Annotated in this window: 393 protein-coding genes, 1 other RNA gene and 2 pseudogenes (2 of these 396 only partly in view); 233 read left to right on the top strand and 163 right to left on the bottom strand. The window is 67.9% G+C overall.

From position 1 onward, the window contains the following. Positions 1-2,234: the final stretch of an FkbM family methyltransferase gene (locus FHY06_RS10740; protein ID WP_184604867.1), read on the top strand. The gene continues 2,380 nt to the left of window position 1, outside the view; only the last 2,234 of its 4,614 coding nucleotides appear in the window; its start codon lies off the left edge, out of view; it ends in the stop codon at positions 2,232-2,234. 58 nt (positions 2,235-2,292) lie between these two features. Here FHY06_RS10740 and FHY06_RS10735 read toward each other — a convergent pair whose 3' ends face one another. From FHY06_RS10735 to FHY06_RS10720, 4 genes are read right to left on the bottom strand one after another with little or no spacing between them, the layout of a single operon-like run. Beyond that, entirely contained in the window at positions 2,293-3,144 is an 852-nt protein-coding gene (locus FHY06_RS10735; RefSeq protein WP_184604865.1) for a GDP-mannose 4,6-dehydratase, read from the bottom strand. Continuing rightward, a complete protein-coding gene (gmd, locus tag FHY06_RS10730; protein WP_184604862.1) occupies positions 3,141-4,178 on the bottom strand; it encodes a GDP-mannose 4,6-dehydratase in 1,038 nt (345 codons plus the stop codon). The genes FHY06_RS10735 and gmd overlap by 4 nt, the downstream gene beginning before the upstream one ends. A gap of 53 nt (positions 4,179-4,231) precedes the next feature. Further along, complete coding sequence (locus FHY06_RS10725) at positions 4,232-7,954, bottom strand: glycosyltransferase family 4 protein (protein ID WP_184604860.1); 3,723 nt, start codon at positions 7,952-7,954, stop codon at positions 4,232-4,234. Between the two features lie 3 nt (positions 7,955-7,957). Then, positions 7,958-9,127, bottom strand: a complete 1,170-nt coding sequence (locus FHY06_RS10720; RefSeq protein ID WP_221404190.1) for a hypothetical protein — start codon at positions 9,125-9,127, stop codon at positions 7,958-7,960. A gap of 65 nt (positions 9,128-9,192) precedes the next feature. On the opposite strand from FHY06_RS10720, the gene FHY06_RS10715 reads away from it, so the two are divergent. Further along, a complete protein-coding gene (locus tag FHY06_RS10715; RefSeq protein WP_184604855.1) occupies positions 9,193-11,349 on the top strand; it encodes a glycosyltransferase family 4 protein in 2,157 nt (718 codons plus the stop codon). Positions 11,350-11,352: 3 nt separating this feature from the next. Here the strand turns inward: FHY06_RS10715 and FHY06_RS10710 are convergent, their stop codons facing one another. The 3 genes from FHY06_RS10710 to FHY06_RS10700 are packed head-to-tail and all read right to left on the bottom strand — an operon-like array spanning position 11,353 to position 14,276. Continuing rightward, positions 11,353-12,054, bottom strand: a complete 702-nt coding sequence (locus tag FHY06_RS10710; protein WP_093178336.1) for an ABC transporter ATP-binding protein — start codon at positions 12,052-12,054, stop codon at positions 11,353-11,355. Between the two features lie 3 nt (positions 12,055-12,057). After that, entirely contained in the window at positions 12,058-12,861 is an 804-nt protein-coding gene (locus FHY06_RS10705; protein ID WP_019656858.1) for an ABC transporter permease, read from the bottom strand. After that, complete coding sequence (locus FHY06_RS10700) at positions 12,858-14,276, bottom strand: mannose-1-phosphate guanylyltransferase/mannose-6-phosphate isomerase (protein ID WP_184604853.1); 1,419 nt, start codon at positions 14,274-14,276, stop codon at positions 12,858-12,860. The genes FHY06_RS10705 and FHY06_RS10700 overlap by 4 nt, the downstream gene beginning before the upstream one ends. Positions 14,277-14,582: 306 nt before the next feature. Here FHY06_RS10700 and FHY06_RS10695 point away from each other — a divergent pair, with 306 nt between their 5' ends. Together FHY06_RS10695 and FHY06_RS10690 are read left to right on the top strand one after the other, a co-directional pair. Next, on the top strand, positions 14,583-16,358 hold the full coding sequence (locus FHY06_RS10695; protein WP_184604851.1) for a glycosyltransferase family 2 protein: 1,776 nt from the start codon (positions 14,583-14,585) through the stop codon (positions 16,356-16,358). 10 nt (positions 16,359-16,368) lie between these two features. Further along, a complete protein-coding gene (locus tag FHY06_RS10690) occupies positions 16,369-17,352 on the top strand; it encodes a glycosyltransferase family 2 protein (RefSeq protein ID WP_184604849.1) in 984 nt (327 codons plus the stop codon). A 21-nt stretch (positions 17,353-17,373) separates the two neighbouring features. On the opposite strand, the gene FHY06_RS10685 is transcribed toward FHY06_RS10690, so the two are convergent. Beyond that, positions 17,374-18,123 carry a glycosyltransferase family 2 protein gene (locus tag FHY06_RS10685; protein WP_019656862.1) on the bottom strand — a complete coding sequence of 250 codons (750 nt, stop codon included), beginning with the start codon at positions 18,121-18,123 and terminating at the stop codon, positions 17,374-17,376. Positions 18,124-18,168: 45 nt separating this feature from the next. Between FHY06_RS10685 and FHY06_RS10680 the strand changes: the two genes are divergently transcribed. The 4 genes from FHY06_RS10680 (at position 18,169) to FHY06_RS10665 (ending at position 22,151) form a co-directional block, all read left to right on the top strand. Continuing rightward, the gene (locus tag FHY06_RS10680) at positions 18,169-19,266 is read left to right on the top strand and encodes an MraY family glycosyltransferase (RefSeq protein ID WP_093207307.1); all 1,098 of its coding nucleotides are present in this window, start codon (positions 18,169-18,171) and stop codon (positions 19,264-19,266) included. Between the two features lie 184 nt (positions 19,267-19,450). Continuing rightward, the gene (argB, locus tag FHY06_RS10675) at positions 19,451-20,344 is read left to right on the top strand and encodes an acetylglutamate kinase (protein WP_019656864.1); all 894 of its coding nucleotides are present in this window, start codon (positions 19,451-19,453) and stop codon (positions 20,342-20,344) included. Positions 20,345-20,412: 68 nt separating this feature from the next. Then, on the top strand, positions 20,413-21,066 hold the full coding sequence (gene slmA / locus FHY06_RS10670; RefSeq protein ID WP_019656865.1) for a nucleoid occlusion factor SlmA: 654 nt from the start codon (positions 20,413-20,415) through the stop codon (positions 21,064-21,066). A 185-nt stretch (positions 21,067-21,251) separates the two neighbouring features. Then, the gene (locus tag FHY06_RS10665) at positions 21,252-22,151 is read left to right on the top strand and encodes a DMT family transporter (protein ID WP_184604846.1); all 900 of its coding nucleotides are present in this window, start codon (positions 21,252-21,254) and stop codon (positions 22,149-22,151) included. 9 nt (positions 22,152-22,160) lie between these two features. Here the strand turns inward: FHY06_RS10665 and FHY06_RS10660 are convergent, their stop codons facing one another. From FHY06_RS10660 to FHY06_RS10645, 4 genes are read right to left on the bottom strand one after another with little or no spacing between them, the layout of a single operon-like run. Then, entirely contained in the window at positions 22,161-23,219 is a 1,059-nt protein-coding gene (locus tag FHY06_RS10660) for a malate/lactate/ureidoglycolate dehydrogenase (protein ID WP_184604844.1), read from the bottom strand. A 3-nt stretch (positions 23,220-23,222) separates the two neighbouring features. Continuing rightward, on the bottom strand, positions 23,223-24,155 hold the full coding sequence (locus FHY06_RS10655; protein ID WP_184604842.1) for an SMP-30/gluconolactonase/LRE family protein: 933 nt from the start codon (positions 24,153-24,155) through the stop codon (positions 23,223-23,225). A 32-nt stretch (positions 24,156-24,187) separates the two neighbouring features. Then, positions 24,188-25,714, bottom strand: coding sequence for a D-arabinonate dehydratase (locus tag FHY06_RS10650; RefSeq protein ID WP_019656869.1), 1,527 nt, complete (start codon positions 25,712-25,714; stop codon positions 24,188-24,190). Between the two features lie 19 nt (positions 25,715-25,733). Then, positions 25,734-26,450, bottom strand: a complete 717-nt coding sequence (locus FHY06_RS10645) for a FadR/GntR family transcriptional regulator (RefSeq protein ID WP_184604840.1) — start codon at positions 26,448-26,450, stop codon at positions 25,734-25,736. 119 nt (positions 26,451-26,569) lie between these two features. On the opposite strand from FHY06_RS10645, the gene FHY06_RS10640 reads away from it, so the two are divergent. The 17 genes from FHY06_RS10640 (at position 26,570) to FHY06_RS10560 (ending at position 44,036) form a co-directional block, all read left to right on the top strand. Beyond that, positions 26,570-27,304: an SDR family oxidoreductase gene (locus FHY06_RS10640; protein ID WP_126182434.1), complete on the top strand. Its 735-nt coding sequence runs from the start codon at positions 26,570-26,572 to the stop codon at positions 27,302-27,304. Next, complete coding sequence (locus FHY06_RS10635) at positions 27,301-28,065, top strand: SDR family NAD(P)-dependent oxidoreductase (RefSeq protein ID WP_184604838.1); 765 nt, start codon at positions 27,301-27,303, stop codon at positions 28,063-28,065. Before FHY06_RS10640 ends, FHY06_RS10635 begins: the two co-directional genes overlap by 4 nt. A gap of 57 nt (positions 28,066-28,122) precedes the next feature. Next, the gene (locus FHY06_RS10630) at positions 28,123-28,971 is read left to right on the top strand and encodes a fumarylacetoacetate hydrolase family protein (RefSeq protein ID WP_019656873.1); all 849 of its coding nucleotides are present in this window, start codon (positions 28,123-28,125) and stop codon (positions 28,969-28,971) included. Between the two features lie 109 nt (positions 28,972-29,080). After that, positions 29,081-29,860 carry a GntR family transcriptional regulator gene (locus FHY06_RS10625; protein ID WP_184604836.1) on the top strand — a complete coding sequence of 260 codons (780 nt, stop codon included), beginning with the start codon at positions 29,081-29,083 and terminating at the stop codon, positions 29,858-29,860. 19 nt (positions 29,861-29,879) lie between these two features. Then, on the top strand, positions 29,880-31,082 hold the full coding sequence (locus FHY06_RS10620) for an ABC transporter substrate-binding protein (RefSeq protein WP_184604834.1): 1,203 nt from the start codon (positions 29,880-29,882) through the stop codon (positions 31,080-31,082). A gap of 127 nt (positions 31,083-31,209) precedes the next feature. Next, a complete protein-coding gene (locus FHY06_RS10615) occupies positions 31,210-32,082 on the top strand; it encodes a branched-chain amino acid ABC transporter permease (protein WP_184604832.1) in 873 nt (290 codons plus the stop codon). Beyond that, positions 32,079-33,071: a branched-chain amino acid ABC transporter permease gene (locus FHY06_RS10610; RefSeq protein WP_184604830.1), complete on the top strand. Its 993-nt coding sequence runs from the start codon at positions 32,079-32,081 to the stop codon at positions 33,069-33,071. The genes FHY06_RS10615 and FHY06_RS10610 overlap by 4 nt, the downstream gene beginning before the upstream one ends. Further along, positions 33,064-33,825, top strand: a complete 762-nt coding sequence (locus FHY06_RS10605; RefSeq protein WP_019656878.1) for an ABC transporter ATP-binding protein — start codon at positions 33,064-33,066, stop codon at positions 33,823-33,825. The genes FHY06_RS10610 and FHY06_RS10605 overlap by 8 nt, the downstream gene beginning before the upstream one ends. Next, a complete protein-coding gene (locus FHY06_RS10600) occupies positions 33,822-34,532 on the top strand; it encodes an ABC transporter ATP-binding protein (RefSeq protein WP_019656879.1) in 711 nt (236 codons plus the stop codon). The genes FHY06_RS10605 and FHY06_RS10600 overlap by 4 nt, the downstream gene beginning before the upstream one ends. Positions 34,533-34,571: 39 nt before the next feature. Continuing rightward, a complete protein-coding gene (locus FHY06_RS10595; protein ID WP_126182862.1) occupies positions 34,572-35,528 on the top strand; it encodes a tripartite tricarboxylate transporter substrate binding protein in 957 nt (318 codons plus the stop codon). After that, positions 35,525-36,841 carry a 3-isopropylmalate dehydratase large subunit gene (locus FHY06_RS10590; RefSeq protein WP_221404187.1) on the top strand — a complete coding sequence of 439 codons (1,317 nt, stop codon included), beginning with the start codon at positions 35,525-35,527 and terminating at the stop codon, positions 36,839-36,841. Before FHY06_RS10595 ends, FHY06_RS10590 begins: the two co-directional genes overlap by 4 nt. Before the next feature lie 55 nt (positions 36,842-36,896). Next, positions 36,897-37,418: a LeuD/DmdB family oxidoreductase small subunit gene (locus FHY06_RS10585; RefSeq protein ID WP_126182439.1), complete on the top strand. Its 522-nt coding sequence runs from the start codon at positions 36,897-36,899 to the stop codon at positions 37,416-37,418. Next, positions 37,411-39,108: a hydantoinase B/oxoprolinase family protein gene (locus tag FHY06_RS10580; protein ID WP_019656883.1), complete on the top strand. Its 1,698-nt coding sequence runs from the start codon at positions 37,411-37,413 to the stop codon at positions 39,106-39,108. Before FHY06_RS10585 ends, FHY06_RS10580 begins: the two co-directional genes overlap by 8 nt. Then, positions 39,105-41,159, top strand: a complete 2,055-nt coding sequence (locus tag FHY06_RS10575; protein ID WP_132802240.1) for a hydantoinase/oxoprolinase family protein — start codon at positions 39,105-39,107, stop codon at positions 41,157-41,159. Before FHY06_RS10580 ends, FHY06_RS10575 begins: the two co-directional genes overlap by 4 nt. Beyond that, positions 41,156-41,770 (top strand): cysteine hydrolase family protein, encoded by a 615-nt coding sequence (locus FHY06_RS10570; RefSeq protein ID WP_126182442.1) that lies wholly within the window; start codon positions 41,156-41,158, stop codon positions 41,768-41,770. The genes FHY06_RS10575 and FHY06_RS10570 overlap by 4 nt, the downstream gene beginning before the upstream one ends. Beyond that, complete coding sequence (locus tag FHY06_RS10565) at positions 41,767-43,176, top strand: FAD-dependent oxidoreductase (protein ID WP_184604828.1); 1,410 nt, start codon at positions 41,767-41,769, stop codon at positions 43,174-43,176. The genes FHY06_RS10570 and FHY06_RS10565 overlap by 4 nt, the downstream gene beginning before the upstream one ends. Then, positions 43,173-44,036, top strand: coding sequence for an isocitrate lyase/PEP mutase family protein (locus tag FHY06_RS10560; protein ID WP_132802249.1), 864 nt, complete (start codon positions 43,173-43,175; stop codon positions 44,034-44,036). The genes FHY06_RS10565 and FHY06_RS10560 overlap by 4 nt, the downstream gene beginning before the upstream one ends. Positions 44,037-44,048: 12 nt before the next feature. On the opposite strand, the gene FHY06_RS10555 is transcribed toward FHY06_RS10560, so the two are convergent. Continuing rightward, positions 44,049-44,936, bottom strand: a complete 888-nt coding sequence (locus FHY06_RS10555; RefSeq protein WP_019656888.1) for a LysR family transcriptional regulator — start codon at positions 44,934-44,936, stop codon at positions 44,049-44,051. 111 nt (positions 44,937-45,047) lie between these two features. Between FHY06_RS10555 and FHY06_RS10550 the strand changes: the two genes are divergently transcribed. The 13 genes from FHY06_RS10550 to FHY06_RS10490 all read left to right on the top strand — a co-directional run bounded on the left by FHY06_RS10550 (position 45,048) and on the right by FHY06_RS10490 (position 58,845). Further along, positions 45,048-45,806, top strand: coding sequence for an SDR family oxidoreductase (locus FHY06_RS10550; RefSeq protein WP_019656889.1), 759 nt, complete (start codon positions 45,048-45,050; stop codon positions 45,804-45,806). A gap of 172 nt (positions 45,807-45,978) precedes the next feature. Next, positions 45,979-46,668 carry a TetR/AcrR family transcriptional regulator gene (locus FHY06_RS10545; protein WP_019656890.1) on the top strand — a complete coding sequence of 230 codons (690 nt, stop codon included), beginning with the start codon at positions 45,979-45,981 and terminating at the stop codon, positions 46,666-46,668. A gap of 71 nt (positions 46,669-46,739) precedes the next feature. After that, positions 46,740-48,536 (top strand): acyl-CoA dehydrogenase C-terminal domain-containing protein, encoded by a 1,797-nt coding sequence (locus FHY06_RS10540; RefSeq protein ID WP_132802252.1) that lies wholly within the window; start codon positions 46,740-46,742, stop codon positions 48,534-48,536. Between the two features lie 51 nt (positions 48,537-48,587). Continuing rightward, positions 48,588-49,031 (top strand): DUF2147 domain-containing protein, encoded by a 444-nt coding sequence (locus FHY06_RS10535; RefSeq protein WP_184604825.1) that lies wholly within the window; start codon positions 48,588-48,590, stop codon positions 49,029-49,031. 124 nt (positions 49,032-49,155) lie between these two features. Continuing rightward, entirely contained in the window at positions 49,156-51,555 is a 2,400-nt protein-coding gene (locus tag FHY06_RS10530) for a 3-hydroxyacyl-CoA dehydrogenase/enoyl-CoA hydratase family protein (protein WP_184604823.1), read from the top strand. Between the two features lie 65 nt (positions 51,556-51,620). After that, the gene (locus tag FHY06_RS10525; protein ID WP_126182445.1) at positions 51,621-52,037 is read left to right on the top strand and encodes an endonuclease domain-containing protein; all 417 of its coding nucleotides are present in this window, start codon (positions 51,621-51,623) and stop codon (positions 52,035-52,037) included. Then, positions 52,034-53,230 (top strand): acetyl-CoA C-acyltransferase, encoded by a 1,197-nt coding sequence (locus FHY06_RS10520; protein WP_126182446.1) that lies wholly within the window; start codon positions 52,034-52,036, stop codon positions 53,228-53,230. The genes FHY06_RS10525 and FHY06_RS10520 overlap by 4 nt, the downstream gene beginning before the upstream one ends. Before the next feature lie 54 nt (positions 53,231-53,284). Continuing rightward, a complete protein-coding gene (locus tag FHY06_RS10515; RefSeq protein WP_126182447.1) occupies positions 53,285-54,187 on the top strand; it encodes an alpha/beta hydrolase family protein in 903 nt (300 codons plus the stop codon). Between the two features lie 28 nt (positions 54,188-54,215). Next, on the top strand, positions 54,216-55,052 hold the full coding sequence (locus FHY06_RS10510; protein ID WP_184604821.1) for an acyl-CoA thioesterase: 837 nt from the start codon (positions 54,216-54,218) through the stop codon (positions 55,050-55,052). A 4-nt stretch (positions 55,053-55,056) separates the two neighbouring features. Beyond that, positions 55,057-55,806 (top strand): SDR family oxidoreductase, encoded by a 750-nt coding sequence (locus FHY06_RS10505; RefSeq protein WP_184604819.1) that lies wholly within the window; start codon positions 55,057-55,059, stop codon positions 55,804-55,806. 161 nt (positions 55,807-55,967) lie between these two features. Next, complete coding sequence (locus FHY06_RS10500) at positions 55,968-56,564, top strand: 2-hydroxychromene-2-carboxylate isomerase (protein WP_019656898.1); 597 nt, start codon at positions 55,968-55,970, stop codon at positions 56,562-56,564. 35 nt (positions 56,565-56,599) lie between these two features. Next, positions 56,600-57,364, top strand: coding sequence for an enoyl-CoA hydratase (locus FHY06_RS10495; RefSeq protein ID WP_184604817.1), 765 nt, complete (start codon positions 56,600-56,602; stop codon positions 57,362-57,364). 374 nt (positions 57,365-57,738) lie between these two features. After that, positions 57,739-58,845, top strand: coding sequence for an ABC transporter substrate-binding protein (locus FHY06_RS10490; protein WP_026346620.1), 1,107 nt, complete (start codon positions 57,739-57,741; stop codon positions 58,843-58,845). Between the two features lie 113 nt (positions 58,846-58,958). On the opposite strand, the gene FHY06_RS10485 is transcribed toward FHY06_RS10490, so the two are convergent. Next, a complete protein-coding gene (locus tag FHY06_RS10485; protein WP_019656901.1) occupies positions 58,959-59,384 on the bottom strand; it encodes an acyl-CoA thioesterase in 426 nt (141 codons plus the stop codon). Between the two features lie 41 nt (positions 59,385-59,425). On the opposite strand from FHY06_RS10485, the gene FHY06_RS10480 reads away from it, so the two are divergent. Then, complete coding sequence (locus tag FHY06_RS10480) at positions 59,426-61,261, top strand: ABCB family ABC transporter ATP-binding protein/permease (RefSeq protein ID WP_019656902.1); 1,836 nt, start codon at positions 59,426-59,428, stop codon at positions 61,259-61,261. Between the two features lie 144 nt (positions 61,262-61,405). Next, complete coding sequence (locus FHY06_RS10475; protein WP_019656903.1) at positions 61,406-62,344, top strand: 2-hydroxyacid dehydrogenase; 939 nt, start codon at positions 61,406-61,408, stop codon at positions 62,342-62,344. A 360-nt stretch (positions 62,345-62,704) separates the two neighbouring features. Here the strand turns inward: FHY06_RS10475 and FHY06_RS10470 are convergent, their stop codons facing one another. Next, on the bottom strand, positions 62,705-64,147 hold the full coding sequence (locus FHY06_RS10470; RefSeq protein ID WP_184604815.1) for an amidase: 1,443 nt from the start codon (positions 64,145-64,147) through the stop codon (positions 62,705-62,707). A gap of 61 nt (positions 64,148-64,208) precedes the next feature. Here FHY06_RS10470 and FHY06_RS10465 point away from each other — a divergent pair, with 61 nt between their 5' ends. The 7 genes from FHY06_RS10465 (at position 64,209) to FHY06_RS10435 (ending at position 70,947) form a co-directional block, all read left to right on the top strand. Further along, entirely contained in the window at positions 64,209-65,192 is a 984-nt protein-coding gene (locus tag FHY06_RS10465; protein WP_019656905.1) for a LysR substrate-binding domain-containing protein, read from the top strand. Positions 65,193-65,378: 186 nt separating this feature from the next. After that, the gene (locus FHY06_RS10460; RefSeq protein ID WP_019656906.1) at positions 65,379-66,851 is read left to right on the top strand and encodes an aspartate ammonia-lyase; all 1,473 of its coding nucleotides are present in this window, start codon (positions 65,379-65,381) and stop codon (positions 66,849-66,851) included. A 152-nt stretch (positions 66,852-67,003) separates the two neighbouring features. Then, the gene (locus tag FHY06_RS10455) at positions 67,004-67,900 is read left to right on the top strand and encodes a transporter substrate-binding domain-containing protein (protein ID WP_020723262.1); all 897 of its coding nucleotides are present in this window, start codon (positions 67,004-67,006) and stop codon (positions 67,898-67,900) included. A gap of 98 nt (positions 67,901-67,998) precedes the next feature. Next, positions 67,999-68,757: an amino acid ABC transporter permease gene (locus FHY06_RS10450; protein WP_375792069.1), complete on the top strand. Its 759-nt coding sequence runs from the start codon at positions 67,999-68,001 to the stop codon at positions 68,755-68,757. A gap of 1 nt (position 68,758) precedes the next feature. After that, positions 68,759-69,427: an amino acid ABC transporter permease gene (locus FHY06_RS10445; RefSeq protein ID WP_026346622.1), complete on the top strand. Its 669-nt coding sequence runs from the start codon at positions 68,759-68,761 to the stop codon at positions 69,425-69,427. Positions 69,428-69,575: 148 nt separating this feature from the next. Continuing rightward, on the top strand, positions 69,576-70,313 hold the full coding sequence (locus FHY06_RS10440; RefSeq protein WP_019656910.1) for an amino acid ABC transporter ATP-binding protein: 738 nt from the start codon (positions 69,576-69,578) through the stop codon (positions 70,311-70,313). Between the two features lie 187 nt (positions 70,314-70,500). Then, positions 70,501-70,947 (top strand): SRPBCC family protein, encoded by a 447-nt coding sequence (locus tag FHY06_RS10435; protein ID WP_145762061.1) that lies wholly within the window; start codon positions 70,501-70,503, stop codon positions 70,945-70,947. A 33-nt stretch (positions 70,948-70,980) separates the two neighbouring features. On the opposite strand, the gene FHY06_RS10430 is transcribed toward FHY06_RS10435, so the two are convergent. From FHY06_RS10430 to FHY06_RS10415, 4 genes are all read right to left on the bottom strand, one after another. Further along, on the bottom strand, positions 70,981-71,331 hold the full coding sequence (locus tag FHY06_RS10430; protein ID WP_184604812.1) for a hypothetical protein: 351 nt from the start codon (positions 71,329-71,331) through the stop codon (positions 70,981-70,983). A 58-nt stretch (positions 71,332-71,389) separates the two neighbouring features. Next, the gene (locus FHY06_RS10425; RefSeq protein ID WP_260310217.1) at positions 71,390-72,499 is read right to left on the bottom strand and encodes a nucleoside hydrolase; all 1,110 of its coding nucleotides are present in this window, start codon (positions 72,497-72,499) and stop codon (positions 71,390-71,392) included. 246 nt (positions 72,500-72,745) lie between these two features. Beyond that, on the bottom strand, positions 72,746-73,591 hold the full coding sequence (locus FHY06_RS10420; protein ID WP_184604810.1) for a dienelactone hydrolase family protein: 846 nt from the start codon (positions 73,589-73,591) through the stop codon (positions 72,746-72,748). An 18-nt stretch (positions 73,592-73,609) separates the two neighbouring features. Further along, entirely contained in the window at positions 73,610-74,077 is a 468-nt protein-coding gene (locus tag FHY06_RS10415; protein WP_184604807.1) for a tautomerase family protein, read from the bottom strand. A 105-nt stretch (positions 74,078-74,182) separates the two neighbouring features. Here FHY06_RS10415 and FHY06_RS10410 point away from each other — a divergent pair, with 105 nt between their 5' ends. Then, positions 74,183-75,148: a GlxA family transcriptional regulator gene (locus tag FHY06_RS10410; RefSeq protein ID WP_184604806.1), complete on the top strand. Its 966-nt coding sequence runs from the start codon at positions 74,183-74,185 to the stop codon at positions 75,146-75,148. Between the two features lie 22 nt (positions 75,149-75,170). Here FHY06_RS10410 and FHY06_RS10405 read toward each other — a convergent pair whose 3' ends face one another. The 16 genes from FHY06_RS10405 to FHY06_RS10330 form a co-directional block, all read right to left on the bottom strand. Then, entirely contained in the window at positions 75,171-76,208 is a 1,038-nt protein-coding gene (locus FHY06_RS10405; RefSeq protein ID WP_019656917.1) for a DctP family TRAP transporter solute-binding subunit, read from the bottom strand. Positions 76,209-76,260: 52 nt separating this feature from the next. Next, complete coding sequence (locus FHY06_RS10400) at positions 76,261-77,559, bottom strand: TRAP transporter large permease (RefSeq protein ID WP_093207423.1); 1,299 nt, start codon at positions 77,557-77,559, stop codon at positions 76,261-76,263. Then, entirely contained in the window at positions 77,556-78,146 is a 591-nt protein-coding gene (locus tag FHY06_RS10395) for a TRAP transporter small permease (RefSeq protein WP_184604804.1), read from the bottom strand. The genes FHY06_RS10400 and FHY06_RS10395 overlap by 4 nt, the downstream gene beginning before the upstream one ends. 506 nt (positions 78,147-78,652) lie before the next feature. After that, complete coding sequence (locus FHY06_RS10390) at positions 78,653-83,116, bottom strand: H-NS histone family protein (protein WP_184605061.1); 4,464 nt, start codon at positions 83,114-83,116, stop codon at positions 78,653-78,655. Between the two features lie 1,246 nt (positions 83,117-84,362). Further along, the gene (locus tag FHY06_RS10385) at positions 84,363-85,334 is read right to left on the bottom strand and encodes an NAD(P)H-dependent flavin oxidoreductase (RefSeq protein ID WP_093207432.1); all 972 of its coding nucleotides are present in this window, start codon (positions 85,332-85,334) and stop codon (positions 84,363-84,365) included. A 16-nt stretch (positions 85,335-85,350) separates the two neighbouring features. Then, a complete protein-coding gene (locus tag FHY06_RS10380; RefSeq protein WP_184604802.1) occupies positions 85,351-86,283 on the bottom strand; it encodes an electron transfer flavoprotein subunit alpha/FixB family protein in 933 nt (310 codons plus the stop codon). A gap of 147 nt (positions 86,284-86,430) precedes the next feature. Then, positions 86,431-87,180 carry an electron transfer flavoprotein subunit beta/FixA family protein gene (locus tag FHY06_RS10375; RefSeq protein WP_184604800.1) on the bottom strand — a complete coding sequence of 250 codons (750 nt, stop codon included), beginning with the start codon at positions 87,178-87,180 and terminating at the stop codon, positions 86,431-86,433. Positions 87,181-87,226: 46 nt separating this feature from the next. Then, a complete protein-coding gene (locus tag FHY06_RS10370) occupies positions 87,227-88,240 on the bottom strand; it encodes a Bug family tripartite tricarboxylate transporter substrate binding protein (RefSeq protein ID WP_019658397.1) in 1,014 nt (337 codons plus the stop codon). A gap of 58 nt (positions 88,241-88,298) precedes the next feature. After that, positions 88,299-90,185, bottom strand: a complete 1,887-nt coding sequence (locus tag FHY06_RS10365) for an acyl-CoA synthetase (RefSeq protein ID WP_409327448.1) — start codon at positions 90,183-90,185, stop codon at positions 88,299-88,301. A 113-nt stretch (positions 90,186-90,298) separates the two neighbouring features. Then, on the bottom strand, positions 90,299-91,297 hold the full coding sequence (locus tag FHY06_RS10360) for a Bug family tripartite tricarboxylate transporter substrate binding protein (RefSeq protein WP_019658395.1): 999 nt from the start codon (positions 91,295-91,297) through the stop codon (positions 90,299-90,301). An 81-nt stretch (positions 91,298-91,378) separates the two neighbouring features. After that, complete coding sequence (locus tag FHY06_RS10355) at positions 91,379-92,587, bottom strand: CaiB/BaiF CoA transferase family protein (RefSeq protein ID WP_132752177.1); 1,209 nt, start codon at positions 92,585-92,587, stop codon at positions 91,379-91,381. Between the two features lie 81 nt (positions 92,588-92,668). After that, positions 92,669-93,487 (bottom strand): oxepin-CoA hydrolase, alternative type, encoded by an 819-nt coding sequence (locus FHY06_RS10350; protein WP_019658393.1) that lies wholly within the window; start codon positions 93,485-93,487, stop codon positions 92,669-92,671. Continuing rightward, entirely contained in the window at positions 93,484-94,638 is a 1,155-nt protein-coding gene (locus tag FHY06_RS10345; RefSeq protein WP_184604796.1) for an acyl-CoA dehydrogenase family protein, read from the bottom strand. The genes FHY06_RS10350 and FHY06_RS10345 overlap by 4 nt, the downstream gene beginning before the upstream one ends. A gap of 163 nt (positions 94,639-94,801) precedes the next feature. Then, positions 94,802-96,010, bottom strand: a complete 1,209-nt coding sequence (locus FHY06_RS10340; protein ID WP_184604794.1) for an acyl-CoA dehydrogenase family protein — start codon at positions 96,008-96,010, stop codon at positions 94,802-94,804. 13 nt (positions 96,011-96,023) lie between these two features. Further along, positions 96,024-97,214 (bottom strand): acetyl-CoA C-acyltransferase, encoded by a 1,191-nt coding sequence (locus tag FHY06_RS10335; protein ID WP_126182469.1) that lies wholly within the window; start codon positions 97,212-97,214, stop codon positions 96,024-96,026. A gap of 35 nt (positions 97,215-97,249) precedes the next feature. Next, positions 97,250-99,388 (bottom strand): 3-hydroxyacyl-CoA dehydrogenase NAD-binding domain-containing protein, encoded by a 2,139-nt coding sequence (locus tag FHY06_RS10330; protein ID WP_184604791.1) that lies wholly within the window; start codon positions 99,386-99,388, stop codon positions 97,250-97,252. A 139-nt stretch (positions 99,389-99,527) separates the two neighbouring features. Between FHY06_RS10330 and FHY06_RS10325 the strand changes: the two genes are divergently transcribed. Further along, positions 99,528-100,442, top strand: a complete 915-nt coding sequence (locus FHY06_RS10325; protein ID WP_145761702.1) for a LysR family transcriptional regulator — start codon at positions 99,528-99,530, stop codon at positions 100,440-100,442. Between the two features lie 21 nt (positions 100,443-100,463). Here FHY06_RS10325 and FHY06_RS10320 read toward each other — a convergent pair whose 3' ends face one another. From FHY06_RS10320 to FHY06_RS10290, 7 genes are all read right to left on the bottom strand, one after another. Beyond that, on the bottom strand, positions 100,464-101,963 hold the full coding sequence (locus tag FHY06_RS10320; RefSeq protein ID WP_184604789.1) for a sensor domain-containing diguanylate cyclase: 1,500 nt from the start codon (positions 101,961-101,963) through the stop codon (positions 100,464-100,466). Between the two features lie 100 nt (positions 101,964-102,063). Continuing rightward, positions 102,064-102,666 (bottom strand): YbhB/YbcL family Raf kinase inhibitor-like protein, encoded by a 603-nt coding sequence (locus FHY06_RS10315; RefSeq protein WP_240649894.1) that lies wholly within the window; start codon positions 102,664-102,666, stop codon positions 102,064-102,066. A gap of 35 nt (positions 102,667-102,701) precedes the next feature. Beyond that, positions 102,702-103,085 carry a Rieske (2Fe-2S) protein gene (locus FHY06_RS10310; protein WP_126182473.1) on the bottom strand — a complete coding sequence of 128 codons (384 nt, stop codon included), beginning with the start codon at positions 103,083-103,085 and terminating at the stop codon, positions 102,702-102,704. A gap of 23 nt (positions 103,086-103,108) precedes the next feature. Then, positions 103,109-104,500, bottom strand: a complete 1,392-nt coding sequence (locus FHY06_RS10305; protein WP_145761700.1) for a sigma-54-dependent transcriptional regulator — start codon at positions 104,498-104,500, stop codon at positions 103,109-103,111. Continuing rightward, on the bottom strand, positions 104,493-106,562 hold the full coding sequence (locus FHY06_RS10300) for a sensor histidine kinase (RefSeq protein WP_184604787.1): 2,070 nt from the start codon (positions 106,560-106,562) through the stop codon (positions 104,493-104,495). Before FHY06_RS10300 ends, FHY06_RS10305 begins: the two co-directional genes overlap by 8 nt. A gap of 122 nt (positions 106,563-106,684) precedes the next feature. Continuing rightward, a complete protein-coding gene (locus FHY06_RS10295; protein WP_126182474.1) occupies positions 106,685-107,686 on the bottom strand; it encodes a tripartite tricarboxylate transporter substrate-binding protein in 1,002 nt (333 codons plus the stop codon). Positions 107,687-107,757: 71 nt separating this feature from the next. Further along, a complete protein-coding gene (locus FHY06_RS10290; RefSeq protein ID WP_184604784.1) occupies positions 107,758-110,070 on the bottom strand; it encodes a DUF6351 family protein in 2,313 nt (770 codons plus the stop codon). Between the two features lie 439 nt (positions 110,071-110,509). Between FHY06_RS10290 and FHY06_RS10285 the strand changes: the two genes are divergently transcribed. The 8 genes from FHY06_RS10285 to FHY06_RS10250 all read left to right on the top strand — a co-directional run bounded on the left by FHY06_RS10285 (position 110,510) and on the right by FHY06_RS10250 (position 118,464). Continuing rightward, positions 110,510-111,772, top strand: a complete 1,263-nt coding sequence (locus tag FHY06_RS10285) for a putative DNA modification/repair radical SAM protein (RefSeq protein WP_126182476.1) — start codon at positions 110,510-110,512, stop codon at positions 111,770-111,772. A gap of 25 nt (positions 111,773-111,797) precedes the next feature. Beyond that, positions 111,798-113,315 (top strand): UdgX family uracil-DNA binding protein, encoded by a 1,518-nt coding sequence (locus FHY06_RS10280; RefSeq protein WP_184604782.1) that lies wholly within the window; start codon positions 111,798-111,800, stop codon positions 113,313-113,315. A 132-nt stretch (positions 113,316-113,447) separates the two neighbouring features. Further along, positions 113,448-114,188 (top strand): papain-like cysteine protease family protein, encoded by a 741-nt coding sequence (locus tag FHY06_RS10275; RefSeq protein WP_184604779.1) that lies wholly within the window; start codon positions 113,448-113,450, stop codon positions 114,186-114,188. Positions 114,189-114,231: 43 nt separating this feature from the next. Next, positions 114,232-115,263, top strand: coding sequence for a dihydroorotase (gene pyrC / locus FHY06_RS10270; protein ID WP_184604777.1), 1,032 nt, complete (start codon positions 114,232-114,234; stop codon positions 115,261-115,263). Beyond that, the gene (locus FHY06_RS10265; RefSeq protein WP_184604774.1) at positions 115,260-116,090 is read left to right on the top strand and encodes an NYN domain-containing protein; all 831 of its coding nucleotides are present in this window, start codon (positions 115,260-115,262) and stop codon (positions 116,088-116,090) included. Before pyrC ends, FHY06_RS10265 begins: the two co-directional genes overlap by 4 nt. Continuing rightward, on the top strand, positions 116,087-116,860 hold the full coding sequence (locus FHY06_RS10260; RefSeq protein WP_184604772.1) for a DUF3025 domain-containing protein: 774 nt from the start codon (positions 116,087-116,089) through the stop codon (positions 116,858-116,860). The genes FHY06_RS10265 and FHY06_RS10260 overlap by 4 nt, the downstream gene beginning before the upstream one ends. A gap of 160 nt (positions 116,861-117,020) precedes the next feature. Then, positions 117,021-117,896: a protease HtpX gene (gene htpX / locus FHY06_RS10255; protein WP_019658374.1), complete on the top strand. Its 876-nt coding sequence runs from the start codon at positions 117,021-117,023 to the stop codon at positions 117,894-117,896. A gap of 130 nt (positions 117,897-118,026) precedes the next feature. After that, complete coding sequence (locus tag FHY06_RS10250) at positions 118,027-118,464, top strand: DUF4304 domain-containing protein (RefSeq protein ID WP_184604770.1); 438 nt, start codon at positions 118,027-118,029, stop codon at positions 118,462-118,464. 22 nt (positions 118,465-118,486) lie between these two features. Here FHY06_RS10250 and FHY06_RS10245 read toward each other — a convergent pair whose 3' ends face one another. The 4 genes from FHY06_RS10245 to cysK all read right to left on the bottom strand — a co-directional run bounded on the left by FHY06_RS10245 (position 118,487) and on the right by cysK (position 122,849). Continuing rightward, positions 118,487-119,413, bottom strand: a complete 927-nt coding sequence (locus FHY06_RS10245) for a ProQ/FINO family protein (protein WP_184604767.1) — start codon at positions 119,411-119,413, stop codon at positions 118,487-118,489. A gap of 126 nt (positions 119,414-119,539) precedes the next feature. Beyond that, positions 119,540-120,103, bottom strand: a complete 564-nt coding sequence (locus FHY06_RS10240; RefSeq protein ID WP_207902222.1) for a VUT family protein — start codon at positions 120,101-120,103, stop codon at positions 119,540-119,542. Positions 120,104-120,105: 2 nt separating this feature from the next. After that, on the bottom strand, positions 120,106-121,776 hold the full coding sequence (locus tag FHY06_RS10235) for an NAD(P)/FAD-dependent oxidoreductase (RefSeq protein ID WP_184604765.1): 1,671 nt from the start codon (positions 121,774-121,776) through the stop codon (positions 120,106-120,108). 152 nt (positions 121,777-121,928) lie between these two features. Then, positions 121,929-122,849, bottom strand: a complete 921-nt coding sequence (cysK, locus tag FHY06_RS10230) for a cysteine synthase A (protein ID WP_019658370.1) — start codon at positions 122,847-122,849, stop codon at positions 121,929-121,931. Positions 122,850-122,947: 98 nt separating this feature from the next. On the opposite strand from cysK, the gene rnpB reads away from it, so the two are divergent. From rnpB to FHY06_RS10195, 7 genes are all read left to right on the top strand, one after another. Then, positions 122,948-123,276, top strand: an RNA gene (rnpB, locus tag FHY06_RS10225) — RNase P RNA component class A. Between the two features lie 178 nt (positions 123,277-123,454). Continuing rightward, entirely contained in the window at positions 123,455-123,916 is a 462-nt protein-coding gene (locus tag FHY06_RS10220; RefSeq protein ID WP_184605042.1) for a MarR family winged helix-turn-helix transcriptional regulator, read from the top strand. Between the two features lie 4 nt (positions 123,917-123,920). Further along, positions 123,921-126,056: an FUSC family protein gene (locus tag FHY06_RS10215; protein ID WP_184604763.1), complete on the top strand. Its 2,136-nt coding sequence runs from the start codon at positions 123,921-123,923 to the stop codon at positions 126,054-126,056. Next, positions 126,053-126,259 carry a DUF1656 domain-containing protein gene (locus FHY06_RS10210; protein WP_019658367.1) on the top strand — a complete coding sequence of 69 codons (207 nt, stop codon included), beginning with the start codon at positions 126,053-126,055 and terminating at the stop codon, positions 126,257-126,259. The genes FHY06_RS10215 and FHY06_RS10210 overlap by 4 nt, the downstream gene beginning before the upstream one ends. Positions 126,260-126,275: 16 nt before the next feature. Beyond that, positions 126,276-127,217 carry an efflux RND transporter periplasmic adaptor subunit gene (locus FHY06_RS10205; protein ID WP_019658366.1) on the top strand — a complete coding sequence of 314 codons (942 nt, stop codon included), beginning with the start codon at positions 126,276-126,278 and terminating at the stop codon, positions 127,215-127,217. Further along, positions 127,214-128,689 (top strand): efflux transporter outer membrane subunit, encoded by a 1,476-nt coding sequence (locus FHY06_RS10200; RefSeq protein ID WP_019658365.1) that lies wholly within the window; start codon positions 127,214-127,216, stop codon positions 128,687-128,689. Before FHY06_RS10205 ends, FHY06_RS10200 begins: the two co-directional genes overlap by 4 nt. Continuing rightward, positions 128,686-129,921 carry a multidrug effflux MFS transporter gene (locus FHY06_RS10195; protein WP_184604761.1) on the top strand — a complete coding sequence of 412 codons (1,236 nt, stop codon included), beginning with the start codon at positions 128,686-128,688 and terminating at the stop codon, positions 129,919-129,921. The genes FHY06_RS10200 and FHY06_RS10195 overlap by 4 nt, the downstream gene beginning before the upstream one ends. Here the strand turns inward: FHY06_RS10195 and FHY06_RS10190 are convergent. The 3 genes from FHY06_RS10190 to FHY06_RS10180 form a co-directional block, all read right to left on the bottom strand. Continuing rightward, positions 129,911-130,453 carry a hypothetical protein gene (locus FHY06_RS10190; protein ID WP_019658363.1) on the bottom strand — a complete coding sequence of 181 codons (543 nt, stop codon included), beginning with the start codon at positions 130,451-130,453 and terminating at the stop codon, positions 129,911-129,913. The two genes, FHY06_RS10195 and FHY06_RS10190, sit on opposite strands and share 11 nt — an antisense overlap. Positions 130,454-130,606: 153 nt before the next feature. Continuing rightward, complete coding sequence (locus tag FHY06_RS10185) at positions 130,607-131,326, bottom strand: RNA pseudouridine synthase (protein ID WP_184605040.1); 720 nt, start codon at positions 131,324-131,326, stop codon at positions 130,607-130,609. 5 nt (positions 131,327-131,331) lie between these two features. Further along, the gene (locus FHY06_RS10180) at positions 131,332-133,002 is read right to left on the bottom strand and encodes an MBL fold metallo-hydrolase (protein ID WP_126182494.1); all 1,671 of its coding nucleotides are present in this window, start codon (positions 133,000-133,002) and stop codon (positions 131,332-131,334) included. Between the two features lie 138 nt (positions 133,003-133,140). Between FHY06_RS10180 and FHY06_RS10175 the strand changes: the two genes are divergently transcribed. Next, complete coding sequence (locus FHY06_RS10175) at positions 133,141-134,169, top strand: Bug family tripartite tricarboxylate transporter substrate binding protein (RefSeq protein WP_184604759.1); 1,029 nt, start codon at positions 133,141-133,143, stop codon at positions 134,167-134,169. A 97-nt stretch (positions 134,170-134,266) separates the two neighbouring features. Here the strand turns inward: FHY06_RS10175 and FHY06_RS10170 are convergent, their stop codons facing one another. From FHY06_RS10170 to FHY06_RS10160, 3 genes are all read right to left on the bottom strand, one after another. Beyond that, positions 134,267-135,097 (bottom strand): TorF family putative porin, encoded by an 831-nt coding sequence (locus FHY06_RS10170; RefSeq protein WP_184604756.1) that lies wholly within the window; start codon positions 135,095-135,097, stop codon positions 134,267-134,269. Between the two features lie 73 nt (positions 135,098-135,170). Further along, positions 135,171-136,097, bottom strand: a complete 927-nt coding sequence (locus FHY06_RS10165; protein ID WP_184604754.1) for a DMT family transporter — start codon at positions 136,095-136,097, stop codon at positions 135,171-135,173. A 63-nt stretch (positions 136,098-136,160) separates the two neighbouring features. Beyond that, positions 136,161-136,940 carry a GntR family transcriptional regulator gene (locus FHY06_RS10160; protein WP_132752200.1) on the bottom strand — a complete coding sequence of 260 codons (780 nt, stop codon included), beginning with the start codon at positions 136,938-136,940 and terminating at the stop codon, positions 136,161-136,163. Positions 136,941-137,106: 166 nt separating this feature from the next. Between FHY06_RS10160 and FHY06_RS10155 the strand changes: the two genes are divergently transcribed. Genes FHY06_RS10155 through FHY06_RS10135 form a run of 5 tightly spaced genes read left to right on the top strand, consistent with a single transcriptional unit; the run spans position 137,107 to position 141,823 of the window. Continuing rightward, the gene (locus FHY06_RS10155; protein ID WP_019658356.1) at positions 137,107-137,319 is read left to right on the top strand and encodes a DUF3311 domain-containing protein; all 213 of its coding nucleotides are present in this window, start codon (positions 137,107-137,109) and stop codon (positions 137,317-137,319) included. Next, positions 137,316-138,791, top strand: coding sequence for a sodium:solute symporter family protein (locus FHY06_RS10150; protein ID WP_184604751.1), 1,476 nt, complete (start codon positions 137,316-137,318; stop codon positions 138,789-138,791). Before FHY06_RS10155 ends, FHY06_RS10150 begins: the two co-directional genes overlap by 4 nt. A 31-nt stretch (positions 138,792-138,822) precedes the next feature. Then, on the top strand, positions 138,823-140,025 hold the full coding sequence (locus FHY06_RS10145) for an amidohydrolase family protein (protein ID WP_184604749.1): 1,203 nt from the start codon (positions 138,823-138,825) through the stop codon (positions 140,023-140,025). Continuing rightward, a complete protein-coding gene (locus FHY06_RS10140) occupies positions 140,022-141,323 on the top strand; it encodes a cyanate transporter (protein ID WP_184604747.1) in 1,302 nt (433 codons plus the stop codon). The genes FHY06_RS10145 and FHY06_RS10140 overlap by 4 nt, the downstream gene beginning before the upstream one ends. 5 nt (positions 141,324-141,328) lie before the next feature. Next, positions 141,329-141,823 (top strand): nucleoside deaminase, encoded by a 495-nt coding sequence (locus FHY06_RS10135; protein ID WP_184604745.1) that lies wholly within the window; start codon positions 141,329-141,331, stop codon positions 141,821-141,823. A 22-nt stretch (positions 141,824-141,845) separates the two neighbouring features. On the opposite strand, the gene FHY06_RS10130 is transcribed toward FHY06_RS10135, so the two are convergent. Next, a complete protein-coding gene (locus tag FHY06_RS10130) occupies positions 141,846-143,216 on the bottom strand; it encodes a serine hydrolase domain-containing protein (protein ID WP_311733676.1) in 1,371 nt (456 codons plus the stop codon). Positions 143,217-143,874: 658 nt separating this feature from the next. On the opposite strand from FHY06_RS10130, the gene FHY06_RS10125 reads away from it, so the two are divergent. Continuing rightward, positions 143,875-144,864 (top strand): patatin-like phospholipase family protein, encoded by a 990-nt coding sequence (locus FHY06_RS10125; RefSeq protein ID WP_184604742.1) that lies wholly within the window; start codon positions 143,875-143,877, stop codon positions 144,862-144,864. 56 nt (positions 144,865-144,920) lie between these two features. Then, positions 144,921-145,475 carry a ricin-type beta-trefoil lectin domain protein gene (locus FHY06_RS10120; RefSeq protein WP_184604739.1) on the top strand — a complete coding sequence of 185 codons (555 nt, stop codon included), beginning with the start codon at positions 144,921-144,923 and terminating at the stop codon, positions 145,473-145,475. A gap of 19 nt (positions 145,476-145,494) precedes the next feature. Here FHY06_RS10120 and dkgB read toward each other — a convergent pair whose 3' ends face one another. Beyond that, on the bottom strand, positions 145,495-146,307 hold the full coding sequence (gene dkgB / locus FHY06_RS10115) for a 2,5-didehydrogluconate reductase DkgB (protein WP_184604737.1): 813 nt from the start codon (positions 146,305-146,307) through the stop codon (positions 145,495-145,497). Between the two features lie 71 nt (positions 146,308-146,378). After that, entirely contained in the window at positions 146,379-147,581 is a 1,203-nt protein-coding gene (locus FHY06_RS10110; RefSeq protein WP_126182505.1) for an MFS transporter, read from the bottom strand. Positions 147,582-147,803: 222 nt separating this feature from the next. On the opposite strand from FHY06_RS10110, the gene FHY06_RS10105 reads away from it, so the two are divergent. Both FHY06_RS10105 and FHY06_RS10100 read left to right on the top strand, forming a co-directional pair. Next, complete coding sequence (locus FHY06_RS10105) at positions 147,804-148,976, top strand: TIR domain-containing protein (RefSeq protein WP_184604734.1); 1,173 nt, start codon at positions 147,804-147,806, stop codon at positions 148,974-148,976. A gap of 305 nt (positions 148,977-149,281) precedes the next feature. Further along, a complete protein-coding gene (locus FHY06_RS10100; RefSeq protein WP_184604732.1) occupies positions 149,282-149,593 on the top strand; it encodes a hypothetical protein in 312 nt (103 codons plus the stop codon). A gap of 281 nt (positions 149,594-149,874) precedes the next feature. On the opposite strand, the gene FHY06_RS10095 is transcribed toward FHY06_RS10100, so the two are convergent. Together FHY06_RS10095 and FHY06_RS10090 are read right to left on the bottom strand one after the other, a co-directional pair. Beyond that, positions 149,875-150,246: a hypothetical protein gene (locus FHY06_RS10095; RefSeq protein WP_132752211.1), complete on the bottom strand. Its 372-nt coding sequence runs from the start codon at positions 150,244-150,246 to the stop codon at positions 149,875-149,877. 326 nt (positions 150,247-150,572) lie between these two features. After that, a complete protein-coding gene (locus FHY06_RS10090; protein ID WP_184604730.1) occupies positions 150,573-151,601 on the bottom strand; it encodes a porin in 1,029 nt (342 codons plus the stop codon). Between the two features lie 161 nt (positions 151,602-151,762). Here FHY06_RS10090 and FHY06_RS10085 point away from each other — a divergent pair, with 161 nt between their 5' ends. The 6 genes from FHY06_RS10085 (at position 151,763) to FHY06_RS10060 (ending at position 157,202) form a co-directional block, all read left to right on the top strand. Next, positions 151,763-152,713 carry a LysR family transcriptional regulator gene (locus FHY06_RS10085; RefSeq protein ID WP_132752213.1) on the top strand — a complete coding sequence of 317 codons (951 nt, stop codon included), beginning with the start codon at positions 151,763-151,765 and terminating at the stop codon, positions 152,711-152,713. Between the two features lie 189 nt (positions 152,714-152,902). Then, entirely contained in the window at positions 152,903-153,868 is a 966-nt protein-coding gene (locus tag FHY06_RS10080; RefSeq protein WP_184604728.1) for an isopenicillin N synthase family dioxygenase, read from the top strand. A 2-nt stretch (positions 153,869-153,870) separates the two neighbouring features. Next, positions 153,871-154,632, top strand: a complete 762-nt coding sequence (locus FHY06_RS10075) for an alpha/beta fold hydrolase (protein WP_184604725.1) — start codon at positions 153,871-153,873, stop codon at positions 154,630-154,632. A gap of 34 nt (positions 154,633-154,666) precedes the next feature. Then, positions 154,667-155,659, top strand: a complete 993-nt coding sequence (locus FHY06_RS10070) for an ABC transporter substrate-binding protein (protein ID WP_260310214.1) — start codon at positions 154,667-154,669, stop codon at positions 155,657-155,659. Next, positions 155,656-156,429 carry an ABC transporter ATP-binding protein gene (locus FHY06_RS10065; protein WP_184604723.1) on the top strand — a complete coding sequence of 258 codons (774 nt, stop codon included), beginning with the start codon at positions 155,656-155,658 and terminating at the stop codon, positions 156,427-156,429. The genes FHY06_RS10070 and FHY06_RS10065 overlap by 4 nt, the downstream gene beginning before the upstream one ends. Positions 156,430-156,431: 2 nt before the next feature. Then, a complete protein-coding gene (locus FHY06_RS10060) occupies positions 156,432-157,202 on the top strand; it encodes an ABC transporter permease (protein WP_260310213.1) in 771 nt (256 codons plus the stop codon). A 12-nt stretch (positions 157,203-157,214) separates the two neighbouring features. On the opposite strand, the gene gcvA is transcribed toward FHY06_RS10060, so the two are convergent. After that, positions 157,215-158,195, bottom strand: coding sequence for a transcriptional regulator GcvA (gcvA, locus tag FHY06_RS10055; RefSeq protein WP_184605031.1), 981 nt, complete (start codon positions 158,193-158,195; stop codon positions 157,215-157,217). A 248-nt stretch (positions 158,196-158,443) separates the two neighbouring features. Here gcvA and FHY06_RS10050 point away from each other — a divergent pair, with 248 nt between their 5' ends. Then, positions 158,444-159,898 carry an MFS transporter gene (locus FHY06_RS10050; RefSeq protein ID WP_184604721.1) on the top strand — a complete coding sequence of 485 codons (1,455 nt, stop codon included), beginning with the start codon at positions 158,444-158,446 and terminating at the stop codon, positions 159,896-159,898. A 73-nt stretch (positions 159,899-159,971) separates the two neighbouring features. Here the strand turns inward: FHY06_RS10050 and FHY06_RS10045 are convergent, their stop codons facing one another. Then, on the bottom strand, positions 159,972-160,277 hold the full coding sequence (locus FHY06_RS10045) for a hypothetical protein (protein WP_132752216.1): 306 nt from the start codon (positions 160,275-160,277) through the stop codon (positions 159,972-159,974). After that, positions 160,274-160,819: a hypothetical protein gene (locus tag FHY06_RS10040; RefSeq protein WP_132752217.1), complete on the bottom strand. Its 546-nt coding sequence runs from the start codon at positions 160,817-160,819 to the stop codon at positions 160,274-160,276. The genes FHY06_RS10045 and FHY06_RS10040 overlap by 4 nt, the downstream gene beginning before the upstream one ends. 406 nt (positions 160,820-161,225) lie before the next feature. Here FHY06_RS10040 and FHY06_RS10035 point away from each other — a divergent pair, with 406 nt between their 5' ends. From FHY06_RS10035 to FHY06_RS10025, 3 genes are all read left to right on the top strand, one after another. Continuing rightward, entirely contained in the window at positions 161,226-161,795 is a 570-nt protein-coding gene (locus FHY06_RS10035) for a DUF3455 domain-containing protein (protein ID WP_019656726.1), read from the top strand. A 97-nt stretch (positions 161,796-161,892) separates the two neighbouring features. Beyond that, on the top strand, positions 161,893-162,417 hold the full coding sequence (locus FHY06_RS10030) for a sigma-70 family RNA polymerase sigma factor (RefSeq protein WP_221404223.1): 525 nt from the start codon (positions 161,893-161,895) through the stop codon (positions 162,415-162,417). Further along, a complete protein-coding gene (locus tag FHY06_RS10025; protein ID WP_126182513.1) occupies positions 162,414-163,154 on the top strand; it encodes an anti-sigma factor in 741 nt (246 codons plus the stop codon). Before FHY06_RS10030 ends, FHY06_RS10025 begins: the two co-directional genes overlap by 4 nt. Here FHY06_RS10025 and FHY06_RS10020 read toward each other — a convergent pair. Then, the gene (locus FHY06_RS10020) at positions 163,141-164,325 is read right to left on the bottom strand and encodes an MFS transporter (protein ID WP_184604719.1); all 1,185 of its coding nucleotides are present in this window, start codon (positions 164,323-164,325) and stop codon (positions 163,141-163,143) included. The two genes, FHY06_RS10025 and FHY06_RS10020, sit on opposite strands and share 14 nt — an antisense overlap. Positions 164,326-164,413: 88 nt before the next feature. On the opposite strand from FHY06_RS10020, the gene FHY06_RS10015 reads away from it, so the two are divergent. Next, positions 164,414-165,043, top strand: a complete 630-nt coding sequence (locus FHY06_RS10015) for a 2-hydroxychromene-2-carboxylate isomerase (protein WP_184604717.1) — start codon at positions 164,414-164,416, stop codon at positions 165,041-165,043. Between the two features lie 12 nt (positions 165,044-165,055). On the opposite strand, the gene FHY06_RS10010 is transcribed toward FHY06_RS10015, so the two are convergent. Then, positions 165,056-166,438 (bottom strand): DUF4303 domain-containing protein, encoded by a 1,383-nt coding sequence (locus FHY06_RS10010; RefSeq protein WP_184604715.1) that lies wholly within the window; start codon positions 166,436-166,438, stop codon positions 165,056-165,058. A 46-nt stretch (positions 166,439-166,484) separates the two neighbouring features. Beyond that, positions 166,485-167,393 carry a LysR family transcriptional regulator gene (locus tag FHY06_RS10005; protein ID WP_026346599.1) on the bottom strand — a complete coding sequence of 303 codons (909 nt, stop codon included), beginning with the start codon at positions 167,391-167,393 and terminating at the stop codon, positions 166,485-166,487. Between the two features lie 208 nt (positions 167,394-167,601). Here FHY06_RS10005 and FHY06_RS10000 point away from each other — a divergent pair, with 208 nt between their 5' ends. From FHY06_RS10000 to FHY06_RS09945, 12 genes are all read left to right on the top strand, one after another. Further along, positions 167,602-168,255 carry a hydrolase gene (locus FHY06_RS10000; protein ID WP_019656732.1) on the top strand — a complete coding sequence of 218 codons (654 nt, stop codon included), beginning with the start codon at positions 167,602-167,604 and terminating at the stop codon, positions 168,253-168,255. Between the two features lie 134 nt (positions 168,256-168,389). Beyond that, positions 168,390-168,689 (top strand): DUF1427 family protein, encoded by a 300-nt coding sequence (locus FHY06_RS09995; protein ID WP_126182517.1) that lies wholly within the window; start codon positions 168,390-168,392, stop codon positions 168,687-168,689. A 104-nt stretch (positions 168,690-168,793) separates the two neighbouring features. After that, the gene (locus FHY06_RS09990) at positions 168,794-170,686 is read left to right on the top strand and encodes an amidohydrolase (RefSeq protein ID WP_206169122.1); all 1,893 of its coding nucleotides are present in this window, start codon (positions 168,794-168,796) and stop codon (positions 170,684-170,686) included. Between the two features lie 8 nt (positions 170,687-170,694). Further along, entirely contained in the window at positions 170,695-171,093 is a 399-nt protein-coding gene (locus tag FHY06_RS09985) for a DoxX family protein (protein ID WP_184604713.1), read from the top strand. Beyond that, positions 171,086-172,705 (top strand): MFS transporter, encoded by a 1,620-nt coding sequence (locus FHY06_RS09980; RefSeq protein ID WP_260310211.1) that lies wholly within the window; start codon positions 171,086-171,088, stop codon positions 172,703-172,705. Before FHY06_RS09985 ends, FHY06_RS09980 begins: the two co-directional genes overlap by 8 nt. 124 nt (positions 172,706-172,829) lie before the next feature. Continuing rightward, positions 172,830-173,144 carry a GNAT family N-acetyltransferase gene (locus FHY06_RS09975; protein ID WP_184604711.1) on the top strand — a complete coding sequence of 105 codons (315 nt, stop codon included), beginning with the start codon at positions 172,830-172,832 and terminating at the stop codon, positions 173,142-173,144. Between the two features lie 105 nt (positions 173,145-173,249). Further along, positions 173,250-174,125 (top strand): diaminopimelate epimerase, encoded by an 876-nt coding sequence (gene dapF, locus FHY06_RS09970; RefSeq protein WP_126182519.1) that lies wholly within the window; start codon positions 173,250-173,252, stop codon positions 174,123-174,125. Then, entirely contained in the window at positions 174,122-174,826 is a 705-nt protein-coding gene (locus FHY06_RS09965) for a DUF484 family protein (protein WP_019656739.1), read from the top strand. The genes dapF and FHY06_RS09965 overlap by 4 nt, the downstream gene beginning before the upstream one ends. After that, a complete protein-coding gene (locus FHY06_RS09960; protein ID WP_184604709.1) occupies positions 174,823-175,458 on the top strand; it encodes a YdcF family protein in 636 nt (211 codons plus the stop codon). Before FHY06_RS09965 ends, FHY06_RS09960 begins: the two co-directional genes overlap by 4 nt. A 119-nt stretch (positions 175,459-175,577) precedes the next feature. Continuing rightward, positions 175,578-176,531 carry a tyrosine recombinase XerC gene (locus FHY06_RS09955; protein WP_184604706.1) on the top strand — a complete coding sequence of 318 codons (954 nt, stop codon included), beginning with the start codon at positions 175,578-175,580 and terminating at the stop codon, positions 176,529-176,531. A gap of 13 nt (positions 176,532-176,544) precedes the next feature. Further along, positions 176,545-177,768 (top strand): class I SAM-dependent rRNA methyltransferase, encoded by a 1,224-nt coding sequence (locus FHY06_RS09950; RefSeq protein WP_132796662.1) that lies wholly within the window; start codon positions 176,545-176,547, stop codon positions 177,766-177,768. A gap of 109 nt (positions 177,769-177,877) precedes the next feature. After that, positions 177,878-178,930: a CobW family GTP-binding protein gene (locus FHY06_RS09945; protein WP_019656743.1), complete on the top strand. Its 1,053-nt coding sequence runs from the start codon at positions 177,878-177,880 to the stop codon at positions 178,928-178,930. Between the two features lie 109 nt (positions 178,931-179,039). Here the strand turns inward: FHY06_RS09945 and FHY06_RS09940 are convergent, their stop codons facing one another. Then, positions 179,040-180,545 carry a YdgA family protein gene (locus tag FHY06_RS09940; protein WP_260310210.1) on the bottom strand — a complete coding sequence of 502 codons (1,506 nt, stop codon included), beginning with the start codon at positions 180,543-180,545 and terminating at the stop codon, positions 179,040-179,042. A 288-nt stretch (positions 180,546-180,833) separates the two neighbouring features. On the opposite strand from FHY06_RS09940, the gene dksA reads away from it, so the two are divergent. The 21 genes from dksA to FHY06_RS09835 all read left to right on the top strand — a co-directional run bounded on the left by dksA (position 180,834) and on the right by FHY06_RS09835 (position 205,549). Next, positions 180,834-181,916: an RNA polymerase-binding protein DksA gene (dksA, locus tag FHY06_RS34810; protein ID WP_260310209.1), complete on the top strand. Its 1,083-nt coding sequence runs from the start codon at positions 180,834-180,836 to the stop codon at positions 181,914-181,916. A gap of 48 nt (positions 181,917-181,964) precedes the next feature. Continuing rightward, entirely contained in the window at positions 181,965-183,647 is a 1,683-nt protein-coding gene (locus FHY06_RS09930) for an STAS domain-containing protein (protein WP_184604704.1), read from the top strand. A gap of 56 nt (positions 183,648-183,703) precedes the next feature. Continuing rightward, a complete protein-coding gene (hslV, locus tag FHY06_RS09925) occupies positions 183,704-184,249 on the top strand; it encodes an ATP-dependent protease subunit HslV (RefSeq protein WP_019656748.1) in 546 nt (181 codons plus the stop codon). 2 nt (positions 184,250-184,251) lie between these two features. Beyond that, entirely contained in the window at positions 184,252-185,580 is a 1,329-nt protein-coding gene (gene hslU / locus FHY06_RS09920; protein WP_019656749.1) for an ATP-dependent protease ATPase subunit HslU, read from the top strand. Between the two features lie 271 nt (positions 185,581-185,851). After that, positions 185,852-186,280: a division/cell wall cluster transcriptional repressor MraZ gene (gene mraZ / locus FHY06_RS09915; protein WP_026346603.1), complete on the top strand. Its 429-nt coding sequence runs from the start codon at positions 185,852-185,854 to the stop codon at positions 186,278-186,280. Between the two features lie 8 nt (positions 186,281-186,288). Beyond that, on the top strand, positions 186,289-187,212 hold the full coding sequence (rsmH, locus tag FHY06_RS09910; RefSeq protein ID WP_126182525.1) for a 16S rRNA (cytosine(1402)-N(4))-methyltransferase RsmH: 924 nt from the start codon (positions 186,289-186,291) through the stop codon (positions 187,210-187,212). A gap of 117 nt (positions 187,213-187,329) precedes the next feature. After that, the gene (gene ftsL / locus FHY06_RS09905) at positions 187,330-187,695 is read left to right on the top strand and encodes a cell division protein FtsL (RefSeq protein WP_132752224.1); all 366 of its coding nucleotides are present in this window, start codon (positions 187,330-187,332) and stop codon (positions 187,693-187,695) included. Then, the gene (locus FHY06_RS09900) at positions 187,692-189,446 is read left to right on the top strand and encodes a peptidoglycan D,D-transpeptidase FtsI family protein (RefSeq protein ID WP_019656753.1); all 1,755 of its coding nucleotides are present in this window, start codon (positions 187,692-187,694) and stop codon (positions 189,444-189,446) included. Before ftsL ends, FHY06_RS09900 begins: the two co-directional genes overlap by 4 nt. Before the next feature lie 2 nt (positions 189,447-189,448). Beyond that, positions 189,449-191,008 carry a UDP-N-acetylmuramoyl-L-alanyl-D-glutamate--2,6-diaminopimelate ligase gene (locus tag FHY06_RS09895; protein ID WP_019656754.1) on the top strand — a complete coding sequence of 520 codons (1,560 nt, stop codon included), beginning with the start codon at positions 189,449-189,451 and terminating at the stop codon, positions 191,006-191,008. Next, positions 191,005-192,450 carry a UDP-N-acetylmuramoyl-tripeptide--D-alanyl-D-alanine ligase gene (locus tag FHY06_RS09890; protein WP_184604702.1) on the top strand — a complete coding sequence of 482 codons (1,446 nt, stop codon included), beginning with the start codon at positions 191,005-191,007 and terminating at the stop codon, positions 192,448-192,450. Before FHY06_RS09895 ends, FHY06_RS09890 begins: the two co-directional genes overlap by 4 nt. A gap of 15 nt (positions 192,451-192,465) precedes the next feature. After that, positions 192,466-193,644: a phospho-N-acetylmuramoyl-pentapeptide-transferase gene (mraY, locus tag FHY06_RS09885; RefSeq protein ID WP_019656756.1), complete on the top strand. Its 1,179-nt coding sequence runs from the start codon at positions 192,466-192,468 to the stop codon at positions 193,642-193,644. Positions 193,645-193,666: 22 nt separating this feature from the next. Next, positions 193,667-195,877 (top strand): UDP-N-acetylmuramoyl-L-alanine--D-glutamate ligase, encoded by a 2,211-nt coding sequence (murD, locus tag FHY06_RS09880; RefSeq protein ID WP_184604700.1) that lies wholly within the window; start codon positions 193,667-193,669, stop codon positions 195,875-195,877. Continuing rightward, entirely contained in the window at positions 195,874-197,172 is a 1,299-nt protein-coding gene (ftsW, locus tag FHY06_RS09875; protein ID WP_019656758.1) for a putative lipid II flippase FtsW, read from the top strand. The genes murD and ftsW overlap by 4 nt, the downstream gene beginning before the upstream one ends. Next, positions 197,169-198,233 (top strand): undecaprenyldiphospho-muramoylpentapeptide beta-N-acetylglucosaminyltransferase, encoded by a 1,065-nt coding sequence (murG, locus tag FHY06_RS09870; RefSeq protein ID WP_019656759.1) that lies wholly within the window; start codon positions 197,169-197,171, stop codon positions 198,231-198,233. The genes ftsW and murG overlap by 4 nt, the downstream gene beginning before the upstream one ends. Then, positions 198,230-199,699, top strand: a complete 1,470-nt coding sequence (gene murC, locus FHY06_RS09865; RefSeq protein WP_126182531.1) for a UDP-N-acetylmuramate--L-alanine ligase — start codon at positions 198,230-198,232, stop codon at positions 199,697-199,699. Before murG ends, murC begins: the two co-directional genes overlap by 4 nt. Then, a complete protein-coding gene (locus tag FHY06_RS09860) occupies positions 199,696-200,667 on the top strand; it encodes a D-alanine--D-alanine ligase (protein WP_126182532.1) in 972 nt (323 codons plus the stop codon). Before murC ends, FHY06_RS09860 begins: the two co-directional genes overlap by 4 nt. 2 nt (positions 200,668-200,669) lie before the next feature. Next, positions 200,670-201,458 carry a cell division protein FtsQ/DivIB gene (locus FHY06_RS09855; RefSeq protein WP_019656762.1) on the top strand — a complete coding sequence of 263 codons (789 nt, stop codon included), beginning with the start codon at positions 200,670-200,672 and terminating at the stop codon, positions 201,456-201,458. Positions 201,459-201,488: 30 nt separating this feature from the next. Further along, positions 201,489-202,718 carry a cell division protein FtsA gene (gene ftsA, locus FHY06_RS09850; protein WP_019656763.1) on the top strand — a complete coding sequence of 410 codons (1,230 nt, stop codon included), beginning with the start codon at positions 201,489-201,491 and terminating at the stop codon, positions 202,716-202,718. Positions 202,719-202,889: 171 nt separating this feature from the next. After that, on the top strand, positions 202,890-204,110 hold the full coding sequence (gene ftsZ / locus FHY06_RS09845) for a cell division protein FtsZ (RefSeq protein WP_019656764.1): 1,221 nt from the start codon (positions 202,890-202,892) through the stop codon (positions 204,108-204,110). 319 nt (positions 204,111-204,429) lie between these two features. Beyond that, a complete protein-coding gene (gene lpxC / locus FHY06_RS09840; protein ID WP_164713436.1) occupies positions 204,430-205,353 on the top strand; it encodes a UDP-3-O-acyl-N-acetylglucosamine deacetylase in 924 nt (307 codons plus the stop codon). 19 nt (positions 205,354-205,372) lie between these two features. Beyond that, on the top strand, positions 205,373-205,549 hold the full coding sequence (locus FHY06_RS09835) for a hypothetical protein (protein WP_019656766.1): 177 nt from the start codon (positions 205,373-205,375) through the stop codon (positions 205,547-205,549). 111 nt (positions 205,550-205,660) lie between these two features. Here the strand turns inward: FHY06_RS09835 and FHY06_RS09830 are convergent, their stop codons facing one another. After that, positions 205,661-206,617 (bottom strand): LysR family transcriptional regulator, encoded by a 957-nt coding sequence (locus FHY06_RS09830; protein ID WP_184604697.1) that lies wholly within the window; start codon positions 206,615-206,617, stop codon positions 205,661-205,663. A 117-nt stretch (positions 206,618-206,734) separates the two neighbouring features. On the opposite strand from FHY06_RS09830, the gene FHY06_RS09825 reads away from it, so the two are divergent. Then, positions 206,735-208,060: an alpha-methylserine aldolase gene (locus tag FHY06_RS09825; protein WP_184604695.1), complete on the top strand. Its 1,326-nt coding sequence runs from the start codon at positions 206,735-206,737 to the stop codon at positions 208,058-208,060. A gap of 19 nt (positions 208,061-208,079) precedes the next feature. Here FHY06_RS09825 and ruvC read toward each other — a convergent pair whose 3' ends face one another. After that, complete coding sequence (ruvC, locus tag FHY06_RS09820) at positions 208,080-208,643, bottom strand: crossover junction endodeoxyribonuclease RuvC (protein ID WP_184604693.1); 564 nt, start codon at positions 208,641-208,643, stop codon at positions 208,080-208,082. Positions 208,644-208,793: 150 nt separating this feature from the next. Here ruvC and FHY06_RS09815 point away from each other — a divergent pair, with 150 nt between their 5' ends. Next, positions 208,794-210,872, top strand: coding sequence for a tetratricopeptide repeat protein (locus FHY06_RS09815; protein ID WP_184604690.1), 2,079 nt, complete (start codon positions 208,794-208,796; stop codon positions 210,870-210,872). Positions 210,873-211,010: 138 nt separating this feature from the next. Here FHY06_RS09815 and FHY06_RS09810 read toward each other — a convergent pair whose 3' ends face one another. Then, positions 211,011-212,000, bottom strand: coding sequence for a phosphatidate cytidylyltransferase (locus FHY06_RS09810; protein ID WP_019656771.1), 990 nt, complete (start codon positions 211,998-212,000; stop codon positions 211,011-211,013). Between the two features lie 7 nt (positions 212,001-212,007). Continuing rightward, positions 212,008-212,904, bottom strand: coding sequence for a lysophospholipid acyltransferase family protein (locus tag FHY06_RS09805; protein WP_184604688.1), 897 nt, complete (start codon positions 212,902-212,904; stop codon positions 212,008-212,010). On the opposite strand from FHY06_RS09805, the gene FHY06_RS09800 reads away from it, so the two are divergent. Further along, complete coding sequence (locus FHY06_RS09800) at positions 212,905-213,333, top strand: ribosomal maturation YjgA family protein (protein WP_409327447.1); 429 nt, start codon at positions 212,905-212,907, stop codon at positions 213,331-213,333. Here the strand turns inward: FHY06_RS09800 and FHY06_RS09795 are convergent. From FHY06_RS09795 to FHY06_RS09775, 5 genes are all read right to left on the bottom strand, one after another. Beyond that, positions 213,299-214,042, bottom strand: coding sequence for a transglycosylase domain-containing protein (locus FHY06_RS09795; protein WP_019656774.1), 744 nt, complete (start codon positions 214,040-214,042; stop codon positions 213,299-213,301). The two genes, FHY06_RS09800 and FHY06_RS09795, sit on opposite strands and share 35 nt — an antisense overlap. Next, entirely contained in the window at positions 214,039-214,893 is an 855-nt protein-coding gene (gene aroE, locus FHY06_RS09790) for a shikimate dehydrogenase (RefSeq protein ID WP_126182538.1), read from the bottom strand. The genes FHY06_RS09795 and aroE overlap by 4 nt, the downstream gene beginning before the upstream one ends. A gap of 70 nt (positions 214,894-214,963) precedes the next feature. Continuing rightward, entirely contained in the window at positions 214,964-215,821 is an 858-nt protein-coding gene (locus tag FHY06_RS09785) for an energy transducer TonB (protein ID WP_019656776.1), read from the bottom strand. Positions 215,822-215,870: 49 nt separating this feature from the next. Further along, positions 215,871-217,940 (bottom strand): ribonuclease catalytic domain-containing protein, encoded by a 2,070-nt coding sequence (locus tag FHY06_RS09780; RefSeq protein ID WP_184604684.1) that lies wholly within the window; start codon positions 217,938-217,940, stop codon positions 215,871-215,873. Positions 217,941-218,172: 232 nt separating this feature from the next. Next, positions 218,173-218,766 carry a YqiA/YcfP family alpha/beta fold hydrolase gene (locus FHY06_RS09775; protein ID WP_019656778.1) on the bottom strand — a complete coding sequence of 198 codons (594 nt, stop codon included), beginning with the start codon at positions 218,764-218,766 and terminating at the stop codon, positions 218,173-218,175. A gap of 385 nt (positions 218,767-219,151) precedes the next feature. Between FHY06_RS09775 and FHY06_RS09770 the strand changes: the two genes are divergently transcribed. From FHY06_RS09770 to FHY06_RS09745, 6 genes are all read left to right on the top strand, one after another. After that, positions 219,152-219,898: a response regulator transcription factor gene (locus FHY06_RS09770; protein WP_019656779.1), complete on the top strand. Its 747-nt coding sequence runs from the start codon at positions 219,152-219,154 to the stop codon at positions 219,896-219,898. Positions 219,899-219,904: 6 nt separating this feature from the next. After that, positions 219,905-221,779, top strand: coding sequence for a sensor histidine kinase (locus FHY06_RS09765; RefSeq protein ID WP_184604682.1), 1,875 nt, complete (start codon positions 219,905-219,907; stop codon positions 221,777-221,779). Between the two features lie 32 nt (positions 221,780-221,811). Further along, on the top strand, positions 221,812-222,966 hold the full coding sequence (gene rodA, locus FHY06_RS09760; RefSeq protein WP_019656781.1) for a rod shape-determining protein RodA: 1,155 nt from the start codon (positions 221,812-221,814) through the stop codon (positions 222,964-222,966). Between the two features lie 123 nt (positions 222,967-223,089). Next, positions 223,090-224,550 carry a metalloprotease TldD gene (gene tldD / locus FHY06_RS09755; RefSeq protein ID WP_019656782.1) on the top strand — a complete coding sequence of 487 codons (1,461 nt, stop codon included), beginning with the start codon at positions 223,090-223,092 and terminating at the stop codon, positions 224,548-224,550. A gap of 80 nt (positions 224,551-224,630) precedes the next feature. Further along, a complete protein-coding gene (locus FHY06_RS09750) occupies positions 224,631-225,173 on the top strand; it encodes a hypothetical protein (RefSeq protein WP_019656783.1) in 543 nt (180 codons plus the stop codon). Positions 225,174-225,410: 237 nt separating this feature from the next. Further along, positions 225,411-226,529 (top strand): 3-deoxy-7-phosphoheptulonate synthase, encoded by a 1,119-nt coding sequence (locus FHY06_RS09745; RefSeq protein ID WP_019656784.1) that lies wholly within the window; start codon positions 225,411-225,413, stop codon positions 226,527-226,529. Between the two features lie 7 nt (positions 226,530-226,536). On the opposite strand, the gene FHY06_RS09740 is transcribed toward FHY06_RS09745, so the two are convergent. Together FHY06_RS09740 and mpl are read right to left on the bottom strand one after the other, a co-directional pair. After that, positions 226,537-227,046, bottom strand: a complete 510-nt coding sequence (locus FHY06_RS09740; protein WP_126182875.1) for a cupin domain-containing protein — start codon at positions 227,044-227,046, stop codon at positions 226,537-226,539. Positions 227,047-227,051: 5 nt separating this feature from the next. Continuing rightward, positions 227,052-228,455: a UDP-N-acetylmuramate:L-alanyl-gamma-D-glutamyl-meso-diaminopimelate ligase gene (gene mpl, locus FHY06_RS09735; RefSeq protein ID WP_184604680.1), complete on the bottom strand. Its 1,404-nt coding sequence runs from the start codon at positions 228,453-228,455 to the stop codon at positions 227,052-227,054. 111 nt (positions 228,456-228,566) lie between these two features. Here mpl and FHY06_RS09730 point away from each other — a divergent pair, with 111 nt between their 5' ends. From FHY06_RS09730 to FHY06_RS09700, 7 genes are all read left to right on the top strand, one after another. Continuing rightward, positions 228,567-229,163 (top strand): hypothetical protein, encoded by a 597-nt coding sequence (locus FHY06_RS09730; protein ID WP_019656787.1) that lies wholly within the window; start codon positions 228,567-228,569, stop codon positions 229,161-229,163. Next, positions 229,164-229,718, top strand: coding sequence for a TlpA family protein disulfide reductase (locus FHY06_RS09725; RefSeq protein WP_184604678.1), 555 nt, complete (start codon positions 229,164-229,166; stop codon positions 229,716-229,718). Positions 229,719-229,818: 100 nt separating this feature from the next. Next, positions 229,819-230,292, top strand: a complete 474-nt coding sequence (gene accB, locus FHY06_RS09720; protein ID WP_019656789.1) for an acetyl-CoA carboxylase biotin carboxyl carrier protein — start codon at positions 229,819-229,821, stop codon at positions 230,290-230,292. Positions 230,293-230,294: 2 nt separating this feature from the next. Continuing rightward, a complete protein-coding gene (accC, locus tag FHY06_RS09715) occupies positions 230,295-231,644 on the top strand; it encodes an acetyl-CoA carboxylase biotin carboxylase subunit (protein WP_019656790.1) in 1,350 nt (449 codons plus the stop codon). Positions 231,645-231,758: 114 nt separating this feature from the next. Continuing rightward, positions 231,759-232,649, top strand: coding sequence for a 50S ribosomal protein L11 methyltransferase (prmA, locus tag FHY06_RS09710; RefSeq protein ID WP_184604676.1), 891 nt, complete (start codon positions 231,759-231,761; stop codon positions 232,647-232,649). A gap of 82 nt (positions 232,650-232,731) precedes the next feature. Next, positions 232,732-234,255 (top strand): zinc-ribbon and DUF3426 domain-containing protein, encoded by a 1,524-nt coding sequence (locus FHY06_RS09705; RefSeq protein WP_184604674.1) that lies wholly within the window; start codon positions 232,732-232,734, stop codon positions 234,253-234,255. A gap of 59 nt (positions 234,256-234,314) precedes the next feature. Further along, a complete protein-coding gene (locus FHY06_RS09700) occupies positions 234,315-235,217 on the top strand; it encodes a carbohydrate kinase family protein (protein ID WP_126182547.1) in 903 nt (300 codons plus the stop codon). A gap of 89 nt (positions 235,218-235,306) precedes the next feature. On the opposite strand, the gene FHY06_RS09695 is transcribed toward FHY06_RS09700, so the two are convergent. From FHY06_RS09695 to FHY06_RS09660, 8 genes are all read right to left on the bottom strand, one after another. Further along, positions 235,307-235,816, bottom strand: coding sequence for a histone H1-like DNA-binding protein (locus tag FHY06_RS09695; protein WP_019656794.1), 510 nt, complete (start codon positions 235,814-235,816; stop codon positions 235,307-235,309). Positions 235,817-236,012: 196 nt separating this feature from the next. After that, on the bottom strand, positions 236,013-237,272 hold the full coding sequence (locus FHY06_RS09690) for a ribonucleotide-diphosphate reductase subunit beta (RefSeq protein WP_019656795.1): 1,260 nt from the start codon (positions 237,270-237,272) through the stop codon (positions 236,013-236,015). Between the two features lie 191 nt (positions 237,273-237,463). Continuing rightward, entirely contained in the window at positions 237,464-240,379 is a 2,916-nt protein-coding gene (locus FHY06_RS09685; RefSeq protein ID WP_019656796.1) for a ribonucleoside-diphosphate reductase subunit alpha, read from the bottom strand. 350 nt (positions 240,380-240,729) lie between these two features. After that, positions 240,730-241,347, bottom strand: a complete 618-nt coding sequence (ampD, locus tag FHY06_RS09680; protein ID WP_184604671.1) for a 1,6-anhydro-N-acetylmuramyl-L-alanine amidase AmpD — start codon at positions 241,345-241,347, stop codon at positions 240,730-240,732. Further along, positions 241,334-242,911 carry a sigma-54-dependent transcriptional regulator gene (locus tag FHY06_RS09675; RefSeq protein WP_184604669.1) on the bottom strand — a complete coding sequence of 526 codons (1,578 nt, stop codon included), beginning with the start codon at positions 242,909-242,911 and terminating at the stop codon, positions 241,334-241,336. The genes ampD and FHY06_RS09675 overlap by 14 nt, the downstream gene beginning before the upstream one ends. 5 nt (positions 242,912-242,916) lie before the next feature. Next, the gene (locus FHY06_RS09670; protein ID WP_019656799.1) at positions 242,917-244,614 is read right to left on the bottom strand and encodes a two-component system sensor histidine kinase NtrB; all 1,698 of its coding nucleotides are present in this window, start codon (positions 244,612-244,614) and stop codon (positions 242,917-242,919) included. After that, positions 244,611-244,868 carry a PP0621 family protein gene (locus FHY06_RS09665; RefSeq protein WP_132752246.1) on the bottom strand — a complete coding sequence of 86 codons (258 nt, stop codon included), beginning with the start codon at positions 244,866-244,868 and terminating at the stop codon, positions 244,611-244,613. The genes FHY06_RS09670 and FHY06_RS09665 overlap by 4 nt, the downstream gene beginning before the upstream one ends. A 1-nt stretch (position 244,869) precedes the next feature. Then, entirely contained in the window at positions 244,870-245,685 is an 816-nt protein-coding gene (locus tag FHY06_RS09660) for a cytochrome C assembly family protein (RefSeq protein WP_019656801.1), read from the bottom strand. Positions 245,686-245,800: 115 nt separating this feature from the next. On the opposite strand from FHY06_RS09660, the gene ffh reads away from it, so the two are divergent. Then, entirely contained in the window at positions 245,801-247,189 is a 1,389-nt protein-coding gene (gene ffh / locus FHY06_RS09655; RefSeq protein ID WP_019656802.1) for a signal recognition particle protein, read from the top strand. Between the two features lie 84 nt (positions 247,190-247,273). Here the strand turns inward: ffh and FHY06_RS09650 are convergent, their stop codons facing one another. The 8 genes from FHY06_RS09650 to FHY06_RS09615 all read right to left on the bottom strand — a co-directional run bounded on the left by FHY06_RS09650 (position 247,274) and on the right by FHY06_RS09615 (position 257,521). Continuing rightward, on the bottom strand, positions 247,274-248,413 hold the full coding sequence (locus tag FHY06_RS09650; protein ID WP_184604666.1) for an AAA family ATPase: 1,140 nt from the start codon (positions 248,411-248,413) through the stop codon (positions 247,274-247,276). Continuing rightward, positions 248,410-249,309, bottom strand: a complete 900-nt coding sequence (locus tag FHY06_RS09645; protein ID WP_184604664.1) for an RNA ligase family protein — start codon at positions 249,307-249,309, stop codon at positions 248,410-248,412. The genes FHY06_RS09650 and FHY06_RS09645 overlap by 4 nt, the downstream gene beginning before the upstream one ends. Positions 249,310-249,600: 291 nt before the next feature. After that, complete coding sequence (gene mdoH, locus FHY06_RS09640; protein WP_132796718.1) at positions 249,601-251,613, bottom strand: glucans biosynthesis glucosyltransferase MdoH; 2,013 nt, start codon at positions 251,611-251,613, stop codon at positions 249,601-249,603. Between the two features lie 405 nt (positions 251,614-252,018). Then, positions 252,019-253,407, bottom strand: coding sequence for a sigma 54-interacting transcriptional regulator (locus tag FHY06_RS09635; RefSeq protein WP_019656806.1), 1,389 nt, complete (start codon positions 253,405-253,407; stop codon positions 252,019-252,021). A gap of 64 nt (positions 253,408-253,471) precedes the next feature. Beyond that, positions 253,472-254,131, bottom strand: coding sequence for a flagellar assembly peptidoglycan hydrolase FlgJ (locus tag FHY06_RS09630; RefSeq protein WP_019656807.1), 660 nt, complete (start codon positions 254,129-254,131; stop codon positions 253,472-253,474). 61 nt (positions 254,132-254,192) lie between these two features. Continuing rightward, positions 254,193-255,620, bottom strand: a complete 1,428-nt coding sequence (locus FHY06_RS09625; RefSeq protein WP_019656808.1) for a sensor histidine kinase — start codon at positions 255,618-255,620, stop codon at positions 254,193-254,195. Further along, positions 255,620-256,969: a tRNA (N6-isopentenyl adenosine(37)-C2)-methylthiotransferase MiaB gene (gene miaB / locus FHY06_RS09620; protein ID WP_184604662.1), complete on the bottom strand. Its 1,350-nt coding sequence runs from the start codon at positions 256,967-256,969 to the stop codon at positions 255,620-255,622. Before miaB ends, FHY06_RS09625 begins: the two co-directional genes overlap by 1 nt. A 90-nt stretch (positions 256,970-257,059) precedes the next feature. Next, the gene (locus FHY06_RS09615; RefSeq protein ID WP_184604660.1) at positions 257,060-257,521 is read right to left on the bottom strand and encodes a hypothetical protein; all 462 of its coding nucleotides are present in this window, start codon (positions 257,519-257,521) and stop codon (positions 257,060-257,062) included. A gap of 250 nt (positions 257,522-257,771) precedes the next feature. On the opposite strand from FHY06_RS09615, the gene FHY06_RS09610 reads away from it, so the two are divergent. Continuing rightward, a complete protein-coding gene (locus FHY06_RS09610; protein ID WP_019656811.1) occupies positions 257,772-258,956 on the top strand; it encodes an efflux RND transporter periplasmic adaptor subunit in 1,185 nt (394 codons plus the stop codon). Between the two features lie 55 nt (positions 258,957-259,011). Then, a complete protein-coding gene (locus FHY06_RS09605; protein WP_019656812.1) occupies positions 259,012-262,170 on the top strand; it encodes an efflux RND transporter permease subunit in 3,159 nt (1,052 codons plus the stop codon). A gap of 162 nt (positions 262,171-262,332) precedes the next feature. Here the strand turns inward: FHY06_RS09605 and FHY06_RS09600 are convergent, their stop codons facing one another. From FHY06_RS09600 to FHY06_RS09585, 4 genes are all read right to left on the bottom strand, one after another. Then, positions 262,333-262,974, bottom strand: coding sequence for a histidine phosphatase family protein (locus FHY06_RS09600; protein WP_019656813.1), 642 nt, complete (start codon positions 262,972-262,974; stop codon positions 262,333-262,335). A gap of 20 nt (positions 262,975-262,994) precedes the next feature. Then, positions 262,995-263,621 carry a DUF4136 domain-containing protein gene (locus FHY06_RS09595; RefSeq protein ID WP_019656814.1) on the bottom strand — a complete coding sequence of 209 codons (627 nt, stop codon included), beginning with the start codon at positions 263,619-263,621 and terminating at the stop codon, positions 262,995-262,997. A 47-nt stretch (positions 263,622-263,668) separates the two neighbouring features. Further along, the gene (gene ttcA / locus FHY06_RS09590; protein WP_019656815.1) at positions 263,669-264,613 is read right to left on the bottom strand and encodes a tRNA 2-thiocytidine(32) synthetase TtcA; all 945 of its coding nucleotides are present in this window, start codon (positions 264,611-264,613) and stop codon (positions 263,669-263,671) included. A 67-nt stretch (positions 264,614-264,680) separates the two neighbouring features. Next, positions 264,681-265,673 carry a LysR family transcriptional regulator gene (locus FHY06_RS09585; protein WP_184604657.1) on the bottom strand — a complete coding sequence of 331 codons (993 nt, stop codon included), beginning with the start codon at positions 265,671-265,673 and terminating at the stop codon, positions 264,681-264,683. Between the two features lie 100 nt (positions 265,674-265,773). On the opposite strand from FHY06_RS09585, the gene FHY06_RS09580 reads away from it, so the two are divergent. Next, complete coding sequence (locus FHY06_RS09580; RefSeq protein ID WP_019656817.1) at positions 265,774-267,006, top strand: MFS transporter; 1,233 nt, start codon at positions 265,774-265,776, stop codon at positions 267,004-267,006. Between the two features lie 21 nt (positions 267,007-267,027). Here the strand turns inward: FHY06_RS09580 and FHY06_RS09575 are convergent, their stop codons facing one another. Further along, positions 267,028-267,402 carry a dihydroneopterin aldolase gene (locus tag FHY06_RS09575; RefSeq protein WP_019656818.1) on the bottom strand — a complete coding sequence of 125 codons (375 nt, stop codon included), beginning with the start codon at positions 267,400-267,402 and terminating at the stop codon, positions 267,028-267,030. A gap of 11 nt (positions 267,403-267,413) precedes the next feature. Further along, positions 267,414-268,193, bottom strand: a complete 780-nt coding sequence (locus tag FHY06_RS09570; RefSeq protein WP_184604655.1) for an SDR family oxidoreductase — start codon at positions 268,191-268,193, stop codon at positions 267,414-267,416. Between the two features lie 23 nt (positions 268,194-268,216). Here FHY06_RS09570 and FHY06_RS09565 point away from each other — a divergent pair, with 23 nt between their 5' ends. From FHY06_RS09565 to FHY06_RS09545, 5 genes are all read left to right on the top strand, one after another. Further along, complete coding sequence (locus FHY06_RS09565; RefSeq protein WP_184604653.1) at positions 268,217-269,332, top strand: class I SAM-dependent methyltransferase; 1,116 nt, start codon at positions 268,217-268,219, stop codon at positions 269,330-269,332. Positions 269,333-270,329: 997 nt separating this feature from the next. Then, positions 270,330-271,220: a TauD/TfdA dioxygenase family protein gene (locus tag FHY06_RS09560; RefSeq protein WP_184604651.1), complete on the top strand. Its 891-nt coding sequence runs from the start codon at positions 270,330-270,332 to the stop codon at positions 271,218-271,220. 28 nt (positions 271,221-271,248) lie between these two features. Further along, positions 271,249-272,259, top strand: coding sequence for an ABC transporter substrate-binding protein (locus tag FHY06_RS09555; protein ID WP_126182561.1), 1,011 nt, complete (start codon positions 271,249-271,251; stop codon positions 272,257-272,259). Then, complete coding sequence (locus tag FHY06_RS09550; RefSeq protein ID WP_409327446.1) at positions 272,259-273,191, top strand: ABC transporter ATP-binding protein; 933 nt, start codon at positions 272,259-272,261, stop codon at positions 273,189-273,191. Before FHY06_RS09555 ends, FHY06_RS09550 begins: the two co-directional genes overlap by 1 nt. Beyond that, a complete protein-coding gene (locus FHY06_RS09545) occupies positions 273,188-274,057 on the top strand; it encodes an ABC transporter permease (protein WP_184604647.1) in 870 nt (289 codons plus the stop codon). Before FHY06_RS09550 ends, FHY06_RS09545 begins: the two co-directional genes overlap by 4 nt. A 25-nt stretch (positions 274,058-274,082) precedes the next feature. On the opposite strand, the gene FHY06_RS09540 is transcribed toward FHY06_RS09545, so the two are convergent. Beyond that, on the bottom strand, positions 274,083-274,481 hold the full coding sequence (locus FHY06_RS09540) for a DUF5329 family protein (RefSeq protein WP_184604645.1): 399 nt from the start codon (positions 274,479-274,481) through the stop codon (positions 274,083-274,085). 114 nt (positions 274,482-274,595) lie between these two features. On the opposite strand from FHY06_RS09540, the gene hisN reads away from it, so the two are divergent. From hisN to FHY06_RS09515, 5 genes are read left to right on the top strand one after another with little or no spacing between them, the layout of a single operon-like run. Beyond that, positions 274,596-275,372, top strand: a complete 777-nt coding sequence (gene hisN, locus FHY06_RS09535) for a histidinol-phosphatase (protein WP_019654593.1) — start codon at positions 274,596-274,598, stop codon at positions 275,370-275,372. 10 nt (positions 275,373-275,382) lie between these two features. Further along, complete coding sequence (locus FHY06_RS09530; RefSeq protein WP_019654592.1) at positions 275,383-275,577, top strand: DUF2905 domain-containing protein; 195 nt, start codon at positions 275,383-275,385, stop codon at positions 275,575-275,577. Between the two features lie 34 nt (positions 275,578-275,611). After that, complete coding sequence (locus FHY06_RS09525; protein ID WP_184604642.1) at positions 275,612-276,538, top strand: ROK family protein; 927 nt, start codon at positions 275,612-275,614, stop codon at positions 276,536-276,538. Between the two features lie 41 nt (positions 276,539-276,579). After that, on the top strand, positions 276,580-278,118 hold the full coding sequence (locus tag FHY06_RS09520; protein ID WP_184604640.1) for a tetratricopeptide repeat protein: 1,539 nt from the start codon (positions 276,580-276,582) through the stop codon (positions 278,116-278,118). Continuing rightward, entirely contained in the window at positions 278,115-278,561 is a 447-nt protein-coding gene (locus FHY06_RS09515; protein ID WP_126182566.1) for a DUF1877 family protein, read from the top strand. The genes FHY06_RS09520 and FHY06_RS09515 overlap by 4 nt, the downstream gene beginning before the upstream one ends. Positions 278,562-278,593: 32 nt before the next feature. Here the strand turns inward: FHY06_RS09515 and FHY06_RS09510 are convergent, their stop codons facing one another. Continuing rightward, positions 278,594-280,039, bottom strand: coding sequence for an aminotransferase-like domain-containing protein (locus FHY06_RS09510; protein WP_019654588.1), 1,446 nt, complete (start codon positions 280,037-280,039; stop codon positions 278,594-278,596). A 174-nt stretch (positions 280,040-280,213) separates the two neighbouring features. Between FHY06_RS09510 and FHY06_RS09505 the strand changes: the two genes are divergently transcribed. Beyond that, complete coding sequence (locus FHY06_RS09505; protein ID WP_184604638.1) at positions 280,214-280,558, top strand: hypothetical protein; 345 nt, start codon at positions 280,214-280,216, stop codon at positions 280,556-280,558. Positions 280,559-280,576: 18 nt separating this feature from the next. On the opposite strand, the gene otsA is transcribed toward FHY06_RS09505, so the two are convergent. The 5 genes from otsA to FHY06_RS09480 all read right to left on the bottom strand — a co-directional run bounded on the left by otsA (position 280,577) and on the right by FHY06_RS09480 (position 287,964). Then, entirely contained in the window at positions 280,577-281,962 is a 1,386-nt protein-coding gene (gene otsA, locus FHY06_RS09500) for an alpha,alpha-trehalose-phosphate synthase (UDP-forming) (protein ID WP_019654586.1), read from the bottom strand. Between the two features lie 88 nt (positions 281,963-282,050). Next, positions 282,051-283,973, bottom strand: coding sequence for a glycoside hydrolase family 15 protein (locus FHY06_RS09495; RefSeq protein WP_132752262.1), 1,923 nt, complete (start codon positions 283,971-283,973; stop codon positions 282,051-282,053). Beyond that, complete coding sequence (otsB, locus tag FHY06_RS09490) at positions 283,970-284,773, bottom strand: trehalose-phosphatase (protein ID WP_038114569.1); 804 nt, start codon at positions 284,771-284,773, stop codon at positions 283,970-283,972. Before otsB ends, FHY06_RS09495 begins: the two co-directional genes overlap by 4 nt. Before the next feature lie 84 nt (positions 284,774-284,857). Continuing rightward, positions 284,858-286,699, bottom strand: coding sequence for an ATP-binding response regulator (locus tag FHY06_RS09485; protein ID WP_184604636.1), 1,842 nt, complete (start codon positions 286,697-286,699; stop codon positions 284,858-284,860). Positions 286,700-286,776: 77 nt separating this feature from the next. After that, positions 286,777-287,964 carry a multifunctional CCA addition/repair protein gene (locus FHY06_RS09480; protein WP_184604634.1) on the bottom strand — a complete coding sequence of 396 codons (1,188 nt, stop codon included), beginning with the start codon at positions 287,962-287,964 and terminating at the stop codon, positions 286,777-286,779. A 160-nt stretch (positions 287,965-288,124) separates the two neighbouring features. On the opposite strand from FHY06_RS09480, the gene FHY06_RS09475 reads away from it, so the two are divergent. After that, positions 288,125-288,850, top strand: a complete 726-nt coding sequence (locus FHY06_RS09475) for an OmpW/AlkL family protein (protein ID WP_019654581.1) — start codon at positions 288,125-288,127, stop codon at positions 288,848-288,850. 30 nt (positions 288,851-288,880) lie between these two features. Here the strand turns inward: FHY06_RS09475 and FHY06_RS09470 are convergent, their stop codons facing one another. The 3 genes from FHY06_RS09470 to FHY06_RS09460 form a co-directional block, all read right to left on the bottom strand. After that, on the bottom strand, positions 288,881-289,570 hold the full coding sequence (locus tag FHY06_RS09470; RefSeq protein WP_019654580.1) for a glutathione S-transferase family protein: 690 nt from the start codon (positions 289,568-289,570) through the stop codon (positions 288,881-288,883). 122 nt (positions 289,571-289,692) lie between these two features. Continuing rightward, entirely contained in the window at positions 289,693-290,250 is a 558-nt protein-coding gene (locus FHY06_RS09465; RefSeq protein ID WP_019654579.1) for an MgtC/SapB family protein, read from the bottom strand. Between the two features lie 15 nt (positions 290,251-290,265). Further along, positions 290,266-292,296 carry a lytic transglycosylase domain-containing protein gene (locus FHY06_RS09460; RefSeq protein ID WP_184604632.1) on the bottom strand — a complete coding sequence of 677 codons (2,031 nt, stop codon included), beginning with the start codon at positions 292,294-292,296 and terminating at the stop codon, positions 290,266-290,268. A gap of 9 nt (positions 292,297-292,305) precedes the next feature. Here FHY06_RS09460 and FHY06_RS09455 point away from each other — a divergent pair, with 9 nt between their 5' ends. After that, the gene (locus tag FHY06_RS09455; RefSeq protein ID WP_019654577.1) at positions 292,306-292,923 is read left to right on the top strand and encodes a 5-formyltetrahydrofolate cyclo-ligase; all 618 of its coding nucleotides are present in this window, start codon (positions 292,306-292,308) and stop codon (positions 292,921-292,923) included. Between the two features lie 170 nt (positions 292,924-293,093). Here FHY06_RS09455 and FHY06_RS09450 read toward each other — a convergent pair whose 3' ends face one another. Then, positions 293,094-294,077 (bottom strand): LysR substrate-binding domain-containing protein, encoded by a 984-nt coding sequence (locus FHY06_RS09450; RefSeq protein ID WP_019654576.1) that lies wholly within the window; start codon positions 294,075-294,077, stop codon positions 293,094-293,096. A gap of 170 nt (positions 294,078-294,247) precedes the next feature. Between FHY06_RS09450 and FHY06_RS09445 the strand changes: the two genes are divergently transcribed. Next, entirely contained in the window at positions 294,248-294,565 is a 318-nt protein-coding gene (locus tag FHY06_RS09445) for a DUF2917 domain-containing protein (RefSeq protein WP_019654575.1), read from the top strand. Between the two features lie 120 nt (positions 294,566-294,685). Here the strand turns inward: FHY06_RS09445 and FHY06_RS09440 are convergent, their stop codons facing one another. Beyond that, positions 294,686-295,093, bottom strand: a complete 408-nt coding sequence (locus FHY06_RS09440) for a BLUF domain-containing protein (protein WP_019654574.1) — start codon at positions 295,091-295,093, stop codon at positions 294,686-294,688. A gap of 92 nt (positions 295,094-295,185) precedes the next feature. On the opposite strand from FHY06_RS09440, the gene FHY06_RS09435 reads away from it, so the two are divergent. Further along, positions 295,186-295,956 (top strand): Crp/Fnr family transcriptional regulator, encoded by a 771-nt coding sequence (locus FHY06_RS09435; protein WP_409327445.1) that lies wholly within the window; start codon positions 295,186-295,188, stop codon positions 295,954-295,956. 34 nt (positions 295,957-295,990) lie between these two features. Here the strand turns inward: FHY06_RS09435 and FHY06_RS09430 are convergent, their stop codons facing one another. Next, the gene (locus FHY06_RS09430; RefSeq protein ID WP_184604630.1) at positions 295,991-296,845 is read right to left on the bottom strand and encodes a DUF6279 family lipoprotein; all 855 of its coding nucleotides are present in this window, start codon (positions 296,843-296,845) and stop codon (positions 295,991-295,993) included. 49 nt (positions 296,846-296,894) lie between these two features. Here FHY06_RS09430 and glmU point away from each other — a divergent pair, with 49 nt between their 5' ends. Then, the gene (gene glmU, locus FHY06_RS09425; protein ID WP_184604628.1) at positions 296,895-298,331 is read left to right on the top strand and encodes a bifunctional UDP-N-acetylglucosamine diphosphorylase/glucosamine-1-phosphate N-acetyltransferase GlmU; all 1,437 of its coding nucleotides are present in this window, start codon (positions 296,895-296,897) and stop codon (positions 298,329-298,331) included. Between the two features lie 116 nt (positions 298,332-298,447). Here the strand turns inward: glmU and FHY06_RS09420 are convergent, their stop codons facing one another. Next, the gene (locus FHY06_RS09420) at positions 298,448-298,930 is read right to left on the bottom strand and encodes an Lrp/AsnC family transcriptional regulator (protein WP_019654570.1); all 483 of its coding nucleotides are present in this window, start codon (positions 298,928-298,930) and stop codon (positions 298,448-298,450) included. A 138-nt stretch (positions 298,931-299,068) separates the two neighbouring features. On the opposite strand from FHY06_RS09420, the gene glmS reads away from it, so the two are divergent. Then, positions 299,069-300,949 (top strand): glutamine--fructose-6-phosphate transaminase (isomerizing), encoded by a 1,881-nt coding sequence (gene glmS / locus FHY06_RS09415; protein WP_126182578.1) that lies wholly within the window; start codon positions 299,069-299,071, stop codon positions 300,947-300,949. A gap of 260 nt (positions 300,950-301,209) precedes the next feature. Further along, positions 301,210-301,665, top strand: a complete 456-nt coding sequence (locus tag FHY06_RS09410; protein ID WP_184604625.1) for a carboxymuconolactone decarboxylase family protein — start codon at positions 301,210-301,212, stop codon at positions 301,663-301,665. A gap of 45 nt (positions 301,666-301,710) precedes the next feature. Here the strand turns inward: FHY06_RS09410 and FHY06_RS09405 are convergent, their stop codons facing one another. After that, the gene (locus FHY06_RS09405) at positions 301,711-302,649 is read right to left on the bottom strand and encodes a LysR family transcriptional regulator (protein ID WP_019654567.1); all 939 of its coding nucleotides are present in this window, start codon (positions 302,647-302,649) and stop codon (positions 301,711-301,713) included. Positions 302,650-302,800: 151 nt separating this feature from the next. On the opposite strand from FHY06_RS09405, the gene FHY06_RS09400 reads away from it, so the two are divergent. The 4 genes and pseudogenes from FHY06_RS09400 (at position 302,801) to FHY06_RS09385 (ending at position 306,650) form a co-directional block, all read left to right on the top strand. Then, complete coding sequence (locus tag FHY06_RS09400) at positions 302,801-303,535, top strand: SDR family NAD(P)-dependent oxidoreductase (RefSeq protein ID WP_019654566.1); 735 nt, start codon at positions 302,801-302,803, stop codon at positions 303,533-303,535. A 36-nt stretch (positions 303,536-303,571) separates the two neighbouring features. Then, positions 303,572-303,820, top strand: a pseudogene (locus tag FHY06_RS09395) (tautomerase family protein); the annotation flags it as partial. Between the two features lie 137 nt (positions 303,821-303,957). Then, entirely contained in the window at positions 303,958-306,156 is a 2,199-nt protein-coding gene (katG, locus tag FHY06_RS09390; protein WP_184604622.1) for a catalase/peroxidase HPI, read from the top strand. 101 nt (positions 306,157-306,257) lie between these two features. Continuing rightward, positions 306,258-306,650, top strand: coding sequence for a carboxymuconolactone decarboxylase family protein (locus tag FHY06_RS09385; protein WP_019654563.1), 393 nt, complete (start codon positions 306,258-306,260; stop codon positions 306,648-306,650). A gap of 18 nt (positions 306,651-306,668) precedes the next feature. Here FHY06_RS09385 and putA read toward each other — a convergent pair whose 3' ends face one another. After that, positions 306,669-310,388, bottom strand: a complete 3,720-nt coding sequence (gene putA / locus FHY06_RS09380) for a trifunctional transcriptional regulator/proline dehydrogenase/L-glutamate gamma-semialdehyde dehydrogenase (RefSeq protein ID WP_184604620.1) — start codon at positions 310,386-310,388, stop codon at positions 306,669-306,671. A 170-nt stretch (positions 310,389-310,558) separates the two neighbouring features. Here putA and FHY06_RS09375 point away from each other — a divergent pair, with 170 nt between their 5' ends. Genes FHY06_RS09375 through FHY06_RS09360 form a run of 4 tightly spaced genes read left to right on the top strand, consistent with a single transcriptional unit; the run spans position 310,559 to position 313,706 of the window. Then, on the top strand, positions 310,559-311,671 hold the full coding sequence (locus FHY06_RS09375) for a hypothetical protein (protein WP_184604618.1): 1,113 nt from the start codon (positions 310,559-310,561) through the stop codon (positions 311,669-311,671). A gap of 60 nt (positions 311,672-311,731) precedes the next feature. Continuing rightward, the gene (locus FHY06_RS09370) at positions 311,732-312,343 is read left to right on the top strand and encodes a helix-turn-helix domain-containing protein (protein WP_019654560.1); all 612 of its coding nucleotides are present in this window, start codon (positions 311,732-311,734) and stop codon (positions 312,341-312,343) included. Further along, positions 312,340-312,882 (top strand): GNAT family N-acetyltransferase, encoded by a 543-nt coding sequence (locus tag FHY06_RS09365; protein ID WP_409327444.1) that lies wholly within the window; start codon positions 312,340-312,342, stop codon positions 312,880-312,882. The genes FHY06_RS09370 and FHY06_RS09365 overlap by 4 nt, the downstream gene beginning before the upstream one ends. Then, positions 312,879-313,706 carry a class I SAM-dependent methyltransferase gene (locus FHY06_RS09360; protein ID WP_184604616.1) on the top strand — a complete coding sequence of 276 codons (828 nt, stop codon included), beginning with the start codon at positions 312,879-312,881 and terminating at the stop codon, positions 313,704-313,706. Before FHY06_RS09365 ends, FHY06_RS09360 begins: the two co-directional genes overlap by 4 nt. A gap of 24 nt (positions 313,707-313,730) precedes the next feature. Here FHY06_RS09360 and FHY06_RS09355 read toward each other — a convergent pair whose 3' ends face one another. From FHY06_RS09355 to FHY06_RS09345, 3 genes are all read right to left on the bottom strand, one after another. Next, on the bottom strand, positions 313,731-314,414 hold the full coding sequence (locus FHY06_RS09355; protein ID WP_184604614.1) for a CPBP family intramembrane glutamic endopeptidase: 684 nt from the start codon (positions 314,412-314,414) through the stop codon (positions 313,731-313,733). Between the two features lie 87 nt (positions 314,415-314,501). Continuing rightward, on the bottom strand, positions 314,502-315,641 hold the full coding sequence (locus FHY06_RS09350) for an NADH:flavin oxidoreductase/NADH oxidase (protein ID WP_184604611.1): 1,140 nt from the start codon (positions 315,639-315,641) through the stop codon (positions 314,502-314,504). Beyond that, a complete protein-coding gene (locus FHY06_RS09345; RefSeq protein ID WP_260310181.1) occupies positions 315,638-316,681 on the bottom strand; it encodes a DMT family transporter in 1,044 nt (347 codons plus the stop codon). The genes FHY06_RS09350 and FHY06_RS09345 overlap by 4 nt, the downstream gene beginning before the upstream one ends. Positions 316,682-316,759: 78 nt before the next feature. On the opposite strand from FHY06_RS09345, the gene FHY06_RS09340 reads away from it, so the two are divergent. The 4 genes from FHY06_RS09340 to FHY06_RS09325 all read left to right on the top strand — a co-directional run bounded on the left by FHY06_RS09340 (position 316,760) and on the right by FHY06_RS09325 (position 324,671). Next, on the top strand, positions 316,760-317,638 hold the full coding sequence (locus FHY06_RS09340; RefSeq protein WP_184604608.1) for a LysR family transcriptional regulator: 879 nt from the start codon (positions 316,760-316,762) through the stop codon (positions 317,636-317,638). Between the two features lie 189 nt (positions 317,639-317,827). Further along, positions 317,828-322,621 carry a CapA family protein gene (locus FHY06_RS09335; protein WP_260310180.1) on the top strand — a complete coding sequence of 1,598 codons (4,794 nt, stop codon included), beginning with the start codon at positions 317,828-317,830 and terminating at the stop codon, positions 322,619-322,621. Continuing rightward, complete coding sequence (locus FHY06_RS09330; protein WP_184604604.1) at positions 322,618-323,556, top strand: alpha/beta hydrolase family protein; 939 nt, start codon at positions 322,618-322,620, stop codon at positions 323,554-323,556. The genes FHY06_RS09335 and FHY06_RS09330 overlap by 4 nt, the downstream gene beginning before the upstream one ends. 11 nt (positions 323,557-323,567) lie before the next feature. Beyond that, complete coding sequence (locus FHY06_RS09325; RefSeq protein WP_184604601.1) at positions 323,568-324,671, top strand: aldose epimerase family protein; 1,104 nt, start codon at positions 323,568-323,570, stop codon at positions 324,669-324,671. A 12-nt stretch (positions 324,672-324,683) separates the two neighbouring features. Here the strand turns inward: FHY06_RS09325 and FHY06_RS09320 are convergent, their stop codons facing one another. The 4 genes from FHY06_RS09320 to FHY06_RS09305 all read right to left on the bottom strand — a co-directional run bounded on the left by FHY06_RS09320 (position 324,684) and on the right by FHY06_RS09305 (position 330,082). Further along, positions 324,684-326,546 carry an ATP-binding response regulator gene (locus FHY06_RS09320; protein ID WP_184604599.1) on the bottom strand — a complete coding sequence of 621 codons (1,863 nt, stop codon included), beginning with the start codon at positions 326,544-326,546 and terminating at the stop codon, positions 324,684-324,686. Positions 326,547-326,583: 37 nt separating this feature from the next. Beyond that, positions 326,584-327,666, bottom strand: a complete 1,083-nt coding sequence (locus tag FHY06_RS09315) for a hypothetical protein (protein ID WP_260310179.1) — start codon at positions 327,664-327,666, stop codon at positions 326,584-326,586. A 284-nt stretch (positions 327,667-327,950) separates the two neighbouring features. Next, positions 327,951-329,078 carry a 3-deoxy-7-phosphoheptulonate synthase gene (locus tag FHY06_RS09310; protein ID WP_019654547.1) on the bottom strand — a complete coding sequence of 376 codons (1,128 nt, stop codon included), beginning with the start codon at positions 329,076-329,078 and terminating at the stop codon, positions 327,951-327,953. 71 nt (positions 329,079-329,149) lie between these two features. After that, the gene (locus FHY06_RS09305; protein WP_184604596.1) at positions 329,150-330,082 is read right to left on the bottom strand and encodes an SMP-30/gluconolactonase/LRE family protein; all 933 of its coding nucleotides are present in this window, start codon (positions 330,080-330,082) and stop codon (positions 329,150-329,152) included. Positions 330,083-330,221: 139 nt separating this feature from the next. Here FHY06_RS09305 and FHY06_RS09300 point away from each other — a divergent pair, with 139 nt between their 5' ends. Next, a complete protein-coding gene (locus tag FHY06_RS09300; protein WP_184604594.1) occupies positions 330,222-330,995 on the top strand; it encodes an SDR family NAD(P)-dependent oxidoreductase in 774 nt (257 codons plus the stop codon). A 67-nt stretch (positions 330,996-331,062) separates the two neighbouring features. Here the strand turns inward: FHY06_RS09300 and FHY06_RS09295 are convergent, their stop codons facing one another. Further along, complete coding sequence (locus tag FHY06_RS09295) at positions 331,063-332,028, bottom strand: LysR family transcriptional regulator (RefSeq protein WP_026346361.1); 966 nt, start codon at positions 332,026-332,028, stop codon at positions 331,063-331,065. Between the two features lie 155 nt (positions 332,029-332,183). Between FHY06_RS09295 and FHY06_RS09290 the strand changes: the two genes are divergently transcribed. The 10 genes from FHY06_RS09290 to FHY06_RS09245 all read left to right on the top strand — a co-directional run bounded on the left by FHY06_RS09290 (position 332,184) and on the right by FHY06_RS09245 (position 345,165). Further along, positions 332,184-333,638, top strand: a complete 1,455-nt coding sequence (locus tag FHY06_RS09290) for an aldehyde dehydrogenase family protein (protein ID WP_184604591.1) — start codon at positions 332,184-332,186, stop codon at positions 333,636-333,638. A 77-nt stretch (positions 333,639-333,715) separates the two neighbouring features. After that, a complete protein-coding gene (locus tag FHY06_RS09285; RefSeq protein ID WP_019654542.1) occupies positions 333,716-334,681 on the top strand; it encodes an ABC transporter substrate-binding protein in 966 nt (321 codons plus the stop codon). A 138-nt stretch (positions 334,682-334,819) separates the two neighbouring features. Next, positions 334,820-335,890, top strand: coding sequence for a multiple monosaccharide ABC transporter substrate-binding protein (gene chvE / locus FHY06_RS09280; RefSeq protein WP_019654541.1), 1,071 nt, complete (start codon positions 334,820-334,822; stop codon positions 335,888-335,890). A 38-nt stretch (positions 335,891-335,928) separates the two neighbouring features. Further along, entirely contained in the window at positions 335,929-337,458 is a 1,530-nt protein-coding gene (mmsA, locus tag FHY06_RS09275; protein WP_184605017.1) for a multiple monosaccharide ABC transporter ATP-binding protein, read from the top strand. Continuing rightward, complete coding sequence (mmsB, locus tag FHY06_RS09270) at positions 337,445-338,662, top strand: multiple monosaccharide ABC transporter permease (protein WP_184604589.1); 1,218 nt, start codon at positions 337,445-337,447, stop codon at positions 338,660-338,662. The genes mmsA and mmsB overlap by 14 nt, the downstream gene beginning before the upstream one ends. A 10-nt stretch (positions 338,663-338,672) precedes the next feature. Then, a complete protein-coding gene (locus FHY06_RS09265) occupies positions 338,673-340,193 on the top strand; it encodes a sugar ABC transporter ATP-binding protein (RefSeq protein WP_184604587.1) in 1,521 nt (506 codons plus the stop codon). Between the two features lie 166 nt (positions 340,194-340,359). Next, a complete protein-coding gene (locus FHY06_RS09260) occupies positions 340,360-341,409 on the top strand; it encodes an ABC transporter permease (protein ID WP_184604585.1) in 1,050 nt (349 codons plus the stop codon). Next, entirely contained in the window at positions 341,406-342,440 is a 1,035-nt protein-coding gene (yjfF, locus tag FHY06_RS09255) for a galactofuranose ABC transporter, permease protein YjfF (protein ID WP_019654536.1), read from the top strand. The genes FHY06_RS09260 and yjfF overlap by 4 nt, the downstream gene beginning before the upstream one ends. Before the next feature lie 42 nt (positions 342,441-342,482). Beyond that, positions 342,483-344,231: an IlvD/Edd family dehydratase gene (locus FHY06_RS09250; RefSeq protein WP_126182605.1), complete on the top strand. Its 1,749-nt coding sequence runs from the start codon at positions 342,483-342,485 to the stop codon at positions 344,229-344,231. Positions 344,232-344,247: 16 nt separating this feature from the next. Continuing rightward, on the top strand, positions 344,248-345,165 hold the full coding sequence (locus FHY06_RS09245) for a dihydrodipicolinate synthase family protein (RefSeq protein ID WP_126182606.1): 918 nt from the start codon (positions 344,248-344,250) through the stop codon (positions 345,163-345,165). Positions 345,166-345,244: 79 nt separating this feature from the next. Here FHY06_RS09245 and FHY06_RS09240 read toward each other — a convergent pair whose 3' ends face one another. From FHY06_RS09240 to FHY06_RS09220, 5 genes are all read right to left on the bottom strand, one after another. After that, complete coding sequence (locus FHY06_RS09240) at positions 345,245-345,541, bottom strand: hypothetical protein (RefSeq protein WP_184604583.1); 297 nt, start codon at positions 345,539-345,541, stop codon at positions 345,245-345,247. Positions 345,542-345,678: 137 nt separating this feature from the next. After that, on the bottom strand, positions 345,679-346,140 hold the full coding sequence (locus FHY06_RS09235; protein ID WP_184604581.1) for a hypothetical protein: 462 nt from the start codon (positions 346,138-346,140) through the stop codon (positions 345,679-345,681). A gap of 98 nt (positions 346,141-346,238) precedes the next feature. Continuing rightward, positions 346,239-346,649 carry a hypothetical protein gene (locus FHY06_RS09230; protein WP_019654531.1) on the bottom strand — a complete coding sequence of 137 codons (411 nt, stop codon included), beginning with the start codon at positions 346,647-346,649 and terminating at the stop codon, positions 346,239-346,241. Positions 346,650-346,907: 258 nt separating this feature from the next. Next, entirely contained in the window at positions 346,908-349,475 is a 2,568-nt protein-coding gene (gene cphA, locus FHY06_RS09225) for a cyanophycin synthetase (RefSeq protein ID WP_184604579.1), read from the bottom strand. A 44-nt stretch (positions 349,476-349,519) separates the two neighbouring features. Beyond that, on the bottom strand, positions 349,520-351,757 hold the full coding sequence (locus tag FHY06_RS09220) for a cyanophycin synthetase (RefSeq protein WP_240649907.1): 2,238 nt from the start codon (positions 351,755-351,757) through the stop codon (positions 349,520-349,522). Between the two features lie 139 nt (positions 351,758-351,896). On the opposite strand from FHY06_RS09220, the gene FHY06_RS09215 reads away from it, so the two are divergent. Both FHY06_RS09215 and FHY06_RS09210 read left to right on the top strand, forming a co-directional pair. Further along, positions 351,897-354,200, top strand: coding sequence for a cyanophycin metabolism-associated ABC transporter (locus FHY06_RS09215; protein ID WP_019654528.1), 2,304 nt, complete (start codon positions 351,897-351,899; stop codon positions 354,198-354,200). Continuing rightward, a complete protein-coding gene (locus tag FHY06_RS09210; RefSeq protein WP_184604576.1) occupies positions 354,197-354,670 on the top strand; it encodes a cyanophycin metabolism-associated DUF1854 family protein in 474 nt (157 codons plus the stop codon). The genes FHY06_RS09215 and FHY06_RS09210 overlap by 4 nt, the downstream gene beginning before the upstream one ends. A 132-nt stretch (positions 354,671-354,802) precedes the next feature. On the opposite strand, the gene FHY06_RS09205 is transcribed toward FHY06_RS09210, so the two are convergent. Genes FHY06_RS09205 through FHY06_RS09195 form a run of 3 tightly spaced genes read right to left on the bottom strand, consistent with a single transcriptional unit; the run spans position 354,803 to position 358,571 of the window. Next, complete coding sequence (locus FHY06_RS09205) at positions 354,803-355,522, bottom strand: hypothetical protein (RefSeq protein ID WP_019654526.1); 720 nt, start codon at positions 355,520-355,522, stop codon at positions 354,803-354,805. Beyond that, the gene (locus tag FHY06_RS09200) at positions 355,519-357,054 is read right to left on the bottom strand and encodes an alkaline phosphatase (protein WP_260310171.1); all 1,536 of its coding nucleotides are present in this window, start codon (positions 357,052-357,054) and stop codon (positions 355,519-355,521) included. The genes FHY06_RS09205 and FHY06_RS09200 overlap by 4 nt, the downstream gene beginning before the upstream one ends. A 32-nt stretch (positions 357,055-357,086) precedes the next feature. Beyond that, positions 357,087-358,571 (bottom strand): alkaline phosphatase, encoded by a 1,485-nt coding sequence (locus FHY06_RS09195; RefSeq protein WP_184604573.1) that lies wholly within the window; start codon positions 358,569-358,571, stop codon positions 357,087-357,089. Positions 358,572-358,830: 259 nt separating this feature from the next. Here FHY06_RS09195 and queC point away from each other — a divergent pair, with 259 nt between their 5' ends. Continuing rightward, a complete protein-coding gene (queC, locus tag FHY06_RS09190) occupies positions 358,831-359,535 on the top strand; it encodes a 7-cyano-7-deazaguanine synthase QueC (RefSeq protein WP_019654523.1) in 705 nt (234 codons plus the stop codon). Here the strand turns inward: queC and FHY06_RS09185 are convergent. Further along, positions 359,517-361,307, bottom strand: coding sequence for an ABC transporter ATP-binding protein/permease (locus FHY06_RS09185; protein ID WP_184604571.1), 1,791 nt, complete (start codon positions 361,305-361,307; stop codon positions 359,517-359,519). The genes queC and FHY06_RS09185 overlap by 19 nt on opposite strands. A 155-nt stretch (positions 361,308-361,462) precedes the next feature. Continuing rightward, on the bottom strand, positions 361,463-362,023 hold the full coding sequence (locus tag FHY06_RS09180) for a phosphonate degradation HD-domain oxygenase (protein ID WP_019654521.1): 561 nt from the start codon (positions 362,021-362,023) through the stop codon (positions 361,463-361,465). A gap of 309 nt (positions 362,024-362,332) precedes the next feature. Between FHY06_RS09180 and FHY06_RS09175 the strand changes: the two genes are divergently transcribed. The 6 genes from FHY06_RS09175 to FHY06_RS09150 all read left to right on the top strand — a co-directional run bounded on the left by FHY06_RS09175 (position 362,333) and on the right by FHY06_RS09150 (position 370,226). Then, positions 362,333-363,367 carry a putative 2-aminoethylphosphonate ABC transporter substrate-binding protein gene (locus FHY06_RS09175; protein WP_132752297.1) on the top strand — a complete coding sequence of 345 codons (1,035 nt, stop codon included), beginning with the start codon at positions 362,333-362,335 and terminating at the stop codon, positions 363,365-363,367. Positions 363,368-363,533: 166 nt separating this feature from the next. Then, entirely contained in the window at positions 363,534-364,607 is a 1,074-nt protein-coding gene (locus FHY06_RS09170) for an ABC transporter ATP-binding protein (protein ID WP_126182613.1), read from the top strand. Between the two features lie 312 nt (positions 364,608-364,919). Beyond that, positions 364,920-366,635, top strand: a complete 1,716-nt coding sequence (locus FHY06_RS09165; RefSeq protein ID WP_184604568.1) for a putative 2-aminoethylphosphonate ABC transporter permease subunit — start codon at positions 364,920-364,922, stop codon at positions 366,633-366,635. Between the two features lie 11 nt (positions 366,636-366,646). Continuing rightward, a complete protein-coding gene (locus tag FHY06_RS09160) occupies positions 366,647-367,777 on the top strand; it encodes a TIGR03364 family FAD-dependent oxidoreductase (RefSeq protein WP_184605015.1) in 1,131 nt (376 codons plus the stop codon). 49 nt (positions 367,778-367,826) lie between these two features. Further along, complete coding sequence (gene phnX, locus FHY06_RS09155; protein WP_184604566.1) at positions 367,827-368,660, top strand: phosphonoacetaldehyde hydrolase; 834 nt, start codon at positions 367,827-367,829, stop codon at positions 368,658-368,660. A 297-nt stretch (positions 368,661-368,957) separates the two neighbouring features. After that, positions 368,958-370,226: an MFS transporter gene (locus FHY06_RS09150; RefSeq protein ID WP_184604564.1), complete on the top strand. Its 1,269-nt coding sequence runs from the start codon at positions 368,958-368,960 to the stop codon at positions 370,224-370,226. Here FHY06_RS09150 and FHY06_RS09145 read toward each other — a convergent pair. After that, positions 370,174-371,038, bottom strand: a pseudogene (locus FHY06_RS09145) (GntR family transcriptional regulator). The gene FHY06_RS09150 and the pseudogene FHY06_RS09145 overlap by 53 nt on opposite strands. A gap of 105 nt (positions 371,039-371,143) precedes the next feature. On the opposite strand from FHY06_RS09145, the gene FHY06_RS09140 reads away from it, so the two are divergent. Genes FHY06_RS09140 through FHY06_RS09130 form a run of 3 tightly spaced genes read left to right on the top strand, consistent with a single transcriptional unit; the run spans position 371,144 to position 373,345 of the window. Continuing rightward, positions 371,144-371,332, top strand: coding sequence for a DUF2970 domain-containing protein (locus FHY06_RS09140; RefSeq protein WP_184604562.1), 189 nt, complete (start codon positions 371,144-371,146; stop codon positions 371,330-371,332). Further along, positions 371,329-372,048 carry a c-type cytochrome gene (locus FHY06_RS09135; protein ID WP_184604560.1) on the top strand — a complete coding sequence of 240 codons (720 nt, stop codon included), beginning with the start codon at positions 371,329-371,331 and terminating at the stop codon, positions 372,046-372,048. Before FHY06_RS09140 ends, FHY06_RS09135 begins: the two co-directional genes overlap by 4 nt. A gap of 13 nt (positions 372,049-372,061) precedes the next feature. Next, complete coding sequence (locus FHY06_RS09130; RefSeq protein WP_019654511.1) at positions 372,062-373,345, top strand: c-type cytochrome; 1,284 nt, start codon at positions 372,062-372,064, stop codon at positions 373,343-373,345. A 28-nt stretch (positions 373,346-373,373) separates the two neighbouring features. Here FHY06_RS09130 and FHY06_RS09125 read toward each other — a convergent pair whose 3' ends face one another. The 14 genes from FHY06_RS09125 to gspG all read right to left on the bottom strand — a co-directional run bounded on the left by FHY06_RS09125 (position 373,374) and on the right by gspG (position 388,752). Then, positions 373,374-375,383 (bottom strand): lipoxygenase family protein, encoded by a 2,010-nt coding sequence (locus tag FHY06_RS09125; RefSeq protein ID WP_184604558.1) that lies wholly within the window; start codon positions 375,381-375,383, stop codon positions 373,374-373,376. A 171-nt stretch (positions 375,384-375,554) separates the two neighbouring features. After that, complete coding sequence (locus FHY06_RS09120; RefSeq protein WP_132796808.1) at positions 375,555-376,946, bottom strand: 8-oxoguanine deaminase; 1,392 nt, start codon at positions 376,944-376,946, stop codon at positions 375,555-375,557. A 55-nt stretch (positions 376,947-377,001) separates the two neighbouring features. Further along, positions 377,002-377,901 (bottom strand): 5'-nucleotidase, encoded by a 900-nt coding sequence (locus FHY06_RS09115; RefSeq protein WP_132796810.1) that lies wholly within the window; start codon positions 377,899-377,901, stop codon positions 377,002-377,004. Between the two features lie 106 nt (positions 377,902-378,007). After that, positions 378,008-379,246 (bottom strand): type II secretion system inner membrane protein GspF, encoded by a 1,239-nt coding sequence (gene gspF / locus FHY06_RS09110; protein ID WP_132752305.1) that lies wholly within the window; start codon positions 379,244-379,246, stop codon positions 378,008-378,010. An 18-nt stretch (positions 379,247-379,264) separates the two neighbouring features. After that, on the bottom strand, positions 379,265-380,662 hold the full coding sequence (locus tag FHY06_RS09105; protein ID WP_019654506.1) for a GspE/PulE family protein: 1,398 nt from the start codon (positions 380,660-380,662) through the stop codon (positions 379,265-379,267). Positions 380,663-380,672: 10 nt separating this feature from the next. Then, positions 380,673-383,003, bottom strand: coding sequence for a type II secretion system secretin GspD (gene gspD, locus FHY06_RS09100; protein ID WP_184604557.1), 2,331 nt, complete (start codon positions 383,001-383,003; stop codon positions 380,673-380,675). Positions 383,004-383,008: 5 nt separating this feature from the next. Beyond that, entirely contained in the window at positions 383,009-383,809 is an 801-nt protein-coding gene (gene gspN, locus FHY06_RS09095; protein WP_019654504.1) for a type II secretion system protein N, read from the bottom strand. Between the two features lie 16 nt (positions 383,810-383,825). Continuing rightward, on the bottom strand, positions 383,826-384,374 hold the full coding sequence (gene gspM, locus FHY06_RS09090) for a type II secretion system protein M (protein WP_132752308.1): 549 nt from the start codon (positions 384,372-384,374) through the stop codon (positions 383,826-383,828). Then, a complete protein-coding gene (gene gspL / locus FHY06_RS09085) occupies positions 384,371-385,582 on the bottom strand; it encodes a type II secretion system protein GspL (protein WP_184604555.1) in 1,212 nt (403 codons plus the stop codon). The genes gspM and gspL overlap by 4 nt, the downstream gene beginning before the upstream one ends. Positions 385,583-385,708: 126 nt before the next feature. Beyond that, positions 385,709-386,734 carry a type II secretion system minor pseudopilin GspK gene (gspK, locus tag FHY06_RS09080; RefSeq protein WP_184604553.1) on the bottom strand — a complete coding sequence of 342 codons (1,026 nt, stop codon included), beginning with the start codon at positions 386,732-386,734 and terminating at the stop codon, positions 385,709-385,711. Continuing rightward, the gene (locus FHY06_RS09075; protein WP_184604551.1) at positions 386,731-387,426 is read right to left on the bottom strand and encodes a PulJ/GspJ family protein; all 696 of its coding nucleotides are present in this window, start codon (positions 387,424-387,426) and stop codon (positions 386,731-386,733) included. Before FHY06_RS09075 ends, gspK begins: the two co-directional genes overlap by 4 nt. 3 nt (positions 387,427-387,429) lie before the next feature. After that, positions 387,430-387,822 (bottom strand): type II secretion system minor pseudopilin GspI, encoded by a 393-nt coding sequence (gene gspI / locus FHY06_RS09070; RefSeq protein ID WP_132796818.1) that lies wholly within the window; start codon positions 387,820-387,822, stop codon positions 387,430-387,432. After that, the gene (locus FHY06_RS09065; protein WP_184604549.1) at positions 387,819-388,337 is read right to left on the bottom strand and encodes a prepilin-type N-terminal cleavage/methylation domain-containing protein; all 519 of its coding nucleotides are present in this window, start codon (positions 388,335-388,337) and stop codon (positions 387,819-387,821) included. Before FHY06_RS09065 ends, gspI begins: the two co-directional genes overlap by 4 nt. Further along, positions 388,312-388,752 (bottom strand): type II secretion system major pseudopilin GspG, encoded by a 441-nt coding sequence (gene gspG / locus FHY06_RS09060; protein ID WP_019654497.1) that lies wholly within the window; start codon positions 388,750-388,752, stop codon positions 388,312-388,314. The genes FHY06_RS09065 and gspG overlap by 26 nt, the downstream gene beginning before the upstream one ends. A gap of 50 nt (positions 388,753-388,802) precedes the next feature. On the opposite strand from gspG, the gene FHY06_RS09055 reads away from it, so the two are divergent. Further along, positions 388,803-389,450, top strand: a complete 648-nt coding sequence (locus tag FHY06_RS09055; protein ID WP_184604547.1) for a hypothetical protein — start codon at positions 388,803-388,805, stop codon at positions 389,448-389,450. 60 nt (positions 389,451-389,510) lie between these two features. Here the strand turns inward: FHY06_RS09055 and ilvA are convergent, their stop codons facing one another. After that, on the bottom strand, positions 389,511-391,127 hold the full coding sequence (gene ilvA / locus FHY06_RS09050) for a threonine ammonia-lyase, biosynthetic (RefSeq protein WP_019654495.1): 1,617 nt from the start codon (positions 391,125-391,127) through the stop codon (positions 389,511-389,513). A 50-nt stretch (positions 391,128-391,177) separates the two neighbouring features. On the opposite strand from ilvA, the gene FHY06_RS09045 reads away from it, so the two are divergent. Further along, positions 391,178-392,308 carry a site-specific integrase gene (locus FHY06_RS09045; protein ID WP_184604545.1) on the top strand — a complete coding sequence of 377 codons (1,131 nt, stop codon included), beginning with the start codon at positions 391,178-391,180 and terminating at the stop codon, positions 392,306-392,308. A 124-nt stretch (positions 392,309-392,432) separates the two neighbouring features. On the opposite strand, the gene FHY06_RS09040 is transcribed toward FHY06_RS09045, so the two are convergent. Next, complete coding sequence (locus FHY06_RS09040; RefSeq protein WP_260310237.1) at positions 392,433-393,671, bottom strand: porin; 1,239 nt, start codon at positions 393,669-393,671, stop codon at positions 392,433-392,435. A 291-nt stretch (positions 393,672-393,962) separates the two neighbouring features. Here FHY06_RS09040 and FHY06_RS09035 point away from each other — a divergent pair, with 291 nt between their 5' ends. Beyond that, complete coding sequence (locus FHY06_RS09035; protein ID WP_007834112.1) at positions 393,963-394,412, top strand: OsmC family protein; 450 nt, start codon at positions 393,963-393,965, stop codon at positions 394,410-394,412. 17 nt (positions 394,413-394,429) lie between these two features. On the opposite strand, the gene coq7 is transcribed toward FHY06_RS09035, so the two are convergent. Next, positions 394,430-395,059 carry a 2-polyprenyl-3-methyl-6-methoxy-1,4-benzoquinone monooxygenase gene (gene coq7 / locus FHY06_RS09030; protein WP_184604543.1) on the bottom strand — a complete coding sequence of 210 codons (630 nt, stop codon included), beginning with the start codon at positions 395,057-395,059 and terminating at the stop codon, positions 394,430-394,432. Between the two features lie 276 nt (positions 395,060-395,335). Here coq7 and FHY06_RS09025 point away from each other — a divergent pair, with 276 nt between their 5' ends. From FHY06_RS09025 to ygiD, 10 genes are all read left to right on the top strand, one after another. Then, positions 395,336-396,598 carry a porin gene (locus FHY06_RS09025; protein WP_184604541.1) on the top strand — a complete coding sequence of 421 codons (1,263 nt, stop codon included), beginning with the start codon at positions 395,336-395,338 and terminating at the stop codon, positions 396,596-396,598. A 184-nt stretch (positions 396,599-396,782) separates the two neighbouring features. Then, positions 396,783-397,763 carry an ABC transporter permease gene (locus tag FHY06_RS09020; protein WP_126182634.1) on the top strand — a complete coding sequence of 327 codons (981 nt, stop codon included), beginning with the start codon at positions 396,783-396,785 and terminating at the stop codon, positions 397,761-397,763. A gap of 1 nt (position 397,764) precedes the next feature. Continuing rightward, positions 397,765-399,042 (top strand): M20 aminoacylase family protein, encoded by a 1,278-nt coding sequence (locus FHY06_RS09015; protein WP_184604538.1) that lies wholly within the window; start codon positions 397,765-397,767, stop codon positions 399,040-399,042. 31 nt (positions 399,043-399,073) lie between these two features. Then, entirely contained in the window at positions 399,074-400,660 is a 1,587-nt protein-coding gene (locus FHY06_RS09010) for an ABC transporter substrate-binding protein (protein WP_019654488.1), read from the top strand. 158 nt (positions 400,661-400,818) lie between these two features. After that, positions 400,819-401,730 carry an ABC transporter permease gene (locus FHY06_RS09005; RefSeq protein ID WP_184604536.1) on the top strand — a complete coding sequence of 304 codons (912 nt, stop codon included), beginning with the start codon at positions 400,819-400,821 and terminating at the stop codon, positions 401,728-401,730. Positions 401,731-401,743: 13 nt separating this feature from the next. Further along, positions 401,744-402,814 carry an ABC transporter ATP-binding protein gene (locus FHY06_RS09000; RefSeq protein ID WP_132796826.1) on the top strand — a complete coding sequence of 357 codons (1,071 nt, stop codon included), beginning with the start codon at positions 401,744-401,746 and terminating at the stop codon, positions 402,812-402,814. Continuing rightward, a complete protein-coding gene (locus FHY06_RS08995) occupies positions 402,811-403,845 on the top strand; it encodes an ABC transporter ATP-binding protein (protein ID WP_019654485.1) in 1,035 nt (344 codons plus the stop codon). Before FHY06_RS09000 ends, FHY06_RS08995 begins: the two co-directional genes overlap by 4 nt. A gap of 161 nt (positions 403,846-404,006) precedes the next feature. Then, the gene (locus FHY06_RS08990; protein ID WP_019654484.1) at positions 404,007-404,186 is read left to right on the top strand and encodes a DUF3311 domain-containing protein; all 180 of its coding nucleotides are present in this window, start codon (positions 404,007-404,009) and stop codon (positions 404,184-404,186) included. Beyond that, positions 404,186-405,691 (top strand): monocarboxylate uptake permease MctP, encoded by a 1,506-nt coding sequence (mctP, locus tag FHY06_RS08985; protein WP_132752319.1) that lies wholly within the window; start codon positions 404,186-404,188, stop codon positions 405,689-405,691. The genes FHY06_RS08990 and mctP overlap by 1 nt, the downstream gene beginning before the upstream one ends. Before the next feature lie 77 nt (positions 405,692-405,768). Continuing rightward, the gene (gene ygiD, locus FHY06_RS08980; protein ID WP_126182639.1) at positions 405,769-406,677 is read left to right on the top strand and encodes a 4,5-DOPA-extradiol-dioxygenase; all 909 of its coding nucleotides are present in this window, start codon (positions 405,769-405,771) and stop codon (positions 406,675-406,677) included. A gap of 34 nt (positions 406,678-406,711) precedes the next feature. On the opposite strand, the gene zwf is transcribed toward ygiD, so the two are convergent. Then, positions 406,712-408,184, bottom strand: coding sequence for a glucose-6-phosphate dehydrogenase (zwf, locus tag FHY06_RS08975; protein WP_126182640.1), 1,473 nt, complete (start codon positions 408,182-408,184; stop codon positions 406,712-406,714). A 167-nt stretch (positions 408,185-408,351) separates the two neighbouring features. On the opposite strand from zwf, the gene FHY06_RS08970 reads away from it, so the two are divergent. Genes FHY06_RS08970 through FHY06_RS08955 form a run of 4 tightly spaced genes read left to right on the top strand, consistent with a single transcriptional unit; the run spans position 408,352 to position 413,389 of the window. Further along, positions 408,352-409,368 carry an ABC transporter substrate-binding protein gene (locus FHY06_RS08970; protein WP_019654480.1) on the top strand — a complete coding sequence of 339 codons (1,017 nt, stop codon included), beginning with the start codon at positions 408,352-408,354 and terminating at the stop codon, positions 409,366-409,368. After that, positions 409,369-411,621 carry an ABC transporter permease gene (locus FHY06_RS08965; RefSeq protein WP_132796830.1) on the top strand — a complete coding sequence of 751 codons (2,253 nt, stop codon included), beginning with the start codon at positions 409,369-409,371 and terminating at the stop codon, positions 411,619-411,621. It abuts the gene before it with no gap. 40 nt (positions 411,622-411,661) lie between these two features. Continuing rightward, positions 411,662-412,714 carry an ABC transporter ATP-binding protein gene (locus FHY06_RS08960; RefSeq protein ID WP_184604533.1) on the top strand — a complete coding sequence of 351 codons (1,053 nt, stop codon included), beginning with the start codon at positions 411,662-411,664 and terminating at the stop codon, positions 412,712-412,714. A gap of 12 nt (positions 412,715-412,726) precedes the next feature. Next, positions 412,727-413,389, top strand: coding sequence for an HAD family hydrolase (locus tag FHY06_RS08955; RefSeq protein ID WP_126182643.1), 663 nt, complete (start codon positions 412,727-412,729; stop codon positions 413,387-413,389). Here FHY06_RS08955 and FHY06_RS08950 read toward each other — a convergent pair. After that, entirely contained in the window at positions 413,335-413,997 is a 663-nt protein-coding gene (locus FHY06_RS08950; protein WP_132796836.1) for a lipocalin family protein, read from the bottom strand. The two genes, FHY06_RS08955 and FHY06_RS08950, sit on opposite strands and share 55 nt — an antisense overlap. 271 nt (positions 413,998-414,268) lie before the next feature. Between FHY06_RS08950 and tal the strand changes: the two genes are divergently transcribed. The 3 genes from tal (at position 414,269) to FHY06_RS08935 (ending at position 417,253) form a co-directional block, all read left to right on the top strand. Next, positions 414,269-415,222: a transaldolase gene (gene tal, locus FHY06_RS08945; RefSeq protein ID WP_132752325.1), complete on the top strand. Its 954-nt coding sequence runs from the start codon at positions 414,269-414,271 to the stop codon at positions 415,220-415,222. A 2-nt stretch (positions 415,223-415,224) separates the two neighbouring features. Next, positions 415,225-416,778, top strand: a complete 1,554-nt coding sequence (pgi, locus tag FHY06_RS08940; protein ID WP_184604530.1) for a glucose-6-phosphate isomerase — start codon at positions 415,225-415,227, stop codon at positions 416,776-416,778. Positions 416,779-416,920: 142 nt separating this feature from the next. Further along, positions 416,921-417,253 carry a DUF805 domain-containing protein gene (locus FHY06_RS08935; protein ID WP_019654473.1) on the top strand — a complete coding sequence of 111 codons (333 nt, stop codon included), beginning with the start codon at positions 416,921-416,923 and terminating at the stop codon, positions 417,251-417,253. 71 nt (positions 417,254-417,324) lie between these two features. Here FHY06_RS08935 and FHY06_RS08930 read toward each other — a convergent pair whose 3' ends face one another. Beyond that, positions 417,325-418,392: a 4-hydroxythreonine-4-phosphate dehydrogenase PdxA gene (locus tag FHY06_RS08930; RefSeq protein ID WP_184604528.1), complete on the bottom strand. Its 1,068-nt coding sequence runs from the start codon at positions 418,390-418,392 to the stop codon at positions 417,325-417,327. A gap of 65 nt (positions 418,393-418,457) precedes the next feature. Continuing rightward, the gene (locus FHY06_RS08925) at positions 418,458-419,462 is read right to left on the bottom strand and encodes a Bug family tripartite tricarboxylate transporter substrate binding protein (RefSeq protein WP_126182648.1); all 1,005 of its coding nucleotides are present in this window, start codon (positions 419,460-419,462) and stop codon (positions 418,458-418,460) included. Between the two features lie 93 nt (positions 419,463-419,555). On the opposite strand from FHY06_RS08925, the gene FHY06_RS08920 reads away from it, so the two are divergent. From FHY06_RS08920 to xylB, 11 genes are all read left to right on the top strand, one after another. Continuing rightward, the gene (locus FHY06_RS08920) at positions 419,556-420,485 is read left to right on the top strand and encodes a LysR family transcriptional regulator (RefSeq protein WP_020723060.1); all 930 of its coding nucleotides are present in this window, start codon (positions 419,556-419,558) and stop codon (positions 420,483-420,485) included. Positions 420,486-420,671: 186 nt separating this feature from the next. Next, entirely contained in the window at positions 420,672-421,982 is a 1,311-nt protein-coding gene (locus FHY06_RS08915) for an ABC transporter substrate-binding protein (RefSeq protein ID WP_184604525.1), read from the top strand. A gap of 137 nt (positions 421,983-422,119) precedes the next feature. Then, positions 422,120-422,977 (top strand): carbohydrate ABC transporter permease, encoded by an 858-nt coding sequence (locus tag FHY06_RS08910; RefSeq protein WP_019654468.1) that lies wholly within the window; start codon positions 422,120-422,122, stop codon positions 422,975-422,977. 150 nt (positions 422,978-423,127) lie between these two features. After that, entirely contained in the window at positions 423,128-423,952 is an 825-nt protein-coding gene (locus FHY06_RS08905) for a carbohydrate ABC transporter permease (protein WP_019654467.1), read from the top strand. A 119-nt stretch (positions 423,953-424,071) separates the two neighbouring features. Next, positions 424,072-425,112: an ABC transporter ATP-binding protein gene (locus FHY06_RS08900; RefSeq protein ID WP_019654466.1), complete on the top strand. Its 1,041-nt coding sequence runs from the start codon at positions 424,072-424,074 to the stop codon at positions 425,110-425,112. 82 nt (positions 425,113-425,194) lie between these two features. Continuing rightward, complete coding sequence (dalD, locus tag FHY06_RS08895; RefSeq protein ID WP_184605007.1) at positions 425,195-426,598, top strand: D-arabinitol 4-dehydrogenase; 1,404 nt, start codon at positions 425,195-425,197, stop codon at positions 426,596-426,598. Next, positions 426,595-427,383 carry an L-iditol 2-dehydrogenase gene (locus FHY06_RS08890; protein ID WP_132752329.1) on the top strand — a complete coding sequence of 263 codons (789 nt, stop codon included), beginning with the start codon at positions 426,595-426,597 and terminating at the stop codon, positions 427,381-427,383. The genes dalD and FHY06_RS08890 overlap by 4 nt, the downstream gene beginning before the upstream one ends. 6 nt (positions 427,384-427,389) lie before the next feature. Next, positions 427,390-428,061, top strand: a complete 672-nt coding sequence (locus FHY06_RS08885) for a transaldolase family protein (RefSeq protein WP_184604523.1) — start codon at positions 427,390-427,392, stop codon at positions 428,059-428,061. A gap of 17 nt (positions 428,062-428,078) precedes the next feature. Beyond that, positions 428,079-429,053: a carbohydrate kinase family protein gene (locus FHY06_RS08880; protein WP_184604520.1), complete on the top strand. Its 975-nt coding sequence runs from the start codon at positions 428,079-428,081 to the stop codon at positions 429,051-429,053. Between the two features lie 14 nt (positions 429,054-429,067). Continuing rightward, positions 429,068-430,012, top strand: a complete 945-nt coding sequence (locus tag FHY06_RS08875) for an AraC family transcriptional regulator (RefSeq protein WP_019654461.1) — start codon at positions 429,068-429,070, stop codon at positions 430,010-430,012. A 170-nt stretch (positions 430,013-430,182) separates the two neighbouring features. After that, entirely contained in the window at positions 430,183-431,649 is a 1,467-nt protein-coding gene (gene xylB / locus FHY06_RS08870; protein WP_184604517.1) for a xylulokinase, read from the top strand. 159 nt (positions 431,650-431,808) lie between these two features. Here the strand turns inward: xylB and groL are convergent, their stop codons facing one another. The 6 genes from groL to FHY06_RS08840 all read right to left on the bottom strand — a co-directional run bounded on the left by groL (position 431,809) and on the right by FHY06_RS08840 (position 437,362). Beyond that, positions 431,809-433,461, bottom strand: coding sequence for a chaperonin GroEL (gene groL / locus FHY06_RS08865; protein WP_019654459.1), 1,653 nt, complete (start codon positions 433,459-433,461; stop codon positions 431,809-431,811). A gap of 31 nt (positions 433,462-433,492) precedes the next feature. Beyond that, a complete protein-coding gene (locus FHY06_RS08860) occupies positions 433,493-433,783 on the bottom strand; it encodes a co-chaperone GroES (protein WP_007835162.1) in 291 nt (96 codons plus the stop codon). 265 nt (positions 433,784-434,048) lie between these two features. After that, positions 434,049-435,275 carry an NAD(P)/FAD-dependent oxidoreductase gene (locus tag FHY06_RS08855; RefSeq protein ID WP_184604515.1) on the bottom strand — a complete coding sequence of 409 codons (1,227 nt, stop codon included), beginning with the start codon at positions 435,273-435,275 and terminating at the stop codon, positions 434,049-434,051. Positions 435,276-435,293: 18 nt separating this feature from the next. Then, positions 435,294-435,611 carry a non-heme iron oxygenase ferredoxin subunit gene (locus FHY06_RS08850; RefSeq protein ID WP_019654457.1) on the bottom strand — a complete coding sequence of 106 codons (318 nt, stop codon included), beginning with the start codon at positions 435,609-435,611 and terminating at the stop codon, positions 435,294-435,296. A gap of 8 nt (positions 435,612-435,619) precedes the next feature. Beyond that, entirely contained in the window at positions 435,620-436,090 is a 471-nt protein-coding gene (locus FHY06_RS08845; RefSeq protein ID WP_019654456.1) for an aromatic-ring-hydroxylating dioxygenase subunit beta, read from the bottom strand. Between the two features lie 3 nt (positions 436,091-436,093). Next, positions 436,094-437,362, bottom strand: a complete 1,269-nt coding sequence (locus tag FHY06_RS08840; protein ID WP_132752333.1) for an aromatic ring-hydroxylating dioxygenase subunit alpha — start codon at positions 437,360-437,362, stop codon at positions 436,094-436,096. Between the two features lie 139 nt (positions 437,363-437,501). Between FHY06_RS08840 and FHY06_RS08835 the strand changes: the two genes are divergently transcribed. Beyond that, positions 437,502-438,443: a LysR family transcriptional regulator gene (locus FHY06_RS08835; protein ID WP_126182655.1), complete on the top strand. Its 942-nt coding sequence runs from the start codon at positions 437,502-437,504 to the stop codon at positions 438,441-438,443. 23 nt (positions 438,444-438,466) lie between these two features. On the opposite strand, the gene FHY06_RS08830 is transcribed toward FHY06_RS08835, so the two are convergent. Beyond that, entirely contained in the window at positions 438,467-440,068 is a 1,602-nt protein-coding gene (locus FHY06_RS08830; RefSeq protein WP_184604513.1) for a phospholipase D family protein, read from the bottom strand. A gap of 178 nt (positions 440,069-440,246) precedes the next feature. Between FHY06_RS08830 and FHY06_RS08825 the strand changes: the two genes are divergently transcribed. The 4 genes from FHY06_RS08825 (at position 440,247) to FHY06_RS08810 (ending at position 446,025) form a co-directional block, all read left to right on the top strand. Then, positions 440,247-442,361, top strand: coding sequence for a TonB-dependent siderophore receptor (locus FHY06_RS08825; protein WP_184604511.1), 2,115 nt, complete (start codon positions 440,247-440,249; stop codon positions 442,359-442,361). Between the two features lie 29 nt (positions 442,362-442,390). Continuing rightward, the gene (locus FHY06_RS08820; RefSeq protein WP_132752337.1) at positions 442,391-443,593 is read left to right on the top strand and encodes a PepSY-associated TM helix domain-containing protein; all 1,203 of its coding nucleotides are present in this window, start codon (positions 442,391-442,393) and stop codon (positions 443,591-443,593) included. Continuing rightward, a complete protein-coding gene (locus tag FHY06_RS08815) occupies positions 443,590-443,799 on the top strand; it encodes a hypothetical protein (protein ID WP_019654450.1) in 210 nt (69 codons plus the stop codon). The genes FHY06_RS08820 and FHY06_RS08815 overlap by 4 nt, the downstream gene beginning before the upstream one ends. A 63-nt stretch (positions 443,800-443,862) precedes the next feature. After that, complete coding sequence (locus tag FHY06_RS08810; protein ID WP_184604509.1) at positions 443,863-446,025, top strand: TonB-dependent receptor domain-containing protein; 2,163 nt, start codon at positions 443,863-443,865, stop codon at positions 446,023-446,025. A gap of 24 nt (positions 446,026-446,049) precedes the next feature. Here FHY06_RS08810 and metK read toward each other — a convergent pair whose 3' ends face one another. Continuing rightward, on the bottom strand, positions 446,050-447,234 hold the full coding sequence (gene metK, locus FHY06_RS08805) for a methionine adenosyltransferase (protein ID WP_019654448.1): 1,185 nt from the start codon (positions 447,232-447,234) through the stop codon (positions 446,050-446,052). A gap of 220 nt (positions 447,235-447,454) precedes the next feature. Here metK and FHY06_RS08800 point away from each other — a divergent pair, with 220 nt between their 5' ends. Continuing rightward, positions 447,455-448,345: a lysophospholipid acyltransferase family protein gene (locus FHY06_RS08800; RefSeq protein WP_184604507.1), complete on the top strand. Its 891-nt coding sequence runs from the start codon at positions 447,455-447,457 to the stop codon at positions 448,343-448,345. Next, the gene (locus tag FHY06_RS08795; protein ID WP_126182660.1) at positions 448,342-449,226 is read left to right on the top strand and encodes an LpxL/LpxP family acyltransferase; all 885 of its coding nucleotides are present in this window, start codon (positions 448,342-448,344) and stop codon (positions 449,224-449,226) included. Before FHY06_RS08800 ends, FHY06_RS08795 begins: the two co-directional genes overlap by 4 nt. A gap of 119 nt (positions 449,227-449,345) precedes the next feature. On the opposite strand, the gene FHY06_RS08790 is transcribed toward FHY06_RS08795, so the two are convergent. Both FHY06_RS08790 and yihA read right to left on the bottom strand, forming a co-directional pair. Continuing rightward, positions 449,346-450,257 (bottom strand): alpha/beta fold hydrolase, encoded by a 912-nt coding sequence (locus FHY06_RS08790; protein WP_019654445.1) that lies wholly within the window; start codon positions 450,255-450,257, stop codon positions 449,346-449,348. An 89-nt stretch (positions 450,258-450,346) separates the two neighbouring features. After that, complete coding sequence (gene yihA, locus FHY06_RS08785) at positions 450,347-451,096, bottom strand: ribosome biogenesis GTP-binding protein YihA/YsxC (protein ID WP_126182662.1); 750 nt, start codon at positions 451,094-451,096, stop codon at positions 450,347-450,349. Between the two features lie 72 nt (positions 451,097-451,168). Here yihA and FHY06_RS08780 point away from each other — a divergent pair, with 72 nt between their 5' ends. From FHY06_RS08780 to msrP, 4 genes are all read left to right on the top strand, one after another. Beyond that, positions 451,169-451,843, top strand: coding sequence for a c-type cytochrome (locus tag FHY06_RS08780; protein WP_019654443.1), 675 nt, complete (start codon positions 451,169-451,171; stop codon positions 451,841-451,843). Positions 451,844-451,969: 126 nt separating this feature from the next. Next, entirely contained in the window at positions 451,970-454,135 is a 2,166-nt protein-coding gene (locus FHY06_RS08775) for a cytochrome c biogenesis ResB family protein (protein WP_184604505.1), read from the top strand. Positions 454,136-454,149: 14 nt separating this feature from the next. Continuing rightward, on the top strand, positions 454,150-455,466 hold the full coding sequence (ccsB, locus tag FHY06_RS08770; protein WP_019654441.1) for a c-type cytochrome biogenesis protein CcsB: 1,317 nt from the start codon (positions 454,150-454,152) through the stop codon (positions 455,464-455,466). 118 nt (positions 455,467-455,584) lie between these two features. Further along, positions 455,585-455,653, top strand: partial view of a protein-methionine-sulfoxide reductase catalytic subunit MsrP gene (gene msrP / locus FHY06_RS08765; protein WP_184604503.1) — the 5' end (the start) only. Its footprint extends 960 nt past the window's final position; only the first 69 of its 1,029 coding nucleotides appear in the window; it begins with the start codon at positions 455,585-455,587; the stop codon falls past the right edge of the window.

The following is a 455,653-nucleotide window of genomic DNA, read 5'->3' as shown; positions in this document are numbered from 1 at the left end:
GACGGCGCCTGATAAAGCGGGGGAAGATCCGCTATCTTCATGTAGCTGGACACAATCCTCAAACCCGCAAAAACACACCACAGGTGATCGAGGCGTTTTCACAGGCGTTGAAAATTCGGGACGATATCGAGTTAACTGTTACCTCGATGGATCCGTTGGGGTCGTACTATCCACATGAAATTCCCAAGGGAATTCATATTGTTGACAAGAGCCTGTCGCGCACCGAAATCCATCAGTTGTACGAGGAGCATGATGCGAGCATTCAAGTCTCCTCGCACGAAGGACTGGGGCTGGGGTTCTATGAATCGATCTGCCACAGCACGCCGATTCTTTCCTTGGATGCAACGCCTCATAACGAGATCGTGCTCGAGGGCAGGACGGGTTGGCTGATTCCCGCATCACCCACTTCCATTCCAGACAACAGCGAAGCGATCGTTGAGGCATGGCGCTTCAAGACTTCCGACCTGACATCGAGGATCGTGCTGCTGGAGCGGGAAGATATCGATCGTGCGATCGTCACCACGGGAGAGACTTTCAGATCTCAATTCGACGAGTTTGCGCTACTCAGCCGTTTCATTGAGGCGCTTCCGCGGCCAACCGCACCGCGGACTCTTGCCGCATTTATCGGGCAAGGGAAAATTGATGAAGCTGTTCAAGGAGCTGAGGAGCTTTCTCAGCCAATGGAGGCTGCGACCTCAATGCCAGTCGCGACTGTGGCAGGTTGGAAGCCCCGCTTGAAGGGGATCCTGCGGCGCGGTGCTCGCAGGGCCTATCAGCTTGCGAAGCCTGTCACCCGGATCATGGCGAGAAAGTTGCGCCAGTTGATGGTGGAAGCATCTGCCGATATTCGTAGCGATGTCCAAGCGCTTAGAGAAGATCTTCACTCGGGACAGCTCAAGAGTCGTCCGCCGGCGGATGATTCTCGTGACAACCTCGCGGTCGGGGCGACGCGATTGGGAGCTGTTGCCAGCACGGATGATGCCGCCCGCTGGCAAATTCTTGCTCTGACTCGCTCTGTTTCGTTGCTGTCTCGGCAAGTCGAAGGCCAGTTGATCGCCCAGGAAGCGCGAAGAGCCACGGTTGACCGGCTCGCACGGGATACCGAGTTCGTCAAAAGGCGGCTGGCAAGCTACGCCGGAGAAGGCGTAGTGCTGACCTACCTGAGAGACGAGTCGCCGATTTTTGTAAACACGGGCGATCTGGGCTGCCCGTCCCCCATCGTGAATGGCGGCGTCTGGGAGCCCGAGAATTTGAGCGTGCTTTACAGTTTCTTGACGCCCACAACTGTTTTTCTCGACGTGGGGGCCAACGTCGGGTATTTCTCCATTGCGATCGGCAATCGTCTGAAACGCGGCGGCCAAGTGTTCTCCTTCGAGCCGCATCCGAAGCTTACCAATCTGATCGAGCGCAGTGTCCAGCTCAACGGTCTCGAAGCAGTGGTTCGTGTGCTTCAGTGTGCGGTTTCCGATGAAGAGGGCATGCTGGATCTCTTCTATCCCGACGACCATCTCGGAAAAGGCTCAACGGCGCGAAATGCAAACGAGCAGGGCAAGACGCTGCGAGTTCCGGCGCATCGTGTAGATGACCTTATCGACAAGAGCCTAACGGTCGATCTGATCAAGATCGACGTGGAAGGCCATGAGTTGCCAGTGTTGCGAGGGATGGTCGATATCTTCGCGAGATCACCCCGGGTCAAGGTGCTTTTCGAAAAGCTGGAGTCAGGGACGATCGATACGGAGAACATTGGCAAGTTCTTCCGGGACCGGGGCCTTTCCCTCTACGGCGTGGGTCCCCATGCGGTGCTCGTACCATTGAGCGGGGAAGGTTATAGCTCTTGGATTGGCGATGTGCTTGCCGCGCCCGCCGGCGATGTCGACCGGCTTGCGCGAACGAGTTTCTCGATTTTCCCCGGTAGTCTTTTCGGCGAAGGCGAAATAATGGGGCAAGCGGGGACGCGCTACGCCGCCAGGGAAGCTGGAATCCTGTTCTTTGGGCCAGACTGGTTCCTGCAGAGGGGAGTTTGGCGTGTCCAGTTGCATGGTGCGCTGGAAGGCGATCTCCGTCTGATGCTTCTGGAGGAACACGAAACTCAAATTGCAGAGTTCATGCTGTCGGGCAACGATCGCGAAGGCACATTCACCGTGGATCACGACATCACCCGATTCGAATTGCGTGCCTATTCGGATGCAGGCACGGTAGTCGACCTGGAGAGGCTGGAGTTCTTCAGGGCTTGATCGAGGCCGTTGCAGTGGATGCCTGCTTTCCAGTGCGGCGGCCTCGCCTGTCAAAGGCTCACAGCATTCTTGCCAATGTTTCCTGCAGGGTCGGTGGGTTGATTTCCATACCGCAGTTGCGCATAAGTGCATTGAGCTTGCCGGGGTCGCCGCACAGGCGGTGCACCTCATTCTTCCGGACGAACGCTGGGTCGATCTCTACATCCATTCGATGATTCGTGAGTCTCTCGAAGCACCCGATCACCTCTCTCAACGTATGAGGTTGCCCTGAACACACGTTATAGGCTTCACCGGGCGTTCCGAACTCGAGAAGACAGAGATATGCATCGCACACCATCTGGACATCGTTGAACTCACGCTCCACATCCAGATTGCCGAGAGAAATGCGCGGCGCCCTGTCGGCGAAATGCCTGGCGAGCTTTGGGATGACGAAATTGATATCTTGGCCGCGACCGGTGTAGTTGAACGGCCGTGTGATCACAAGGTTCAGGCGCTCACGGAAGGTTCGGCCCATGTGCTCCATCGCCAGTTTGCTCATGGCGTAGTGGTTCACCGGTGCAGGAGGCTGGCTTTCAGCCAGTGGAGACTGCTCGCTGTTGCCATAGATGTTCGCACTGCTGGCCAGTAACACGCGGTGGGGGGGCAAGGGCAACCGCACGAGCGACTCGAGCAGGTTCGTCGTGCCGACCACGTTTACCGCGTAGAGGGCGCTGCTGTCGGCATGTCCCACGAAGCTGATGGCGGCAAGATGCACCACGGCTTCGGGCTCGACCGCCAGCACCTCGCGCTCCAATGCCTCCCGGTTCATGAGATCCGCCTGCATCGAGACCACCGCATGCCCTGCCTCAGTGGCGCGCTTGGCGAAGTAGCGACCAGTGAATCCCGCTGCGCCAGTCAGGAAGATCTTCAAAACGAAAAGCCCTTCTCGTTCCGGGAGAGGTCGGCGTCAACCATCATCTGGCACAGCTGTTCCAGCGTGGTTTGCGGCTCCCAACCCAGCTTCTGCTTCGCCTTGGCGGGATTGCCAATCAGCAGGTCAACCTCGGCCGGACGATAGAACTTCGGGTTCACGCGCACGACGGTCTTGCCGGTTGCCGTGTCCACTGCCGATTCATTCTCTTCACTACCCTTGAATTCGACGGCAATCCCTGCGCCCTTGAAGGCCATGCTCACGAAATCTCGAACGGTTTCCGTGCGGTTGGTCGCAAGCACGAAGGTGTCAGGCTCGTCGGCTTGCAGCATCCGCCACATTCCCTCGACGTATTCCTTCGCGAAGCCCCAGTCGCGCTTGGCGTCGAGATTACCAAGTTCAAGAACATCGAGTTTGCCGAGCTTGATCTTGGCCACGCAGTCCGTGATCTTGCGTGTCACAAACTCGCGTCCGCGCAGCGGGCTTTCATGATTGAAGAGGATGCCGCTACTACCGAAAATGTTGTAGCTCTCGCGATAGTTGATCGTCATCCAGTGCGCATAAAGTTTTGCAACGCCATAGGGACTACGCGGGTAGAACGGTGTGTCCTCGATTTGCGGCACAGCTTGGACTTTGCCGAACATTTCAGAGGTCGATGCTTGGTAGAAGCGGATCTTTGGATTGGTCAGGCGAATCGCCTCCAGCAGGTTCAACGCGCCAAGGCCGGTGATCTGAGCCGTGGCTGTAGGCTGGTTAAAGCTCACGCCGACGAAGCTCTGCGCGGCCAGGTTGTAGATCTCATCGGGCTCCGTATCACGAATGAGAGTCAGCGAACTTCCCAGGTCCGTCAGATCGTATTCAATCAGATGAAGGTCGGGATGCTGATCTATGCCGAGTTCTTCGATTCGCCAGAAATTCACCGAACTCGTACGGCGATAGGTGCCGTAGACCTTGTAACCCTTCTGGAGCAGCAGTTCGCTTAGATAGGCGCCGTCCTGTCCAGTGATCCCAGTAACCAGTGCTGTTTTTTTCATGATTGAATTCATTTGAAGAAGTGGGGTAAGTGAAGAAGCTCTAAAGCGCTGATCTAGCAACGCCCGTTCATGCTTTGTGTCGTGTTATTGAAGCCAATTGCCGATTTCAGTTGTTGCGCGCTCTGTTCCCAGGTCAGCCACGGCATGGCGTGTGTTTTGGGATGCGCATCACGCGCATACAGAGCCAGCCATTCCTTGATTGCTGCCGACAGATCGCCGGGCTTGTCTCCATGAAAGTAAAACGCGTGCGTGCCGGCAACCTCCTCGAACACTGCCAAATCGCGAGCAAGGATTGGCAATCCATGCTGAGCTGCTTCGATAAGTGGAAGGCCGAAGCCTTCACCCTCGCTGGCTGCGAGCAGACAGGAGCAAGCTGTATAGATCCGGGCCAGGAACTCATCGCTTGCGGCCTGCAGCACATACAGACCCGTACCGAGACGCGGATGGCTGGCGAGGCGCCTGACAAAATCATCGACCATCCATCCTGTCTTGCCAACGATGACGAGGCTTGCGGCGACACCGCTCTCCCATAGCTGTTCGAAGGCGGCCAGAGCCTGCGAATGACCTTTGCGAGGCTCGATGGTACCAACCATGAGGAAGGAGGGCTGTTTTCGCAGTTGCGCCAGTACTTCGCTCGAATTCCCGGGAAGACCGGTGCTGGGCAGGCTGTCCGCGATGTCGGCCCCGATGTGAAAGCTGCGAACCGTCGGGATGCGTCGTTCGCAAGCCTCAGAGTCGGCCAGGGCGACGTGTACATCGTTGGCGGTGGCTTCCGAGATGCAAGCGAAGCCGTCCGCGACCCGAGCGGAGCTTTCGAACCAGGCGCTGAACTTGTCTGACATTCCGTCCGCCCACCAGTCCGGATGATGCAGAGGCAGCAGGTCATAGACGACGAACCACATCCTGACACCCAGTGCTCGCGCTCGTAGTTGCAGCGGCTCCATTGAAGGCTGCATGTCTAGGTTCAGGTCCAGAGCGAGGTAGCAATCGTGCGCTTCGAACTTTACGGCGATTTCCGCCGTCTCCGAATCGATTCCGCTAAACATTCTGGAAGCAAGCCGGCTTGCGTGGCGATACTCCGTGCCATCGAACCAGATGGGGCATACGGCTGTGTCCTTTGGTGGCGCCTTGGTCAGGTTCTGAAGTAGGCTGCGCACGACTCGCTGAACGCCCGTCTTCGCGTCCGTGTGGACAAGCGTGGACACGTCCAGGAACAGCCGGGACTTCGGCTTCCACGCATATTGCCAGCCGTCGTCGAGGACGATTTTTCTTAATTTCTGAGTGCTTTCTGACCAAGTCAACCGAGGGATTCCGGTGGACTCGGGCGGCCGGCCATGCTCCTTAAGTTGTAGCCATTCCGCGATGGCCCGCGCGAGCGGTTCGGCTTCCTCGCCTCGAAAGTAAAAGGCGTTTTCTCCGGCGACTTCGCGAAAGACTGGGATGTCCCGGGCAATGATTGGAATGCCCTGAGACGCGGCCTCGATCAAGGGGAGTCCGAATCCCTCGGCCAGACTCGGCGCTACAAGGCAATCGGCCTTCTTGTAGAGCGCGTTGAGCATCGCATCGCTGGCGCTTTCGAGCCAGTAGAGCCGCGTGCCCCGTTCCGGATGCGTCTGCAGTTTCAGTGCAAGATCGTCGACGGACCATCCGCATTTACCTACGATGACCAAGCAGGTGTCGATGTTTTTTTGCCAGAGCAATTCGAATGCCGCGAGCAGTTGCGAATGCCCCTTGCGCGGCTCGACCGTGCCGACAGCGAGGAATATGTTTTTGTGTTTTGCAATGGTGCCAAGAAAATCTGCAACGACAGGGTCGTTCATGGCCTGAGTCGCAGAGGCCTCCTCGAAGCCGAGATGCCACCAACCGACATTCAGCTTGCGCAATCTTCTGGGCTTTTCGATGTCCAGCCAATTCAGCAGATCTCGGGCAACATCGTTTGAAATACAGAGAATGCCGTCTGCACGGCAGATCAGGTGCAGCCATTGCGAATGAAGACGCTCGAGGCCGCGGAAGAAGTACTGTGGAAAGTGAATCGGAAGCAGGTCGTAAAGGACAAAGATGGTCCGAACGCCACTCTGCTTGAGGCTCTCGAGAAATTCGTGACGCTGAACGATGGCGTGATGCAGGTCCAGTCCCAGAAAGATGTCGCCAATACGCGTCTCGATCACGTCGTCCCCGAGTGTCCGCGCATCCGTGTTTTCTTCAATAGCGACATGGTTGTCGCGCACGAAACGCCTCGCGTAACGAAATGCGATGTCTTCCGGTCCCGAGTACACGGGCTCGATTCGAAAGCCTGGAGGCGGCGCTGCGAACAGTGCTCGCAGCACGCCGTGAACGACCCGCTGCACTCCCGACTTCCCGTCGCTTTTCACGACTTCGGAAATGTCCACGAGCAGTTGCTTGAGCGGCGGGGCCGCCTTGGCCGCGGCTCTTTCTGCGAGGCTGCGGGAAACGACAAGAAGATCGTCCGAACTCAAAAGTTCGCCGGAGGTCCGGACCACATCGGCTACTTCGGCGACGAGGTCCGCCCCGCATGGTCCAACGATCGAGCGGCGGACCATGTGGAGGCCCTCCATTGCTTGCAGTGCGCTCTTTGCCGTCCGATCCCAGGAAAACTTGCTCGCCTGGCTCAATCCGTCGGCTCTCAAACTGGCGAGGGCTGCGTCATTCGACAGAAGGCCGCTCATTTTCTGAGCCAGTGCGTCCACGTCCAGAGGGTCGAACATCGCTTCCGGGCGACCCATCACCTCCGGTAGGCTTGTGGTGTTGGAGGCGATGGTCGGTGTTCCGCATGCCATGGCCTCCAGGGCCGGCAATCCAAACCCCTCGGAAATCGACGGAAAGACGAATAATCTGCACGCGCGGTACAGCGCAACGAGATCTTCGTCGCTCACGCGACCGGTGACGAAAAACTCATCTGGGCCCAGTCCCTGGCTGATTGCGTGTGCGCGGAAGTGATTTTCCCGGTCGGCGGGCATGCCTCCGACAAAGACAAGCGCGTATTGCGCCCGCACACCAGGAGCCATCCTCGAGAAAGCATCGATGAGCCGAACATGGTTCTTGCGCTCGTCTGCCCCGCTCGAATACATGATGAAATTCTTGGCGATACCGAACCTGCTCCTCGTGCGCAACCGATCCGCAGGCGAGGTGTCCCCCGGCGTGAAGATTCCGTCTGCGGCCGAGGAAATCGATACCACCCGCTCGCCAGGCAGATCCACGTATTGCCTCGCTTCATTCGCAGCGGAACTCGAGATCGCCAAAAGCAAGTCGGCTCGCTTCAGGTGTTCGATCTGGCGCCGGTAGAAAGCCTCGAATGCGGGGTTGGGGGCAAGGTACTGGTCCGGATAGATCAGCGGTATGGCGTCGTAGAAGCTAACGGTCGTCGGCGCTGTCTCAAATCGGGGAGGGACCGTGCAAACAGTCTCGTCGCCGAGTCCGTCGAACAGGCTGGTGATGTGCACCATGTCCGGCTGCAGGCTCGCGATGAAGTCTTCGCGGATCAGAGCTGAGATCGCGCGGCGTGCTTTATTCCCCGGTCGCAAGACGTCCACTGGAGATGCGGAGCGCCAGATTCGGATGTTGTCTTGCGGCACTAGGCCGTCGAGTGCGAAACGCAAAGGCTCGATCGTGTCAGGGAAGCTGCCGTTCAGTGCGATCAGGATTTCATGATCCCCGGCGTTTCGTGCCAAGGCCTGAGTCAGCGCAAGGCTGTACCTGCCGATTCCCCGAAAACGACTCTCGTTTTGGGCACCCTGCAGGTCGATGACGATTCTCATGGGCTATTTCGATTGGATATGCACTTCGCTCAAGGCCGCATAGATCTGGGCAGCGGCAGGAGTCAGGTCGTTGATGTTCAGGGGGCGCGTGGGAGGCAGCGCGTTCGAGGCCGCTTCGGCGGCGATCGTCGTCGGCATGCCAACCGCGCTGCGAAGCTGCCGTTGCATAAAGGCAGGCAGGGCTTGCAGACCGGCATGGAGGCTGCGCTTCAAAGCCGGGTGTTTGGCGGCGGCCGATGCGCCGCTTTGCAGCACCGCCTTGATGCGCCGCTTGATGCCGCTCTTAAGGCGATCTTCCCGAACTGCATTGCGCAGTCTGCGGAGCAAGGTACTGGCGGATCGCATGGGGGCGGTGATTTTCCAGGAGGAACTGTTCAACATGGCGTCGAGTCGATGCTGTGCATGCCTCTGTTGAGCCTCGGCCAGCTTCAGTGCTGCGCGTAACTTCGCTTCATGTCGGATCCGCGTCTGGACTTCATACCGCAATTGTTGTTCCCTGGCCTGCGTCCTAGTGGCTTCCGCTCGCAGGGATTGGATCGTCGCATGGAGTTCGTGTGTCTCTGCGTTTTTCAACACGTCGGGCGGCGAAGAGAAAGCCGGCATCAGCTCCGGGTGCTCGGCCGCAACGTAGATGCGACACAGGCCGGCGGTGCAAGCAAATTTGTAACGGGCCCCCATTAGGAGGCCTTCTACGCCCTGTGGGCGAGTTTGCGCCGATATGGCTTCTGTCGTCTTGATGACGAGGACCCATGGGCGAAGTGCTTCGCTATCCCAGCCGCGCAGCACGGCTTCCTCCAGACTATCTGCATGGATTTTCAGCCAGTGCACCGGCTGCCCCGCGAGCGATGCGAAAGCGACTTTCATCGGCAGCATATGAGCCGGCTCCGCATGGATTCTCCGCCAGCCAAGTTCGTGGAAGGCCTTGCCGACCGGATCGATCATGGGGGGCTGCGCACTCACGTCGATATATGTTCCCTTCGGAACATGCCCGAGGGCGCGCCAGAGCAGGCCGTCTTCAAAGTTTTGCGCGTATGAAATGAACGCCATGGAACTGACAATGAGTGTGCAAAAAGCTGGTCGGTGCAAACCTCGGCTGTTTCCAGAAAAACATGGACTGCTCCGATCCGCTGCTATTTTCGATTTTACGAGGCAGGATGGCGCATTCTTGGGCATGATCAGCGCTCCGGATGCCCCACCATCGAGAAGAAGTTACGTTTGCTAGTGAAAGTACATAACAAATGACAGGGCTAGATTCGCTGCGCAGAAACGTGCGACGAGTTCCAAAGGCGGCCTTTTGGCTGATCACGCCGTGGCGCATGCCTGAGCGGCTCCGCTTCCTGAGGGAACGGGCAGCCAAAGAACGCAAAGCGCGCTCGTTAAGTGCCTTGATCGAGAGGGAGCGCACGCGCCAGCAGGCGATTGCACGGGGTGACGCCACTGCGTTCATGCCGCCTCTCGATCTGTATAGCGATTCCGCCTTGTCCGCTGCCGCCGGTCTGCAATGGCCGGCTCCGGCTTCCCTCACTCCGGAGGCTGTGTCCAACAAATGGACGGCTGCGCGGTTTTGCCTGGACTTGTTGCGAAAGCGTAGGGATTTGTATGGGAGGTTTCCCCATGCTTTGTCCGCGCCGGCAGAAAGAAATTTTTTCCTAGCGTGGCTTGAAAGCGACGAAGGGGCGCAAGACACAGGTCTTGCGCCGAGCTCGCAGCCACATCTCGCAGAGCTTTTTTCGGAGGACTTCGCCGCGCGAGCGCGGCAGGCTTTCATGGCAGAGCCACGTGTTCGGGAGGTTCTGCCTCACGGACTGACGCCGGCAGGGCAGTACAGCCTTTTCGGGTGGTTCATGCAGCATGCTTGGAGTGAGTTCGAGAGCGAACTACGGCCCGAAGAAATTCTGTGGCTGTTCATGCAAGCAGCGGAGAACCCTCGCGGCGAGTTGGCGCGTGCTTATCTGTTCACGGCCAGTTGGCAAGTACTGTTCCCGGATGCGTTGACAGTTTTCGGCTGGCCAGGCTTTGTTGTTTGGTTCGTGCAGCAATATGGTGGTGATCCTCAGTTGCTCGGCGTCGACGATTCGTTTGATTGGTATGAGCCGGCGCTGCAAATCCGTCTCGGATACGGCGCGCGAGCGGCTTGGCAGTCCAGGTATCCATTGGCGCTTTCCGATCACGACCAGGCACGTGCGCTGCTTCAATGGTTGGCCTTTTCCGACGACGCCGGGTTGACCGCTGTGGCTCGCCATTGGTGCCAGCAGTTGGACGTGCAGGCAGTGCTGGCATCGCTGCTGAAACCAGGCCTGAACATCATCGGACATTTCTGCTATCCGTCCGGTCTGCGCGTCTCTGTCGAATCGATCGCCGATGCTTTAGCAAGTGTTGGTGTGGACACCTCGCTGCGCGACGTACGAACGGACGCTAGGGACGACCCTCATCACGCCGATTTTGGCGGCCTCGAGGTGCACGACATCACCCTGCTTCATGTGCAGCCCGAGCCCTTTTTTCCGGAGGCCTACGTCAGGGCCGACCTGGCCGGTCGTTCGCCCCGGACCTATCGAATTGCCTATTGGTATTGGGAGTTCGACTCGATCCCCGAAGCCTGGATCGAGAGCGCGAAACAGGTCGACGAGGTCTGGACGGCCACGGAATTCATTGCGCACGGGTTGCGCGAACGTTTGGCCCTGCCGGTTCGTACGTTATTTCCTGGGGTGCGTCTGACTCCGTTCGAGGTCCGCGGACGCAGTGATTTCGGGCTGGACGAGGAGCGATATACCTTTCTCTTTACCTTCCACATGGTGAGCGTCATGGAGCGCAAAAACCCGTTGGGTTTGATCCGCGCTTTCAAGGCTGCTTTCGGAAAGGACGACAAGGTCTCACTTGTCCTCAAGACTTCATTCGGCGATCGGCATCCGGCGGAGTTGCGGAAGCTGCGTGATGCCGCCGTCGGCGCGAACATCAAGATCATCGACCAGGTGTTCAGCCCTGATGAAGTGCTCTCGCTCATGCACGCCTGCGACGCCTATGTGTCGCTCCACCGCAGCGAGGGGCTTGGCCTCACGATGGCTGAAGCCATGCTCATGGGAAAGCCGGTGATTGCCACCAATTTCTCGGGCAATGTCGATTTCATGAACGATAGCAACAGCTTGCTGGTGCCTTACGAACTCGTGAAGCTCGGCAAGCCTATACCCCCCTACGATGCCGATCTCGAATGGGCTGAGCCGTCGGTAGAGCACGCGGCGCGGCTCATGCGACTTCTTTACGACGACCAGGCATGGGGGCGTGACCTCGGTGCCCACGCCAAGGCGAGCGCCGAGGCCAATCTTTCGCTGGAAGCCGCAGGCCGGAGGATCAAGGCACGTATCGAGGAGATCAAGGCGTTGCTGCGCGCAAAGCGCTGAAAGCTACTGCTCGACGATCCGCCCGTGTTCAAGGTGGATCACGCGGTTGCACTCCTTGGCGATCAGTTCGGGCGAATGCGAGGCAAGCACCAGGATGCCTGACTTCGAGACCACGTCCCGCATCCGCTTCTCCGCCTTTTCGGTGAACTCGGCGTCGCCGACCGACAGCCACTCGTCCATGAGTAGTATGTCGGCCTCGACACTGGTCGAGATCGAAAAAGCGAGGCGCATCATCATGCCGGTGGAGTAAGTGCGCACCGGCATGTTGACGTATTCGCCCAGCCCGCTGAACTCGCAGATGTCGGGCGTCAGGCGGTCGATCTCCTTCTTGCTCATGCCCATCACGAGCCCACGCAGCATGATGTTTTCGACGCCCGTCGCATCCATCTCGATGCCGAGCGACGGATCGATCAGGCTGGCCACCGAGCCCTGCCGTGCAAACTCGCCGGACGACGGCTCGTAGACGCCGGCCAAGGTGCGAAGCAAGGTCGACTTGCCCGCCCCGTTGTGGCCGACCAGACCGAGCCGATCCCCGCTCTTGAGTTCGAGGTTGATGCCGCTGAGCGCCTGCACCACGGTAACACCGGTCTCCTTGCCGAAGCGGCCGCCAGTCACCGAGGCTGCAAGAGTCTTCTTGAGCGAGTTCGCACCGGCCCCGTAGATCGGGAAGTTGACGGCGACGTTCTTGAGGGAAATGAAAGCCATGGATCAGAGCCAGTAGACGACGCGGCGACGGTACTTCGAGAAAATCAGGATGGCCAGGGTCAGGCAGACCGCCGTCCAGAACAGAATGCCGATCCAGCTGTGGATGTGCGCGGTGCCGCCCATCAGGGGCGTGCGAAGCAGATCGAGCATCTGCGCGAAGGGATTCCACAGCACGTACTTGGCGCGACCGGGGAGGTTCTCGGGCAGCCAGAAAACGGGCGTGAGGAACATCAGCATCTGCATCACGCTGGTGATGATCTGGGTGACGTCGCGGTAGCGCGTACAGATCAACCCCAGCAGCAGGCCAAGCGCATGAGCATTGATGATCAGGATGGCAAAGGCCGGCAGCACGAGCAGCACCGACCATGACAGCGAGACGCCAGCCCAGATGGCCACCGGGATGTAGAGCACGATCTGGTGAGCGAACTGGATCAGGTTGCGCGCAAGGCTGCGCCAGACGAAGAGGCTGATCGGGAAGTAGCCCTGCTTCAGATAGTTGGACGAGCCGATGAAGGCATTGCAGGCGTCCGTCACGATGCTGGAGAAGAAGCCCCAGAAGATGATGCCCAGCGCCAGGTGCGGGAAGAACCGGGAAAGCTCGGTGCCGAACAGGGAGCTGTAGAGCGGACCCATGCCGGCGATCATCACGCCCATACTCAGCGTGAGCCACATCGGCCCGAGCATGGATCGACGGTAGCGCAGGACGATGTCGAACCAGGCGAGTGTCCACCAGATGTCTGTGCGGCGGGTGCCCTGCCACCAGTCGGACAGGGCGCTTCGATGAAGATTGGAGTGGACTTGACTCATGTACGGCCGTAGGTATCTGCGAGGCGGACGATGTCGTCCTCGCCAAGGTAGCCACCGCACTGCACCTCGATGAGCACCAGCTCTTCTTCGCCGGTGTTGGTCAGGCGGTGTTTCTCCCCGAGGGGAATGTAGCGATATTGCCCCGGGAAGGTCTGATGCTCGACTTCCCCGATCTGCACGATGCCCTGGCCCTGCACCACAACCCAATGTTCGGCGCGCTGGTGATGATATTGCAGCGACAGTGCCTCGCCGGGGCGAACCGTGATGCGCTTGACCTTGTAGCCTTCTTCCTCCTTGAGCGAGGCATAGGTTCCCCACGGACGATGGACCACCGGAGGCAAGTGCACCGTCTCGTGCTTCCGGGCCTTGAGCACGTCGACTACTTTCTTGACCTTTTGCGCGCTGTCCTTGTGAAGCACCAGCAGGGCGTCGGGTGTGTCTACGATCACGAGGTCATGAACCCCTATGGTGGCTACGACTTTCGGGCCGTAGCTTTCGACCTGCACGTGCGTGCCTGTAGTGTCGAGTGCGACAACGTCGTCGGGCAGGGTGTTGCCGCTGGCATCAGGCGTCAGCGCATTGGACACGGCAGGCCAGGAACCCACGTCGCTCCAGCTGAACTTCGCGGGTACCACATGGACGTTCGAGGCATGCTCCAACACCGCGTAGTCGATGCTGATGTCCGGCTGAAGGCCGAAAGCGTGCAGGTCGAAGTTGACGGAGTTGCCGGAAGCCTTGGAGGTTTCCAGGGCATGCCTTGCCGCCCTGATCACTTCCGGGGCATGCTTTTCCAGGGCAGCGATGATGGTGTCCGCCGTGAAGGCGAACATGCCGCTGTTCCAGTAGTAGCGGCCTGTAGCCAGGTAGTTCTGCGCCGTCTCGAGGTCGGGCTTTTCGACGAAGCGCTTGACTGCCTGGCTCTCGCGCGAGACATGTTCGACCTCGATGTAACCGAAGCCGGTGTCGGGGCTCGTGGGGCTCACACCAAAGACGACGAGATTGCCTTCCTGCGCCAGGCGGAAGGCCTCTGTCGCGCTGGCCACGAAGGCATGCACGTCGGGCACCAGGTGGTCGGCCGAGAGCACCAGCATCACGGTGTCGCCGCTGAACTGGCGGGCGCACTGCAGCGCCGCCAGGGCGATGGCCGGGCCGGTGTTCCGGCCCTTGGGCTCGAGCAGAAAGCTTGTCGCGGGAGGGTCGCTCATCTGCTGGAGCACATCGCGGGTAAGGAACAGATGGTCCTTGTTGGTGACGATCATCAGGTCGCCAGTGCCGCAGGCCTGACCCCGCTCTATGGCTTGCTGAAGCAGGGTGGAGTCGCCGAGCTTCATGAAAGGCTTGGGAAAGGCCTGGCGCGAAGCAGGCCAGAGCCTGGAACCGGCGCCTCCCGAAAGCACCACAGAGAGTAACCTCATCGTTTTCCTTTAGCTTTTTAACCGGCCAATTTTAAGGGTGCCCTCCGCGGGACCTTGCCGGGCGGACGAAACGCCGGTTTCGGCGCTCCTTGCGGCTGCTGGTTGCGCAGATAATCCCCTCCCGCAAGGCCCGCGACGCCAGGTTTGGGCATCGCCTCGGCCGATTCAGCTATTCCTCAAGGCTCCGCCCGCCTGCCGCGCGGGGCGCCCAATCTCTTTATGAAATCTGTCTATCGATTCATCCTCGGCCTAGCCGGACTCTGGCAAGGCCCCGGAATGATGGGGCGCGTGCAGCGGGCATGGCGAATGTTCCGGAAGTCGGGCTGGCCAGGCATTCGCTGGGAGCTGGGCCGGCGTTTCGGGGGCTACAACGACTATACGAAGTGGGTGCAGCGCTACGACACCTTGACGCCCGAGTTGCGCGGGAAGATCGGGCAGCGCGTGGCAGCGATGAAGGACCGGCCACTGATCTCGGTCGTGATGCCCACCTACAACCCCAACCCGGCCTGGCTGCGTGAAGCGATCGAGTCGGTACGCGGACAGATCTACCCCAACTGGGAGCTCTGCATCGCAGACGACGCGTCCCCCTCGGCAGAGGTGCGCGAGATCCTCAAGTCGTACAGCGAGAGCGACCCGCGCATCAAGGTGGTGTTCCGCCCGAAGAACGGCCATATCTCGGCGGCTTCCAACAGCGCTCTCGAACTGGTCTCCGGCCCCTGGGTCGCGCTCATGGACCACGACGACCTGCTGCCGGCCCATGCGCTTTTCTGGGTGGCCGACTGCATCGCTGCTCACCCCGACGTCAAGCTGATCTACTCGGATGAAGACAAGGTCGACGAGGGCGGCCACCGCTTCGGGCCCTATTTCAAGTCCGACTGGAACGTCGATCTCTTCCGTTCGCAGAACATGTTCAGCCACCTGGGCGTGCTCTCGACCGAGCTCATGCGCTCGGTCGGTGGCTTTCGCGTGGGCATGGAAGGCTCGCAGGACTGGGACCTGGTGCTGCGCTGCATGGAGCGCGTCGAGCCCGGCCAGATCCGCCACATTCCGCGCGTGCTGTATCACTGGCGCGTGCACGTCGAAAGCACGGCCAAGTCGATGAATGCCAAGCCCTACGCTGCCATCGCGGGCGAGCGGGCGCTGAACGAGCACTTCGAGCGCACCGGCGTGCGGGCCACGGCCGAGCACCTCGACTTCGGCTATCGCGTGCATTACGCCTTGCCCGATGTCTTACCGTTGGTTTCGGTGATCATCCCCACGCGAAACGCGCTGCAGCTCACGCGGCAGTGCGTGCAGTCGATCCTCGAGAAGACCAGCTATTCGAACTACGAGATCATCATCGTCGACAACGGCTCCGATGATCCGGACACCTTGGCCTGGTTCAAGCGTATCGCCGCCGAGAATCCCAAGGTCCGCGTGCTGCGCGATGACCGCGACTTCAACTACGCGGCGCTGAACAACGGCGCCGTGGCGGTGGCCGACGGCGAACTCGTGGCGCTGGTCAACAACGACATCGAAGTCATCACGCCTGATTGGCTCAGCGAGATGGTCAGTCTCGCGCTGCAGCCGGGCGTCGGGGCGGTGGGCGCGCGGTTGTGGTTCCCGAACAGGACGCTGCAGCACGCGGGCGTGATCCTCGGCGTAGGCGGCATTGCCGCCCATTCGCATCGCCGCATGCCGATGGGCCGCGAAGGCTATGCCGGGCGAGCGGCGCTGATCCAGTCGCTCTCTGCCGTCACCGCAGCCTGCCTCGTCATTCGCAAGAGCCACTACCTGGAGGTCGGCGGGCTCGACGAGGTCCACCTGAAGGAGTCCTTCAACGACATCGACTTCTGCCTGCGGTTGCGCGAGATTGGCCTGCGCAACGTGTGGACGCCCTATGCAGAGCTGTTCCACCACGAATCCGCGACCCGCGCCAAGGATGTCTCGCCGCAGAAGCAGGCCCAGTTCCAGGAAGAGGCGGCCTACATGCACAAGCGATGGGGCGACTTGATCCAGAACGACCCTGCCTACAGCCCCAACCTCATGCTGGCCCGGGAGGACTTCAGCTACGCCTGGCCCCCCCGCCTGGCGCCGGTCTGATCGAGGTCCGATGCCCCTCCAGGTCTCCGTCGCCCTCTGCACCCGCAACGGCGCGCGCTATCTCCCCGAGCAGCTGCGCAGCATCTGCGCGCAGGAGCCGCCGCCGCAAGAGATCGTCGTGTCCGACGATGGCTCCACCGACGACACGCTCGCCGTCGTGCGCGAGACCCTCGCGCAGTGCGGCGTGGCCGACCGGATCGCGCTGCGCGTGTTCAGCAACTCGCCGCCGCTGGGCGTCACCCGCAATTTCGAGCAGGCGGTGCGCGCCTGCAGCCACGACCTCATTGCGCTGTGCGATCAGGACGACGTCTGGCACCCCGGGAGGCTGGCGCGCATGGTGGCGCAGTTCGAGGCGCGGCCCGATCTGCTGCTGCTGCATACCGACGCGCGCCTGGTCGACGGCGATCTGAAGCCGCTGGGTTCCACGCTCTTCCACGCGCTCGAGGTGCAGCCAGCCGAGCTGGAGGCCATCGCGCGCGGCGAGGCCTTCGGCGTGCTGCTGCGACGCAACCTCGTGACCGGCGCGACGACGATGTTCCGCAGGACTCTGCTCGACGCGGCCCTGCCGTTCTCCCCCGAGTGGGTGCATGACGAATGGCTGGCCGCGGTGGCCGCGGCCACGGGCCGCATGGACGTGTTGCCCGAGCCGACCATCGACTACCGCCAGCACGGCAACAACCAGATCGGCGCGCGTCGGCTGACGCTGTCCGAGAAGGTGGCGAAGGCTTTCGTGGAACGGGGCGACAAGCATGTGGCTCGGCTGCGCCGTGCCGAGGCGCTTCTGCAGCGGTTGCAGCAGCTCGGTGACCGCGTGCGGCCGGGCTGCCTGGATGCGCAGCGCGCCAAGGTCGCGCACCAGCGGTTCAGGGCCGGATTGCCGGCGGCGCGTCCGCTGCGCCTGCTGCCGATCCTTCTGGAGGCTGCGCGCGGCCGTTATGCGCGATTCGGCCGCGGCAAGCAGGCCATCGTGCAGGACGTGTTCGAGCGCGGCTGATCGTCCCCGCCGAAGGGCCGGCTAGCGGCCCTGCAGTCGCAGGTATCGCCAGAAGGAGGCCGAAAGCCACACCTTCAGCAGGCTGGTCACGTGCCAGTACAGATACTTCCTGCTGCGGTGGCTCTCGCGCTGCGCGTCGTGACGGGCGAGCAGGTTCTCGCCCACCTGCAGCTTCCAGCCCGCGAGCCGGGTGCGGGCGCAGATGTCGAAGTCTTCCCCATACATGAAGAACTTCTCGTCGAAGCCGCCCACCTGCCGGTAGGCCTCGCTGCGAAACAGCATGAACAGGCCCGGAATCCACGCCGGCACCGTCGGGCGCACGTAGCCGGGCTTCTTTCTTCCGAGGATCTCGAGCGGCGTGAGCAGCGCCCGGTGCGGCTCGGGCTCGGTCTTGCCGGGCTCCAGGATGCGCGGCGTGAGCAGGCCGGCGTCGGGCGCGGCCTGTGCGAGCAGCGGCGACAGCACGTCGCTGTCGAAGCGGATATCCGGGTTCAGCACCAGGAACCACTCGGTGCCGCAGCGCTCGAAGGCCTGGTTGTGATTGGCGCCGAAGCCCTTGGCGCTCGCGTTCTCGATCCGCTCCACCTCGAAGCCCCAGCTGCGGCCGGCGAGCAAGTCGGCCTCGGGGATGTTCAGCGTGAGCAGGACCTTGTCGATGACGGCGCGGCTGTACCTGTCCAACTGCTCCAGCAGCGGCAGCACCAGCGCGAGCTGGCCGTGGCTCACGATCGAAATGGTGATGGGATGGCGGGAGGAGGGGGGCGTGGGCATGGTCTAATTTCGCCCGGGAATTCTAGGGTTCCCCAAACCCCACACATGATTGCTCTGATCGTCATCAGTTTCTTCGTCGCCGCCTTCTCGGTCCAGGTGTTCATGCGACGTGCACGGCGGCATGCCCGCCTCTACGGCGCCGACATGCCCCAGCGCTTCCACAAGGGCCACGTGCCTCGCCTGGGTGGTGCGGGCATCCTGCTGGGCATGGGGGCGGCCTGGCTGGCCGCAGGCATCACCGGCACCGATCCGTTCAATGTCTCCTGGCCGGTCACGACCTCGATGCTCACGCTGGTGTGCATCCTGCCGGCAGTGCTGGGCGGCATCGTTGAAGACGTCACCCAGCGCGTGAAGGTGCGCTACCGGCTGGGGCTGACCATCGGCTCGGCGCTGCTGGTCTGCTGGCTGCTGGGGCTGGGCGTGGCGCGCACCGGCTTCGAGACGGTCGACGGCTGGCTGGCGATGGTGCCTTACGCCACCGTGCTCTTCGCGGCCCTGGCCATCGGCGGGCTGCCTCATGCCTTCAACATCATCGACGGCTACAACGGGCTCGCGGGCACGGTCGCGGTGCTGGTCTGCCTGGCGATCTCGCACGTGGCGCTGCAGGTGGGCGACCGGCAGCTGGCCGCCATGGTGATCTGCCTGGTCGGCGCCACCTTCGGCTTCCTGGTGTGGAACTACCCGCGCGGCAAGATCTTCGCCGGCGACGGCGGCGCCTACGTCTGGGGCATGGTGATCGCCGTGGCCTGCGTGACGCTGGTGCAGCGCCACCGCGTGGTGTCGCCGTGGTTCCCGATGCTGCTGCTGATCTACCCGGTGTGGGAGACGCTGTTCTCCATCTACCGCAAGCTGGCGCGCGGGCAGTCGCCCGGCACGGCCGACGCGCTGCACTTCCACCAGCTGATCTTCCGACGCATCGTGCGCGTGGCCTTCGCGGACGACGAGGCCCGGCAGCTGCTGGCGCGCAACAACCGCACCTCGCCCTACCTGTGGATGTTCGCGGCCCTGTCGGTGGTGCCGGCGGTGCTGTTCTGGAACAACACCATCGTGCTGATGTTCTTCTGCCTGCTGTTCGTGACCACCTACGTGGGGGCGTACCTGATGATCGTGCGCTTCAAGGTCCCGCGCTGGCTGCGGCCGTGAACAGGCACGCCCCCAGGCTTCGCGCACTTCGTGTCGCCGCGCCAACCCCTCGCCCGGGGGCAACACCGGTGGCCCGGCAAGGCCGGCTCCACGGTGTTGCCCGCGCAGTCAGTCGGCTGTCACCGGGATTGCGCGAGAATTTGAGCCTCACCTGATCGTCCACCGCTTTGGAGCCTGACCGCCCATGACCGACCCCGTCCTCAACATCCCCCCGCGCGACAAGGCCGAGATCCTGGCCCAGGCGCTGCCGTACATCCGCAAGTTCCACGGCAAGACCATCGTCATCAAGTACGGCGGCAACGCCATGACCGACCCGGCGCTGCAGGCCGACTTCGCCGAAGACGTGGTGCTGCTGAAGCTGGTGGGCATGAACCCGGTGGTGGTGCACGGCGGCGGCCCGCAGATCGAGGCGGCGCTCAACCGCCTGGGCAAGAAGGGCAGCTTCATCCAGGGCATGCGCGTGACCGACGCCGAGACCATGGAAGTCGTCGAATGGGTGCTGGCCGGCGAGGTGCAGCAGGACATCGTGGGCCTGATCAACCAGGCCGGCGGCAAGGCCGTGGGCCTGACCGGTCGCGACGGCGGCCTGATCCGCGCGCAGAAGCTCAAGATGGCCGACCGCAACGATCCCAACGTGCACCACGACGTCGGCCAGGTCGGCGACATCGTCTCCATCGACCCCAGCGTGGTCAAGGCGCTGCAGGACGACGCCTTCATCCCGGTGGTCAGCCCCATCGGCTTCGGCGAGGAGAACGAGAGCTACAACATCAACGCCGACGTCGTCGCCGGCAAGCTGGCCACCGTGCTCAAGGCCGAGAAGCTCATGCTGCTGACCAACACGCCCGGCGTGCTCGACAAGGACGGCAAGCTGCTCACCAACCTCAGCGCCCGCGAGATCGACGACCTGTTCGCCGACGGCACCATCTCCGGCGGCATGCTGCCGAAGATCGAAGGTGCGCTCGACGCGGCCAAGAGCGGCGTGAACGCGGTGCACATCATCGACGGCCGCGTGCCGCACGCGATGCTGCTGGAGATCCTGACCGACCAGGCCTACGGCACGATGATCCGCGCCCGTTGAGGCCGGCGTGGGCGCGCGCTCACTGCGCTGTGCGAGAATCAATTGATTACATCTTTGCACGCGCTCCCATGCAGAACGAAGAGACGACCAGTGCTTCCGGCGTAGAGACTCCTGCGGAAACGACCACTCCCCCGGCGCGCAAGCGCCCCAAGCCGGGCGAGCGGCGCGTGCAGATCCTGCAGGCGCTCGCCTCCATGCTGGAGCAGCCGGGCGCCGAGCGGGTCACCACTGCCGCGCTGGCCGCGCGGCTCGAAGTGAGCGAGGCCGCGCTCTATCGCCATTTCGCGAGCAAGGCTCAGATGTTCGAGGGCCTGATCGACTTCATCGAGCAGAGCGTCTTCACGCTGGTCAACCAGATCCTCGAGCGCGAGGGCGCCACCGGCGCCCAGCAGGCCGCCCGCATCCTCACGCTGCTCGTGCAGTTCGCAGAGCGCAATCCCGGCATGACCCGCGTCATGGTGGGCGACGCGCTGGTTTACGAGAACGAGCGCCTCCAGCAGCGCATGAACCAGTTCTTCGACAAGATCGAATCCACGCTGCGCCAGGTGCTTCGCGGGGCCGCCGCGGCCGACGGCTCGGCCACGCCCAGCGTCGACGCGCAGGTGCGCGCAGCGGCGCTCACCGCCTTCGTGGTGGGGCAGCTGCAGCGCTTCGCGCGCTCGGGCTTCCGCCGCGCGCCTTCCGAGCACCTGGAAGCGACGATCGCGCTGATCGTCCGATAGGGGTAGCCCGCAGGGCGCCGGCAGGCTCGCACCGAGCGCCTCCGGCGCAGTAGCATCGTTCAGCCATTGCCGCCAGTCCTGGCGGCAGGCCGATGTTCGCGGTTGCCTCCACGGAGGTCGCATGAGCCATGGCGCGGTAGCTTGCCTGTGTCCGATGGAGCCTCGCTCTTCGCGGGTGCGTGCTCATGCCTGACGCGACGCGCGGCGACGGCCTGCGGACCATCCTCCTCACGGCGATCGCCATGCTGGCGTTTGCCGCAAATTCGCTGCTTTGCCGGCTCGCGCTGCAGCGCAGGGGCATCGACCCGGCGAGCTTCGGCAGCGTCAGGCTCCTGGCGGGCGCGCTCATGCTGGGGCTCCTCGTGCGTCTCAGGGCGCAGCCGGCCGCTTCGTCGGGTCCGCCGGTCCGCGCCGACTGGCTGGCGGCCGTCATGCTGTTCGGCTATGTCGCCTTCTTTTCCTTTGCTTACCTCAGCCTGTCGGCGGGTACGGGAGCGCTGATCCTGTTCGGCGCGGTCCAGCTGACGATGTTCGGCGCGGGCCTGCGATCCGGCAGCGAGCGCTTCGGGGCGCCCGGATGGTTCGGCTTTTCCATGGCGGTCGGCGGGCTGGTCTACCTGGTGTCGCCGGGGATCGCCGCTCCGCCGCCGCTGGGCGCCCTGCTGATGGCGGCCGCAGGCGTGGCCTGGGGCGTGTATTCGCTGCGGGGCAGGGGCGTGGCCGATCCGCTGGCCGCGACCGCGCGCAACTTCACGCGGGCCCTGCCGCTGGCACTGGCGCTGAGTCTGGTGTTCGCAGTCGAGGCGCATGCCGATGTGCATGCCGATGCGATGGGGCTCGTGCTTGCCGTCGCCTCCGGCGCGCTGACCTCGGGGCTCGGCTATGCGGTCTGGTACGCGGTGCTGGGGCGCCTCGGCGCGATGCGCGCCGCCACCGTGCAACTGTCGGTTCCTTTGTTGGCCGCATTCGGCGGCGTGCTGTTCCTGTCGGAAGCGATCACGCCGCGGCTGGCCGTGGCTTCCATCGCGATCCTGGGCGGCATCGCGCTCGTGCTCGGCCAGAAGGCGCGAAGCGCCCGTCCGTAGGCTGGCTGGCTACGAGACCTGCACGCCCACCTTCGCCCCCGCCGCGACGATCTCTCCCCACGTCGCATCGTCCACCCAGATCCCCTCCTTGCGCCGTGCCACGCGCGCCTTGCGCTCCGGCTCGCCCGCGATCTGCACTTCGTCGAAGCCCTGTCCGGGCGGGCTCTGCCGCAGCCAGCCGACGAACTCCCGGGCCTCCTCGTCGAAGGACTTCTGCGTGCCCAGCTTCACCGGATCGATCAGCACCGTGAGCATGCCGTTGAGCACCGTGCGTGCCGTGTCCGCCTGCCGGTGCCAGGTGCCGCCGCCGGTGAGCGCGCCGCCGAGCAGCTCGCAGGCCACCGCCATGCCGTAGCCCTTGTGCTCGCCGAAGGTCATGAGCGCGCCGAAGAGGCCGTTGCCCTGCGGCACCACCACCACGCCCGGGTCGTTGGTCGGCGCGCCGTTCTCATCGATGAGGTAGCCGTCGGGCACGCGCTCGCCCTTGTTGTGCGCCACGCGCATCTTTCCCTGCGCCACGCGGCTGGTCGCGTAGTCGAGCACGAAGGGCTCCGCGCCCGCGAGGGGAATGCCGATGCAGCAGGGATTGGTGCCGAAGCGCCCGTCGCCGCCGCCCCAGGGCGCGACCACCGGCCGCGAGAGCACGTTGACGAAATGCATCGACACCAGCCCCTGCGCCGTCGCCATCTCCGCGAAGTGCCCGATGCGCCCCAGGTGGTGCGCATGAGACAGCGTGAAGATGCAGCTGCCGTGCTGCTTCGCCCGCGCGATGCCCAGCTCCATCGCCTGCACGCCGACGATCTGGCCGTAGCCGTGCTGGCCGTCCAGGCCCATCAGCGTGCCGATGTCGAGGTTCACGCGCACCGCGGCGTTCGGCTTCAGGCCGCCTTCGGCCACCGCGTCGACATAGCGCGGCAGCATGCCCACGCCGTGCGAGTCGTGCCCGCTCAGGTTGGCCAGCACCAGGTTGGCCGCCACCTGCTGTGCCTCGGCGGGCGAGCTGCCCGCGGCTTCGAGGATGCGGGCGACGGTGGCCTGCAGGTGGTCGGCCTTGAGCGTATGGGACATGGATCAGGCTCCTTTCGCGTTCAGCGTGATGGCGTAGAGCGACGTGGTCGCGCAAATGAAGAGACGGTTGCGCTTGGGGCCGCCGAAGCAGACGTTGGCCACGCGCTCGGGCAGCAGGATCTTGCCCAGCAGCGTGCCGTCGGGGTGGTAGGCGTGCACGCCGTCGAGCGCGCTGGTCCAGATGCGGCCTTCGGTGTCGAGGCGGAAGCCGTCGAAGAGGCCGCTGGTGCATTCGGCAAAGACCTCGCCGCCGCCCAGGCTGCGGCCGTCTGCGCCCACCCTGAAGCGGCGGATGTGCCGCGGACCGTCCGGCGCATGGCTCGCGCCCGTATCGGCGATGTAGAGCAGCGACTCGTCGGGCGAGAAGGCCAGTCCGTTGGGCTTGACGAAGTCGTCGGCCATCAACTCGACCTCACCGCTTTGCGGGTCGATGCGGTAGACATGGCACGCGCCGATCTCGCTCTCGGCCTTCAGGCCTTCGTAGTCGGAGAGGATGCCGTAGCTCGGGTCGGTGAACCACACGGCGCCGTCCGAGTGCACGACCACGTCGTTGGGCGAGTTCAGCCGCTTGCCCTTCCAGTGCGAGGCCAGCACGGTGATCGTGCCGTCGTGCTCGGTGCGCGTCACGCGCCGCGTGAGGTGCTCGCAGCTCACGAGCCGGCCCTGGCGGTCGACCGTGTTGCCGTTGGTGTTGTCCGACGGCTCGCGGAAGGTTCCCACCGTGCCGTTGACCTCGTCGAAGCGCAGCATGCGGTTGTTCGGAATGTCCGACCACACCAGCGTGCGGTGCGCCGCGAACCACGCGGGGCCTTCGCACCAGCGCGCGCCGGTCCACAGGCGCTGCACGCGCTCGGGGCCCGGGACGCAGCCCTTGAAGCGCGGGTCCAGTTGCTCGAAGCCTGTGCCTTCCAGGAAGCCGAAGGGGAGAGTCGCCATGGAGTTCCTCGTCGTCGATGGGTTCGCTCGGTTCACATCACCGCACCGACCTGCCACGGCACGAACTCGTTCTGGCCGTAGCCGTGCTGCTCGCTCTTCGACTGCGCGCCCGATGCGGTCGCGAGCACCAGCTCGAAGATGCGCCGGCCCATCTCCTGGATCGACGCCGTGCCGTCGACGATCTCGCCGCAGTTGATGTCCATGTCCTCCTCCTGCCGCTGCCACAGCGCCGAGTTGGTCGCCAGCTTGAGCGAAGGCGAGGGCGCGCAGCCGTAGGCCGAGCCGCGCCCGGTGGTGAAGCAGATCAGGTTGGCGCCGCCGGCCACCTGTCCGGTGGCGCTCACCGGGTCGTAGCCGGGCGTGTCCATGTAGACGAAGCCGTGCGCGGTGACGGGCTCCGCGTATTCGTACACCGCCTCGAGGTTGCTGGTGCCGCCCTTGGCGACCGCGCCCAGCGATTTCTCGAGGATGGTGGTGAGTCCGCCTGCCTTGTTGCCCGGCGAGGGGTTGTTGTTCATCTCGCCTTCGTTGACGGCGGTGTAGTGCTCCCACCACTTGATGCGGTCCACCAGCTTCTGGCCGACCTCGCGCTTCACCGCGCGGCGCGTGAGCAGGTGCTCGGCGCCGTACACCTCGGGCGTCTCGCTGAGGATGGCCGTTCCGCCGTGCGCCACCAGCAGGTCGACCGCCGCGCCCAGCGCCGGGTTGGCGCTGATGCCCGAGTAGCCGTCCGAGCCGCCGCACTGCAGCCCGATCGTGATGTGCGCCGCGCTGCAGGGCTCGCGCTTCACGGCGTTGGCGCGCGGCAGCATCTCGTTGATGAGCGCCACGCCCTTCTCGACCGTCTTGCGCGTGCCGCCCGTGTCCTGGATGTTGAAGGTGCGGAAGTTCTCGCCCTCGGCCAGGTGGCCGGTCGCGAGCCAGGCGTTGATCTGGTTGGCCTCGCAGCCCAGGCCCACCACCAGCACGCCCGCGAAGTTCGCATGCGTGGCATAGCCCGTGAGCGTGCGCTCCAGGATCTGCATGCCCAGGCCCTGCGTGTCCATGCCGCAGCCGGTGCCGTGCGTGAGCGCGATCACGCCGTCCACGTTGGGGAAGGCCGCCAGTGCCCGCGGGTTGGTCTTGCGCGAGAAGTGGTCGGCGATGGCGCGCGCGGCGGTGGCCGAGCAGTTCACGCTGGTCAGCACGCCGATGTAGTTGCGCGTGGCCACGCGGCCGTCGGCGCGCCGGATGCCCATGAAGGTGGCTTCGCGCTTCGCGGGCGCGGGCTTCACGTCGGCGCCGAAGGCGTAGTCGCGTTCGAAGTCGCCCTTGTCGGGGCCCATGTCGAGGTTCTGCGTGTGCACGTGCTCGCCAGCGGCGATGGGGCGGCTCGCGAAGCCGATGATCTGGTTGTAGCGGCGCACCGGCTCGCCCTGCGCGATGTCGCGCATCGCGATCTTGTGGCCCGGCGGGATCAGCCCGCGCACGGCCACGCCTTCGACGGTGGCACCGCCGAGCAGCTGCGAGCGCGCGATGACGACGTCGTCGGCGGGGTGGAGTCGGATGTAGGGAGTCATCGTGGTGTTCTTCCTCGGTTCAGGAAGCCTTGGTGCGGCGCCAGCTCGCGCTGAAGCGCTGGTGGAACTTGTCCATGTGTTCGTGCATGGCGCTGCGAGCGGCGGACGGGTCGCGCGCGGCGATGGCGTCGAGGATCAGCTCGTGCTCGCCGATGGCCACCTGCCACGACTCCATGGTCTCGAAGTAGTCGATCATGCGGGCGAAGATCGGCCCGTGCCGCGACTCCCAGAAGCCCTGGACCGTCTCGGTCAGCACCACGTTGTCGCAGGCGTTGACGATGGCCAGGTGGAAGGCGCGGTCGCCCTCGTGCGGCACCTCGCCGTTCGCGGCCAGCTCGCGCATCATGCGGATCGCGCGGCGCATGGCGTCCACGTCCTTGCGCTTGCCGTGCTGGGCCGCGGTGGCGGCGGTCTCGCCTTCCACCATGCGGCGCGCGCGGATGATCTCCAGCGGCCCCCATTCGATGCCGGCCGCGCCGTTGGCCGGCGGCGGCGTGCGCTGCGAGCGGTCGAGCACGTACACGCCAGAGCCGGTGCGTACCTCGACCCAGCCTTCCACCTCCAGCGCGATCAGCGCCTCGCGCACCGATGGCCGGCTCACGCCCAGCTGCCGGGCCAGGTCGCGCTCGGCGGGAATGCGCGCGCCCACAGCGAATTCGCCCTTGCCGATGAGCTCGCGCAGCTGTTCGGCGATCTGGCGGTAGAGGCGCTGGGGTTCGAGGGTCTGGATCGGCACGGAAACGGAAAGGCAGGCGGGAGGGTTAGGGGTTGTCCTGAATTGGCCAAGTGGTAAGGCCAATTCAGAATACGCCACATTGCCCGGACCATCATCGGGCCAAACCCGAGGAGAGCTCCATGAGATTGAAGGGAAAGACCGCGCTGGTCACTGCCGCCGGCCAGGGCATCGGCCATGCCAGCGTGCTCGCCATGGCGGCCGAGGGCGCACAGGTCTGGGCCACCGACGTCAACGAGAAGCTGCTGGAGCGCTACGCGGGCGTGCCCAACGTCACCGCGCTGAAGCTCGACGTGCTCGACAAGGCCGCCATCGGCGCGCTGGCGGCCAAGCTGCCGCCGCTGGACGTCCTCTTCAACTGCGCCGGCGTGGTCCACAACGGCGCCATCGAGCAGGCGACCGACGACGAACTGCTCTTCGCCTTCAACCTCAACGTGCGCGCCCAGATGTGGACCATCCAGGCCGTGCTGCCCGGCATGCTGGCGGCGGGGCGCGGCAGCATCATCAACATGGCCAGCGTGTGCTCCAGCATGAAGGGGCTGCCCAACCGCTTCGTCTACGGCACCACCAAGGCGGCGGTGCTGGGCCTCACCAAGAGCGTGGCGGCCGACTACGTGGCGCGCGGCATCCGCTGCAATGCGGTGTGCCCAGGCACGGTCGACACGCCCTCGCTGGGCGAACGCATCAACGCCAACGCCGACCCCGACGCTGCGCGCCGCGCTTTCATCGCGCGCCAGCCCATGGGCCGGCTCGCGCAGGCCGAGGAGATCGCGCCGGTGGTCGTGTTCCTCGCGAGCGACGAATCGGTGTTCGCCACCGGCCAGTACTTCACGGTCGACGGCGGCATCACGATATGAACCAGCTCGACTTCCGCGGGCGCCACGCGGTCGTCACCGGCGGTGCCACCGGGCTGGGCTTCGGCATTGCGCAGCGGCTCGTCGCCTCGGGCGGCAGCGTCACGCTGTGGGACCGCGACGAAGACGCAGCCACCAAGGCCGCCGAATCGCTCGGCGACAAGGCCTTCGCGCTGAAGGTCGACGTGTCGCAGCATGCCTCGGTCGCCCAGGCCCTGGCCGCCACGCTGTCGCATGCGCCGCGCATCGACGCGCTCGTCAACAGCGCCGGCATCACCGGGCCCAACACGAAGCTGTGGGACTACCCCGTCGACGACTGGCGCCAGGTGATGGACGTCAACGTCAACGGCGTGTTCCTCTGCTGCCGCGAGGTGGTCGCGCAGATGCGCAGGCAGGGCAGCGACGGCAGCGGCGGCCACGGCCGCATCGTCAACATCGCCTCGGTGGCCGGCAAGGACGGCAACCCCAACGCCAGTGCCTACAGCGCGAGCAAGGCGGCCGTCATCGGCCTGACCAAGTCGCTCGGCAAGGAGCTGGCCGACACCGGCATCCGCGTGAACTGCGTGACGCCCGCGGCGGTGAAGACCGCCATCTTCGACCAGATGACGCCGCAGCACATCGCCTTCATGCTCTCGAAGATTCCCATGGGCCGCTTCGGCACGGTGGAGGAGGTGGCCGCGATGGTCGGCTGGCTCTGCACCGAGGAGTGCTCGTTCTCCACCGGCGCCGTGTTCGACCTGTCCGGCGGCCGCTCGACATACTGACCGGCCGGGCCGACTCATCCCACACACTTCCGAATTCCAACGCACTGAAAGGAAAACATGAAACTCGTCCGCTACGGCAACCCCGGCAAGGAAAAGCCCGGCCTCATCGATGACAACGGCCAGCTGCGCGACCTGAGCGCCCTCGTCAAGGACATCGGCCCCGAGCAGCTCGGCGACGCCGCGCTCGCCAAGCTGCGCAAGCAGAAGATCGACAAGCTGCCGCTGGTCAAGGGCAAGCCGCGCTTCGGCTGCCCGGTGGCGAACGTGGGCAAGTTCATCGCCATCGGCCTCAACTACGCGGACCACGCGGCCGAGTCGGGCCTGCCGGTGCCCAAGGAGCCGGTGGTGTTCACCAAGGCCAACAGCTGCATCCAGGGCCCGAACGATCCGGTGATGCTGCCCAAGGGCTCGGTCAAGACCGACTGGGAGGTCGAGCTCGGCGTGGTCATCGGCACGCGTGCGCGCTACGTGCCGCAGAAGAGCGCTCTCGACTACGTGGCCGGCTACTGCACCATCAACGACATCAGCGAGCGCGAATACCAGATCGAGCGCGGCGGCACCTGGGACAAGGGCAAGGGCTGCGACACCTTCGGCCCCATCGGCCCGTGGCTGGTGACGCGCGACGACGTACCCAACCCGCAGAAGCTCTCGATGTGGCTCGACCTGAACGGCAAGCGCGTGCAGACCGGCAACACCAAGACCATGATCTTCAGCGTGGCCAAGATCGTGAGCTACGTCAGCCAGTTCATGACGCTGATGCCGGGCGACGTCATCACCACCGGCACGCCCCCGGGCGTGGGCATGGGCATGAAGCCGCCGCTCTTCCTGAAGAAGGGCGATGTGATGACGCTGGGCATCGAGGGCCTGGGCGACCAGCGCCAGGAAGTGGTTCCCTTCAAGCTCTGAGCTTCTGCCGGCAGTTTCAATGAAGGCGCCTCCGGCGCCTTTTTTTGCGGCTTCAAATGTCCCATTGACAGAACATTGAAACTGCAAAACCATCAACGGCATGTCGCAGATGCCTTTGCCGAAATACCACCAGATCTATCTGGTGCTGCGTGAGCAGCTGCACGAAGGCCGCTTTGCGGAAGGCCTGCCTGGTGAGCTGGCGCTGATGGGGCAGTTCAACGTGGCGCGCGTCACCGTGCGCCGCGCACTGGAGCAGCTGGCTTCCGAAGGACTCATCAAACGCAATCCCGGGCGCCGCACGCGCGCGGTGCCGCCGGCCGGCGGCGAAGGCCCCGGCACCAGAAGCATGGAGCGCGCCAACCTGCGCGGCCTGCTCGAGAACCTCGTCACCATGGGCCTGCACACCTCGGTCAAGGTGATCGAGGTGGCCACCATCACGGCATCCACGCAGGTGGCCGAGGCGCTGCAGCTCCAGCTCGGCGATGCGGTGCAGAAGGCCGTGCGCGTGCGCTCCACCAAGGAAGGGCCGCTCTCGCACATCACGACCTACGTGCCCGACACCATCGCGCGCCGCTTCGGCCGGCGCGAGCTGTCGAAGAAGCCCATCCTGGTGCTGCTGGAGGAGTCGGGCGTGAAGGTGGGGCGCGCCCACCAGACCATTTCCGCCCGGCTGGCCGACAACGTGCTCGCGCAGCACCTCGATGTCTCCGTCGGCTCGGCCCTGCTCGCGGTGCGCCGCCTGATCTACGACGAGGACGAGCGGCCCGTGCAGTGGCTGCACGGCTTCTACCGCCCCGACCGCTACACCTACGAGATGCAGCTCTCCCGCGTGGGCAGCATCGACGCGAAGGTGTGGGTCAGCAAGGACGTGTCAGCCCAGTTCAACTGAAGAGAAAAAGGAAAGCCCCATGCAGAACCGCCGCAGTTTCGTGTCCCGCTCGGCCGCGCTGGCCACCGCCGTCGCCTTCCCCCTCGTGGCCGGCGCGCAGCCCAAGACCGTCAAGGTGGGCGTGCTGCACCCGGTCACCGGCGCGCTGGCCTATTCCGGCCAGCAGTGCCGCCTGGGCGCGCTCATGGCCATCGAGGACATCAACGCGGCGGGCGGCATCAGGTCGCTCGGCGGCGCGAAGCTCGAGGCCCTGCTGGGCGACGCGCAGTCGCAGCCGCAGGCCGGCGCGGCCGAGGTCGAGAAGATGAACGAGGCCGGCGTGTCGGCCATCGTGGGCGCCTTCGCTTCCGCCATCTGCCTGGCCACCACGCAGGCCGCGGCCAAGTACAACCTGCCGCATGTGGTCGACGTGGGCGTGGCCGACCAGATCGTCGAGCGCGGGCTGAAGAACACCTTCCGCTTCGGACCCGGCTACAAGAAGTCGACCGAGGTGGCCATGGCCAACCTGCTGGTGCTCAACAAGGCCGCGGGCAGCCCCGCCAAGACGGTGATGGTCATCCACGAGGAGTCGCTGTTCGGCGCGGGCACCGCGCAGCTGCTCTCGCGCGAGCTGCCGGGCTACGGCTTCGAGGTGAAGGAGGTGGTGAAGCACGCCAACCCCACGCGCGACTTCAACAACATCGTGCTGCGCATGAAGTCGGTCAACCCCGACATCGTGATTCCCGCCAACTACTACAACGAATACGCGCTGCTGGTGCGCACCATGCAGCAGCAGAAGGTGGTGCCCAAGGCGATCTTCTCGGTGCTGGGCGGCGCGGCGTCGAGCTACAAGTTCGTGAAGGAATTTCCGGACGCAGCCAACGGCATCATCGACTGCAACCACTGGTTCAACCCGAAGGACAAGCGCTCGCAGGAGCTGCGCAAGCGCGTGGAGGCCAAGGGCCAGTTCTTCAGCTACGAGGTGTTCATGACCTACACCTCGATGTGGCTGCTGGCCGATGCCATCGAGCGCGCGAAGTCCGCCGAGCGCGCGGCCATCATCGACGCGCTGGAGAAGAGCACCTTCTCCAACCACATCATGCCGTACGGCCCCACGCGGTTCGTCAACGGCCAGAACGAAGGCGCGCAACCGCTCATGACGCAGGTGGTGAAGAACGACATCAAGGTCATCATCCCGCGCGACTACCGCGAGACCGACCCGGTCTTCCCGCTGAAGGCCTGAAGCCGGGCCGACACGAGGCACCACCCATGAAGCGCTTCGACGGATTCCGGACACGCACGGAGTCCGGTGGAGCGGCACGCCCACGCAAGACGCGCAGCCAGGAAAGCGGCCAAGCCCCCGACAACCAATGCCAGACATCACCATCCTCTTCCCGTCGGTCCTGAACGGACTCACGACCGGCGCCGTGTACGCGCTGATCGCGGTCGGGCTCACGCTGATCTACGGCGTGCTGCACATCATCAACTTCGCGCATGGCGCGAGCCTGATGCTGGCGCTCTACGCGGTGTACTTCCTGAAGGAGCGCTGGGGCATCGATCCCTACCTGGCGCTGCCCATCGCGGTAGCGGGCATGTTCGCGCTCGGCTATGCGCTGCAGCGCGTGGTCATCAACCGTGCGGGCCATGGCAAGGACGAGAACATCCTGCTGGCCACGCTCGGCATCGCCATCGTCATGGAGAACCTGGCGCTGCTGTTCTTCAAGTCGGACACGCGCAGCATCGACACCGCCTATTCGCTGAGCACCGTGGCCATCGGCCCCGCGATGATCGCCGTGCCCAAGCTGGTCGCCTTCGCCGGCGCGCTGGCGGTGTCGGGCATCCTGTTCTGGATCATGGGCCGCACCGACCTGGGCCGCGCCATCCGCGCGGTGGCCAAGGAGAAGGAGGGCGCCAAGCTCATGGGCATCGACGTCGACCACGTCTATGCCATGAGCTTCGGCATCGGCCTCGCATGCCTCGGGGCCGCGGCCTGCTTCCTGCTGCCGGCCTATTACGTCAACCCGCAGGTGGGCAGCGGCTTCGTGCTGGTGGCCTTCACCATCGTGGTGCTGGGCGGCATGGGCAGCTTCGCGGGGGCGCTCGTCGGCGGCTTCCTGATCGGCGTGGTCGAGTCGCTCGGCGGGCTCTACCTGGGCGAGTCGCTCGGGCAGATCGGGATCTTCGCGATCTTCATCGGCGTCGTGCTGTTCCGCCCGCAGGGCATGTTCGGAGCCAAGGCATGAGCGCGGACAAGAACCCGGGACGCCGGCAGCTCGCGGGCATCGCGCTCTTCGCGGTGGCGGTCGCCTGCGTGCCGCTGGTCACGCAGTCGGGCGTGATGCTCAACTTCGTGATGATGGCGCTCTATGCCACGCTCATCGCGCAGGCCTGGAACATCCTCGGCGGCTTCGGCGGGCAGTTCTCGTTCGGACATGCGCTGTTCTTCGGCACGGGCGCCTACATCCAGGCCATCGCGCAGCTGCAGGGCGGCATCAACGCGTGGGTCGCGCTGCCGCTGGCCATTGCCGGCAGCGCGCTGGTGGGCCTGTTCGTCGGCGCGCTGACCTTTCGCTACGGGCTGAAGGGCTCGTACTTCGCACTTGTCACGCTGGCCTTCGCGGAGGTGTTCCGCATCCTCGCGACCTCGGTGCCGTTCACCGGCGGCGGCGTGGGCCTGATGGTGCCGCTGCGCGAATCGGTCGCGAACATGCAGTTCGCCTCGCGCGCGGGCTACCTGTGGGTGGTGCTGGCGATGGTGGTGGTCGCGCTGCTGGTGACATGGTGGCTGCGCAACGGCCGCTTTGGCGCCTACCTGCAGGCCGTGCGCGACAACGAGGATGCCGCGCGCGCCGTGGGCGTGAACCCTTTCCGCGTCAAGCTCGCGGCCATCGGCCTGTCGGCGGCCTTCATGGGCGCGGCCGGCGCCTTCTACGTGCAGGTGTTCCAGTACATCGATGCGGGCATCGCCTACGGCCCGGTCACCTCGGTGGAGGCGCTGGTCGCGGCCATCGTGGGCGGCATGGGCACGCTGTGGGGGCCGGTGCTGGGCGCGGCGGTGCTGCACCTGCTGTCGGACCTCACGCGCAACCTGTTCGGCGAGCTGCCGGGCATCAACATGGTCATCTACGGGACGGTGCTCGTGCTCATCGTGATCTTCCTGCCGCGCGGCGTGGCGGGCCTGGGGCTGTCGGTGCGACAGCTGTGGAAGAAGAAGGGAGGCCGCGATGACTGAGCCCCTGCTGCAGCTCGACGGCATCTCGCGTTCCTTCGGCGGCCTGAAGGCCGTGCAGGGCGTGAGCCTGTCGGTGAGGGAGGGCAGCCTCACCGCGCTGATCGGCCCCAACGGCGCGGGCAAGACGACGCTGTTCGCGCTGATGTCGGGCTTCCTGCGGCCCGACGCCGGCACCGTGCGCTTCGCCGGCCAGGACATCACCGGCCGCGAGCCGCACCGCAACGCCGTGCTCGGCATGACCCGCACCTTCCAGATCGTGAAGCCCTTCGCCGCGCAGACCGTGCGCGAGAACATCGCCGTGGGTGCGCACCTGCACCTGCGCGACCGCGCCCAGGCGCTGGCCAGCGCCGAGGCTGTGGCGCTGCGCGTGGGCCTGGCGCCGCAGCTCGACAAGCCGGCCTCCGATCTCACCGTCGCCGGCCGCAAGCGGCTCGAACTCGCCCGCGCGCTCGCCACGCGGCCCCGCCTGCTGCTGCTCGACGAAGTGCTCGCAGGCCTCAACCCCCAGGAGATCGCCGACATGTTGCCGGTGGTGCGCGGCATCGCCGACAGCGGCGTGACCGTGCTGATGATCGAACACGTCATGCAGGCCGTCATGAACCTGGCCGAGCACGTGTGGGTGCTGGCGCAGGGCCGGCTGATCGCCGAGGGCAACCCGGCGCAGGTGACCTCCGACGAGCGCGTCGTCGAGGCCTACCTGGGCCACGGCACGGCGGCGCGCCTGCGCAAGGCTGCCGCGGGAGCGGGCGCATGAACCCGTTGCTCGAAATCCGGGGCCTGCGCGGCGGCTACGGCCGCGTGGAAGTGCTGCGCGGCGTCGACCTGCAAGTCGATGCCGGCGAGATGGTCGCGCTGCTCGGCAGCAACGGCGCGGGCAAGTCGACGCTCAACAGGATGGTCTGCGGCCTCGTGCCCACCTGGGCCGGCAGCGTGCGCTTCGACGGGCGGGACCTCACGGGGGCCCACTACCGCGACGTGGTGAAGGCCGGCCTCATCCAGGTGCCCGAGGGCCGCAAGGTGTTCCCCAACCTCAGCGTGCTCGAGAACCTCGAGCTCGGCTCCTTCACCCGTGCCCGCGAGCGGCGCGCGGCCAACGTCGAGAAGATGTTCCACATCTTCCCGCGGCTGCGCGAGCGCATGACGCAGCACGCCGGCACCATGAGCGGCGGCGAGCAGCAGATGCTGGCCATCGCGCGCGGGCTCATGGCCGAGCCGGTGCTGCTGATCCTCGACGAGCCTTCGCTCGGCCTCTCGCCGCTGCTGGTGGAGGAGATGTTCACGCTGATCCGCGAGCTGCGCGACGGCGGCCTCGCAGTGCTGCTGGTGGAACAGAACGTGGGCCAGTCGCTGGAGATCGCCGACCGCGCCTACGTGCTGGAGAACGGCAGCGTGCGCTTCTCGGGCAAGCCCGACGAGCTGCTGGACAGCGACGAACTGCGGCGCGCGTACCTGGGCCTCTGAAGCCCCCGAAGAACAAAGAGACATCAAGGACCCCCCATGATCCATCGCCGCAACATCCTCATCGCACCAGCCGCCCTGGCCTTCGCCGCCGCTGCCCGGGCGCAGCTCGGCAATGCGCCGGTGCGCATCCTCGTCGGCGCGCCGGCGGGCGGCTCGACCGACACGCTGGCCCGCTCGCTCGCCGTCAGCATGGGCCCCGCGCTGGGCCGCACCGTGATCGTCGAGAACAAGCCCGGCGCAGGCGGCAACATCGCCGCCGATGCCGTCGCCAAGGCCGCGCCCGACGGCAACACGCTGCTGATGAGCTTCACCAGCCATGCCATCAACGCCACGCTGTACCCCTCGCTGCCCTTCGACCCGGTGAAGGACTTCACCGCGCTCACCTGCGTGGCGACCTCGCCGTCGATCCTGGTGGCGAGCCCGTCGGTGCCGGCGAAGGACGTGAAGGAACTCATCGCGCTCGCCAAGGCCCGGCCGGGCCAGCTCAATTTCGCGATCGGCGCGGTGGGCTCGTCGCTGCACATGGCGGGCGAGGCCTTCAAGATGCAGTCGGGCGTGGACATCGTGAACATCCCGTACAAGGGCACGGCACCTGCGGTGCAGGATCTGCTGGCCGGCCAGGTGCAGCTGATGTTCGCGGCGGTGGGCAACGTCAAGGCGCACATCCAGGCCGGCAAGCTCAAGGCGCTGGGCGTCACCACCGCCACGCGCCTGCCTGCGTTCCCCGAGGTGCCGGCCATCGCCGAGGCCCTGCCGGGCTATGAATCGAGCGCATGGTTCGGCCTGTTCGGTCCGGCGCGCCTGCCGGCGGACGTGTCGCGCAAGCTCAGCGATGCGGCCCGCCGTGCGCTGCAGCAGCCCGACATGCTCAGGCGGCTGGACACCGAGGGCGCCATCCCGGTCGGCAACTCGCCCGAGCAGTTCGCAGCCTTCGTGCAGAGCGAGATTCCGCGCTGGGCCAAGGTCGTGAAGTTCTCCGGAGCCAAGCCCGAATGAACACCCCCGCAGCAACCCGCGCAACCGTGGCCGCACCCGTAGCCGCTTCAGCCCGGCCCCAGACGCTCGCGCAGAAGCTCATCGCGCGTGCCAGCGGCCGCGAGCACGTGGCGGTGGGCGAGATCGTGACCTGCGGCGTCGACCTGGCCATGTTCCACGACTCGTCGGGTCCGCGCCGGCTCAAGCCCATGCTCGAGGAACTGGGCGCGCGCCTCTGGGACCCCTCGCGCATCGTCCTGGTGATGGACCACTACGTGCCCGAGCGCGACGACGACTCGCGCCGCATCGTGCGCATCGCGCGCGAGTGGGCGCGCGAGCAGGCACTGCCGCACGTCTACGACAGCCAGGGCATCTGCCACGTGGTCGTGCCGCAGCACGGGCACATCCGCCCCGGCATGCTGTGCGTGGGCGGCGACTCGCACTCGCCCACTGGCGGTGCCTTCGGCGCCTACATGTTCGGCGTGGGCAGCACCGAGATGCTCGGCGTGGTGGTCACCGGCGAGATCTGGCTGCGCGTGCCCGAGACCATCCAGATGTGGTGGGACGGCGCGCTGCCCGCAGGCGTCACCGCCAAGGACATGATGCTGCACATGATCGGCCGCTTCGGCATGAACGGCGGGCGCTACCAGGCGGTGGAGTTCGCCGGGCCCGCGGTGGCAGCGCTGTCGATGCAGGAGCGCATGACGCTGTCGAACATGAGCGCGGAGCTTGGCGCGCAGGCCGGCCTGATCGCGCCGGACGCCACCACAGCGGCCTTCCTCGCCGAGGCCGGTGCACCGTCGGCCGACACGGGGGCTTGGTTCACCGACGACGGTGCCGAACTCACGCGCCACGGCTTCGATGCGGCCGCGCTCGAGCCGCACGTGGCCGCGCCGCACAGCCCCGCCAACTCGCGCGGGGTGAGCCACTACGCCGGCACGCCGGTGGACGTGGCCTACATCGGCGCGTGCACCGGCGCCAAGCTCGACGACCTGCGCGCCGCGGCACGGGTGCTGCGCGGACACAGGGTGGCTGCGGGCGTCCGGCTCATCGTCGCGCCCGCCAGCATCCGCGACCAGGAGCGCGCGCGCGCCGAGGGCGTGCTGCAGGCGCTGACGGACGCGGGCGCGGAGCTCTTCCCGACCGCGTGCGGGGCCTGCTCGGGCTACGGCGACCCGATGGGCGACGACATCACCGTCATCTCGACCACGGCGCGCAACTTCAAGGGCCGCATGGGTTCGCCCAGCGCGCAGGTCTACCTGGGTTCCCCCTACACCGTGGCGGCCGCGGCGCTGCGCGGCCGCGTGACCGACCCGCGCGAGGTGCTGGCATGAGCCGCCGGGCCGTTCCTGGGTCGAGTACCGCGGTGCGACGCGCGGAGGTCGCAGCATGAGCGTCACGCACGCCACGCACCGCGTCTGGCGGCTCGGTGCCGACATCGACACCGACCTGCTCGCGCCGGGCCATGCCATGAAGCACGGCATCGACATCATCGCCAGGCACTGCCTCGAGGCCGTCCGCCCCGATTTCGCCGCCGGCGTGCAGCGCGGCGACGTGATCGTGGCCGGCCCCAACTTCGGCATCGGCTCGTCGCGGGAGCAGGCCGCCGCGGTGCTCGTCCACCTGGGCGTGAGGGCGGTGATCGCGCCGTCGTACAGCGGCCTGTATTTCCGCAACGCCTTCAACGTGGGCCTGCTGCTGCTGACCTGCGCGCAGGCCGAGACCCTGGGCGAGGGCGACCGGATCGCCCTCGACGCCACGGTGCCCGGGGTCGTCGGACCGGACGGCAGGCCCATGGCCTGCGAGCCGGTGCCCGGATTCCTCATGGACATGGTCCGCGCCGGCGGACTGCTGAACCAGCTGCGCCTGCGCGCTGGCCGCCCCGCCTCGAAGAAAGCTCCCGATGCCTGACACCTCCTCCACGACAACCATCGATCCCGTCACGCTCGCCGTGCTGCGCGGCCGCCTCGAGCAGGTGGCCGACGAGATGGACGCCACGCTCTACCGCAGCGCGTTCAATCCCATCATTGCCGAGGCGCACGACGCCTGCCACGGCCTGTACGACGCCGCCACCGGCGACACGCTGGTGCAGGGCAAGTCGGGCCTGCCCGTCTTCGTGGGCGCCATGGCCTTCGCCGTGCGCGCCACGGTGAAGGCGGCCGAGCCGCGCGGCGGCATGAGGGACGGCGACATCTGGATCAGCAACGACGCCTACGACGGCGGCACGCACGCCAACGACTTCAAGCTGGTGAAGCCCTTCTTCCGCAACGGCAGGCTCTACTGCCACATGGCCTCCGCCGCACACTGGCATGACGTCGGCGGCGCGGTGCCGGGCAACTACAACCCGGCGGCCACCGAGTGCTGGCAGGAGGCGGTGCAGATCCCGCCGGTGCGCATCGTGCGCGACGGCGTGCTCGACGCCGACGTGCTGGCCATCCTGCAGGCCAACACGCGCCTGCCCGACAGCCTGTGGGGCGACCTGAACGGCCAGCTCGCGGCACTGGAGCTGGGCGCGAAGCGCCTGGATGGCCTGCTCGACGAATACGGCGACGAGCTGGTGCTCAGTGCGCTGGGCGAGCTGCGCGGCCGCGCACTGCGCCTGATGCGCTCGCACATCGCCTCGTTGCCCGACGGCCGCTACAGCGTCGAGGACGTGCTGGACAACGACGGCATCGTCAACGAGCCGCTGACCATCGCGCTCGACATGACGGTGGCCGGCGACCGGCTCACGCTGGACTTCTCCCGCACCTCGGCGCAGTGCGCGGGCCCGGTGAACATCTCGCGCGCCACCGCGGTGGCCGCCTGCTACGTGGCGCTCAAGCATCTGTTCCCCGACGTGCCGGCCAATGCCGGCGTGCTCGACGCGGTGGACTTCGTCATTCCCGGGCGGCTGGTGATCAGCGCCGAGCGACCGCGCCCGGTGGGCGGCTACACCGAGACCATCCTGCGCATGATCGACGTGATCTTCAGCGCTGCCGCGCAGGCCGACCCCACGCGCGCCGTGGCGCAGGCCTACGGCACCATCAACGCGCTGTCGATCGCGGGCCACCGCAGCGACAAGGGCCGCGAAGGCCAGCGCTGGGTGATGTTCAGCTTCTTCGGCGGCGGGCACGGCGGCCATTCCGACGGCGACGGGCTCGCGCACGGCAACGCGCCCATCTCGACCGCGACGATCCCGCCGCTGGAGATCCTCGAGGCCGCCTACCCGGTGCGCTTCACCGAATGGTCGCTTCGCCCCGACTCCGGCGGCGACGGCCGGCATCGCGGCGGACTGGGCGCCGTGTACGAGATCGAGCTGCTCGAGAAGGACGCCGAGGTGTTCGTCTTCGGCGAGCGCGGCACCTCGCCGCCCAAGGGCATCGCCGGCGGAGGCGCGGGCGCGCTCAACGTGTTCCGCTACGAGAACGCCGGCCAATGGCACACGCCCCCCATGGTGTCGAAGATGCGCGGCATCGCGCTGGCGCGCGGCGAGCGCGTGCGCCTCGAAACCCCCGGCGGCGGCGGCTGGGGCCCTGCGGCCGAGCGCACCCCCGCGCAGCGCGAGGCCGACGCGGCCATGGGCTATGTGAGCAGCGACAAGACGAAGAAAGCACCCGAATGACCTCTCCTGGCAATTCCCTCGTCGTCGGCGTCGACGTCGGCGGCACCTTCACCGACCTCTTCGTGCTCGACGAAGCCAACGGCAGCGCGCGCATCGTCAAGGTGCCTTCCACGCGCGGCGAGGAAGCGCGCGGCTTCATGAACGGCGTCGCGCGCGTGGCGGATTCGGCCGCCGACATCGCCACCATCGTGCACGGCACCACGGTGGGCACCAACGCGCTGCTCGAGCGCAAGGTGGCGCGCACCGGCATCATCACCACGCGGGGCTTCCGCGACGTGCTCGAGATGCGCCGCCGCGACCGGCCCCGGACCTGGGGCCTGCGCGGAAGCTTCCTGCCCGTCGTGCCGCGCGACCTGCGCCGCGAGGTGGACGAGCGCACGCTGGCCGACGGCACGCTGCACACCCCCGTCGACCTGCAGCAGGTGCGTGCCGAGGCACGCGCGCTGCTGGAGGCCGGCTGCGAGGCCGTGTGCGTGTTCTTCATCAACACCTACGCCAATGCCGAGAACGAGCGCCTCGCCGTGGCGGCCGTGCGCGAGCTGTGGCCCAACCCGCACGTGACCTCGGCCAGCGAGGTGCTGCCCGAGATCCGCGAGTTCGAGCGCTGCTCGACCGCCACGCTCAATGCCGCGCTGCAGCCGGTGGTGGGCAGCTACCTCGGCCGCCTCGAGGGCGACCTGCGCGCGCAGGGCTTCGGCGGCGAGCTGCTGGTGGTGCAGAGCAACGGCGGCGTGATGTCGCGCCAGACCGCGAGCGACCTGCCGGTGCGCACCGCGCTGTCGGGGCCGGCGGCCGGCGTCATCGCCTGCGCGGCCATCGCGCGCGCTGCCGGTTTCCCGAATGCGATCACCGGGGACATGGGGGGCACGTCCTTCGACGTGTCTCTGGTGGCCAACGGCGAGGCCGCGCTGGCCGCGCAGACCGCCATCGAGTTCGGCATGGTGATCCGCTCGCCGATGATCCAGATCGAGACCATCGGTGCCGGCGGCGGCTCCATCGCGTCGGTGGACGCGAGCGGCATGCTGCAGGTCGGCCCCGAGTCGGCGGGCAGCGTGCCGGGGCCGGCCTGCTACGGTCGCGGCAACACGCGCCCGACGGTGACCGATGCGAACGTGCTGCTCGGGCGCATCGCGGCGGACCGCCCGCTGGGCGGCGGCCTGCTGGCGGCGCTGGACGCGCAGAAGTCGCGCCAGGCCATCGAGGAACACGTCGCGCGTCCGCTGGGCCTCGACGTGCATGCGGCCGCCGAAGCCATCCTCACCGTGGCCAATGCGCGCATGGCCGGCGCGATCCGCCTGGTGTCGATCGAGCGCGGGCACGATCCGCGCCGCTTCGCGTACATGCCCTTCGGCGGCGGCGGCGCGCTGCACGTGTGCGCGATGATGCGCGAGGTGGGCGTGGCCACCGGCATCGTGCCGCGCTACCCGGGCGTGACTTCGGCGCTGGGCTGCGTGATCGCCGACATGCGCCACGACGCGGTGCAGACCATCAACAAGGCGCTGGGCGATCTCGACGTGGCCGATCTTCGGCACCGCATCGACGAGCTGGCCGCCAGCTGCCAGCAGCGGCTCGATTCGTCGGGCGTGCGCTTCGACGAGGTGCGCGAGGTGGTCGCGCTCGACATGCTCTACGCCGGCCAGACGCACACGCTGCCGGTGGTGCTGGCCGATGCGGGCCAGGCGCCGCTCACGGCGGAGTCGATCCGCTCGGCCTTCGAGGCCGCCTACACCGCAGCCTTCGGCCGCGTGCTCGACGGCATCGCGATCCGCGTGATGAACCTGCGCTATGCGCGCATCGGCGTGCGACCCAAGTTCGACCTGAAGGTGCTGGCGCCCGAAGGCGAGGGCAGCACCGCGCCGCTGGGCACGCAGCGCGTGTTCCATCAAGGCCGGTGGCACGACGCGCTGCGCTACGCGCGGCTCGAACTGCCGGTGGCCGCACGCATCGACGGGCCCGCCATCCTCGAGCAGGCCGACACCACCGTGTGGCTGGAGCCCGGCTTCCATGCCGAGGTCGATGCATACGGCAACCTGCTGGTGAGGCCGTCATGAGCGCCGGCGCGAAGATCCTTCCGGCGAAGACGGCGCTGGTCGTCGTCGACCTGCAGAACGACTTTCTCCACCCGAATGGCGCCTACGCGCGCGGGGGCGACGCCAACCCGCCCGCGCTGCTGCTGCCGGAGCGCGTGGCCGCCGTTGCGCGCGCGCTGAAGGCGGGCGGCGGACTGGTCGTGGCGAGCCAGTTCACCCTGTGGCCCGACGCTAAGGGCGAGCCGATGATCTCGCCGCACCTGAAGGCGCTGCGCCCGTACCTGGCCAGGGGCGACTTCGCGCCCGGCAGCTGGGGCCAGGCCAACGTCGATGCGCTGGCCGGCCTGGTCGACGTCACCGTGAGCAAGGTGGCGTACTCCGCCTTCTTCAACACCCAGCTTGACTGGGTGCTGCGCCGCGCGGGCATCGACACCGTGGCCGTGTGCGGCATCGTCACCAACGGCGGCGTGGCCAGCACGGTGCGCGATGCGCACATGCGCGACTACCGCACCCTGGTGCTCGGCGACGGTTGCGCGGCATTCGGCGAGGAGCGCCACAACACCTCGCTGGCCGACATGCGCAACGTGGCCGAAGTGACGGACTGCGCGCCCTTCATCGCGTCGCTGGCATGAGCGGTCCCGAAAGAACGCTCCGGCGTGCCGCGCAGGTGGAGGCCGAGGTGCATGTGCCGGTCGCCATCGTCGGCGGCGGGGCCTGCGGGCTCACTGCGGCGCTGATGCTGGCCGACGCGGGCGTGGACTGCGTGGTGCTGGAGCGCGACGCGCTGCCGAGCGGGTCGACCGCGCTCTCGTCGGGCTTCATTCCAGCTCCCGGCACGCGCACGCAGCGCGAACATGGCGTGGCCGGCGACAGCGCCGGGCGCTTCGCGGCCGACATCCAGGCCAAGGCGCACGGCCGCGCGGCGCCCGCGTTGGTCGAGGCGTACGCCGGTGCCATCGGCCCCGCGCTCGACGCGCTTCAGGCGCGCCACGGCCTCGAATGGATCCTGCTCGACGGCTTTCTCTACCCGGGCCACAGCGTGCATCGCATGCATGCGCTGCCGCAGAAGACCGGCGCCGCGCTCATGGCGGCGCTGCTCGCCGCGGCCGAGGCGGCGGGCATCCCCCTGCTGACGCAGGCCGTGGTCGACACGCTGGTGCTCGATGCGCAGGACCGGGTGGTCGGCGTGGACTATCTGCGCCCCGACGGCCGGCGCGAGACGCTGGGCTGCGACGCGCTGCTGCTGGCATGCAACGGCTTCGGCGGCAACGTGCAGATGGTTCGCACGCTGCTGCCCGAGATGGGCGAGGCCGCCTTCGGCGGGCACGTGGGCAACGACGGCAGCGCGATCCTCTGGGGAACGGCGCTGGGCGCACGGCTGCGCGACCTGGGCGGCTACCAGGGCCACGGCTCGTGGGTCACGCCCCAGGGAGCGCTGATGTCGTGGGCCGTGATGATGGAAGGCGGCGTGCAGCTCAACTGCGAAGGCCGCCGCTTCCACGACGAGACCCTGGGCTATTCCGAAGCCGCGGTGCACGTGCTCGCGCAGCCGGGCGGCATCGCCTGGAACGTGTTCGACACGCCGCTGCTCGCCCTGGCGCGCGGCTTCCCCGATTTCTGCGAGGCCGAGGCCGCCGGAGCGCTGCGCCGCTGCGACTCGGTGGCCGCGCTGGCCGAGTGCATCGGCTGCGAAGCCCTCGTGCTGCAGGCCACGCTCGACGCGATGCGCGCCGGTGCCGCACCCGATGGCCGCGTGTTCGCGCGCGGTCTCGAAGCGCCGTACTTCGCCGTGAAGGTGACCGGCGCGCTCTTCCACACCCAGGGCGGCCTCGACACCGCGCCCGACATGCGCGTGCTGCGCCAGGACGGCACGCCGCTTCCCAACCTGCTGGCCGCGGGCGGCGCTGCCGGCGGCGTGTCGGGCGACGCGGTGTGGGGCTATCTCTCCGGCAACGGCCTGCTGAGCGCCGTCGCCGGCGGCTACATCGCGGCGCGCACAGCCGCCTCACTCGTTGGACACAAGGAGCCGTCCGCATGACGACACACGACTTCAAGACCCGCCTCGCCAGCCGCGACATCGTGCTGGCGCCCGGCGTGTACGACGCGCTGAGCGCGCTGGTGGCCGAGCAGGCCGGCTTCGAGGCGCTCTACCTGTCGGGCGCGTCCATCGCCTACACCCGGCTGGGCCGCTCCGACATCGGCCTGACCACCTTCACCGAAGTGGCCGACACGCTGGCACGCATCACCGAGCGGGTGGACCTGCCGGTGATCGTCGATGCGGACACCGGCTTCGGCAACGCGCTGAACACGCAGCGCACCGTGCGCGGCTTCGAGCGCGCGGGCGCGGCGATGGTGCAGATCGAGGACCAGACCTTTCCCAAGCGCTGCGGGCACCTCGACGGCAAGGCCGTGGTGCCCGAGCGCGAGATGGTCGGCAAGCTCAAGGCAGCGCTGGACGCGCGCGCTTCCAGCGACACCCTGATCCTCGCGCGCACCGACGCGGTGGCGGTCGAGGGCCTGGATGCCGCGCTCGACCGCGCCGAGGCATACCTCGAATGCGGCGTGGACGCCCTGTTCATCGAGGCGCTGCGCTCGCCCGAGCAGATGGATGCCGCCTGCAGCCGCTTCGCGCATCGCGTGCCGCTGCTGGCCAACATGGTCGAGGGCGGCAAGACGCCGATCCAGGACGCCGATGCGCTGCAGCGGCACGGCTTTCGCATCGCCATCTTCCCCGGCGGCACGGCGCGCGCGGTGGTGCACACGCTGCAGGGCTACTACGCCAGCCTGCACCGGCACCGCACCACGCAGCCCTGGCGGGCGCAGATGCTGGACTTCGACGCGCTCAACGAAGTGATCGGCACGCCGCAGCTGATGCGCGAGGGCCGCAAGTACGAGTAGCCGGCAGCCGCCTCAGCGCAGCACGCGGATCAGCTCGTCGTACACCAGCCGCACGCGCGCCGGAACCGGTGCGCGCTGCGAGCGGTAGACATGGATCGGCCAGGGCTCCGGCGCCTCGGCCTCCAGCACCTCCACGAGCTCGCCCGACTGCAGCAGGGGCTCGGCCAGCGGGGCCACGAGCTGGCCGAAGCCCAGGCCCGCGCGCACTGCCGCGCATTCGGCATCGACGTCGTCGGTGACGAAGGCGGGCGCGGCGATCGGCACCTGCCGCCCCTTGCTGAAGAACCACGACCATGGGCGGCCCGAGCTGCGGTCCATCAGCGCAGTGAGCGGAAAGCCCGGCAGCGCATCGAGGCTCTCCGGAATGCCGGTGCGCTCGATCAGCGCGGGCGTCGCCACCACGTAGAGGCGCATCCTGCCGACCGTGCGGGCGACGAAACGCGCATCTCGGATGGGGCCAGCGCGCACGCCGATGTCGATCTGCTCGTCGACCACGTCGGCATGGCTCTCCGACAGCCGCAGGTCGAGCACCAGGCCGGGGTGCCCGGCCAGCATGGGCGCCAGCGCCTGCGGGATCAGCCGGCGGCCGAACACGTTGGGTGCGGTCACGCGCACCGTGCCCGCATGCTGCGACAGCGCGCGCCGGTCGGTGCGATGGAACAGTGCGTCGACGCCGCCCACCGCCGCACGCGCGCGCTGCGCGAGCTGCCGCCCGAAATCGGTGAGCTGCACGCCGCGCGTGCTGCGGTGGAAGAGCGGCTCGCCCAGTTCTTCCTCGAGCTCGCGCACCGCGCGCGTCACCACCTGCGGCGACACCGAAAGTCGCACGGCCGCCTCGCGGAAATTGGAGGCATCGGCGGCGGTGAAGAAGACGCGCAGCGCTTCGAGGCGGTTGGACATGGAGTGTTCCTCAATTGGGAATTCTGAAGTCGCCAGAGTTTCATTTACTGGAACGCGTGGATTTTCCACACTGCATGCACTTCTTCAACACACCGCGAAAGGAATCTCTCCATGACATCCGTTCAAGACAACATCAAGGGCAAGGTCGCCATCGTCACCGGCGCGAGCAGCGGGCTGGGCGAATCGACCGCGCGCCACCTGGCGGCGCGCGGCGCGAAGGTGGTGCTGGCTGCGCGCCGTACCGAGCGGCTCGACAAGCTCGTCGCCGAGATCCGCGAAGCCGGCGGCGAAGCCATCGCCGTGGCCACCGACGTGGCGAAGCGCGCCGACCTCGAGAAGCTCGCCCAGGCCACCGTCGAGGCCTTCGGCCGCATCGACGTGCTGGTCAACAACGCAGGCGTGATGCCGCTGTCGCCCATCCACAAGCTGAAGGTCGACGAATGGGACCGCACCATCGACGTCAACATCAAGGGCGTGCTCTACGGCATCGCCGCGGTGCTGCCGCGCATGCAGGCGCAGGGCAGCGGGCACATCGTCAACGTGGCGTCCATCGCGGGGCTGAAGGTGTTCACGCCGATCGGCACCGTCTACAGCGCGACCAAGTACGCGGTGCGCGCCATCTCCGAGGGCCTGCGCGTGGAGGTGGGCAACAGCGGCGTGCGCGTGACCATCGTCTCGCCCGGCGCGGTGGAGTCGGAGCTCAAGTTCGGCACCACCGATGCCGAGAGCGCGGCCGGCGTGAAGGCGTTCTACGAGTCCAACCAGATCCCTGCCGATTCGGTGGCGCGCGCCGTGGTCTACGCGGTGGAGCAGCCCGCCGACGTGGACATCAACGAAGTCGTGCTGCGGCCGGTGTCGCAGGAGTTCTGAACCCCGGGGCCGTACGGCCCTGGGAGCGAGTGAGAGTGAGTGATGCGGGACGGACCCGATTGCGGTCCGTCCCGCCTTCATTAACCTTCAATAACTGAAGGTTAATTTGCGGCCGGAAGTCCAAAGCCCTGCAAAATAGAACGACCGTTCGTTTTTGCATGGAAATTCCACGATGACCGCAACAGCCGTTCCCGCCAAGCCCGCGCGCGCCGCCCAGAAAGGGCAGCAGACCAAGGCCGTCATCGTCGATGCGGCGCTGGCACTGGCCGCGCAGATCGGCCTCGAAGGGCTGTCGATCGGTGCCGTGGCCGAGATCACCAAGATGAGCAAGTCGGGCGTCTTCGCCCACTTCGGATCGCGCGAAGAGCTCCAGATCTCGGTGGTGCGCGAATACCACGCGCGCTTCGAGCAGGAGGTGTTCTTCCCCGCACTGAAGGCGCCGCGCGGCCTGCCGCGCCTGCGCGCCATGTTCGCCAACTGGATGAAGCGCACCTCGACCGAGATCGACTCGGGCTGCATCTACATCAGCGGCGCTTCCGAATTCGACGACCGTCCGGGTCCGGTGCGCGACGCGCTGGTCGAGTCGGTCAGCATCTGGCAGGCGGCCGTGCTGCGCGCCATCGTGCAGTCGCAGAGCGAAGGCCACCTGCGCGCCGACGCCGACGAACGCCAGCTGGCGTTCGAGATCCACGGCCTGATCCTCGCGCTGCACTACGAAGCCCGCTTCCTGCAGGTGCCCGGCTCCATCGGCCGCGCCAACGTCGGCTTCGACAACATCCTCGCGCGCGCCGCCACGCCCGACGCGCCCAAGCCCGAAGCGGCCGCCGCACCCGCGGCACGCCGCCTCAAGACCGTGCGCTGAGCGAAGCGCGCGGCCGGTTCCGTTTTTCCTTTTTCTTTTTTTCTATCTAGCTTCGACCAGGAGAGTCCCGGATGCCTACCTACACCCCCCCCGTACGCGACATGCAGTTCGTGCTGCACGAAGTGCTCAACGTCGCCGAGGAGCTCAAGGCGCTTCCGGCCCATGCCGAGACCGACGCCGACACCATCAACGCGGTGATCGAGGAGGCGGGCAAGTTCGCCGCCGAGGTGACGTTCCCGCTGAACATCAGCGGCGACGAGGAAGGCTGCACGCTCGACAAGAACACGCACGCCGTCAAGACGCCCAAGGGCTTCAAGGAAGCTTATGCCAAGTACGTCGAGGGCGGCTGGCCCGCGCTGTCGTGCGACCCGGCCTTCGGCGGCCAGGGCCTGCCCTTCGTGGTGAACCAGTGCCTGTTCGAGATGCTCAATAGCGCCAACCAGGCCTGGACCATGTACCCGGGCCTCTCGCACGGCGCTTACGAAGCGCTCGCCGCGCACGGCACCGACGAGCAGAAGAAGACCTACCTGCCCAAGCTCACCAGCGGCGAATGGACCGGCACCATGTGCCTGACCGAGCCGCACTGCGGCACCGACCTGGGCCTGCTGCGCACCAAGGCCGAGCCGCAGCCCGACGGCACCTACCGCATCACCGGCAACAAGATCTTCATCTCGGCCGGCGAGCACGACATGACCAGCAACATCATCCACCTGGTGCTGGCACGCCTTCCCGACGCGCCCAAGGGCAGCAAGGGCATCAGCCTGTTCGTGGTGCCGAAGTTCAAGGTCAAGGCCGACGGCTCGCTGGGCGAGCGCAACCCGATCTTCTGTGCCGGCCTGGAGCACAAGATGGGCATCCACGGCAACGCCACCGCGCAGATCGTGATTGAAGGCGCCACCGGCACCCTGGTGGGCGAGCCCAACAAGGGCCTGGCCGCGATGTTCGTGATGATGAACGCCGCCCGCCTGGGCGTGGGCAACCAGTCGCTGGGCCTCACGGAAGTGGCCTACCAGAACGCGCTGGCCTACGCCAAGGACCGCATCCAGATGCGCTCCCTCTCGGGCGTGAAGGCCAAGGACAAGGAAGCCGACCCCATCATCGTGCACCCCGACGTGCGCAAGATGCTGCTCACCGCCAAGGCGTACGCCGAAGGCGGCCGCGCGCTGCAGATCTTCTGCACGCTGCTGCTCGACAAGGAACACAACCACCCCGACGAGAAGGTGCGCAAGGACTCGGGCGAGCTGGTCGCGCTGCTGACCCCCATCGTCAAGGCCTTCATCACCGACAACGGCCACATCTCCACCAACGCCTGCATGCAGGTGTTCGGCGGCCACGGCTTCATCAAGGAATGGGGCATGGAGCAGTTCGTGCGCGACAACCGCATCAACATGATCTACGAAGGCACCAACACGATCCAGTCGCTGGACCTGCTGGGCCGCAAGGTGCTGGGCAACAACGGCGCCTCGCTCAAGAAGTTCGGCAAGCTCGTCGCGAAGCTGGTGGAAGAAGAGGGCGTGAACGAGAAGATGGCCGAGTTCATCAACCCGATCGCCGGCCTGGGCGACCAGCTCACCAAGTTCACGACCGAGATCGGCTTCAAGGGCTTCCAGAACCCCGACGAAGTGGGCGCCGCCGCCGTCGACTACCTGCGCGTGGCCGGCCACTTCGTGTTCGGCTACCTGTTCGCCCGCATGGCGCAGGTCGCGCTGCGCGAGATCGCCGCCGGCAACACCGACCCGTTCTACGTCGGCAAGCTGCAGACCGCGCGCTTCTACTTCGCCAAGCTGTTCCCCGAGACCGCGACGCTGATGCGCACCGCGCGCGCCGGCAGCAAGGTGCTGATGGACACCGAAGCCGCCCTGGCGTAAGCCTGCAGCTCCTTCTTCGACGACCGACCCACACTCAACCGGAAGCCGCTCATGAAAGCAATGCTTGCAGCCGTCCTGTTCACCGTCACCGCCGCCTCCGCCATGGCGCAAGGCGCGGGCATCACGCCGGTGGGCCTGTGGCGCAACGTCGACGACAAGACCGGCGAGGTCAAGGCCGAGATCCGCATCGCCGAGACCAACGGCGCGCTCAGCGGCCGCATCGAGAAGTCGTTGAAGAAGGACACCAAGGCCGACGCGGTCTGCGAGGAATGCAGCGACGACCGCAAGGGCAAGCCCATCGCGGGCCTGGAGATCATCCGCGGCGGCAAGAAGGCCGAGGGCAAGGAGGTCTGGGAAGGCGGAAAGATCCTCGACCCCGAGAACGGCAAGGAATACCGCGCGAGCTTCACACCCGTCGATGGCGGCAGGAAGCTCGAAGTGCGCGGCTACCTGGGCCCCTTCTGGCGCACCCAAACCTGGAACCGTGTTCCCTGACCCACCCCCGTTGCTTGCTCACTTCGTGTAGCCGCCTACCCCCTCAAAGGGGGCAACACCAGCGGCCCGGCAAAGCCGGTTCCGCGGTGTTCCCCGAACTGATTCGAAACTTCAAAGCCCAGTTATGTCCCGATTTCAAGTGAAGAAGGTCGCCGTGCTCGGCGCCGGCGTGATGGGCGCGCAGATCGCGGCCCACCTCGTCAACGTGCGCGTGCCTGTCGTGCTGTTCGACCTGGCGGCCAAGGAAGGCCCCAAGAACGGCATCGTCACGCGCGCCATCGACAACCTCAAGAAGCTCAAGCCCGCGCCGCTGGGCGACGTGGCCGACGCGTTGCTGATCGAGCAGGCCAACTACGACGACAACCTCGACAAGCTCGGCGAGTGCGACCTCGTCATCGAGGCCATCGCCGAGCGCATGGACTGGAAGCTCGATCTCTACAAGAAGATCGCGCCGCACGTCGCCAAGCACGCGATCCTGGCCTCCAACACCTCGGGCCTGTCGATCACCAAGCTCAGCGAGGCGCTGCCCGAGGCGCTGAAGCCGCGCTTCTGCGGCATCCACTTCTTCAATCCGCCGCGCTACATGTTCCTGGTGGAGCTGATCAACACGCCTACCACGCAGCCGCAGGTGCTCGACGACCTCGAAGCCTTCGTCACCAGCACGCTGGGCAAGGGCGTGGTGCGCGCGCACGACACGCCCAACTTCATCGCCAACCGCGTCGGCATCGCCGGCATGCTGGCCACGCTGAAGGAAGTCGAGAAGTTCGGCCTCACGCCCGACGTGGTGGACGACCTCACCGGCAAGAAGCTGGGCCGCGCGAGCTCGGGCACCTTCCGCACCGCCGACGTGGTGGGCCTGGACACCATGGCCCACGTCGTGAAGACCCTGCAGGACAACCTCAACGCCGAGACCGACCCGTTCTACGCCAACTTCGCGACGCCTCCCGTGCTCGCCAGGCTGCTGGAGCTGGGCAACCTGGGCCAGAAGACCAAGGCCGGCTTCTTCAAGAAGGCCGGCCGCGACATCCTGCGCTTCGACCTGAAGAGCGGCGAGTACGTGCCCGCCGGCGCCAAGGCCGACGAGGTGTACGGCCGCATGCTCAAGAAGCCCGCGGGCGAACGCCTGAAGCTGCTGCGCGAGAGCGAAGGACCGCAGGGCCAGTTCCTCTGGGCCATCCTGCGCGACGGCTTCCACTACGCAGCCGTGCACCTGGGAGACATCGCCGAGAGCGCGCGCGACATCGACTTCGCCATGCGCTGGGGCTTCGGCATGAAGCAGGGCCCCTTCGAACTCTGGCAGGAAGCCGGCTGGGCGCAGGTCGCCAAGTGGGTGCAGGAAGACATCGACGCCGGCAAGGCGCTGAGCAGCGCGCCGCTGCCCAGGTGGGTGTTCGAAGGCCCGGTGGCCGAGGCCGGCGGCGTGCACACGCCCGAGGGCTCGTGGAGCGCCTCGCAGAACAGGTTTGTGCCGCAGCGCAGGCTGCCGGTGCATGAGCGCCAGCTGTTCCCCGAGAGCGTGCTCGGCGCCAACGCAGCCGACGCCAACACCGCCGGCACCACCATCAGCGACGAAGGCGACGTGCGCGTGTGGACGCTCGATGGCGAAGTGCTCATCGCCAGCATCCATTCGAAGATGCACGCCATCAGCCCCGACGTGGCCGAGGCGCTCGGCGCCGCGGTCGACCTGGCCGAGGCCGAATACAAGGGCCTGGTGATCTGGTCGCCCGACGAGGTCTTCTCCGTCGGCGCCGACCTGCAGGCCATGCTGCCGGCCTTCGTGGTCGCCGGCATCGGCGCGGTCGAGGGCGCGGAGGAAGAGCTGCAGAACGTGATGCTCAAGATCCGCTACGCCAACGTGCCGGTGATCTCCGCCGTGCGCGGCATGGCGCTGGGCGGCGGCTGCGAGCTGGCCATCCATTCGGCCAAGCGCGTTGCCGCGATGGAAAGCTACATCGGCCTGGTCGAAGTGGGCGTGGGCCTGATCCCCGGCGCGGGCGGCCTGACCTACATCGCCCGCCGCGCGGCCGAGAACGCATCGGCCTCGACGGGCACCGACCTGCTGCCTTTCCTGACCGAAGGCTTCACCGCCGCCGCGATGGCGAAGGTGGGCACCGGCGCGCTCGACTCGAAGAAGCTGGGCTACCTGCTCGAGGGCGACGTGATCGTGCCGAACAAGGACGAGCTGCTGTACGTGGCTCTGCAGCAGGCCAAGGCCATGGCCGACGCCGGCTACCGCCCCCCGCTGCGCCGCGCCTTCCGCGTCGCGGGCCGCAGCGGCGCCGCCACCATCAAGGGCCAGCTCGTGAACATGCGCGACGGCGGCTTCATCAGCGCCCACGACTTCCACATCGCCAGCCTGATCGCCAACGTAGTGACCGGCGGCGACGTGGACGCGGGCTCGCTCGTGACCGAGGAATACCTGATGACGCTGGAACGCAAGGCGTTCTGCTCGCTCATCGTGCACCCCAAGACGCAGGAGCGGATCATGGGGATGCTCAGCACGGGGAAGCCTGTGCGCAACTGATACGAGCGATGCCCGTCTTTCTCCTTCCCCCTTTGGGGGAAGGTCGGGATGGGGGCAAGCGGCCCATGCAAAACCAATCTACTCCCAACGCGCAACATAACGCCCGCACGCTGCGGCGCGGGATGACCGACTCCGAGCGCAAGCTCTGGAGCGGGCTGCGCGGCGAGCAACTGGGAGTGAAGTTCCGCAGGCAGCATCCGCTTGGCAACTACATCGCCGATTTCGCCTGCCTCGGTCCCAAGCTGATCGTCGAACTCGACGGATCGCAACATCAGGCGCAGGCGGGCTACGACGCCCGACGCGACGCTTTCCTGCGCGCGCAGGGATTCGACGTACTGCGTTTCGGATCGAACGATCCGTTTGTCAACTTTGAAGGGGTGCTGCAGGCGATTGCCAATCGACTCGGCGAATTGACGGCCGTCTGCCCCCATCCCGACCTTCCCCCAGAGGGGGAAGGAGCCAAATCCAGGAGCCTTCCATGAAGCAAGTCCAAGACGCCTACATCGTCTCCGCCACCCGCACCCCCATCGGCAAGTCGCACCGGGGCTACTTCCGCAACTACCGGCCCGACGACCTGCTGGCCACCACGCTGCGCGCTGCGCTGGCCGCGGTACCCAGCCTCGATCCGAAAGCCATCGAGGACATCATCTGCGGCTGCGCGATTCCCGAGTCGCAGCAGGGCCTGAACGTCGCGCGCATCGGCGCGGTGCTGGCCGGCCTGCCGACCAGCGTGGGCGGCATCACCGTCAACCGCTTCTGCGCATCGGGCCTGTCGGCCGTGCAGATGGCGGCCGACCGCATTCGCGTGGGCGAGGCCGATGTGATGATCGCGGCCGGCGTCGAGAGCATGAGCATGGTGCCGATGATGGGCAACTCGCCCTCGCTGTCGCCCTCGATCTTCGAGCGCGAGGGCGACGTGGGCATCGCCTACGGCATGGGCCTCACGGCGGAGAAAGTGGCGCAGCAGTGGAAGGTGAGCCGCCAGGCTCAGGACGAGTTCGCGCTCGCCTCGCACCAGAAGGCGCTGGCCGCGCAGCAGGCCGGCAAGTTCGCAGACGAGATCACGCCCATCGAGGTGACCGACCGCGCGCCGAACCTGGAGACGGGCGAATCCATCGCCAAGACCCGCACCGTCAACCTCGACGAGGGTGCGCGCCCCGACACCAGCCTCGAAGGCCTGGCCAAGCTGCGCACCGTGTTCGCGGCGCGCGGCACCGTGACGGCGGGCAACAGCTCGCAGACCTCGGACGGCGCTGGCGCGCTGATCCTGGCGAGCGAGAAGGCGGTCAAGCAGTTCGGCCTCACGCCGCTCGCGCGCTTCGTGAGCTTCGCCAGCAAGGGCGTGCCGCCGCACATCATGGGCATCGGCCCGATCGAGGCCATTCCCGCAGCGCTGCGCTATGCCGGCCTGAAGCAGGAAGACATCGACTGGTACGAGCTCAACGAAGCCTTCGCGGCGCAGTCGCTGGCCGTCATCAACACGCTGGGCCTCGACGCGTCGAAGGTCAACCCGATGGGTGGCGCGATCGCGCTGGGCCATCCGCTGGGCGCCACCGGTGCCATCCGCTCGGCCACCGTGGTGCACGCGCTGCGCCGCGAGAACCTGAAGTACGGCATGGTCACGATGTGCGTGGGCATGGGCCAGGGCGCAGCCGGCATCTTCGAGCGGGTCTGACCCGTAGCGCCAAGGCACCGACACGAGTGCCGGTTCAACGAAGGAGACAGCTTCATGCAGACGCAGCAGCAGCTTCCGGTCGACGGCGGCGCCCAGCAACTGGCGGTGCGCCGCTACGAACCCGCCGGCACGCCGCGCGCGAGCGTGGTGATCGGCGGCGCGATGGGCGTGCGCCAGTCCTTCTACGCGCCCTTCGCGCAATGGCTCTCGCAGCAGGGCCTGTGCGTCTGGACCTTCGACTACCGGGGCTCGGGCGACTCGCGCGGCGACGTGCCGCTGCGCGAGGTCGATGCCGACCTGTTCGACTGGGCACGCGACTATGAGGCGGTCATCGATGCCGCCAAGGCCGCAGCGCCCGATGCGCCGCTCTACCTGCTGGGCCACAGCCTCGGCGCGCAGCTGCCGGGCTTCCTGCAGCGGCCCGAGCAGGTCGACGGGCTCGTGAGCATCGCGGCCGGCAGCGGCTACTGGCGCGAGAACGCGCCGAGGCTCAAGCGCTCCATCCTCTACTTCTGGTTCGTGCTGGTGCCGCTGGTCACGCGGCTGTTCGGCTACTTTCCGGGCCGCAAGCTCAGGAAGGTGGGCGACCTGCCGCGCGGCGTGATCCTGCAGTGGCGGCGCTGGTGCCTCAACCCGCGCTACAGCGTCGGCGCCGAGGGCGAGCTTGCCGCGCGCAGCTACAGCCGCGTGCGTTTCCCGGTGCTCGCGCTGTCGATGACCGACGACGAGCTCATGACGCTCGCAGGCACGAACAGCCTGGTGAGCTTCTATACCGGCGCGCCGAGCGCCATCGAACGCATCGCGCCGGCCGACGTGCAGGCGCGCCGCATCGGCCACTTCGGCTTCTTCCGCGAGCAGTTCAGCCAGAGCCTCTGGCCGAGCACGGTGGACAAGCTGAACAGGCTCGCATCGCTTACTGCGGTGCAGCACGACAACGTCCCGCACACGACTGCGTGACGCGGGCCACCGCAGGCACACTGCCGCCATGACGACGAGCACGCACCCCTTCGACAAGGCCCTGAAGATCCACCACAGCGACATCCGCGTGGGGCACTTCACCGGCATGACCAGCCCCGACTACTGGAACATGGTCGGGCCCTTCGGCGGCACCACCGCGGCGCTCGCGCTGCAGTCGGTGATGCAGCACCCCGACGTGCTGGGCACGCCGATCGCGATCACGGTCAACTACGCGGCGGCGCTCGAAGCCGGCGCGTTCGACATCCAGGCCACGGCCGTGCGCACCAACCGTTCCACGCAGCACTGGACCGTGCAGATCACGCAGGCCGGCGCCAGCGGCGCGCCCAACATGACGACCACCGCCACGGTGGTGACCGCCGCGCGCCGCGAGACCTGGGGCGAGAGCGACATGCCCATGCCCGAGTCGCCCAGGCCCGAGACGGTCGAGCGCATGAGCATCGGCCCCTCGGGCGTGGCGTGGGTCAAGCAGTACGAGATGCGCCCCTTCAGCGGCGGCATTCCCGCCAGATGGGACGAGAGCCTTGGCCACAGCGAAACCCGCATCTGGCTGCGCGACGCCGATCCCAGGCCGCTGGACTTCGCATCGCTGGCCGCGATGAGCGACATGTTCTATCCGCGCGTGTGGCTGCGCCGCGCGAAGCACGTGCCGGCGGGCACGGTGTCGATCACCACCTACTTCCACGCCGGGCCGCAGCAGCTCGCCGAGGTCGGCACCGGCTACCTGCTGGGCCGCGCCGCGGGCCAGCAGTTCTTCAACGGTTTCTTCGACCAGACCGCGCATCTGTGGAGCGAGAAGGGCGTGCTGCTCGCCACCTCCAACCAGATCGTCTACTACAAGGAATAGCGACATGGCCACTCCACAGAAAGCCGTTCTCGTCGTCGGCGCCGGCGACGCCACCGGCGGCGCCATCGCCCGCCGCTTCGCGCGCGAAGGCTATGTCGCCTGCGTCACGCGGCGCAGCCTCGACAAGCTGCAGCCGCTGGTCGCGCAGATCGAGGCCGACGGCTGCCGCGCCCATGCCTTCGCATGCGATGCACGCAAGGAAGAGGAGGTGGTCGCGCTCGTCGAGCAGATCGAATCGACCATCGGGCCCATCGAGGTGATGGTGTTCAACATCGGCGCCAACGTACCCGAGAGCATCCTCACCGAGACCGCGCGCAAGTACTTCAAGGTGTGGGAGATGGCCTGCTTCTCGGGCTTTCTCAACGGACGCGAGGTGGCGAAGCGCATGGTGGCGCGCGAGCTTCCCAAAGGTGGCCATCGCGGCACGATCATCTTCACCGGCGCCACCGCCTCGCTGCGCGGCGGAGCGAACTTCGGCGCCTTCTCGGGCGCGAAGATGGCGCTGCGCGCGCTGGCCCAGTCCATGGCCCGCGAGCTCGGGCCGCAGGGCATCCACGTGGCGCACGTGGTGGTCGACGGTGCGATCGACACCGAGTTCATCCGAAGCAACTTCCCCGAGCGCTATGCGCTGAAGGAAAGCGACGGCATCCTGAACCCCGACCACATCGCCGACACCTACTGGATGCTGCACGCGCAGCCGCGCGACGCCTGGACGCACGAGATCGACCTGCGGCCCTGGTCCGAGAAGTTCTGATCACGGGCGCAAGGGACGCAGAGGACGCGAAGGTTTCGCGAAGGACGCGAAAAATGCATTCGAAGATGTGTCCTGGACCTTTTGCGCTCTTTGCGAAACCTTCGCGTCCCTTGCGTCCGGAAGTCCGATCCCGACCCTCGCAGCATTGAATGGAGACACCCATGACCCGATCCGTCGACTTCTATTTCGACTTCGGCAGCCCCGCCGCCTACCTGGCCGCGACGCAGCTGCCGCACGTGTGTGCCGACACCGGCGCGCAGCTGGTGTGGAAGCCCATGCTCCTCGGCGGCGTGTTCCAGGCCACCGGCAACCACTCGCCGGCCGAGATCAAGCCCAAGGGCCCGTACATGACGACCGACCTCCAGCGCTTCGCGAAGCGCTACGGCGTGCCCTTCGCGCACAACCCGCACTTTCCCATCAACACGCTGCTGCTGATGCGCGGCGCCACAGGCGTCCAGATGAAGGAGCCCGACCGCTTCGGCGCGTATGTCGACGCGGTCTTCCACGCGATGTGGGTGGAACCGAAGAACCTGAACGACCCGGCGACCGTCGGCGCAGTCCTGCAGAATGCCGGCTTCGATGCAGGCGCGCTGCTCGCGCTGGCCGGCGCGCAGGAAACCAAGGACCGGCTCAAGGCCGTCACCCAGGAAGCCGTGGAGCGCGGCGTGTTCGGCGCGCCCACCATGTTCGTCGGCGACGAAATGTTCTGGGGCCAGGACCGGCTCGATTTCGTACGCGAAGCACTCGACGCCGCCTGAGGGCGGCACCACACGTTTCATTCAAGGATCTTTCTATGAGCGACATCCTCGTCCACACCGAAGCCGGTGTGATGACCATCACCTTCAACCGCGTCGACAAGAAGAACTCGATCACCAGCGGCATGTACGCCGAGCTGGCCGACGCCCTGGCCAATGCGGAGACCGACGTGGCCGTGCGCTGCGTGCTGATCCAGGGCGACCCGACGATCTTCAGCGCGGGCAACGACATCGGCGACTTCCTCAACGCGCCGCCCGCCACCCAGGAATCGCCGGTGTTCCGCTTCCTGCGCGGCATCGCCACTTTCCCCAAGCCGCTCGTCGCGTCGGTGTGCGGCCCGGCCGTGGGCATCGGCACCACGATGCTGTTCCACTGCGACCTGGTCTATGCCGGCGACAACGCGGCCTTCTCGATGCCCTTCGTGAACCTGGGCCTGTGCCCCGAGGCGGCTTCGAGCCTGCTGGTGCCGCAGATGCTGGGCTACCACCGCGCCGCCGAGGCGCTGCTGCTGGGCGAACCCTTCATGGCCGAGGCCGCGCTCGAAGTGGGCCTGGTCAACCGCGTGGTGCCGCCGACCGAGGCGAACGCCATCGCGCAGACCCAGGCCCGCAAGCTGGCGGCCAAGCCGCTGAGCGCGCTGGTGGAAACCAAGCGCCTGCTGAAGAAGGGCCAGATGCCCGCCGTGCTGGAGCGCATGGGCGAGGAGGGCGCGAGCTTCGGGCGCATGCTGCGCGAACCGGCTGCGCGGGAGGCGTTCAGCGCTTTTATGGAAAAGCGCAAGCCGGATTTCAGCAAGTGCTGAAATCCGACGCCTCGCCAGAGGCGTAGCCACGCAAGTGGCGCGGGCAAGCTTTCGTCAAAAGCGCAAGCCGGATTTCAGCAAGTACTGAAATCCGACGCCTCGCCAGAGGCGTAGCCACGCAAGTGGCGTGAGCAAGCTTTCGTCAAAAGCGCAAGCCGGATTTCTCCAAGGTCTGATGAGGGTCGGAAGCGCCTTCCGGGTCTTGCACGCTTACACTGTCCTGCGTGCAAGCCTCGGAGAGAAGAACGCTCACGGCGCCCGTCCACCGGGTGAATGATGCTACTGAAAAAGTAGCATCCGGCATTTCGCGCAGGCGTACTTTAGGTTTGCTGGCAGCCGGCGCCCTGGCGGCGCCTTCGCTGGCCCGGGCGCGCATCAGGCCGCTGCGCATCGGCGTCATCGGTTCTTGGTCCGGCCCCTATGCGGGCGGCGGCCGGCAGTTCGATGCCGGCATGTCCGTGTGGCTGGCGGCGCACAACCAGCACATCGCCGGAAGGCCCGTCGAACTGCTGCGGCGCGACGTGCCGGGCAGCGCCCCCGACCAGGCCCGCCGCCAGGCGCTCGACCTCGTGGAAAGCGAGCGTGTAGAGCTGCTCGCGGGTCTGGACTTCAGCTCCAATGCCTATGCCGTGGGCAACGTCGCCACGCAGGCCAGGCTGCCGCTGATCGTGATGAACGCGGCGTCCTCGGGCATCACGGCGCGCTGCCCGTATGCGGTGCGCGTGTCCTTCACCATCGGACAGGTCACGATGCCATTGGCCCGATGGGCGCTGCAGCAGGGGCTGCGCGACGTCTGCACGGTGGTGGCCGACTATGCTTCGGGCGTCGATGCCGAAAGCGCCTTCGTCTCGGGCTTCACTGCGGGCGGTGGCCGCATCGGCGCGATGCTGCGGGTGCCGCTGGCCACGCTGGACTACTCGGCCTACATGCTGCGGCTGCGCGAACTGAAGCCGCAGGCGGTGTTCTTCTTCCTGCCCTCGGGGCAGATGCCGGCGACTTTCCTCAAGTTCTGGCGCGACCGGGGCATGGCCGACACCGGCATCCGCCTGCTGGCCACCGGCGACGCCACCGACGACCACTACCTGGAAGGCATCGGCGAACTGGCCGACGGCCTTGTCACCAGCCACCACTATTCCTTCGTGCACGACTCGCCGGCCAACCGGCGCTTCACCGGCGTCTTCGAGACCGAATACGGCAGCCATCTGCGGCCCGGCTACTTCGCGGTCGCGGCGCACGACGCGCTGGAGGCCATCGACGCCGCGATGAGCTCGCCCGCCGTACGCGGCAATGCGAGCGGGGAGCGGCTGGTGGATGCGTTCCGCGGGCTGAAGCTCGACAGCCCGCGCGGGCCGATCGAGATCGACGCCCACACCCGCGACATCGTGCAGACGGTGTACATCCGCCGCGTGGAGCGGCGCGACGGGCGGTGGGTCAACCGCGAGTTCGAACGCTTCGAGCGGGTGCGCGACCCGGGCGTCTGAGAGGGTGCCGCCTTAGCCAGGAACACCGCGGAACCGGCCTTGCCGGGCCGCAGGCGTCGCCCCCGGCAAGGGGGAAGGTGTACGCGACGCGAAGTGCGCGAAGCCTGGGGAGATTACTTTTCAATCGGCCGCGGACGGCCGTTGTCGTCGATGGCCACGTAGGTGAAGGTGGCCTGCGTCACCTTGATGTACTCGCCCTGTGCGCGGAAGCGTTCGGCGAAGACTTCGACCGTGACCGTGACCGAGGTGCGCCCGATGCGCACCAGCTTGGAGTAGAACGACAGGATGTCGCCCAGGCGCACCGGCTGCTTGAAGATGAACTCGTTGACCGCCACCGTGGCCTGCCGTCCCTTGGCGTAGCGCGCGGGGATGACGGAGCCGGCCAGGTCGCACTGGGCCATGACCCAGCCGCCGAAGATGTCGCCGTTGGCGTTGCAGTCCGCCGGCATCGGGATGACCTTGAGCACCAGCTCCATGTCGGTGGGCAGGCTCTTGAGGGTGGCAGCGGCCGTGGAGGCGGCACTGGAAGTATCTGACATGGGCACAATCTGGAACAAACAAGCAACCACGATTGTCCTCCATGCGCCGCAGCGGCGAAGCCCTTCCTTCCTCCCACGCAGCCGCCGGCCAGGCGCCGGCACCCGCAGGCGAACGCTCCGACTGGGCGACCCTGCGCCGGCTTTTCCCCTATCTCTGGCAGTACAAGTGGCGCGTGCTCGCCGCGCTGGCCTTCATGGTCGGCGCCAAGGTGGCCAACGTCGGCGTGCCGGTGCTGCTGAAGAACCTGGTCGATACCATGACGCCCAAGCCCGACATGGCCCAGGCGCTGCTCATCGTGCCCATCGGGCTGCTGCTGGCCTACGGGCTGCTGCGCTTCTCGACCTCGCTCTTCAGCGAACTGCGCGAGCTGATCTTCGCCAAGGCCACCGAGGGCACGGCCCGGCAGATCGCGCTGGAGGTGTTCCGCCACCTGCATTCGCTGAGCCTGCGCTTCCACCTGGAGCGCCAGACCGGCGGCATGACGCGCGACATCGAGCGCGGCACGCGCGGCGTGCATTCGCTGATCTCGATGTCGCTCTACAGCATCGTGCCGACCATCATCGAGCTGGTGCTGGTGCTCACCATCCTGGGCGTGAAGTTCGACGCCTTCTTCGTGTGGATCACGGTGGCGGCGCTGGTGCTGTACATCGTCTTCACCGTCACCGTGACCGAGTGGCGCACGCAGTTCCGCAAGACCATGAACGAGCTCGACTCGGTGGCGCAGAGCCGCGCGGTCGATTCGCTCCTGAACTACGAGACCGTCAAGTACTTCAACAACGAGGACTTCGAGGCTGGCCGCTACGACGCCAGTCTCGACCGCTACCGCAAGGCCGCCATCAAGAGCCAGCGCACGCTGAGCATGCTCAACACCGGCCAGCAGGCGCTGATCGCCATCAGCCTGGTGCTGATGCTGTGGCGCGCTACCTCGGGCGTGGTCGACGGGCGCATGACGCTGGGCGACCTGGTGATGGTCAACGCCTTCATGATCCAGCTGTACATCCCGCTCAATTTCCTGGGCGTGATCTACCGCGAGATCAAGCAGAGCCTGACCGACCTCGACAAGATGTTCGTGCTGCTCGAGAAGGAGCGCGAGGTGCGCGACGCGCCCGGCGCACAGCCGCTGGCCGGTGCCGACGCCACCGTGCGCTTCGAGGACGTGAGCTTCGCCTACGAGTCCGCCCGGCCCATCCTGAAGCATGTGAGCTTCGAGATTCCGGCCGGCAAGACGGTGGCCGTGGTCGGCCCCTCGGGCTCGGGCAAGTCGACGCTGGCGCGGCTGCTGTACCGCTTCTACGACGTGCAGCAGGGGCGCATCACCATCGGCGGGCAGGACATCCGCGAAGTGACGCAGTCGAGCGTGCGCCACGCCATCGGCATCGTTCCGCAGGACACGGTGCTCTTCAACGACACGGTCGAATACAACATCGCCTACGGCCGCCCCGGCGCCACGCGCGAAGAGGTGGAAGCCGCGGCCCGCGCCGCGCGCATCCACGACTTCATCGCCGCCACGCCCAAGGGCTACGAAACCACCGTGGGCGAGCGCGGCCTGAAGCTCTCGGGCGGCGAGAAGCAGCGCGTGGCCATCGCGCGCACGCTGCTGAAGAACCCGCCGATCGTGATCTTCGACGAGGCCACCTCGGCGCTCGACTCGGCCAACGAGCGTGCCATCCAGTCGGAACTCAAGAGCGCCGCGCAGGACAAGACCACGCTGGTCATCGCGCACCGGCTGTCGACGGTGGTCGATGCGCACGAGATCCTGGTGCTCGAAAGCGGGGTGATCGTCGAGCGCGGCACGCATGCGCAGCTGCTCGCCAAGCAGGGCCGCTACGCGCAGATGTGGGCTCTGCAGAAGAGCGAAGCGGTGCCGCTGCTCTAGGTTCGCCCCCCGGGGGCTTCGCACACGTCGTGTCGCTTCTCCCACCGCGGGCCGGGGGCAACACCGACGGTCCGGCAAAGCCGGTTGCGTGGTGTTCCACTCAGGGATTCACGCGATTTTTTGACATCGAATAGGAGTTCAGACGTGTCGAACAAGATCCCCCTGCTGGTGCTCAACAGCCTCTCGAGCGCCCACCAGGCTCAGATCGCCGAGGTCTACGACGTGACCTACGCCTTCGGCCCCGAGCAGCGCGCGGCCGCCATCGCCGAGCACGGCAAGAAGTTCCGCGCGGTGCTGACCATCGGCGTGATCGGCATCACGCCCGAGGAGATCGACGCGATGCCCGCGCTGGAGCTGATCTGCTGCCTGGGTGCGGGCTACGAAGGCGTGCCGCTCGAGGTGACGCGCGCACGCGGCATCGCCACCGCCAACGGCGCCGGCACCAATGACGATTGCGTGGCCGACCACGCCTTCGGCCTCCTGATAGGCATCGTGCGCGAGTTCCGCAAGCTCGACCGGCTGTGCCGCGAAGGTGTGTGGCGCGAGGCCATTCCGCAGCCGCCGAACGTGTCGGGCAAGAAGCTGGGCATCCTGGGGATGGGCACCATCGGCCAGAAGATCGCGAAGCGCGCGGCCGCCTTCGACATGGAAGTGGGCTATCACAACCGCAAGCCGAAGGAGGGCGCCGCGCAGCGCTACTTCGACGACCTGAAGTCGCTGGCCGCATGGGCCGACTTCCTCGTGCTGGCGGCTCCGGGCGGTCCGGCGACGAAGCACCTGGTCAATGCCGAAGTGCTCGATGCATTGGGGCCGCAGGGCTACCTGGTGAGCATCGGCCGCGGCAGCGTGGTCGACACCGAGGCGCTGGCCGCGGCGCTGCGCGAGAACCGCATCGCCGGCGCAGGCCTCGACGTGTACGAGAGCGAGCCGAAGCGGCCCGAGCAACTGATCGGCCTCGACAACGTGCTGCTCACGCCGCACATGGCGGGCTGGTCGCCCGAGGCGACGCAGAAGTCGGTGGACCACTTCCTTGCGAATGCCGAAGGGCACTTCGCGGGGCGCGGCGTCGTCACGCCGATCTGATGTTCCTGCTCCTTCCCCCGCTGGGGGAAGGTCGGGATGGGGGCAGGCAGGGCGCCCGCAATGAGCGCCGCTTGCCCCCGCCCCAGCCCTCCCCCAGAGGGGGAGGGAGAAAAGATATCGAACCGGATGCGTTTCTCCTTCCCCGTTGGGGGAAGGTTGGATGGGGGCAGGCAGAGCGTCCGATGGATACGCCGCTTGCCCCCACCCCAGCCCTCCCCCGGAAGGGAAGGGAGCAAAGACCTTGAGCCGGGTCGCATTGCTCCTTCCCCCTCTGGGGGAAGGTTGGGATGGGGGCAGGCAGAGCGCCCGATGGATACGCCGCTTGCCCCCACCCCGGCCTTCCCCCAGCGGGGGAGGGACTCAGGCCAATACTGGCGGGCGGCGCGCCGCCCAGCCGCATGCCTGGTCGTACGCATGTCCCAGCCGCAGCACGTCGAGATCCGAGTGGATCGGCCCCGCCAGCTGCAGTCCCATCGGCAGCCCGCCTTCGCTGAAGCCTGCGCGCACGTTCAGGGTCGGCAGGCCCGACAGCGTGAAGGGCGTGACGATCTCCATCCAGCGGTGGTAGGTGTCGCTCTTCACATCGCCCACCCCGGCCGGCCAGTGCAGCTCGGCGTCGAAGGGAAAGACCTGTGCCGTCGGCGCCAGCACGAAGTCGAAGCGCTCGAAGAGCTTGAGGAAGGCGCGGTACACGTTGGATCGATAGACGGAGGCCTGGTAGAGCGAGGCCGCGTCGAGATGGCGGCTCTGCTCGATCTCCCATTGCGCCTCGGGCTTGAGCTGCGAGAACAGCTTCGGGTCGCTCAGGTAGGCGCCCAGCTTGCCGCCCACCAGCAGCTGCCGCAGGCGCAGCCAGGCGCTCCAGTTGTGCTCGCGCGGCACGTCGAGGGTGCAGGGCTCGACCTCGCAGCCGATGTCCCGGAAGGTGCCGAGCGCCTTCTCGCCCAACTCGCGGATGCCGGGCTCCAGCGGCAGGTCGGGCCAGATGCTGCCGAGCCAGCCGATGCGCAGGCCCTTGCCGTCGCCCTCCAGCCGAAGTTCGTCGGGCGAGGGCAGGGCGTGCGGCGAAGACAGCGGCACCCGTGCGTCGAAGCCCGCCTGCACGGCCAGCAGCCGCGCCGCGTCTTCCACCGTGCGCGCCATCGGGCCTTCGCAGCCCAGCTGCTGGAAGAACAGTTCCTCGTCGGGGTTGCCCGGCACGCGCCCGCGCGAGGGCCGCATGCCGATCACGTTGTTGAAGGCCGCCGGGTTGCGCAGCGATCCCATCATGTCGCTGCCGTCCGCGACCGGCAGCATGCCCAGGGCCAGCGCCACCGCCGCGCCGCCGCTGCTGCCGCCCGCGCTGCGGTCGGGCGCGTAGGCGTTGCGGGTGATGCCGAACACGGTGTTGTAGGTGTGGGAGCCGAGGCCGAATTCGGGCGTGTTGGTCTTGCCGATGACGACGGCGCCCGACGCCCTGGCGCGCGCCACGTGCAGGCTGTCGCTGCGGGCCGGCGAGCGCGGCGACAGCGGCGAACCCATGGAAGTCGGCAGGCCGGCGGCATGGCTCAGGTCCTTCACCGCCAGCGGAAAGCCATGCATCCAGCCTCGCCGTTCGCCGCGAGCCAGCTCGGCGTCGCGCTCGTCGGCCTCTGCCAGAGACTGCGCCGGATCGCGCAGCGACACGACGGCGTTGAAGCGCGGGTTCAGCGCCTCGATGCGGGCCAGCGACGCCTGCATCAGCTCCCGGCAGGACAGCTCGCGCGCGGCGATGCGGCGGGAGAGTTCGGTGGCGCTGAGGTCGAGCAGGTCGGTCGAGGACATGGCTGATGAGGGAAAAGGAGGGGGCGCCCAGTATGGCGCGGCGCTCGCATAATCGCCGCGTATGGAAACAAAGTGGCTCGAAGACTTCATCAGCCTTGCGGAAACGCGCAGCTTCAGCCGCTCGGCCCAGTTGAGGCACGTGACGCAGCCGGCGTTCTCCCGCCGCATCCAGGCGCTCGAAGGCTGGGCCGGCACCGACCTGGTGGACCGCAGCTCGTACCCGACCCGGCTCACGCCCGCGGGCCAGACGCTCTACAGCCAGGCCATCGAGATGCTGCAGTCGCTGCAGAGCACCCGCGCCATGCTGCGCGGCCACTCGGCCGCCGGGCAGGACGTGATCGAGATCGCGGTGCCGCACACGCTGGCCTTCACCTTCTTTCCCTCGTGGGTGACCAGCCTCAGGGAGCACTTCGGGCCCATCAAGAGCCGCCTGATCGCGCTCAACGTGCATGACGCCGTGCTGCGGCTCGTCGAAGGCAGCTGCGACCTGCTGATCGCCTACCACCACCCCTCGCAGCCGCTGCAGCTCGACGCCAACAAGTACGAGATGGTCAGCCTCGGCCAGGAAACCGTGGCCCCCTGGGTCAAGGCCGACTCCGAGGGCGCGCCCCGCTACCGCCTGCCGGGCCGGCCCGGCCAGCCGCTGCCCTACCTGGGCTATGCGCCGGGCGCCTACCTGGGCCGTGTGGTCGACCAGCTGCTGAAGGAGTCGGGCACCGCCATCCACCTCGACCGCGTGTACGAGACCGACATGGCCGAGGGCCTGAAGGTGATGGCGCTCGAAGGGCACGGCATCGCCTTCCTGCCGCAGAGCGCGGTGCGCAAGGAGATCAAGGCCCGCAAGCTCGTGAGCGCGCTGCCGCCCGAGATCGACAGCCTGGAGGCGACCATGGAGATCCGCGCGTACCGCGAGCGCCCGGGCACGCCGGCCCCGGTCAAGGCCGGCGCCGGTCGGGCGGCGCTGAAGGCGGCCGACACCCTTCAGCCCAAGCGCACCGCCGATGCGCTCTGGTCGTACCTCGTCGGCACCCAGCCGCAGCGCTGACGGCATGGCGGCTCCATCGGAATTTGTGCATCGCACAATCTATAAATGCCGCGCATAGGCCCTCCCGCAAAAGGCATTGGCGCACCGAATCCGGCGCCACTACAGTCGCGGCTGCTTTTCGCTGTCACGATCCCAACCCACGGCACGCGCCCTACGCGTGCTTTTTTTTAAGCCGAGGAACCGCAGATGAGCTCCAACTTCAGGACGGAACACGACTTCCTCGGCGAGAAGCAGATCCCCGCCATCGCCTACTGGGGCGTGCACACGGCGCGCGCGGTCGAGAACTTCCCCATCTCCGGCACCCGCATCTCGGCCATGCCCGACCTGGTGCGCGCGCTGGCCTACGTGAAGAAGGCCGCCACCCGCGCCAACGCCGACCTCGGCGCCATCGACCGCGACCGCGCCGCGGCCATCATCCTGGCCTGCGACGACATCGTCGAGGGCAAGCTGCTCGACGAGTTCGTGGTCGACGTGATCCAGGGCGGCGCAGGCACCTCGACCAACATGAACGCCAACGAGGTCATCTGCAACCTCGCGCTGGAAAAGCTGGGCCACGAGAAGGCGCGCTACGACGTGCTCCACCCCAACGACCACGTCAACGCCTCGCAGAGCACCAACGACGTGTACCCCACCGCGGTGCGCCTGGCACTGTGGTTCGCCATCGGCCGGCTGCTCGAATCGATGGCTTCGCTGCGCCGCGCGTTCGAGGCCAAGGCGCTGGAGTTCAAGGACATCCTCAAGATCGGCCGCACCCAGTTGCAGGACGCGGTGCCCATGACGCTGGGCCAGGAGTTCCTGACCTACGCGATCATGATCGAGGAGGACGAGGCCCGCCTGCGCGAGGCCCGCGCGCTCATCGAGGAAATCAACCTCGGCGCCACCGCCATCGGCACCGGCATCAACGCGCCGCACGGCTATGCCAACCTGGCGTGCCAATACCTGGCCGAACAGACCGGCGTGCCGCTGAAGCAGGCCGCCAACCTGGTCGAGGCCACGCAGGACACGGGCGCCTTCGTGCAGCTGTCGGGCGTGCTCAAGCGCGTGGCGACCAAGCTCAGCAAGACCTGCAACGACCTGCGCCTGCTGTCCAGCGGCCCGCAGGCCGGCTTCGGCGAGATCCGGCTGCCGGCGCGGCAGGCGGGCTCGTCGATCATGCCGGGCAAGGTCAACCCGGTGATCCCGGAAGTCATGAACCAGGTGGCCTTCGAGGTCATCGGCAACGACATCACCGTGACCCTGGCCTCCGAAGCGGGCCAGCTGCAGCTCAACGCCTTCGAGCCGATCATGGGCTGGAGCCTGTTCAAGAGCATCCAGCACCTCAGCCGCGCCTGCACCACGCTGCAGCACAACTGCGTCGAGGGCATCGAGGCGAACCGCGAATTCCTGGCGAAGCGGGTGCGCGAGTCGGTCACGCTGGTCACGGCGCTGAATCCGCTCATCGGCTACGAGAAGGCCGCGCTCATCGCCAAGACCGCGCTCGCCACCGGCGGGCCGATCGACCTCGTGGCCGAATCGCTGGGCATCATGACGCGCGCCGAGATGGATGCGCTGCTGGTGCCGGAGAACCTGACACAGCCTGTAAGATTGGCCGCACCCGTTTCCCCCGCGGCCGTGCCGACAGGCACGGAGGCTGCTAATCCTCCTCCATCGGCGTCATGACGGGACCCATGCACCAGACGAGCGCCCACCCCTGCACGGAACTGCACAGTTCAGTATGCCGTGCACCGGGGTGGTTACCAATGCGCACAACAACAGTGTGTGTCTAGAATTTCGCTGTGTTTCTTTCTGTCTAATTCCCAAGGAGTCTTCTGATGAAAAAGCAATTGCTCGCGCTGGCAGTGACGGCGTTCGTGGCAACCGGCGCGTTCGCGCAGGCCACCGATACCCTCGCCAAGATCAAGGAGCGCGGCGCAGTCAACCTGGGCGTGCGTGACTCTTCTGGCTTGGCCTACACCCTGGGCGGCGGCAAATACGTCGGCTTCCACACCGAAATGGCCGAGAACATCATCAAGGACCTGAGCAAGGACCTCGGCAAGCCCCTGACCATCAACTACCAGGTGATCACCTCGCAGAACCGCGTGCCGCTGGTCCAGAACGGCACCATCGACTTCGAGTGCGGCTCCACCACCAACAATACGGCCCGCCAGAAGGACGTCGACTTCGCCTACACCACCTACGTGGAAGAAGTGCGCATCCTCACCAAGGCCAATTCCGGCATCAACGGCATCGCCGACCTGAAGGGCAAGGTCGTGGCCACCACCACCGGCACCACCTCGGTCCAGACGCTGCGCAAGAACAAGCGCGCCGAAGGCGTCGAGTTCAAGGAAGTCATGGGCAAGGACCACGCCGACAGCTTCCTGCTGCTCGAGTCGGGCCGCGCCGATGCCTTCGTGATGGACGGTTCCATCCTGGCCGCCAACGCCGCCAAGTCGAAGAACCCCAAGGACTTCAAGATCGTCGGCGAAGTGCTGTCGGTCGAGCCCATCGCCTGCATGCTGCCCAAGGGCGACGCCAAGCTGAAGAAGGCCGTCGACGACAGCATCGTGCGCCAGATCAAGGACGGCTCGCTGGCCAAGCTGTACGACAAGTGGTTCACCCAGCCGATCCCGCCGAACAACGTCAACCTGAACATGCCGGTGTCGGAAGGTACCAAGGCCGCCTGGGCCAACCCGAACGACAAGCCCATGGAAGCCTACGCCCCCAAGTAAAGCGGCGTCAGACCTGAAAAGCCAAGCCCGCGCGGCACCCTGCCGACGCGGGCTTTTCGATGCAATGGGCGCGGGCCCTTACCCGCGAAGGAGGATGGATGCTGAACCTGGACATGTCGGTCTTTTGCCAGGACACGCTCACCAATGAAGTGGTCGCAAGCTGCTTCGCGCGCGGATCGGATCAGACCTATCTGCAATGGATGTTGACTGCTTGGGGCTGGACCGTGAGCGTGGCGCTGACGGCCCTGTTCCTGGCGCTGGTCGTGGGCTCGATCATCGGCACGTTGCGCACGCTGCCCGACAGCCCCTGGCTTGTCCGGTTCGGCAACGCGTGGGTGGAACTCTTCCGCAACGTCCCCTTGTTGGTCCAGGTGTTCATCTGGTACTTCGTGCTGCCCAAGATGATTCCGCCGATGCGTGATCTGCCGCCCTTCGTGCTGGTGGTCTGTGCGCTGGGCTTCTTCACGTCGGCACGTATCGCCGAGCAATTGCGCTCGGGCATTCAGGCTCTGCCGCGCGGCCAGCGCTACGCAGGCATGGCCGTGGGATTCACGACGCCGCAGTACTACCGCTTCGTGCTGCTGCCCATGGCGTATCGGATCATCATGCCGCCGCTGACCAGCGAGTCGATGAACATCTTCAAGAACTCGTCGGTGGCCTTCGCGGTGTCGATTCCCGAACTCACTCAGTTCTACCTGCAGGCCGGTGAAGAAACCTCGGCCCAGATCCCGATCTACATCGGCGTGATCGCTCTCTACGTCATCAGCGCCATGCTGATCAACCGCATCATGACTTTCATCGAGCGCAAGGTGCGCGTGCCGGGCTTCGTTGCTGCCGGTGGCACGGGAGGCCACTGACATGATGAATCTCGACTTTTCCTTCTACAACTGGAGCCTGATCAGCAACTATGTGCTGAAGGGCTTCTACTTCAGCGTCATCCTGACGGTCGTGGCCACGCTGGGTGGCATCTTCTTCGGCACCCTGCTGGCGCTCATGCGCCTGTCGGGCAAGAAGTGGCTGGACTTTCCCGCTGCGGCTTATGTGAACGGCATGCGTTCCGTGCCGCTCGTGATGGTGATCCTGGGCTTCTTCCTGCTGGTGCCCTTCGTGATCGGCCGTCCGATCGGGGCGGAAACCTCGGCCGTCATCACCTTCATCTGCTTCGAGGCGGCCTACTTCTCCGAGATCATGCGCGCCGGCATCCAGTCGATCCCGCGCGGGCAGGTGTTCGCCGGCATGGCCGTCGGCATGACCTACAGCCAGAACATGAAGCTGGTCATCCTGCCCCAGGCCTTCCGAAACATGCTGCCGGTGCTGCTCACGCAGACCATCATCCTGTTCCAGGACACCTCGCTGGTCTACGCCATCGGCGCCTACGACCTGCTCAAGGGCTTCGAGACCGCGGGCAAGAACTTCGGCCGGCCGGAAGAGGCCTACCTGCTGGCCGCCGTCGTGTACTTCGTCATGTGCTACGCCCTTTCCTGGCTGGTGAAGCGCCTGCACAAGAAAATCGCGATCATCAGATGACCCCCGGTCTTCGCGCGCTTCGTGTCGCTTCGCCAACCCCCTTCCAGGGGGCAACGCCGGTGGCCCGGCAAAGCCGGTTCCACGGCGTTTCCCCGACTGCACTCGGTGCGATGAACCTGCTCACAGGAGTTTGAAAATGTCCGAAAAAATGATCGAAATCAAGAACGTATCGAAGTGGTACGGCCCGGTGCAGGTGCTCAACGACTGCTCCGTCAGCATCGCCAAGGGCGACGTGGTGGTGGTGTGCGGCCCGTCGGGCTCCGGCAAGTCCACGCTCATCAAGACCGTGAACGCGCTCGAGCCCTTCCAGAAGGGCGAGATCACCGTCAACGGCATCCCGCTGCACGACCCCAAGACCAACCTGCCCAAGCTGCGCTCCAAGGTCGGCATGGTGTTCCAGCACTTCGAGCTGTTCCCGCACCTGTCCGTCACCGAGAACCTCACCATCGCCCAGATCAAGGTGCTCGGCCGCTCGCCCGACGAAGCCAAGACCCGCGGCCTGAAGATGCTCGACCGCGTGGGCCTGATGGCGCACAAGGACAAGTTCCCCGGCCAGCTCTCCGGCGGCCAGCAGCAGCGCGTGGCCATCGCCCGCGCACTGTCGATGGACCCCATCGTCATGCTGTTCGACGAACCCACCTCGGCGCTCGACCCAGAGATGGTCGGCGAAGTGCTCGACGTGATGGTGAACCTGGCCAAGGAAGGCATGACCATGATGGTGGTCACGCACGAAATGGGCTTCGCCCGCAAGGTCGCCAGCCGCGTGATCTTCATCGACGTGGGCGGCCGCATCCTGGAAGACTGCTCGAAGGACGAGTTCTTCGGCCACCCCGAAAACCGCCAGCCGCGCACCAAGGACTTCCTCAACAAGATCCTGCAGCACTGATCGGCTGCTGCAAGGCCAGGAAGCCAAAGGCCGCGCTGTCCTCCGGGCAGCGCGGCCTTTTTGCTTGGAACCAGGCCATGTCGCGTGGTCGCGGGTTTTCCCTGATCTTGGCGCCTGTCGATTTTCATCAGGCTCATCCGACGTGCTATCGAGGGTCGTCCTCGATTTTCTTCAGGAGCAATCAATCATGGCTACCAACACCGTCCGCCTGCACCGTGTCCTTCGCACCTCGCCCGACAAGGTCTACCGCGCGTTCGTCCAGCCCGGCGCCTTCGAGCGCTGGCTGCCGCCATTCGGGTTCGTCGGCAAGGTCCACGCGATGGAGCCGGTGGTGGGCGGCGCATGGCGCATGTCCTTCACCAACTTCGGCACCGGCAACGGCCATTCGTTCGGCGGCAAGTACCTCGAGCTCGTTCCCGGCAAGCGCATCGCCTACGACGCGGCCTTCGACGACCCGAACCTTCCGGGCACGATGAAGACGACCGTGGTCCTCACCGAGGTGTCCTGCGGCACCGACGTCTCGATCGTGCAGGAGGGCATTCCCGAGATGATCCCGACGGAGATGTGCTACCTGGGTTGGCAGGAGTCGCTGGTCTCGCTGGCTCAGCTGGTGGAGCCGAACATTCCGGGCTGACAGCGCTTTTCGCTGGATCGAGCGAGTGCCGGCTTATTGCGGCACATAGCTCCCCACCAAGCCGGTATACGCGGCCAGCGTCGGCAGAACGCTCACAACAAGCAGGAGCGTTTCATAGGTTGCCAGCCCCAGCCAAAACCTGAAGGGCTCCTGCTGTCTGTAAACCCTGTTCCGGGCGCCCAGGATCCCTGTTTTCACCACTGAGTAGGGATACCAAAAAGGCAGTACGAGCCAGCAGAGCAACGAGAGAGAGTAGAGAAGCGGCGACCAGAAGCCCGGTCCGACGGCCTTGGCGATGAGTGGCAGTGCGAGGCCACTTATCAGCATGCCTGCTGAAATCCAGTAGAAGAAGGCAGATCGATCCGTCGTGTTCGAGGTGGGCATCGCGCGATGGTAGCCACCGCGTGTGTCGTCTTGCGCCGATGCACCTCGCGCGGCCGGCTCAAGGCAACCGCGAAATCCTCTGCGTCAGCAGATCGAAGAACCCCTGCGCATCGCCTTCCGCGATCCAGTTCACGTTGGCCGGCTTCTTCAGCCCGCCGTACCAGTCGACCACCGTCTGCCCGAAGCCAAGGCCTTCGCGGCTGTCGACTTCCACGTTCACCTTGCGGCCTCTGAAGAGCGAGGGCTGCAGCAGGTAGGCGATCACGGTGGCGTCGTGCACCGGGCCGCCGGGCAGGCCGTAGTACTGCATGTCGTGCTGCACGTAGGCGTCGAGGATGTCGGCCACGGTCCTGCCGGCCTGGTTGCCCAGGCCGCGCAGCTTTGCGATGCGCTCGGGGCTCGTGAGCACCTTGTGCGTCAGGTCCAGCGGCAGCATGGTGATGGGCACGCCGCTCTTGAGCACGATCTCGGCCGCGTGCGGATCGGCGAACACGTTGAACTCCGCCGTGGGCGTGATGTTGCCGCCGTTGAAGTGCGCGCCGCCCATGAGCACCAGCTCGCGCAGGCCGCGCGTGATGTCGGGGGCCTGGGTGAGTGCGAGCGCGAGGTTGGTCTCGGGGCCGAGCATCGCGAGCGTCACGCTCTTTTCGGGCGCAGCGCGCAGCGTGCGGATCAGGTAGTCGACCGCGTTGCCGTCGGCCAGCGGCTGGCTGGGCTCATGCACCGTCACGCCTGTGATGCCTTCGCTGCCGTGGATGTCGGCCGCGTAGATCGGCGTGCGCAGCAGCGGGCGCGGTGCGCCGGCGTAGATGGCGATGTCGGGCCGCTTCGCCCACTCGCGCGCCAGGCGTGCGTTGCGCGAGGTCTTTGCAAGTGGCACGTTGCCGGCCACGGTGGTGAGCGCCTGGATCTTCAGCTGCTCGGGCGACGCCATGGCGAAGAGCAGCGCGATCACATCGTCGGCGCCGGGGTCGGTGTCGATGATGAGCGTGTGCGTCGTGGCCGCTGCCGTGGCGGCAGTGCTGGCGTCGGCGGCGTGGGCCTTCGGGGCGATGAGGCTGGCGGTCAAGAGGGCGGCAAGTCCGAGAAGAAGAATCGGGAAGATCGTCGCCGCGAGGCGCGATGGCAATGACGACGGCGTTGCCGCTGCAGCAGCCCTGGAATGCATGAAAGGACCTCCTTGCAGGCGCTGGAGAAGAGTGCGCCTTTCAAGTCAGTCTGCCAGAGCAACACCCGCCGCGGACACCTGATCGCGCCCGCATTTTCGACTGCCGCGCGAGCACCCGCAACGGCGCGTAGACCAAGGCTTTAGAGCCCGCGCGCAACCGCAACGGAAAGTGCGCAAAGCACGCGAGCAGGTTTCATCCGCGGCGCCCCGAAGCCGCGCACCGCCTGTTGCGAAAACGCCGCTCGATCAGCCCCCGACAGCGCCCGATGGCCGCAGCCGCCGCGCGAAGAAGGCCAGTATCTCGTCGCGCGCAGCCACCGTGGGCTGCCCCGCCTCGTCGATCAGGTGCGCCGTCACCACGCTGTGCGGGCTCGCCACCACCTGCGCGAAGAAGGGCGGCGTCTGGGTGTTGGCAGCGCTGTCGGGCAGCACGCGCGACACGAAGCGGTCGCCCAGCGCCTGCTGGAAGGCCGCGAAGCGCTGCGCCCTGCAGTGCCTGTCGCCCTCGAAGCGATAGGCCATCACGGTCAGGTCCTCGCGCTCCAGCCGCTCGCGCACCGCGGCCAGCTCTTCGGGCGCCATGTTCATCGCCTCCGGCTTGTCCATCGGCAGCGAGGGCTGGCACATCACCGGCGCGAGCATCGCGGGCTCCAGCATCATCGAGAGCGCGAAGTTGCCCGTGAAGCACATGCCGATCGCGCCGACCCCGGGCCCGCCGCACTCCGCGTGCGCGAGCCGCGCCAGCGCGCGCAGCCACTGCGTGACCGGGCTCGACTCGTTGGCCGCGAAGGCGCGGAACTCGGCGCTCACGCAGGCACGCTTGAACACCGCGATGCCTTCCTCCGCACCGGGCACGGCGCCGTCGCGGCCGAAGAGCGACGGCATGTAGACGGTGAAGCCCGCATCGCGCACCCAGCGTGCGAAGCGCGCCACGTGCGGGCTGATGCCGGGCATCTCGGTCATCACGATCACGGCCGGGCCCCGGCCCATGACGTAGACCTTCTTCTCGATGCCCTCCAGCGTGATCTGGCGCGCGGTGAAGTCGTCCAGCGGGTCGTCTTCGGTCAGGGGGCGTTGGTGCTGTTGCGCCATGGGTGTCTCCTCCGGTGTTCAGTTGGCCTGTGCCGCATCGACCAGATGCTGCAGATGCGCGTAACCCGCGCTGCGTGCGAAGTCGGGCAGGTGCCAGACCTTGCCGCCCACGCCCCATGCGCCATCGGGCACCTCGTTCATCACCACGGATGTGGCGAGTCTGCGGCGGTCGTCTGCCGGCAGGGCTTCCTCGAACGCTGCGTGAACGCGCGAGACGAAGAGCGCACGCGATGCGTCATCGAGCACGCCGGCCGGCAGGTACGCGAGCACGGTGCAGGGCAGCAGCCTGGCCGTCACGTCAGCACCGCCGCAGGTCCAGGCGCCGGGGTCGGCTTCCTCGACCAACACCCAGCACATGGCTCGTGCACGGGGCTCATCGGGCATCTGTTCGGCTGCAGCAGCCGCTTCGTTGATCTTGCGAACCAGCACGGCGCGGGTCTCACCGGGAAACGAGCCATGGGGAATCTTCACGAGGATGGTGGGCATGAGGCTGCGGCCTGGGAGCTTCGAAGCTTGTATTGGACGTTCGGCGCCGACAGAATGGCAGTGTCCAATTCGACTCCTTTGAGGCCTTATCGGCCAATCTTCCAGATGCATGACTTCACCGTGCTCGTGCTGCCCGGCGCCTTCAACTCCAGCGTCGCGGTCACCATGGACATCCTCGGCGCAGCTGAAGCGATGGCCGCCCGCGCAGGCGTCGCGCCGCCTCGCTGGCGGCTGTGCTCGGTGCATGGCGGGCCGGTGCAGCTGCGCGCCGGCATGAGCCTCGACACCACGCGCCTGCCCGTGCGCCCGCGCGACGATCGCTCCACCTGGGTGGTGCCGGGGCTCGGCCTCAACACCCCCGGCGAGATCCGCCGATGCCTGGAAAGCGACGAAGCCGCCAAGGCCATCGCCGCCCTCGCGCGTCACGCCAAGGCCGGCGGGCAGGTCGCCGCCTCGTGCTCGGCCGTGTTCCTGCTCAACGCCGCTGGCCTGCTGCAAGGCCGGCGCGCGACAGTCTCATGGTGGTACGCCCCGCTGCTCGCACGCATGGCTCCCGGCTGCACCGTCGATGCCGACCGCATGGTGTGCTCCGACGGCCCCGTCGTCACCGCAGGTGCCGCCTTCGCGCAGACCGACCTGATGCTGCACCTGCTGCGCGAGCGCTGCGGCAGCGCGCTCACCGATCTTGTCTCGCGCATGCTGCTGATCGACGGCCGCCAGGCGCAGGCACCGTTCATCGCGGCGGAGGTGCTGGCCAGCGGCAACGACCTGGTGGCGCGGCTCGCCGCGCGTGTCGAATCGGCATTGCCCGAGGCGCCGGCGGTGAGCGAGCTGGCGCGCGAGTTCTGCATGTCGGAGCGCACGCTGTCGCGGCACATCCACAAGGCCACCGGCAAGAGCACCCAGGCGCTGGTGCAGAGCGTCAGGCTGCGGCGCGCCCGCGCACTGCTCGAATCCAGCCGCATGACGGTCGAGCAGGTGGCGGGGGCGGTGGGGTATCAAGATGCCACGGCATTGCGGCGCCTGATGAAGAAGGTGGCTGGAGCAAACCCCAGCCGCTACCGCGCCTGAGCAGGCGCGGCAGCTGTCGCCATTACTTCTTGCGTGCAGCGATCGCCTGCTCGGCCTTCGCCACCAGATCGGCGCCGATGGTCGACTTCCACTTGTCGTACACCGGCCGCGTCGCCTTCACGAACTCGGCGCGCTCGGCCGGCGTGAGGCTGGTCACGGTCACGCCCATGCCGGCGATGTCCTTGAGCACCGGCTTGTCGGCCTCCACCAGGCCCTTGCGCGCGATGGCGATCTCTTCCTTGCCTGCGTCGATGGCGGCCTGGCGCACGATGGCCTGGTCGGCCGGCGTCCACGAGGCCCAGATCTCCTTGTTGACCACGAACACCAGCGGGTCGGCCACATAGCCCCAGGTGGTCACGAACTTCTGGCCCACCGTCTGCATCTTGAGCACCGTGAACAGGAAGAGCGGGTTCTCCTGCCCGTCGACAGCGCCGCTGGCCAGCGCGGGCTGCGCGTCGGCCCAGCTCATCTGCGTGGGGTTGGCGCCCAGCGCGGTGAACATGTCGGAGTAGATGGGCGAGCCCACCACGCGGATCTTCATGCCCTTGATGTCGGCCGGCGACTTGATCGGCTTCTTCGAGTTGGTGATCTCGCGGAAGCCGTTCTCGCCCCACGCGAGCGGCACCACGCCGGCCTTGTCGAGCGTCTTGAACATCTCCTTGCCGACCTCGCCCTGCGTGAGCGCGTCGATGGCCGCGTAGTCGGGCATCAGGAAGGGCATGGAGAACAGGTTGAGCTGCTTGACCTGCGGCGACCAGTTGATGGTCGAGCCCACGGCCATGTCGATCACGCCCTGGCGCAGCGCGCTGAACTCACGCGTCTGGTCGCCCTGGATGAGCGACACGCCCGGGTACAGCTTGATGTTGATGCGGCCCTGCGTGCGCTCCTTCACCAGGTCGGCCCAGATCTTCCCGGCCTGGCCCCACGGCGTGGGCGGGCCCAGCACCAGCGACATCTTGTACTCGGGCTTGTAGGCGGCCTGCGCCATGGCGCCGGACGAGAACATGCCGAGGGCGGTGGCAACGGCGGCAAGGCCGAGCAGGGTGCGGCGGAATTTCATGATCAAGGCTCTCCTAATAATGGTTCTGCGACGGGACGGACGAAAGAAGGGGTCAGTAGCCGAGCTTGCGCGGCAGCCAGAGCGCCAGTTCGGGAAAGATGATGACCAGCACCATCACCACGAACATCGAGAACAGCATCCAGCCCACCCAGCGCACGGTTTCTTCCATGCGCACCTTCGCGATGCGGCACGACACCATGAGGTTGACCGCCAGCGGTGGCGTGAACTGGCCCAGCGCCACCTTCAGCGTGAGGATCACGCCGAACCACACCGGGTCCCACTTGTAGTACTGCACGATGGGCAGCAGCAGCGGCACGAAGATCAAAAAGATCGACACGCCGTCGAGGAACATGCCCACGGTGATGAGCAGCAAGATCAGCAGCGCCAGGATGCCGTACTCGCCCAGCCCCGAGTTCACGATGGCGCGCGTGACCGGATCGATCACGCCCAGCGTCGAGAGCGAATACGCGAAGATGCCCGCCAGCGACACCACCAGCAGAATCACCGCCGAGAGCTCGCCCGACTCGCGCAAGATCACGAACAGGTCGCGCACCTTGATGGTCCGGTGGATGCACATGCCCACGAAGAGGCCGTAGAACACCGCCACCACCGCCGCCTCAGTGGGCGTGAACCAGCCCGCGCGCATGCCGCCCAAGATGAGCACCGGCGCCGCCAGCCCCCAGGTCGCTTCGCGAAAGCTCTTCCAGAAAGGCGGGCGCGGCAGCGTGGCTTCGAGCGCGCCCATCTTGTGCTTGCGGGCGAGCCACACGGCCGGAATCATCAGCGCCAGGCCGGCCATCACGCCCGGCACCATGCCGGCCGCGAACAGCGCGGGCACCGAGGCGCCGGGCACCAGCACCGAGTAGACGATGAAGGCGACCGAAGGCGGAATCAGAATGTCGGTGGCCGCCGCCGCGCCCACCACGCTGGCCGAGTAGGCCGCAGGGTAGCCGGCGCGCGACATGGCCGCGATCATCACCGCGCCCACCGCGGCCGCATTGGCCGGGCCCGAGCCCGAGATGCCGCCGAGGAACATCGCCACCGCAATCGCCACCAGCGGCAGCATGCCGGGGCCGCGCCCCACGATAGCGATGGCAAAGTTCACGAGGCGCAGCGCCACGCCCGAGCGGTCGAAGATGGAGCCGACCAGCACGAACATCGGAATGGCCAGCAGCGGATATTTGCCCAGGCCCGCATAGAAGTTCTGCGGCACGGCCAGCAGGCCGAACCACTGGGCGTCGCTGTTGGCCAGCGCGATGCAGGCGGCGCCCGCCAGGCCCAGCGCGGCGCCGATGGGCACGCCCACCAGCATCATCACGACGAAGGCGACGAAGAGCAGGGTGGCGATCACGATGCGTCGCCCTTGCCGTTGTTGTTGTCGTCAGCTTCGCCGTGCGTCGTCGTCTCGCGTCCGCGCCGGATCATGAGGCCTATGGCCCGCAGCGCGATGGCGAAAGACACGATGGGCAGCCAGATCGAATACCACCAGGAGGGCAGGCCGATACCGGGCGTGGTCTCTTCGAAGCGGTAGTCGTCCCACACCATGCGGATGCTGAGCGCGCCGATGAGCGTGAAGAGCACGGCGATCATCAGCGCGCCGAACTGCGCCAGCCGCTTGCGCCGCGCCATCGAGCCGCTTTCGGAGAAGTACTCGATGCGGATGTGCCGGTCGCGCGCCACCGCGGCCGAGCCGGCCACCAGCGCCAGCATGATCATGAGGAACACCGAGAACTCTTCCGTCCAGGCGAAGGAAGAATCGGTGAAGTAGCGGACGATGACGTTGGCAAAAGTGATGAGCGCCAGCGCGCCCATGATGATGACCGTGAGCCAGTCCTCGATGGCAAGGGGAACCTTGGTCGGTTCGTCTGCGGCTTCGATGTCGGGGGGAATGGGGCTGGCGGCGTCCAGCGTGGGGCCGGACTCGGGTGGAGTTGTCATCGCAGGATGGTCAGTGAGGCACGCACGAACGCCATGTCACCGGGCGGACGCCGGGACGCGTTCCGTACACCTCGACAGGGAAACTGTTACCGATGCTAGGGGGTCCATGACCATTCATGTATCGGGGGTTTCCTTAGCCGGGTGGCTTGGGGAGGGACTTCGAGGAGGCTTCCGGGGCGTGTGCACAGGCCGCCGGGTACTCCCCTCCGCGAATGTCCCCCGGCCTTCGGCCTCCTCCTTTATTTCGCTGCGGGGAGTACCCGGCGCCCTGTGCACGGGGAGTGCGGCTGTGGCGTTGGTGGCTTGATCGCTGCAATGGACAAGCAGAAGTCCGAAGGGCTGGTGTCGGCCGCGGTCGACTCTGGCGTGACTGCGTTCGATGCTCTCTCCAGACTGAGGACTGTAGTTGGCCACTCTGCCTGACCGCTCTCCCTTCGTGGGCGCGATGTTTGTGGATCGAACGGACTCAGACAACAAGGGGCCGCCCGGAGTTTCGTAAAGGCCCCTTAACTACCGACCGTTGCCTTTAAAGGACTCGGCTGCTCAAAATCGGCCAGCGTCTTTCCCGCTGCAAGAGCGTCCTTTAGCCACTGTGGGCGAGCCCCCCTGCCATGCCAGGTGTTCCCCGCTTGGTCGGCATACTTGGGCGCACCTCTCCTGGCGGCCTTCGTTGCGGCATGCTCTGCGCGGAAGTCCACTTGCGGAGTGGCATCGATAGCCACGATGCGTAAGAAGAGGGAGGAGTCCGCAGCCTGCAACTCCAACGCCTTTTGCTCGAGTAGAGCAATCAAGCCTGCGAAATCCACTTTGCCGCCAGCAGGGTTGGTCCACTTCTTCCGACGCTGCAGCACCACGACGAAGAAACCAATTTTGGAGTTCGGGGCCTGCATGTACTGCCCCCTCAACTGTTCCTCCAAGGCGACTAGGTAGTTGGGCACCGTCCAGCGTTCAGACATCTTGAGTTCAACCGTGGCTCGTAGGTCTCCGTGTTGACACAGGACGTCGCGACGTGTCGCTGCCGGCAGGATTGACTCGAGCGTGACTCCATACCGGCCTCCGCTTGCGTGACTCAACTCGCTGCCAAGGAGCGACTGAAAGTCCTCCTCAAGAGCCAAGCCGTCGTTGTCTGTCTTGATTCGAGAGAAGACGACCGAGTTGAAAAACCTCCGGAGGCTAAACTCGCCAAGCTCGATATCCCGCTTAACCGCAAGCAAGTCGTTGTGTACAGCTTGAGCGAAGGCGTTGAAGCCAGACACTGGAGGCGCAAAGTCACGCTCAAACCTGGCGTAGTTCTGCTGGGCGACGGGAGCGCCGCTGGCTTCCTCCTCGCGCATCTGGAATTGGAGGCGTCGGATGTACTTCGCCCGAGGGCGGCTAGCCTTTTTTCGCAGGTCGTCCAACACCTCATAGGCCGCCTGAGACTTCATGCTCGAAATCGCGGGGAGCAGTGAATCGCGGAGACGCTGGGCGTTCTCGCGCGGGCCTATTGTGTACGTTCGCCCATCAGCATGGGTGTTGTCATCGGACTCACGGACAACTGTGACCACCCATTCGTAAAGGGCTGCAAGTGCTTTTAGTCCACCTACGCCTCGCCGCGCGACTTCTCGCAGACGTGTCTGGCGCTCTTCGCCGGCATGCGCAGCCAAGTCAAACATAAACTCTTCTGCGGCGCGTTGTTCCGACCTGCGCCAGCTATCCCACTGTGTTCCGAAGGTGTCGGGGTAGTGCAGCAGCCAGAACAGACCCCAAACTACGGCGTTTGACCTCAACCTTCTCACCTCCCCCGCGCGCGTCTCAAGCGCGCTGCGCGCGAGGCGCTCTTCCTCATCCTGCGGCAAAGCGGGCGCGCTCAAGCCGGGAAGGATGTCCTGGAAGGCGGTGGACATCCGCGTCCAGGCTTCGGCTTCAAACGTGCCCTGGCCCACGTTCCCGCCGTCTCCCACTGCGCAGGCTAAAGCAGACTCAAGGGCATAGGAGTCGGCGTTTGCGGAACCCGTCGCATACCCCCATGCAGCACCGCTGAGGCCTCGTCGAATAGTTGATGGAGCATCGGGTAGATGCCGAATCAACGCATCTGCCTTGTCCGCCGACACTGCGCCGGTGTCTGACGTAGCGAGAACCTGGCGAAATTCGTCTAGCGCCGCCGATTCGTACGCGCGAACGACTGGCCAGAACCACTTCGGATAGCCGTTGATTTCAAATCGACCGTAGGAGAGGGCTTGTTTAACCTCCGACGCGCACAGCGGAGGCAGACTGGTGCCGTCGCCTAGGTCCAGGTGCAATCCCTGAAGGCCGGCCACAGTCGAGTAGTACGTGGAGTTGCGCTCGGTCTCCTTGAAATCCGGGGGACGTTGTCGCCAGATAGCGCTGAGCCCTGCGCGTGCCGTGCTCGCAAGAATGGGACCAGCAGCACGTTCGAACGCGGAGAAGTCGCACTCTCCATAGCGCGAGTTGTGACTTGTCTGGTTCAGCCATTCCGCAATCCAGGCAAGTGCATTCGTATTGGAGCCATCCCGTACGCTATCAGCTTCGATCAACAGGGCTGTTTTTGAAGATTCATCCAACTCTAGGTTTTCGTGCTTGGATTTCCGAGGCCTACCCGTAGGTCGCGGTGCAGTCTCGATCGTCTTCAGCGTAGTCACCAGTTCGGTGAATCCCGGCTCCGCAAGCGCCTCGACATCGCTTTCTTGCCAAAGTGAATGCATGTCGTACTCGACAAGCGTCTTCCAAATGCCGTTGGCGGTATGGTCACTGCGAGCAACGACTTTTCGAAGTAGGCTCTGGCGAACGGTTGTGGCCTGCATCAGGGCGGCACGGAGCTCGGCCTGGTTTCCGCTCCCGAAGTGGAGTCTGGAATGCGCACGGTAGTACGACAGACAAAGGCGCATGATGCATTCGGTCGGGAGGCTGTCCGTGCGTACCACGAGCGCGATCAATTCTTGAACGACCTCGGCGAAGTTGTCGTATCGCCCGTCGTGGCTTCTACGCTTCCTCCGGTAATGCTTCACCAAGCGAAGAAGCAACCCTCCTGTTAGCGTCGCTAGCTGATCTGGGCTCGCTGAATCAGCAACGTCATGGGTCAAGGCCCAACCTATGCTGAAGGTTGTCCCCTTGCGTATGTATTGCTGACCCACCAGTTCAGCTATCGTCTCAGCATCAAACGTCTTCCAAGCGAACTTGCTGAGGACTAAGTACAAGATCCGTTCTTCAAGGTGCGTGCTAGATTTCGCGGCGTCAGCGAGCGCCTGCGCGTCGTCTTCTCGGTCGAGTGACATCAAGTACACGAGCTCAGCAGAATTACTTAGCAGCTTCCCATAGTCGTTGCCATGCTCTGTCAGAACTTTCGTTCGGAAGATGTCCCTGCGAGCATGTGTTGCGATATCAAGCAGCGCGATACGCACATGCCGGTCGGACCCGAAGAGGTCGTAGAGTTCCAGAAGCTTCGGCTCAATCCCGAGCTTCGCTGCCTGCCAGTAGTTCTCCGCAGTAAGAGTGAACTGGTTTCGCCCCAGCGTGTCGCCGGAACGCTCCAGCCGTTCTAGGCAACAGTGCATCGCGGCACCTGCGTCCGAAAGCGATACTTGCGCACTCCGAAGATCGCCGAAGAATGCAACTGCCTGCGGCTCGACCTGCAGCAACTCCTGTCTGCAGTGGACGTTGAAGGTGGCGAGCCACCCTGCAACTGCTAAGTAGGCTCGATGAACGCCGCACTCACCTGTCGCTGACCTCCAAGACAGCGCAGAGATAAGCCGCCTCGCATCGTCGGGTGAATGAGCTAGAGCAGAGAGTCGCTTGGCGGCTAGGTACGGCAGCAGTTGCTCGGGGTAGAGCTTGACTTGATGTTGTCCCGAGTCGACGAATAAGCGGGAGCCGAGGAGGTACGCCAAAGATTTCTCGGAGAGCAAAGAGCCGACGAGTGGACGGCATGAGAGCACTCCTTCCCGCACTTTGAGTGCATCTGCGGCCAGTTCCATGTTCGGTAGTTGACAGACTGCCGACGCAGCGGCGAGCTTCGCCACTGCATCTTCCAGGCTGTCAGGGGAAGGTCGTCCCACCAACTCCTCGCGGTAGTCGGTGCGTTGCTGGGCCTGAACGGCTGTCACCATCCGCTCGAAGATATCGGTAAGGTCGTTCGGTGGATTGGTCAACGGGTCGACGTAGGCCAGCACGTCGAGGCTCCCAGGGCCGGCCGCCAGTTCCCCCAATCCGAAACTTCGCGCAGCGTCCAGTAGCGCCTTGGCGTCCGCAACCTCGTGGCGCTTCTCGAGATAGAGTCTGGCTGCCCGTGCAGACAAGGGAAGCAGTCCGAAGACCTTCAGGTGTTCCTTCGGGACAAGCTTCGCCTTCACTGTGCTTCTGGCGTCGAACGCAGCAAGTCCCGCATCCAGCGCGTCTGTGCTCTCTACTTCCTCTGAAGTCTCGTCGAGAGACTCTTCTTTCGCCTCGCCTACGTAAAGAGTTGTTCCAAGCTCGGCCTGAACAACGTCGAGAACGGACGGCGTGAGGGTAGCGGGGCGCGACGAGAGTACCCACATGACGTCCGAGTTGGGCCCTCCAACAGCCTTTGCAACCCTGCGTAGTGCGGACTGGAGGCCTGAGTCTCGGCCCAGTACAGCCTCGTCAAGGGAATCGACGAACAGATGTAGGCGCTCAGCAGGTGCGCCTTGCCAAGCGGCGAACGCTTTCGCCTCGTCGGCTTCAAGAGCGATTTGAAAGTCCGGCTCTTCAAGCAGCCGGTGGAGCGGTACGAAGACTGCATGCTGTCCATCCGCACGAAGGCCTTCCGCACAAGCGCGCAATTCCGTTGTCTTGCCGAAGTTGGCACGCGCGGTGATAAGCGAGAAGCGCCCGGCGAGGACTTGCTCCCAGCCCAAGCGCTTCCGGCCCGTGGCATCGATGACCAGAAGCTCCTCGACCGAGTACTTGGTCAGGAGTCCAAAACGTCGCTCAAGGTCGAGATAGTCGGTCATGGAGGGCGGTTCAGTCGGATTCTTCTTCGCTATCGTTGGGCAGGCCGAATTAAACGAGCACGGCTTGCTCGTCGAGTTTGCCCTGCTTTGAATACCTTGCGCTCCCCCTTGTGATGTGATCCTTCGCGAGAATGGGTTGAGCGCCCTTTAACGCGGTAGTGGCGACCAGCGCGAAGCCGTTTCGTTCCAGGCGCATGAGCGGAGTGTCAGATTTTCCAATTCAGCGACGGAAGTCATGCCACCTTCAATCACTAGGTGGACCGCTTTGCAGCGGAAGCCGCTGTTGCTGTCAAAGGATCAAATGACCGTACCCGCTGTAGTAAAGCGGGTGCTCGCATCGCCTGTTGACGAGCAGCATGGGACACATAGCTGGCACTGAGCCATACCCCACCAACCTTAACCGAACCGAAGCCCAGCCATCACGAAGGCTTGAACCGTCGCACCCAAAAGAACCCCGCTCTCCAGGCGGGCCGAGAACCCGCTGCCCAGTCCCTACCCGCCAGCCCCAGGCGCTTTGCGTCGCGCCTTCTCACTCATCTGAAACAACTCCCCGGCCTTCCGAGCCATCTCAGCCGCAAGCCAAAGCAGATTGTTCAATTGCCGAGGCCCGTCACCGCTGCACCAGTCGATGTCTTCCCCATGGCAGACCCACAGTAGAGCTTCGAGCTGAGAGAGGGTGTTTTCGAGAAGATCCGCCGGGTCTTGGGCGTTGTCTTCGGAAGCTACCGGCGTGCGAGGCCGGGCTATAGTCTTGGTAGCCATTTTTGTGCGTTCCTTTAGAGGCAGTTGCACGAACTTGGTTAGACGGCCGGGGTGCTCGTAACACCCTGGCCGTCGCCTTTTGATACCTCGCATCTGCATCAGTGCTTTCGCACCGACGACCTGCCGCGAGGCAAGCAGCCTTCAAACATCTGGGTGGTGGATTGGTGTTCGGCCTTTCTGCTCCCCTTGGCGGGGCATCGAGTGACAGGGGCATTCACTCTAGAGAAGAAGCCGGCGAAGAAGCTGCTGCTACAGCACGAAGTCGCGCAGACTGCCAACTAATGCAGCTTCCGCAACGCGCTGCGCGAAGACCCCATGAGGCCGCGCTGCGCCAGTCAACAGAGGCAACAGCGGCGTTCAACGCTCAGGCCGATGGGGTGTCTTGCGCAGCGAAATAAAGGAGGAGGCCGAAGGCCGGGGGACATTCGCGGAGCAAGGTACCCCGTCGGCCTGAGCGCCCCCGGATGCGAGTGAGCGGAGGGCTTCAGTCCATCCAGCCCCGAGCCCGGTCCAGATGCTCACGGCACTCGCGCACCATGCGTTCCAGCAGTTCCGCGCAAGTCGGAATGTCGTCGATCAGCCCGATGCACTGCCCGGCCGAGACCACGCCGTTGTGCACCTCGCCAGACTCCAGCGCCGCACGTCCGCGCGCGCCGGCCACCAGCGGGCGCACGTCCTCGAACTCGCAGCCGCCCGGACGGTTCTCGGTGGCCACCACTTCTTCGGAGATGGCGTTGCGGAACACGCGCGCCGTGTTGTGCAAGGTGCGGAACATCAGCTTGGTGTCGCGCTCGGTCGCCTCCACCAGCGCCTGCTTGATGTTGTCGTGGATCGGCGCTTCCTTGGTCACGCAGAAGCGCGTACCCATGTTGATGCCTTCTGCGCCCAGTGCCAGCGCTGCCGCCATGCCGCGCCCGTCGGCGATGCCGCCCGACGCGATGATCGGAATGCGCAGCTTGCGCGCCGCCACCGGCAGCAGCACCAGGCCGGGCACGTCGTCCTCGCCCGGATGGCCCGCGCACTCGAAGCCGTCCACCGACACCGCATCGACGCCGTTGCGCTCGGCCGAGAGCGCGTGGCGCACCGAGGTGCACTTGTGGACGATCTTCACGCCGTGCTCCTTCAGCGCCGCGATGAAGTCCTTCGGGCTGTTGCCCGCGGTCTCGACGATCTTCACGCCGCTGTCGATGATGGCCTGCACGTACTCCGCATAGGGCGGCGGCTTCACGGCGGGCAGGATCGTGAGGTTCACGCCGAAGGGCTTGTCGGTCATCGTGCGCGTGCGCTCGATCTCACGGCGCAGGTCGTCGGGCGTGGGCTGCGTCAGCGCGGTGACGATGCCGAGGCCCCCGGCGTTCGACACGGCCGACGCCAGCTCGGCGCGGCCCACCCATTGCATGCCGCCCTGGATGATCGGGTAGCGGATGCCCAGCAGTTCGGTGATGCGGGTCTTCATCGTCGCGGCCTCTCGCTTACAGCGCCTTCACCAGTTCCGGCACGGCCGTGAACAGGTCGGCCACGAGGCCGTAGTCGGCCACCGAGAAGATCGGGGCTTCTTCGTCCTTGTTGATCGCCACGATCACCTTGGAGTCCTTCATGCCGGCGAGATGCTGGATCGCGCCCGAGATGCCCGCTGCGATGTACAGCTGGGGCGCGACGATCTTGCCCGTCTGGCCCACTTGCCAGTCGTTCGGGGCGTAGCCCGCGTCGACGGCTGCACGGCTGGCGCCGAGGCCGGCGTTGAGCTTGTCGGCCAAGGGTGCCATCACCTCGGTGAACTTCTCGGCGCTGCCCAGGGCACGGCCGCCCGAGACGATGATCTTGGCGGCGGTCAGCTCAGGACGCTCGCTCTTCGTGACTTCACGGCCCACGAAGCTGCTCTTGCCGCTGTCTGCCACGCCTGCAGCCGATTCGACGGCTGCGCTGCCACCGGTGGCGGCTGCTGCATCGAAACCGGTCGTACGAACGGTGATCACCTTGGTGGCATCGCTGCTCTGCACAGTGGCAATCGCGTTGCCCGCGTAGATCGGACGCTCGAAGGTGTCGGCGCTCACCACGGCCGTGATGTCGCTGATCTGCGCCACGTCGAGCTTGGCGGCCACGCGCGGAGCGACGTTCTTGCCGTTGGCGGTCGAGGGGAACAGGATGTGGCTGTAGCTGCCGGCGATGGCCAGCACTTGCGCGGCGACGTTCTCGGCGAGGTTTTCAGCGAGGCTGGGGCTGTCGGCTGCGATGACCTTCGAGACACCGGCGATCTGGGCAGCCGCCTTGGCTGCTTCGGCGGCATTGGCGCCGGCCACCAGCACGTGGATGTCGCCGCCGCAGGCCAGTGCTGCGGTCACGGTATTGAGGGTGGCCGGCTTGATGCTGGCGTGGTCGTGTTCTGCAATGACGAGTGCGGTCATTTCATTTCTCCTGTGCGGCAATTTGCGGCACGCAATTCAACGAGGCTTTTCGGGGAACACCCCGGAACCGGCTCTGCCGGGCCGCAGGTGTTGCCCCCGGTAGGGGGGTGGCGTAGCGACACGAAGTGCGCAAAGCCTGGGGGCGAGTCAAATGACTTTGGCTTCGTTCTTCAGCTTGTCCACCAGGGTGGCGACGTCGGGCACCTTGATGCCGGCGCCACGCTTCGGCGGTTCCGCGACCTTCAGGGTCTTCAGGCGAGGCTTCACATCGACGCCCAGGTCCTCCGGCTTGACCGTGTCCAGCTGCTTCTTCTTGGCCTTCATGATGTTCGGCAGCGTCACATAACGCGGCTCGTTCAGGCGCAGGTCGGTGGTGATGACTGCGGGCAACGTGAGCGCCACGGTCTCCAGGCCGCCGTCGACTTCACGGGTGACGGTGGCCTTGTCACCGGCGACTTCGACCTTCGAAGCGAAAGTAGCCTGGGGAAGATCTGCCAGCGCAGCCAGCATCTGGCCGGTCTGGTTGGCGTCGTCGTCGATGGCCTGCTTGCCCAGGATGATGAGCTGGGGCTGTTCCTTGTCGACCAGCGCCTTCAGCAGCTTGGCCACGGCCAGGGGCTGCAGTTCTTCAGCGGTTTCCACCAGGATGCCGCGGTCGGCGCCGATGGCCATGGCGGTGCGCAGGGTTTCCTGGCACTTGGCGTCGCCGCAGGAGACGGCGATCACTTCGGTGACCACGCCCTTTTCCTTCAGCCGGACCGCTTCTTCAACGGCGATCTCGTCGAAGGGGTTCATGCTCATCTTGACGTTGGCAATGTCCACTCCGGTGCCGTCGCTCTTCACGCGCACCTTCACGTTGTAATCGACGACCCGTTTGACGGGCACCAGAGCCTTCATGGCTGTTCCTTTGAATGAAGAAGAAATGAATGGGCGAGCGCAGGGCTCACTCGAGCTTGGCGCCCGACTGCTTGATGAGGCGCTCCCACACGGGGCGCTCCGCCTTCCATGCGGTGGCGAAGAGTTCGGGCGAGCTTTCCTTGATCTCGAAGCCCATGGCCGCGATGCGCTCGCGCACGTCGGGCTGCTGCGTGGCCTTGCGCACTTCCTCGGCGATGCGGTCCACGATGGGCTTGGGTGTCTTCGCGGGCGCCGCGATGGCGAGCCAGCCGGTCACGCGGTAGGCCTCGTCCTTCAGGCCCTGCTCGGCGAGCGTGGGCACATTGGGCAGCGTGCTCATGCGGCGCTCGCCGCTCACGCCGATGGCGCGGATCTTTCCGGAGTCGATGTGCGGCTTGGCCACCAGCGCGCTCGCATACGCCATCTGGATCTGGCCGCCGATCAGGTCCTGCATCATCGGCGCCTCGCCCTTGTAGGCGACGTGGCTCATGTCCGACTGCGTCGCCAGGCTCATGTGCGCGCCGGCCAGGTGCGGGTATGCGCCGATGCCGTAGGAGCCGTAGGCCACCTTGCCCTTGTTGGCGACGACGTACTTCAGCAGCTCGGGTCCGGTCTTGGCCGGCACGCTGGGGTGCACCACCAGCACCAGCGGCGCCGCCGCGATCTGGTAGACCAGCGTGAGGTCGCGCGCGGTGTCGTAGGGAAGCTTCTCGTAGAGGAACTCGTTGGTCATGAGCGAGTTGCTCAGGCCCAGCACGATGGTGTAGCCGTCGGGCGCCGACTTGGCGACCGCGTCGGTGCCGATGATGCCGGCCGCGCCGGGCTTGTTGTCGATGATGACGGGCTGGCCCATGCCGGCCGACATCTTCTGGCCGATCACGCGTGCGAGCACGTCGGTGGCGCCGCCTGCTGCGAAGGGCACGACCATGCGGATGGGCTTGTTGGGGTAGGGGGCCTGCGCCTGCGCCTGCGCCTGAGCGGGGAGCAGCGCGCACAGCGTGGCGGCGGAAGCGGCGGCGCACAGCAGGGCGCGGCGGTTCGGAAGGCGGAAGGTCGTCATGGCTTGTCTCTGTCTCTCGGTCTTGGTTTCAAAAAATCGTCGGCTCGCCGTTACTCCGTCACTGCGTTGCGATGCGCGTCTTGAAGGGCAGGGGCTCCAGCGCCTTGTGCAGCCGCTCCTGCAGCGGCGCGGCCAGCGTGCCCGCCGCAGCGCCGTCGATCTGCACGAGCACGAGGCTCTCGCCCTCGGTCTTCACCACGGGCCGTGCGGCCTCGGGCACCCCCAGCTGGGCGCAGGCTTCGGCGACGGCGGCGTTCACCACCTGCAGCGCGGCCATGGCGCGCAGCTCGGGCTTGTAGATCTTTCCGACGTTGGTCATCGGCATGGTCGCGATCACCGACACCCACTTGGGCCGGGCCGGGGCCTCGTCCACGCGCGCGGAGGTGAAGGCCAGCAGCTCTTCTTCCGTCGCCGAGGCGCCGGGCACCAGCGTCGCGAAGATCACGGGCAGCTCGCCAGCGTAGGCATCGGGTGCGCCCACTGCCGCGCACAGCTGCACGGCCGGGTGCGCGCCCAGCGCGTCCTCGATGGTCTTGGGGTCGATGTTGTGGCCGCTGCGGATGATGAGGTCCTTCGAGCGGCCGGTGAGGTTGAGCCGTTCCTCGTCGTCGATCCAGCCCAGGTCGCCGGTGGCGAGCCAGCCGTCGGCGGTGAAGGCCTTGGCGTTGTCCGCAGGGTCGACGAAGCCCGAGAACACGTTGGGCGACTTGAAGAGCACCATGCCCTGCTGGCCGCGCGGCATCTCGCGGTCGGTCGCGTTGCCGTTCTCGTCGAGCGCCACCACGCGCATCTGCATGTAGGGCAGCCTAAAGCCGACGCAGCCCGCGGGCCCGTTCACACCGGGCGGCGTGATGGTTGAGATGCCGGCCATCTCCGTCATGCCCAGGCTCTCGTGCACGTGCAGGCCGAACAGGCGCTCGAAGCGCGCGGCCAACTCGGGCGCGAGCACGGCGGCGCCGGTTCGGCAGTAGGTGATCGACGAGATGTCCGCGCCGTCCAGCGGCACGTTGGCCAGCGCCGCGAGCACGGTGGGCACGGCCGACAGCGAGGTCGGGCGGTACTTGGCCACCAGCTTCCAGTAGTTGGCCAGCACCTCCTTGTTGCGCAGCAGCGAGGGCGTGGGAATGATCACTTCCACGCCCGCCGACAGCGACGACAGCGACGCCGGCAGCACGCCCGCCACATGGAACAGCGGATATCCATTGATGGAGATGCCGTTCTCGTTCATGCCCGCGACCTGCACGCTGGCCCAGGCGGTGAACACCTGCGCGCCGTGGCTGTGGCGCGCCAGCTTGGGTGCGCCGGTGGTGCCCCCGGTGTGGAAGTAGGCGGCGATGTCGGCAGGCGCGATGTCGCGGCCGCTCACGAGGCGGTCGTCGGGTTGCGCGGCGCGCAGCACGTCGAAGTCGGCGACTCCTTCGGGCAGTGCACCGGCCGCGCCGGGCGCCTCGTCGTGCGGCGCCACACGCAGCACGGTGGTGAGCGTGGGCACCTGGCCGCGCAGGCGCATGGCCTTCGACCACATGCCCGATTCGGCATCGGAGCCGTAGGCGATCAGCACCTTGGCGCGGCCAGCGGTCATCAGCGCGACCAGCTTCTCGTCGGTGAGCAGCGGGTTCAGCGGCTGCACGATGCCGGCGGCCTCGCCGCCCCACAGCGCGAGGTGGTACTCCAGGCAGCCGGGCAGCAGCACGGCGACGGCGTCGTCCGGCCCCACGCCCAGCGCATGCAGCATGTTGGCGGTCTGGTGGATGCGCGCGAGCAGCTCGGCATACGACCAGCGGATCGGCTCGTCGGCCGGGTTGCCGGTGCGCAGGAAGGTCAGCGCGGTCTTGTTGCCGAAGGCATGGCCCGCGTTTCGGAAGATCTCGTAGGTGCTGCGCACCGTGAGCGCCTGCTCCAGCGGCGTCTCCTCGAGCTTGCGGATGTCGGCGAGGCTGCGCACGGGCAACGCGGGGCGGAACGGCGCGCTCACCGGGGTGCCGTAGTCGTTCTCGTATTTCTGCTTATGCGTCATGTCTGTCTCCTTGGTTGGGTCGCCCTGCGGACCTGTGCGTTCTACTGGTTCGTGATGTGGTTGTCGCGGATGACCTTGCCCCAGCGCTCGAAGTCTTCCTTCATGCGAACACCCGTCTGCCCGGGCGTGCGGTAGGCCGCGAAGGTGCCCACGCCCTGGAGCTTCTCCTGCACTTCCTTGTCGGCCAGCGCCTTCTTCAGCTCGGCGCTCATGCGGTCGATGACCTCCTTCGGCGTGCCCACGGGCGCCAGCAGGCCGCCCCACGAGGTGGCGTCGAAGCCGGGGAAGCCCTGCTCGGCCACCGTCTTCACGTCGGGCAGCAGGCTCACGCGCTGGCCGGAGCCGACCGCGATGGCGCGCAGCTTGCCCGACTTGATGTGCGGCAGCACGCCCACGAGGTCGGAGAACATCGCGGGCACCTGGCCGCCGATCAGGTCGGTCACGGCCGGCGAGCTGCCGCGGTAGGGCACGTGCTGCATGTCGAACTTGCCGATGGTCTTGAGCTGCTCGGTCGTCAGGTGGCCGAAGCTGCCGGCGCCTGCGCTGGTGTAGTTGAGCTTGCCGCCCTCGGCCTTGGCTTTGGCGATGAGGTCTTGCACGCCGTTCACGTCGGGCAGCGACTTGGGGTTGACCACCAGCACGATCGGCAGGTCGTACACCGAGCCCACGGGCGTGAAGTTCTTGAAGATGTCGTAGCCGGTGGGGCCGTAGAGGTGCGAGGCCAGCAGCGTGGGCGTGGCCAGCATCACGAAGGTGTAGCCGTCGGCCGGTGCGCGCGCAGCGGCAGCAGCGCCCACGGTGCCCGATGCGCCGCTGCGGTTGTCGATGACGATGCTCTGGCCGAGCGCGCCCGACATCTTCTGCGCCACGATGCGCGATGCCACGTCGGTGGGGCCGCCGGGAGGGAAGGGCACGATCAGCGTGATCGGCTTGGCGGGCCAGGCCTGCGCGAAGGCGGCGCCGGCGGCGAGCGGAAGGGCCAGGGCAAGGAGTGCACGGCGAAGGGGACTGCGGAGGGAACGGAAAGCGGGGAATGCCATGGACTTCGACTACTTCAGGGAAAACGGGAAACGGAAAAACGAGAAACAGAAAGAGAGAGAAACGGAGTGCGTGCCTGCTCTTCAGACCACGCCGCTGCTCTTGAGCGCCGCGAGCCTGTCGTCGGACAGGCCGAGCAGCGACTGCAGCACGTCGTGCGTGCCTTCGCCCAGCGTGGGCGGCGCGCTGCGCACCGGCAGGCGCTCGCCATCGAAGCGGTAGGGCGGCGCGAGCACGTCGACCGTGCCTGCCACCGGATGCGGCTGCGAGGTCACGAGGCCGCCCTGCGTGGCGCGCGGCGACTTCAGCGCCTCCAGCAGCCCCAGCACCTCGCCGCAGGGAATGCCTGCAGCGGTGAGCTTTTCGAGCAGGTCGGCGCGCTGGCGCTTCGCGAGTTCGGCGTGCAGTTCGGGCAGCAGCGCGGCGCGGTTGGCCGAGCGCAGGATGTTGGTCTTGAAGCGCTCGTCGGCCGCGAGGTCGGGCCGCTCGATCACCTCGGTGCAGAAGCGCGCGAACTGCGCGTTGTTGCCCACGGTGATGACCAGCGGGCCGTCGGCCGCGTCGAACACGCCGTAGGGAACGATCGACGGATGCGAATTGCCGTAGCGCGGCGGGTCTTCGCCCATGAGCAGGGCTTCGAGGCCGTAGTAGGCGGTGATCATCAGGCCGCAGTCGAAGAGCGCCATCTCCACGTGCCGGCCCTTGCCGGTCTTCTCGCGCTGGTAGAGCGCCGCGAGGATGGCCTGCGCCGAGTACATGCCGGTGAACAGGTCGACGGCGGCCACGCCGAACTTCAGCGGCGGCTGGTTCGCCTCGCCGTTGAGCGCCATCAGGCCGGCTTCGCCCTGCACCACGAGGTCGTAGCCGGGGCGCGCGGCCTCGGGGCCGGTGCGGTCGTAGCCCGAGATCGAGCAGTAGACGAGGCGCGGGTTCTCCTTGCTGAGCTGTTCGTAGCCCAGGCCCAGCTTGTCGATGCCGCCGAACTTGAAGTTCTGGATCACCACGTCGCACTGCTTCGCGAGATCGCGCGCGAGCTGCTGGCCTTCGGGCGTCTGCAGGTCGAGCGTGACGGAGCGCTTGTTGCGGTTCACGCTGTTGAAGTAGGCTGTCTCGGTCTTGCCTACGCGCAGGCCCCAGTCGCGGGTGTCGTCGCCGCGGCCCGGGTGCTCCACCTTGATGACTTCGGCGCCCATGTCGGCCAGCACCATGCCGCACCAGGGGCCCGCGAGGATGCGGGACAGATCGAGAACGCGCACGCCGGCAAGCGGCAGCGATGAATGGGGCAAAGGCATGAGATCAGCTCCCTGGAAACGAGAAAGCCCCGCACGGTGCATGCGTCGTGCGAGGCGAAAGGACGGGTAGGGTGGCCCGCGTCAGGATGCGCCCTGCTTCCGGCCGCGCAGCGCCGCGAAGTCGGCCTTGCGCTTGCCCAGGAAGGCGCCGATGCCTTCGGCCGCCTCGGCGTCCGCCTGCGACTCGACCATGAACACGGCCTCGGCGTCGAGCTGCTCTTCGAGCGTGGCGCGGTGCGCCTGGCGGCACAGCGACTTGATGCGGGCGCTGGCGCGTTCGGGCCCGTTGGCTACCTTGGCCGCGAGCGCGATGGCCTCTGCCAGCGCGGCGCCCTTGTCGGTCAGGCGGTTGACCGCGCCCAGCGCGTGCAGTCGCTCGGCCGGCATGCGGTCGCCGGTGAGGCACATCTCGGTGAGCACCTGGCGCGAGACGAACTCCGAGAGGAAGGCCGTGGCGCCGCCGTCGGGCGTGAGGCCGACCTTGACGTAGGCCACGGTGAAGAAGGCGTCGCGCGCCGACACCAGCATGTCGCAGGCCAGCGCCATCGACAGGCCCGCGCCCGCGGCACCGCCCTCGACGGCTGCGATCACCGGCTTGCTGCAGTCGCGCAGCGCGCGGATCAGGTTGTTGAGGCCTTCGAGGATCTGGCGGCGCTCCGACGCCGGCAGCTCGCGGCGCTTGGCCAGCAGGTTGAGGTCGCCGCCCGAGCAGAAGAAGTCGCCCGCGCCGGTGAAGACGATGGCGCCCGTTTCGGGGTCGGCCTGCGCGTCGGCCAGCGCGGCCGAGAGCTCGGCGTACAGCGTGGGCGTGATCGCGTTGCGCGAGGCGGGGTTGCTGTTGGTGAGGATGCGCACCGCACCCTCCTGCGAGATCAGGATCGTCTTGTTGTCGGTGCTCATGCTGCGACCTCCTTGCCGGATTCCTTGCCCAGGGCGATGTAGCGCTGCAGGTGGTGGTCTTCGTCGCCGAGCTGGTGGTCGATCATCACGAGGCGCTTGGCATAGTGGGGCAGCGGCAGCTCCCAGGTCATGCCGATGCCGCCGTGCATCTGGATGCTCTCCTGCGCCACCAGCGCGCCGATGCGGCCGATGCTGAACTTGGCGGCCGACAGCGCACGCTCGCGCGTCACGCGGTCGCCGGTGTCGATGGCGGCTGACGCGTTGATGACGGCCGAGCGGGCCTGTTCGATCTCCAGCAGCAGGTCGGCCATGCGGTGCTGCAGCGCCTGGAAGCTGCCGATCAGCGTGCCGAACTGCTTGCGCGTGCGCAGGTAGTCGAGCGTCGCGGCCTTGGCGGCTTCCATCGCGCCCAGCGCTTCGGCGCACAGCGCGAGCACGCCGCGGCCGATGGCACGCTCCAGCGTGGCATGGCCCTGGCCTTCTGCGCCGAGCAGCGCGTCGGCGCCCAGCTTCACGCCGTCGAAGGAGAGTTCGGCGACGCGGCCGCCGTCGATGGCAGGGCAGCCGCGCACCGTGAGGCCGGCCGTCTTCGCGGGCACGAGGAAGAGCGAGATGCCGGCTTCGTCGTCCACGTTGCCCGAGGTGCGGGCCGAGACCAGGAACAGGTCTGCCTGCTCGCCCTGCGGCACCACGGCCTTGGCGCCTTGCAGCACCCAGCCGTCGCCGATGCGCTCGGCCTTGGTCGCCACGCGCGTGCGTTCGTAGTGCGTGTCGGCCTCGTCGTGCGCGAAGGCCGCCACGGTCACGCCGTTGATGATGTCTGCGAGCTTTTCTTTCTGCGCATCGGTGCCGGCGGCGCTGATCGCCTCGCCGACCATCACGGCGCCCAGCAGCGGCTCGACCACCAGGCCGCGGCCCAGCGCCTCGAAGACCACGGCGATGTCGAAGCCGCCGCCGCCGAAGCCGCCGTCGGCCTCGCTGAACAGCGCGCCGATCACGCCCAGTTCGGCGAACTGCTGGAAGATTTCCTTGCTGAACCCGTGCTCCGACTTCGCGATGCGGTCGCGCGCGTCGAAGGCGTACTGCTCGCTGATGAAGCGGTTCAGGCTGTCGGCGAGCATGCGCCGGTCTTCGGTGTGTTCGAAATTCATTTCAAGTCTCCTGCGCATCTGCCAAGACACGCGTCGCATGAAAAAGCGCGGCTATCAAAGGGTGATTCCAGGAACGCCGCGGAACCGGCTTTGCCGGGCCGCTGGCGTTGCCCCCGGAAGGGGGTGGCGGCCACACGGAGTGGGCAAGCCTGGGGGAGAGCCATCACAGGCCGAGGATCATCTTGGAGATGATGTTCTTCTGGATTTCGTTGGAGCCGCCGAAGATCGACAGCTTGCGGTTGTTGAAGTAGCGCGAGGCGGCGGCCGAGGCGTAAGGCGGCCCGAAGGTCTCGCCGGTGTAGCCGTCCTTCAGTGCCTCGGCGATGAAGGGGCGGCCATAGACGCCCATCGCGCGGCGGGCCAGCGAAGAAATTTCCTGGCGGATCTCCGTGCCGCGGATCTTCAGCATCGAGCTTTCCGCGCCCGGCACGCCGCCGCCTGCCACCGCCGCGATCACGCGCAGGTTGGTGGTCTTCATGTTCTCCAGGTCGATCTCGACGCGCGCCATGCGCGCCGCGAAGGCCGGGTCGTCGGCCAGCGGCTTGCCGTTCTTGGTCTGCGTGGCGGCGATGCCCTTGAGCTGTTCGAGCGCGGCCACCGAGAAGCCGACGCCTGCGATGTTGGTGCGCTCGTAGGTCAGCAGGTACTTGGCGCAAGTCCAGCCCTTGTTCTCCTCGCCCACGAGGTTCTCGGCGGGCACGCGCACGTCGGAGAAGAACACCTCGTTCACCTCATGCTCGCCGTCGAGCGTGATGATCGGGCGCACTTCCACGCCGGGGGAGGTCATGTCGATCAGCAGGAAGCTGATGCCTTCCTGCTTCTTCGCCTCGCGGTTGGTGCGCACCAGGCAGAAGATCATGTTGGCGTGCTGGCCCAGCGTGGTCCAGGTCTTCTGGCCGTTCACGATGAAGTGGTCGCCCTGCGCGTCGATGCCGCGCACGGCGGTGGTCTTCACTGCAGCGAGGTCGGAGCCCGCACCGGGTTCCGAATAGCCCTGGCACCACCAGTCGGCGCCGTTGAGGATGCGCGGCAGCCAGTGCTTCTTCTGCGCCTCGTTGCCGTACTTGATGAGCACCGGGCCGAGCATGTTCACGCCGAAGGGCACGATGCGCGGCGCGAAGGCCAGCGCGCATTCGTTCTCGAAGATGAACTTCTCCACCGCCGTCCAGCCCGGTCCGCCGTACTGCTCGGGCCAGTGGTTGGCGAGCCAGCCGCGCTCGTTGAGGATGGCGTGCCATTCCTGCATGTCGGCCTTCTCGAGGATCTTGCCGCTGCGCACTTTCTCGGACAGCCGCACCGGCAGCTTGGCGGCCAGGAAGGCGCGCACCTCGCTGCGGAAGGCTTCTTCTTCGGGGGTGAAGTTCAGGTCCATCGCTGGCTCCTCTTCAGTAGATTTCAAAGAGACCGGCTGCGCCCATGCCGCCGGCGATGCACATCGTGACCACGGCGTACTTCGCGCCGCGGCGCTTGCCTTCGATGAGCACGTGGCCCGCGAGGCGCGCGCCGGTCATGCCGAAGGGGTGGCCGATGGAGATCGCGCCGCCGTTCACGTTGAGCAGTTCCGAGGGAATGCCCAGCTTGTCCTGGCAGTAGATCGACTGCGAGGCGAAGGCCTCGTTGAGCTCCCACAGGCCGATGTCCTGCACCTTGAGGCCGTGGCGCGCGAGCAGCTTGGGCACCGCGAACACCGGGCCGATGCCCATCTCGTCGGGTTCGCAGCCGGCCACCGCGAGGCCGCGGAAGGCGCCCAGCGGCTTGATGTTGGCGCGCTCGGCTTCCTTTGCCTCCATCAGCACGCAGGCCGATGCGCCGTCCGACAGCTGCGAGGCGTTGCCGGCGGTGATGAACTTGTCCTCGCCCATCACGGGCTTGAGCTTGGCGAGCGCCTCGTAGGTGGTGCCGCGGCGGTTGCAGTTGTCTTCGGTGGCGGTCACTTCGCGGTAGGTGACTTCCTTCGTCTCCTTGTCGGTGACGGCCATCGTGGTGGTGCAGGCAATGATCTCGTCCTTGTAGCGGCCGGCGATCTGCGCTTCTTCGGTGCGGCGCTGGCTCTCTGCCGAGAAGCGGTCCTGCGCCTCGCGGCTGATGTTGTAGCGCTTGGCGACGATGTCGGCGGTCTCGATCATCGCCATGTACAGCTCGGGCTTGTGCTCGACGATCCACGGGTCCATGCCGCTGTCGCCGCTGTCGGTGGCGCTGCGGGTGCGGATCTGCGAGATGCTTTCGACGCCGCCCGCGATCATGGCCGGCGCGCCGTCCACCACGATGCGGCCCGCGGCCATGGCGATGGCCTGCAGGCCCGAGGCGCAGAAGCGGTTGACCGTGGTGCCGGCGATGGAGATCGGCAGGCCCGCGCGGATGATGGCCTGGCGCGCGATGTTGCGGCCCGTGGTGCCTTCGGGGTAGCCGCAGCCGAGGATGGCGTCCTCGATCAGCGCGGGGTCGAGGCCCGAGCGCTCCACCGCCGCCTTCACGGCGAAGGCGGCCAGCGTGGGGCCGGGGGTGATGTTGAATTCGCCGCGGTGCGCCTTGGTGAGCGGGGTGCGGGCGGTGGAAACGATGACGGCTTCACGCATGGGGGTGTCTCCTGGACGGCTGGCTCTGTCTGTGATTACTCGGATTGGTTGAGGCTCGCGAAGTCGGCGCCGCGCTCGACCAGCTGCACCAGCAGCGGCGAGGGCTTCCAGAAGACCGGGTCTTCCTTCGCGAACTCCTGGATGTCGGCCAGCACCTTGGGCAGGCCCACGGTGTCGGCGTACTTCATCGGGCCGCCGCGGTGGCGCGGGAAGCCGTAGCCGTAGAGGAAGGTCACGTCCACGTCGAGCGGGCGCAGCGCGATGCGCTGCAGCACGACGTTGGCGCCCTCGTTGATCATCGCGGCCATGTAGCGGCGCATGATTTCTTCCTCGGTGAAGGCGCGCGGCTTGATGCCGGCGCGCTCGCGCTCGGCGTCGATGATGGCCAGCACCTCGGGGTCGGGCTGGCCGGTGCGGGCGCCCTCGGGGTAGAGGTAGTAGCCGCGCTGCGTCTTCTGGCCGAACCAGCCGCGCTCGCAGATGCGGTCGGCGATCTGCACGTAGCGAGCCTTCGGGTCGCGCGTGGCGGCCTTGCGCTTGCGCGTGGCCCAGCCGATGTCGCCGCCCGCGAGGTCGGACACCTGGAAGGGGCCCATCGGGTAGCCGAAGTTGCGCACGGCGGCGTCGATGTCGTAGGGCGATGCGCCGTCTTCCATCATGTGGTCGGCGGCCTGGCGGTACACGGCCAGGATGCGGTTGCCGATGAAGCCGTCGCACACGCCGGCGCGCACCGGCACCTTCTTGAGCTTCTTCGCGAGCTCGAAGCCGGTGGCGACCACGTCGGCGCTCACCTTGGCGGGCACCACGATCTCCAGCAGCTTCATGATGTTGGCGGGCGAGAAGAAGTGCAGGCCCACCACGTCCTGCGGACGCGAGATGCTGGCGGCGATCTCGTCGATGTCGAGGTACGAGGTGTTGGTGGCCAGCACCGCGCCGCGCTTGCACACGCGGTCGAGCTCGGCGAACACCGCCTTCTTCACGGCCATGTCCTCGAACACGGCTTCCACCACGATGTCGACATTGGCGAGCGCGTCGTAGCTCGTGGAACCCGAGAAGCGCGCCATGACCGCCGCCTTGGCCTCGGGCGTCATGCGGCCCTTGGCGATGAGGCCGTCGTACACCTTCTCGACGTTGGCGCGGCCGCGCGCGAGCTGCGTGTCGTCGCGCTCGATCATGGTCACGGGCATGCCGGCGTCGAGCATCGCCACCGCGATGCCCGCGCCCATGGTGCCGCCGCCGACGATGCCGGCCGCCTCCAGCGCGCGGGGGCTGGCCGACTTGGTCTCGGGGGCCTTGAGCACTTCGCGCTCGGCGAAGAAGGCGTGGATCAGGCCGGCGCGCTGCGGGCTGTCGATGCACTGCAGGAACAGCTTGCGCTCCAGCGCCATGCCTTCGTCGAAGGGCAGCGTGAGCGCGGCTTCGACTGCCTCGACGATCTTCATCGGCGAGAACAGGCCGCGGCTCTTCTTGGCGGTGTCGGCGCGCGCGGCTTCGAGCGCGGCGCGAGCGGCCTCCTTGTCGGCCAGCGCGCCAGCGTCGCGGGTGCGGCGCACCGGGGCCTTGGCGGCGACCAGTTCATTCGCGTAGGCGAGGCCTTCGGCGCGGGCGTCGGCTTCGGTGGCGAGGCGGTCGACGAGGCCGAGCGACAGCGCTTCCTTCGCGCCCGCATGGCGGCCGCTGAGCATGAGTTCGATGGCGGGCTTCACGCCGATCAGGCGCGGCGCGCGCTGCGTGCCGCCCGAGCCGGGCAGCAGGCCCAGCGCCACTTCGGGCAGGCCCAGCCTGGCGGTCGGCGAGGCGATGCGGTAGTGCGCCGACAGGGCCACTTCCAGGCCGCCGCCGAGCGCGGCGCCGTGGATGGCCGCGACCACCGGCTTGGTGCAGTTCTCGATCTTCAGGCAGGCCTCGGGCAGCGAGGGCGGCTGCGGCGTCTTGCCGAACTCGCGGATGTCGGCACCCGCGATGAAGTTGCGGCCCGCGCCGACGATCAGCACCGCCTTGGCCGCGCTGTCGGCCTCGGCCGCGTCGATGGCGGCCACGAGGCCGCGGCGCACGTCCACGCCCAGGGCGTTGACGGGCGGGTTGTCGATGGTCACCACGAACACGTCGCCTAGACGTTCGAAGGTGACGGGACCGGTGGACGTGGAGGGGCTGGAGGTGTCGCTGGTGGCCATGTGCTGCTTGTCTCTCGCGTTGCGGACCGTGCGGGTCCGAGGCTCTGGGATGAACCAAGTATTCTTGGCCGGTGTCCGCGCTTTGACAATTGCATAGGTGGTTGACAGACTGTCAAAGGATTTTTGACACAATCGGCCCATGGACCTCCAGTCGCTCACCCTGTTGGTGGAAATCCTCGACGCCGGCAACCTGAGCGCGGCCGCGCGGCGTCTCAAGATGACCCGAGCCAACGTCAGCTACCACCTGAACCAGCTCGAGCGCTCGGTGGGCGCGCAGCTCGTGCGCCGCACCACCCGGCGCGCCGAGCCGACCGAGATCGGCCTGCGCCTGTACCAGCACGGCATCGCCATCCAGGCCGAGCTGCTGGCGGCGCGCGAATCGGTCACCACGCTGGGCCAGGGCCTGCAGGGCCGCGTGCGCCTGAGCGTGCCCAGCGGCTACGGGCAGCTGGTGATGGCCGACTGGCTGATCGACTTCAAGCGCCAGTACCCCGGCATCGTGCTCGACGTGGTGTTCGAGAACCGCATCGAGGACCTGCTGCGCGACGAAGTCGACATCGCCATCCGCGTGATTCCCGAGCCGCCACAGAACCTGGTGGCGCGCGCGATGGGGCCGGTGCGCTACGTGGCCTGCGCCTCGAGCGAATACGCCGCGAAGAACCCGCTGCCGGTGCAGCTCGACGCGCTGCAGGGCGCGCCGGTGGTCACCGCCGCCGTCATCGGGCGGCAGCTGCGCGTGTCGGCCTACCAGGGAGAGACACGCCGGGAGGTGATCCTGGAGCCCACACTGATCTCCGAGAACTTCCTGTTCCTGCGCCAGGCCATCCTCGCCGGCCTGGGCATCGGCCTCGTGCCCGACTACGTGGTGCAGGAAGACGTGCGCCGCGGCGACGTGGTGACCACGCTCGACGACTGGCGCCTCTCGATCTTCGGCACCCAGATGTTCATGCTCTACATGCCGAACCGCCAGCACACGCGGGCGATCCGGACGTTCATCGATTTCGTGCTGGAGCGGGTGAGGGGGCCGGGCGATGCCGAGCCGCCTTCCCGATAGCGGGCGCCAGCCCCGGCAGCCCTACCTGCGGCGGTCGGCTTCCGCGCTCTCGTAATACCGCGACTTGTCCTCGTACATCGCCCGGTCGGCCCGCTGCAGCGCGGCCTCCAGCGGCTCGTCGCCGTGGCAGGTGGCCAAGCCGATGGCCAGGCTCAGCGCGTGGCCGCTCTGGCCGGCGTGGAACTGGTTGTTCATTTCCAGCAGCGTGAGGATGCGCTCGCGCATCGCCTCGGCGCCGCGCTCGTCGGTCATGGGCAGCAGCACCGCGAACTCGTCGCCGCCGATGCGCGCGGGCCAGGCGGGCAGGTCGACGGCCTTGTCGAGCACCTCGCCCATGCGGCGCAGCAGGGTGTCGCCGGCGGCGTGGCCTTCGAGGTCGTTGACCTGCTTCAGGCCGTTGAGGTCGATGGCCACGATCGACACCGGCCACGGGCCCTTGCGCGAGAGGCGGTTGAGCTCCTCGGTGTAGTAGGTGCGGTTGCACAGCTGCGTGAGCACGTCGTGCTTGCCGAGGTATTCGAGGTAGGCCTCGGCCTTCTTGCGCGCGGTGATGTCGACCAGCGACACCAGCACCAGGTCCCAGGTGTCGAGACGGTCGTCCTGCACCGCGAACTGCATGTGGATGTTGAGCACCTCGCCCGACAGCGAGTAGTTGAGCACCTCGCGGTGCTGCACCGTCTTGCCGTTCCACAGGTCCTGCAGCTGCTCGGCGAACGACTCGCGCATCTCGTCGCGGAAGATGCGCGAGAGGTTGCCCAGCAGCGTCTGCAGGTTGGGTGCGCCGAACATGCGCAGCGTCTCGTGGTTGACGTCGATGACGCGGATCTCCTGCATGCAGCGCGTGACGAAGTCGGGGTGCACCTTGATGAAGGTGGCGAAGTCGGTGATGCCGCGCGCGCGCAGCGTCTCCATGAGCGAGCGCACCGCGCTGAAGTCTTCCACCCACAGCGACACCGGCGAGCGGTCGAACAGGCTGCGCGCGTAGATGGCGCTCTCGTCGCGCAGGCGCTGCGCGGCCACGCGCTCGGTGACGTCGTCCAGCGCCACCAGCACGCGGCTCCAGCTGTCCTCGTAGCCCGGCAGCACGCGGGCGCGCACGCGCACGTCGAGCCGGCGGCCGTCGAGCGCGTAGTTGACGGTCTCGCTCTCGAAGCTGAGCTGGCCGCGCCAGAGCTGGTCGAGCTCGTGCACCACGGTGGCCGACATGTCGCCGCGGAACACGCGGTCGAGCGCGCCCAGCAGGGTCTGCTCGCTGTCGGCGCCGAAGAGCTTGAGCGTGTGCTGGTTGACCCGCAGCACCCTCAGCAGCGCCATGCATTCGTTCACCCGGCGCGGGTCGGCCTGCAGGTGCGCCACCAGGTCGGTGACGCCCTCGGCGCGCCAGCCGTCGAGCTTGCGCTTGAGGTCGCCGTAGTCCTCGATCCAGAGGGAGACCGGCGCCAGGTCGAACATGGCGTCGAGGTCGCCGGCGGCGGAATGTGAAGCCGGCGTGGAGCCGGAGCTGGTGGCGGGCAGGGCCATCGATGATGCTTTCAGGGAAGCGGCGCGGCCATGGGTGGGCAGGGCATTTGCCGGCGGGCTGAGTTCTTAATTATTAACCGTGGCCAGCAGGCCTCCGGACTCAGCGGCTGTACAGGCCCACCACGCTCTGGCCGCCGAGCGCTCGGCCCTTGAGCGCGGCCAGCAGCGCGTCGCGGCCGAGGCCGGCGGGCAGGCTGCCCGGCGCGAGTTCGGTGGCGATCACCGTCATGACGTAGTGGTGAGGCCGGTCGCCCACCGGCGGGCACATGCCGCGGTATGCGGGCGCGCCGGCCACGTTCGGGCCCATGGTGAAGTCGAAGTTCGAACCCGCAGCCCCTTCGCCCGCCTTGAGCTCGCCGCGCTCGGCAGCGATGTTGTAGGCCACCCAGTGCGACACGCCCAGGCCGGCCGCGCCGTCGGGGTCGAACACCAGCACCGCGACCGACTTGGTCTTGGCCGGCAGGTTGCTCCAGGCCACGGGCGGCGAGATGTTCTTGCCGCCGCATTCGCCAGCGCCCGCATGCTCGGCCGGGATGGTGCCGTTGTCGGCGAAGGCGCTGGAAGTGACCTTCATGCCCGTGGAGCCCTTGCCCACGGGCGAGGACATGTTCGCGCAGCCTGCCAGCAGCCCGGCCAGGGCAAGGGCCGCGGCGGGCAGCGCCATATGCGGGAGAGTGCGGAATCGGTTGGTGCAGTTGCGCATGTCGTTGCTCCTGGATGGTGGATCTTGTGCCGACTTCAGCCGGCCGCCCCGGGCCACACGCTGCCGTCGGGCTTCTCGTGGACGGCCAATGGCGTGAGCCGCGCGCCCCGGCACGGGCCGCCGACGCACTTGCCGGTGTCGGGCTCGAAGATGGCGCCGTGTCGGGCGCACATCAGGAAGCGCCCCGAACTCTCCAGCACCTGGCCCTCGAAGTCGAGCGGCCCGCCGGCATGCGGGCACTGGTTGAGGTAGGCATGCACCGCGCCCTGCCAGCGCACCGCGAAGGCGGGCACGCCCTCGGGGGTGCTGAACCTGGCGGCCAGGCCGCCTTCGGCAAGGCCGGTGGCCAGCGGCAGGGCCGGTGTGGCGGACGGGCCGGGTGGGGTGGGCTGGTGGGCGGTCGTGGCGGCTTCGGTCATCTGACCGCGAGCCTAGCCAAGGTTCAGGCGCTGCGCAACGCGCGGCGTGGCGGGGCCGAGGCCATCGTGTCGTCGGACGGCGCCGCGTCCAGCGGGCCGAGCCGGCGCATCTTGTCGTAAAGGGTCTTGCGCGGCACGCCCAGGCGTTCGGCTGCCGCGGCCGCGCTCCCGTTGCAGGCCTCCAGCGCCTCGCGGATCAGGTAGCGCTCGAACTGCGCCATCTGCTCGTCGAGCGTGCGCGGACCCTGCGCCAGGCTGCGGAAGCCCTCCTCGCCGTCCCACAGCCCGAGCACGAAGCGGTCGGCGATGTTGCGCAGCTCGCGCACGTTGCCGGGCCAGGCATGTGCCATCAGCGCCTGCAGGTGGCGCGGCGCGACCGCAGGCTGCTCGCGCCCGTGGCGCAGAGCGGCCTGCATCGCGAAGTGGGTGAACAGCAGCGGGATGTCCTCGCGCCGCTCGCGCAGCGGCGGCAGGTGCAGCACCACCACGCTCAGGCGGTAGTAGAGGTCGTCGCGGAACTTCTGCGCCTGCGCGGCCTGCAGCAGGTCGGCCTTGGTGGCGGCGATCACGCGGCTGTCCATCGGGCGCAGCTCGTTGGAGCCCAGCCGCTCGAACTGGCGCTCCTGCAGGGCGCGCAGCATCTTGACCTGCAGGTTCATCGGCATGGTCTCGATCTCGTCGAGGAACAGCGTGCCGCCGCGCGCGTGCTCGATCTTGCCGATGCGCCTGCGCGCGGCGCCGGTGAAGGCGCCGGCCTCGTGGCCGAACATCTCGCTCTCGAACAGCGCCTCGGGCATGCCGCCGCAGTTGATGGCCGCGAAGTTGCCTTCGCGCCGTCGCCCGCAGTCGTGCAGGCAGCGCGCCACCAGTTCCTTGCCCGTGCCGGTCTCGCCGAGGATCAGCACGTCGGCGTCGGAGCTGGCCACGTCCAGCACGAGGCGGCGCAGCCGCTGCATGGCCGAGGAGCGCCCGATCAGCCGCGCCTCGATCGACTCGTAGCCCGCGAGCTTGCGGCGCAGCTGGTCGACCTCAAGGCTGAGCGCCCGCTTCTCGAGCGCGCGCTGGACCACCTCGGTGAGCTGATCGGGCGAGAAGGGCTTTTCCAGGAAGTCGTAGGCGCCCAGGCGCATGGCCTGCACCGCCATGGTGATGTCGCCGTGGCCGGTGACCAGGATGACCGGCAGCGTCGGGTCGATCTGCAGCGCGCGCGACAGCAGCGCCAGGCCGTCCATGCCGGGCAGCCTCACGTCGGTGACCAGCACGCCCGAGAAGCCCGGCACCACGCGCGGCAGCACCTGCTCGGCCGAGCCCAGGCCCGTCACGCGCAGCCCCGCCAGCTGCAGCGCCTGCGTGCTGCCCAGGCGCACGGCCGGGTCGTCCTCGACGAAAAGAACCTCGAGTTCGTGTTCAGGCATGAAATGTTCCCTGCAGGGCTCCCTGCTTTTCGAATGTGGCGGGCGCATTGCGCAGCCCGTCGCGCAGCGCGACGACGAAGGCCGCGCCGCCGAGTTCGCTCTCGCCGGCGCGCAGCAGCCCGCCGAAGTCGCGCACGATGCCGGCCGAGATGGCCAGCCCCAGTCCCAGGCCCAGGCCCTGTTCCTTGGTGGTGAAGAAGGGTTCGAACAGGCGCGGCATCACCTCGGGCGCGATGCCGGTGCCGTTGTCGTGCACTTCCACCGCCACGCCCTCGGCGCTGCGGCGCGCCACGATGCGCACGCGGCGCGGGCTGGCGCCGGCGGCCGCGACCGCGTCGAAGGCATTGACCAGCAGGTTGACCAGCACCTGCTCGAGCCGGTTGCCCTCGCAGCGCGCGAAGAGTCCCGGCTCCACGAACTGCTCGAGTTCGATGTGCTCCTGGCGGATGCGCTGGCCCAGCAGGAAGAGCGCATCGGCGATCACGTCGGCCAGCGCCACCGACTGCAGCTCCACCGCCGAGCGGCGCGCGAATTTCTTCAGCTGCGCGGTGATCTGCCCCATGCGGTCGGTCAGATCGCAGATGGTGCGCAGGTTCAGGTCGACCTGCTCGGACTGCCCGCGTTCCAGGAACACCACCGCGTTGGCCGACAGCGTGCGCAGCGCGGCCAGCGGCTGGTTGAGCTCGTGCGTGATGCCGGCCGACATCTGCCCGAGCACGGCCATCTTGCCGGTCTGCACCAGGTCGTCGAGCGTGTTCTTCAGGATCTCCTCGGCACGCTTGCGCTCGGCGATCTCGGTCTGCAGGTGCTGGTTGGCCTCGCTCAGCGCCTCGGTGCGCAGCTGCACCTTGTGCTCCAGCTCGTCGTAGGCGCCCTGCAGCGCCTCGCGCGCGGCCAGCCGCTGGTGCACGATGCGGCGGCGCTGCTGCAGGTACATCACCAGCAGCGTGAGGAACACCAGCGCGAACATCGTCGCCAGCGCGCTGGTGCGCGCGAGCGCATGCACCGGCTTCATGTCCGACAGCATGATGAGCTTCCAGTCGGTGCCGTCCACCGGACGGCTGTCGAGCAGGTAGTCGGGGCCGAAGGGCGTGGCGCCGGGGCGCTGCGGCGCCTCGCTCGCGCGCAGCTGCACCACCGTGCCCGCGCCGCCCGACAGCGGCCGGTGCTCGCGCATGTCGATGGGCGTGAGCGCGCCGGCCTCGGTGTACTGGCGCGTCTGCGCGAGCTGCCTGAGGGTCTCGCTCGACAGCGGGCGCAGCGCGCGGAACTTCCAGCCGGGGTCGGACGAGAGGAACACCACGCCGTTGCCGTCGATGGCGAACACGCGGTCGGCCGAGTGCGACCAGGCCGCGTCGAGCTTGTCGAGGTTGACCTTCACCGTCGCCACGCCCAGCCGGCGCGGCCCGTCGATGATGCCGAAGGAGAAGTAGTAGCCCGGCTCGCGGCTGACCGTGCCGATGCCGTAGAAGCGCCCCGGCACGCCGCGCAGCGCGTCCTGGAAGTAGGGGCGGTACGAGAAGTTCATGTCCACGAAGCTGCCCGGCTGGTTCCAGTTGCTGGCGGCCAGCGTGAGGCCGGTCTCGTCCATCACGTAGATGGCCGAGGCCTGCGCGTGCGCGTTGACGGTCTCCAGGTAGACGTTGGCGTCCAGCTGCTGGCCGGCGTCGCGCGGCTTGCGCAGCAGGTCGAGCACGTCGGGGCTCAGCGACACCACCTGCGGCAGGTACTCGTAGCGGCTGAGCTCGCTGCGCAGGCTGGTGGCGTAGATGTCGAGCCGGTGCAGCGTGCCCTGCTGCAGCGAGCGGATGCCTGCGCGCTCGCCCAGCAGGTAGGCCAGCGCGCCGCCGGCGGCGATGAGGCACAGCCATACGCACACGGCGGCCCACAGGCGCCAGCGCGCAAGAGGCGGCGTCCCGGCCGCGAGGGCGGGGGCGTCGCCATGGAAGCGCGCCAGCACGGCCTTGTCGCGCAGGTCGTCGGGCGATCCGGCAAAGCCGGCCCGGTAAGGCGCGGAGAGCTTCAGCACGGCGCGGCCGGCCGATAGGAGCAGTGACGACACGGGAGCGGGAAGCGGGAGTCCGCCGTCGGGCAGCAAGGGGCCCCGATGGTATGCAGCACTCCCCGCCGCGCCGAGGCGGAATTACCCTCGCTGTCGCCCATGCGTCGCACCATGTCCGTGCCTCAGTCGGCGTACACGCCTGCGGCCTTGACCACCGGTCCGAAGCGCGCCACTTCCTGCTGCACGAACTTCCTGTGCTCGGCCGGCTCCACGCGCCGGTCGGCCACCACCACCGCGCCCAGGCCCTCCTCCTTCTTGACGAACTCCGGGTCTTTCAGCGCGGCCTTGAGCGCGTCGTTGAGCTTCCTGAGCACAGGCGCGGGCGTGCCCTTGGGCGCGTAGAGGCCGTGCCAGATGGTCACCTGGAAGTTCTTCAGGCCCGACTCGTCCAGCGTGGGCAGGTCCTTCAGTGCGGGCGTGCCCAGCCGCTTGAGCGTGGTCACGCCGTAGGCCTTGACCTTCCCGGCCTCGATCTGCGAGGTGGTGTTGGTGGTCTGGTCGCACAGCAGGTCGATCTGGCCGCCCAGCAGGTCGGCGATGGCCGGGGCGGTGCCCTTGTAGGGCACGGTGGTCATCTCGGCCTTGAGCTCGCTCTGCAGCAGCAGGCCGCACAGGTGCGAGGCCGAGCCGATGCCCGCGTTGCCGAGGTTGGTCTTGCCCGGGTTCTTCGCGATCCACTCGCGCAGCTCGCCGAAGCTGCGGGCCTGCAGCTGGGGCTTGCCGATGACGGTCATGGGCACGTCGTTGATCATGCCCAGGTACTCGAAGTCGGTCTCGTAGTTGTAGGGCAGCTTGCGGTAGAGCACCGGCGTGGTGGCCATGCCCACGTGGGTGAGCAGCAGGGTGTAGCCGTCGGGCCTGGCGCGCGCCACCTTGGCGTTGCCGATGGTGCTGCCGGCGCCGGCGGCGTTGTCGATCACGATGCTGGTGCCGTCCAGCGGCTTGCGCATGGCTTCCGCCAGGTCGCGCGCCACGCGGTCGGTGGGGCCGCCGGCCGCGAAGGGCACGACGATGGTGATGGGCTTGCCGCCGGGAAAGTCCTGCGCTTGCGCGCCGGTGGCTGCGGCCAGGCCGAGGGCCAGGGTCAGGGCGAGATGGACTGCGGACGCAGGGGTCTTCTTCATGGATGCTTTCAAGGTTCACTCCAGGGGAAAAGGCGGGAGGGCCGCGCAAGCCGGCCCTCCCGCGACATGGCTTACATGAAGCTCGACACCAGCTTCTTCGTGATGTCGAACAGCAGGTTCACGGGCGAGGGGCCGAACGACAACCAGGTGCCGGTCAGCGGCTGCTGGCCGACGCCGGGCCTGGTCCAGTCGCACACGCCGTCGGGGAAGGCGGCATTCAGGCGCGCCCATTGCGTCGGGTTGAAGCTCACGCTGTAGTCCGAGGGATTCAGCGGCTTCAGCTGGCACTTGGCGATGTCGTCGGCAAGAGGGCCGCCCGCAGCCATGCGCGGCGTGGTGCCGGCCGGGTAGAAGGTGTTGCACGCGCCGCTGCCGAAGGCGGTCTGCTCCTCGGTGTACTTCAGGCCCGCGTTCCAGCAGGCGTCCTGCAGGTCGGCCGGGCGGTTGGCGGCGATCTTCCTGGCCTTGGTGCGATCGGAGGTGTCGGCCTTCACCGCGGTGAGCCACTTCACCATCTCGTCGAAGGCGGCCGCGTTGCCGCCGCCCATGGTCCACATCACGTGGTTGTCGATGTTGCCGTTGGCGCGGCGCAGGCGTTCGCGCATCGAGAACGAATGGATCTTGGTGTGGATGTCGCCGCCCGCTGCGCCGTCGTTGTAGTCGCGCAGGTCGATGATGGCGGTGGACGCCAGCCCGCCCGCGCCGTTGACGATGCGCCCCGACTGGTAGGCCCGGCGCAGCGCGTCGATGTCGCCCACGGTGCGCGTGGCGGTGCGCTTCATGTCGCGGTCGACGCCGCCCACGCGCTCGTTCAGGTCGAGGAATTTCTCGATGCTGAGCTTGCCCTCGTTGAGCGCGTTCAGGCCGTACTGGATGCCCACGTTGTCGATCGGACGCAGCGCGAAGCCCTCGGCCTCGGTCTTGCCGTAGACGTTCACCGTGTGGTCGAACACCGTCGCGCGAGCGCCCGTCGGGTTGGTCAGCGCGTTGTAGCGCTGCTCCGTGGGCACGCCCGCGGGGAACGACACCGTCGGGTCGAGCCGGCCGGCCTGGCCGCTCATGTTCGAGATGTTGGCGATCTGCAGGTAGCCCGAGATCGCCTGCTTCTCGGCCGTGGTGTAGGCCAGCGCCGCGGTGGCCGGGTCGTTGAAGTAGTTGTTGAGCACGCGCGAGTCGTGCAGCTTGAAGATGGTGGAGGAGGTGACGTCCGCGAACACCTGGCTCACCACCACGCCGTCGAAGAGGCCGGGGTAGTTGTCGCTGGTCTGGTGGCTCTGGTAGGAGCCGCCCGAGCCACCGGTGCCGATGGTGTGGGCCGGCACGCCGAAGTTCTCGATGAAGCGCTCCTTCACCATCGCGATGGTCTCCGAGGAAAGCTGGTCGTTGCAGTTGGTGCCGAAGACGTTGAGCGTGGAGGTGGTCACGGCGAAGCCGCGGCTCTGGTAGGTCGGGTTGATGAGCGTGGCGAAGTCGTTGCCCTGCTGGAACCAGCCGCCCTGGCAGCCGCCGCCCAGCGGATAGAGCAGTGTGCCGTTCCAGCCGGCCGGGCGCGAGGTGGGCGAGGGCGCGGGCTCGTTGAGCACGTCGTGCAGGATCGCCGACTGGTACAGCCCGCGGTTGATGGTGCCGCTTTCGAGCCGCACCACGTAGGGCACCTGCTTGCCGTTGATGGTGAGCCAGGCCATGTTGGCCGGGTAGGTGGTGATCGATTCCGGCACGAAGCGCACGTTGCTGCCGGCGGTGGTGCGGTAGTAGTAGTCGACGCGCGTCTCCACCGAGCACTTGCCGTCGTCCAGTGGCTTGAGCACCTGGCCGCCCATGCGGGTGAAGGTGGCATAGCCGCACACGAAGGGCTCCTCATGCGGGCCGGAGATCACCGGGCCGGTGATCGGGTAGGCCGTCAGCTGCAGCTTCGCGCTGTAGCCGCCATAGCTTGCGACCAGTTCGTTGGAGCCCAGCTTGAGCCCCGTGACCTTGCCCACCAGGCGGCCGTTGGCGGGGTCGCGAGAGAACGCCGCCGTCACGTCGCGCCCGTCGACCGACACCGCGAGGTTGCCGTCGGCTTTCTCGCGCAGCAATTCGAGCTCGACCAGCGCGTCGTCTCCGGTCACCAGCTGCGGCGACGAGGACAGCACGCCGATGCGCACGGTGGCATCGACCGGCGGCGGGTTGCCGGGGCCGGACGGATCGGTCGGCGTGGAGCCGCCACCGCCTCCTCCGCCGCCCCCGCCGCCGCCTCCTGCAGCGGGCGGAATGAAGCTGAAGCCGCCTCCACCTCCGTCGCTGCCGCCGCCGCAGGCGGTGAGCGCCAGCACGGCCAGCAGCGTGCCGATGCGCACGGGGGTCGGGCGAAGGCGAGGGCTCTTCTTCTCGGTTCTGGTCATCTTTTCTGTCTCCGTTGTGGTTCTGGTTGAACAAGCGATGGGGGAAGGGGCGGCTTCCCCTGGGCCGGCACGGCCATGCGGCGGCGCGACCCGGCGCGGGCCGGATCGAAGCGCGACGCGCGGCGCGTCAGTGCGGGGTGGTGAGTCGGGGGCCGGCCGGCGGTGGCGGCGCGGCGGCGGGTGCGGGCAGGTCGGTCATTGGCGTGTCTCCATCCTCTGTCGGGTGTGCCGCCTGGATAGCAACGCATGTGCCACGCGGGCCGCCAAACCCAAGTGGCTGATTCCATTGGAGTTTTTTCAGCGGACCTGCGGTTTTCCCGCAAATCGGCGGCTGAAAAACCAGCCACTGCAGACGCGGGTCGGCCGGAAAACCGCACGCCAGGGCAGGACACAATCGGCTTAAAACTGTATATTCATACAGTATTCGATCGACTCCCCCATGGACATCCAGCGCAAACTCGCCATCCTGGCCGACGCCGCGAAGTACGACGCTTCCTGCGCGTCGAGCGGTTCGCAGCCGCGCGACTCGCTGGGCGGACGCGGCATCGGCTCCACCGAGGGCGCAGGCATCTGCCACAGCTACGCGCCCGACGGCCGCTGCATCTCGCTGCTGAAGGTGCTGCTGACCAACCACTGCCAGTACGACTGCCTCTATTGCGTGAACCGCGCGTCGAGCAACGTGCCGCGGGCACGCTTCCGGGTCGAGGAGGTGGTTCAGCTCACGCTCGACTTCTACCGGCGCAACTGCATCGAGGGCCTGTTCCTGTCCAGCGGCATCGTCAAGTCGCCGGACCACACCATGGAGCAGGTGGTGGAGGTCGCGCGCCAGCTGCGCGAGGAGCATGACTTCCGCGGCTACATCCACCTCAAGACCATCCCCGACGCCAGCGACGAACTGCTGGCGCGCGCCGGCCGCTATGCCGACCGGCTCAGCATCAACGTCGAGCTGCCCACCGCCGAGGGCCTGCGAGCGCTGGCGCCCGAGAAGGACGAGAGCGCCATCCGCCGCTCGATGGCGCGGCTGCGGCTTCGCATCGACGACACCCGCGAGGAGGCGCGCCGGGTGGTGCCGATCCGCGCGCTGCCGGGCGCCGCGCCGGCTGCCGCCAAGCCGCCGCCCTTCGCGCCCGCGGGCCAGAGCACGCAGATGATCGTGGGCGCCGACGCCACCGACGACCGCCACATCCTGGCCTCCAGCGCCACGCTCTACGGCGCCTACAAGCTCAAGCGGGTGTACTACTCGGCCTTCAGTCCCATCCCCGACGCGGCCCGCGCGCTGCCGCTGGCTGCGCCGCCGCTGATGCGCGAGCACCGGCTGTACCAGGCCGACTGGCTCATGCGCTTCTACGGGTTCGAGCACCAGGAGATCGTGGCCTCGCCCGACGGCCTGCTGCGGCTGGACGTCGATCCCAAGCTGGCCTGGGCGCTGGCGCATGCGGAGCGCTTCCCGGTCGACCTCAACCACGCCCCGCGAGAGATGCTGCTGCGCGTGCCCGGCCTCGGGGTGAAGGCGGTCGAACGGCTGCTGCAGGCGCGTCGCGTGCGAAGGGTGAGGGCAGACGACCTGCGGCGCCTGCATGTGCCGGCGCGCAAGGTGCTGCCCTTCGTGGTGGCCGACGGGCACCGGCCGGCGGCGAACGCGATGGCAATGTCGGCGTCCGCCGCGGCCGCTCCCGTCCCGGCGCAGGCGGCGCTGTTCTGAGGCCGAGAGAAAGATCGGCATCGGCATGCGCGTGCGGCTCCAAGACCCGGTCGATCTCGACGCCTTCCGCCGCGAGGCGCGCCAGCTGCTGGCCGACGGCGTGCCGCCCGACCATGTGGAGTGGAGCGACGGTACGCAGGACAGCGGCGGCGCGGAGCTTTTCGGGGACGCGCCCGCGGGCGGTCTCGGGCTGTTTTCGGATGAGCCTGCCGCGCCCCCTGCACCGGCCGGCGCTGCGCGACAGCCGGTGCCCGCGTCGTTCCTCGCGCTGTGTGCCGACGTGATCCTGCATCGCGACCCGGGCCGCCTCGCGCTCATGTACCGGCTGCTCTGGCGGCTGGCGCACGAACCTTCGCTGCGGCACGACCCGCTCGACGCCGACATGCTGCGTGCCGGGCTGATGGCCAAGGCCGTGCGCCGCGACATCCACAAGATGCGCGCCTTCGTGCGTTTCACCCGCGTGGAAGGGGAGCAGGGCGAGCGCCACGTGGCGTGGTTCGAACCCGACCACCGCATCGTGGAGGCCAATGCGCCGTTCTTCTCGCGCCGCTTCGCGCAGATGCAATGGGCCATCCTCACGCCGGAGCGCTGCGTGGCGTGGGACGGGCAGGCGCTGACTTTCCGCGACGGCGCCGACCGGCGCGAGAGGCCGCCGCCGGATGCGGGCGAGCAACTCTGGCTCACTTATTACGAGAACATCTTCAACCCCGCGCGGCTGAAGCTCGCGATGATGCGCCGCGAGATGCCGGTCCGCTACTGGCACAACCTGCCCGAGGCCGCGCTGATCCAGCCGCTGGCCGACGCGGCGCAGGCGCGCAGCCAGTCGATGATCGACGCGCCGGCCACGCCCGCGCGCCGCATCCGCGCCCCTCTGCCGCTGCACCTGCTGCCGGCCGATCGTGCGGCGCCGGCCAGCCTCGATGAACTTCGCGCGGTCACGCATGCGTGCCGCGACTGCCCCATCGGCGCGCTCGCCACCCAGGCCGTGTGCGGCGAAGGGCCCGTGGGCGCGCAGCGCATGCTGGTCGGCGAACAGCCCGGCGACCAGGAGGATCTGGCCGGCCGCCCCTTCGTCGGGCCGGCCGGCCAGCTGCTCGATCGCGCGATGGCGCAGCTCGGCCGGCCGCGCGACACGGTGTACCTGGCCAATGCCGTCAAGCATTTCAAGTACGAGCTGCGCGGCAAGCGCCGCATCCACAAGACCGCCGCCCAGCGCGAGGCCGAAGCCTGTGCCCACTGGCTGGACAGCGAGATCGCACTCGTGCAGCCCAGGGCGCTGGTGGCCCTGGGCGCCACCGCCGCGCGCGCCTTGCTCGGCCGCCCGGTGGCGGTGCAGGCCGAGCGCGGCGCCTGGCTGCACGAGCGCGCCGACGGCCGGCCGGTGTTCGTCACGCTGCATCCGTCCGCGCTGCTGCGGCTGCCCGACGCCGAACGCGCCGCCGCCTACGACCGCTGGCTGGCCGACCTGTACGGAGCATTCGAAAGTCCCCTCGGCGACAGCGGCCGCATCCAGCCGGCCGCGGCGCGCGTACTGGTTCCGTAAAGCAAGCGCCATGGTCCGGCGCCGCCGAGCGCGCCAGTCTGGCGGCCGTGCGCCTGCAGGCCTGGTTTCGACCATCGGCACTCGGATTCCCGGGTCCGCGATACGAACGAGCGTTCGAGAAAAAGTATCTGGATGAACACGCTGAAACAGGGTTGGCGCGGCATCGACGTCCGCCGACTGCAGGAAGCCCTGAACCGCAAACTCAAGCCCATCCCCGCGCTCGCCACCGACGGCGACTTCGGCCCGCTCACGCGCGCGGCCGTGCTGCGCCTGCAGGCCGCGCACTGGCTGGTGGAGGACGGCGAGGCCGGCCCGTGCACGCAGAACGTCGCCTTCGACGGCGAAGCCGCCGAGCCCGTGCTGCATCCGGTCGCGCTGATCCCGGCGCCCGCCGCCGCGCTCTGCTGGGCCGCGGGCGTGGCGATGATGACGCGCTCCAACGTGCAGGCGGTGCTCGCGCGCACGCCGGCCGAACTGGTCGCGCCCGACGGCCGCTTGCATCATTTCGCCGGCACGCATGGCGGGCATGACGAGCACACGGACGCAGGCAGTCGTCTCGCCGCCGCACATGGCCTGGAAGTGCGCCCGCCGCAGCCCTGGTCGCTGAAGGCGCTGCGCGCGGCGCTGCACGAGGGCCCGCTCATGCTCGACATGCTGTGGGACGCCAGGAAAGGCGACACGTCCAGTGCCGGCCGGCCGGGCCACATGGTCGTCATCGCGGGCATCCGGGGCGACGACGATCCCAGCGGGCGGGGCACCACGCTGCGCATCCTCGACCCGTGGCCACCCACGAAGGGCGCGCGAAGCTCGGTCAACTTCTTCAGGTGGCTGCAGGGCGCCGGCTCGCGCACCTGCCGGGTGTTCAGCACCTAGCCGGCCCGTGGCCGAAAGGGGCCGGTGCGACAATCCCCCGGCCATGACAGACACCCTCACGATCACCCGCCCCGACGACTGGCACCTGCACGTGCGCGACGGCGCCGCACTCGAAGCCGTCGTTCCCCACAGCGCCCGCCAGTTCGGCCGCGCGCTGATCATGCCGAACCTCCGCCCCCCCGTGACCACCGCCACGCAGGCCGTGGCCTACCGCGACCGCATCCGCGCCGCCGTGCCCGAAGGCACCGGCTTCGAGCCGGTGATGTCGCTCTATCTCACCGACAACCTGCCGCTCGAGGAAATCGCGCTGGCTGCCGAAGCAGGCGTGCGCGCGCTCAAGCTCTACCCGGCCGGCGCCACCACCAACAGCGATGCCGGCGTGACCGACATCCGCAAGACCTACAAGACGCTCGAAGCCATGCAGAAGCACGGCCTGCTGCTGCTGGTGCACGGCGAGGTGACCGACCCGGCCATCGACCTGTTCGACCGCGAGGCCGTTTTCGTCGACCGCGTGATGATCCCGCTGCGCCGCGACTTCCCCGAACTGAAGGTGGTGTTCGAGCACCTCACCACGAAGGAAGGCGCCCACTACGTGCGCGACGCCGGCCGCTTCACGGCCGCCACCATCACGGCGCACCACCTGCTCTACAACCGCAACGCCATCTTCACCGGCGGCATCCGCCCGCACTACTACTGCCTGCCCGTGCTCAAGCGCGAGACGCACCGCGTGGCGCTGGTCGAGGCGGCCACCAGCGGCAGCGACCGCTTCTTCCTGGGCACCGACAGCGCGCCGCACCCGGCGCACCTGAAGGAGCACGCGCTGGGCTGCGCCGGCTGCTACACCGCGCTCACCGCCATCGAGCTGTACGCCGAGGCCTTCGACAACGCGGGCGCGCTCGACAAGCTCGAGGGCTTCGCGAGCTTCCACGGCCCCGACTTCTACGGCCTGCCGCGCCACACCGACACCATCACGCTCAAGCGCGAGAGCTGGACAGTGCCCGAGACCGTGCCCTATGGCGACGCCACGCTCAAGCCGCTGCGCGGCGGCGAGACGGTCAACTGGAAGCTGGCATGACGGTCTCATCGCTGCGCGTGATGCTCCTGATCGACGCCGACAACGTCTCGGCGGACGTGATCGAGCAGGCCGTGCAGCGCACCATGGACGAATACGGCGCCATCCACGTTCGCCGCGCGTACTGCAACGCCGAGATGGCGGTGAACCGACAGGCGCTCTTCAAGCGCCTCTCGGTGCGGCCGATGGTGAACCTGTCGGCCGGCAAGAACAGCACCGACATCGCGCTGTCGGTCGATGCCATCGACCTCGCCATCGCCGAGCGGCCCGACGTGGTGGTGCTGGTGTCCTCCGACTCCGACTTCGCGCCGCTGGTGATCCGCCTGCGCGAGAAGGGCTGCCGCGTCTGCGGCATCGGCCAGCAGGGCAAGACGGGCGAGGAAACCGTCGGCATCTACGACGCCTTCACCGACATCGCGCACAACGCCGTCGCCAAGCCGGCCGCGCGCACGGCACCCGCGAAGAAGACCGCAGCCGCAAAGACCACGCGCGCCAAGGCCACGCCCGCCGCGAAGAAGACCGCGACGAAGACGGCGGCGCGCAAGACGGCGGCGAAGTCCGCCAGCAGGCCCGAGCCCAAGCCCGAGCCGCAGCAGCAGGCACAGCAGCAGCCGCAACCTTCGGAAGCCGCCGAATTCATCCTGCAGGCCGCCCCGGCCCTGCGCAGCGGCAAGGACGTGCCGCTCAACGACGTCGCCAAGGCCCTGCGCACCGCGGGCCTGCTCGGCAAGAACAGCAGCTCGCTCAAGCTCTTCGAGAAGCTCACGGCCGAGTTCGCGCTGATGCAGCACCCGGACCGCATCCGCTGGACCGGCGCCCCCGCGCCTTGACCCTGCCGGCGATCGACTGGGCGCAGCCGTGGCTCGCGCCCTATCGCGCCGGCGGCGAGGCGGCGATGCAGGCCATTGCGCACGGCGAAGGCAGCGTGGCAGCCGCGCTCCAGCACATCAGGCACGCATCAGGGCGGGTGTGGGCGCCCGACTTCGTGGGCCAGGACGCGCTGCCCGCCGGCCAGGCCTACGAGGCCCACGTCTTCCGCACCCGTACGGTCCCGACACGCGACAACCTGCACGATTTCTTCAACGGCCTGGTGTGGCTCGCCTTTCCGCAGGCGAAGCGCCGCCTCAACGAGCTGCAGGCCGGCGAGATCGCGCGCGACGGCGTCGGTGCCACGCGCGGGCCGCTGCGCGACGCGCTCACGCTGTTCGACGAGAACGGCGCCTTGCTCGATGCGCCGCCGGCGCTGTGGCGGGCGCTGGCCGCCCGCGACTGGCACACGCTCTTCGTCGGCGAGCGGCGGCTGTGGCGCGAGGCCAGGCTGGTGCTGTTCGGCCATGCGCTGCTGGAGAAGCTCGTCACGCCGCGCAAGCCCATCACCGCGCACGTGCTGCTGCCGTTGCATGGCGAAACCGGGCCGGCGGCGCTCGACGACGCCCAGGTGGCCGCCGCGCTCGACCCGCTGCGGCTCGGGCGCAAGCCCTTCGTGCCGCTGCCGGTGCTCGGCGTGCCCGGCTGGTGCCGCGACAACGAGGCAGCACAGTTCTATGACGATCCGCAGGTCTTCAGGCCCTTGACCGGTCGGGGAATACCGGGGGCCTAGAACTTTTGCTCCTATCATGGCTCCACCGGCTGCCGCCGACCGGAGCGCCCAGAACACCTCGAACATCCAGGGCTTCCAGGCCGCGAACTGCTCGAGAACGGCTTGAAGAGGGCCCCGGGGCCCTCATCTGGGTGGCAGATTTCCCCACGGAGAATTCAACTTGAAACGTATCCTTCTGTTTGTCCTGACCAACGTGATGGTCGTCGCGGTGCTCGGCGTTGTCGCCAGCCTGCTCGGCGTCAATCGCTTTCTCACGGCCAACGGGCTCAACCTGACCGCGCTGCTCGGCTTCGCCCTGGTGATGGGCTTCGGCGGCGCGATCATCTCGCTGCTCATCAGCAAGCCGATGGCCAAGTGGACCACCGGCCTGCACATGATCGACAACCCCCAGACGCCCGACGAGGCCTGGATCGTCGGCACGGTGCGCAAGTTCGCCGACAAGGCCGGCATCGGCATGCCCGAGGTCGGCATCTTCGAAGGCGAGCCCAACGCCTTCGCGACGGGCGCGTTCAAGAACTCGTCGCTGGTGGCGGTGTCCACCGGACTGCTGCAGAACATGACGCGCGAAGAGGTCGAGGCCGTCATCGGCCACGAGGTGGCGCACATCGCCAACGGCGACATGGTCACCATGACGCTGATCCAGGGCGTGATGAACACCTTCGTCGTGTTCCTGTCGCGCGTGATCGGCTATGCGGTCGACAGCTTCCTGCGCCGCGGCGACGACCGCAGCTCGGGCCCCGGCATCGGCTACTACGTGAGCACCATCGTGCTCGACATCGTGCTCGGCTTCGCCGCCGCGATGGTGGTGGCCTGGTTCTCGCGCCAGCGCGAGTTCCGCGCCGACGCCGGCGCCGCCGCGCTGATGGGCCAGAAGCAGCCGATGATCAACGCGCTGGCCCGCCTGGGCGGCCTGCCCGCCGGCGAACTGCCGAAGGCGGTGGAAGCCATGGGCATCACCGGCAGCATCGGCAAGCTGTTCGCCACGCACCCGCCGATCGAAGAGCGCATCGCCGCGCTGCAGAACGCGCAGCGCTGAAGACGGGGCCAGCCTTGCCCATCAACAGAAAAGCCGCCACGTTGCCGTGGCGGCTTTTTTCTTTTCACCTTTCCTTTCGCCTGTCGTCCGCCAGAGCCGATCCAGCATGCCCTCGACACCCACCAAGCTCATGTCCAGCGCCCTCAAGTCGGTGCTCGTGCCGGAACTGAAGGCCGCAGGCTTCGCGGGCAGCTTTCCCAATTTCCGCCGCGACCGGGCGGACGTGATCCATTTCGTGTCCGTGCAGTACGACAAGCCGGGCACGGCCTTCTTCCTGGAATGCGGTGCGCATCCGCCGGGTGAAAAGACCACCAGCTGGGGCGATGTGGTCGCGCAGGCCGATCTGCGGCTGGAGTACGTTCCGCTCACCGAGCGCGCGCGGCTGCAGGGTCGTGGCGGGGCGGGCGGTTCCAGCCAGACGGAGGACTGGTTCTCGTACGAGGGTTTCGGCGACAGCCCGGAGCCATATCGGCTGCTCGCGGCTTCGGTTGCAAGCATGCTGCCGCAGATCGAGGGCTGGCTGACAGCGCGTGAGCGCGGGCCAAATCTCTCGACGATGGCGGCATAGCTGCCGCCGTCGTCCCGATCTATCAGTCGGCCGACGGGGCGGCAGTAGCTTCAGGCGCTTCGGTCGTCGCGACCGGAGCCGCGGCGGCAGCGGCACGGTCGGTCCGCGCACGTTGCAGCGTGCGTGCGACCTCGCCCTGCGTCATGCCGTACATGTCCGCAAATTCCTTCTCGCTGCGCCCGCTGGCCTCGAAGGCGCGCAGCAGGGCCTCGCGCTTGGCGGCCTGTTCCGCGAGCAGGGCCAGGGCTTCGTCGAGCACGGCGTTGTTGTTGGCGTCGCGCGAGCGCACCAGCACGGCGTAGGCCTCGCGATCGAGGCCCGAGGCTTCGACGGCGCGGGCCAGGCGTGCGACGAGTTGCGGGCGCAGGTCTTCGCCGGTGCGCTGCGAGCGGCGGCGGTGCAGCTCGAGGATGGCGTGGTGCACGTGCTCGGGGGCCACCGGCTCGGCGACGTTGCCGTCGAGGTCATGGCGCGGATGGCCGGCGGCCACGCTCTCGAGGTAGCGCGTGGAGCGCGCGTGCAGGCCCATCGCCACCTTCAGGTCTTCGGCCTTGAAGTCGTCGGGGTGGCGGGCCAGCAGTTCCTCGTACACGCCCAGCTTCAGCGGCAGGAAGCGCGCGCCGAACAGGTTCGGGTACAGCTCGAACAGGCGCTCGAGCGCCGGGTGCACCTTGCGTTGCGGGCGCGCCGGCTGCTGGGGTTGTTTCTGCTGCGGTTGCTGCTGCGGAGACTGCGCCTGCTGCGGCCTCTTCGGCTTGCGCTGCTGATGCTGTTGCTGCGGCCGCTTCGCCTGCGCGGGAGCGGAGGGCGTGCCGGCCGCGGCTTCGGAAGCCGTCGTCGAGCCGTCCGTGCCGGCCCGCAGGGCCTGCAGCTGCTGCGCCATGTCCAGGCGCTCGCCACGGGGGCGGCGCGACTTGTTGTTCGGGTTGGCGGTGGTTGCTTCGGTCATTCTGGAAATCCGGCGCGAAGGCGCGAAGAAAGCAGGAAGTGGTTCAGTGGAATGCGCTCGCGCGTTCGGCGCGGTGCAGTGGATGGGGCGCTCGGTGAATTGTCGTTTGCGTGGTCGGTCGTCCCGTCAGCCCATGGCGGCCGAGGCGCGCGCGGCCTGCCGGCCGATCAGCAGCCTGAAGGGCAGCAGCATCAGCACGCCGACGGCCAGCTTCACCGCGAGGTCGCCGAGCGCCCAGGTGAGCCATGGGCCCTCGGTGCCCGCGAAGGCGATGCCCCAGAACACGATGCTGTCGAGCACCGCGGCGATCACCGTGGCCACCAGCGGCGCGCGCCACCAGAGGCCGCGGCGCAGGCGGTCGAAGACGCCGATGTCGAGCAGCTGCGAGGCGATGAAGGCCAGCCCCGAGGCCGCCGCGATGCGCACCGGCGCCAGCAGCAGCGACACGCCCACCGCCACCGCGAAGCCCACCCACGCCACGCGCCGCGCCATGCCGGGGCCGAAGCGCCGGTTGACGAGGTCGCTCACGAGGTACGCCACCGGATAGGTGAAGGCGCCCCAGGTCAGCCAGTCGTTGATGGCGAACTGCACGAGGACGTTGGAGGCGAGCACCACGGCCGCCATCGCCAGCGTGGCGACGACCAGGTGGCCCGCGGCCGGGCGCTCGAAGCGGACGGAGGAGGGCTGCAGCATCAGACGCTCGCGGTGCGTTCGCGCTCCGTCTCGGTCACCAGGCTGCGTGCCACGGCTTCGGCCACCTTGATGCCGTCCACGCCGGCCGACAGGATGCCGCCGGCATAGCTCGCGCCTTCGCCCGCGGGGTACAGGCCGCGCACGTTGAGGCTCTGGAAGTCGTCGCCGCGCGTGATCTTGATGGGCGACGAAGTGCGCGTCTCGACGCCGGTGAGCACCGCGTCGTGGGTGTCGAATCCCTTGATCTTGCGGCCGAAGGCGGGGAACGCCTCGCGCATCGCCTCGATGGCGTAGGCGGGCAGGGCCTTGTGCAGGTCGGTGGGCGTCACGCCCGGCTTGTACGAGGGGATCACGCTGCCGAGCGCGGTGGAAGGCTTGCCCGCGATGAAGTCGCCCACCAACTGGCCGGGCGCGCGGTAGTCGCCGCCGCCGAGCACGAAGGCGTTGCTTTCCAGTTCGCGCTGCAGCGCGATGCCGGCGAGCGCGTCGCCGGGGGAATTGGATTCCCATCCCGGGAAATCGCGCGGGTCGATGCCCACCACGATGCCCGCATTGGCGTTGCGCTCGTTGCGCGAGTATTGGCTCATGCCGTTGGTGACCACGCGGCCCGGCTCGCTGGTGGCTGCGACCACGGTGCCGCCCGGGCACATGCAGAAGCTGTAGACCGAGCGGCCGTTGCTCGCGTGGTGCACCAGCTTGTAGTCGGCCGCACCCAGCAGCGGATGGCCCGCATGGCGGCCCCAGCGTGCGCGGTCGATGAGGCCCTGCGGATGCTCCACGCGGAAGCCGATGGAAAAGGGCTTGGCCTCGATGTGCACGCCGCGCGCATGCAGCATCGCGAAGGTGTCGCGCGAGCTGTGGCCCAGCGCCATCACCACGTGGTCGGCGCGCAGCTCGCTGCTCTGGCCGGTGGACTGGTCGAGCACGGTGAGGCCTCGAAGGTGGCCGTCCTCGATGTGCACGTCGGTCACGCGCTGCTCGAAGCGGATCTCGCCGCCCAGCGCCACGATCTGCTCGCGGATGTTCTCCACCACCTTCACCAGCTTGAAGGTGCCGATGTGCGGATGCGCGACGTAGAGGATCTCGGGCGGTGCGCCGGCCTTCACGAACTCTTCCATCACCTTGCGGCCGAGGAAGCGCGGGTCCTTGATCTGGCTGTAGAGCTTGCCGTCGGAGAAGGTGCCGGCGCCGCCTTCGCCGAACTGCACGTTCGACTCGGGGTTGAGCTCGCTCCTGCGCCACAGGCCCCAGGTGTCGCGGGTGCGCTGGCGCACGGTCTTGCCGCGTTCGAGCACGATGGGCCGGAAGCCCATCTTCGCGAGCATCAGCGCCGCGAAGATGCCGCAGGGGCCGAAGCCGATCACCACGGGCCGCGTCTGCAGGCCTTCGGGTGCGCCGGCCGGCGGCACGTAGCGCATGTCGGGCGCGTTCTGGATGTGCGGATGGCCCGCGTGCTTCGCGAGCAGGGCGGCTTCGAGCTTCGCGTCCGCGAGCTGCACGTCGCAGATGTAGACGGTGAGCAGGTCGACCTTGCGGGCGTCGAAGCTGCGCTTGTAGACGTTGTGGGAGACGATCGCTTCGACGGGGACGCCGAGCGTCCTGGCGATCAGTGCGACCAGCGCCTCTGGCGCGTGGTCGAGCGGGAGTTTGAGTTCGGAGATTCTCAGCATGGCGTGGGGCTTGTGACTATCAAGCAGGTGGCCATTTTAGCTTTGCTGTTCGTGGAACACCGCGGAACCGGCTTTGCCGGGCCGCAGGTGTTGCCCCCGGAAGGGGGTTGGCGCAGCGACACGAAGTGCGCGCAGCCTGGGGGTGAACCAGTTCAGGCCGGCAGGAAGCCTTCTACGGACAGATAGCGCTCGCCCGTGTCGTAGTTGAAGCCCAGCACCACCGCATCGGGTGCCAGCGACGGCAGCTTCTGCGCGATGGCCGCGAGCGTGGCGCCCGAGGAGATGCCGACCAGGATGCCTTCCTCGCGTGCGCAGCGGCGGGCCATTTCGCGGGCGGGCTCCGCGTCCACCTGCAGCACGCCGTCGAGCAGTGAGGTGTCGAGATTCTTCGGGATGAAGCCTGCGCCGATGCCCTGGATCGGGTGCGGCGAAGGCTGGCCGCCCGAGATGACCGGCGAGGCCACCGGCTCCACCGCGAACACCTGCAGCTTCGGCCACTTCTTCTTCAGCACCTTCGCCACGCCGGTGATGTGGCCGCCGGTGCCCACGCCGGTGATCAGCACGTCGATGCCGTCGGGGAAGTCGGCGGCGATCTCCTCGGCCGTGGTGCGCACGTGCACGTCGATGTTGGCGGGGTTGTTGAACTGCTGCGGCATCCACGCGCCGGGCGTGCCGGCCACGATCTCTTCTGCGCGGGCGATGGAGCCCTTCATGCCGTTGGCGCGCGGCGTGAGGTCGAAGGTGGCGCCGTAGGCCAGCATCAGGCGGCGGCGCTCCACCGACATGCTGTCGGGCATCACCAGGATCAGCTTGTAGCCCTTGACGGCCGCCACCATCGCCAGGCCGATGCCGGTGTTGCCCGAAGTGGGCTCGACGATGGTGCCGCCGGGCTTGAGCGCGCCGCTCTTCTCGGCGTCTTCGACCATCGCGAGCGCGATGCGGTCCTTGATCGAGCCGCCGGGGTTGGCGCGCTCGGACTTGATCCACACCTGCTGCTTCGCATTGCCGAACAGGCGGTTGATGCGGATGTGCGGGGTGTTGCCGATGGTCTGGAGGATGTTCTGGGCCTTCATGGGATCTCCTTGGGAATCAGTGCGTTTGTCGGACGGGCAGCGCACATTGTGAGACCGGCCCGCCGGTGCGCTCGGGCGGAGGCGATAATCCACCCCGTGAAGCACGCCAGACCGCCGCTGGTGCAAGTGCCGAAAGGCCGCACTGGAGGAACGTCCGGACTGCACAGGACAGCGCAGGAGTTAACGACTCTCCACCGTGAGGTGAGGATCAGAGCAACAGAGACGAGCCGATTCAGTTCGGGTGAAACGGGCAATCTCTGCGCGCAGCAACACCAAGTAGGCCAGTATCGAGGTGGTTCCGCTGAGCTGGCGGGTAGGTGGCATCGAGCCGTCTGGTGACAGGCGGCCCAGAGTAATGGCGGTCACGCCGCGGGTTCCGCAAGGGGCCTGCGGTGCACAGAATCCGGCTTATCGGCGGGCTTCACACTTTTCTTCTTTTCTCCCCTTTGCGTTTTTCCGCGCCCTTCGGCCCTGACCGAAGGCGGGCGCGAGCCTTGCCGCGTGCAGGCATTGGTAGTTACCCGTATAATCGATAGCATGCTAATTAATAGGCGGCTACCTTGACCACCCCCTCCACCCCCCGACCGACGCGCGAACAGGCGCTGATGCGCATCGGCACCTCGCTGGCGGTGCTGCAGCGCGGCTATCGCGCCGTGGCGGACAGGGCGGTGGCGCATGTGGGCGTGTCGCAGACGCTGGCCTATCCGATCGTGATGCTCGGCCGCATGAACGGCGACGTGCGCCAGGGCGTGCTGGCCGAGGCGCTGGGGATCGAGGGACCGTCGCTGGTCCGCTCGGTCGACCAGCTGGTGGAAGCCGGCCTGGTCGAGCGCCGCGAAGACCCGGCCGACCGGCGCGCCAAGACCCTGCACCTCACCGAGGCCGGCAAGGCCGTCTGCGAGCCCATCGAGGCGGCGCTGGCGCAGATGCGGGTGTCGCTGTTCGAGGGCGTGTCCGACGAGGACGTCGCGGCCTGCCTGCGCGTGTTCGCCGTGCTCGAGGAGCGCATGGGCGTTCGCGCCGTGCAGAGCCTGCCGCCGCCGCCGTCGCAGGAAGGGCGCGGGTAGTCCCATGGCCGCATTCAGCCTGCCGCGCTTCAGCCGCGCGGAGATCCTCTTTTCCAGCAAGAGCTTTGCCGCCGCCATGCTCGCGATGTATCTCGCCAGCCGCGCCGGCCTGCCGCGCCCGTTCTGGGCGCTCATGACCACCTACGTCGTCGCCCACCCGCTGGCCGGCGCGGTGCGCTCCAAGGCGGTCTACCGTTTCCTCGGCACGCTCATCGGCAGCACCGCCACCGTGCTGCTGGTGCCGGCGCTGTCCAACGCGCCCGAGCTGCTCACGCTGGTGCTCGCGCTGTGGGTGGGGCTGTGCCTGTGCATCTCGCTCTTCGACCGCACGCCGCGCTCCTATGTCTTCATGCTCGCGGGCTACACGGCGGCGCTGATCGGCTTCCCGTCGGTGCAGACGCCGCTCGCGCTGTTCGACACCGCCGTGGCGCGCGTCGAAGAGATCGGCCTGGGCATCTTCTGCGCCACGCTCATCCACAGCCTCGTGCTGCCCGCAGGGCTCGCGCCGACCGTGCTGGGCCTGCTCGACCGCACGCTGCAGGACGCGCGCAAGTGGCTGGGCGATCTCTTCCAGCCTGCCGGCCGCGGCAGCGCCGAGCCCCGGCGCCTCGACGACGACCGCCGCCGCCTCGCCGGCGACATCACGCAGCTGCGCCTGCTCTCCACCCACGTTCCCTTCGACACCACGCACCTGCGCTGGACGGCCGGTGCCATCCGCGCGATGCAGGACCGCGTCGCCGCGCTCACGCCGGCGCTCTCGGCCGTCGAAGACCGCCTGCTGGCGCTGGAGCAGGCCGAAGGCGCCATCGCGCCCGACGTGGCCGCCGTGCTTGCCAAGGCCGCGCAGTGGCTGCGCGAGGAGGCCGATGCCTCCGGCGACGCGACGGCCCGCGCCGTGCGCCTGCAGGAGCTGCGCCGTGCCATCGAGGTTCTGGGCGCCACGCCGCCCGAGGCACAGCCGCAGACCCGCTGGGGCCGCGCCCTTCGCATCGGCCTCGCAGGCCGCCTCGAAGAGCTCGTCGACGGCTGGACCGCCTGCGCCCAGCTGCGCCAGGACATCGACGAAGGCCTGAAGGGCGCCGCGCCGCTGCGCCGCACGGCCGCGCTCGGCAGCCGCGTGCTGCACCGCGACTACGGCATGGCGCTGCTGTCGGCACTGGCCGCCGTCATCGCCATCTGCCTGTGCGGCGCCTTCTGGATCCTCACCGGCTGGCCCATGGGCTCGGCCGCCACCATGATGGCCGCCGTCTTCTGCTGCTTCTTCGCGACGATGGACGACCCCGTGCCGGCGATCCACGGCTTCCTGAAGTGGACGCTGTGGTCGATCCCGATCTCGGCCGTCTACGTGCTGGTGCTCATGCCCACGGTGCAGGACTTCGGCATGCTGGTGCTCATCTGCGCGCCGCTCTTCCTGCTGCTGGGCTTCTACCTGCCGCGCCCCACGCACTTCATGGCCGCGATGGCGCTGATCTTCGGCGTGTGCGGCACGCTGGCGATGCACGACACGGCCAGCTCCGACCTGGTGAGCTTTCTCAACAGCATGATCGGCCAGATCGTCGGCGTGGTCGTCGCGGCGCGCGTCACGCGTCTCGTGCGCTCGGTGGGCGCCGACTGGAGCGCGCGGCGCATCCAGCGCGCCACCTGGCGCGAGCTGGGCGACATGGCCGCGTCTTCGCAGCCGCAGTACGCGCAGAGCGACGCCTATGCGGTGCGCATGCTCGACCGCATCGGCCTGCTCGCGCCGCGCATCGCGCAGGCCGGCGGCACTGTCGAGGGCGTGGCGGCCAACGACGCGCTGCGCGACCTGCGCATGGGCGCCGACATCGCCGTGCTGCAGCGCGTGCGCGGCCAGCTGCCGCTGGCCACTTCGGCCGCGCTGCTGGGCGGCATCTCGGGCTTCTTCCGCCAGCGTGCGGAGGGCCGCATGAACCCGCGCCCTCCAGGGCTGCTGCCGCAGATCGATGAAGCGCTCGGCGCCGTGCTCGATGCGCGCGACAGCGCGAACGCAGCGGACAGCACGTCTTCTTCCGCCTCGCGCTCGGCCGTCACCGCACTGGTGGGCCTGCGCCGAAATCTCTTTCCCGACGCGCCGCCCTCGCTCGCGAGCACGTCCCTCACTTCGCAAGGAGCTTCCGCATGATCGGCGAAGCCAGCTTCTACGGCCTGTACCTGCCCTGGATCATGGTGCTCGCGCTCGCGGCACTGCTCGTGCTGTGGGGCGTGCGCCGCCTGCTCGCGGCCACCGGCGCCTACCGCTGGGTATGGCATCCGGCCCTCTTCGACATGGCGCTCTACCTGCTGCTGCTCTACGCGCTCAGCCGCGCCAGCGCCTACCTTCAATGACAACAACGAGATTCCAATGAAAGCCGCCCGAACTCCAACTGACAGCAATCCGTGGGCCCAGCGCCTGGGCCGCATCCTCATCACCCTGGCCGTGGTGGCCGCCGCCGTGTGGGCCGGCCTGCGCCTGTGGGACCACTACGAACTCGCGCCGTGGACTCGCGACGGCCGCGTGCGCGCCAACGTCGTGCAGATCGCGCCCGACGTGTCGGGCCTTGTCACGGCGGTGCCCATCCACGACAACCAGCCGGTCGCCGCCGGCACGCTGCTCTTCGAGGTGGACCGTGCGCGCTACGACCTCGCCGTGCGCCAGGCGCAGGCCGCGCTCGCCGCGCAGCGTGCCGTGAGCGCACAGGCCCAGCGCGAGAACGCGCGCAATGCCGGCCTCGACGAACTGGTGTCGAAGGAGTCGCGCGAACAGACCCGCTCGCGCGTCGAGCAGATGCAGGCCGCGGTCGCCCAGGCCGAAGTAGCGCTCGACTCGGCACGCCTCAACCTTCAGCGCGCCCAGGTGCGCGCGCCGGCCGACGGCCTGGTCACCAACCTCGACCTGCGCCAGGGCAGCTATGCCGCGGCGGGCCGGCCGGTGCTCGCGCTGGTCGATGCGCAGTCGTTCTACGTCGAAGGCTATTTCGAAGAGACGAAGCTGCCGCGCATCCACCTCGGCGACCGCGTGCGCGTCACGCCCATGGGCGGCGGCGCCGTGCTCGAAGGCTCGGTCGAGAGCGTGGCTGCCGGCATCGCCGACCACGACCGCTCCACCAGCGCCAACCTGCTGCCCAGCGTGAACCCGACCTTCAACTGGGTGCGGCTCGCGCAGCGCATTCCGGTGCGCGTCAAGCTCGATCCGCTGCCGCAGGGTGCGCGCCTCGTCGCGGGCCAGACGGTCACGGTGCAGGTGCTGGAGAACAAGCCCGTGCAGAAGACGGCGGCAACGGCTTCCACGCCGCAGAAGGGATGAACGACATGACCAGCTTCGCTTTCCGCATCGCATCGCTGGCCGCCGCCGCCGCGCTCGCGGCCTGCGCGGCGGTCGGCCCCGACTACAAGCAGCCGCCCGAGGCGCTGGCCAGCCAGCCCGCCGCGGGCAAGCCCTTCGCCGAGGCGCCCGCGAATGCCGCGCCGCTGCCCGCGCACTGGTGGCGCCTGTACCACGACCCGCTGCTCGACAAGCTGGTCGAGCAGGCCCTCGCGCACAACACCGACCTGCGCCAGGCCGTCGCGAACCTCGAGCGCGAGCGCGCCATCGAGGACGAGACCGCCGGCGCCAAGTACCCCACCATCGGCGTAAACGGCGGCCCCTCGTTCGGCCACGTCTCGGGCCTGTCGCTGCTGCAGAAGGGCTACGAGCCGCCGAGCACCTTCAACTACAGCGCGGGCGCGTCGCTCTCCTACCAGGTCGACCTGTTCGGCCAGATCCGCCGCGCCATCGAGGCCTCGCAGGCCAGCACGCAGGCCGCCGAAGCCGCGCTCGACCTGGTGCGCGTGAACGTGGCGGCAGGCACTGCGCGCGCGTACGCCGAAGCCTGCTCCACCGGCCTGCGGCTGCAGATCGCGCAGAAGTCCGTCGCGCTGCAGCAGGACGCCGTCAACGTCACCGACCGCCTGCAGCACGCGGGCCGCGCCGGCGCCATCGACGCGAACCGCGCACGCGCGCAGCTGCAGCAGCTCAACGCCGCGCTGCCGCCGCTGAAGGCCGAGCGCCAGGGCGCGCTGTATCGCCTCGCCACGCTCACCGGCGCGCTGCCGCAGGACTTCCCGCGCGAGGTGGCCGACTGCACCGTGCCGCCGCGCGTGGCCGGCGTGCTGCCCGTTGGCGACGGCGCCGCGCTGCTGCGCCGCCGGCCCGACATCCGCCAGGCCGAACGCAGCCTGGCCGCATCGACCGCACGCATCGGCGTGGCGACTGCGGAGCTCTATCCGAAGGTCACGCTGGGCCTCTCGGGCTCTTCCGCAGGCCATGCCGACGATTTCGGCCGCAAGGACACCTTCGCCTGGAGCCTCGGACCGCTGATCTCCTGGACCATTCCGAACACCGGCGTGGCGCAGTCGCGCATCGCGCAGGCCGAGGCCGGCACGCGCGCCGCACTCGCGAAGTTCGACGGCACCGTGCTCACCGCGCTGCGCGAGACCGAGACCGCGCTCGCCACCTACGCACGCGAGCTCGACCGCCGCGCCGCGCTGCAGGCCTCTCGCGACGAGAGCGCCAAGGTCGCCGCGCAGGCGCGCCAGCTCTACCAGAACGGCCGCACCGGCTACCTCGACGCGCTCGACGCCGAACGCTCGCTTGCCGCCAGCGAAGCCGCGCTTGCCGCCAGCGAGGCGCAGCTGGCCGACGACCAGGTGGTGCTGTTCATGGCGCTGGGCGGCGGGTGGGAACCCGACGACGCCCATCTCGCGCAGGGCGCTGCGCCGGCCAACCCCGGGCAATGACGCCGACCGCCGCATCCGCGCAGCCGCAGCAGCGTCGTCCGCACGCGCCGCTGTGGCTGCTCGCGCTGGTCACCTTCAGCGGCACGCTGGCCATGCACATCTTCGTGCCCGCGCTGCCCATCGCCGCGAAAGGCCTGGGCGCGGGCATCGGGCAGATGCAGATGACGGTGAGCCTCTACATCCTCGGCCTCGCGCTGGGCCAGCTGGTGTACGGCCCTCTGGCCGACCGCTTCGGGCGGCGGCCGGTGCTGCTGGGCGGGCTGGGCATCTACTGCGTGGCGGGCCTGGCCGCGGCGCTCGCGCCCGAGGTGCATTCGCTCATCGCGGCGCGGCTGTTCCAGGCGGTGGGCGGCTGCGCCGGCCTCGTGCTGGGGCGCAGCATCGTGCGGGACACGGCCGAGCCGCAGGAGGCCACGCGCCGCCTCGCGCTGATGAACCTGATGGTCACCGTCGGCCCCAGCCTTGCGCCGCTGGTCGGCGGGGCGCTCGCCACCGCGCTGGGCTGGCGCTCGATCTTCTATGCGCTCTTCGGCCTTGGCGTGGTCGGCTTCCTCTTCACCTGGCGCCTGTTGCCCGAGACCGGCGCGCCCGGCGCCGCCGTGAACGCGCGCGAGCTCGGGCGCAACTACCGCAAGCTGCTGGCATCGCCGGCCTTCCTGGGCTTCTCGATCGGCGGCGGCTGCGCCACCACCTCGATGTACGCCTTCATCGCCTCGGCGCCCTTCATCTTCGTCGACCAGCTCCATCGGCCGGCGCACGAGGCGGGCATCTACCTCGCGATCCTGGTGTCGGGCGTGTGGCTCGGCAGCTTCCTCACCAGCCACCTGATCTCGCGCGTGCGCGTCGACCGCCTCATGACCCGCTCCAACGCGCTGAGCGTGGTGGCGGCCTTCGTTCTGCTCGGCGCGGCGCTCAGCGGCCATCTCTCGGTGCCGCTGATCGTCGCGTGCATGTTCCTCTTCACCGTCGGCGTGGGCATGGCCTCGCCGCCCGCGCTCACGCAGGCGATCAGCGTCAACCCGCAGGTCATCGGCTCGGCCTCGGGCCTCTACGGCTTCACGCAGATGGCGGTGGGCGCGCTGTGCACCGCGCTCGCGGGCATGGGGCACGCGAACCCGGCGCTGGCATCGGCCATCGTGCTCGCGGGGGCGGGCATCGTGGCGCAGCTGTCGTTCGCGGTCGCGCTGCGCACGCAGAAGCGGGTAGCCGCCGCAGCAAAGCTCAGCGCGTGAACAGCCACCCGCCCTTGGGCTGGCGCATCAGCTCGTGGCGCTTGACAGCGCGCTCCTCGCCGTCGTCGCCCACGTAGACCACCTCGAAGCGCAGCAGCTTCGGCGAGACCATCTTCCAGTTCTGGATGCGCTTCACGGTCACGCAGGCGGTCTTGTCGTGGTACTGCATCTCCGACATCGGCCCGCCCTGGAAGCCGCTGCCGTCGAACAGGCGCCCGGGCGCGGCGAAGGGGTTGAGCACCGCTCCGTTTCGCGCGGTGATGCAGCCCTCGGTGCGCACGAACGATTCGATGGTCGGCGAGGCGCTGCGCACCACCTTGCCCACCGCGGGGCTGGGCGGCTTGCTCGCAATGGCCTCGCGGATGCGCTCGACCTGCTCGTCGGTGATGGGCGCGAGGCCGTCCTTCGAGACGATCGCCGGCGGTGGAGCGGGCGGCGCCGGAGGCGGCGGTGGCGTGATGATCGAGCAGCCCGTGGCCAGCGCCAGCGGCACGGTGCAGGCCAGGGCAGTGCCCGGTGTTGCGAACTTCATGACTCAGTCTCTCCCTGAGGCTTGCGGCCCCTGGAGGCCGCGGTCTGGAAATTGCGGGCCGCGAACATGCGGTGCATCGTCGTTGTCGTCCTCTGTCTTCTCTCTCTCGACGGCTCTCTTCTTGTCTTCTCTTCTGTGTTCTTGCTGTTGTCGTCAGAAGCGTTCGTGGGGTGCAAGGTAGCGCCACTGGCCGGGCTGCAGCCCCGCCAGCTGCACGCGGCCGATGCGGATGCGCCGCATCGCCAGGATCCGCAGGTCCGCGCCGTCGCAGATGTGCGCGATCTGCCCGGGCCGCGCGCCCTTGAGCGCGAAGCGCAGTCCTGTCTGTTCGGCGGTCTGCCGTCCGATGCTCACGCGCGCGGGCGAGCGTTCGAGCCGAGCGAGCGCCTCGGGGCTCACTGTGCCGGCCACGTCGACCATCACCTCGTGCTCGAGGAAGGCGGCGTCTTCGTGCAGCTTGCGCTCTACGCGCCATTCCTGCGTGTACGCCACCAGCCCGCTCGCGCCGGCCTCGAGCGGCGTCATGCAGCGCTGCCCCCTCGCATGCGCCGGCAGGAAACGCCGCCCGGCGCGCTCGGGTTCGTGGTGGTTGGCGGCAACGAGCAGTTCGTGCGCGGTGTCGATGGGCATGCCCGCAGGCTTGTACAGCAGCAACGTGACGGGCTCCACCGGCTGCGGCTTCACGCCGGCATCGATTTCCACCCGCTGGTGCGGCAGCACGCGCGACTGCGGCAGCGTCTGCTGCACGCCGTCGACGCGCACCGCGCCGTTCTCTATCAGCAGTTCCGCATCGCGCCGCGACACGCCTGCCTGCGCGGCCACGCGCTTGGCCAGGCGGATGCCTTCGCTGTCGACGGGCGCCGTGTTGGGCATTGCGCTCATCCGTGCGCGGCCAGCTGGCGGATGCGCGCCACGTGCGCGGCCAGCGAGCGCGCCGCCACCGGCCACATCCGCTCGGGCACGTCGTCGTAGGCCAGCGGCAGCCATTGCTCGGGCGTGCCCTCGGGCAGCTTCTGCATCGCGGCGGCGATCTTGGCCTCGCGCTTCAGGCGGTGCGCCTTCAGCATGCCGATGGCGGTGCGTGCGAAGCCGATCACGTAGCCGTGCGCGGGCAGGATGAACTCGATGCCGCCGGCCTCGCAGGCCTTGTCGAGCGCGTCCAGCGAATCGAGGTACGCGCTCATGTCGCCGTCGGGCGGGTCGATCACCGTGGTGCTGCCGTTGAGGATGTGGTCGCCCGAGAAGAGCAGGCCGTCTTCCTCCAGCACCAGGCACAGGTGGTTGGCCGCATGACCCGGTGTGTGGATCACGCGCAGCGTGTGCGTGACGGCCTCGCCGGCTTCCGTGGTGCCCGAGAGCACCAGGCGCTCGCCGTCTTCCAGCTCGCGCTCCGGCGTGAAGCGGGCGGTGGAGCGTGCCGTCGGCTTCGAGGCCAGCCCGAGGATCGGCGGCTTGCCGCCCTTCGTGCACAGCGCCTGCAGCGGCGCCGCGCCCGGCGAGTGGTCGGCATGCGAGTGGGTGCAGACGATCATGCGGATGTCGCCATGCGTGGCACGCCACAGCCGGCCGATGTGGTCGAAGTCGTTCGGGCCCGGGTCGATCACGATGTAGCCGGTGGCCGCGTCGCCCACGATGTAGCTGTTGGTGCCGGGGCCGGTCATGATGCTGGCGTTGGGCGCGGTCAGGCGCATCACGTTCCTCAGCAGCGGCACCGGGGTTTCGCTCTGCCAGTCGAGCGCATGCAGCACCTGGCCGTCGGGGCACACCAGCGCGAGTTCGCCGTAGGGCGACTCGTGCTCCATGTAGCGCGCGTCCTCCCCCTTGAGCAGGCCGGCGCGCGGGCAGCTGGTCCACAGCGGCACCTCGCTGGCGCAGGCCGCGAGCAGGGCGTCGACGGTGGCATAGGTGGCCATGCGCTGCAGCGTGCGCACGGTCGGGAAGATCATGAAGAAGCTGCCGGCCTCGTGGCGCGCGAGCGCGTCGGCGGGGCGCACCCAGCAGGGCTCGAACTGCTCGTTCTCGTCGGCCGTGGGCACCTGTCCCTCGGGCATGCGCGCGACGAGGAAGGGCACGTCGAAGCGACGGGGCAGGTCGCGGTCGGTCATCCAGTGCGCGAAGGTGAAGACGCGATCGGTGTCGAGTACCAGGCCGCGCGCGGCGCACTGGTCGGCGAAGGCGGTGCCGGCTGTGGCGTTGCGGTCCATCGAGGCGACCTCGCTGGCGCTCACGGGCTGGCCGTCGGCCTGGCGGTGCGCGAGCAGGATGCCCAGCTCCTCGAAGGCCTCGCGGATGGCCGCGATGGCCTGCGTGCGCTGCACGCGGCTCTGCGTGGGGCGGCGCGTGGCGATGCGCTTGGCGGCCTCGTCGGCTTCGTCGATGTGTCCGCCGGGAAACACGTACGCGCCGGGCGCGAAGCTGGCGGTGGCGGAGCGGCGGGTCATGAGCACTTCGATGCCGGCGGCGCTGTCGCGCAGCAGCAGCACCGTGGCGGCCGGGCGCAGGGGCGCGGGCTCGCGTGGGGCGTGTAGTTGTTGGGTGGAACGGACCATGGGTCGATTATCGGGAGCGGGCGCGATACCTGCATGTCGCGCATAAGCTCATATGGAATCGGGCATCAGCCGCGCGCCACAATGCGCGGCTGCACCGTCTGCATTGAAGACAAAAGACTGAACGACCGAAAAACTGCCATGGCTCATTCTCCATTCACCCGTCTTGCCGGATTCACCCGCCCCGCCCGTCGCGCCTTGCTGCTGGCCGCTGCCTCGCTGGCGACAGGCGCCGCCTTCGCCCAGCACGCCGCGCACGACTGGCCGCAGCAACCTGTCACGCTCATCATGGGCTTCCCGGCCGGCTCGGGCGTGGACGTGGTGGCCCGCGCCATCCAGGAGCCGCTTTCCAGGCAGCTGGGCAAGCCGGTCATCATCGACTACAAGTCGGGCGCCGCGGGCAACATCGCCAGCGACTACGTTGCCCACTCCAAGCCCGACGGCTACACGCTCTCGTTCGGCACAGCCGCCACGCACGGCAGCAACGCGGCGCTCTACAAGAAGCTGCCCTTCGACGTGGAGGCCGACTTCGTGCCGGTGGCGCCGGTGCTCGACGTGTCGAACGTGCTCACCATCAATCCCGACGTGATCAACGTCAAGACCTTGAAGGAATTCGTCGAGCTGGTCAAGGCCAACCCCGGCAAGTACAACTATGCGTCTACAGGCAACGGCGCCGGTACGCACATGGCCTTTGCCGAGTTCAATTCGCGCCTGGGCCTGAACATGGTGCACGTGCCCTACAAGGGCGGGCCCGAGGCCATCACCTCGGTGGTGCGCGGCGAGACCTGCTGCATCATGAACCAGGTGCAGACCGTGCTGCCGCACTACAAGGCCGGCAAGGTGCGCCTGCTGGGCGTGACCACCGCGGCCGCCGTGCCCGCGGTGAAGGAGGTGCCCACCATCGCATCGAGCGGCCTGCCCGGCACCAAGGGCTTCGACAGCTCGATCTGGTTCGGCATCTTCGCGCCCAAGGGCACCGACCCGCAGATCGTCGACAAGCTCAACGCCGCGGTGAAGGCAGTGCTCGAGACGCCCGAGATCCGCGAGCGCTTCGAGAGCCAGGGCAACACCGTGCGCATCGAGTCGCCGGCGCAGTTCAAGAAGACGGTGCACGACAACCGCGTGAAGTGGGCCGAGGTCGCGAAGGCGGCGAACATCAGCATCGACTGAACTTTGTTCGGGGCGTGTGCACAGGCCGCCGGGTAGTCCCCTCCGCGAATGTCCCCGTCGGCGTGATCGCACCCCCGAAACACGGCGACCACGCGGCTTACAGCGTCTTCGTCAGAGTGAGGATGAACCGCGCCTTGTTAGGCGAGTAGGTCTGCCTGCCCAACGGACCGAAGCCCAGGTCGGTGCCCGGGTTGCTCACTGACAGATACGCGCTCTGCTTGTTGGCCCCCTGCACCGAGCCCGCCAGCGAGAGGCCGTTGCCCAAGTCGTAGCTCGCGCCCAAGTTGTAGTCGACATAGCTCTTGTAGCCCAGGCTGCGGATGTCGCTCGACATGTTCGTGTAGCCCACGGCCGCCTTCAGCGTGAGCTTGGGCAGGATCTCCTTGCTGTAGGCCAGGTTCAGGTAACCGGTGTTGGTGCCCTTGAGGCCCGAGCCCGCCTTGTTGCCGGCGTAGCCGAAGTAATCCTTCGACACCGTGTGCGAGTACTTCAGCGTGAACGATCCGATGGTCTCGTCGGTGTAGCCGGCGCTGCCGTAGAGCTCCGTGGTGTTGCCCGAGGAGTTGCCCGGATAGATGTACGTGAGCGCACCCACGTCCATGTCGAAGGGGCCGGCCTTGAACTTGTAGCCGCCGTAGATGTCGCTTTCGATGCTGTTGCCCTTGAGCCAGTTGACGCTCGAATTCCAGTTGCCCAGGTAGAAGCCGCTGTCGCCGAAGGCGTAGTCGAAGCCGCCCTGGATGGCCGGCTTGAAGGCGCTGGTCTTGGCGTAGTCGTTCTTGCCGAGCATGTCCTGGTCCTGGCCGCGGAACTTGTAGTCGGTGGTGAGCGACACATTGCCGCTGAGCTGTGCGCTCGCGAGCGTCGGCAGCGCGCCGAGGGTGGGAAGAACGAGCATCGGCAGTGCGATGCGCAGAAGGTTTTTCATCGAAGAAATCGCTGACGAATGGAGGAGCCGGCAGCGTATGGGCGCCCGTCTAAACGCCGCGTAAAAACTGCGCTCAGCGGCGCAAAAGTTTCGTCTCGGGCATCGTCATCGCCACCACGCCGGTCACCACGCAGGCCAGTCCGATCCATGCCGTGGGCGCCAGCGCTTCGCCGAGGAACATCACGCCGATCGTCACGCCGATGGGCACGCGCAGGTAGGCCTGGGCGGCGGTGGACATCGGCCCCAGCGTCCTGATGAGCCGGAAGTAGATCGTGAATGCGAGCGCCGTGGAAAGCACCGCGAGCGCCAGCACTGCCGACATCGACGCGGCAGACGGCGAGAGCGTCCACGGCCGGTCGACGACCAGGCTAGCGGGTACCAGCATCGCGGCGCCGCTCACCAGCGAACCTGCGGCCGGCACCATCGGGTCCAGCCCCTTGAACACGGGGCCGAACATCGCGGCGCAGCCGTAGCAGACGGCGGCCGCCACCAGGGCGAGCTGCGCGATCAGCGAATGCCCGAGCCCGTTCAGTGCCTCGAAGCCCACGATCAGGCAGATGCCCGCAAGGCCCGCGCCCACGCCGAACAGGCGGCGCAGCGTGGGCTTATCCGCGCCGCCAAGGCCCAGCCCCAGCAGGAAGATGAAGATCGGCGAGGTCGAGTTCAGGATGGTCGCCAGCCCGGCATCGACATTGCGCTCCGCCCATGCGATGAGCGTGAAGGGCAGCACGCTGTTGAGACAGGCCTGCAGCATGAAGCGGCGCCATATCGAGGGTTCGGTCGGCAGCTTCACGCCGCGCATGCGCAGCACCGCGAGCAGCAGCGCGCCGGCGATGAGCGTACGCGCGGCGATCAGCGTGACGGGCGGAATGGTCGCGACGCCGATCTTGATGAAGGTGTACGAGGCGCCCCAGCAGGTGGCGAGCAGCGCGAGCAGGGCCCATTCGAGGGCGAGGCCGGCGCGGGGCTTGTCGATGGAAGAGGGTGTCGATGCGTGCATGGTGCGCCGATCATTCCCCCACCGGCGCGGCCACACTTCGGCCGCGAGCGAAGCGTGGATGCCTCAGTGATCGTGCGCGTGCGGCTTGCCTTTGCCGCTGCGGCCGCTGCCGCCGTTCAGCAGCGTCGCCAGGTCCACCTCCTGCTCGGCGGCCGCCCCGGCGATCACGCGCTGCTCCAGCTCGTCGAGGTGCTCCAGCGCCACCTCCAATGCCTTGTCGAGCGACTTGCCCGTGGCCAGCGCCTCGATGATCTGCTCGTGCTCGCGCGGCGCGCAGCTCGCTGCCTCGGCGGAGTCGTACAGCGCCTTGTAGAGCTCGGTGTTCGATATCAGCCGCCTGATGTACGACAGCAGTTCCTCGCTGTTCGCCATCTGCGCCAGCAGCAGGTGGAAGTCGCCCGCCAGCTTGATCGCATCCTCGCGCCGGCCTTCCTTGAAGGCCTTCTGCTCCTCCTGCACGTGCTTGCGAAGCGCAGCCACCTGGTCGCGCGAGAGATTGCCGAAGAGCGTGGTCACCAGGCCGGCCTCCACGATGCGGCGTGCGCGGTAGATGCCGCGCATGTCCTCGATGGAGGGGTTGGGCACGAAGGCGCCGCGGTTGTGCTCCAGCACCAGCCGCTTTTCCATGCCCAGCCGGGCCAGCACCTTGCGCACCGCGCCGCGCGTGCAGCCCAGCGCTTCGGCCAGCGCCCGTTCGCGCAGCGGCGTGCCGGGGCGCAACTTGCCGCTGAGCAGGGCCTTGGAGACGGCGGCGTAGACGCGTTCGTCCACGTTCGCGTCGTCGGCTTCCGAGGGTTCGGGGGAGGGGGTTGTCGCTGGGGGCTTGCGGGCGGCGGAGGGCATAGGCAGGCGGATTATTGCCTGCGCACCGCGGCCTCAGGGAAAGCCCCCGGATTGACTCGACCGCTGGCGCTCCGTACCATCCGCCTCCGTTTGGTTAACCAAATTAAATTGTATGGTTAACCAAAATACCAGAGAATCCCAACCAGAGACAGGAATCGAGGCCCCGATGAAATCCGCCAAATGGCTTGCCGCACTGCCGGTCGCCGCCTTCTTCAGCGGGGGATGGCTGTCCTCCGTCGCGCCCACTTTCGTGCTCGGCATGCCCTTCCTGATGGTGTGGAACGTCAGCTGGCTGGTGCTGACCTCGCTCATCATGGTGGTCATCGACCGCGCAGAGGGCGACATCGACGCGCCTTCCTCGACCGGAGACGCACGATGAACGCCGCGCTCGGAGTCATCGCCCTGTTCGTCGTCGGCGCGCTGGGCCTGGCCGTGCTCGCACGGCGCGGCCGCACCATGAGCCTGGAGCAGTGGGCGCTCGGCGGGCGCGGGCTGGGAACCATCATGGTGTTCCTGCTGATGGCGGGCGAGTCGTTCTCGACCTTCACCTTCCTGGGCGCGAGCGGCTGGTCGTACAGCAAGGGCTCGCCGGCCTTCTACATCCTGGCCTACGGCGGGCTCGCCTACCTCATGGCCTTCTGGATGCTGCCGGCCATCTGGCGCTACGCCACGGCGAACAAGCTGGTGTCGTTCTCGGACTTCTTCGCCCACAAGTACGACAGCCGCGCGCTGGGCGTGCTGGTGTCCATCGTGGCGCTCATGGGCATGGTCGCGCTGCTCACCATCCAGCTGCGCGGGCTCGGCATCATCGTGTCGGAGGCCTCGTACGGTTCCATCGCACCGCAGGTGGCGATCTGGATCGGCACGCTGGTGATGGTCAGCTACATCCTGTTCTCCGGCATCCATGGCTCGGCCAGCATCGCCATCGTGAAGGACATCCTGATCCTCGCGCTCGCCGTGTTCCTCGGCATCTACCTGCCGTGGCACTACTACGGCGGCGTCGCGCCCATGTTCACCGCCATCCACGCGGCCAACCCCGGCTTCTTCGAGTTCCCGAAGGAGGGCCTGAACCTCACCTGGTACAACTCGACCATCCTGCTGACGGCGCTGGGCTACTACCTCTACCCGTTCAACCTCACCTCGGTGTACGCAGCCAAGAGCGCGAGCGCGGTGCGCCGTAACACCATCCTGATGCCGCTGTACCAGGTGGTCATCGCCTTCCTGTTCCTGGTCGGCTTCGCGGCCATCCTGCAGGTGCCGGGGCTCAAGGGCTCCGACGTCGACCTGGCCCTCTTCGGCCTCGTGAAGCACACCTTCGACCCGTGGTTCGTCGGCGTGATCGGCGGCACGGGCGTGCTCACCGCGCTGGTGCCGGGCTCGATGATCCTGCTCACGGCCTCCACCGTGATCGGCAAGAACGTCTACAAGGAAGGCTTCGCGCCCCATGCCACCGACAGGCAGGTTTCGCGCGTCGCCCGCTGGGTGCTCCCGCTCTTCGCGCTGACGGCGGTGTACTTCGTGCTGCGCGGCGGCACCACCATCGTGTCGGTGGCGATCTTCGCCTCCAGCCTGCTCACGCAGCTGCTGCCTTCGCTGCTCTTCAGCCTCATGAAGAAGCCCTTCGGCAACAGGCACGCCGCCTTCGCGGGCATCCTGGCGGGCGGCGCGGTGCTGGCCTTCATGATGACCACCGGTTCGAACCTGGGTACGCTGTTCCCGGCCGCCCCGGTGATGTTCAAGTCGCTCAACACCGGCCTGGTGGCGCTGGCGACGAATGCGCTGGTGTTCGTCCTGGTGGCGCTGCTCACCCCGAACACGACCCGCCGCCCCATCGCCGCCCAGCCTGCCTGACGCCTGAAGATAAAGAAACGGAACGCCCCACATGCCATCGCTCCTGATCCGCAACGTGCGCCCCATGGGTGCATCCCCCGTCGACGTGCTGGTGCAGGACGACCGCATCGCCGCGATCGGCCCGGAGCTTGCAGCTCCCGCCGGCGCCGCCGTCGAGGACGGCCACGGCGCCTTGCTGCTGCCCGGCCTCGTCGAAGGCCACACGCACCTCGACAAGACGATGTGGGGCATGGACTGGTACCGCAACGAAGTCGGCGTGAACCTCATCGACAAGATCGAGAACGAGCGCGCCTTCCGCCACGCCAGCGGGCATGACGCCGCCGCCCAGTCGCTGGTGCTGGCCAAGGCCTTTCTCGCGCTCGGCACCACGCGGCTGCGCACGCACGTCGACGTCGACACCCAGGCCGGCCTGCGCCATCTCGAAGGCACGCTGCGCACACGCGAGGCGCTGCGCACGCTGCAGCAGATCCAGGTCGTCGCCTTCCCGCAGTCGGGCCTGCTGGGCCGGCCCGGCACGGCCGAGCTGCTCGACCAGTCGCTGGCGATGGGCGCCGACGTGCTCGGCGGCCTCGACCCCTGCGCCATCGACGGCGATCCGGTGAAGTCGCTCGACGTGCTCTTCGGCATTGCACACAAGCACCAACGTCCCGTCGACATCCACCTGCACGAGCCCGGCGCCATGGGCGCCTTCTCGCTCGACCTGATCCTGCAGCGCACCGAGGCGCTGGGCATGCAGGGCAAGGTCGCCATCAGCCACGGCTTCTGCCTGGGCGACGTGAGCGAGCGCGAGCGAGAGGCACTGCTCGCCCGCATGGCGAAGCTGGGCGTGGTGCTCGTCACCAGCGCGCCGCCCTCGCGCACCGTGCCGCCGCTCATGGCCTGCAGGCAAGCCGGCGTGACCGTGCTCGGCGGCAATGACGGCATCCGCGACACCTGGTCGCCCTACGGCAGCCCCGACATGCTCGAGCGCGCCATGATCATCGGCCTGCGCTACAACCTGCGCCGCGACGACGAGATCGAAGTGGCGCTCGACACCGTCACGCACTCCGGCGCACGCGGCTGCGGCTTCGAGGCCTATGGCCTCGAAGCGGGCTGCCGCGCCGACCTCGTGCTGGTCGATGCGCAGACCGTCGCGCACGCCGTCGTCTCGCGCCCCGTGCGCAAGCTCGTGGTGGCGGGCGGCTGCGTCGCGGCGCGCAACGGCGTGCTGCGGGCCGACCTGACCTTCCTGTGAAGGCGGCGCAAGCAAGCCGGAACAGCCGCGACGGAGGCATCGCCTTCGCGATCGTCATCGTGCTGGTGGCGCTGAACCTGCGCGCCTTCCTCACATCGAGCAGCCCGCTGCTCGAACCCATCCGCATCGCGACCGGCATCGGCTTCCATGCGGTGGCATTGCTGACAGTGCTGCCGATGTTCGCGATGGGGGCCACCTCGCTCTTCGGCGCGGCGGTGGGCCAGCGCATCGGCCCGCGAGGCGGCGTCGCGCTCGGGCTCGCGGCCATCGCCGTCGCCTGCGCCAGTCGATACGTGGCCGGCGGCGCGGCGGCGCTGCTGTGGAGCGCCGCGCTCGCCGGCGCGGGCGTGGGCCTGGTGCAGGCGCTGATGCCCGGCGTGGTGAAGCAGGCCTATCCGGCGCGCATCGGCGTGATGACGGGGCTCTACTCCGCCGCCATCATGGGCGGCGGTGGCCTGGGCGCCATGGCCAGCCCGTGGGTGGCGCACGCATTCGGCGGCGCGCAGCCCGACTGGCACGCGGGCCTCGCGATCTGGGCGCTGCTCGCCGTCTTCGCGCTGCTGTACTGGCTCAACATGCGGCGCATCGAATTCACATCCAACGCCGAGGGGCCAGGCCTTCGCAGCCTCTCGTGGCTGCGTTGCTTCACGAGCCGCCGCGCGTGGCTGCTGGCCGCATGCTTCGGCCTCATCAACGGCGGCTACACCAGCCTCGTCGCATGGCTGCCGCACTTCTATGCGCAGCAGGGCTGGACCGCGCAGCAGGGCGGATCGGTGCTCGCGCTGATGACTGCCGCGCAGGTGGTCTCCGCACTCGCCATGCCCGCCATCGCGCGCAGCCGCGGGCGCGACCTGCGGCCCTGGCTATTGCTCACGCTCGCTGCCCAGCTCGCGGGTTTCTGCGCGCTCACCTTCGACGCGCCCGTTCCCGCAGTCGCGATCGCCATCGTGCTCGGCTTCGGCCTTGGTGGCGCGTTCTCGCTGTGCATGGTGCTTGCGCTCGACCACCTGCCTGACCCCGCACAGGCCGGAGCCCTCGCGGGTTTCATGCAGGGCGTCGGCTTCATGATCGCCGCGCTCGCGCCCTTCGTCACCGGCTGGGTGCGTGAACACACCGGCGGCTTCACGCTCGCGTGGGCCTACCTCGCGACGGTCGTCGTGGTGCTGCTGCCGCTCATGCTGCGATTCGATCCACGCCGCTATGCCGACGCCACGGCAGGTCTTTTCGATACACGAGGCGCGCGGGCCGGTGCACCATCCATTGCCGCGCTCGACGGCGCGGCCACCAGAAAGGTCTGAACACCATGTACCAGGAACAATTCATGCAGCGGGCGATCGCCCTCTCTGCACAAGCGCTGGGCGAGCCCGGCACCGAGCCCTTCGGCGCCGTCGTCGTGAAAGACGGAACCATCGTCGGCGAAGGCTTCAACCACTCCGTCGCGCATCACGATCCGACGTCGCACGGCGAGGTCGAGGCGATCCGCGATGCATGCCGCAAGCTGGGCACCGTCAACCTGCAGGGCTGCGAGCTCTACACCTCGTGCGAACCTTGCGCAATGTGCGTGGCGGCGATGCACATCGCGGGCATCGCGAAGCTTTACTACGCGGCCTCGCTCGCCCAGTCGGGCAAGGCCTTCGACGGCGTGACCGTGGCGGCGCGGCATCCGATCGATGTGGAGGCGTTGCGGGCCGAGGCCGGGGCGACACTGGCGCAGAGAAGCCTGCCTGCGGAGCAGAAGATGGATCGGGAGGCGGTGGAGGTGCTTTCGGACTGGGCTGCGACGCGCAAGGCTCCCTGAGCGCCTTGCCCGCACGCGTCGGCTACTTGAGCGCCGACACCACCGCATCGAAGAATGGCAGCACGGGAAACACGCCACCGCCCATCGGGTCCGTCTGCGCGCCCCAGATCACGATCACGACCTTTTCCTTGCGGTTGATGTAGATCTGCTGGCCCATGATTCCGGTCGCGTAGAAGGCACCGTCCGTGGCTGATTGCCCGCTCGGCGGTATCCACCAGAGGTAGCCATAGTTGATCTTCGTGCCGGTGCTCAGCACCTTGGGAGTGCCCGCTTCCGTCACCCAGCCCGCGGGCAGCACCGGCTGCCCGGCCGCGACGCCGTCGTTCATGATGAACATGCCGAAGCGGCCATAGTCGCGCAGCGTCGCGCTGATGCCGCTGCCGCCGATCTCCACGCCGTCGGGCGAGTCGAGCCACCAGTTGGCCTGTGCCTCCATGCCGAACTTGGACCAGATCTTTTCTGAAAGGTACTGTGCCAGCGGCTTCTTCACCGCGTTGCGGACGATCTCCCCGGCCACCTGTGTTTCGCCGGTGCTGTAGTTGTAGACGGCGCCGGGCGTGGCCGCGCGGGGGAGCTTGCTCATCAGGTCCATGGCCGAGCCCGGCTTCTGGCTGATCTGTGCTTCAAGCAACTGGCGGCGATCGGAGTTTGGATCGGTGTAGGTTTCGTTCCACTTGGCGCCCGAGGCCATCATCATCACGTGGCGCACCGTCGCGCCGTCGTAGGCGCTGCCGGCCAGCCGGGGAACGTACTTGACGACCGGGTCGTCGATGCTGGCAATGTAGCCGTCCTTCACCGCCGCGCCGATCAGCGTCGACGTGATCGACTTGGCCACCGACATCGACATCCAGCGCGTCTTCTGCGTGTTGCCGTACTGGTACGTCTCGTTGGCGATCTTGCCGTCCTTCAGCACCAGCAGGCCCGCGACGCGGTTGGTCGACATGAAGTCCGCGAGCTTGTAGGTGGCAGTGCCCACAGTGAAGTTGAGCTGCGTCAACTGCGTGGCAGCCATCGCAAGCGCATAGGGCGTGCCGCCAGGCTCGATGGTGCGCGTGGGAAAGAGCCGGTCGATGTTGCGGTACGTGTGGACGGCCAGGTCTGGAGACAGTGCGCCGTCGTAGATCTGGCGCACCGTGCCGATGGGCTCCGACGCATGCGGATAGCCGCTGCCCGTGCCTGTATCGCCACCGGCACCGCTACCACTGCCGCCGCCGCCGCTGGCCGGCGGTGCCACGACGATCGGGAGGACGGCTCCGCCTCCACCACCACCTCCGCCGCCACCCCCACCACCGCAAGCCGCGAGCAGCGCCGAGGTCGCAAGCAGGCAGACCGGCAACGCGGCGCGCAACGGACGCGCAAATACGACGAACACCCTCCGGAGAACTTGATCCACGCGAATCTCCTCGTCTGTTTGTTGGCGATGGCACCTGCGCGCCATGGGCTGGGCATTGCACCCGGCCGCCGCGATGATCGCACCCATCTGCTCCGGCGCCAAACCGGCCGTCGGATTCACGACGATGTTGTTACTCACCACTCTGCCAGCCGCTCAATAGAGTCACCACGCGGCGCCATTCGAAGCGCGCCAAGAGGAGCTGGCAATTTTCATCACCAGAAGCAGCAGCGGCGACAGCGCGACGAAGCCGCTTGCCGCCCGCGTTACGCATGCGCTCGAAATCCATCGCAACGTTGCGGCATGCAACGCGCATATCGCACTCGACCGCCACAGCACACACGCACTCACAGCAGCACTGATGCTGCCTTGCTACAAGGCCGAGTTCCGCACCCTCGTGCTCGCAATGAGCTCGGAAGAAGAGCGCGAACTTAGGTACGCGCTCAATGCTTCCTGCGCGAGCGTTGCCTGAAGAAGAGAACCTTCGCGGCAATTTCAGCCGCTCCAGGTTTCATTCCGAATGCTTGCGCGGCTTGCGGAATTACAGAGTTGGATTGAACGGGATTCCACTCGTAGCGGCAAACGTCCGAGGCGCCCAGACTCCGCTTCCCTGGCCGGGAAGTCATTTCATGGAAGTCATTTCTCTTGAAAGGAGTTGGCTATGGCGGAAAACGCAAAGTTCACGATCCTCTCGTTCGTCGGTGGCGGCATACGAGGGCTGATGTCGGTATCGGTCCTGAACAAGCTGTACGCGAAGTACCCCCAGATCATCGACAACAGCGACCTCATCGCAGGTTGCTCGACGGGCTCGATCATCACGAGCGAGCTGTTGGCGGGCAAGTCGCCGCAGGACCTCATCGATCTCTTCACCAGCCAGAACGGCGAGATCGGGTTCTACGAAAAGATGAACACCGACCCGAAGCGGCCCGCGTACCCCATCGACGAGGTCTACGCTTCGCAGGTCGCGTTGCATGGCAACACCAAGGTCCAGGACATCGTCACGAGGAAGGTGCTCTTCGTCACCTTCAACGTCGGCGGGCTCGAGGTGAAGAACTCGGTGCAGACGGCCATACCGTGGCAGCCGGTCATGTACACCAACTTGATCCCCGGGCATGGCGACGTGGAGATCGCCAAGGCGGCCACGTCCAGCGGCGCGATGCCGGGGCAGCTGGGCTCGTTCGACGGCAACGTCGACGGCTGCTTCTTCAACCACGATCCGACAGTCGCGGCGATCGCGCTCGCGGTGAAGGCGGGCCATGCGCTCGAGGACATCGCGGCCATCACCATCGGTACAGGCTACATGCCCGACTGGATCGCCAGCGACACCCACGACTGGGGCGCGGACCAGTGGATGAACGGCGTTGCGAACCCCTTCAACAATTCTCCGCCGTTCCTCATGAACCAGGTGAAGTCGTCGCCGGTGCTCGACATGAGCCTGAACGGCACCTCGACCGAGCTCATGCCGATGCTCGCGAAGATGCTGCTGGGCGACCGCTATACCAACATCAACCCGACGCTGCCCTTCTTCGTGCCGGAGAACACGGTCTACCCGCAGGCCCTGCAGCTGCTGCAGGACAAGGGCGCCAACGCGGACACCACGTACGCCGAGGGCCTGGTGCGGCAGTACTGGGTCGAACACGCGCTCGGCTGAGCACCGATCAACCACCTGCAAGCAAGAAAACGCATTCCAGGAAAGGAGAAACGACGATGTCGATCACCGCACAAGGTGCCGCAGCGCCGGCGCCCGCATCCACACCCGCGATTCCCATCGAGAATCTGGACCTCGGACCCTACAACATCCAGTACCTGCCAGACGGCCATTACGTGCTGGACGTGAACGGCAACAGCCCCGTCAAGGGTGCAGGGGTCATCGGGTACAAGCTCAAGCTTCCGCAGGCCGGCAACCAGCAATGGCTGTTCATTCCCGCGCCCGATGCACCGGGCTGGTGGTATCTGCAGACGCAGATGGGCACCGGGTTCGTCGTCACGCTGAAGCCCGATTCCACGATCGTGCCCACGCCCCTCGTGATGATGCCTCCCGGCCTGGCCGATGCCGACAGGCAGCTCTGGAGCCTGCTGTCCACCGAGGAGCCCGGCTATTGGTACATCCAGTGCAAGTCCGGGGCGAGCAATTCGAATGCGCCGCTCGTCATCGGACTCACGGACAACAAGTCGGAGGCCGGCGCCGTGGCCGGCCCCATCAGCTTCAGCGGGTTCCGCGCGCAGGCCTGGGGCTTCAGGCCCGTGGGCAACGCGGGCTGAAGAGCACTGCTCAGGGATCTCAGTCCCAGGCCGGCGAAAGACCGGCCGGGTCCGTCAGCCGCTCATTGCGGTCGAGCGCCGCGATCTGCGCCATCTCGGCGTCCGTCAGCGTCAATTGCAGCGCCTTCAGGTTGCCCTCGAGGTTCGCGCGCTTGGTGGACGACGGAATCACTGCGTAGCCCAGCTGCATCGCCCAGGCCAGCACCACCTGCGCGGTGGTCGCGCCGTGGGCCTTGGCAATCGCCTCGATCATCGGATCGTTGATGACCTTGCCGTAGGCCAGCGTCATGTACGACGTGATGTGGATGCCCGCGCTCTTCGCGAATTCGGCCACCTTGCGGTTCTGCAGGTAGGGGTGCAGTTCGATCTGGTTGGTGACGATGTTCTGCGCGCCCACGGCCGCGATGGCTTCCTTCATCAGGGCGATGTTGAAGTTCGACACGCCGATGTGCCTGGTGAGCCCTTGAGCCTTGGCCTCGGCCAGTGCGCCCATGAACTCGGCCACCGGCACCGCGTTGCCGGGCGATGGCCAGTGGATCAGTGTCAGGTCCACATGGTCAGTGCGCAGCTTCGCGAGGCTTTCCTTCAGGCTGGGCACCAGCTTGTCCTTAGCGTAGTTGTCGGTCCAGATCTTGGTGGTGATGAAGAGGCTTTCGCGGGCGACGCCGCTTTCAGCGATGGCCTGGCCCACCTCGGCCTCGTTGCCATAGATCTGCGCCGTGTCGATGGCGCGGTAGCCCACGTCGAGGCCGTTCTTCACCGAGTCGATGACCACCTGGCCCTTCAGGCGGAAGGTGCCGAGGCCGAAGGCGGGAATGGGGTTCGTGTTCATGGTGTCGTCCTTGTGCGTTGGAAAGAGAAGAAGAGAGAGATGAGAAGAGAAAGAAAGAGGAAGAGCAGAACTCAGTGGCCGGCAGGCACCGGCCCCGAGGCCCGCACCGGAATGCCGGCACGGCGGTCGAGGGTTCCGCTCCATTGCGTGAGGGCCAGCGACACCAGCACCACCAGCGCACCGATCCACGGCGTGTGCATCAGCCCCAGGTGCGTCACGATCAGACCGCCGGCCCAGGCCGCGCCGGCAATGCCCAGGTTGAAGGCCGCGATGTTCAGGCCCGAGGCCACGTCCACCGCCTGCGGCGTGAAGCGCTCGGCCTGCTTCACCACGTACACCTGAAGCCCCGGCACGTTGCCGAAAGCCACCGCACCCCACATCAGCACCGCCAGCAGGGCCAGCCACTTGTGCGGTGCCGCGAAGTTGAAGAGCAGCAGCACCGCGGCCAGCAGCGCGAAGATGATCTTCAGCGCCGGAATCGGGCCCTTGCGATCGGCCAGCTTGCCGCCCCAGATGTTGCCCACCGCCACCGACACGCCGTAAACCAGCATCACCCAGCCCACGGCACCGGCGCTGAAGCCCGACACCTCCGTGAGGATCGGCGCGAGAAACGTGAACGGAATGAACGAGCCGCCATAGCCGATGGCCGTCTTCGCATACACCAGCAGCAGGCGCGGCTCGGCCAGCACCTTGGCCTGCTGCGCCAGTGAGGCCGGCGGCGTGTGGCGGATGTTGCCGGGCACGAAGACCCAGCTGCCGATGAACGCGATCACACCCAGCGCAGAAACAGCCAGGAAAGTCTCGCGCCAGCCGAAGTGCTGTCCGATGAACGTGCCGAGCGGCACGCCCGTGACCAGCGCCACCGTGAGGCCCGTGAACATGATCGCGATGGCGCTCGCCGCCTTTTCCTTCGGCACCAGGCCGGTGGCGATCGTCGAGCCGATGGAGAAGAACACCCCGTGCGCCAGCCCCGTGAGCACGCGGGCGGCAATCAGCGATTCATAACTCGGCGCCTTCCACGCCAGCAGATTGCCGAGCGTGAACAGCGCCATCAGCCCGAGCAGCAGCGCCTTGCGCGGCAGCTTGCCCGTGAGCGCGGTGAGCACCGGCGCGCCGATGGCAACGCCCAGTGCATAGAGGCTGACCAGCAGGCCGGCGGAGGGGAGGCCGATGTGGAGGTCGGCTGCGACTGTGGGGATGAGGCCAACGATGACGAACTCGGTCGTTCCGATGGCGAAGGCGCTGAGGGTCAGCGCCAGTAGGGCGATGGGCATGAGGGCACTCCTTCTTGGATAGGAAGGAGTGTCTTGCGACTACCCTTGCGGATAAATGGGGGGTGTGGCAGAAGATAGTTGCTTCGGACGCAAATATAAGCACGGGCTCTGCTCTCAATTTCGCACAGAAAGAGGGGCGAGTGCATCTGCGACGATCAAGAAAATGCACCGTAGACTTATTCGCTCGTCTGAAAACTATCACTCTTTAGAGGGACATGAGAGATGCTGAAGATATTCATGAGCTACGCATCTGAGGATAGGGAGCTTGTACGTCCTTACTTCGGGCGCTTCAAAGCCATGGGCCTCGACCCGTGGATGGACATTGAGAAGTTGCTCCCAGGACAACGATGGGAGGGCGCTATCGAGAAAGCATTCCGAGAAGCTCACGTCATCGTGCTTTTCATGAGTCCACGAAGCGTAGACAAACGTGGATTCGTTCAACGCGAGGCGAACGAGGCTGTGCAGAATCTACGGCTCTACAAGCCGGACGACATCTACGTGATGCCGCTCATGTTAGAGAAATGCGAGGTGCCTCATCAGATCGCATCAATCCTGCAGTATGTTGATCTCTCAACTCCTGGGGCATGGGAGGTTATCGAAAAGTCGATCGCGATTGCTGCGGAGCAGCGCAAGATTAGCCTAACAGTCGGCGATGAGCATGGGCCTTTCCGCATTTTCACGGACTCGCTTAAGGAGCGAGCCAAGGGGACTCCTGGCTACGACATTGATATAGCGTTTCCACGGGTTGTCTGTGAAAAGTCGCCTAACTCTGCCTCGCAACTTTCCGCGATCTTTGCTGGACGAGCAGCCTCTATTGCTGCGACTGTGCGAACAGCAACGTGGGACCAGGATCCCTCGCTATTTCCGGCTGACACTGATGGGGATGACGGGTTTTCTGTAAACAGCGATGGTCGATGGGAGTCGTTCAACGTAGTGAATAGCAATGAGGGATTCTTCAGCTTAACGTGCAATGTGAGCTGGTACGGTGCTCGGGCGGCACATCCCAATCATCATTTCGAGACGTTTAACTACTTAATCCAAAACGACAGCCTTCGTTTGTTGAGGTTGTACGATTTCTTCGACACCTACCTCAAGGCTTTAGACGAGATCAGTTCCATTTGCAGGCAACAGCTTGAACGTGAGTTTTGGCGTCGTACAGGCGCGACCCCAGACGAAGAAGCTCGCAAGTGGATTGCGGATGGATGCTCTCCTAACGAGCCAGAGCATTTCGCCGCGTTCGCCGCGCGTGCTGACGGGTTTACCTTTCTTTTCCCGCCTTACCAGGTTGGTCCCTATGCCCTTGGCTCTTGGACTGTCGAGGTTGCCTACTACGACCTGCTACAGCACCTCAGGCCATCGGGTCCACACACTTGGGCAATGGGCGCGCCACAGTAAGCGCCATTGAAGCGCTTCTCGTGCATCCCTAAAAATACCGCAGTCGATATACTGCGGCCCGTCACGCAAAAAAAGCGCGACCGGGTTTGGAAGCCCGTCGAAGTTCTGCGACGAAAGCCGCAGCCACCGCACATGGTCTGCGGCTTTTCTGTTTGCGCCTCCAGTTTTGGCGGCTCGAACGGGAAGGCGCGAGCCTTGCCGGTTCTCGTCAGAGCTTCCCGGTCTTCCAACCCGTTCGAGCTGCCGCCATCGTTTGGAAGCGGTTGCGGCGGTTGTTGCAAAACCGAAGTTCTGGGAGGCCATACATGGCTGAATCTGCATCCGCGTCAGCGCAGTCAAGCGCTCGATCTACACCCCTCAACCTCGACGATCTCGCCCTGCAAGCCTGCGACGACGCCGAAAACCTCAACGACGTGATGCGCGCCTACGCCGCGCTCAGAAAGCTCGTCGACACCAGCGCCCTGAACGACAGCGAGGAGCTCACCCCCAGCCGCACCGAACTGAGCGCCTTGCTCGGTGTGCTCAACGACGCGCTGACGGCGCGCATCGACGCCATCAACCTCGCGGCCGGCGCGGTACGCGAAGCGCTGCAAGGGGGCAAGCCGGGCCTCGCGTGAGATAGCCGGCGGCGAAGAGTCCGTTGTTCATTCGGGCAGCCGGTCTGGCCGGCTGATCGTCCCCGCGCAGGCTGCGCGGCGAGGCTTGGATGTGCAAGGGCTCTTCGAAGTCGTTCCTCAGTGCTGCGCCGGCAACTGCGGCCGCTAAGCGCCGTGGATCATCAGCATGACCCAGAAGGTCACCCACAGCGCGCCGGCTCCAAGCAGATACATGCCCAGCAGAAAGGCAACCAGATAGCCGATGCGTTGCCAGATTCGAGGGGTGCTCGAATTTATCCGTGTCATCGTGGAGCCGGAGGCTGGTAGAGAGGGTCGCCCTTTTGGCACGGGCATTCGTGCGGGCAGGCCGGAAGGAAATCGATATCGACGCGCTTCACCAAGTCGCTTCCCTCTGGGGCCGGGATGGCGGCGACATACCCTTTGGTGGGCAAGTCGACTTGGCGCACCTCAAATTGCAAGTCTTCCCTGAGGACTCTTGCGACGTTCCTGGCGCGTTTCACCCCTGGATTGCTCGCGTCGTGCTCGCCGAATGCCGCTTGCGTCGAAAGAAGAAGCGACTCGCGATTCGGATACTGCAATCGGAGCATGACCGTCCAATTGGCGAGCTTGAGAACCTCCTTGGCTGGCACGGTCGCCGAGTTCCGCTCGAACATGACGCCGATGCTTCTGCTCGGGCTGCAAGCCCGTGCGTCTGGCGCAAGCAGAACAGCAAGAGATGCAAGAAGGTATCTCGGGAAAGATTGCCAGCAGCCTTTCATTTCGAAGCCTCGGCTCGACGCCGTGCTCGATGTGCCGGCAGGTGTCGGCTTGCACTCGCATCAACGCTCCAAACCATCGGGCCGACCGGGATTGCATCCCGGCAGCTTCGAAGTCTTCAAGTTCGGATATAGCTGTATCGCCGCAAAGTCGTTGATTACAAGGTCGGCGCTTCCCCTTTCTCGGTATCCCTCTTTGAATGAGCCAGCGATACGGGCCCCGCTCAGAACCGATGCCGCAATCCCAGCGCGAAGGAGCGGCCCGAGGAAAGGCCGTCGACACGTTCGCTCATGGCGGCCCAGTAGACGTCAGTCCGTTTCGACAGGAAATGGCTGTAGCCCAGGGTCACGGTACGACGGTCGGCCGCGGCTGCGTCGAGGAGAACACCGTACTGGGCAAAGGCCCGCCCCGGCCCGAGTGGTACGGAAAGGCCCACACCATGGATGTCGAATCGGTTCCGTGTCGATTGATTGTTGACTCGCCCTGTCTGAGCGAAGAGTTTCGCGACGCCAAAATCGTATGACGTACTCAGCTGCGAGGTCTCTGTGTCCGCGCTCGTGGCGCTATTCCTGGCTTTCTGCCACGCGGCCCCAAGGCCGAAGCCCGAACGCATGTACGTGACGCCGGCGCCGACCTTTCGCCCGCCGTTGCCTTCGGGGAGCGACGCAGAAGCGCTAACGATGAACCCGGACATGCTCGGGCTGGTGTAAGCGATCGAATCGTTCCACACGCTGTCGCCGGTCACCGTGCCGCTTCTGTAGTAGTGCCGAATGGTCGGTGAGTAGCCGAACGATCCTTCTACTGCATTGAACAGGACGGAGTTGGAAAACAGCGAGGTCGCGCTTCGGCCGAAGGTCAATCGACCCCATTTCGGGTTCGAGATGCCGACAAAGCTGCTGCGGCTCCAGAAGGCGTCGCCTGCGTATCGCCCTTGTTCTCCGTCGTCGGCCCGAAAAAAGGTCTCGAGCTGGAAGATGGCCGCCCAACCGCCGCCAAGGTCTTCTGCGCCCTTGAGGCCATACCAGCTGGTCGTCAGGCTGCCGCTTGAAACATTGCTTGTAGCGTGCTTCGATCCGGCCGCTCGGGTGCTTCCGATACTGATGTCGACAAGCCCGTTGAACGTAACTGACGACTGGGCGCTTGAGGAGTTCGCATGAAGCAGCGATGCCGCACACAGGGCGAGGGCGGCGGATGCGCGCGATGGGATGAAGGCGCAGGGCTTGGGGGTGAGCGGGTTGGAAGTGTGGCGCATGAGGCATTCAAGGTCGTTGAGCCGCGGATGCTAGGAACAACGCATCGCCCGCGATAGCAGCAAATTCGTTCCATCCCGTTGCGCATTTCGCATCGGGCACGAATATCGCGGAGCCGGTGAATCGCGCGCACGGTCGCGCCTACGCTCCCGAGCCCAATGCCATGCACATCCACGCAAGAACCCTCAAATACTTCGACATGATCCGCCGGTGCAAATCCATCAGGGAGGCCGCTCGACACCTTCATGTCTCGGCGTCCGCGGTCAACCGCCAGCTACTTCAGCTCGAGCAAGAGATCGGTTCGCCGCTTTTCGACCGGCTGGTCGGCGGAGTCCGGTTGACCGCCGTGGGCGAATTGTTTGCGCGCCATGTGACGACGGTTCTCCAGGACCAGAACCGGCTCCTCAGCGAACTGGACGCACTGCGCGGAATTCGCAGGGGCGAGGTGAAGATTGCAGCCGTCGAGGGCGTGAATGCCGACGTACTTCCGAATGTCCTGGAAAAAATGGCGACCCTGCATCCCATGGTCAAGATATCGGTCGTGACCGGAGGGTCGAGCCAAGTCGCACAGGCGGTGGTTGATGGCGATGCCGACCTGGCTCTTGGTTACAACGTCCAGCGATCCGAGCTGCTGCGCCAGTATGCGGTTGGCAAGTTCAAACTTGGCGTCATCATGCCGACCGCACATCCACTTGCGACGCGCAAGAGCGTGACGTTTTCCGACTGCTCGGGCTACCCATTGATCCTGCCCGGCCAGTCGTTATCGATGTACCCCCAGATGCGCTCCTTACTCATCAATCACAAGCGGCCACTGACGGTGGTGCTGGAAAGCGCCTCGATCGAGCTTGCCAGAACAATGGCTGTCAGGGGTGTCGGCCTTGCTTTCCAGACCCGGATCGGTATCGAGAAGGAGATGATGGAAGGCTCCATGGTGCACGTTCCCCTGGCCGGGCCCAATCCGATTTTCTCGGAGCTCGGCGTGTATGCCCGTGAAGGACGATGGATTCCCCCGGCCCTGGATGCTCTGCTTCGCGTGCTCTCGGAGGAAATCGTCCGGTGCGAGGCCGAGGAGGTTCGACTGCCGAGTTCGCTCGATGGTGCATCGGCGCGGTGAGATTTGCCAAGAAAGCCCTGGGCTGGTGCATTTTTATCAGGTGGCGTTGCTCTCGCGCACCTGTCTGGTGGTCGGATTTTTCGACCCGCTGGTGTTGCGCATCAGGCAACGCCACGAGCGATATTCAGTGCTATCTGATGCACCGAATCGTTCCTAGGATGGCGGCACGTTCCATCCTCACAGGCAATCATGAATCAACCTATCGACCATGCCACGGTCCCCCTGATTGATATCGGGGGGCTGCATTCGCATGACATCGCTCAGCGCAGGGCGGTTGCACAGAACCTGCGCAAGGCGTGCGAAAACAGTGGCTTCTTTTACATCAAGAATCACGGGATCGAGGCTGAACTGATCCGCAAGGTTCTGGCGGAGACCGCGACGTTCTTCGACCAGCCGGAACCGAAGAAGCTTCAGGTATCGAAGGCGCTTTCTCGATGCAATCGAGGCTACGAGCCTCTGCGTGCGCAGACGCTGGAAGCCGGCGCGCCTCCGGACCTCAAGGAAAGCTATTACCTGGGCATCGAACTTCCCGATGACCACCCGTCGGTGATAGCCGGCAAGTTCAACCACGGACCGAATCAATGGCCTGCCGACCTGCCGAACTTCAGGGCGGTCGCTACCGATTACTTCAGTGCCTTGTATCGCCTCGGGGGCGTCATGATGCGCGGATTGGCCCTTTCGCTGGAGCTGCCCGAAGACCATTTCGACGGCTTTCTTGATGGTGCGGCCGCCAATCTGCGGTTGCTTCACTATCCGCCACAGCCCGCCGTAGCGCAGCCGGATGAGAAAGGTTGCGGTGCGCATACCGACTTCGGTGCCTTGACCTTCCTCCTTCAGGACGAAGCAGGCGGGCTGCAGGTGCAACCCGCAAACACGGGCAGATGGACCGACGCACCGCCGATACCTGGAACCTACGTCGTGAACATCGGCGACCTGATCGAACGCTGGACCAACGGCCGCTACAAGTCGACCCTGCACCGGGTCATCAACCGGTCGGGCCGGGAGCGGCACTCCGTCCCGTTTTTCTTCACGGGCAACTACGACTGGGTCGTCGAGTGCATCCCTGCTTGCCTGAAGGATGGCGAGGCACCGAAGTACGCACCGATCACGGTCGAGCAACATCTCATGAACTGCTACAAGCGCACGTACGGGTGAGCATGCACCACCATCTCGTACTTATCCACGGCGCTTGGCAGGGAAGCTGGGCGTTCGACGCCTGGTTGCCATATCTGCACGCCAGAGGTTGGCATACACAGGCACTGGATCTGCCGGGCAACGGCTGGGGAACGCCTGGCCCGGCAAGCCTGCCTGCGTACGTCGACCATGTCTGCGCAACGGTCGATTCGGTCGGGGAACGGGTCGTTCTCGTGGGCCATAGCGGAGGCGGGCTGATCGCGACCGCGGTGGCCGAGCGCATCCCCGGGAAAATCCAATGCCTCGTATACCTCGCGGGCATGATGCTGCCGTCGGGCTTGAGCTACGCAGAGCTGCTCAGACACGCAGCCTGTGATTATCCCGGGCAAGATCTTCGTGGCATCGGACCCCACCTGGTATGGACGCCAGATCGCCGCTTCAGCTGCGTGCCCGAGGCGGCTGCGCTTTCCTTCTTCCTGCAAGACTGCGAAGAAGGCGCTGCCCGAAGGGCCGCTTCCCTGCTCAGACCGCAGGCGGAGACCGGCCGGGCAATCTCCGTGGACTGGACTGCCCAACGTGCAGGACAAGTGCCCCGCGTCTATGTGGAAGCGCTGCGGGATCGCTCCATCCCGCTTGTGATGCAAAGGCGCATGCAAGCACTTGTGCCGGGCGCACATCGTATCGAACTGGATTGCGGGCACGTCCCCCAACTTGCGAATCCCGAAGAACTGACGCTACGGCTGGCGGCGACCCTCGCGACCGTCCCTGCGATCACGCGCACTTAGCTTAGATACACGATATCCCACCGAAAGCTCTCTCATGCACTTCAAGACATTCCTTACGGCGGCTTCTATTGCGCTGGCGTCCGTCACAGCCGGTGCTGCCGAGCGGCTCACCTTTCAGCTGGACTGGCTGCCCAACGGCGACAAGGCCTTTGCATACGTGGCGCTCAAGCAGGGGTTCTACGCGGCGGAAGGCCTGGATGTATCGGTCGTTCCCGGCCGGGGATCTTCGGACGCAATCACGAAAGTTGCGACTGGCGCTGCGGACGTTTGCAACGGTGCCATTGCGTCATTGATGATGGCGGCCGCCGAGTCGCCGGTCCCCGTCAAGGCTGTGATGTCGGTCTACTCCGTGCAACCCGACGCGCTCTTCACCATCGCCGGAAGCGGAGTGAACGAACTCAAGGACCTGACGGGAAAGACCGTGGCGATGCCCACGTTCTCGTCCTCCAACGTGCTGTGGCCCGTCATTCTTCGGGCCAATGGCATTGACCCCGGCAAGGTGAAGACGGTCAAGGTCGACCCGAGCGCACAGGCACCTATGCTCGCGCAGGGGCGGGTTGATGCCACCATCAATTGGACCACCGTGGTCCCGCAGTTCGACGAAGCCCTGAAGCAGGCCAACAAGAAGCTCTCGGTCATCGAGTGGTCGAAGTACGGGTTGGACGGCTATGGCATGAGCATCTTCGCTTCGGACAAGCTGATCAGGGAACGCCCGGAGGTTCTCGCGAAGTTCCTGCGGGCGACGGTCAAGGCCATTCGCTTCTCGATCGAGAATCCCGACAAGGCGGCGGCCGATCTCAAGGCGGCAGTGCCAGAGACGGACATCAAGGTGGCTGCGGCGATGTTTCGCGCCTCCATTCCGCTGATCGACAACCCAATCTCGAAACGCGATGGTTTTGGAGCATTCGAGCCGAAGCTCCTCGAGGCAACCTGGACCTGGGTGTACAGGTCCATGAACTACCCTGCGGACAAGGTGAGGCCGGAATCCCTGGTCGATCGCTCGTTCCTTTCGAAGCTCGGCCGATGAACGACGTCATCAGCGTCCACGGTGTTGGACAGACTTTCGTCGGCCGCGACGGTTCCAAGGTGACTGCGCTGCAGAACGTCGACCTGAAGTTGCGCCGCCATGAGTTCGTTTCTCTTATAGGTCCATCGGGCTGCGGAAAGTCGACGATCCTGCGCTTGATCGCCGGACTTCTGCAGCCTTCGGAGGGGGAGGTCAAGATCTACGGCATGCCGGTCCTGGAACCTCGCGATGAGATCGGCATGGTTTTCCAGCGACCTACGCTGCTTCCATGGGCCAATGTGGTCGACAACATCACTTTTCCCATGAAACACAAGCATGGGCGAGTCGATGACCGCGACCGCAAGCACGCACGCGAATTGCTGTCGATGACAGGCCTGGCTGATTTCGCCGAGCGAAACCCCAGCGAGCTGTCTGGTGGAATGCAGCAGCGCGTTGCCATCGCGCGCTCGTTGCTGCACGACCCGGACATCCTGTTGATGGACGAACCATTCTCTGCACTGGACTCCCTGACTCGTGACGAGATGAGTCTGGAGCTGTTGCGTATCTGGACGGAGCGTCCGAAGACGGTCGTCTTCGTGACGCATTCGATCCAGGAAGCCTTGCTGCTGTCGGACCGCATCGTGGTCATGAGTGCCCGGCCGGGGCGAGTCTCGGAGATCATCGACGTGCCCTTCGCGCGTCCAAGAACCATCGACACGCTTGCCGATCCTGCATTCAATGCCATGGCAAACGAGATGCGGATCAAACTTTTCAGCCGCAGCAAGGAGTGACCATGACCGAACGCAGAAATAATCTGCTGCTTGCAGCCATGGACCGGCATCTCGCAATCGTCGTGTTCATTGGCGTCGTGGCGGTGTGGGAGATGATCTGTCGGACGCTGCAAGTACCCCAGTTCATACTGCCTGCGCCCAGTGCGATCGGCGCAAGCATGGTCGAGATGAGTTTGCATCGATGGATCGAGCACGCCTGGACGACGCTGTCGGTCGCATTGACCGGCTACTTCTGCGCGATCCTGATTGCACTTCCTTTGGCCATTGGAATCGTCAAGTCGAGGTTGCTGTCCCGTCTTGTCCTTCCTTGGCTGGTGGTAATTCAATCCACGCCCATCATCGCCGTCGCACCTATCCTTGTGGTCACTCTTGGAACTGGCAGCTTGCCCAAGGTCGTGATCACCATGCTCATCACCTTTTTTCCGATCGTGATTGCAACGGCAACCGGATTGGCGGCTGTTCCTCCCGAGTTGGTGGAGTTATCCCGGTCCCTGCGGGCGCCAGTCCGCCGCCAATACCTTCAGATTCGCCTTCCCTATGCGGCCCCCTTCATATTCGCTGCGCTCAAGGTTGGGGTGACGCTGAGCATCATTGGTGCCGTGGTCGCGGAGTTCGTTGCCGCTGAGACGGGGTTAGGCTACCTGATCCTTTTCTCGACGTCTTCGTTCAAGGTTCCCACTGCTTTCGCTTCTCTCACTATCCTGGTCGTAATTTCTCTTTTGCTCTACGCATTGGTCGATCTTCTGCATCGTCGACTTGTCTCCTGGCAGTGAGGACTCACGAAATCACCAGTTGGGCTGGAGGGTATTCGGGGCTTCAAGCCAGTCGTGATCGTCAGGCTGGCCCGGTTCGCTTTTCATCTCCCCCAGCATCCATTCCCGAAACGCCACGACCCGCGTGTCTTCGCTGTTCTCCTGCGGATACACCAGGTAGTAGGCATACGGCGGCGCCATGCGCACGCCGACGTCGAACAGCCGCACCAGCCGCCCCTGCGCCAGGTCGCCCGCGATCAGGTCCAGGTCGGCCAGCCCCACGGCGCCGCCTTCGAGTACGGCCTGCACCACGAAGCTCGAATCGGCAAAGCCCACGAAACGGCTGTCGTCGATGTCCTCGTCGTCCACGCCGGCCGCGGCCATCCACACGCGCCAGTCGGGCCAGGTCATGGTGTCGGTCTTCCAGTCGACATGGCAGAGCATGAGGTCGTGGCGAAGCAGGTCACGCGGCTCGTTCAGCGGCGGACCGTTCTCGATGAGCCTGGGGCTGCACACGGGCACGATGAGGGTGTCGAAGAGCCGCTCGGCGTGCGCGCCTTCATAGCTGCCGGTGCCGAAGCGGATGGCAATGTCGATGTCGTCGGCCTCGAAGTCGCGCAGCTCGTCGGTGATGTCGAAGCTCAGTTCCAGCCCAGGGTTGGCGGCCCTGAACTTCGGCAGTCTGGGCAGCAGCCAGTTGGTGGCGAAGCGCGCGCTCAGCGACACGCGCAGTTGTGCCGCGCTGCGCGCCAGTCGGCGGGCGCGGCCGGTGGCGCGGTGCAGGGTGTCGAGCGCATCGGCGGTCGCCTCGAAGAGCAAAGCCCCGGCCGGTGTGAGCTGAATGCTGCGGCTGTTGCGCGTGAAGAGCACAAGGCCTAGCTGGTCTTCGATTTCCTTGATCTGGTAGCTCACGGCCGCGGGCGTGAGCCCCAGTTCGTCTGCCGCGCGCGTGAAATTGCGGTGCCTCGCGGCTGCCTCGAAGGTACGCAGCGCGCGCGTGCCGGGCAGGGGCATGCCGCGGTTCGTGGCGGGGGCGGTGCTTGTCGTCATGGTCGTGGCGTTGGTGTTGACGTTGGCGTGCGTGGCAATGGGCGAGCGGTCTGGCGATACATCCATCGATCGACGATCAATCGATCGACTCGATCTTCAAGTCTCGCTTGATGCTCCGTTGAGAACTACTCGTTTCCCAAGCCGCGAGCGGCGCGGGAGGATTGGCCGAACCAGCCGATCAACCAATGAACAAGCGAGCGAGTGAACCAACGATGTCTGCCAGCCAGATGAACGACCCGGGCGGGGCCTGCCCCGTGACCGCGCAGAGCAACAGCAACAGCAATAGCAACAGCAACAACCACGATCCCCTGCATTGGCCCGCGCGCATGTGGATCGCGCTGCTCATTTTCAGCGGCGTGATTCTGCTGGACGGGCTCGACATCTCGATGATCGCGGTGGCAATCCCCGAGATCCAGCAGGCCTTCGGCATCGGCGCGGCCACGGCGCAGTGGCTGGTCAGTGCGTACATCCTGGCCTTCGGCGGCTTTCTGCTGCTGGGCGGGCGCTGTGCCGACCTGTTCGGCCGCAGGCGCGTGCTGGTGGCGGGGCTGGCGGTGTTCGCGCTGGTGTCGGTGGGCGGCGCCTTCGCCACCGACGCGGGGCTGCTGATCGTCTCGCGCTTCGTCAAGGGCATGGCGGCGGGTTTCACCGGGCCGGCTGCGATGTCGCTGCTGACCACCACCTTTGCCGAAGGTCCAGCGCGCAACAAGGCCTTCGGCATCTTCAACCTCTTCGAGGCCTCGGGGTACTCGTCGGGCCTGCTCATCGGCGGGCTGCTGGCGGCACTGAACTGGCGCTACATCTTCGTGCTGCCGATTCCGGTCGCGGTGCTGCTGTTGCTGGCCGCGCTGCGCTACCTGCCGCCCGATGCGCCGCGCGCAAAAGGACAGCAGCGGCAGCGGCTCGACATCGCCGGCGCCGTCACGCTGGTGGCGGGCATGCTGCTGATGGTGTTCACGGTGGTGTCGGTGGAGGAGGCGGGGTGGTCGTCGCCGCGAACCGTCATCGGCTTCGCGGTGGCTGCGGCGCTGCTGATGGCTTTCGTCGCCATCGAGCGCACGGTGAAGGAGCCGCTGGTGCGGCTGGGCATCTTCCGCAATCGCGGCCTGGTGGCCGCCAACATCAGCGCCGCGCTGCTGTATGGCGGTGCCATGGGCTTCCAATTCTTGATCGCTCTGTACCTGCAGAACATCCAGGGCTGGAAGCCGTGGCAGATGGCGCTGGTGCTGCTGCCGGCGGGGCTGATGGTGGTGGTGATCGGGCCGAAGATCGGCGCGCTCATCAGCCGCTTCGGCGTGACGCGCGTGCTGATGGTCGGCCTGCTGGCCTTCGTGCCGTGCTACCTGCTGATGCTGCGAATCGGACCTGAGCCCGACCTGTGGGGCGTGCTGCTGCCGGCTTCGGTGCTGTGGGGTCTCGGGTTTGCGCTGAGCATCTCGGCGCTGATGGTGGCGGGGACGAACGGCGTGGCCGACGACGAGCAGGGGCTGGCGGCCGGGTTGCTGAACAGTTCGCTGCAGGTGGGCGGTGCTTGCGGGTTGGCGGTGCTGACTGCGGCGATTGCGCCCGGAACGGAACTGGGGATGCTCCATTCGGGAGTGTGGGTGATTCTTGGGTTTGCCGTGTTGACGTTGGTGGCGCAGGGGGTGAGGGCAGGTCGGCGATAGCGGGTCGCTTGGCGCCGCAGCGGGGGCGATGCGACGGGTTGCCGAAGTCGGGAGTCGGTGCGTCCGATCGCTGTCACAGTCCGTAGACGGCGACGATGGTCAAGAAACTCAGCCAAAGGCCTGCGGCACCCAGCAGAGTCATCATGGCGGAGAAAGCCACGAAGTACCCGATCCGGAGGGAGAGCCCGGACGCAGCTGGAACGAACTTCACATAGATGAAGACGGCCCATAGCAGCAGTGCAGAAACCTCCATCGCCACCACCGACTCGGACATCGCGAGGATGCGTTGCTCGTCCAGGTAGCGCAGGCTGATGCTGAGCAGGGGTATCGCCAAGGTCCACGCCAGCATGTTCAGCGGTAGCCACAAGCGTTTGCTCATCGGATCGCCTCGCCCTTGTAGTAGTGACCAGGCAGGGGGTTCTCCCAGCCTGGGGTCTGATATCCAGGCGCTGAGACGATAGGCACATGACCCATCACGCTCCGCAGCAGGCCTGCAACATAGGAACTGCTGTTGTATTCGCCGGGACGCATGATGGAGCCTCGAACGTTCTTCGGAATGGAGTACGGAGACACGTAGCTCGCGAACTTCTGGGAGTTGACGATCAACTGGCGGGCAAACTCCTGCCGGCTCATGCCCTGTGGAGGATTCAATGGCATCTTGAAGACCGCTCCTCCGGGGAGTGAATTTGTGTAGCGGTTCGTGCGGATCAGCCCTAGGCTGCGCACCCCGGCCTCAAGCAGGGAGGGCTGACCATCAATCACGGTGATGCCACTATACGCATCGTCGATGATGATGGAGAAATGCAGGTCGGGTTCAGGCCAACTGACATATCCAACAGGCTTTGCGGCAATGCGCCCATAGAGTGTGACGTTGGGCTCCGAATGCTGCGCGTGCGCGACCGAGTTCGTGTTCGATGACATTTTTCTCCCTTTGATTGACCATCGTTCTGGCTGAGCTGCCGCATGAACAGCTGTTTCGACGCAACTTCGTTCCGGCGGTCCGGTCAGCGAAGATTCGACACCCCTCTGACCTTGACCTGAGAGCCGGCATACGAGGGCGCTACCGCCGAGATGGTGGCGATCCAGATCTTCCAGTTCACTTCAAATCTCTGAGTGGATGACGCAGCAGGTGTACCCGGCCACGATTGAAACGACTGTTGCCTATCGTCAATCGACCGTTCGTATTTCACGATGCGGCGCGCATGCGATCCCGGGCTCGCTGCCCCATCAAAAAAATCTTCCACCCCCTGCATCCAAATCCGCCACTGGCGTGTAGACCCCTCAGCAGCGAGGAGCTGCTGACCTTCTACAACCCAGGAGAAATTCCATGCACACCTCCCGTCCCGCCCGTTCGCTCGCCGTTCTCGGCGCCGTCAGTGCCGCTGCTGCGGTGCTCACCGCCTGCGGCTCGATGTCGATGACTCCCGCCTTCAACCAGTCCAGCCTGCCCCCCACCATCCAGGTGCCGGCCGGCAACAAGGTCGCGATGGAAACGGTGGGCAAGGGCGACATCACCTATGAATGCCGCGACAAGGCCAATGCCCCGGGCCAGACCGAGTGGGTTTTCGTCGGCCCCGACGCCAAGCTGCTGGACCGCAGCGGCAAGCAGGTCGGCAAGTACTACGGCCCGCCGGCCACCTGGGAATCGAACGACGGTTCGAAGCTCACGGCCACGCAGCTGGCGGTAGCGCCCTCGGGCCCGACCAGCCTGCCGTACCAGCTGGTGAAGGCCAACCCTGCCACGGGCAGCGGCGCGATGACGGGCGTCACCTACATCCAGCGCGTGGCGCTGCAAGGCGGCGTGGCTCCCACGACGGTGGCCTGCACGCCGGCCAACAAGGGCCAGAAGCAGATCGTGCAGTACCAGGCCGACTACATCTTCTGGAAGGCGTCCTGACCGGGGGGCGATTCGGCGGCGGGGCCGCGGGCTCCACTACCATCGGGCCGTGCAGAACCCGCCACCCACACCGCCCTTTGACTACGACGCCGCCCTCATGGCCTGCGCACGCGGCGACCGTCAGGCCCTGCAGCAGCTCTACCAGCGCGAAAGCCGGTACCTGCTGGGTGTGGCGTTGCGCATCGTGCGCCAGCGCCAGCAGGCCGAAGACGTGCTGCACGACGCCTTCATCAGCATCTGGCAGCGCGCGGAAACCTTCAACCCGGCGCGCGGCGAGGGCCGGGGCTGGATCTACAGCGTGGTGCGCAACGCCGCATTGAACATGGTGCGCAGCGGCGCACGCCAGGTGGACGTGAGCGAAGACGCGGCAGAGGCCATCGACGACCAGGCCGCGCTCGCGGCATACGCCGCGGCCGGCGACCAGTTCGAATTGCGCGCCGACCTGGGCAGGCTCGAGAACTGCCTGAACGGGCTGGAGCCGGCGCGGCGCGACTGCATCCTCTTCGCGTATGTCGAAGGCTGCTCGCATGGCGAGATCGCCGAGCGGCTGCAGACGCCGCTGGGCACGGTGAAGGCCTGGATCCTGCGCGGCATGCGCGCGCTGCGGGAGTGCATGGCATGAACGGCAACCCGACGACTACAACAGCCGGCGACGAAGACATCGATGCGCTGGCGGGCGAGTACGTGCTCGGCACGCTGTCAGCCGGCGCGCGCGCGGCGGTCGAGGCCCGCATGCAAGATGAACCGGCCTTGCGCGATGCCGTGCAGGCATGGGAAGCGCGGCTGCTGCCGCTCACGGTGCTCGCGTTGCCGGAGGAGCCGTCGCCGGCGCTCTGGCCGCGCATCGAACGCAGTCTTGGCAGCGCGGCGGAGCCGGAGAGGAAGAAGGTCGCGCCCGCGCGTCCATCGATCCTCTCGGGCTGGTGGAACGACCTGAGGTTGTGGCGCGGCTTGGCTGCTGGCGGGTTCGCCGCGGCCGCGTTGATGGTGGCCGTGCTCGTCACGCGTCCGCTGCCGACGCCGCAGTACATGGTGGTGCTGGTCGCGCCGCAGGACAAGTCGCCGGGCTGGGTGATCCAGACCTCCTCGTCGCGTCAGCTGAGCCTGGTGCCGCTGGGCACCTTCGAAGTGCCGCCGCAGAAGACGCTGCAGTTCTGGACCAAGGCCGACCAGTGGCGCGGGCCCGTGTCGTTGGGCCTGGTCAAGCAGGGGCAGGCGCTGCGCATTCCCATCGACAAGCTGCCTCCGCTGGAGCCGAACCAGCTGTTCGAGCTCACGCTGGAGCCGGAGAACGGCTCGCCGATAGACCGGCCGACCGGGCCGATCCAGTTCATCGGGCGTGCGGTCAAGGTGATGTAGCGGGGGCTTTTCTGCTGGCCACAGCCGAAGCAACACCGATCGCCCCCACCAGCAAGCACACCGCAAAGATCACCCCGCGCGTCTGCGTCGCATCCGCGAACGCGCCGACGATCAGCCCGGCCAGCGGTTGCGTCAGGTTGTTCAGCAGCACGATCACGCCGGTGGTCTTGCCGTAGTCCTGCGCCGGAATGATCCGCTGGCGGTGGATGCGGATGTAGATGCTGAACATCTTGTCGAAGCCGATGACCAGCAGGAAGCCGGCCGCATAACCCCAGTGGCTGGTGCTCGCGGCGGTGAGCAGGCCGCCGGCCAGTATCAGTGCGTAGGCGGTGACGCCCATACGCTTGAGCGGGATCGACCCCCGGATGATCGCCAGCAGGATCGCGATGGTGGCGACGGCCCCGAGTGTCTGCAGCCCCGCGTAGTAGGTGGCCGAGCGCTGGTGCAGGCCGGTGACCATTGCGGCGGCGGATGCCAGGGTGGTGCCGAGCATCAGGTTGACGCCGGAGGTGAGCATGGTCAGGCGCAGCAGCCCCGGCAGGCGCAGCACATGGCCGAGGGCCGTCACGATGGGCTGCAGGAAGTGGCCCGGCGCGCCCTGCGGCTGGTGCAGCTGCACAGGGTTGCCGCGGCGCCAGTACGAGGTGGCGACGTCAGCCAGCAGGAAGAAGCCGGCCGCCGCGCCGACCACCGCCTGCCACGGCCACAGCGCGAACAGGGCGGCGGCCACCAGCGGGCCGAGCACGGTGCCGGTCTGCTCGGCGGTCTGCGCATAGGCCAGCACCTTGTCGAAGCCGTGCTGCGTGGCGATCTGCGGCAGCATCACTTCGCGGGCCATCACCCCCTGGGTGGTGAGCACGCCGCACACCGCCGAGAGGCCGACCAGCCAGCCGATGCCGCCCATCGCCTCGTTGGCCAGCACGCCGAGCACGCAGACCAGTGCGCGAAGAATCTGGCTGCCGCGCAGCAGCTTCAGCGGCGACACGCGGTCGCACAGCGCGCCGCAGACGGGAAACGACAGGAAGCGTGGCAGCGTCTCGGCCGCGAAGGCGTAGCCGGACCACGCCACGTCCTGCGTCACCTGGAACACCACCAGCGGCACCAGGAACAGCAGGATCTGGTCGGCGAGCCGGGAGAGGAACAGCGAGAAAAGAAAGGCCGGGAACTTCATCGCGCCGTCGTGTCCCGCGCGGCTGACCCCGAGGGGAGAAGGGTGAGAGGCGCGGCGAGGGCGGGCATGCGCTGAAGATAATCGAAACATGATCGCGCTCGACTGCTACTACAGCCTCTCCTCCCCCTGGGCCTACCTCGGCGGCCCGCAACTCCAGGACATCGTGCGCCGCCACCATGTGCGGCTCACGCTCAAGCCCTACGACTTCCAGGCCGTGGTGCCGCAGACCGGCGGCATCCCGCTGAAGACGCGCCCCGAGCCGCGCCGCACGTACCACGCGCTCGAACTCGCGCGCTGGAGCGACTACCTCGGCATGCCGCTCAACCTGGAGCCCGCGCACTACCCCAAGGGCGCGCCCACCGACCCGAACTGGAACAAGTACCCCGGCTGGATGGTGATCGCCGCCCAGCTGCAGGGCCTCGACGCCCAGCCGCTGTCGCACGCGCTGCTGCGCGCCCTGTGGGCCGAGGAGCGCGACACGTCGAAAGCCGAAGTGCGCATCTCCGTGGCCGACGAGAACGGCTACGACGGCGCCTCGCTGCAGGCGATGGAGCAGTCGGCCGAAGTGCTGGCGATGTACCGCGCCAACAGCGCCGAGGCTGTCGAAGCAGGCGTGTTCGGCGCGCCGACCTTCATCCTGAACGGCGAGCGTTTCTGGGGCCAGGACCGGCTCGCGTTCCTCGACCGGGCGCTGGACAAGCTGCGCGCAGCGGGCTGAGCGTACCTGCCCTCAGGCGCTGCCCTGCTCGCCGAGGCATTGGCGGGCGGCTTCACGCACGCGCTCTTCTGCATCGTGCCGTGCGGCGTGCCGCACAGCGGCCTGCCATGGCAGCGCCGCGCGTTTCCAGGCCATGAGCCCGCGAACGGCTTGCCAGCGCACGTCAGCGTTCTCGTCATGCGCAAGGCGATCGGCCAGCGCCGGCAGGATGCGCTCGCCGGCTTCGGCACCGAGCCCTCTTTCCTCCAGCAGGCTGGCCGCATGCCGGCGAATCAAGGCGTGCGGCGACGCCAGGCCGCGCAGTGCCTCGTCGATTTCTGCAGCGCGCAATGTGCAGTAGCCGCTGCCGGGCCTGAGCTTTTCATGCACGACGGCGACTTCGGTGGCGGGGCCCGAGAGCAGGGTTTCCAGCGGTCGATAGTCGAGCGTCACGGGGGTCGGGTCGCGAAAGGACGAGTACGGAGCGCACAGCCCGCGGATGGCGACCGCTGCTCGGTCGGGCTCGCCGCGCCACTCGGCGAGCCGTTCGAAAAGCCATCCGCTGTCGTCGAGGTAGGCCAGGGTCGCTGCGCACCAGGCATGCGTGGGTTTGTCTGCCGGCGCAAGCAGCTTGCTGCGCAGCGCGGCCAGCACCTCGGGCGTCGCAAGCCCGATGCGCCCGAGCATCCTGGCGGCTTCGCAGCCGAACCTTCCTCGCGGTCGGGCCAGCTGCTCGATCAGTGCCGGCACCGCGGGTGCGCCGATGTCGATCAGCCATTTCTCCGCCTCCTCGGCATCGACCGGCTGGCCGTCGAAGCGGCCGAGGCGTCCGACCAGCCAACTCATCCGCTCTTCGGCGGGCAGGGCCGCGACGCGCATGCGCTCCCGCTGCGCCAGCGCTTCCTTGGGAAAGAGCGAGTGGAATGCGGCATCGCCGATGCAGCGGCAAGCCAGTTCGAGGCTGTTCTCCTCGTCGTGCAGGAAGAGCACGAAGTCCGGCGTGAGCTGGGGCGCGTCGCCCAGCGCGGCCCGGACCTTTCGTGCGGCCGAGACGAGCATGTCGATGCATTCCTGCTGTGCGAGAAGCCACCCTTCGCGGGTGTCGTTGCGGGTGATCTCGCATGCGGCGTCTGCCGCCGCGTCCAGGGCCGCGCTGGAGAACTGGATCTCGTCCCAACGCCAGTCGGCCGGGTTCCATTCCGCTGACCAGAAGTCGCCCGAAGGCTCGTCGCCTTCGCGGGCGCCCACGCTGTTCGCGCAGAGCGAGGGCAGGTAGATCGGCCCGTCGAGCTCGCGGTACATGCCGTGGAAGGCGGCGGCGTAGAACTGCTCGCCCGGGTTCTCGTCGAGCAGTGCGCGCAGCGCGCGGGTGGCGTCTTCGACGATCAGAGGCTCCAGCGCTTTCCAGTGGGTCATGCGGGCGTGTCTTTTGCTGCTTGAGATTCTGTGGGGCGGTCGGGGCTCAGCTCGACCGCGGCAGCAGCGCCGGTATCAGCTTGCGATTCATCCGCTCGCGCCACCAGCGCAGCGCCTGCCCCTGCGCGCCGGTCTTCCAGGCGAGCCAGAAGGCTTCGGGCGGGCGCGGTTCCTCGGTGGCCAGCTCGACCAGCGTGCCGCGCTTCAGCTCTTGCGTGATGCAGGCGCGCGGCAGGAAGCCGTGGCCCAGGCCGGCCACCTGGCAGGCGATCTTCGCGGGCATCGACGGCACGGTGATGCGCGGCTGGCCGGCCATCAGGCCGACGGTGCGTTCCGAGAGCGTGCGGGCGCTGTCGCCCACCACGATGGCGTTGCATTCGATCAGGTCGCCGCGCTGCAGCGGGCGGCCCAGGCGCGTGAGCGGGTGCGTGGGCGCCACGCAGAAGGCGAAGTCGAGGCTGCCCACGGTCACGGCCTGGTAGCCGCCGCCGGCGGGGCCGTCGCCCGCGGCGATGACGATGTCGGCGCGCCCCTCGCGCAGCGCCTCCCAGCTGCCGGTGAGCGCCTCGCAGCCGATGCGCAGCCGCGTGCCGCAGCGCAGGTCCTCGAAGGCGCGGATGTCGCCGATGAGGGCCTGGGTGGGAATGAGCGAGTCGTGCACCAGCCGGATCTCCGACTCGTAGCCGGTCGCGATCTGGCGCATGCGCGATTCGAGGTCGCTCGCGGCGCCGAGCAGCCAGCGGCCCTCCTTGAGCATTTCTTCCCCGGCCGCGGTGAGGCTCACGCGCGGGCCGTTGCGATCGAAAAGCAGCATGCCGAGCTGCTCCTCCAGCTTGCCGACGGCATAGGAGATGGTCGAGGGCACCTTGTTGAGATGCGAGGCGGCTGCGGCGAAGGAGCCGTGGCGCGCGATGGCGTCGACGATCTCGATGGCTTCCAGGCTGAGTTTGAGCATGCGGTGGCCCGAGGGGTTGGGAGGGGATGGAGGTGGACCGAAAGAGGGCTGGAAATCAACGTTCAAAAAATTCGATCATTGAGGATGAAAAGTTTCGTCGATGACTGCCTCGAGGCCCCCGATGATTCGTTCCATGCCAAGGAGATTCCTCTCCGGAAGCGATTGTGAATCAGATCGAACATTCAACCAACCCGCAGGAGTTTTTCACATGTCCCTCAAAGCCACCCCCACCGCCGGTTCCAAGCTGCTCAAGCCCACCGATCACACGCTGGTGATGATCGACTTCCAGTCGCAGATGGCCTTCGCCACGCACTCGATCGATGCCGTGAACCTGCGCAACAACGCCGCGCTGGTGGCGCAGGCGGCGGCCGGCTTCGGCGTGTCGACCATCCTCACGACGGTGGCCGAGAAGAGCTTCTCTGGCCCGATGTTCAGCGAGATCACCGACGCCTTCCCGGGCGAGAAGATGCTGGACCGCACCTCGATGAACACCTGGGAAGACGCTGCCGTGATCGAGCGCGTGAACCAGATCGGCAAGCCGCGCATCGTGCTGGCGGGCCTGTGGACCAGCGTGTGCATCGTGGGCCCGGCGCTGTCGGCGCTGGACCAGGGTTTCGAGGTGTACGTGATCGCCGACGCCTGCGGCGACGTCTCGACCGAGGCGCACAACCGCGCGATGGAGCGCATGGTGCAGGCCGGCGCGCAGCCGATGACCTCGCTGCAATACCTGCTCGAGCTCCAGCGCGACTGGGCCCGCGGCGAGACCTACGAGCTCACCACCGGCATCGCGAAGAAGGTCGGCGGCGCCTACGGCCTGGGCGTGACCTACGCCAAGACCATGTTCGGCGCCCACGAAGGTTGATCGAGGCACGAACAAACCTACTGCGCGCCCCTATCTCGCACCTGCGGTCCTCGGCGCGACCTCGGAGCGCTCGCTACGGTTTCTTCGCGCCTCGCGCCGTGCTCTCGACAACTTTCCTCAAAGACAAGCTGACCATGAAGCCCTATGTCCTCTCGCTTGCGCTCGGCCTCCTGGTCGGCGTGATCTACGCACTCTTCCAGGTGCGCTCGCCGGCGCCGCCGGTCATCGCCCTGGTGGGACTTCTGGGGATCCTGCTCGGCGAGCAGATCCCGCCGCTCATCAAGAGCGTGATCAAGCCCGAAGCGGTGGCCACCTCGTGGCTGCACCACCAGGTCAAGCCGCACGTGTTCGGCGAGCTGCCCCAGTGCGCGCAGCCTGAATCCACCGCGGCCAACAAGGCGCAGGCCCCGTCCTCCGAAAGGCACGACGCATGAACCAGTCCTCAGACCCCAGCCGCCGCCGCCTCCTTGGCTCCCTCGGAGCGCTCGGCGCCACCCTCGCAGCCCCCGGCCTCGCGGTCGCCTCTCTTTCCAGCAACATGACCAACACCGAAACCCCCGACCTGATCCTGCACAACGGCCGTTTCACCACCCTGGACCGCGCCAACCCGGTGGCCGACGCCGTGGCCATCAAGGACGGCCGCTTCACCCGCGTGGGCCGCGCCGAAGACGTGCTGCCGCTGGCCGGCGGCGCCACCCGCGTGATCGACCTGCAGGGCAAGCGCGTGCTGCCGGGGCTCATCGACAACCACCTGCACATCATCCGCGGCGGCCTGAACTTCAACATGGAGTTGCGCTGGGACGGCGTGAGGAGCCTGGCCGACGCCATGAACATGCTCAAGCGCCAGGTGGCGATCACACCCGCGCCGCAGTGGGTGCGCGTGGTGGGCGGCTTCACCGAGCACCAGTTCGTGGAAAAGCGCCTGCCGACCATCGAGGAACTGAACGCCGTCGCGCCCGACACGCCGGTCTTCATCCTGCACCTGTACGACCGCGCGCTGCTCAACGGCGCCGCGCTGCGCGCAGTGGGCTACACCAAGGACACGCCCGCGCCGCCCGGTGGCGAGATCGTGCGCGACAGCGCCGGCAACCCCACCGGCCTGCTGCTGGCCAAGCCCAACGCGGCCATCCTCTACGCCACGCTGGCCAAGGGCCCGAAGCTGCCCTTCGACTACCAGCTCAACTCCACGCGCCACTTCATGCGCGAGCTCAACCGCCTGGGCGTGACCGGCGCCATCGACGCGGGCGGCGGCAACCAGAACTATCCCGACGACTACGAAGTGATCCGCAAGCTTGCCGACGACGGCCAGCTCACCATCCGCCTGGCCTACAACCTGTTCACGCAGAAGCCCAAGCAGGAGAAGGAAGACTTCCTGAACTGGACCGCCAACTCCAAGTACAAGCAGGGCGACGACTACTTCCGCCACAACGGCGCCGGCGAGATGCTGGTGTTCTCGGCTGCCGACTTCGAGGACTTCCGCCAGCCGCGCCCCGAGATGGCGCCCGAGATGGAAGGCGACCTCGAAGGCGTGGTGCGCATCCTGGCGCAGAACCGCTGGCCCTGGCGCATGCACGCCACCTATGACGAGACCATCAGCCGTTCGCTCGACGTGTTCGAGAAGGTCAACAAAGATACGCCGCTGGCCGGCCTGAACTGGTTCTTCGACCATGCCGAGACCATCTCCGAGAAGTCGATGGACCGCATCGCCGCGCTCGGCGGCGGCGTGGCCGTGCAGCACCGCATGGCCTACCAGGGCGAATACTTCGTGGAGCGCTACGGCGCCGCCGCTGCAGAGGCCACCCCGCCGGTCAAGCGCATGCTGGAGCGCGGCCTGAAGGTCTCGGCCGGCACCGACGCGACCCGCGTGGCCTCGTACAACCCGTGGGTGTCGCTGTCGTGGCTGGTCACGGGCAAGACCGTGGGCGGCCTGCAGATCACGCCGCAGCGCAACCTGCTCGACCGCGAACAGGCGCTGCGCATGTGGACCGAGAACGTCACCTGGTTCTCGAACGAGGAGGGCAAGAAGGGCCGCATCCAGGCCGGCCAGCTCGCCGACCTCGTGGTGCCCGACCGCGACTTCTTCGCCTGCCCCGAATCGGACATCGCCGACACCACCGCGCTGCTGACGATGGTGGGCGGCAAGGTGGTCTACGGCGCCGGCCCCTTCGCCTCGCACGACGAGGGCTCGGTGCCCCCGGCCATGCCCGACTGGTCGCCCGCGCGCACCTTCGGGGGCTATGCCGGCTGGGCCGACAAGAAGGAGGGGGCGCCGCTGCAGAAGGTCATGCGCAATGCAGCCATGTCCTGCGGCTGCGCCAACAACTGCAATGTGCACGGCCACAGCCACGCCACGGCCTGGAGCAGCAAGCTGCCCGTGGGCGACCTGAAGAGCTTCTGGGGCGCCCTCGGCTGCGCCTGCTGGGCGGTGTGAGGATGACCATGCGCTGGACCACTTCCCCCGTGCTGCGCTGGGTCGCCTTGCTGCTGCTGTGCGCGGCCTACCTGCAGGGCGGCCTGCAGAAGGCCTTCGACTTCCCGGCGGCCATCGCCGAGATGGACCACTTCGGCCTGTCGCCTGCAGGCCCGATGGCGATCGCCGTGATCGTGCTGGAGCTAGGCGCCGCCGCGATGATCCTCACGGGTCGGCTGCGCTGGCTCGGTGCGCTGGCCCTGGCCGGCTTCACGCTGATGGCGACCTTCGTGGCGCTGCGCTTCTGGCAGATGCCCGTGGGGCAGGAGCGCTTCATGGCGGCGAACTCCTTCTTCGAGCACCTGGGCCTTGTCGGCGGCTTCCTGCTCGTCGCCTGGCTCGACCTGAAGGAGCGTGCACATGTCTGACACCTCGCATGGCGCGGCCACGCCGCCGCATCCGTCACCTCTGCCGAACCAGCCCGGCGCCTTCGCGCCGCTGCGCCAGCCGGTCTTCGCGGTGCTGTGGGCAGCCACGGTGCTGGGCAACATCGGCAGCTTCATGCGCGACGTGGCCAGCTCCTGGCTGGTGACCGACCTGTCGGCCAGCCCGACGGCGGTGGCGCTGATCCAGACGGCGGCCACGCTGCCGATCTTCCTGCTGGCCATTCCGGCCGGCGTGCTGTCGGACATCCTCGACCGCAGGCGCTTCCTGATCTTCGTGCAGCTTGTGCTCGCGGCGGTCAGCGGCACGCTGCTGGTGCTCTCGCACACCGGCGCGCTCACGGTGCAATACCTGATCGCGCTGACCTTCGTGGGCGGCATCGGCGCGGCGCTGATGGGGCCGACCTGGCAGTCGATCGTGCCCGAGCTGGTGCCAAGGTCCGACCTGAAGGGCGCCGTGGCGCTCAATTCACTGGGCATCAACATCGCGCGCTCCATCGGGCCGGCCGCGGGCGGGCTGATCCTCGCGAGCTTCGGCGCGGCGGCGACCTATGGCGTCGACGTGCTGAGCTACGTGTTCGTGATCGCGGCGCTGCTGTGGTGGAAGCGTCCGCCGGCCGAAGACACCGCGCTGTCGGAGAACTTCCTGGGTGCCTTCCGTGCCGGCCTGCGCTACACCCGCGCCAGCAAGGAGCTGCACGTGGTGCTGCTGCGCGCGGCGGTGTTCTTCCAGTTCGCCAGTTCGGTGTGGGCGCTGCTGCCGCTGGTGGCGCGCCAGATGCTCGGCGGCTCGGCCGGCTTCTACGGCGTGCTGCTCGGTGCGGTGGGTGCGGGCGCCATCGGCGGTGCATTGGTGATGCCGCGGCTGCGTGCCCGGCTCGATGCCGACGGCATGCTGCTGCTGGCCGCGCTGCTCACGGCGGCCGTGATGGGCAGCCTGGTCTTCGCGCCGCCGAAGTGGCTGGCTGTCGTGCTGCTGCTGGTGCTGGGCCTGGGCTGGATCGTGGCGCTGACCACGCTCAACAGCGTGGCCCAGTCGATCCTGCCGAACTGGGTGCGCGGTCGCGGCCTGGCGGTGTACCTGACGGTGTTCAACGGCGCGATGGCCGCCGGCAGCCTGGGCTGGGGCCTGGTGGCGCAGCAGATCGGCGTGCCGATGACGCTGGTGGCCGGCGCCATCGGGCTGGTGGTGGCGGGCCTCGTCTTCCACCGCGTGCGGCTGCCGGCGGGCGAGGCCGACCTGCAGGCCTCGCACCACTGGCCCGAGCCGCTCCTGGCCGAGCCGGTGGCGCACGACCGCGGGCCGGTGATGATCCAGGTCGAGTACCGCATCCGCAAGGACGACCGCGAGGCCTTCCTGCAGGCGATGAAGCGCCTGTCGATGGAGCGCCGCCGCGACGGTGCCTACGCCTGGGGCGTGCACGAGCACACGGCCGACCCGGAGCGCGTGATGGAGTGGTTCCTGGTCGAATCGTGGGCCGAGCATTTGCGCCAGCACCACCGCGTGTCGCACGCCGACGCGGACCTGCAGAGCGAGGCGCTGCGATTCCACATCGGGCCCGAGAAGCCGCAGGTGCATCACTTCCTGGCGCTTTGACGCGGGCGATCAGGTCAACGCCGATCTGGCGGCGTTCATCCCGGCCTGATCGTTCGCCCGATACCCGGGGCGTCCGCGGCGCGTGCGCCCACGGACGCCTCCCTTCCCAACCGAGACCCTCTTCATGACCACGCCTTCTTCCCCCGTCGTTCAGGACAATCCGTCGAAGCACCGTTTCGAGTTCGCGTCGCAAGGCGAACGCGCGGTCGCGATCTACACCCTCGAGGGCGACGTCATCACGTTCGTCCACACCCTGGTGCCCGAGGCGCTGCAGGGCCAGGGCGTCGCCAGGCAACTGGTGCTGGCGGGGCTGGCCTCCGCGCGCGAGCGCGGTCTGCGCGTCGTTCCGAAGTGCCCGGTGTTCGCCGCCTACATGCGCACGCATCCCGAAACCCACGACCTGCTGGCCGACGAGGGTCGCACGCTGCTCGGTCTCTGAGACGGCCGGCGCCTGGTCATCCAGGCCGGGGGCACCTCCGGGCCCTGCAGTGGACGGCTTGGGCCTGCGGTCGCCAGGGGCGATGCCCGTGGCGATAATCCCGGGATGCGAATCCGCTTTACCAAGATGCAGGGAGCCGGCAACGATTTCGTCGTGCTGGACGAAACACGCGGCACGCTGGGCCTCAGCGCCGCGCAATACCGCTTTCTGGCCGACCGCCACTTCGGCGTCGGCGCCGACCAGATCCTCACGGTGCGGCCCTCGCCGGGCGAAGGCATCGACTTCCAGTACGTGATCCACAACTCCGACGGCGGCGAGGTGGAGCAGTGCGGCAACGGCGCGCGCTGCTTCATGCGCTATGTCAGCGAACACCAGCTGACCGGGAAGAAGCAGGTGCGCGTGCAGACGCTCTCCGGCGTGATCGAGCCCCGCATGGGCGCCGACGGCCGCGTCACTGTCGACATGGGCGCTCCCATCTTCGAACCCGCCCGCGTGCCCTTCGACCCCGCCGGGCTCGACCCCCAGCCCGAGGGCGGGTGGCACAAGTGGCACCTGGCCCTCGGCACCCACGCCGGCAGCGCTATCGTTTCCGTAGCTGTGCTCTCGATGGGCAACCCGCATGCGGTGCAGGTGGTGGACGACGTCGACACCGCGCCCGTGGCCGAGCAGGGCCCGCGGATCGAGCACCACCCGCGCTTTCCGCAGCGGGTGAACGCCGGGTTCATGCAGGTGGTCGATCGTTCCAACATCCGGCTGCGGGTGTTCGAGCGCGGCGCCGGCGAAACGCTGGCCTGCGGCACCGGCGCCTGCGCGGCGGTGGTTGCGGGCATCCGCCTGGGGCTGCTGGAGCGCCGCGTGGACGTGCAGACGCACGGCGGCGTGCTGACGATCGAGTGGCAGGGGGAGGGCCAGCCGGTGCTGATGACCGGGCCGGCCGTCACGGTCTTCGAGGGAGACATCGAGGTGCCGGAGCTGCCATGACCCAATTCACGAGCAACAACAACGACGCCAACGCCATGAATCCGATCACCGAAGACGACATCGCCAACTACCTGGCGAACACGCCCGACTTCTTCGAGCGCCATGCGCAGCTGCTGGCGCAGGTGCAGCTCACCAGCCCGCACGGCAACCGCGCCGTGAGCCTGCAGGAGCGCCAGGCCGAGATGCTGCGCGAGAAGATCAAGGCGCTGGAGCATCGCCTGATGGACATGATGCGCCACGGCACCGAGAACGTCGTCATCGCCGACCGCCTGCAGCGCTGGACCACGGGCCTGCTGACCACGCGCGACCCGCGCAGCCTGCCGTACCGCATCGCGGTCGACCTGCAGTCGCTCTTCCTGGTGCCGCAGACGGCCATCAAGGTATGGGACTGCAGCGGCGAGTACCTCAACGAGGCCTACGCCCAGTGGGTGAGCGACGACGTGAAGGCGCTGGCCACCTCGCTGACCTCGCCGTACTGCGGGCTGAACTCGGGCTTCGAGGCCTCCAGCTGGCTGCCGGAGCCGCAGTCCGCGATGTCGATCGCGCTGATTCCGCTGCGCCCCGGCCCCGAGGCGCCGGCCTTCGGGCTGCTGGTGCTGGCCTCGCCCGACGCCCAGCGCTTCAACTCCGAGATGGGCACCGACTTCCTCGAGCGCATCGCCGAGCTGGCCTCGGGCGCGCTTTCGCGGCTGCGTCCTTGAAACGCCCGCGCTGGCTGCGTTGGCCCTGGCAGGTCGTGCTGGCCTGCGGGCTGGCGGGCGTGCTGCTGGTGTATGCGGCCATCGGGGCGTTCAACTGGCGGCATTCCGAAGACCTGCTCGCGAATCCGCCCCGGCGCCAGGCCGACGCGGCGCTGGTGCTCGGCAGCCGCGCGTACCTCGACGGCAAGCCGCACCCGTGCCTGACCGGTCGTGTCGATACGGCCCTGGCGCTGGCGAAGGCCGGGCTCGTGAGGCAGCTGGCCTTCTCGGGCGGCGTGGATTCCGAGGACAGCCGCATCGAGGCCATCACGATGGGCGAGCACGCCATCGCCTCGGGCTTCACCGGGCCGATGGTGCTGGAGCCCGCATCGACGTCCACGAGGCTGAACCTGTCGTTGTCGCGCCCGCTGCTGCTGGCCGCGGGGGTACGCCGCGTGGTCATCGTGTCGGAGCCCTTCCATCTGTGGCGCGTCGAGCGTCTCGTGAAGATGAGCGGCTTCGACAAGAGCTTCGACGTGCAGTACGCGGCAGCGCCCACGTCCTGCTGGCAGGCGCTCGGGCCCTTCTCCAAGGGTGCGTTGCGCGAGCCGGCGGCCATCATCAACAATGCGGCCCATGGCTACCTCTTCTAGTGCGCCCCCAGGCTTCGCGCACTTCGTGTCGCTCCGCCTAACCCCTCGCCGGGCGCGACACCTGCGGCCCGGCAAAGCCGGTTCCGCGGCATTCCTGAGCCTGGCCCTGCGCTGAGCAAATGGACTGGATCGAGAAATACCTGGAGCACGTGCGCGTCGAGCGTCGGCTCGCGGCGCGCACGGTGGAGCTCTATGCCTTCCACCTGCAGTCCCTGCGCGAGCACGCCGCCGAGGCGAAGCTGCCGCTGGACCGCGTGCAGACCGCCCACATCCGCCGCTGGATGGCGCAGCTGCACGGCGCAGGGCGCGAGCCGCGCGGCATCGCGCTGGTGCTGTCGTGCTGGCGCAGCTTCTACCGCTGGCTGGGGCACGAAGGGCTGGTCGGCTTCAACCCGGTGCAGGACGTGCACGCGCCCAAGGCCGGCCGGCCGTTGCCCAAGGCGCTGGGCGTGGACGACGCGGTTCGGCTCGCAGAGCTGTACGACCCCGAGGCCGACCCCTGGACCGAGGCGCGCGACGGCGCCATCGTCGAGGTGCTCTACGGCTGCGGCCTGCGCGTGAGCGAGCTCACCGGGCTCGACGCGCAGGCCAGCGCCACGGCGCGCGGCTGGGTCGATCTCGATGCGATGGAGGCCAGCGTGCTCGGCAAGGGCAGCAAGCGCCGCATCGTGCCCATCGGCAGCAAGGCGGGCGAAGCGCTGCGCGACTGGCTCGCGGTGCGCGGCGACTGCCCCGGGCTCACCACCGCCCGGCTGCGCGACCCCCAGTCCGCGGCCGCGCTCTTCATCAGCGCCAAGGGCATGCGCATGTCGTCGCAGGCGGTGTGGAAGCTGCTGCGCGAGCGCAGCCTCAAGGCCGGCCTCTCGGCGCCGGTGCATCCGCACATGCTGCGCCATTCCTTCGCGAGCCACGTGCTGCAGTCCAGCAGCGACCTGCGCGCGGTGCAGGAGCTGCTTGGCCACGCCAGCATCGCGACCACGCAGGTCTACACGCGGCTGGACTTCCAGCACCTGGCCAAGGTCTACGACGCGGCGCATCCGCGGGCCAAGGCCCGCGAAGACAAAGACAAGTAAGCGACAAGAAACAATGAAAACCCTTCGCCTCAAGCCCGGCAAGGAGCGCTCGCTGCAGCGCCGCCATCCCTGGGTGTTCGAATCCGCCATCGCGCGCGGCGGCGCCGACTCCGGCGAGACGGTGCGCGTCGAATCGCACGACGGCACCTTTCTCGCATGGGCCGCCTTCAGCCCTCTTTCCAAGATCCGCGCGCGGGCCTGGAGCTTCACCGAGACGCAGCGCATCGATGCGGCCTTCCTCGCCTCGCTGTGCGCCCGCGCAGTGGCCGCGCGAGGCCTGTTCGACCTGCAGAGCGACGGCGTGCGGCTGGTGCACGGCGAGGCCGACGGACTGCCGGGGCTGATCGTCGACCGCTACGGCGACACGCTGGTGGCGCAGTTCCTCTCGGCCGGCGTGGAGCGCTGGAAGGGCGCGCTGGCCGATGCGCTGCTGAAGGCCACGGGTCTTTCGAAGCTCTACGAGCGCTCCGACGCGAGCGGCCGCGAGCGCGAGGGCCTGAAGCCGGTCACCGGCTGGCTGCGCGGCGAAGGGCCGACCGAAATCGTCATCCGCGAGCATGGCTGGAAGCTGTCGCTGGACGTCGCCACCGGCCACAAGACCGGCTTCTACCTCGACCAGCGCGACAGCCGCCAGCGCTTCGCCGAGCTGGCGCAGCACCGGCGCTTCAGGCGCGTGCTGAACTGCTTCTGCTACACGGGCGGGTTCACCGTGGCGGCACTGGCGGGGCTGAAGGCCGCGGGCGCGCTCGAGGGCGCGCAGCTGGTGTCGGTCGATTCGTCGCTGCCGGCGCTGGAGCGGGCGAGGGGGCATCTGGCGCTCAACGGCTTCGATGCCGCCGGCGGGCAGGGCATCGAGGCCGAGTTCCTCGACGCGAACGTCAACACGGTGCTGCGCGAGTTCATCGACCAGGGCCGCACCTTCGACGCCATCGTGCTCGATCCGCCCAAGTTCGCGCCCACCGTGGCGCATGCCGAGCGGGCCTCGCGGGCCTACAAGGACATCAACCGGCTGGCGCTGAAGATCTTGGAGCCGGGCGGGGTGCTCCTGACCTTCTCGTGCTCGGGCGGCATCAGCGCCGACCTGTTCCACAAGATCGTGGCCTCGGCGGGGCTCGATGCGGGCGTGGACGGCTACATCGCCGAGCGGCTGGGTGCTGCGCCCGACCATCCGATGACCATCGAATTCCCGGAAGGCGAATACCTGAAGGGGCTGGTGGTGGTCAGGAAGCCTGCCTGAACGGCGCTTGACCCTGCCGGCAACGCAACTCAGTGGCATTGGCTAAACTGCCGGGCCGCGCCTTCCACGGCCCCCATTTCCCGTTTTCCGCTTCCGGAGCACTTTCCCCATGGCCCTCATTCCCGCGACCATCCTCACCGGCTTTCTCGGCTCGGGCAAGACCACGCTGCTCAAACGCATCCTGACCGAGGCCCACGGCCAGAAGATCGCGGTCATCGAGAACGAGTTCGGCGAGGAGAACATCGACAGCGACATCCTCGTGACGGAGTCGAAGGAGCAGATCGTGCAGATGAGCAACGGCTGCGTCTGCTGCACCATCCGCGAAGACCTGCGCGAGGCGCTGCAGCTGCTGGCCGCCAAGAAGCGCCAGGGCCTGCTCGACTTCGACCGCGTGGTGATCGAGACCACCGGCCTGGCCGACCCCGGCCCCGTGGCCCAGACCTTCTTCATGGACGACGAGATCGCCGAGAGCTACCTGCTCGACTCGATCCTCACGCTGGTGGATGCCAAGCACGCGCCGCAGCAGCTCAACGACCGCCAGGAAGCGCGCCGCCAGGTGGGCTTCGCTGATCAGATCTTCATCAGCAAGAGCGACCTGGTCTCGGCCGAGGAGACCGACGCGCTGATCCACCGCCTGAAGCACATGAACCCGCGCGCGCCGCAGCAGAAGGCGCATTTCGGCGAAGTGCCGCTCAAGGACATCTTCGACCTGCGCGGCTTCAACCTGAACGCCAAGCTCGACATCGACCCCGACTTCCTCAAGGAAGACGACCACGATCATCACCACCATGACCACGAGCATGGCGAGCACTGCGACCACCCCTCGCACAAGCACGACGGCCATGGCCACCATCACCACGTGGACGACGACGTGAAGAGCTTCGTCTACAAGGCCGACCGCGCCTTCGACCCTGCCAAGCTGGAAGACTTCCTGGGCGCGATCGTCAACATCTACGGCCCGCGCATGCTGCGCTACAAGGGCGTGCTGAACATGAAGGGCACCGAGCGCAAGGTGATCTTCCAGGGCGTGCACCAGCTCATGGGCAGCGACCTGGGCCCGGAATGGGGCAAGGACGAGGCGCGCCAGAGCCGCATGGTGTTCATCGGCATCGAGCTGCCGCGCGAGATCCTGGAGCAGGGCCTGGAGCAGTGCCTGGTCTAGGCTGACCCCCAGGCTGCGCGCACTTCGTGTCGCTGCGCCAACCCCCTTTCAGGGGGCAACACCGGTGGCCCGGCAAAGCCGGTTCCACGGTGTTTCCCGACGAACCCGGCTACTTGCCCGAGCCGTTCATGCCGGGCGCCTCGCCCAGCGGCTTGCCGTTGACCTTCAGGGCGCCTTCGCTGAACTCCACCTGGGCGGTGACGTCGTCGCCGTCGCGCTTCACGAAGCCGCTTTGCTCGCCCTGTTCGACCAGGCCGGCCACCATTTCGGGCGGGGGCGTCTGGCCGCTCTCTGCACCGGTCTCGGCCAGCTTCTCGAGCCACTTCATGGGCAGCCGCGCGTGGGCCTTGAGCACGCCGCGCTTCATCATCAGCGCCGTGCCCGGCAGCTGCAGGTCTTCGTCCGTCACGCCGGCCATGCCGGCCGAGTAGCCGAGCTCGGCGCGCTTGCCGTCGATCTCGACCAGCATCTTGTCGATGCCGGCCTCGGGCGCGTACTTGGCCATGGCCTTGAGGTCGGGCGTGAGCTGCTCGACCAGCGCCTGCATGGCCGCCTGGGAAGCCTTGCTGCCGCCCTTGCCGCAGCTGTTGGCGGCGCTGGACTGCATCCATGCGTCGGCCAGCTTCCTGTAGCCGGCGCCGTGGATGCGGCGCGCGCCGCTGGTCAGTTCGAACTTGTCGATCTTCGTATTGCCGATCTTGCCGGTGCCCCTGAGCGTGCCGGTGGAGGCGTAGAGGCCGTCCTTGATGCTTGCGTCGCCCACCAGGTCGATGCCCTGCAGAACGACGGGCGGCAGCGCCTTCGGCGGTTCGGCGCCGTCCTCGGCCGCCTTCTTCGAAACGGTGAATTCCAGGGTGTCGAGCCGGCCCTCGGTTTTGCCGGTGGCCAGGAACCAGCCGGCGCTGCTGTCCAGGTCGGCCTTGGCGACGAGCTTGCCCATCTTCATGGTCACGCCGCTCTTCGCGTCGCTGAAGTCGAGGCCGGGCATGCTCAGGTCGTAGCGGGCGTGGGTGCGCGCGGCGTTCACCTCCACGCGGGCCTGCACGCCCTGCCAGTCGAGGCGGCCCTTGCCGTCCTCGGCCAACTTGGCGGGCGCGACCGTCAGGTCGGTGGTGAAGGCGCCATCGAAGCCGACCTTGGTGCGCGCCGACAGGGGCCTGGCCTCGCCGAACAGCTTCTTCGCCTCGGCCCGGGCCTTGTCGTCGAGCACCAGTTCGCTGTCGATGGTGGCGGCCGCCAGCGTGCCGCCGGCCAGCGGGCCGTGGTGGATGGTGTCGCGGATGGTCAGGCGCAGCTGCTTCGGCGGCTTGATGGCGGAGTCGCCGTCTTCCTCGGCCTGCTCTTCTTCGTCTTCGGCCGGGTCGGCGGCGGGCTGCTGCGCGCTTGCCGCGGCATTGGCCGCGCAGCCGATCTCCAGCGTGACGGTGCTGACCGCGCCCAGGAAGCCGCGCTCGTACTTGCGCTCGGTCACGCGCACCAGGGCGGTCTGCTTCGGCAGCTCGTCCAGTGCGGCGTCGTAGCGCGACTTGATCTGCGAACCGGCCCACCAGGTGCTGCCGCCGTAGGCGACGGCGATGGCTGCGGCCAGGACTCCCAAAACTGCTTTCTTGTTCAAGGCTCGTGCTTTCTTGTATGTCTTGCGATCGATCGGAGTGATCGGATAGGCCCCCGGCGCCATATGGACAAGGCGCCGGAGCCGCGCGCCGCCCCCTCCGGCGGCGCCGCGCGATGCTAACGGAGTCGGACGGCACGCCGAACATGTCCCGCGCCTTCGAGTTCTCTATACAATCGCGCGCCTGTTTCGCAAGCCACGTCCTGATCCCAGGGACAAGATGTGACTTCCGGCATGGGGCGCCGTACGTTTCTGGCGGGCTTTCGGGGGTATAACCCCGGGGTTCGCCACATGGCGGGCACCCCGACAACGGGGGCCTGTGCGGCCGGAGGCCGCAAGGGCGCCCATGGGAGGAGGCACCCAGTGAAAGCGCGTTCCAGTTCGTCCAAGGAGCCAGTCACCGTGAAGAAACCCGCCGCCAAGGCCACGCCAGCAACCAAGCCCGCCGCCAAGAAGGCGCCGGCTGCGAAGCAGGCTGTACCTGCGGCCGCGAAGGCTTCCGGTTCCGCGACCAAGGAGAAGAGCGAGAAGAGCGCCCCGTCCAAGAAGCCCGCAGCGCCGCCGGCCAAGGCCGCGACCGCTGCGACAAAGAAGTCCGCCAAGCCTGCAACTGCCGCCACGAAGAGCGCGGACGCGGGCGCATCGTCATCCAAACCTGTCGGCCGTCCTGCGGCTGTTTCTTCTGTTCCCCCGATCCCCATGAAAAAAACGGCTGCCGCCTCCACTTCCGCTCCGGCGACACCCTCGATGCCCGCCCAAACCCCCGCGCCAGCTCCCGCCGCGCGTGGCGGCCGCGTGTCCCGGCTGTCGCAACTGACCGTCCCCTCGATGCCGCAGTCGGTGGCGTCGACGGCCGCCAAGTCCACCTTCTCCCCGACCCATTCCAACGCGCTGGTGCCTCCGCCGCCCCTCGCCATCAAGAAAGATCCGAAACTGGCCAACAACTGGAAAACCAAATCGCCCGCCGAACTGACCGATGCCGAAGTCATCGCGATGCCGGACGACGAGTACATGAACGAAAAGCAGATGGCGTTCTTCCGCCTGAAGCTCGAAGCGCTCAAGCGCGGCATCCTCGAGAACGCCGGCGAGACCACCGAGCACCTGCGTGAAGACACGGTGGTCGTTCCCGATCCGGCCGACCGCGCCACCATCGAGGAGGAACATGCCCTCGAACTGCGCACCCGCGACCGCGAGCGCAAGCTGCTCAAGAAGATCGAGCAGTCGATCCAGCGCATCGACGCCGGCGACTACGGCTACTGCGACGAGACCGGCGAGCCCATCGGTGTCGGCCGCCTGCTGGCCCGCCCGACGGCGACGCTGTCGCTCGAGGCGCAGCAGCGCCGCGAGCTGAAGCAGAAGATGTTCGGGGACTGAAGCACTCCGAGGTAGATAAGAGCCAGCGTCTTCGATAGCCTTTTCCGAATGCCAAAGGAAGATACGGGCCGCCTTCTGTCCAAGGTGGCCAAGTTTGTCCGCAATCCCCTCAAGGATTGGTCGGAGCTGGACGCGCCTTCCTCCTCCAATGCGGCCTCGGACTCCTCGCTGCCCGCGCAGACCTACAGCCGGGAGATGCTCAAGGAGATGATCGAGCGGCGCCAGCGCAACGATTTCGTGCGCCGGCGCGAGTTCGACATGCTGCGCAAGCTGCGCCAGCGCGAGGCCGCCGCGCATGCCTTCGAGGCGACGGTCACGCCGTCCTCCTTCAACGTCAACAGTTCCTCCGAGAGGCTGGAGGGCCGCGCGCTCACGCTCAAGAAGATCGACGAGATCGAGCAGCAGATGTCGCAGCAGTGGTGGAAGGGGCGCGGGCCGAATGGCGAGACGCTGGTGAACCCGCCTCCCGAGGCCGGCGCCGAGACCCTGCCGCCGGTGGACACCGACGAACTGCTGTCGGAGCCCGCGCCGCCATCCCTGGCGGTGGAGGCGCCGCAGGGTGGCGCCGAGCCCGATGCCGCGCCGGCCGTGGCGCCCGGCGTGCCGCTGATGTCGTCCCGCCTGGCCCATGACGGCGCGCTCGAGGAGGCCGTGATCCGCTTCGCCCACGGCGACGACACCGGCGCCGAGGCGATCCTGCTGCAGGCCCTGGCTTCCCCGCCCGACAGCGTGTCGCCCGTCGAGAGCGCGAGCGACGCAACCAACGAGCGCGACGACAACCGCTGGCGCGCACTCTTCGACCTGTACCGTGCCACCGGCGATGCCGCCAAGTTCGCCGCCGCGCGCATGCGCTATGCGCAGCGCATGCGCCGCATGGGGCCCGACTGGGTCTCGCTCGAGGAACTGGCGCGCAGCGTCAAGGCCGTCACCGCCAGCGAGGAGGCTGCCGGCCTCACCGAAGGCGGCGCTTCCGCCGACTGGACCTGCCCGGCCCGCCTGGCGCGCGAGGGCCTCATCGAGCTGACGCGCGCGCTGTCGAAGGCGGGCCCCGTGTGGACGCTCGACTGGCGCGGCCTGCAGGCCATAGAGCCCGAGGCTGCCGCGCCGCTGCGCGTGCTGTTCAACCACTGGGCCGATTCGCCCGTGCAGCTTCGATTCATGGGCTCGGCGCAGCTGCTGGCGGTGCTGTCCGAAGCCGCGCCCAACAACGAGCGCAGCATCGACGACGTCTGGTGGCAGCTGCACCTGGCAGCGCTGCGCCTGATGCACCTGCCCGACGACTTCGAGCTGGTGGCGCTCAATTACTGCATCACCTACGAGGTGTCGCCGCCCGCCTGGCAGGACCCGAAGGGCGAATGCACCACGCTGGCTGCACCGCCTGCGAGCCGGCCGAGCTCGGTCTGGTCGCTGCTGTCAGTCGGCGGCGATTCCGAGAGCTTTCCTTCCACCGACAGCGGCTTCGCCGCGCTGGCAGGCGATCTGCGCGGCGAGTCGCTGTCGTGCTGGCAGCGGCTGGACCACGACCTGCGCCACACCACGGCGCCCGTCATCTCGTGCGCGGCGCTGCTGCGCATGGACCTCGCCGCCGCGGGCACGCTGCTGAGCTGGGTTCGAGCGCGCGACGCCAACGGCGAGCGCGTTCAGTTCGTCGATGCGCACCGGCTCATCGCGGCGCTGTTCAACCTGGTAGGCATAGCCGATCACGCCACCGTGGCGGTTAGGAAAAACTAAAAAGCGCGCCGCCTTGCGGCGGTTGCATTGCCGTCGCGCACCCCCAGATGGCTGCGATGGAACAGTTTCACGGCACCACCATCGTGAGCGTGCGCCGCAAGACCCCCCAGGGCGACCAGGTCGCCATCGGCGGGGACGGGCAGGTCACTCTCGGCAACATCGTCATCAAGGGCTCGGCGCGCAAGGTGCGCCGCCTGTATCACGGCAAGGTGCTTGCCGGCTTCGCGGGCGCCACGGCGGACGCCTTCACGCTCTTCGAGCGTTTCGAGGCCAAGCTCGAGAAGCACCAGGGGCACCTGACCCGCGCCGCGGTCGAGCTCACCAAGGACTGGCGCACCGACCGCGTGCTGCGCAAGCTCGAAGCGATGCTTGCCGTGGCCGACGCCACCACCTCCCTCATCATCACCGGCAATGGCGACGTGCTGGAGCCCGAAGACGGCGTGATCGCCATCGGCTCGGGCGGCGCGTATGCCCAGTCGGCGGCCAAGGCGCTGATCGAGAACACCGAGCTTTCGGCCGAGCAGATCGTGCGCAAATCGCTGGCGATCGCCGGAGAAATCTGCATTTACACGAACATGAACCACACGGTGGAAGCGCTCTGACCATGTCCATGACCCCCCAGGAGATCGTCTCCGAGCTCGACAACCACATCGTCGGCCAGCCGGCCGCCAAGCGCGCGGTGGCCATCGCGCTGCGCAACCGCTGGCGCCGCCAGCAGGTCGACGAGAAGCTGCGCCACGAGATCACCCCGAAGAACATCCTCATGATCGGCCCCACGGGCGTGGGCAAGACCGAGATCGCCCGCCGCCTCGCGCGCCTGGCCGACGCGCCCTTCATCAAGGTCGAGGCCACCAAGTTCACCGAAGTGGGCTACGTGGGCAAGGACGTCGATTCGATCATCCGCGACCTGGCCGAGATCGCCGTCAAGCAGACCCGCGAGGCCGAGAGCATCAAGGTGCGCGCGCGCGCCGAGGACGCCGCCGAGGAGCGCATCCTCGACGTGCTGCTGCCCCAGGCGCGCAGCGCCGACGGCACCTCCACCGCGACCGACACCAGCAACGCCACCCGCCAGGCCTTCCGCAAGAAGCTGCGCGAGCACCAGCTCGACGACAAGGAGATCGAACTCGACCTCGCCGAGACCCGCGCCCCGCTGGAGATCATGGGCCCGGCCGGGATGGAGGAAATGACCGAGCAGCTGCGCGGCATGTTCGGCCAGCTCGGCGGCGGCAAGCGCAAGACGCGCAAGCTCAAGATCGCCGAGGCGATGCGCCTGCTGACCGACGAGGAAGCGGCCAAGCTGGTCAACGAGGACGAGATCCGCACGCAGGCGATCGCCAATGCCGAGCAGAACGGCATCGTCTTCATCGACGAGATCGACAAGGTCGCAACCCGCAGCGAAGCCCAGGGCTCCGACGTGTCGCGCCAGGGCGTGCAGCGCGACCTGCTGCCGCTGGTGGAGGGCACTGCCGTCAGCACCAAGTACGGCGTGGTGCGCACCGACCACATGCTGTTCATCGCGAGCGGCGCCTTCCACCTGAGCAAGCCCAGCGACCTCATCCCGGAGCTGCAGGGGCGCTTTCCGATCCGCGTGGAGCTGCAGTCGCTCTCGGTGGCGGACTTCGAGAGCATCCTCACGCAGACGCGCGCATCGCTCGTCAAGCAGTACCAGGCGCTGCTTGCCACCGAGGGCGTGACGCTCGAATTCACGCCCGAGGGCGTGAACCGGCTGGCCACCATCGCCTTCGAGGTGAACGAGCGCACCGAGAACATCGGCGCACGGCGCCTGTCGACCGTGATGGAGCGCCTGCTGGATGAGGTAAGCTTCGACGCGACCCGCCTCGAAGGGCAATCGATCCGCATCGATGCCGCCTACGTCGACCAGCGCCTTGCGGCACTAAGTCACGACGAAGACCTTTCGCGCTTCATCCTCTGAAGCCGCTTCTCTTCCCCCTGTAACGGGGGAATCCTTCACGCATCACTTTCATTGCGTGAGCTAAGTACTTCATTTTCAACGAAATTCGCCGGTTCCAAGGATTTGGAATCGGCGCTAAGTCGTTGATTCCATTACAAAAAATAGCCCAAACGGCCAGTTGCTTCCGAAGTGTTTCCTGCTACAGTGCAAAAAAGTGCAGTTAAGTGGGAAAAAGTGCGATTAGTGCCCCTTCCGGGTGCCGCAGCACTCCCAACACAGGGGTTTCGTGGTCGTGTTTCAAGGCGCTTCATCGCTCAGTCTGGATGCCAAGGGGCGGCTCTCCGTGCCGACCCGGCATCGTGACGTCCTGAGCGCGACGGCAGGCGGCCAGCTCACGATCACCAAGCATCCGCACGGATGCCTGATGGTGTTCCCCCGTCCCGAATGGGAGAAGTTCCGCGAGCGCATCGCCGCGCTGCCGATGTCGGCGCAGTGGTGGAAGCGCGTCTTCCTGGGCAATGCCATGGACGTCGAGATGGACGGCACCGGCCGCGTCCTCGTCTCCCCCGAGCTGCGCGCGGCCACCGGCATCACGCGCGAGACGCTGCTGCTGGGCATGGGCAACCACTTCGAACTCTGGGACAAGGCCACCTACGAGGCCAAGGAGGCCGAGGCCACCCAGGGCGAGATGCCGGACGTATTCCAGGACTTCGCGTTCTGAGGGGCACCGTGAACACGCCCTGGACCCACACGACCGTCTTGCTCGGCGAGGCGGTGGAAGCTCTTCTATCCGGCAGCTCCGCGGCTGCTGGCACCTACGTGGACGCCACCTTCGGAAGAGGAGGTCACGCGCGCGCGATCCTCGCGCGGCTGGCGCCGGAAGGCAGGCTCATCGCGTTCGACAAGGATGCGGAAGCAGTGGCCGAAGCAGCGCGCATCTCCGATGCGCGTTTTTCCATCCGGCACCAGGGATTCCGTTCGATCGGCGAGCTGCCCGAGGCGAGCGTCGCGGGCCTGCTCATGGACCTGGGCGTGAGCTCGCCGCAGATCGACAACCCGGTGCGCGGTTTCAGTTTTCGTTTCGATGGCCCGCTCGACATGCGCATGGACACCACGCGCGGGGAGAGCGTGGCCGAGTGGCTGGCGACGGCCGAACTACAGCAGATTGCAGAGGTGATCCGTGACTATGGCGAAGAACGGTTTGCTGTTCAGATTGCAAAGGCGATTGTTGCTCGCCGACAAGAACGGGGCCCAATTTCAACCACCACCGAACTGGCCGAGCTCGTGGCTGGCACGGTCAAAACCCGCGAGCCGGGCCAGAACCCTGCAACGCGCACATTTCAGGCTTTTCGGATTTTCATCAACGCCGAGCTTGAAGAGCTGCAACAGGCGCTAGAAGCCAGCCTTTCGGTGCTGAAGCCCGGCGGACGGCTCGCGGTCATCAGCTTCCATTCGCTGGAGGACCGCATCGTCAAGCAGTTCATCGCGAAGCATTCGAAGGAGGTCTACGACCGCCGCGCGCCTTTCGCCGCGCCCAAGGCCATGAAGCTGCGCGCGCTGGAGCGCATCAAGCCCTCCGAAGCCGAGGTGAGCGGGAATCCGCGGGCGCGCAGCGCCATCCTTCGCGTCGCTGAACGCACGGAGGCTGCATGAAGCCCGTCTCCAGCCTTCGCGCGCTTCGTGTCGCATCGTCGCCCCCCTTCCGGCGGCAGCACCAGCGGCCCGGCAAAGCAGGTTCCGCGGTGTCCTTCGAAAGAAAGGGACGCTGACATGGCCCGGATCAACCTGCTCCTGCTGCTGGCCGTCATCGCGACGGCTTTGTACCTTGTGCACACCCAGTACCTGTCGCGCCAGCTCTACACCGAGCTCGACCGCGCGCAGCAGGACGCCCGCCGCCTCGAGACCGAGCGCGACCGCCTGCAGGTCGAGAAGCGCGCGCAGGCCACGCCGCTGCGCGTGGAGAAGCTCGCCAAGGAGCAGCTGCAGATGCGCACCACCTCGCCGGCGATCACGCAGTACGTGCGCCCCGACGGCTCGGTGATTCCCGCGGTCGCGCCCGTGGCGCCGGCTGCACCGGCGACCGCCACCACCAGGCCGGCGGCCAAGCCGGCCGCCGCAGCGAGGGCCACACGATGAGCCGAGGCAACCGCAGCGTGCGCTACACCACCAGCCCCCTGCTCGCGAGCAAGACGCCGGTGTGGCGCAGCAAGCTCATCGTCGCCGGCATCGCCTTCGGCTTCCTGGTGCTGGCCGGGCGTGCGGCCTACGTGCAGGTGATCGGCAACAGCTTCTTCCAGCGGCAGGGCGAGGTGCGCTTCGCGCGCACGCTGGAGCTGCCGGCCAACCGCGGCCGCATCCTCGACCGCAACGGGCTCATCCTCGCCTCGAGCGTGGTGGCGCCCAGCATCTGGGCCATCCCGGAGGACATCGAGCGCGACGACCCCGAGGTGCGCGCCAAGCTCAAGCAGGTGGCCAAGCTGCTGGAGATGCCGCAGAAGGAGTTCGACAAGAAGCTGGAGGACGAGGACAAGACCTTCGTCTGGATCAAGCGCCAGGTCGACGAGCCCATCGCCAAGCAGATCGCGGCGATGAACCTCAAGGGCATCTACCAGCGCAAGGAATACAAGCGCCAGTACCCCGAGGGCGAGGCCGCCGCGCACGTGGTGGGCTTCACCAACGTGGAGGACAGCGGCCAGGAAGGCATCGAGCTGGCCTTCAACAAGGACCTGGCGGGCAAGGCCGGCTCGCGCCGCGTCATCAAGGACCGCCTCGGCCGCGTGGTCGAGGGCGTGGGCGAGACCGTGCCCCCGGTCGACGGCAAGGACATCCAGCTCAGCGTCGACAGCAAGGTGCAGTTCTTCGCCTACCAGAAGCTGCGCGACGCCGTGACCGCGCGCAAGGCCAAGGCCGGCAGCGTGGTGGTGCTCGATTCGGTTACCGGCGAGGTGCTGGCGCTGGCCAACTACCCGAGCTACGTGCCCGACAAGCGCCAGAACCTCACGGGCGAGCAGCTTCGCAACCGCGCGATCACCGACACCTTCGAGCCCGGCTCGACCATGAAGCCGATCACGGTGGCCATGGCGCTGGAAGCCGGCCGCGTGAAGCCCTCGACCCTGATCGAGACCGGCCCCGGCCGCTACCAGATCGGCGGCTTCACCATCAGCGACACGCACAACTACGGCACGCTGACGGTCGAGGGCGTCATCCAGAAGTCGAGCAACGTCGGCGCGCTCAAGATCGCCCAGAAGATGAGCCCGCACGAGATGTGGGACACCTACACGGCGCTGGGCTACGGCCAGAAGCCGCAGATCCAGTTCCCCGGCGCCGTCACCGGCCGCCTGCGTCCCTGGAAGACCTGGAAGCCGGTCGAGCAGGCCACCATGGCCTACGGCTACGGCCTGTCGGCTTCGCTGTTCCAGATGGCGCATTCGTACACCGCCTTCGCGCACGACGGTTCGCTCATCCCGGTGACGATCCTGAAGAACGCCGAACCGCCGAACGGCGTGCGCGTGTTCTCGCCTTCCAATGCACTGGCGGTTCGCAAGATGCTGCAGATGGCCGCCGGCCCCGGCGGCACCGGCACGCGTGCGCAGACGGTCGGCTATTCGGTCGGCGGCAAGTCGGGCACGGCCCACAAGCAGGTCGGCAAGGGCTACGCCAGCAACAAGTACCGCGCGTGGTTCACCGGCATGGCGCCGATCGAGAAGCCGCGCATCATCGTCGCGGTGATGATCGACGAGCCCAGCGACGGCCAGTATTTCGGCGGCCTGGCGGCCGCTCCCGTGTTCAGCGAGGTCGTGCAGCAGACGCTGCGCATGATGAACGTACCGCCCGACCTGGCGGTCAAACCGCTTGTGATGACGCAGGGCGTCGACGAGAGCTTCTGAACATGCTGACCTTCACTTCCCCCCAACTGGCCGCCGCCTGGCTGAAGGAGCGTGCGCCGCAGGCCGACCTGCACGCCGACAGCCGCGCCGTGCGCGCGGGCGACGTGTTCATCGCCTGGCCGGGCGCCGCCACCGACGGGCGCAAGCATGTGGCGTCCGCGCTCGCGCAGGGCGCCGCCGTGTGCCTGGTGGAGCACGAGGGCGTCGAGCCCTTCGGCTTCGACGGCGATGAGCGCATCGTGAGCTACCCCGGCCTGAAGGCCGCCACCGGCCCGATCGCCTCGGCCTTCTACGACAACCCCTCGGCCATGCTCGAGCTGCTGGCCGTGACGGGAACCAACGGCAAGACCTCCACCGCCTGGTGGCTGGCCGAATCGCTTTCCACGCTGCGCGTGGCCGGCGGCGTGCGCGTGATGAAGCCCGACGGCACCATGCAGCGCGACGCCCCGTCGCCCTGCGCGGTCATGGGCACGCTGGGCATCGGCGTGCCGCCCGAGCTGACCTACACCGGCCTCACCACGCCCGACCCGGTGATGATGCAGCGCGAGCTGCGCTCGCTCGTCACGCGCGGCTTCGGGGCCTGCGCCATCGAGGCCTCGTCCATCGGCATCGCCGAGCGCCGCCTCGACGGCGCGCAGATCGCGGTGGCCGTGTTCACCAACTTCACGCAGGACCACCTCGACTACCACGGCAGCATGGATGCCTACTGGCAGGCCAAGGCAGAGCTGTTCCGCTGGCCCGGCCTGCGCGCCGCGGTGATCAACATCGACGACACCCACGGCGCCAGCCTCTGCGCGAACCTGATCGACGCCGGCATCGGCGCGCTCGACGTCTGGACCGTCTCGGCCGGCGGTAAGCCGGCCCGCCTCATGGCGCGCGACATCGGCTACGACGCGCAGGGCCTGCAGTTCTCGGTGGCCGAGCACGGCACGGCTGCCGTGGAGCGCCTGTCGACCGGGCTCATCGGCCAGTACAACGTCTCGAACCTGCTGGGCGTGCTCGGCACGCTGCGCGCGCTGGGCCTCACGCTGGCCCAGGCCGTGGCCGCCTGTGCCAACCTCACCAGCGTGCCCGGCCGCATGGACCGCGCGGGCTCCGGCGAAGGCGCTCCGCTTGCCGTGGTCGACTACGCCCACACGCCCGACGCGCTCGACAAGGCGCTGATCGGCCTGCGTCCGCTGGCGAAGCAGCGCGGCGGCGCGCTGTGGTGCCTGTTCGGCTGCGGCGGCGACCGCGACCCGATCAAGCGCCCGATGATGGCCGCCGTCGCCGAGCGCCAGGCCGATCGCGTGATCGTCACCAGCGACAACCCGCGCAGCGAGAAGCCCGACGCGATCATCAGCCAGGTGCTGCGCGGTTTCTCGCGCCCCGACGCGGCGCGGGTGCAACCCGACCGCGCGGCCGCCATCGCCGACGCGATCGCTCAGGCTGCGCCGCAGGACGTGGTGCTGATCGCGGGCAAGGGCCACGAGGCCTGGCAGGAAATCGCCGGCCAGCGCATCGAGTTCTCGGACAAGGCCCATGCGCTGCAGGCGCTGGCGAAGAGGGGGGGCGCGGCATGACCGGCATCACGACACCGCTGGACATCACCCTGGCCCGGATCCAGCAATGGATTCCGGGTTCGCGCCTGGTGGGCAGCGGCGACATCGTCATCGCCCGCGTGCACACCGACACGCGCACGCTCGCACCCGGCGACCTGTTCGTCGCGCTCAAGGGCGAGCGCTTCGACGCCAATGATTTCCTCTTGGAAGCCAAGGGGCAGGGCGCCGTGGCCGCCATCGCGCACCACGGCCTGGAGGCCGCGGGCCTCGCCGGCCTCGAAGTGGCCGATTCGCTGGCCGCGCTGGGTGCCCTCGGCGCCGGCTGGCGCGCGCAGTTCGACCTGCCGCTGATCGCCGTGACCGGCAGCAACGGCAAGACCACGGTCACGCAGATGATCGCGGCCGTGCTGTTCGCCTTCCGGGCCGAGCGCTCGCTCGCCACCGCGGGCAACTTCAACAACGAGATCGGCGTGCCGCTCACGCTGCTGCGCCTGCGCGCGCAGCACCAGCGCGCGGTGCTCGAGCTGGGCATGAACCATCCGGGCGAGATCGCGCGGCTGGCGGCCATCTCGCGCCCGACCATCGCGCTGGTCAACAACGCGCAGCGCGAGCACCAGGAATTCATGGCCACCGTCGAGGCGGTGGCCATCGAGAACGCCGCCGTGTTCGCGGTGCTGCCGGAAGACGGCACGGCCGTCTTCCCGTACGGCGACGAGTTCACCCCGCTGTGGACCGACATGGCCCACGCCGGTGGACCGCGCCGCTGCCTGACCTTCGGCGAGCACGAGGATGCAGACATCTCGCTGCTGGGCGCCGAATGGAAGCAGGGCGCCTGGGCCGTGAGCATCCGCACGCCGGTAGGCGCCTTCGATGCGCGGCTGCACATCGCGGGCCGGCACAACGTCGTCAACGCGCTCGCCGCGACGGCCTGCGCGCTCGCGGCGGGCGTGCCGCTGGAGACCATCGGCGCCGGGCTGTCGGCCTTCGAGCCGGTCAAGGGCCGTTCGCGTGCCAGCGAGCTCGCGCTGCCGGGCGGCCATGCGATCACGCTGGTCGACGACAGCTACAACGCCAACCCCGATTCCGTGATCGCCGCCATCGACGTGCTCGCCGCGCTGCCGGGCCCGCGCCTGCTGGTGCTGGGCGACATGGGCGAGGTGGGCGACCGCTCGCCCGAGTTCCACGCCGAGGTGGGCGAGCACGCCCGCCTGCGCGGCATCGAGTCCGTCTACACGCTGGGCGCCGCGACGGCGCACACCGTCGCCGCCTTCGGCGGTGCCGACGGGCGCCATTTCGAAGAGTTCGACGCGCTCGCCGCGGCCGTGCTCGCACGCCTGCCGCAGGCCGGCAGCGTGCTCGTCAAGGGATCGCGCTTCATGAAGATGGAGCGCGCGGTGCAGGTCGTCGAGCAGGCACGACAACAACAACCACAACAACAAGAGGAGGGCGGCCATGACGCATGAGCCGCGCGAAACCACATGCTGCTGACACTGGCCCAATGGCTGCAGACGCTGTCGCCCGAGTTCGGGTTCCTGCGCATCTTCCAGTACCTCACCTTCCGCGCGCTGATGGCCGCGCTGACGGCGCTCGTGGTCGGCCTGGTGGCCGGCCCCTACGTGATCCGCCGCCTCGCTGCGCTCAAGATCGGCCAGCCGGTGCGCGGCTACGGCATGGAGACGCACCTCACCAAGAGCGGCACGCCCACCATGGGCGGCGTGCTGGTGCTGTTCTCGATCGCCTTCGCCACGCTGCTGTGGTTCGACATCTCCAACAGGTTCGTGTGGATCGTGCTGTGGGTCACCATGGGCTTCGGCGCCATCGGCTGGGTGGACGACTGGCGCAAGGTGGTGCGCAAGGACCCGGAGGGCATGCGCTCGCGCGAGAAGTATTTCTGGCAGTCGGTGGTGGGGCTGATCGCGGCCTTCTACCTGCTCTTCAGCATCTCGGAGAGCTCCAACTGGCGCGTGGTGCAGCTGTTCTTCGCGTGGGTGCAGTCGGGCTTCGACCTCGACTTCCCGCCCAAGATCAACCTGCTGGTGCCCTTCTTCAAGGAAGTGAGCTATCCGCTGGGCGGCATCGGCTTCGTGATCCTCACCTACCTGGTGATCGTGGGCGCGAGCAACGCCGTGAACCTGACCGACGGCCTGGACGGGCTGGCGATCATGCCGGTGGTGATGGTGGGCTCGGCGCTGGGCGTGTTCGCCTACGTCACGGGCAGCGCGGTGTATTCCAAGTACCTGCTGTTCCCCAACATCCCCGGCTCGGGCGAGCTGCTGGTGTTCTGCTCGGCCATGGCCGGCGCGGGCCTGGCGTTCCTGTGGTTCAACACGCATCCGGCGCAGGTGTTCATGGGCGACGTGGGCGCGCTGGCGCTGGGCGGCGCGCTGGGCACCATCGCGGTCATCGTGCGCCAGGAGATCGTGTTCTTCATCATGGGCGGCATCTTCGTGGTCGAGGCGATCTCGGTGATGGCGCAGGTCACCTACTTCAAGTACACGAAGAAGCGCTTCGGCGAAGGCCGTCGCGTGCTGAAGATGGCGCCGCTGCACCATCACTTCGAGAAGAGCGGCTGGCGCGAGACGCAGGTCGTGGTGCGCTTCTGGATCATCACGATGCTGCTGTGTCTCGTGGGCCTTTCGACGCTGAAGCTGCGGTGAAAGAGAAAAGAAGAAGAAAAGCATGCGGCACCTGAAAGACCTCCCCGTCCTCATCCTCGGCCTCGGCGCGTCCGGGCTGGCGATGGCGCGCTGGTGCGCGCGCCACGGCGCGGTGGTGACCGTGGCGGACACGCGCGAGGCGCCGGCGCTGCTGGCCACGCTGCGCGAGGAACTGCCCGAAGTGACCTTCGTCGGCGGACCGTTCTCGGCCGCGCTGGTCGAAGGCACGCCGATCCGCGCCGTGTATCGCTCGCCGGGCCTGTCGCCCGCGACCATCGCGCCGGTGGCCGATGCCGCGCGTGCCGTGGGCCTGCCGGTCGGCGGCGAGCTGGATCTTTTCGCGCGTGCGTTGCTGGATCTGCGCACGGTCGAAGTGCCGGTGGTGGAAGCCGAGGCGGAACCCGAGGTCGAACCCGGGACGCAGACGCCGGCCGAGCCCGTGGCCGAAGCCCCTGTCGAAGTTTCAGAACCCGAGCCTCAGGCGCAACTGCCGCTGGACGAACCTGCAGCTGTCGAGCAGGCAGCTGTCGAAGCCGAGCCGGTGCAGCCGCCTGCCGCTCCTGCCGAAACCGAAGCGCCTGCCGCAGAAGCAGTCGCCGAACCCGCTCCCGAGCCGACCGTGCCCGCGCAGGCCGAAGCCATGCCGCGCGATCCGTCGATGAGCGTCGCCGTGCCGCAGCCGCAGGCCGAAGAATCGCCCGCGCCTGCCGAAGCCACAGAAGCCACGGAAGCCGTCGCGCAGCCGGCGACAGAACCTGCACCGGAAGCTGCCGACGCAGCCGCCACGGCCGAAGCGCCGCTGGCCCCCGAATCCGCCGCTTCCGAAGCGCCCGAAGCTCCGGCAGCTGCCGCCGCTCCCGCGCCCGCCACCGTGTCGCGCCTGCCCACCACCGGCAAGCCCTACGTCCCGACCGCAGCCAGGGAAGCCGCGGAGTTCGTCGCACGCCTCGCAGAGCTCGCCGCCACCAACCCGGCCTCGGCCGCCGTGGAGGAAGAACCCTCGCCGCAGCTCGAACTGGCCCCGCCCGTCGAGCCCGAGGCGCCCAAGGGCTACACGCCCGCCGTGCTGGCCATCACCGGCACCAACGGCAAGACGACCGTCACCTCGCTCACCGGCCAGCTGGTCGAGCGCGCGGGCAAGACAGTGGCCGTGGCCGGCAACATCGGACCGACGCTGCTCGACACGCTCGCGGCGCACATGGATGCCGACACGCTGCCCGACGTGTGGGTGCTGGAGCTGTCCAGCTTCCAGCTCGACGGCGTTCAGGGCTTCGAGCCCACGGCCGCCACGGTGCTCAACCTCACGCAGGACCACCTCGACTGGCACGGCGACATGGCCGCGTACGGTGCAGCCAAGGCGCGCATCTTCGGCGCGCGCGGGCTGATGATCCTCAACCGCGACGACGCCGGCGTGATGGCCATGCTGCCCGCGCCAGTCAAGGTCAAGCTGCAGCGTCCGCAGGTGCGCGCGCACATCACCTTCGGCTCCGCGATGCCGCAGCGCCCGGGCGACTACGGCATCGAGCGCGTCAACGGCATGTCGTGGCTGGTGCGCGCGCTGGAAGCCGACGAGACGCAGAAGCGCAAGCGCGGCGCCGTGGTCGAGGAAGAGATCTTCCTGCAGCGCCTGATGCCCGCCGACGCGCTGCGCATCCGCGGCCGCCACAACGCCATGAATGCGCTCGCGGCCCTGGCGCTGGCCAGCGCCGCCGGCTGCCCGCTGAACGCCATGCTCTACGGCCTGCGCGAGTACCAGGGCGAGCCGCACCGCGTGGAGCCGGTTTCGATCATCGACGAGGTCGAGTACTTCGACGACAGCAAGGGCACCAACGTCGGCGCCACGGCTGCGGCCCTGACGGGGCTGGGCGAGGAGCGCCGCGTGGTCGTCATCCTCGGCGGCGAAGGCAAGGGGCAGGACTTCGAGCCGCTCGCCGCGCCCGTGCGCCAGTACGCGCGGGCCGTGGTGCTCATCGGCCGCGACGCGCCGGTCATCGAGGCCGCGCTGGCATCGACCGGCGTCTCGCTGCTGCACGCCGCCTCGATGGACGAGGCGGTGAAGCTCGCCTCCGCGCGCGCCAACCCCGGCGATGCCGTGCTGCTGTCACCGGCCTGTGCGAGCTTCGACATGTTCAAGGACTACGCGCACCGCGCCGAGGTGTTCCGCGAGGCCGTGCAGGCCTACGCCGACAGCCCGCGCGGACTGGGCGATTCGACGACGGAGGAGCAGCTTTGAACTCTGCCGCATCGGGCGCCACGCCCAACGCACGCACCAGCCGCTTCGGGGGCTGGTTCAGGCGCGCGCGCAGCGGGATCGACTCGCTGCCCGTGCACCTGCCCGTGCGGCTGGGCGGCGCAGGCATCGCGCAGACCAAGGCCACGCCGATGCGCGTGCTGGGCTTCGACCAGGCGCTGGTCTGGGTCACGGTGGCGCTGCTGACCTGGGGCCTGATCATGGTGTATTCGGCCTCGATCGCGCTGCCCGACAACCCGCGCTTCGCGCGCGCCGGCTACAGCGCCTCCTACTTCCTCACGCGGCATGCGGCATCCATCGTGTTCGCCTTCGTCGCCGCGCTGCTGACCTTCCAGATCCCGATGAAGACCTGGGAGCGCGCCGCGCCCTGGCTCTTCGTGGCCTCGCTGCTGCTGCTGGTGGCGGTGCTCATTCCGCACATCGGCATCAACGTGAACGGCGCGCGCCGCTGGCTGCCGATGGGCTTCATGCGCTTCCAGCCCTCGGAGCTGGCCAAGCTCGCGATGGTGCTCTACGCCGCCAGCTACATGGTGCGCAAGATGGAGATCAAGGAGCGCTTCTTCCGCGCGGTGCTGCCGATGGGCGTGGCGGTGGTGGTGGTGGGCATGCTGGTGATGGCCGAGCCCGACATGGGCGCCTTCATGGTGATCGCCGTGATCGCCATGGGCATCCTGTTCCTGGGCGGCGTGAACGCGCGCATGTTCTTCCTGATCGCCGCGCTGGTGGTGGTGGCCTTCGGCACCATCGTCGCGAGCAGCCCGTGGCGCCGCGAGCGCATCTTCGCGTACCTCGATCCGTGGAGCGAGGAGCACGCGCTGGGCAAGGGCTACCAGCTGTCGCACTCTCTGATCGCCATCGGCCGCGGCGAGATCTTCGGCGTGGGCCTGGGCGGCAGCGTCGAGAAGCTGCACTGGCTGCCCGAGGCGCACACCGACTTCCTGCTGGCCGTGATCGGCGAGGAATTCGGCCTCGTCGGCGTGCTGCTGATCATCGGCCTGTTCCTCTGGCTCACGCGCCGCATCATGCACATCGGCCGCCAGGCCATCGCGCTCGACCGCGTGTTCTCGGGCCTCGTGGCCCAGGGCGTGGGCGTGTGGCTGGGCTTCCAGACCTTCATCAACATGGGCGTGAACCTCGGCGCACTGCCGACCAAGGGCCTGACGCTGCCGCTGATGAGCTTCGGCGGCTCGGCCATCTTGATGAACATGGTGGCGCTGGCGATCGTGCTGCGCATCGACTACGAAAACCGTGTCCTCATGCGCGGAGGCCGCGTATGACCGGCCGCACCGCACTCGTCATGGCCGGCGGCACCGGCGGCCACATCTTTCCCGGACTCGCGGTGGCCGAGGCCCTGCGCGAGCGCGGCTGGAAGGTGCACTGGCTCGGCGCGCCCGGCAGCATGGAAGAAAAGCTGGTGCCGCCGCGCGGCTTCGCCTTCGAGCCCGTGCAGTTCGGTGGCGTGCGCGGCAAGGGTCCGCTCACGCTGTTCCTGCTGCCGCTGAAGCTGCTGCGCGCCTTCTGGCAGAGCCTGGGCGTGGTGCGCCGCGTGAAGCCCGACGTGCTGGTGGGACTGGGCGGCTACATCACCTTCCCCGGCGGAATGATGGGCGTGCTGGTCGGCAAGCCGCTGGTGCTGCATGAGCAGAACTCGGTCGCAGGCCTCGCCAACAAGGTGCTGGCGGGCGTGGCCGACCGCGTGTTCACCGCCTTCCCCAACGTGCTGAAGAAGGCGCAATGGGTGGGCAACCCGCTGCGCGCGGCCTTCACCTCCAAGCCCGGACCGGCCGAGCGCTTTGCGGGCCGCACCGGTCCGCTGAAATTGCTGGTGGTGGGCGGCAGCCTCGGCGCGCGCGGCCTCAACACCGTGGTGCCGCAGGCGCTGGCCCGCATCGAGCCAGCCTCGCGCCCGCAGGTGCTGCACCAGAGCGGCGCCAAGCAGATCGACGAACTGCGCGCCAACTACGAGGCCGCTGGCGTCGAAGGCGAGCTCACGCCCTTCATCGAGGACACCGCGCAGGCGTACGCCGACGCCGACATGATCGTCGCGCGCGCGGGCGCCAGCACCGTCACAGAAATCGCGGCCGTCGGCGCAGCAGCGCTGTTCGTGCCTTTCCCCTCGGCGGTCGACGACCACCAGACCACCAACGCGCGCTTCCTCGTGGACGCGGGCGGCGGCTGGCTGGTGCAGCAGGCCGACCTCACTCCTGAATTGCTGGCTGACTTGCTACAGAAAACCGGGCGCGATGCGCTGATAGAGAAGGCCGCGAAGGCCAAGACCATGCAGAAGACCGAGGCGGTGGAAGCCGTCGTTAGAGCCTGCGAGGAGCTTGCAAGATGAAGCACGCGATTCGTCATATCCACTTCGTGGGCATCGGCGGCTCGGGCATGAGCGGCATCGCCGAGGTGCTGCTGAACCTGGGCTACAGGATTTCCGGTTCCGACCTGGCCGACAGCGCGACGCTGCGCCGGCTCGCGGGCCTGGGCATCGGCACCTTCGTGGGCCATGCCGCCGCGCACATCGAGGGTGCGGACGCGGTCGTCACATCGACGGCGGTGCAGTCCAACAACCCCGAGGTGCTGGCCGCGCGCGAGAAGCGCATTCCGGTCGTGCCGCGAGCACTCATGCTGGCCGAGCTGATGCGCCTGAAGCAGGGCATCGCCATCGCCGGCACGCACGGCAAGACTACGACCACCAGCCTGGTGGCGAGCGTGCTCGCGGCCGCCGGGCTCGATCCGACCTTCGTGATCGGCGGGCGCCTCAACAGCGCCGGCGCCAACGCGCAGCTCGGCTCCGGCGACTACATCGTGGTGGAAGCCGACGAGTCGGACGCCTCGTTCCTGAACCTGCTGCCGGTGATGGCGGTGGTCACGAACATCGACGCCGACCACATGGAGACCTACGGGCACGATTTCGCGAAGCTCAAGAAGGCTTTTGTCGACTTCCTGCACCGCATGCCGTTCTACGGCGTCGCCATTCTCTGCACCGACGATCCGGCGGTGCGCGAGATCGTGGCCGACGTGACCTGCCCGGTCACCAGCTACGGCTTCGGCGAGGACGCCCAGGTGCGCGCCATCGACGTACGCGCCGTCGGCGGCCAGATGCACTTCACCGCGCAGCGCCGCAACGGCGTGACGCTGCCCGACCTGCCCATCGTGCTGAACCTGCCGGGCGAGCACAACGTGCTCAATGCGCTGTCGGTGATCGCGGTGGCGGTCGAGCTCGGCATTTCCGACGAAGCGGTGCAGCGCGGGCTGGCCGGCTTCAAGGGCGTGGGCCGCCGCTTCCAGAGCTATGGCGAGGTCGCGGTGCAGGGTGAGGGCGCTTCGGGCACCTTCACCGTGATCGACGACTACGGCCATCACCCCGTGGAGATGGCCGCCACCATCGCCGCCGCTCGCGGCGCGTTCCCGGGCCGCCGCCTGGTGCTGGCCTTCCAGCCGCACCGCTACACCCGCACGCGCGACTGCTTCGAGGACTTCGTGAAGGTCATCGGCACGGCAGACGCGGTGCTGCTCGGCGAGGTCTATGCCGCCGGCGAGGCGCCCATCGTCGCAGCCGACGGCCGCACGCTGGCGCGCGCGCTGCGCGTGGCGGGCAAGGTCGAGCCGGTCTTCGTCGACGACATCGCCGCGATGCCGCGCGCCATCCTCGACAACGCCCGTCCGGGCGACGTGGTGCTCTCGATGGGCGCGGGCTCCATCGGCGCGGTGCCGGCCAAGGTGGTCGAGCTCGGCGCGGCGGCCGGTGCGGCCACCGCCCCTTCAACATCGGAGCGCGCCTCGCGCAAAGGGAGGGCCTCATGAGCCTCCAGGACCCCAAGCTCTTCGGCAAGGTCGCCGTGCTGTTCGGCGGCAGTTCGGCCGAACGCGAAATCTCGCTGATGTCGGGCACCGGCGTGCTCGAGGCGCTGCGCTCGCGCGGCGTGGATGCGCATGCCTTCGACCCGTCGCAGCGCGACCTGTCCGAACTCAAGCGCGACGGCTTCGCGCGCTGCTTCGTCGCGCTGCACGGCCGCCACGGCGAGGACGGCACCGTGCAGGGCGCGCTGGAGCTGCTCGGCATTCCCTACACCGGCTCGGGCGTGATGGCCTCCAGCGTGGCGATGGACAAGGTCATGACCAAGCGCATCTGGCAGGCCGACGGCCTGCCCACGCCCAAGTACGTGCGCCTGGCCTTCGACCAGCAGAGCCGCGAGCAGGTCATGGCGGTGCCCGACGTGCTGGGCCTGCCGCTGATCGTAAAGCCGCCGCGCGAAGGCTCGTCGATCGGCGTGACCAAGGTGCAGGGCTATTCGCAGATGCAGGACGCGGTGGCGCTGTCGGCCAAGTACGACGCCGACGTGCTGTGCGAGGAATTCATCGAGGGCGAGGAAGTGACCTGCGCCGTGCTCGGCCACGGGCTCGATGCGCGCGCGCTTCCGGTGGTGCGCATCGCCGCGCCCGAGGGCGCCTACGACTACCAGAACAAGTACTTCACCGACGACGTGAAGTACCAGTGCCCGAGCGGCCTGCCGCAAGCCGAGGAGCACGAGATCCAGCGCATCACGCTGGCCGCCTACCGCACGCTCGGCTGCCGCGGCTGGGGCCGCGCCGACGTGATGATCCGCGCCAGCGACCGCAAGCCCTTCCTGCTGGAGATGAACACCTCGCCCGGCATGACCAGCCACTCGCTGGTGCCGATGTCCGCGCGCGCCGCGGGCATTCCGTACGAGGAACTGTGCGTGCGCGTGCTGGCTTCCGCCACCCTGGACGCAACGGGAGGCTCGCTATAGCCATGGCCGACAGCATCCCAGCGCCTTTCGACGTCAAGCTCATGAACATCGTCGCCAACCTTGCGTTCGCGGCGGTGGCGCTCATGCTGCTTGCCGCGGGCGCGTGGTGGGTGCTGCGCCAGCCTTTCTTCCCGATCGCCGGCATCAAGGTGGACGGCGAGGTCACGCACAACAACGCGGTCACGCTGCGCGCCAACGTGGCGCCGCAGCTGTCGGGCAACTTCTTCACCATCGACCTGGCGCGCGCACGCGCGGCCTTCGAGTCGGTGCCGTGGGTGCGCAGCGCGGTGGTGCGCCGCGAGTTCCCGAACAAGCTGCGCGTGACGCTGACCGAGCAGGTTCCCGTGGCCACCTGGGGCGACGAGGCCGGCTCGAAGCTGATCAACGGCTTCGGCGACGTGTTCGAGGCCAACGTGGCCGAGGTGGACGACAGCCTGCCGCGCCTGGATGGCCCGATCGAGCAGGCCGGCCAGGTGCTGGGCATGTACCGCGTGCTGCAGCCGCAGTTCCAGCCCTACGACCTGAGCATCGACGAGCTCACGCTGTCGAGCCGCGGCAGCTGGAAGGTGGTGCTCGACAGCGGCGCCGAGATCGAGCTCGGCCGCGGCCAGAGCGAAGAGGTGACGGCCCGCCTGCAGCGCTTCCTGAAGACCGTGACCCAGGTCGCGGGCCAGTACCGCCGCAGCATGGCCGACGTCGAAGGCGCGGACCTGCGCCACAACGACGCGTATGCCCTGCGCCTGCGCGGCGTCACCACGGTCTCGCCCGAGGCCCCAAGAAAAATCAAGTAGCGAATACCGAGGAATCGAGGACATATCCCAATGCCCAAAGAATACAAAGACCTGGTCGTAGGACTCGACATCGGCACCTCCAAGGTGATGGTGGTCGTGGCCGAGGTGCTGCCTGGCGGCGAGCTCAAGCTGGCCGGCCTGGGCATCGCGCCGAGCAATGGCCTCAAGCGCGGCGTGGTGGTGAACATCGACGCCACCGTGCAGAGCATCCAGCAGGCGCTCAAGGAGGCCGAGCTGATGGCCGACTGCAAGATCAGCCGCGTCTACACCGGCATCACCGGCAGCCACATCCGCGGCATCAATTCGAGCGGCATGGTGGCGGTGAAGGACAAGGAAGTGACGCCCGCCGACGTGGCCCGCGTGGTGGAGACGGCGCGCGCCATCAACATCTCCAGCGACCAGCGCCTCTTGCTGGTGGAGCCGCAGGAGTTCGTGATCGACGGCCAGGACGTGAAGGAGCCGATCGGCATGAGCGGCATGCGGCTGGAGGCCAAGGTGCACATCGTGACCGGCGCGCAGAGCGCGGCCGAGAACATCATCAAGTGCGTGCGCCGCTGTGGCCTGGAGGTCGACCAGCTGATGCTGAACCCGCTGGCCTCCAGCCAGGCGGTGCTGACCGAGGACGAGCGCGAGCTGGGCGTGGTGCTGGTGGACATCGGCGCGGGCACGACCGACGTGGCGATCTTCACCAACGGCGCGATCCGCCACACCGCGGTGATCCCGATCGCGGGCGACCTCATCACCAGCGACATCGCGATGGCGCTGCGCACGCCCACGAAGGACGCGGAAGACATCAAGGTCGAGAACGGCTTCGCCAAGCAATTGCTGGCCGACCCCGAGACGCAGGTCGAAGTGCCGGGCCTCGGGGACCGCGGCCCGCGCATGCTGAGCAAGCAGGCGCTGGCCGGCGTGATCGAGCCGCGCATCGAGGAGATCTTCTCGCTGGTGCAGCAGGTGGTGCGCGAGTCGGGCTATGAAGAAGTGCTGTCGTCTGGCGTGGTGCTCACGGGCGGCAGCGCCGTGATGCCCGGCATGGTCGAGCTCGGCGAGGACATCTTCCTCAAGCCGGTGCGACGCGGCATTCCGAAGTACTCCAGCGCGTTGTCCGACATGGTTGCGCAGCCTCGCGCCGCTACAGTCATGGGCCTTCTCGAGGAAGCACGTTTCGCGCGCATGCGCGGCTTCAAGGTCGCACAGAAGAATGGGTCGGTAAAGACTGCATTCGGTCGTTTCAAGGACTTCATCGTGGGGAATTTCTAGCCATGATCAAGTCCCCACTCTGGCTCGCGCGCGGCAGCCCTCCGATGCATTTCAGCGAGCGATGGCGACGCACAGGTCCACCATCGCGGCGCGCCCATCGTTGAGCCTCTCAACACACAAGAAATATTCACAGACACATAACGGCAACTGCAAGATTCAAGGAGCTAGAAAATGACCATCGAAATGATCGAAGTCGAAGAGTTCAACCAGGGCACCCAGATCAAGGTGATCGGTGTCGGCGGTGGCGGCGGCAATGCGGTCGCCCACATGATCGAGCGCGGCGTGCAGGGCGTCCAGTTCGTCTGCGCGAACACCGACGCGCAGGCCCTGCAGCGCAGCAACGCACACAAGATCATCCAGCTGGGCACCAGCGGCCTGGGCGCCGGCAGCAAGCCAGAGAAGGGCCGTGACGCGGCCGAGGCTGCGGTGGACGACATCCGCGCGGCCATCGACGGCGCGCACATGCTGTTCATCACCGCCGGCATGGGCGGCGGCACCGGTACTGGCGCCGCTCCCGTGATCGCGCGCGTGGCGAAGGAGATGGGCATCCTCACCGTGGGCGTGGTGACCAAGCCCTTCGACTGGGAAGGCGGCCGCCGCATGACCAACGCCGACTCCGGCCTGGCCGAGCTCGAAGCCAACGTCGACTCGCTGATCGTCGTGCTCAACGAGAAGCTGCTCGACGTGCTGGGCGAGGACGTCACGCAGGACGAAGCCTTCGCACAGGCCAACGACGTGCTCAAGAACGCCGTGGGCGGCATCTCGGAAATCATCAACGAGTACGGCGGCGTGAACGTCGACTTCGAGGACGTGCGCACCGTGATGGGCGAGCCCGGCAAGGCCATGATGGGCACGGCCGCGGCCGCGGGCCCCGACCGCGCGCGCATCGCCGCCGAACAGGCCGTGGCCTGCCCGCTGCTCGAAGGCATCGACCTCTCCGGCGCCAAGGGCGTGCTGGTGCTGGTGACGGCCTCGAAGGGCTCGCTGAAGCTGAACGAGTCGAAGCTCGCGATGAACACCATCCGCGCCTACGCATCGCCGGACGCGCACGTGATCTACGGCGCCGCCTACGACGACAGCCTGGGCGACGAGATGCGCGTGACCGTGGTGGCCACCGGCCTCTCGCGTCCCGATGCTCGCCGCCAGCAGCCGACGCTGGAAGTCATCCGCACCGGCACCGACAACATCCCGTTCACCGTGCCGACGCTCGGTGGCGTGGGTCATGCCGGCGGCGTGGGTGCGGGCGGCAGCCAGCCCAACTATGACGGCATGGCGGTTCCCAGCGTGTGGCGCACCAACCGCACGATGGCCGCCGCGAAGGTCGACGCGCTGTCCTCGGGCGGCATGGACGACTTCGAGATCCCCGCGTTCCTGCGTCGTCAAGCTGATTGAACCTCGCTCGCCCCCCAGGCTGCGCGCACTTCGTGTCGCTTCGCCAACCCCCCTGCCGGGGGGCAACACCTGAGGCCCGGCAAAGCCGGTTCCTCGGTGTTTCGCGAAGGGACCAGCCAGACGCAGAGGGCACGGGGGGGCGCAAGGGGCACAGGGGCGACCCGAAAGGGATGTCCGCTGGCTCTACGCGCTGCGCTCGCCTCGTGCCCTTTGCGTCCATTTCGGGCCAATTCCAAGGAATTGCATAGAACCCATGTCTATCGGTGCCATAGCGAGGGGCATAGGCCGCCATGCCCGCCGCGCGCCTAAAATCCCGGCCGTGCTGCAACAACGAACCCTCAAGTCCATCAGCCGCGCCGTGGGCGTGGGGCTCCACAGCGGCCAGCGCGTGGAGCTGACGCTGCGGCCGGCACCGGCCGACACAGGGATCGTGTTCCGCCGCGTCGACCTTCCCGAGCCGGCCGAGATCCGCATGACGGCCGAGTCGGTCACCGACACGCGCCTGGCCTCCACGGTCTCCACCGGCGGCGCCAAGGTTCAGACCGTCGAGCACATCATGTCCGCCTGCGCGGGCCTGGGCATCGACAACCTCTACATCGACATCACGGCCGACGAAGTGCCGATCCTCGACGGATCGGCTTCCTCGTTCGTGTTCCTGCTGCAAAGCGCGGGCATCGCGCTGCAGAAGGCGCCGCGCCGCTTCATCCGCGTGACCCGCAAGGTCGAGGTGCGCGAAGGCGAGGGCGCCAATGAGAAGTGGGCGAGCCTGGAGCCCTACCACGGCTACAAGCTGAGCTTCGAGATCGACTTCGACCACCGCGTCGTCAACTCCACCGGACAGCGCGTGGAGTTCGACCTCGGCACCGGCTCCTACAGCCGCGACATCGCGCGCGCGCGCACCTTCGGCTTCACGAAGGAGGTCGAGTACATGCGCAGCAAGGGCCTCGCGCTCGGCGGCGGCCTCGACAACGCCATCGTGATGGACGACACCAAGGTGCTGAACGAAGGCGGCCTTCGCTACGACGACGAGTTCGTCAAGCACAAGATCCTCGACGCGATGGGCGACCTCTACATCATCGGCAAGCCATTGCTGGCCGCGTACAAGGCGTTCCGCTCGGGCCACGCGCTCAACAACAAGCTGCTGCGCGAACTGCTCTCGCACAGCGACGCCTACGAGGTCGTGACCTTCGAGGACGAGAAGCGCGCCCCGCGCGGCTTCGGCGAAGTCGCGCGCGCCTGGTAGGCCTTCCGCACTTCCTCACATGCTCCTGTTCCGCTGGGCCATCCTGCTGCTCCTGCTGGTGGCCGGCGTGTGCTTCGCGTTCTATGCGGGCACGGGACAGGTCAAGTACCGCCGCATCGGCTGGATCGTGCTGAAGTGGACGCTGCTGGCGGCCTTCGGCTTCTTCGCGGTGCTGATCGCCGAGCGGGTGGCCTGACCAAGTTCGCCCCCAGGCTGCGCGCACTTCGTGTCGCTTCGCCAACCCCCTTCCGGGGGCAACACCTGCGGCCCGGCAGAGCCGGTTCCGCGGTATTCCGCGAATTTGCTTTCAGACCGACAGAGTTTGCAGGGCCTGCACCTGGCGCGTGAGCAGCGGTCCCTTGCGGTGCGCGGGCACCAGCAGCACAACTGTGTCTCCCAGCGCTTTGGGCCTTCCCCACGGCGCGTGCAGCTTGCCTTGCGCCAGCAGCGGCGCGACGAGATGCTCGCGGCCCATCAGCACGCCTTCGCCATCCACTGCGGCCTGGAGTGCCAGGCTGTAGAGCGAGAAGTCGGGCCCTGCGGCGAGCGCCTCGGCCTCGGCCGCCGTGGTGGCGGGCCGCACGGCCTGCAGCCAGCGCTGCCAGTCGTCGAGCCAGACGGTGTCGTGCAGTCCGCCGCTGCGCTGCAGCAGTTCGGCCAGGTCTTCGAGCGTGCGTGGGCGGCCGCTGGGCAACGGCTCTCGAAGGCGCGGGCTGCACACCGGCAGCAGCCGGTCGCGCACCAGCGGTATCGCCTGTGCGCCCGCCGCGCTTTCGATGTGTTCGCCCGCGCGCGCATAGAACAGGCCCAGGTCGAAGGGCTCGCGGCGGAAGTTCGGCGGCTGCTCCAGCGCGGTCACCGACACCTGCACGCCCGGCAGCTCGGCCTTCAGCCGCGAGAGGCGGGGTGACAGCCACAGCTGTGCCACGGCCGGCAGCGCGGCCACCTGGAGCGTGGTGCGGCGCGCGGCGGTCTGGGTCTCGTGCCGCAGTGCCTGCACGGCGAGGCCGAGCTGGTCGACGGCCGCGCTGAGGGCGGGCAAGGCGCGACGCCCGTGCGCGCTGAGGCGAATGCCCTGGCTGTGGCGCTCGAAGAGCGCGCCGCCGGCCCAAGTCTCCAGCGCCTTGATCTGCTGCGCGATGGCGGCCGGCGTGACGAACAGCTCCTCGGCCGCGCGCGCGAAGCTGCCATGGCGCGCGGCCGCCTCGAAGGCGCGCACGGCGGTGTGCGGCGGCAGGCGGGGACGCGGCGGTGCGAGCGGCATGGGGCAGGTCCTTCAGGCCAAGTTTCTCTATGGCTCGGGGCCAGATTATCCGGTTTGCCCCAGCGGCGGGGGCAGGCGACGATGAGGCCATCCACCACTAACAGCGAGATCCGACGCATGCCTGCCGCCGCCCTGCAACGCCGCCCCTGGGTTCCCGCCGCCAGCGAGGACCACGTGCTCTCCATCGCCTCCGATGCCGCCGCGCGCGATGCCGCAGGCGCCGCCGCCGAAATCGAAAGGCTGGTGGCCGACAGCCATCGCATCCACGACGTCGACGGCCTGAACCTCAACCCCGCCACCAACGTGATGAACCCGGCGGCCGAGGCGCTGCTGTCTCGCGGACTGGGCTCGCGTCCTTCGCTGGGCTATCCGGGCGACAAGTACGAGATGGGGCTGGAGGCCATCGAGCGCATCGAGGTGGTCGCGGCCGAGCTGGCGGCCGAGGTGTTCGGTTCGAAGTTCGCCGAGGTGCGCGTGAGCTCGGGCGCGCTGTCGAATCTCTACGTGTTCATGGCGACCTGCCAGCCCGGCGACACCATCGTCGTGCCGCCGCCCAGCATCGGCGGCCACGTCACGCACCATGCGGCCGGCGCCGCGGGCCTCTATGGCCTGAAGCCGGTCTCCGCGCCGGTGGATGCCGACGGCTACACGGTCGACGTGAACGCGCTCGCGAAGCTGGTGCGCGAGGCGAAGCCGAAGCTCATCACCATCGGCGGCAGCCTGAACCTGTTCCCGCATCCGGTGCCCGAGATCCGCGAGATCGCCGACGGCGTGGGTGCGAAGCTGCTGTTCGACGCGGCGCATCTCTCGGGCATGGTGGCCGGCAAGGCGTGGCCGCAACCGCTCGAGCAGGGCGCGCATGCGATCACCATGAGCACCTACAAGAGCCTGGGCGGGCCCGCGGGCGGGCTGATCGTGTCGAACGACGCGGCGCTGATGGAGCGCATCGACGCCATCGCCTACCCCGGCCTCACTGCCAACTCCGACGCGGGCCGCACGGCCGCACTGGCCCGCGGGCTGCTCGACTGGAAGGTGCACGGCACCGCCTACGCGGCTGCGATGCGCGAGACCGCGCAGGCGCTGGCGAGCGAACTCGATGCGCGCGGGCTGCCCGTGTTCGCGAAGGCGCGCGGCTTCACGCAGTCGCACCAGTTCGCGCTCGAGGCCGCGCGATGGGGCGGCGGCCAGCACGCAGCGAAGAAGCTCGCGCAGGGCGGCCTGCTGGCCTGCGGCATCGGCCTGCCGATCGCGCCCGTGGAAGGCGACATCAACGGCCTGCGCCTGGGCGTGCCGGAGATCGTGCGGCTGGGTTTCACGCCCGGTGACATGCCCCAGCTCGCGGCTTGGATCGCACGCGCCCTCGACGGCGATACGGCTTCGGTGGCCGCCGAAGTGCGGGAGCGCCGCAGGCACCTCGGCGAACTGCGCTACATCGTGCGCTGACGCAGGCAGCCGCTTCGGCTCAGCGCGAGCGCCCCTGCCGGTAGGTGCCGGCAGGCAGCGCTGCAGAACTCTTCGACGCCTCGGCCGCTTCGGCCAGACGCGCCATCGAGCGTCCCACCTGCGCGTGCGTGATGGCGATGCCCAGCGCGTCCGCCGCGTCGGCGCCGGGCAGGCCTGGCAGGTCGAGCAGGCGCCGCACCATCTCCTGCACCTGCGCCTTGGCCGCCTGGCCATGGCCGGCCACCGCCTTCTTCATCTGCAGTGCCGTGTACTCGGCCACCGAGAGGTTGTTGCTGACCAGCGCCGTGACGCACGCGCCGCGCGCCTGTCCGAGCAGCAGCGTGGACTGCGGGTTCACGTTGACGAAGATGATTTCCACCGCCGACGCATTGGGCTGGTAGCGCGAGGTGATCTCCGCGATGCCGTCGAACAGCACCTTCAGCCGGGCCGGCAGGTTGTTGCCGGTGCCGAGGTGCCGGGTGCTGATGGTGCCGCTGGCCACATAGCGCAGCGCATGGCCGTCCGCATCGACCACGCCGAAGCCGGTGGTCTGCAAGCCGGGGTCGATGCCGAGAATGCGCATGAAAGGAAACGTAAAGGCCTAAGCCTGGGAAAAGATTGTCAAAAGAGTTGCGAGGAGGGGGCTGAAAGCCGGCTGATCGTGGGCAGAATGCGCCCCGGTCCGTACCGTCCGCCCCGCCCCGCGCGGGGCGCGCCATTCAAGGAAGCGAATGTGAATGTAGTCGAGTCCTCCGCGCAGCAGCAACTGGACGAGGTGCAAGCCTTGATCGCACGCCTGCAGATGCATCCTGCCGAACGCGCGACCGCCAGCTTCCGCCGCATCGAGCTGCTGGACGAGCTGGGCCGCCGCAAGGAAGCGGTGGCCGCGAGCGTGAGGCTGCTCGACGAGTACGCTGCGAAGCCCGAGGTCGGCGTGGTCGTGCCCTGCTGCCAGACCTTGCGCCTGCTGGCCCACATGCTGCGGCAGCTGCACCGCCCCGCCGATGCGCTCGCCACGCTCGAGCGGCTGATCGCGGCGCACGGCCAGCGCCCCGAGCCCGAGATCCGCGAGCACATCGTCCATGCGCTCTATCAGCGCACATGGTGGATCGACGATCCCGCCGCGCGCTGCGAGGCCTGCGACGCCATGAGCGAGCTGCTCGACAGCCAGCCCGATGCGGCGCTGGACACTTGGCGCGTGGAAGCCCGGCTGCTCAAGGCCGAGATCGAGCATCACCGCGGCCTGCCGCAGGACGCGCTGGCCACGCTGGAGGCCGTCATCGAGCGCTTCGACAGCAGCACCGATCCTGGCGTGGTGCTGCGCGTCGCGCGTGCGCGCCTGGCTTCGGTGCTCAACCTGCGCGAGCTGGCGCAGCATGCGCAGGCACAGGTCATGTGCCTGGCGGTGGCCGACCAGATCGAGGCCGGCCTGGCGCACGCGGCGCCCGAGCTGCGCATCGAGGGTGTGCGCGCGCTGACGCTGTTCTTCGACGGCTTCGGCATCGACGAGCATGCGAACCGCGCTGAGCTGGTCGGCTGGCTGCTCGACCGCTATGGCCACGACGCCTCGCCGCAGGTGCGGCGCATGGCTGTGCGGCGCGCCTACGACTGGTCGGTGGGCCTGCGCGAATCCGACGACGGCGAGGCCGCGCTGGCCGCGTGCGATCGGCTGCTCGCCACCTTCGGCGCGGACACCGACGCAGTGGTGCATCGCACCGTGGCGAGCGCGCTGCTCAACAAGGGCTTCGTGCTGCTCGAGCGGCTCGGCCGCGCGGAGGAGGCGCTGCAGGTCTACCAGCAGCTCGCGAGGCAGCTGCAGGGCTCCTCCGAGCCCGAGCTGCAGGACACGCTCGCCAAGGCCACCGCCGGCCGCCAGGCCTGCCTGAAGCGGCTGCGCAAGGCCGATGCCGAAGGCAACCTGCCGGAGCTTCCGACAGAGGTGCGCGACGAGGTGCGCGACAAGGTCAGGCAGGGCCGCAGGCATGGCGATGCCGGCGAGTCGCACGAGGCCATCGCGCTGTTCGACGAGCTGCTGGCCGCGCACGCGGCCTCGCCGCATCCGGAGCTGCGCCGCCAGTGCGCGCGGGCGCTCGTCCACAAGGCCTTCTGCCTGGTTGCTCTGGAGCGCTTCGAGGAAGTGATCGCCGCCGCCGACGCCATGGACGCGCGCTACGGCGCCGACCCGTCCACCGAGATGCAGGAGACCGTCGCGCTGTGCCTGCAATACAAGAGCACCGCGCTCGACCGCCTCGGCCGGCACGACGAAGAGATGCGCGTGCACGACGAGATCGTCGCTCGCTGGGGCAACTCCGAACTGCCCGACCTGCGTGGCCGCGTGGTGGGCGCGCTGTTCCGCAAGGGCGCAACGCTGCGCCAGGCGCGCCGGCTCGAAGCCGCCGTGGCCTGCTACGACGAGGCCATCGCGCGCACCAGCGGCGCAAGGGAAGGCACGCTGCAGCTCTGGGCCGCCAAGTCGATGATCAACAAGGCCAGGGCGCTCGACAAGCTCGGCGATGCGGCGGGGCAGATCAAGGCCTATCGCACCCTCATCGCCCGCTTCGGCGATTCGGGCGATGCAGCGCTGCGCGAGCGCGTCGTCAACGCCTGCGAATGGCTCGCGGAAGCCGAAGGCCGCCAGGGGCGCGTTGAAGCGCAGCGCGCCGCCCTCGAAGCCGCACTGGGCCGCTTCGGCACCGCGCTCTCAACAGATCAGCGCACCCGCCTCGCGCGCGAACTGCAGGCCCTGAAGGCCAGGGCCCTCGGCCGCAAGGCCAAGGAAGCCTTCGACCGGGTGGTGCGGCGCAGGGCCTAAACCTCCCCCGACCCGGCCAGCCTCAGGGGGTCTTCCAGGAATACCGTGGAGCCGGCTTTGCCGGGCCACCGGTATTGCCCCCTGCAAGGGGGTTGGCGAAGCGACACGAAGTGCGCGCAGCCTGGGGGTTTGCCAAAGTCATGCGTTGAAGTACCAGCGGATGGAGTGAAAGAAGATCGGCGCCGCGAAGCACAGCGCATCGACCCGATCCAGCAGCCCGTTCGCCCCCGTTACGCCGGCATCCTTGCGGCCCCAGTTCGGAATCCCCCGGTCGCGCTTGAGCGCCTTCATCACCAGGTGCCCCATCGAGCCCGAGATGCATGCGATGACCGACACCGCCAGCGCCTGGCCGAACCTGAAAGGGGTGATGAACGAGAACAGCGCGCCCACCAGGCTCGCCACCGCGATGCCGATGGCCCAGCTGGTCCAGTTGAAGCTGCGGCTCACGTTGGGCGCGAAGGGTTCGCGCTGCATGCGCCGCGAGATCAGGTGCTGCACCAGCACCGAGGTCTGCACCACGAACACCAGGAAGAACACGAGGAACGCGCTCTTGCCCTCGTAGCCCGGAAAGCTCAGCAGCAGCAACGCCGGCACGTGGCTCATGCCGTAGACGCAGACCATGATGCCCCACTGCAGCTTGGCGTTGCGCTCCAGGAACTGGCTCGGGTCGTTGGCCAGCGCGCTGGCCACCGGGATCGCGAGGAACACGTACACCGGGATGAACACGGTGAAGAGGTCGAAGCGCGCGGTGGCCACCAGCCAGAACTGGATCGGCAGCACCACGAAGAAGGCCAGGATCAGGCTGCGGTGGTCGCCGCGCCGCGTGGGCGAGAGCGTGATGAACTCGCGCAGCGCGAAGAAGGAGATGAGCGCGAAAAGCACCGTGGCCACCGTCTCGCCGAGCGCCCAGCCGATCCAGAAGACCAGCGCCATGAACCAGCTCGTGCCGAGCAGCTTGCGGAAGTGCGCCAGCTCGGCCTGCCAGGCCGCGTCGTGCACGGGGTTGCGCTTCTCCCTGAAGCTCAGGAAGAACGCGGTGGCGCTCACGATCGCGAGCACGCCGAAGACGATGAGAAAGAGCGCCGCGACCTGCTGGGTCGGGCTGAGGCTGCGCAGGAACTGGTTCATGTCGTCGTCAGACGTCGCGCAGGGCGATCACGGCGGCGCGCGCCCGGTCGAGAAAAGGGCGACGCTCCTCGCCCGGCTCCACGCGGATCGGCGCGCCGAAGGTGACGGAGCAAAGAATGGGCACCGGCACGATCTCGCCCTTGGGCATGACGCGCTGCACGTTGTCGATCCATGCGGGCACCAGCACCACCTCGGGGAACATGCTGGCCAGCGTGTAGAGGCCCGACTTGAACTTCTGCGGCTCGCCGGTGTGGCCGCGCGTGCCTTCGGGAAAGATGATGATCGAGTCGCCGCTGCGCAGGGCTTCGACCAGCGGAGCGAGTGGATCGGAGGCGGGTGCTGCCGTTGCAGGAGCAGCTGCGGGTTCGGGTGTTGGAGGAGGCAGCGGCGGAGGCGGCGGCGGTGCGGGGGGCTCGGGCAGGTCGAGCTGGCCCTGCGCACCAGGTGGCGTTTCGGGGGGAGCGGCTGGCGGCTCTATGGGCAGCAGCGGCTCCATCGAGGGCTCGATGCGCTCGGCTGGCGGTTGTGCGACGGATGGCGTGGCAGGCGCCGGCGACGGGGGCTCGGCAACGACGGATGCTGTCGCTGCAGGAGGCACAGCGGGCGCCGCGGCGGGTGCCGTCGCGGCCTGCCGCTCCACGTACACCGCATTGAACACCTCGGTGGTGATCCAGCGCTTGACCGGCGTGTTGGCCCAGTAGTCGCGTGCCGCGATGGGCCGCGTGATGCTGCGCAGTTCCTCCGGCAGCGCCGCCCAGATCATCACCAGGTCGGCGTGGCTCTGGTGGTTCGCGAAGTAGATGCGCTGCTCGGCCTTGGGCGGACAGCCGTACCAGCGCGCCTGTGCGCCCGTGAGCAGTCGGACGATTCCCAACAGCAGCCAACCCGTGAGCTTTGCCAGCATATGGGCGCGATGATACGGGTCATGCGATGGCGTTTCGATCCTCTTTCACTGGCGTGGGCGGTGGCCCTGTTTCTCGTCCTGCTGCTGCTGGCCACCGTCGGCGCGCGCTGGGGCTGGCTGCGCAGCTTCTTCGGCGACGTGCTGGCGGTGGTGTGGGTGTACTTCGTGTTCAAGACTGCGATCGGCGCGCGCGTGCTGCCGCTGGCGCTGGCGGCGCTGGGCGTGGGTCTCGCGGTCGAGCTCGGGCAGTACCTCGCTGCGGCGTGGCACCTGCACATTCCGAACCGCGCGCTGCGCATCGTGCTCGGCAGCACGGCCGACTGGTGGGACGTGCTGGCCTACACCATCGGCTTCGCCGCCGTGCTGGCCATCGAGGGCCTGCGCGGCGGAGCCTTCAGGGCAGCTCGGCCGCGGGCATCCGCGCCATGACGGTGGCGGCGCGCCCGCTCAGGTAGGGCGATCCCGGGCGCCGCTCGAAGAACTTGGGGCTGGGCAGCATCACCGCGAGCCGTGCGGCCTCGTTGGCGCTCAGGCGCGAGGCCGGCTTGCGGAAGTAGTACTGCGATGCCGCCTCGGCGCCGAACACGCCTTCGCCCCACTCCACGCTGTTGAGGTAGATCTCGAGGATGCGCCGCTTGTCGAGCAGCACTTCGAGCAGCGTGGCCAGCACCAGCTCCTGGCCCTTGCGCAGCATGGTGCGCTCGCCCGACAGCAGCAGGTTCTTCGCGAGCTGCTGCGTGATGGTGGAGCCGCCGCGCAGCTGCACGGGCCGCACCGGCTTGCCGCGAGCGGCGGCACGCGCGGCACGCCTGGCGGCGAGTTCCTCGGCCTTGGCGTTGCGCTGGCGGGCCCGCTCGATGGCCTCCCATTCCACGCCGTTATGGTCGACGAAGCCCGAGTCCTCGCTCGCGATCACCGCGCGCTTGAGCGTGTCGTTGATCTGCGCGTAGGGCACCCACTCCTGGCGCCAGCCCCCGCCGCGGCCTTGATGAACGGCGATCTGGAAAGCCTCGGAACGCTGGAAGGCGGTGCTCTGCGGATCGATCACCGCCATCGCCGCGATGCGCACCAGGAAGAACAACTGCAGTGCAACGCCGGCCACCGCGAGGCAGGCGATGAGGCGCAGTACGGCCTTCATTTGCTGATCAGCTCGGCCCGGATCTCGTCCAGCACCTGCGCCGACGGCGGCCGCACGCCGCGCCAGATCTCGAAGGACTCCGCCGCCTGCTCGACCAGCATGCCGAGCCCGTCGCGCGCCACCGCGCCGTGCGCCTCGGCCCAGGCCATGAAGCCGGCGGCGGCGGGGCCGTACATCATGTCGACCGCGAGCCCGCCTTCGCGCAGCACGCTGGCCTTCACCGGCACCGCGTCGCCCGCGAGGCTTGAAGCGGTGGCGTTGACCACCACGTCGAAGGCCCCCGGTATCTCGTCGAGCGCCCAGGCCTCCAGCGAGGCGCCGTGCCGCAGCGCGATGGCCGCATGGCGGCGCACCAGCTCCGCGGCCTTCTCGACGGTGCGGTTCGCCACCACGACGCGCGTGGCGCCCGCATCGAGCAGCGGCCCCAGCACGCCAGCCGCGGCACCGCCCGCGCCGATCAGCAGCAGCGCCTTGCCCTGAAGCGGCACGCCCGCGTTGCGCACGATGTCGTTGACCAGGCCGATGCCGTCGGTGTTGTCCGCATGGACGCTGCCGTCGGCCTCGAAGCGCAGCGTGTTCACCGCCTGCGCGAGCAGGGCGCGCTCGCTGGCGTGCTGCGCGAGCGCCGCGGCCTCGAGCTTGAACGGCACGGTGATGTTGCAGCCGCGCGCGATGTCGCCGCGCTCGGCGGCCTCGCTGCGGAAGGCCGCGATGCCTTCGGCGAATGCGCCGAGCGGAACGAGCCGCCGGCCGTATTCCATCTGCTGGCCGCACAGCTGCGCGAAGCGCGCGTGGATGCGAGGCGAGCGGCTGTGCTCGACGGGGTTGCCCATGACGCAGTACAGGTCCATGGTGTCTGTCTTCCTTGATTGCGCCTGCTGTCTTGCGCGGCTGTTCCGGTGTTCTGTCGCTGCGCCGTTCTTACTGCTGCGAGGAGAGTTCGACCGACCCGTCGTGCGCGAAGCGGAAGTGCGGGCGGATCACGATCTGGTCCGCGTGCTCCCTGCGCATCGCATCGGTGAAGCTGCCGAAACTGCCCACGCTCGCGACGATCGCCTGCGCGCGCTTGTCCAGCACGGGCTGGCCCGAGCTCTCGTCGATCACCGTCGAGAGCAGGCGGCCGTCGAAGTTGACGGTGATGGTCATCGTGAGTTCGCCGTAGAGCTTCTTGCCGGCGAGCGTCGGGAAGTTGGCCGTGCCCTGCGCCTCCACGCGGCGGCGCAGCGAATCGACGTAGGTGGCGAAGGCGGCCTCGCGCGTGAAGGGGCTGAGGTAGCGCTTCTTGGGGCGCGCGTTCTCTTCGTTCACGCGGCGCTCGATCTCGGCCAGCAGGTTGATCATCTGGCGGCGCTTTTCCTCCTGCGCCTTGGCCTCTGCCGGATCGCCGGCGTTGCGCGGATCGGGCGCGGGCATCGCGGCCAGATCGCGCTTGAGTTGGGTGAGCATCTGCATCTGCTCGGCCTGCATCGCGTCGACCTTGCGCTGCGCGTCCTCGAACGAGTCGCCCACGGTGGTGAAGCTCGACGGCGGAAGCGGGCTGGTGGCGCGGCCCTTGTCGAGGTCGCCGCCGCCCGCGAGCGAGGTCTGCGCGCGCAGCCGGGCGGCAGGGTCCGGCCTGTCGTTGGTCTTGGTGTTGACCAGGATGACCTCCAGCGGCGTGTCGCTGAAGACCTTGTTGAAGGATTCGGGATCGACGAAACGCACCGTGAGCAGCGCGGCGTGCACAACGACCGACACGCCCAGTGCGATCTGCAGCGTGCTGAGGTCCTTGAAGTTCATTCTCTAGACTCCTCCAGGGGCCGCACTTCTCCGGACGATCCGCCGGGGTTCATGCTGGCGTTTTTTCTTCGGGGGCGGCCTCGCTGTCGTTCAGGTCGACGGCAATGGCGATCGGGCCCGCAACCACTTCTTCTTCCCCGTCGTCGCCTTCCTCCTCGGCGGCAGCCTCGCCGGCCTTCGGTGCGTCGAGGCGTTCCAGCACGGTGCCGCTCACGTCGAGGGCGATCTCGTCGATCTCGCCGAGCTTCACGCGCAGGCGCGCGCCGCGCTCCTGCTGCCCGGCCACGGGGAACACCAGGGGCAACGTGTCGGCACGCACCAGCGCACCGTTGGGCATGTCCTTGATGACGGTGGCCTCCAGCTCGCTGATGCCCTGCTGCTGCAGGTACTTCAGCGTCCAGAAACGCTCCATGCCGCCCTGGTAGGCGTTGTAGGCGGTGTAGGCCGCGTCGAAGCCCGAGAGGATGGAGAACAGGTCGGCGTCCTTCGGCTTGAACGGCGCGGCCAGCGCAGCCGTCTTGCCGTGGCGCGCGGCCGCGATGATCTGCCACTGGTTCACCAGGTCGGTGTAGCGGCGCAGCGGCGAGGTGCTCCAGGCGTAGCTCTTCACACCCAGGCCCGCGTGCGGCAGCGCGCGCGTGCCCATGCGCACCTTGATGCCGGGCGCGAGGCTGGCCTGGCTGCGGTAGAGCGCGGGCACGCCGAGCTCGCCGAGCCAGCCGCCCCAGCTGCTGTTGGCCAGGATCATCGCCTCGGACACGATCAGGTCGAGCGGCGCGCCGCGCTGGCGGGTGCTGATCTGAACCTGCTCGCTGCCGGTGGGCTCGGCGCCGTCGTTGCCGACGAGACGGAAGTTGTAGTCGGGCCGGTTGAAGCTTTCGGGCTTGCCGCGCACCACCTCGCGCTGCGCCTTCAGCTGCTTCGCGAGGCGGAACAGGAACGACAGGGGCGCGCGCATGCGGGCCGCGGCCTCGGGCGTGCCGTCGGCGTTGAAGGTGGCGTCTTCGAGCCACTGCTGCGTCACGACGGTGTCGAGCTGGTCGTGGCGCAGGTTCGCCGCGATGGGCACCCGCTCCAGCTTCGTCTCGGTGCCCTGCAGCTCCAGCGTGGCCTCGTCGAAGCGCGCATAGAGCGACACGGCCGGGCGGTCGCCGCCTTCGAGCAGCGTGTAGGTGTCGACCACCTCGTCGGGCAGCATCGTGATCTTGTAGCCCGGCATGTAGACCGTGGACATGCGCGCACGCGCCACGTTGTCGATCGGGCTGCCCGGCGTCAGCGCCAGCGCCGGCGCGGCGATGTGGATGCCGACCGTCACGGTGCCGGTGCTCAGGCCCTGCACCGAGAGCGCGTCGTCGATCTCGGTGGTCTGCGAATCGTCGATGGAGAAGGCCTGCACGCCCTCGGCCCGCGGCAGGTCGTCGGCGATGGCCGGCGCCGCTAGGGCCGGGAAGCCGGTGCCCTTGGGGAAGTTCTCGAACAGGAAGCGCCGCCAGTGGAACTGGTAGGGCGAATCGATGGCGCCGGCACGCTCCAGCAGGTCGAGCGGCGGGCGCTGCGTGGCGCGCGCGGCCTCGACCACGGCCTTGTATTCGGGGGCGTTCTTGTCGGGACGGAAAAGAATCTTGTAGAGCTGCTCGCGCACGGGGGCCGGGCACACGCCCTCGGCCAGCTGCGCCGCCCACTCGGCGATCTGCGCCTGGATGGCCTTCTTCTTCTCGATGGCGGCCAGCGCCTGCTGGACGATCTCGGCCGGCGCCTTCTTGAAGCGACCCTTGCCGGCGCGGCGGAAGTAGTGCGGCGCCTCGAAGAGGGCGAACAGGGCGGCCGCCTGCTGGGCCAGCGAGGGCTTCTCGCTGAAATACTCGGCGGCCAGCTCGGCAAAGCCGAATTCGCCCTCGGGCGCGAATTCCCAGGCGAGGTCGAGGTCCATGCCGGCGGCGAGGTCGCGAGCCTCGGCGATCAGGTCGGCGGGCGAGGGCTTCTCGAAACGCAGGACGATGTTGGCGCCCTTGACCTTGACGCGCTTGCCGGTGTCGAGCTCGACCTGCGCCGATGCTTCGGCCTCCGACAGCACGCGGCCGCCGAGGTACTTGCCGGCTTCTTCAAACAATACAAACATCCCTCGATTGTCCCACGCTGAACCCGGCGCCCCCATTCCGGGGATGCCGCGGAACCGGCTTTGCCGGGCCGCAGGCATCGCCCCCCGAGAGGGGGGCTGGCGCAGCGACACGAAGTGCGCGGAGCCTGGGGGGAGACCAACGCCTCGCGGAACCGGCTTTGCCGGGCCGCAGGCATCGCCCCCCCGGGGGGGCGGCGTAGCGACACGAAGTGCGCGAAGCCCGGGGGAATGCTCAGACCGGGTTGATGAAGGCCATCACGTCGTCGAGGTGGGCCTTCTCGAAGTCCGACAGGGCGTGGTCGCCGCCTTCGAGCAGCTTGATGTTGCTGTCGGGGTAGCGCGCGGACATCTCGTGCCAGTCGAGCGCCTCGTCGCCCTTGGCGATGATGGCGAACACGCGCTCGGGCCGCGTCAGCGGGCCGACTTCCATGGCGCGCAGCTCGTGGATGTACTCCGGGCGGAAGTAGAAATGCTCCGCCGGATCGTGCCAGGCGGTCTGGTCGCCGATGTAGCGCATCAGGTCGCGGGCGGGGTGCACGGCCGGGTTGAGCAGCACCGCACGGCAGCGCGTCATGCCGGCGACGTAGGTGGCGTAGTAGCCGCCCAGCGACGAGCCGATCACCGCCATCGACTTGCGCGGCCAGTGGGCGATGCCCTTCATCACCATGTCGATGGCGTCGTGCGGCGACGGCGGCAGCTGCGGACACCACCATTGCAGGTTCGGATGTCGCCGCGCGACGCGGTCCGCAACGATCCGGGCCTTGGTCGAACGAGGCGAAGAGCGGAAGCCGTGCAGATAGAGCAGGTGGGTTGTTTGCGGATCCATGCGAGGTAAGGGAGGGCAGTGCGGCGGTGGAGCCTCGCTTGTCGGGAACGGGTAATTCTGCATGAGGTCTGTTCTCGCGAGGCCGCTTCCGGCACACAAAAACCGGCTGGTCGGGTTCTTCGGCAGGCCGCAGCCTGCCGTGCCCCCGGGGCGCACCGGCGTTCCGCAATTCCCTGCGCCTGGGACTTGCTGCGCATCTGCAATTCGAAAGTACTCAGGTCGAGTTCGCCTTGCTGCAAATCGCCTACGTTCCGCTTACTTGCCCGTCCGGTACACCGGCCGCAGGCCCGGAAAAAAGCGGCCCGAGTGTCGAACAAAGCCTGTTCTCGCAGATATCCCATGAACGGGGGAGGTACGCGCGGATACCCCGTGCCCGCCGAGGCTTATGCTTGGAGGAATGAACATTGAGGCTCAGGACGACACGTCGCTACGCCGCTGGGGCGTGCTCGTGGTCGAGGACGACAGTCGCGCGCGCGCCTTTTTCGAGGCGAGCGTGCAGCGCAGCCCGCGGCTTTTCTGGCTCGGCAGCGCAGGTACCGTGCAGGAAGCGCTGGGCTGGCTCTCGCGCACGACCACCATTCCCGATGTGTTGCTGGTCGACCTCGGCATGCCCGACGGCACCGGCCTCGACGTGATCCGCGAGGCCGTCGCGCGCTTTCCGGGCTGCGAACCGCTGGTGGTGTCGGTCTTCGGCGACGAGGAAAACGTCCTCGCCAGCATCGAGGCCGGCGCCGTGGGCTACATCCACAAGGACGCCGCGCCCGAGGACATCGCGCAGACCATCGTCGAGATGAAGGCCGGCGCCTCGCCGATCTCGCCCATGATCGCGCGGCGCGTGCTTGCCAAGTACCGCAGCCTGCAGACGGCCGCACCCGCCGGCGCAGCGCCGGGCGCCGCGCCCGAGGCAGCGGCCGAGGAGGCCGACCGCGGCCTGCTCTCGGTGCGCGAGCACGAGGTTCTGACGCTGATCGCGCGCGGTTTCTCCTATGCCGAGATCGCCCGTCTGAAGGGCCTGAGCGTTCACACGGTGCAGACCCACATCAAGAATCTCTACGGAAAGCTCGCGGTGCATTCCAAGAGCGAGGCGGTCTTCGAGGCAACGCGTCTCGGCCTGCTGTCTCATCCGGGCTGAGCGCAGATGCGGCCGAACCGGGTGTCGCTGGTGATGTCGTGGCTGGCGATGCTCCTGATGGGCATCGCAGGCGTTTGTGGCCTGTTCGGCGTTTCCGGTGCGTTCGCCGCCGAGGTGCCGATCGAACTGCGCCAGGGCACGGTGACGACCACGATCGATGGCGTCACGCGCACCGAGCCCGTCGAGCTGTCCTACCACTGGGACCGGCAGCACAACGGCCGCCCCGGCACCGCCAGCTTCGACCTGCCATTCACGCTCGAGGCCGAGCCCGAGGTGCCCTGGGGCATCTTCATCCCGCGCGTGGGCAACGTCTTCGAGGTGCAGCTCAACGACACGCTGCTGCAGACCTACGGCGACATGAAGCGCAGCAACGACGCCGACTATGCCAAGGCGCCGATCTACGTCCCCGTGCCCGGCAAGCTGCTGCGCAAGGGCGACAACCTGCTGCAGATCCGCCTGCATGCCGACACCGCCCGCCTCGCGGGGCTGTCGCAGGTGGTGATCGGGCCGGCCGCGACGGTGCGCAGCGAGCTCTTCGAGGGCGCCAACGCGTGGCGCTTCATCGGCTCGGTGCTGCTGATGGCCTTCAGCCTGATCGTGGGCGGCATCGCGCTGGCGCTGTGGCTCACGCAGCTCGACGTCGACGTCGACGTCGACGCGGGCGGCGTGCCGCGGCGCGTGGGCATCTATCTCTGGGCCGCGCTGGCCGAGTTCTCCTGGGCGGTGCGGATGGCCGACGGGCTGGTCGCCGAGCCGCCGCTGTCCTGGGGTCCGTGGGGCGTGCTGATGGCCGCCTCCTATGCCGGCTGGGCGGCCGCCTCCATGATGTTCGTCTACCACCTCGCCGGCTGGGCGAACGAGCAGCGCCACCGCTGGGTGCGCTGGCCGGTGGCCGGCGTGGTGGTGGGAACGGTGCTGTTCAGCGCGCTGTCTCTGCAGCGGGACGAGCCTGCGTGGTTCACCGCCTGGCTCGCCGTGGAGCTGGTGCTCGTCGCCGCTTTCGTCGGCGCCTTCGCCTTGGCCACGCTGCGCCACCCGAACGACGACCGCCTGCTGATGGCCGGCGCTGCGCTGCTCACGCTGGCCTTCGCCGCGCGCGACTGGCTGGTGGTCCGCCTGAGCGACGCCTATGGGGAGACCACCTGGGTGAGTTATTCGTCGGTGTTCTTCGGCGCGGTGCTGCTCCTGATCGTGCTGCGGCGCTTCCGCGCGGCGGCCCTGCAGGCGCGGGGCTCGGTTGCCGCCCTGGCCGAGCGGGTGGCGCAGCGCGAGCGCGAACTAGCGGCCACCTATGCCGAGCTGGAGGCCGCGGCGCAGGTCCAGGCGCGCACCCACGAGCGCGAGCGCATCCTGCGCGAGATGCACGACGGCGTGGGCTCGCACATCAGCTCGGCCATCCGCCAGCTGCAGTCGGGCCAGAGCAGCTCGGGCGACCTGCTGCGCACCCTGCGCGATTCGCTCGACCAGCTCAAGCTGCAGATCGATTCCATCCACCTGCCGCCGGGCGACGTGGGCGCGCTGCTCGCGGCGGCGCGCTACCGGCTGGAGCCCAGGCTGGCGTCCTCGGGCATCGAGTTCGAATGGGCGGTGGACGAGGTGGAGCCGGTGGCCGGGCTGGACGCGCACGGCATGCGGCAGCTGCAGTTCCTGCTGTTCGAATCGATCTCCAACGTGCTACGGCACGCCGAGGCCACCGTGCTGCGCTTCGAGGCCGGCATGAAGGGCAAGACGGTGCAATTGCGGGTGATCGACAACGGCAAGGGTTTCGACGCCGCCAAGCACATGCCGCGCTCGCTGGCGGAGCGCTCCGGTGCCATCGGCGCGCGCCTGACGGTCGAAAGCCGACCGGGGCGCACGGTCGTTCAGCTCGAATTCGATTGAGGGGCCGGGCGGGGCTGGGATAATCCGCCCTCATGTCCGCCGTGTTCAATCAGCCCTCCCTGGCGCGTCGAATTGCGCCCATCTTCCAGGGCTTCGACGGCTTCCTGGCCTTTGCCGTGCTGCTGCTCGCCTTCGCCGGGCTGCTCACCATGTATTCATCGGGCTACGACCACGGAACCCGCTTCGTCGACCACGGCCGCAACATGCTGCTGGCCGGCTTCATCATGTTCGTGGTGGCGCAGGTGCCACCGCAGCGGCTGATGCTGGCGGCGGTGCCGCTCTACACCATGGGCGTGGCGCTGCTGGTGGCGGTGGCGCTCTTCGGCATCACAAAGAAGGGCGCCCAGCGCTGGATCAACGTGGGCGTGGTGATCCAGCCCAGCGAGATCCTGAAGATCGCCATGCCGCTGATGCTGGCCTGGTGGTTCCAGCGGCGCGAGGGCCAACTGCGGCCGCTCGACTTCGTGGTGGCGACGGTGCTGCTGGCGGTGCCGGTGGGGCTCATCATGAAGCAGCCCGACCTGGGCACTTCGCTGCTGGTGCTGGCGGCGGGGCTGTCGGTGATCTTCTTCGCCGGGCTGCCCTGGAAGCTGATCGTGCCGCCCGTGGTGATCGGCGCAGTGGCCATCACGCTGATCGTGAGCTTCGAGTCGCGGCTGTGCGCCGACGGCGTCGACTGGCGCGTGCTGCACGACTACCAGAAGCAGCGCGTGTGCACGCTGCTCGACCCCACCAAGGACCCGCTGGGCAAGGGCTTCCACATCATCCAGGGAATGATCGCCATCGGCTCGGGCGGCGTGGGCGGCAAGGGCTTCATGCAGGGCACGCAGACGCACCTCGAATTCATCCCCGAGCGCACCACCGACTTCATCTTCGCGGCCTATTCCGAGGAATTCGGGCTCATGGGTAACCTGGCGCTGATCTCGGCCTTCATCCTGCTGATCTTCCGGGGGCTGGTGATCGCGGCCAACGCGGGCACGCTGTTCTCGCGCCTGCTGGCGGGCGCGATGACGATGATCTTCTTCACCTACGCGTTCGTGAACATGGGCATGGTCAGCGGCATCCTGCCGGTGGTGGGCGTGCCGCTGCCCTTCATCAGCTATGGCGGCACGGCGATGGTGACGCTGGGGCTGGGGCTGGGGATCCTGATGTCGATCGCCAGGGCGAGGAAGCTGGCCCAGAACTGAGCCAGGCAACGAACACCGGGGAACCGAACCGGCTTTGCCGGGCCCCTGGCGTTGGCCCCGGCACGGGCGTGGCGAAGCGACACGAAGTGCGCGCAGCCTGGGGGCGGGCCATAGAATCCCGAAATGATCTCCCGCGAACCCACCATCGAGCGCCTCGCCACGGCGCAACAGCTCCTTCTCGCGCCCTTCGGCCTCGACGAATCGCACCTGGGCAAGGCCCTGGCCGAGATCACCGCGCACCGGGTGGACGACGCCGACCTGTACTTCCAGTACACCCGCAGCGAAGGCTGGAGCCTCGAGGAGGGCATCGTCAAGACCGGCAGCTTCAGCATCGACCAGGGCGTCGGCGTGCGCGCGGTCAGCGGCGAGAAGACCGCCTTCGCCTATTCCGACGACATTTCCGAGGCCTCGCTGCTCGACGCGGCGCGCACCGTGCGCTCCATTTCTTCCGCAGGCCGCGCCGGCAAGGTGAAGACGGCGCCCCGCAAGATCGCCTCCAGCCGCTCGCTCTACGAGGGCATCGACCCCATCGCCACGCTCGACAGCACCGCCAAGGTGAAGCTGCTCGAGAAGGTCGAGAAGCTCGCGCGCTCGCGCGATCCGCGCGTGGCGCAGGTGATGGCGGGGCTGGCCAGCGAATACGACGTGGTGCTCGTGGCCCGCGCCGACGGCACGCTCGCCGCCGATGTGCGGCCTCTGGTGCGCCTGTCGGTCACGGTGATCGCCGAGCAGAACGGCCGCCGCGAGATCGGCTCCGGCGGCGGCGGCGGGCGCTTCGGCCTGGCGTACTTCTCCGACGAGCAGATCGCCGAGTATGTCGACCATGCCGTGAAGGCGGCGCTGACCAACCTCGAGGCGCGCCCGGCCCCGGCCGGCGAAATGACCGTGGTGCTCGGCTCCGGCTGGCCCGGCATCCTGCTGCACGAAGCCATCGGCCACGGGCTGGAGGGCGACTTCAACCGCAAGGGCTCGAGCGCGTTCTCGGGCCGCATCGGCCAGCGCGTGGCGGCCAAGGGCGTGACGGTGCTCGACGACGGCACCATCGCCGACCGCCGCGGCTCGCTCAATGTCGACGACGAGGGCAATGCCAGCCAGCGCAACGTGCTGATCGAGGACGGCATCCTCAAGGGCTACATCCAGGACGCGCTCAACGCGCGCCTCATGAAGGTCAAGCCCACCGGCAACGGCCGCCGCGAGAGCTACGCCCACGTGCCGATGCCGCGCATGACCAACACCTACATGCTCGGCGGCGACAAGGAACCCGACGAGATCGTCGCCAGCATCAAGAAGGGCCTGTACGCCACCAACTTCGGCGGCGGCCAGGTCGACATCACCAGCGGCAAGTTCGTGTTCTCTGCCAGCGAGGCCTACTGGGTCGAGAACGGCAAGATCCAGTACCCGGTGAAGGGCGCGACCATCGTGGGCAACGGCCCCGACGCACTCACCCGCGTGACCATGATCGGCAACGACATGGCGCTCGACTCGGGCGTGGGCACCTGCGGCAAGGAAGGCCAGAGCGTGCCCGTGGGCGTGGGCCAGCCCACCCTGCGCATCGACGGCCTGACTGTAGGTGGAACGGCTTAGGACTTTCGGCACTTGTCGGCTGTTTCCTCCGGTTGCTAAGCTGCGCTCCTTTTGCCGACAACGAATCAAGGAGCATCTCGATGGGGAACAGGATCAACTCGCCCGCCGTTCTGTGGGCCGTGACCGCCGTGGTGGCGCTGGCCACTGCCGGTTGCGCATCCCGCGGCGGATCGTCGGGTAGCCAGCCCGCAGCGGCGCCCGCACCTGCCGCAGCTGCTCCGGCACCCGCGGCGCGCGGCGGCGCCAAGCCGGGCATGGACGCCCAGGGCAACGTGGTCGACTCGTCCAAGGTCGAGGCCGGCAGCGGCCGCACCGTGAAGGGCCTGAACGGCTACGAAGGCGAGATCACCGGCAACCCGGCCCGCAACAGCAAGTTCGCGCGGCTGCAGATCGGCATGAGCGCCAAACAGGTCACCGACCTCGCCGGACCGCCGACGGACCAGGGCGCATATGTAACCGGCAAGGCCTTCATTCCCTTCTATTTCGGCAGCGACCGCCATCGCTTCGAGATGACCTACAAGGGCCAGGGACGCCTGATCTTCGCGGGCGGCGGCATGGGAGATTTCTCTTCCGGCAACCTGATCTGGATCATCCACAACCCCAACGAATCGGGCTACCGGTAAACAACAGCAGGCCCGGTCGCTTGACCGGGTTTTGCTTTTCCGTGCTACATTGCCAACCCATGTCCGCTGTCCGCGCCTACTTTTTTGCCTACTTTTGGTTCCCGGTTTCCGGCGGACGAGAGGCGAGCGCGTAAAAAGCACACACGAATACCCTCCCAGAACCGCCGGTGGCCCCAAGCCCCGGCGGTTTTTTCTTGGCCTCTCGATTCCCACTCCAGCACAAAAGGAAGAAGCACCATGAGCACGAACATCCCCACCGCCAGCGAGAGCTGGTATGCGCGCGTCGAAAAAACCAGCAAGACCGACGACGAACGCATCAAGGACATCAACGTGCTCCCGCCTCCCGAACACCTCATCCGCTTCTTCCCCATCCGCGGCACCGCGGTCGAGACGCTGATCGAGGACACCCGCCAGCGCATCCACAACATCATGGCCGGCAAGGACGACCGGCTGCTGGTGATCATGGGCCCGTGCTCGATCCACGACCCGGCCGCAGCGCTCGAATACGCGCGCCGCCTCAAGGCCGAGCGCGAGAAGTACGCCGGCACGCTGGAGATCGTGATGCGCGTGTATTTCGAGAAGCCGCGCACCACGGTCGGCTGGAAGGGCCTCATCAACGACCCGTACCTGGACGAGAGCTTCCGCATCGACGAGGGCCTTCGCATCGCACGCCAGCTGCTGATCGACATCAACCGCATGGGCCTGCCGGCGGGCAGCGAGTTCCTCGACGTGATCTCGCCGCAGTACATCGGCGACCTGATCTCCTGGGGCGCCATCGGCGCGCGCACCACCGAAAGCCAGGTGCACCGCGAGCTGGCCTCGGGCCTGTCGGCGCCCATCGGCTTCAAGAACGGCACGGACGGCAACATCCGCATCGCCACCGACGCCATCCAGGCGGCTGCGCGCGGCCATCACTTCCTCTCGGTGCACAAGAACGGCCAGGTCGCGATCGTGCAGACCAACGGCAACCGCGACTGCCACGTGATCCTGCGCGGCGGCAAGGCGCCCAACTACGACGCAGCCAGCGTCGAGGCCGCCTGCAAGGACCTGGAGGCCGCCAAGCTGCCGCCTACGCTGATGGTCGACTGCAGCCACGCCAACAGCTCCAAGCAGCACCAGAAGCAGATCGACGTGGCGAAGGACATCGCCGCGCAGATCGCGGACGGCTCCAAGCGCGTCTTCGGCGTGATGGTCGAGAGCCACCTGCAGTCGGGCGCCCAGAAGTTCACGCCCGGCAAGGACCAGCTCGCCGGCCTCGAATACGGCAAGAGCATCACCGACGCCTGCCTGGGCTGGGAAGACTCGGTGCAGGTGCTGGACACGCTCTCGCAAGCGGTCAAGCGACGCCGGGGCTGAGCAGGCGCTAGAGCAATCCGGCCAGGTCGGGCCAGTGGTGCCGCATCGACGCAGCCTCGTCGCTGTCGGGCGGCACCAGGGAAAAATCGGCGAAATCGAAGCCCGGGCCGACCATGCAGGCGACCAGCGTGTAGTCGCCCGAACTGTGGCTCTGGATCGGCTGCGCCGCCTGCCACTGGCCGGCGGGCACCACGTGCTGCGGGCGAGTGCCGTGGATGTCGACCGGGCCCAGCCGCGTGTGGGCCGGCGCGGTCCGCATCGCGGCGTCGCAGGTCCACAGCGCGAGCGGCACGCCTTCAAGGTGCACCCAGACTTCGTCGGACAGCACCCGGTGCCAGCGCGAATGCTGGCCAGCCTCGAGCAGGTAGTAGATGCTGGTCAGCGCGCTGCGCGGCGGACGTCCGTCGGCCGGGGTGACGCTCGACGCGGAGCGGAACACCTCGCCGTACCAGCCGCCTTCGGGGTGCGGCTGCAGCTTCAGCGTCTCGATCAGTTCGCGGGCACGGGCGGCGGACATGGCGGTCATGATGCCGCCGTCGCGCGCAGGGCGGCAAGCAGTTTGTCGTGCACGCCGCCGAAGCCGCCGTTGCTCATGCAGACGATGTGATCGCCCGGCCGGGCCGCGGCGACGACCTGCTTCACCAGCGGCTCGATGGCCCCGGCGACCTGCGCGCGCTCACCCATCGGCGCGAGCGCGGCGGCCACGTCCCAGTCCAGTCCGGCCGTGTGGCAGAACGACAGGTCGGCCGATTCCAGGCTCCACGGCAGCTGCGCCGCCATGACGCCCAGCTTCATCGTGTTGCTGCGCGGCTCGAAGGCGGCGAGGATGCGCTCACTTTGCCGGCCGGCGTCGTCCAGCTTCTTGCGCAGGCCGTCGAGCGTGGTGCGGATCGCGGTGGGGTGGTGGGCGAAGTCGTCGTAGACCGTGATCGCGCCGCCGTCGCGTTCGACCGTGCCGCGCAGTTCCATGCGCCGGCGCACATTGCGGAAACTGCCGAGCGCCCGCGCCGCATCGGCCGGCGCCACGCCCACATGTTCGGCCGCGGCGATGGCTGCCAGCGCATTCATCTGGTTGTGCAGGCCGGAGAGTGCCCATTCGACTCGGCCGACCGTCTCGCCGCGCAGCAGCACGTCGAAGGCGTCGTGCGTGCCGCGGGCCTGCCATTCGCCGCCGGAGCCGAAGCGCGCAAGTTCGCTCCAGCAGCCCCGGGCCAGAACGCGCTGGAGGCTCTCCTCGGTGGCGTTCACCACCAGCCGGCCCGTGCCGGGCACTGTGCGCACGAGGTGGTGGAACTGGCGTTCGATGGCGGCGAGGTCGTCGAAGATGTCCGCGTGATCGAACTCCAGGTTGTTCAGCACAGCGGTGCGCGGCCGGTAGTGCACGAACTTGCTGCGCTTGTCGAAAAAGGCCGTGTCGTACTCGTCGGCCTCGATCACGAAGGCGGGGCCGTCGCCCAGCCGGGCCGAGACGCCGAAGTCCAGCGGCACGCCGCCGACCAGGAAGCCGGGGGCCTTGCCGCCTTTTTCAAGGATCCAGGCGAGCATCGAGGTGGTCGTCGTCTTGCCGTGGGTGCCGGCCACCGCCAGCACATGGCGGCCCAGCAGAACGTTCTCGGCCAGCCACTGCGGACCGCTGGTGTAGGGCTTGCCGGCGTCGAGAATGGCCTCCATCAGCGGAAACTTGGGGCTCCCGTCGGCCAGCCGCGTGCGGGACACCACGTTGCCGACCACGAACATGTCGGGGGCGAGGGAGAGCTGGTCGCCGCCGAAGCCTTCGATCAGGTCGATGCCGAGGGCGCGCAACTGGTCGCTCATCGGGGGGTACACGCCGGCATCGCAGCCCGTGACCCGATGGCCGGCTTCGCGCGCGAGGGCGGCCACTCCGCCCATGAAAGTGCCGCAGATACCCAGGATATGAATGTGCATCGGTCGATTCTAGGTAAGCGGTGCGGGCGGCCCTCGGCCGGGCTGCACGTTTGTCCCGTGCGCCGTACTGATGTTCATGTGAGGGGCGCCCACTGCGGGCAAAATGCCCCGATGGACACGTCCAAGCGCGAAATCGCCGCCGCAGCAGCCCGCCTCGTCGTGGAGGAGGGGCTCGAGTACGGCCCGGCCAAGCGCCGGGCATTGCGCGACCTGGGCCTCTCGACGCGCACTGCGCTGCCGAACAACGACGAGGTCGAGGCCGAGGTCCGCGAGTACATCGAACTCTTCTGCGCCGACACCCAGCCGCAGGAATTGCATGCATTGCGCATGCTCGCGCTCGAATGGATGGAGCGGATGGCCGTCTTCCGGCCCCATGTGGGCGGTGCCGTGTGGCACGGAACGGCAACGCGGCTGTCGGATATTTACATCCAGTTGTTCTGCGATGATTCCAAATCGGCGGAGATAGCGCTGATCGATCATCACGTGGACTACGAGCCGCGCATGGTGACCGGCTTCCACGGCGAGCAGGTCGAGGCCCTGAGCGTGCATGCACCCAGCCGCCTGCTCGGAGAGGAGATCGGCGTGCACCTGCTGGTGTATGACCTCGACGACCTGCGCGGCGCCCTCAAGCCCGATGCCCAGGGGCGCGTGCCGCGCGGCGATCTGCCTGCATTGCGTCGACTGATTGAACGAGAAAAGGACAAGTGAATGACTTCTTCGCCCACCCGACGCGGCATGCTCTATGCCGGCGTAGCGGCCGCGGCTGCGGTCGCCGGGCTCGGCGGTGCCTGGTGGAAGGAGCGAAGCGCCGGCACTGGTGCCGGCGGCAAGGAGATGCTCGATGCGGCCTTCTGGGCGCAGAGCTTCGAGCGCCCGGAGGGCGGTGACCTCGTTCTGTCGACCCTGCGCGGCAAGCCGCTGCTGCTGAACTTCTGGGCGACATGGTGTCCGCCCTGCGTCGAGGAAATGCCCATGATCGACGCCTTCTTTCGTCAAAATGGAGCGAATGGCTGGCAAGTGGTTGGATTGGCCATCGATCAGCCCAGCGCTGTCCGCAAGTTCCTGCAGCGCACGCCGGTCACCTATCCCACGGGCCTGGCCGGTCTGCAGGGTACCGAATTGGTCAAGAATCTCGGCAATACGGGCGGTGGGCTCCCCTTCACGCTGGTGCTGAATTCGGACGGATCGGTGGCTGCCCGTAAAATGGGCAAGCTCGAAGCGACCGACCTGGAGACTTGGCGGCGTGAACTGGTTCATGGTTAGAATCAGTTCCTTACGCTGGCGTTAGACGCCGAACGCCGAAAATCAACGATTTTCGAACAAGTTATATCCTGAAGACCGGCACAGCCGGCACTGGAGTCCCATGGATCTGCGCAAACTCAAGACACTGATCGATCTGGTGTCCGAATCGAATATTTCCGAACTGGAAATCACCGAGACCGAAGGCAAGGTTCGCATCGTCAAGGGCGGCGGCGCCGCCCCGGTGCAGTATGTGCAAACCCTGGCCGCGCCCCAGGCCGCTGCCGCAGCACCGGCCGCCGGCGCGGGCGCTGCAGCGGCTCCTGCCGCGGCCGCAGCACCGGCCGCCGAGGCCGCTCCTGCGGGCCACGCGGTGAAGTCGCCGATGGTCGGTACCTTCTACCGTTCGTCGAGCCCGGGCGCTGCGGCGTTCGTCGAGGTCGGCAGCAAGGTCAACGAGGGCGACACCCTCTGCATCATCGAGGCGATGAAGATCCTCAACGAAATCGAGGCCGACAAGTCCGGCACCATCACCCAGATCCTCGGCGAAAACGGCCAGGCGGTCGAATACGGACAGCCGCTGTTCATCATCGAGTAAGCATGTTCAAGAAGATCCTGGTTGCAAACCGGGGGGAGATCGCCCTCCGGATTCAGCGCGCCTGCAGCGAGCTCGGCATCAAGGCCGTGATGGTCTATTCCGAGGCCGACCGCGACGCCAAGTACATCAAGCTCGCCGAGGAAGCCGTCTGCATCGGGCCGGCCCCCTCCGCGCAGAGCTACCTCAACATGCCGGCGATCATCTCGGCGGCCGAGGTGACGGACGCCGAGGCGATCCACCCCGGCTACGGCTTCCTGAGCGAGAACGCCAACTTCGCTGAGCGCGTGGAGCAGAGCGGCTTCCAGTTCATCGGCCCGACGCCCGACAACATCCGCACCATGGGCGACAAGGTGTCGGCCAAGCAGGCGATGATCAAGGCCGGCGTGCCCTGCGTGCCCGGCTCGGAGGGTGAGCTCTCGGACGACGCCGCCACCAACAAGCGCATCGCGCGCGCCATCGGCTACCCCGTCATCATCAAGGCGGCCGGCGGCGGCGGTGGCCGCGGCATGCGCGTGGTGCACACCGAGGCGGCGCTGGTCAACGCGATCCAGATGACGAAGGCGGAAGCCCAGGCGGCCTTCAACAATCCGGCCGTGTACATGGAGAAGTTCCTCCAGAACCCGCGCCACATCGAGATCCAGGTGCTTGCCGACAAGCACAAGAACGCCGTCTATCTCGGCGAGCGCGACTGCTCCATGCAGCGCCGCCACCAGAAGGTGATCGAGGAATCGCCCGCGCCCGGCATTCCGCGCAAGCTGATCGAGAAGATCGGCGAACGCTGCGCCGCGGCCTGCAAGAAGATCGGCTACCGCGGTGCCGGCACCTTCGAGTTCCTCTACGAGAACGGCGAGTTCTACTTCATCGAGATGAACACGCGCGTGCAGGTGGAGCACCCGGTGACCGAGTTCACCACCGGCATCGACATCGTCAAGACGCAGATCATGGTCGCCGCCGGCGAGAAGCTGCCGTTCACGCAGCGCCAGATCCAGATGCACGGCCACGCGATCGAATGCCGCATCAACGCGGAAGACGCCTGGAAATTCATTCCCTCGCCAGGCCGCATCACCATGTGGCACCCGCCGGGCGGCCCGGGGGTGCGCGTCGACTCGCATGCGTACACCAACTACTTCGTGCCGCCGAACTACGACTCGATGATCGGCAAGATCATCGTCTACGGCGACACGCGCGAGCAGGCCATGGCCCGCATGCGCACGGCGCTGAACGAGACGGTGATCGAAGGCATCCAGACCAACATCCCGCTGCACCGCGAGCTGATGGTCGACGCCAAGTTCATGAGCGGGGGCACGAACATCCACTACCTGGAAGAGTGGCTCGCCGCGCACAAACGATGAACACCCCCAGGCTCCGCGCACTTCGTGTCGCTTCGCCAACCCCCTCGCCGGGGGCAACACCGGAGGCCCGGCAAAGCCGGTTCCTCGGTGTTCCTTGTGAAGAAGGAGCTTGTCATGTTTGAACTGCGCCTCATGGCGCCCGAAGATCGGGTCGAGACGCTGTGCGAGGCACTCGATGCATTCGATGCATTGAGCGTGTCGGTGGAAGACGCCGACGCGCAGACCGACGCCGAGCAGGCGCTGTTCGGTGAGCCGGGCATGCCGCCGCCCAAGGAGGGCTGGCAGCGTTCGCGCGTGATCGCGCTCTTTCCCGACGAAGCCCAGGCGAAGGAAACTGCGTCCGTGCTTGCGCTGCAGGACTTCTTCGAAGGCTGCGAGGTGCTCGGCATCGCGACGGTGCCCGAGCAGGACTGGGTGCGGCTCACGCAGTCGCAGTTCGCACCCGTCGAAGTCACGCCCGAGTTCTGGATCGTGCCCACCTGGCACGAGCCGCCCGAGCAGGCGAAGCAGGTGATCCGGCTCGATCCGGGCCTGGCCTTCGGCACCGGTACGCATCCCACCACCCGCATGTGCCTGCGCTGGATCGCCACGCGAGGCGAGGGAGCATTGGCTGGCAAGCGCGTGCTCGACTACGGTTGCGGCTCCGGCATCCTGGCGATCGGCGCCGCGAAGTTCGGTGCCGCGGACATCGATGCGGTCGACATCGACGAGGCGGCGGTCTCCTCGACCGTGCTCAACGCCGAAGCCAACGGCGTGAAGCTCAAGGCCGGCCTGCCCGATGCGGCCAAGGGCGAGTACGACATCGTGCTGGCCAACATCCTGGCCACGCCGCTCAAGCTGCTCGCGCCGCTGCTGCGCGGCCATGTGAAGGCGGGCGGATCGCTCGTGATGGCCGGGATCCTCGAACGCCAGGCCGACGAATTGAAGGAAGCCTATGCGCCGTACGCGGCGCTCGAAGTCAGCGACAGCGAGGACGGCTGGATCCTCATGACCGCCCGCTGCTGAGCCGTCGCGCTGTGCGCGGCCGGTTTCCTGCGTGGCCTTGAGCCCCCGCGCGGCTAGGGCCCAACCCTACAATCGCCCGGTCATGAGTCTCGTCACGCGCTGCCCCGCCTGCACCACCACCTTCAAGGTGGTGCGCGACCAGCTTCGCATCTCGGACGGCTGGGTGCGCTGCGGTCGCTGCAGCAACGTGTTCGACGCGACGCTCGACCTGCACGAGACACCCGACGGCGTCGGCAGCACTGCCGCCGCGCCCGGTGCTTCGTCGGCGGCGCAGGGCAGTGGTTTCATGCCGGGGCTGGTCGAACGGCCTGCTTCGCAGCCGGCGCCTTCACCCGGACCCGCCGCGTCGCCGTCTTCTGCCGAGCCGGAGTTCCTGCCGCCGGAAGAGCCAGAGCCGGCAGAACCGGAGCAGCCCTTGTCGTCGTCCGCCGAGGATGCGGACTTCTTCGACGACGAGCCCGAACACCAGCGCCAGCGCAAGGATTGGCTGACGGAAGATGAACACCTGCTTCCGCCGGATGCCCTGGTCCTCGACCAGGTGCCGAAGACCGTGCCGCCGCCGGTTCAATCGCCGCCTGCTTCTCCGCTGCCCGCCTTCTCGCTGACGCTGCCGGAGCACGGCATCGCTGCCGACGAGCCATGGTCCGATCTCGATGCCACGCAGCCCGCCTGGAAGCCGCCGCCGAGCACGCTGCCGCCGTTTCCGAACATCGACCTGAATCTTGCGTCCCCGCCGCCTGCGTCGCCACCTCCGGCGCCGCCGCTGCCGGTCACGCCGCGCGTCTTCAAGACGCGCGCATTCATCGAGCGAGCGAGCGATGAGGGTGATGCGGGAGGTGCGGCGGACGAACGCGAGCAGCTCGAGAAGGACCACGACCAGGTGCAGATGCAGAAGGCGCTGCGCCGCGCCCGCGCCAAGTCGGCCAAGATCGCAAGCGCCAAGGCCCGCGAGGAACGCGCTGCGGCGAAGGCCCCGGCCGTGGTCGTCCGCGAGGAAACCGAAACCGAAAGCCAAGCCGGCGAGCCCGATCCGGTGCTCTCGCCGATCTTCGAGCCGCCCCCTGGGCATCCCTTCGCGGAGGACGACGAGCCACTGGAGAACGCGCCGGGCTTCTGGCAGCGCAGGGGCGTTCGCGTGGTGCTGATCCTGCTGGTGGTCCTTGCTGCGCTGCTGCTCGTGCTGCAGATCGTTCGCCATGAACGCGACGGCATCGTCGCGCGCCAACCCAATCTGCGGCCCGCGGTCGCTGCGCTGTGCGAGTACACGGGCTGCGAACTCGGCGCGCTGCGCCAGATCGGCGACATCGTGATCGAAGGCGCGGCCTTCGCTCGCGAGAAGAGCGGCGGCAACGACTACCGCCTGAGCTTCACCTTGCGCAACGGCGCCACCGTGCCGCTTGCGATGCCGGCCATCGAGCTCTCGCTGCTCGATACGCAGGAGCGCGCCGTGGTGCGCCGCGTGCTGATGCCCGCTGACTTCGGCGCTCCGTCGGTGCTGCCTGCGCGCGCGGATCGCGCTGCCTCGCTGCCCCTGACCTTGTCGGCCTCCGAAGCAGCAGCGCTGCCGCCCGTCGCGGGTTATCGCGTCGAGGCTTTCTATCCCTGAGCGCGGCGCGTGCACGCGTCCCGCTCGCTTTCATCCACTCAACCACTCAACGGCTAACCATGGCAACTGTGATCTGCGGTTCCCTCGCATTCGACACCATCATGACTTTCGAGGGCCGGTTCGCCGACCAGATCCTTCCCGACCAGCTGCACATCCTGAATGTGTCGTTCCTCGTGCCCACGCTACGTCGCGACTTCGGCGGCTGCGCGGGCAACATCGCCTACAGCCTCAATGCGCTCGGCGGCACGGCGCTGCCGATGGCAACGCTCGGCAGCGACGGTGCCACCTACCTCGAGCGCATGCGCTCGCTGGGCATCAGCACGGAGTTCGTGCGGCAGCTCGACGACACCTTCACCGCGCAGGCGATGATCATGAGCGACGTCGACAACAACCAGATCACCGCCTTCCACCCCGGCGCGATGCAGCAGGCGCACATCACGAAGGTCGCCGCGCGAGAGGACATCAAGCTCGGCATCGTCGCCCCCGACGGACGCGAAGCGATGCTGCAGCACGCGGAGCAGTTCGCTGCGGCGGGCATCCCGTTCGTGTTCGATCCGGGCCAGGGCCTGCCGATGTTCGACGGCGAGGCGCTGCGTCACTTCGTCGATCTGGCGAGCTGGGTGGTGGTGAACGACTACGAAGGAAAGATGCTCTCGCAGCGCACCGGCTGGAGCCTGGCCGAGATATCGAAGCGCGTGCGCGGCCTCGTGGTCACGCTGGCGGCCGAGGGCTGCGAGATCTGGACCGACGGCGAGCGCGAGCATGTGCCGGGCGTTGTGGCCACCGAGGTGGTCGAGCCCACGGGCTGCGGCGACGCATGGCGCGGTGCGCTGCTCTTCGGCCTGGAAAAGGGCTGGCCGCTCGCGCAGTGCGCGGAACTGGGCAACAAGGTCGGCGCGATCAAGATCGCTCAGCGCGGCCCGCAGAACTACGAGATCGACCGCAAGGCGCTGGGCGTCTGATCTTCTTTCCGGAAGAGCGCCCGCAAGGGCGATAAAAAAGCCCGGCACCGTGAGGTGCCGGGCTTTTGCCTTCAAGGCCGCTGAGAGACTCAGGGCTTGCTGGCCGTGGGGAACGGCCATGCTGCCTGAGGATTCAGCGTCGTTTGCGCCGCAGGGGCAGGCGCTACGGCGGCAGCCTTGGCAGGGGCAGCGGCCTTGGGAGCCTTCTTCGCAGCAGGCTTCTTGGCAGCAGGCTTTTTCGCGGCTTTCTTGGCAGCAGCCTTTTTGGCAGGGGCCTTCTTGGCGGCAGCCTTCTTCGCAGGAGCCTTCTTGGCAGCGGCCTTTTTCGCCGGGGCCTTCTTGGCAGCAGCCTTCTTCGCAGGCGCCTTCTTCGCTACGGCCTTCTTGGCAGGAGCCTTCTTGGCAGCGGCCTTCTTCGCCGGTGCTGCCTTCTTCGCTGCTACCTTCTTTGCCGGAGCCTTCTTGGCAGCGACCTTCTTGGCCGGTGCCTTCTTGGCGGCTACCTTCTTGGCAGGAGCCTTCTTCGCGGCGACGGCCTTCTTGGCCGGGGCCTTCTTTGCAGCGGCTTTCTTAGCCGGAGCTTTCTTTGCAGTTGCCATTTCTATTTCTCCTTGATCAAGTTGAAAAATCAACCTATTGAAAGCACTCCACGCACCTCGGGTGCCGTGAAGCGATTCATGGTGTTGGAATCTCTGCTCCAGCACCATGAACACCTGAGCCCTCGTCCATGTCGCGCTCTTCGGCGCGATCGGTGGCAAGGGCAATTCTTGAATTCATTAATTCTTTTCGAAAGATTCAATCCCAGGAGAGCGCGCCACCCGACTGGTATTCGATCACGCGGGTTTCGAAGAAATTGCGCTCTTTCTTCAGGTCAATCATTTCGCTCATCCACGGGAACGGATTTTCCTCGTTCGGGAAGAGCGTTTCGAGGCCGATCTGCTGCGCGCGCCGATTGGCGATGTAGCGCAGGTAGCCCTTGAACATGGAGGCGTTCATGCCGAGCACGCCACGAGGCATGGTGTCTTCGGCGTATCTGTATTCGAGCTCGACGGCACGCAGGAACAGCGCCTTGATCTCCGCCTTGAATTCCGCCGTCCAGAGGCCGGGATTCTCGAGCTTGAGCTGGTTGATCAGGTCGATGCCGAAATTGCAGTGCATCGACTCGTCGCGCAGGATGTACTGGTACTGCTCGGCAGCGCCGGTCATCTTGTTCTGGCGACCCAGCGCGAGGATCTGCGTAAAGCCGACGTAGAAGAAGAGGCCTTCCATCAGGCAGGCGAACACGATGAGCGACTTGAGCAGCTTCTGGTCGGCCTCGGGCGTGCCGGTGTGGAAGTTGGGGTCGCTGATGGCGTCGATGAACGGGATCAGGAACTGGTCCTTCTCGCGGATCGACGGCACTTCGTTGTAGGCGTTGAAGATCTCGCTCTCGTCCAGGCCGAGCGATTCGACGATGTACTGGTACGCGTGCGTGTGGATCGCTTCCTCGAAGGCCTGGCGCAGAAGGAACTGGCGGCATTCGGGCGCCGTGATGTGGCGGTAGGTGCCCAGCACGATGTTGTTGGCGGCCAGCGAGTCGGCAGTCACGAAGAAGCCGAGGTTGCGCTTGACGATGCGCCGCTCGTCTTCGCTCAGGCCGTTCGGGTCTTTCCACAGCGCGATGTCGCGCGTCATGTTCACTTCCTGCGGCATCCAGTGGTTGGCGCAGGTGGCGAGGTACTTTTCCCACGCCCACTTGTACTTGAACGGCACCAGCTGGTTGACGTCGGTCTGGCCGTTGATGATGCGCTTGTCGGACGCCTTGACGCGCTGCGTGGATTGGGCGGCAACTGCGGGCGCTGCTGCTGCAGAAGCGGTGGTGGCAACCGGGCGCACCTGCGCGCCGTCATCGAGCGTGCTGAAGGTGCGCAGCGCGGGTTGCGCGATGGAAGACGAAGCCGGAGCGTCCACCGAACGGCCTGCGGGAGATCCGCCGGTCGATGCGTTGTGGTGCTGCAAACCTTGTTGCATATCCTTTGGTAAGGAGGGCTTGACTTCTTCGTCCCAGGTCAACATAGAAAAATCCAATGCTCAAATTATCGGAGCAACGATGTGAGTTGCAAAGTGCTCGTTCACATCGCACGCCATTTATGTGGTTGTTATGTTGCTCGCATGCATCGCGCGATGTCAGTCAATGCCTTCATTGAATGAACGTCGCGCGATCTCGCATGCGCCTCACTGACTTGTCGTCGCGAGCATCGACGTGCTTATTGGCACGCTTCGCAGGTCGGATCGTCCACGCCGCAGAACGCGATGTCGGTGGCGGGAATCGCGCTCATCTGCGCTTTTGCGGCTGCTGCAGCGGCTTCGAGCGCGCTCATGCCGGAAGACGATTCGTTGCCCGACGACACGGCGTTGAGACGGCCCGACTGCACCGTCGACTTCTCGGCGTGCGTCGCGCTCTGCGTGCGCAGGTAGTAGGTCGTCTTCAGGCCGCGCAGCCATGCGAGCTTGTAGGTGTCGTCGAGCTTCTTGCCCGATGCGCCGGCCATGTAGATGTTCAGCGACTGCGCCTGGTCGATCCACTTCTGGCGGCGCGCGGCGGCTTCCACCAGCCACGTGGTCTCGATCTCGAACGCGGTGGCGTAGAGCGCCTTCACATCCTGCGGCACGCGGTCGATGGGGCGCAGCGAGCCGTCGAAGTGCTTCAGGTCCATGACCATCACGTCGTCCCACAGGCCCAGGCGCTTGAGGTCGCGAACCAGGTAGTGGTTGATCACGGTGAACTCGCCCGACAGGTTCGACTTGACCGAGAGGTTGCCGAAGCAGGGCTCGATCGAGGCGTCCACGCCGATGATGTTCGAGATGGTCGCGGTCGGGGCGATGGCCACGCAGTTCGAGTTGCGCATGCCGTCGGCCTTGATCTTCGAGCGCAGCGCGTCCCAGTCGAGGGTGGCCGAGCGGTCGACCTCGACATAGCCGCCGCGTGCCTTCTCGAGCAGGTCCAGCGAGTCGATCGGCAGGATGCCCTTGTCCCACAGCGAGCCCTTGTAGCTCGAGTACTTGCCGCGCTCCTTGGCGAGCTCGGTCGAGGCCCAGTAGGCGTGGTAGCAGATGGCTTCCATCGACTCGTCGGCGAACTGCACGGCTTCCTGCGAGGCGTAGGGAATGCGCAGTTCGTACAGCGCGTCCTGGAAGCCCATCAGGCCCAGGCCGACCGGACGGTGGCGCAGGTTCGAGTCGCGCGCCTTCTTCACGGCGTAGTAGTTGATGTCGATCACGTTGTCGAGCATGCGCATCGCGGTCGACACGGTCTTCTTCAGCTTCTCCTGGTCGACCTTGCCGTCCTTCAGGTGCTGCAGCAGGTTCACGGAACCCAGGTTGCACACGGCGGTTTCGGTGTCGCTGGTGTTCAGCGTGATCTCGGTGCACAGGTTCGACGAGTGAACCACGCCGGCGTGCTGCTGCGGCGAACGCACGTTGCAGGCGTCCTTGAACGTGATCCAGGGGTGGCCGGTCTCGAACAGCATCGTGAGCATCTTGCGCCACAGGTCGGTCGCCTGGACGGTGCGGCTCGGCTTGATCTCGCCGCGGGCTGCCTTCTCTTCGTAGGCGACGTAGGCCTTCTCGAAGTCGGCGCCGAAGAGGTCGTGCAGGTCGGGCACGTTGGAGGGCGAGAACAGCGTCCAGGTGCCTTTTTCCATCACGCGGCGCATGAACAGGTCGGGGATCCAGTTGGCCGTGTTCATGTCGTGCGTGCGGCGGCGGTCGTCGCCGGTGTTCTTGCGCAGCTCCAGGAACTCCTCGATGTCGAGGTGCCAGGTTTCGAGGTACGTGCAGACGGCGCCCTTGCGCTTGCCGCCCTGGTTCACGGCCACGGCCGTGTCGTTCACCACCTTCAGGAAGGGCACCACGCCCTGCGATTCGCCGTTCGTGCCCTTGATGTGGCTGCCGAGCGCGCGCACGCGGGTCCAGTCGTTGCCCAGGCCGCCGGCGAACTTCGACAGCAGCGCGTTCTCCTTGATCGACTCGTAGATGCCGTCCAGGTCATCGGGCACGGTGGTCAGGTAGCAGCTCGACAGCTGCGAGCGCAGCGTGCCGGCGTTGAACAGGGTGGGCGTGCTCGACATGAAGTCGAACGACGACAGCACCTCGTAGAACTCGATGGCGCGCGCTTCGCGGTCGATCTCATTGAGCGACAGGCCCATGGCCACGCGCATGAAGAAAGCCTGCGGCAGCTCGATGCGGGTCTTGCGCACGTGCAGGAAGTAGCGGTCGTACAGGGTCTGCAGGCCGAGGTAGTCGAACTGGTTGTCGCGCTCGGGCTTCAGGGCCGCGCCCAGGCGGGGCAGGTCGTACTGCAGCAGCTTCTCGTCGAGCAGGTCGTTGTCCACGCCCTTCTTGATGAACTGCGGGAAGTAGTCGGCGTAGGCGGTTGCGCGTTCGGCGGGCAGCACTTCGCGGCCGATGATCTCCTTGAAGATCGTGTGCAGCAGCAGGCGCGCGGTGGCGAAGGTGTAGTCGGGGTCCTTCTCGATCAGCGTGCGGGCCGCCAGGATCGATGCCTTGTAGACCTCGTCGAGCGGCACGCCGTCGTACAGGTTGCGCATCGTCTCGGCGACGATCGGCGCGGCGGTGATGCTCTCGCCCAGGCCTTCGCAGGCCGATTCGATCAGGCTCTTGAGCTCGTTCACGTCGAGCGCGACCAGCTCGCCCTTGTCCAGCACGTGCAGCGCGGGCGTGGCCGGCGCGGTCTGCTCGCCCTGCTTGGAGCGTTCCTGCGTGCGGCGCTCGCGGTACAGCACGTAGGCGCGGGCGATCTCATGGTGGCCGCCGCGCATCAGGCCGAGCTCGACCTGGTCCTGCACGTCCTCGATGTGGAAGGTGCCGCCGCCCGGACGCGAACGCACCAGCGCGCGGATCACGCCCTGCGTGAGCGTGTCGACCGTCTCGCGCACGCTGGCCGAAGCCGCGCCCTGCGTGCCGTGAACGGCTAGGAAGGCCTTCATCATCGCGATGGCGATCTTGTTCGGCTCGAAGGGCACCACCGCGCCGTTGCGGCGGATGATCTGGTAGTGGGCCAGGTTCTGGCTGGTGGGGGAGCCGGCAGTGTCTCGCTGCGGCTGCGACGGCGTGGAGGGGATTGCACGCGGGGTCGATTGGGGATTCAGGGCTGTTTGCATTCGCTTCCTCTCGGTTGGCAATTCTTGTTGGATGGCGACGCCTGGCCCGGCGCCGCACCGGTGTACGGGACCGGACGGAAGACACTATATCTAGGGTGCAGGGGGCATACAACCCACTAGATGTAGCGTTTTCGAAAGGATACAAGGATTTCCGGTACTACTTCCGACATAGGACACCTGCGAAGATGCCCCATGAATACTGGCCTATGGTCCCGCAACCCGCATGCGCTGTGGCTTGCAGGCCGATTTGGGCTTGCAGGGCGCATGGTTGCTGCATTGCGCCCTTCGGATTTTCTCTTCGCTGCAGCGCGGTGGCGGTGCATCGCGAGGCGCCGCGCGATTGAAAAAAATTAGCGCCCGACGACCTGCTCAGGAAACATCTGTGGCTTCCAGCCGAGTTGTTCGCGCAGAAGGCGCCAGTCGAAACCGGCGCCCGGGTCATGCTTGCGGCCCGGCGCGATGTGCTCGTGGCCGGCGATGTACGCCATCGGAAAATGCTGCGCGATGGCGGCGCACAGGCTCGCGAGCGTCTCGTATTGCGGCTCCTCGAAATGCTGGCCTTCGAGGCCCTCGAGTTCGATGCCGATGGAGTCGTCATTGCAGTTGCCGCGGCCGCGCCACGTCGACACGCCCGCATGCCAGGCGCGGTCGTCGCAGCTCACGAACTGCCAGAGCTCGCCGTTGCGCCGCACGTAGAAGTGCGAGGAGACCTCCAGCCCGCGGATCGACTGGAAGTAGGGGTGTGCGTCCCAGTCGAGCCGGTTGGTGAAGAGCCGCTGCACCGCGTCGCCGCCGTACTCGCCGGGCGGCAGGCTGATCGAGTGCAGCACGATGAGGTCGATCTGCGCGCCCTGTGGCCTGGGCCCGAAATTGGGCGAGGGCAGCGCCTTCGCGAAGCGGTACCAGCCGGCCTGCCAGAGTGCGTCGCCGGACTCGGCCGCGCGCACTTTTTTTTCAGTCGTCGGCATGGCTGCTGCTCGCGCCGTCGTCGCCGTTGGGCGTGGTGATGCCCAGCCGCGCGATGCGATAGCGGATCTGGCGCAGGCTCATGCCCAACCGGGCGGCGGCGGCGGTGCGGTTGAAGCCGCTCTCGTGCAGCGCGCGCACGAGGATCTCGCGCTCCTGCTGGTCGAGGTAGGCCTGAAGGTCGGAGGGCAGCGGCGGAGGCGCGGGCCGGGTAGAGGCCGCCACCGGCGCGGCGGGCGCCGGGGCCGGAGCGGCCGCCGCGTCGCCGCCCAGGGGTGACAGCGGCGCGGGCGCGGAAGATGCCGCCGCTTCGGCCGCGGCCGTGAAGCCGCCCATCAGGTCGAGGTGCAGTTCGTCGCCGTCGTTCAGCGCGACCGCGCGGTGCAGCAGGTTCTCGAGCTCGCGCACGTTGCCGTTCAGCGGATGCTGTGCGAGGCGGCGCAGCAGATCGTCGGACAAGTGAGGCACCGGCAGCCCGCCGTCCTGCGCGATGCGCGAGAGCAGCGCGTTGCACAGCGCGGGCAGGTCCTCGCGGCGGTCGCGCAGCGCGGGCACCGCGATCTCGATCACGTTGAGGCGGTAGAAAAGGTCTTGCCGGAAGCGGCCGGCCTGCACTTCGGCGTGCAGGTCTTTATGAGTGGCGCTCACGATGCGCACGTCGACGGCATCTTCCTGCGTCGAGCCGATCGAGCGCACGCTGCGCTCCTGGATCGCGCGCAGCAGCTTCGACTGCATGGCCAGCGGCAGGTCGCCGATCTCGTCGAGGAACAGCGTGCCGCCGCGCGCTGCCTGGAAGTAGCCGTCGCGGTCCTGCGACGAGCCGGTGTACGAGCCCTTCTTCGCACCGAAGAACTCGGCCTCGAGCAGGTTCTCGGGAATCGCGCCGCAGTTCACCGCGACGAAGGGGCCTTCGCTGCGCTGGCTGCAGGCATGCACCGCGCGCGCAACCAGTTCCTTGCCGGTGCCCGACTCGCCGCGCACCAGCACCGGCGCCATGCCGCGCGCCACCTTGGCGATGCGCGACTTGACCAGCCGCATCGGCTCCGATTCGCCCACGAGGCGGTCGAGCGCGGCGATGCCGGTGCCGGAGGTGACCGGTGCCGCCTCGCCAGCCGCATTGCCGGCACTGGAGGGCGCCGCCTGTGCGGGCTTGGCCACCGGCTGCGGTGCCGTCCGCGCCTGCACGGCGGAGGCCACGACCGCGCGGAACTGCTTGAGGTCGACCGGCTTCGTGAGGTAGTCGAAGGCGCCGGCCTTCAGCGCCTCGACCGCGTTCTCGGCCGAGCCGTAGGCGGTCATCACCACGCAGCGCTCGCTGCGCTGGTCCTTCTGGATGCGGTGGATGATCTCCATGCCTTGCCCATCGGGCAGCCGCATGTCGGTGATCACCGCGTCGAAGCGCCCGGCCTCCAGGTGCTGCCAGGCTTCCGAGACGCTGCCTGCCGCCTCCACGCGATAGCCCTCGCGCAGCAGCGTCAGTTCGTACAGCGTGCGCAGGTCCGGCTCGTCGTCGATGACCAGGATCTGCGCCGGCCGCTGGGTGGAAGAAGAGGGGGAGTTGCTCACGGGCGCTATTGTGTCAGCCGGTTTTCGCTGGGGGCAAAGCTGACGAAGAATTCGTTGCCCTCGGGCCCGCCCGGCACCAGCGCGCGGCGCTCGTAGCCGATGGTGGCGCCGTGCCGCCGGCACAGTTCGCGGCACAGGAAGAGACCCAGCCCGCTGGAGCGGCTTTCCGAAGAGAAGAAAGGCTCGAACAGGTGCCGCTGCACCGCGGGCTCGAGCGGCGCGCCGTCGCTCCATACCATCAGGCTCGGCCTGGCGACGCCGCCTCGCTGCATCGCGGTCAGCACCTGGATCGCGCCTTCACGCGTGCTGGCGTAGCGCGATGCGTTGTCCAGCAGGTTCACGATCAGGCGGCGCAGGTGCTCGGCGTCGAAGCGCACCTCGCTCGCGGGCGCATCGAGCGACACCAGCACGCCCTTGCGCTGCGTCTGGCGCACCCATTCCTCGGCCAGCACCTGCACGGCCGGGTCGAGCACCAGCTGCTCGCCCAGCGAGAGCACGCGCTGCTGGCGCGCGCGGGAGACGTCGAGCACGTCGTCCACGATGCGCGCGAGGCGCTGCGCGTTGTGCTGCACCATGCTCGTGAGCTTGCGGTGTGCGGGGTCGGTCAGGTCTTCGTTGAGCAGCGCGCTGGCCTGCGTGATGGCGGCCAGCGGATTGCGGATCTCGTGCGCCACGGCCGCCGACATGCGGCCCATCGCCGCCAGCTTCTCGGTACGGATGCGGGCCTCGAGTTCGCGCAGGTCCTGCAGGAACATCACGCACAGGCTGTCGGCGCGCTTCTCGCTGGCGGGCGTGAGCCGCGTGCGCACGCGCACCTCGCGCGCTGCGCCTCGCGCCTGCGCCACCGGAATCTCCTCGGCCTGCGGCGCCCGCCGCGCGAAGGTCTGGCGCGCCAGCGCGGCCAGCGCGTGCCAGGCGGGCTGGGCATGCAGCGGGAAGGGCAGCGTCAGCTTGGCCAGGCCCTGGCCAAGGATCGCGTCGGCCGCGGGATTCGCCGCGTGCACCAGGCCCTCGGCGTCGATCACCAGCACGCCTTCGCTCAGCGTCTCGATCACGAGGTCGTTGACCTGCGCCTGCATCCGCGCGCTGCTGCGATTGCGCTGCGCCACCGCTTCCTCGCGCGCCAGCCGGCGGGCCATCTCGTGGGCAAGCAGCGCCACCACGAAGAAGCCCGTGCCGGTGAGCGCCGCCTGCACGAATCGCGACGACGAATCGCCCGGCTGCTGCAGCCAGTGCCAGCCCGCGTCGCCCAGCAGAAGCAGCGTGACGGAGGCGGTGGTTCCGAGGCTCACGATCATGGTGCCCAGCACCGCGCTCATCAGCACCGGCAGCGCGAACAGCGGCGTGTAGTTGACGTTGCCGCCCTGCAGCACCTGCAAGGCGGTGAAGGCCGCCAGGTCGATGCCGATGGTCAGCAGCCACAGTGGCGTGAAGCCGCGGATCGGCGGCTGGAAGGCGGTGTAGCGCATGCCCAGCCAGGCCGCGACGAGGTAGATCGCCGAGATCGCGATGGCCGCTGCCTGCATGTTCTGCCCGATCGCGAAGGACACGGCCTGCAGCAGCACCAGCACCAGGGCGACGAAGCAGCGCGCTCCCATGAAGCCGCGCCAGAGGCGGCCCAGTGCCGAACTCTCGGCCGGGCCCTGGTCGAGCACGTCCCAGTCGGTGACCGGCTCGCCGCGCGACCAGAGGGGCGTGCTCATTGCCGGGTGGCGGCCTCGCGGTGCGCGGTGCTGCAGTAGAGCGCGCCGCCGGGACCGGCGATGGCTTCGGGGGCCGGCAGGTGCAGGCCGCAATGGGCACAGCGCACCATCGCCTGCGGCGGTCCGGACGGCGCGGGCGTGCGTTGCGCCTTGGCCGCTCGCTCGCGCATGGCGTCCTGCATTTCTTCGCGCCGGTTCTTGCGCCAGAGCCAGATCGCGACCCAGAGCACCGCGAGGACGAGGAGGTATTTCATTTCAGACGGGAGGGCGCGCGAGAACCACTTCGAGCACGAAGCGCGAACCGACGTAGGCCAGCAGTAGCAGCGCCGAGCCGGCATAGAGCACGCGCCGCGCGGTGCGCCCGCGCCAGCCGAAGCGGGCCCGGCCGATCAGCAGGATCGCGAAGCTGATCCAGGCGAGCACCGAGAAGATGGTCTTGTGGTCCCACTTCCAGGCGCGGCCAGCCAGCCCGTAAAGCTGCTCGCTGAAGAGCAGGCCGGCCAGCAGCGTAGCCGAGAGCAGCACGAAGCCGGCGGTGACGAAGCGGAAGGTGAGCCGCTCGAGCGTGAGCAGCGGCACGCCGCCCTGCGGCTCTACGGCCGCGGCCAGGCGGATCTGCTTTTCGGCGCGGGTGATCAGCCAGGCATGTACCACGGCGGCGCCGAACAGGCCGTAGGAGGCGATGCCCAGCGCCAGGTGCAGCGGCAGCCACGGCGATGCCGTGACATGCAGCGGCGTGCCGGGAAACAGGATGGCCAGCAGCACGGCAGCCGCGCCCAGCCAGGCGAGTGCGCGCCGCACCTTCAGCTGGGGATACATGCGGCTTTCGACGGCGTAGACGGTCAGCACCAGCCACGCCGTGACCGACAGCGCCGGCGCGAAACCGAAGCGCGGCTCGCTGCCGACGAGACCATGGGCGAGAGCGGCGGCATGCAGCAGCCATGCGATCCCGAGCGTCCATTGGGTCGACTGGCGGCTGAATCTGGCGCCGGCGGCGGCGACAAAACCGTAGGCAACCGCGGTGGCGATGCCCAGAGCCACGCCGAGCGGGGAGGGGATCGCTAAAATCATCGGCCGGAGTTTAGCGTCTCGCTATTGCGTTCCCGGCGCCCGGCTTCAAGTTCTTTCCCGTCTCCCAGGCTTCTCACCCGGCCCGCGCCATAGCGGGCAGCAAGGCATCCCCCTCATGGCCACCGCCCTCACAGAAAAGTTCTCCCGCCTCGTCAAGACGATGAGCGGCCAGGCCCGCATCACCGAAAGCAACGTGCAGGACATGCTGCGCGAGGTGCGCATGGCGCTGCTGGAAGCCGACGTGGCCCTGCCCGTGGTGCGCGATTTCGTCGCCCGCGTGAAGGAAAAGGCCCTTGGCCAGGAAGTGCTGGGCTCGCTCAAGCCGGGTCAGGCGCTGGTGGGCATCGTCAACCGCGAACTCGCCGCCACCATGGGTGAGGGCGTGTCCGACATCAACCTCGCGGCCCAGCCGCCGGCCGTGATCCTCATGGCCGGCCTGCAGGGCGCCGGCAAGACTACCACCACCGCCAAGCTCGCCAAGCACCTGATCGAGAAGCGCAAGAAGAAGGTGCTCACCGTGTCGGGCGACGTCTACCGTCCCGCCGCCATCGAGCAGCTCAAGACCGTCACCAGGCAGGCGGGCGCTGAATGGTTCCCCAGCACGCCCGACCAGAAGCCGCTGGACATCGCGCGCGCCGCGCTCGACCACGCCCGACGCCACTATTTCGACGTGCTGCTGGTCGACACGGCCGGCCGCCTTGCCATCGACGAAGTTCTGATGGCCGAGATCAAGCAGCTGCATGCTGCGCTCGACCCGGTCGAAACGCTCTTCGTGGTCGATGCCATGCAGGGCCAGGACGCGATCAACACCGCCAAGGCCTTCAAGGAAGCGCTGCCCCTCACCGGCATCATCCTGACCAAGACCGACGGCGATTCGCGCGGCGGCGCTGCGCTGTCGGTGCGCCAGGTGACGGGTGTGCCGATCAAGTTCGCTGGCGTGAGCGAGAAGATCGACGGCCTCGAGGTGTTCGACGCCGAGCGCCATGCGGGCCGCATCCTGGGCATGGGCGACATCGTCGCGCTGGTCGAGCAGGTCACGGCCGGCGTCGACGTGGCGGCGGCGCAGAAGCTCGCGGCCAAGGTCAAGAGCGGCGCGGGCTTCGACCTCAACGACTTCCTCGGCCAGCTGCAGCAGATGAAGCAGATGGGCGGCCTATCCAGCCTGATGGACAAGCTGCCCACGCAGATGGCCGCCAAGGCCAGCGAGGCCGACCTGAGCCGCGCCGAGCGCGACATCCGCCGCAAGGAAGGCATCATCAACAGCATGACGCCGCTGGAGCGCCGCAAGCCCGAACTGCTGAAGGCCACGCGCAAGCGCCGCATCGCCGCGGGCGCTGGCGTCCAGGTCCAGGAAGTGAACCGCCTGCTCAACGAGTTCGAGCAGATGCAGGGCATGATGAAGAAGATGAAGGGCGGCGGCCTCATGAAGATGATGAAGCGCATGGGCGGCATGAAGGGCCTCGGCGGAATGGGCGGCCCCGGTGGGCCGAAGCTGCCGTTCTGATCGCACGCCGCACGCGCACATATATATGAGAAGGCCCGCCGGGGTGAACCGGCGGGCCTTCTGCTTTTCAGGTCCGCGCTTCCTTCAGGTCTGCACTTCGTAGACCGTCTCGTGCGCCTCCACCGGCGTTGGCAGTTCCCAGCGATGCAGCATGCGCTCGATGCCCGCGTTCGACAGCGTGGTGTCGCGCTCGCGGTTGCGGCGCATCAGCTCCGAATGGGGCACTTCCAGATACACCAATTCGATGTGCGCGTGGTAGGCCCACAGCAGGTCCAGCGTCTTGGTGCGCATCTGCTGGCTCAGGTGCGTGGCGTTCCAGACGAAGCGCTCCTGCCTGCGCAGCAGCGCCTTCGCCTGGTCGACCGCGTGGTGCGCGGCGAGGCCGTCGTTCTCGCCGTGCTTGAGGCCGAGTTCGGCGCGCGCATCGTCGAAGGACACCACCGGCCAGCCCTTTCGATGCTGCGCCACCCAGTGGTTCTTGCCGCTGGCGGGCAGCCCGCACATCACCGTTACCTGCGATCCGGCGTTCTGGAACAGCGGGTAGTCGGGGCTGGTGTCGGCGCCGCGGAAGTAGGCCAGGCGCGTGTGGGCGTCTGCCATCTTCCGCGGGCCTTCCCAGCAGCCTTCCTCCTGTGCCAGCTGCTCGAAGAGCGCGATGTCGGCCATGCTGTCCGCGCGCTTCTCGTAGTGGCGCCCGAGCATGTCGCAGCGCGCCACGCAGCACAGGTCGGGCAGGCTCAGCTCCCACGAGAGCCTGTGCGCGAGCCACTCGGGCCGCACGCCCTTGCGCGAGGCGAAGGCATGGAACGGCACCTGGTGCACCGCGATGATCCGGCACACCGCCTCGCGCAGCGCGAAAGGCACGCGGGCCTTCCACATCAGCACGCGCACGTCGACCGCGCCCCGGCGCGAGTGGCCCGGCTGGCCGACGCGGCCGCTGGCCTCGTCGATCACCGTGGTGTCGGGCTTGGCGATGTCGTGCAGCAGGCAGGCCATGAACAGCACGAAGCGGCGGTCGGCGTCGGCACGGCGGTAGTGCTCGTCCTGCATCAGCGCGTCGAGCACCATGCGGGTGTGGATGCCGACGTTGCCTTCGGCGTGGTAGTACGGGTCCTGAGGCGTCTCCTCGAGGCGCAGCAGGGCCGGCAGCAGTTCGCAGCATTGCGTCCAGTCGGTGCCCTTGCCGGGCTCGGGCACCAGGGCGCGGAGATCGTCGAAGTTCATCGCTTCCTCCCTGCGGCGGTCAGCTCGGCCGGGTCGCGCAATATGCGCAGGCCCAGATCCTGCCAGGTCAGCTGCGGCGTCGGCGCATAGAGATCCACGCCCGGCGCCAGCTGGTTGGGCAGTACCGGACGGCGACTGTGGTGCGAGCCCGAGTCGAGGATGGTCTGGACGAAATCCGGGCGCACCCACTTGTAGCGGCCTGTCACCTGGCCATCGGACTCGGTCTTGAGGTACAGGCCCTCGGCGAGGTCGGACAGGTCGGTCTGCTGCCGAACGAGTTCGAGCGGCTGGCCTTCCTGCGCCACGGCGGCTTCGAAGGCCGGCTTCCAGTCTGCGCTGCGCGCCAGCGAGGGCCGCACCAGCGTCTGCAATGCCTTCGCGCTGCGCGGCATCTCGCCTTCGTAGAGCACGGGCACCGGCAGCACCGGGCCGCCTTCGAGCAGCGCATGCCGTGCCGGCGTCGACAGGAAGCTCTGCGACTGCCGGTCGTAGATGTCGAACTCCAGGAAGAAGGCGGGCAGCCGGTCGTACCAGCAGCTGTGCTTGGCGAAGCACCACTCGCCGTACATCACGTAGCGGTCTTCGAGCCGTTCCAGCAGCGCCGCTTCATGGGCGGCAGCCCAGTGCTTGAACAGGTTGAACTGGCGCTCGCCGGCGCCGCCCGCGAGGTAGTGGCCGCGAGACTGCAGCAGCAACTCGCCTGCTGGCGTGAACGACACGGCCGCATTGGCGCCATCGAGCTTTTCCTCGATGACGACATTCATGCCCTGCAGTTCAGACAACGGCGTCTGGCCGTCGTCGCTGTCACCGGCCTGCAGCCGGGAGCCTTCCAGGTGCGCAGTACGCGGGTACTTGAGCAGCGGGATCGATGAAAGAGAAGAAGAGAGAGGAAACACGTTTGTTCTCCGGATGGAACCAGGAAGAACCGACAACGTGCGGGAGCGAAGCTGGAGAGCTGGGGAACGGATTGCGGTCAGCGGAAAGCGCAGCTTGGCGCCCGACATGACCGGCAATGAAGCGGCGTTGTCGGCGTCAGAGGGTGATGACGGCGAGACGGGGCACTTGGCGCTCCTGTGGATCGAAGGGATCCGTGGGTGGATGAAAAAGAAGTCGGCGATTCTAGCCACGCGCCATGAAAAAAAGCCGGCCCAGGGGCCGGCTTTTCGAGGCTGTGTGTCTTCAACGCATCAGGCGGTGGCCAGCGCTGCCGGGCGAGCCAGGCGCAGCGCGTGCATCCATGCACGGCGCAGCACGGCCGGCGAGCGCGATTCCTCGGGAATCAGCAGATAGCCGCGGTCGCGCAGCGTGGTGCCCAGCGCGATCTGGCTGGTCAGCACGGTCAGCGGGATCGCCAGCAGCAGCGGCAGGCCGACGGGCATGAGCCACACCAGCGCGCTCGGGTCGATCATGGCGACGCCAACGGCCAGCATCGCGATCACCAGCGTCATGGGAGCCAGCTGCGAGGCAGCGACCTTCCACGGCACGGCGGCGGCTTCACGCGGGGGCGACTTCCAGTCGAGCTTGATGCCGGTGAGGGCGACCAGCACGAAGAGCGAGTGAGCCAGCATGCGCACCGGTGCCTGAACGATGGCCAGGCCGGCTTCCATCACCGAGCTCTTCACCAGGCCCCAGAGGCCACCGTACTGGCGTTGCTCGCCGCGCATCAGCACGGCGGCGATGCCCAGCACGCGCGGCAGGAACAGCAGGCACAGGGTCCAGACCCACAGGCCGGCCAGTTCGGCGGGCAGCACGCTCCAGCTGGAGACCAGGCTCGAGCCGCTCAGCCACAGGGCCGTGCCCAGCGTCAGGAACGCGAGCCACAGCGGGGCCGAGACGTAGGCCATGGTGCCGGTCACGAACATCGCGCGGTGGACCGAGTGGATGCCGGGCTCTGCCATCAGGCGGGCGTTCTGCAGGTTGCCCTGGCACCAGCGGCGGTCGCGCTGGAGTTCGGCCAGCAGGTCCGGCGGTTGCTGTTCGTAGCTGCCGACGAGGTCGGACACCAGCCACACGTTGTAGCCGGCACGCCGCATCAGAGCGGCTTCGACGAAGTCGTGCGACATGATGCCGCCCGACATGCCGCCGGTGCCCTTGATGGGAGCCAGCGCGCAGTGCTTCATGAAGGGTTCGACGCGGATGATCGCGTTGTGGCCCCAGTAGTGCGACTCGCCCAGTTGCCAGAACTGCATGCCCAGCGTGAACAGGCGGCCGGTGACGCGCGAGGCGAACTGCTGTGCGCGTGCGTGCAGGGTGACGTGGCCGATGGCCTGCGTCGCGGTCTGGATGATGCCGGCGGTGGGGTTGGCTTCCATCAGCTTGACCATCGAGGTCAGGCAGTCGCCGCTCATCACCGAGTCGGCGTCGAGCACGACCATGTAGCGGTAGTCCTTGCCCCAGCGGCGGCAGAAGTCGGCCACGTTGCCGGCCTTGCGGTGCGTGCGGCGGGTGCGCAGGCGGTAGTAGACCTCGACCTGCGGCTGGTTGGGGCTTTCGGCCAGCGCGGCGCGCAGGTCTTCCCAGGCGGCGCGCTCGGCGGCGGCGGTCTCGGGGTTGTAGCTGTCGGACAGCACGAACACGTCGAACTGCCTGGCGTGGCCGGTGGCCGCGACCGATTCACAGGTGGCGCGCAGGCCGGCAAACACGGTGGCCACGTCCTCGTTGCAGATCGGCATGATGATCGCGGTGCGCGCCTCGGGGTTCATCGGGTGGTGGGCCACCTGCTTCGCCGAGAGGGAGTACTTGTCACCGCGCACGGAGACGTAGAAGCCCATGAGCGCCGTCACGAAGCCGGTCACGACCCAGCCCGAGAGCAGGCCGTACAGGCCGATCTGGCCGTATTCGAGCCAGAGGTTGTCGTAGTCGGGCTGCACGCTGGCGAAGAGCGAGGACGCGATCACGGTGCTCAGCAGCGTGAGCATCATGAAGGCGAAGCGGCGGCGGGCGGCGGCGCGCTGCCAGGGCTGCTTCGTTTCGTTGGCGGGGTGAGCGCCGGCTTCGGCGTCACGGCCTGCGCCCAGCTTGACCAGCGCTGCCGTGCCGAGGCTGTTCCAGAAGCCGCGCCAGGGGCGGGGCGTCATCGAGCCGCGGTTGATCGGAGGTGCGGTGACCGAGTTGGGATGGCGTTCCTCGCGGACCGGGCTGCGGCGCGAGAAATCGGTGTCGGCCAGCACGTTCAGTTGGGAGAAGTCGTTCGGCTTCATGTGATTTACCAACGTTGCTTGTCGATGGAGGAGGGGGTGTCGCCAATGGCCGGAAGGCGCTTGAAGACACAGTCGGAAGAGGCGCCGCCGGCGCTTGCGAGCGCGGCCAGCGAATGCCCCGCGGCACGGGGCCGCGAGGAGGAAAACTGCTTTTGACGCAGGCCGTCGCGCTGCTGGCGCAGTGCGAAAGAAGGGCTGGTAAGTGCTGTCATGCCGGTACAGGGGCAAACCCTGTGCCAGGCTGGAAAAACGCTTTCAGATCAATGACTTGGCGGTGATCCGATGCATTTTTCGGGCTGGAGCGTCGCTGAAGTGGCTCCAAACCCCCGATTTTGTCGCCGAATCCCGACAAGCTTGGATTGCCGGTGGGCTTTGCCCAATGAAATCAACGACTTAGCAGCGTCGCTACTCGGCGACAGGGTCTCCGCCGCCAGCGACAGCGTCCGCCTTGAAGTGGCCCGGGGTGAGTTCGTGCTTCTGCAGCAGCCGGTAGAACTCGGTGCGATTCCGGTCGGCGAGGCGGGCCGCGTCGGCCACGTTCCCGTCCGTCAGTTTCAGCAGGCCGACCAGGTAGTCGCGCTCGAAACGCTGCTTGGCCTCGGCGTAGGTCTGCACCTCGACCGTCGGCACGCGCAGCGCCCGCTGCACCAGCGCCAGCGGGATCAGCGGCGAGCTCGACAGCGCGCAGACCTGTTCCACCACGTTGTAGAGCTGGCGCACGTTGCCCGGCCACGCGGCCATGGTCAGCGCCTTCAGCGCCTCGGGGGCGAAGCCCGAGAGCCGCTTGCCGTACTTGGTCGACAGGCGCTGCAGGAAGTGGTTGGCCAGAAGCGGGATGTCTTCCCGGCGCGCCGACAGCGGCGGCAGCGTCAGCGTCACCACGTTCAGGCGGTAATAGAGGTCTTCGCGGAACTGCCCGGCCTCCATCGCGGCGTCGAGGTCGCGGTGGGTGGCCGAGACGATGCGAACGTCGACCTGGATCGACTGGCTCGCGCCCAGCGGTCGCACCGCGCGCTCCTGCAGCACGCGCAGCAGCTTGACCTGCAGGGCGGGCGGCATGTCGCCGATCTCATCCAGCAGCAGCGTGCCGCCGTCGGCCTGCTGGAACAGGCCCTTGTGATTGGCGTGGGCGTCGGTGAAGGCGCCCTTCATGTGGCCGAAGAGTTCCGACTCGAGCAGCGCCTCGGGGATGGCGCCGCAGTTGACCGCCACGAAGGGCTTGTCGGCGCGCGCGCTGGCCTTGTGGATGGCGCGCGCCAGCATCTCCTTGCCGGCGCCGGAGTCGCCGCGCAGCAGCACCGAGGCGTCCGACTTGGCGACCATGCGCGCCTCGGCCAGCAGCTCGGCCATGCGGTTGCTGCGGCTCACGATCTCGGAGCGCCAGCTGTCGTCGCCGGCCTTGCTGGGCGTGGCGGCGGGGGCGCCGAGCGCCAGCGCCTGCGCGATCTTCTCGAGCAGCTCGCGGCCGTCGTAGGGCTTGGTGAGATAGGTGAAGACGCCGCGCGCCGTGGCCTCGACCGCATCGGGAATGGTGCCGTGCGCGGTCAGCAGGATCACCGGCAGCGAGGGATGGCGCTTGCGGATTTCGTCGAAGAGCTGCAGGCCGTCGCGCCCGGGCAGGCGCACGTCGCTCAGCACCAGTTGCGGATGCTCGATCTCGAGCTGCGTGAGCGCGGTCTCGGCCGAGGTGACGGCCGTGACCTGGTAGCCCGCCGAGCTCAGCCGCATCGAAAGCAGCCGCAGCATGTCCGGGTCGTCGTCGACCACGAGGAGGCGGGCGCCGGTAGTGCTCATCGAAGAATCTCCATGCTTGGCGCTGCGGTGCTGCGGGCTTGCCTGCGGCGGCGCTGCAGCACGCTCATTGGCTCGGCTTGCTGCCCGCAGGCGGCGCGGCCGGTGCCGGGTTCATGTTGGGCCGCGCGAAGCTGCGCTCGATGGCGCGCAGCGCTTCGATGCGGTCGTTGAGCTGGTCGATGCGGCGCTGGCTGTCGCGCAGTTGCTGCACCTGCCTGTCGCGGTCGTCTTCCACGCGGCGCTGCTCCACGTAGCGCGCGGCCAGCGCGCGGGCCAGCGGCTGCAGCGGCTGCGCCTCGGGCGCGGGGTTGGCGATCACGCGCTGCAGCAGGCCCAGCGCGCGCGCCAGATCGGCCGGAACGCGGGTCTGCGAAAGCAGCAGCGCCAGCTGCATCTGCACCGTGGGCGAGTCGCCGGGGTCGCCGATGCGGGCGATCTCGGCGCTGAGGTCGGCGCCGTTGAGCGGGCGCACCTTGTCGGCGTACGACAGCATCGAGGACACCGGGCCCTGCAACATCGTCGAGAACAGCGACGCGGCGGGCTGCGTGGCCGGCGCCCTGGGTTCGGCCTCCACCGGCATCACGCGCGGCACGACCGGCGGGGGCGGCAGCGCTTCGGCCTCGGCGGGCGGCTTGGGCTGCGAGGCACAGGCGGCCAGCAGCAGGATGAAAGGCACGGTCATCGCCCCGGCGAAGGAGGAGCGGCGGACGAACGGAAAAGACATGGGTCGAAGAAGGACGCGAGGCGTTCGGACGGTGTGTTCTGGAGAGGGGAAGCCGGGGTGGTCAGGCCGTGCGCGGCAGCTCGATGCGGAAGTGCGCACCGGGACCGCCGGGCTGCAGTGTGATGCGGCCCCCGTGGGCTGCAATGTACTCCTGCACGATGGAAAGTCCGATGCCCGTGCCCTTCACGGTGTGTTCGGGCTGGCGCTCGCCGCGGAAGAAAGGCTCGAAGATCCGGTCGCGGTCCCCCTCTGCGATGCCCGGCCCGGCGTCGTTCACGTCGATGTGCACCGCTTCCGGTGTCTGCGACACGGTCAGCGTGATGACACCTCCCGTTACCGAAAAGCGGATGGCGTTGCTCAACAGGTTGGCGATGGCGGTGCCCAGCTTGGCGCGGTCGACCGTGACGGTGACCGCTTCACCCTCGGCGCGCACCCGCAGGCCGTGCGACTGCCACTGCAGGCGCTGGCCCTCGATCTGCTCCTCGATCAGCGGCAGCAGCTCGGTGCGTTCGCGGCGCAGTTCGCGTGCTTCGAAGGCGGCGGCGTTGAAGCGCAGCAGCGCCTCGATCTGGCCCTGCAGCGCCACGGTGTTCTGGTTGAGGATCTGTGCCACCTCCAGCTGCGCCGGGTTCAGCGGCCCGGTCACGCCGTCTTCCAGCAGCGACACGCCCTCGCGCAGCGCGGCCAGCGGCGTCTTCAGCTCATGCGACACGTGGCGCAGGAAGCGGGCCTTGTCGGCGTCGAGCTCGGTCAGGCGCAGGCGCAGCCATTCGAGCTGCTGCGACACGCGACGCACGTCGGCCGGGCCGCGGATGTCGATTGGCTCGTCGAGCCGGTTCTGGCCGAGTCCGACGATGGCGTGCTCCAGCCGCTTGAACGGCCGCGCCAGCCAGATGCCGAATGCCAGCGCCAGCGAGACCGCGAGCACGCTCGCGGCCACCACCTCGCGCATCAGCCGGCGGCGCGCGTTCTCGATGCGCCTGGCCAGCGCGTCGTTCTGCGTCTCGATGAGGAACTGCGCCTGCTGCGCGATGTTGGTGTTGAGCGCGTCGAGCTCGCGGAACTGCATCGCCATCGTGCTCTCGCGGGCCAGGGCGCTGTCGGCGCTGCCGCTCATCAGGCCCTCGATCACGCCGAGCTGGGTGCGCCACATCTCGATGCCGGCGGGCGGCAGGCCGTTCTTCTCCAGGCGCTCGAGTACCTGGTGCGCCTCGCGCGCGGCGTCGTCGAAGCGGCGGCGCAGCACCGCGTCGTTCAGCACCAGCGACTGGCGCCCGGCGCGCTCCATCGCCGCGCTGCGCTCGGCCAGCGACTGCGAGGCGCCCGACAGGCGCAGCGCGCGCGCGGCCGCGTCGCGGCTCTGGGTCATGAGCGCGTCGTACTGCAGCACCGAGCGAATCGCCACGCCCACCAGCAGGGCGGTGATCAGCAGGAAGGCGAAGAGCAGGAGCTGCTGGAACGAGCCCCGCATGGATGGACGCTTCGCCATCAGTGCTGGGCGAGCGCCATCGGCGATTCGTTGGTGACGACCTCGCCGCGCAGCGTGTAGGCCAGCGAGCGGGTGATGCGCAGGTCGGCCATCTGGCCCACCAGCCGCGCATCGCCCTCGAAGTTGACGACGCGGTTGCAGGCGGTGCGGCCCATGAGCTCGGTTGCGTCCTTGCGCGAGGCGCCTTCCACCAGCACGCGCTGCGTGGTGCCGACAAGCGCCTGGCCGAAGCGCTTCACGTTGGCGTCGATCACGCCCTGCAGCTTCTGCAGGCGTGCGAGCTTCACCTCGTGCGGGGTGTTGTCGTGCAGCGCGGCCGCCGGCGTGCCGGGGCGCGGACTGAAGATGAAGCTGAAGCTGGCGTCGAACTGGCAGTCGTCGATCAGCTTCATCATCCTGTTGAAGTCGTCCTCGGTCTCGCCGGGGAAGCCGACGATGAAGTCGCTGCTCAGGGCCAGCTCGGGGCGGATGGCGCGCAGCTTGCGCACCGTGCTCTTGTATTCCATGGCGGTGTAGCCGCGCTTCATCGCCATCAGGATGCGGTCGCTGCCGTGCTGCACCGGCAGGTGCAGGTGGCTCACGAGCTGCGGCACCTTCGCATAGGCCTCGATCAGGCGCGGCGTGAACTCGTTCGGATGGCTGGTGGTGTAGCGGATGCGCTCGATGCCGGGAATCTCGGCGACGTATTCGATGAGCAGCGCGAAGTCGGCGATCTCGGCGGTGTCGCCCATCCTGCCGCGGTAGGCATTCACGTTCTGGCCCAGCAGCGTGATCTCGCGCACGCCCTGGTCGGCCAGGCCGGCGATCTCGACCAGCACGTCGTCGAGCGGACGGTTCACTTCCTCGCCGCGGGTGTAGGGCACCACGCAGTAGCTGCAGTACTTGGAGCAGCCTTCCATGATCGACACGAAGGCGGTCGCGCCTTCGACGCGCGCGGGCGGCAGGTGGTCGAACTTCTCGATCTCGGGGAAGCTGATGTCCACCTGCGGGCGGTCCAGGCGCTCGCGGTCGCTCAGCATCTCGGGCAGGCGGTGCAGGGTCTGCGGGCCGAACACGATGTCGACATAGGGCGCGCGCGCGATGATGGCTTCCCCCTCCTGGCTGGCCACGCAGCCGCCTACGCCGATCTTCACGCCCTTGGCCTTCAGGTGCTTCACGCGGCCGAGGTCGGAGAACACCTTCTCCTGCGCCTTCTCGCGCACCGAGCAGGTGTTGAACAGGATGAGGTCGGCCTCGTCCACGTTCTGGGTGGGCTCGTAGCCTTGTGCGGCGTTGAGCACGTCGGCCATCTTGTCCGAGTCGTACTCGTTCATCTGGCAGCCGAAGGTCTTGATGAATACTTTTTTCATGGGGAGCTCTCTCTCGCGGCCCCTGCCTTAGGCGGGGGCACGGCGGCCGGGCGCGCGGCAACCTGCCGCGCCGGCCGTCTTCTTGCTTGCTTACTGCGTGTTGAGGGTGTCGTTCGAGGTGAACGGCCAGACGTTCAGGAACGGCTTGTTCAGCGATTCGCGGCTGGCGGTGGCTTCGGTCGGCGTGAGGATCCACACCTCGCGCAGCAGCCCGGCGGCGTCGCGCGTGTAGTTGACGAGGTACTTCTGGCCGATGATGGCCCCGGGCATGACCAGCATGTTCTGGTCGCTGCGGATGCGCGCGCCGGCGCCCAGGCGGTCGGGCTTGCCGTCGAGCTCGACGTCGGGTGCGTTGGTCACCATGAACTTGCCGCGCAGGGTGCCGACAGGGAAGACGCGGCCGCCCACGATCGACTCGTTCTGGGTCTGGGGGCGGGGGACTTCGTCCTGCGCGCTGGCGGCCAGCGGGAAAAGGCCTGCGGCAGCAATGGCTGCTGTGCAAAGCGCTATGGAAGTGAGAGCATTCGTGGGGTTTTTCTTGCAGCGGTTCATGGGGTTCATCCAGAGGCTGTGGACCGGCGATTTTAGCGATGGGCCCCTGTCCGCCCGTGCCGGCCGCAGCGAGTAGTGCGACTTTCGGTTGACCTGCTTTACATTTCTTTACGGGACCCGTGATCGCCAGGAGTCGGCCGCTGATCCAATAGCCATGTCAGCCCAAAGTGCACAAGAACCCATGAAGAAAAATGTCGCCGTCGCCCTCGGGGGCGTGTTGATCGTAGCCGTCGCGCTCGGGTGGTGGAGCATGTCGGGGGACAAGTCCGCCGCCCAGACGGCCAAGGCGCCGGGCGCCAAGGGCGGCGCCCCGGCGGGCGGCGCGCCCGCGCTGGTGACGCTGGCCACGGCGAAGAAGCAGGACGTGCCCGTGACCGTGCAGGTCAATGGCAGCGTGGTCTCCCTCAACAGCGTCGACCTGCGCCCGCAGGTGACCAACACGGTGAGCGCGGTGCACGTGAAGGAGGGCCAGTTCGTCAAGGCGGGCCAGCTGCTCTTCTCGCTCGACGACCGCAACGACCAGGCCAACCTCGCGCGCGCGAAGGCGCAGCAGCAGAAGGACGAGGCCACGCTGGCCGACCTCGAGCGCCAGTACAGGCGCAGCCAGGAGCTGGTGGCCCAGAACTTCATCGCCAAGAGCGCGGCCGACGCCACGCTCTCGCAGCTCGAGGCGCAGCGCGCCGCCGTGGCGGCCGACCGCGCAGCCGTGCAGTCGGCGCAGGTGGCGCTGGGCTATGCCACGCTGCGCGCGCCCATCGCGGGGCGCATCGGCGCGGTCAACATCTACCCGGGAACGCTGGTGCAGCCGACGCTGTCGCTGGTGACCGTCACGCAGCTCGACCCGATCGCCGTGAGCTTCCCCGTGCCCGAGGCCAACCTGCAGGACCTGCTGGAGGCCGCGCGCTCGCGCTCGAAGGTCGAGGCCGTCGTCCCCGGCCGCAGGGAGCCGCTGACGGGCACGCTCGACTTCGTCGACAACACCGTCGATCCGACCATCGGCACCGTGCGCGCCAAGGCCGTGTTCGGCAACCCCGACCAGAGCCTGTGGCCCGGGCAGTTCGTGGCCACGCGCATCACGGTGCGCACGCTCGGCGGCGCCACGGTGGTGCCGGCGGCGGCGCTGATGATGCTGTCCGACGGCGCCTCGCTCTACGTGGTGGACGAGGCCAAGACCGCCACGCGCCGCAAGGTGAAGGCGCTGCACACCTTCGGCACGCAGGTGGCCGTGAGCGGCGTCGAGCCCGGCGAGCAGGTGGTGATCGAGGGCAGCCAGAACGTGCGCCCGGGCGGCAAGGTGCGCGTGGACGAGAAGGCACCGGCTGCCGCTCCGGGTGCGCCGGGCTCGCCTTCCAACGGCACCACGGGCGTCACGCCCGGCAGCGCGGCGTCATCCGACGGCACCGACGCCAAGCCGCCGCGCCGGGAACGCGCATGAGCCGCCGGGCCGCTCCGAAGGCGAATACCGCAGCGCGAAGCGCGGAGGTCGACCGATGAACATCTCGGAACTCTGCATCCGCCGTCCGGCGATGACGGTGCTGCTGTCCGCCGCCGTGGTGGTCATCGGCATCTTCGCGTACTTCAGCATCCCCGTCGCCGCGCTGCCCAGCTACAACACGCCGGTCATCAACGTCAACGCTCAGCTGCCGGGGGCGAGCCCCGACACCATGGCGTCTTCGGTGGCGCTGCCGCTGGAAAAGCAGTTCTCGACCATCCCGGGCCTGCAGACCATCAGCTCGGTGAACACGCAGGGCGTGACCTCGCTCACGCTCGAATTCGTCAGCAGCCGCGACATCGACGCCGCCGCCGTCGACGTGCAGGCAGCGCTGCTGCGCGCCCAGCGCCAGCTGCCGCAGGAGCTGACGCAGCTGCCCTCGTACCGCAAGGTGAACCCGGCCGACGCGCCGGTGCTCTTCATCGCGCTGATCTCGCCGTCGATGAACCCGTCGGAGCTCAACGACTACGCCGAAAACCTCATCTCGCCCACGCTCTCGACCATCGACGGCGTGGCGCAGGTGGGCGTGTACGGCCGCAAGGCCTTCGCGGTGCGCATCAAGGCCAACGCCGACCTGCTCAACGCGCGCAACATCACGCTCGACGAGCTGGCCAAGGCGGTGAACACGGCCAACGCCAACACGCCGGTCGGCGTGCTCGACGGCCCGCGCCAGACGCTCACCATCCAGGCCAACCGACAGCTCATGAAGGCGGCCGATTTCGCCAAGCTGATCGTCGGACAGCGCAACGGCTCGCCGGTTCGCCTTGACGAGGTGGCGACCATCGAGGACAGCTTCGAATCGGTGAAGACCGCCAGCAGCTTCAACGGACAGGATTCCATCTCGCTGGCCGTGCAGCGCCAGCCCAACGCCAACACCGTGCAGGTGGTGGATGCGGTGCGCGCGCTGATCCCGCGCTTCAAGGCGGAGTTGCCGCAGTCGGTCGAGATCCAGATGGTGAACGACCGCTCCATCTCCATCCGCGAGGCGGTGCACGACGTGCAGCTCACGCTGCTGGGCACCATCGCGCTGGTGGTGCTGGTGATCTTCCTGTTCCTGCACCGGCTGGTGGCCACGCTGATCCCGGCCGCGACCATCCCCATTTCGCTGATCGGCGCGGTGGCGCTGCTCTATGCCTTCGGCTACAGCCTGGACAACATCTCGCTGCTGGGCATCACGCTCGCGGTGGGCCTGGTGGTGGACGACGCGATCGTGGTGCTGGAGAACATCATGCGCTACGTCGAGAAGGGCATGGACCCGTTCGCCGCGGCGCTGCGCGGCGCGCGAGAGGTGGGTTTCACCATCGTGTCGATCTCGATCTCGCTGGTGGCGGTTTTCATCCCGATCTTCTTCATGCCGGGGGTGATCGGCCTGCTGTTCCACGAGTTCGCGGTGGTGGTGGCGCTGGCGGTGCTGGTGTCGGCGGTGGTGTCGCTCACGCTGGTGCCGATGCTCGCGAGCCGCCTGCTCAAGCAGGTGCCGCGCAAGGAAGGCGCGCTCGACCACGAGGAAGAGCATCCCGAGCCCGGCACCGCCATCGGCCGCGCCTTCGAGCGCGGCTATCGCAAGGTGCATGCGACCTACATGAGCACCCTCGACTGGACGCTGGGGCACCGCAAGGTGATGCTGCTGATGGCGGCGCTGACCTTCGTCGTCACCGGCTGGCTGTTCGCGACCATCCCCAAGGGCTTCTTCCCCGAGGAGGACATCGGCCAGATCCAGATCACCACCGAGGCCGCCGAAGACATCTCCTTCGTCGCCATGAAGGCGCTGCAGGACCGCGTGGCCGCCGCGCTCAAGGACGATCCGAGCGTCGACTACGTGAGCTCCTTCGTCGGCGTGGGCGGGCCCACCGCCACGCAAAACTCGGGCCGCCTCTTCGCGGTGCTCAAGCCGCGCAGCGAGCGCCCGCAGATGTCGAAGGTGCTCGAGTCGCTGCGCCAGCGCTTCCGCGAGATCCCGGGCATCGCCGTCTACATGCAGCCGGTGCAGAACCTGCGCCTGGGCGGGCGCCAGAGCAAGGCGCGCTTCCAGTACACGCTGCAGAGCGTGAACGCGGGCGAGATGGTGCCGTGGGCTACGCGGCTCATGGAGCGCATGCGCGCAGACCCCGACTTCCGCGATGTCACCAGCGACTCGCAGAACCGCGGCCTGCAGGCCACACTCGACATCGACCGCGACAAGGCCGGCGTGCTCGGCGTGGCCGTGGGCGACCTGCGCACCGCGCTCTACAACGCCTACGGCGACCGCCAGATCGGCAGCATCTACGGCCCGAGCAACACCTACCAGGTGATCCTCTCGGCCGCCGACAACGACCGCCAGTTCGAGGAAGACGTCTCGCGCCTGTCGGTGCGCAGCACCACCGGCAAGCTGGTGCCGCTGTCGGCCTTCTCGACCGTCAAGCGCACCGTGGGACCCACCGCGGTGAACCACCAGGGCCAGCTGCAGGCGGTGACGGTGTCGTTCAACCTCGCGCCCGACGTGCCGCTGGGCAACGCGACCGCGAAGATCGACCGCTTCAAGGAAGAGCTGAAGATGCCCGCGTCGATCATCACCACCTACGGCGGCGATGCGGCGGTGTTCCAGAGCTCGCAGTCGAGCCAGGCCGTGCTGCTGGTGCTGGCGGTGCTGGTCATCTACGTGCTGCTGGGCGTGCTCTACGAGAGCTACATCCATCCCATCACCATCCTGGCAGGCCTGCCTTCGGCCGCAGTGGGCGCGCTGATCTCGCTGAAGATCTTCGGCTTCGACCTCACACTGATCGCCACCATCGGCATCCTGCTGCTGATCGGCATCGTGAAGAAGAACGCGATCATGATGATCGACTTCGCGCTCGAGGCTCAGCGAACCGAGGGCATGAAGCCGGTCGACGCGATCCGCGAAGCCTGCCGCCTGCGCTTCCGCCCCATCCTGATGACCACGCTGGCCGCGCTCATGGGCGCGCTGCCCCTGGCCCTGGGCCTGGGCGCCGGCGCCGAACTGCGCCAGCCCCTGGGTGTGGCGGTGGTGGGCGGCCTGATCTTCTCGCAGGTGATCACGCTGTACATCACGCCGGCGATCTACCTCGCCCTCGACCGCTACAGCGGCACCGGTCCGATGGTCGACCTGCCGGGTGAGGCGCAGGCCGAGGTGGCCCACTCGCAGCACTCGCACGCCTGAAGGCGGGAGCCGCAGCCGAACACACAGGTAAGACAGGAAGACAGAAGCTGCGCAAAAGTCGCGAAAGAAACCGGGAAACCCTTTCAGGTCTTCTTTCGCAGCCTTTGCGAAGCCTTCGCGTCCTTTGCGGCATCTGCGGCCAGCAGCCCGATCCCGACCGCGTCAGGTGGTCGTTTCGTCGAGAGCACCGTCCGTGAGGTGCGTCGTATCGCTCCACCCGACGAGGCTGAACCCCTCGCTCGTCCACAGCATGCGGTTGATCGCCGCGTTGCCGAGCTGCCAGGTGCGCGGCGCCTGCAGTTCCTGGCGCGTGGCTGCGCGGTAGAGCACGTCCATCACGCCGCCGTGCGCCACCAGCACCACCAGTTCGCCCGGATGGCGCGCCGCCAGTTCGGCCGCCACGCCCGTGACGCGGTCGCGGAAGGTCAGGAGGCTCTCGCCGCCCTCGGGTTCGAACTCGGGGTCGCGCTCGCGCCAGCGCCTGGCTTCCACCGGCAGCGTGGCCTCGATCTCGGCGAAGCTCATGCCCTCGAACTTGCCGAAGGCGCGCTCGCGCAGGCGCGGCTCGGGCTGCACGGCCAGGCCGTGGGGCTCGGCGATGGCCTGTGCTGTCTGCCAGGCGCGCGAGAGGTCGCTGGCATAGACGACGCCGATGGGCTCGTCGGCCAGCGCCGCGCCCGCGCGCTGCGCCTGCCAGACGCCGGTGGCGTTGAGCCCGATGTCGAGCTGGCCCTGGATGCGGGTGTCGACGTTCCAGGCGGTTTCGCCGTGGCGAACTGCGATCAGGCGGGTGGGTTCTTCCATCCGGGGAATTCTAGAAGCCGCTATTTCCTGGCCTGCTGGGCCGTCGGCAGTTCGATGTTGACCCGGCGTTCGCCCTGCGGCGGGTTCGGGAAGCCCTGCAGCGCCGCCTGGAACATCACCGGCAGGATCGCAGCGCTGGAGGTGTAGGGGCCGTCGTTGCGGGCGCGGGTCTCGTAGACCACGCGGTTGGTGCCGGCCTCGCGCAGCACGATGCTCACCTCGCGCTCGTACCAGGGATTGGCAGGCGGCGCGAACGCCGGGCCGCCATACCAGCCGCCGCCGTACCAGCGCCGGCCGTAGTAGCCATAGCCTCCCCAGCCGTAGCCCCAGGGGCCGTTGTAGAGCCATGGATCGGCCCAGGGCGAGAGGCCGGCCGTCACGCGCGCGCCGATCTGTGCGGTGTACTGGGCCTTGGCGTCGTCGCGGCGCAGACCGACTTGGTCGAGCGCCGCGCCGGCCATGGCTTCGAGCGATTCCTGCCGCGCGCCGTCGGCCTGCTGCGAGGGCAGGCGGTCGAAGCGGTAGGTGGCGCCGGGCGCGATGGCGCCGGGGGAGGCGAAGCTCTTCACGTCGCTGTCGACCACCCAGGAGGTGGCGCAGCCCGTCAGGCTTGCGGCGAGAAGAAGAGCCGAGAACGCAGATTTCATGAGGGTCTCCGGGCACCGGGTGCCCCAAATTCCCCTGGGTTGCCCGTTCAGCCCTGGACGATGCGCAGGGCGGCAGGTGCCTGGGAGAGCAGATCGAAGGAAGGCGGATCGAAGGCCTTGTCGCCCTCGTCGTCCGCCACGCCGGTCGCCTTCAGACCCTTGAAGTCGTGCTGCGTTCCGTCGAGCAGGTGCGAAGGCACCACGTTCTGCAGCGCGGTGAACATGTTCTCCACGCGACCGGGATATTTCTTGTCCCACTCGCGCAGCATTTCGCCCACCTGCTTGCGCTGCAGGTTCTCCTGGCTGCCGCACAGCGTGCACGGAATGATCGGGAATTCGCGGTGCTGGGCCCAGCGGATGGTGTCCTTCTCGGACACGTAGGCCAGCGGGCGGATCACCACGTGCCTGCCGTCGTCGCTCACCAGCTTGGGCGGCATGCTCTTGAGCTTGCCGGCGAAGAACATGTTGAGGAAGAAGGTCTGCAGCATGTCGTCGCGGTGGTGGCCCAGCGCGACCTTGGTGGCGCCCAGCTCGTCGGCCACGCGGTAGAGGATGCCCCGGCGCAGCCGGCTGCACAGGCCGCAGGTGGTCTTCCCCTCGGGGATCACGCGCTTGACGATGCTGTAGGTGTCCTGGTTCTCGATGTGGAAGTCCACGCCCAGCTCGCTCAGGTACCTGGGCAGCACCTCCTCGGGAAAGCCGGGCTGCTTCTGGTCGAGGTTGACCGCGACGATGTCGAAGTGGATGGGCGCGCGCGCCTTCAGCTTGAGCAGGATGTCGAGCAGCGCGTAGCTGTCCTTGCCGCCCGAGACGCACACCATGACCTTGTCGCCCTCCTCGATCATGTTGTAGTCGACGATCGCCTGCCCGACCTGGCGGCACAGGCGCTTCTCGAGCTTGTGCGTCTCGCGCTCGATCTTCATGGAATTGGCGGGAGAGGAGGCGGTGGCGTCGGCGGTGGCGGGCGCCTCGTCGATCCAGACGGCGTTCATGGGCAGGCTGCTTCGGGGAGTCGGGGGAAGGGTGTGATTGTCCCCGATCCCCACTTCACCTGCCATGTCACCCGCCATCTCGCCTGTCATCCGGCCCATTTCCCGGGGCTCCCGCCGCGGGGATCGGGCTTTCCGGAAAGGCCTGCCGCATCGCCTCCACGAAGAGCCGCAGCCTCGCTGGATAGAAGCGCGCATACGGATACACGATGTACACCGGCGCCGGCACACCGCGCCACCGGGGCGCCAGGTGCACCAGCCGGCCCGCCTCCAGCTCCTCGGTCAGCATCCAGGCCGACGACACGCCGACGCCCGCGCCCAGCACGGCCGCACTGCGCAGGGCGTAGAGGCTGTCGGTGATCATGCGAGGGCGTATCGGCACCCGGTACACCTCGCCCGTGCCCTCGTGCGTGAACACCACCTCGGTCCGGTAGAAATTGCGCGCCGCCAGCCAGGGCAGGGCTTCGAGCTCGCCGGGATGCGCCGGCACCGGCGTGCCGGCCCCGAAGAGCGACGGCGCCCCGACCGCGATGCGAGGAACGTCGAAGAGGCGGATCGCCACGGCATTGGGGTCCGTCACCTCGCCCACGCGGATCGCGCAGTCGACGCCCTCGGCGATGAAATCGGGCGTGTCGTCGTGCGGGCTGTCGTGCAGCAGCCATTCGACCGTCACCTGCGGATGGCGCTTCAGATAGGAGGCCAGGGGCCCGACCAGCAGCTGCTGCCCGAAGGCATGCGGCACCACCACGCGCAGCCGCCCCTCGGGCTGGTCGCCCACGCCGCGCAGCTCGGCCTCGAAGGCGCCCCAGCTCAGGATCAGCTCCTTGGCGCGCTCGAAGCAGCGCTCGCCGTCTTCCGTGAGCTTCATCGCATGGGTGGATCGCTGCAGCAGCCGCACGCCCAGCGAGCGTTCGAGCGCCTGCAGGCGGCGGCTCACGGTGGGCTGGGTGGTGCCCATCTGGGCCGCGGCGGCCGACAGGCTGCCGGCCTCGACGATGCGCACGAAGGTCTGCATCAGCTCGATGCGGTCGGCCGGAGGCGGGGGAGGCAGAAGCGTGGTCATGCGTCGAGCGTATATCAATTGTTCGGCCCCCAGGGCTACCTTCAGAGGAGGATGGCCCGCAAACTCCAGCCCTTGCTTCTCGAAACCAAGGGTTTACACCATGTCTTCCATTCAAAAAGCGCATGAAAAGCTGCCGGGATCGCTGATCCTGCTGCTGGCTGCCAGCGCCGGCTTCGGCGTCGCGGCGCTCTACTACAGCCAGCCCATGCTGGGCGTGCTCGGCCCCGACATCGGCGCCTCCGCCCGCTCCGTGGGCTTCGTGCCCACGCTCACGCAACTGGGCTATGCGCTGGGCATCCTGCTGCTCGCGCCGCTGGGCGACCGCTTCGACCGGCGCCGCATCATCCTCGCCAAGGCCTCGGTGCTGGTGCTCGCACTGCTGGGCGCGGCCTTCTCGCCCTCGGTCGCGCCGCTGCTGGCGGCGAGCCTCGTCATCGGGCTCTCTGCCACGCTGGCCCAGGACGTGGTGCCGGCCGCCGCCACACTGGCGCCCGAGGCGCATCGCGGCCGCATCGTCGGCACGGTGATGACCGGGCTGCTGCTGGGCATCCTGCTGTCACGCGTGCTCGCCGGCTTCGTGGCCGAGCACTTCGGCTGGCGCACGATGTTCGTCGTCGCGGCCGTGAGCATCGCGTTCATCGGCGCCGCCGCGGCGCGCGGCCTTCCGCGCCTGCGCCCGACCACGCACCTGGGCTACGGCGCGCTGCTGGGTTCGCTGGCCGGCCTGTGGAAGCGCCATGGCGCGCTGCGCCGCGCGACCTTCGCGCAGGCCCTGCTGTCGGTGGGCTTCAGCGCCTTCTGGTCGACGCTGGCCGTGATGCTGCATGGCGCGCCGTTCCACCTGGGCAGTGCGGCGGCCGGTGCCTTCGGCCTGGCCGGTGCTGCGGGCGCGCTGGCTGCGCCCATCGCCGGGCGCCTTGCCGACCGCCGCGGTCCCGAGCTGGTGATCCGCATGGGCGCCGTGCTGGTCGCCGTGTCGTTCGCCGCGATGCTGTTCGCACCGCTGCTGGCGACGCCCGCCGCGCGGCTGGGGCTGATCGTGGTCGCCGCCATCGGCTTCGACTTCGGGCTGCAGGCCGCGCTGATCGCGCACCAGACGGTGGTCTACGGCATCGACCCCGGTGCACGCAGCCGGCTCAACGCGGTGTTCTTCACGGGTGTGTTCGTCGGCATGGCCACGGGCTCGGCGCTGGGTGCCCTGGTGCTGGCGCAGTGGGGATGGCCGGGCGTGGCGGCGATGGCCTCGGTGTCGGCGCTCGGGGCGCTGGCGGTGCGCATGTGGCCTGCCGCCTCGAAGAAGAAGGCAGCCGTTGCCTGCGGCTCGGCCGCCTGAAATGCAGGACGTCCGGCTAGCTCACCACTGGCCGGCTTCCATGCGGATCGCCACCTCGCAGTCGTCGAAGATCTCGAGCTTGGCGATCTTCACGCGCACGCCCAGCACGCCGGGCAGCTGCAGCAGCCGCTGCGCCAGCTTGCCGATCAGGCTCTCCAGCAGGTTGACGTGCTCGGCGGTGCACTCGTCGATGATGATGCGGCGCACCTTGCGGTAGTCGAGCACGTGGAAGATGTCGTCGTCCTGCGGCAGCAGCGGCTGGGGGCCGAGATTGAGTTCGGCGTCGACCAGGATCGGCTGGGGCGCCGTCTTCTCCTGCTCGAGGATGCCCAGGTTGGCGTCGAAGCGCAGGCCCTGGAGTGTGAGTGTCTGGTGGCCGTGCGAGGGAGTGGACATGGTGGATGGGCTCACATGAGCGAGAAATCGCGCTCGAATTTCATCAGGTGCTGGCCGCCGTCCACCAGCAGCGTGGTGCCGGTGATGGAGCGGTTCTCCAGCGCGAACTTCACCGTGGCGGCCACGTCCCCGGGCGTGGAGGAGCGGCCCAGCGGCGAGAGCTTGTGCAGTTGCGCGAACTTGTGGTCGTCGAGCATGTGGCTCGCCAGCGTGAGGCCGGGCGCCACGCCCACCACGCGCACCCTTGGCGCGAGGGCCAGCGCCAGCAGCGGCGTCGCCGCTTCGAGGGCCGCCTTCGACAGCGTGTAGCTCAGGAAGTCGGGGTTCGGGTTCCAGAGCTTCTGGTCGAGCAGGTGCACGACGGCGCCGTGGGCATCGCGCGCGGCCAGGTGCTCGTGCAGCGCATTCGCCAGCAGGATGGCCGCGCCGGTGTTGCTGCGCGCGTGGCGCTCCATGAGCGCATAGCCGAAGGTGGAAGCCTCGTCGTGCTCGAAGAGGGCGGCGCTGTGCACCACGGCATCGACGCTGCGAAAGCGCGCCACCACGCGGGGCAGCAGGGCGCGGGTGGCCTGCTCGTCGTCGAGGTCGGCTGCGAACAGGGCCGAGTCGCCCGAGAGCGCGGCGCAGTCGGCGACCGTCTGCTCGGCTTCGGCGCGCGAGTTCCGGTAGTGCACCGCCACCTGCCATCCGCCCGCGGCGAGCGCGAGCGCGATCTCGCGGCCGAGCCGGCGGCCCGCGCCCGTGACGAGTACCGTGCGGGGGGAGTTGGATGCTGGGGAGGCGGGGCTCATGCGGGGAGAGGGAGAATGGCGCTGTGACGACAAAGACGACCCCCAGCAGTTTACCTACCGCCCTCGACCACCTCATCGCGCGTTCCATCGAACGCGCGGGCGGCTGGATCGGCTTCGACCGCTTCATGGCCCTCGCGCTCTATGCGCCCGGCCTCGGCTACTACGCCAACACGCTGGCCAAGTTCGGCCACATGCCCTCTTCAGGCAGCGACTTCGTGACCGCGCCCGAACTCACGCCCATGTTCGGCCACGCCCTGGCCGCGCAGGTGGCTGAGGCGCTGGAAAAGACAGGCACCGACACCGTGTGGGAATTCGGCGCCGGCTCCGGTGCGCTGGCCGTGCAGTTGCTGCATGCGCTCGACGGCATGGGACGTGGCGACGTGCGCTATCGCATCGTCGACCTGTCGGGCACCTTGCGCGAGCGGCAGCAGCAGGCGCTCGCCGCACATGCGGGCCGCGTCGAATGGCTCGACGAGCTGCCCGAGGCGATGGAAGGCGTGGTGGTCGGCAACGAAGTGCTCGATGCGATGCCGGTGCAACTGCTGGCCCGGGTCGGCGGGCAGTGGTTCGAGCGCGGGGTGGTGCGCAACGCCACCGACGATGGATGGGCCTGGGCCGACCGCGAGACCGAACTTCGGCCGCCGGTCGATGTGCCTGGAGAGCATGACTACCTCACCGAGATCCACCCGCAGGCCAGGGCCTTCGTCGCGACCCTGGCCGACCGCTTGAAGAAGGGAGCTGCGTTCTTCATCGACTACGGCTTTCCCGAGGCCGAGTACTACCACCCGCAGAGGCACATGGGGACCGTGATGTGCCATCGAGGGCACAAGGCCGATGGGGACCCGCTGTCGGACGTCGGATTGAAGGACATCACGGCGCATGTCGACTTCACCGGGATTGCGCTGGCTGGGCAGGATGCGGGGCTTGCCGTGCTGGGCTATACGAGCCAGGCGCGGTTTCTGCTGAACTGCGGATTGCTTTCCCTGATGGAGCGGGGCTCTGTTGCCGAGCGGGGGATGGCGGCTCGGCTCATTCATGAGCATGAGATGGGGGAGTTGTTCAAGGTGGTGGGGTTTGCTGTGGGGGGGGGTTGGGAGGCGATGGGGTTTGGTGAGGGGGATCGGAGTCATACGCTCTGATCTCTCTTTGGCTTTTTGGTCGGTGAGGGTTGGTTGGTTTCCGGGGCCGGGACTCGCCCCGGCGGGCGACCTACTTTCTTTTGCTTCGCCAAAAGAAAGTAGGCAAAGAAAAGGCGACCCCACTGTCTGCGACCCTTCGCTTCGCTACGGGCAACCTGCGGTGCTCGCGTTTCGCGGGGTCTCGCCCAAACTCGCTTCGCTCAGACAAGGGCGAGCCCTGATCCGCGAAACGCTGCGCTCCTCGGCGCAGCCAGAGGGGAGGGGAGAGATTCGGGCCATCGCGTTGCTCGGCCTCCAAGCACTGCAGGCGCTTTGCGCCTGCAGTGCTTGGAATGAATTGCGGGATCGCTCCGTGTCGCTTCGAGGGGCGCTTGCTGGTGGTACGCAGCGGTGCCGGGAACCGAGAGTCGTCTTGCGCATCGCGACCGCATCAGCATCTCACCCAAGACAACGAGCCTGAACACAGGCTCGAAATCAATCCGAGGCCCGAATCCCTGGCCGAGCAAAGCGAAGGCCCGTCCAGGCCGTTCCCAAAGCCGAGCGAAGCGATGGCGCGTGTCTCTCCCTTCTGGCTGCGCCGAGGAGCGCAGACGTAGGAGGGACAAGGGCCGCAGCTGTCTGAGCGCAACGCAGTGGAGCGAGTTCTGCGGACCCCCTCCTACGTCGAGCACCGCAGGTTGCCCGTAGCGAAGCGAAGGGACGCGGACAGCAGGGTCGCCTTTCTTTTGCCTACGTTTCTTTGGCGAAGCAAAGAAAAGTAGGTCGGCTGCCGGGCCGAGACCCGGCCCCGGAAAGCAAACCCAAAACAACTTTTCATCAAGATAAAAAACCCGCCGGGCGGCCCCCCCGGGGTGGCAAGCAACTACTCAGAGTCTCACCAAGACTCAAGCGCCAACGCAATGAGCCAGCCCAAGCCCCAGTCCCGCCAAAAACATAGTCATAAGCTAGCAACAAAGAGTTCGTTGGCGATCCCAACCCCGCCCCCTACATTCCCGGCATGACTGCCGCCCTAACCAGCGAGGTAGACGCCCCCTCGCAGCACTTCGAAGTCCGCCCCTTCTCCGCCCCCGTAGGCGCCGAAATCCTCGGCCTCGACATCTCGAAGCCCATCAGCACCGAAGACTTCGCCCGCATCCACAAGGCCCATCTGGACCATCACGTCCTGGTCTTCCGCAACCAGCAGATCACCCCGCAGGAGCACATCGACTTCAGCCGCCGCTTCGGCCCGCTCGAGATCCACGTCCTGCACCAGTTCCAGCTCAAGAACCATCCCGAGATCCTCATCGTCTCCAACATCAAGGAGAACGGCGAGCCCATCGGCCTCGGCGATGCGGGTGTCTACTGGCACTCCGACATCTCGTACAAGCCCAAGCCCAGCCTCGGTTCGCTGCTGCACGCGCAGGAGCTTCCCAGCGAAGGCGGCGACACGCTCTTCGCCGACCAGCATCTCGCATGGGAATCGCTGAGCCCCGAGCTGCAGCAGCGCATCCTGCCGCTGAAGGCCGAGCACAGCTATCTCGCGAAGTACGAGGAACTGCGCGCGAAGAACCCGTGGCGGCCGAAGCTTTCGCAGGCGCAGATCGACCAGGTCGCGCCTGCCGTGCAGCCGGTGGTGCGCACGCATCCGGAGACGGGGCGCAAGGCGCTGTTCGTCAGCGAGCACTTCACGACGCGCATCGTCGGGCTTCCGCAGGCAGAGAGCGACGCGCTGCTCGCCGAGCTGTTCGCGCACAGCGTGAAGCCCGAGTTCGTGTATCGCCACAAGTGGGAGCCGCACGACCTGGTGTTCTGGGACAACCGCTCGCTGATGCACCTGGCAGCCGGCACGCCCGACCACCTGCGCCGGCGCCTCAACCGCACCACGATCGTCGGCGACACGCCTTTCTGATTCTTTCCATTCCCTGCTTCCGACAAAAATGAACCGTTTCACCCGCAAAGCCGCGGCGCTCGTCGCCGGCCTCGGCCTCCTGGCCGGCAGCCTTTCCGCACATGCCGAAGGCCAGATCCGCATCGCCGAACAGTTCGGCATCGTCTACCTGCTGCTCAACGTGGCGCAGGAGCAGAAGCTCATCGAGAAACATGCGAAGGCCGCGGGCATCGACGCCAAGGTCGAGTGGGTCAAGCTCTCGGGCGGCTCGGCGGTGAACGACGCGCTGCTGTCGGGCAACATCGAGATCGCAGGTGCCGGCGTGGGGCCGCTGCTCACGCTGTGGGACCGCACCAAGGGCAAGCAGAACGTGAAGGGCGTGGCCTCGCTGGGCAACTTCCCGTACTACCTCGTGAGCAACAACCCGAACGTGAAGTCGATCGCCGACTTCACCGACAAGGACCGCATCGCGCTGCCCGCGGTGGGCGTGTCGGTGCAGTCGCGTGTGCTGCAGTTCGCCTCGGCCAAGCTGTGGGGCGACAAGGAGTTCAACAGGCTCGACAAGATCAGCGTGGCGGTGCCGCACCCCGATGCAGCGGCCGCCATCATCAAGGGCGGCACGGAGATCACGGCGCACTTCGGCAATCCACCGTTCCAGGAGCAGGAGCTCGCGGGCAACCCGAACGCGCGCATCGTGCTCAACTCGTACCAGGTGCTGGGCGGCCCGTCGTCGGCGACGGTGCTCTACGCCACCGAGAAGTTCCGCAGCGAGAACCCGAAGACGTACAAGGCCTTCGTCGATGCGCTCGACGAGGCGGCGAAGTTCGTCACCGCCAATCCTGAGAAGGCGGCCGACATCTACCTCAAGGTGAGCAACGCGAAGCTCGATCGCGACCTGCTTCTGAAGATCATCAAGAACCCCGAGGTGCAGTTCAAGACCACGCCGCAGAACACCTATCCGCTGGCCGAGTTCATGCACCGCGTGGGTGCGATCAAGAACAAGCCGGCTTCGGTGAAGGACTACTTCTTCGACGACGCGCAGAACGTGTCGGGGAATTGATGAGCATGGCCGAGGCGTCTTCGGGGTTCGACTCCTTCCCCCTCTGGGGGAAGGTTGGGATGGGGGCTGGCAGGGCGGTGAATGCGCGGGCGCCGTCTGCCCCCACCCCAGCCCTCCCCCAGCGGGGGAGGGAGCAAGACGCCAAGGGACAGGCATTGCTGCAGGTCGACAACGTCAGCCTCGAATACCGCACCCCCGAGCGCGTCGTGCGCGCCACGCACCGCGTGAGCTTCGACGTCCATGCCGCCGACCGCTTCGTGCTGCTCGGTCCCTCGGGCTGCGGCAAGTCGACGCTGCTGAAGGCGGTGGCTGGCTTCATCCCGCCGGTCGAGGGCGAGATCCGCCTCGACGGAAGGCGGGTGGCGCAACCCGGCCCCGACCGCATCGTCGTGTTCCAGGAGTTCGACCAGCTGCCGCCGTGGAAGACCGTGAAGCAGAACGTGATGTTCCCGCTGCTGGCCTCGCGCACGCTCGGCAAGAAGGAAGCGGCCGAGCGCGCGCTGCACTACCTCGACAAGGTCGGCCTCTCGAAGTTCGCCGACGTGCATCCGCACCAGCTCTCCGGGGGCATGAAGCAGCGCGTGGCGATCGCACGCGCACTGGCGATGCAGCCGCGCGTGCTGCTGATGGACGAGCCCTTTGCCGCGCTCGATGCGCTCACCCGCCGCAGGATGCAGCAGGAGCTGCTCGAGCTGTGGGACGAGGTGCGCTTCACGCTGCTGTTCGTCACCCACTCCATCGAGGAGGCGCTGGTGGTGGGCAACCGCATCGCGCTGCTGTCGCCGCATCCGGGGCGCATGCGCGCCGAGATCAACAGCCACGCCTTCACGCTCGACAGCCTGGGCGGCGCCGAATTCCAGGGCACGGCGCAGCGCATCCACGACATGCTGTTCGAAGAAGAAGGGCAGGCAAGCGCGGAGGCCGCAGCATGAGCGCCGTCATCCCGCCGATCCGCCCTGAATACGAGCGCACGCTCGAGCCTTTCACCGAAGTGCCGGTCGAGCGCCGGCTGCCGCTGGGCGAGCGCATCTGGTCGCAGGCCTGGCTGCGCAAGGGGCTGATCCTTGCCGTCATCGCGGTGCTGTGGGAGCTGGCAGCACGGTGGCAGAACAACGAGCTGCTGCTGCCCACCTTCACCGCCACCGCGGCGGCACTGTTCGAGGGGCTTGCAAGCGGCGAGCTCATCGAGAAGGTGCGCATCTCGCTGGCCGTGCTGCTGCAGGGCTACGTCGCCGGCGTGCTGCTGGCCTTCGCGCTCACCACGCTGGCGGTGTCGACGCGCATCGGCCGCGACCTGCTGGACACGCTCACTTCCATGTTCAACCCGCTGCCCGCCATCGCGCTGCTGCCGCTGGCGCTGCTGTGGTTCGGGCTCGGACGCGGCAGCCTGGTGTTCGTGCTGATCCATTCGGTGCTGTGGCCGCTGGCGCTCAACACCTACGCGGGCTTCCAGGGCGTGCCCGACACGCTGCGCATGGCCGGGCGCAACTACGGGCTCAGGGGGCTGCGCTACGTGCTGCAGATCCTGGTGCCGGCGGCGCTGCCGTCGATCCTGTCGGGGCTGAAGATCGGCTGGGCCTTCGCCTGGCGCACGCTGATCGCGGCGGAGCTGGTGTTCGGGGCTTCGTCGGGCAAGGGCGGGCTGGGCTGGTACATCTTCCAGAACCGCAACGAGCTCTACACCGACCGCGTCTTCGCCGGCCTCGCGCTGGTGGTGCTGATCGGCCTGCTGGTCGAGAGCCTGGGCTTCAGGACGCTGGAGCGGCTGACGGTGCGCCGCTGGGGGCAGCAGCGCTAGCTGCTGGCTTGCCGGCCCGCGGCGGCTAGCCGCCGGCCTTCTTCGCGCCCGTTGCCTGCCGCAGCGCGCGCAGCTCGCTGTTGAGGAACTCGTTGGCGTCGCGCACCGTACCGTTGGTGAGCTTGACCTTGTAGGCCTGCCCGGTCATCTCCGAGCGCGAGGCGCAGCGCTCGATGAAGTCCTCGGCCGTGAGCAGTTCCTTTTTGAAGTAGTCGTACTTCGCCTGCATGTGCCTGGCGGCGTCGGAGGCGTTGTACTCGCTGCCGTTGCGCAGGAAGATCATCGAGCTCATCTTCGAGACCCGCTGGATCAGCGTGTCGATCAGCTTGTCTTCGGTGTCGGAGGGCGTGGCGTGGGCCAGCAGGGCCGCGGTGCCGAGCATGAGGGCGAGCAGCGCCGTGCGCAGGTGTGTGAAAGAAGCCATTTGTCGTAGTTCGTGGCAATTTCCGGGCCATGCTAGGGCTGGCTGCCCCGCCGTGTCAAACCCGCCCCGGCTCGGGTCTAATTGCAGGTTTTGGCAAGCGTCTCCAACTCTTTCATGAGCTCCTCCTCTTCCGACCTCTCGCCGATCGCCCAAGCGCTGGCCGATGCCGCCGCCGCCAAGTCGATGCACTACTTCCGCACGCCGCTGGACATCATCACCAAGGCGGACGAAAGCCCCGTCACGCTGGCCGACCGCGCCGCCGAGACGGCCATGCGCGAGATCCTCGCCGCCCGGGCGCCTGCCGACGGCATCTACGGCGAGGAGCACGGCCCCGAGCGGCTCGATGCCGAGCGCATCTGGGTGCTCGACCCGATCGACGGCACGCGCAGCTTCATCACCGGCTCGCCGCTGTGGGGCACGCTGATCGGCGTGCTGCAGGGCGGGCGCGTGGCGCTGGGCATGATCGACATGCCGGTGCTCAAGGAGCGATGGATCGGCGTGGCGGGCCAGGGCGCCACGCGCGACGGCCAGCCGGTGCGCGTGAGCGGCTGCACCGAAGTGGCCAAGGCCCGCATCGTCACCACCTCGCCCGACATCTTCGCGCCGGCCGACTGGAGCGCCTTCGACAGGCTCAGCCGCCAGTGCGCGATGCGCCGCTTCGGCGGCGACTGCTACGGCTACGCCCAACTGGCGGGCGGCACCATCGACCTCGTGGTCGAGACCGGCCTGCAGCCCTACGACTACCTCGGCCCGGCCGGGCTGATCGAGGCGGCCGGCGGCGTCGTCACCGACTGGCAGGGCCAGCCGCTGGGCCTGAAATCCGACGGCCGAGTGATCGCGGCGGCAACGCCCGAACTCCACCGACAAGCGATGGCCATTCTCTCGGCCTAGACTGTTGCCCATGCTTCGCTGGCTGATCGTCGTCGTCCTCGCGCTGGTGCTCATGAGCGGCCTGACCGCCTGGCTGCGCCGCTTCGGCTTCGGACGGCTGCCCGGCGATTTCGAGTTCCGCGCCTTCGGCCGCGAGTGGCAGCTGCCGATCGCGAGCACCGTGGTGCTCAGCATGATCGCGGCGCTGGTGGCGCGCCTCCTGTAGAGAAGACGAACAATCAAGGAAAAGACGAACAGCGATGAGAGCCTGCGTAGACATCGGCGGCACCAAGGTTGCCGTGAGCCTTTCCGCCTCCAGCGACGCGCCGCTGATCGGCCGCCTCAGCGAGCCCACGGCCAAGACCGGTGACAACGACGCGGTGGCTGTGCAGATCATGCGGATGATCGACGAGGTCTGCGCGCAGCAGGGGGTCGATCCGGCGAGCATCGACCGCGTGGGGGTCTCGTCGGCCGGGCCGTTCGAGCTGCACGAGGGCATGGTGGAGCTGGCTACGCCCAACATCTGCGGCGGCATCGCCGGTCCTGCACGCGGCCTGCCCAACAACTGGATGACTGCGCTGATCGAGGCACCGCTGGCCAGGCGGTTCGCCCGCGTGCGAGTCGAGAACGACGCGGTGGCTGCGCTGGAGGCCGAGCGCCACTGGGGCGCGCTCAAGGGCATGGACAGCTGCGCATACGTCACCTGGAGCACGGGTGTGGGTGTCGGCCTGTGCGTGGACGGCCGTGCGCTGCGCGGCAAGAACGGCAATGCCGGCCACGCGGGCCACAGCTTCGTGGTGGACGATGCGAGCGGCGCGCTGTGCGGCTGCGGCAACGTGGGCGACGTCGAGGGGCTGATCGCCGGCAATTCGATCGCGCGGCGTTTCGGTCAATCGGCAGCCGATGTCTTCAGCTCGGCGGCGGCCGGAGAGCGGCATTCGCTGGAAATCGTCGATGCACTGTGCCGCGTGATGGGCCGCATGCTCTACAACCTGATCGCCACCCTCGACCTGCAGGGAATCAGCCTGGGCGGCAGCGTGTTCTGGCATCACCGTGATTTCCTGCTGCCGAGGCTGCAGGCACAGATCGATGGCAAGCTGCCGCCGCTCACGCGGGGCGTGCGGTTGATGCCCGCCGGCCTGGGCGACAAGGTCGGCGACTACGCCGCGCTCGCGCTGCTCGACTGAACGAACGAACGGACGGTCGAGCCCACGCAACCCGGCGAACCATGACCCCGCTGCCTCGCCGCCGCTCCTTCGCCTACCTGCTGTGGCTGGTGGGGGGCTTCATCGGCGCGCACCGCTTCTATCTGGGCAGCTACCTGGGCGGCGCGGGGCAGATGGGGCTTCTGGGCTACGGCATCGCCGGCCTGCCGGGCGGCCGCTTCTGCCTGGCGGTGCTGCTGCCGTGGATGCTGTTCGACCTCTGGTGGATTTATCGGCGCATGGACCAGCTGCAGGCGCAGGGTCAGGACGAGGACGAAGAAGCCCCCTCCGCCGCGGCGCGCCCCGCATCCCTGCGCCACGCGCCGAGGGACGGCGCCAAGGACTACGACCTTGCGGCCTTGGCCGAAGCCAACAAGCTGCAGGAGCGCTTCGTGGCCGCCGCCGAGGCCGGCGACTGGGCGCAGGCCGTCGCCATCGGCGAGCAGATCGTCGCCGCCACGCGCCGCGTGTTCAAGGGGCCGCACCAGAACCTCGCGATGACGCTGTGCATGCTCGGGCAGGCCTGCTACCAGAGCGACGCATTCGACAAGGCGCGCTCGAGCCTCGAGGAGAGCCTGTCCATCGGCCGCATGCTCGGCATGCCCGCGGAGGACATGGACGTGGCCCGCAGGGCGCTCGACCTGACGCTGGTCGCCATCGCGCAGCGCAAGGCGCGCGGCGCCGCTTCCGACGATCAGGGCGTGCTGCTGAAGCTGCTCGACGACCATGAGGCCCGCTACCGCGCCGCGCTCGCCCAGGGCGACCTGAAGAGCGCCGAGCAGTCCTGCGCGGAGGCCATCGCCGCCGCCCGCCGGCTGCACGGCGGGGCGCACCGCAGCGTGGTGCTCCACCTGTCCAGCCATGCCGAGCTGTGCCGCCGGCTGCGCTGGAACGAGAAGGCGCAGGCCTCTGCCGACGAGGCGCTCGCCGTGGCTGCGCAGCTGGGCCTGGACGACAGCTGGCGGCGCGGGCCGACCAACACGCTGGCGCTGCTGCATGCCGCGGCCGGACGCGCCGACGAGGCAGAGGCGCTCTACAAGAAGACCATCGCCATGGCGGTGGCCGAGGCCGGAGGCGGCTCCAGCGACGGCGTGGTGCGTGCGTTCAACAACCTGGCCTTCCTCTATGCGGAGTCGGGCCAGGACGCGAAGGCCGAGCTCTGCTATGCGCGCGCCCTGGTGCACCTCGACAAGCTCCCGCCGGGCGAGGGCGACGCGGAGCTGCATTCCGACATGCTCAACAACTTCGCGAGCCTGTTCATGGCGCGCCGCGACTTTCCCCGGGCACGCGAACTGTTCGAGCGCTCGCTGGGCATCCAGCAGCGCAACTGCCGCGGCATCTCGTCGTCGGCCGCCAACGCGCACAACGACCTGGGCCTGATCGCGCAGGAGGAAGGCGACCTGCGCCAGGCGCTGGTGCATTTCAAGCGCACGCTGCTGCTCAACCAGATCTGCGCGCCCGACCACTTCCGGAACATCGACAACGCGCAGCGCAACATCGACAGCGTGAGCATCGCGCTCGCGGCGGTGGCGCGCGCTGCCCGCATGGAGCCCAGCACTTGAGCATCGGCGCCGCCTTCCACGCCCTCGACCGCTACCGGCTGCGTGCGCTGGTGATCGATCCGTCCACCGTCTCCGGCTTCCTGAACACAGCCGCGGCCAAGGGCGGCCCCCACGACAGCCAGACCGTGGAGCAGGCCTGGGACGTGGTGCGCACGCTGATGCCCGAGGCGGTCGACGGTGAGGAGCTCGACGGCACCGACGGCCTGGCCTGCATCTACCTCACGGCCGCCCATGTGGAGCGCGCCGCGGCCCGGCTCGCGCAGTGCGACGTGGCGGCGCTGGTGGGCCGCTTCACGGCCGAGCCGGCGAAGTTCGGCGAGCTGTACTGGGCCAAGGTCTGGCAGGAGGGCGCGCAGGACCTCGCGGGCTTCATGGAGGGCGTCAAGCGCTTCTTCGCTGGCGCGGCCGCAAGGCGCGACGCCGTCCTGTTCTACATCGTCTGAATCGCGCGGCCGCGTCGGAATGTCGACCCGCCCTAGCGCGAGGGCTGCACCGCCGACACGATCTCGCCGAGCCGCCGCAGCCCCGCGTCCACCGCCTTCGAATACGGCCAGCCGCAGTTGATGCGCAGGTAGTTGTCGAAGCGCCCGGAGTTCGAGAACTGCGCGCCCGGCGACACCAGCATCTGCTCGCGCAGCGCGGCTTCGAACACGCTCACCGACGATCGCTGCTGCGGCAGCTCCACCCACAGCTGCAGCCCGCCGCGCGGCAGGTTCAGCCGCGTGCCCGCCGGGAAGTAGCGGGCGATGGCGTCGGCCGTCTGGTCGCGCTGCGTGTGCAGCCGTTCGCGCAGCCGGCGCAGGTGGCGGTCATAGGCGCCGCTGGCGATGAACTCGCCCGCGGCGATCTGCGCCAGCGCCTCGTTGTTGCGGGTCTGCGCGTACTTGAGCATCTCCACCTGCGCGTGCCAGCGTCCGGCGGTGATCCAGCCCAGCCGCAGCCCCGGCGCCAGCACCTTGTGCAGCGAGGCGCAATAGATCACGTTGCCCGTACGGTCCCACGACTTGACCGCGCGCAGCGGCGCGTCGGTTTCCACGAGGTCGCTGTAGGTGTCGTCCTCGACCAGCGCGATGCCGTGGCTCTCGCACAGGTGCACGAGCCGCTGCTTGTGGCTGTCGGGCATCACGCTGCCTATGGGGTTCTGCAGGTGCGGCACCACCACCACCGCCTTGATGTCGTCGTAGGTGTGGATCGCCAGGTCCAGCGCCTCCAGCGACATGCCGGTCTGCGGGCTGGTGGGGATCTCCAGCGCGCGCAGGCCCAGGCTTTCGAGCACTTGCAGCAGGCCGTAGAAGGTGGGTGACTCCACCGCGACCGTGTCGCCGGGCTTGGCGATGGCGCGCAGCGCGAGGTTCAGCGCCTCGATGCAGCCGTTGGTGACCAGCACCTCGTCGGGCGCCACCGTCATGCCCACTCGCAGGCTGCGCTGCGCCACGGCCTCGCGGAACTGCTCGTGGCCTTTCTGCGAGGAGGCGGTGGTCAGCAGCTCGGGCCGCTGGCGCAGCGCGCGGGTCATCGAGTTGCGCAGCGCCTCGGCGGGATACAGCTCGGGCGCCGCGCGGGCGATGGCGAAGTTGAGCTTCACGCCCGTATGCCGCCCGCGCGCCATGAAGTTGGCCATGCGCGTGCGCATGCTCACGAACTGCGCCGGATCGGGCGGCACGTCGGCCACCGGCTCCTCCATCGGCGCGATGGCCAGGCGCTGCGGTCGGCGCACGAAGTAGCCCGAGCGGTCGCGCGCCTCGACCCAGCCGTCGCTTTCCATGGCGCGGCAGACCTGCAGCGCGGTCGAGAGGCTGATGCCGTGCAGCCGCATCAGGCTGCGCAGCGAGGGCAGCTTGTCACCCTGCTTGAGCGAGCCGGTGTGGATCGCATCCACGTAGTGCGCGGAAAGCTGGCGGTAGAGCGGTAGCGAGTCCATGGGTCGATGTTCCCCGCATCGGGCATCCGAAAACAGATGCAGTTGCCCGGGAAAACGACCATAACAGATGCGTTTCCGGCCCCGCTGTTCCGGTCGCAATAGCCATGGCGTGTGCCTGTTTTCCGGGCAGCGGGATTCCTACGATGAAGCCTCGTCCAACCGAGCTTCGCCGCCATGATCACCACACTTTCCCAGGCTCCCGATTCCATCGTTCTAGAACCCGGCCAGTCCCTGCGCACCTCGGTCGAGGCCGGCGCATGGCTCCAGCTGGCGGAGGGGCGCGCCCGCGTGGTGTCGCCGCCGGGCTGGTTCGGCGAGACCGTCTTCATGACCGAGTCGCTGCTCGAGGAGGGCGACATGCACCGCCTGTCGCACGGAGGGTGGATCGAGGTTTCGGCTCTGACGCCGGTGCACCTGCGGGTGCACGCGCCCAAGGCCCCGACGATGGCCGCGAAGACCGCCGCTCCCGCGCTGGCGCGGCCGGTGATGCGATTCGTGCGGCTCCTGACCGGCTGGTGAGCCGCCGGCCACGCGGGGTCAGCGCTCGCTGGGCGCCTCCCGCAGCGCCTCGAGGAAGCTGCGCCGCCACCAGTGGATGTCGTGTTCGCGGATGCGCGACAGCAGCTTCTGGTGCCGCTCGCGCCGCTCCTCCAGTGGCATCTGCAGCGCCTGCTGCACGGTCTCGGCGGTGCCGTGGGTGTCGTAGGGGTTCACCAGCAGCGCTTCCTTCAGCTGCTCGGCGGCGCCCGCGAAGCGCGACAGCACCAGCACGCCGGGGTCGGCCGGGTCCTGCGCCGCGATGTATTCCTTGGCGACGAGGTTCATGCCGTCGCGCAGCGGCGTCACCAGACCAACGGCCGCCGCGCGGCACAGGCCCGGCACGCGCTTGCGCGCCACCATGCGGTGGATGTAGCGCACGGGCATCCAGTCGAGCTCGCCGTAGTCGCCGTTGATGGCGCCGCACAGCGATTCGAGCTCGCGCCGGATGTCGCCGTAGGCGTCGACCGTCTCGCGCGTGGGCGAGGCGATCTGGATCAGCGTGGCGCTGCGGCGGTTCTCGGGGTAGTTCGCCAGCAGCTCGCGGAACGCCCGCACCCGCTGCGGGATGCCCTTGGAGTAGTCGAGCCGGTCGATGCCCAGCAGCAGCCGGCGCTGCGAGTACTCGCGCTTCATGGTCTCGTACATGTCGCGCGATTCCTTCGCGTGCGTGAGTGCCGCGAACTCGTCCACGTCGATGCCGATGGGGAAGGCCGCGCTTCGCACCGTCTGCCCGTAGGCGCGGTACATGTCGTCGCCCAGGTACTCGCCGTTGGCCTCGTTGCGAACGTAGTGCTCGAAGTGCTGCACGTCCTGCTGCGCCTGAAAGCCGATCAGGTCGTACGAGAAAAGCGAGCGCATCAGCCAGGCGTGCTGCGGAATCGCCGCGAGGATGATCTGCGGCGGCAGCGGAATGTGCAGGAAGAAGCCGATGCGCTGCCTGCAGCCCATCGCGCGCAGCTCGGCCGCCAGCGGGATCAGGTGGTAGTCGTGCACCCAGATGATGTCGTCGTCCTTCAGGAGCGGCAGCAGCTTGCGCGCGAACAGCTGGTTCACGCGCCGGTAGCCGCCGACGAAGCCGGCCTCGAAGTGCGCGAGGTCGAGACGGTCGTGGAACACCGGCCAGAGCACGTCGTTGCTGTAGCCGAGGTAGTAGCTGTCGTGGTCCTCGCGGCTGAGGTCGATGGTCGCCAGCGTGACCTTGCCTGCCTGGTGGCGGTGCAGCTCTCCCTCTCCGGTCGGGCCGTCCTCGACGATCTGGCCGCTCCAGCCGAACCAGAGGCCGCCGCTTTGCTGCAGGCTTTCGCCCAGCGCCACGGCGAGGCCGCCGGCGGCGGGCTTGCGCGGGTCGGCCACGCGGTTGGAGATGACGACGAGGCGGCTCATGGCGCCTCCTTGCGCCAGCTGCCGGGCAGCGTCTTCCCCTCTGGGGGTGGCGTTGCACGGGTGCAGCGGGTGGAAGACCGGGTGGCGTTCATATGGCGGAGTCCCAGGGAGCGGACAGGCGCACCGCCGCGTTGATGATGCCGACCATCGAGTAGGTCTGCGGGAAGTTGCCCCACATCTCGCCGGTGACCGGGTGGGTGTCTTCGGACAGCAGCCCCAGCGGATTGCGCGCGGCGAGCATGGTCTCGAAGATCTGGCGCGCCTCGGCCTTGCGGCCGATCTTGGCGAGCGCGTCGATGCGCCAGAAGGTGCAGATGTTGAAGGCGGTCTCGGGCTTGCCGAAGTCGTCGGCGGCCTCGTAGCGGCGCATGTAGGGGCCGTCGCACAGCGTCTTCTCCATCGCGTCGACGGTCGAGATGAAGCGCGGGTCGCGCGCGTCGATCAGGCCCACTTCCACCATCAGCAGGATGCTCGCGTCGAGCTCGTGCCCGCCGAAGCTCTCGGCGAAGGCCTGGCGCTCCTCGCACCAAGACTTGGCGAGGATCTCCTCCTTCATGCGCGCGGCATGGCCGTGCCAGTAGGCGGCGCGTTCCGCCAACCCCAGGGTGCGAGCGATCTTCGCGAGCCGGTCGCAGGCGGCCCAGCTCATCAGCGCCGAGCTGGTGTGCACGCGCGCGCGGGTGCGAAGCTCCCACATGCCGGCGTCGGGCGTGCCGTAGACGGCCACCGCGCGCTCGCCCACCGCCTCGAGGTGTGGAAACTCCGCCAGCCCCGCGCGGCTGAGCAGCCGGTGGTCGTGGAAGGCCTGCGCCGCGCCGAGCACGATGTTGCCGTACACGTCGTGCTGGAAGTGCTCCTGCGCCTGGTTGCCCACGCGCACCGGGCCCATGCCGCGGTAGCCGGGAAGGCCATCGACGAAGGACTCCGGCAGCTCGCGCTCCAGCCCGATGCCGTACAGCGGCTGGATGTGCTCGCCGTGCGAGCCGATCACCACGTTGCCGAGCCAGCGCAGGTAGTCCTCCATGGTGCCCACTTCGCTCAGCGAATTGAGCGCGCGCACCACGAAGAAGGCGTCGCGCAGCCAGCAGTAGCGGTAGTCCCAGTTGCGCTGGCTGCCCGGCGCCTCGGGAATGCTGGTGGTCATGGCCGCGACGATGGCGCCCGTGTCCTCGTACAGCGAGAGCTTCAGCGTGATGGCCGCGCGGATCACCGCGTCCTGGTACTCGAACGGAATCGCCAGGCGCTTGCTCCAGACGCGCCAGTACGCGATGGTCTCCTGCTCGAAGCGGCGCGCGGTGTCGGCGATGCCGTCCATCAGCGTCTCGTCGACGCCGAACATGAAGTTGTATTCGCGCGAGAGCACGAAGGGCTGGCGCGAGAGGATGTGCGAGATCGAGGCGTCGGTGTTCAGCCGCAGCGTCACGTCGGGCCCGACATAGCGGATGTGGTTGCTGCCGCGCGTGACCTCCAGCGGCGCCGAGGCGCCCCACTGGAAGCGCGGATCGAGCGACACGCGGACGCGCGGCGCCCCCGCGATGGGCCGCACGCGGCGCACCAGCATCAGCGGGCGGAAGTAGCGCGAGCGGCTGTAGAAGCGCGGCGCGAAGTCGGTGATCTCGATGCCCTGGCCCGCGCTGTCGAAGAGCTGCGTGCGCAGCACGGCGGTGTTCGGCTCGTACCACTGCTTCGATTCGGCGAAGTCCTCGATGTCGATGCTCCAGGCGCCCGCATCCTCGCCGGGATGCAGCAGGGCGTTGAACACCGGGTCGCCGTCGAAGCGCGGCAGGCAGCACCACACGGCGCGGCCGCGCGAGTCGATGAGTGCGCTGTAGGCGCAGTTGCCGATCACGCCCACGTTGAGCGAGGGCTCGGCCGGCGGCGCGAAGCCGCGGGCGCCAGGCCTTGCGGCTGCCTGCGGATCGACCGGTGCGCGGTCGTCGGGACCGGTCGCGCCGGCCAGGGCCTGCCCGGCGCGGTCCTCGGGCGCCACCGGCGTCTGTTGTTCTGTCATCGGGGGCTCCTCGGTGATTCTTCGGATCGGCTTGCAGAGTCCTGCGGCCGTGCCGCCAGCAGGTCGCGTGCCTGCACCAGCCATTCGTAGACGGCCAGCGGCGATTCGAGGCGGTGCAGCGCCAGGCTCGGGCCCGAGCCCACCTTGATCGCGATGCCGCCGCGCGGCTGCACCACGGCGAATCCGCTTTCGTCGGTGGTGTCGTCGCCGAGGAAGACCGGCACGCGGCCGGCGAAGGGCGCCTCGGTCATGAAGGCATCGATGGCGATGCCCTTGTTGACGCCTGCGGGCTTCACCTCGAAGACGAACTTGCCGTGCATCAGCTCCAGCATCGGATCGAGCGCGATGGCGCGCGACATCGCGTCGCGGCACACCGCCTCCAGCTGCGGAGCGAGCCGGTAGTGCAGCGCGATGGCCGCGTGCTTGCGCTCGACAAGCAGGCCTTCGTGCACGCGAGCTAGCTCGTTGGCGATGTCGAGCACGGGGGCGAGATCGGGCGGCCGCTGCTCCTGCATGCTGCCGGCGGCATCGCGGCGCTGCACGCCGTGCTCGCCGGCCGCAGGCAGCCGCAGGGGCGCGAGAAAGCGGTCGATGGCATCGATCTGGCGGCCCGACACCACGGCGAGCGCACCGCCGAGCTGGTCGCGCAGGTCGCTCAGCAGGGGCACGAGGGCGGGTGGAATCTCGATGGCTTCGGGCGTGGGCGCGAGCCCGACCAGGGTACCGTCGAAGTCGAGGAAGAGGGCTGCGTCCCGCGCCAACGGAGGAGGCAACGGCGGGTTGCTGGAGGACTTTGGCATCGGTAAAAACCTTAACACGCGCCGTTCGCGGCGCATGTCGGCCAAAGCCCCATGTCGCCCCGGACGCGCCGGGACGGCTTCGAATCAGTGCGCTGCCAGCGAGGGCGCCGGCGCCAGTTCGGCGAGCGCGCGCAGCAGCGTCGCGGGGTTCACCGGCTTGAACAGCACCGGAATGCCCGAGGCGCGCACGCGCTGCAGCCGCTGGGGCGAGGTCTCCCCCGTCACCAGCAGCAACGGCGCCTGCAGGCCGAAGCGCTGCTGCAGGCGCTGCCCCACGTCGAGCCCGTTCTCGCCGCCGCCGAGGCGGTAGTCGCACATCAGCAGCGAGAAGGGGCGCTCCTGCGCGTCGGGGCTTGCTAGGAGCTCCGCGGCTTCGGCCTCGCTGGCGACGGCCTCCAGCGAGAGATGGTGTGACCTGAACAGGCCGACCATGGCTTCGCGGATATCCGCTTCGTCGTCGATGAGCAGGATGCGCCCCAGTACTGCCCCCGGCTTGCAATCGGGGCGCTGCCCTGCGGCGCGGCGGGCTGCAAGAGGCCCGCCCTCGGCAGCGGGCACCGCAGCTTCCTCGGCGGCCGGCAGTTCGAGGCGGAAGAGGCTGCCGCGGCCGGGGCGCGACTTCAGCTGCACCGGATGCCCGAGCAGCTGCGAGAGCCGCTGCACGATCGACAGGCCGATGCCCAGCCCCTGCGTGCGGTCGCGCCCCGGGTTGTGCACCTGGTAGTACTCCTCGAACACGCGCTCCTGCTGCTCGGGCGCGATGCCGATGCCGGTGTCGAACACCTCGATCCACACCGTGTCGCCGCGCGCGCGGGCCCGCACCGACACGCCGCCGCGTGTCGTGTACTTCAGCGCGTTGTCGACGAGGTTGGAGAGCATGCGGTGCAGCAGCTGCGCATCGCTGCGCACCCGGAGGCCGCTGGCGCGCACCCGCAGCTGCAGCTGCCGCTCCTCGGCCCTGGCCGCGAACAGGTGGTTGAGCGAGCGGAACAGCGCGTCGAGCGACACCGGCGCGATGTCCGGCGTGACCACGCCCGCATCGAGGCGCGACACGTCGAGCATGGTGTCGAGCGAATTGCCCAGCGCGTTCACCGCGCGCATCAGCTGCTGCGCGTTGCGGCCGCCGTGGTGCTCGCGCAGCTCGTTCTCCAGTGCCGCGCCGAAGAGCGCGATGGCATGCAGCGGCTGGCGCAGGTCGTGGCTGGCGGTGGCGAGGAATCGCGACTTCTCGGCGCTCGCGCGCTCCGCCGCGGCGATCTGCCTGCCGAGCTGGCCGGCCAGCGCCTCGTTCTCGAAGCGCAGCACCAGCGAGTCGGTCAGCAGCTCGTGCTGCTGGCCGCCCACGCGCAGCGTGAAGAGCAGGTAGCCCAGGCTGAAGAGCGCCAGGAAGAAGTGCGTCGCGTCGCCCTGCCACGCCAGCGCGGCGATCAGGCTCAGCATCATCGGCAGGGTGTAGCCGTACAGCGCCGGCTTCAGCGGCCACAGCAGCTGCATGGCCCGCGCGCAGCTGCCGATGATGGCCACCGTGACGACCGAGGTCACGGGCAGGTCGCCCGGTGTGATGAAGAGCAGCGGCGCACTGGCCATGGCCGCGCCCACCACCATGACGGTGCACGAATGCCTGCGTGCCCAGCGCCTTGTATCGGCCAGCGGCACGCCGGCGTGCCAGCGCGGCATCGAGAGGAGGAACAGGCCCAGCAAGAGGTGCGCCGCCATCCACACGAGGATCCAGGCGCGGGGCTGGTGCAGGTACATGGCCGCGCCCAGCGCAGCGCCCAGGCCGAAGTGCACGAACACCGACGCGTCGTAGGCCGCGTACACCGAGGCCACGTGCTCGCGCAGCACGCGCAGGCCCAGCTCGTCCGCCCCTGGCGGGTGCGGGAAGTCGGCGGACTCGCGTGACGGCTTCGGCGCGGTGGCATTCACCCGGCCGATGCTATCGACGGGGTTCGCGCACGGAAGTGTCGTAAGTCATGCCCCGAAAGGGCTGGCTCCGGTCGGCCTCAAGCCTGACCCAGCGACGAAGCGACCGCCTCGACGCGCGCCCGGTGGATGGCGTCGCCGATCTTCGGTCCCGTGGCGCCCGACTGCTGGGCGGCCCGGGCCACCACGTCGGTGGCCACGGCCGACGCCGTCGCCAGCACCGCGAGCAGCCGCTGGCGCTGCGGCCAGGGCGCATCGGCCTCGATGCCGGTGCCCGGACGGCTGCGCGCCGCGCACTCGCAGGCCAGCAGCGCCTCGGCGAAGCGTGCGGGCTTGCGGAAGGCGTCGCAGCGCTCCAGCAGGCGCACCAGCCCGGCGGCATCGAGCGCGCCGCTCTCGTCGATGTGCGAGTGCTCGCGCGCCACCATCTCCGCCAGCTCGCGGATATCCACCGGCACGCGCCAGCGTTCGCACAGAGCCTGGAGCGAGGCCACGCTGCCCTTGCCGCTACCGAAGCCGCCGGTCAGGCAGGCGAAGCGCACGGCCAGCGACGCCTTCAGCCGGGCGGCGGTGTCCACCACCTGCATCGGCAGCGGGTCGTTCGCGTCGATTTCGGGTAGCAGCACTGCCAGCGCGCCGCATTTGCGCAGCACGTCGAACATGCGCGAGGGGCGTGTTTCCATCAGGCCGCGCGAGAGCTCCTGCCACACGCGCTCGGCCACCAGCGCATCGACCTCGCCGGCCGCGACCATCCCGCGCATCAGCGCCATGGTTTGCGGGGCCACGTCGAAGTCGTCGAAGCGGGCGGCGAAGCGCGCCACGCGCAGGATGCGCACCGGGTCTTCGCGGAAGGCATCGGTCACGTGGCGCAGCACCTTGTCGCGCAGGTCGCGCTGGCCGTGGAAGGGGTCGGCCAGCGTCTCGGGCGCGGGATCGAAGCGGCCGTCGGCGCTCACCAGTTCGGCGGGCAGCGCGATCGCGTTGACGGTCAGGTCGCGGCGGGCGAGGTCCTGTTCGAGCGTGACGTCGGGCGCGGCATGCACGGTGAAGCCGCGATAGCCCGGCGCGCTCTTGCGCTCGGTGCGCGCGAGCGCGTATTCCTCGCGCGTCTCGGGATGCAGGAACACCGGAAAGTCGCGCCCCACGGGCAGGTAGCCGCGCGCCACCATTTCCTCGGGCGTGGCACCGACCACCAGCCAGTCGTGGTCGGACACGGGGCGCCCCAGCAGGCGGTCGCGCAGGGCGCCGCCGACGAGAAAGATCTTCATGGCGGCAGTTTAGGGATAGTCCCTCTGTCAGAAATAGAACGGTCGTTCGATAATCCGCGGCGCAGACCGGGCAATCGTTCGTCATCCGGGCGATCTTCAGCGGCGAGCACAGCCGGCGTCCGCATCCGCAGAGGGATATTCAATCAAAAGGACACATTTCATGAAGAAAACAATGATTGCACTGGCAGCGCTCGGCGCCCTGGCGTCCGGCAGTGCCATGGCGCAGAAGGCCGGCGACTGGGTCGTCGGCACGGGGTGGTTCCATCTGTCACCGCAGGATTCGAGCAAGCCGCTCACCGTGACCTCGCCGATCCCGAGCGTGCTGCCCGGTTCCGGCGCCAGCGTGAGCGATTCCGACACCCTGGGCCTCAACGCCACCTATTTCATCGACAGCAACTGGGCGGTGGAAGGCGTGTTCGGCGTGCCGCCGAAGTTCAAGCTCGACGGCACCGGCACCCTCGGGCGCGTGGGCCAGCTCGGCGAGGCCCGCCAGTGGAGCCCGACGATCCTGGGCAAGTACTACTTCAACGACGGCGAATCCGCCTTCCGCCCCTTCGTCGGCCTCGGCGCCACCTATGTCTGGTACAGCGACGTCAAGCTGACCCCGAACCTGCAGAGCGCGCTGGCCACGCAGTTCCACCAGTCGCCCTTCGCGGTCAACACCACGGCCAAGCTGGACAGCAAGTTCGCCCCGGTGCTCAACATCGGCGCGGCCTACCAGTTCGACAAGCACTGGGGCATCTCGTTCTCGGTCTCCTACATCCCGCTGAAGACCAAGGCCAAGCTGACCACGAACTCGGTCTTCGGCCTGCCGGTGGCGACCAGCGAGGCGAGCCTGAAGCTCAACCCGATCGTCACCTACGTGGCGGCGACCTATCGGTTCTGAACCGGGCTCGCCCTTGCAGCGTTTGAAGCCCTATCGCCCCGTGCGGTAGGGCTCTTCGAACTGCAGGAAGTCCTTTTCGGCCAGCCCGGCGTCGATCCAGGCCTTCACCCCCGGCAGCGCCTGCACGCGCTCGATGTAGGCGGTGATCTGCGCCGGCACCGGCAGGCCGTAGGTCTTGATGCGCGTGCCCACGGGCGCGAAGTAGGCGTCGGCGATGCCGAACTCGCGGCCGAAGAGCATCGGGCCGCCATGGGTCTCGAGCAGGCCGCTCCACATCTGCACGATGCGCGCGAGGTCGCTGGCGACTTCGGGCACCTCCTTCAGCAGCCGCGCGCCCACTTCGGGCAGCGACGCCTCGAGGTTCATGCCGCAGTGGTTGCGCAGGCCGCCGAAGCCGGCGTGCATCTCGGCGCAGACGCTGCGCGCGCGGGCGCGGTCGGCCCTGGCCTGGGGCCAGAGATGCTTGTCGGGGAAGCTCTCGGCCAGGTATTCGGCGATGGCGAGCGTGTCCCAGATGACGAGGCCGTCGTCTTCCACCAGCACCGGCACCTTGGCCGCGGGGTTCAGCGCGCCGATGATGTTCTTGAACTGCGAGTCGGCCTCGAAGGAATCGAAGCGCACCGCGACTTCCTCGAACTCGATGCCGGCCTGCTTCATCAGGATCCAGGGCCGCATCGACCATGACGAGTAGTTCTTGTTGCCGACATAGAGCTTGCGCATGAGAGGGTTCTCCGGTCCGTTGCGGTGATGCTGAATAGGGTCTTCGATGCTAGCCGTGCGCCACGCGGCGATTGATGCCGAACGCGGCGCGAATTGATGCCGCTTCGCAGGCGGCCCGGCGTTCAGTGCCGGGGCTTGTCGCCCGAGTCCTGCCCGCCGGCGCGGGCGGCGTCGCCATCGGCCTTCGGCTGCCCGGGTGCCCGCTCGATCAGGCCCACGAGGCGCGGCACCAGCGCGAGAACGGCGAGCGCGAGCAGCGCGCTCGTCACCGCCGTCACCTCGCGGCCGAGCCCGCAGGCCATGCCGATGGCGGCGGTCATCCACAGGCCCGCGGCGGTCGTCAGGCCCTGCACGTGGCTCTCATCCTTGCCCTGCTTGAGGATGGTGCCGGCGCACAGGAAGCCCACGCCCGCCACCAGCCCCTGTATGACACGGCTCATGTCCGCCGGCACGATGCCGGTCTGCTGGGGAATCAGCACGAACATCGCCGAGCCGATGGCCACCAGCATGTGGGTGCGCACGCCGGCCGCCTTGCCCTGCTGCTCGCGCTCGAAGCCGAGCACGAAGCCCAGCACGCCCGCCAGCGTGAGCCGCAAAACGATGCGCGTGAGCTGCGCGACGTCGCCCACGTCCGAGAACTCGGACGCCAGCGTGTCGAGGACCTCGTCGCGCCAGCTCATCTCAGGCGGCGGCCTTCAGGGAAGATCCTTGTTCGGCTCGGGCTCGGAGGCGTCGCGCGGGCCGACGCGGCCCAGGCGCTCCTTCAGCGACTGCGGCCGGCCGCTGATGATGGCGGCGTAGTTGGTGGTGTTGGCCAGCACCTTCTTCACGTAGTCGCGCGTCTCGTTGAAGGGCACGTTCTCGGCCCAGATGGCCGCGTCGAGCACCGGGCCGTTGCGCCAGTTGCGCGGGCGGCCCGGGCCGGCGTTGTAGGCGGCGGCGGCCAGCGCCATAGAGCCGTCGAAGTCGTCGAGCGCGAGCTTCAGGTAGTTGGTGCCGATGGTGATGTTGGTCTCGCGGTCATTGATCTGGCTGGGCGAGAAGTCGGTCAGGCCGATCTTGCGGGCCGTCCAGCGCGCGGTGGCGGGCATGACCTGCATCAGGCCCGAGGCGCCGACGCCGGAGCGCGCGTCCATGATGAAGCGGCTTTCCTGGCGGATCAGGCCATAGACGTAGGCCGGGTCGAGGCCGATGTCCTGGCTCTTGCGCAGCACCGTGTCGTGGAAGGGCATCGGGAAGCGCTGCTCCACGTCGACCACGCCCTTGGTGCGCTCGCTGGTGTTGATGCAGCGGTCCCACACCTCGCGCTGGCAGGCGAAGTCGGCCGCGGCGAGCAGCGCGCGGTCGTCCATGCCGCCCTTGTCGTGCAGGTTGGTGGCGTAGTTCCACTCGCGCGTGCCCTCGGGGCGCAGCCCGATGGCGATGGCGTAGAGGCCGCGCGCCAGCGAGGGGTTGCTGCGCGCGGCGGCTTTCTCCTCGGGCGTGAGCGGAGCGGGGCGCGTGGGCACCACGGTGCGCTGGCCCATTTCTTCCAGCGCCAGCATCTCGTAGAAGCCGCGCGAGCCGGCGATGCTCTGGTAGAGCTCGCGGGCCTGGGCGCGGCGCTCGTCGCCGTCTGCGCTGGCCAGTGCGCGGGCCTTCCAGTAGACCCAGGTCGGGTCGAGTTGGGCGGTTTCGCTCATCGCGTTGATGGCGGGCACCACTTCCTTCCACTGGCCGGCGCGCAGGGCGGCGCGCACGCGCCAGGCGAGCATGTCGTCGGACAGGTCGCTGTTCTTGGTGACGTTGGCGAAATAGCTGCCGGCCTGCGGCCACAGCTTGATGGCGGCGGCGCGGCCGATGGTGCCCCAGAGCCAGTTGCGCTCCTCGGCCGAGAGCATCGGGCCCCACTTGCTGTCGAGCTGGGATGCCGCCTGCTCGGGGTCGGCGATGGCGACCTTGATGAGCGCGAGCACCACCAGCTCCTTGCGCGACTTGGCAGCCACGAAGGCACGGCCGGTCAGGAACTTGGCCGAGCTCGCGTTGAGTTCCTCGAAAAGCGGCAGCGCGTCGGGCGCGGCGATGGTGACGGCGGCGCGCGCGGCCTGCGGCCGGTTGGCCTCCATGGCCAGGCGAGCCTTCTTCCAGACGTCGTTGGTCGACAGCAGGCGGGCGGCGACCATGCGGTCGGCGGCGGTGAGGCAGCCGTCGTCGAGGTCCTTCTGGCCGAACCAGTTGCGGCGCACCTCGTCGGCCTGTGCCTGCGTGGCGGTGCCGGTTCGCAGCGTGTCGACCAGGATCGCGTAGCAGCGCACCTGCGGGTCGTCGCCCATGCGGAAGCCGTCGAGCGAGGCGGAGAAGTTGTCCCAGTCGCGGCGCTGGCCGGTCAGCAGCAGCCAGTCGTTGCGCAGGCGGTCTTCCTGGTAGGTGCCGGGGTAGCGGGCGTAGAAGTCCTGCACTTCGTTGGGCGCGGCTTCCTGCAGCCTTGCCTTGAGTTCCCAGTAGGCCGCCCAGGGTTCGAGCGCATGGCCGCGGGCCTGGGGCAGCAGGGCCGTCAGCCGGGCCTTGTCGCCGCGCTGGAAGGCCTGCTTCATCTGGATCAGGACGTCGTCGTTGGTGTTGCTCTGGGCCGCGGCGGGCTGCTGCGAGAGCATTGCGGCGAAGGCGATGACCGCGGAAAAAACCAGCGCGGGGACCGCATTGCGCGGATGGCTGCGCTTGGATGCCAAAATGCTTGGGAACTGCATCGGGGGATTATGGACAAGTCAAAGGGTGCCGACACCTCGGCAACGGCGAGTTTTCTTAAGGAACAGTTGAGGAAAGCCCTCATCGAGCAACGTCTGGCGATGCCCGACCGGCTGACACGCGCCGACCTTTTGCAGCGCGTGATGCGGATCTGGCTCGTGGGCCGGCCCGACACGGTGATCGGCGCCTACTGGCCGATCAAGGGCGAGTTCGATCCGCTGCCCGCACTGCACCGCTGGAAGGAAGACGGCGAGCTCATGGAGGAGCCGCAGCGCCGCCGCATCGGACTGCCGGTGATCGACAAAGTTCACAAGACCCTGACCTTCCACGCCTGGTACCCGGGCTGCCAGATGGAGGAAGACGCCTACGGGATCCCCAAGCCCAAGGACACCGAGCTGATCGTGCCCACGCTGCTGTTCGTGCCCTGCGTGGGCTACAGCGCGGGCGGCTACCGGCTGGGCTACGGCGGGGGCTTCTACGACCGCACGCTGGCCGCGCTCGAACCGCGGCCCTTCACGGTGGGGCTGGGCTTCACCAACGGCTTCATCGAGGACTTCGAGCCCGAGGCGCACGACCTGCCGCTGGACGCCATCCTCAACGACAACGGCGTGGTCTGGCCCGTGGCTTGACTCTCCCCCAGGCTGCGCGCACTTCGTGTCGCGCACTGGGCTCTCCCCCAGTCTTCGCGCACTTCGTGTCGCTTCGCCAACCCCCTTCCGGGGGCAACACCTGCGGCCCGGCGGAGCCGGTTCCGCGGTGTTCCTGGAAGAAGCTGCCAGGCTGTTCTTCCTTTTGAGGCTCAGTCGATGTTGTCGACGGTGTCCGGGTCGGGCACCTCGCCGATGGTCTCGCGCGTGGTCACGGCCTGCAGCTGCAGCCAGTCGCAGAAGGCCTTGATCTCCGGGCGCTGCATGCTGCGCGGGCCGGCGATCAGCCAGTACGACATCGGCGAATCCATGCGGTGCTGCGGCAGCACCTCGACCAGGTCGCCGTTGGCCAGGCTCTCGGCGATCAGCGAGCTGCGCGCCAGGGTCACGCCCTGGCCGGTGAGGGCGGCCTGCACCATCTGGTAGGCGTAGTTGAAATAGAGCCAGCGCTTGGGCTGGGCGCGCTCCAGCCCGTTCACCTCGAACCAGCGGCGCCAGGTCAGCCACTCGAGGTGGGTGCGGTGGGCGTCGCCGGCCTCGATCAGGGTGAACCGGGTCATGTCTTCCGGCGTCCTGATGGGCGGGCTGCTCTTGAGCAGCCAGGGGCTGGCCACCGGCGTGAGCGTCTCGCCGAACAGGCGCACCGCGCTCGGCGGCATGGCGTCGCGCGGGCCGTAGCGCAGGGCGATGTCCACGTCGGCCACGTCGAGGTCGACCGCCACGTCGCTGGCGTCGATGCGGATGTCGATCTCGGGGTTGTCGCGCTGGAAGGCCTCCAGCCGCGGGATCAGCCACATCGAGGCGAACGACGCGAAAGTGGTCAGCGACACGCTCTGCCGTCCCGCGCTCTGGCGGATCTGGCGCACGGCCGTGTCGATGCGCGGCAGCGACTGCTGTACCGCCAGCAGCAGCAGGGCGCCGGCGCTGGTGAGCTCCACCGCGCGGGTATGGCGCAGGAACAGGGCCACGCCCACTTCCTCTTCCAGCGACTGGATCTGGCGGCTCACCGCCGACTGGGTCAGCGCCATCTCCTCGGCGGCGGCGCGGAAGTTCAGGTGGCGGGCCACCGCCTCGAAGGCTCGCAGGTGCCCGGCGGAGATCGGGCGGGAGCGCAGATGGGTCTGGGAATGTTGCATGGGTGTGAATCGAGGGCGGGGCGCGGCCAGTCAATTGATGCGAAACCAGCATCAGTAGGCTAACTCGTTTTCATTGGACCGCCAACGCGGGAGAAACGATCATTCATTCCCGAACTGCGCCATTGCCTCTTTCTGTCAAGCGCGTCGGCAAAGCCCCAAGGAGTTACACCATGTCCACCGCCGTCTGCACCACCGAATCGCTCTCGCCCCTCTCCGTCCCGGCCCGCGCCGCCACCGTCCCCCCGGCAGTCCGCCGCGGTGCATGGCAGATCGCTCCCGGCGAGGCGATGAGCCTGAAGGCGCGGGCGGCCAGCATCCTGCGCGTGAAGCAGGGCCGCGTGTGGATCACGCCCGACGCGACGCTCGCCAATCCCAGCGAAGACCTGGTGCTCGCACCCGGCGAATCGCTGATGGTGGCTGCGGGCCAGCGCATCGTGATGGAGGCGTGGGATGGCTACGGAGCCACCTACAGCTGGGACAACGCCTGATCGTTCCCAGTCCTCCAGGTGCTGAAAAAGGCGGCTTCGGCCGCCTTTTCCTTTTTCGGGAGCTGTTTGGGGGGCTTTTGGGGCTACCTCGGGCGATTCCCGGGCCGTTTCCCCGCCGCTTCAGCCGTTGATGTCGAAGCTCGGCACCAGCGCCAGGAAGTGGCGCAGTGCCGCCTCCCCCTGGAGCGCGTGCACGCCCGCCATCAGGTGGGGTCCCTCGCATTCGGCCAGCCCCATGCCGAAGCCGCTGTACCTGCGCACCGACAGCGGTGCCTCGTAGACCACCTTGACGTCGACGTGCCGCGGGTCCTCCTTGATCCGTTTCATCAGCTCGTCCACGGCATCGGCCGGGCCTTCGAGGTGCTGGCAGAAGCGCATGCCGTCGAACACCAGCAAGCCGGTGATGTTGTGCCGTGCATTCTGGGCACGGGCACGCGAGACGATCTGACCCACCGTCTGCGGAGGCAGGCTCTGGGTGAGCATGCTGCAGTAGAGAATCTCGTGGAGGGGCGTTGCGTCTGCGGTCATGCGATCGGAGTTGAAGGGGGCCGTCGAGTGTAGGCGGCACGGGCAAGCCCGCGAAATGTCAAAAGACACAGGCCAGGCGCCTATAGTGAAGCGTGAAATACGAGGACTACCCTGCCGCCGCGGCCCCTCCGGGGGGCGCGAACCCTTGCGATCGATGCGGGTTGCGACGCATCGAGGCGTTTCTGCCCTGCTCGCCGGAAGAGTTGAAGACCATCCAGTCCTTCCGCGTGGGAGCCCGGCGCGTGGCGGCGGGCGGCTCGATCATCGAGGAGCACCGGCGCAGCCCGCAGCTGTTCACCATCTATGCCGGCTGGGCGTTCCGCTACAAGACGCTGAGCGACGGCCGGCGGCAGATCCTGAGCTTCCTGCTGCCCGGCGACTTCCTGGGCCTTCAGGACGAGTTCGCCGACGGCCACACGCACGGCGTCGCGGCGGTGACCGACGTCACGCTGTGCGCCTTCTCGCGCGACCGCCTCTGGGAACTGTTCCACGCCCAGCCCAAGCTCGGCTACGACATCACCTGGCTGGCCGCGCGTGAAGAGAAGATGGTCGACGACAACCTCGTCTCCACCGGCCGGCGCAACGCCAGCGAGCGGGTGGCGATGCTGCTGATGCATCTCTTCCGCCGGGCCCAGCGCGTGGGCATGGAGCGCGACGGCTGGATCGAGTTTCCGTTCAACCAGCAGCACATCGCCGACGCGCTGGGGCTTTCGCTGGTGCACACCAACAAGACGCTGCGGCGGCTGCAGCGCCTGGGGCTCTACAAGATCGACGCCGGCTGGCTGCGCATCATGGAGCCGCATGCCCTCGAGGCGCTGGGCGACTACTTCGAGCGGCCGATGCGGCCCACGCCGCTGATCTGAGCGGGCACTTCCCGATCGCGGCACCCCGGCGCGCTCAGCGCGCCGCCACCAGTTCGCGCAGGTCGTCCTGGTAGGCCTGCAGCCGCCGCACCGCCTGCGCGCGCTGGCTTGCGCTGGTGCCGTTGTGCATGGCCGCGGTGTTGCGGCAGCCTTCCTGCAGAAGGGCCTGCTGTTGGTCGCGCCAGGGGCCCGGCGGCGGCTCGGCGATGCGCTGGATGTAGTCGTGCAGCGCCGCGCGGGCCTGTGACGGCGAAGGCCTGGCGGCGACGAAGCCGCGCAGCAGCCTGAGCGCTTCCTGCTGCCGCTTGCGGCGCTCGGCGTCCGCCAGCTTCGGGTCGAACACCGACTGCGCGACCTGCTGCTTCAGGAGCTCGCGCTGCTCGGCGCTCAGGCGGCCGTAGAAATCCTCGGTGCGGTCGAGGAACTGGTCGTAGCGCTTCTCCTGCACCTGCTCGGGCGTGCGGTCCAGCCAGTCCTTGCGGTACTGGGCGTTGTTCTTGGCGTACTTGCGCTCCAGCTGCTGCAGCTGCGCCTCGGTCAGGCTCAGCGCCAGCTCGGTGCCGGCGGGCTCGGCACGCTCGGTCACGGCCAGCAGGCGCTCGCGGATGCGGTCTGCCATCGCGCAGACCTGCTCCGGCGTGACTTCGCTCGGGGCCATGGCCTGTGCATCCTTCAGCAGCGAGGCCAGGCGCGGCAGCTCGTTCTGCCGGTGCCATGCCAGCAGCCGGGAGAGCTCGTCGCGCACCTTCGGGGTCTGGGTGCCGTCGAAGTCGAGGTACTCGTCGAGCCACCAGTAGCTCACCGTCGGCAGGTTGTTGTAGGCCAGCTGGATCGCGCTGCAGGCGCCCAGGCAGGCCGCCACGAGCAGCGCGCCGATAATTCGGGGCACCGCAGAGATTGCCGAGCAAGTCGCGCAACGAATCCTGGAAAAGAAACGCATGAATCAGCCTCCGCAACAGAACAACGACCAAGGACCGATCGACGTCGTCATCATGGCCGCCGGCAAGGGTACCCGCATGAAGAGCCGGCTGCCGAAAGTGCTGCACCGGCTGGGCGGCCGGGCCCTGCTGGCGCACGTGGCGGGCACGGCTGCGCGCATCGGGGCGCGCGACGTGGTGGTGGTCACCGGCCACGGCGCGGACCAGGTCGAGGCCGCCATGGCCGGCGGCGTGGGCAATGCCGCCGTGCGCTTCGCGCGCCAGGAGCCGCAGCTGGGCACCGGCCACGCGGTGCAGCAGGCCGCGCCGCTGCTGTCGGATGACGGCACGGTGGTCGTGCTCTCGGGCGACGTGCCGCTCATCGGCGAGGAAACCCTGCGCGCGCTCGTCGCGGCCAGCGCCGGCGGCAAGCTGGCGCTGCTGACCATCGAGTTCGACGACCCCACGGGCTACGGCCGGGTCATCCGCGCGGCCGATGACGGCGAGGTGCGGGGCGAGGTGCAGGCCGTGGTCGAGCACAAGGACGCCACCGAGGCCCAGCGCGCGGTGCGCGAGATCTACAGCGGGGTGATGGCCGTGCCGGCACGCCTGCTCAAGGGCTGGCTCGGCCGCCTGGACAACGACAACGCCCAGGGCGAGTACTACCTGACCGACGTGGTCAAGCTCGCTGCCGCCGACGGCGTGCCCGTGGTCGCGCACGTCACCACAGACGCGCTTCAGGTGGCCGGCATCAACAGCCCCGCCCAGCTCGCGGCGCTGGAGCGCGCATGGCAGCTGCGCCAGGCCAACGCGCTGATGGATCAGGGCGTGCGCCTGGCCGACCCGTCGCGCTTCGACCTGCGCGGCACGCTCGAATGCGCGGGCGACGTGGAGATCGACGTCAACTGCGTGTTCGAGGGCGCGGTGTCGCTGGGCGAGGGCGTGCGCATCGGCGCCAACTGCGTGATCGCCAATGCGCGCATCGAGGCCGGCGCTGTGATCCACCCCTTCACCCACATCGAGGGCGAGAAGGCCGGCGTCACCGTCGGCGCGGGCTCGCTGATCGGCCCCTTCGCACGCCTGCGCCCCGGTGCGCAGCTGGGCGCGGAGGTGCACATCGGCAACTTCGTGGAAGTGAAGAACTCCACCCTGGCTGCCGGCGCCAAGGCCAACCACCTGGCCTACCTGGGCGACGCCACCGTGGGCGAGCGCGTGAACTACGGCGCGGGCAGCATCACCGCCAACTACGACGGTGCCAACAAGCACCGCACCGTGATCGGCGACGACGTGCACGTGGGCAGCAACTGCGTACTGGTGGCGCCCGTCACCATTGGCGCGGGCGGCACCATCGGCGGCGGCTCGACCATCAACAAGTCGACCGAGCCGGGCGCGCTGACCGTGGCGCGCAGCAAGGCGGTGAGCTTCCCGAACTGGAAGCGCCCGCAAAAGAAGAAATAGGCTCGCCCCCAGGCTGCGCACGCTTCGTGTCGCTGCGCCAACCCGCTACCGGGGGGGCAACACCTGCGGCCCGGCAAAGCCGGTTCCGCGGTGTTCGCGAAGGGGCATGAGGACTTTCACCCCAGCGGCATCCGGGGCTCGAACTTCGCGCGCTTCAGGCTGAAGAAGGCCTTCACGTTGCGCACGTTCGCATCGGCCGTGAACAGGCGCTGCGTGAGCGCGGCGTAGTCGGGCATGTCGCGCGCCGCCACGACCAGCACGAAGTCGGGGCCGGGTGACACGCGCCAGCACTGCTGCACCGCGTCGTCGGCGATCACGCGCGCCTCGAAGGCATCGAGCGAGGCGGCGTCCTGCCGGTCGAGCGAGATCTCGATCACCGCCTGCAGGCCGTGGCCCAGCACCGCGGCGAGGCGGTCGGGCGACAGGAGCGCGACCTGGCGTTCGATCAGGCCGATGTCGCGCAGCCGCTGCACGCGGCGCAGGCAGGTGGGCGGGGAGATGCCCACGTCGGCGGCCAGGCGCTGGTTGGTCTGGGAGGCGTCGCGCTGCAGGGCGTCGAGCAGGCGCAGGTCGGTTGAATCCAGCGAGATTGATTCCATATCGAATGAAATTATGGAATAAAACTCCAATCGACAGAAAAGAGGAAATAAAAGTCCGAAATCGAATGAATTTCGAATGCATATTTCTTGCGTGTCTTCCTACCATCGAGCCTCTTCTCCATTCAAAGGCAGCTCACCATGTGCGGCATCGTCGGGGCAGCGTCCCATCGCAACATCGTTCCGGTCCTCGTGCAGGGCCTCCAGCGGCTCGAGTACCGCGGCTATGACTCCTGCGGCGTCGCGGTGCATGCCGGCGGCTTGACGCGGGCCCGCACCACCTCGCGCGTGGCCGACCTCGTGGCGCAGGTGCGCGACGACAAGGTCGAGGGCCTCACCGGCATCGCCCACACGCGCTGGGCCACGCACGGCGCGCCGGCGGTGCACAACGCGCATCCGCACTTCAGCCACGGCCCGGGCGCCGACGCGCAGGCCGCGCGGCCCGGCCGTATCGCGCTGGTGCACAACGGCATCATCGAGAACCACGAGACGCTGCGCGCAGCGCTCGAGGCCAAGGGCTACGTGTTCGAAAGCCAGACCGACACCGAGGTCATCGCCCACCTCGTCGACAGCCTCTACGACGGCGACCTGTTCGAGGCCGTGAAGGCCGCGGTGCTGCAGCTGCACGGCGCCTACGCCATCGCCGTGATCTGCCGCGACGAGCCGCAGCGCGTGGTCGGCGCGCGCGCGGGTTCGCCGCTGATCCTCGGCGCGGGCAAGGACGGCGCCGAGAACTTCCTCGCCAGCGACGCGATGGCACTGGCGGGCGTCACCGACCAGATCATCTACCTGGAAGAGGGCGACGTGGTCGACGTGCAGCCCGGCAAGTACTGGATCGTCGACAGGAACCACAAGCCCGTCACCCGCCAGGTGCGCACCGTGCTCGCGCACAGCGGCGCCGCCGAACTCGGCCCCTACCGCCACTACATGCAGAAGGAAATCTTCGAGCAGCCGCGCGCCATCGGCGACACGCTCGAGGGCGTGGAAGGCATCGTGCCGGAGCTGTTCGACGGCATCGGCCAGGACGGCGCCACCGGCGCAAGCGCGCACCGCGTGTTCCAGGACATCGACAAGATCCTCATCCTCGCGTGCGGCACCAGCTACTACAGCGGCTGCACCGCCAAGTACTGGCTCGAAGGCATCGCGAAGATCTCCACGCAGGTCGAGATCGCGAGCGAATACCGCTACCGCGAGTCGGTGCCCGACCCGAAGACGCTGGTCGTCACCATCAGCCAGTCGGGCGAGACGGCCGATACGCTGGCCGCGCTCAAGCACGCTCGCTCGCTGGGCATGGAGCAGACGTTGACCATCTGCAACGTCGCCACCAGCGCGATGGTGCGCGAGTGCAAGCTGGCGTACATCACGCGTGCCGGCGTGGAAATCGGCGTGGCCTCGACCAAGGCCTTCACCACACAGCTCGCGGGACTCTTCCTGCTCACGCTCGCCATCGCCCAGGCCAAGGGCAGGTTGAGCGAGGCCGAGGAGGCGCGCTACCTGAAGGAGATGCGCCACCTGCCGGTCGCGCTGCAGTCGGTGCTTGCGCTGGAGCCGCAGATCATCGGCTGGGCGGAAGACTTCGCTCGCAAGGACAACGCGCTCTTCCTCGGCCGCGGGCTGCACTACCCGATCGCCCTCGAAGGCGCACTCAAGCTCAAGGAAGTGACCTACATCCATGCCGAGGCCTACGCCGCCGGCGAACTCAAGCACGGCCCGCTCGCGCTCGTCACGAGCGAGATGCCCGTGGTGGCCGTGGCCCCCAACGATGCACTGCTCGAGAAGCTCAAGAGCAACCTGCAGGAAGTGCGCGCCCGCGGCGGCGTGCTCTACGTGCTGGCCGACGGCGACACCAGGATCAAGAGCGGCGAGGGCCTGCACGTGATCCGCATGCCCGAGCACTACGGCGCCCTCTCGCCGATCCTGCACGTGGTGCCGCTGCAGCTGCTGTCGTACCACACCGCATGCGCGAGGGGCACCGACGTCGACAAGCCGCGCAATCTGGCGAAGAGCGTGACGGTGGAGTGAGCTGAGCGAGCGGCAGCGCATCATCGATCGAGCGAGCGCCAGCGCATCATCGATCGAGCGAGCGCCTGGACGGCGCGGATGCCTCTGATCAATGCGCAGTCCCGTCGGGCGGGTCGTCCCCCCACGCCTCGACGCGCGGATGTCCCGGCGTTCAGGCGAGTTTTGCTGGACTTGTCACAACGGCCTGCGCTCGACCGTCTGGCAGTTGATGGACCGGCATGGTGCCGGCTCCTCAGCTTCTCTGAAAGGACGGTGAAAACATGAAACGCGCCAACTGGTTTGCTGTTTCTCCCGAGGGTGCCAAGGCCGTTGGCGGTCTGCATCACTTCGTCACGACAGGCACCGCGCTGCCGCCCAGGCTGATCCACCTGGTGTTCCTGCGAGTCTCCCAGATCAACGGTTGTGCCTACTGCATCGACATCCACACGCGCGATCTCATCAAGGAGGGCATGTCCGTCGATACGGTCGTGCTAGTGCCGGTGTGGCATGAGGTGCCCCGCCTGTTCTCGGATCAGGAGCGCGCTGCGCTCGCCTGGGCCGAGGAAGTGACCCGGATCAGCGAAACGCATGCCTCCGAGGAGGCCTACGCGGCAGCGGCGGCGGCTTTCTCGGAGAAGGACCTGGTCGATCTCACGCTGACCATCGCCGCCATGAATGCCATGAACAGGATGGGCGTGAGCTTTCGCCTGAAGCCGCGCGCCATCGCCGACGCCTGAGACGGCGAGCCCTTCCCGCTGCTGCGGCTGTCTCGGAGATAGTTTTCAAGATACGGCTTCCGTCTGCGGCGGCGGCGCCGAGCCGCGCTCCACCAAGAATTCCACGAACGCCCGCACGCGCGAAGGCAGCAGCCGTGCATGCGGATAGATCAGGCTCACCGGACGTGAGCGCCCTGCATAGGGCTGCAGAACCTCGACCAGGTCGCCGCGTGCCAGGTCTTTCTCGACGACGAAGCCGTAGGTCTGGAACAGCCCGGCGCCGGCGCGGGCCAGCGTCACGCCCGCGAGCACGTCTTCGGCGCAGCTGTAGTTGCCGCCGGAGAGCATCTCCTTCTCGCGGCCTTCGTCCATGAACAGCCAGGGAATTTGCCGGCCGCTGCTGGGCAGGTCGAACTGGATGCACTCGTGGTGCACAAGATCGTCCAGCGTTTGCGGCTGTCCCGCGCGCAGAAGGTAGCCGGGGCTGGCGACCACCACGAGCTTCGCGTCTTCGAGGTGGCGCGCCACCATCGTCGAATCCGGCTGGGCGCGAAAGCGGATCGCGATGTCGAAGTTTTCCTCGTGCAGGTCGATGTTGCGGTTGCTGATGTGCGCCTCGACCTTGATCAGCGGGTAGCGCGCGCGGAACTCTGGCAGCAGCGGTAGCAGCCGGTGATGGCCGTAGGTGGTGGGTGCGCTGATGCGCAGCGTGCCCGAAGGCTGCACGTGCTCGCCGGTGAGCTTGTGCTCGGCCTCCGCCAGCTGGTGCAGGGCGGTGCGGCACTGCTCGAAGTATTCCCGGCCGCCTTCGGTGAGGCGGATGCTGCGCGTGGATCGCACGAACAGGCGCACGCCCAGGCGCTTTTCCAGTCGCGCGATGGAGCGGCTCACTGCGGCGGGCGTGACGCCCGCCGCGTTGGCCGCGGCCGTGAAGCTGCCGGCTTCCGCCGCCAGGCAGAACAGCTCGATGCTGCCCAGGAGAACGTCGTCGAATTGGCGCTGCATATTGATTACATGGCGTATCAAGACAAGTGTAGTTGCGTGTGTTTATTGCTTCTCAGGTCATCAATAAAGTTCTGTCCAACCGGTGGCGAAACGCGGATTCCGCACCGGCCATTCGAACTTTTCCTGAAACCGAACCTGATCGAGGACCACCATGAGCAAGTCTGAAAACACCGTCGTCATCACCGGAGCCACCAGCGGCATCGGCCTGGGCCTGGCAGAGGCCTTCCTGCGCGAGGGCTACAACGTCGTAGGCACCGGCCGCACCGAACAGCGCCTGCAGGCCGCGGCCGAAAAGCTGAACGCGGGCGTGCGCTTCCTCGGCGTGGCGGGCGACGTCGGCCGGTCCGAATCTGCGCGCGAGCTGTTCGCGCAGGCCATCGCGCGCTACGGCCATGTCGACGTGCTGGTGAACAACGCCGGCATCTTCACCGCCAAGCCTTTCGTGCAGTTCACGCCGCAGGAGATCGAAGAGAACATCGCGACCAACCTGAAGGGCGTGCTCTACGCGTCGCAGGAAGCGGCGAAGCACATGAGCGAGCGGCGCGCCGGCAGGATCATCAACATCACCGCCGCGATCGCGATGCAGCCCCACAGCGGCGTGCCGGCGCTGCTGGCGGTGGCGCTCAAGGGCGGCGTCAACGAGGCCACGCGCGCGCTGGCGCTCGAGCTCGCGCCGTACGGCGTGACGGTCAATGCGGTGGCGCCCGGCGTGGTCGACACGCCCATGCACAGCGCCGAGAACCACGCGGCGCTCGCGGGGCTGCATCCGCTGGGCCGCATCGGTACCACGCGCGACATCGACGAGGCCGTGCTCTACCTCGCGCGCGCCGGCTTCGTGACCGGCGCCGTGCTGCCGGTGGACGGCGGCTTCAGCGCCGGGCGCTGAGCGCCGAGCGGCGAAGAGACAAGGAAATACAGACAAGGAGATCAGGCCATGCCATTCGTCAGCATCCGCATCACCCGCGAGGGCAACACCGCCGAGCAGAAGGCGCAGGTCATCCGCGAGGTCACCGACACGCTCGAACGCGTGCTGCACAAGCCGCCCGAGTGGACGCACATCGTCATCGAGGAGGTCGACACCGACAACTGGGGCTTTGGCGGGCACACGACCACCGCAGTCCGCCAGGGGTTGGCCGCCGTGCCCGGCTCCCGGGCGAAGACGGACGGGTAGACCTTCATCGGGGGAGGGTAGTGGGGCATAGCCCTTCGCTATTCACCCAATGAACCCAATTTGGTTGATGGATGAGCCCGGCATACCTAGACTGAGCCGGCTCCACCCCGAGCACCCGACAACCAAAGGAGAACCCCTTGTCCGATGAAGCCAAATGCCCGTTCCCGGGCCATGCAACCACCGGCACCGCCCGCCGCGCCGCGGCGAACACCGACTGGTGGCCCAACCAGCTCAACCTGAAGCTGCTGCACCAGCACTCCGCCAAGTCCAACCCGATGGGCGAGGACTTCGACTATGCCAAGGAATTCGCGACCCTCGACCTCGACGCGGTCGTCAAGGACCTCCACGCGCTGATGACCGATTCGCAGGACTGGTGGCCCGCCGACTACGGCCACTACGGTCCGCTCTTCATCCGCATGGCCTGGCACTCGGCCGGCACCTACCGCACCTTCGACGGCCGCGGCGGCGGCGGTGCGGGCGCGCAGCGCTTCGCGCCGCTCAACAGCTGGCCCGACAACGGCAACCTCGACAAGGCGCGCCGCCTGCTGTGGCCGATCAAGCAGAAGTACGGCCGCAAGCTCTCGTGGGCCGACCTGATGATCCTCACCGGCAACGTCGCGCTGGAGTCCATGGGCTTCAAGACCTTCGGCTTCGCCGGCGGCCGCCCCGACATCTGGGAGCCGGAAGACGACGTCAACTGGGGCGCCGAGACCAAGTGGCTGGGCGACGAGCGCTACAGCGGCGACCGCGAGCTCGCCAACCCGCTGGCCGCCGTGCAGATGGGCCTGATCTACGTGAACCCCGAAGGCCCCAACGGCAACCCCGATCCGCTGAAGTCGGCTCGCGACATCCGCGAGACCTTCGCGCGCATGGCGATGAACGACGAGGAGACCGTGGCGCTCACCGCCGGCGGCCACACCTTCGGCAAGGCGCACGGCGCGGGCGATCCGTCCAAGGTGGGTGCCGAGCCCGAGGGCGCCGGCATCGAGGAGATGGGCCTGGGCTGGCGCAACGCCTTCGAGAGCGGCATCGGCGTGCACGCCACCACCAGCGGCATCGAAGGCGCCTGGACGCCCACGCCCACCAAGTGGGACAACAGCTACTTCGAGACCCTCTTCGGCTACGAATGGGAGCTCACGAAGAGCCCGGCCGGCGCGCACCAGTGGAAGCCCAAGGGCGACACCGGCGCCAACACCGTGCCCGACGCGCACGACCCGTCGCGCCGCCACGCCCCGATGATGACCACCGCCGACATGGCGATGCGCGTGGACCCGGCCTACGAGAAGATCTCGCGCCGCTACATGGCCAACCCGCACGAGTTCGCCGACGCCTTCGCCCGCGCCTGGTTCAAGCTCACGCACCGCGACATGGGCCCGCGCGCCCGCTACCTCGGCAAGCTGGTGCCGAAGGAAGAGCTGATCTGGCAGGACCCGATCCCCGCCGTCGACCATCCGCTGGTCGATGACAAGGACACCGCCGCGCTCAAGGCCAAGGTGCTGGCCTCGGGGCTGGGCATCGGCGAGCTGGTGCGCACCGCCTGGGCCTCGGCCTCCACCTTCCGCGGCAGCGACAAGCGCGGCGGCGCCAATGGTGCGCGCATCCGCCTCGCGCCGCAGAAGGACTGGGAAGTCAACCAGCCGGCAGAGCTGTCCAAGGTGCTGTCGGTGCTCGAAGGCATCCAGAAGGAGTTCAACGCGGCGCAGTCCGGCGGCAAGAAGATCTCGCTGGCCGACCTGATCGTGCTGGCGGGCAACGCGGGCGTCGAGGCGGCCGCGAAGAAGGCCGGCCAGGACGTGACCGTGCCCTTCTCGCCGGGACGCATGGACGCTTCGCAGGAGCAGACCGACGTCGAATCCTTCGCCGTGCTGGAGCCTCTGGCCGACGGGTTCCGCAACTATCTGCGCAAAGGCACCAACCCCGCGGCCACCGCCGACCTGCTGCTCGACAAGGCGCAGCTGCTGCGGCTGAGCGCGCCCGAGATGACGGTGCTCGTCGGCGGCCTGCGCGTGCTGGGCGCCAACTACGGCCAATCGCCCAACGGTGTCTTCACCAAGCGGCCCGAGACGCTGAGCAACGACTTCTTCGTGAACCTGCTCGACATGCGCACCGGCTGGAAGAAGCCTGCCGCCGAGGTCGACCTGCTCGAAGGGCGCGACCGCACCAGCGGCGAGGTGAAGTGGACCGCCACCACCGCCGACCTGGTGTTCGGCTCGAACTCGCAGCTGCGCGCGATCGCCGAGGTCTACGGCGCCGGCGACGCGCAGCAGGTGTTCGTGCGCGACTTCGTGGCCGCCTGGGCCAAGGTGATGGACCTCGATCGCTTCGACCTGAAGTGATCGGCTGGGCACGGCGGCCGGCTGCGGCCGGTCGCCGTGCGCGAGCTGTGCTGCGAAGGCTGGTACCGTCGGCCGGCCTTCAACACCAGCAGGAGCCTCGCATGAAACCCCAGCCCATCGAGTACGCGGCAGCTTCGCCCGAAGTGCGCGCGGTCTTCGACGACATCAAGACCACGCGCAACGTGCCCGACGTCAACAATTTCTGGAAGTACCTCGCCAACGATCCCGCCACCCTCAGGCGCACCTGGAGCAGCCTGAAGGAGGTGATGGCGCCCGGCGCGCTCGACCCCGTGGTGAAGGAGATGGTCTACCTCGCCGTGAGCGTGACCAACGGCTGCGGCTACTGCACGGCGAGCCACCACGCCGGCGCCGAGAAGGCCGGCATGACGCCCGCGATGTTCGCCGAGCTCATGGCCGTGGTCGGCATGGCCAACGAGACCAACCGGCTCGTCAACGGCTACCGCGTGCCCGTCGATCCCGCGTTCGACAAATAGCAGGCAGGGCGGGCGCGCTCAGCCGATCGTCATCAGGCTCGCGTTGCCGCCCGCCGCCGCGGTGTTGGTGCTGACGGCGCGCTCCACCACCAGGCTTTCGAGCGGGATGCGCGCCTCGCCCGGCGCGAAGCCGCGCACGCCGACGATCGGGCCCGGCCGCGCGGCGATGCGCCGCAGCACTTCCGAAAGCCCCTGCGCATCGCCGTGATGCAGCGCCGCGTCGAACGCCACCGTGTCCGAACTCCAGTCGTTCGCGATCGCCACGCATTGCTGCACCTCGGCCGGCAGCGATGCGCGCAGGCTCTGCGCTGCGGCATCGGCGGGCCAGATCGCGCTGCTGCCCGCCGCGAGCACGGCGGCCAGCTGCGTCAGCCGGTCGGCCTCCGCACCGGCCAGGCACAGCACTGCCTCGCGCGGCTCCAGCTTGTAGACGTTGCGCTCGCCGGTCGGCCCCGCCAGCGTGCGCGAGCTGCCCGAGCGCGACTGGGCCGCAAAGCGCGCGCACTGCGTCGACAACTCGGTGCGACCGGTGGCATCGGCCCAACGGGCCAGTGCAGACAGCGCGGGTTGCGCTGCCGGCGGAGCGCCAGCTACGGCGCGCGCCATCGCGTCGTCGGGCCGCGTCGCCAGCATGCGCAGCATGTACAGCGGCCCGCCCGCCTTCGGTCCCGTGCCCGACAGGCCCTCGCCGCCGAAGGGCTGCACGCCGACCACCGCGCCCACGATGTTGCGGCTCACGTAGACGTTGCCGGCCTTCGCGTTCTCCACGACCTGCGCGATGGTCTCGTCGATGCGCGTGTGCACGCCCAGCGTGAGCCCGTAGCCGGTCCCGTTGATCTGCCCGACCAGCGCGCCGAGGTCGCGGCGGCGGTAGCGCACGAGGTGCAGCACCGGGCCGAACACTTCGCGCTGCAGCTCGCCGATGCTGTCGAGCTCAATCAGCGTGGGCATCACGAAGGTGCCGTGGCGCGCGTCGTCGCCATGCTCGCGGGCCTGGCGGAACACCGCATGGCCGCGCGAGCGCATCGCCTCGACGTGGCGTTCGATGCCGTCGCGCGCCTCGGCGTCGATCACCGGGCCCACGTCCACCGAGAGACGCGCGGGGTTGCCGATGGCGGCCTCGGCCATCGCGCCCTTGAGCATCGCGACCAAGCGGTCGGCCGCCTCTTCCTGCACGCACAGCACGCGCAGCGCGGAGCAGCGCTGGCCGGCGCTGTCGAAGGCGGAGGCCATCACGTCGGCCACCACCTGCTCCACCAGCGCGGAGGAGTCGACGATCATCGCGTTCTGCCCGCCGGTCTCGGCGATGAGCGGCACCGGCGCGCCGTGCGCACCGAGGCGCTGCGAGAGCGTCTTCTGCAGGATGCGCGCGACCTCGGTGGAGCCGGTGAACATCACGCCCTGCACGCGCGCATCGGCCACCAGTGCCGCGCCCACCGTCTCGCCGCGCCCGGGCAGCAGCTGCACCGCCGCACGGGGAATGCCGGCCTCCCACAGCACCCGCACTGCCTCGGCCGCGACCAGCGGCGTCTGCTCGGCCGGCTTGGCCAGCACCGGGTTGCCGGCCGCGAGCGCCGCCGCCACCTGGCCGGTGAAGATCGCCAGCGGAAAGTTCCACGGGCTGATGCAGGCCATGGGGCCGAGCGCACGATGCGTGTCGTTGGAGAAATCGCTGCGCGCCTGCGCCGCGTAGTAGCGCAGGAAGTCCACCGCCTCGCGCACTTCCGCGATGGCGTTGGCGTACGTCTTTCCGGCCTCGCGAGTGAGCAGGCCGAGCAGGCGCGGCATCCCTTGTTCGAGGATGTCGGCGGCGCGCTCGAGCAGCGCCGCGCGTTCCGATGGCGGCGTGGCGGCCCATGCCGGCGCGAAGGCGTGGGCCTGCGCGATGGCCGATTCGACCTCGGCGAGCGTGGCCTCGCGCACGCGGCCGACGATGTCGCGATGGTCGGCGGGGTTCTGCACCTCGGCCGTTTCGCCATCCGCGGGCGCGGCTTCGGCGAGCATCGGCTCGGCGTGCCACTGCTCGCCCGCGCTCTCGCTCAACGCATGGCCCAGCGTGCGCAGGCTGTCGTCGCTCGCGAGGTCGAGGCCGCGAGAGTTGGCGCGCTGCGTTCCGTAGAGCGCCGCCGGCAGCGGGATGGCCGGATGCGGCAGGCCGGCAGTGCCCTCCTGCGCCGCCATGCGCTCCACCGTGGCGACCGGGTCTTCCACCAGCACGTCGAGCGAGATGGTCGGGTCCGCGATGCGGTTCACGAAGGAGGTGTTGGCGCCGTTCTCCAGCAGCCGTCGCACCAGGTAGGCCAGCAGCGTCTCGTGCGTGCCGACCGGCGCATAGATGCGGCAGGGCCGCGCGAGCGGGCCCACCACCTGCTCGTAGAGCGGCTCGCCCATGCCGTGCAGGCACTGGAACTCGTACTGTCCCGGCTCGTAGCGCGACGGATCCGCCATCGTGTAGATGGCGGCCAGCGTGTGGGCGTTGTGCGTGGCGAACTGCGGATACACCGCCTCGGGCGCGTCGAGCAGCTTGCGTGCGCAGGCCAGGTACGAAACGTCGGTGTAGGCCTTGCGCGTGTAGACCGGGTAGCCGTCGAGACCGTCGAGCTGTGCGCGCTTGATCTCGCTGTCCCAGTAGGCGCCCTTCACCAGTCGCACCATCAGCCGGTGGCCGCTTCGGCGCGCGAGGTCGACAACGAAGTCGATCACGAAGGGGCAGCGCTTCTGGTAGGCCTGCACCACGAAGCCGATTCCGTTCCAGCCCGCGAGTTCGGGCTCGAAGCACAGGCGCTCCAGCAGGTCGAGCGAGAGCTCCAGCCGGTCGGCCTCCTCGGCGTCGATGTTCAGGCCGATGTCGTACTGACGCGCCAGCAGCGCGAGTTCGCGCAGCACCGGATACAGCTCGGCCATCACGCGCGAATGCTGCGCGCGGCTGTAGCGCGGGTGCAGCGCCGAGAGCTTGATCGAGATGCCCGGACCCTCGTACACGCCGCGCCGCGCCGACGCCTTGCCGATCGCGTGGATCGCCTGCTCGTACGCGACGCGGTAGCGCTTCGCGTCCTCCATGGTCAGCGCCGCCTCGCCGAGCATGTCGTACGAATAGCGAAAGCCCTGCGCCTCCAGTTCGCGCGCGTTGGCGAGCGCCTGAGCGATGGTCTCCCCGGTGACGAACTGCTCGCCCATCATCCGCATCGCCATGTCCACGCCCTTGCGGATCAGCGGCTCGCCGCCCTTGCCGATGAGGCGCGTGAGCACCGTCGACAGGCTGCTCTCGCTGTGCGTGGCCACCAGCTTGCCGGTGAGCAGCAGGCCCCAGGTCGCGGCGTTGACGAACACCGAGGGGCTGCGGCCCGCGTGCGACTGCCACTGGCCGTGCGCGATCTTGTCGCGGATCAGCGCGTCGCGCGTGCCCGCATCGGGAATGCGCAGCAGCGCCTCGGCCAGGCACATTAGCGCCACGCCTTCCTGCGACGACAGCGCGTATTCCTGCAGCAGGCCCTGCACGAGGCCGGCGCGGCCGCTCGCACTCTTGCGCTCGCGCAGCTGCCGGGCGATGCGATGGGCGAGTTCCTGCGCCTCTCCCGCCTGGCCGTCGGGCGGCCGTGCCCGCGTGAGCAGCGGTGGCAGGGCTTGCGGCTCGGGCGTGCGGCATGCCGCGGTGATGCGGGCGCGCAGCGGTGGGGGCTCGGATGGCAGTCCGTCGGCGAACGTGTCGAAGGAGGAGGGAAGGGGGTCGGGGTTCATGGTGCCTGGTGGTGGGATTTGTTGGATGATCCGCGTCCCGCAGCCGAATTTGTGTTCGAAGAGTGGCGTTCCGGCAGAGTAAATCTCCGGTAAACCAGCGCACCGGTCAGGTTGATGCGAAGGTGCGGGCAGAGAATCCGCGTTCCGTCGATTCCGGGAGTGACACGAACATGCCCAGCAGCCGCAGATGGTTCCTCTCCGTGGCCCTTGCCGCTTCGTTCATCGCGCCATGGCAGGCGCATGCGGCGACGGCCGAAGCCTCCACATGCCAGGAATCGGCCGCCGCGGAGTGCTTTCGCAGCTTCACGCCGCCGGGGGCTGGAGGCGCGCTTCACTACTACTCGTCGCTCGATCCCGATGCTCCCGATGCGCCGGCAGCGGGCGGTAGCGCCGGGCCGACTAGAGCGCTCATCGCCATGCACGGCCACTCGCGCGATGCCGACAAGACCTTCGAGGCCGCGCTGCGCACCCTGCGCAACGCCGATGCGCTCGGCGACACGCTGGTGGTCGCGCCGCTCTTCCAGGTCGCGGCCGACAAGGCGGTGGCCGGCCGCTGCAACACCGTGGGCGTCCCGGTCGCGCAGCCCGGCGACCTGCTGTGGACCTGCGGCTCGTGGCTCGAAGGCGCGCGCTCCGTATCGGGCAGCAACGTCGGCTCTTTCGCGGCGATGGACGCGCTGGTCGATGAACTCGCGCGGCGCTGGCCCGGCGTGCGCACCATCACCGTCGCGGGCTTCTCGGCCGGCGGGCAGTTCGTGCAGCGCTACATCGCCTTCACGCGGCACGACGGCACGGCAGCGGGCAGGCCGGCGATGCGCTACGTGGTCGCCGACCCGAGCACCTGGCTCTACTTCGACCCGGTGCGTCCGCAGTTCTCGGCCGACGGCGCCTCGGTCACCGGCTTCGCCGTGCCCGACGCAGCGGCATGCCCGCAGATGAACCGCTGGAAGTACGGCACCGACGACCTGCCCGCCTACCTGGGCCGCACCGCCGCGCAGGCACGCCGGCAATACGCGCAGGCCGACATCAGCTATCTCGAAGGCGCGCTCGACAGCAGCGATGCCAGGGGCACCGCCTACCGCGTGCTCGACAAGTCGTGCGCCGCGCTCGCGCAGGGCCCGTTCCGCATGCAGCGCGGACTGGCCTATGCGGCGTACGACCGCAAGCTGCTCGCGCCCGACAGGCGCCGCGAGGTCGTGGTGGTGCCGGGCTGCGCGCACGACGTGGCCTGCGTCTTCCCCTCCGAGGCCGCGCGCGCTGCGCTGGTCGGGCCGACGCGCTGACGGCAGCAGCCCGCCGGCGAGCTTGACGCGATTTCCTGAATGGTGGATATTTCATCCACTATGACGGAAATCAAGGAGTCGGCCGGCACGGAAAGCCCGTCCGGCCTCAACCATCGCATCGCCCAGCGCGTGCGCGATCTGCGCGCAGCCCGGGGCCTGTCGCTCGACGCGCTCGCCACGCAATGCGGCGTGAGCCGTTCGATGATCTCGCTCATCGAGCGCGGCGAGAGCAGCCCCACCGCCGTGGTACTGGAGAAGCTCGCTGCCGGCCTCGGCGTCTCGCTGGCCTCGCTGTTCGAGGCGCCTGCGCCGGCCGCCGACCCGGTCTCGCGGCTGGCCGACCAGCTGCAGTGGCGCGATCCGCATTCCGGCTACCTGCGCAGGAACGTGTCGCCCAGCGGCTTCGCATCGCCGATCCAGATCGTCGAGGTGGAGTTTCCGCCCGGTGCGCGCGTGGCCTACGAGACCTCGGCGCGCGAGCCGCTCATCCACCAGCAGGTGTGGGTGCTCGACGGTGTCATCGAAGTCACGCTGGGCGAGGAAAGCCACCGGCTCGAAACCGGCGATTGCTTTGCCATGGTGCTCGACCGTCCCATGAGCTATCACAACCCCTCGCGCAGGAACACCCGCTACGTGGTCGTGATCGCGACCGCCCCTTCTTCCTGGAGATGAACATGACGACCGTTTCCGCCGGGACCGCCCCGGCCATCCGCCTGCTGGACAACGTTTCCGAAGCGCAGCTGCGCGGCCTTGCCGCCGTTCTGGCCGATTGCGTCGACGGCGGCGCCTCGGTGAGCTTCATGCACCCCCTGAGCGAAGAGCGCGCCCAGGCCTTCTGGCGCAACGTGGCCGCCGGTGTGGCCAGCGGCGAACGCGCGCTGCTGGTGGCCGAGGACGAGGAAGGCATCCTCGGCACCGTGCAGGTGGTGCTGGCGCAACCCGAGAACCAGCCGCACCGCGGCGAGGTCGCCAAGATGCTCGTGCATCGCCGCGCTCGCCGCCGCGGCGTCGGCGGGCTGCTGATGAAGGCGGCCGAGCAGGTGGCGCGCGAACGCGGCAAGACGCTGTTGGTGCTCGACACATCGAGCGCCGACGCCGAACGGCTCTACGAGCGCTCGGGCTGGGTGCGCGTCGGGTCCATTCCCGGCTTCGCGCTGCTGCCGCAGGGCGAGCCTTGCGACACCACCTTCTTCTATCGCGAGCTGAAGTGAACGCCGGCGCGACGCAGGGCCGCTTCGACGAGCTGCTGCAGCAGGCGCAGGCCAGCCCCCTCGTCGGCTGGGACCTCTCCTTCGGCGGCCGCGTCACCACGACGCCGCCGCCATGGAATTTCGAGCGCATCGTCGAAGCGCATGCGCGCCGCTCGCCCGACATGCTCGACCTGGGCACGGGCGGCGGCGAATGGCTCGGCCGCCTGGCCTTGCGTCCGCCGCGCACCGTGGCGACCGAGGGATGGGCGCCCAACGTCGCCGTCGCGCGCGAACGGCTGGCGCCGCTGGGCGTGGAGGTGGTCGAGGTCGAAGGCGCGGACGACAACGCATCGCAGCGGGATGGCGCGGAGCAGGCGCACCTGCCGCGCCTGCCGCACCTGCCGCACCTGCCTTTTGCCGATGCGTCGTTCCACCTTGTCGTCGACCGGCACGAGTCCTTCGTGCCGTCCGAGGTCCATCGCATCCTTGCGCCGGGCGGGCGCTTCGTCACGCAGCAGGTCGCGTCCGACTTCAATGCCGACTGCTACGCGTTGCTCGGCCTGCCGATGCCCGCGCAGCCGCGCTGGCAGCGCGACACCGCCGTGGCGCAGCTGGAGCGCGCAGGCTTCGCCGTGGAGGACGGCGCGGAAGGCACCGAGCTGATCGCCTTCGCCGACATCGGTGCCTTCGCGTGGTACCTGCAGCAGGTGCCGTACGTCTGCCCCGAGTTCGGCATCGACGCGTGCCGGCCCGCACTGGAGCGGCTGCACCATCGCATCGAAGGCGGCGAGCCGCTGGCGATGCGGCAGAAGCTGTTCTGGCTGAGTGCCCTCAGGCCGGCCTGAGCGGCGGCTGCGCGGCAGGCCGGTTCAGAGAAAGGGCAGGGTGTCCGCAAGCATGTGCGCGAACACCACCGGCCAGAGCCAACCGGTGCGCAGGTAGAACACGCCGAACACGATGCCGACCACCGCCAGCGACAGCGCGCCGTTCGGCCCCTGGTAGAGGTGGTAGAGCACCCGCACCAGCACGCTCACTCCCAGCGCGAAGGAGGCGCCGTGGTGGCGCAGGCCCTTCTGCAGGTAGCCCAGCAGGAACACTTCCTCGTACAGGCCGTTGACCACCGACAGCGCGAGGACCATCGCCATCGACGGGCGCGCCGTCTGCATCATGCGTTCGATCGGCTGCGTCGCCGCGCCGTCGGCCAGCAGAGAGACCGCGATGAGGCTGGCCAGCACGGCGACGAGGTAGAGCAGCGCTCCCACGCCGCAGCCCTTCAGCGACGGCACGGGAAGCAGGTCGCGCACCGAGTAGCCCCGGCTGCGCAGGATGAGCAGTGCGATCGGCCCCACGAACAGCTCGAAGGCCACGATGCCGAAGAGCGATGCGTCGTCGAACGCGGCGTCGCGGAAGCCGGCGCCCACCGACCACAGCGAGCCGATGATGAACCAGCCGAAGCACAGGGTCACGATGCCCAGTGCTTCCAGCGGCGTGGCGGTCGGCTGAGGGGAGGGTTGCTTCATGCGCGTCGGATGGGGATCGATGAACGCGCTCATGCCGGCCTGCATGTTGCGCTGGCCGGCATGTTAAGGGGTCGAGGGGGCCGAGCGTCGGCGGCCCGGTCTGGCCCGGTCGGGCCTGGTCTAACGCGCGCCGAAGGCCGCGTTCTCGAACAGGTCCTTGAACTCGCGCGGCTGCGAGCGCCAGTACTGGTGGGGCGCCTTCACCTGGGCGCCCAGCGCCGCCGCCGCATGCCAGGGCCAGCGCGGGTCGTACAGGATCGCGCGCGCCAGCGACACCGCATCGGCCTGCCCGTTGGCGATGATTGCTTCGGCGTGCGCGGGTTCGGTGATCAGCCCCACCGCGATGGTCGGCAGGCCGATCTCGGCCTTGATGCGTTCCGCGAACGGCACCTGGTAGCCCGCGCCGAGCGTGATCGCTTGTTGTGGCGACACGCCGCCGCTGGACACGTGGATGGCCGCGCAGCCGCGCTCCTGCAGCGCGCGCGAGAAGGCGACGGTGCTGTCGAGGTCCCAGCCGCCGGGCACCCAGTCGCTGGCCGACACGCGCACCCACACCGGCCGATCGGCGGGGAACTCCTTGCGCACCGCATCGAACACCTCGAGCGGGAAGCGCAGGCGGTTCTCCAGGCTGCCGCCGTATTCGTCTTCGCGATGGTTGGCGATGGGCGAGAGGAACTGGTGCAGCAGGTAGCCGTGCGCCGCATGCAGCTCGATGCCGTCGATGCCCAGCCGCGCGGCGCGGCGGGCCGCGGCCACGAAGGCGTCGCGCACCCGGGCCAGCCCGGCGGCATCGAGCGCGATCGGCGCGTCTTCGCCCGGCGCATGCGGCACGGCCGAGGGTGCCCAGGCCTTCCAGCCGCCGGGCTCGCCGGGGCGGAGCTGCCTGCCGCCTTCCCACGGCGCGCGGCTCGACGCCTTGCGCCCCGCGTGGCCGAGCTGGATGGCGACCTTGATCGGCGAGTGCGCGCGCATCGCCTGCAGCACCTTCGCGAGGCCTTCCTCGTTGGCGTCGGAATACAGGCCGAGGTCGCCGGGCGAGATGCGGCCGTCGGCCTCCACCGCCGTCGCCTCGACGATGAGCAGCCCGGCGCCCGAGAGCGCGAGGTGGCCCAGGTGGATCAGGTGCCAGTCGCCCGGCGTGCCTTCGGTGGCGGAGTACTGGCACATCGGCGCGATGACGATGCGGTTGTCGATCTTCAAGGGGCCGAGCTGCAGGGGCTCGAAAAGATGGCTTCGGGGGGTGCTGTCGCTGATGCTCATGAGGGTGTGGCTCCGCAGGTCCGGTAATTCTGCTGTGGCCGCGCGATCGGCGCAGCCGCGGCCGCGGAAGCCTTGCGGCTCGATGCGGTATGGATCAGCAGCGCCGCGATCACCATCGCCATGCCGGCGGCCTCGCCCGCCGTGGGCAGGTGGCCCAGCGCCGCGCTCATCAGCAGCGCCGACACCGGCACGAAATTGAGGAAGGCCGTGCCCGTGACCGCACCGAGCGCGCGCACGCCGTAGTTGAAAGCCAGCACCGAGATGGCCGAAGGCACCACGCCGACGAAGAGCAGCGCATGCCACGACAGGCGCAGCCCTTGCATGCTCGGCACCGCGGACCAGCCCAGCGCCGAAGCGCCGACGGCCGCCGCCAGCAGCACGGGCCACGAGGCCAGCACCGTGAGCGCGGTGTACTCGATCACATCGAGATCCGGAAAGCGCGTGGCGCCGCGCGTGTACCAGACCCAGCCCAGCGTGCCGACGAAGGCGATCGCGTCGCCCATCAGCGTGCTCGCCCCGCCGGGGGAGCCCGCGCCGCCGGCCAGCAGCCCCGAGACGGTCGCCACGCCCAGCAGGGCGAGCGCGCTGGTCAGCAGGGTGGTACGCGTGGGGCGCACGCCGTCGAGCAGCCAGCGCACGAGCTGCGTGGTCATGGGCGTGGTGGCGATGATGACCGCGCCGTGCGAGGGCACCGAATGCGCCAGCCCCACCAGCAGCATCACGCTGAACACGCCGAAGCCGGCGGCGCCGCGCAGGGCCAGCGGCCCGGCATGCCGCCGCAGCTTGCGCCAGGGCGCCGCCCCGCGCGGCAGGATCAGCAGCACGAACAGCAGCGCCGACAGCGTGTAGCGGATCAGCGTGAACCACACCGGTTCGACGTGGTGGAGCACGCCCTTGCTCACGAGGAACAGGGAGCCCCACCCGGAGGTGGCGAGCAGCAGCGCGGCGGTGCCGGCGATGCGTTGGCGAGTGGACTTGGGGAGCCAGCCTTTTCTTTGCGATGGATCGGTGCCGCAAGAATCGGGGCTGCGGGCCGCCATTGCCATTCGCATCTTTGGACAGGGGGCTCCAAAAAAGCGAACGGACTCCCTCGGCGCCGGCGCTCACAATCGGCAGCCATGGAGCTCTACCAACTGAAGACCTTCGTCGCCATCGCCCGCGAGGGCAGCCTGACCCGCGCCGCCGAGCGCGTGTTCACCAGCGCGCCCGCGGTGAGCGCCCAGCTCAAGGCACTGGAGGACGAACTCGGCGTGAAGCTGTTCGAGCGCACGCCGCGCGGCATGTCGCTCACCGAGGCCGGCGTGCGCCTGCTCGACGAGGCCGAGCGCACGCTGGCCTCCGCGATGCGCATGCGTTCGGCCGCCGACCAGCTGCGCGGCGCGGCGCAGGGCGTGGTGCGCTTCGGCACGGTGGTCGATCCGGTCGCGCTGCGGCTCGGGGAGGTGCTGGTGAAACTGGCCCAGCGCCATCCGCAGGTGACGCTGCAACTGAAGCAGGGGCTGTCGTACGAGACGCTGTCGGCCGTGCAGCGCGGCGATCTCGACTGCGCCTACGTGCTCAGCGACGTCGAGCACATCGAGGGAATGGAGCTGCACCGCCTGGGCGCGGTCGACCTCGTCGTGGCGCTGCCGCCGCCGGTGGCCGAAGCGCATCCCGACCTGTCGCTCGACGAGCTCACGAACCTGCCGTGGGTCGGCACGCCGCCCTCGTGCATCCTGCGCGTGCATCTCGAGAAGCTCTTCGCGGGCGCGGGCCGCGAATACCGCCAGGGCCGCACGGCCGACGGCGAGAGCGCCATCCGAAGCATGGTCGCCAGCGGCATGGGCGCGGGGCTGATCCGGCTCGACCAGGCGGAGCAGGGCGAGCGCAACGGCGAGCTCGCGATCTGGAAGGGCTGGCGCTCGCACACGTGGCTGTGCTGGGTGGCGCCTGGCGGTGCCCGCCAGGCCGTCGCGGTCGAGGCGGTGAAGGAGTCCGTGATGGAGGCCTGGGCCTGACGCTGCGCCTCGCGCCGCACCCGGCATGCGCAGGCAGTGCTGCGCGAAGAACCGGCGCGCTGAACCGCTGAAGCGCCGGGCGGCAACATGCCGGCCGTGGCGCGGTCAGCCCACGGTCAGGCTCGGCGCAGATCCCATGGATTGACGGGATGGCGGCCCGTGCCGGGGCCTGTCATGATTCGCGGCTGCATGAATCACGACGCGAAGAATCCTCTTGCAGATCTGTTGAACCGCGCCAGGCAGGCCCTGGCGGATCCGGCGGGCGCGATGCCCGCCGCGGCTGCGGCCACAGCGGAAGCGGGTTGCGTGGTCTTCTTCGCCATCGGCGAGGACGGCAGCCGGGCCCGCGTGGCCTCGGGCCGCGGCGCCGACGTCGGTGCGGCATGGCGGGCCGCCGCCGAAGCCGTCGCCACGCAGGCCAGGCGAGGCGCGCAGCCTCCGCAGCGCCTGCGCGCGGAGATCGTCGACAAGGTCGAGCCGATGAACTGGGGCGAGCTGAAGGCCAGGCTCGCGCGGACCAAGCGCAACTACTTCAACGAGGGCATCGCCTTCGACGCGCGCTTCGAGTTCGCCCTGCTCGCGCAGGAGATGCACGGCAGCGCCGTGCTCTACAACGGCGACGTGGACCATGCCGAGCCCAACACCGGCAACCTGCGGCTGCACACCAGGCGGCGCTTCGGCCGCGAGCTCGACTTTCCTTCGGACGACGCGGCGCCAGTGTGGTGCTTCACCACGCGGGCCGTGTACGTCGATGCGAAGGGCGCGTGGCCCATCACCGCCGAAGGGCAGGCCGCGGGCTTTCGCGAACTGAACGACTGGAACGCGCAGCAGGTGCATGCGCTGATCGACGACGCGGGCAACTACCTCGCCGCGCAGGTCAAGCCCACGGGCGAGTTCCACTACGGCTGGTTCCCCTGCTTCGACCGCACCATCCCGACCTACAACACTCTGCGCCACGCGAGCTCGACCTACGCGATGCTCGAGGCGTGGGAGCTCACGCGCAACGACACGCTCAAGGCTGCCATCGACCGCTCGCTGGCCTTTCTCACCGGCACGCTGATCCGCCCGGCCAACCTGCCCGACGGCACGCGCGCGGCCTACCTGCTGGACATCGGCAGCGAGATCAAGCTCGGCGGCAATGCCGTGTGCCTGCTCGCGCTGGTCAAGTACACCGAGCTCACCGGCGACGAGCAGTACCTGCCGCTGCTGGAGCAGCTCGCGCTGGGCATCCGCCACATGCAGGATGCGCAGACCGGCAGCTTCGTGCACGTGCTCAATGCGCCCGCGCTCGACGTGAAGGACAGGTTCCGCGTCATCTACTACGACGGCGAGGCCGCCTTCGGGCTGATGCGCCTGTACGGCCTCACGCGCGATGCGCGCTGGCTCGCGGTGGTGGAGAAGGCCTTCGAGCACTTCATCGCCGCCGAGCACTGGCGCGCGCACGACCACTGGCTGAGCTACTGCGTCAACGAGCTCACGCGCTACCGGCCCGAGCTGCGCTATTACCGCTTCGGCCTGCAGAACGTGGCGGGGTATCTCGACTTCGTGCTGGAGCGCATCACCACATTCCCCACGCTGCTCGAGCTGATGATGGCCGCGCGCGACATGGTGCTGCGGCTGGAGGCCGACCCCGAGCTTCGCCCGCTGCTGGCCGGGCTCGATCGCGACCGCTTCGACCGCGCGCTCGAATACCGCGCGCGCTACCTCGCCAACGGCCACTTCTGGCCCGAGCTGGCGATGTTCTTCCGCAACCCTGCGCGCATCGCGGGCTCGTTCTTCATCAAGCACCACAGCTTCCGCGTGCGCATCGACGACGTGGAGCACTACCTCTCGGGCTACGTGGCGTACCACCGCATGCTGAAGGCGGGCGAGGCCGCCGCAGCAGCAGCAGCAGATGCCGATGCCGATGCCGATGCCGTGGGCGGCGCCACGGGCACCGTCGCATGGGGCGGCGACGTGAACCTTGCGCGCCGCCAGCACTACCGGCTGAAGGACCTCGGCGGTGCGCACAGGATGCTCGGCGACATCGCCGTGCTGCGCGAGGCCGACCTGGGCATCGTGAACCTCGAATGCGTGGTCGCCACCGTCGGCGAGCAGGGCGTGGACAAGGGCGAGACCGGCCCCTACTACTACCGCGCGCGCCCCGAAATGCTCGCGGTGCTGACCGATGCCGGCATCGGCATGGTGACCACCGCCAACAACCACAGCGGCGACTACGGTCCCGAGGCGTTGATGGAACAGCAGGCCCTGCTGGCGGTCGCGGGCATCGCGCACGCAGGCACAGGCCGCACGCCCGAGGCCGCGCTGCGCCCGGCCTTCCGTCGCGCGGGCGGCGTGCGCGTGGCGCTGTTCTCGCTGGATGCCACGCAGCCGAGTTTCGCCGCGACCGCGGAGCGCGCGGGTGCCGCATGGCTGTCGCTCGAAGACCCCGCCGCATGGACCGCCACGCTCGCGCCGCGCATCGAGGCCGCGCGCCGCGAGGCCGACGTGGTGCTGGTGGCGGTGCACTGGGGCGCCAACCTCGAGACCGAACCCTCGCCGGCCGAGATCGCCGTCGGCCATGCCATCGTCGATGCGGGGGCGGATGCCATCCTCGGCACCTCGGCGCACGTGCTGCAGGGCATCGAGATCCACAAGGGCCGGCCCATCCTGCACGACGCCGGCGACCTGCTCTTCGACTCGGTGCGCAACGACTTCGCCGACTCCGGCGTGTTCACGCTGAAGCTGAGCACGCGCGGCGTGGAGGAAGTGACGTTCACGCCCGTCGGCGTGGGCTTCGGTTTCTCGCGGCAGCTCGAAGGCGACGAGGCACGCGCCCTGAGCGAGCGCTTCGCCGCGCAGTGCCTTGCGCTCGGCACGCAGATGAGCCCGCTGCCGGACGGCCGTTGCTCGGTGCGCCTGTCGCCGCCCGCGCGGCCCTCGTTCCATGCAGACCCCGTCGGTGCCGCCGCCCGGCACTTCGAGCCAGCGCGCGCCACCGCACCCCTGATGGCGGCCCTGCCGGCGCCGCGGCCCGAGTGGCTGGTAGACGAGGTGCCCGCGCAGGCGCGCATCGCGCCGCTGCAGTTCGGCCCCCTGCGCCTGGTGGGGCTGCGCTGCATGCCGCGGCAGATCGTGGGTCGTCGCATGTTGTGGGTCGAATCGTTCTGGAGCGCCGACACGCCCGTTTCCGCCGACCTGCGCCTGCACTTCCGCGCGCTGCCGATGCGCAGCACCCGCATGCCGCCATGGGGCGAGGGCATGGACCACGACCCCTGCGACTGGATGTGGCCCACCAGCCGCTGGGAGCCCGGGCGCATCTACCGTGACCGCTACGGGCTGCGCCCGCCGCGCGCGGGGTTGCTCGAAAGCGACGTGCTGCAGATCGAGGTGAGCGTGCGCGGCGACTGGCCGGGGCTGCCGCCCGCGCGGCGTCTCGCGCTGTGGTGCGGGCTGCGCGTGCCCGATGCGCCCGTGCCGCTGCCTCGGCGCCCGGCGCCTGTGCTCTCGGCCGATCGCCCCGGCGCGGGCCCCGAGGCCGCGCCCGTGTGGACCGCCGAAGAGCTGCAGCGCGTCACCGGCGGTCGCTGGCTGGTCGAGCCGCCGCCGGGCTGGTTCGCCAACTCGGTGGTGCGCGGGCCCCTGCACATGTCGCTCCTGCCCAGGCCCTCGCTCTTCATCGCTTCCGACTACCGCACGCTGGCCGTGCACGAGAACTACAGCAAGCCGCGCCCCGACAACTGGGACCGCCACCTCGAACTGCCGCGGCTGCAGTCCGCGCTGGCCGGCGCCGTGGTCGCGCACCCGGTGGAAGGGCTCGACCCGGCCTTTCCGCTGCTGCAGGCGAACGACCCCATCGCCGCGATGATCGCCATGGGCGCCGCGGCGCGGGCGCGCTACAAGGGCATGGTCGTGGGCGTGACCGGCACGGTCGGCAAGTCGTCCACCATCTCGATGCTGCGCGACCTGCTGCCCGAGCGCGCGCGGGTGCACACCACCATCGACAACTACAACTCGCGCGTCGGCGTGCCTGCCATGCTCGCGAACCTCGGGCCCGACGTGGACGTGTGCATCCTCGAGATGGCGCAGAGCGGCCTGTGGATGGACCGCGGCCCGATCTCGCTGATGGCCCGCCCGCACGTGGCCATCGTCACCGAGATCGGCCTGTCGCAGACCCGGCAGGCGTCGACCGTCGAACTCACGGCCATGTACAAGTCGCGCATCTTCCTCGGGCTGGAGCCCGGAGGCGTGGCGATCGTGCCCGATCACATTCCCTGCCTGCGCCAGGTGGTGGACGCCGCAGCGCTCACGGCGGGCGCGATCTGGGTGGTGGGCAGCGGACCCGACGCCGACGTTCGCATGCTCGAGGCGCGGCCCGAGCCCGGCGGCGGCTGCCGCGTGCGCGTCGCCGTGCCGGGGCGCACCTTCGAGTACCTGTTCCCGGTCGAGAGCGCGGGGCTGGTGCGCAACTCGCTGCTCGCCTTCGCGGCGCTGCTGGCCATGGGCTTCGACGGCGAGGCCGCCTGCGCGCGCATGCCGCGGGTGCGCCTGCCGGCCTCGGTGATGCAGGTGCGCGCGCTGCGCACGCAGGCCGGTGTGCAGGCCACGCTGATCGACGACAGCTGGAACGCCGAGGTCATGTCGATGCGCAACGCGATGGAGTTCGTGCGCACCTGGCAGCGTGCCGACAGTGGCCCGGTGCTGCGCAAGATCGGCGTGCTCGGGCGCATCGTCAACCTCGGCAACGATGCCGAGGCCATGCACCGCAGCCTGGGCCCACCGCTGCTGGCCTCGGGCATCCAGCACCTCGTGACGCACGGCGAGGAGATGCGCTGGCTGCGCGAGGAAGTGCCTGCCGAACTGCTCGGACCGCACTTCGACGATGCCGCGCAGCTCGCGCTCTACCTCGGCGGCGTGCTGCGAAATGGCGATCTCGTGCTGGTGAAGGGCGACCGCGTGGGCTCCGACTTCGGCAGCATCCCGGAGCTCCTGCAAAGGCTATGACGCTGCTGCACACGCTTCGAAGACTGCGCTTCGTGCTGCTTCTCGTGGCGCTGGCGCAGACCGCCTGCGCACAGCGCACCGGGCCCGACGTGCCCCGCGTCTTCGCCGCCGGCGCCGACGAGGTGCTGTACTGGAACCAGCCCGCCGACCGCGCGCACTGCCCCGACCGCGTGGGCTTCCTGTGGGTGCAGGCCGCGGAGGGGCCGTCGTGCATCCGCTACTTCGCGAGCGACGACATCGACGGCGCGCGCATCGCCATCGTGCAGTTCTCGGGCGACCGCGACGGCGTGATGGACCAGGCCCCCACGCGCATTCCCGGCAACACCGAGGAACTGCGCACGCTCGACGCGCAGCGCAGCCGCGACCGGGCGGGGGTGCCGTGGATCTTCATGGCACGGCCGGGCACCTACGGCTCCTCGGGCGACCACCGCAAGCGCCGCCAGCTCGTGGAGTTCCACGCGCTCGATGCCGCGCTCGACGCGCTCATGCAGCGCCACCGGCTGCAGCGCATCGTCATCGTCGGCCACAGCGGCGGCGCCACCGCGGGAGCCGCGCTGCTCACGATGGGGCGCACGCGCATCGCCTGCGCGGTGCTCACCTCGGGTGCCTACGGCCTGCTGGAGCGTGCGCGCATGCTGGGCCGCTCGAGGGACGGCCGCACCGACACCACCGGCAGCGCGGAGTTCTACGATCCGCTCGACCACGTGGGCGGCATCGCGCGCGACCCGGCGCGGCGCATCGTGCTGATCGGCAGCCGCGAAGACCGCAACACGCCCTTCGTGCTTCAGCAGCGCTTCGCCGATGCCGTGGCCAAGGCCGGCCACCGCATCGAACTGCGCACCCATGCGGCCGAGCCGCCCGACTTCCACGACCTCAAGGACCGCATCGCGCTGCAGACCGCCTCGCAGTGCGCGCGCGAGGCACTCCTTCCCTGATAGCCGGACACATGAGCAATCGAGAACAGAAAAGCAGCATCGCATCGCGCGAGTACGGCCGCATGCCCGACGGCCGCGTGGTCACCGAGTACACCCTCGACAACGGCCTCGGGCTGAGCCTGAGCGCCATCAACGTCGGCGGCATCGTCACCGCGCTGCACGTGCCCGACCGGCACGGGCGCAGCGGCAGCGTGGTGCTGGGCCTGCCCTCGCTGGCCGACTACCTGGGGCCGCATCCGCACCTGGGAACCATCGTCGGGCGCTACGCGAACCGCATCGCGGGCGGGCGCTTCACGCTCGACGGCAGGGTGCATCAGCTGGGCCTGAACGACGGCCCCAACTCGCTGCACGGCGGCGCTGCCGGCTTCGGCAAGCGCTACTGGGAGATCGAGCCGCTTCCGGCGCAGCAGGCAGGCGCCGACGGCATCGCCCTCGAACTGCGCTACACCAGCGCCGACGGCGAGGAGGGCTATCCGGGCGAAGTGCGGCTCACGGTGCGCTACACGCTGAGCACCAGCGCGAACACCTGGCGCATCGACTACAGCGCCATCGCCGACAGCCCCACCGTGCTGAACCTGAGCCACCACGACTACTTCAACCTAGCGGGCAGCGGCTCGGTGATGGACCACCGCCTGATGCTTCCCGCGAGCCGCTACTGCCCCGTGGGCGAGACGCTGATCCCGCTGGGTACCGCCGACGTGGCCGGCACTCCCTTCGACTTCCGCACCGCGACGCACATCGGCGAGCGCATCCGCGAGGGCCACGAGCAGCTGATGCGCGCCCATGGCTACGACCACAACTGGGTGCTCGATCGCACCGGTGCCGCCGGTGCCGCACAGGGCCTCGCGCTCGCGGCCCGGCTGGAACACGATGCCTCGGGCCGCGTGATGGAAGTGCACACCAGCGAGCCGGGCGTGCAGTTCTACTCGGGCAACTTCCTCGACGGCAGCCTCTTCGGCAGCGCGGGCGCTAGCATCAGGCAGGGCGACGGGCTGTGCCTGGAGACGCAGCACTTCCCCGATTCGCCGAACCGGCCGGAGTTTCCGTCGACGGTGCTGCGGCCGGGCGAACGCTTCCACAGCGCGACCGAGCACCGGTTCGGATTGCTGGGCTGACGCGGCGGCCGGTCAGGCCCGCTCTCTCGCCTCGCTGCGGATGATCTGGTGCAGCGTGCGCAGCAGCACCTCGGGCTGCACCGGCTTGAACATCACCACCAGGCCGCTGGCATAGGCCGCGCGCACGCGCTCGGGGTCGGTGTCGCCCGTGACGAGGATGGTGGGCACGCGGCGGCCCGCGAGCTGGCGCAACTCGGCGGTGGCCTGGATGCCGTCCTGAGGATCGGCCAGCCGGAAGTCGACGATGAAGGCGTCGAAGCCCTCGGGCGTGGCCCGCACCTGCGCGCAGGCATCGGCCAGCCGACTGGTGATCTCGATGCGCTCGCAATAGGGCGCGAGCCACATGCGCACGGCTTCGCCCACGGGCTGCTCGTCGTCCAGCAGCAGCACGCGTGGGGGCACGAGCGGGGTTTCCGCCGTGTCGGCACTGGCAGTGTCCGGGGTGGCCGCCGGGGCGAGGGCCAGCGGCGCCGGGGCCGCCGGCGGCCTGCGCGGCAGGTCGACCCAGAACACGCTGCCGCGGTCCTGCTGCGAGCGCACGCCGATCTCGCCGCTGAGCAGGTCGACCAGCCGCTTGACGATCGCCAGCCCGATGCCCAGCCCGCGCGCGACGTCGCGCTGCGGGTTGTCGACCTGGTAGAACTCGTCGAACACGTGCGGCAGGTGCTCGGGCGCGATGCCCAGGCCCGTGTCCCACACGGCCAGCCGCAGGCGGTCGCCGCGCGGCCGGGCGCTCACGAGGATGCCGCCGCTTCGGGTGTACTTGAGCGCGTTGTCCACGAAGTTGGTCAGCACGCGCAGCAGCAGGTCGGGGTCGGTCTGCAGCCATTCGGGTGCGGTGTGGAAGCGCAGCGAGAGGCCCGCCTGCTGGGCGCGGGGCTCGAAGAGCTGCGCGAGCCGCAGGAACAGCGGGTCCACCGCGATCTCCGTCGGCCGGGGCACCACGGTGCCCGCGTCGATCTTGGAGATGTCGAGCATCGCATTGAGCAGGCCGCTGACCGCATCGGTCGCCTGCACCACGCGGCCTGCCACGGGGGCCAGCGGGTGCTCGGCGAGGTCGCGTTCCAGCGAGCGCGAGAACAGCGCCAGCGCATGCACCGGCTGGCGCAGGTCATGGCTGGCCGAGGCGAAGAAGCGGCTGCGCTCGCGATTCAGGCGCTGCAGCTCGAAGGACTGGCGCATCAGCTGTTCGCTCAGCAGCTCCTTGTCGATCTGGTCCGAGAGGCTGCGCCGGATGAGCTGGTGCTGCGACAGCGCATAGCGTGCCATCGAGCCGCCGAAGAGCAGGCCGACCACGCAGGCGAACCAGCCGTCGGTGCCGCCCATCCACGCGAAGCGCGTCACCACGCCCAGCGTGAGCGGAACGGTGACCACCGGCACCATCGCGCGCCAGGTGGCGATCACCGGCACCGAGCCCATCAGCACGGCGAACATGCCCAGCAGCAGGATCAGGATGCGCGAGGGCGATTCGGTGCCGGGCGGCATCAGGGCCCAGGGCGCCAGCGTCCACATGGCCATGTAGGTGCCCAGCGGCAGCATGAAGCGCCATGCGCCGTCGGGTTGGCGCAGGGTGAATTCGGGTTCGGGATAGAGGCGCGCGTTCCAGCGCATGAACAACAGCCGCAGGCCGAGCAGCGCGCAGGTCGCGATGCCCCAGGTCAGCGCGCCGATGCCTCGCGTCATCCAGAAGAACACGGCCGCCATCGCGATGGCGGCCGCAAGCGCCGTCAGCACCGTGGGCGGGCCCATCACGAACATGCGCCGCAGCAGGCGTTCACGGACCAGCTGCGCATGGGAGTCGGCGATGCCGGGCGGGGCGTCGGTGCCCGCGATCGTGCCGTCCGCCACGGAGGAGGTTGAGCCCTGCGTACTCATGGGCGGCAGTGTAAGGGGGCGGTGTGTGCCCTCCGGGTCAATAGAGGCTGTAGTGGTAGTCGTAGCTGCGCATCCACAGCCGCGGCTTTCGAGGCTCGTCGAAGCTCAGCTGCAGGAGATTGCGCGGGTGAGCCGTGTCGATCAGCAACTGCTTTTCGCTTTCGGGGGAGGCGGCCTGCGAAAGGGCGAAGCGCTTGAACACGCTGGTCAGGGCGGCTTGCGCGGTCTGCGGCCTGTAGTCGTCGTCCAGCAGCAGTTCGGGCTCGGCGATGCGCTCCTGATGCAGCCAGTACCAGACGCCCTCGTTGGGCGTCGCGGGCTGCGCGCCGGGGTTGCCATGGTCGCCCGTGGTGTTGGGCGGCTCATCGGCGATCACGCCCTCAGGGTCCCAGGCCAGCGCGCCGAGGCCGTCGCCGATTTCGACGAACACCGCCACGCTGCGGCGGTAGCGGGCGAGCACGGGCGGCGGCAGCAGCTCGTCGAGGCTGAGCGCTCCGCCATCGCCGCTGCTGTAGCCCCCGAGTCCGAGCAACAGGCCCGCAGCCGTCTGCAGGTCGTGGGGCTGCAGGAAGTACGAATTCCCGATCTCGATGTGGATCTCTGACAGCACCTCGCGCAGCGGCGAGGGCAGCGAGGTGCCCAGGCGGGCTTCGGCTTCGAGCAGGGCGGCTTCGGCCGTGGTGCCGACTGGCAGGGTGGTCGCGCCGAGTTCCACCAATGGGGAGAGATCGGCAAAGGCGCGGATCCGGTCGACCAGGGGTTTGCCTTGGTCGTAGAGAGGATGCGAGAGTCGGGCCATGTCGAGCACGGACCAGCGCCTCTTGAACGAAGCGGATTTCCCTTGCGTGTCGACGTGCGAGCCGCGCAGTTCGAGTTGCTGGAGTCCGGCGGGCAGGTCGAACGCGACGGCGGGATGCTTCTTCAGGCCGGGCAGCGCGGCCGTGTGCTCCAGCCGGGCGATGGCCCTGCCGTCTGCAAGCACGTCGGCATGTACCTGCTCGCCGACCTGCAGCCAGGGGTGGATGCCTGCCCGCCCCTTCACCGCCCGCTGAGGCGGCGTGCCCTTCGTGAAGATCCTGGAGAAGAGATTGCCGAGGGCAGAAGATGGAGTCGCTGGCATGTTCGATGTCTGGATGTCGCCCCCGCAGTCGATGCGCAGGTGCCGTGAAGCGGGACGCAGAGTATCGTTTCACGAAACTTCCCCATGCACTTCACTTCGACTTCACCGGCCGGGGGCACACTGCGTCTCGACAGCGGTTCGGCGCTGGTAGAGGCAAAAAAAGGGAGGGGGGAACAACACCGCTCAGGGACCGCCTCGATGCCAGCCGCTGTCGCCATTCACCCGGCGTGTTCAAGGCCCTCGAGCCTTGAACACCGCCACAACCACTCGAGCTCCCGTTCTCCTCAGGCCGTCGGCGACAGGCGCCGCCGCGCCTTGACGGCCGATGCCAGTCCTTCGAGCACAGGCACCGTCTGCGCGAAGCCGATGCAGGCGTCGGTGATCGACACGCCGTGCTTCAGCGGCACGCCGGGCTTCAGGTCCTGCCGTCCTTCTTCCAGGTGGCTCTCGATCATCACACCGGTGATGCGGCGCTCGCCGGCGGTGATCTGCGCCGCCACGTCCTCGGCCACCACGATCTGACGCTGGTGCTGCTTGCTGCTGTTGCCGTGCGAGACGTCGATCATCACCTGCGGGCGCAGGCCGTTGGCCAGCAGCGCCTCGCAGCTGGCGGCGACGTCGGCGGCCGAGTAGTTGGGCGCCTTGCCGCCGCGCAGGATCACGTGGCAGTCGTCGTTGCCGCGGGTTTCGAAGATCGCCGACATGCCCATCTTGGTCATGCCCATGAAGGCGTGCGGTGCGCGGGCCGCGAGGATGGCGTCGGCCGCGACCTTCACGCTGCCGTCGGTGCCGTTCTTGAAGCCCACCGGGCAGCTCAGGCCCGAGGCCAGCTGCCGGTGGCTCTGGCTCTCGGTGGTGCGCGCGCCGATGGCGCCCCAGGCGATCAGGTCGGCGATGAACTGCGGGCTCAGCAGGTCGAGGAACTCGGTGCCGGTCGGCAGGCCCAGCGTGGTCAGCTCCAGCAGCAGGCGGCGCGCGCGCTCCAGTCCTTCGTTGATCGCGAAGCTGCCGTCCAGGTGCGGGTCGTTGATGTAGCCCTTCCAGCCTACGGTGGTGCGCGGCTTCTCGAAGTAGGCGCGCATCACGATGAGCAGGTCGTCCTGCAGCGAATCGGCGACCTTCTTCAGGCGCTGTGCGTATTCGATGGCCTGGTCGTGGTCATGGATGGAGCAGGGGCCGACCACCACCACCAGCCGGTCGTCGCGCCCGTGCAGCACGTCGGCGATCTCCGCGCGGCTGCGCTCGACCAGCGCCAGCGTGTTGTCGCGAACCGGCACGCGCTCCTGCAGCAGCGCGGGCGTGATGAGCGGCCGCACCGCGCCGATGCGCACGTCGTCGATGCGCGTGGTGTCGAGCGTGCTGTCGCGGGAGCCGATTTCGGCATCGTGGAGGGGGTCGTCGAGGCGGGGCATGGTCGTTGTTGCGGTTTCCGGTGGATGCCTCGATTGTCCCCTCGCCGTGGCCCGGCCTTTCCGGAAGCTGCTCAGCCCGCGAACAGCGCAGCCGGCACGCCCGGGCTGTCGATGCGCACCCTGAAGAGCCCACCCGCCAGCGGTTCGGCCGCTTCCTGCTCGGGCGTGAGGCCGTTGCGTGCGGTCGTGATGTAGAGCGTGCGCAGGTCGGCGTCGCCGAAGGCGCAGTCGGTGACGTGGCTCGCGGGTATGGCGATGCGGCACAGCTCGGCCGCGCTCACCGGGTCGTGGCAGGTGACGCAGGAGCCGCCCCAGTGTGCGATCCACAGGCGGCCTGCGGCATCGGTGGTCATGCCGTCGGGCAGTCCGTCGGGCCTGGGGAAGCGGTGCCACACGCGGCGGTTCGACACGGTGCCTGCTTCCATGTCGAAGTCGTAGGCGTACAGGTTGTTGAGCACCGTGTTGTTGAAGTACATGGTGCGGCCGTCGGCCGACCAGGTCGGGCCGTTGGTCACCTCGAAGCCGTCGTCGTGCTTCGCGCAGCGGCCGTCGGCGTCGTAGCTGTAGAGCGCGCCGGTGGGGGCCTTGCAGTCGAAGTCCATGCTGCCGGCCCAGAAGCGGCCACGCGCGTCGCACTTGCCGTCGTTGAAGCGGTTGCCGGTGCGTTCGGGCTCTGGCTGGTGCAGGTAGCGCGGCTGCGCCTCGTCGCCGGGCGCGGTGGTGTCGACGAGCGCGAAGCCGCGGCGCAGCGTGACGAAGAGGCCGGGCGCCGATGCGCGCTCGGCGATGGCGGTGATCTCCTCGTCGAAGTGCCAGGTGCGCTGCGCGCCGGTGGCCGGGTCGTAGCGGAAGAGGCGCGGCGTGAGGATGTCGATCCAGTACAGCGCCTGCTCGCGCTGCGACCACATGGTGCCTTCGCCAAGGTTGGCGCCGGCGGGCCAGATGCATTCGGCCTGGCCGATGACGGAAGGAGAGGGAACGGGGCTGCTTGTCTCTTTGCTCATTGGTCTTCTTTCCTGTTCGTGTCTGTCTTCTTGACGCGGCGGATCGTATCAAGGCATATTGATAACCGAAATCTAAAATCACGGCATCGATTGATATCTGTATTGCAATATCTCTCGATGCCCATTCCGGAGACTTTTCTTGAATTTCCCCCAGCTTTCCATTCATCCGAGCTTGAAGGGCCGCACCGTGTTCGTCACCGGCGGAGGCAGCGGCATCGGCGCGGCGATCGTCACCGCTTTTGCGGAACAGGGCGCGCGCGTGGCCTTCGTCGACATCGCCGAAAGTGCCAGCGTGGCACTCGCGCGGCAGCTCGAGGAGTCCGGCCATGCCGCGCCGTGGTGGCGCGCCTGCGACGTGCGCGACATCGCCGCGCTGCAGAAGGCCATCGCCGATGCGGCGGCCGAGTTCGGCGACTTCGCGGTGCTGGTCAACAACGTGGCGAGCGATGACCGCCACACGCTCGAATCGGTCACTCCCGAGTACTACGACAACCGCATGGCCATCAACGAGCGGCCCGCGCTCTTCGCCATCCAGTCGGTGGTGCCGGGCATGCGCAGGCTGGGTTTCGGGTCGGTGATCAACCTGGGCTCCACCGGCTGGCAGACCAAGGGCTCGGGCTACCCCTGCTACGCGATCGCGAAGTCGTCGGTGAACGGCCTCACCCGCGGCCTCGCGGTGGACCTGGGCCGCGACCGCATCCGCATCAACACCGTCTCGCCCGGCTGGGTGATGACCGAGCGGCAGGTCAAGCTGTGGCTCGACGACGAAGGCGAGCAGGCCCTCAAGCGCAACCAGTGCCTGCCCGACAAGCTGATGCCGGAAGACATCGCACGCATGGTGCTGTTCCTCGCGTCCGACGACTCGAAGATGTGCACGGCCCAGGAGTTCACCGTCGACGCCGGTTGGACCTGAGGTATCGGAAGAGATCGGACAGGCGTACGCGAAGAGCGCAAGGGCTGCTCGATCCCGCATCCGGAGATCAGTCGATCTCCATCTCCAGCTTGCGTCCGTAGACGCTGACGCTCGCCGTCTTCAGCGCCTTCATCATCACCTTCGCCGCCGGCGACAGAAGCCGGTCGGTGCGCGTGATGATGCCGAAGGCGTCCATGTGGCAGGGCATGTCCAGCGGCAGCAGCGACACGATGCCGTGCGAGGCGTAGTAGCGCGCCACGTCGGTCGCGAGCACCGCCACCATGTCGCTCTGCTGCAGCATGCGCGTGATGAAGAGCAGTGCCGGGCTCTCGATGGTGTTGGTGGGCGGAGCGAGGCCTTCCTCCTGGAACATGAGCTCGAAGCGGTGGCGCAGCACGCTGCCTGCGGGCGGCACGATCCAGCCGGCGCCCACCACGTCGCGCAGCGTGAGGCCGCTCACGCCCAGCAGCGGATGGCCGGGGCGCACCAGCGCGCACACGGGCTCCTCGCTGAGTGCCTCGTAGCGCAGCTGCGACTTGTCGTGCTCGGCGAAAAGGCGCGCCACCAGGATGTCGAGCTTGCCCTGCTCCAGCCGCTCGATCAGCACCGGGCTGGTCTCGATCTCCAGCGAGACGCGCAGGTCGGGGTGCTCGCGCTTCACCATCGCCACGGCCGGCGGCATCAGCGTGAGGCCGGGCGCGGTGATGGCGCCCACGCTCACCTGGCCGAAGCGGCCGGCCTTGAGCGCGGTGAGCTCGTCGTGCGCCTGGTTCAGGCTCGCGAGGGCCACGCGGGCGTGGCGGATCATGGTCTCGCCGTACCAGGTCGGGCGCATGCCGCGCGGCAGGCGTTCGAACAGCGGCACCTCCAGCACGTCCTCCAGGTCTTTCAGCAGTTTGGAGGCCGCGGGCTGCGTCATGTTGAGCACCTGCGCCGCGCGATGAATGTTGCCCTCTTCCGACAGCGCCACGAGCAGCAGCAGCTGGCGGGTCTTGAGGCGGGCGCGGATGAACCAGTGGTTGTAGTTGGTCATGTCTCCGAAGCTCTTGTTCAAACAAAGGACTGATCGGGTTTTCCAGAATCCGGCGATCGATATCTATTTTGCTCAAAAAACGATTGGATCGATATCAAATCTGTTCCTAGACTTCGGACACTCCAATAACAAAAGAGACAAGGTCCAGGCCTGCGGTGATCCACGGCGAGCTTCATCAGAACGTGCGGCAGTACATCAACGGCCGCTGGGAAACCAGCGCGACCACCGGTGTGAGCGCCAATCCCTCGGACACCAGCGAGGTGGTGGCCGAGTACGCACGTGCTGATCGCCGCCAGGCGGAGGCGGCCATCCGCGCCGCCACCGAGGCCTTTCCCCACTGGAGCCACAGCACGCCGCAGCGGCGCGCCGACGTGCTCGACCGCATCGGCACCGAGCTGCTCGCGCGCAAGGACGACCTGGGCATGCTGCTGGCGCGCGAGGAGGGCAAGACGCTGACGGAGGCGGTGGCCGAGGTGGCCCGCGCCGGCCAGATCTTCAAGTTCTTCGCCGGAGAAGCACTGCGCGGCGGTGGCGGCGAGAACGTGGCCTCGGTTCGCGCGGGGGTGCAGGTCGACGTCACGCGCGAGCCGGTGGGCGTGGTGGGCCTCATCACCCCGTGGAACTCGCCCTTCGTGGTGCCCGCATGGAAGATCGCGCCCGCGCTGGCCCACGGCAACAGCGTGGTGTTCAAGCCGGCCGAACTGGTGTCGGGCTGCGGCTGGGCGCTGGCCGAGATCATCAGCCGCGCCGCGTTGCCGGCCGGCGCATTCAACCTGGTGATGGGCAGCGGCCGCGAAGCGGGGCAGGCGCTGGTCGACAGCCCGCTGGTCGATGCTTTGAGCTTCACGGGCTCCATGGCCAACGGCGAGCGCATCCTGCAGGCTGCGGCCGCTCGCCGGGCCAAGGTGCAGCTGGAGACCGGCGGCAAGAACGCGCTGGTGGTGCTGGCCGATGCCGACCTCGACCGCGCCGTCGATTGCGCGGTGCAGGGCGCGTATTTCTCCGCCGGCCAGCGCTGCACGGCCTCGAGCCGGCTCATCGTCGAGTCGGCGGTGCACGACGCCTTCGTGGCGAAGCTGCGCCAGCGGCTGAAGACGCTCAAGATCGGCCACGCGCTGGAGCGCGGCGTCGACATCGGCCCCGTGGTCGACGAAGAGCGCCTCGCGCAGGACCTCGCCTGGGTCGACACCGCACGCGAAGAGGGCGCCGAGCACGTGTGGGGCGGCGAGGCGCTGGAGCGCGCCACCACCGGTCACTACATGAGCCCCGCGCTCTTCCTCGCGAAGCCCTCGCACCGCATCGCGCGCGAGGAGATCTTCGGCCCGCTGGCCTGCGTGCTGCGCGCCGACGACTACGACGAGGCGCTCTCGCTGTGCAACGACACGCCATTCGGCCTGTGCGCCGGCATCTGCACCAATTCGCTGAAGCACGCGATGCATTTCAGGCGCCATGCCGTGGTCGGCATGACGATGGTCAATCTGCCGACCGCGGGGGTGGACTTCCACGTGCCCTTCGGCGGCCGCAAGGGGTCGGGCTACGGGCCGCGCGAACAAGGGCGCCACGCCGCGGAGTTCTACACGACGGTCAAGACCGGCTACATGCTGGCCTGAGCCGGATGGGGTTTCAGTACGTCAACAGCCAACGCCGACAGGCAAATCCTCGGAAACATCAAGAAGGAGACATTCCCATGACCATGAATCGCCGCACCCTCAACACCGCCCTGGCTGCCGCCGCGCTCGGCGGACTGCTGCCCGCTTCCGTGCTCGCGCAGAAGAAGCTGGTGCTCGGCTTCGCGCAGGTGGGCGCCGAGAGCGAATGGCGCACCGCCAACACCGAGTCGATCAAGTCGTCCGCCAAGGACGCCGGCATCGAGCTCAAGTTCTCCGACGCGCAGCAGAAGCAGGAGAACCAGATCAAGGCCATCCGCTCGTACATCGCCCAGAAGGTGGACGTGATCGCCTTCTCGCCGGTGGTCGAGTCGGGCTGGGAGACCGTGCTGCGCGAGGCCAAGGCCGCGAAGATCCCGGTGGTGCTGACCGACCGCTCCGTCAACACCAAGGACGACTCGCTCTACGTGACCTTCATGGGCTCCGACTTCACCGAGGAAGGCCGCAAGGCCGGCCGCTGGCTGGTGGAGAAGATGAAGGACCAGAAGGGCGACGTGAACATCGTCGAGCTGCAGGGCACCGTGGGCTCGGCACCGGCCATCGACCGCAAGAAGGGCTTCGAGGAAATCATCAAGGCCGACCCGAAGTTCAAGATCATCCGCTCGCAGACCGGCGACTTCACGCGCGCCAAGGGCAAGGAGGTGATGGAGGCCTTCCTGAAGGCCGAGGGCAAGAAGATCAACGTGCTCTACGCGCACAACGACGACATGGCCATCGGCGCCATCCAGGCCATCGAGGAAGCCGGCCTGAAGCCCGCGAAGGACATCGTGATCATCTCCATCGACGGCGTGAAGGGCGCCTTCGAGGCCATGATCGCCGGCAAGCTCAACGTGTCGGTGGAGTGCAGCCCGCTGCTCGGCCCGCAGCTGATGCAGGCGGTGAAGGACATCAAGGACGGCAAGACGCTGCCCAAGCGCATCGTGACGGTCGAGAGCATCTTCCCCATGGAAGTCGCAGCCAAAGAGTTTCCCAACCGGAAGTATTGAGTACTCCCCCAGGCTGCGCGGCACTTCGTGTCCGCTTCGCCAACCCCCTCGCCGGGGGCAACACCTGCGGCCCGGCGAAGCCGGTTCCGCGGTGTTCCTGGAAAAGATACAGCACCCATCGAAAAAAACGGATCGAACATGAAACGCAACTTCCTCAAGGCATCGCTCGCAGGCGTCGCACTGGCCATCGTCGGCTTCTCGCCGCTGGCCAGCGCGCAGGACAAGGGCCTGATCGCCATTTCCATGCCCACCAAGTCGTCGGCGCGATGGATCGCGGACGGCGCCAACATGGTCAAGTACTTCAAGGACAAGGGCTACAAGACCGACCTGCAGTACGCCGAAGACGACATCCCCAACCAGCTCGCGCAGATCGAGAACATGGTGACCAAGGGCTCGAAGGTGCTGGTCATCGCCGCCATCGACGGGACCACGCTGTCGGACGTGCTGCAGAAGGCGGCCGACAAGGGCGTGAAGGTCATCGCCTACGACCGGCTCATCAAGGGCTCGAAGAACGTCGACTACTACGCCACCTTCGACAACTTCCAGGTGGGTGTGCTGCAGGCGCAGTCGATCGAGAAGTCGCTCGACCTGAAGGGCGGCAAGGGTCCGTTCAACATCGAGCTCTTCGGCGGCTCGCCCGACGACAACAACGCCTTCTTCTTCTACAACGGTGCGATGTCGGTGCTCGACCCCTACATCAAGAGCGGCAAGCTGGTGGTGCGCAGCAAGCAGATGGGCATGGACAAGGTCGGCACGCTGCGCTGGGACGGCGCCGTGGCGCAGGCGCGCATGGACAACCTGCTGTCGGCCTTCTACACAAAGGACCGAGTCGATGCGGTGCTGTCTCCGTACGACGGGCTTTCGATCGGCATCCTGTCGTCGCTCAAGGGCGTGGGCTACGGCTCGGCCTCGCAGCCGATGCCGGTGGTCACGGGGCAGGACGCCGAGATTCCTTCGATCAAGTCGATCCTGCGCAAGGAGCAGACTTCCACCGTATTCAAGGACACGCGCGAACTGGCCAAGGTGACGGTGGCGATGGTGGACGCGATGCTCTCGGGCAAGACGCCCGAGGTGAACGACACCAAGACCTACAACAACGGCATCAAGGTCGTGCCCTCGTACCTGCTCAAGCCCGTGAGCGTGGATGCGTCGAACTGGAAGCAGGTGCTGGTCGACAGCGGCTACTACAAGGAAAGCCAGATCAAGTGAGCGTGCACGGTCGCACTGCCGATGCCGCCATCCTGGAGATGCGCGGCATCACGAAGACGTTTCCCGGCGTGAAGGCGCTGAGCAACGTCAACCTCAGCGTGCGCGCGGGGGAGATCCACGCGGTGGTCGGGGAGAACGGCGCGGGCAAGTCGACGCTCATGAAGGTATTGAGCGGCGTCTACCCGTGCGACTCCTACACCGGCGAGATCTTCTTCGAGGGCGAGGAGCGCCGCTTCAGGGGCATCGCCGACAGCGAGAAGCTCGGCATCATCATCATCCACCAGGAGCTGGCGCTGGTGCCGCTGCTGTCCATCGCCGAGAACATCTTCCTCGGCAACGAGCTTGCCAACGGCGCCGGCGTGATCGACTGGTTCGCCGCCTATGCGAAGACGCGCGATCTGCTCGCCAAGGTGGGCCTGAAGGAGCTGCCCACCACGCTGGTGACCGACCTGGGCGTGGGCAAGCAGCAGCTCGTCGAGATCGCGAAGGCGCTGGCCAAGGAGGTGAAGCTGCTGATCCTCGACGAGCCCACCGCCAGCCTCAACGAGAACGACAGCGACGCGCTGCTGATGCTGCTGCTGGAGCTCAAGCGCCAGGGCATCGCGTCGATCCTCATCTCGCACAAGCTCAACGAGATTGCCAAGGTGGCCGACGCCATCACCGTGCTGCGCGACGGCGCGACCGTGGAGACCATGGACTGCAGTGGCCAGCCGATCAGCGAGGACCGCATCATCCGCGGCATGGTGGGACGCGACATGGCGCACCGCTATCCGCAGCGCGACCCGAAGATCGGCAGCACCGTGTTCGAGGTGCGCGACTGGCGCGTGCACCACGCGCTGCACGCCGACCGCGAGCAGATCAAGGGCGTGAGCCTGAACGTGCGCCAGGGCGAGATCGTCGGCATCGCGGGCCTCATGGGCGCGGGCCGAACCGAGCTGGCGATGAGCATCTTCGGCCGCTCCTACGGCCAGCGCATCAGCGGCTCTGTGTTCATGCACGGCAAGCCGGTGGACGTGAGCACGGTGCGCAAGGCCATCGACCATGGCATCGCCTACGTCACCGAAGACCGCAAGGGCCTCGGGCTGGTGCTGGAGGAAGACATCCGCAAGAACATCAGCCTCGCGAACCTCGATGCGATCGCCGACAGATCGGTGATCGACCACGGGCGCGAGTTCAAGGTGGCCAACGAGTACCGCAAGGCGCTCAACATCCGCTGCTCGGGCATCGAGCAGCTGGTGGTCAACCTCTCGGGCGGCAACCAGCAGAAGGTGGTGCTGAGCAAGTGGCTCTTCACGAAGCCCGAACTGCTGATCCTCGACGAGCCCACGCGCGGCATCGACGTGGGCGCCAAGTACGAGATCTACACCATCATCGACAGGCTTGCCAGCGAGGGCAAGGGCATTCTCATGATTTCTTCCGAACTGCCGGAGTTGCTCGGCATGTGCGACCGCATCTACGTGATGAACGAGGGGCGCTTCGTCGCCGAGTTTCCGGCTGCAGAAGCCTCGCAGGAGCGCATCATGCATGCCATCGTGAGTTCAGGGAGTTCCGTCCATGTCGCATCCTGAAGTCAACGTGGCGAAGCCGGCAGTGCCGGCGCAGGAAGGGGCTGCGGTGCGGCTGCACGCGGGGTTCCTGAAGAACAACCTGCGCGAGTACGGCATGCTGATCTCGCTGGTCGCGATCATGGTGCTGTTCCAGGTGCTGACCGACGGCACGCTGCTGCGGCCGCTCAACCTCACCAACCTGCTGCTGCAGAACAGCTACGTGGTCATCATGGCGCTGGGCATGCTGCTGGTGATCGTGGCGGGGCACATCGACCTGTCGGTGGGCTCGGTGTGCGGCTTCATCGGCGCGCTGGCCGCGGTGCTGATGGTGGAGTACGACTGGCATTTCGTGCCGACGGCGCTGGTGAGCATCCTCGCGGGCGCGGTCATCGGCGCGGCGCAGGGCTGGTTCGTGGCCTTCCGCAAGATCCCGTCGTTCATCGTCACGCTCGCGGGCATGCTGGTGTTCAAGGGGCTGACGCTGGCGCTGCTGGCGGGGCAGTCGGTGGGGCCGTTCCCGGTGGAATTCCAGCGGCTGAGCTCGGGCTTCATTCCCGACCCGCTGGGCGGCGACACCTTCCGCACCACCTCGCTGATCGTGGGCGCGCTGGCCGCCGTGGCGCTGGTGTTCTTCAAGATGCGCGGGCGCGCCAAGCTGGCGGCGCACGGCATGGAGCAGGAGCCCTACGCCTTCTTCCTGGTGAAGAACCTGTTCTTCGCGGCCATCATCCTGTTCTTCAGCTACCTGCTGTCGACCTACAAGGGCCTGCCCAACGTGCTGATCGTGATGGCGGTGCTTATCGTGGTGTACGACTTCGTCACCAACCGCACCACCGTCGGCCGGCGCATCTACGCGCTGGGCGGCAACGAGAAGGCGGCGCGCCTGTCTGGCGTGAAGACGCAGCGGCTCGCGTTCCTCACCTTCGTGAACATGGGTGCTCTCGCGGCGCTGGCGGGCCTCGTGTTCGCGGCGCGGCTCAACACCGCCACGCCCAAGGCCGGCCTGGGCTTCGAGCTCGACGTGATCGCGGCCTGCTTCATCGGCGGCGCCTCCGCTTCGGGCGGGGTGGGCAAGGTGATGGGGGCGGTGATCGGCGCCTTCATCATGGGCGTGATGAACAACGGCATGTCGATCCTGGGCATCGGCATCGACTACCAGCAGGTCATCAAGGGACTGGTGCTGCTGGCCGCGGTGTTCATCGACGTCTACAACAAGAACAAGTGAAGCACGGCACATGGCAGACGCAAGCGCCAGCCCCGTTCTCCAGCTCAGGGGCATCCACAAGCAGTTCGGCGGCATCCCGGTGCTGCGCGACGTCCGGCTCGATCTTTATCCGGGCGAGATCCACGCGCTCATGGGGCAGAACGGCGCGGGCAAGTCGACGCTGATCAAGGTGCTCACGGGCGTGCTGCCGTCCAGCGGCGGCGAGATGCTGCTCGAAGGCAAGCCGATCCGCGCGCATTCGCCGCTGGAGGCGCAGAAGCTGGGCATCAGCACCGTCTACCAGGAAGTGAACCTGTGCCCGAACCTTTCGGTGGCGGAGAACGTGTTCGCCGGGCGCTATCCGCGCAAGGGCGCGGCGCAGGGCTTCCGCATCGACTGGGCCGCGGTGAACCGGCGCGCCGAGGAGCTGCTGGCGCGCATCGGGCTCGACATCGACGTGACCCGGCTGCTGTCGAGCTACTCGGTGGCGGTGCAGCAGATGGTGGCCATCGCGCGGGCGCTGGGCGTGTCGTCGAAGGTGCTGATCCTCGACGAGCCTACTTCCAGCCTCGACGACGACGAGGTCGAGAAGCTCTTCGACGTGCTGCGGCGGCTGCGCGCCGAGGGGTTGGCCATCGTCTTCGTGACGCACTTCCTCAACCAGATGTACGCGGTGTCGGACCGCATCACCGTGCTGCGCAACGGCGCATGGATCGGCGAGTGGAAGGCGGCCGATCTCGGGCCGCAGGCGCTGATCGCCGCGATGCTCGGGCGCGAGCTCGCTGCGCAGTCGGCGAGGCCGGCCGCGCTGCCTTCGTTCGACGAGGCCGCCCCCGCGCTGCTCCAGATCGAGGGCCTGGGGCAGGCGGGCCAGCTGCAGGCGACCGACCTGCGCGTGCGCGCGGGCGAGGTCGTCGGCATCGCGGGACTGCTCGGCGCCGGCCGCACCGAGCTCGCACGGCTGCTGTTCGGGCTGGAGACGCCGGACCGCGGCGTGCTCAAGGTCGACGGCCGCAGCCTCAGCTTCTCGAACCCGGCCGATGCGATCCGCGAAGGGCTGGCACTGTGCCCCGAGGAGCGCAAGACGGACGGCATCGTCGCCGAGCTGTCGGTGCGCGAGAACATCGCGCTGGCGCTGCAGGCACGGCTGGGCACGAGGCGCTTTCTCTCGCATGCGGAGCAGACGGCGATGGCGGAGAAGTTCGTCGCGTCGCTCGGCATCAAGACCGCGAGCGTCGAGACGCCGATCGGGCTGCTCTCTGGCGGCAACCAGCAGAAGGCCGTGATCGCGCGCTGGCTCGCGACCGAGCCGCGCCTGCTGATCCTCGACGAGCCCACGCGGGGCATCGACGTGGCGGCCAAGCAGGAGATCATGGAAGAGATCCTGCGGCTGGCGAAGGCCGGCATGGCGGTGATCTTCATTTCCTCGGAGATGAGCGAGGTGGTGCGCGTGGCGCATCGCATCGTGGTGCTGCGCGACAGGAAGAAGGTGGGCGAGCTGCCGGGCGGCTCGACCGAGGATGAGGTGTACGAAATGATTGCGGCGACGTGATGGCGACCCTGTTTTCGTGTTGTCCCCTCTCCCGCTTGCGGGAGAGGGCTAGGGTGAGGGCATCGGCTTTCGAAAAGCAAGGTACTCCGGTTCAGGCCACACCCTCACCCCAACCCTCTCCCGCAAGCGGGAGAGGGGGCAAGACCGCCTCGGTGGAGCAACTCTCATGACCAACGCCGAAGACAATCGCCTGGCGGCTGCGATGCGCCATCGCCTCGCGTGGCCACTCGTCACGCTGCTGCTCCTGCTGGCGGTGAACACCGCCTTCAACGCCAGCTTCCTGCACCTCGAATGGCGCGAAGGCCATCTCTACGGCAGCCTCGTCGACATCCTCAACCGCGCCGCGCCGCTGGTGCTGGTGTCGCTCGGCATGACCCTGGTGATCGCCACCCGCGGCATCGACATCTCGGTGGGCGCCGTGGTGGCCATCGCGGCGGCGCTCGCGGCCTGGATGATCGGCGGCTCGGTTTCCAGCGACACGAGCCGCTTTCCGATGCCGCTCGCGATCCTCGCGGCCATCGGCATCGCGCTGGTGTGCGGGCTGTGGAACGGCCTGCTGGTGGCGAAGGTGGGCATGCAGCCCATCATCGCGACGCTGATCCTGATGGTGGCGGGGCGCGGCATCGCGCAGCTGATCGCCGACGGGCAGATCATCACCATCTACTACAAGCCCTTCTTCTTCCTCGGCAGCGGCTACCTGCTGGGGCTGCCGTTCTCGCTGTTCATCGTGGCGGCCGTGTTCGTGCTGCTGTACCTGGCCATCACGCGCACGGCGCTGGGGCTCTTCATCCAGGCGGTGGGCATCAACCCGACGGCGGCGCGCGTGGCGGGCGTGCAGGCACGGCGGCTGATCGTCGGCGCCTATGCGTTCTGCGGCGCCTGCGCGGGCGTGGCGGGCTTGCTCATCAGCTCCAACGTCAAGAGCGCGGACGGCAACAACGCGGGCCAGCTCATCGAGCTCGACGCGATCCTGGCGGTGACGCTGGGCGGCACCGCGCTCACCGGCGGACGCTTCAGCCTCGTGGGCAGCGTGATCGGCGCGCTCATCATCCAGACGCTGACCTACGCGATCTACTCGCTGGGCGTGCCGCCGGAGATCAACCTGGTGGTGAAGGCGGGCGTGGTGTTCGTGGTAATGCTGCTGCAGTCGCCGGAGTTCAGGTCGCAGGTGCGCACGCTGGTGCAGCGGCCGGCGCATGAAGGAGCGAAGGCATGAGCGCGGTGATCGAGACTGCACGCCCGGCCCAGCCCGCTTCCGCAGACGGAAGGCGCGGCAGAGGGAGCAGGGGGCTCAATCCGAAATACCTGCCGCTGGCGGCGACCATCTCGCTGTTCGTGCTGGTGGCGACGCTGGGCTCGGTGTTCTACGACGGCTTCTTCTCGGCGCAGGTGTTCCTCAACCTGCTGATCGACAACGCCTTCCTCATCGTCGTGGCGGTGGGCATGACCTTCGTGATCCTCTCGGGCGGCATCGACCTCTCGGTGGGCTCGGTGATCGCGCTCACCACCATGGTGTCGGCCTCCCTGGTGGAGAAGCACGGCTGGAGCCCGGCCATCGTGATTCCGCTGGTGCTCGTCATGGGCACGGCATTCGGCGCCTTCATGGGGGTGCTCATCGAACGCTTCAGGCTGCAGCCCTTCATCGTCACGCTGGCGGGCATGTTCCTGGCGCGGGGGCTTTGCTACCTCATCAGCATCGACTCGATCAGCATCACCAACGAGTTCTACTCCGAGGTCTCGCAGATCCGCATTCCGGTGTGGGGCGAGGCCTCGGTGTCGATCAGCGCGGTGATCGCCATCGCGGTGCTGCTGGCGGCGATCTTTCTTGCGCACTGCACCCCGTTCGGGCGTGCGGTGTATGCCATCGGCGGCAGCGAGCAGTCGGCCGTGCTGATGGGGCTGCCGGTGCGCCGCACCCTGATCGGCGTGTACACGCTCTCGGGCTTCTGCTCGGCGCTGGCGGGCGTGATCTTCACCTTCTACATGCTCTCGGGCTACGGCCTGCATGCGGTCGGGCTGGAGCTCGACGCGATCGCGGCGGTGGTGATCGGCGGCACGCTGCTGACCGGCGGCGTGGGCTACGTGGCGGGCACGCTCTTCGGCGTGCTGATGCTGGGCATCATCCAGACGCTCATCTCCTTCGACGGCACGCTGAGCTCGTGGTGGACGCGCATCGTCGTCGGCGCGCTGCTGTTCGTGTTCTGCCTGCTGCAGCGCTTCTTCACATCGCGCGCACCGCGGCGCTGACCTCCTTTTTTCTCCCCTCTCTCTCCCCTCAGGACAACTCGCATGCCGGACACCCCTCCGAAGAAACTGCGCTCGACCGAATGGTTCGGCTCGGCCGACAAGAACGGCTTCATGTACCGAAGCTGGATGAAGAACCAGGGCATCCCGGACCATGAATTCGATGGCCGCCCGATCATCGGCATCTGCAACACCTGGTCGGAGCTCACGCCCTGCAACGCACACTTCCGCAAGATCGCCGAGCACGTGAAGCGCGGCATCTCGGAAGCCGGCGGCTTCCCGGTGGAGTTCCCTGTGTTCTCCAACGGCGAATCGAACCTGCGGCCCACCGCGATGCTCACGCGCAACCTCGCGAGCATGGATGTGGAAGAGGCCATCCGCGGCAACCCGGTCGATGCGGTGGTGCTGCTCACCGGCTGCGACAAGACCACACCCGCGCTCCTGATGGGCGCCGCAAGCTGCGACATCCCGGCCATCGTGGTCACCGGCGGGCCGATGCTCAACGGCAAGCTCGAGGGCAAGAACATCGGCTCCGGCACGGCCGTGTGGCAGCTGCACGAATCGCTGAAGGCGGGCGAGATCAACCTGCACCAGTTCCTCTCGGCCGAAGGCGGCATGTCGCGCTCGGCGGGCACCTGCAACACCATGGGCACGGCCTCGACCATGGCCTGCATGGCCGAGGCGCTGGGCGCCTCGCTGCCGCACAACGCGGCGATTCCCGCGGTCGATGCGCGCCGCTACGTGCTCGCGCAGATGTCGGGCATGCGCGCGGTGGAGATGGCGAAGGAGGGGCTCACGCTGTCGAAGATACTCACGCGCGAGGCCTTCGAGAACGCGATCCGCGTGAATGCGGCCATCGGCGGATCGACCAACGCGGTGATCCACCTGAAGGCGATCGCCGGGCGCATCGGCGTCGATCTGGAACTGGAGGACTGGACGCGCATCGGCAGCCACACGCCGACCATCGTCGACCTGATGCCCTCGGGCCGCTTCCTGATGGAGGAGTTCTATTACGCGGGCGGCCTGCCCGCGGTGCTGCGCCGCCTGGGCGAGGCCGGCCTGCTGCCGCACCCCGGCGCGCTCACGGTGAACGGCCAGTCGCTCTGGGACAACGTGCGCGATGCGCCCAGCCTCGACGACGAGGTGATCCGTCCGCTCGACAGGCCGCTGATCGCCGACGGCGGCATCCGCATCCTGCGCGGCAACCTGTCGCCCCGCGGCGCGGTGCTCAAGCCCTCGGCGGCCTCGCCGGAGCTGCTGAAGCACCGCGGCCGAGCGGTGGTGTTCGAGAACCTGGAGCACTACAAGGAGCGCATCGTCGACGAAGACCTCGACGTCGACGCGAGCTGCGTGCTGGTGCTCAAGAACTGCGGCCCCAAGGGCTACCCCGGCATGGCCGAGGTCGGCAACATGGGGCTGCCGCCGAAGCTGCTGCGCCAGGGCATCAAGGACATGGTGCGCATCTCCGACGCGCGCATGAGCGGCACGGCCTACGGCACCGTGGTGCTGCACGTCGCGCCCGAGGCGGCCGACGGCGGGCCGCTGGCGGCGGTGCGCGACGGCGACTGGATCGAGCTCGACTGCGATGCCGGCCGCCTGCACCTCGACATCAGCGACGAGGAGCTCGCTTCGCGCCTGGCTTCGCTCACCGCGTCCGACAAGCAGCCGATGAGCACGCGCGGCGGCGGCTACCAGAAGCTCTACGTCAACCACGTGCTGCAGGCAGACGAAGGCTGCGACTTCGACTTCCTGGTCGGCTGCCGCGGCGCGGCCGTTCCCCGTCATTCACACTGATCCATCCCCCGACACCATGACCCCCAGATACCGCGGCATCTTCCCGGTGGTGCCCACCACCTTCACCGAACAGGGCGCGCTCGATCTCGAAAGCCAGAAGCGCTGCGTCGACTTCATGATCGACGCGGGCTCCGACGGGCTGTGCATCCTGGCGAACTTCTCGGAGCAGTTCGTGCTGTCGGACGAGGAGCGCGAGGTGCTCACCCGCACCATCCTCGAACACGTGAAGGGCCGCGTGCCGGTGATCGTGACCACCACGCACTACAGCACCAAAGTCTGCGCCGAACGCAGCCGCCGCGCGCAGGACATGGGCGCCGCGATGCTGATGGTGATGCCGCCCTATCACGGCGCGACCTTCCGCGTGCCCGAACCGCAGATCTACGAGTTCTATGCGCGGCTGTCGGACGCGGTGGGCATCCCGATCATGATCCAGGACGCGCCGGCCAGCGGCACGGTGCTGTCGGCTCCGTTCCTTGCGCGCATGGCGAAGGAGATCGAGCAGGTGGCGTACTTCAAGATCGAGACGCCCGGTGCCGCGTCGAAGCTGCGGGAGCTGATCCGCCTCGGCGGCGATGCCATCGAAGGGCCGTGGGACGGCGAGGAAGCCATCACGCTGATGCCCGACCTCGATGCCGGTGCCACGGGATCGATGACGGGGGGAGGCTATCCGGACGGCATCCGACCGATCATCGAGGCGCACCGCGCCGGCGACCGCGACAAGGCCTTCGCGCTCTACCAGCAGTGGCTGCCGCTCATCAACTACGAGAACCGCCAGGCCGGTCTGCTGGCGTGCAAGTCGCTGATGAAGGAGGGCGGTGTGATCGCCTGCGAGGCGCCGCGGCATCCGCTGCCGGCCATGCACCCCGACACGCGCGCTGGCCTGATCGAGACCGCGAAGCGGCTCGATCCGTTGGTGCTGCGCTGGGGGAAGTAGCGAGGAAGAGAGGGGAGGAGCAGCGCGACGGCACGGCCGCGCTGCATGAAGAGAAACCGAAAGAGAGGGCGAAGGCCGCTCAGGCCTCGGCTTCGCTGGTGTTCGCGCCTTTGGCGCCTTTCGCGTTCTCTTCGAGTTCGCTGACCTGCAGCGACAGGTCGAACAGCTTGGACTTGCTGGCGTAGTAGCGGTCGAGGCGCCACTCCTTCAGGATGTCCATCGCAAGCTGAAAGCTCTTGTAGTCGAGCTCGTAGAGGGTGATGAGTTCGAAGCTTCGTTCGGACTCCAGGGCCAGCACGAGCTGGGCCAGGATCTTGGCCGATTCGTTGGCCGGGTCCGTTTCGATGAATCGGCGAGCGACCTTGATGGCATTCATGAAAAAGAGTTCCTTGGTGGGCAGGGACCGGGAACTATAGCTAGCACATCTCAGGCTTTTGTGACAGAAATATGACAGTAGGGGCATCGCCATCCCCGGGGAAATGGCGATGCCCCTCGCATGGAAAAGCTGTCAGGTCAGCGCATTGGAGCCGGCATCGGTCGGGGCATGGGCATCGGCCGCGGTTCCATCATGGGCGCTGGCGCGGGCATCACGGTGGTGGTGACCGACTCGCGGATCACGCCGCCGCCCATCACGCTGCCATCGACGCTGGCCGTGGTGTTGCCCATGCTGCCGAGCACGCGTGCCTCGCAGGCAGGGCGGTCGGCGGGCTGCTGAAGGGCGCAGCGCGCGAGCGCATTGGCGCGGTAGTCGGGTGCGCTGGTCAGACCGCCCTGTGCAGCGGCCTGGCGTGCGGCGCCGGCTTCGCGGATGCATGCTGCGCGGTCCTGCTGGTTGTGGCCGCAGACGGCGAGTTCCTGCTGGTAGGTGCTGTAAGACTCTCCGCGCTTGGGCGGCGCAGCCGAGGCGGCCACTGAGACTGTCAGTGCCCCGACGGCGAGCATGGTGAAGAGCATCGAACGCTTGTTGCTTTTCATGGATGACTCCTTGAGGTGAGCTGGTTGACCAGGGAGAAGTTGGACTGTGCGAAGCGGCCCGGGTTCACACGATCGACCCGGCCGCTTGTATCCACGTATCAACGCGCCGGGGCGGGTTGCGGCGGAAGCGGCGTCACGGTCTCGCGGATCACACCGCCGCCCATCACGCTGCCTTCGGTGGTGGTGCGCGGGCCGCCCTTGATGCGGGCCTCGCAGTCGGGCTGCTCGGCGGCGGGCAGTTCGCTGCAGCGAGCAAGTGAATTGACCTGTTCCCGGGCAGGGCTGGGGCTGGTGAGGCCGCCGCGCGAGGCTTCCTGGCGGGCCGCGCCGGCTTCGCGCAGGCATGCAGCGCGATCTTGCTGTACGCCGTCGCAGGTGGCTCGCTCCTTCTGCATGCGGGTTTCGGTGCCGGGCGCCTGTGCACCGGCCGTCTGCGCGCCGAAGACGATGAAGCCGCCGGCTGCGCAAATGGCCGTGGCGGAGAGAACGGAACGTAGGGTTTTTTTCATGCAGGCTCCTTGGTGGGCACGCCCTGCTAGAGGTGCGTGACAGGAGCCTCAGTGTGCTGCCGGCATGGGTTCGGAGTCTGTGGGACAGCCGCACGCCGCCCACCGAGCCGGACTCGCCCTTGCGTGTCGGACATGTCCGGCAGTGGACGGGCCTTCAAACAGGGCGTCGCGCAATCTGCCTTGCCGGGACGCAGACGCCGCCCCCGGGAGGGGGAAGGCGCGCGCGACACGAAGTGCGCGAAGCCTGGGGCGAGCTTCCTAGCCCGCCGCGATCCGCTGGGCCAGGTGGGCGAGTGCCTCCTCGACCTGGTCAACCAGGATCAGCGAGAGGTCGCCCGGCTGCAGGCGGGCCAGCGCGGCGTCGATGGCCACGAACTCGCCGCGGATCTCGTCGATGTAGCGCGTGCGGGCCGCGCCCTGCAGGCCCTGGCGCAGCAGCGCCATGACCTCGCCGTCGGCGCGGCCGCGCTGGGCCGCGTCCTGGTAGAGGATCACGTCGTCGAAGGCCTGCCCGAGGATGGCCGTCTGGTCGCGGATGTCGGAGTCGCGCCGGTCGCCCGCGCCGCTGATGACCACCGAGCGCTTGTTCGCCGGCATGGTGTCCACGGCCGACACCAGCGCGCGCATCGCGTCGGTGTTGTGGCCATAGTCGGCGATCACGGTCGCGCCGCGGTAGTCCATGACGTTGAAGCGCCCGGGCACGCCGGCCGCGTCGTTCATGAAGCTCGCGAGGCCGCTGCGGATGGTGTCCCAGTCGAGGCCCACGCCCCAGGCCGCGGCCACGGCGGCCATCACGTTGTCGACCTGGAAGCCGATGCTGCCGCCACGGGTGATCGGCACGTCGCGCAGCGGAATGCGTTCGCGCCACGAGCCTTCGGCGGCCACCAGCGTGTCCTGGTCGACGTACACGGTGCGCTTGCCCTGCGCGCGGTGTGTGGCCATCACAGGGTGCATGCGGTCGGCGGTGAAGAAGATCACGTTGCCGGGGCAGCCGGTGGCCATCGCGGCGACGTTGACGTCGGCCGCGTTGAGCACCGCGTAGCCGTCGGGCGCCACGTTGCGCACGATCACGCGCTTGAGCACCGCGAGGTCTTCCACGGTGGTGATGTAGTTCAGGCCGAGATGGTCGCCGCTGCCGATGTTGGTGACGACCGCCACCTGGCAGCGGTCGAAGCCCAGGCCCTCGCGCAGGATGCCGCCGCGCGCCACCTCGAACACGGCCGCGTCCACGTCGGGGTGCATCAGCACGTTGCGTGCGCTCTTGGGGCCGCTGCAGTCGCCGCTGTCGGTCTGCCGGCCGTCGACGTACACGCCGTCGGTGTTGGTCATGCCGGTGCGCAGGCCGCTCGATGCGAGCAGGTGGTTGATGAGGCGCGCGGTGGTGGTCTTGCCGTTGGTGCCGGTGACGGCCACCACGGGGATGCGGCCGTCGTCGCCGTGGGCGAAGAGCGTGTCCATCACCGCCTCGCCGACCGCGCGGCCGCGGCCGAACGACGGCGAGATGTGCATGCGAAGGCCGGGCGCGGCATTCACTTCCACCACGCCGCCATGCTGCTCCTCGAGCGGGCGCAGCACGTTCTCGCAGACCATGTCGACGCCGCAAATGTGCAGGCCGACCATCTGCGCCGCGTCGATCGCGCGCGCCGCGACTTCGGGGTGCACGGTGTCGGTCACGTCGGTGGCGGTGCCGCCGGTGGAGAGGTTGGCGTTGTTGCGCAGCACCACGCGCTGGCCGAGCGTGGGCACGCTGTCGGGCGTGAGGCCCTGCGATTCGAGCCGGCCGATGGCGATGTCGTCCAGGCGGATCTTGGTGAGCGAGGTGGCATGGCCCTCGCCGCGGCGCGGGTCGAGGTTCACCGTGTCGACCAGCTGGCGAACGGTGGAGCTGCCGTCGCCGATCACCTGCGGCGGATCGCGGCGTGCGGCGGCCACGAGGCGGTCGCCCACCACCAGCAGGCGGAAGTCGAAGCCCGGCAGGAACTTCTCGACCATCACCTCGCCGTAGACGGCGGCCGATTCGTAGGCCGCGAACAGCTCCTCGCGCGAGTTGATGTTGACCGTCACGCCCTTGCCCTGGTTGCCGTCCTGCGGCTTCACCACGACCGGCAGGCCGATCTCGTTGGCGGCGGCCCAGCCGTCTTCGGCGCTGCTCACGGGGCGGCCCAGCGGCACCGGCACGCCGGCGGCGTTGAGCAGCTGCTTGGTCAGCTCCTTGTCCTGCGCGATCGATTCGGCCACACCGCTGGTGCTGTCGACCTCGGCAGCCTGGATGCGGCGCTGCTTCGAACCCCAGCCGAACTGCACCAGGCTGCCGCGCGTTAGGCGGCGGAACGGAATGCCGCGCGCAACCGCCGCGTCGACGATGGAGCCGGTGCTCGGGCCCAGGCGCTCGGATTCGTCGAGGTCGCGCAGCTCTGCGATGGCGGCTTCGGCGTCGAAGGGCGTGTCGTTCTGGGCGGCGACGATCAGCTCCTCGGCCAGCTCGGCGGCGCGGCGGCCCACGGCCTCCTCGGTGTACTGGAACACGACCTGGTAGACGCCTTCTTCCACGGTGGGAGAGGTGTGGCCGAAGTTGACCGCGCAGCCGGCCTGGGCCTGCAGCGCGACGGCGGCGTTCTCCAGCACGTGGGCGAGCGCCAGCGGCTGGCCCAGCACCATCGGGTGCAGTTCGCCGATGGTCGGGAAGCGTGCGCGCAGGCGGTCTTCGAAACCGCTCAGCTTGCTGATGGCGTTCTCGTCGCCGTGGCAGGCCACGACCGCCTCGATGGCGGTATGGCGGCTCCAGAGATTGGGCCCGCGAAGGGCTCGGGTGCGGGTGACTTTCATGGGCTGCGGGAGCTGCTGCTGTCTATCTGGCGAGGCGAAGAGCCTCAGGCGAATTGGGGTTGGAGGGGCTGGGTCTGCGAGAGCTGCAGCGAGGCCAGCGCAGCCTGCAGGTCGGCCTCGAAGGCTTCGACGCCGGCACCGATCAGGTTGAGCGGAATGCCCATGGCCCATGCCGCGGCCACGGCGGCCAGCAGGCTCTCGAGGCTCACGCCGGCATGCGTGGCGCGCCACACGGTCAGGCGGCCGAGGCCCGGCAGGAACGATTCGCTGCTGCCGTTGGCCAGCACCACGCGGTCCTGCCGTACGAGCACGGCCTTGCCGCCGGCGCTCTGGTGCGCGGAGAGCGCGGGGGCCTGCGCGTCGGCCGAATACAGAATGACTGCGCCGTCGCACAGCGGAGCCAGGCCGGCCACGCGCGGGTCGGCGGCATTGAGCACGGCCGTGCCTTCGGGCAGCACCACGTCGACCTGCGTGCGCAGCACCTTGACCATCTGGTCGCTCTCGGTGATGTCGTAGTCGGCCAGCGCTTCGCAGCCTTCGAGGTCGGTGACGATGCCGACTTCGCAGCGGTCGTAAGCGAGGCCGTCGCGCAGGATGGTCTCGGCGCCGTTCTCGATGACCACGGCCTGCACCGCGCGGTTCACCAGCAGGCGGTGGCCGGCTTCCCAGTTGGCGCTGTCGCGCGCGTCGACGCGGCGGCGTTCGAGGAACAGGCCGTCGCGGCAGGCCAGCCCGGTGTGGCGGCCGCCCAGGTTGATGAGCCAGGCCACCAGGCGCGCCAGCACGGCGGTGTCGCGCGAGCCGGCCACGCCGACCACGGGAATGCGCCCGGGTGCGTCGTTGGGGAACAGGTGGTCGCAGATCGCGCGGCCCACCGGGCGCGGCGAGCCGACGGCCGGCTTCAGGTGCATCAGCAGGCCGGGGCCGGCGTTGACTTCGACGATCGCGCCGCCCTGCGGGCCGAGGGGCCGCGAGATATCCTGCGCCACGAGGTCGATGCCGGCGATGTCCAGGCCGACCACGCGGGCTGCCAGCACGGCGGCGTGCGCCACCTCGGGATGGACCTGGTCGGTGCAGTCGTTGGCCATGTTGCCGTTGCGCTGGATCGTGACCACGCGGCCGGCCGCGGGCACGGCTTCGGCGTTCAGGTCCTGGCGCTTGAGTTCGAGCTGCAGCTTGGCGTCGGTGTCGATCAGGATCACGTCGAGCGGGAACTCTTCCTCGGCGCCGCGGCGCGGGTCGCTGTTGAGCTGCTTGTCGATGAGTTCGCGTACGCTGGACTTGCCGTCGCCGGTCACGGTGATGATCTCGCCGCGCGCGGCAGCCACCACCTCGCCGCCCACCACCAGCAGGCGGTGCTCGTGGCCGCGGATGAAGCGCTCGACCATCACGTCGCTGCCCTCGGGCTCGGCGACCGCGAAGGCGGCCATGACTTCCTCGCGGGTCGTCAGCTCGAGCGAGACGCCGCGGCCGTGGTTGGCGTCGGAAGGCTTCACGACCACGGGCAGGCCGATGTCCTCGGCGGCTTCCCAGGCCTCTTCGGCATCGGCGACCACCTGGCCTTCGGGCACGGGCACGCCGCAGCTCGCGAGCAGGGACTTGGTCAGCTCCTTGTCGCTGGCGATGGATTCGCCGATGGCGCTGGTGTAGTCGGTCTCGGCGGTCCAGATGCGCTGCTGGTTGGCGCCGTAGCCCAGCTGCACGAGGTTGCCGCTGTTCAGCCGCATGTGGGGAATGCCGCGGTCGGTGGCGGCGGCCACGATGGCGGCGGTGCTCGGGCCGAGGTAGCAGTCTTCGACCTTGCCCTTGACCGCATCGACCGCCTTCTGCACGTCGGCGGCGGTGAACGGGTCGTTGTTGATGGCCGCCATCAGCAGGCGGTGGCCCTCGGCCAGCGCCACGCGGGCGACCTGCTCGTCACGCGCGCGGAACACCATGCGGTAGACGCCGTGCTCCGAGGTGCTGCGGGTCTGGCCGAAGCCGGTCGGCATGCCCGCCAGGTTCAGCAGTTCGATGACGACGTGCTCCAGCACGTGCCCCGACCAGGTGCCTTCGGTCAGCCGCTGGATGAAGCCGCCGCGCTCGCCGACGCCGCAGTGGTGCTCGATGAGCGCCGGCAGCAGGGTCGTCAGGCGGTCGGTGAAGCCGTCGATCTTGTTGGAGGGGTAGTCTTCGAGCTGGCCCAGGTCGAGCCAGACTTCGAGCACGGGACGGTAGGTCCAGAGATTGGGTCCGCGCAAATAATTGATGCGCAGCAGTTGGATGTCGTCGAAACGGGTCATGCAAACGTTCGATGTGCTTTGGCCGAGCACCGCGGCGCCTTCAAGCGCGCCCATGGCGATCGGTCAGAATCGGCGCCCGACCTGGGGCGCCATGACGCGGTCCAAGAGGCCCGCGACGGGCAAGAGTCAAAGAAACACAATGCAACATCACGATCCAGTCGGCACCCGGGAGGGCGAAACAGAAGCGGCATCAGCGCAAGCACTGAAAAACCGCCTCGCAGTCGCGGAAAACGTTCTGGTAACACTGACGGTTGACCTCGACGACCAACTTAGCTTCGCCTCCGCCATAGTCGCCCTGACTGACCGGAGGCTGATCGCATTCGATCCCCGCGCCGCTTCCTCGGAGCAGTGGCGTGAGTGGCCGCTAACCGACGAAGCCCTGGAATTGCGCGTTTCCGATCATGCCGGCGTCGGCACGCTCGATCTGGTGGACGCTTCGGGCCGCCTGGCACGCTGGCGCTACACCCTGGCCGGGCAGGTCGCGGCGCTGCGGCTGATGAAGCTGTTCGGACAGCGAACGGCTGGTAGTGTCGCCAAGGAGACACCGGAGTCCGCCGAGTCCGCCGACGGCGACGATTCCACCGACACCGAACTCCAGACCCCGCCCTCCACCTGGGTGCTGCTACGCCTGGGCCGTTTCGCCAAGCCGTACCGCAAGCAGCTGATCGTCGGGTTCTTCCTGACGCTGCTCTCCACGGCCGCCACCCTGGTTCCGCCGTACCTGACCATCCCGCTGATGGACGACATCCTGATCCCGTTCCAGAACGGCCAGAAGATCGACACCATGCGCGTGGGCTTCTACCTGGGCGGCCTGCTGCTGGCGGCGCTGGTCGGCTGGGGGCTGGGCTGGGCCCGAACCTATCTGCTGGCGCTGGTGTCCGAGCGCATCGGCGCCGACCTGCGCACCACCACCTACGAGCACCTGCTGACCCTGCCGCTGGACTACTTCGGCGGCAAGCGCACCGGCGACCTGATGGCGCGCATCGGCTCCGAGACCGACCGCATCAACGTCTTCCTGTCGCTGCACGCGCTCGATTTCGCCAACGACGTGCTGATGATCGTGATGACCGCGGTCATCCTGATCTCCATCAATCCGCTGCTGGCGGTGGTCACGCTGGTGCCGCTGCCCTTCATCGCCTGGATGATCCACGTCGTGCGCGACCGCCTGCGCACCGGCTTCGAGAAGATCGACCGCGTCTGGTCCGAGGTGACCAACGTGCTGGCCGACACCATCCCCGGCATCCGCGTGGTGAAGGCCTTCGCCCAGGAGCGCCGCGAGGCCGAGCGCTTCCGCATCGCCAACACCTACAACCTGCAGGTCAACGACAAGCTCAACCGCACCTGGTCGCTGTTCACGCCGACCGTGTCGCTGCTCACCGAGATCGGCCTGCTGGTGGTCTGGGCCTTCGGCATCTGGCAGGTGGCGCGCGGCAGCATCACGGTGGGTGTGCTCACCGCCTTCATCGCGTACATCGGGCGCTTCTACACCCGGCTCGACTCCATGAGCCGCATCGTCTCGGTCACCCAGAAGGCGGCGGCGGGCGCCAAGCGCATCTTCGACATCCTCGACCACGTGAGCAACGTGCCCGAACCGGCCAATCCGGTGAAAGTGGAGCGCGTGCAGGGCCGCATCGAGATGAGCGGGCTGGGCTTCCGCTACGGGTCGCGCGCGGTCATCCACGACCTCGACCTGACCATCGAGCCCGGCGAGATGATCGGCCTCGTGGGCCACAGCGGCTCGGGCAAGAGCACGCTGGTCAACCTGATCTGCCGCTTCTACGACGTGACCGACGGCGCCATCAAGGTCGACGGCACCGACATCCGCCGCTTCGCCGTGGCCGACTACCGCCGCCACGTCGGGCTGGTGCTGCAGGAGCCGTTCCTCTTCTTCGGCACCATCGCCCAGAACATCGCCTACGGCAAGCCCGACGCCACGCGCGAGGAGATCGTCGCCGCCGCGCGGGCCGCGCATGCGCACGACTTCATCCTGCGCCTGCCGCACGGCTACGACTCGCTGGTCGGCGAGCGCGGGCAGGGCCTGTCGGGCGGCGAGCGCCAGCGCATCAGCATCGCGCGCGCGCTGCTGATCGACCCGCGCATCCTGATCCTCGACGAGGCGACCTCGGCGGTGGACACCGAGACCGAGAAGGAAATCCAGAAGGCGCTCGACAACCTCGTGCAGGGCCGCACCACCATCGCCATCGCGCACCGCCTGTCGACGCTGCGCAAGGCGGACCGCCTTGTGGTCATGGACCGTGGCGAAGTGGTCGAAGTCGGCCCGCACGACGCCTTGATGGCGAAGCAGGGCGCCTACTGGCGGCTCTACCAGGCGCAGCTGCGCCAGGGCGACGACGACGCGAGCGAAGGCGCCGCCGACGAACGCGCCAGCGCGCAGGCGCCGGTCGCCATCACCCACGCGGCCCATCCGGCAGGTGACGCATGACAAGCAGCAACCCATTCCAACTGGAACGCGACCCCTTCGGCCGCCTCGTGCTGATCGATGCCCAGGGCGAGCGCCACGTGGGCATCGTGCCCGTGCGGGCCTTTCCGCTGAGCGCGCCCGGCCAGGGCATCTCGCTGGTCGGCAGCGAGGGCCGGGAGCTGGTCTGGATCGACAGCGTCGAGCAGTTGCCGGCGCAGGCCCGTGCATTGCTCGAGGAAGACCTCGCGGTGCGCGACTTCGCGCCTACGCTGCTGAAGCTGCACGGCGTGTCGAGCTTCGGCGTGCCCAGCACCTGGACCATCAGCACCGACCGCGGCGAGACCAGCTTCATGCTCAAGGCCGAGGAGGACATCCGCCGGCTCGAAGGCGGCGCGCTGTTGATTGCAAGTGCGCACGGCGTGCAGTTCCGCATTCCCGACGTGAAGACGCTGGACCGGGCCTCGCGCAAGCTGCTCGAGCGCTTTCTTTAACCGCCAACAGAAAAGGGCCTGAAGGCCCTTTCGTGAAACGCCGCGGAACCGGCTCCGCCGGGCCGCAGGTGTTGCCCCCGGAAGGGGGCGGCGTAGCGACACGAAGTGCGCGACGCCTCGGGGTGAACCGGGTCAGTCGAGCAGGTCGGAATATTCGCCGCGCTCGTAGGAGTCGGCGGCCTTCCACGGCAGCGTCTTCGGCGCGGGAATGGACGATGCGGTCATCACGTTGAGCGAGGTGCCGTGCTCGTTGCGCTGTTCGATCTTGCGCGCGTAGCGGCCGACCGTGTCCCACTCGATGCGCAGCGTGCTCTCGCCCTGCTGCAGCTCGTAGCGCTGCACGCCCTTGCCCGCGGCACCCAGCGGCTTCATGCGCGGCAGGCTGGCCGGGTCGACGAGCCAGTAGGCGTTCGCCCACGAGCCGCCGTAGCCCACGTTGCCGTAGTTCGCCTTGTCGACCTCGATCAGCTTGCGCTGCTGGCGCAGCACCATGTTGACCTGCACCTTGCCGGCCTGGTCGCGGCTCAGCCACAGCGGGGCGGCCGTGTTGTCGGCGTGCGAGTGGCCGATGTGCACCTTGCCTTCGGTGGCCTCGTGGTCGTGGTCGGCGCGCAGCGCGGGCGGCAGCTCGCGCTCGATCCACACCGTGCCGGCGCGGCGGAACATCAGGTCGGCGTAGCGGCTCTCGCGCTGCACGCCGTCCTTGCCGATCGTCATCACATGGTGCTGGATGCGCAGGTTCTGGTCGGGCGCCTCGGCATCGCCTGCGGCGGTGGCTGCAGGCGGAAGGGCCGCGAAGGCCCCGAAGGCCGTCGCTGCCAGCAGCGTTTTCAGTGCCACGGATTTGCTCACAGCCCGGCCGCTTCCTTGACCTTGTTGAACACCTTGATGTTCTCCATCGTGCCCTTGAAGATCTTCGAGCCCGCGCCGCCCGCGAACAGCATCACGTCGCCGCCGCCGTGGGTTTCGGCGCCGGGCGAACCGAGGTTGATGCCGACTTCCTGCAGGAAGTTGTCGTCGGTGGTGTCCATCGCGGTCTGGTCGTCGCGCGAGGCTGCGCGCGCCGGGGCGATCCACGGCTTGTTGCCGTCTTCCGCGTTCACCTGGCTGGAACCCGTCGCGTTGGGGCGGCCGCCGTTGCCGAACACCAGCGTGGTGTAGGGGTTGCCGTCCGCCGCCTTCGCGAGCTTCCCGTCGGCATAGCCGTTGACCTTGCCCAGGATCGGATTGCCGATCTTCGGATAGCCGTTGAAGGCGATCGCGTGGTCGTGGTCGGCGGTGACCACCACCAGCGTGTTCTTCAGGCCAGGGTCCTTCTTGTTCATGAAGTCGAGCGCAGTCTGGATGGCGGTGTCGAAGGCCAGAGTGTCTTCGAGCGCGCGCTTGGCGTTGGTGCCGTGCAGCGCGTGGTCGATGCGGCCGCCTTCCACCATCAGGAAGAAGCCCTTGTCGTTCTTGCTGAGCACGCCGAGCGCCTTCTCGGTCATCTCCGAGAGGCTGGGCTGGTCGAGGCTCTGCTTCACGCGGTCGAGCTCGTAGGCCATCTCGCTCTGGGAGAACAGGCCCAGCAGCTTGCCGGTGGCGGCCGTGTCGACGGCCTTGAGCTTGGTGCCGGTGTCGACGTAAGTGTAGCCCTTGGCCTTCATCGCGGCCACCAGGTCGACGCCGTCGGTGCGCTTGCTGCCGGGGTTGGTCGCCACCGGCAGGTAGTTGCGCTGGCCGCCGCCCAGGAGCACGTCCACGCCGTCGAGCAGCTTGGGGTTGTAGTTGGCGTGGCCCGGCACGCTCTGCTCGGCGATGGTGTTGTAGCCGTTGCGGTTGCAGATGTGCGAGTAGGTGGTGGCCGGCGTGGCGTGGCCCACGCGCGTGGTCGAGACGGCACCCACCGAACGGCCCTTGGCCTTGGCGAGTTCGAGCAGCGTGTCGACGGCCTTGCCGTTGGTGGGCGGGCAGGTGGTGTCCTCGCCGTTGATGTACTGCTTGCCGGTGCCGTCGACCGCGGTGGTGTCGCTGGACATCGAGATGACTTCGTTGCGCATCTTCACGCCGGTCATGTACGCGGCCATGGAGGGCGCGCTGTCGGTGGTCTGGCCGTCGAGCGAGAAGGTCTTCACGCGCGCGGCGTACGGCAGCGACTGCATGACGAGATTGGCGCGCTCGGGGCTCACCAGCGATCCGGGCTGGGCGGCAAGCTGCTTCTCGCCCTTGTAGATGCGCGCGGCGGTCACGGTGACGGGGCCCATGCCGTCGCCGAGGAAGAAGATGACGTTCCTGGCTTCGCCGGCGGCGTGGGCGCTGCCGGCCAGGGTGCCGGCAGCGGCGCAGACGAGGGCGGCGGCCAGGCGGGTGTTGCGGGTGATGCGGTTCATGGTCGTCGTGTTCATGGTGGTGTTCGTCGATGAGCGCTCGCTGCCCTTCACAGGCCGACCGCCTTCTTGATGAGGCCGAACACGTCGGTGTTGGTGATCACGCCGGAGAAGTTGTCGGCACCCAGGCCCTGGGCACCGAGGAAGACGTCAGCGCCGCCGTGGGTTTCGGAGTCGCTGGCCGCATCCATCGGCACCACGGCTTCCTGCCGGTAGTCCTTGCTTTCCAGCTCGGCGTCGGAGATCGGGCCTCGCGTGGCGAGGCGGCGCGGGCCGTTGCCGAAGCCGATGATGGTGTAGGGGTTGCCATCGACGTCCTTGCTGGTCTTGCTGGTGTCGACGTAGTCCTTCACGAGGCCCAGCACGCCGGGCTTGCCCGCCTCTGTCTTGCCGGTGCGCGCGGCGTAGCCGTTGAGCTGCAGCGTGTGGTCGTGGTCGGCCGTGACCACCACCAGCGTGTTCTTCAGGCCAGGGTCGATGGCCTGCATCCTGTCGAGCGCGAGCTTGATGGCGTCGTCGAAGGCGCCTGTGTCCTGCAGGGCGCGGCGTGCGTTGGTGGCGTGCAGCGCGTGGTCGATGCGCCCGCCCTCCACCATCAGGAAGAAGCCCTTCTTGCGCGCGGCCAGCGCGTCGATGGCCTTGCCGGTCATCTCGGCCAGGCTCGGCTCCTTGGTGGCGTCGCGGTCGAGGTCGTACGCCATGTGGCTCTTGGTGAAGAGGCCGGCGATCTTGGTGGCGCCGTCGGCCGGCAGCTTGTCGAACTCGCTCTTGTTCGCGGCGAAGCTGTACTTCGCGGCCTTCAGCTCGGCGATGAGATTGCGCTTGTCGTTGCGCTTGCCGCCGTCTTCCTTGGCGGTGAAGTAGTCGGTGCCGCCGCCGAAGAACACGTCGACCCCGTCGCCCAGCTTGCCGTTGTAGCCGGCGCCGCCCGGCACGAGCGCGGCGGCGATGGTGTTCTCGGCGTCGCGGTGGCACACGTGCGAGTACGTGGCCGCGGGCGTGGCGTGCGTGATGCGGGTGGTGGTGACCACGCCGGTGGCGTAGCCCCTGGCCTTGCTCTGCTCGAGCAGCGTTTCCACCGCCTGGCCGTTGCCCGAGGGGCAGGTGCTGTCGAAGTTGACGTGGTAGGCCTTGCCCGAGGCGTCGGTCGCCTTGGTCTCGGCGCTCATCGAGATGACCTCGTTGTTCATCTTCACGCCGGTCATGTAGGCCGACATCGAGGGAGCGCTGTCGGTGACCTGGGCGTCGTTCGAATAGGTGTGGACGAAGGCCGTCTCGGGCAGCGTGTCCATCGTGAGGTCGCCGTCCTCGCCGACCTTGTAGATGCGCGCGGCGGTCATGGTGGTGATGCCCATGCCGTCGCCCAGGAAGAACAGGACGTTCTTCGGCGCCTGCGCTGTGGGCGGCGGCGTTGTGGTGTTGGTGGGCGGCGGGATGAACGGCAGCACGATGCCGTTGTTGTTGCTGCTGCCGCCACAGGCGGACAGCAGGAGAGAGACGCCCAGCAGTGCTGGGGCGATGAGGCGTTGGGTCATGATTCCCTCGGTTGGTTGTTAGACCGGCGCACCGGGCGTGCACCATTTCTGGCGATGAAATCTAAAGACGTCAGATGACCCGGCCGTGACGAGTTGAAAGCCGAATGAAAGTTCGCCGATCGCTCGGAAATAAATGCCCGGAATGTCTTCGGCGTTTCATGCGCATCGGCTAGCGGATGCGGTGAATTCCGGCAGCTGCGCCAAGCTGACGGAAAATCGCGTCTTTGGATTGCGGCGGCACGCACCGCCGCCCACGGACATGCCTCTGCACACCACCGCCCTCGTCCTGTTCTCCGGCGGCCAGGACTCGACCACCTGCCTCGCCGATGCGCTCTCGAAGTACCAGCGCGTCGAAACCCTGGGCTTCGACTACGGGCAGCGTCACCGCGTCGAGCTCGACGTGCGCGGCAGCATCCTCGCGAAGATGCGCGAGCGCTTTCCCGACTGGGCGCCTCGCCTGGGTGAAGACCACGTGCTCACGCTCGCCGCGCTGGCGCAGCTGGGCGGTTCGTCGCTCACGGAAGAGGTCGCCTTCGCCATGCAGGCCGACGGACTGCCCAACACCTTCGTGCCGGGGCGCAACCTGCTGTTTCTCACGCTCGCGGGGGCGCTGGCCTACCGGCGCGGGCTGCAGGTGATCGTCACCGGCGTCTGCGAGACCGACTTCTCGGGCTACCCCGACTGCCGCGACGACACCATGAAGGCGATGCAGCTCGCGCTCTCGCTCGGGCTGGAGCGCCGCCTCGTCATCGAGACGCCGCTCATGTGGATCGACAAGGCCGAGACCTGGAGCCTGGCGCACCGCCTGGGCGGCAAGCCGCTGGTCGACCTCATCGTGGAAGAAACCCACACCTGCTACCTCGGCGACCGCGAGCATCGCCACGCCTGGGGCTACGGCTGCGGCGAATGCCCCGCCTGCGATCTGCGCAGGAAGGGCTGGGAGCGCTACGCCGCGGCGGGCTGACCCCCGGAGGTGCTCAGGCGGTAGCGCGCGCCGCCGTCCTTTCCTTCTTGCTGCGGCACGAGCGTCCAGCGCTGGTTGTGGAAGTCGCCCACCGCCGCGCGGTGCGCGATCGACACCATCGCGCCGCCTGCCGCCTTCACCGTGTCGGAAAGGCGCTTGTAGAGCACGCTCTCGGCCTGCGCGTCGAGCGCGCTGGTGACCTCGTCGGCGAAGAGCCACGCCGGTTTCTTCAGCAGCACGCGCGCGATGGCCAGCCGCTGCTGCTCGCCGCCCGAGAGCTTCTGGCTCCAGGCGTCGCTGTCGTCGAGGCGATCCACCAGATCGGGCAGCAGGGCGTCGTCCAGCGCCTGGCGCAGCTGGTCGTCGCTGAAGTTCGCGGCCGGATTGGGGTAGGTCAGCGCGTCGCGCAGCCTGCCATCGGGCACGTACGGGCGCTGCGGCATGAACGCGACGTTCTCGGGCACCTGCAGCTTGCCCTTCGAGAAGGGCCAGATGCCGGCGAAGGAGCGGAAGAGGGTCGACTTGCCGCTGCCCGACGGGCCCTGGAGCAGCACGCTGTCGCCGGGCTTCACGGAAAGCGCGGCGCCTGCGAGGAGCGGGGTGCCGTTGGGCAGGGCGACCGCGAGGTCGTCGGTGTGCAGGCTCTGCGAGGGCGCGCGCTCCAGGGCGTCGCTGCGCGCGGCATGGGCCGCCATGCCGTCGTCGAAGCTGGTCAGGCGGTCGGTGGTGGCGCGCCACTCGGCCACGCTGTTGTAGTTGTCGACGAACCAGCTGAGCGACTCCTGCACCTTGCCGAAGGCGGAGCCGATCTGCATCAGGTGGCCGAGCTGGAACGCGCCGCCGAAGTACTGCTGAGCCGCCACGATGAACGGAAAGATCACCGCCGCCTGCCCGAAGAACGAGGTGAAGGTGACGAGGTTCTTCTGCTGCTTGATCAGCAGCAGGTAGTTGCGCAGCACGTCACCGAAGCGCAGGTCGAGCTGGCCGCGCTCGACCTTCTCGCCATGGTCCAGCGCGATGGCCTCGCTGTACTCGCGCACCCGCACGAGGTGGTGCCGGAAATCGGCCTCGTAGCGCTGCTGCCTGAAGTTCAGCCCGATCAGCGGACGGCCGATGAAATGCGTGATGACGGTGCCAAAGATGGAATACCCCAGCGCCACCCAGACCATCGCGCCGACGATCTGGTAGGTCGTGCCGCCCGCGGTGAACGAGAAGTTGCCCGACAGCGTCCAGAGCAGCCCGATGAAGCTCAGCAGCGTGACCACTGCGTTCAGCAGGCCCATCGACAGCGTCATCGTGGCGCTGGTGAAGAGCTGCATGTCTTCCTGGATGCGCTGGTCGGGGTTGTCGGGCGCCGCGCCGTTCCTGTTCGTGTAGCGCGCGAGTTCGAGGTGGTAGAAGGTGCGGTCCGCCATCCAGCGCGACATGTAGCTGCGCGTCATCCATGTGCGCCAGCGCAGCTGCAGCAGCTGCGTGATGTAGAACTTGAGCACCTGCACCGCAATGTTGAAGAAGGCGATCCAGCCGAACACCCGAACCTCGCGCCAGAAGGCCACCACGTCCTTGTTCTGCAGCGCGTCGTAGAAGCGCCCGTACCACTGGTTGCCGAGCACGGCCACGTACACATAGAAGAGATTGAGCGCGACGATCGCGACCAGCATGGCCCGCGCCCGCCACTTCTCCTCCGACTTGAAATAAGGCGCCGCAAGCCTGAAAACACGGCGCAGCACCTGGATGAACGAGCCAGCGCGAGCTGTGACTGATGGGGGCATTCGGTTTTCCTCGCAGGCGCTCGCGCGCCGGTCATAGTGAGGAGACCATCGTAGACAAATGTTTCTTAAACCGGGCTGAACCCGTCCCGAACCCGTCCCGAACCCGTCCCGAACCCGGGTCGAGGCCGGCGCGTGGCCTCGAAAAAATGAGGCGGTCAGCCCAGAAGCACCCGTGCGGCCGTCGCCAGGAAGTGGGCCAGCGGCGGGGTCTGCAGCCCCTCGACCTTCGCTTCCTCGTCCCATTGCCGCAGCCGTACCGCGTCGCCGGACCACGGGTGCGCGGCGAAGCGCTGGGCCGCTTCGGCGTCCATGACGCCGCCCTGCAGCGCGAGGCTGCGCACGGAATCGGGAGACAGCCTGGAGAAATAGTCGGGCCGGACGGCGCAGAGGTAGCGCTTGGCATCCACGTGCAGCCGGATCGGCTCGCGCACCTCGGCGTCGAAGGCGCCGCGCAGCAGGGGCAGGGCGATGTACTGGTGGCGGTCGTCGATGCCCAGCTGGGTGGGAGAGTGCGAAAGCGTCTGGTGCTCGGCGATCAGCAGGTGGCCCAGGTCGTGGAGCAGCGCCGCGGTGACCAGCGAATCGCTCGCGCCGGCCTGCTCTGCGAGCCAGGCGCATTGCAGCGCATGTTCCAGCTGCGACACGGGCTCGCCCGCATACGCGGTTCCGCCGCGTTCGGCGAACAGGCGGGCGATCTCGGCGAGGTCGAGGGTCATGGAAGTGGGGGTGCGGCGCGCGACGCGAAAGCAAAGGGCAATAAGTCCGCGAGTCTGTCGCGCCGCGGTGACAGGCCGATGACGAACCCCCGCACGGCGGCTCCGGCTCGTCGATCTCCAGCGCGATTTTGGGGATTTGGGGTTTTTTGGGGCATCTGACAAATCACTGTCACATGCCGCTGCCAGCATCGCCCCCATTCGTCGCCCAGTGGAACCTGCGTACTTTCGCTTTCCCGTTCGTGGTTCCGCGCGGCGTCCCTTCTTCCCTTCACCGCCTCGATCCTTTTTCCCTCCCAAGGAACCACCCCAATGCTGCATCGTTCCATCCGCTGGGCCGCCGTGCCGGCCGCTGTGCTCTCGCTGGCCTTCGCCGCCTCGGCCCAGGGCCGTACCGAACTGCTGGTCTACACCGCGCTCGAGGCCGACCAGGTCCAGGCCTACAAGGCCGCCTTCGAAAAAGAGAACCCGGGCATCGAACTGAAGTTCGTGCGCGACTCCACCGGCATCGTCACCGCCAAGCTGCTGGCCGAGAAGGCCAACCCGCAGGCCGACGTGGTCTGGGGCCTGGCCGCCACCTCGCTGATGCTGCTCGACAAGGAAGGCATGCTCCAGCCCTACGCGCCCAAGGGCCTGGACGCCGTCAAGTCCAACATGCGCGATCCGGCCAACCCGCCCAAGTGGGTCGGCATGGACGTGTGGTCCTCGGCCATCTGCTTCAACACCGCCGAAGCCCAGAAGAAGAACCTGCCCAAGCCCGCCAGTTGGGCCGACCTGACCAACCCGGTCTACAAGGGCCAGATCACCATGCCCAACCCGGCTGCCTCGGGCACGGGCTACCTGATGGTGTCGGGCTGGATCCAGATGATGGGTGAAGAAAAGGCGTGGAAGTACATGGACGCGCTGCACCAGAACATCGGCATCTACAGCCAGTCGGGCAGCAAGCCCTGCCGCCAGGCCGGCGCCGGCGAATTCGCACTGGGCATGTCCTTCGAATACCGCGCCAACAAGACCAAGCGCGACGGCGCCCCCATCGACATCGTGCTGCCCAAGGAAGGCCTGGGCTGGGACATGGAAGCCACCGGCATCATGAAGACCAGCAAGAAGCAGGAAGCCGCCAAGGCGCTGGCCGACTGGGCCGTGACCAGGCAGGCCAACGAGCTCTACGCCAAGAACTTCGCCGTGCTCGCGCTGCCGGGCGTCCAGGAGAAGCTCGAATTCGTGCCGGGCGACGTCGAGAAGCTGCTGGCCAAGAACGACTTCAACTGGGCCGCCGCCAACCGCGAGCGCATCCTGACGGAGTGGTCCAAGCGCTACGAATCGAAGTCGGAAAAGAAGCCGATGTAAGAGAAATGCGGGCCGCCGGACGCCGAGCTCGCGAAGGTTGCGTGAAGGACGCAAGAACGATGCGAACGACATCCTTCATGGATTCCTTTCGCGACCTTTGCGGAGTCTTCGCGCTCCTCGCGTACGGCAGTCCGGTCCCGCATCCGACCCAGCCCTGAGCCTTGAAATGACCAGCTTCCTGTCCCTGCGCGGCATCCAGAAATCCTTCGGCACCACCCGCGTGCTCGACGGCATCGACCTCGACATCGAACCCGGCGAGTTCGTGTGCCTGCTCGGCCCCTCGGGCTGCGGCAAGACGACGCTGCTGCGCATCGTCTGCGGCATCGAGCGTGCCGACAGCGGCCAGATCCTGCTCGGCGGCCAGGACATCGCGGGCCTGCCGCCCGCGGCGCGCGGCTTCGGCGTGGTGTTCCAGTCGTACGCGCTGTTTCCCAACCTCACTGCCGCGCAGAACATCGCCTACGGCCTGCACCCCACGGGCGCGCTGGCCCGCGAGATGGCCAAACGCTCGCGCGAGATGCTCGACCTCGTCGGGCTCGCCGCGCATGCCGACAAGTACCCGGTGCAGCTCTCGGGCGGCCAGCAGCAGCGCGTGGCACTGGCGCGCGCGCTTGCGCCCAACCCGCGCCTGCTGCTGCTCGACGAGCCGCTCTCCGCGCTCGACGCGCAGGTGCGCGCCAGCTTGCGCAGCGAGATCCGCGCGCTGCAGAAGCGCCTGGGCATCGTCACCATCATGGTCACGCACGACCAGGAGGAAGCCCTCTCGATGGCAGACCGCGTGGTGCTCATGCACGACGGCCGCATCGAGCAGGCCGGCACGCCCGACGAGCTCTATCGGCAGCCGCGCACCCGCTTCGTGGCCGGTTTCGTCGGCCGCATGAACATGCTGCCCGCTACCGTGCTGGCCGATGGCAAGGTGCGTGTGCGCGACAGCGAGCTGTTCTGCGCACCTGGCAACCTGAGCGTCGGCGCGCAGGCCACCGTGGGCATCCGGCCCGAGCACGTGGTGGTGAAGCGCTACGGCACCGAACTCGGCGCCAACAGCTTCGCGGCGCGGCTGCTCGACACCGAGTTCTTCGGCAACCGCACCTCCGCCCGCCTGGCCTGCGAGCCGCTGGGCATCGAGATCGAAGCCGAGCTGCCCGCCGACGCGCGCGGCGGTGGCGACGAGCCGCTGGTGCCCAGCAGCATGGTGCATATCCAGCTGCCGTTGAATGCGCTGTCTGTGCTGGCGCGTTGAGATGAGCGCCTGTCGTTTGGACTCTTGTGTCGTGTTCGACATTCGCCGTTCAGGGCGTGCTCACGCCGACGGGGTACCTTGCTCCGCGAATGTCCCCCGGCCTTCGACCTCCTCCTTTGTTTCGCTGCGCAAGGCACCCCATCGGCGTGATCACTCAGAGCACCGGTTCATCAGCCCGCACAGGCGCTGCGTCCACGTGCACAGGGTGTCGGGTGCTCCCCGCAGCGAAATAAAGGAGGAGGGCCGCAGGCCCGGGGGACATTCGCGGAGGGGAGTGCCCGGCGGCCTGGGCACGCGCCCCGGACACCAAGCATGAGCAGTTCCCCAGACGCCATCGCCATGGTGCCTCCGATAACGACGCACAAAAGCGCGTTCGACCGCGAACGCTGGATCACCGGCGCCGCCGTCCTGCTGGTCGTGCTGCTGCTGGTCGTGATCGTCGCGCTGCCCGTAGGCGCGCTGGTCGGCCAGAGTTTCTTCGACCGCGAAGGAGCCTTCGTCGGCCTTGCCAATTTCGCGCGCTACTTCGAGAACCCGGCGCTGGTGCAGTCGGCATTCAACAGCGTGGGGCTCGCGGCGATCAGCGCGGTGATCTGCACCGCCATCGCTTATGTCTACGCCTACGGACTCACGCTGTCGTGCATGCCGGCCAAGGGTGTGCTGCGCGCGGTGGCGCTGATGCCGCTGCTCGCGCCTTCGCTGCTGCCCGCGATCAGCCTGGTCTACCTGTTCGGCAACCAGGGCCTGTTCAAGGGGCTGCTGGGCGACGTGTCGATCTACGGCCCGCTGGGGATTGTGCTCGGCTCGGTGTTCTGGACGCTGCCGCATGCGCTGCTGATCCTCACCACCGCCATGGCCACCTCCGACGGCCGGCTCTACGAGGCCGCGCAGACGCTGGGCGCCTCCCGCTGGCGCATCTTCCGCACGGTGACGGTGCCTTCGTCGCGCTACGGCCTCATCGTGGCCGCGATGGTGGTGTTCGTGCTGGTGGTCACCGACTTCGGCGTGCCGAAGGTGGTTGGCGGGCAGACCGGCGTGCTCGCCACCGAGATCTACAAGCAGGTGGTCGGCCAGCAGAACTTCCAGATGGGCGCGGTGGTCGGCCTGGTGCTGCTGATCCCGGCCGTGCTGTCCTTCCTCGTCGAGCGCCATGTGCGCGGCAGGCAGGCGGCGGCGCTGTCGGCGCGCGCCACGCCGTATCGGCCCGAGCCCGTGAAATCGCGCGACCGCGCATTGCTGGCGTTCTGCGTGCTCACGGCCGGCGCCATCCTCGTGATGATCGGCATGGCGGTGTTCGCATCGCTCGCCACCTACTGGCCCTACAACCTCGTGCCGTCGTTCAGGAACTACGACTTCAGCAACATGGACGGCGGCGGCTGGGGCAGCTACTTCAACTCGCTGCGCATGGCCGTGTTCGCGGCGGTGGCGGGCGCGCTCGCCACCTTCGTCTCTGCCTACTTCGTCGAGAAGCCGCGTCACTTCGGTCTGCTGCGCGAGCTGCTCAACCTGCTGGCCAACCTGCCGCTGGCGGTGCCGGGGCTGGTGCTGGGCGTGGGCTACATCTTCTTCTTCATCTCGCCTTCGAACCCGCTGCGCGGCATCTACGGCAGCATGGCCATCCTCGTGGTCTGCACGGTGGCGCACTTCTTCTCAGTGGCACACCTCACCTCGCTCACCGCCCTGCGCCAGTTCGACCGCGAGTACGAGCTGGTGTCGGAATCGATGGGCGTGCCGTTCTGGCGCACGCTGTGGCGCGTGCACCTGCCGGTGGCGCTGCCCACCGTGATCAACGTGGGCGGCTATTTCTTCGTGAACGCGATGACCACCGTGTCGGCCGTCGTGTTCCTCTATTCGCCGCAGACCACGCTCGCGGCCATCGCCGTGCTCAACATGGACGACGCCGGCGATGTGGCGCCCGCCGCCGCCATGGCCTCGCTGATCATGCTCACCGCCGCCGTCGGCCGGGGCCTGTTCGCGCTGGCGGGGCATTGGGCACTCAAGCGCACCCAGACCTGGAGACATCGTTGACAAGCGCCCCCCTGCAAGCAAGCAATCCGGACAGTTTCGACCTCATCGTGGTCGGCGCCGGCATCGTCGGCCTGGCCCATGCCTACACCGCCGTGCAGCGCGGCCTCAAGGTCTGCGTGATCGAGCGCGATACGGCCGCCATCGGCGCATCGATCCGCAACTTCGGCTTCATCACCATCACCGGCCAGGCGCCGGGCGACATGTGGCGTCGTGCGATGCATGCGCGCGGCGTTTGGAACGAGATCGCGCCGCAGGCCGGCATCGAGGTCGTGCACCGCGACCTCTGGCTTGCGGCTTATCGCCCCGAGGCGCACGACGTGCTCGAAGCCTTCATGCGCACGCCGATGGGCAAGGGCTGCGAGCTGCTCGACGCCGCCGACGCACAAGCCAGGGCGCCTGCGCTGAGCCTGGCCGACGCGCGGTCGGTGCTCTTCAGCCCGCACGAGCTGCGCGTCGAATCGCGCACCGCCATCGGCCTGCTCACGAAATGGCTGGCCGAGGCGCATGGAGTGAGCTTCCGCTTCGGAGAAACCGTGCACGAGGTGGAAACCCCGCGCGTGCGCACCTCGCGCGGCACGCTGCACGCCGAGCGCGTGGTGGTCTGCACCAACACCGACCTGCACGGCCTTTTTGCCGATCGCATCGCCGCACACGAGCTCACGCTGTGCCGCCTGCAGATGCTGCGCGTGAAGTCCGAGGCGGGCTTCCGCCTGCCGGGCTCGGTGATGATGGACCTGAGCCTCGTGCGCTACGAGGGCTACAGCACGCTGCCCGAAGCCGCTGCGCTGCGTGCACGCCTGCAGCAGGAAGAGGCCGCCTCGCTCGCACACGGCATCCACCTGATCGTGGTGCAGAGCGCCGACGGCTCGCTGGTCGTGGGCGATTCGCACCACTACGCCGACGCGCCCGAACCCTTCGCGATGGAGGAGGTCGACCAGCTCATCCTGCGCCACCTGCGCAGCACGCTGAACCTCGAATCCGCGCAGATCGCCGAGCGCTGGACCGGCGTGTACCCTTCGTCGAAGACAACGCCCTGCGTGATCGACGCGCCCGACGACGCCACGCGGCTGGTGCTGGTCACCAGCGGCAGCGGCGCGAGCACCGGTTTCGGCATCGCGCACGACGTCTTCAATGCATGGTGACCTCCAGGCCGCCGCAACCTATTCAGCCCGCCACTCACACTCCGCCGCCATGAACGCCCACAACCATTCGCAACTCAAGGCCGTCGTCTTCGACTGGGCCGGCACCATCCTCGACTTCGGCTCCTGCGCACCCATGGGCGCCTTCGTGAAGCTGTTCGAGCAGTTCGGCATCGACATCACCATCGCCGAGGCGCGCGGTCCGATGGGCATGGCCAAGTGGGACCACATCAAGGCGCTGGGCACGCTGCCGCGCATCGCCGCGCAGTGGGAAACGAAGCACGGACACGCCTTCAGCGACGCCGACGTCGACCGGCTCTACGTGGTGTTCACGCCGATGAACGCGGCCAGCGTGCGCGACCATGCCGACTTCATTCCCGGTGCGCTCGAAGCGGTGAAGGCGGCGCGAGAGCGGGGCCTGAAGATCGGCTCCACCACAGGCTACAACCGGCCGATCATGGAAGTGGTCGTGCCCATCGCTGCGGCCGGTGGCTATTCGCCCGACAACCTCGTGTGCGCCGGCGACCTCGCCGAAGGCCGTCCGTCGCCGCTCATGATGTACCGCTGCTTCTCCGACCTCGGCGTGTGGCCGCCGCACACCGTGGTGAAGGTCGACGACACGGGCGTCGGCCTGCAGGAAGGCCTCAACGCCGGCACCTGGGCCGTGGGCCTGGCGGTCAGCGGCAATGCCAACGGCCTCACGCTGGCCGAGTGGCAGGTGCTCGACGAGGCGCAGCAGCAGGAGCGCCGCGCACGCGCCACCGTCGAGCTCGAGGCAGCAGGTGCGCACTACGTGATCGACAGCGTGGCCGACCTGCCGCGGGTGCTGGAAGACATCGAGCGCCGCCTGCAGGCCGGCGAACGGCCCGCTCCCACAGCCGCCTGAGTCGCAAGGAAAGCGGCAGCGTCCGACTTGACGCACCGCCGCGCAGGCCTAGCATGGCCTGCATGCGAAGCACAGCCTTTGTCCTTCTCTTCTGCCTCGGCCTGCTGACGGCCGCGTGCGACGACAAGCCGACGAAGCCGGGCATGCCGGTGCCCAAGGCTTCGGCGAATCTGGTCGCACCAGTGTCGTCCTCGCACTGAGCCGACGCGCTGCTGGAGGTGGCCGGCAGGGCCGCCGGGTTCTCCGCGCGTCTCGCGTTCTCGTACCGCGGGGTATCCTCGCCGCGGAGATAAAAAAATGAAAACGAGCGAGACAACCATCCACCAGCCCGACTCACGCTATGCCATGGTCCGCCTCGGCCTCACGCTGCTGATCATGACGGTGGGCAGCAGCGGCATGTACGTGGTGTCGGTGATGCTGCCGGCAGTGGAGACCGAGTTCGGCATCGCGCGCGCCGACGCATCGCTGCCCTACACGCTGCTGATGCTGGGCTTCGGCTTCGGCGGCGTGCTGATGGGCAAGCTGGCCGACCGCATCGGCGTGATGAAGCCGCTGCTGATGGGCGCGGTCTTCCTGGGTGCGGGCTACATCGCCACAGGGTTGTCGGGCGGCATCGTCGGCTTCACCGTCGCGCAGGCGCTGCTGGTCGGGCTGCTCGGCAGCTCGGTGGCCTTCGCGCCGCTGGTGGCCGACACCTCGCTGTGGTTCGTCAAGCGGCGCGGCATCGCGGTGGCGGTGTGCGCCAGCGGCAACTACCTCGCGGGCGCTGTGTGGCCGCCGATCGCGCAGCACTTCGTGGAGACCGTCGGCTGGCGCCAGACCTACATCGGCATGGGCATCTTCTGCGGCGTGACGATGGCACTGCTGGCGATGTTCTTCCGCGCACGGCCGCCGGCACTGGCCGTTGCGCCGCCGGCCGGCACGGCAGCGGGCGCGGCGGCGGTGCGCGACATGACACGCCCATTCGGCCTGAGCATTGGCACCGCGCAGGGCCTGCTGTGCGTGGCCGGCGTTGCCTGCTGCGTGGCCATGGCGATGCCGCAGGTGCACATCGTGGCCTACTGCGGCGACCTGGGCTACGGACCGGCGCAGGGCGCGATCATGCTGTCGCTGATGCTGGGCTTCGGCATCGTGAGCCGGCTGGTGTCGGGCGCCATCTGCGACCGCATCGGCGGGCTGCGCACGCTGCTGCTGGGCGGCGTGCTGCAGTGCGTGGCGCTGCTCCTGTTCCTGCCCTTCGACGGGCTGGTGTCGCTCTACGTGATCTCGGCGCTCTTCGGCCTCTTCCAGGGCGGCATCGTGCCTTCCTACGCGATCATCGTGCGCGAGCACTTTCCGCCGAAGGAGGCGGGCGCCCGCGTGGGCACGGTGCTGATGTTCACGCTCTTCGGCATGGCGCTGGGCGGATGGATGTCGGGCAAGGTGTTCGACCTCACGGGCAGCTACCACGCGGCCTTCATCAACGGCATCGCCTGGAACCTGCTGAACGTGAGCATCGCAAGCTTCCTGCTGTTCAGGACGCTTCGGCGATCAGGTGGCCGAGTGTTCGCATTGCCTGCTCGCTGACCTCGTTCCACGGATGGCCGTAGTTGAGCAGCAGGCAGTTGCCGAAGGCGCGCGTGGCCGAGAAGATCGGGCCCGGCGCGACGCTGATGCCGAGTTCCAGGGCCTTGCGGTGGATCTCCAGCGCGTTCGCACCCGCCGGTAATTCGACCCAGAGGAAGTAGCCGCCCAGCGGCCGCGTCGCGCGCGTGCCCTGCGGAAAGTAGTGCCCCACGGCCTGCGCGAAGGTGGCCTGCTGCATCGCCAGCGTCTGCCGCGCGACCTTTCGTGCGAAGCGGCCGGCCGAGGTCCAGCCGTCTCGTCGGCCGGCACCTGCATGCCGTCGGCCATGTAGCGCAGCGCGATCTGCCGCCGCAGCGCCGCGCTGCCGGGCGTGAGGTCGTCCACCGTGCTCCACGGGTCGAGCAACCTCGCGCTGGCAGCCATGAACTGCCCCAGCCGCGCCAGCGGAAACAGCAGCGGGCTCGGAAAGGCCGAGCCGAAGGGCACCACCCTGCGCGACACGCTGGCTTCGAGGATGTCGAACACCTGGTCGCTCACGTCGAGCGACCTGGGCCGCCCGCGGGACGCGAGGTGAGGGTGGATTCGGGCGGCGCGTCTCGCAGGCCGCCGCCGGTCACGTAGTAGCCCGATCGGTCGCGCGCCCGCACGAGGCCGCGTGCCTCGAGCAGGTCGTAGGCCTCGAACACGGTCGATACGCTGACGCCGCGGCTCTGGCCGGTGTGGCGCACCGAGGGCAGGCGGTCGCCGGTCTTCAGGGTGCCGTTGCGGATCGAGGCCTCGATGTCGGCGGCCAGGGCTTCGTACCTTTTCATCAGCTTCTTTGCTGGATTCGTTCTTCGGGGCACTTCATCTGCACCGGTCAATTGGAGCGGATCTGCATCTGTTTTTTCTGGCCGGACTGGGCCACACTCGGCCTCATGTCGAATCTCTTGCGCGCGCTGCGCGCCGTTCTCTGGAGTTTCATCGGGCTGGGCGGCCGCCGCACCGACGCCGAAAGGCGCACCTCGCGGGTCGGCATCCTGCCGCTCGTCGGCGTGGCGCTGGTCATGGTGCTGCTGCTGATCGCAGGCCTCGTCACGCTGGCGCATCTCGCCGCCGGCACATGAGGCACGCGCTCAGGCTCATCGCGCTCGGGCTGCTGCTCGTCTTGCAGGGCATGGCTGGCGCCGCCACGCCCGACCCTCCAGCGACAGTGCCCGACACCATCGAGCAGCGCGTGGCTGCATGCATCGCCTGCCACGGCCGCGAGGGCGCGACCACCAACGCCGGTTACTTTCCGCGCCTGGCGGGCAAGCCCGCCGGCTACCTGTTCAACCAGCTCGTGAGCTTCCGCGACGGCCGGCGCTTCAACACCGACATGGCCTACATGGTGCAGCACCTGTCGGATGCCTACCTGCGCGAAATGGCCGAATACTTCGCCGGACTGCAGCTGCCTTATCCGCCCGTCTCTCCGGTCAGCGATGCGACGCCCGAGCAGCTGCAGCGCGGCAGCCAGCTCGTGCGCGAAGGCGATGCGGCGCGCGGCATTCCGGCCTGCGTGCAATGCCACGCGGCGGCGCTCACGGGCGTGCAGCCCGCCATCCCCGGGCTGCTGGGGCTGCCGCGGCTCTACGTGTCGTCGCAGCTCGGCGCGTGGCTCACCAACGAGCGCCATGCGATGGCGCCCGACTGCATGGCCGACATCGGCCGTCGCATGAGCACTGCCGACATCAACGCCGTCGCGAGCTGGCTCGCCGTGCAGCCGATGCCCGCCGACACCAGGCCCGCAGCCGCGCTGCCCGCTCCGCTGCCGGTGAAATGCGGCGGCATGCCCGCGAAATGAGGGAGCAGAGCCCATGAAACTGCGACACCTCGGCTGGCTGCTGCTTGCGCTCATCGTGCTCTGCGCCGCGGCCGCCGGCGCCATCGTGGCGATGAACCTGCGCGGCGAAGACCCGCTGCCCGCGCAGGCGGAAGCCTTCCAGTCCACGCCGCAGCTCGTCGAGCGCGGGCGATACCTCGCGCTGGCCGGCAACTGCGCGGGCTGCCACACCACGCGCGGCGGCGAGCCCTATGCGGGCGGGATGCCGATCGAGACACCCTTCGGCACCGTCTATTCGAGCAACCTCACGCCCGACGACAAGGCAGGCATCGGCAGCTGGAGCAGCGCACACTTCTGGCGCGCCATGCACAACGGGCGCAGCAAGGACGGCCGCCTGCTGTACCCCGCGTTTCCGTACCCCAGCTTCACGCAGGTGACGCGCGAGGACTCGGACGCCATCTACGCCTACCTGCGCAGCGTGCCGCCCTCGGCGTTGCCCAACCGCGAGCACCGGCTGCGCTTTCCCTACGACACGCAGGCTGCGCTGGCCGTGTGGCGCGCGCTCTCGTTCAAGCCGGAACCCTTCGTGGCCGATGCGGGCAAGCCTGCCGAATGGAACCGCGGCGCCTACCTCGTCAACGGGCTGGGCCATTGCATCGCCTGCCACGGCAGCCGCAATTCGCTCGGCGCGACCGAGGCGAAGCTGGGGCTCTCGGGCGGCCTGATCGCCGTCGAGAACTGGTACGCGCCCTCGCTCACCGATCCGCACGAAGCGGGCGTGGCCGACTGGCCCGCGGCCGAGGTGGTGTCGCTGCTGAAGAACGGCGTGGCACCGCGGGGCTCGGTGATGGGGCCGATGGCCGACGTGGTGTTCCGCAGCACGCAGTACCTGAGCGACGCCGACCTCACGGCGATGGCGAGCTATCTCAAGGACCTGCCCGACGCGCCCAGGGCCGAAGCTCCGGCCGCGGCAAAGGCCCCGATCCGCCGCGACGCCGGCACCATGGCGCGCGGCGCGAAGATCTACGACCAGCGCTGCGCCTACTGCCACGGCGACCAGGGCCAGGGCGCGGCGGGCGCATACCCGCCGCTGGCGGGCAACCGCGCGGTGAACATGGCGCGGCCCACCAACCTGATCCAGGTGATCGCGCACGGGGGCTTCCTGCCGTCGACCTCGGGCAACCCGCGCCCCTACGGCATGCCGCCGTTCGGCCAGACGCTGGACGCGGCCGAGGTCGCGGCCGTGCTCACCTACGTGCGCGGCTCCTGGGGCAACGACAGCCCGCCGGTCACGCAGCTCGACACGATGCGCCGCTGAGCGATCGAAAGAACGAGCGAACGATCGCTCAGATGTTCGTGCTGGACGGAATGCGGCTCGGCAGCAGGTATTCGTAGGGCCGCGCGCGCGTGGCGTTGCGCTGGCGGATGGTCGCCTCGATGCCTGCGAGCGCACTGCGGAAGCGCTCCAGCGGCCCGCCCTGGCCCGCGATGGCCGGGTCCAGCAGCACAGGCAGGTGCGGGAACACGTTGTCCCTGTACTCGCCCAGCGGCCGGTAGTACACGCCGCCGAGGATGTGGAACAGCAGGATCTGCTCCTGCGCCGCAAGCCGCGAAGGCAGCATCTGCGACCAGCTCGCCTCGCTCTGGCCAGCGCTGCCCGCCGGCGCCGGCATGCCTTCGGCGCCTGCGCTGAAAGGCGCATAGGTCATCACCGCGTACTGCGGGAAGTTCACCGCCGCATGCTGCGCGCTGGCGTTGAAGATGATGGCGGTGAGCACGTCGACCAGTTGCGCGCGCGTGGTGATGGCCCGGAAGCCGTGCACCTTGCCGCTGGTGGCCAGCTCGGCGGCCCAGGCCTTGAGCTCGTAGTCGCCGGTCACGTCGGCGTCGCTCAGGTAGTAGGTGGCCACGTAGTCGCCCACCCATTGCGTGATCGCGTTCCACACCAGCAGGGCGTCGTCGCGGTAGGGGTAGTCGGGCAGCGCCGCTGCGTCGTCCACGCCGCGCGTGCGCAGGTCGTTGGGCAGCATCATGCGGTCGTAGAAGTCGTAGGCCAGCCGATCGCGTCCGCACTGCTGCTGCAGCGTCTCGATGGGCGCGGTGAGGATCACGTCGCCGGTGGTCAGCGGCGCCATGATGATCAGCGTGGCTGCCTCGTTGATGAACATCGCGCCTTCGAGATGCGGCGACAGCAGCCGGCTCAGCGGATGCGCGGTCGCCAACTGGCGCTGCGTGGCCATCGCGAAGGCTTCCGACATCAGGTGCGTGCGGCCCAGGTGCACGAACATCTCGTGGTAGTTGAAGTCGGCCACCTGCACCGCGGTCTTGGCCGACTGCCAGGCCCAGTAGGCCTCGGCGTTGGCCGTGTCGTCCACGCGCAGGAAGATCGGGTTCGCGGCCGGGTCCTGACCGCACTGGATGGCGACCGGCACCAGCGAGCGGCCGGCCTTCGGCCGCGCGAACAGCGCGATGGGCGCCTGGATGTAGCCCGTACCAGTGAGCGGCTTGACCTGCGCCCCGGCCGGCGCCATGTCGCCCAGGCCTTCGTAGTCGAGGATGTAGAGCCGTCCCGACGAGGCCGCGTCGGCGAGGCTGTCGCCCGAGCCCATCACCTGCCGGTACTGCGCGTCGCCCAGCGGGAACTTGGCCGGCAGCGTGGTCGCGCGCTGGATCAGCATCGGGTTGGGCCCGGCCACGCGCATGGCAGCGAACAGGTCGTTGTCGTGCAGCAGCTGCGCGATGGCCGGCTTCTCGATGGTGACGAAGAGCGCGTCGTACTGCGCCACCGTCTTCGGTCCGTTCAACGCGCCCAGCGGGCCCTGAGAGAGCAGGTCGTGGTGGATCTGCTTGAGCTGCGTGGCGATGTCGCCTGCCGTGCCCGTGAGCGTTTCGAGCGTGCTCAAGACTGCGGCGGGCAGTGTCGCCAGTCCGCCGTTGGCGGCCAGCAGCTGGTCGAAGCTGGCCTGCAGGCTGGCGAGCCGCGTGTGCAGGTTGTCGAGCGACTGCAGGCTGCTGGACGCCAGCGCGCTGGTCGCGAACGAAGCCGCGAAGTTTGTGACGGCCTCCAGTGCCTTCGCGATGGTCTTCAGCTGGTGCTCCAGCGCCGGCAGTTCCGTGGCGGGCACCACCGCGCCCATCGGCACGCCGGCCAGGTTGATGTGCGATTCGGTCCAGACATAGGTCGCCTGCCGCCCGACCAGTTCGAGCCGCCGCAGCGTGGCGCTGATCGGGTCGATCTTCTGCGGCAGCGTGGGCCTGGGCACCGGCAGTGCGGCCGAGGCGGTGGAAGCCTTGCCCGCCAGCAGGCCCAGGCCGCCCGCCGAGGCGGACCATTTGAGGATGTCTCTGCGCTTCATCGGGAGTTCCCTGTTGTTGTGTATCTCGGGAAGGCCGACGGAAGGCTCGGCCACCGAATCGAACGGTCGTTCGATTCGGTGGGCGGATTCTGCGGAGGGGCTCGGGCGTTGGCAATCAGGGTTGCTGCCTACTTCGAGGCGCGTCCCCTGCAACGCCTGGTCAGCGCGTCGTCAGGCGGTATGCGGGTGGCGTGCGGCGTCGTACAGCGTGCGCGCCAGTTCGCGATGCCTCGCCAGCAGCGGTGCCAGTTCGAGCCCGGTGAATGCGCCGCCGCGGATGCGCACCACGCCGCCGATCACGCTCAGCGACACCGAGGCCGGCGTGCAGAACACGAGCGCCGCCACCGGGTCGTGCCCCGCGCCCGCGTGCGCGACGCCGCGCATGTCGAAGGCAACGATGTCGGCCGACATGCCGGGCGCGATCGCACCGATGTCGTCGCGGCCCAGCACCTGCGCGCCGCCGAGCGTGGCGATCTCGAGCGCCTCGCGCGCCGTCATCGCCGCCGGGCCGTAGCCCACGCGCTGCAGCAGCATCGCCTGGCGCGCCTCGCCCAGCATGTGCGCGCCGTCGTTCGACGCGCTGCCGTCCACGCCCAGCCCCACCGGCACGCCTGCGCGGCGCATCGCACCGATGGGCGCGATGCCCGAGGCCAGCCGCATGTTGGAGCACGGGCAGTGCGCCACGCCCGTGCCGGTGCGGCCGAAGAGCGCGATGCCGGCCTCGTCGAGCTTCACGCAGTGCGCATGCCACACGTCGCGGCCGACCCAGCCCAGGTCTTCGGCGTACTCGGCCGGCGTCATGCCGAACTTCTCGCGCGAGTAGGCGACGTCGTTGTCGTTCTCGGCCAGGTGCGTGTGCAGCGAGACACCGCGCTCGCGCGCCAGTTCGGCCGACAGGCGCATCAGGTCGCGCGACACCGAGAAAGGCGAGCAGGGCGCGAGCACGATGCGGCGCATCGAATGGCGCGAGGCGTCGTGCCAGCGGCCGATGAGCCGCTCGCTGTCGCGCAGGATCGCTTCCTCGGTCTCGACCACTTCGTCGGGCGGCAGGCCGCCGGCGCTGCGGCCCACGCTCATGCTGCCGCGCGCCGCGTGGAAGCGCATGCCCATCGCGTCGGCCGCCTCGATCGAATCGTCGAGCCGCGAGCCGTTGGGAAACAGATAGAGATGGTCGCTGGTGGTGGTGCAGCCCGAGAGCATCAGCTCGGCCATCGCGGTCTGCGTCGACACGCGGATCATCTCGGGCGTGAGGCGCGCCCACAGCAGGTACAGGTTGGTCAGCCAGCCGAAGAGCTCGGCGTCCTGCGCCTCGGGCACCGCGCGCGTGAGGCTCTGGTACATGTGGTGGTGCGTGTTGACCAGGCCGGGCATCACCACGTGGCCGCGCATGTCGATGGCCTCGGCCTTGCCGTCGCGCAGGGCTTCGAGGCATGCGATGGGCAGATCGGCGGTGGGGCCGGCCCAGGCGATCGCGGGGCCGTCGCACACCACGGCGCCATCGGCGATCTCGCGCCGGGTGGCGTCCATGGTGACGAGGATGTCGGCGTGTCGGAGGATCAGCATGGCGGCATTCTTGCCGCGGCCCGGGTCGCGGGCAAGCGCAAGGCGATGCCGCCGTTCAGGACTCGTTGCTGATCCCGCTGCTCACATGCCCCGCCGGCACGTGCCGCGAGGCTGCATCCACGTGCCCCGTCTGGTCGTCGAAGAAGAAGTCGGGCTCGAACTCGCGCAGGAACTCGCCCTTGGGCAGGCCGCCGAGGAACATGGCCTCGTCGACGCGGATGTTCCACTTCATCAGCGTGCGGATCGCGCGCTCGTGCGCCGGGGCGCTGCGCGCGGTGACCAGCGCGGTGCGGATGCGCATCTGCGCGTTGCCGGCCATCTGCAGGCGGTGCAGGGCGGCCAGCAGCGGCTTGAACGGGCCTTCGGGCAGGGGGAGGTCGGCCTTGCTGAGTTCGTGGGCCTGGAAGGCGTCGAGGCCCTGGGCCTGGAACACGCGCTCGGCCTCGTCGGAGAACAGCACGGCGTCGCCGTCGAAGGCGATGCGCACTTCGTTCGGCCATGCGTCGCTGGCCTTCACCGATTCGACCAGCACGCGCGCCGCCGGAAAGCCGGCGTTGAGCGCCTCGCGCACGTCCTGCGCGTTGACCGAGAGGAACAGGTGCGCGCGCAGCGGGCGCAGGTAGCCGAAGGGCGGTCGGCCCTGGGTGAACACGCCGCGCTGCAGCTTGATGTCGGCCGCGGCGCTCGACCTGAAGATGCGCATGCCCGAGACCGGGTCGTTGCGCGAGAGGATCACCACCTCCACGCGCTGCACGCCGTCGTCGTTGAAGCGCAGCAGCTTGCGGATCAGCGAGTAGGCGATGCCGGGCGCGGCCGGCACGTCGATGCGGTCGAGCTGCAGCTTCATGTAGCCCTCGTTGTCGCCCGCCTCGAAGACCTTGTTTTCTTCCTCGAGGTTGAACAGGGCGCGCGAGGAGATCGCGACCACGAGCTTGTCTTCCAGCGTTACCGGCATGGCGCTTCCTTGCGGCTGTGTCTTCTTCGAGCAGGTGCGCCGCGCGCGGCGGCCCTCTGCAAGCGGGTTGGAGGCCGCACGAAGTGGGCAAGCCTGGGGGTCTGCCTCATTTCACGAACTGGTTGAGCTGGATGATGGGCAGCATCACCGCCAGCACGATCAGCATCACCACGCCGCCCATCGCCACGATCAGCAGCGGCTCCAGGATGGTGGCCAGGTGCATCGCGCGGCGCTGCACTTCGGCGCCGAGCTGGTTGGCGGCGCGCTGCAGCATCAGCGGCAGGGTGCCGGTCTGCTCGCCGAGGCGGGCGAACATCGACACCAGGCCCGGAAAGCGCTTCTTCTGCGCCAGCGCCGATGCCAGCGGCGCGCCTTCGCGCACCAGCACCAGCGCGTCGAGCGCATCGGCGCGCATCGCACGGTTGCCCAGCGTTTCGGAGGCGGCCTGCAGCGCGCGCAGGATCGGCACGCCGGCGGTGGCCAGCATGGCGAGCGTGCTTGCGAAGCGCGCCGCGTTGTAGCCGCGAGAGAGCTTGCCCACCAGCGGCAGCCTGAGCCAGGCCGCATCGAACTTCAGGCGCAGCGCCTCCTGCGCCAGCGCGAGCCGTGCGCCGATGGCCACGAGCACCACGCCGGCCAGCATCCACCAGCCGTAGTTGCGAACGCCGGCGCTCAGCGACAGCATCACCGTGGTGAGAAAAGGCAGCGAGCGCTTCGTGCCCGCGAACACCTGCGCCACCTGCGGCACCACGTAGCTCACGAGGAAGATCACGATCACGATCGCCACCAGCGTGACGATGGCCGGGTACAGCGCCGCACCGATCAGCTTCTGCTGCAGCGCCTGGCGCTCTTCGAGGTCGTCGGCGAGGCGGTCGAGCACGAGGCCCAGGTTGCCGCTCTGCTCGCCGGCGCCGATCACGGCCGTGTAGATGGGCGAGAACTCGCGCGGATGCGCCGACAGCGCACGGGCGAAGGGGGAGCCTGCATTGACCTCGGCGCGCAGCGAGGCGACGAGGTTGCGCTGCTGGTCCGATTCGGCTTCATCGGTCAGCGCAGTGAGCGCGCGTTCCAGCGGCAGGCCCGAGGAGACGAGGCCCGCGAGCTGCCGCGTCCACACCGCGAGCCCGGTCGAATTGAACACGCGCTTGCCGCCGCCGAGCCAGCGGCCGAGACCGCTGCGCTGGCTGGAACCACCGGCATGCTCGCTGCCCACCGGCTTGACCGACAGCGGTATGAGCGACTGCGCCCGCAGCAGGCTGCGCGCGCTGCGGGCGGTGTCGGCCTCCAGCACGCCTTCGCGCGACTGGCCGCTGGCGTCGATGGCTTCGAATGCGTAGGCGGGCATCTCTTCTCTTCTTGCTCGCTACTCGCGCGTGACGCGCAGCAGCTCGGCGCGCGACGTGATGCCGGCCTGCACCAGCCGTTCGCCGTCCTCGCGCATCGAGCGAAGGCCGCCGCGCTGGCCGGCCTCGAACAGCTGGCTCTCGGCGGCCTTGCCGTGGATGAGCGCCTGCACCTTGTCGTCGGCCACCAGCAGCTCGAAGATGCCGGTGCGGCCCTGGTAGCCGGTCTGCCCGCAGGCTTCGCAGCCCGCGCCGGCGCAGACCGTGCAGACCTTGCGCACGAGCCGCTGCGCGAGCACGCCCAGAAGCGACGAACTCAGCAGGAAGGGCTCCACGCCCATGTCGGTGAGACGCGTGACGGCGCTGACGGAATCGTTGGTGTGCAGCGTGGCCAGCACCAGGTGGCCGGTCAGCGAGGCCTGGATGGCGATCTGCGCGGTCTCGAAGTCGCGAATCTCGCCGATCATGATCACGTCCGGGTCCTGTCGCAGGATGGCGCGCAGAGCCTTGGCGAAGGTGAGTTCGATCTTGGCGTTGATCTGGGTCTGGCCCACGCCCGGCAGCTCGTACTCGATGGGGTCTTCCACCGTCATGATGTTGCTGCGGGTGGCGTCGAGCCGGGCCAGTGCGGCGTACAGCGTGGTGGTCTTGCCCGAGCCCGTGGGCCCGGTCACGAGGATGATGCCGTGCGGCTGCGCGATCAGCTTCTCGAAGCGCTCGAGCGTGTCGCCCTGCATGCCCACCGATTCGAGCGTGAGCTTCGATTCGCTCTTGTCCAGCAGGCGAAGCACCGCGCGTTCGCCGTGCGCGCTCGGCAGCGTCGACACCCGCACGTCGACCGCGCGTGTGCCGATGCGCAGCGAGATGCGCCCGTCCTGCGGCAGCCGCTTCTCGGAGATGTCGAGGTCGGCCATGATCTTCAGGCGCGAGATCAGCGCCGCGTGCAGTGCCCGGTTGGGCTGCACCACTTCGCGCAGCGTGCCGTCGATGCGGAAGCGCACGGACGAGGTGCGCTCGTAGGGTTCGATGTGGATGTCGCTCGCGCCGTCGCGCGCGGCCTGCGTGAGCAGCGCGTTCAGCATGCGGATGATGGGCGCGTCGCCCGCGCTCTCCAGCAGGTCTTCGACCGCCGGCAGCTCCTGCATCATGCGGGAGAGGTCGGCGTCGCTCTGCACCTCGCTCACCACCGCCGCGGCGCTCGACTCGCCCTGCGCGTAGGCCGCGCTGATGCGCTGCGCCAGCGGGCCGTCGGCGAGCACCTCGAAGGCCTGAACGCCGTACTTGCGCGATACCTCGCCGACTGCGCTGCGCGCCGGATGGCTCGACATCCAGAGGGTGTACCGGCCATCGTCGGTCTCCTCCAGCAGCAATTGCTGGCTGCGTGCGAAGGCGTAGGGCAGGGGGTAGCGGTTGGACATCGGGGCGGTATCAGGGCAGTTCGCGCGAGCTCACCGGGTCGGCGGTGGGGGGCAGGGCGCCGCGCAGGGGGCTGGGCGCCAGCCTGCGGCTGTCCGCGGCGGGCTGCGGCGGCGGGATCAGCTGGGTGCCTTCGAAGCTCGTGCCGCTGCGCGCGGTGCTCGGTGCGGAAGGGACCGCCGAGATGGGCGCCGCAGGGCGCGACGGCGGCACCAGCTCGGGCAGGACGTTCGAGCCGCTCACGCCGCGCAGCATCACGTTGGAGGTGTCGGGTTGCGTGCGAATCTGCAGGCCGCGGATCTCGTCGTAGCGGTCGTACGCGAAGGCCTCCGTGGCATTGGCGTCGCGCATCACCGCCGGACGCAGGAACATCATGAGGTTGACCTTGTCGCGCGTGCGGGCCTGGCTCTTGAACAGGTTTCCGAGCACGGGGATGTCACCCGCCAGCGGCACCTTCTCGACCGTGTTGTTGTAGGAGTCGGACAGCAGGCCGCCGAGCATCACGAGCCCGCCGTCTTCCACCAGCACGCTCGATTCGATCGAGCGCTTGCTCGTGGTCGGGCCGTTCTGGTTGTTGACTGTGTTCTGGTCGACCGTGGAGGTCTCCTGGAAGATCGTCAGCTTCACCGTGCCGTTCTCGTTGATGGTCGGGCGCACGCGCAGCGTGAGGCCGACGTCCTTGCGCTCGACGGTCGTGAACGGATTGACGCCGACCGAGCCCGAGGTGCTGGCGTACTGGCCCGTCACGAAGGGCACGTTCTGGCCGATGACGATCTTGGCTTCCTCGTTGTCCAGCGTCAGCAGGTTCGGCTTGGACAGCACGTTGGCGTCCTTGTCGCTGTCGAAGAAGCTGGCGATCGCGCCCAGGATGTACTGGCCGCCGATCTTCCCGGCGATGCCGAGGTTCGCCCCCGGCGTGATCGCCCCCGCCACGCCGGCGGCATTGCGCGTGGCCAGCGCCTGGGTCAGCGTCAGCAGGTTGGCGCCGGCCACCGAGGAGTTGGTGCCGAGCACCGCGTTGCTGCCCAGCGCGCTTTGCCACTGCACGCCGAACTTCGCGGCCGCGGTGTCGTTCACCTCGACGATCAGCGCCTCGATCATGACCTGCGCGCGCCGGCCGTCGAGCCTGTCGATGACCGCCCGGATCTGCCGGTACTGCGGCTCGGGCGCCGTAATGATCAGCGAGTTGGTCGACGGGTCGGCCTGGATCTGGCCGCCGGTGGAGGGCTGGTTGGCGTTGTTCAGCGGCGCGGTGGCGGCCGCCGAAACGCCCGACTGGCCGCTGTTGTTCAGGTTCACCTGCATCGCCTGCGGCGCGCTCTGCTGCGGCACGGAGCCAGCCGCGGCGCCTGGCGTGCCCGGCGCCGTGTTCAGCTGGTTGGCGGCCATGGCGGCGCGCAGCGTGGCCGCGAGGCGCACCGCGTCGGCGTTCTTCAGGTAGACCACGTAGATGTTGCCGGCCGCGCCGTTGCTGCTCTCGGCGGCGGGGCGGTCGAGCTTGTCGACCAGGGTGCGGATCAGCGCCACGCGCGCGGGGTTGGCCGCGCGGATGATCAGCGAGTTGCTGCGCGGATCGGCCAGGAGCGTGGTCCGGAACGACGCATCGGCAGCGCCCGGGGCAGCCGCCGCACCCGGAGCGCCTGAGCCGCCACCGTCAACCAGCCGCTGCACCAGCGGCACCATGTCGGTCGCCACCGAGTGCCTGAGCTGGATGATCTCGATGTCCGAGGCGTTCGGCACGTCGAGCGACGCGATGATGCGCGCGAGCCGGCGCATGTTGTCCGCGTAGTCGGTGATCACGAGCGAGTTGTTGCCCGGGTTCACGTTGATGGTGTTGTTCGGCGGGATCAGCGGGCGCAGCACCGGCAGCAGGTTGTTCGGCGACTCGTAGTTGAGGCGGAAGATCTGCGTGACGATCTGGTTGCTGCCGCTGGAAGCCGTGGCGCTGATGGAGGTGTTGACGGTGCTGCTCTGCAGCTTGGCGTCGGCCTCGGGCACCACCTTGTAGAGGCCGTCGGCCTCCACCACCGCGAAGCCCTGCAGGCGCAGCGCCGAGGCGAACTGGTTGAACGCGGCCGACGGCTGGATCGCGCGGTCGGTGACGAGGTTCATCGTGCCCTTCACGCGCGGGTCGACCACCACGTCGCGGCCGGTGACCACTGCCATGGTGCGGGCCACCGCCTCGATGTCGGCATTGGAGAAGTTCAGCGTGATCGGCTCGCCGCGGCGCGGCGCGTCGCCGGTCTGCGCGAACGCGGCGGGCGCGCCCTGCAGGAACGTGGCGGCGATCAGCACGCGCACGGCGAGCGCGACGGTGCCGGTCGAAAACAGTGGCTTCATCATGAGGATCAACCCAGGGTGATGATCGAACGCGCGTTGTCGCGCCGTCCGATGATGTTCAACAAATTGGAAAGTGCGTCTTCGCGGCCGGGTGCAGCGCTGGCTTCGCCGTTGAAGCGGAAGGAGGTGCCGGTCCAGCTGCCGCTGCCGTTGAGTTCGAGGCTGCCCTCGCGCGTGCTCAGCAGCAGCGTGGGGCGGCTGCCGCCTTCGAGCGTGAGCCGGTAGCTGCCCATCGGCCGCAGCGTCGAGAGGCTGGATGAAACGTCGGTCGCGTCGAGCGTCGCCTGTCCGGCGATGCGCAGCGCGGGGCCGTCCCACTGCATCGCGAAGGCCTTGGTGTTCAGGTCGAGTGCGCCTTCGAGCTTGAGCGTGTTCCACGGCGCGCCCAGGCCCATGAGCAGGGTGGCGGGCCAGCGCGAGCGGCTGTCCTGCCATTCGACCAGCATGCCGCCGGCGCGCGGGCTGGCCTTGAGTTCGAGCGGCTGCGTGGCGCAGCACGGCAGGTCGAGGCTGGCGGAGATGCCGCTCCAGCTCGGGCGCATGCGCCAATGCAGCAGGCCCGGCAGCGACACCGCCTGCATGCCGCCTGCGCCGCTGGCGAGCACGACCGCGGCCGTGCCGTTCCACACGGTGCCGCGCGGGTTGGTCAGCACGAGGCGGCCCTGGCTCCAGCTCGACAGCGCGCCCGACAGCCAGCGCGCGGGCGCAAAGAGCACCACGGCCAGCAGCACGCCGACGACCGCGCCGAGCAGGGCCCAGCGCCAGCCGAGGCGTGGTCGCGATTCGGGGATCGGAGGGCGGCTCAGCATGCGGGTCTGCTGTTCCTCATCGCGCCGCGGGCAGCGCCATGACGATGGTGCCGTCCCAGCGGACCTGCGGCGTCTTCGGCGCGTCCTTGGCGCCGGAGGAGGAGGGCGGCGGGGCCGAGGCCGGCGCACGCGTCAGGTGGACTTCGCGCGGCACCGCATGCGCATTGCCACGGGCCTGTCCGAGCCATTGGGCGACGGTGGACGCGGGCGCGGCACGCAGCGAGACGCTGGCCGCACCGTCGCCGCCGGATGCCATGAGCTGCGCGTTGCTCGTGCCGAGGCCTTCGCGCACCGAGGTTTCGAGCGCGCGCATCGCGTCGTCGCGGTTCAGCCGCGGCTGCGACTGCAGCGCCTTCGCGCGGGCCTGCAGCGTGGCCATCTGCTGCAGCTGCGCATCGAGCTGCGCGTGTTCGGCCGGTGCGGCCGACAGGGTGCGCAGTGCGGGAGCGAGCGCGATCCACCAGAGCAGGGCCAGCGCCACGAGTGCGGCCGCGGCTTGGACCATGCGGCGCTCGCGCACTTCCAGGGTGGCCCAGCGGGCCTTGAGCTGTTCGCTGAAATTCATCGGTTGGCCTCGGCCTGCACCAGCAGGAGGTCGCCCTCGGTGCGCACGTTGTAGCCGCGCGGCGCCATGGCGCCAGTGATCTGCGAGACCTCCGAGGGCTGCAGCCCCAGGCCGCGCAGCCGCAGCTGGCCGGCGCTGTAGTCGACGGCGCTCGGCACCTTGCCGGGCGGCAGCAGGGCCGCGAGCGCGCCGACCATGGGTTCGAAGTCGCTGTTGGACACGTCGCCTACGGCCTGCTGCAGCGATGCGACCTCGCGCTGCATCTGCACCGGCGCATCGACCACGATCTTCACCGAGGGAAAGGTCTGGGTCAGCATCGCCTTGGCGGCCTGGCGCTTCGATTCGAGGGCGTTGCGCTCCTTCCATGCCCAGGCGTTCAGGCCGATGAGCTGGGTCAGCAGCAGGGCGACCACGCCCCAGCGCGCGGCGCGCCACTCGGGCGCATAGCGCAGCGTCTGCACCACCGAGGCGAACTTCTTGCCGGCGCGCGCGCGGCCGGTGACGGCGAGGTCGAACTGCGCGAGTTCCCAGGGCGTGCGGGTGGCCTGCAGCCAGCGCTGCGGCGACTTCACGATCGGCACGGGGCGCTGCAGCAGGTGCTCGGCGGCCTCGGCGACAGCGGGTTCGGTGGTGATGACCGCGGTGTCCAGCGGCAGGCCGTCCGACAGCGCCTGCCCCGCGCCGGCCAGCGGCAGCGAGACCACGCCGTCGGCGTCGCACACCGTGAGCCGCGCAGCCTCGGGCTCGCCGGTGACCAGCAGCAGCGGCGGGCCGTCGACCGGCTGGGGCGTGAATTCGGGAACGATGCGCACCACGCGCCGGCCGGCCGCCTCGAGCCCGTGCACGACGCTGCGCAGCCAGATGCGGTTGCAGGCCGCGACCCATACCGGCGCGCCGGCCTTGGCATCGGGCTCGAGCGCGAAGTGCAGGGCTTCGGGTTCGTCGAGCAGGTGCTCTTCGAGCAGGCCGTCGAGCACGGCGCGCAGCTTCGAGGCGCTGCCCATGCTGCCCTTGGGCAGCGTGACGCGGTGCCAGGAGAGAGCCGCGGACGGAATGCCCAGCATGACCTCCGTGCTCGAAGGCAGCAGGGCCAGCAACGCACGGCCCTGGTCGCGCAACGCAATGCCGTCGTCGCCTGCCTGGGCCCAGTCGTACTCGCCCGCGGCATCGGCCGGGGGGAGGGGGGCAATGAGCAGCAGGGGAGTCATGTGGATCTTGGAAAAGCCGGTGATTGTAGGTGCGCGTCCGACAAGGCGGCGCTCTGTTTTTCATAGCGTATCACGCAGATGTGACGCGCGCTGGAAGGCTTTTTGGCTACAAATGGTGCATCAAAATCAGGGTTTGACCGGAGTGACCGTTGCGCCGGCGCCGCGCGTGCGCCAGATCGTCGTCACAGTGACACCGCTTCGCTGTAGCAACGAGCGTTCCTCCACGTAGGTGCGATCGAGCCGCAGCTTGCCGTAGACCTCGAAGAACTGGGTGCCCACGCCGTGCTGGGCGGCGTTGAAGGGCGCGGTGCCGCTGGGCAGGGCGGCGTTGGCGGCGGCGATGTCCTTGAAGAAGGCGCGCGAGCGGCGCTCCACCAACTGGCGCGCGCTGGCGATGTTGAGCGACTCCATGCTGGCGCTGATCGCCTCCGCGCTGGCCGTGTTGAGGTTGAGCGTGGTCTTCACCGGCAGGATCGTCACGTAGGGCTCGAGCGCCGCGGCCGTCGATGCGGAGAGGCCGAGCCACACGAGTTGCGAGACCTGTTGCGGCATCAGTGGCGCGGCACCGGAATCTGCACCGCTGGTGTTGTTGGTGCTGCCGTCGGTCGAGGTGCCGGTCGCAAGCGCTGCAGCGAGGCCCGTGGTCATCAGGCTGAGCTCCGACGCGGGCAGGCCGAGCATGTTGAACAGGCGCGTGAAGGTGGCGACGCCCGCGGGGGACGGCTTGCCGTTGTCGACCAGCGAGAGCACGTTGAGCTTGGACTGCGCATCGACGATGCGGCCCGAGAGAAAGGCGTCGGGCAGCCCTTCGAGGTTGTCGCTCGCCACGTTCTTCTCGGCCGAAAGGAAGCTGGTGAGCCGCGCCTCCTCCAGCGGAACGGCCCAGGGCTCGCCCAGGTGGTCGGGGCCGCCGGCACGGCCGTCTTCCCCGAGGATGAGGCGGGACCAGTCGAGCGCCCCGATCAGCACCCAGGCCGCCTGTACGCGCGCGCGCTCGGCGCCTTCGACCTCGGCCGAACGCCACTGCTGCCAGAGCGCGGCGGCAGCGAAGGTGGCCACGAGCATCACCGTCAGCATCGCGGCGAGCAGTGCGGCGCCGCGCTGGCTGCGTCGTGCGCTCTGGGCTGCGCTTGTTACGGGCGTCGGCGTCATGAGGTTTTCGGCGCTCCGACGGTCGGCTTGACCCAGTCGCGCGTCAGCGTGCCCGAGAGGCCCTCGCCCGGCGGCAGCGTGATGACGAGGCGCACGCCGTCGGGCATGGCGACGACCGGGCCCGAGGGGTTGTTCGGGTTGGGCTGGGTAACCGGCAACTGGCTGGCCGGCACCCAGCTGTTGTCGCGGAAGAAGAAGATCTGCCAGCTGTTGGCCGGCACCAGCGCAACGTCGCTGAAGCCGCCGTTCGAGCCGGCGCCGCCGTCCTGCGCCCAGGCGGCCGCAAGGTTCCAGGCCTGCTGCCATTCGCCGCGCGTGGTGAAGGGCAGCGATTGCCAGCGCCGCCAGCGCACGCCATCGGGGCCCGACTTGAGTGTCCAGGCCACCACCTGCACCGCGGGCGCGGTGTCGTCGCTGCCGCGGCGCGTGAGCCGCAGCACCCGGCCGTCCCAGTCGATGGGTCGGGTCTGCGCGAGCGTGGTCACTGCGTCGAGGTCGGCGCCCCATTGCGCCAGCGTGGCCTGCAGCGTGAGCACGGCATCGGCGCGCTGCTGGTTCTGCGAGGTGGCACGCGACATGCTGTCGAGGCCGCGCCAGCTCACGAGCGAGAGCAGCGCCATCACCGCGATCGCCACGAGCAGCTCGATCAACGTGAAGCCGTGCAGGGCGCGGGCACCGTGGCGTTGCCGCATCGTTCAGTACCTCCCCACCACGGTGGAGATGCGCAGGATGGGCGAATCGGCCTGGTCTCGCACCTGCACGTCGACACGCCGGAAATTCGGGTTCAGCGTCGGAATGGTCGAGGTGGTCACGTTGAAGGAGACGCCGGCCTGCAGGCAGATCGAGCCCGAATCGCCCACTGCCGGCATCTGGCGCGACAGTCGGGCCTTGGCGAGTTCGTTCTCGGCGCACAGGTCGGCCAGCACCAGGTCGGACTGGCGCTGCGCATTGCGCGTGAGCGACATGGTCGCCTGCGAGCCCGCGGCCAGTGCGATCGCGACGATGCCGAGTGCGATCAGCACCTCGATCAGCGTGAAGCCGCCGATGCGGGAGTCGGCGTGCAAAGCCGGAGCGCGTCGCGCTTTCATTGAACCGCCGACACGGTGAAGGGGCGCACCCCGTCGGTCGAGATGCGCAACGCGCGCGCGGGCGGACCGGCGGAATAAAGCATGACTTGCTGGGCCGCGATGATCGGGTCGGGCCCGAGCTGCAGAGCGGGAAGTTGTGTGCCGTTGGCGAGCGAGATCTGGGCGGTGATGCCCTCGGCGGCCCAGCCGTCGGGCAGCGAGCCGGGCAGGAGCCCGTCGAACCTGAAGCTGCCCTCGACCGGCCGCCACCGCACCACGATGCCGCTGGCGCGCGACTGGGCGCGGGCCGATTCGAGCAGGGCGGCCAGGCGATCGGCCTCGCGGTCGAGGTTGGCGGCGTTGGTGTCGCGGATGGCGAAGCTCACGGCGGCAGTGGCGATCGCGATGATGGCGATCACCACGATCAGCTCCAGCAGCGTGAAGCCGCGGGATCGGTGGATGCTGGTGCGTCGGTGCGGGTTGCGGGGCAGTGCGCCCGTGCCGCCGCTGCTACTGCCAGCTGCCGATATCGGCATTCTTGCCCTCGCCGCCGCTCTGCCCGTCGGCGCCGAACGAGAGCACGTCGATCTCGCCCTTGATGCCAGGGTTCAGGTACTGGTAGGGATGGCCCCAGGGATCGTTGGGCAGCTTCTCGACGTAGGGCTTCCAGTTGGGAGCGGCCGGGCCGGTGGTCGGGCGGGTGAGCAGCGCCTGCAGGCCCTGCTCGGCAGTGGGGTAGCGCTGGTTGTCCAGGCGGTAGAGCTTGAGCGCCTGCATCAGGTTGTTGATGTCGGTCCGGGCGGCCGTCACGCGGGCGTCGTCGGCGCGCTCGATCACGTTCGGGACGATGAGTGCCGCCAGCACGCCGATGATGACCAGCACGACCATCAGCTCGATCAGCGTGAAGCCGCGTTGGACGGTACGGGTAGCGGCACGAAGGAATTTGTTCATAGCTTGGGCAGACATGATTCGGAAGGCGCGCTGCATGATAATCCGCGGCCATGACAAGTCCTTACTCCGCCGCCCGCTGGCATGCCCCACTTGCCACGACGGGGCTTTGGGCGTTGGCGGCCGGCGCTGCGGTGTTCTGGGCGCTCCGGCTGGCGGCCCCGGCAGATGCCGTCGCGGCCGCCGCGACCATGCCGCGGCCTTCCGTGGCGGCCGATTCCGATTCGGTGGCACGCCTGCTGGGCGTGCTTCCCGAGTCGCGCACGGCGCCTGTGGCGCCGGAAGCCGCCAGCCGGTTCGCGCTGGCCGGCGTGGTGGCCGATCCTTCCAAGCGCGGCGCGGCGCTGATCTCTATCGACGGCAAGCCGCCGCGCCCTTTCCGGGTCGGCTCGGCGGTCGGTGAGAGCTATGTGCTGCAGTCGGTGGGCCTGCGCTCGGCTACGATCGGTATGCAGGCCGATGGGCCTGCGGCCTTTACGCTGCAACTGCCGGTGCGGGCGCCGATCAGCGTTTCCAGCCCTGCGCTGGCAACTGCGCCCGTGGTGGCCGTGCCGCCCGCGACGATGCCGGCAGTGGCCGTTCCGCCACAGACGCCGCAACAGCAGATCCAGCCTCCGCCGCTTCAGCCCGGTGGCGCGTTGCTGCAACAGCCGGCTTCGATGGGGGCGCCGCCCCTGCAACAGCAGGCGGTTGCGCAGTAGTCGCCCAGCCAGTATCCAGGAGCAAGAAGCGAAGCCGGCCGCGCGCCGGCTTCTGCTTTTTCAGGCCTGGAGGAAAAGCCGGTATGCCGGGTTGGCGGTCTCCTCGACGTAGGGATAGCCCAGCGTCTTGAGGAACGCGTCGAATTCTGCGGACTCGCCGGCCGGCACCTGCAGGCCGACGAGGATGCGGCCGTAGTCCGCGCCCTGATTGCGGTAGTGGAACAGGCTGATGTTCCAGCTCGGCTGCATCAGGCTCAGGAACTTGAGCAGCGCCCCCGGCCGTTCGGGGAACACGAAGCGCAGCAGGCGCTCGTCGTGCGCGAGCCCGGTACGCCCGCCAACCAGGTGCCGCAGATGCTCCTTGGCGAGTTCGTCGTGCGTGAGGTCGAGCGCGTCGAAGCCGTGCGCCGCAAAGGTCCGCGCGATGAGCGCCGACTCGCCGCGCGTCGAGGTCGTGAGGCCGACGAACACATGCGCCTTGGCCGCGTCGCTGATGCGGTAGTTGAATTCGGTCACGTTGCGCAGCGCGCCACCTCCGGTGCCTGGCGCTTCCGACTCGCTGGCCGGCATCTCGCCGATCAGTTCGCAGAAGCGGCGGAAGCTGCCGCGCTCCTCGGGCATGGTGACGGCGAACAGGGCCTCGCGCTCCTCGCCGACCTCCGCGCGTTCGGCGACGAACCGCAGCCGATCGAAATTCATGTTCGCACCGCACAGAATCGCGGCGTAGGTCTCGCCGTGTCTGCCATGCTGTGCGACGTATTCCTTGATGGCCGCGACCGCCAGCGCACCCGCCGGCTCGACGATGCTGCGCGTGTCCACGAAGATGTCCTTGATGGCGGCGCAGACGGCGTCGGTGTCGACGGCGATGTATTCGTCCACCAGTTCGCTGGCGATGCGGAAGGTTTCTTCCCCGACGAGCTTGACGGCCGTGCCGTCCGAGAACAGGCCGACATCGGGAAGGTTCACGCGCTGATGCGCAGCGACCGATTGCATCATCGCGTCGGAGTCGTTCATTTGCACGCCGATCACCTTGATCTCGGGGCGCACCGCCTTGATGTAGTTGGCCACGCCGGAGATCAGGCCGCCGCCGCCGATCGCGACGAACACCGCATCGAGCGGGCCTTGATGCTGGCGAAGGATCTCCATGGCGATGGTGCCCTGGCCGGCAATGACGTCGGGATCATCGAAGGGATGGACGAAGGTCAGGTTCTGCTTTGTCTGCAATTCGAGTGCGTGCAGATAAGCATCGGAATAGCTGTCGCCATGCAGAACGATTTCTCCGCCGAAACCGCGCACTGCATCGATTTTGAGTTTGGGTGTGGTCACCGGCATCACGATCACCGCGCGAGTGCCGAGCTTGCGGGCGCCCAATGCGACGCCTTGCGCATGATTGCCGGCCGAGGCGCAGATCACGCCGCTCGCCAATTGCTCGGCACTCAGATGCGCCATCTTGTTATAGGCGCCGCGAAGCTTGAAGCTGAAAACAGGCTGCTGGTCTTCGCGCTTCAATAGAACGGTGTTGCCGAGTCGTTCGCTGAGCGCGCGCGCCTTCTCGAGCGCGGACTCGACAGCAACGTCGTAGACCCGGGCGTTGAGAATTTTTCTGAGATAGTCGGCGGGCGTCAGCTTTGTTTTAAGAGGTGCGTCTTGCACGATTTTTTCCAAGGGAGTTTTCATTTGCTAACTGCCGATGATAAGAGGCATCGAGATTGCATGCGAGATATGGCATGGACACAAATGTCATAAACCTCTTCCACAAGGCACCAGCTGCAAATGATTCGGGATTTTTTGGACGCACCTATCCCGCGATCCATACGGCCGCCGATCAAATTACAAATGAGCAAAATCTGTTATCAATTTCTGTCAGTGATCTTTCGAAGAGGCTGATGCAGGCGGAGGCCGCGCGCGTTCAGCGAAAAGAAATCGGACGTGCTACCTGGCAGGTGATGGGCAACAGATTGCGTGCGCACATCGTTCCGTTGCTGCGCGATGTGCCCGTGCAATCGTTCGCGACGGCTGATGCGCAACGCCTGATCGATCACCTCGGAGAGCAGGGCTTCACCAGTACGACCATTGCCCAGTACCTGGTGCTGCTGCGCAAAGTGGTGATGCACGGCGTGCACATCGGCGTGCTTCGCGATGCGCCTGCATTCCCGAAGGTCGAGGTGCGCAGCCAGCCGCGTGGCAGCTTCAGCGTTGCGGAGTACCGCGCGATCATCAAGACGGCGCGTAGCCTGCGCGGGCATTCGCATCCGGTGCTCGATCAGCTTGCCGCGGGCGAGCGCTTCTGGATCGCGCGCGAGTTGCTTGCGATGCCGCATGAACTGCCATGGCTGGTTCGCTGGATGGTGAACACCTTCGTGCGCCCGAGCGACATCAAGTTCATGAAGCACAGGCACATCGAGGTGGTGCGTGGCAAGCACGTCTATCTGCGGATGAACCTTCCGGAGACCAAGCGGCACAGCCAGCCGATCGTGAGCCTGTGTCCTGCCGTGCGGGTCTATGAATGCCTGCTCGCCTACCGGGATGAGCATGGGTACGGCGGCGCGGAAGACTATGTGTTCATGCCGCAGCTCAAGAATCGGGAGCACGCCCTGGCGGTGCTCAACTTCTTCTTTCACTGGGTTCTCGAAAAAGCTGGGCTCGAGAAGGGGCCGCTGGGCCAGTCGAGGACCTTGTACTGCCTGCGCCATACTGCCATCACGTTGCGGCTTCTGTACGGGCAAGGAATCGACATGCTGACCTTGGCGCGCAACGCGCGCACGAGCGTTAACATGGTCGAGCGTTTCTACGCCTCGGTATTGAGCGGAGAAATGAATGTGGGGTTGCTGCAGAGCCGGCGTAGCCGGACAAGCTGAAAGAGAACGGGGAAAACGAGAAAAAGCCGCCCGGCGTGAGCCGGGCGACTTGAGGCATGTTTGCCGCTTCGAACTGGCGGGAGCCAGCATCGGGGTCAGGCAAAGAACTTGAAAAGTTCGACGATCAGAATGCGTGGCGAATGCCGAAGTCGTAGCCCGTCGAAGTCTTCGGCTTGAACACGTTCTCGGAGGCCTTGTAGAAACCGGGGCCGCCGACCGTCAGTGCTGCGCCGTTCTTGTCGCTGACACGAGCGATCGTTGCATACAGCGCCGTTCGCTTGGACAGGTTGTGCACATAGCCCAGCGCGAGCTTGTTCGCCTTTGGATCGGGGGTGTTCAAGCCGTAGGGATTGAACGGCTTGTTGTAGTCGTACTTGACGCTCGAGTAGGCTGCACGGATGAGTCCCGGGCCGACCGGCACGGTCATGCCGAGCAGGTAGCCGTTCAGATCCACGTCTGGACGGGCTCCGATGATGGGCGTGATTTCGTAGTCGCGCGAATTCTTGGCGCGCGACACTTCGCCGAACAGCTTCACGGGACCGAAGTCGTACGAGGCGCCCAGGTTGAACGTCTTCACGTAGTCGGTGGTGCCTGCGTAGTACTGGTCGGCGACCGTGCTGTTGCCGTACGAAACCGCCACGTCGAGCGGGCCATTGGCGTAGCCGAAGCGGCCCCCGATGTAGCGGCCGGCCCGGCTCTTGGAGGTGCTGCTGTCCTTAGGCGTGAAGCCGCCATTGCTGTACTTGTCGTTCTCATGGAACGCGTACATGACCTGGCCGTAGAAACCGCCCAGGTTCGGGGGCAGGAAGTAGCCGATCGAGTTGCTGGCGCGGGCGTAGTTCTGGTTGCCCCCGAAACCGCCGGTGTCCTTGGCGCCATAGGTCTCGGCGTTGAAGCCGTTGGCGGTGTTGATGAGGTTGCTGCCGACACCGTTGGTGCCGAAGGGATCGAAGACGGTGTCGTTCCAGAAGGTCGGGGTGTAGTCGCGGCCCAGGCGCAGTTCGCCGAAACCGCCCGACAGGCTCACGGTCGAACGACGGGCGAAACTGGCAACTCCGGTTGCACCGTCGTCGTTGGCTACGGGGGCTTCGAGCCAGAAGCTGGCTGCGAGGCCGCCACCAAGGTCTTCGGTCCCGCGAAAGCCGAGGCGACTCGAGTTGTAGCCCGAGTTGGCCATAGCCCTGCGGCTGACCTTGACGCTGCCCAGGTTCGTGTAGATGGGAGCGCCGAAGCTGTTGGGCAGAACGGTGGGCTTCAGGTCACGCGAACTGGACGAGTAACCGCTGATCGACGCGTCGACCACACCAAACAGAGTGACGGACGACTGAGCCGAGGCAACACCGGCAACAGCCAGGGCAGCCAGAGCAACTGCCCTTTCAAGGCGAGAAACTGCCCTTTGGCCCAGTGAAACTAGAGTCGCCGCCGCGTAGGCAGCGGTCTCCGGAAAGAAAAAAGCCCCGAGCTTTGCAGCTCGGGGCTAAATCCACCAATTGGAAGGGTGGAGGAGACAACTTGCCGCGCATACGTTTGCGCAATGAAATAAAGTATATCGGCTGTTTGTTGCGATGCAACAAGCGAGTGACGCTTTTCCCACACATTCATGGGTGCTGTTGTGCATTTTGTCCGGCATCCTCGACCTGGAACCCCGAAAACCATGGAATGCACAGTAAGTTGGACCGGCGACGCGGGCACGCGATCGGCCATGGGCTTCGTTGCCGAGACGGGCAGCGGCCACGTCCTGATGATGGACGGCGCCCCCGACGCCGCCAAGCCGGAAAACGGCGGACAGAACCTCGCCGCGCGGCCCATGGAGACCGTGCTGGCCGGAACCGGGGGCTGCACCGCCTACGACGTGGTGCTGATCCTCAAGCGGGGGAGGCACCGCGTCGAACGCTGCAGCGTCAAGCTGACCAGCGAGCGGGCCGAGAAGGACCCCAAGGTCTTCACCAAGATCCACATGCATTTCACCGTGGCCGGCAAGGGCATTCCGGCTTCTGCCGTGGAGCGCGCGATCGCGCTGAGCCACGAAACCTACTGCTCCGCAAGCATCATGCTTGCCAAGACAGCCGAGATCACGACCAGTTTCGACCTGATCGAAACCTGAGCAGGGGCCCGGCTGGATCAGATGCGGTGCGCCAGCGTGGTCATCACGCGGGAAGCCACACGCATCAAGGCCTTGGCGGGCGTCGGGAGCTCCGCCGCACCGGCATCAACCGCCTGGGACGCATGGCGGGCCTCGTCCAGCTTCATCTGCTCGACCACCGCCCGGGAGGCGCTGTCCTGGGCCGGGAGACGGTCCAGATGGCTGTCGAGGTGTGCTTCCACCTGGCGTTCCGTCTCCGCGACGAACCCGAGGCTCAAAGGGTCTCCAAGTCGGCCCGCGACGAGGCCGAGGCCGAATGCGCCCGCATACCAGAGCGGATTGAGGATGGAAGGGCGCGCCCCCAGTTCGTCCAGCCTCTGGCGAGTCCACGCCAGATGATCGGTTTCTTCGTGAGCTGCCTCGATGAAATGGGCTCGCAGGGCGGGATCGCTCGCCACGGCTGCCTGCGCCGTGTAAAGCGCCTGGGCGCAGACTTCGCCAACATGGTTCACCCGCATCAGGGCTCCGGCTTCCCGCCGCTCGGCGTCGGTCATTTCGCCTGGGGTTTGTGACGGGGCAGGCAGGGCGCGCGTGGCATGGGGACGGGCGAAAAGCGTGCGCAGCGCTGAGTCCGCCGCGGTCAGGACGGGGTCGATCATGAACGTCATGCATCTATTTGAACGCACCTGGGAGGGGCCGCGCCGATCCGGTCGATTTTCATAATGTGATGTATCGGGGCCTAAGTCCTTTGTTGCAAGCGTGCAACGAAACGCGCGGGACATCCAAGATTTCGGGAGATTTGTTTTGCCCTGCCGCAGGCTCTGGTGCAATAGCATCAACTTCCCAAAAGGAGGTTGGCCCGGGGTCCGGTGGGAGCACAAAAGTGCCAGTCACGGTGAGCCCTTCGCACCGGAGCCCTATGTTTAACCTTGGAGAAACTTGCAATGAAAAAATCTCTAGTTGCTCTGGCTGCCCTGGCTGTTGCCGGTGTTGCCTCGGCTCAGTCGTCCGTCACTCTGTTTGGTGTGGTCGACGCGTCGGTCAGCGGCTACTCGAACACCGCGCGTGACAACCGCGCGACCGTTTTCCCCAACGCTTTCGGCATCCCCGTCTACCTGAACCAAGGTTCGGTCAAGACCAGCCGTCGTGAACTGGCTAACTCGGCTTACAACTCCAGCCGTCTGGGCTTCCGTGGTACGGAAGACCTGGGTGGTGGCCTGGCCGCCAGCTTCTGGCTCGAAGCCCCGATCAGCAACGACGACGGCAGCCAAGGTGTTGCAACGTTCGCTCGTCGCTCGACCGTGAGCCTGTCGGGTGGTTTCGGTGAAATCCGTCTGGGTCGTGACTACACCCCGACGTTCTGGAACGACACCGTGTTCGACGCGTTCGGCACCAACGGCGTTGGTACCAACCTGATCTCGACGGCCAACACCGGTTTCGGTGGCTTCGGTACCCCCGCTGCCAGCGTCGGTTCGTTCGCCAACGTCGGTTCGAGCAACTACGTTCGCGCCAGCAACACGATCGGCTATTTCCTGCCTCCGAACCTGGGCGGCTTCTATGGCCAGTTCCAGTACGGCATGGCTGAGAAGACCAAGTACAGCTCGGGCATCTACACGCCTGACGTGGCCAACAGCCAGCGTCAAGGTCGTTACATCGGCGGCCGCTTCGGCTACGCAAACGGTCCTCTGGACGTTGCGCTGGCTTATGGCAGCAGCACGGTCGGCGACAACTACTACGCCGGCACGACCACCAAGGTCAACACCCTGAACCTGGGCGCTTCGTATGACTTCGGTCCCGTGAAGCTGTTCGGTGAACTGTCGAAGGCCAAGAACAAGATCGACTACGAAGTGACGCCTCTCCTGGGCGGCCGTCCTGACATCGATCTGACCGGCTACCTGCTCGGCGTGACCGTGCCGGTCGGCGCTGGCCTGATCCGCGCTTCGTGGTCGCACGTCAAGTACGACACGAACCAGCCGTTCAAGCCGTTCGCGGTCAACAACTCTGATCCGAAGGCGAACAAGATCGCTCTGGGCTACGTGCACAACCTGTCGAAGCGCACGGCTCTGTACGCCACGATCGCTCGCGTCAGCAACAAGAACGGTGCTGGCCTGACGGTTGGCGGCCCGGCCTTCTACAACAACGCAGCTGGCGCCTTCACCCCGAAGAGCTCCACCGGCTACGACTTCGGTATCCGTCACGCTTTCTAATCTGACGCTGGCGCAAGCCAGCTTCGGTTAAAAAGTCAAAAGCCACTCGGCGAAAGTCGAGTGGCTTTTTTTCGTCCGGACCTTCCTCGCATTTCCTTGGGGAATCACGATGCGCACCCCCGGGGAACCCCCGTGCGGGCACGCACCTTGCACTGCTAGCATGCCCGTTCACTTTGCTCGCTGAATGATCGCCTTTGTACTGCGCCGCCTGATCCAGGCCGTGATCGTGATGATCGCGGTCGCGTTCATCGCCTTTCTTCTTTTCCAATACGTCGGCGACCCCGTCGTGTTCCTGCTGGGGCAGGACGCCAAGCCCGAGCAGATCCGCGAACTGCGCGCCGCATTGGGGCTCGACCAACCCTTCTTCGTGCAGTTCTGGCACTTTCTCGTGAATGCGGCGCAGGGCGAATTCGGCCTGAGCCTGCGCCAGGGCGCGAAGGTGTCGCGCCTGATCGGCGAGCGCTTCCCGGCCACGCTCGAGCTCGCACTGGTCGCCGCCGTGCTGGCGCTCTTCATCGGCATCCCGATGGGCGTGTACACCGCGCTGCGCCGCGGCACCTTCATGAGCCAGGTGTTCATGACCGTGTCGCTGATCGGCGTGTCGCTGCCGACCTTTCTCATCGGCATCCTGCTGATCCTGGTCTTCGCGGTCACGCTGGGCTGGTTCCCCAGCTTCGGCCGGGGCGAGACGGTGAACTTCGGCTGGTGGACCAGCGGCCTCTTCAGCGTCGATGGCTGGCAGCACATCGTGCTCCCGGCGGTGACGCTGGCGATCTTCCAGCTCACGCTGATCATGCGGTTGGTGCGCGCCGAGATGCTTGAGGTGCTGCGCACCGACTACATCAAGTTCGCGCGCGCACGGGGCCTGTCGAACCGCGCCATCCATTTCGGACATGCGCTCAAGAACACGCTGGTGCCGGTGATGACCATCACCGGCCTGCAGCTCGGCGGCCTCATCGCGTTCGCGATCATCACCGAGTCGGTGTTCCAGTGGCCCGGCATGGGCCTGCTCTTCATCCAGGCCGTGACCTTCGCCGACATCCCGGTGATGGCGGCCTACCTGTGCCTCATCGCCCTGATCTTCGTGGTGATCAACCTCGTGGTCGACCTGCTGTATTTCGTGGTCGACCCTCGACTGCGCGTGGGCAGGGCAGGAGGCCACTGAAATGACGACTGCGGGAACGACGGCAGCTCCGCGACTGACGACGGCCTCCGGCCGCGCGTTCGCCCACATCGCCAGCTTCTACCCCGAGATCGAGGCTTTCCGCCGCGACCTGCACGCCCATCCCGAGCTCGGCTTCGAGGAGGTGTACACGTCCGGGCGTGTGCGCGAGGCGCTGCGTGCCTGCGGCGTCGACGAGATCCACGACGGCATCGGCAAGACCGGTGTGGTCGGCGTGATCCGCGGCCGCTCGACGGCCAGCGGCCGGATGATCGGCCTGCGCGCCGACATGGACGCGCTGCCCATGCGCGAGGACAACGACTTCGCCTGGCGCTCTGCCTGCGACGGCCTGATGCACGGCTGCGGCCACGACGGCCACACCGCGATGCTCGTCGGCGCCGCGCGCTACCTGGCCGAGACGCGCAACTTCGATGGCACCGCGGTGCTCATCTTCCAGCCCGGCGAGGAAGGCTTCGCCGGCGCGCGCGTGATGATCGAGGACGGCCTGTTCGACCGCTTCCCGGTCGACGCCGTCTACGCGATGCACAACTGGCCCGCCATGCCGGCCGGCACGGTGGGCATCAACCGAGGCGCGATGATGGCCGCGGCCGACCGCATCACCATCGAGATCAAGGGCAAGGGCGGCCACGGCGCGCACGCCTACCAGACCATCGACCCGGTGATCGTCGCGGCGCACATCATCACCGCGGCCCAAACCATCGTGTCGCGCAACGTGCGCCCCATCGACGCGGCCGTCATCAGCATCTGCGCGATGCAGGCCGGCGACCTCGGCGCGATGAGCGTGGTGCCCGGCGAGGCGACGCTGGTCGGCACCGTGCGCACCTTCAGTTCGCGCGTGCAGGCGCAGGTCGAGCAGCGCCTGAACGAGCTGTGCGCGGCCATCGCCTCCGGCTTTGGCGCAACGGCCACCGTCAAGTACGAGCGCATCTACCCGGCCACCATCAACACCGCGCCCGAGGCCATGTTCGCGGCCGACGTGGCCGAGTCGCTGGTCGGCGCGCGCAACGTCGAGCGCAGCATGGAGCCCAGCATGGGCGCGGAAGACTTCTCCTTCATGCTGCAGAAGAAGGCCGGTGCCTACCTTCGCATCGGCCAGAACGTGCGCGATGGCGCCTATCTGCACAACAGCCGCTACGACTTCAACGACGAGATCCTGCCGCTGGGCGCCGCGCTGCATGCCGGCCTGATCGAGCAGGGCATGCCGCTTGCCGCTACCCGCGGCGCGCAGCCAGGGAAAGCAGCCGCCACCGCGGCGACGTGATTTGTTTGATTCCAACCCGAGGAGTGTTCCCATGAGTTTCAAGAAGAATGTGGCTGCGGCCGCCGTTTTGTGCGCCCTGAGCGCCTTCAGCATGGTCGCCGGTGCGCAGACCATCCGCATCGCGAACCAGGGGGACGCGCTATCGCTGGACCCGCACTCGCTCAACGAGTCGCTGCAGCTGAGCACCACCGCCAACGTCTATGAAACTCTGGTCGGACGCAACAAGGACCTGAGCGTCGCGCCGCTGCTGGCCACCAGCTGGAAGCAGACCTCGCCCACGGTGTGGCGCTTCGAGCTGCGCAAGAACGTGCAGTTCCACGATGGCACGCCGTTCACGGCCGACGACGTTCTCTTCAGCTTCGCGCGCGCCTCGGGCGACGGCTCGGACATGAAGTCGAACACAACCGACATCAAGGAAGTGCGCAAGGTCGACTCGCACACCATCGAGATCGAGACCAAGGGGCCGTTCCCCATCCTTCCCGACGTCATCACGCAGCTCATGATCATGAGCAAGAAGTGGTGTGAAGAAAACAAGGCCGTCACACCCGTGGACCGCCGCAAGGGCATCGAGAACACCGCCTCGTTCAAGGCCAACGGCACCGGTCCGTACCGCGTGCGCGAACGCCAGCCGAACGTGCGCACCGTGTTCACGCGCAACCCGACCTACTGGGGCAAGATCGAAGGCAACGCGCAGGAAATCATCTTCACGCCGATCGCCAACCCGGCCACCCGCGTCGCGGCGCTGCTCTCGGGCGAGGTCGACGTGATGGAGCCCGTGCCGGTGCAGGACATCGCACGCGTCAATGCCAGCCCGAACGCCCGCGTCATCGCCGGCCCCGAGCTGCGCACCATCTTCCTGGGAATGGACCAGAAGCGCGACGAACTGCTCTACTCCAGCGTGAAGGGCAAGAACCCGTTCAAGGACAAGCGCGTGCGCCAGGCCTTCTACCAGGCCATCGACATCGTGGGCATCCAGCGCACCGTGATGCGCGGCGCCTCGCGCCCGACCGGCCTGATGGTCGGCCCCGGCATCAACGGCTGGACCGAAGCCCAGGACAAGCGCCTGCCGCTGGACGTCGAAGGCGCCAAGAAGCTGCTGGCCGACGCCGGCTACCCGAATGGCTTCGAAGTCACCATGAACTGCCCGAACGACCGCTACGTCAACGACGGCCAGATCTGCCAGAGCGTGGCGTCGAACCTCGCGAAGATCGGCGTCAAGATCAACCTCGCGGCCGAGACCAAGGGCACCTACTTCCCGAAGGTGCTGCGCCGCGACACCAGCTTCTACATGCTGGGCTGGACCCCGACCACCTACGATTCGCACAACGCGCTGACCGCGCTGATGGCCTGCCCCGACGACAAGACCGGAGCCGGCCAGTTCAACCTGGGCGCGTACTGCAATCCGAAGGTCGACGAGCTGACCAAGAAGATCCAGTCGGAAACCGACAAGTCCAAGCGCGACGCGATGATCAAGGAAGCCTTCGACCTTCACACCGCCGACGTGGGCCACCTGCCGCTGCACCAGCAGACGCTGGCCTGGGGTGTGAGCAAGAAGGTGTCGCTCACCCAGATGGCCGACAACTACATGCCGTTCAAGTGGATGAGCATCAAGCCGTAAGACAGCGGGCCGCCCGCGCGGCGGCCTGACCATGGGCCCGCTTCTTGCGGGCCCATTCCTTTTTGCTTCGCGATGAAAAATAACCCCCACGCTCCCCTTGCTGCGCAAGGTCCGCTGCCCCCCGAGGGGGCAGCTTTTCATCCTGGGGCGGCCCGGCGATGAAGAAAACAATTGCCCGTTGGCTCGACAGCGATGTCGGCTACAGCTTCCGCACATCGCCCGTGGCCATGGCCGCGGCGCTGATCGCGCTGGTCTGCGTGTTCTGCGCGGTGTTCGCCGGCTGGGTCTCGCCGCACAACCCCTTCGACCTGGCCACTCTGGAACTGGGTGACGCGCGGCTACCGCCCGCATGGAGCGCCGAAGGCTCCTCCAAGTATCTGTTGGGCACCGACGACCAGGGCCGCGACATCCTATCGGCCGTGATCTACGGCGCGCGCATCTCGCTGATCGTCGGCATGGTGTCGGTGGTGCTGTCGGTCGCGGTCGGCGTGGTGCTGGGCCTGCTGGCCGGCTTCTTCGGCGGCTGGCTCGACTCCTTCCTCATGCGCGTATGCGACGTGATGCTGTCGTTCCCGCCGATCCTGGTGGCGCTGTTGATCGCGGGCGTCGGACGCGCGCTCTTTCCGGGGGCGCACGAGTCGCTCGCCTTCGGCGTGCTGATCATCTCCATCTCGCTGACCGGCTGGGTGCAGTACGCGCGCACGGTGCGCGGCTCCACGCTGGTGGAGCGCAGCAAGGAGTACGTGCAGGCCGCGCGCGTCACCGGCGTGGCGCCGCTGCGCATCATGCTGCGCCACGTGCTGCCCAACGTGCTGGGGCCGGTGACGGTGCTCGCCACGATCCAGGTGGCGACGGCCATCATCACCGAGGCCACGCTGTCGTTCCTCGGCGTCGGCGTGCCGCCCACTTCGCCTTCGCTGGGCACGCTCATCAGCATCGGCAACCAGTACCTGTTCTCGGGCGAATGGTGGATCACCGTGTTCCCCGGCCTGATGCTGGTGCTGATCGCGCTCAGCGTGAACCTGCTGGGCGACTGGCTGCGCGACGCATTGAACCCCCGCCTGCGATGAGAGAGGTAGCGCCATGAGCCTGTTGCAAGTCAAAGACCTCGTCGTCGAATTTCCCCACCGCCGCGGCACGTTGCGCGCGCTGGACCGCATTTCCTTCGACATCGCGCCCGGGGAGATCCTGGGCGTGGTGGGCGAATCGGGCGCCGGCAAGTCGCTCACCGGCGCAGCCATCATCGGCCTGCTGGAGCCGCCGGGCCGCGTGGCCGGCGGCGAGATCCTGCTGGAGGGCCAGCGCATCGACAACCTCGGCTTCGAGGCGATGCGGCCCATCCGCGGGCGCAAGATCGGCGCGATCTTCCAGGACCCGCTGACCTCGCTGAACCCGCTCTACACCGTGGGCCGCCAGCTGGTGGAAACCATCCGCGCCCACCTGCCGGTGAGCGAGGCCGAGGCGCGCAAGCGGGCCATCGGCCTGCTGCAGGACACAGGTATTCCGGCGGCCGAGCAGCGCATCGACCACTTCCCGCACCAGTTCTCCGGCGGCATGCGCCAGCGCGTGGTGATCGCGCTCGCGCTCGCGGCCGAGCCCAAGCTCATCGTGGCCGACGAGCCGACCACCGCGCTCGACGTGTCGATCCAGGCGCAGATCATCCAGCTGCTCAAGCAGGTCTGCAAGGAACGCGGCGCGGCGGTGATGCTGATCACGCACGACATGGGCGTGATCGCCGAGACCTGCGACCGCGTGGCGGTGATGTACGCCGGGCGCATCGCCGAGATCGGCCCGGTGCACGAGGTGATCCACCAGCCCGCGCATCCCTACACCTCGGGCCTGATGGGCTCGATTCCCGACATGACCAGCGACCGCGAGCGCCTCAACCAGATCGACGGTGCGATGCCGCGGCTCAATGCCATCCCGGCCGGCTGCGCCTACAACCCTCGCTGCCCGCGCACCTTCGCGCGCTGCCTGGTCGAGCGCCCCGAACTCATGCATGCCGGCGCCACGCGCGCCGCCTGCTGGCTGCACGACGCGGCCGACCCGCACGTGGGCCAGGCCGAGATCGCCGCGAAGCACCATGAAGCGATGGCGGCGGGCGAGCGCGCCACGCCCGAGGCTGCCGAGAGCATCGTGGAGGTGACGCGATGAACGCCGTTGCAAGCACCGTGGCAAGTACCCCGGCGAATGGCGAGCCGCTCGTCGTCGCCCACGACCTCGCGCGCACCTTCGACGTCTCGCCGCCCTGGCTCAACCGCGTGCTCGAGCGCAAGCCGCGCGTGCTGCTGCATGCGGTGGACGGCGTGAGCTTTTCCATCGAGCGCGGCAAGACGCTGGCGCTGGTGGGCGAATCGGGCTGCGGCAAGAGCACCGTGGCGCGGCTGCTGGTGGGGCTCTACGCGCCCACGCGCGGCGGCCTGAAGTTCGACGGGCAGGATGCGCACGCCGCCTTCAAGACCGCCGAAGGCCGCAAGCTGCGCCGCCGCATCCAGATGATCTTCCAGGACCCCTACGCGAGCCTCAACCCGCGCTGGATCGTGGAGGACATCATCGGCGAGCCGCTGCGCGAGCACGACATCCTCAGCGACAAGGCCGCGCTGCGCGAGCGCGTGGGCGAGCTGCTGAAGTCGGTGGGCCTGTCGCCGCTGGACATGAGCAAGTACCCGCACCAGTTCTCCGGCGGCCAGCGCCAGCGCATCTCCATCGCGCGCGCCCTTGCCACGCAGCCCGAGTTCCTGGTCTGCGACGAGCCCACTTCCGCGCTCGACGTGAGCGTGCAGGCGCAGGTGCTCAACATCATGAAGGACCTGCAGCGCGAGCAGGGCCTGACCTACCTCTTCATCTCGCACAACCTCGCCGTGGTGCGGCACGTGGCCGACCAGGTCGGCGTGATGTACCTGGGCCGGCTGGTCGAGGTGGCGGACAAGCAGGACCTGTTCTCGGCGCCGCGCCATCCGTACACGCGCATGCTGCTGGACGCCATCCCGCAGATGAAGCAGACCGGCCGCTCGCGCACCCCGGTGCAGGGAGAGGTGCCGAATCCGCTGAACCCGCCCGCGGGCTGCGCCTTCCATCCGCGCTGCCCGCATGCGAATGCGCGCTGCTCGGCGGAGCGGCCGAAGCTGTCGAGCATCGGTGGCGTGCAGGTGGCCTGCCATGCGGTGGAAGAAGGGCGCATCTAGCGTCTGTAGCGAAGGGCAGGGATCGGCAGGGAGGCGGCACAGGGAAGGGAGAGGAGAGGGACTGGCGACGCGCGCAATTCCGGGGTCGGCGCCGCGTGTTCGGCTTTAGGTCTATAAGCCTTGGTGTGCTTTCGTAAAAATCACACCAAGGAGAACAGCACATGCAGGCCTTGCTCCTGTTGCCCTTCGTCGGGCTTCTCTGGCTGCCGTTCTACAACAGCCCCTTGCCGGCGCTGTTCGGCTTCCCCTTCTTCTACTGGTACCAGCTGCTGTGGGTTCCCGTCACGGCACTGCTGATCTGGATCGTGTACCGCAGCGGGTATGACGCAGGAGACGAATGATGGACGGCCAGATCAACTGGACCGCGCTCTCGGTCTTCGTCTTCTTTTTCGTGCTGGTCACGGTGATGGGCTTCGCGGCCTCGCGATGGCAAAGCGGCGGCGCGAGCCACAAGGGCGCCCATCTGGATGAATGGGGCCTGGGCGGGCGCAACTTCGGCACCTGGATCACCTGGTTCCTGGTGGGCGGCGACTTCTACACTGCCTACACCGTCATCGCGGTGCCCGCGCTGGTGTACGCCGTGGGCGCCTATGGGTTCTTCGCGCTGCCGTACACCATCCTCGTCTACCCGATCGTCTTCATCATCATGCCGAAGCTCTGGCATGCCGCTCACAAGGCCGGGCACGTCACGGCCGCCGACGTGGTGTACGGGCGCTATGGCTCGCGGGCCCTGGAGCTGGCCATCGCGGTGACCGGCGTGGTCGCGACCATGCCGTACATCGCGCTGCAGCTGGTGGGCATGGAGGTGGTCATCAAGGCGCTGGGCCTCACGGGCGAGCTGCCGCTGGCGGCCGCCTTCGTGATCCTCGCCCTCTACACCTACTCGGCGGGCCTGCGGGCGCCGGCGCTCATCGCCTTCGTCAAGGACCTGATGATCTACATCGTGGTGCTGGTGGCGGTGGTGCTGGTGCCCATGAAGCTCGGCGGCTACGGCCACGTGTTCCAGGTGGCCGGCGATGCCTTCGCGGCCAAGGGCGGCGCCACCGGGCTCACGCTCAAGCCGGCCCAGTACCTGCCGTATGCGAGCCTGGCGCTGGGCTCGGCGCTGGCGGCCTTCATGTACCCGCACACGCTGACCGGCATCTTCGCGGCGAAGAGCGCCAACACCATCCGCAAGAACGCCGTCTTCCTGCCGGCCTACACGGTGCTGCTGGGGCTGATCGCGCTGCTGGGCTACATGGCCTATGCGGCGCATCTCTCGGTGAAGAGCAACAACGACGTGGTGCCAGCGCTCTTCAATGCACTGTTCCCGTCGTGGTTCGCGGGCTTCGCGTTCGCGGCCATCGCCATCGGCGCTCTGGTGCCGGCGGCCGTGATGTCGATCGGCGCGGCCAACCTGTTCACGCGCAATTTCTGGAAGGCCTACGTGCGGCCCGATGTCACCCCGGCGGGCGAGGCCAAGGTGGCGAAGATCGTGTCGCTGGTGGTCAAGCTGGGGGCGCTGGTGTTCATCCTGTTCCTGCCCACGCAGTTCGCGCTCGACCTGCAGCTGCTGGGCGGCCTGTGGATCCTGCAGACCTTCCCGGCGGTGGTGTTCGGGCTGTTCTTCGGCTGGTTCCGCGCGCCGGCGCTCCTGGCCGGCTGGGCCGTGGGGTTGGCCGGCGGCAGCTGGCTGGCGTTCTCGGACGGCATCAAGCCCGTGCACACCTTCGTGATCGGCGGGGACAGCTACACGCTCTACACCGGACTGGCGGCGCTCGTGCTCAACATCGTCGTCGCGGTGGCGGTGCAGCTGGTGGTCAAGGGCGCACCGCTGCGCGAAGCGCCCGTGCTGGCCGGAAAGTAGCGGCAGCCGCCGGTCGCTTTCAAGAAAGTGTGCGCAAAGGCACTGCCTTGCGCCGAAAACTGTTGCAGAGTGCCGGCATGCCACTGACGACGACTCTCGCAACCCCCGAACCCGGCCGCCGCGGCTTCCTGATGGGCACCGCGCTCGGCGCGACCGCGGTGCTGGCCTCGCTGGCCTGCAGCGTGCAGGCCGCGGGATCGCCCACGCGGCGCATGCCGGTGATCTTCATCGGCCATGGCTCGCCGATGAACGCCATCACCGACAACGGCTTCACGCGCCGGCTGGCGGCGTGGGGCAGGGAGCTGCCGCGGCCGTCGGCGATTCTCAGCGTCTCGGCGCACTGGCTGAGCCGCGGCGCCACCGGTGTCGGAATCCAGGAGCGGCCGAAGACGATCCACGACTTCGGCGGCTTCCCGCAGGCGCTGTTCGATGTCGAATACCCGGCGCCGGGCCACCCGGCATTCGCCCGCGAGACCGTGGGTGCGGTGAAGCAGACGCCGGTGATCGCCACCGACCAGTGGGGCCTGGACCACGGCACATGGACGGTGCTGAAGCACCTCTACCCCAAGGCCGACATCCCGGTGTTCCAGCTCAGCATCGACTACGACAAGCCGGCCGCCTTCCATTACGCGGTGGGGCGAGACCTGGCCGCGCTGCGCGACAAGGGCGTGCTGGTGATGGGCAGCGGCAACGTGGTCCACAACCTGCGCGCCACCGACCGCGGCGTGCCGGACGGCCCGAGCGCCAGCCGGCCGTGGGCGCAGTCCTTCGACGATGCGGTGAAGTCAGCGCTGGCGGGCCGCGACGACCGGGCGCTGGTCGACTACGCGAAGCTGGAAGGCGCGGCCACCGCGGTGGCGACGCCCGATCACTACTACCCCTTCCTCTACGCGCTGGGCGCCGCCGGCAGCAGCGAGCGCGCGAAGACGGTCTACGAAGGATTCCAGTCGGGCACGCTCAGCATGCGTTGCCTGCAGTTCGGCTGAGCGGCCTGGGAGCGCGTGAGGCAGGGCGGAGGGCTTACTGCTCCTCGCCCCAGGAGAAGCCGTCGCGCGCGATCATCGCGCTCGATGCGCTCGGGCCCCAGGTGCCGGCCGCATAGGGGCGCGGGCCGCCGTCCGATTCCCAGCTCTCGAGCAGCGGCTCGACCCAGCGCCATGCCTCTTCCTGCTCGTCGCTGCGCACGAACAGGTTGAGGCGGCCGTCGATCACATCCAGCAGCAGCCGCTCGTAGGCGCCCACGCGCTCGGAGCCGAAGCGCTTGTCGAAGTCGAGGTCGAGCTGCACCGGCGCCAGCTGGGCGGCAGAGCTCTGGTTGCCGTTGCTGCGCTGGCGGTTGTCCTGCGCCTGCGCGAGCATGTGAAGCTCCAGCCCGTCCTTGGGCTGCAGGTTGATCACCAGCTTGTTGACGTTGCCGGCTGGCGCGCGGTAGATGGCGTGCGGCGTGGGCCGGAAGTTGACCTCGATGCGCGCGTCGCGCGAGGCCAGGCGCTTGCCGGTGCGGATGTAGAAGGGCACGCCGGCCCAGCGCCAGTTGGCGATCTCGGTGCGCAGCGCCACGAAGGTCTCGGTGCGGCTGTCGGGGTTCACGCCCGGCTCGTCGCGGTAGCCCTGCACCCGTTCGCCGTAGGCCGTGCCGGCCGTGTACTGGCCGCGCACCGCGTGCAGGCCCAGGCTCTCGGGCGTCCAGGGCTTCAGCGCACGCAGCACCTTGAGCTTCTCGTCGCGGATGGCGTCGGCGTGCGAGTTGATGGGCGGCTCCATGCCGATCGCGCACAGCAGCTGCAGCGCGTGGTTCTGCACCATGTCGCGCAGCGCCCCGGTCTGGTCGTAGAAGGCGCCGCGCTTTTCCACGCCCAGGTCTTCCGCGATGGTGATCTGGATGTTGGCGATGTGCTCGCGGCGCCAGATGGGCTCGAACAGCGCATTGCCGAAGCGCATGGCGAAGAGGTTCTGCACCGAGGGCTTGCCGAGGTAGTGGTCGATGCGGAAGACCTGCTTCTCCTCGAGCACCTTGCCCACGGCGGAATTGATGGCGCGGTTGGAGGCCAGGTCGTGGCCCAGGGGCTTCTCCAGCACGATGCGGGTGCGCGGGCCGTTCAGGCCGGCCGCGGCGATCTGCTCGACCACCTGGGTGAAGAGCGCCGGGGCGGTGGCCACGTACATCACGACCGTCTTGGCGTCGCGCTGCTTGAGCAGGTCGGCCAGGCGGGCGTAGTCGTCGGGCTTGGAGAGGTCCATGCGCAGGTAGTGCAGCATGGAGGCGAACTTCTTGAACTCCTCGGGCGAGGGCCGCTTGGCGCCTTCGACGGCGCTGAAGCGCGACTGGATCAGCTCCCGGTACTGGTCGTCCGACAGGTCGTCCCGCGCCACGCCGACGATGCGCCCGTCGGGAGGCAGGCTGCCGTGCCGGAAGGCCTGGAACAGCGCGGGCATCAGCTTGCGCCACGCGAGATCGCCAGTACCGCCGAACAGAACGAGATCGAAGCTCATGAGAAAACTTTCCTTCCTTGTCTGAATGCCTGGCCAGGCTGCCCTGGTCGCGAAAGCGAATTCGCCAGCCACGATGGTACTTGTACGGATTCGCCAAGCCTGTACTAAAGCTACGCTGTCCGATGGCCGCGAGGCCTTTTTTTATTGCTCAGAGGAAGAGAGACCCGATGAAGAAGAACAAGCTTCTTGCAATGGCAGCGCTGCTGGGCCTGTCGGCTGCGGCTTCGGCGCAGACCGTCAACGTGATCTGCTCGGTGCAGGCCGAATGGTGCAGCGTGATCTCGACGGTATACGCCCGCACCACCGGCGTGCGCATCAACATGGCGCTCAAGGGCTCGGGCGAGGCCCTGGCCCAGCTGATCGCCGAAAAGGACAACCCCAAGACCGACGTCTGGTTCGGCGGCACCGGCGACCCGCACCTGCAGGCGGCCGAGCAGGGCCTCACGCTCGAATACAAGTCGCCCACGCTGCCTCAGCTGCACCCCTGGGCACAGCAGCAGGCCAAGCAGTCTGGCTACAAGACGGTGGGCATCTACTCGGGCCCGCTGGGCTTCGGCTACAACCCCGAGCTGCTGGCCAAGAAAAAGCTGCCCGTGCCCAAGACCTGGGCCGACCTGCTCAAGCCCGAATACAAGGGCGACATCCAGGTGGCCAATCCGGCCTCCAGCGGCACGGCCTACACCATGATCGCCACGCTGGTGCAGCTCATGGGCGAGGACAAGGCCTTCGAATACCTCAAGGCCCTGCACAAGAACGTCGGCCAGTACACCCGCTCGGGCACCGGCCCGATCAAGGCGGTGGCGCGCGGCGAGACGGCCGTGTCGATCAGCTTCGTGCACGACGGCCCGGGCGAGAAGATGCAGGGCTTCCCGGTCGAGACCATCACCCCGAGCGACGGCACCGGCGCCGAGATCGGCTCCATGAGCATCGTCAAGGGTGCGCGCAACCTCGACGCGGCCAAGAAGTTCTATGAATGGGCCCTGACGCCCGCCGCGCAGGAGCTGGGCGCCGCCAACAAGCAGTTCCAGCTGCCGAGCAACGTGAACGCCAAGCTCGATCCGCGCATTCCCGACTTCAAGAAGATCAAGTTCATCAACTACGACTACGCCAAGTACGGCGCCAGCGCGGAGCGGCGCCGGCTGATCGCGCGCTGGGAGAAAGACGTCAACTCGCTGCCCCGGTAAGTGGAAGCGCGTGCTATCGAAGGCGCGCCGGTCAACCCGGCGTCGCTCGCGGCGGCCCGGCGCTCGCAGCGCTGGGTCTGGGCGTGGGTCGTGCTGGGCCTTGCGGGCTACCTGCTGCTGCCCTGGTATGCGATCCAGGATTCGACCTGGTACGAGGCCGTTCCGCAGGTTTTCAGCCAGGCGGAAGGTGCCAACGGCCTGATGCAGGCGGCCACGCAGGGCCGCAGCTGGCTCTTCGTGGGCCTGGCCGGCCTGCTGCTGTGCGCGGTGGGCGCGTGGCTTCCGCCGGGCAGGGCGCAGGGGCGCTGGCTGCTGGCCGGAGGCCTGATCGGCGCGCTCGGGCTTGCGGCGACCGGCTTCACCATCGGCGCGCGCGGCTGGAGCGTGGCCGCGCTCAACGCGCAGTTCGGCGAGCTGGCGGTCAACCAGTTCGGCATCGGCGCGGGCGGCTTCGTGGCGCTCACCGCGCTGGTGCTGCTGGCAGCCTTCGGCATCGCGCGGCTGGGGCTTTTCAAGGGCGACCTGTTCGTGTCCGCCGCGGTGGTCGGCTGCGGCGTGCTGATGGCGCTGTTCATCGCCTACCCGGTGAGCAAGGCGCTGTCGGGCGCGTTCTTCAACGAAGACGGACAGTGGTCGATCGCCGCCTTCGTCGCCCGCGTGTTCACCGAGCGCATCTGGGGGCTGGGCTGTCTCGCAGGCGGCGTGCGCTGCGGCGTGGCCTGGAACACGCTGGTGCTGGCGCTGCTCACGGCGGCGGGCACCACCTTCCTCGGCACGCTGATGGCGCTGATGGCCGAGCGCGGCAGCAAGCGCGGGCAGGGCGCGCTGCGGGTGCTGGCGCTGCTGCCGATCATCACGCCGCCCTTCGTGGTGGGGCTGGGGCTGATCCTGCTCTTCGGCCGTGCGGGCATCGTCAACCAGGTGCTGGAGAGCGTGTTCGGCATCGAGCCCACGCGCTGGTTCTACGGCATGCCCGGCGTGCTGGTGGCGCAGCTCTTCGCCTTCACGCCCATCGCCTTCATGATCATGCGCGGCGTGGTGCAGGGCATCGCGCCCAGCCTGGAGGAGGCCGCGCAGATGCTGCGCGCCGACCGGCGCCGGGCCTTCTTCACCATCACGCTGCCGCTCCTGAAGCCGGGGCTGGCCAACGCCTTCCTGGTGGGCTTCATCGAGAGCATCGCCGACTTCGGCAACCCGGTGGTGGTGGGCGGGCAGTTCTCGGTGCTGTCGACCGACATCTTCTTCGCCATCGTCGGCGCGCAGTACGACCAGGGCCGCGCGGCCTCGCTGGCCTGGGTGCTCACGCTGTTCGCTCTCGGCGTGTTCGCGCTGCAGCGCGGCCTGCTCGGCAAGCAGAACTACACCACCGTCAGCGGCAAGGGTGACGCCGGCATCCCGATGGCGCTGCCCGACGGCGTGCGCCGGACCATCCTCTGCATCGCCTTGCCCTGGATCGCCTTCACCGCGGTGGTCTACCTGTTCGCCTTCGCGGGCGGCTTCGTGCAGACCTGGGGCCGCGACTACACCTTCACGCTCAACCACTTCAAGACGGCGTTCTCGCTCGAATGGGGACAGTTCGGTCTGGTGTGGGCCGGCACGGCGTGGAACTCGCTGCTCACCACGCTCAAGCTGGCGGGCATCTCGGCGCCCATCACCGCGGCGCTGGGCCTGCTCATCGCGTGGCTGCTGGCGCGCAACGAGTTCAGGGGGCAGGGCCTGTTCGAGTTCGGCGCGCTGCTGGCGTTCGCCATACCGGGCACCGTGCTCGGCGTGAGCTACATCCTGGCCTTCAACGTGCCGCCCTTCGAGCTCACGGGCACGGGGCTCATCATCGTGCTGTGCTTCATGTTCCGGAACCTGCCGGTGGGCGTGCGCGCCGGCACGGCGGCCTTCAAGCAGCTCGACCGCTCGCTCGACGAAGCCTCGCTGATGCTGCGCGCCTCCACCTCGCAGACGCTCTTCAGGGTGGTGCTGCCGCTGCTGAAGCCCGCCCTGGTGGCCGCGCTGGTCTACAGCTTCGTGCGCGCGATGACGACGGTGAGCGCGGTGATCTTCCTGGTCACCGCGGAAAACGAGCTGGCCACCACCTACATCATCGGCCGCGTGGGCAACGGCGACTACGGCATCGCGCTGGCGTACTGCACGGTGCTGATGATCCTGATGTCGCTGGCCATCGCGCTGGTCCAGTGGGTGGTCGGCGAGCGCAGGCTGGGGCGGCGCGGGGCGGGCTCGGCCGTGGTGGTGGCGCAATGAAATTCGGACTTCCGCGTCCGGCAATCGGAAACTCTGACTCATGAGCAACGGCATCGAATTCCGCAACGTCACCAAGCGCTACGGCAGCGACAAGAACGCGCCGCTGGCCGTCAAGGGCATCAGCTTCGAAGTGCCGGAGGGCACGCTCACCACCATCCTCGGCCCCTCGGGCTGCGGCAAGACGACCACCCTGCGCATGATCGCGGGGCTCGAGTCGCCGACCTCGGGATCGATCCTGATGGGCGGGCGCGACGTCACCACGCTGGGGCCGGCCGAGCGCAACGTGAGCATGATGTTCCAGAGCTACGCCCTGTTCCCGCACATGAACGTGATCGAGAACGTGGCCTACGGGCTGCGCATGAGCGGCGTGAAGAAGGAGGAGGCCGCGGCGCGGGCGCGCGAGGCCCTGCGCGGCGTGGGCCTGGTCGGCTTCGACGAGCGGCTGCCCAGCGAGCTGTCTGGCGGCCAGCAGCAGCGGGTGGCGCTGGCGCGTGCGCTGGTGCTGGAGCCCGCGGTGCTGCTCTTCGACGAGCCGCTGTCGAACCTCGACGCCCGGCTGCGCCGCGAGATGCGCGAGGAGATCCGCGCGCTGCAGCAGCGGCTGAGGCTCACGGTGGCCTACGTCACGCACGACCAGAGCGAGGCGCTGGCGGTGAGCGACCAGATCATCGTGATGGACCATGGCGTGATCGCCCAGCGCGGCACGCCCGAGCAGCTCTACGGCCGTCCCGAGAGCGAATTCGTCGCCGGCTTCATGGGCGAGGCGATGGTGTTCCCGGCGGTGGCCGGGGCCGACGGCAGCGTGGCGCTGGGTCCTCTGCGCCTGCAGCCGCGCTACGCGGTGGCGCCCGGCACGGTGAAGGTGGCGGTACGGCCGGAGGCCTGGCGGATCGGCGGCGCCGAGGCCACGGGCGGCCTGCCCGCCACGCTGCGCAAGTCGGCCTACCTCGGCAGCTTCTACGAATACGGCTTCGACACCAGTCTGGGGCCGGTCTTCGTGGTGTCGACCGACCTGTCCAGCCCGCTGGCGGCCGGCGCCCAGGCCACCCTGTCACTGGGAGCCCATGGCGTGAGCGTGGTGCCCGGCGCATGAAACAATGGGGCCATGAACGTGGTTTTCGACCTGGGCGCCGTGCTGTTCGCATGGGAGCCCACCCGGCTGGTACAGGCCCATCTCGCCCCACACGCGCCCACTGAAGCCGCCGCGGCGGCCATGGGCCGCGCGCTCTTCCATCACGACGACTGGACCAGCTTCGACTGCGGCACCCGCACGCTGGCCGATTCCATCGCCCGCATGTCGGCACGGCTGGGGCTCCCGCCCGAACCGTTGTTTGCGATGCTCGACGGGCTGGGCGAGCGGCTGGAGCCCATCGGCGTCACCGTCGAGATGCTCGAGCAGCTGATCGCCCACCGCGAGGCGGGGCAGCCGCTGCGGCTGTACTACCTGTCGAACATGCCCTCGCCCTATGCCCGCGCCATCGAGCGCCGGCATGCCTTCATGGGACGTTTCGACGGAGGCGTGTTCTCGGGCGACGTGAAGTTCCTCAAGCCCGAGCGCGAGATCTACGAACTGCTGGCGATGCGCTACGCGCTCGATCCCGAGCAGACCGTCTTCATCGACGACTCGGCTGCCAACGTGGAAGCAGCGCGCGCCTTCGGCTGGCACGCCATCCACTGCACCTCGCCGGCCATGCTGCCCTCGCAGCTGCAGCGTTACCTGCCGGTCAGCGTCACCTTGCCGGTGTCGAACCCCAGGCTGCGGGCGTAGTCCAGCTCGGCCTGCAGTACCGCGTCGTCCAGGCGCGGTGCGCGCGAGAGCACCCACAGGTACTCGCGGTCGGGCGTGCCGACCAGCGAGACCTGGTAGTCGCGGTCCAGCTTCAGGATCCAGTAGTCGCCCCAGACCATCGGCAGCCAGCTCAGCCAGGCGGGGGCGAAGCGCACCTCGAGGCGGCCGGCGCCGGGCTGGCCCGCTACCGGAACCACGCGGGCGGTGCCCACGGCCTCGTCGAAGTTGCCGTCTTCCCGTACGCAGCGGTTGACCACGCGCACCGTGCCGTCGGGCTGGGGCGTGTACTCGGCGCTCACCGGGCCCGCGCATTGCTTCTGGAAGCGATTCGGCAGCCGGGCCTGCTCGTGCCAGACACCCGCATAACGCTCCAGGTCGACCGGCGCCACCACCTGCAGCGGCGCGCGCATCAGCGGTGCGCCGTCCGCGGGGCCTGCGAGCTGGGCACGCGCCGTGCGTGCGGCGCCCAGAGCGAACCACGTGGCCACCCCGCCCACGACGAAGGCCGTGGCCATCGCGCCGATCGCGTTGCTGGTGCGGCGGTCGTCGAAGGGCCTGACGTTGGCGGGAGGTCGGCGAGTGGTCATGAGGGCTCCTGAAGGGGAAAGACTTTGCGTCTGCTGAAGACATTCGCAGTACGGCAAAGCCTAGCCGCAGGCCGGGTGCCGGGCCGTCAGCCGCGGACCACAGGCGCTGTAGGGCGCCAAGGGGAGAAGAAACCGGAGAAGAAACCGACAACCCCACTCGGCTCAGGCCGATGGAGCCATGCGGAAACCCGTGCTACGGTGCGCATGAAAACATCGGCCGGCGCGCAATTGCGTGCAGGTCTCGTCACAACCGGCACAGGATAATGATTTCATGAACCAACTCGATGCACTCCGCCAGTGGACCACCGTCGTCGCAGACACCGGTGACTTCAAACAGCTCAGCATTTCCAAGCCGCAGGATGCGACCACCAATCCGTCGCTGATCCTCAAGGCCGTGCAGAAACCCGAGTACCGGCCCCTGCTCGACGCCGCCGTGAAAAAGCATTCCGGCAAGCCGCTCGACGAAGTCATCGACCGCCTGCTGGTGAGCTTCGGCACCGAGATCCTCTCCATCATTCCGGGCCGCGTCTCCACCGAGGTCGACGCCCGCCTGTCCTTCGACACGGCAGCGACCATCGCACGCGGCGAGCGCATCGTGGCCCTCTACAAGGCCGAAGGCATCGACACCGAGAAGCGCCTGCTCATCAAGGTGGCCTCCACCTGGGAAGGCATCGAGGCCGCGCGCCAGCTGGAGCGCAAGGGCATCCGCACCAACCTGACGCTGCTGTTCTCCTTCGCGCAGGCCGTGGCCTGCGGCGCGGCGGGCGTGCAGCTGATCTCGCCCTTCGTGGGCCGCATCTACGACTGGTACAAGAAGTCCGCCGGCTCCAGCTGGGACGAGGCCGCGAACGCGGGCGCCAACGACCCCGGCGTGAAGTCGGTCCGCCAGATCTACGCGTACTACAAGCAGCACGGCATCAAGACCGAAGTGATGGGCGCGAGCTTCCGCAACGTCGGCCAGATCAAGGCGCTGGCCGGCTGCGACCTGCTGACCATCAGCCCCGAGCTGCTGGCCGAGCTGGCCGCGAGCAACGAGCCGCTGCAGCGCGCGCTCGACCCCAAGTCCACCGGCGCCGACGTCGCCAAGGTCAGCTACGACGAGGCGGGCTTCCGATTCGCGCTGAACGAAGACGCCATGGCCACCGAGAAGCTGGCCGAAGGCATCCGCGCCTTCGCGGCCGACGCCGTGAAGCTCGAGAAGCTCATGCAGGAAAGCGGCGCTTGAAGATGGCCATGACCCTTCGCTGCGACCGCGCGCCCGCCTGGGCGCAATTGCAGGCCGGCTTCGACACCGCGGGCAGGCAGTTCGACCTGCGCCATGCCTTCGTGGATGACGCCGGCCGCTTCGCGCGCTTCAGCCAGGAGGCGCCCCACGTCTTCGCCGACCTGTCGAAGAACCTGATCGACGCGCGCACCGAGGAGCTGCTCTTCAAGCTGGCCCGCGAATGCGGCCTGGAGGCGCACCGCGACGCCATGTTCGCCGGCGAGCACATCAACAACACCGAAGACCGCGCCGTGCTGCACACGCTGCTGCGCGCGCCGGCCGATGCGCCCACGGGCCCCAAGACGGCCAGCGAGCTGCGCGAGGTGCACGCCACGCTCGACGCGATGCTGGCCTATGCGGAGAAGGTGCGCGCCGACCACACGATCACCGACGTGGTCAACATCGGCATCGGCGGCTCCGACCTCGGCCCGCAGATGGCGGTGCTGGCGCTGGCCGAATTCGCCGCGCCGGGCAAGCGCTTCCACTTCGTCTCGAACGTCGACGGCCACGAGCTGGCCGGCGTGCTGAAGGGGCTGGCGCCGGAGCACACGCTGTTCCTCATCGCCTCGAAGACCTTCACCACCGCCGAGACGATGACCAACGCGCAGTCGGCCAAGCGCTGGTACGAGCAATCGGGCGGCACCGACATCTCGGGCCACTTCGCCGCGCTCACCACCAACGTGGAAGCCGCGAAGAAGTTCGGCATCGACACCACCTTCGGCTTCTGGGACTGGGTGGGCGGGCGCTATTCGCTGTGGTCGGCCATCGGGCTGCCGATCGCGCTGGCCATCGGTGCAGACGGCTTCCGCAGGCTGCTCGCCGGCGCGCATGCGATGGACGAGCACTTCCGCACCGCACCGCTGGAGCGCAACCTGCCGGTGCGCCTCGGGCTGCTCGATGTCTGGTACCGCAACTTCCACAAGTTCACGAGCCGCAGCATCGCGCCGTACCACAGCGCCCTGAAGCGCCTGCCGGCCTATCTGCAGCAGCTCGAGATGGAAAGCAACGGCAAGCAGGTGGACGCCGATGGCAAGCCGCTGGCCTTCGGCACCTCGCCGGTGCTGTGGGGCGAGCCCGGCACCAACGGCCAGCATGCCTACTTCCAGATGCTGCACCAGGGCACCGACGTGACGCCGCTGGAGTTCGTGGCGGTGCGCGATGCCTCGCACGACCTCGAAGGCCATCATCCGAAGCTGCTGGCCAACGCGCTCGCACAGGCCCAGGCGCTGATGGTGGGCAAGCTCGACGAGGGCGGCCACAGGAACTTCCCCGGAAACCGGCCGAGCAGCTTCTTCGTGTTCGAGAAGCTCACGCCCGAGGCGCTGGGTGCATTCCTCGCCATGTACGAGCACCGCGTGTTCACCAGCGGCGCGCTGTGGGGCATCAACAGCTTCGACCAGTGGGGCGTGGAGCTCGGCAAGGTGCTCGCCAAGGACATCGAACCGCGCCTCGCTTCGGGCGACATCACGGGGCTCGATGCCTCCACCGCGGGCCTGCTGGAGCGGCTGCGAAGCTGATCAGACGCCTGTGGCAAAGGCTTTTCGGAGCCTTTTGTTTTAAGCCGGGCTATGGCTTACGGCTGTATTTGCCGTTGAAAGACGCGTCTATATGATGGCCCGGGGAAATTTCCCTGGGACCAACACAAAGAGGAGTCGATCAATGGATTTTCAAACAGCGGTCAAGACATGTCTGAGCAAGTACGCGGACTTCAGCGGGCGTGCATCGCGCTCGGAGTTCTGGTGGTTCGTGCTCGCGCAGCTGGTCGTTCTCATCGTGGCCAGCCTGATCCATCGCTTCGTGTACGGCATCGCGGCACTCGGGCTGCTGCTGCCGGCGCTGGCCGTCGGCGCGCGCCGCCTGCACGACATCGGCAAGACCGGCTGGCTGCTGCTGCTGGCCCTCATTCCGCTCGTCAATCTCGTGCTGATCTACTTCTACGTGCAGCCGACGCAGCCGGAGTCCAACGCCTACGGCGAACCGCCGGCAGCCTGAGCCTTTTTCAAGCCACCAATGAAGGGCCGCGCAGCGGCCCTTTTTCTTTGGTGTGCGGCCTGCGCGATGCCTCAGGCCGTGGCTGCCGACGGTGCCTGCGTCCGCACGGGCGCGCCGGCCGCCATGCGCACGCACAGGTCGAAGGCCTGCTGCAGCCCCTCGATCTTCGCGATGCCCTTGCCCGCGATGTCGAAGGCGCTGCCGCTGGCCGAGGTCGCGACCGGCACCGGCAGGCCGCCGTGCAGCGTCACGCCCTGCTCGAAGCCCATGAGCTTCATCGCGATCTGGCCCTGGTCGTGGTACATCGACACCACCGCATCGACATCGCCGCGCCGCGCGCCGATGAACACCGTGTCGGGCGAGAAGGGGCCGCGCGCATCGAGGCCCTCGGCGCGCAGCCGTTCGATGGCGGGCGCGATGATCTCGATCTCCTCCATGCCGATGGAGCCGCCGTCGCCCGCGTGCGGATTGAGCCCCGTCACCGCGATGCGCGGCTGCGCCACGCCTGCGCGCTGCAGGGCATTGGCGATGATCTTCACCGCGTCGCTCACGCCCTGCACCGTGATGTGGCTGGCCACGTCCTTCAGCGGAATGTGCGAGGTCACGCGCGAAGTCCACAGCGAACCCGTGAGGTTGAATTCGCAGACGAAGCCTTCCACCGCGAAGCGCTCCTGCATGTAGCGCAGCTCGTCCTCGTGCACCAGGCCGCCCAGGCGCAGCGAATGCTTGTTGAGCGGCGCGAAGAGGATGCCCTCGGCCTGCCCGCGCCGAACCGCCAGCGTGGCCAGTTCCAGCGCCTCGAACGAGGCCCGGCCCGAGTGTTCGTTCGACTCGCCCAGCACCGGCTCGCGGCCCTCCATCCAGTCCCTTGCGAGCAGGGTGGGGCGGCCGTCCTCGAAGCGCACTGCGTCGAGGCTGTCCACCCGCAGCGGGTTCAGCCTGTCGCCCGCGATGCGCTCGCCGGACGCGAGCACGGCCGGGTCGGCGATCAGCAGCACGCGCGCAGCGTCGAGGTTGCGCTGCCGCGCGAGCAGCTTCACCGCCATCTCGGGGCCGATGCCGCTCGGGTCGCCGAGCAGCACGGCGATGCGGGGCTTGGCGGAAGTCACGCCTGGAGTCTGGGAGGAGGAAAGGGACATGGTGTCGGTCGGATGCGGTTGAAGGGGAAGGGCAGGGGGAAGGAGTGAAAGAGAGTCCGGCCGCCTCATTCGGCCTTGATGTTGGCGTCGCGCACGAGCTGGCCGTAGTGGTCGAACTCCTGCCGGTTCATCGCTGCGAAGGGTTCGCCAGTCAGCCCGCCGGGCTCGCCGCCCAGGGCCTTGATGCGCGTCTGCACGTCGGCCAGCTTCAGCGTGCGCGAGAGTTCTGCGCTCAGGCGCTCCACCGCAGGGCGCGGCGTGCCGGCGGTGACGTAGAGGCCGTACCAGGTCGACACGTCGGCGCCCTTGATGCCCTGCTCGGCCAGCGTGGGCACGTCGGGCAGCTCGGGCGAGCGCTGCGGCGCGCTCACCGCGAGCGCGCGGAACTTGCCGGCCTTGATCTGGCCCATGGCCGAGGAGGTGCTGTCGAACATCATGTCGACCTCGCCCGCGATGATGTCGACGTGCGCCTGCGAGCTGCCCTTGTAGGGCACGTGGATCGACTTCATGCCGGTGGCCAGGTTGAAGGCCTCGCCGCCCACGTGCTGCGTGCTGCCGATGCCGGAAGAGGCGTACTTGAAGCTGCCGGGCTTCGCGGCCATGGCCGCCACCAGGTCCTTCACCGACCTGTAGGGCGAGCTGGCGGACACGACCAGCACGTTCGGCATCACCGCCACCAGGCCCACGGGCTGCAGGTCTTTCAGCGGGTCGTACTTGAGCTTGAGGATGTGCGGTGCCACCGCCTGCGCCGTGTTGGTGGCCAGCAGCAGCGTGGCGCCGTCGGCCGGCGCGCGGGCGGTGAGCTCGCCCGCGATGGTGTTGGAGGCGCCCGGCCGGTTCTCGACCACCACCGGCTGCTTGAGCGCGGGCGAGAACTTGTCGGCCAGCACCCGCGCCAGGATGTCGGTGCCGCCGCCGGGCGAGGCGCCGACCATGATGCGCATCGGCTTGTCGGGATAGGGCTGTTGCTGCTGCTGTGCGCCGGCCGGCACAGCTGTCAGCACCGCGGCGGCCGCCAGGCCTGCCAGCCCTGCCAGCCCAGTCGCGTGGGCGAGAAAAGAACGCTTCATCGGGTTTGTCTCCTGCTTGTAGTGGGGCAAGCGTACGGAGCAACGCCCGTGCGATCCAATCGAAAATGGCCGGGGCTTCATATACTTTTGTGCATGACACAAGGGCCTTCCGACGCTTCGCTGATGCTCCTGGTGCGGCCGCGCCAGCTGCTGCTGCTGGCCCGGCTCGACACCCATCGCCATCTGGGCCGGGCGGCCGAGGCCATGAACATCAGCCAGCCGGCGGCCACCAAGCTGCTGCAGCAGCTGGAGGATTCGCTGGGCGAGAAGCTCTTCGAGCGCCTGGCGCGCGGCATGGAGCCCACGCCCTACGGCGAGATCCTGATCCGCTATGCCCGCCGCGTGCTCAGCGACTTCGGCAGCGCCCGCGAAGAGATGCTGGCCCTGCGCTCGGGGCTGAGCGGCGCACTGCGTGTGGGCAGCGTGCCGGGTGCGGTGCCGCAGCTGCTGGCGCCGGCGCTGGTGGAATACCACCGCCGGCATCCGCAGGTGGCGGTGTCGGTCGTCGTCGAGACCAGCGACGTGATCCAGGCGCAGCTGGAGCAGGGCGATGTCGACTTCGTGCTGGGCCGTCTCACAGACGGCCACGACGAGGCGAAGTACGCGAGCGTGCCGCTACTGGGCGAATCGCAGGTGGTGGTGGTGCGCGCCGCCCATCCGGTGTTCGAGCGCGGCAACGTCACGCTGGCCGAGATGGCGGGCTGGTCGTGGGTGCTGCAGCCGCCGGGCTCGCCGCAGCGCGGGCGCTTCGAGGCGGCGATGCGCGAGGCGGGCATTTCCGACCGGCTCGACATCATCGAAACGGCATCGCCCATCGCCATCACCGCCTTGCTGGAGAACTCCGACATGGCGGCCGTGATGCCCGCCTCGCAGGCCGGCCACTACGCCCGCCTGGGCGTGCTGCGCGTGGTGCCGGTCGAACTGCCGGTGCGGGTGCCGCCGATCTGCCTGATCACCCGCGCCGACCGGGCGCTGTCGCCCGCGGCGGCGCAGCTGCGTCGCCAGCTGCTTGGCAGCGCCTGAGGCCTTTGGCTTGCCAATTTCCATGCTGTATTGCATCGATTAGGGATTTCACTAGCCAATCGATGCATGAAAGTACTGGTGACGGCGGCACCAGTACCAAAATCGCAGGCCCGCTTCTCCAGAATTCGCGGCACGGCGACCCGACAGACAGAAAGAGGGCGTCGCTCACTTCCTCTAGGAGACAACATGAAGCGTTTTCTGAAAGCGGGCCTCGTCCTCGCACTGATCGGTACTGGCGTCGTCTCGCAGGCCGCCACCGAGCTCGTGATCGCGACCGTGAACAACGGCCACATGATCGAGATGCAGAAGCTCACCCCCTTCTTCGAGAAGGCCAACCCCGACATCAAGCTCAAGTGGGTCACGCTGGAAGAAGGCACGCTGCGCCAGCGCGTGACCACCGACATCGCCACCAAGGGCGGCCAGTTCGACGTGATGACCATCGGCCTGTACGAGACGCCGATCTGGTCGAAGAAGGGCTGGCTCAAGCCCATCGCCACCGACGCCGCCTACGACGTGGACGACCTGCTGCCCGCCATCCGCGACGGCCTGTCGAACGAGGGCAAGCTCTACGCTGCGCCTTTCTACGGCGAGAGCTCGATGCTCATGTACCGCAAGGACCTGGCCGACAAGGTGGGCGTGAAGTTCCCCGAGCAGCCCACATGGGCGCAGGTGAAGGAGTTCGCCGACAAGGCCAACGACCCGAAGGCGGGCGTCTACGGCATGTGCCTGCGCGGCAAGCCGGGCTGGGGCGACAACATGGCCTTCCTGACCACGCTGGTCAACACCAACGGCGGCCAGTGGTTCGACATGCAGTGGAAGCCGCAGATCGACACCAAGCCCTGGAAGGACGCCATCGCCTTCTACGTCGACCTGATGAAGAAGGACGGCCCTCCGGGCGCCTCGGCCAACAGCTTCAACGAGAACCTCGCGCTCTTCAATGAAGGCAAGTGCGCGGCCTGGGTGGACGCGACCATCGCGGCCTCTTTCATCAGCGACCCGAAGCAGTCGAAGGTGGCCGACAAGGTGGCCTTCGCGCAGGCGCCCACCGCCGCCACGCCCAAGGGTGCCAACTGGCTGTGGTCGTGGAACCTCGCCATCCCGGCCAGTTCGACCAAGGACGAGGCGGCGCAGAAGTTCATCAAGTGGGCCACTTCGAAGGACTACATCGCGCTCGTGGCCAAGGAAACCGGCTGGGCCTCGGTGCCGACCGGCACGCGCAAGTCGACCTACGCGAACCCCGAGTTCCAGAAGGTCGCCAAGTTCGCCGCGGCCGAGAAGAAGGCGATCGACAGCGCGAACCTGACCGACAGCACGCTGCCGAAGTCGCCGTACGTGGGCGTGCAGTACGCGGCCATTCCCGAGTTCCAGGCGATCGGCGTGGCAGTGGGGCAGCAGATGAGCGCGGCGCTGTCGGGCAAGGTCACGGTCGACCAGGCACTGAAGACTTCGCAGACGGCGGCTGAGCGTGAAATGAAGAAAGCGGGCTACTACAAGTAAGCCGCCTTCTTACCCTCTCCCCTCGGGGAGAGGGCAGGGTGAGGGGGCGGCGTGCCCACCGCATGGGCCGCATGCCCTCACCCCAACCCTCTCCCGCGAGCGGGAGAGGGGGCAACAGCCCCCAGAGAGGACACACAATGAAAAGACTCCTGCCCCGCGCCCTCATGGCGCCCGCCGTGCTCACGCTCTTCCTCTGGATGATCGTGCCGCTGGTGATGACGTTGTACTTCTCGCTCGTGAACTACAACCTCATGCAGCCGGGCGAGCGCACCTTCGCGGGCATCGAGAACTTTCACTACTTCATCACCGACCCCGACTTCTGGCCGGCCACCTGGAACACCCTGCTGCTGATCGGCAGCGTGATCGTCATCACCGTGGTGCTCGGCGTGCTGCTCGCGCTGCTGGTGAACGAGCCCTTCCCGGGACGCGGCATCGTGCGCGTGCTGCTGATCTCGCCCTTCTTCGTCATGCCCGCGGTCAACGCGCTGCTGTGGAAGCACATGATGATGAACCCCATCTACGGCATCCTGGCCGACGTGTGGCGCATCTTCGGCGCGCAGCCCGTCGACTGGCTCACCGACGTGCCGCTGCTGTCGGTGATCATCATGGTGGCCTGGCAATGGCTGCCCTTCGCCTGCCTGATCTTCATCACCTCGCTGCAGTCGCTCGACCGCGAGCAGATGGAGGCCGCGCGCATGGACGGCGCGAGCGCGTTCCAGCGCTTCTTCTATCTCACCATCCCGCACCTCGCGCGCCCCATGGCGGTGGTGATCATGATCGAGATGATCTTCCTGCTCAGCGTGTTCGCCGAGATCGCCATCACCACCAACGGCGGGCCCGGCAACGAGAGCACGAACATGACCTACATGATCTTCAAGCAGTCGCTCATGAACTTCGACGTGGGCGTGGCTTCGGCGGGGGCGCTCTTCGCGGTGGTGCTGGCCAACATCGTGGCCGTGTTCCTCATCCGCATCATCGGCAAGAACCTTGATTAGTCATGTGGCACACCCCCAGTCTTCGCGCACTTCGTGTCGCTTCGCCAACCCCCTTGCAGGGGGCAACACCGACGGCCCGGCAAAGCCGGTTCCGTGGTGTTCCTGGAACTGATCCAGTCTCGAATCAACCAGCAGTGGAGTAGCCAGATCATGCAACCCAGCAACTTCCTGCCGCAGCTGCTGCGCACCGTCGGCGCGTGGGCCGTCGCGCTGCTGCTGTTCTTTCCGCTCGGCTGGCTGTTCCTCACGGCCTTCAAGACGGAGCTGCAGGCGATCCATGTGCCGCCGCTCTTCATCTTCGAGCCCACGCTCGACAACTTCGGCGAGGTGCAGCGCCGCAGCGACTACCTGCTGTATGCGCGCAACTCGCTCATCACCAGCCTGGGCTCGACCATCCTGGGCCTGCTGATCGCGGCGCCTGCCGCGTACTCTATGGCCTTCTTCCGCACGAAGAAGACGCGCGACATCCTGATGTGGATGCTCTCCACCAAGATGATGCCGGCGGTCGGTGCGCTGGTGCCGATCTACGTGATCGCGCAGACCGCGGGCCTGCTGGATTCGCTCACCGCGCTGACCATCGTGTTCACGCTGTCGAACCTGCCGATCATGGTGTGGATGCTCTACAGCGCCTTCAAGGACATCCCGCCCGAGATCCTCGAAGCCGCGCGCATGGACGGCGCCAGCCTCTGGACCGAGTTCCGGCACGTCGTGATGCCGCTGTCGGTGGGCGGCCTCGCATCCACCGGCCTGCTGTGCCTGGTGCTGAGCTGGAACGAGGCCTTCTGGGCGCTCAACCTCAGCTCCGCCAAGGCGGGCACGCTGGCCACGCTCATCGCTTCGTACTCCAGCCCAGAGGGGCTGTTCTGGGCCAAGCTGTCCGCCGCTTCGCTGATGGCGATTGCGCCCATCGTGGTGTTCGGCTGGTTCAGCCAGAAGCAGCTCGTTCAAGGCCTGACCTTCGGTGCCGTGAAATGAACACCACCCCCAGTCTTTGCGCACTTCGTGTCGCTTCGCCAACCCCCGGATTGCGCTGCGCGCTCTCGAGCGCTGTGGGCGCCTCGTTTGCCCGCCCACAAAACATCAAGGAGTCGTGAATGGCCTACCTCGAACTCAAGAATATCAAGAAGAGCTTTGGTGAAGTCAACATCATCAAGGGCGTCGACCTGCAGATCCAGAAGGGCGAGTTCATCGTCTTCGTCGGGCCCTCGGGCTGCGGCAAGTCGACGCTGCTGCGGCTGATCGCGGGGCTGGAGCCGATCACCAGCGGCAACCTGCTGCTGGACGGCAAGGACATCACCTGGGCGCCATCGGGCAAGCGCGATCTCGCGATGGTGTTCCAGAGCTATGCGCTCTATCCGCACATGAGCGTGTACGACAACATGTCCTTCGCGCTCAAGCTCGCGGGCGTCTCCAAGAGCGAGATCAAGACCAAGGTCGAGTACGCGGCGAAGACGCTGAACCTCACGCAGTACCTCGACCGCACGCCCAAGGACCTCTCGGGCGGCCAGCGCCAGCGGGTGGCCATCGGGCGCGCCATCGTGCGTGCTCCGAAGGTGTTCCTGTTCGACGAGCCGCTGTCGAACCTCGACGCCGCGCTGCGCGGCAACACGCGCGTGGAGATCCACAAGCTGCACCGCGCGCTCGGCGCGACCACCATCTACGTGACGCACGACCAGGTCGAGGCCATGACGCTGGCCGACCGCGTGGTGGTGCTGAGGGACGGGCTGATCGAGCAGGTCGGCTCGCCGCTGGAGCTGTACGACCGCCCAGCCAACCAATTCGTCGCGCAGTTCATCGGCATGCCGTCGATGAACATGGTGGCGGCGAACGCGATTCCCACCTTCTCCGCCGCCACCGGAGGCAGGCTGCCCGCCGACGGCTTCCTGGGCGTGCGCCCCGAGGGGCTGCGCGTGCATCCGAAGCAGGGCGCGCCGGTGTCGGACGTGCTCGGCCGCGTCGAGCTGGTGGAGGCACTGGGCGCCGACACGCTGATCCACGTCGACGTGGGCGGGGTGCCGCTGATCGCGCGTCAGAACGACCGCACGCCGCTGCAGGCCGGCGACGACGTGGCGGTGGAGCTCGATCCGTCGGTGCTCCATCTCTTCAACCGCGAGGGCCGTTCGGTCTTCGCGTGACATCGACTTTCCGTCCACCGTCTTTTCAACGGACCTTCTCGTGACCATTGCGCAAACTCCACCGGCTCCTTCCGAGTTCACGGTGCTCCATCTCGGCCTGGGCTCGTTCCACCGCGCCCACCAGGCCGTGTACCTGCAGCGGCTGATCGACGCGGGCGACACCCGCTGGTCGATCTCCGGCGCCAACATCCGGCCGGACATGGCCGAGGTCGTCGCAGCGCTAGAGGCGCAGGGCGGGCGCTACACGCTCGAAACCGTCTCCCCCGCGGGCGAGTACCGCTACGAGGATATCTCCGCGATTCGCGAGGTGCTGCCCTGGGAGCCCTCGCTGGCCAAGGTGATCGCGCGCGGCGCGGCGCCCTCGACGCGTATCGTGTCCTTCACCGTGACCGAGGCGGGCTACTACCTCGACGACAAGGGCAGGCTCGACCTGTCGTTCCCCGACCTCGCGGCCGACGTGGAGCGCGCGCGCCGCGGCGAAAGCGGCGAGACCGAAGGCAAGGGCGTGACGATCTACGGCGCCGTCTGCGCCATCCTGCGTGCGCGCAAGGCCACGAACGCCGGCCCGCTGACGCTGCTGAACTGCGACAACCTGCGCCACAACGGCGACCGCTTCCGTGCCGGCCTGCTGGAATTCATCGAACTGGCGGGCGATGCCGATCTGCTCGCCTGGGTGAAGGCGAACACGCGCTGCCCGAACGCGATGGTCGACCGCATCACGCCGCGCCCGCCGCCCGAGCTGCGCGCGCGCGTGAAGGCTGCCACGGGTCGCGACGACGCGGCTGCCATCACCGGCGAGAGCTTCATCCAGTGGGTGATCGAGGACGACTTCGCGGCCGGCCGGCCCGACTGGGGCCGCGTGGGCGTGCAGCTGGTCGAGTCGGTGCAGCCTTATGAAGAGGCCAAGATCCGCATCCTCAACGCCACGCACAGCTGCGTGGCCTGGGCGGGCACGCTGGTGGGGCTCGGCTTCATCCACGAGGGCACGCACGACGCGGCCATCCGCAAGATGGCCTACGACTACGTCACCGACGACGTCATTCCCTGCCTGACTCCCAGCCCCATCGACCTCGCGGCGTATCGCGACGTGGTGCTCGACCGCTTCGGCAACCCCGCCATCCGCGACACCAACCAGCGCGTGGCGGCGGACGGCTTCTCGAAGATCCCTGGCTTCATCGCACCGACGGTGCGCGAGCGCCTCGCGGCCGGACAGCCCATCGAGAGCGTGGCGATGCTGCCTGCGCTGTTCCTGGCCTTCCTGCAGCGCTGGCACAGGGGCGCGCTGCCCTACGCCTACCAGGACCAGGGCATGGACGAGGCCGTGGCGCACGCGATCTGCGACGCTGCAGACCCTGTGGTCGCACTGTGTTCCGACGTGGGGCTGTGGGGCGACATCGCGGGCGACCAGCGCCTGATCGACGCCGTGCGTCGCGCGAACGAACGCGTCGCGCGCTTCGTGCAGGCCGCTTCGGGGCACAGGCCATGAGCGGCCGGCTGCAGGGCAGGCACGTGCTGCTGACCGGCGCCGGCGGCGGCATCGGGCTGGCCGTGGCCGCGGCCTGCATCGGCGAGGGCGCGCGCTGCACGGTGATCGACCGTGCGCCCGCCGCTCCCGAGGCCGTGCGCGCACTGCAGCAGCGCCACCCCGACGGCCTCGCCTACATCGCGGCCGACGTGACCGACACGCAGGCCATCGCCCACATGCTGGCCGAGGCGCAGGTCGCCTTCGGGCCGATCCACACGCTGTTCAACAACGCGGCGGTGTTCGATCTCGCGCCCCTGCTCGACAGCGACGAGGCCTCGTTCGACCGTCTCTTCGCCGTCAACGTGAAGGGCATGTTCTTTGTGATGCAGGCGGTGCTGCGCCACATGGTGGAGGCCGGCACGCAGGGCGCGTCGGTCATCAACATGGCCTCGCAGGCCGGGCGGCGCGGCGAGGCGCTGGTGTCGCACTACTGCGCGACCAAGGCGGCCGTCATCAGCTACACCCAGAGCGCCGCGCTGGCCATGGCGCCGCACGGCATCCGCGTCAACGGCATCGCCCCCGGTGTGGTCGACACGCCGATGTGGGACCATGTCGACAGCCTGTTCGCCAGGGCCGAAGGACTGCCGCCCGGAGAGAAGAAGCGGCAGGTCGGCCTGGCGGTGCCGCTCGGACGCATGGGCGTGCCGGACGACATCGCGGGGGCGGCGGTGTTCCTCGCCAGCGACGAGGCGCGCTACATCACGGCGCAGACCCTCAATGTCGACGGCGGCAACGTCATGAGCTGAGACCCGATGAACCAAGACTTCCACCTGTACCTCGACAGCGCCGACATGGCCGAGCTGCAGTCCTGCCTGCCGCACCCCGTGGTGCACGGCGTGACGACCAACCCGACGCTGCTCAGGCGTGCCGGCATCGGCCGCGCCGGCGTGCCCGGCCTGCTGCGCCGCTGCATCGAGCTGGGTGCCAGGCAGGTGCAGGCGCAGGTGTATTCGCAGGACGCCGACGGCATGCTGGAGGACGCGCAGGCGCTGCTCGCGCACTTCGCGCCCGGCCAGCTGGTGGTGAAGATCCCGGCCACGCGCCAAGGCCTGGCGGCCGGCGCGCGGCTCATCGCGCAGGGCGTGCCGGTCACCTGGACGGCGGTGTACGCGCCCGAGCAGGCGCACTTCGCGGCGCAGCTGGGTGCCGCCTATGCCGCACCGTACCTGGGCCGGCTGGAAGACTCCGGCGCCGACGGGCTGGGGCTGATCGCGCAGATGCAGGCGCTGGTGGCGCAGCGGCCCGCGTCGGGCACGCGGCTGCTGGTGGCCAGCATCCGCTCGCGCGAGGCCTACCTTTCGCTGCTGAAGATCGGCGTGGGCGCGATCACCATCCCGCCGCGCCTGTTTTCCGAGCTGCTCGATCATCCCGCCACGCTGGCCGCTGAAAGCGGCTTCCTGGCCGACGCGCGCGACCTGCCCTGATCCAGAATCCAGCCATCATGCGCATAGCACTCACGGGCGAAGCCCTCATCGATTTCACCGCCAGCGAGGCTGGCAACCTGGCGTTCCTGGGGCACGAGGGCGGCTCGCCGCTCAACACGGCCGTGGCCTGCGCGCGGCTCGGTCAGCCGACGGGCTTTCTCACGCAGCTGTCCACCGACCTGTTCGGCGAGCGGCTCATGGGCTTCCTGCAGCGCAACGGCGTGGACACCAGCTTCATCCTGCGCAGCAACGCGCCTTCGACGCTGGCCTTCGTCGAGCGCACCCCGCAGACCAACCGCTACGCCTTCTATACGCAAGGCAGCGCCGACGCCACCTGGGCGCCCGAGCCGCTGCCGCAGCTGCCGGCTGAATGCCGCTTCCTGCACTTCGGCTCGATCTCGCTGCTGCAGGACCCGGCCGCCGCGCGCATCGCCGACCTGATCGCGGCCAACCGCGGGCAGCGCGTGATCGTGTTCGACCCGAACGTGCGGCCCAGCCTGATCTCCGACATGGCCGCCTACCGCGAGCGCGTGCACGGCTGGTTCGGCATGGCCGACCTGGTCAAGCTCAGCGACGAGGACGCCGCGCTGCTCGCGCCCGGGCAGCCCGTCGATGCGCTGGCCGCCGAGTGCCTGAAGGCCGGCGCACGCGCCGTGATCGTCACGCGCGGCGGCGACGGCGCGACGCTCTGGCGCACGGGCCATGCGCCGCTGAGCGTGGCGGCGCCGCGCGTCACCGTGGTCGACACCATCGGCGCGGGCGACACCTTCACGGCTGGTCTGTCGGTGGCGCTGCTCTCGCACGGCATCGAGCAGCCCGGTCAGATCGACGCGCTGGCCGACGAAGACTGGAAGGCCGTGATGGGTTTCGCCGCCACCGCCGCCGCCCTCAACTGCACCCGCGAGGGTGCCGATCCACCGACGCTGGAGGCGGTTCACGCCGCGCTGGCGAAGGCACAAAATACCGCTGTTGCTGCTGCTTCCCGGCCCTGAGCCGTGCTGCCATCATGACGACGTCCACCCGCAAGCGCTCGATTCCCCGCCAGCGCCAGCCCGAACTGGAGCGCGACTTCGCGCGGTCGCCCTCGCTGGGCTACGAAGCCCCCGAAGAAACCGGCCTGGTGCGCTGCCTCGCGCACGGCTTCCCGAGCCCGCTGGTGCGATGGCACTTCCATGAGGACTACGAGCTTCACCTGATCACCGAGACATCGGGCAAGGCCTTCATCGGCGACTGGATCGGGCCCTTCCAGCCGGGGCACCTGGTGCTGTGCGGGCCGCGGCTGCCGCACAACTGGATCTCGCTCGACGTGCCCGAGGGCGGTGCGGCCGGGCGCGACCGCGTGATCCAGTTCCGCCACGAGCCCATCGAGCATGCCGCGCAGCAGATTCCCGAGCTGCGCGAGGTGATGCAGCTGCTGGAGCGGGCGCGCCACGGCATCGAGTTCTTCGGCATGTCGCAGCAGGCGCAGTCGCACTGGGACCGCATCAAGGCCGCGCGCGGCGTGCGCCGCCTGGGCCTGTTCCTCGACTTCATGGCCGACCTGGCGCAATGCACCGACTACCGGCTGCTGTCGAGCGTGCAGATGCAGGGAGCGCAGGGCGCCGACGGCGATGCGCAGGTCGACCAGATCAACGGCATCGTCAACCGCATCACCAACAACATGGCCGAGCCGATCTCGATGTCGGACGTGGCGGCCGAGCTGGGCATGAGCGAGAGCCGCTTCAGCCGCTTCTTCAGGCGCTCCACCGGCAACAGCTTCACCGACTTCGTCAACCGCGTGCGCATCAACAGCGCCTGCCACCTGCTGATGCAGACCGACCACTACGTGACCGACATCTGCTACCAGGTGGGCTTCAACAACGTGGCGAACTTCAACCGCCGCTTTCTCGAGATCAAGGGCATGACGCCGAGCGAGTTCCGCAAGCAGGCCGACACCCGGTTCGGGGTATGAGTTTCTCCCCCAGGCTGCGCGCACTTCGTGTCACTTCGCCAACCCCCTCTCCGGGGGCAACACCGCAGGCCCGGCAAAGCAGGTTCCTCGGTGTTCCTTGAAGGGAAAGCGGGTTCTTCGTAAGTCCGCCGCGCGAAAGCACGGCAATCTGAACAAACAAGGGGTTCATCTTGTATCTGGGACTCGACCTCGGCACGTCCGAGCTCAAGGCGCTCTTGCTCGCCGACGACCACCGCATCGTGGGCGTGGCCCGTGCGCCGCTCACCGTCGAACGGCCGCAGCCGCTGTGGTCGGAGCAGGCGCCGCAGCAGTGGTGGCAGGCGCTCGAAGAAGTGATGCGTGCGCTGGGCAAGTCGCATCCCGAAGAACTCGCGGCGGTCCGCGCCATCGGCCTGTCGGGCCAGATGCACGGCGCCACGCTGATCGACGAAGCAGGCGAAGTGCTGCGCCCCGCGATCCTGTGGAACGACGGCCGCAGCGGCGCCCAGTGCGAGGCGCTCGCGCGTGCCGTGCCCAGGCTCGGCGAGATCGCTGGCAACCTCGCGATGCCCGGCTTCACCGCGCCCAAGCTGCTGTGGGTGCGCGAGCACGAGCCCGAGGTCTTCGGCCGCGTCGCGCGCGTGCTGCTGCCGAAGGACTGGCTGCGCTTCATGCTCAGCGGCGAGGCCGTCAGCGAGATGTCGGACGCCGCGGGTACGCTGTGGCTCGACGTGGGCGCGCGCGACTGGTCCGACGAGCTGCTCGCTGCCACCGGACTGACGCGTGCGCACATGCCGAAGCTGGTGGAGGGCAGCGAGGTATCGGCACAGCTCAAGCCCGAGCTGGCTGCGAGATGGGGCCTGCGCGACGGCGTGAAGATCGCCGGTGGTGCCGGCGACAACGCGGCGAGCGCGGTCGGCATGGGGCTGGTCGAGCCGGGGCAGGGCTTCGTCTCGCTCGGCACCTCGGGCGTGGTGTTCGTGTCGACCGACCGCTTCCTGCCGAACCCCGCGCAGGCGATGCATGCTTTCTGCCATGCGCTGCCGAAGCGCTGGCACCAGATGTCGGTGATGCTCTCGGCCGCCAGCGCGGTGAGCTGGGCCGCGAAGACCTTCAGGTTCGCCGACGAGGCGGCGCTGCTCGAAGCCGCAGCAAGCGTTCCGCCGGCGCAGCGCGAACGCTGCCCGCTGTTCCTGCCGTACCTCTCGGGCGAGCGTTCACCGCACAACAACCCCAACGCGCAGGGCGTGCTCTTCGGGTTCACGCATGCGCACGGGCCGGCGGAGATCGCCTATGCCGTGGTCGAGGGCGTGAGCTTCGGCCTGCGCGACGGCTTCGACACCCTGCGGCTGCCGGAAGACATGCCGATGCGCGAGATGGCGCTGGTCGGCGGCGGCGCCCGCAGCGTGTGGTGGGGGCAGTTGCTGGCCGACATCTTCGGCGTGACGCTAACGCTCTATGCAGGCAGCGAGACGGGCGGGGCGCTGGGCGCGGCGCGGCTGGCTTGGCTGGCGGATGGCGGCGACGTGGCCGAGGTGTGCACGCTGCCGCCGGTGAAACAGAAGTTGATGCCGTCGGCCGAAGGCGCTGGCGTCCACAAGGCAAGGCACGCGCGCTTCCAGGCCCTGTACAAGTCCCTGCGAGACCAGTTCCAGTAACCGGCACGATTGCCACGACCATGAAAAAAGCCCGTCGGAGACGGGCTTTTTTCATTTCGCGGGACACCGCGGATCCGGCTTGGCCGGTCCGCAGGTGTCGCCCCCGGTAGGGGGTAGGCGTAGCGGACACGAAGTGCCGCGCAGCCTGGGGGCGAGCAATTACATGCCCATGCCGCCCATGCCACCCATGCCGCCCATGTCGGGCATGCCGCCGGCCGCAGGAGCGTCGTCCTTCGGAGCGTCAGCCACCATGGCTTCGGTCGTCAGCAGCAGCGAGGACACCGAAGCGGCGTTCTGCAGTGCGGTGCGGGTGACCTTCGTCGGGTCCAGGATGCCCAGCTCGAGCATGTCGCCGTACGTGTCGTTGGCGGCATTGAAGCCGTAGTTGCCCTTGCCGGCCAGAACCGCGTTCACCACCACCGAGGCTTCGCCGCCGGCGTTGTTCACGATTTCGCGCAGGGGAGCTTCGATCGCCTTCAGCACCAGCTTGATGCCGGCGTCCTGGTCGGCGTTGTCGCCCTTGACCTTGTCGCCCACGGCTTGCTTGGCACGCAGCAGAGCCACGCCGCCGCCGGCAACCACGCCTTCTTCCACTGCAGCGCGGGTGGCGTGCAGGGCGTCTTCGACGCGAGCCTTCTTTTCCTTCATTTCGACTTCGGTGGCAGCGCCGACCTTGATCACGGCAACACCGCCGGCCAGCTTGGCCACGCGCTCTTGCAGCTTCTCACGGTCATAGTCGCTGGTGGCTTCCTCGATCTGCACGCGGATCTGCTTCACGCGGGCTTCGATGTCCGGAGCAGCGCCCGAGCCGTCGATGATGATCGTGTTTTCCTTGCCCACTTCGATGCGCTTGGCCTGGCCCAGGTCGGCCAGGGTCACCTTCTCGAGGGTCAGGCCCACTTCTTCGGCGATGACCTTGCCGCCCGTCAGGATGGCGATGTCTTCCAGCATGGCCTTGCGGCGGTCGCCGAAGCCAGGAGCCTTGACGGCCACGACCTTCAGGATGCCGCGGATGGTGTTCACCACCAGCGTAGCCAGGGCTTCGCCTTCGACTTCTTCAGCGATGATCAGCAGCGGACGGCCGGCCTTGGCAACTTGCTCCAGCGTGGGCAGCAGGTCGCGGATGTTGCTGATCTTCTTGTCGAACAGCAGGACGAACGGGTTGTCCAGGATCGCCGATTGCTTCTCGGGGTTGTTGATGAAGTAGGGCGACAGGTAGCCGCGGTCGAACTGCATGCCTTCGACGACGTCCAGTTCGCTGTCCAGCGACTTGCCGTCTTCCACGGTGATCACGCCTTCCTTGCCGACCTTGTCCATCGCGTCGGCGATGATCTTGCCGATGGTTTCGTCGCTGTTGGCCGAGATCGAGCCGACCTGGGCGATTTCCTTCGACGTGGTGGTGGGCTTCGAAGCCTTCTTCAGCTCTTCGACCAGGGCAGCCACTGCCTTGTCGATGCCGCGCTTCAGGTCCATCGGGTTGATGCCGGCGGCCACGTACTTGAAGCCTTCGCGAACGATGGCTTGAGCCAGCACGGTCGCGGTGGTGGTGCCGTCACCGGCGTTGTCGCTGGTCTTGGAGGCCACTTCCTTCACGAGCTGGGCGCCCATGTTCTGGAGCTTGTCCTTCAGTTCGATTTCCTTGGCGACCGACACGCCGTCCTTCGTGACGGTGGGGGCGCCGAACGAGCGCTCGAGCACCACGTTGCGGCCCTTGGGGCCCAGGGTCACCTTGACTGCGTTGGCGAGGATGTTCACACCCTCGACCATGCGTGCGCGGGCTTCGCCGCCGAAGACTACGTCTTTTGCTGCCATGTTCTATTACTCCGAATGGGGATCTGTTGAATTACTTCTCGACGACCGCGAACAGGTCGTCTTCCTTCATGACGAGCAGCTCGTCGCCGCCGACCTTGACGGTCTGGCCGCTGTACTTGCCGAACAGGACGCGGTCGCCGACCTTCACGGTCAGAGCGGCCAGTTCGCCCTTGTCGTTGCGCTTGCCCGGGCCCACGGCCAGGACTTCACCCTGATCGGGCTTCTCGGCGGCTGCGTCGGGGATCACGATGCCCGATGCGGTCTTGGTTTCGCTGTCAACACGCTTGACGATCACGCGATCGGCCAAAGGACGAAGTTTCATTGCATCTCCTGGATGTATGGATAAGAAACGGGTTTGTGGTCGGGTGCCGGACCGGGGACCGGCAGCCCATCGACTGGAAGCGAGGCCGTTGTTAGCACTCATCAGCAGCGAGTGCTAATCATAAGGGCAATCGATGACGTTTCAAGGAAGGGAAAATGGCGGAAGGCGGTTTGCCGCCGTCCGTAAGAACCAGGGACGCTACGACCCCTCCATTTTTACCAGGGTAAAAATGGAGGAATGGAGAAATCGCTCCCGTCCGTGCTGCTCAAAGCTTGGACAGCGGCACCTGCAGATCGGCCAGCTGGCCCGCATCCACGGGCGTCCCGCGCTCGATCAGCCGCCGGGCGAATCGCAGATCGCGCGCCGCGTTCGGGCCCAGCGCCGCGACGACCTTGCCGGCGTCCTGGAAGAACACGACGAAGCTGCCGCCCTGCATGTCGCCGCGCACCACGGCCAGATGCTCCGGTGCGGGCATGCCGAATATCTGGAGGTTGATGCCGTACTGGTCCGACCAGAACCACGGCAGCGGCTGGTGATTCACCGCGATGCCCAGCGCGGAGCGCGCGGCCGCGATGCCTTGCTCCTGCGCGTTCTGCCACGATTCCAGCCGCATCCGGCGCCCGGCGCGTTCGCAGTGCCAGACAGCGACATCCCCGGCGGCGAGGATGTCGGGGTCGGAGGTGAGGCATTGCGGGTCGACCACCACGCCGCCCTCGCACTGCAAGCCCGCCTCGCGCGCGAGCTCGTCGTTGGGGACGAGGCCGATGCCGGCCAGCACCGCGTCGCAGGCCAGCGTGCGCCCGTCGAGGAGCGTGGCGATCAGCCCGGCGCCGCCTTGCGTCTGCGCCAGGCGCTCGATGCCCATGCCCAGCTCGACGCGGACACCGTTCGAGGCATGAAGCCGCAGCAGGTAGGCGGAAATTTCCGGCGGCACTGTGCGCTCGCAAAGCCGCTGCATCGCTTCCACCACGGTGACGTCGAGCCCCTTCCTGCGGGCGGTCGCGGCCACTTCGAGCCCGATCCATCCTCCGCCGACGACCAGCAGCCGCCTGCCCGGCACGAGTGCGGCGCCCAGGGCCGCGGCGTCGTCCAGGTTGCGCAGCGTGAAGACGCCCGGCTGCTCGGCCCCGGGAATGCCCAGCCGCCGCGCGCGGCCGCCGGTGCACAGGATCAGCTTGTCGTATCCGACGACGTTGCCGCCGCGCAGGTGCAGCTGCTTCGCCGCCCGGTCGATGCGCGTCGCGCTCGCGAGCGGGCGCCAGTCCAGCTCCAGTGCGTCGAAGGCTTCGGGCTTCTGGAGCCGGGTCGTCTCCGGCAGGGCTTCTCCGGCGAGCACGGATTTCGACAGCGGCGGGCGCTCGTAGGGGCGATGCGCCTCGTCGCCGATCAGCACGATCCTGCCGCCGAAGCCTTCGCTGCGCAGTGTCTGCGCCGCCCATCCGCCGGCCTGGCCGGCGCCGACGATCGCGATCGTCTTCTCATCCGCGCTCATCGCTTGCTTCAGCAGGGGTCAATCCAGCGAGAGAAAGACCCGCCCGCCCTCGATCTTCACGGGATAGGAGCGGATCGCCTCCGTCACCGGCGCGCAGGTGGGCGCGCCGTTGCGCACGTCGAACTTGCCCTGGTGCAGCGGGCACTCGATCTCGTGGCCTTCGAGAAAGCCTTCGCACAGGCGGGCGTGGCCATGCGTGCAGAGGTTGTCGGTGGCGTAGACCTCGCCCTCGACGCTGTAGAGCGCGACGTCGCGGCCGGCCACGAGGACGCCGATCACGTCGTCCGCGGGCACGTCGCCGAGTGCGGCGGCATCGGTCCATTGCAGATCACTCATGGCAGTCCTCAGATCGGGTAGATGACGGAGTTCGGGATCATTTCGCTGTCGTAGATGACCTGGCGCGAGGCGAACTTCAGGCCCTCTTCGGTGCGCACCACCACGTCGATGTAGCGGCCCACGCTGAAGACGCTCGAGAGCTCCGAAAGCTTGGTGCGGAAGACCGCGTAGTTGGCCTCCGACTCGATGCGCCCCGGCTCGGCCTTCAGCACCACCGGCGCGCCCACCACGTGGCGCTGGTAGTACGGGTCGTGGAAGAGGGTCTCGCGGATGCCGTAGACACGGTCCTTCAGCATGCCCTTGCTCTCGAAGGAGAGCGTCGCGAGCGGGAAGCCGCGGTCGTGGTTCTCGCGCGGCTGCAGCCGATAGCTGCAGTCTTCGGTGAAGAACTCGGGCCACAGCTCCCACTGGCTGGAACTCACGGCCTGGGCGTAGCGGGCATAGAGCTGGGAGAGCTCGAAGTATTCCTGGAAGTCCATCGCTCAAGCCTCCATCACCTTGCGCCAGTACTCGTACATGCCCCGGATCAGCGTCTCGGTGACCATGTGGTCCGTGTCGCCGACCTCGCGGCCGCCGAGCTCGGCCAGCGTGCGGTGGAAGGGCTTCTGCTCGAAGCCCTTCTGCGAGAGCTCGATCACCTCGCCGTCGTCGGCCGACACGAAGCCCGCGGGGCCGAAGAGATTGGCCTGGCGCAGGCGGCGCCGCGTCATCTCCTCGGTGTCGTCCTCGAAGCCGAAGTGCGTCCACACGAAGTCGAAGGCTCCGGGCCCGCTGGGCTGGATGTGCCGCGTCGAGACGCTGTTGACCTGCTGCTGCAGGATCACGCTCGGAAAGAGCGTCATCATCACCGCCGTCGGGCCGCCCCACCATGGCTCGGGCACGATGTCGAGGAAGCGGTCGTCGTTGAGCTTCATGCTTTCCTTGAAGCTCGAAACCTGCGTCACCTGCTCGGCCTTGCCGCTCGCGCCGCGCGTGGAGATCATGGCCGCGTGGCGGTGGTGCCGGTCCATCTTCAGTTCCGACTTGTTGTCCGCGCGCCAGAGGCCGAAGGTCACGAACCAGGTGTGCAGCAGGCCGGGGTGGTACGGGTCCTTGATGTTTTCCTGCATGAGCTTCCAGTTGCCCGGAATGCGCTGGCGGTTGTAGCCGAGGATGGTGAGCTTGCGGCCGTTGAAGAGCCGGTCGAAGTAGCCCAGGATCTCGGGCCCCATGAAGTCCTCGAGCGATTCGACCTCGGGGTCGAAGGAGGCGAAGACCACGCCGCCGCGCCGCGCCACCTTGAGCTTGTTGAGTCCGTGCTCGGCGGGCTTGAAGTCTGCCGGCATGCCGCCGTTGACCTTGCCGTCCTGCTTCACGCCGCGGCGGAAGGGCACGCCCTGCAGGTCGCCCGCTAGCGTGTAGTTCCACTGGTGATAGGGGCAGGTGAAGCCGCCGTCCTTGCGGTTGCCGTGCCGCTCGCGGCAGAACTGCATGCCGCGATGGGCGCAGACGTTCTCCACCACGCTGATGGAGTCTTCGGCATCGCGCACCATGATCACCGAGCGCTCGCCCACCACCGTGCGCTTGAAGTCGCCGACCGCCGGAATCTCGGCCTCCAGGCCGACGTAGCTCCAGTGGTTTCGGTAGAAGAAGCGCTCCAGCTCCTGGCGGTGCAGGTCGGCCTCGGTGTAGGCCATGAAGGGGATGCGGCTGGTGCCCTGGCTTTCCCAGTGGATCTTCTGCGGGAAGACCGCCGATGCGGTGTCGTCCATTCCTGTGTCTCCTTGGCCGTCCCGGGGGAGGGCGGCGTTTGTCTCTCGTGGGTGCATCGATGATCCCCACTCGGCCTTCATCGCTCAATAGAATGTTGTCAATAGTTCATATTGATTTCAAGAATGTGAGACGCCGCCGATGGAGCTGAAGGACATCGATCTCAACCTCCTGGTCGTCTTCCAGCAGCTGCTCGTCGATCGCAGGGTCTCGAAAGTGGCGGCCAGCCTCGGCCTCTCGCAGCCGGGCGTGAGCAATGCGCTCGCGCGGCTGCGCAAGCTCACCGACGATCCGCTCTTCCTGCGCACGCCCGGCGGCATGGAGCCCACGCCGTATGCGCAGCAGCTCGCCGAGCCGACGGCGCGCGCGCTGCAGGTCATCCATGCCGCGATGAACCGGAAGGCCTCGTTCGATCCGGCCACCTCGAAGCGCGCCTTCACCGTCGGCATGACGGACATCGGCGAGATCTACTTCCTGCCCAGGCTGATGAAGGAGATCGCGAGGGTCGCGCCCAATGTCTCGCTGAGCACCGTGCGCAACACCGCGGTCAACCTGCAGGACGAGATGGAGGCGGGCCACGTCAACCTCGCGATCGGCCTGCTGCCGCAGCTGAAGGCGGGCTACTTCCAGCGCAGGCTCTTCAGGCAGCACTACGTGTGCATGTTCCGGCGGGGCCATCCGCTGGACGGCCGCAAGAAGGTGTCGCTCGACGACTTCTCCGCAGCCGACCACGTCGTGGTGGTGTCGGCGGGCACGGGCCACGGCAACGCCGACGAGTTCCTCGACCGCAAGAAGATCACGCGCAAGGTGGTGCTCACCGTGCCGCACTACGTGGCCGTGGGCCACATCCTGCACGACTCGGACCTCGTCGCGACGGTGCCGGAGAAGCTCGCGCAGGCCCTGGCGGGGCCCTTCGGGCTCTCCTACGTGCGACACCCGGCGAAGCTGCCGGAGATCGAGATCAACCTGTTCTGGCACGGCCGCTTCCACAAGGACCCGGCGATCGCCTGGCTGCGCTCGCTGATCATCGGCCTGCACGGCGAAGGCGCCGCGGCGCAGGGGCAGGGCCGCAAGGACGGCTGATCCGCAGCCGATCCGCAGCGGGTCTAGAGCTGGTCGGTCGGCACGAACCAGGAGAACAGCAGCAGCTGCAGCCGCGTCAGCATGCTCGAGTCGGGTTCGCTGTCGAGCACCTCGTTGTTGACGTCGCCGGTGCCGACCCACTGCACGTTCTGGCCGTCGGGCTTGAGCGTGACGCGGTAGACGCCCTCGATGTCGTCGAGCTGGTAGGCATAGAGCAGCGCCTGCGTCAGGTCGAAGCTGCGTACGCGCACGCCGAACTCGGTGTTCAGCCGGGCGGAGCGCGGGTCGAGATTCATGGAGCCGAGCAGCACCCACTGCCTGTCGACCAGCGCCAGCTTGGCGTGCAGGCGCCCGCGCGCCTTCTTGAGCAGCGTGCGGAACTGGTCGCTGCGCTTGAGCTGCTGCGTGCTCACCTCGTACAGGTTCACGCCCAGCTTGAGCATGTCGACGCGGTAGCGGTTGTAGTTGATGTTGACCAGCGGCTCGTCGCTGTCGGCCAGCGAGTTGGTGATGACGGTGATGCTCACGCCGAGCTCGCGGCCCATGCGGATGCGCTCCATGCCCTCGTCGCCAGGAATGAAGTAGGGCGAGATCACCACCACGCTCGAACGGGCCGTGGCCAGCGTCTCGTGGAAGCGCTGCGCCAGCGGCTCGACGGGTTGGGCCATCACGCCCAGCGCCTTGTTGGGGCTGTCGGCGGAGGCGTGCGCTTCTGCGCGCATCCACTTCGCCTCGTCGATGTCGGCGAGCTGCACGCCCAGCGGCGGGTCGCCGAGCACGTCTGAGACGGGCAGCGGGTCTGGTGCCGGGGCGTGGGCGGGGGAGGTGGCTTCCTCGAAATCTTCCTTCAGCGCCTGCGGCGTGCGGCTGGTGCCGGCCACCCGCTGCAGGGGATAGACCACGTCGCTGTTCCAGTAGGTGTCGAAGATGGCGGCCGATTCGGGCACCACGGGGCCCGCAAGGAGCAGCTCGAAATCGATGAAATTCGCGCTGTCGCTGCGCAGGAAGTACTCGTCGGCAAGGTTGCGTCCGCCCGCGATGGCCATGGCGCCGTCGGCCACGAACAGCTTGTTGTGCATGCGGTGGTTGAGCCGGCGGAAGTCGGAGAAGAACTCCAGCCAGCGCCCGGAGGAGTGGTCGCGGGCGTTCACGAAGGGGTTGAAGAGCCGCACCTCGGCGTTGGGCTCGGCGGCCAGGCCGAGCAGCAGGCGGTCCATGCCGGCCGTGTAGAAGTCGTCGAGCAGCAGCCGCACGCGCACGCCGCGGCGCGCGGCGTTGCGCATCTCGCGCAGCAGCAGGCGGCCGGTCTTGTCGTTGCCGAGCTGGTAGGTCTGGATGTCTAGCGACGACCTGGCGCGCCGCATCAGCTCCAGCCGCGCGTCGAGTGCGAAGGAGGCCTCGATCAGCGGCCGCATGCTGTTCAGGCCGTCGGGCGGGTTGTTGAGGCTGAGGGCCGCGCGGCCCAGTTCGGTGGAAGGCGAGGCCGGTATGGCCAGCGTGGGCGCCTCGGGCGTGCGCGGCGGCAGGCCGGCGCAGCCGGTGAGCGCGGCGGCCGCCACGAGCGCCATCAGCCGCAGAGCCGGACCGCGCAATGCGGGAAACAGAAGGGCGATGAGCTTGAGCATGAAGGCTGCCAACGCACGGGAAGCGTGCGGGCGGCATGGTAGCCGCTTCGCCTTCGCGCAGAAGACGCAATTTCGCAACGCAACGCCCTTCGCTCAGGGCGGTGATTCTGCGAAGCGGAAATATGTCACGCCTAAAATGCGAATCGTTCTTATTAATTTATAGAGGAGTAGAGCGGGAATGAAGAGGTTGGTGGCGCGGCGCAAGGTCGCATCGGTGCTGGCGGGATGCCTGGCTGTCTATACACAACACCAGGCGCTGGCCCAGGCGACTAACGAGGCCTCGCTGCCTGAAGTGCGGGTCGATGCCGGGGCCGAGACGGCGACCACGCCGGTGATCGGCTACCGCGCGAAGAATGCCGTCACCGCCACCAAGACCGACACGCCGCTCGCGGAAACGCCGCAGTCCGTCACCGTGGTGACCCGGGACCAGATGGTCGACCAGGGCGCGACCAACCTGCAGGATGCGCTCACCTACGCCGCCGGCGTGCGTTCGGACGCCTACGGCATCGATTCGCGCTCCGACAGCTTCCTGGTCCGCGGCAGCGACGCGACCATCTACCTCGACGGACTGCAGACCTATTCCTCCGGCTGGTACACCTCGACCGCACGGCCCGACCCCTACACCCTGGAGCGCCTGGAAGTGCTGCGCGGGCCCGCTGGCATGCTCTTCGGAGCGGGCAATGCGGGTGGCGTGGTCAACATGGTCAGCAAGCGGCCCCAGCAGGAGACCTACCGCGAAGTGGGGGTGCAGCTCGGCTCCTTCGGCCGCAAGCAGGTGCAGGCCGACCTGACCGGTGCGCTGACGGCGGATGGCGACTGGTCCTACCGGCTCATCGCGCTGCACCGCAAGTCGGATACGCAAGTCGACTATGTGCCGGACGACCGCTCGCTCGTCATGCCGTCGCTCACATGGCGCCCGAGCGCCGCGACCTCGCTGACGCTGCAGGCCCTGTGGCAGAAGGACAAGACCGGCAGCACCTCGCAGTTCTTCCCCTGGAAGGGCACGATCCTGCCGAACATCAACGGCCCGCTGCCTTCGAGCCGCTTCATCGGCGAGCCCGGCGACGGCTACGACACCGAGCGCAAGACCTTCGGCTGGCTGTTCGAGCACAAGTTCGACGACCGCTGGACCTTCCGGCAGAACTTCCGCGCGTCGCGCACCTTCAACGACTCGCACTACCACTACGCAGATTCCTTCTCCGAGCCCGGCGGCTGGTCGCTGGATCCGCTGGGCCAGCGCCTGCTGGGCCGCTACAACGGAAAGTCGCTGGCCTGGACCAGCATGACCGGCATCGACAACCACGTCGAAGGCCACTTCGATACGGGCTCGGTGCGCCACACGCTGCTCGTGGGCGCGGAGTACTCCCGCCAGCGCCAGGACAAGACCGAAGGCTCCGCCTACAGCGCCATCGACGCCTATGCGCCGGTCTACGGCATCGGCTACGTGCCGGTCACCGAACTGATGCGCAAGCCCCGCACCACGCAGCGCAACGCCGGCATCTACGTGCAGGACCAGATGAAGTGGAACAACTGGATCTTCGTGGCCGGTCTGCGCCATGACCGCAGCACCGCCGGCACGGCGGGCAGTGCCTCGGAGACCACGAGCGCCACGTCGCGCCGCCTCGGCGCGATGTACATGCTGCCCTCCGGCTGGTCGCCATATCTCAGCTACACGGAATCCTTCACTCCGCAGGGCGGCACCGATCTGAACGGCAGGCTGTTCAAGCCGCTGCGCGGCGAACAGGTCGAGGCCGGCGTCAAGTACCAGCCGCAGGGCTCGCCGACGAGCTTCACCGCCTCGGCCTTCTCGCTCAAGGAGAAGAACCGCATCGTCTCCGACAGCACCAACCCGAACTACGGCCGCCAGGTCGACGCGACGAAGAACAAGGGCGTCGAACTCGAGCTCAAGACCACCCTGGCGCGCGACTTCGACCTCATCGCCAACTACACCTACATCGACGTCGACCACAAGCTCATCGACACGCCGCGCAACCAGGTCTCGGTGTGGGGCAAGTACCGCTTCTCGATCGCGGGCGTGCCGGGCTTCTCCGCCGGCGCCGGCGTACGCTACATGAGCGGCTTCCGCGACGTGGACGGCGCGGGTGCGGGGCCCTACGTGCCGTCGGTCGCACTGCTCGACCTGATGCTCGCCTACGAGTCGGCCAAGTGGCGCTACGCCCTGAACATCAACAACGCGACCGACAAGACCTACTTCAGCACCTGCCTCGCGCGTGGCGACTGCTGGTACGGCGCGCGCCGCAACATCGTCGCCAGCGCGACCTACCGCTTCTAGAAACCTTCCCTCGATAGAGCAGCCACGACATGAACAGCCGAAAGATCAAGACCTGGGCCTGGGTGCACAAGTGGAGCAGCCTCGTTTGCACGGTGTTCATGCTGCTGCTGTGCCTCACCGGCCTGCCGCTGATCTTCCATCACGAGATCGGCCACCTGCTGGGCACCGAGGTCGAGGCGCCGAAGATGCCCGCGGGCACGCCGCACATCAGCCTCGACCGCGTGCTCGAAGTCGCGAAGGCCAGGCACCCCGACCGCGTGGTGCAGTTCGCCTCGCAGCCCGAGGACGACGACGGCCTGTGGTTCGTCACCCTCACGCCCACGCCGGCGCCCACGGACGACTTCAAGTCGGTCGCGGTCGATGCGCGCACGGGCGCCGTGCTCGCACAGCCGAAGTTCGACGAAGGCTTCATGTACGTGATGTTCAAGCTGCACGTCGACCTCTTCGCGGGTCTGCCGGGCAAGCTCTTCCTCGGCTTCATGGGCCTGCTGCTGCTGGTGGCCGTCGTCTCGGGCGTGGTGCTTTATTCGCCCTTCATGCGCAAGCTCGAGTTCGGCACCGTGCGGCGCGAGAAGCGTCCGCGCCTGAAGTGGCTCGACCTGCACAACCTGCTGGGCATCGTCACGCTGGTGTGGGTGTTCGTGGTGGGCGCCACCGGCATGATCAACACGTGGGCCGACCTGGTCATCAAGTACTGGCAGTACGACCAGCTCAGCGCGCTGCTCGCGCCCTACAAGGACGAGCCCGTCGTGGCGGTGAACGAGCGCGCCTCGGTGCAGCGTTCGATGGAGGCCGCGATGGAGCGTGCGCCGGGCATGAAGCTGTCGTTCATCGCCTTCCCGGGCACCTCGTTCTCCAGCCCGCACCACACGACCTTCTTCCTGCGCGGCAACGAGCCCTTCACGTCCAAGCTGCTGCAGCCCGTGCTGGTCGACGCCAAGACGGCGGAAGTGACCGCCTCGCCCAAGCTGCCCTGGTACCTGTGGGCGCTGCTGGTGTCGCAGCCGCTGCACTTCGGCGACTACGGCGGCATGCCGATGCAGATCATCTGGGCGCTGCTCGACATCGCGACCATCATCGTGCTGGGCAGCGGCCTGTATCTCTGGCTCAAGCGGGGCAACACGGTGCCTTCGGCCTCGAGGAAGGCGAAGGAGCATGAGGAGCGACAGCCGCCCGAGCCCGTCGGCGTCGCGCAACCCGAGCCGGCCGCAGCATTGAAGGGCCAGGCATGAAGCAGCAGCATCACCATGGCTTCTGGCACATGTGGGGCTGGCCCGTCGTGCTGGGCGTGCTCACCACCTTCGGACTGATCTCGGCGCTCTTCAGCGATGGCGGCCTGGGCGACATCCTGGCCTGGATAGCGCTGGGCGTCCCGTGCGTGGTGTGCGTCTGGTACGGCTGGTGCAGGCGGCCGTCAGACAAGGCAGGCGAGTCCTAGTTTTCCCTGAGAGTCGCGCCACTGCGACACGCTCGGCCGGCGCGGCAAAGCAGAATCGGCGCGATGAAGAATCTCGCGCCCGTCGCATTCACCGCCGCCGGCTTTCTCCTCCTGATCGCTGCGCCGCCGGCCGCACGGGCGCAGCAGGATCGGCCCCCGACCGACCTGGGCTCGGGCAGCAGCACCGGTGCGAGCCTGCGCGAGATCACCGTGACCGTGCCCCGCGGCGAGGTCGCGCCATTCAACGTGCCCGGCTCGGTCGACCGCGTCGACGGCAACGAGATGCGCGACAGCCGCTTGCAGGTGAACCTCTCTGAAGGCCTCGGCGCGGTACCGGGGCTGCAGGTACAGAACCGGCTGAACTACGCGCAGGACCTGCAGCTTTCCATCCGCGGCTTCGGTGCTCGCTCGACCTTCGGCGTGCGCGGCGTGCGCCTCTATGTCGACGGCATCCCCGCGACCCTGCCCGACGGGCAGGGCCAGACCTCCAACATCGACATCGGCTCGCTGGACCGCGTGGAGGTGCTGCGCGGACCGTTCTCCGCGCTCTACGGCAACTCCTCCGGCGGCGTGGTGCAGGCCTTCACCGCCTCGGGCGAGGGGCCGCCGCGCCTGTCGTATTCGCTCGCGGGCGGCAGCTTCGGCACCTGGCGGCAGTCGCTGCAGCTCAGCGGCTCCCAGGGCGCGGTGGACTACCTGCTCGACGCGAGCCGCTTCCACACCGACGGCTGGCGCGAGCACAGCGCCGCGAGGCGCGACATCGCCAACGGCAAGTTCGGCATCGCGATGGACAACGGCGACAGGCTGACGCTGGTGTTCAACAGCGTGCGCATCGACGCGCAGGACCCGCTGGGCCTCACCGCCGACCAGTACGCCCTTGCCCCGCGCAACGCGCCGCTGGCCACGCAGTACGACACCCGCAAGACGGTCGAGCAGACGCAGGCCGGCCTGCTCTACGAACACCGCATCGACGCCACGCAGGGCCTGCGGCTCATGGTCTACGGCGGCCAGCGCAAGACCGTGCAGTTCCAGTCGATTCCGCCGTCGGCGCAGCAGAACCCCTTGCACGCGGGCGGCGTGATCGACCTCTCGCGCCAGTACGGCGGCATCGACCTGCGCTGGAACGCCGCGCTCACGCTGGCCGGCCGGCCCTTCGACATCGTGGCCGGCCTGGGCTACGACAGCCTGCGCGAGAAGCGCCGGGGCTACGAGAACTACCTGGGGCCGGTGTCGGCGCCGCTGCTCGGCGTGCAAGGTCGGCTGCGGCGCAACGAGCTCAACGAGGCCTGGAACCTCGATCCCTACGCGCAGGCCACCTGGCGGCTCACCGATCGCTGGACGCTCGAAGCCGGCGTGCGCCGCAGCAGCGTGCACTTCGATTCGCAGGACCGCTACATCGTCGGCACGAATCGCGACGACAGCGGCAGCGCGCGCTACAGCAAGACCCTGCCAGTGGCCTCGCTGCGCTATCAGGCGACGCAGGACCTCGCGCTCTACGGCTCGATCGGCCGCGGCTTCGAGACGCCGACGCTGAACGAGCTTTCGTACCGGGCCAACGGCGCGAGCGGCCTCAACTTCGCGCTGCGGCCATCGGTGAACGACAGCATCGAGATCGGCGCCAAGGCGCGGCTCGCGGGCGGCCTGCTCACGGCCGCGTTGTTCCAGACCCGCACGCGCGACGAGATCGTGACCGACACCAACGTCGGCGGCCGCGCGACCTTCCAGAACGCCGGCCGCACCCGGCGCAACGGCTTCGAGCTTGGCTGGCAGCACGAGACCGCGAACCACTGGCGCACGCAGCTCGCCTACACATGGCTGGACGCCACCTACCGCGACGCCTTCTGCTCGCCATCTCCCTGCGCGGCGGCCAACACCGTTGCAGCGGGCAACCGCATTCCGGGCATCGCGCGGCAGTCGCTCTTCGCGTCGCTGGGCTGGGTGCCGCCCGAAGGCTGGCGCGCCGGCATCGAGATGCGCGCGCTCGGCCGCATCCAGGCCAACGACGCCAACACCGCGAGCGCGCCGGGCTATGCCGTCGCGGCGGTGTATGCGGGCTATCTGAAGAAGTGGGAGCGCTGGGAGTTCAACGCCTTTGCGCGCGTCGACAACCTGTTCGACCGGCGCTACGTGGGCTCGGTGATCGTCAACGAAGGCAATGCGCGCTATTACGAGCCTGCGCCTGGCCGCAACTGGACGGTGGGACTGAGCGGTGCCTACCGCTTCTGACGCCCCACCATCCTTTTCTCTTGCTTACTTGAGGCCGGCGGCTGCGCGCAGCGCGGCGGCCTGGGTGGTCGCTTCCCAGGTGAACTCGGGCTCCTCGCGGCCGAAGTGGCCGTAGGCGGCGGTCTTCTGGTAGATCGGGCGCAGCAGGTCGAGCATCTGGATGATGCCCTTCGGGCGCAGGTCGAAGTGCTCGCGCACCAGTTCCGCGATCTTCTCGTCGGGAATGACGCCGGTGCCTTCGGTGTAGACCGTGATGTTCATCGGCTGTGCCACGCCGATGGCGTATGCCACCTGGATCTGGCACTGGCGCGCCAGGCCGGCGGCCACGATGTTCTTGGCGACGTAGCGTGCGGCGTAGGCGGCCGAGCGGTCGACCTTCGACGGGTCCTTGCCCGAGAACGCGCCGCCGCCGTGCGGGCAGGCGCCGCCGTAGGTGTCGACGATGATCTTGCGGCCGGTGAGGCCGCAGTCGCCCTGCGGGCCGCCGATGACGAAGCGGCCGGTCGGGTTGATCAGGTAGCGCGTGTCCTTGAGCCACTCCTTGGGCAGCACGGGCTTGATGATCTCCTCGATGATGGCTTCGTTGAACGAGGCCTTCATCTTGGTGGGCGTCTCGCTCTGGTCGGGGCTGTGCTGGGTGGAGAGCACCACGGTGTCGATGCTGTGGGGCTTGCCGTCCACGTAGCGCATCGTGACCTGGCTCTTGGCGTCGGGGCGCAGGAAGGGCAGTCGGCCGTCCTTGCGCAGCTGGGCCTGGCGCTCGACGAGCCGGTGCGCGTAGTAGATGGGCGCGGGCATCAGCTCTGGCGTTTCGTCGCAGGCGTAGCCGAACATCAGGCCCTGGTCGCCGGCGCCGGTGTTCAGGTGGTCGTCGCTGGCGTGGTCGACGCCCTGGGCGATGTCGTTGGACTGCTTGTCGTAGCAGACCATCACGGCGCAGCCCTTGTAGTCGATGCCGTACTCGGTGTTGTCGTAGCCGATGCGCTTGATGGTGTCGCGTGCGACCTGGATGTAGTCGACGTGCGCGTTGGTGGTGATTTCGCCCGCCAGCACCACGAGGCCGGTGTTGGTCAGCGTCTCGGCTGCCACGCGGCTGCGGGGGTCCTGTTCGAAGATCGCGTCGAGGATGGCGTCCGAGATCTGGTCGGCGACCTTGTCGGGATGGCCTTCGGAGACGGATTCGGACGTGAAGAGGAAGTCGTTCGCCATTTGTTCAAAACTCCTTGATTTGACTTGGCGCGTTGCCAACTCTGCGGAGCTCTGGCGAACGCTTTAGCAGATGCCGATTTCTCGGCCCGGCACAATCGCACTGCTGCGCTTGTGTTTGTCGCCCTGCAAGTTGTTCCGTAACTCGGCGACAATTTGCATTCTATTCGAGCCGCGCAATACCATGCGCGCGCGTCCGTGTTTTGACTCCCTCCCGTATTCGATGATCACCCTGTTCCGCCTGCTTGCCCGCGTGCCGATGCCGCTGATGCATCGGCTCGGCGCATTGCTGGGCTGGCTGGTCTGGTGGAGCGCGCCCGGCTACCGCCGCCGCTTCAGGGCCAACGCCGAGAGCGCGGGCTTCGGCCCCGAGCAATACCGTCCCGCCATCGCCGCAGCCGGCAAGATGGCGTCCGAGCTGCCCTGGCTCTGGCTGCGGCCTCAAGGGGAAACCGTGCTGCATCGCGTGGTGCGCTGGGAGGGCGTGGAAGCCTTCGAGGCGGCCATGCAGGCGAAGAAGGGCGTGATCCTGGTCGCGCCGCATCTCGGCAGCTGGGAGATGTGCGGCCAGGCCATCGGCGAGCGTTTTCTGTCGACCTACGGGCCGATCACCGCGCTCTTTCGCCCTGCGCGCAAGAAGTGGATGGCCGAGCTGATCGCAGCCGGTTCGCGCGACAGGCCCGGCCTGCAGACCCTGCCCACCAACAACACCGGCGTGCGCGGCCTGATCCGCACGCTGCGCAGCGGCGGCTACACCGGCATCCTGCCCGACCAGGTCCCGCCGCTCGGCCAGGGCGTGTGGGCCCCCTTCCTGGGCCGTCCGGCCTACACCATGACCCTGCTTCCCCGCCTCGCGCAACAGACCGGCGCAGCCTGCTTCCTCAGCGTGTGCGAACGCCTGCCGAATGCGGCCGGCTACGTGATCCGCTTCGATCCCATCGTCGGCACGGCGCTGACCGACTCGACCGCTCCCATCGAGGAGGCGGCCGCGGCCATGAACGACGCGATCGGCCGGCTGATCCGCAGCCTGCCGGGGCAGTACGTCTGGGACTACGCCCGCTACAAGGAGCCGCGCGCCGAGCGCGTGGTCGCCGCTGCCGGGGAGACCGCATGAGCCTCGGTTCCCGACTCGGCATCGGCTTCATGCGCGCGATCGCGCCGCTGCCGCTGCCGCTGGTGCGCGGCTTCGGCGCCTTCCTTGGCCGCATCCTGCACGTCGTCGCGGTGCCGCGGCGGCGCGTGGTCGACACCAACCTGGCGGTCTGCTTCCCCGAGAAGTCGCAAGCCGAGCGCCGTGCGATCGCGAAAGAAACCTTCGTCTACGTGGCGCAGTCGTGGCTGGACCGCGGCTGGCTCTGGCATGCGCCCGAGAAGACGGTGGCGAGCCGGCTCAGGATCGTCGGCGCAGCCTCGGAGATCAGCGAGATCGCCCACGGCGAGGAGCCCATGATCCTCTTCGCGCCGCACTTCTACGGCCTCGACGCGGCCGCCACCGCGCTCACGATGCACACGGCGCGCCCCTCCGCCACCATCTACACGACCCAGCGCGACCCGATGATCGACGCCTGGATCCGCGAGGGCCGCACGCGCTTCGGCGACGTGGCGGCGCTCAACCGGGTGGACGGCATCAAGCCGGTGCTGCAGGGCCTGCGCAAGGGCGGCCTGCTGTACCTGCTGCCCGACATGGACTTCGGCCGCGACCAGACCATCTTCGTGCCGTTCTATGGCGTGCAGGCGGCCACGGTGCCGTCGCTGTCGCGCTTCGCGCGGCTGGGCAAGGCCAAGGTGGTGCCGGTGGTGTCGAAGCTCACGCGCGACGGCTACGAGATCGAGATCCTGCCGACCTGGCAGAACTTTCCGACGGACGACGTCGAGGCCGACACGGCGCTCATGAACGAGCGGCTGCAGGGCTACATCGACACGATGCCCGCGCAGTACTACTGGGTGCACCGCCGCTTCAAGACGCGGCCCGAGGGCGAGCCGCCGATCTATTGAGGGCCGCAGGAGCCGGGCAGCCGGATGCAGGGTTCGCCGAGGTTTCGCAAAGGCCTAGAAAGAAGGCCCAGAAGGTCCGAAGAGGCGGACCTGGTTCTTTCGGCGGCCTCTGCCTTCGGTCAAGCCCGATTCAGGAAGCCCTCGATCTCGCGCGCGACCAGCTGCGGCTGCTCGTGCACGATCCAGTGGGTCGCGTTCGGCACCTTCCTGACCTCGAGCCTGGGCACGTATTCGTCGAGCCCTTCGAGCAGGCCGGGCAGCAGCGCGGCGTCATCGAGTGCCCAGAACACGAAGGTCGGCACTTCCACCACGAGTCGCTCGCGCGGCAGCACGGGGATGCCGTCGACGGTCTGGCCGGGCAGGGGCGGCTTCATCGGCGTTACGCGGTAGAGGTTGCAGGCGCCCGTGAGGCCCGCGCTCCAGACCTCGCGGTACTGCTGCTTCACTTCCTCGGTGAGCCAGCCGTGGCCGTCGGGGCCGGCCTTCATCAGCAGGAAGAAAGGCCACATGCGCTTGAAGTCGTCGGCCGCGAGCAGCGCCTCGGCGTCGGGGCGCGCAAGGAAGTTCATGTACGCGCTCGCCTGCTGCTGCGCGGGGTTGTTGCGCAGCTCGCGGGTGAAGGTGCCCGGGTGCGGCGAATTGATGATGACCAGCTTGCCGACCTGCTGAGGGAAGGCGTTGGCGTAGCCCCAGCCGAAGGCGCCTCCCCAGTCGTGGGCGACCAGCGCGGCCATGGTGCCGTCGGCGCTCTCGGTGGCGGCGAGCTGCTGGATGTCCTGGATCAGCAGATGCGGCTTGTAGGCAGCCACGTCGGTGGGCGAGCTCGACTTCTCGAAGCCGCGAAGGTTGGGCGCCACGCAGCGGTAGCCGCCATGGGCGGGGTCGGAGAAGTATTCGAGCAGCTCGTCCCAGATGAAGGCGGCCTCCGGGAACCCGTGGAGGAACACCATCAGCGGCCGGCCCGGCTGGCCGGCGGCGCGGCAGCTCAGTGTGGTGCCGTTGGGCAGGCTGCGTTGGAATGTCTCGATCATGCTTCTTGTCTCCTTCGGGTTGACTGTCGTCGCTATTGTTTTGATAGTGACCTGCGCAGATGGGACGGACGGTGCAGCCTGCCGGATCGTCAGGCGCCTTCCGCTGGCGGCGGTGGCTCGGGTGCGGGCGCCGGCGCCTCGGCGTCCTCTGGATGGACCCAGCGCCACAGCAGTTCCGCCGCCTCGCCCACACCTTGCTTCTTGAGGGCCGAGAACAGTTTCACCTCGCCGCCGCCGGCCTGCAGTCGCGTAATGGACAGCACCTTGGCGCCCTCGCTGCGGGTGAGCTTGTCGGCCTTGGTGAGCAGCACGAGGAACTTCAGGCCCTGCTCCACGCGCGGGCGGATCACGTCGAGCAGGATCTCGTCGAGCTCGGTCAGGCCGTGGCGCGGATCGCACATGAGCACCACGCCGCGCAGGTTCTCGCGCGTCATGAGGTAGTTGCCCATCACGCGCTGCCAGCGCAGCTTGGCCTCGCGCGGCACGGCGGCGTAGCCATAGCCGGGCAGGTCGGCGAGCACCGCGTCATCGACTTTCTGCTTGCCGATGCCGAACAGGTTGATGTGCTGCGTGCGGCCGGGCGTCTTGGAGGCGAAGGCCAGGCGCGTCTGCTGCGTCAGGGTGTTGATGGCGGTCGACTTGCCCGCGTTGGAGCGGCCGACGAAGGCGATCTCGGGCAGGCCGAGCGGGGGCAGGTGTTCGAGCTGGGGGGCGCTGGTGAGGAAGTGGGCGGTGTGGAGCCAGCCCAGCGCCATGCGCTCGCGTTCGGCGACCCGGGGGTCTGCGGCAGCTGCCGCGCGGGGAGGATAGGCAGCGGGCTTGGCGCGCGGGGAGGGCATCTACGGACTTTCGAAACAGGGCCCACATTGTAGAATCGTGAGGTTTTGCGCCATAAATTCGAAGCCCCCGATATGAAGTTGTTTGCCAATATTGTGCTTGCGGCCCTCGTGGGCATCGCATCCAGCGTGAGTTTTGCGGCCGATGAACACGCGGCCGCTCCTGCCGCCCCGGCAGCCGCCAAGCCGGCCAAGCCGGACCCCGCCAAGGGGGATGCGCTCTTCAACGCAACGCCGGCAAACAGCCAGAGCTGCGCCTCGTGCCACAACGCCGACGGCAACTCCGCCATCGCGGCCAACCCCAAGCTGGCGCAGCAGCATCCCGAATACATCCTCAAGCAGCTGCAGGACTTCAAGTCCGGCGCCCGCAAGAGCGCGATCATGAAGCCGCTGGCCTCGGCGCTGTCCGACGAAGACATGCGCAACATCGCCTGGTTCGTCGGCTCCAAGAAGGTCAAGCCGGGCTTCTCGAAGGACAAGGACACCATCGCGCTGGGCGAGAAGATCTACCGCGGCGGCATCGGCGATCGCCAGATCCCGGCCTGCGCCGGCTGCCACAGCCCCAACGGCGCCGGCATTCCGGCCCAGTATCCGCGCCTTGGCGGCCAGAACGCCGACTACACCGTGGCGCAGCTCACCGCCTTCCGCGACAACGTCCGCCTGAACAGCCTGCCAATGACCGGCGTCGCCGCCAAGCTCAACGACAGGGAAATCAAGGCTGTTGCCGACTACATTGCCGGTTTGCGTTGATGATGGCGCTCCCTGGAGCGTGACCAGCCGCCGATAACAACCCCAAACAAAGGGCGGGCCGATCCAGCAGGATGGCCCGCCCTTTTGTTTTCAGCCCTCTCTTCCTTCTTCTTCCAGCTTCGCCCGATGTCGTCCGTCTCCACCCATGGCCTTCGCGTTCATCGCGGACCGCAGATGCTTCGCGCCGCGGTGGAGCTGCTGTCGTCGATGCGCTTCGCGATCGCGCTGCTCACCATCATCTGCATCGCGTCGATCATCGGCACGGTGCTCAAGCAGCACGAGCCGATCAACAACTACATCAACCAGTTCGGCCCGTTCTGGGCCGAGCTTTTCCGCGCCGCGCGGCTCGACTCGATCTACAGCGCCTGGTGGTTCCTGCTGATCCTGCTGTTCCTGGTGATCAGCACCACGCTGTGCATCGTGCGCAACACGCCGCGCATCATGGTCGACCTGAAGACGCTCAAGGAAGACATCCGCGTGCAGAGCCTGAAGGCCTTCGGCCATCGCGCGGAGAACAGCCTGGGCGAGACGCCCGAGGCCGCGGCCAACCGCATCGGCCAGCTGCTGGTGAGCGGGGGCTGGAAGGTCAAGCTGCAGCGGCGCGACGCCGGCGCCGACGGCAAGAGCGCCGGAGGCTGGATGGTCGCGGCGCGCGCGGGCGGCGCCCACAAGCTGGGCTATATCGCGGCCCACAGCGCCATCGTGCTGGTGTGCATCGGCGGCCTGTTCGACGGCGACCTGGTGGTGCGCGCGCAGACCTGGTTCAACGGCAAGAGCGTATTCACCGGCGGCGGCATGATCGCCGACGTGCCGCCCCAGCACCGGCTGTCGGCCAGCAACCCGACATTCCGCGGCAACATCCTCGTGCCCGAGGGCGGGCAGGGCAGCGTCGCCATCCTGAACCAGTCCGACGGCGTGCTGCTGCAGGAGCTGCCGTTCTCCATCGAGCTGAAGAAATTCATCGTCGACTACTACTCGACCGGCATGCCCAAGCTCTTCGCGAGCGAGGTGGTGCTGCACGATCGCGAGACCGGCGAGCAGGTGCCCGCGCGCATCGAGGTCAACCATCCGGCCAGCTACAAGGGCGTGGAGATCTACCAGTCGAGCTTCGACGACGGCGGCTCGAAGGTGAAGCTCAAGGCGGTGCCGATGGCTGCCGCGGCCAAGCCCTTCGAGGTGGAAGGCGTCATCGGCGGGCCCAGCACCGAGATCACCAACGGCAAGGACAAGCTCACGCTCGAGTACGCCGCGCTGCGCGTGATCAACGTCGAGAACTTCGCCGACGCCAACGCCATGGGCAGCGGCGCCGACGTGCGCAAGGTCGACCTGCGCCACGACATCGAGTCGCGACTGGGCGCTGCCAACAAGACCAACAAGCCGAAGGTGCTGCGCAACATCGGCCCGAGCATCGGCTACAAGCTGCGCGACGCTTCGGGCCAGGCGCGCGAGTACCAGAACTACATGGTGCCGGTCGACACAGGCGACGGCCAGCCGGTGTTCCTGCTGGGCATGCGCGAGAAGCCCGACGAGCCCTTCCGCTACCTGCGCGTGCCGGCCGACGAGCAGGGCTCCATGGACGGCTTCGTGCGCATGCGTGCGGCGCTCGCCGATCCGGCCACGCGCGAGCGCGCCGTCGAGCGCTACATCGCCAAGGCCACCGATCCCAAGCGCCCCGAGATGGCGGAGCAGCTGCGCGTGTCCGCCACGCGCGCGCTGGCCTTGTTCGCCGGCAGCGAGCGCGCCAAGGCCGACGCCGCCACCGCAGGCGGCTGGCAGGCCATTGCCGAGTTCATGGAGGCCAACGTGCCCGAGGCCGAGCGCGAGCGCGCCGGCGGGGTGCTGGTGCGCATCCTCAACGACGTGCTGTTCGAGGTGCTCAACCTGAGCCGCGAGGGTGCCGGTCTCGCCGCGCTGCCCAACGACGAGAAATCGCAGGCCTACCTGACGCAGGCCGTGCTTGCCATCAGCGACGCGTACTTCTACCCGGCGCCGGTCGCGATGATGATGACCGACTTCACCCAGGTGCAGGCCAGTGTGTTCCAGGTGGCGCGCGCCCCCGGCAAGAACATCGTCTACCTGGGGTGCCTGTTGCTGATCGTCGGCATTTTTGCCATGCTGTACGTGCGCGAGCGCCGCCTGTGGGTGTGGCTGGCGCCCGGCGGCACGGCTGCCGGAGGCGAAGCACCCGCGACGACGGCAGCCACGATGGCTTTCTCGGTGAATCGCAAGACCATCGACAGCGACCGCGAATTCGAGCATCTCAAACGCAAGCTGCTCGCCCTGAACGCATAAGACCACGAGACGACATGAACACCACGACCCTCACGCTCAATGAAAGCTGGCTCTCGCGCCGCAACCTGTTCGACTGGGTGTTCGCGGCGCTGGTGGTGGCCGGCGGGCTCTTCGCCTTCACGCGCTACGCGGGCTCGATGGATTACTACGAGAAGCCGATCCTCGCCGCGGCGGTGATCGCGACCATCGCCATCGGCTGGTTCTGGCGGCCGCTGCGGGTTCTCGCGATCGTGGTGGCTGCGGCTTCGCTGCTGGCCATCGCGTCTTACCAGGGCGACCTGGCACGCGCCGACACGGTGTTCTGGCTCAAGTACTTCCTCTCGAGCCAGTCGGCCATCCTCTGGATGAGCGTGCTGTTCTTCATGAGCACGCTGTTCTACTGGCTCGGCTTCTTCGGCGGCAGGCAGTCGGACACCTTCGACGCGATCGGCTCGCGCCTGGCCTGGGCGGCGGTGACGATGGCGCTGATCGGCACCATGGTGCGCTGGTACGAGAGCCATCAGCTCGGCCCCGACATCGGCCACATCCCGGTGAGCAACCTGTACGAGGTGTTCGTGCTGTTCTGCTGGCTGACGGCGGCCTTCTACCTTTACTTCGAGGAGCGCTACGGCACGCGTGCGCTCGGCGCCTTCGTGATGCTGGTGGTCAGCGCGGCGGTGGGCTTTCTGCTCTGGTACACGATCGTGCGCGAGGCGCACGAGATCCAGCCGCTGGTGCCGGCGCTGCAAAGCTGGTGGATGAAGCTGCACGTGCCGGCCAACTTCATCGGCTACGGCACCTTCGCGCTCGCGGCCATGGTCGCCTTCGCCTACCTCATCAAGGAGCAGGCCGACGAGAAGCGCTGGTACAAGCTCACGCCGATCTGGCTGCTGGGCGTGGCGCTGTGCTTCGTGCCAGTGGCGTTCCGCCAGCGCGTGCAGGAGGCCGGCGGCAGCTACTGGGTGATCTATGCAGGCATTTCCGCGCTGATCGCCGCGGGCATCCTGCTGGGGCGCAAGCGCATCGCCGCGCGCCTGCCGGCCAACGACGTGCTCGACGATGTCATGTACAAGTCGATCACCGTCGGCTTCGCCTTCTTCACCATCGCCACCGTGCTCGGCGCCCTGTGGGCGGCCGACGCCTGGGGCGGCTACTGGAGCTGGGACCCGAAGGAGACCTGGGCGCTGATCGTCTGGCTCAACTACGCGGCCTGGCTGCACATGCGGCTGGTGAAGGGCCTGCGCGGCACCGTGGCGGCCTGGTGGGCGCTGGGCGGGCTCGCGGTCACGACTTTCGCCTTCCTGGGCGTGAACATGTTCCTGAGCGGGTTGCACAGCTACGGCACCCTGTGAGTGCAGGCCTGCGGCCTTTCGCGAAGAATTATTGAAACCACGCGCCGCGGCGGCGCGTAACCGAATCGGGGTTGGCCACGAACTACCCTGAGAACAACGATTCCGCGAAAGGCCCGTCATGTCGTTCCATTCCCGTCCCCTCCGTCGCACCGTCAACAACAGCGGCGACAACGGTTTCATCCATCCG

This window comes from Variovorax atrisoli (genome assembly GCF_014195185.1).
Taxonomy (GTDB): Bacteria; Pseudomonadota; Gammaproteobacteria; order Burkholderiales; family Burkholderiaceae_C; genus Variovorax; species Variovorax atrisoli.
This window is presented reverse-complemented; position numbering and strand designations above follow the sequence as displayed.

What these genes read in the sequence shown, in the direction of transcription:
- gmd (WP_184604862.1), bottom strand. Translation starts at nt 4,178, where the DNA reads ATGAAAAAAACAGCACTGGTTACTGGGATCACTGGACAGGACGGCGCC.
- FHY06_RS10725 (WP_184604860.1), bottom strand. Translation starts at nt 7,954, where the DNA reads ATGAGAATCGTCATCGACCTGCAGGGTGCCCAAAACGAGAGTCGTTTT.
- FHY06_RS10720 (WP_221404190.1), bottom strand. Translation starts at nt 9,127, where the DNA reads ATGCCCAAGAATGCGCCATCCTGCCTCGTAAAATCGAAAATAGCAGCG.
- FHY06_RS10715 (WP_184604855.1), top strand. Translation starts at nt 9,193, where the DNA reads ATGACAGGGCTAGATTCGCTGCGCAGAAACGTGCGACGAGTTCCAAAG.
- FHY06_RS10710 (WP_093178336.1), bottom strand. Translation starts at nt 12,054, where the DNA reads ATGGCTTTCATTTCCCTCAAGAACGTCGCCGTCAACTTCCCGATCTAC.
- FHY06_RS10705 (WP_019656858.1), bottom strand. Translation starts at nt 12,861, where the DNA reads ATGAGTCAAGTCCACTCCAATCTTCATCGAAGCGCCCTGTCCGACTGG.
- FHY06_RS10700 (WP_184604853.1), bottom strand. Translation starts at nt 14,276, where the DNA reads ATGAGGTTACTCTCTGTGGTGCTTTCGGGAGGCGCCGGTTCCAGGCTC.
- FHY06_RS10695 (WP_184604851.1), top strand. Translation starts at nt 14,583, where the DNA reads ATGTTCCGGAAGTCGGGCTGGCCAGGCATTCGCTGGGAGCTGGGCCGG.
- FHY06_RS10690 (WP_184604849.1), top strand. Translation starts at nt 16,369, where the DNA reads ATGCCCCTCCAGGTCTCCGTCGCCCTCTGCACCCGCAACGGCGCGCGC.
- FHY06_RS10685 (WP_019656862.1), bottom strand. Translation starts at nt 18,123, where the DNA reads ATGCCCACGCCCCCCTCCTCCCGCCATCCCATCACCATTTCGATCGTG.
- FHY06_RS10680 (WP_093207307.1), top strand. Translation starts at nt 18,169, where the DNA reads ATGATTGCTCTGATCGTCATCAGTTTCTTCGTCGCCGCCTTCTCGGTC.
- argB (WP_019656864.1), top strand. Translation starts at nt 19,451, where the DNA reads ATGACCGACCCCGTCCTCAACATCCCCCCGCGCGACAAGGCCGAGATC.
- slmA (WP_019656865.1), top strand. Translation starts at nt 20,413, where the DNA reads ATGCAGAACGAAGAGACGACCAGTGCTTCCGGCGTAGAGACTCCTGCG.
- FHY06_RS10665 (WP_184604846.1), top strand. Translation starts at nt 21,252, where the DNA reads ATGCCTGACGCGACGCGCGGCGACGGCCTGCGGACCATCCTCCTCACG.
- FHY06_RS10660 (WP_184604844.1), bottom strand. Translation starts at nt 23,219, where the DNA reads ATGTCCCATACGCTCAAGGCCGACCACCTGCAGGCCACCGTCGCCCGC.
- FHY06_RS10655 (WP_184604842.1), bottom strand. Translation starts at nt 24,155, where the DNA reads ATGGCGACTCTCCCCTTCGGCTTCCTGGAAGGCACAGGCTTCGAGCAA.
- FHY06_RS10650 (WP_019656869.1), bottom strand. Translation starts at nt 25,714, where the DNA reads ATGACTCCCTACATCCGACTCCACCCCGCCGACGACGTCGTCATCGCG.
- FHY06_RS10640 (WP_126182434.1), top strand. Translation starts at nt 26,570, where the DNA reads ATGAGATTGAAGGGAAAGACCGCGCTGGTCACTGCCGCCGGCCAGGGC.
- FHY06_RS10635 (WP_184604838.1), top strand. Translation starts at nt 27,301, where the DNA reads ATGAACCAGCTCGACTTCCGCGGGCGCCACGCGGTCGTCACCGGCGGT.
- FHY06_RS10630 (WP_019656873.1), top strand. Translation starts at nt 28,123, where the DNA reads ATGAAACTCGTCCGCTACGGCAACCCCGGCAAGGAAAAGCCCGGCCTC.
- FHY06_RS10625 (WP_184604836.1), top strand. Translation starts at nt 29,081, where the DNA reads ATGCCTTTGCCGAAATACCACCAGATCTATCTGGTGCTGCGTGAGCAG.
- FHY06_RS10620 (WP_184604834.1), top strand. Translation starts at nt 29,880, where the DNA reads ATGCAGAACCGCCGCAGTTTCGTGTCCCGCTCGGCCGCGCTGGCCACC.
- FHY06_RS10615 (WP_184604832.1), top strand. Translation starts at nt 31,210, where the DNA reads ATGCCAGACATCACCATCCTCTTCCCGTCGGTCCTGAACGGACTCACG.
- FHY06_RS10610 (WP_184604830.1), top strand. Translation starts at nt 32,079, where the DNA reads ATGAGCGCGGACAAGAACCCGGGACGCCGGCAGCTCGCGGGCATCGCG.
- FHY06_RS10605 (WP_019656878.1), top strand. Translation starts at nt 33,064, where the DNA reads ATGACTGAGCCCCTGCTGCAGCTCGACGGCATCTCGCGTTCCTTCGGC.
- FHY06_RS10600 (WP_019656879.1), top strand. Translation starts at nt 33,822, where the DNA reads ATGAACCCGTTGCTCGAAATCCGGGGCCTGCGCGGCGGCTACGGCCGC.
- FHY06_RS10590 (WP_221404187.1), top strand. Translation starts at nt 35,525, where the DNA reads ATGAACACCCCCGCAGCAACCCGCGCAACCGTGGCCGCACCCGTAGCC.
- FHY06_RS10585 (WP_126182439.1), top strand. Translation starts at nt 36,897, where the DNA reads ATGAGCGTCACGCACGCCACGCACCGCGTCTGGCGGCTCGGTGCCGAC.
- FHY06_RS10580 (WP_019656883.1), top strand. Translation starts at nt 37,411, where the DNA reads ATGCCTGACACCTCCTCCACGACAACCATCGATCCCGTCACGCTCGCC.
- FHY06_RS10575 (WP_132802240.1), top strand. Translation starts at nt 39,105, where the DNA reads ATGACCTCTCCTGGCAATTCCCTCGTCGTCGGCGTCGACGTCGGCGGC.
- FHY06_RS10570 (WP_126182442.1), top strand. Translation starts at nt 41,156, where the DNA reads ATGAGCGCCGGCGCGAAGATCCTTCCGGCGAAGACGGCGCTGGTCGTC.
- FHY06_RS10565 (WP_184604828.1), top strand. Translation starts at nt 41,767, where the DNA reads ATGAGCGGTCCCGAAAGAACGCTCCGGCGTGCCGCGCAGGTGGAGGCC.
- FHY06_RS10560 (WP_132802249.1), top strand. Translation starts at nt 43,173, where the DNA reads ATGACGACACACGACTTCAAGACCCGCCTCGCCAGCCGCGACATCGTG.
- FHY06_RS10555 (WP_019656888.1), bottom strand. Translation starts at nt 44,936, where the DNA reads ATGTCCAACCGCCTCGAAGCGCTGCGCGTCTTCTTCACCGCCGCCGAT.
- FHY06_RS10550 (WP_019656889.1), top strand. Translation starts at nt 45,048, where the DNA reads ATGACATCCGTTCAAGACAACATCAAGGGCAAGGTCGCCATCGTCACC.
- FHY06_RS10545 (WP_019656890.1), top strand. Translation starts at nt 45,979, where the DNA reads ATGACCGCAACAGCCGTTCCCGCCAAGCCCGCGCGCGCCGCCCAGAAA.
- FHY06_RS10540 (WP_132802252.1), top strand. Translation starts at nt 46,740, where the DNA reads ATGCCTACCTACACCCCCCCCGTACGCGACATGCAGTTCGTGCTGCAC.
- FHY06_RS10535 (WP_184604825.1), top strand. Translation starts at nt 48,588, where the DNA reads ATGAAAGCAATGCTTGCAGCCGTCCTGTTCACCGTCACCGCCGCCTCC.
- FHY06_RS10530 (WP_184604823.1), top strand. Translation starts at nt 49,156, where the DNA reads ATGTCCCGATTTCAAGTGAAGAAGGTCGCCGTGCTCGGCGCCGGCGTG.
- FHY06_RS10525 (WP_126182445.1), top strand. Translation starts at nt 51,621, where the DNA reads ATGCAAAACCAATCTACTCCCAACGCGCAACATAACGCCCGCACGCTG.
- FHY06_RS10520 (WP_126182446.1), top strand. Translation starts at nt 52,034, where the DNA reads ATGAAGCAAGTCCAAGACGCCTACATCGTCTCCGCCACCCGCACCCCC.
- FHY06_RS10515 (WP_126182447.1), top strand. Translation starts at nt 53,285, where the DNA reads ATGCAGACGCAGCAGCAGCTTCCGGTCGACGGCGGCGCCCAGCAACTG.
- FHY06_RS10510 (WP_184604821.1), top strand. Translation starts at nt 54,216, where the DNA reads ATGACGACGAGCACGCACCCCTTCGACAAGGCCCTGAAGATCCACCAC.
- FHY06_RS10505 (WP_184604819.1), top strand. Translation starts at nt 55,057, where the DNA reads ATGGCCACTCCACAGAAAGCCGTTCTCGTCGTCGGCGCCGGCGACGCC.
- FHY06_RS10500 (WP_019656898.1), top strand. Translation starts at nt 55,968, where the DNA reads ATGACCCGATCCGTCGACTTCTATTTCGACTTCGGCAGCCCCGCCGCC.
- FHY06_RS10495 (WP_184604817.1), top strand. Translation starts at nt 56,600, where the DNA reads ATGAGCGACATCCTCGTCCACACCGAAGCCGGTGTGATGACCATCACC.
- FHY06_RS10485 (WP_019656901.1), bottom strand. Translation starts at nt 59,384, where the DNA reads ATGTCAGATACTTCCAGTGCCGCCTCCACGGCCGCTGCCACCCTCAAG.
- FHY06_RS10480 (WP_019656902.1), top strand. Translation starts at nt 59,426, where the DNA reads ATGCGCCGCAGCGGCGAAGCCCTTCCTTCCTCCCACGCAGCCGCCGGC.
- FHY06_RS10470 (WP_184604815.1), bottom strand. Translation starts at nt 64,147, where the DNA reads ATGTCCTCGACCGACCTGCTCGACCTCAGCGCCACCGAACTCTCCCGC.
- FHY06_RS10465 (WP_019656905.1), top strand. Translation starts at nt 64,209, where the DNA reads ATGGAAACAAAGTGGCTCGAAGACTTCATCAGCCTTGCGGAAACGCGC.
- FHY06_RS10460 (WP_019656906.1), top strand. Translation starts at nt 65,379, where the DNA reads ATGAGCTCCAACTTCAGGACGGAACACGACTTCCTCGGCGAGAAGCAG.
- FHY06_RS10455 (WP_020723262.1), top strand. Translation starts at nt 67,004, where the DNA reads ATGAAAAAGCAATTGCTCGCGCTGGCAGTGACGGCGTTCGTGGCAACC.
- FHY06_RS10450 (WP_375792069.1), top strand. Translation starts at nt 67,999, where the DNA reads ATGCTGAACCTGGACATGTCGGTCTTTTGCCAGGACACGCTCACCAAT.
- FHY06_RS10445 (WP_026346622.1), top strand. Translation starts at nt 68,759, where the DNA reads ATGATGAATCTCGACTTTTCCTTCTACAACTGGAGCCTGATCAGCAAC.
- FHY06_RS10440 (WP_019656910.1), top strand. Translation starts at nt 69,576, where the DNA reads ATGATCGAAATCAAGAACGTATCGAAGTGGTACGGCCCGGTGCAGGTG.
- FHY06_RS10435 (WP_145762061.1), top strand. Translation starts at nt 70,501, where the DNA reads ATGGCTACCAACACCGTCCGCCTGCACCGTGTCCTTCGCACCTCGCCC.
- FHY06_RS10430 (WP_184604812.1), bottom strand. Translation starts at nt 71,331, where the DNA reads ATGCCCACCTCGAACACGACGGATCGATCTGCCTTCTTCTACTGGATT.
- FHY06_RS10425 (WP_260310217.1), bottom strand. Translation starts at nt 72,499, where the DNA reads ATGCATTCCAGGGCTGCTGCAGCGGCAACGCCGTCGTCATTGCCATCG.
- FHY06_RS10420 (WP_184604810.1), bottom strand. Translation starts at nt 73,591, where the DNA reads ATGGCGCAACAGCACCAACGCCCCCTGACCGAAGACGACCCGCTGGAC.
- FHY06_RS10415 (WP_184604807.1), bottom strand. Translation starts at nt 74,077, where the DNA reads ATGCCCACCATCCTCGTGAAGATTCCCCATGGCTCGTTTCCCGGTGAG.
- FHY06_RS10410 (WP_184604806.1), top strand. Translation starts at nt 74,183, where the DNA reads ATGCATGACTTCACCGTGCTCGTGCTGCCCGGCGCCTTCAACTCCAGC.
- FHY06_RS10405 (WP_019656917.1), bottom strand. Translation starts at nt 76,208, where the DNA reads ATGAAATTCCGCCGCACCCTGCTCGGCCTTGCCGCCGTTGCCACCGCC.
- FHY06_RS10395 (WP_184604804.1), bottom strand. Translation starts at nt 78,146, where the DNA reads ATGACAACTCCACCCGAGTCCGGCCCCACGCTGGACGCCGCCAGCCCC.
- FHY06_RS10390 (WP_184605061.1), bottom strand. Translation starts at nt 83,116, where the DNA reads ATGACCGACTATCTCGACCTTGAGCGACGTTTTGGACTCCTGACCAAG.
- FHY06_RS10385 (WP_093207432.1), bottom strand. Translation starts at nt 85,334, where the DNA reads ATGAAGACCCGCATCACCGAACTGCTGGGCATCCGCTACCCGATCATC.
- FHY06_RS10380 (WP_184604802.1), bottom strand. Translation starts at nt 86,283, where the DNA reads ATGACCGCACTCGTCATTGCAGAACACGACCACGCCAGCATCAAGCCG.
- FHY06_RS10375 (WP_184604800.1), bottom strand. Translation starts at nt 87,180, where the DNA reads ATGAAGGCTCTGGTGCCCGTCAAACGGGTCGTCGATTACAACGTGAAG.
- FHY06_RS10370 (WP_019658397.1), bottom strand. Translation starts at nt 88,240, where the DNA reads ATGACGACCTTCCGCCTTCCGAACCGCCGCGCCCTGCTGTGCGCCGCC.
- FHY06_RS10360 (WP_019658395.1), bottom strand. Translation starts at nt 91,297, where the DNA reads ATGGCATTCCCCGCTTTCCGTTCCCTCCGCAGTCCCCTTCGCCGTGCA.
- FHY06_RS10355 (WP_132752177.1), bottom strand. Translation starts at nt 92,587, where the DNA reads ATGCCTTTGCCCCATTCATCGCTGCCGCTTGCCGGCGTGCGCGTTCTC.
- FHY06_RS10350 (WP_019658393.1), bottom strand. Translation starts at nt 93,487, where the DNA reads ATGAGCACCGACAACAAGACGATCCTGATCTCGCAGGAGGGTGCGGTG.
- FHY06_RS10345 (WP_184604796.1), bottom strand. Translation starts at nt 94,638, where the DNA reads ATGAATTTCGAACACACCGAAGACCGGCGCATGCTCGCCGACAGCCTG.
- FHY06_RS10340 (WP_184604794.1), bottom strand. Translation starts at nt 96,010, where the DNA reads ATGGACCTGAACTTCACCCCCGAAGAAGAAGCCTTCCGCAGCGAGGTG.
- FHY06_RS10335 (WP_126182469.1), bottom strand. Translation starts at nt 97,214, where the DNA reads ATGCGTGAAGCCGTCATCGTTTCCACCGCCCGCACCCCGCTCACCAAG.
- FHY06_RS10330 (WP_184604791.1), bottom strand. Translation starts at nt 99,388, where the DNA reads ATGGCCACCAGCGACACCTCCAGCCCCTCCACGTCCACCGGTCCCGTC.
- FHY06_RS10325 (WP_145761702.1), top strand. Translation starts at nt 99,528, where the DNA reads ATGGACCTCCAGTCGCTCACCCTGTTGGTGGAAATCCTCGACGCCGGC.
- FHY06_RS10320 (WP_184604789.1), bottom strand. Translation starts at nt 101,963, where the DNA reads ATGGCCCTGCCCGCCACCAGCTCCGGCTCCACGCCGGCTTCACATTCC.
- FHY06_RS10315 (WP_240649894.1), bottom strand. Translation starts at nt 102,666, where the DNA reads ATGCGCAACTGCACCAACCGATTCCGCACTCTCCCGCATATGGCGCTG.
- FHY06_RS10310 (WP_126182473.1), bottom strand. Translation starts at nt 103,085, where the DNA reads ATGACCGAAGCCGCCACGACCGCCCACCAGCCCACCCCACCCGGCCCG.
- FHY06_RS10305 (WP_145761700.1), bottom strand. Translation starts at nt 104,500, where the DNA reads ATGCCTGAACACGAACTCGAGGTTCTTTTCGTCGAGGACGACCCGGCC.
- FHY06_RS10295 (WP_126182474.1), bottom strand. Translation starts at nt 107,686, where the DNA reads ATGAAGAAGACCCCTGCGTCCGCAGTCCATCTCGCCCTGACCCTGGCC.
- FHY06_RS10290 (WP_184604784.1), bottom strand. Translation starts at nt 110,070, where the DNA reads ATGACCAGAACCGAGAAGAAGAGCCCTCGCCTTCGCCCGACCCCCGTG.
- FHY06_RS10285 (WP_126182476.1), top strand. Translation starts at nt 110,510, where the DNA reads ATGGACATCCAGCGCAAACTCGCCATCCTGGCCGACGCCGCGAAGTAC.
- FHY06_RS10280 (WP_184604782.1), top strand. Translation starts at nt 111,798, where the DNA reads ATGCGCGTGCGGCTCCAAGACCCGGTCGATCTCGACGCCTTCCGCCGC.
- FHY06_RS10275 (WP_184604779.1), top strand. Translation starts at nt 113,448, where the DNA reads ATGAACACGCTGAAACAGGGTTGGCGCGGCATCGACGTCCGCCGACTG.
- pyrC (WP_184604777.1), top strand. Translation starts at nt 114,232, where the DNA reads ATGACAGACACCCTCACGATCACCCGCCCCGACGACTGGCACCTGCAC.
- FHY06_RS10265 (WP_184604774.1), top strand. Translation starts at nt 115,260, where the DNA reads ATGACGGTCTCATCGCTGCGCGTGATGCTCCTGATCGACGCCGACAAC.
- FHY06_RS10250 (WP_184604770.1), top strand. Translation starts at nt 118,027, where the DNA reads ATGTCCAGCGCCCTCAAGTCGGTGCTCGTGCCGGAACTGAAGGCCGCA.
- FHY06_RS10245 (WP_184604767.1), bottom strand. Translation starts at nt 119,413, where the DNA reads ATGACCGAAGCAACCACCGCCAACCCGAACAACAAGTCGCGCCGCCCC.
- FHY06_RS10235 (WP_184604765.1), bottom strand. Translation starts at nt 121,776, where the DNA reads ATGCTGAGAATCTCCGAACTCAAACTCCCGCTCGACCACGCGCCAGAG.
- cysK (WP_019658370.1), bottom strand. Translation starts at nt 122,849, where the DNA reads ATGAAGGCCCAGAACATCCTCCAGACCATCGGCAACACCCCGCACATC.
- FHY06_RS10220 (WP_184605042.1), top strand. Translation starts at nt 123,455, where the DNA reads ATGCGCATCGGCACCTCGCTGGCGGTGCTGCAGCGCGGCTATCGCGCC.
- FHY06_RS10215 (WP_184604763.1), top strand. Translation starts at nt 123,921, where the DNA reads ATGGCCGCATTCAGCCTGCCGCGCTTCAGCCGCGCGGAGATCCTCTTT.
- FHY06_RS10210 (WP_019658367.1), top strand. Translation starts at nt 126,053, where the DNA reads ATGATCGGCGAAGCCAGCTTCTACGGCCTGTACCTGCCCTGGATCATG.
- FHY06_RS10205 (WP_019658366.1), top strand. Translation starts at nt 126,276, where the DNA reads ATGAAAGCCGCCCGAACTCCAACTGACAGCAATCCGTGGGCCCAGCGC.
- FHY06_RS10200 (WP_019658365.1), top strand. Translation starts at nt 127,214, where the DNA reads ATGAACGACATGACCAGCTTCGCTTTCCGCATCGCATCGCTGGCCGCC.
- FHY06_RS10195 (WP_184604761.1), top strand. Translation starts at nt 128,686, where the DNA reads ATGACGCCGACCGCCGCATCCGCGCAGCCGCAGCAGCGTCGTCCGCAC.
- FHY06_RS10190 (WP_019658363.1), bottom strand. Translation starts at nt 130,453, where the DNA reads ATGAAGTTCGCAACACCGGGCACTGCCCTGGCCTGCACCGTGCCGCTG.
- FHY06_RS10185 (WP_184605040.1), bottom strand. Translation starts at nt 131,326, where the DNA reads ATGCCCAACACGGCGCCCGTCGACAGCGAAGGCATCCGCCTGGCCAAG.
- FHY06_RS10180 (WP_126182494.1), bottom strand. Translation starts at nt 133,002, where the DNA reads ATGGTCCGTTCCACCCAACAACTACACGCCCCACGCGAGCCCGCGCCC.
- FHY06_RS10175 (WP_184604759.1), top strand. Translation starts at nt 133,141, where the DNA reads ATGGCTCATTCTCCATTCACCCGTCTTGCCGGATTCACCCGCCCCGCC.
- FHY06_RS10170 (WP_184604756.1), bottom strand. Translation starts at nt 135,097, where the DNA reads ATGAAAAACCTTCTGCGCATCGCACTGCCGATGCTCGTTCTTCCCACC.
- FHY06_RS10165 (WP_184604754.1), bottom strand. Translation starts at nt 136,097, where the DNA reads ATGCACGCATCGACACCCTCTTCCATCGACAAGCCCCGCGCCGGCCTC.
- FHY06_RS10160 (WP_132752200.1), bottom strand. Translation starts at nt 136,940, where the DNA reads ATGCCCTCCGCCGCCCGCAAGCCCCCAGCGACAACCCCCTCCCCCGAA.
- FHY06_RS10155 (WP_019658356.1), top strand. Translation starts at nt 137,107, where the DNA reads ATGAAATCCGCCAAATGGCTTGCCGCACTGCCGGTCGCCGCCTTCTTC.
- FHY06_RS10150 (WP_184604751.1), top strand. Translation starts at nt 137,316, where the DNA reads ATGAACGCCGCGCTCGGAGTCATCGCCCTGTTCGTCGTCGGCGCGCTG.
- FHY06_RS10145 (WP_184604749.1), top strand. Translation starts at nt 138,823, where the DNA reads ATGCCATCGCTCCTGATCCGCAACGTGCGCCCCATGGGTGCATCCCCC.
- FHY06_RS10135 (WP_184604745.1), top strand. Translation starts at nt 141,329, where the DNA reads ATGTACCAGGAACAATTCATGCAGCGGGCGATCGCCCTCTCTGCACAA.
- FHY06_RS10125 (WP_184604742.1), top strand. Translation starts at nt 143,875, where the DNA reads ATGGCGGAAAACGCAAAGTTCACGATCCTCTCGTTCGTCGGTGGCGGC.
- FHY06_RS10120 (WP_184604739.1), top strand. Translation starts at nt 144,921, where the DNA reads ATGTCGATCACCGCACAAGGTGCCGCAGCGCCGGCGCCCGCATCCACA.
- dkgB (WP_184604737.1), bottom strand. Translation starts at nt 146,307, where the DNA reads ATGAACACGAACCCCATTCCCGCCTTCGGCCTCGGCACCTTCCGCCTG.
- FHY06_RS10110 (WP_126182505.1), bottom strand. Translation starts at nt 147,581, where the DNA reads ATGCCCATCGCCCTACTGGCGCTGACCCTCAGCGCCTTCGCCATCGGA.
- FHY06_RS10105 (WP_184604734.1), top strand. Translation starts at nt 147,804, where the DNA reads ATGCTGAAGATATTCATGAGCTACGCATCTGAGGATAGGGAGCTTGTA.
- FHY06_RS10100 (WP_184604732.1), top strand. Translation starts at nt 149,282, where the DNA reads ATGGCTGAATCTGCATCCGCGTCAGCGCAGTCAAGCGCTCGATCTACA.
- FHY06_RS10095 (WP_132752211.1), bottom strand. Translation starts at nt 150,246, where the DNA reads ATGTTCGAGCGGAACTCGGCGACCGTGCCAGCCAAGGAGGTTCTCAAG.
- FHY06_RS10090 (WP_184604730.1), bottom strand. Translation starts at nt 151,601, where the DNA reads ATGCGCCACACTTCCAACCCGCTCACCCCCAAGCCCTGCGCCTTCATC.
- FHY06_RS10085 (WP_132752213.1), top strand. Translation starts at nt 151,763, where the DNA reads ATGCACATCCACGCAAGAACCCTCAAATACTTCGACATGATCCGCCGG.
- FHY06_RS10080 (WP_184604728.1), top strand. Translation starts at nt 152,903, where the DNA reads ATGAATCAACCTATCGACCATGCCACGGTCCCCCTGATTGATATCGGG.
- FHY06_RS10075 (WP_184604725.1), top strand. Translation starts at nt 153,871, where the DNA reads ATGCACCACCATCTCGTACTTATCCACGGCGCTTGGCAGGGAAGCTGG.
- FHY06_RS10070 (WP_260310214.1), top strand. Translation starts at nt 154,667, where the DNA reads ATGCACTTCAAGACATTCCTTACGGCGGCTTCTATTGCGCTGGCGTCC.
- FHY06_RS10065 (WP_184604723.1), top strand. Translation starts at nt 155,656, where the DNA reads ATGAACGACGTCATCAGCGTCCACGGTGTTGGACAGACTTTCGTCGGC.
- FHY06_RS10060 (WP_260310213.1), top strand. Translation starts at nt 156,432, where the DNA reads ATGACCGAACGCAGAAATAATCTGCTGCTTGCAGCCATGGACCGGCAT.
- gcvA (WP_184605031.1), bottom strand. Translation starts at nt 158,195, where the DNA reads ATGCCCCTGCCCGGCACGCGCGCGCTGCGTACCTTCGAGGCAGCCGCG.
- FHY06_RS10050 (WP_184604721.1), top strand. Translation starts at nt 158,444, where the DNA reads ATGTCTGCCAGCCAGATGAACGACCCGGGCGGGGCCTGCCCCGTGACC.
- FHY06_RS10045 (WP_132752216.1), bottom strand. Translation starts at nt 160,277, where the DNA reads ATGAGCAAACGCTTGTGGCTACCGCTGAACATGCTGGCGTGGACCTTG.
- FHY06_RS10040 (WP_132752217.1), bottom strand. Translation starts at nt 160,819, where the DNA reads ATGTCATCGAACACGAACTCGGTCGCGCACGCGCAGCATTCGGAGCCC.
- FHY06_RS10035 (WP_019656726.1), top strand. Translation starts at nt 161,226, where the DNA reads ATGCACACCTCCCGTCCCGCCCGTTCGCTCGCCGTTCTCGGCGCCGTC.
- FHY06_RS10030 (WP_221404223.1), top strand. Translation starts at nt 161,893, where the DNA reads ATGGCCTGCGCACGCGGCGACCGTCAGGCCCTGCAGCAGCTCTACCAG.
- FHY06_RS10025 (WP_126182513.1), top strand. Translation starts at nt 162,414, where the DNA reads ATGAACGGCAACCCGACGACTACAACAGCCGGCGACGAAGACATCGAT.
- FHY06_RS10020 (WP_184604719.1), bottom strand. Translation starts at nt 164,325, where the DNA reads ATGAAGTTCCCGGCCTTTCTTTTCTCGCTGTTCCTCTCCCGGCTCGCC.
- FHY06_RS10015 (WP_184604717.1), top strand. Translation starts at nt 164,414, where the DNA reads ATGATCGCGCTCGACTGCTACTACAGCCTCTCCTCCCCCTGGGCCTAC.
- FHY06_RS10010 (WP_184604715.1), bottom strand. Translation starts at nt 166,438, where the DNA reads ATGACCCACTGGAAAGCGCTGGAGCCTCTGATCGTCGAAGACGCCACC.
- FHY06_RS10005 (WP_026346599.1), bottom strand. Translation starts at nt 167,393, where the DNA reads ATGCTCAAACTCAGCCTGGAAGCCATCGAGATCGTCGACGCCATCGCG.
- FHY06_RS10000 (WP_019656732.1), top strand. Translation starts at nt 167,602, where the DNA reads ATGTCCCTCAAAGCCACCCCCACCGCCGGTTCCAAGCTGCTCAAGCCC.
- FHY06_RS09995 (WP_126182517.1), top strand. Translation starts at nt 168,390, where the DNA reads ATGAAGCCCTATGTCCTCTCGCTTGCGCTCGGCCTCCTGGTCGGCGTG.
- FHY06_RS09990 (WP_206169122.1), top strand. Translation starts at nt 168,794, where the DNA reads ATGACCAACACCGAAACCCCCGACCTGATCCTGCACAACGGCCGTTTC.
- FHY06_RS09985 (WP_184604713.1), top strand. Translation starts at nt 170,695, where the DNA reads ATGCGCTGGACCACTTCCCCCGTGCTGCGCTGGGTCGCCTTGCTGCTG.
- FHY06_RS09980 (WP_260310211.1), top strand. Translation starts at nt 171,086, where the DNA reads ATGTCTGACACCTCGCATGGCGCGGCCACGCCGCCGCATCCGTCACCT.
- FHY06_RS09975 (WP_184604711.1), top strand. Translation starts at nt 172,830, where the DNA reads ATGACCACGCCTTCTTCCCCCGTCGTTCAGGACAATCCGTCGAAGCAC.
- dapF (WP_126182519.1), top strand. Translation starts at nt 173,250, where the DNA reads ATGCGAATCCGCTTTACCAAGATGCAGGGAGCCGGCAACGATTTCGTC.
- FHY06_RS09965 (WP_019656739.1), top strand. Translation starts at nt 174,122, where the DNA reads ATGACCCAATTCACGAGCAACAACAACGACGCCAACGCCATGAATCCG.
- FHY06_RS09955 (WP_184604706.1), top strand. Translation starts at nt 175,578, where the DNA reads ATGGACTGGATCGAGAAATACCTGGAGCACGTGCGCGTCGAGCGTCGG.
- FHY06_RS09950 (WP_132796662.1), top strand. Translation starts at nt 176,545, where the DNA reads ATGAAAACCCTTCGCCTCAAGCCCGGCAAGGAGCGCTCGCTGCAGCGC.
- FHY06_RS09945 (WP_019656743.1), top strand. Translation starts at nt 177,878, where the DNA reads ATGGCCCTCATTCCCGCGACCATCCTCACCGGCTTTCTCGGCTCGGGC.
- dksA (WP_260310209.1), top strand. Translation starts at nt 180,834, where the DNA reads ATGGCGGGCACCCCGACAACGGGGGCCTGTGCGGCCGGAGGCCGCAAG.
- FHY06_RS09930 (WP_184604704.1), top strand. Translation starts at nt 181,965, where the DNA reads ATGCCAAAGGAAGATACGGGCCGCCTTCTGTCCAAGGTGGCCAAGTTT.
- hslV (WP_019656748.1), top strand. Translation starts at nt 183,704, where the DNA reads ATGGAACAGTTTCACGGCACCACCATCGTGAGCGTGCGCCGCAAGACC.
- hslU (WP_019656749.1), top strand. Translation starts at nt 184,252, where the DNA reads ATGTCCATGACCCCCCAGGAGATCGTCTCCGAGCTCGACAACCACATC.
- ftsL (WP_132752224.1), top strand. Translation starts at nt 187,330, where the DNA reads ATGGCCCGGATCAACCTGCTCCTGCTGCTGGCCGTCATCGCGACGGCT.
- FHY06_RS09900 (WP_019656753.1), top strand. Translation starts at nt 187,692, where the DNA reads ATGAGCCGAGGCAACCGCAGCGTGCGCTACACCACCAGCCCCCTGCTC.
- FHY06_RS09895 (WP_019656754.1), top strand. Translation starts at nt 189,449, where the DNA reads ATGCTGACCTTCACTTCCCCCCAACTGGCCGCCGCCTGGCTGAAGGAG.
- FHY06_RS09890 (WP_184604702.1), top strand. Translation starts at nt 191,005, where the DNA reads ATGACCGGCATCACGACACCGCTGGACATCACCCTGGCCCGGATCCAG.
- mraY (WP_019656756.1), top strand. Translation starts at nt 192,466, where the DNA reads ATGCTGCTGACACTGGCCCAATGGCTGCAGACGCTGTCGCCCGAGTTC.
- murD (WP_184604700.1), top strand. Translation starts at nt 193,667, where the DNA reads ATGCGGCACCTGAAAGACCTCCCCGTCCTCATCCTCGGCCTCGGCGCG.
- murG (WP_019656759.1), top strand. Translation starts at nt 197,169, where the DNA reads ATGACCGGCCGCACCGCACTCGTCATGGCCGGCGGCACCGGCGGCCAC.
- murC (WP_126182531.1), top strand. Translation starts at nt 198,230, where the DNA reads ATGAAGCACGCGATTCGTCATATCCACTTCGTGGGCATCGGCGGCTCG.
- FHY06_RS09860 (WP_126182532.1), top strand. Translation starts at nt 199,696, where the DNA reads ATGAGCCTCCAGGACCCCAAGCTCTTCGGCAAGGTCGCCGTGCTGTTC.
- FHY06_RS09855 (WP_019656762.1), top strand. Translation starts at nt 200,670, where the DNA reads ATGGCCGACAGCATCCCAGCGCCTTTCGACGTCAAGCTCATGAACATC.
- ftsA (WP_019656763.1), top strand. Translation starts at nt 201,489, where the DNA reads ATGCCCAAAGAATACAAAGACCTGGTCGTAGGACTCGACATCGGCACC.
- ftsZ (WP_019656764.1), top strand. Translation starts at nt 202,890, where the DNA reads ATGACCATCGAAATGATCGAAGTCGAAGAGTTCAACCAGGGCACCCAG.
- FHY06_RS09835 (WP_019656766.1), top strand. Translation starts at nt 205,373, where the DNA reads ATGCTCCTGTTCCGCTGGGCCATCCTGCTGCTCCTGCTGGTGGCCGGC.
- FHY06_RS09830 (WP_184604697.1), bottom strand. Translation starts at nt 206,617, where the DNA reads ATGCCGCTCGCACCGCCGCGTCCCCGCCTGCCGCCGCACACCGCCGTG.
- FHY06_RS09825 (WP_184604695.1), top strand. Translation starts at nt 206,735, where the DNA reads ATGCCTGCCGCCGCCCTGCAACGCCGCCCCTGGGTTCCCGCCGCCAGC.
- ruvC (WP_184604693.1), bottom strand. Translation starts at nt 208,643, where the DNA reads ATGCGCATTCTCGGCATCGACCCCGGCTTGCAGACCACCGGCTTCGGC.
- FHY06_RS09810 (WP_019656771.1), bottom strand. Translation starts at nt 212,000, where the DNA reads ATGAACCAGTTCCTGCGCAGCCTCAGCCCGACCCAGCAGGTCGCGGCG.
- FHY06_RS09805 (WP_184604688.1), bottom strand. Translation starts at nt 212,904, where the DNA reads ATGCTGGCAAAGCTCACGGGTTGGCTGCTGTTGGGAATCGTCCGACTG.
- FHY06_RS09800 (WP_409327447.1), top strand. Translation starts at nt 212,905, where the DNA reads ATGGGCGCGATGATACGGGTCATGCGATGGCGTTTCGATCCTCTTTCA.
- FHY06_RS09795 (WP_019656774.1), bottom strand. Translation starts at nt 214,042, where the DNA reads ATGAAGGCCGTACTGCGCCTCATCGCCTGCCTCGCGGTGGCCGGCGTT.
- aroE (WP_126182538.1), bottom strand. Translation starts at nt 214,893, where the DNA reads ATGGACCTGTACTGCGTCATGGGCAACCCCGTCGAGCACAGCCGCTCG.
- FHY06_RS09785 (WP_019656776.1), bottom strand. Translation starts at nt 215,821, where the DNA reads ATGAACTTCAAGGACCTCAGCACGCTGCAGATCGCACTGGGCGTGTCG.
- FHY06_RS09780 (WP_184604684.1), bottom strand. Translation starts at nt 217,940, where the DNA reads ATGTTTGTATTGTTTGAAGAAGCCGGCAAGTACCTCGGCGGCCGCGTG.
- FHY06_RS09775 (WP_019656778.1), bottom strand. Translation starts at nt 218,766, where the DNA reads ATGGATCCGCAAACAACCCACCTGCTCTATCTGCACGGCTTCCGCTCT.
- FHY06_RS09770 (WP_019656779.1), top strand. Translation starts at nt 219,152, where the DNA reads ATGCTTGGAGGAATGAACATTGAGGCTCAGGACGACACGTCGCTACGC.
- FHY06_RS09765 (WP_184604682.1), top strand. Translation starts at nt 219,905, where the DNA reads ATGCGGCCGAACCGGGTGTCGCTGGTGATGTCGTGGCTGGCGATGCTC.
- rodA (WP_019656781.1), top strand. Translation starts at nt 221,812, where the DNA reads ATGTCCGCCGTGTTCAATCAGCCCTCCCTGGCGCGTCGAATTGCGCCC.
- tldD (WP_019656782.1), top strand. Translation starts at nt 223,090, where the DNA reads ATGATCTCCCGCGAACCCACCATCGAGCGCCTCGCCACGGCGCAACAG.
- FHY06_RS09750 (WP_019656783.1), top strand. Translation starts at nt 224,631, where the DNA reads ATGGGGAACAGGATCAACTCGCCCGCCGTTCTGTGGGCCGTGACCGCC.
- FHY06_RS09745 (WP_019656784.1), top strand. Translation starts at nt 225,411, where the DNA reads ATGAGCACGAACATCCCCACCGCCAGCGAGAGCTGGTATGCGCGCGTC.
- FHY06_RS09740 (WP_126182875.1), bottom strand. Translation starts at nt 227,046, where the DNA reads ATGTCCGCCGCCCGTGCCCGCGAACTGATCGAGACGCTGAAGCTGCAG.
- mpl (WP_184604680.1), bottom strand. Translation starts at nt 228,455, where the DNA reads ATGCACATTCATATCCTGGGTATCTGCGGCACTTTCATGGGCGGAGTG.
- FHY06_RS09730 (WP_019656787.1), top strand. Translation starts at nt 228,567, where the DNA reads ATGGACACGTCCAAGCGCGAAATCGCCGCCGCAGCAGCCCGCCTCGTC.
- FHY06_RS09725 (WP_184604678.1), top strand. Translation starts at nt 229,164, where the DNA reads ATGACTTCTTCGCCCACCCGACGCGGCATGCTCTATGCCGGCGTAGCG.
- accB (WP_019656789.1), top strand. Translation starts at nt 229,819, where the DNA reads ATGGATCTGCGCAAACTCAAGACACTGATCGATCTGGTGTCCGAATCG.
- accC (WP_019656790.1), top strand. Translation starts at nt 230,295, where the DNA reads ATGTTCAAGAAGATCCTGGTTGCAAACCGGGGGGAGATCGCCCTCCGG.
- prmA (WP_184604676.1), top strand. Translation starts at nt 231,759, where the DNA reads ATGTTTGAACTGCGCCTCATGGCGCCCGAAGATCGGGTCGAGACGCTG.
- FHY06_RS09705 (WP_184604674.1), top strand. Translation starts at nt 232,732, where the DNA reads ATGAGTCTCGTCACGCGCTGCCCCGCCTGCACCACCACCTTCAAGGTG.
- FHY06_RS09700 (WP_126182547.1), top strand. Translation starts at nt 234,315, where the DNA reads ATGGCAACTGTGATCTGCGGTTCCCTCGCATTCGACACCATCATGACT.
- FHY06_RS09695 (WP_019656794.1), bottom strand. Translation starts at nt 235,816, where the DNA reads ATGGCAACTGCAAAGAAAGCTCCGGCTAAGAAAGCCGCTGCAAAGAAG.
- FHY06_RS09690 (WP_019656795.1), bottom strand. Translation starts at nt 237,272, where the DNA reads ATGTTGACCTGGGACGAAGAAGTCAAGCCCTCCTTACCAAAGGATATG.
- FHY06_RS09685 (WP_019656796.1), bottom strand. Translation starts at nt 240,379, where the DNA reads ATGCAAACAGCCCTGAATCCCCAATCGACCCCGCGTGCAATCCCCTCC.
- ampD (WP_184604671.1), bottom strand. Translation starts at nt 241,347, where the DNA reads ATGCCGACGACTGAAAAAAAAGTGCGCGCGGCCGAGTCCGGCGACGCA.
- FHY06_RS09670 (WP_019656799.1), bottom strand. Translation starts at nt 244,614, where the DNA reads ATGAGCACGCCCCTCTGGTCGCGCGGCGAGCCGGTCACCGACTGGGAC.
- FHY06_RS09665 (WP_132752246.1), bottom strand. Translation starts at nt 244,868, where the DNA reads ATGAAATACCTCCTCGTCCTCGCGGTGCTCTGGGTCGCGATCTGGCTC.
- FHY06_RS09660 (WP_019656801.1), bottom strand. Translation starts at nt 245,685, where the DNA reads ATGATTTTAGCGATCCCCTCCCCGCTCGGCGTGGCTCTGGGCATCGCC.
- ffh (WP_019656802.1), top strand. Translation starts at nt 245,801, where the DNA reads ATGGCCACCGCCCTCACAGAAAAGTTCTCCCGCCTCGTCAAGACGATG.
- FHY06_RS09650 (WP_184604666.1), bottom strand. Translation starts at nt 248,413, where the DNA reads ATGAACTTCGACGATCTCCGCGCCCTGGTGCCCGAGCCCGGCAAGGGC.
- mdoH (WP_132796718.1), bottom strand. Translation starts at nt 251,613, where the DNA reads ATGAAGCCGAACGACTTCTCCCAACTGAACGTGCTGGCCGACACCGAT.
- FHY06_RS09635 (WP_019656806.1), bottom strand. Translation starts at nt 253,407, where the DNA reads ATGAGCACTACCGGCGCCCGCCTCCTCGTGGTCGACGACGACCCGGAC.
- FHY06_RS09630 (WP_019656807.1), bottom strand. Translation starts at nt 254,131, where the DNA reads ATGTCTTTTCCGTTCGTCCGCCGCTCCTCCTTCGCCGGGGCGATGACC.
- FHY06_RS09625 (WP_019656808.1), bottom strand. Translation starts at nt 255,620, where the DNA reads ATGGCGAAGCGTCCATCCATGCGGGGCTCGTTCCAGCAGCTCCTGCTC.
- miaB (WP_184604662.1), bottom strand. Translation starts at nt 256,969, where the DNA reads ATGAAAAAAGTATTCATCAAGACCTTCGGCTGCCAGATGAACGAGTAC.
- FHY06_RS09615 (WP_184604660.1), bottom strand. Translation starts at nt 257,521, where the DNA reads ATGAACCGCTGCAAGAAAAACCCCACGAATGCTCTCACTTCCATAGCG.
- FHY06_RS09610 (WP_019656811.1), top strand. Translation starts at nt 257,772, where the DNA reads ATGTCGGGGGACAAGTCCGCCGCCCAGACGGCCAAGGCGCCGGGCGCC.
- FHY06_RS09605 (WP_019656812.1), top strand. Translation starts at nt 259,012, where the DNA reads ATGAACATCTCGGAACTCTGCATCCGCCGTCCGGCGATGACGGTGCTG.
- FHY06_RS09600 (WP_019656813.1), bottom strand. Translation starts at nt 262,974, where the DNA reads ATGGAAGAACCCACCCGCCTGATCGCAGTTCGCCACGGCGAAACCGCC.
- FHY06_RS09595 (WP_019656814.1), bottom strand. Translation starts at nt 263,621, where the DNA reads ATGAAATCTGCGTTCTCGGCTCTTCTTCTCGCCGCAAGCCTGACGGGC.
- ttcA (WP_019656815.1), bottom strand. Translation starts at nt 264,613, where the DNA reads ATGAACGCCGTCTGGATCGACGAGGCGCCCGCCACCGCCGACGCCACC.
- FHY06_RS09585 (WP_184604657.1), bottom strand. Translation starts at nt 265,673, where the DNA reads ATGACCACGCTTCTGCCTCCCCCGCCTCCGGCCGACCGCATCGAGCTG.
- FHY06_RS09580 (WP_019656817.1), top strand. Translation starts at nt 265,774, where the DNA reads ATGTCTTCCATTCAAAAAGCGCATGAAAAGCTGCCGGGATCGCTGATC.
- FHY06_RS09575 (WP_019656818.1), bottom strand. Translation starts at nt 267,402, where the DNA reads ATGTCCACTCCCTCGCACGGCCACCAGACACTCACACTCCAGGGCCTG.
- FHY06_RS09570 (WP_184604655.1), bottom strand. Translation starts at nt 268,193, where the DNA reads ATGAGCCCCGCCTCCCCAGCATCCAACTCCCCCCGCACGGTACTCGTC.
- FHY06_RS09560 (WP_184604651.1), top strand. Translation starts at nt 270,330, where the DNA reads ATGACTGCCGCCCTAACCAGCGAGGTAGACGCCCCCTCGCAGCACTTC.
- FHY06_RS09555 (WP_126182561.1), top strand. Translation starts at nt 271,249, where the DNA reads ATGAACCGTTTCACCCGCAAAGCCGCGGCGCTCGTCGCCGGCCTCGGC.
- FHY06_RS09550 (WP_409327446.1), top strand. Translation starts at nt 272,259, where the DNA reads ATGAGCATGGCCGAGGCGTCTTCGGGGTTCGACTCCTTCCCCCTCTGG.
- FHY06_RS09545 (WP_184604647.1), top strand. Translation starts at nt 273,188, where the DNA reads ATGAGCGCCGTCATCCCGCCGATCCGCCCTGAATACGAGCGCACGCTC.
- FHY06_RS09540 (WP_184604645.1), bottom strand. Translation starts at nt 274,481, where the DNA reads ATGGCTTCTTTCACACACCTGCGCACGGCGCTGCTCGCCCTCATGCTC.
- hisN (WP_019654593.1), top strand. Translation starts at nt 274,596, where the DNA reads ATGAGCTCCTCCTCTTCCGACCTCTCGCCGATCGCCCAAGCGCTGGCC.
- FHY06_RS09530 (WP_019654592.1), top strand. Translation starts at nt 275,383, where the DNA reads ATGCTTCGCTGGCTGATCGTCGTCGTCCTCGCGCTGGTGCTCATGAGC.
- FHY06_RS09525 (WP_184604642.1), top strand. Translation starts at nt 275,612, where the DNA reads ATGAGAGCCTGCGTAGACATCGGCGGCACCAAGGTTGCCGTGAGCCTT.
- FHY06_RS09520 (WP_184604640.1), top strand. Translation starts at nt 276,580, where the DNA reads ATGACCCCGCTGCCTCGCCGCCGCTCCTTCGCCTACCTGCTGTGGCTG.
- FHY06_RS09510 (WP_019654588.1), bottom strand. Translation starts at nt 280,039, where the DNA reads ATGGACTCGCTACCGCTCTACCGCCAGCTTTCCGCGCACTACGTGGAT.
- FHY06_RS09505 (WP_184604638.1), top strand. Translation starts at nt 280,214, where the DNA reads ATGATCACCACACTTTCCCAGGCTCCCGATTCCATCGTTCTAGAACCC.
- otsA (WP_019654586.1), bottom strand. Translation starts at nt 281,962, where the DNA reads ATGAGCCGCCTCGTCGTCATCTCCAACCGCGTGGCCGACCCGCGCAAG.
- FHY06_RS09495 (WP_132752262.1), bottom strand. Translation starts at nt 283,973, where the DNA reads ATGACAGAACAACAGACGCCGGTGGCGCCCGAGGACCGCGCCGGGCAG.
- otsB (WP_038114569.1), bottom strand. Translation starts at nt 284,773, where the DNA reads ATGCCAAAGTCCTCCAGCAACCCGCCGTTGCCTCCTCCGTTGGCGCGG.
- FHY06_RS09480 (WP_184604634.1), bottom strand. Translation starts at nt 287,964, where the DNA reads ATGAAGATCTTTCTCGTCGGCGGCGCCCTGCGCGACCGCCTGCTGGGG.
- FHY06_RS09475 (WP_019654581.1), top strand. Translation starts at nt 288,125, where the DNA reads ATGAAGAAAACAATGATTGCACTGGCAGCGCTCGGCGCCCTGGCGTCC.
- FHY06_RS09470 (WP_019654580.1), bottom strand. Translation starts at nt 289,570, where the DNA reads ATGCGCAAGCTCTATGTCGGCAACAAGAACTACTCGTCATGGTCGATG.
- FHY06_RS09465 (WP_019654579.1), bottom strand. Translation starts at nt 290,250, where the DNA reads ATGAGCTGGCGCGACGAGGTCCTCGACACGCTGGCGTCCGAGTTCTCG.
- FHY06_RS09460 (WP_184604632.1), bottom strand. Translation starts at nt 292,296, where the DNA reads ATGCAGTTCCCAAGCATTTTGGCATCCAAGCGCAGCCATCCGCGCAAT.
- FHY06_RS09455 (WP_019654577.1), top strand. Translation starts at nt 292,306, where the DNA reads ATGGACAAGTCAAAGGGTGCCGACACCTCGGCAACGGCGAGTTTTCTT.
- FHY06_RS09450 (WP_019654576.1), bottom strand. Translation starts at nt 294,077, where the DNA reads ATGCAACATTCCCAGACCCATCTGCGCTCCCGCCCGATCTCCGCCGGG.
- FHY06_RS09445 (WP_019654575.1), top strand. Translation starts at nt 294,248, where the DNA reads ATGTCCACCGCCGTCTGCACCACCGAATCGCTCTCGCCCCTCTCCGTC.
- FHY06_RS09440 (WP_019654574.1), bottom strand. Translation starts at nt 295,093, where the DNA reads ATGACCGCAGACGCAACGCCCCTCCACGAGATTCTCTACTGCAGCATG.
- glmU (WP_184604628.1), top strand. Translation starts at nt 296,895, where the DNA reads ATGAATCAGCCTCCGCAACAGAACAACGACCAAGGACCGATCGACGTC.
- FHY06_RS09420 (WP_019654570.1), bottom strand. Translation starts at nt 298,930, where the DNA reads ATGGAATCAATCTCGCTGGATTCAACCGACCTGCGCCTGCTCGACGCC.
- glmS (WP_126182578.1), top strand. Translation starts at nt 299,069, where the DNA reads ATGTGCGGCATCGTCGGGGCAGCGTCCCATCGCAACATCGTTCCGGTC.
- FHY06_RS09410 (WP_184604625.1), top strand. Translation starts at nt 301,210, where the DNA reads ATGAAACGCGCCAACTGGTTTGCTGTTTCTCCCGAGGGTGCCAAGGCC.
- FHY06_RS09405 (WP_019654567.1), bottom strand. Translation starts at nt 302,649, where the DNA reads ATGCAGCGCCAATTCGACGACGTTCTCCTGGGCAGCATCGAGCTGTTC.
- FHY06_RS09400 (WP_019654566.1), top strand. Translation starts at nt 302,801, where the DNA reads ATGAGCAAGTCTGAAAACACCGTCGTCATCACCGGAGCCACCAGCGGC.
- FHY06_RS09385 (WP_019654563.1), top strand. Translation starts at nt 306,258, where the DNA reads ATGAAACCCCAGCCCATCGAGTACGCGGCAGCTTCGCCCGAAGTGCGC.
- putA (WP_184604620.1), bottom strand. Translation starts at nt 310,388, where the DNA reads ATGAACCCCGACCCCCTTCCCTCCTCCTTCGACACGTTCGCCGACGGA.
- FHY06_RS09375 (WP_184604618.1), top strand. Translation starts at nt 310,559, where the DNA reads ATGCCCAGCAGCCGCAGATGGTTCCTCTCCGTGGCCCTTGCCGCTTCG.
- FHY06_RS09370 (WP_019654560.1), top strand. Translation starts at nt 311,732, where the DNA reads ATGACGGAAATCAAGGAGTCGGCCGGCACGGAAAGCCCGTCCGGCCTC.
- FHY06_RS09365 (WP_409327444.1), top strand. Translation starts at nt 312,340, where the DNA reads ATGAACATGACGACCGTTTCCGCCGGGACCGCCCCGGCCATCCGCCTG.
- FHY06_RS09355 (WP_184604614.1), bottom strand. Translation starts at nt 314,414, where the DNA reads ATGAGCGCGTTCATCGATCCCCATCCGACGCGCATGAAGCAACCCTCC.
- FHY06_RS09350 (WP_184604611.1), bottom strand. Translation starts at nt 315,641, where the DNA reads ATGAGCATCAGCGACAGCACCCCCCGAAGCCATCTTTTCGAGCCCCTG.
- FHY06_RS09345 (WP_260310181.1), bottom strand. Translation starts at nt 316,681, where the DNA reads ATGGCGGCCCGCAGCCCCGATTCTTGCGGCACCGATCCATCGCAAAGA.
- FHY06_RS09340 (WP_184604608.1), top strand. Translation starts at nt 316,760, where the DNA reads ATGGAGCTCTACCAACTGAAGACCTTCGTCGCCATCGCCCGCGAGGGC.
- FHY06_RS09335 (WP_260310180.1), top strand. Translation starts at nt 317,828, where the DNA reads ATGAATCACGACGCGAAGAATCCTCTTGCAGATCTGTTGAACCGCGCC.
- FHY06_RS09330 (WP_184604604.1), top strand. Translation starts at nt 322,618, where the DNA reads ATGACGCTGCTGCACACGCTTCGAAGACTGCGCTTCGTGCTGCTTCTC.
- FHY06_RS09325 (WP_184604601.1), top strand. Translation starts at nt 323,568, where the DNA reads ATGAGCAATCGAGAACAGAAAAGCAGCATCGCATCGCGCGAGTACGGC.
- FHY06_RS09320 (WP_184604599.1), bottom strand. Translation starts at nt 326,546, where the DNA reads ATGAGTACGCAGGGCTCAACCTCCTCCGTGGCGGACGGCACGATCGCG.
- FHY06_RS09315 (WP_260310179.1), bottom strand. Translation starts at nt 327,666, where the DNA reads ATGCCAGCGACTCCATCTTCTGCCCTCGGCAATCTCTTCTCCAGGATC.
- FHY06_RS09310 (WP_019654547.1), bottom strand. Translation starts at nt 329,078, where the DNA reads ATGCCCCGCCTCGACGACCCCCTCCACGATGCCGAAATCGGCTCCCGC.
- FHY06_RS09305 (WP_184604596.1), bottom strand. Translation starts at nt 330,082, where the DNA reads ATGAGCAAAGAGACAAGCAGCCCCGTTCCCTCTCCTTCCGTCATCGGC.
- FHY06_RS09295 (WP_026346361.1), bottom strand. Translation starts at nt 332,028, where the DNA reads ATGACCAACTACAACCACTGGTTCATCCGCGCCCGCCTCAAGACCCGC.
- FHY06_RS09285 (WP_019654542.1), top strand. Translation starts at nt 333,716, where the DNA reads ATGACCATGAATCGCCGCACCCTCAACACCGCCCTGGCTGCCGCCGCG.
- chvE (WP_019654541.1), top strand. Translation starts at nt 334,820, where the DNA reads ATGAAACGCAACTTCCTCAAGGCATCGCTCGCAGGCGTCGCACTGGCC.
- mmsA (WP_184605017.1), top strand. Translation starts at nt 335,929, where the DNA reads ATGCGCGGCATCACGAAGACGTTTCCCGGCGTGAAGGCGCTGAGCAAC.
- mmsB (WP_184604589.1), top strand. Translation starts at nt 337,445, where the DNA reads ATGTCGCATCCTGAAGTCAACGTGGCGAAGCCGGCAGTGCCGGCGCAG.
- FHY06_RS09265 (WP_184604587.1), top strand. Translation starts at nt 338,673, where the DNA reads ATGGCAGACGCAAGCGCCAGCCCCGTTCTCCAGCTCAGGGGCATCCAC.
- FHY06_RS09260 (WP_184604585.1), top strand. Translation starts at nt 340,360, where the DNA reads ATGACCAACGCCGAAGACAATCGCCTGGCGGCTGCGATGCGCCATCGC.
- yjfF (WP_019654536.1), top strand. Translation starts at nt 341,406, where the DNA reads ATGAGCGCGGTGATCGAGACTGCACGCCCGGCCCAGCCCGCTTCCGCA.
- FHY06_RS09250 (WP_126182605.1), top strand. Translation starts at nt 342,483, where the DNA reads ATGCCGGACACCCCTCCGAAGAAACTGCGCTCGACCGAATGGTTCGGC.
- FHY06_RS09245 (WP_126182606.1), top strand. Translation starts at nt 344,248, where the DNA reads ATGACCCCCAGATACCGCGGCATCTTCCCGGTGGTGCCCACCACCTTC.
- FHY06_RS09240 (WP_184604583.1), bottom strand. Translation starts at nt 345,541, where the DNA reads ATGAATGCCATCAAGGTCGCTCGCCGATTCATCGAAACGGACCCGGCC.
- FHY06_RS09235 (WP_184604581.1), bottom strand. Translation starts at nt 346,140, where the DNA reads ATGAAAAGCAACAAGCGTTCGATGCTCTTCACCATGCTCGCCGTCGGG.
- FHY06_RS09230 (WP_019654531.1), bottom strand. Translation starts at nt 346,649, where the DNA reads ATGAAAAAAACCCTACGTTCCGTTCTCTCCGCCACGGCCATTTGCGCA.
- cphA (WP_184604579.1), bottom strand. Translation starts at nt 349,475, where the DNA reads ATGAAAGTCACCCGCACCCGAGCCCTTCGCGGGCCCAATCTCTGGAGC.
- FHY06_RS09220 (WP_240649907.1), bottom strand. Translation starts at nt 351,757, where the DNA reads ATGACCCGTTTCGACGACATCCAACTGCTGCGCATCAATTATTTGCGC.
- FHY06_RS09215 (WP_019654528.1), top strand. Translation starts at nt 351,897, where the DNA reads ATGCAACATCACGATCCAGTCGGCACCCGGGAGGGCGAAACAGAAGCG.
- FHY06_RS09210 (WP_184604576.1), top strand. Translation starts at nt 354,197, where the DNA reads ATGACAAGCAGCAACCCATTCCAACTGGAACGCGACCCCTTCGGCCGC.
- FHY06_RS09200 (WP_260310171.1), bottom strand. Translation starts at nt 357,054, where the DNA reads ATGAACACGACGACCATGAACCGCATCACCCGCAACACCCGCCTGGCC.
- FHY06_RS09195 (WP_184604573.1), bottom strand. Translation starts at nt 358,571, where the DNA reads ATGACCCAACGCCTCATCGCCCCAGCACTGCTGGGCGTCTCTCTCCTG.
- queC (WP_019654523.1), top strand. Translation starts at nt 358,831, where the DNA reads ATGCCTCTGCACACCACCGCCCTCGTCCTGTTCTCCGGCGGCCAGGAC.
- FHY06_RS09185 (WP_184604571.1), bottom strand. Translation starts at nt 361,307, where the DNA reads ATGCCCCCATCAGTCACAGCTCGCGCTGGCTCGTTCATCCAGGTGCTG.
- FHY06_RS09180 (WP_019654521.1), bottom strand. Translation starts at nt 362,023, where the DNA reads ATGACCCTCGACCTCGCCGAGATCGCCCGCCTGTTCGCCGAACGCGGC.
- FHY06_RS09175 (WP_132752297.1), top strand. Translation starts at nt 362,333, where the DNA reads ATGCTGCATCGTTCCATCCGCTGGGCCGCCGTGCCGGCCGCTGTGCTC.
- FHY06_RS09170 (WP_126182613.1), top strand. Translation starts at nt 363,534, where the DNA reads ATGACCAGCTTCCTGTCCCTGCGCGGCATCCAGAAATCCTTCGGCACC.
- FHY06_RS09165 (WP_184604568.1), top strand. Translation starts at nt 364,920, where the DNA reads ATGAGCAGTTCCCCAGACGCCATCGCCATGGTGCCTCCGATAACGACG.
- phnX (WP_184604566.1), top strand. Translation starts at nt 367,827, where the DNA reads ATGAACGCCCACAACCATTCGCAACTCAAGGCCGTCGTCTTCGACTGG.
- FHY06_RS09150 (WP_184604564.1), top strand. Translation starts at nt 368,958, where the DNA reads ATGAAAACGAGCGAGACAACCATCCACCAGCCCGACTCACGCTATGCC.
- FHY06_RS09140 (WP_184604562.1), top strand. Translation starts at nt 371,144, where the DNA reads ATGTCGAATCTCTTGCGCGCGCTGCGCGCCGTTCTCTGGAGTTTCATC.
- FHY06_RS09135 (WP_184604560.1), top strand. Translation starts at nt 371,329, where the DNA reads ATGAGGCACGCGCTCAGGCTCATCGCGCTCGGGCTGCTGCTCGTCTTG.
- FHY06_RS09130 (WP_019654511.1), top strand. Translation starts at nt 372,062, where the DNA reads ATGAAACTGCGACACCTCGGCTGGCTGCTGCTTGCGCTCATCGTGCTC.
- FHY06_RS09125 (WP_184604558.1), bottom strand. Translation starts at nt 375,383, where the DNA reads ATGAAGCGCAGAGACATCCTCAAATGGTCCGCCTCGGCGGGCGGCCTG.
- FHY06_RS09120 (WP_132796808.1), bottom strand. Translation starts at nt 376,946, where the DNA reads ATGCTGATCCTCCGACACGCCGACATCCTCGTCACCATGGACGCCACC.
- FHY06_RS09115 (WP_132796810.1), bottom strand. Translation starts at nt 377,901, where the DNA reads ATGCCGGTAACGCTGGAAGACAAGCTCGTGGTCGCGATCTCCTCGCGC.
- gspF (WP_132752305.1), bottom strand. Translation starts at nt 379,246, where the DNA reads ATGCCCGCCTACGCATTCGAAGCCATCGACGCCAGCGGCCAGTCGCGC.
- FHY06_RS09105 (WP_019654506.1), bottom strand. Translation starts at nt 380,662, where the DNA reads ATGTCCAACCGCTACCCCCTGCCCTACGCCTTCGCACGCAGCCAGCAA.
- gspD (WP_184604557.1), bottom strand. Translation starts at nt 383,003, where the DNA reads ATGATGAAGCCACTGTTTTCGACCGGCACCGTCGCGCTCGCCGTGCGC.
- gspN (WP_019654504.1), bottom strand. Translation starts at nt 383,809, where the DNA reads ATGCTGAGCCGCCCTCCGATCCCCGAATCGCGACCACGCCTCGGCTGG.
- gspM (WP_132752308.1), bottom strand. Translation starts at nt 384,374, where the DNA reads ATGAATTTCAGCGAACAGCTCAAGGCCCGCTGGGCCACCCTGGAAGTG.
- gspL (WP_184604555.1), bottom strand. Translation starts at nt 385,582, where the DNA reads ATGACTCCCCTGCTGCTCATTGCCCCCCTCCCCCCGGCCGATGCCGCG.
- gspK (WP_184604553.1), bottom strand. Translation starts at nt 386,734, where the DNA reads ATGACGCCGACGCCCGTAACAAGCGCAGCCCAGAGCGCACGACGCAGC.
- FHY06_RS09075 (WP_184604551.1), bottom strand. Translation starts at nt 387,426, where the DNA reads ATGCGGCAACGCCACGGTGCCCGCGCCCTGCACGGCTTCACGTTGATC.
- gspI (WP_132796818.1), bottom strand. Translation starts at nt 387,822, where the DNA reads ATGAAAGCGCGACGCGCTCCGGCTTTGCACGCCGACTCCCGCATCGGC.
- FHY06_RS09065 (WP_184604549.1), bottom strand. Translation starts at nt 388,337, where the DNA reads ATGCCGATATCGGCAGCTGGCAGTAGCAGCGGCGGCACGGGCGCACTG.
- gspG (WP_019654497.1), bottom strand. Translation starts at nt 388,752, where the DNA reads ATGAACAAATTCCTTCGTGCCGCTACCCGTACCGTCCAACGCGGCTTC.
- FHY06_RS09055 (WP_184604547.1), top strand. Translation starts at nt 388,803, where the DNA reads ATGACAAGTCCTTACTCCGCCGCCCGCTGGCATGCCCCACTTGCCACG.
- ilvA (WP_019654495.1), bottom strand. Translation starts at nt 391,127, where the DNA reads ATGAAAACTCCCTTGGAAAAAATCGTGCAAGACGCACCTCTTAAAACA.
- FHY06_RS09045 (WP_184604545.1), top strand. Translation starts at nt 391,178, where the DNA reads ATGGACACAAATGTCATAAACCTCTTCCACAAGGCACCAGCTGCAAAT.
- FHY06_RS09035 (WP_007834112.1), top strand. Translation starts at nt 393,963, where the DNA reads ATGGAATGCACAGTAAGTTGGACCGGCGACGCGGGCACGCGATCGGCC.
- coq7 (WP_184604543.1), bottom strand. Translation starts at nt 395,059, where the DNA reads ATGACGTTCATGATCGACCCCGTCCTGACCGCGGCGGACTCAGCGCTG.
- FHY06_RS09025 (WP_184604541.1), top strand. Translation starts at nt 395,336, where the DNA reads ATGAAAAAATCTCTAGTTGCTCTGGCTGCCCTGGCTGTTGCCGGTGTT.
- FHY06_RS09020 (WP_126182634.1), top strand. Translation starts at nt 396,783, where the DNA reads ATGATCGCCTTTGTACTGCGCCGCCTGATCCAGGCCGTGATCGTGATG.
- FHY06_RS09015 (WP_184604538.1), top strand. Translation starts at nt 397,765, where the DNA reads ATGACGACTGCGGGAACGACGGCAGCTCCGCGACTGACGACGGCCTCC.
- FHY06_RS09010 (WP_019654488.1), top strand. Translation starts at nt 399,074, where the DNA reads ATGAGTTTCAAGAAGAATGTGGCTGCGGCCGCCGTTTTGTGCGCCCTG.
- FHY06_RS09005 (WP_184604536.1), top strand. Translation starts at nt 400,819, where the DNA reads ATGAAGAAAACAATTGCCCGTTGGCTCGACAGCGATGTCGGCTACAGC.
- FHY06_RS09000 (WP_132796826.1), top strand. Translation starts at nt 401,744, where the DNA reads ATGAGCCTGTTGCAAGTCAAAGACCTCGTCGTCGAATTTCCCCACCGC.
- FHY06_RS08995 (WP_019654485.1), top strand. Translation starts at nt 402,811, where the DNA reads ATGAACGCCGTTGCAAGCACCGTGGCAAGTACCCCGGCGAATGGCGAG.
- FHY06_RS08990 (WP_019654484.1), top strand. Translation starts at nt 404,007, where the DNA reads ATGCAGGCCTTGCTCCTGTTGCCCTTCGTCGGGCTTCTCTGGCTGCCG.
- mctP (WP_132752319.1), top strand. Translation starts at nt 404,186, where the DNA reads ATGGACGGCCAGATCAACTGGACCGCGCTCTCGGTCTTCGTCTTCTTT.
- ygiD (WP_126182639.1), top strand. Translation starts at nt 405,769, where the DNA reads ATGCCACTGACGACGACTCTCGCAACCCCCGAACCCGGCCGCCGCGGC.
- zwf (WP_126182640.1), bottom strand. Translation starts at nt 408,184, where the DNA reads ATGAGCTTCGATCTCGTTCTGTTCGGCGGTACTGGCGATCTCGCGTGG.
- FHY06_RS08970 (WP_019654480.1), top strand. Translation starts at nt 408,352, where the DNA reads ATGAAGAAGAACAAGCTTCTTGCAATGGCAGCGCTGCTGGGCCTGTCG.
- FHY06_RS08960 (WP_184604533.1), top strand. Translation starts at nt 411,662, where the DNA reads ATGAGCAACGGCATCGAATTCCGCAACGTCACCAAGCGCTACGGCAGC.
- FHY06_RS08955 (WP_126182643.1), top strand. Translation starts at nt 412,727, where the DNA reads ATGAACGTGGTTTTCGACCTGGGCGCCGTGCTGTTCGCATGGGAGCCC.
- FHY06_RS08950 (WP_132796836.1), bottom strand. Translation starts at nt 413,997, where the DNA reads ATGACCACTCGCCGACCTCCCGCCAACGTCAGGCCCTTCGACGACCGC.
- tal (WP_132752325.1), top strand. Translation starts at nt 414,269, where the DNA reads ATGAACCAACTCGATGCACTCCGCCAGTGGACCACCGTCGTCGCAGAC.
- pgi (WP_184604530.1), top strand. Translation starts at nt 415,225, where the DNA reads ATGGCCATGACCCTTCGCTGCGACCGCGCGCCCGCCTGGGCGCAATTG.
- FHY06_RS08935 (WP_019654473.1), top strand. Translation starts at nt 416,921, where the DNA reads ATGGATTTTCAAACAGCGGTCAAGACATGTCTGAGCAAGTACGCGGAC.
- FHY06_RS08930 (WP_184604528.1), bottom strand. Translation starts at nt 418,392, where the DNA reads ATGTCCCTTTCCTCCTCCCAGACTCCAGGCGTGACTTCCGCCAAGCCC.
- FHY06_RS08925 (WP_126182648.1), bottom strand. Translation starts at nt 419,462, where the DNA reads ATGAAGCGTTCTTTTCTCGCCCACGCGACTGGGCTGGCAGGGCTGGCA.
- FHY06_RS08920 (WP_020723060.1), top strand. Translation starts at nt 419,556, where the DNA reads ATGACACAAGGGCCTTCCGACGCTTCGCTGATGCTCCTGGTGCGGCCG.
- FHY06_RS08915 (WP_184604525.1), top strand. Translation starts at nt 420,672, where the DNA reads ATGAAGCGTTTTCTGAAAGCGGGCCTCGTCCTCGCACTGATCGGTACT.
- FHY06_RS08910 (WP_019654468.1), top strand. Translation starts at nt 422,120, where the DNA reads ATGAAAAGACTCCTGCCCCGCGCCCTCATGGCGCCCGCCGTGCTCACG.
- FHY06_RS08905 (WP_019654467.1), top strand. Translation starts at nt 423,128, where the DNA reads ATGCAACCCAGCAACTTCCTGCCGCAGCTGCTGCGCACCGTCGGCGCG.
- FHY06_RS08900 (WP_019654466.1), top strand. Translation starts at nt 424,072, where the DNA reads ATGGCCTACCTCGAACTCAAGAATATCAAGAAGAGCTTTGGTGAAGTC.
- FHY06_RS08890 (WP_132752329.1), top strand. Translation starts at nt 426,595, where the DNA reads ATGAGCGGCCGGCTGCAGGGCAGGCACGTGCTGCTGACCGGCGCCGGC.
- FHY06_RS08885 (WP_184604523.1), top strand. Translation starts at nt 427,390, where the DNA reads ATGAACCAAGACTTCCACCTGTACCTCGACAGCGCCGACATGGCCGAG.
- FHY06_RS08880 (WP_184604520.1), top strand. Translation starts at nt 428,079, where the DNA reads ATGCGCATAGCACTCACGGGCGAAGCCCTCATCGATTTCACCGCCAGC.
- FHY06_RS08875 (WP_019654461.1), top strand. Translation starts at nt 429,068, where the DNA reads ATGACGACGTCCACCCGCAAGCGCTCGATTCCCCGCCAGCGCCAGCCC.
- groL (WP_019654459.1), bottom strand. Translation starts at nt 433,461, where the DNA reads ATGGCAGCAAAAGACGTAGTCTTCGGCGGCGAAGCCCGCGCACGCATG.
- FHY06_RS08860 (WP_007835162.1), bottom strand. Translation starts at nt 433,783, where the DNA reads ATGAAACTTCGTCCTTTGGCCGATCGCGTGATCGTCAAGCGTGTTGAC.
- FHY06_RS08855 (WP_184604515.1), bottom strand. Translation starts at nt 435,275, where the DNA reads ATGAGCGCGGATGAGAAGACGATCGCGATCGTCGGCGCCGGCCAGGCC.
- FHY06_RS08850 (WP_019654457.1), bottom strand. Translation starts at nt 435,611, where the DNA reads ATGAGTGATCTGCAATGGACCGATGCCGCCGCACTCGGCGACGTGCCC.
- FHY06_RS08845 (WP_019654456.1), bottom strand. Translation starts at nt 436,090, where the DNA reads ATGGACTTCCAGGAATACTTCGAGCTCTCCCAGCTCTATGCCCGCTAC.
- FHY06_RS08840 (WP_132752333.1), bottom strand. Translation starts at nt 437,362, where the DNA reads ATGGACGACACCGCATCGGCGGTCTTCCCGCAGAAGATCCACTGGGAA.
- FHY06_RS08835 (WP_126182655.1), top strand. Translation starts at nt 437,502, where the DNA reads ATGGAGCTGAAGGACATCGATCTCAACCTCCTGGTCGTCTTCCAGCAG.
- FHY06_RS08830 (WP_184604513.1), bottom strand. Translation starts at nt 440,068, where the DNA reads ATGCTCAAGCTCATCGCCCTTCTGTTTCCCGCATTGCGCGGTCCGGCT.
- FHY06_RS08825 (WP_184604511.1), top strand. Translation starts at nt 440,247, where the DNA reads ATGAAGAGGTTGGTGGCGCGGCGCAAGGTCGCATCGGTGCTGGCGGGA.
- FHY06_RS08820 (WP_132752337.1), top strand. Translation starts at nt 442,391, where the DNA reads ATGAACAGCCGAAAGATCAAGACCTGGGCCTGGGTGCACAAGTGGAGC.
- FHY06_RS08815 (WP_019654450.1), top strand. Translation starts at nt 443,590, where the DNA reads ATGAAGCAGCAGCATCACCATGGCTTCTGGCACATGTGGGGCTGGCCC.
- FHY06_RS08810 (WP_184604509.1), top strand. Translation starts at nt 443,863, where the DNA reads ATGAAGAATCTCGCGCCCGTCGCATTCACCGCCGCCGGCTTTCTCCTC.
- metK (WP_019654448.1), bottom strand. Translation starts at nt 447,234, where the DNA reads ATGGCGAACGACTTCCTCTTCACGTCCGAATCCGTCTCCGAAGGCCAT.
- FHY06_RS08800 (WP_184604507.1), top strand. Translation starts at nt 447,455, where the DNA reads ATGATCACCCTGTTCCGCCTGCTTGCCCGCGTGCCGATGCCGCTGATG.
- FHY06_RS08795 (WP_126182660.1), top strand. Translation starts at nt 448,342, where the DNA reads ATGAGCCTCGGTTCCCGACTCGGCATCGGCTTCATGCGCGCGATCGCG.
- FHY06_RS08790 (WP_019654445.1), bottom strand. Translation starts at nt 450,257, where the DNA reads ATGATCGAGACATTCCAACGCAGCCTGCCCAACGGCACCACACTGAGC.
- yihA (WP_126182662.1), bottom strand. Translation starts at nt 451,096, where the DNA reads ATGCCCTCCCCGCGCGCCAAGCCCGCTGCCTATCCTCCCCGCGCGGCA.
- FHY06_RS08780 (WP_019654443.1), top strand. Translation starts at nt 451,169, where the DNA reads ATGAAGTTGTTTGCCAATATTGTGCTTGCGGCCCTCGTGGGCATCGCA.
- FHY06_RS08775 (WP_184604505.1), top strand. Translation starts at nt 451,970, where the DNA reads ATGTCGTCCGTCTCCACCCATGGCCTTCGCGTTCATCGCGGACCGCAG.
- ccsB (WP_019654441.1), top strand. Translation starts at nt 454,150, where the DNA reads ATGAACACCACGACCCTCACGCTCAATGAAAGCTGGCTCTCGCGCCGC.